At 65.1% G+C, this 403,565-nt stretch carries 372 protein-coding genes, 8 tRNA genes, 2 rRNA genes, 1 other RNA gene and 5 pseudogenes (2 of these 388 cut by a window edge); 152 read left to right on the forward strand and 236 right to left on the reverse strand.

Going from position 1 to position 403,565, the window contains the following annotated elements; translation table 11 throughout:
* Window positions 1-868, reverse strand: the 5' end (the start) of a protein-coding gene (hrpA, locus tag HPF_RS13670) for an ATP-dependent RNA helicase HrpA (RefSeq protein WP_207959405.1). Its footprint begins 3,068 nt before the window's first position; only the first 868 of its 3,936 coding nucleotides appear in the window; the start codon lies at window positions 866-868; its stop codon lies beyond the left edge, outside the window.
* A 69-nt stretch (window positions 869-937) separates the two neighbouring features.
* On the opposite strand from hrpA, the gene argA reads away from it, so the two are divergent.
* Window positions 938-2,278, forward strand: coding sequence for an amino-acid N-acetyltransferase (gene argA, locus HPF_RS13675; RefSeq protein WP_066151130.1), 1,341 nt, complete (start codon window positions 938-940; stop codon window positions 2,276-2,278).
* Between the two features lie 29 nt (window positions 2,279-2,307).
* On the opposite strand, the gene HPF_RS13680 is transcribed toward argA, so the two are convergent.
* Window positions 2,308-2,820, reverse strand: coding sequence for a disulfide bond formation protein B (locus tag HPF_RS13680; protein WP_133156877.1), 513 nt, complete (start codon window positions 2,818-2,820; stop codon window positions 2,308-2,310).
* Between the two features lie 72 nt (window positions 2,821-2,892).
* On the reverse strand, window positions 2,893-3,669 hold the full coding sequence (locus HPF_RS13685) for a ferredoxin--NADP reductase (RefSeq protein WP_066151134.1): 777 nt from the start codon (window positions 3,667-3,669) through the stop codon (window positions 2,893-2,895).
* Window positions 3,670-3,958: 289 nt separating this feature from the next.
* On the opposite strand from HPF_RS13685, the gene HPF_RS13690 reads away from it, so the two are divergent.
* On the forward strand, window positions 3,959-4,237 hold the full coding sequence (locus HPF_RS13690; protein WP_066151138.1) for an oxidative damage protection protein: 279 nt from the start codon (window positions 3,959-3,961) through the stop codon (window positions 4,235-4,237).
* Between the two features lie 24 nt (window positions 4,238-4,261).
* On the forward strand, window positions 4,262-5,431 hold the full coding sequence (locus tag HPF_RS13695; RefSeq protein WP_133156878.1) for an FAD-dependent oxidoreductase: 1,170 nt from the start codon (window positions 4,262-4,264) through the stop codon (window positions 5,429-5,431).
* 6 nt (window positions 5,432-5,437) lie between these two features.
* On the opposite strand, the gene HPF_RS13700 is transcribed toward HPF_RS13695, so the two are convergent.
* Complete coding sequence (locus HPF_RS13700; RefSeq protein WP_079365774.1) at window positions 5,438-6,229, reverse strand: hypothetical protein; 792 nt, start codon at window positions 6,227-6,229, stop codon at window positions 5,438-5,440.
* Window positions 6,230-6,366: 137 nt separating this feature from the next.
* Here HPF_RS13700 and HPF_RS13705 point away from each other — a divergent pair, with 137 nt between their 5' ends.
* The 10 genes from HPF_RS13705 (at window position 6,367) to HPF_RS13750 (ending at window position 15,004) form a co-directional block, all read left to right on the forward strand.
* Window positions 6,367-7,158 carry a sulfite exporter TauE/SafE family protein gene (locus HPF_RS13705; RefSeq protein WP_133156879.1) on the forward strand — a complete coding sequence of 264 codons (792 nt, stop codon included), beginning with the start codon at window positions 6,367-6,369 and terminating at the stop codon, window positions 7,156-7,158.
* A 20-nt stretch (window positions 7,159-7,178) separates the two neighbouring features.
* Entirely contained in the window at window positions 7,179-8,960 is a 1,782-nt protein-coding gene (locus HPF_RS13710) for a nitrite/sulfite reductase (RefSeq protein WP_133156880.1), read from the forward strand.
* 17 nt (window positions 8,961-8,977) lie between these two features.
* Window positions 8,978-9,361, forward strand: coding sequence for a DUF934 domain-containing protein (locus HPF_RS13715; RefSeq protein ID WP_133156881.1), 384 nt, complete (start codon window positions 8,978-8,980; stop codon window positions 9,359-9,361).
* A 17-nt stretch (window positions 9,362-9,378) separates the two neighbouring features.
* The gene (locus tag HPF_RS13720; RefSeq protein WP_127805938.1) at window positions 9,379-10,002 is read left to right on the forward strand and encodes a phosphoadenosine phosphosulfate reductase domain-containing protein; all 624 of its coding nucleotides are present in this window, start codon (window positions 9,379-9,381) and stop codon (window positions 10,000-10,002) included.
* Between the two features lie 35 nt (window positions 10,003-10,037).
* Window positions 10,038-10,994 carry a sulfate adenylyltransferase subunit CysD gene (cysD, locus tag HPF_RS13725; protein ID WP_079365769.1) on the forward strand — a complete coding sequence of 319 codons (957 nt, stop codon included), beginning with the start codon at window positions 10,038-10,040 and terminating at the stop codon, window positions 10,992-10,994.
* Window positions 10,995-11,038: 44 nt separating this feature from the next.
* Window positions 11,039-12,343, forward strand: a complete 1,305-nt coding sequence (locus tag HPF_RS13730; RefSeq protein WP_133156882.1) for a sulfate adenylyltransferase subunit 1 — start codon at window positions 11,039-11,041, stop codon at window positions 12,341-12,343.
* Between the two features lie 109 nt (window positions 12,344-12,452).
* Complete coding sequence (gene fdxA / locus HPF_RS13735) at window positions 12,453-12,782, forward strand: ferredoxin FdxA (protein ID WP_133156883.1); 330 nt, start codon at window positions 12,453-12,455, stop codon at window positions 12,780-12,782.
* A 9-nt stretch (window positions 12,783-12,791) separates the two neighbouring features.
* Window positions 12,792-13,856, forward strand: a complete 1,065-nt coding sequence (locus tag HPF_RS13740) for an NAD(P)/FAD-dependent oxidoreductase (RefSeq protein WP_133156884.1) — start codon at window positions 12,792-12,794, stop codon at window positions 13,854-13,856.
* Window positions 13,857-13,921: 65 nt separating this feature from the next.
* Window positions 13,922-13,997 (forward strand) — tRNA-Asn (locus HPF_RS13745).
* Between the two features lie 842 nt (window positions 13,998-14,839).
* Window positions 14,840-15,004: a helix-turn-helix transcriptional regulator gene (locus HPF_RS13750; protein WP_264186551.1), complete on the forward strand. Its 165-nt coding sequence runs from the start codon at window positions 14,840-14,842 to the stop codon at window positions 15,002-15,004.
* A 276-nt stretch (window positions 15,005-15,280) separates the two neighbouring features.
* Here the strand turns inward: HPF_RS13750 and HPF_RS13755 are convergent, their stop codons facing one another.
* Window positions 15,281-15,580, reverse strand: coding sequence for a hypothetical protein (locus HPF_RS13755; RefSeq protein ID WP_133156886.1), 300 nt, complete (start codon window positions 15,578-15,580; stop codon window positions 15,281-15,283).
* Window positions 15,581-15,826: 246 nt separating this feature from the next.
* Here HPF_RS13755 and HPF_RS13760 point away from each other — a divergent pair, with 246 nt between their 5' ends.
* Window positions 15,827-16,837: an HTH-type transcriptional regulator ArgP gene (locus HPF_RS13760; protein ID WP_133156887.1), complete on the forward strand. Its 1,011-nt coding sequence runs from the start codon at window positions 15,827-15,829 to the stop codon at window positions 16,835-16,837.
* Here HPF_RS13760 and HPF_RS13765 read toward each other — a convergent pair.
* A complete protein-coding gene (locus HPF_RS13765) occupies window positions 16,763-18,025 on the reverse strand; it encodes an SLC5/6 family protein (RefSeq protein WP_133156888.1) in 1,263 nt (420 codons plus the stop codon). The genes HPF_RS13760 and HPF_RS13765 overlap by 75 nt on opposite strands.
* On the reverse strand, window positions 18,025-18,969 hold the full coding sequence (locus HPF_RS13770; protein ID WP_133156889.1) for a fatty acid desaturase family protein: 945 nt from the start codon (window positions 18,967-18,969) through the stop codon (window positions 18,025-18,027). Before HPF_RS13770 ends, HPF_RS13765 begins: the two co-directional genes overlap by 1 nt.
* Before the next feature lie 266 nt (window positions 18,970-19,235).
* Between HPF_RS13770 and HPF_RS13775 the strand changes: the two genes are divergently transcribed.
* From HPF_RS13775 to HPF_RS13785, 3 genes are all read left to right on the forward strand, one after another.
* Entirely contained in the window at window positions 19,236-19,649 is a 414-nt protein-coding gene (locus tag HPF_RS13775; protein ID WP_133156890.1) for an ACT domain-containing protein, read from the forward strand.
* A gap of 200 nt (window positions 19,650-19,849) precedes the next feature.
* A complete protein-coding gene (locus tag HPF_RS13780) occupies window positions 19,850-20,287 on the forward strand; it encodes a hypothetical protein (protein WP_133156891.1) in 438 nt (145 codons plus the stop codon).
* Window positions 20,288-20,321: 34 nt separating this feature from the next.
* The gene (locus tag HPF_RS13785; RefSeq protein WP_165961704.1) at window positions 20,322-21,044 is read left to right on the forward strand and encodes a helix-turn-helix transcriptional regulator; all 723 of its coding nucleotides are present in this window, start codon (window positions 20,322-20,324) and stop codon (window positions 21,042-21,044) included.
* A gap of 112 nt (window positions 21,045-21,156) precedes the next feature.
* Here HPF_RS13785 and HPF_RS13790 read toward each other — a convergent pair whose 3' ends face one another.
* From HPF_RS13790 to HPF_RS13830, 9 genes are all read right to left on the reverse strand, one after another.
* On the reverse strand, window positions 21,157-22,296 hold the full coding sequence (locus tag HPF_RS13790; RefSeq protein ID WP_165961705.1) for a L,D-transpeptidase family protein: 1,140 nt from the start codon (window positions 22,294-22,296) through the stop codon (window positions 21,157-21,159).
* Window positions 22,297-22,436: 140 nt separating this feature from the next.
* Window positions 22,437-23,750, reverse strand: a complete 1,314-nt coding sequence (locus HPF_RS13795) for a M23 family metallopeptidase (protein ID WP_207959154.1) — start codon at window positions 23,748-23,750, stop codon at window positions 22,437-22,439.
* A 54-nt stretch (window positions 23,751-23,804) separates the two neighbouring features.
* Window positions 23,805-24,443, reverse strand: coding sequence for an SCO family protein (locus HPF_RS13800; protein WP_424955176.1), 639 nt, complete (start codon window positions 24,441-24,443; stop codon window positions 23,805-23,807).
* A 1-nt stretch (window position 24,444) separates the two neighbouring features.
* Window positions 24,445-25,137, reverse strand: a complete 693-nt coding sequence (locus HPF_RS13805) for a DsbA family protein (RefSeq protein ID WP_133156895.1) — start codon at window positions 25,135-25,137, stop codon at window positions 24,445-24,447.
* Window positions 25,134-25,550, reverse strand: coding sequence for a disulfide bond formation protein B (locus tag HPF_RS13810; protein WP_133156896.1), 417 nt, complete (start codon window positions 25,548-25,550; stop codon window positions 25,134-25,136). Before HPF_RS13810 ends, HPF_RS13805 begins: the two co-directional genes overlap by 4 nt.
* Complete coding sequence (lspA, locus tag HPF_RS13815) at window positions 25,547-26,053, reverse strand: signal peptidase II (RefSeq protein ID WP_133156897.1); 507 nt, start codon at window positions 26,051-26,053, stop codon at window positions 25,547-25,549. The genes HPF_RS13810 and lspA overlap by 4 nt, the downstream gene beginning before the upstream one ends.
* A gap of 105 nt (window positions 26,054-26,158) precedes the next feature.
* A complete protein-coding gene (locus HPF_RS13820; protein WP_133156898.1) occupies window positions 26,159-26,497 on the reverse strand; it encodes a hypothetical protein in 339 nt (112 codons plus the stop codon).
* A gap of 65 nt (window positions 26,498-26,562) precedes the next feature.
* Window positions 26,563-26,988: a DUF3703 domain-containing protein gene (locus HPF_RS13825; RefSeq protein ID WP_226466632.1), complete on the reverse strand. Its 426-nt coding sequence runs from the start codon at window positions 26,986-26,988 to the stop codon at window positions 26,563-26,565.
* A gap of 45 nt (window positions 26,989-27,033) precedes the next feature.
* Window positions 27,034-29,319: a heavy metal translocating P-type ATPase gene (locus HPF_RS13830; RefSeq protein WP_133156899.1), complete on the reverse strand. Its 2,286-nt coding sequence runs from the start codon at window positions 29,317-29,319 to the stop codon at window positions 27,034-27,036.
* 90 nt (window positions 29,320-29,409) lie between these two features.
* Here HPF_RS13830 and HPF_RS13835 point away from each other — a divergent pair, with 90 nt between their 5' ends.
* The 3 genes from HPF_RS13835 to HPF_RS13845 all read left to right on the forward strand — a co-directional run bounded on the left by HPF_RS13835 (window position 29,410) and on the right by HPF_RS13845 (window position 30,624).
* Entirely contained in the window at window positions 29,410-29,847 is a 438-nt protein-coding gene (locus tag HPF_RS13835; RefSeq protein WP_133156900.1) for a Cd(II)/Pb(II)-responsive transcriptional regulator, read from the forward strand.
* Window positions 29,848-29,853: 6 nt separating this feature from the next.
* On the forward strand, window positions 29,854-30,171 hold the full coding sequence (locus HPF_RS13840; RefSeq protein ID WP_133156901.1) for a YnfA family protein: 318 nt from the start codon (window positions 29,854-29,856) through the stop codon (window positions 30,169-30,171).
* Window positions 30,172-30,339: 168 nt separating this feature from the next.
* The gene (locus tag HPF_RS13845) at window positions 30,340-30,624 is read left to right on the forward strand and encodes a CopK family periplasmic copper-binding protein (protein ID WP_133156902.1); all 285 of its coding nucleotides are present in this window, start codon (window positions 30,340-30,342) and stop codon (window positions 30,622-30,624) included.
* A 47-nt stretch (window positions 30,625-30,671) separates the two neighbouring features.
* Here HPF_RS13845 and HPF_RS13850 read toward each other — a convergent pair whose 3' ends face one another.
* From HPF_RS13850 to HPF_RS13895, 10 genes are all read right to left on the reverse strand, one after another.
* The gene (locus tag HPF_RS13850) at window positions 30,672-31,196 is read right to left on the reverse strand and encodes a metal-dependent hydrolase (RefSeq protein ID WP_133156903.1); all 525 of its coding nucleotides are present in this window, start codon (window positions 31,194-31,196) and stop codon (window positions 30,672-30,674) included.
* Window positions 31,197-31,198: 2 nt separating this feature from the next.
* Window positions 31,199-33,565, reverse strand: a complete 2,367-nt coding sequence (locus HPF_RS13855; RefSeq protein WP_133156904.1) for a heavy metal translocating P-type ATPase — start codon at window positions 33,563-33,565, stop codon at window positions 31,199-31,201.
* A gap of 4 nt (window positions 33,566-33,569) precedes the next feature.
* Window positions 33,570-33,818: a DUF2933 domain-containing protein gene (locus tag HPF_RS13860; protein ID WP_133156905.1), complete on the reverse strand. Its 249-nt coding sequence runs from the start codon at window positions 33,816-33,818 to the stop codon at window positions 33,570-33,572.
* 20 nt (window positions 33,819-33,838) lie between these two features.
* Window positions 33,839-35,479 carry a multicopper oxidase family protein gene (locus HPF_RS13865; RefSeq protein ID WP_133156906.1) on the reverse strand — a complete coding sequence of 547 codons (1,641 nt, stop codon included), beginning with the start codon at window positions 35,477-35,479 and terminating at the stop codon, window positions 33,839-33,841.
* Between the two features lie 57 nt (window positions 35,480-35,536).
* Complete coding sequence (locus HPF_RS13870; protein ID WP_133156907.1) at window positions 35,537-36,037, reverse strand: hypothetical protein; 501 nt, start codon at window positions 36,035-36,037, stop codon at window positions 35,537-35,539.
* 104 nt (window positions 36,038-36,141) lie between these two features.
* Complete coding sequence (locus tag HPF_RS13875; protein ID WP_133158118.1) at window positions 36,142-36,504, reverse strand: c-type cytochrome; 363 nt, start codon at window positions 36,502-36,504, stop codon at window positions 36,142-36,144.
* A 196-nt stretch (window positions 36,505-36,700) separates the two neighbouring features.
* Entirely contained in the window at window positions 36,701-37,039 is a 339-nt protein-coding gene (locus HPF_RS13880; RefSeq protein ID WP_105730804.1) for a copper-binding protein, read from the reverse strand.
* A gap of 49 nt (window positions 37,040-37,088) precedes the next feature.
* Window positions 37,089-37,580 (reverse strand): cupredoxin domain-containing protein, encoded by a 492-nt coding sequence (locus HPF_RS13885; protein ID WP_105730805.1) that lies wholly within the window; start codon window positions 37,578-37,580, stop codon window positions 37,089-37,091.
* 70 nt (window positions 37,581-37,650) lie between these two features.
* Entirely contained in the window at window positions 37,651-39,039 is a 1,389-nt protein-coding gene (locus tag HPF_RS13890; RefSeq protein WP_133156908.1) for a multicopper oxidase family protein, read from the reverse strand.
* A 13-nt stretch (window positions 39,040-39,052) separates the two neighbouring features.
* Window positions 39,053-40,162, reverse strand: coding sequence for a TolC family protein (locus HPF_RS13895; RefSeq protein WP_133156909.1), 1,110 nt, complete (start codon window positions 40,160-40,162; stop codon window positions 39,053-39,055).
* A gap of 146 nt (window positions 40,163-40,308) precedes the next feature.
* Here HPF_RS13895 and HPF_RS13900 point away from each other — a divergent pair, with 146 nt between their 5' ends.
* From HPF_RS13900 to HPF_RS14030, 27 genes are all read left to right on the forward strand, one after another.
* On the forward strand, window positions 40,309-40,995 hold the full coding sequence (locus HPF_RS13900; RefSeq protein WP_133156910.1) for a heavy metal response regulator transcription factor: 687 nt from the start codon (window positions 40,309-40,311) through the stop codon (window positions 40,993-40,995).
* Window positions 40,995-42,392, forward strand: coding sequence for a heavy metal sensor histidine kinase (locus tag HPF_RS13905; protein ID WP_133156911.1), 1,398 nt, complete (start codon window positions 40,995-40,997; stop codon window positions 42,390-42,392). Before HPF_RS13900 ends, HPF_RS13905 begins: the two co-directional genes overlap by 1 nt.
* A gap of 108 nt (window positions 42,393-42,500) precedes the next feature.
* Entirely contained in the window at window positions 42,501-42,758 is a 258-nt protein-coding gene (locus tag HPF_RS13910) for a hypothetical protein (RefSeq protein WP_133156912.1), read from the forward strand.
* 111 nt (window positions 42,759-42,869) lie between these two features.
* Window positions 42,870-44,210, forward strand: coding sequence for a TolC family protein (locus HPF_RS13915; RefSeq protein WP_133156913.1), 1,341 nt, complete (start codon window positions 42,870-42,872; stop codon window positions 44,208-44,210).
* A complete protein-coding gene (locus tag HPF_RS13920) occupies window positions 44,207-45,826 on the forward strand; it encodes an efflux RND transporter periplasmic adaptor subunit (RefSeq protein ID WP_133156914.1) in 1,620 nt (539 codons plus the stop codon). Before HPF_RS13915 ends, HPF_RS13920 begins: the two co-directional genes overlap by 4 nt.
* Window positions 45,823-48,960 carry an efflux RND transporter permease subunit gene (locus tag HPF_RS13925; protein WP_133156915.1) on the forward strand — a complete coding sequence of 1,046 codons (3,138 nt, stop codon included), beginning with the start codon at window positions 45,823-45,825 and terminating at the stop codon, window positions 48,958-48,960. The genes HPF_RS13920 and HPF_RS13925 overlap by 4 nt, the downstream gene beginning before the upstream one ends.
* An 876-nt stretch (window positions 48,961-49,836) precedes the next feature.
* Window positions 49,837-50,121, forward strand: coding sequence for a hypothetical protein (locus tag HPF_RS23925; RefSeq protein ID WP_226466625.1), 285 nt, complete (start codon window positions 49,837-49,839; stop codon window positions 50,119-50,121).
* Between the two features lie 10 nt (window positions 50,122-50,131).
* The gene (locus tag HPF_RS13935) at window positions 50,132-50,641 is read left to right on the forward strand and encodes a lytic transglycosylase domain-containing protein (protein WP_133156916.1); all 510 of its coding nucleotides are present in this window, start codon (window positions 50,132-50,134) and stop codon (window positions 50,639-50,641) included.
* Window positions 50,638-50,922 (forward strand): TrbC/VirB2 family protein, encoded by a 285-nt coding sequence (locus HPF_RS13940; protein ID WP_226466623.1) that lies wholly within the window; start codon window positions 50,638-50,640, stop codon window positions 50,920-50,922. The genes HPF_RS13935 and HPF_RS13940 overlap by 4 nt, the downstream gene beginning before the upstream one ends.
* 18 nt (window positions 50,923-50,940) lie before the next feature.
* Window positions 50,941-51,273 (forward strand): VirB3 family type IV secretion system protein, encoded by a 333-nt coding sequence (locus HPF_RS13945; protein ID WP_133156917.1) that lies wholly within the window; start codon window positions 50,941-50,943, stop codon window positions 51,271-51,273.
* Between the two features lie 94 nt (window positions 51,274-51,367).
* Window positions 51,368-53,767 (forward strand): VirB4 family type IV secretion/conjugal transfer ATPase, encoded by a 2,400-nt coding sequence (locus HPF_RS13950; protein ID WP_424955177.1) that lies wholly within the window; start codon window positions 51,368-51,370, stop codon window positions 53,765-53,767.
* Between the two features lie 206 nt (window positions 53,768-53,973).
* On the forward strand, window positions 53,974-54,192 hold the full coding sequence (locus HPF_RS23930) for a hypothetical protein (RefSeq protein ID WP_243721585.1): 219 nt from the start codon (window positions 53,974-53,976) through the stop codon (window positions 54,190-54,192).
* Between the two features lie 12 nt (window positions 54,193-54,204).
* Window positions 54,205-55,272 (forward strand): TrbL/VirB6 family protein, encoded by a 1,068-nt coding sequence (locus HPF_RS13960; protein ID WP_133156919.1) that lies wholly within the window; start codon window positions 54,205-54,207, stop codon window positions 55,270-55,272.
* A 25-nt stretch (window positions 55,273-55,297) separates the two neighbouring features.
* Window positions 55,298-55,993, forward strand: a complete 696-nt coding sequence (gene virB5, locus HPF_RS13965) for a P-type DNA transfer protein VirB5 (protein WP_133156920.1) — start codon at window positions 55,298-55,300, stop codon at window positions 55,991-55,993.
* Window positions 55,994-56,016: 23 nt separating this feature from the next.
* Window positions 56,017-56,787, forward strand: a complete 771-nt coding sequence (locus HPF_RS13970; protein WP_133156921.1) for a VirB8 family type IV secretion system protein — start codon at window positions 56,017-56,019, stop codon at window positions 56,785-56,787.
* Window positions 56,784-57,704: a TrbG/VirB9 family P-type conjugative transfer protein gene (locus HPF_RS13975; RefSeq protein ID WP_133156922.1), complete on the forward strand. Its 921-nt coding sequence runs from the start codon at window positions 56,784-56,786 to the stop codon at window positions 57,702-57,704. The genes HPF_RS13970 and HPF_RS13975 overlap by 4 nt, the downstream gene beginning before the upstream one ends.
* Window positions 57,701-59,020: a type IV secretion system protein VirB10 gene (gene virB10 / locus HPF_RS13980; RefSeq protein ID WP_133156923.1), complete on the forward strand. Its 1,320-nt coding sequence runs from the start codon at window positions 57,701-57,703 to the stop codon at window positions 59,018-59,020. Before HPF_RS13975 ends, virB10 begins: the two co-directional genes overlap by 4 nt.
* Window positions 59,017-60,156, forward strand: coding sequence for a P-type DNA transfer ATPase VirB11 (gene virB11 / locus HPF_RS13985; protein ID WP_226466619.1), 1,140 nt, complete (start codon window positions 59,017-59,019; stop codon window positions 60,154-60,156). Before virB10 ends, virB11 (HPF_RS13985) begins: the two co-directional genes overlap by 4 nt.
* Window positions 60,153-62,213: a type IV secretory system conjugative DNA transfer family protein gene (locus HPF_RS13990; protein WP_133156924.1), complete on the forward strand. Its 2,061-nt coding sequence runs from the start codon at window positions 60,153-60,155 to the stop codon at window positions 62,211-62,213. The genes virB11 (HPF_RS13985) and HPF_RS13990 overlap by 4 nt, the downstream gene beginning before the upstream one ends.
* Window positions 62,210-62,857: an OmpA family protein gene (locus HPF_RS13995; RefSeq protein ID WP_133156925.1), complete on the forward strand. Its 648-nt coding sequence runs from the start codon at window positions 62,210-62,212 to the stop codon at window positions 62,855-62,857. The genes HPF_RS13990 and HPF_RS13995 overlap by 4 nt, the downstream gene beginning before the upstream one ends.
* A 39-nt stretch (window positions 62,858-62,896) precedes the next feature.
* Complete coding sequence (locus tag HPF_RS14000; protein WP_133156926.1) at window positions 62,897-64,066, forward strand: LPD7 domain-containing protein; 1,170 nt, start codon at window positions 62,897-62,899, stop codon at window positions 64,064-64,066.
* Between the two features lie 10 nt (window positions 64,067-64,076).
* The gene (locus HPF_RS14005) at window positions 64,077-65,333 is read left to right on the forward strand and encodes a DUF1173 domain-containing protein (RefSeq protein ID WP_243721586.1); all 1,257 of its coding nucleotides are present in this window, start codon (window positions 64,077-64,079) and stop codon (window positions 65,331-65,333) included.
* A gap of 59 nt (window positions 65,334-65,392) precedes the next feature.
* A complete protein-coding gene (locus HPF_RS14010) occupies window positions 65,393-67,810 on the forward strand; it encodes a type I restriction-modification system subunit M (protein ID WP_133156928.1) in 2,418 nt (805 codons plus the stop codon).
* On the forward strand, window positions 67,801-69,108 hold the full coding sequence (locus HPF_RS14015) for a restriction endonuclease subunit S (protein WP_133156929.1): 1,308 nt from the start codon (window positions 67,801-67,803) through the stop codon (window positions 69,106-69,108). The genes HPF_RS14010 and HPF_RS14015 overlap by 10 nt, the downstream gene beginning before the upstream one ends.
* A 76-nt stretch (window positions 69,109-69,184) precedes the next feature.
* Complete coding sequence (locus tag HPF_RS14020) at window positions 69,185-70,378, forward strand: ATP-binding protein (RefSeq protein ID WP_133156930.1); 1,194 nt, start codon at window positions 69,185-69,187, stop codon at window positions 70,376-70,378.
* Between the two features lie 57 nt (window positions 70,379-70,435).
* A complete protein-coding gene (locus HPF_RS14025; protein ID WP_133156931.1) occupies window positions 70,436-73,555 on the forward strand; it encodes a type I restriction endonuclease subunit R in 3,120 nt (1,039 codons plus the stop codon).
* Entirely contained in the window at window positions 73,555-74,271 is a 717-nt protein-coding gene (locus HPF_RS14030) for a M48 family metallopeptidase (RefSeq protein WP_133156932.1), read from the forward strand. Before HPF_RS14025 ends, HPF_RS14030 begins: the two co-directional genes overlap by 1 nt.
* A 198-nt stretch (window positions 74,272-74,469) precedes the next feature.
* Here HPF_RS14030 and HPF_RS14035 read toward each other — a convergent pair whose 3' ends face one another.
* The 18 genes from HPF_RS14035 to HPF_RS14120 all read right to left on the reverse strand — a co-directional run bounded on the left by HPF_RS14035 (window position 74,470) and on the right by HPF_RS14120 (window position 96,668).
* On the reverse strand, window positions 74,470-75,168 hold the full coding sequence (locus tag HPF_RS14035; RefSeq protein ID WP_133156933.1) for an adenylate/guanylate cyclase domain-containing protein: 699 nt from the start codon (window positions 75,166-75,168) through the stop codon (window positions 74,470-74,472).
* Window positions 75,169-75,177: 9 nt separating this feature from the next.
* Window positions 75,178-75,675 carry a Pycsar system effector family protein gene (locus HPF_RS14040; protein WP_133156934.1) on the reverse strand — a complete coding sequence of 166 codons (498 nt, stop codon included), beginning with the start codon at window positions 75,673-75,675 and terminating at the stop codon, window positions 75,178-75,180.
* Complete coding sequence (locus HPF_RS14045; protein WP_133156935.1) at window positions 75,672-75,998, reverse strand: hypothetical protein; 327 nt, start codon at window positions 75,996-75,998, stop codon at window positions 75,672-75,674. The genes HPF_RS14040 and HPF_RS14045 overlap by 4 nt, the downstream gene beginning before the upstream one ends.
* A 70-nt stretch (window positions 75,999-76,068) precedes the next feature.
* Window positions 76,069-77,001 (reverse strand): TIR domain-containing protein, encoded by a 933-nt coding sequence (locus HPF_RS14050; protein ID WP_165961706.1) that lies wholly within the window; start codon window positions 76,999-77,001, stop codon window positions 76,069-76,071.
* Window positions 76,998-77,558 (reverse strand): Mov34/MPN/PAD-1 family protein, encoded by a 561-nt coding sequence (locus tag HPF_RS14055; RefSeq protein WP_133156937.1) that lies wholly within the window; start codon window positions 77,556-77,558, stop codon window positions 76,998-77,000. Before HPF_RS14055 ends, HPF_RS14050 begins: the two co-directional genes overlap by 4 nt.
* Window positions 77,555-79,255 carry a ThiF family adenylyltransferase gene (locus HPF_RS14060; protein ID WP_165961707.1) on the reverse strand — a complete coding sequence of 567 codons (1,701 nt, stop codon included), beginning with the start codon at window positions 79,253-79,255 and terminating at the stop codon, window positions 77,555-77,557. Before HPF_RS14060 ends, HPF_RS14055 begins: the two co-directional genes overlap by 4 nt.
* Window positions 79,256-79,263: 8 nt before the next feature.
* A complete protein-coding gene (locus HPF_RS14065; RefSeq protein ID WP_133156939.1) occupies window positions 79,264-80,832 on the reverse strand; it encodes a nucleotidyl cyclase domain-containing protein in 1,569 nt (522 codons plus the stop codon).
* Between the two features lie 610 nt (window positions 80,833-81,442).
* Window positions 81,443-81,877 carry an HU family DNA-binding protein gene (locus tag HPF_RS14070; protein ID WP_133158122.1) on the reverse strand — a complete coding sequence of 145 codons (435 nt, stop codon included), beginning with the start codon at window positions 81,875-81,877 and terminating at the stop codon, window positions 81,443-81,445.
* 113 nt (window positions 81,878-81,990) lie between these two features.
* A complete protein-coding gene (locus tag HPF_RS14075) occupies window positions 81,991-82,962 on the reverse strand; it encodes a relaxase/mobilization nuclease domain-containing protein (RefSeq protein WP_133156940.1) in 972 nt (323 codons plus the stop codon).
* 16 nt (window positions 82,963-82,978) lie between these two features.
* Window positions 82,979-83,554 carry a hypothetical protein gene (locus HPF_RS14080; RefSeq protein WP_133156941.1) on the reverse strand — a complete coding sequence of 192 codons (576 nt, stop codon included), beginning with the start codon at window positions 83,552-83,554 and terminating at the stop codon, window positions 82,979-82,981.
* Window positions 83,555-83,878: 324 nt separating this feature from the next.
* On the reverse strand, window positions 83,879-84,835 hold the full coding sequence (locus HPF_RS14085) for a ParB/RepB/Spo0J family partition protein (RefSeq protein ID WP_133156942.1): 957 nt from the start codon (window positions 84,833-84,835) through the stop codon (window positions 83,879-83,881).
* A complete protein-coding gene (locus HPF_RS14090; RefSeq protein WP_133156943.1) occupies window positions 84,816-85,673 on the reverse strand; it encodes a ParA family protein in 858 nt (285 codons plus the stop codon). Before HPF_RS14090 ends, HPF_RS14085 begins: the two co-directional genes overlap by 20 nt.
* Before the next feature lie 211 nt (window positions 85,674-85,884).
* Window positions 85,885-86,745 (reverse strand): DUF932 domain-containing protein, encoded by an 861-nt coding sequence (locus HPF_RS14095; RefSeq protein ID WP_133156944.1) that lies wholly within the window; start codon window positions 86,743-86,745, stop codon window positions 85,885-85,887.
* A gap of 76 nt (window positions 86,746-86,821) precedes the next feature.
* A complete protein-coding gene (locus HPF_RS14100) occupies window positions 86,822-87,274 on the reverse strand; it encodes a single-stranded DNA-binding protein (RefSeq protein ID WP_133156945.1) in 453 nt (150 codons plus the stop codon).
* Between the two features lie 699 nt (window positions 87,275-87,973).
* A complete protein-coding gene (locus tag HPF_RS14105; RefSeq protein WP_133156946.1) occupies window positions 87,974-88,510 on the reverse strand; it encodes a JAB domain-containing protein in 537 nt (178 codons plus the stop codon).
* Between the two features lie 521 nt (window positions 88,511-89,031).
* Window positions 89,032-90,318, reverse strand: coding sequence for a S8/S53 family peptidase (locus HPF_RS14110; protein ID WP_133156947.1), 1,287 nt, complete (start codon window positions 90,316-90,318; stop codon window positions 89,032-89,034).
* A complete protein-coding gene (locus HPF_RS14115) occupies window positions 90,315-92,837 on the reverse strand; it encodes an ATP-binding protein (protein WP_133156948.1) in 2,523 nt (840 codons plus the stop codon). Before HPF_RS14115 ends, HPF_RS14110 begins: the two co-directional genes overlap by 4 nt.
* A gap of 57 nt (window positions 92,838-92,894) precedes the next feature.
* Window positions 92,895-96,668, reverse strand: coding sequence for a hypothetical protein (locus tag HPF_RS14120; RefSeq protein ID WP_133156949.1), 3,774 nt, complete (start codon window positions 96,666-96,668; stop codon window positions 92,895-92,897).
* Window positions 96,669-97,093: 425 nt separating this feature from the next.
* On the opposite strand from HPF_RS14120, the gene HPF_RS14125 reads away from it, so the two are divergent.
* The 3 genes from HPF_RS14125 (at window position 97,094) to HPF_RS14135 (ending at window position 100,009) form a co-directional block, all read left to right on the forward strand.
* Window positions 97,094-97,582, forward strand: a complete 489-nt coding sequence (locus HPF_RS14125) for a hypothetical protein (RefSeq protein WP_133156950.1) — start codon at window positions 97,094-97,096, stop codon at window positions 97,580-97,582.
* Between the two features lie 61 nt (window positions 97,583-97,643).
* Entirely contained in the window at window positions 97,644-98,714 is a 1,071-nt protein-coding gene (locus HPF_RS14130) for a hypothetical protein (protein ID WP_133156951.1), read from the forward strand.
* Between the two features lie 23 nt (window positions 98,715-98,737).
* On the forward strand, window positions 98,738-100,009 hold the full coding sequence (locus HPF_RS14135; protein ID WP_133156952.1) for a S8 family peptidase: 1,272 nt from the start codon (window positions 98,738-98,740) through the stop codon (window positions 100,007-100,009).
* A 478-nt stretch (window positions 100,010-100,487) separates the two neighbouring features.
* Here HPF_RS14135 and HPF_RS14140 read toward each other — a convergent pair whose 3' ends face one another.
* Window positions 100,488-101,804 (reverse strand): tyrosine-type recombinase/integrase, encoded by a 1,317-nt coding sequence (locus HPF_RS14140; protein ID WP_133156953.1) that lies wholly within the window; start codon window positions 101,802-101,804, stop codon window positions 100,488-100,490.
* A gap of 605 nt (window positions 101,805-102,409) precedes the next feature.
* Between HPF_RS14140 and HPF_RS14145 the strand changes: the two genes are divergently transcribed.
* The 4 genes from HPF_RS14145 to HPF_RS14160 are packed head-to-tail and all read left to right on the forward strand — an operon-like array spanning window position 102,410 to window position 105,122.
* Window positions 102,410-102,766 (forward strand): VanZ family protein, encoded by a 357-nt coding sequence (locus HPF_RS14145; protein ID WP_133156954.1) that lies wholly within the window; start codon window positions 102,410-102,412, stop codon window positions 102,764-102,766.
* A 4-nt stretch (window positions 102,767-102,770) separates the two neighbouring features.
* A complete protein-coding gene (gene aat, locus HPF_RS14150; RefSeq protein WP_066151181.1) occupies window positions 102,771-103,544 on the forward strand; it encodes a leucyl/phenylalanyl-tRNA--protein transferase in 774 nt (257 codons plus the stop codon).
* On the forward strand, window positions 103,541-104,281 hold the full coding sequence (locus HPF_RS14155) for an arginyltransferase (protein ID WP_066151189.1): 741 nt from the start codon (window positions 103,541-103,543) through the stop codon (window positions 104,279-104,281). The genes aat and HPF_RS14155 overlap by 4 nt, the downstream gene beginning before the upstream one ends.
* A gap of 37 nt (window positions 104,282-104,318) precedes the next feature.
* On the forward strand, window positions 104,319-105,122 hold the full coding sequence (locus HPF_RS14160; RefSeq protein ID WP_066151192.1) for an IclR family transcriptional regulator: 804 nt from the start codon (window positions 104,319-104,321) through the stop codon (window positions 105,120-105,122).
* Window positions 105,123-105,186: 64 nt separating this feature from the next.
* On the opposite strand, the gene HPF_RS14165 is transcribed toward HPF_RS14160, so the two are convergent.
* The 6 genes from HPF_RS14165 to HPF_RS14190 all read right to left on the reverse strand — a co-directional run bounded on the left by HPF_RS14165 (window position 105,187) and on the right by HPF_RS14190 (window position 112,823).
* Window positions 105,187-106,410: a serine hydrolase gene (locus HPF_RS14165; protein WP_084397000.1), complete on the reverse strand. Its 1,224-nt coding sequence runs from the start codon at window positions 106,408-106,410 to the stop codon at window positions 105,187-105,189.
* 175 nt (window positions 106,411-106,585) lie between these two features.
* Window positions 106,586-108,127: a 2-isopropylmalate synthase gene (locus tag HPF_RS14170; RefSeq protein ID WP_066151194.1), complete on the reverse strand. Its 1,542-nt coding sequence runs from the start codon at window positions 108,125-108,127 to the stop codon at window positions 106,586-106,588.
* 242 nt (window positions 108,128-108,369) lie between these two features.
* A complete protein-coding gene (gene pssA, locus HPF_RS14175; protein ID WP_066151197.1) occupies window positions 108,370-109,179 on the reverse strand; it encodes a CDP-diacylglycerol--serine O-phosphatidyltransferase in 810 nt (269 codons plus the stop codon).
* Between the two features lie 111 nt (window positions 109,180-109,290).
* The gene (gene ilvC, locus HPF_RS14180; RefSeq protein ID WP_066151200.1) at window positions 109,291-110,307 is read right to left on the reverse strand and encodes a ketol-acid reductoisomerase; all 1,017 of its coding nucleotides are present in this window, start codon (window positions 110,305-110,307) and stop codon (window positions 109,291-109,293) included.
* A 110-nt stretch (window positions 110,308-110,417) separates the two neighbouring features.
* Window positions 110,418-110,909 carry an acetolactate synthase small subunit gene (ilvN, locus tag HPF_RS14185; protein ID WP_066151204.1) on the reverse strand — a complete coding sequence of 164 codons (492 nt, stop codon included), beginning with the start codon at window positions 110,907-110,909 and terminating at the stop codon, window positions 110,418-110,420.
* A 132-nt stretch (window positions 110,910-111,041) separates the two neighbouring features.
* Window positions 111,042-112,823 carry an acetolactate synthase 3 catalytic subunit gene (locus HPF_RS14190; RefSeq protein ID WP_079365762.1) on the reverse strand — a complete coding sequence of 594 codons (1,782 nt, stop codon included), beginning with the start codon at window positions 112,821-112,823 and terminating at the stop codon, window positions 111,042-111,044.
* A gap of 265 nt (window positions 112,824-113,088) precedes the next feature.
* Here HPF_RS14190 and HPF_RS14195 point away from each other — a divergent pair, with 265 nt between their 5' ends.
* From HPF_RS14195 to HPF_RS14205, 3 genes are read left to right on the forward strand one after another with little or no spacing between them, the layout of a single operon-like run.
* Window positions 113,089-113,634 carry an RDD family protein gene (locus HPF_RS14195; RefSeq protein ID WP_133156955.1) on the forward strand — a complete coding sequence of 182 codons (546 nt, stop codon included), beginning with the start codon at window positions 113,089-113,091 and terminating at the stop codon, window positions 113,632-113,634.
* Window positions 113,619-114,035, forward strand: coding sequence for a diacylglycerol kinase (locus HPF_RS14200; RefSeq protein WP_277750674.1), 417 nt, complete (start codon window positions 113,619-113,621; stop codon window positions 114,033-114,035). Before HPF_RS14195 ends, HPF_RS14200 begins: the two co-directional genes overlap by 16 nt.
* Entirely contained in the window at window positions 114,032-114,619 is a 588-nt protein-coding gene (locus HPF_RS14205; RefSeq protein ID WP_066151218.1) for an LOG family protein, read from the forward strand. The genes HPF_RS14200 and HPF_RS14205 overlap by 4 nt, the downstream gene beginning before the upstream one ends.
* Here the strand turns inward: HPF_RS14205 and HPF_RS14210 are convergent.
* The gene (locus tag HPF_RS14210; RefSeq protein WP_066151221.1) at window positions 114,616-114,954 is read right to left on the reverse strand and encodes a P-II family nitrogen regulator; all 339 of its coding nucleotides are present in this window, start codon (window positions 114,952-114,954) and stop codon (window positions 114,616-114,618) included. The two genes, HPF_RS14205 and HPF_RS14210, sit on opposite strands and share 4 nt — an antisense overlap.
* Window positions 114,955-115,035: 81 nt before the next feature.
* On the reverse strand, window positions 115,036-116,727 hold the full coding sequence (locus HPF_RS14215) for an NAD+ synthase (protein WP_133156956.1): 1,692 nt from the start codon (window positions 116,725-116,727) through the stop codon (window positions 115,036-115,038).
* 64 nt (window positions 116,728-116,791) lie between these two features.
* Between HPF_RS14215 and HPF_RS14220 the strand changes: the two genes are divergently transcribed.
* From HPF_RS14220 to HPF_RS14245, 6 genes are all read left to right on the forward strand, one after another.
* A complete protein-coding gene (locus tag HPF_RS14220; protein ID WP_243721587.1) occupies window positions 116,792-117,976 on the forward strand; it encodes a GNAT family N-acetyltransferase in 1,185 nt (394 codons plus the stop codon).
* Between the two features lie 99 nt (window positions 117,977-118,075).
* Window positions 118,076-118,390: a hypothetical protein gene (locus tag HPF_RS14225; protein ID WP_127806105.1), complete on the forward strand. Its 315-nt coding sequence runs from the start codon at window positions 118,076-118,078 to the stop codon at window positions 118,388-118,390.
* Between the two features lie 2 nt (window positions 118,391-118,392).
* Window positions 118,393-118,845: a bactofilin family protein gene (locus HPF_RS14230; RefSeq protein WP_241559558.1), complete on the forward strand. Its 453-nt coding sequence runs from the start codon at window positions 118,393-118,395 to the stop codon at window positions 118,843-118,845.
* Entirely contained in the window at window positions 118,842-119,432 is a 591-nt protein-coding gene (locus HPF_RS14235) for a bactofilin family protein (RefSeq protein WP_127806106.1), read from the forward strand. Before HPF_RS14230 ends, HPF_RS14235 begins: the two co-directional genes overlap by 4 nt.
* 7 nt (window positions 119,433-119,439) lie before the next feature.
* The gene (locus HPF_RS14240) at window positions 119,440-119,919 is read left to right on the forward strand and encodes a hypothetical protein (RefSeq protein WP_079365754.1); all 480 of its coding nucleotides are present in this window, start codon (window positions 119,440-119,442) and stop codon (window positions 119,917-119,919) included.
* 4 nt (window positions 119,920-119,923) lie between these two features.
* Window positions 119,924-120,328 (forward strand): bactofilin family protein, encoded by a 405-nt coding sequence (locus HPF_RS14245; protein WP_066151238.1) that lies wholly within the window; start codon window positions 119,924-119,926, stop codon window positions 120,326-120,328.
* Window positions 120,329-120,410: 82 nt separating this feature from the next.
* On the opposite strand, the gene ppa is transcribed toward HPF_RS14245, so the two are convergent.
* Entirely contained in the window at window positions 120,411-120,947 is a 537-nt protein-coding gene (gene ppa, locus HPF_RS14250) for an inorganic diphosphatase (RefSeq protein WP_066151241.1), read from the reverse strand.
* 240 nt (window positions 120,948-121,187) lie between these two features.
* Here ppa and HPF_RS14255 point away from each other — a divergent pair, with 240 nt between their 5' ends.
* Window positions 121,188-123,248 (forward strand): sodium-translocating pyrophosphatase, encoded by a 2,061-nt coding sequence (locus HPF_RS14255; protein ID WP_079365753.1) that lies wholly within the window; start codon window positions 121,188-121,190, stop codon window positions 123,246-123,248.
* 55 nt (window positions 123,249-123,303) lie between these two features.
* Here HPF_RS14255 and HPF_RS14260 read toward each other — a convergent pair whose 3' ends face one another.
* Complete coding sequence (locus HPF_RS14260; protein ID WP_133156958.1) at window positions 123,304-123,906, reverse strand: TetR/AcrR family transcriptional regulator; 603 nt, start codon at window positions 123,904-123,906, stop codon at window positions 123,304-123,306.
* 119 nt (window positions 123,907-124,025) lie between these two features.
* On the opposite strand from HPF_RS14260, the gene HPF_RS14265 reads away from it, so the two are divergent.
* The 4 genes from HPF_RS14265 (at window position 124,026) to moeA (ending at window position 127,951) form a co-directional block, all read left to right on the forward strand.
* Complete coding sequence (locus HPF_RS14265) at window positions 124,026-124,850, forward strand: metal-dependent hydrolase (RefSeq protein ID WP_066151249.1); 825 nt, start codon at window positions 124,026-124,028, stop codon at window positions 124,848-124,850.
* A 75-nt stretch (window positions 124,851-124,925) separates the two neighbouring features.
* Window positions 124,926-126,041, forward strand: coding sequence for a GTP 3',8-cyclase MoaA (moaA, locus tag HPF_RS14270; protein ID WP_133156959.1), 1,116 nt, complete (start codon window positions 124,926-124,928; stop codon window positions 126,039-126,041).
* Window positions 126,042-126,045: 4 nt separating this feature from the next.
* The gene (mobA, locus tag HPF_RS14275; RefSeq protein WP_133156960.1) at window positions 126,046-126,666 is read left to right on the forward strand and encodes a molybdenum cofactor guanylyltransferase MobA; all 621 of its coding nucleotides are present in this window, start codon (window positions 126,046-126,048) and stop codon (window positions 126,664-126,666) included.
* Between the two features lie 7 nt (window positions 126,667-126,673).
* A complete protein-coding gene (gene moeA / locus HPF_RS14280) occupies window positions 126,674-127,951 on the forward strand; it encodes a molybdopterin molybdotransferase MoeA (protein ID WP_133156961.1) in 1,278 nt (425 codons plus the stop codon).
* A gap of 6 nt (window positions 127,952-127,957) precedes the next feature.
* Here the strand turns inward: moeA and HPF_RS14285 are convergent, their stop codons facing one another.
* The 5 genes from HPF_RS14285 to HPF_RS14305 form a co-directional block, all read right to left on the reverse strand.
* Complete coding sequence (locus HPF_RS14285; RefSeq protein ID WP_079365748.1) at window positions 127,958-128,419, reverse strand: methyltransferase family protein; 462 nt, start codon at window positions 128,417-128,419, stop codon at window positions 127,958-127,960.
* Entirely contained in the window at window positions 128,416-131,511 is a 3,096-nt protein-coding gene (locus HPF_RS14290) for an efflux RND transporter permease subunit (protein WP_133156962.1), read from the reverse strand. Before HPF_RS14290 ends, HPF_RS14285 begins: the two co-directional genes overlap by 4 nt.
* Before the next feature lie 30 nt (window positions 131,512-131,541).
* A complete protein-coding gene (locus HPF_RS14295) occupies window positions 131,542-132,789 on the reverse strand; it encodes an efflux RND transporter periplasmic adaptor subunit (protein WP_133156963.1) in 1,248 nt (415 codons plus the stop codon).
* 163 nt (window positions 132,790-132,952) lie between these two features.
* Entirely contained in the window at window positions 132,953-133,387 is a 435-nt protein-coding gene (rnhA, locus tag HPF_RS14300) for a ribonuclease HI (protein WP_079365746.1), read from the reverse strand.
* A 24-nt stretch (window positions 133,388-133,411) separates the two neighbouring features.
* Complete coding sequence (locus HPF_RS14305) at window positions 133,412-134,251, reverse strand: class I SAM-dependent methyltransferase (protein ID WP_066151269.1); 840 nt, start codon at window positions 134,249-134,251, stop codon at window positions 133,412-133,414.
* Window positions 134,252-134,335: 84 nt separating this feature from the next.
* Between HPF_RS14305 and gloB the strand changes: the two genes are divergently transcribed.
* Both gloB and HPF_RS14315 read left to right on the forward strand, forming a co-directional pair.
* The gene (gene gloB / locus HPF_RS14310; RefSeq protein ID WP_133156964.1) at window positions 134,336-135,109 is read left to right on the forward strand and encodes a hydroxyacylglutathione hydrolase; all 774 of its coding nucleotides are present in this window, start codon (window positions 134,336-134,338) and stop codon (window positions 135,107-135,109) included.
* Between the two features lie 57 nt (window positions 135,110-135,166).
* Window positions 135,167-136,753, forward strand: a complete 1,587-nt coding sequence (locus HPF_RS14315) for a transglycosylase SLT domain-containing protein (protein ID WP_066151273.1) — start codon at window positions 135,167-135,169, stop codon at window positions 136,751-136,753.
* Window positions 136,754-136,772: 19 nt separating this feature from the next.
* On the opposite strand, the gene HPF_RS14320 is transcribed toward HPF_RS14315, so the two are convergent.
* From HPF_RS14320 to dnaX, 5 genes are all read right to left on the reverse strand, one after another.
* On the reverse strand, window positions 136,773-137,837 hold the full coding sequence (locus HPF_RS14320; RefSeq protein WP_079365742.1) for an ABC transporter substrate-binding protein: 1,065 nt from the start codon (window positions 137,835-137,837) through the stop codon (window positions 136,773-136,775).
* A 135-nt stretch (window positions 137,838-137,972) separates the two neighbouring features.
* Complete coding sequence (locus HPF_RS14325; protein WP_127806116.1) at window positions 137,973-138,377, reverse strand: MAPEG family protein; 405 nt, start codon at window positions 138,375-138,377, stop codon at window positions 137,973-137,975.
* 36 nt (window positions 138,378-138,413) lie between these two features.
* Window positions 138,414-139,019, reverse strand: a complete 606-nt coding sequence (gene recR, locus HPF_RS14330; RefSeq protein ID WP_127806117.1) for a recombination mediator RecR — start codon at window positions 139,017-139,019, stop codon at window positions 138,414-138,416.
* 14 nt (window positions 139,020-139,033) lie between these two features.
* Window positions 139,034-139,366, reverse strand: coding sequence for a YbaB/EbfC family nucleoid-associated protein (locus tag HPF_RS14335; RefSeq protein ID WP_066151282.1), 333 nt, complete (start codon window positions 139,364-139,366; stop codon window positions 139,034-139,036).
* A 46-nt stretch (window positions 139,367-139,412) separates the two neighbouring features.
* Window positions 139,413-141,311 carry a DNA polymerase III subunit gamma/tau gene (gene dnaX / locus HPF_RS14340; RefSeq protein WP_133156966.1) on the reverse strand — a complete coding sequence of 633 codons (1,899 nt, stop codon included), beginning with the start codon at window positions 141,309-141,311 and terminating at the stop codon, window positions 139,413-139,415.
* A gap of 65 nt (window positions 141,312-141,376) precedes the next feature.
* Here dnaX and ffs point away from each other — a divergent pair.
* An RNA gene (ffs, locus tag HPF_RS14345) (signal recognition particle sRNA small type) lies at window positions 141,377-141,473 on the forward strand.
* On the opposite strand, the gene HPF_RS14350 is transcribed toward ffs, so the two are convergent.
* The 8 genes from HPF_RS14350 to HPF_RS14385 form a co-directional block, all read right to left on the reverse strand.
* The gene (locus HPF_RS14350) at window positions 141,459-142,595 is read right to left on the reverse strand and encodes a DegT/DnrJ/EryC1/StrS family aminotransferase (protein WP_133156967.1); all 1,137 of its coding nucleotides are present in this window, start codon (window positions 142,593-142,595) and stop codon (window positions 141,459-141,461) included. The two genes, ffs and HPF_RS14350, sit on opposite strands and share 15 nt — an antisense overlap.
* Window positions 142,592-143,434: a Gfo/Idh/MocA family protein gene (locus HPF_RS14355; RefSeq protein ID WP_133156968.1), complete on the reverse strand. Its 843-nt coding sequence runs from the start codon at window positions 143,432-143,434 to the stop codon at window positions 142,592-142,594. Before HPF_RS14355 ends, HPF_RS14350 begins: the two co-directional genes overlap by 4 nt.
* Before the next feature lie 11 nt (window positions 143,435-143,445).
* Entirely contained in the window at window positions 143,446-144,216 is a 771-nt protein-coding gene (locus tag HPF_RS14360) for a hypothetical protein (RefSeq protein ID WP_133156969.1), read from the reverse strand.
* A gap of 49 nt (window positions 144,217-144,265) precedes the next feature.
* Complete coding sequence (locus tag HPF_RS14365) at window positions 144,266-145,603, reverse strand: glycosyltransferase (protein WP_133156970.1); 1,338 nt, start codon at window positions 145,601-145,603, stop codon at window positions 144,266-144,268.
* 122 nt (window positions 145,604-145,725) lie between these two features.
* The gene (locus tag HPF_RS14370) at window positions 145,726-146,715 is read right to left on the reverse strand and encodes a tripartite tricarboxylate transporter substrate binding protein (RefSeq protein ID WP_133156971.1); all 990 of its coding nucleotides are present in this window, start codon (window positions 146,713-146,715) and stop codon (window positions 145,726-145,728) included.
* Window positions 146,716-146,794: 79 nt separating this feature from the next.
* Entirely contained in the window at window positions 146,795-148,048 is a 1,254-nt protein-coding gene (locus HPF_RS14375; RefSeq protein WP_066151293.1) for a TIGR03862 family flavoprotein, read from the reverse strand.
* On the reverse strand, window positions 148,045-151,299 hold the full coding sequence (locus HPF_RS14380) for a UvrD-helicase domain-containing protein (protein ID WP_133156972.1): 3,255 nt from the start codon (window positions 151,297-151,299) through the stop codon (window positions 148,045-148,047). The genes HPF_RS14375 and HPF_RS14380 overlap by 4 nt, the downstream gene beginning before the upstream one ends.
* Window positions 151,296-153,899 carry a PD-(D/E)XK nuclease family protein gene (locus tag HPF_RS14385; protein ID WP_133156973.1) on the reverse strand — a complete coding sequence of 868 codons (2,604 nt, stop codon included), beginning with the start codon at window positions 153,897-153,899 and terminating at the stop codon, window positions 151,296-151,298. The genes HPF_RS14380 and HPF_RS14385 overlap by 4 nt, the downstream gene beginning before the upstream one ends.
* Window positions 153,900-154,042: 143 nt before the next feature.
* On the opposite strand from HPF_RS14385, the gene trxA reads away from it, so the two are divergent.
* The 4 genes from trxA (at window position 154,043) to HPF_RS14405 (ending at window position 157,994) form a co-directional block, all read left to right on the forward strand.
* Entirely contained in the window at window positions 154,043-154,375 is a 333-nt protein-coding gene (trxA, locus tag HPF_RS14390; protein ID WP_066151299.1) for a thioredoxin TrxA, read from the forward strand.
* A gap of 193 nt (window positions 154,376-154,568) precedes the next feature.
* A complete protein-coding gene (rho, locus tag HPF_RS14395; RefSeq protein WP_066151301.1) occupies window positions 154,569-155,831 on the forward strand; it encodes a transcription termination factor Rho in 1,263 nt (420 codons plus the stop codon).
* Window positions 155,832-155,929: 98 nt separating this feature from the next.
* A complete protein-coding gene (locus HPF_RS14400) occupies window positions 155,930-156,178 on the forward strand; it encodes a type B 50S ribosomal protein L31 (protein ID WP_066151302.1) in 249 nt (82 codons plus the stop codon).
* A 109-nt stretch (window positions 156,179-156,287) separates the two neighbouring features.
* Complete coding sequence (locus HPF_RS14405; protein WP_079365732.1) at window positions 156,288-157,994, forward strand: hypothetical protein; 1,707 nt, start codon at window positions 156,288-156,290, stop codon at window positions 157,992-157,994.
* Here the strand turns inward: HPF_RS14405 and phoR are convergent.
* The 8 genes from phoR to HPF_RS14445 all read right to left on the reverse strand — a co-directional run bounded on the left by phoR (window position 157,991) and on the right by HPF_RS14445 (window position 165,201).
* Entirely contained in the window at window positions 157,991-159,283 is a 1,293-nt protein-coding gene (phoR, locus tag HPF_RS14410) for a phosphate regulon sensor histidine kinase PhoR (protein WP_133156974.1), read from the reverse strand. The two genes, HPF_RS14405 and phoR, sit on opposite strands and share 4 nt — an antisense overlap.
* Window positions 159,284-159,303: 20 nt before the next feature.
* Complete coding sequence (gene phoB / locus HPF_RS14415) at window positions 159,304-160,026, reverse strand: phosphate regulon transcriptional regulator PhoB (RefSeq protein ID WP_066151305.1); 723 nt, start codon at window positions 160,024-160,026, stop codon at window positions 159,304-159,306.
* The gene (phoU, locus tag HPF_RS14420) at window positions 160,023-160,724 is read right to left on the reverse strand and encodes a phosphate signaling complex protein PhoU (RefSeq protein WP_066151307.1); all 702 of its coding nucleotides are present in this window, start codon (window positions 160,722-160,724) and stop codon (window positions 160,023-160,025) included. Before phoU ends, phoB begins: the two co-directional genes overlap by 4 nt.
* Before the next feature lie 14 nt (window positions 160,725-160,738).
* The gene (pstB, locus tag HPF_RS14425; RefSeq protein WP_066151309.1) at window positions 160,739-161,530 is read right to left on the reverse strand and encodes a phosphate ABC transporter ATP-binding protein PstB; all 792 of its coding nucleotides are present in this window, start codon (window positions 161,528-161,530) and stop codon (window positions 160,739-160,741) included.
* Window positions 161,531-161,561: 31 nt separating this feature from the next.
* A complete protein-coding gene (pstA, locus tag HPF_RS14430) occupies window positions 161,562-162,419 on the reverse strand; it encodes a phosphate ABC transporter permease PstA (RefSeq protein ID WP_066151311.1) in 858 nt (285 codons plus the stop codon).
* Window position 162,420: 1 nt separating this feature from the next.
* On the reverse strand, window positions 162,421-163,419 hold the full coding sequence (gene pstC / locus HPF_RS14435; RefSeq protein WP_066151312.1) for a phosphate ABC transporter permease subunit PstC: 999 nt from the start codon (window positions 163,417-163,419) through the stop codon (window positions 162,421-162,423).
* Window positions 163,420-163,510: 91 nt separating this feature from the next.
* Window positions 163,511-164,542 (reverse strand): phosphate ABC transporter substrate-binding protein PstS, encoded by a 1,032-nt coding sequence (gene pstS / locus HPF_RS14440; RefSeq protein WP_066151313.1) that lies wholly within the window; start codon window positions 164,540-164,542, stop codon window positions 163,511-163,513.
* A gap of 98 nt (window positions 164,543-164,640) precedes the next feature.
* Window positions 164,641-165,201, reverse strand: a complete 561-nt coding sequence (locus HPF_RS14445) for a TlpA disulfide reductase family protein (protein WP_243721588.1) — start codon at window positions 165,199-165,201, stop codon at window positions 164,641-164,643.
* Window positions 165,202-165,331: 130 nt separating this feature from the next.
* Here HPF_RS14445 and ppx point away from each other — a divergent pair, with 130 nt between their 5' ends.
* From ppx to HPF_RS14460, 3 genes are all read left to right on the forward strand, one after another.
* The gene (gene ppx, locus HPF_RS14450; RefSeq protein WP_133156975.1) at window positions 165,332-166,813 is read left to right on the forward strand and encodes an exopolyphosphatase; all 1,482 of its coding nucleotides are present in this window, start codon (window positions 165,332-165,334) and stop codon (window positions 166,811-166,813) included.
* A gap of 102 nt (window positions 166,814-166,915) precedes the next feature.
* A complete protein-coding gene (locus tag HPF_RS14455) occupies window positions 166,916-168,031 on the forward strand; it encodes a response regulator (RefSeq protein ID WP_066151316.1) in 1,116 nt (371 codons plus the stop codon).
* Window positions 168,032-168,034: 3 nt separating this feature from the next.
* Complete coding sequence (locus tag HPF_RS14460; RefSeq protein ID WP_133156976.1) at window positions 168,035-170,974, forward strand: hybrid sensor histidine kinase/response regulator; 2,940 nt, start codon at window positions 168,035-168,037, stop codon at window positions 170,972-170,974.
* A 23-nt stretch (window positions 170,975-170,997) separates the two neighbouring features.
* Here the strand turns inward: HPF_RS14460 and HPF_RS14465 are convergent, their stop codons facing one another.
* The 5 genes from HPF_RS14465 to HPF_RS14485 all read right to left on the reverse strand — a co-directional run bounded on the left by HPF_RS14465 (window position 170,998) and on the right by HPF_RS14485 (window position 176,388).
* Complete coding sequence (locus tag HPF_RS14465) at window positions 170,998-171,480, reverse strand: SixA phosphatase family protein (protein WP_133156977.1); 483 nt, start codon at window positions 171,478-171,480, stop codon at window positions 170,998-171,000.
* 5 nt (window positions 171,481-171,485) lie between these two features.
* Window positions 171,486-173,552, reverse strand: coding sequence for a polyphosphate kinase 1 (gene ppk1, locus HPF_RS14470; protein ID WP_133156978.1), 2,067 nt, complete (start codon window positions 173,550-173,552; stop codon window positions 171,486-171,488).
* Window positions 173,553-173,561: 9 nt separating this feature from the next.
* Window positions 173,562-174,623 carry a glycosyltransferase family 4 protein gene (locus tag HPF_RS14475; RefSeq protein WP_133156979.1) on the reverse strand — a complete coding sequence of 354 codons (1,062 nt, stop codon included), beginning with the start codon at window positions 174,621-174,623 and terminating at the stop codon, window positions 173,562-173,564.
* Window positions 174,620-175,465 (reverse strand): UDP-2,3-diacylglucosamine diphosphatase, encoded by an 846-nt coding sequence (locus HPF_RS14480; protein ID WP_424955199.1) that lies wholly within the window; start codon window positions 175,463-175,465, stop codon window positions 174,620-174,622. The genes HPF_RS14475 and HPF_RS14480 overlap by 4 nt, the downstream gene beginning before the upstream one ends.
* A 65-nt stretch (window positions 175,466-175,530) precedes the next feature.
* A complete protein-coding gene (locus tag HPF_RS14485; protein WP_066260121.1) occupies window positions 175,531-176,388 on the reverse strand; it encodes a GNAT family N-acetyltransferase in 858 nt (285 codons plus the stop codon).
* 224 nt (window positions 176,389-176,612) lie between these two features.
* On the opposite strand from HPF_RS14485, the gene HPF_RS14490 reads away from it, so the two are divergent.
* From HPF_RS14490 to HPF_RS14530, 9 genes are all read left to right on the forward strand, one after another.
* Entirely contained in the window at window positions 176,613-178,772 is a 2,160-nt protein-coding gene (locus HPF_RS14490; protein WP_133156981.1) for a PhoX family protein, read from the forward strand.
* An 11-nt stretch (window positions 178,773-178,783) separates the two neighbouring features.
* A complete protein-coding gene (gene ppk2 / locus HPF_RS14495; RefSeq protein WP_133156982.1) occupies window positions 178,784-179,695 on the forward strand; it encodes a polyphosphate kinase 2 in 912 nt (303 codons plus the stop codon).
* Window positions 179,696-179,759: 64 nt separating this feature from the next.
* Window positions 179,760-180,110 carry an ArsR/SmtB family transcription factor gene (locus HPF_RS14500; RefSeq protein WP_133156983.1) on the forward strand — a complete coding sequence of 117 codons (351 nt, stop codon included), beginning with the start codon at window positions 179,760-179,762 and terminating at the stop codon, window positions 180,108-180,110.
* Window positions 180,107-181,387 (forward strand): hypothetical protein, encoded by a 1,281-nt coding sequence (locus tag HPF_RS14505; RefSeq protein WP_133156984.1) that lies wholly within the window; start codon window positions 180,107-180,109, stop codon window positions 181,385-181,387. The genes HPF_RS14500 and HPF_RS14505 overlap by 4 nt, the downstream gene beginning before the upstream one ends.
* A gap of 20 nt (window positions 181,388-181,407) precedes the next feature.
* Complete coding sequence (locus tag HPF_RS14510) at window positions 181,408-181,908, forward strand: arsenate reductase ArsC (RefSeq protein WP_133156985.1); 501 nt, start codon at window positions 181,408-181,410, stop codon at window positions 181,906-181,908.
* Between the two features lie 4 nt (window positions 181,909-181,912).
* Window positions 181,913-182,953, forward strand: coding sequence for an ACR3 family arsenite efflux transporter (arsB, locus tag HPF_RS14515; RefSeq protein ID WP_133156986.1), 1,041 nt, complete (start codon window positions 181,913-181,915; stop codon window positions 182,951-182,953).
* A gap of 87 nt (window positions 182,954-183,040) precedes the next feature.
* A complete protein-coding gene (locus tag HPF_RS14520; RefSeq protein WP_133156987.1) occupies window positions 183,041-183,481 on the forward strand; it encodes a hypothetical protein in 441 nt (146 codons plus the stop codon).
* Entirely contained in the window at window positions 183,481-184,086 is a 606-nt protein-coding gene (locus HPF_RS14525) for a DOMON-like domain-containing protein (RefSeq protein ID WP_133156988.1), read from the forward strand. The genes HPF_RS14520 and HPF_RS14525 overlap by 1 nt, the downstream gene beginning before the upstream one ends.
* The gene (locus HPF_RS14530; protein WP_133156989.1) at window positions 184,083-185,297 is read left to right on the forward strand and encodes an exo-beta-N-acetylmuramidase NamZ family protein; all 1,215 of its coding nucleotides are present in this window, start codon (window positions 184,083-184,085) and stop codon (window positions 185,295-185,297) included. The genes HPF_RS14525 and HPF_RS14530 overlap by 4 nt, the downstream gene beginning before the upstream one ends.
* 44 nt (window positions 185,298-185,341) lie before the next feature.
* On the opposite strand, the gene HPF_RS14535 is transcribed toward HPF_RS14530, so the two are convergent.
* From HPF_RS14535 to HPF_RS14655, 25 genes are all read right to left on the reverse strand, one after another.
* Window positions 185,342-185,899 carry a hypothetical protein gene (locus tag HPF_RS14535; protein ID WP_133156990.1) on the reverse strand — a complete coding sequence of 186 codons (558 nt, stop codon included), beginning with the start codon at window positions 185,897-185,899 and terminating at the stop codon, window positions 185,342-185,344.
* 70 nt (window positions 185,900-185,969) lie between these two features.
* On the reverse strand, window positions 185,970-186,467 hold the full coding sequence (locus HPF_RS14540; protein WP_133156991.1) for a GNAT family N-acetyltransferase: 498 nt from the start codon (window positions 186,465-186,467) through the stop codon (window positions 185,970-185,972).
* Window positions 186,467-187,804, reverse strand: a complete 1,338-nt coding sequence (gene glmM / locus HPF_RS14545) for a phosphoglucosamine mutase (RefSeq protein ID WP_133156992.1) — start codon at window positions 187,802-187,804, stop codon at window positions 186,467-186,469. The genes HPF_RS14540 and glmM overlap by 1 nt, the downstream gene beginning before the upstream one ends.
* A 54-nt stretch (window positions 187,805-187,858) precedes the next feature.
* The gene (locus tag HPF_RS14550) at window positions 187,859-189,757 is read right to left on the reverse strand and encodes a type IV secretory system conjugative DNA transfer family protein (protein ID WP_133156993.1); all 1,899 of its coding nucleotides are present in this window, start codon (window positions 189,755-189,757) and stop codon (window positions 187,859-187,861) included.
* On the reverse strand, window positions 189,754-190,725 hold the full coding sequence (locus HPF_RS14555; RefSeq protein WP_133156994.1) for a hypothetical protein: 972 nt from the start codon (window positions 190,723-190,725) through the stop codon (window positions 189,754-189,756). The genes HPF_RS14550 and HPF_RS14555 overlap by 4 nt, the downstream gene beginning before the upstream one ends.
* Window positions 190,726-190,752: 27 nt before the next feature.
* Window positions 190,753-191,205: a hypothetical protein gene (locus HPF_RS14560; RefSeq protein ID WP_133156995.1), complete on the reverse strand. Its 453-nt coding sequence runs from the start codon at window positions 191,203-191,205 to the stop codon at window positions 190,753-190,755.
* Window positions 191,206-191,222: 17 nt separating this feature from the next.
* Complete coding sequence (gene virB11 / locus HPF_RS14565) at window positions 191,223-192,272, reverse strand: P-type DNA transfer ATPase VirB11 (protein WP_066151792.1); 1,050 nt, start codon at window positions 192,270-192,272, stop codon at window positions 191,223-191,225.
* Between the two features lie 18 nt (window positions 192,273-192,290).
* Window positions 192,291-193,367 carry a TrbI/VirB10 family protein gene (locus HPF_RS14570; RefSeq protein WP_165961709.1) on the reverse strand — a complete coding sequence of 359 codons (1,077 nt, stop codon included), beginning with the start codon at window positions 193,365-193,367 and terminating at the stop codon, window positions 192,291-192,293.
* A gap of 2 nt (window positions 193,368-193,369) precedes the next feature.
* The gene (locus tag HPF_RS14575) at window positions 193,370-194,122 is read right to left on the reverse strand and encodes a TrbG/VirB9 family P-type conjugative transfer protein (protein ID WP_079365704.1); all 753 of its coding nucleotides are present in this window, start codon (window positions 194,120-194,122) and stop codon (window positions 193,370-193,372) included.
* Between the two features lie 80 nt (window positions 194,123-194,202).
* A complete protein-coding gene (locus HPF_RS14580) occupies window positions 194,203-195,117 on the reverse strand; it encodes a VirB8 family type IV secretion system protein (RefSeq protein ID WP_133156997.1) in 915 nt (304 codons plus the stop codon).
* Window positions 195,118-195,124: 7 nt separating this feature from the next.
* Complete coding sequence (locus tag HPF_RS14585; protein ID WP_165961710.1) at window positions 195,125-195,535, reverse strand: TcpQ domain-containing protein; 411 nt, start codon at window positions 195,533-195,535, stop codon at window positions 195,125-195,127.
* A 52-nt stretch (window positions 195,536-195,587) separates the two neighbouring features.
* On the reverse strand, window positions 195,588-197,144 hold the full coding sequence (locus HPF_RS14590; RefSeq protein ID WP_165961711.1) for a type IV secretion system protein: 1,557 nt from the start codon (window positions 197,142-197,144) through the stop codon (window positions 195,588-195,590).
* A 74-nt stretch (window positions 197,145-197,218) separates the two neighbouring features.
* Window positions 197,219-197,851, reverse strand: coding sequence for a hypothetical protein (locus tag HPF_RS14595; RefSeq protein ID WP_133157000.1), 633 nt, complete (start codon window positions 197,849-197,851; stop codon window positions 197,219-197,221).
* Window positions 197,838-198,200 (reverse strand): hypothetical protein, encoded by a 363-nt coding sequence (locus HPF_RS14600; protein WP_079365699.1) that lies wholly within the window; start codon window positions 198,198-198,200, stop codon window positions 197,838-197,840. Before HPF_RS14600 ends, HPF_RS14595 begins: the two co-directional genes overlap by 14 nt.
* 52 nt (window positions 198,201-198,252) lie before the next feature.
* Window positions 198,253-199,932 carry a Tle-like phospholipase domain-containing protein gene (locus HPF_RS14605; protein WP_133157001.1) on the reverse strand — a complete coding sequence of 560 codons (1,680 nt, stop codon included), beginning with the start codon at window positions 199,930-199,932 and terminating at the stop codon, window positions 198,253-198,255.
* 15 nt (window positions 199,933-199,947) lie between these two features.
* Entirely contained in the window at window positions 199,948-200,553 is a 606-nt protein-coding gene (locus HPF_RS14610; RefSeq protein ID WP_133157002.1) for a hypothetical protein, read from the reverse strand.
* 117 nt (window positions 200,554-200,670) lie between these two features.
* The gene (locus tag HPF_RS14615; protein WP_079365696.1) at window positions 200,671-201,231 is read right to left on the reverse strand and encodes a hypothetical protein; all 561 of its coding nucleotides are present in this window, start codon (window positions 201,229-201,231) and stop codon (window positions 200,671-200,673) included.
* Between the two features lie 40 nt (window positions 201,232-201,271).
* Window positions 201,272-201,520 (reverse strand): hypothetical protein, encoded by a 249-nt coding sequence (locus HPF_RS14620; RefSeq protein WP_133157003.1) that lies wholly within the window; start codon window positions 201,518-201,520, stop codon window positions 201,272-201,274.
* Between the two features lie 208 nt (window positions 201,521-201,728).
* Window positions 201,729-204,224: a VirB4 family type IV secretion/conjugal transfer ATPase gene (locus HPF_RS14625; RefSeq protein ID WP_207959162.1), complete on the reverse strand. Its 2,496-nt coding sequence runs from the start codon at window positions 204,222-204,224 to the stop codon at window positions 201,729-201,731.
* A 36-nt stretch (window positions 204,225-204,260) separates the two neighbouring features.
* Complete coding sequence (locus HPF_RS24205) at window positions 204,261-204,584, reverse strand: VirB3 family type IV secretion system protein (protein ID WP_079365694.1); 324 nt, start codon at window positions 204,582-204,584, stop codon at window positions 204,261-204,263.
* Window positions 204,585-204,601: 17 nt separating this feature from the next.
* Entirely contained in the window at window positions 204,602-204,973 is a 372-nt protein-coding gene (locus HPF_RS14635) for a TrbC/VirB2 family protein (RefSeq protein WP_079365693.1), read from the reverse strand.
* Between the two features lie 24 nt (window positions 204,974-204,997).
* Complete coding sequence (locus HPF_RS14640; RefSeq protein WP_341785635.1) at window positions 204,998-206,233, reverse strand: lytic transglycosylase domain-containing protein; 1,236 nt, start codon at window positions 206,231-206,233, stop codon at window positions 204,998-205,000.
* Window positions 206,197-207,039 carry a dihydropteroate synthase gene (gene folP, locus HPF_RS14645; protein WP_133157006.1) on the reverse strand — a complete coding sequence of 281 codons (843 nt, stop codon included), beginning with the start codon at window positions 207,037-207,039 and terminating at the stop codon, window positions 206,197-206,199. Before folP ends, HPF_RS14640 begins: the two co-directional genes overlap by 37 nt.
* Window positions 207,040-207,109: 70 nt before the next feature.
* Window positions 207,110-209,026: an ATP-dependent zinc metalloprotease FtsH gene (gene ftsH, locus HPF_RS14650; RefSeq protein ID WP_133157007.1), complete on the reverse strand. Its 1,917-nt coding sequence runs from the start codon at window positions 209,024-209,026 to the stop codon at window positions 207,110-207,112.
* 116 nt (window positions 209,027-209,142) lie between these two features.
* Window positions 209,143-209,814: an RlmE family RNA methyltransferase gene (locus HPF_RS14655; RefSeq protein WP_133157008.1), complete on the reverse strand. Its 672-nt coding sequence runs from the start codon at window positions 209,812-209,814 to the stop codon at window positions 209,143-209,145.
* A 54-nt stretch (window positions 209,815-209,868) separates the two neighbouring features.
* On the opposite strand from HPF_RS14655, the gene HPF_RS14660 reads away from it, so the two are divergent.
* The 3 genes from HPF_RS14660 to HPF_RS14670 all read left to right on the forward strand — a co-directional run bounded on the left by HPF_RS14660 (window position 209,869) and on the right by HPF_RS14670 (window position 213,186).
* Window positions 209,869-210,339, forward strand: coding sequence for a YhbY family RNA-binding protein (locus HPF_RS14660; protein WP_066151374.1), 471 nt, complete (start codon window positions 209,869-209,871; stop codon window positions 210,337-210,339).
* A gap of 66 nt (window positions 210,340-210,405) precedes the next feature.
* A complete protein-coding gene (locus HPF_RS14665; protein ID WP_133157009.1) occupies window positions 210,406-212,487 on the forward strand; it encodes a M3 family metallopeptidase in 2,082 nt (693 codons plus the stop codon).
* Between the two features lie 36 nt (window positions 212,488-212,523).
* The gene (locus HPF_RS14670) at window positions 212,524-213,186 is read left to right on the forward strand and encodes a glutaredoxin family protein (protein WP_207959166.1); all 663 of its coding nucleotides are present in this window, start codon (window positions 212,524-212,526) and stop codon (window positions 213,184-213,186) included.
* Between the two features lie 34 nt (window positions 213,187-213,220).
* Here HPF_RS14670 and rpiA read toward each other — a convergent pair whose 3' ends face one another.
* On the reverse strand, window positions 213,221-213,892 hold the full coding sequence (gene rpiA, locus HPF_RS14675; RefSeq protein ID WP_133157010.1) for a ribose-5-phosphate isomerase RpiA: 672 nt from the start codon (window positions 213,890-213,892) through the stop codon (window positions 213,221-213,223).
* A 40-nt stretch (window positions 213,893-213,932) separates the two neighbouring features.
* Between rpiA and HPF_RS14680 the strand changes: the two genes are divergently transcribed.
* Window positions 213,933-215,012, forward strand: a complete 1,080-nt coding sequence (locus tag HPF_RS14680) for a quinone-dependent dihydroorotate dehydrogenase (RefSeq protein WP_133157011.1) — start codon at window positions 213,933-213,935, stop codon at window positions 215,010-215,012.
* Here HPF_RS14680 and HPF_RS14685 read toward each other — a convergent pair whose 3' ends face one another.
* The 13 genes from HPF_RS14685 to uvrB all read right to left on the reverse strand — a co-directional run bounded on the left by HPF_RS14685 (window position 215,013) and on the right by uvrB (window position 227,399).
* Complete coding sequence (locus HPF_RS14685) at window positions 215,013-216,125, reverse strand: NAD(P)/FAD-dependent oxidoreductase (RefSeq protein ID WP_133157012.1); 1,113 nt, start codon at window positions 216,123-216,125, stop codon at window positions 215,013-215,015.
* A 60-nt stretch (window positions 216,126-216,185) separates the two neighbouring features.
* Window positions 216,186-216,260, reverse strand: a tRNA-Val gene (locus tag HPF_RS14690).
* Between the two features lie 91 nt (window positions 216,261-216,351).
* A complete protein-coding gene (gene dnaQ / locus HPF_RS14695; protein ID WP_174545228.1) occupies window positions 216,352-217,068 on the reverse strand; it encodes a DNA polymerase III subunit epsilon in 717 nt (238 codons plus the stop codon).
* Window positions 217,068-217,406 carry an ISC system 2Fe-2S type ferredoxin gene (gene fdx / locus HPF_RS14700; protein WP_066151390.1) on the reverse strand — a complete coding sequence of 113 codons (339 nt, stop codon included), beginning with the start codon at window positions 217,404-217,406 and terminating at the stop codon, window positions 217,068-217,070. The genes dnaQ and fdx overlap by 1 nt, the downstream gene beginning before the upstream one ends.
* Window positions 217,407-217,410: 4 nt before the next feature.
* Window positions 217,411-219,282, reverse strand: coding sequence for a Fe-S protein assembly chaperone HscA (hscA, locus tag HPF_RS14705; protein WP_133157013.1), 1,872 nt, complete (start codon window positions 219,280-219,282; stop codon window positions 217,411-217,413).
* Between the two features lie 41 nt (window positions 219,283-219,323).
* Window positions 219,324-219,842, reverse strand: coding sequence for a Fe-S protein assembly co-chaperone HscB (gene hscB, locus HPF_RS14710; RefSeq protein ID WP_066151397.1), 519 nt, complete (start codon window positions 219,840-219,842; stop codon window positions 219,324-219,326).
* Between the two features lie 8 nt (window positions 219,843-219,850).
* Window positions 219,851-220,174: an iron-sulfur cluster assembly protein IscA gene (gene iscA / locus HPF_RS14715; protein ID WP_066151399.1), complete on the reverse strand. Its 324-nt coding sequence runs from the start codon at window positions 220,172-220,174 to the stop codon at window positions 219,851-219,853.
* Between the two features lie 8 nt (window positions 220,175-220,182).
* Window positions 220,183-220,569 (reverse strand): Fe-S cluster assembly scaffold IscU, encoded by a 387-nt coding sequence (iscU, locus tag HPF_RS14720; protein WP_066151401.1) that lies wholly within the window; start codon window positions 220,567-220,569, stop codon window positions 220,183-220,185.
* 12 nt (window positions 220,570-220,581) lie between these two features.
* Window positions 220,582-221,799, reverse strand: a complete 1,218-nt coding sequence (locus HPF_RS14725; protein ID WP_133157014.1) for an IscS subfamily cysteine desulfurase — start codon at window positions 221,797-221,799, stop codon at window positions 220,582-220,584.
* 105 nt (window positions 221,800-221,904) lie between these two features.
* Entirely contained in the window at window positions 221,905-222,441 is a 537-nt protein-coding gene (iscR, locus tag HPF_RS14730) for a Fe-S cluster assembly transcriptional regulator IscR (protein WP_133157015.1), read from the reverse strand.
* A 174-nt stretch (window positions 222,442-222,615) separates the two neighbouring features.
* Complete coding sequence (locus HPF_RS14735; RefSeq protein WP_133157016.1) at window positions 222,616-224,526, reverse strand: sensor histidine kinase; 1,911 nt, start codon at window positions 224,524-224,526, stop codon at window positions 222,616-222,618.
* Complete coding sequence (locus tag HPF_RS14740) at window positions 224,523-225,218, reverse strand: LuxR C-terminal-related transcriptional regulator (RefSeq protein ID WP_165961712.1); 696 nt, start codon at window positions 225,216-225,218, stop codon at window positions 224,523-224,525. The genes HPF_RS14735 and HPF_RS14740 overlap by 4 nt, the downstream gene beginning before the upstream one ends.
* 93 nt (window positions 225,219-225,311) lie before the next feature.
* Window positions 225,312-227,399: an excinuclease ABC subunit UvrB gene (gene uvrB / locus HPF_RS14745; protein WP_133157018.1), complete on the reverse strand. Its 2,088-nt coding sequence runs from the start codon at window positions 227,397-227,399 to the stop codon at window positions 225,312-225,314.
* 105 nt (window positions 227,400-227,504) lie between these two features.
* Here uvrB and HPF_RS14750 point away from each other — a divergent pair, with 105 nt between their 5' ends.
* The 3 genes from HPF_RS14750 to rsxB all read left to right on the forward strand — a co-directional run bounded on the left by HPF_RS14750 (window position 227,505) and on the right by rsxB (window position 231,050).
* On the forward strand, window positions 227,505-228,701 hold the full coding sequence (locus tag HPF_RS14750; RefSeq protein ID WP_066151413.1) for an amino acid aminotransferase: 1,197 nt from the start codon (window positions 227,505-227,507) through the stop codon (window positions 228,699-228,701).
* A gap of 218 nt (window positions 228,702-228,919) precedes the next feature.
* Window positions 228,920-230,350 (forward strand): polyhydroxyalkanoate depolymerase, encoded by a 1,431-nt coding sequence (locus tag HPF_RS14755; protein WP_133157019.1) that lies wholly within the window; start codon window positions 228,920-228,922, stop codon window positions 230,348-230,350.
* A gap of 43 nt (window positions 230,351-230,393) precedes the next feature.
* On the forward strand, window positions 230,394-231,050 hold the full coding sequence (gene rsxB / locus HPF_RS14760; protein WP_079365680.1) for an electron transport complex subunit RsxB: 657 nt from the start codon (window positions 230,394-230,396) through the stop codon (window positions 231,048-231,050).
* A gap of 1 nt (window position 231,051) precedes the next feature.
* On the opposite strand, the gene HPF_RS24155 is transcribed toward rsxB, so the two are convergent.
* Window positions 231,052-233,325, reverse strand: coding sequence for a methyl-accepting chemotaxis protein (locus HPF_RS24155; RefSeq protein WP_306292792.1), 2,274 nt, complete (start codon window positions 233,323-233,325; stop codon window positions 231,052-231,054).
* 377 nt (window positions 233,326-233,702) lie between these two features.
* Here HPF_RS24155 and HPF_RS14770 point away from each other — a divergent pair, with 377 nt between their 5' ends.
* Entirely contained in the window at window positions 233,703-234,074 is a 372-nt protein-coding gene (locus tag HPF_RS14770; protein ID WP_133157020.1) for a cupin domain-containing protein, read from the forward strand.
* 64 nt (window positions 234,075-234,138) lie between these two features.
* On the opposite strand, the gene HPF_RS14775 is transcribed toward HPF_RS14770, so the two are convergent.
* From HPF_RS14775 to scpA, 5 genes are all read right to left on the reverse strand, one after another.
* Window positions 234,139-234,630 carry a VOC family protein gene (locus HPF_RS14775; RefSeq protein WP_133157021.1) on the reverse strand — a complete coding sequence of 164 codons (492 nt, stop codon included), beginning with the start codon at window positions 234,628-234,630 and terminating at the stop codon, window positions 234,139-234,141.
* Window positions 234,627-236,678 (reverse strand): acetyl-CoA carboxylase biotin carboxylase subunit, encoded by a 2,052-nt coding sequence (accC, locus tag HPF_RS14780; RefSeq protein ID WP_133157022.1) that lies wholly within the window; start codon window positions 236,676-236,678, stop codon window positions 234,627-234,629. The genes HPF_RS14775 and accC overlap by 4 nt, the downstream gene beginning before the upstream one ends.
* 20 nt (window positions 236,679-236,698) lie before the next feature.
* A complete protein-coding gene (locus HPF_RS14785; RefSeq protein ID WP_066151425.1) occupies window positions 236,699-238,231 on the reverse strand; it encodes an acyl-CoA carboxylase subunit beta in 1,533 nt (510 codons plus the stop codon).
* Between the two features lie 39 nt (window positions 238,232-238,270).
* A complete protein-coding gene (meaB, locus tag HPF_RS14790) occupies window positions 238,271-239,278 on the reverse strand; it encodes a methylmalonyl Co-A mutase-associated GTPase MeaB (RefSeq protein ID WP_133158125.1) in 1,008 nt (335 codons plus the stop codon).
* A 99-nt stretch (window positions 239,279-239,377) separates the two neighbouring features.
* Window positions 239,378-241,534, reverse strand: coding sequence for a methylmalonyl-CoA mutase (scpA, locus tag HPF_RS14795; RefSeq protein WP_133157023.1), 2,157 nt, complete (start codon window positions 241,532-241,534; stop codon window positions 239,378-239,380).
* A gap of 142 nt (window positions 241,535-241,676) precedes the next feature.
* On the opposite strand from scpA, the gene HPF_RS14800 reads away from it, so the two are divergent.
* The 3 genes from HPF_RS14800 (at window position 241,677) to HPF_RS14810 (ending at window position 244,620) form a co-directional block, all read left to right on the forward strand.
* Complete coding sequence (locus tag HPF_RS14800) at window positions 241,677-242,312, forward strand: GntR family transcriptional regulator (RefSeq protein WP_127806985.1); 636 nt, start codon at window positions 241,677-241,679, stop codon at window positions 242,310-242,312.
* Between the two features lie 16 nt (window positions 242,313-242,328).
* Window positions 242,329-243,219: a Dyp-type peroxidase gene (locus tag HPF_RS14805; protein ID WP_127806984.1), complete on the forward strand. Its 891-nt coding sequence runs from the start codon at window positions 242,329-242,331 to the stop codon at window positions 243,217-243,219.
* 111 nt (window positions 243,220-243,330) lie between these two features.
* The gene (locus HPF_RS14810; protein ID WP_133157024.1) at window positions 243,331-244,620 is read left to right on the forward strand and encodes an NAD(P)/FAD-dependent oxidoreductase; all 1,290 of its coding nucleotides are present in this window, start codon (window positions 243,331-243,333) and stop codon (window positions 244,618-244,620) included.
* Window positions 244,621-244,635: 15 nt separating this feature from the next.
* Here HPF_RS14810 and HPF_RS14815 read toward each other — a convergent pair whose 3' ends face one another.
* From HPF_RS14815 to HPF_RS14840, 6 genes are all read right to left on the reverse strand, one after another.
* Window positions 244,636-245,079, reverse strand: a complete 444-nt coding sequence (locus tag HPF_RS14815; RefSeq protein ID WP_133157025.1) for an FKBP-type peptidyl-prolyl cis-trans isomerase — start codon at window positions 245,077-245,079, stop codon at window positions 244,636-244,638.
* Between the two features lie 13 nt (window positions 245,080-245,092).
* Window positions 245,093-246,100 (reverse strand): tRNA dihydrouridine(20/20a) synthase DusA, encoded by a 1,008-nt coding sequence (gene dusA, locus HPF_RS14820; protein ID WP_133157026.1) that lies wholly within the window; start codon window positions 246,098-246,100, stop codon window positions 245,093-245,095.
* Window positions 246,101-246,185: 85 nt separating this feature from the next.
* Window positions 246,186-247,832: a DUF1566 domain-containing protein gene (locus HPF_RS14825; RefSeq protein ID WP_165961713.1), complete on the reverse strand. Its 1,647-nt coding sequence runs from the start codon at window positions 247,830-247,832 to the stop codon at window positions 246,186-246,188.
* A gap of 206 nt (window positions 247,833-248,038) precedes the next feature.
* Complete coding sequence (gene phbB / locus HPF_RS14830; RefSeq protein ID WP_133157028.1) at window positions 248,039-248,776, reverse strand: acetoacetyl-CoA reductase; 738 nt, start codon at window positions 248,774-248,776, stop codon at window positions 248,039-248,041.
* 47 nt (window positions 248,777-248,823) lie between these two features.
* Complete coding sequence (locus HPF_RS14835; protein WP_133157029.1) at window positions 248,824-250,005, reverse strand: acetyl-CoA C-acetyltransferase; 1,182 nt, start codon at window positions 250,003-250,005, stop codon at window positions 248,824-248,826.
* Between the two features lie 75 nt (window positions 250,006-250,080).
* Window positions 250,081-251,910 carry a PHA/PHB synthase family protein gene (locus HPF_RS14840; protein WP_133157030.1) on the reverse strand — a complete coding sequence of 610 codons (1,830 nt, stop codon included), beginning with the start codon at window positions 251,908-251,910 and terminating at the stop codon, window positions 250,081-250,083.
* Between the two features lie 126 nt (window positions 251,911-252,036).
* Between HPF_RS14840 and HPF_RS14845 the strand changes: the two genes are divergently transcribed.
* On the forward strand, window positions 252,037-252,336 hold the full coding sequence (locus tag HPF_RS14845; RefSeq protein WP_133157031.1) for a hypothetical protein: 300 nt from the start codon (window positions 252,037-252,039) through the stop codon (window positions 252,334-252,336).
* Here the strand turns inward: HPF_RS14845 and pgeF are convergent.
* Genes pgeF through HPF_RS14865 form a run of 4 tightly spaced genes read right to left on the reverse strand, consistent with a single transcriptional unit; the run spans window position 252,256 to window position 256,170 of the window.
* A complete protein-coding gene (pgeF, locus tag HPF_RS14850) occupies window positions 252,256-253,041 on the reverse strand; it encodes a peptidoglycan editing factor PgeF (RefSeq protein WP_133157032.1) in 786 nt (261 codons plus the stop codon). The genes HPF_RS14845 and pgeF overlap by 81 nt on opposite strands.
* Window positions 253,041-253,682: a maleylacetoacetate isomerase gene (gene maiA, locus HPF_RS14855; RefSeq protein WP_133157033.1), complete on the reverse strand. Its 642-nt coding sequence runs from the start codon at window positions 253,680-253,682 to the stop codon at window positions 253,041-253,043. Before maiA ends, pgeF begins: the two co-directional genes overlap by 1 nt.
* Before the next feature lie 20 nt (window positions 253,683-253,702).
* Complete coding sequence (locus HPF_RS14860; RefSeq protein WP_133157034.1) at window positions 253,703-254,599, reverse strand: ribose-phosphate diphosphokinase; 897 nt, start codon at window positions 254,597-254,599, stop codon at window positions 253,703-253,705.
* Window positions 254,599-256,170, reverse strand: a complete 1,572-nt coding sequence (locus HPF_RS14865; protein ID WP_066151450.1) for a thymidine phosphorylase family protein — start codon at window positions 256,168-256,170, stop codon at window positions 254,599-254,601. The genes HPF_RS14860 and HPF_RS14865 overlap by 1 nt, the downstream gene beginning before the upstream one ends.
* An 83-nt stretch (window positions 256,171-256,253) precedes the next feature.
* Between HPF_RS14865 and HPF_RS14870 the strand changes: the two genes are divergently transcribed.
* From HPF_RS14870 to HPF_RS14895, 6 genes are all read left to right on the forward strand, one after another.
* On the forward strand, window positions 256,254-257,639 hold the full coding sequence (locus HPF_RS14870; protein WP_079365667.1) for a Rieske 2Fe-2S domain-containing protein: 1,386 nt from the start codon (window positions 256,254-256,256) through the stop codon (window positions 257,637-257,639).
* On the forward strand, window positions 257,636-259,114 hold the full coding sequence (locus HPF_RS14875; protein ID WP_133157035.1) for a glutamine synthetase family protein: 1,479 nt from the start codon (window positions 257,636-257,638) through the stop codon (window positions 259,112-259,114). The genes HPF_RS14870 and HPF_RS14875 overlap by 4 nt, the downstream gene beginning before the upstream one ends.
* A 14-nt stretch (window positions 259,115-259,128) precedes the next feature.
* Entirely contained in the window at window positions 259,129-259,458 is a 330-nt protein-coding gene (locus HPF_RS14880; protein WP_079365665.1) for a 2Fe-2S iron-sulfur cluster-binding protein, read from the forward strand.
* Window positions 259,459-259,488: 30 nt separating this feature from the next.
* On the forward strand, window positions 259,489-260,184 hold the full coding sequence (locus HPF_RS14885) for a fumarylacetoacetate hydrolase family protein (RefSeq protein ID WP_066151459.1): 696 nt from the start codon (window positions 259,489-259,491) through the stop codon (window positions 260,182-260,184).
* A gap of 84 nt (window positions 260,185-260,268) precedes the next feature.
* Window positions 260,269-261,327 (forward strand): TRAP transporter substrate-binding protein, encoded by a 1,059-nt coding sequence (locus HPF_RS14890; protein ID WP_066151463.1) that lies wholly within the window; start codon window positions 260,269-260,271, stop codon window positions 261,325-261,327.
* A 71-nt stretch (window positions 261,328-261,398) separates the two neighbouring features.
* Window positions 261,399-261,953, forward strand: coding sequence for an NUDIX hydrolase (locus HPF_RS14895; protein WP_066151467.1), 555 nt, complete (start codon window positions 261,399-261,401; stop codon window positions 261,951-261,953).
* Window positions 261,954-262,005: 52 nt separating this feature from the next.
* Here the strand turns inward: HPF_RS14895 and HPF_RS14900 are convergent.
* The 11 genes from HPF_RS14900 to aceA all read right to left on the reverse strand — a co-directional run bounded on the left by HPF_RS14900 (window position 262,006) and on the right by aceA (window position 272,274).
* Window positions 262,006-262,082: transfer RNA gene (locus HPF_RS14900), tRNA-Pro, on the reverse strand.
* A gap of 35 nt (window positions 262,083-262,117) precedes the next feature.
* On the reverse strand, window positions 262,118-262,567 hold the full coding sequence (locus HPF_RS14905) for a MerR family transcriptional regulator (protein WP_066151469.1): 450 nt from the start codon (window positions 262,565-262,567) through the stop codon (window positions 262,118-262,120).
* Between the two features lie 199 nt (window positions 262,568-262,766).
* The gene (locus HPF_RS14910; RefSeq protein ID WP_066151798.1) at window positions 262,767-263,093 is read right to left on the reverse strand and encodes an integration host factor subunit alpha; all 327 of its coding nucleotides are present in this window, start codon (window positions 263,091-263,093) and stop codon (window positions 262,767-262,769) included.
* A 38-nt stretch (window positions 263,094-263,131) separates the two neighbouring features.
* Window positions 263,132-265,555 (reverse strand): phenylalanine--tRNA ligase subunit beta, encoded by a 2,424-nt coding sequence (pheT, locus tag HPF_RS14915; RefSeq protein ID WP_066151471.1) that lies wholly within the window; start codon window positions 265,553-265,555, stop codon window positions 263,132-263,134.
* 23 nt (window positions 265,556-265,578) lie between these two features.
* A complete protein-coding gene (gene pheS, locus HPF_RS14920; protein WP_133157036.1) occupies window positions 265,579-266,631 on the reverse strand; it encodes a phenylalanine--tRNA ligase subunit alpha in 1,053 nt (350 codons plus the stop codon).
* Window positions 266,632-266,749: 118 nt separating this feature from the next.
* Window positions 266,750-267,109 (reverse strand): 50S ribosomal protein L20, encoded by a 360-nt coding sequence (gene rplT, locus HPF_RS14925; RefSeq protein WP_066151478.1) that lies wholly within the window; start codon window positions 267,107-267,109, stop codon window positions 266,750-266,752.
* A 24-nt stretch (window positions 267,110-267,133) separates the two neighbouring features.
* Window positions 267,134-267,337, reverse strand: a complete 204-nt coding sequence (rpmI, locus tag HPF_RS14930; RefSeq protein ID WP_066151481.1) for a 50S ribosomal protein L35 — start codon at window positions 267,335-267,337, stop codon at window positions 267,134-267,136.
* 193 nt (window positions 267,338-267,530) lie between these two features.
* Complete coding sequence (infC, locus tag HPF_RS14935) at window positions 267,531-268,127, reverse strand: translation initiation factor IF-3 (protein ID WP_079365662.1); 597 nt, start codon at window positions 268,125-268,127, stop codon at window positions 267,531-267,533.
* Window positions 268,128-268,226: 99 nt separating this feature from the next.
* A complete protein-coding gene (gene thrS, locus HPF_RS14940; RefSeq protein WP_133157037.1) occupies window positions 268,227-270,134 on the reverse strand; it encodes a threonine--tRNA ligase in 1,908 nt (635 codons plus the stop codon).
* 205 nt (window positions 270,135-270,339) lie between these two features.
* Window positions 270,340-270,738: a DUF4189 domain-containing protein gene (locus tag HPF_RS14945; protein ID WP_127806128.1), complete on the reverse strand. Its 399-nt coding sequence runs from the start codon at window positions 270,736-270,738 to the stop codon at window positions 270,340-270,342.
* Between the two features lie 204 nt (window positions 270,739-270,942).
* Window positions 270,943-272,274, reverse strand: coding sequence for an isocitrate lyase (gene aceA, locus HPF_RS14950; protein ID WP_066151490.1), 1,332 nt, complete (start codon window positions 272,272-272,274; stop codon window positions 270,943-270,945).
* Window positions 272,275-272,570: 296 nt separating this feature from the next.
* On the opposite strand from aceA, the gene HPF_RS14955 reads away from it, so the two are divergent.
* A complete protein-coding gene (locus HPF_RS14955; RefSeq protein ID WP_079365659.1) occupies window positions 272,571-273,512 on the forward strand; it encodes a DMT family transporter in 942 nt (313 codons plus the stop codon).
* Between the two features lie 5 nt (window positions 273,513-273,517).
* Here HPF_RS14955 and HPF_RS14960 read toward each other — a convergent pair whose 3' ends face one another.
* Window positions 273,518-274,192 (reverse strand): sulfite exporter TauE/SafE family protein, encoded by a 675-nt coding sequence (locus tag HPF_RS14960; protein ID WP_066151494.1) that lies wholly within the window; start codon window positions 274,190-274,192, stop codon window positions 273,518-273,520.
* 50 nt (window positions 274,193-274,242) lie between these two features.
* A complete protein-coding gene (gene hemN, locus HPF_RS14965; RefSeq protein ID WP_066151499.1) occupies window positions 274,243-275,622 on the reverse strand; it encodes an oxygen-independent coproporphyrinogen III oxidase in 1,380 nt (459 codons plus the stop codon).
* 177 nt (window positions 275,623-275,799) lie between these two features.
* On the opposite strand from hemN, the gene fnr reads away from it, so the two are divergent.
* The gene (gene fnr / locus HPF_RS14970) at window positions 275,800-276,519 is read left to right on the forward strand and encodes a fumarate/nitrate reduction transcriptional regulator Fnr (protein ID WP_079365657.1); all 720 of its coding nucleotides are present in this window, start codon (window positions 275,800-275,802) and stop codon (window positions 276,517-276,519) included.
* Window positions 276,520-276,597: 78 nt separating this feature from the next.
* Here fnr and HPF_RS14975 read toward each other — a convergent pair whose 3' ends face one another.
* From HPF_RS14975 to HPF_RS15015, 9 genes are all read right to left on the reverse strand, one after another.
* Window positions 276,598-276,891, reverse strand: a complete 294-nt coding sequence (locus HPF_RS14975) for a hypothetical protein (protein ID WP_066151503.1) — start codon at window positions 276,889-276,891, stop codon at window positions 276,598-276,600.
* Window positions 276,892-276,939: 48 nt separating this feature from the next.
* Window positions 276,940-277,176: a FixH family protein gene (locus tag HPF_RS14980; protein WP_066151505.1), complete on the reverse strand. Its 237-nt coding sequence runs from the start codon at window positions 277,174-277,176 to the stop codon at window positions 276,940-276,942.
* A 93-nt stretch (window positions 277,177-277,269) separates the two neighbouring features.
* Window positions 277,270-278,643, reverse strand: a complete 1,374-nt coding sequence (gene ccoG, locus HPF_RS14985; RefSeq protein ID WP_079365888.1) for a cytochrome c oxidase accessory protein CcoG — start codon at window positions 278,641-278,643, stop codon at window positions 277,270-277,272.
* A gap of 138 nt (window positions 278,644-278,781) precedes the next feature.
* Complete coding sequence (ccoP, locus tag HPF_RS14990; protein WP_066151509.1) at window positions 278,782-279,696, reverse strand: cytochrome-c oxidase, cbb3-type subunit III; 915 nt, start codon at window positions 279,694-279,696, stop codon at window positions 278,782-278,784.
* Between the two features lie 30 nt (window positions 279,697-279,726).
* Window positions 279,727-279,864, reverse strand: a complete 138-nt coding sequence (locus HPF_RS14995) for a cbb3-type cytochrome oxidase subunit 3 (protein WP_066151511.1) — start codon at window positions 279,862-279,864, stop codon at window positions 279,727-279,729.
* An 11-nt stretch (window positions 279,865-279,875) separates the two neighbouring features.
* Window positions 279,876-280,577: a cytochrome-c oxidase, cbb3-type subunit II gene (ccoO, locus tag HPF_RS15000; protein ID WP_133157038.1), complete on the reverse strand. Its 702-nt coding sequence runs from the start codon at window positions 280,575-280,577 to the stop codon at window positions 279,876-279,878.
* 13 nt (window positions 280,578-280,590) lie between these two features.
* Window positions 280,591-282,036 (reverse strand): cytochrome-c oxidase, cbb3-type subunit I, encoded by a 1,446-nt coding sequence (gene ccoN, locus HPF_RS15005; protein WP_066151514.1) that lies wholly within the window; start codon window positions 282,034-282,036, stop codon window positions 280,591-280,593.
* 67 nt (window positions 282,037-282,103) lie between these two features.
* The gene (gene ccoS / locus HPF_RS15010) at window positions 282,104-282,241 is read right to left on the reverse strand and encodes a cbb3-type cytochrome oxidase assembly protein CcoS (RefSeq protein ID WP_066151515.1); all 138 of its coding nucleotides are present in this window, start codon (window positions 282,239-282,241) and stop codon (window positions 282,104-282,106) included.
* A gap of 45 nt (window positions 282,242-282,286) precedes the next feature.
* On the reverse strand, window positions 282,287-284,683 hold the full coding sequence (locus tag HPF_RS15015) for a heavy metal translocating P-type ATPase (protein ID WP_243721589.1): 2,397 nt from the start codon (window positions 284,681-284,683) through the stop codon (window positions 282,287-282,289).
* 84 nt (window positions 284,684-284,767) lie between these two features.
* Here HPF_RS15015 and HPF_RS15020 point away from each other — a divergent pair, with 84 nt between their 5' ends.
* On the forward strand, window positions 284,768-285,211 hold the full coding sequence (locus tag HPF_RS15020) for a universal stress protein (RefSeq protein WP_066151517.1): 444 nt from the start codon (window positions 284,768-284,770) through the stop codon (window positions 285,209-285,211).
* A gap of 59 nt (window positions 285,212-285,270) precedes the next feature.
* Here the strand turns inward: HPF_RS15020 and HPF_RS15025 are convergent, their stop codons facing one another.
* From HPF_RS15025 to HPF_RS15060, 8 genes are all read right to left on the reverse strand, one after another.
* Complete coding sequence (locus HPF_RS15025) at window positions 285,271-286,812, reverse strand: malonate--CoA ligase (protein ID WP_133157039.1); 1,542 nt, start codon at window positions 286,810-286,812, stop codon at window positions 285,271-285,273.
* A 17-nt stretch (window positions 286,813-286,829) separates the two neighbouring features.
* Window positions 286,830-287,597 (reverse strand): enoyl-CoA hydratase/isomerase family protein, encoded by a 768-nt coding sequence (locus tag HPF_RS15030; protein WP_133157040.1) that lies wholly within the window; start codon window positions 287,595-287,597, stop codon window positions 286,830-286,832.
* 21 nt (window positions 287,598-287,618) lie between these two features.
* Window positions 287,619-288,608 carry a Bug family tripartite tricarboxylate transporter substrate binding protein gene (locus HPF_RS15035; RefSeq protein ID WP_133157041.1) on the reverse strand — a complete coding sequence of 330 codons (990 nt, stop codon included), beginning with the start codon at window positions 288,606-288,608 and terminating at the stop codon, window positions 287,619-287,621.
* 40 nt (window positions 288,609-288,648) lie between these two features.
* Window positions 288,649-289,989, reverse strand: a complete 1,341-nt coding sequence (locus tag HPF_RS15040; protein ID WP_133157042.1) for a malonyl-CoA decarboxylase domain-containing protein — start codon at window positions 289,987-289,989, stop codon at window positions 288,649-288,651.
* On the reverse strand, window positions 289,986-290,654 hold the full coding sequence (locus HPF_RS15045) for a GntR family transcriptional regulator (RefSeq protein ID WP_066151527.1): 669 nt from the start codon (window positions 290,652-290,654) through the stop codon (window positions 289,986-289,988). The genes HPF_RS15040 and HPF_RS15045 overlap by 4 nt, the downstream gene beginning before the upstream one ends.
* 109 nt (window positions 290,655-290,763) lie before the next feature.
* Window positions 290,764-291,567, reverse strand: coding sequence for a prolipoprotein diacylglyceryl transferase (lgt, locus tag HPF_RS15050; protein ID WP_133157043.1), 804 nt, complete (start codon window positions 291,565-291,567; stop codon window positions 290,764-290,766).
* 38 nt (window positions 291,568-291,605) lie between these two features.
* Window positions 291,606-293,462, reverse strand: a complete 1,857-nt coding sequence (gene ilvD, locus HPF_RS15055; protein WP_066151803.1) for a dihydroxy-acid dehydratase — start codon at window positions 293,460-293,462, stop codon at window positions 291,606-291,608.
* 116 nt (window positions 293,463-293,578) lie between these two features.
* On the reverse strand, window positions 293,579-293,818 hold the full coding sequence (locus tag HPF_RS15060; RefSeq protein WP_066151530.1) for a TIGR04438 family Trp-rich protein: 240 nt from the start codon (window positions 293,816-293,818) through the stop codon (window positions 293,579-293,581).
* Between the two features lie 125 nt (window positions 293,819-293,943).
* Here HPF_RS15060 and HPF_RS15065 point away from each other — a divergent pair, with 125 nt between their 5' ends.
* Window positions 293,944-294,249 carry a c-type cytochrome gene (locus HPF_RS15065; protein ID WP_066151532.1) on the forward strand — a complete coding sequence of 102 codons (306 nt, stop codon included), beginning with the start codon at window positions 293,944-293,946 and terminating at the stop codon, window positions 294,247-294,249.
* 102 nt (window positions 294,250-294,351) lie between these two features.
* Here HPF_RS15065 and acs read toward each other — a convergent pair whose 3' ends face one another.
* Window positions 294,352-296,346 (reverse strand): acetate--CoA ligase, encoded by a 1,995-nt coding sequence (gene acs / locus HPF_RS15070; protein WP_133157044.1) that lies wholly within the window; start codon window positions 296,344-296,346, stop codon window positions 294,352-294,354.
* A 184-nt stretch (window positions 296,347-296,530) separates the two neighbouring features.
* Here acs and HPF_RS15075 point away from each other — a divergent pair, with 184 nt between their 5' ends.
* The 3 genes from HPF_RS15075 to murI are packed head-to-tail and all read left to right on the forward strand — an operon-like array spanning window position 296,531 to window position 299,521.
* On the forward strand, window positions 296,531-297,133 hold the full coding sequence (locus HPF_RS15075) for a TIGR00645 family protein (RefSeq protein ID WP_066151536.1): 603 nt from the start codon (window positions 296,531-296,533) through the stop codon (window positions 297,131-297,133).
* A gap of 37 nt (window positions 297,134-297,170) precedes the next feature.
* Window positions 297,171-298,709, forward strand: a complete 1,539-nt coding sequence (locus HPF_RS15080) for a fumarate hydratase (RefSeq protein ID WP_066151538.1) — start codon at window positions 297,171-297,173, stop codon at window positions 298,707-298,709.
* Window positions 298,706-299,521, forward strand: a complete 816-nt coding sequence (gene murI, locus HPF_RS15085; protein WP_133157045.1) for a glutamate racemase — start codon at window positions 298,706-298,708, stop codon at window positions 299,519-299,521. The genes HPF_RS15080 and murI overlap by 4 nt, the downstream gene beginning before the upstream one ends.
* A 13-nt stretch (window positions 299,522-299,534) precedes the next feature.
* Here murI and HPF_RS15090 read toward each other — a convergent pair whose 3' ends face one another.
* The 13 genes from HPF_RS15090 to HPF_RS15150 all read right to left on the reverse strand — a co-directional run bounded on the left by HPF_RS15090 (window position 299,535) and on the right by HPF_RS15150 (window position 312,696).
* Complete coding sequence (locus HPF_RS15090; protein ID WP_133157046.1) at window positions 299,535-300,827, reverse strand: MFS transporter; 1,293 nt, start codon at window positions 300,825-300,827, stop codon at window positions 299,535-299,537.
* Between the two features lie 3 nt (window positions 300,828-300,830).
* A complete protein-coding gene (locus HPF_RS15095) occupies window positions 300,831-301,454 on the reverse strand; it encodes a DUF6806 family protein (protein WP_133157047.1) in 624 nt (207 codons plus the stop codon).
* Between the two features lie 52 nt (window positions 301,455-301,506).
* Window positions 301,507-301,595: transfer RNA gene (locus tag HPF_RS15100), tRNA-Leu, on the reverse strand.
* A gap of 135 nt (window positions 301,596-301,730) precedes the next feature.
* Window positions 301,731-301,806 (reverse strand) — tRNA-Gly (locus HPF_RS15105).
* A 17-nt stretch (window positions 301,807-301,823) separates the two neighbouring features.
* A tRNA-Cys gene (locus tag HPF_RS15110) sits at window positions 301,824-301,897 on the reverse strand.
* 71 nt (window positions 301,898-301,968) lie between these two features.
* A tRNA-Gly gene (locus HPF_RS15115) sits at window positions 301,969-302,044 on the reverse strand.
* Window positions 302,045-302,130: 86 nt separating this feature from the next.
* Window positions 302,131-304,563 carry an endopeptidase La gene (lon, locus tag HPF_RS15120; protein WP_133157048.1) on the reverse strand — a complete coding sequence of 811 codons (2,433 nt, stop codon included), beginning with the start codon at window positions 304,561-304,563 and terminating at the stop codon, window positions 302,131-302,133.
* Between the two features lie 75 nt (window positions 304,564-304,638).
* Window positions 304,639-305,904, reverse strand: a complete 1,266-nt coding sequence (clpX, locus tag HPF_RS15125) for an ATP-dependent Clp protease ATP-binding subunit ClpX (RefSeq protein WP_066151550.1) — start codon at window positions 305,902-305,904, stop codon at window positions 304,639-304,641.
* Window positions 305,905-306,053: 149 nt separating this feature from the next.
* Entirely contained in the window at window positions 306,054-306,671 is a 618-nt protein-coding gene (gene clpP / locus HPF_RS15130) for an ATP-dependent Clp endopeptidase proteolytic subunit ClpP (RefSeq protein WP_066151552.1), read from the reverse strand.
* A 196-nt stretch (window positions 306,672-306,867) separates the two neighbouring features.
* Window positions 306,868-308,178, reverse strand: coding sequence for a trigger factor (gene tig / locus HPF_RS15135; protein ID WP_133157049.1), 1,311 nt, complete (start codon window positions 308,176-308,178; stop codon window positions 306,868-306,870).
* Window positions 308,179-308,246: 68 nt separating this feature from the next.
* Window positions 308,247-308,333, reverse strand: a tRNA-Leu gene (locus HPF_RS15140).
* A gap of 86 nt (window positions 308,334-308,419) precedes the next feature.
* Window positions 308,420-311,575, reverse strand: a complete 3,156-nt coding sequence (locus tag HPF_RS15145) for an efflux RND transporter permease subunit (protein ID WP_133157050.1) — start codon at window positions 311,573-311,575, stop codon at window positions 308,420-308,422.
* An 8-nt stretch (window positions 311,576-311,583) separates the two neighbouring features.
* Entirely contained in the window at window positions 311,584-312,696 is a 1,113-nt protein-coding gene (locus tag HPF_RS15150) for an efflux RND transporter periplasmic adaptor subunit (protein ID WP_066151558.1), read from the reverse strand.
* Between the two features lie 180 nt (window positions 312,697-312,876).
* Here HPF_RS15150 and hpnC point away from each other — a divergent pair, with 180 nt between their 5' ends.
* A complete protein-coding gene (hpnC, locus tag HPF_RS15155) occupies window positions 312,877-313,782 on the forward strand; it encodes a squalene synthase HpnC (protein ID WP_066151560.1) in 906 nt (301 codons plus the stop codon).
* On the opposite strand, the gene HPF_RS15160 is transcribed toward hpnC, so the two are convergent.
* On the reverse strand, window positions 313,757-314,548 hold the full coding sequence (locus HPF_RS15160) for a sensor histidine kinase (protein ID WP_079365638.1): 792 nt from the start codon (window positions 314,546-314,548) through the stop codon (window positions 313,757-313,759). The genes hpnC and HPF_RS15160 overlap by 26 nt on opposite strands.
* Before the next feature lie 303 nt (window positions 314,549-314,851).
* On the opposite strand from HPF_RS15160, the gene HPF_RS15165 reads away from it, so the two are divergent.
* Window positions 314,852-315,553: a Crp/Fnr family transcriptional regulator gene (locus HPF_RS15165; RefSeq protein ID WP_164868406.1), complete on the forward strand. Its 702-nt coding sequence runs from the start codon at window positions 314,852-314,854 to the stop codon at window positions 315,551-315,553.
* 10 nt (window positions 315,554-315,563) lie between these two features.
* Here HPF_RS15165 and HPF_RS15170 read toward each other — a convergent pair whose 3' ends face one another.
* On the reverse strand, window positions 315,564-315,878 hold the full coding sequence (locus HPF_RS15170; RefSeq protein ID WP_079365636.1) for a high-potential iron-sulfur protein: 315 nt from the start codon (window positions 315,876-315,878) through the stop codon (window positions 315,564-315,566).
* Window positions 315,879-315,993: 115 nt separating this feature from the next.
* Here HPF_RS15170 and hpnD point away from each other — a divergent pair, with 115 nt between their 5' ends.
* The 3 genes from hpnD to HPF_RS15185 all read left to right on the forward strand — a co-directional run bounded on the left by hpnD (window position 315,994) and on the right by HPF_RS15185 (window position 320,674).
* Window positions 315,994-316,860 (forward strand): presqualene diphosphate synthase HpnD, encoded by an 867-nt coding sequence (hpnD, locus tag HPF_RS15175; protein ID WP_133157051.1) that lies wholly within the window; start codon window positions 315,994-315,996, stop codon window positions 316,858-316,860.
* The gene (hpnE, locus tag HPF_RS15180) at window positions 316,857-318,179 is read left to right on the forward strand and encodes a hydroxysqualene dehydroxylase HpnE (RefSeq protein ID WP_133157052.1); all 1,323 of its coding nucleotides are present in this window, start codon (window positions 316,857-316,859) and stop codon (window positions 318,177-318,179) included. The genes hpnD and hpnE overlap by 4 nt, the downstream gene beginning before the upstream one ends.
* A gap of 65 nt (window positions 318,180-318,244) precedes the next feature.
* Complete coding sequence (locus HPF_RS15185) at window positions 318,245-320,674, forward strand: Lon protease family protein (protein WP_133157053.1); 2,430 nt, start codon at window positions 318,245-318,247, stop codon at window positions 320,672-320,674.
* Window positions 320,675-320,723: 49 nt separating this feature from the next.
* Here the strand turns inward: HPF_RS15185 and HPF_RS15190 are convergent, their stop codons facing one another.
* Together HPF_RS15190 and HPF_RS15195 are read right to left on the reverse strand one after the other, a co-directional pair.
* Window positions 320,724-321,374, reverse strand: a complete 651-nt coding sequence (locus HPF_RS15190) for a glutathione S-transferase family protein (RefSeq protein WP_133157054.1) — start codon at window positions 321,372-321,374, stop codon at window positions 320,724-320,726.
* Complete coding sequence (locus HPF_RS15195; protein ID WP_207959409.1) at window positions 321,371-322,117, reverse strand: HAD family hydrolase; 747 nt, start codon at window positions 322,115-322,117, stop codon at window positions 321,371-321,373. Before HPF_RS15195 ends, HPF_RS15190 begins: the two co-directional genes overlap by 4 nt.
* 19 nt (window positions 322,118-322,136) lie before the next feature.
* On the opposite strand from HPF_RS15195, the gene hemH reads away from it, so the two are divergent.
* From hemH to HPF_RS15210, 3 genes are all read left to right on the forward strand, one after another.
* Window positions 322,137-323,228, forward strand: a complete 1,092-nt coding sequence (gene hemH / locus HPF_RS15200; RefSeq protein WP_133157056.1) for a ferrochelatase — start codon at window positions 322,137-322,139, stop codon at window positions 323,226-323,228.
* A 174-nt stretch (window positions 323,229-323,402) separates the two neighbouring features.
* A complete protein-coding gene (locus HPF_RS15205; RefSeq protein ID WP_133157057.1) occupies window positions 323,403-324,230 on the forward strand; it encodes a hypothetical protein in 828 nt (275 codons plus the stop codon).
* A gap of 76 nt (window positions 324,231-324,306) precedes the next feature.
* A complete protein-coding gene (locus tag HPF_RS15210) occupies window positions 324,307-324,711 on the forward strand; it encodes a hypothetical protein (RefSeq protein ID WP_133157058.1) in 405 nt (134 codons plus the stop codon).
* A 114-nt stretch (window positions 324,712-324,825) separates the two neighbouring features.
* Here the strand turns inward: HPF_RS15210 and HPF_RS15215 are convergent, their stop codons facing one another.
* The 17 genes from HPF_RS15215 to HPF_RS15295 all read right to left on the reverse strand — a co-directional run bounded on the left by HPF_RS15215 (window position 324,826) and on the right by HPF_RS15295 (window position 343,329).
* Window positions 324,826-325,695 carry an alpha/beta fold hydrolase gene (locus HPF_RS15215; protein WP_133157059.1) on the reverse strand — a complete coding sequence of 290 codons (870 nt, stop codon included), beginning with the start codon at window positions 325,693-325,695 and terminating at the stop codon, window positions 324,826-324,828.
* Entirely contained in the window at window positions 325,692-326,792 is a 1,101-nt protein-coding gene (locus tag HPF_RS15220; RefSeq protein ID WP_133157060.1) for a branched-chain amino acid ABC transporter permease, read from the reverse strand. The genes HPF_RS15215 and HPF_RS15220 overlap by 4 nt, the downstream gene beginning before the upstream one ends.
* A 10-nt stretch (window positions 326,793-326,802) precedes the next feature.
* Complete coding sequence (locus HPF_RS15225) at window positions 326,803-327,789, reverse strand: branched-chain amino acid ABC transporter permease (protein ID WP_133157061.1); 987 nt, start codon at window positions 327,787-327,789, stop codon at window positions 326,803-326,805.
* Window positions 327,786-328,523: an ABC transporter ATP-binding protein gene (locus tag HPF_RS15230; protein WP_133157062.1), complete on the reverse strand. Its 738-nt coding sequence runs from the start codon at window positions 328,521-328,523 to the stop codon at window positions 327,786-327,788. The genes HPF_RS15225 and HPF_RS15230 overlap by 4 nt, the downstream gene beginning before the upstream one ends.
* The gene (locus HPF_RS15235; RefSeq protein WP_133157063.1) at window positions 328,520-329,287 is read right to left on the reverse strand and encodes an ABC transporter ATP-binding protein; all 768 of its coding nucleotides are present in this window, start codon (window positions 329,285-329,287) and stop codon (window positions 328,520-328,522) included. The genes HPF_RS15230 and HPF_RS15235 overlap by 4 nt, the downstream gene beginning before the upstream one ends.
* A 136-nt stretch (window positions 329,288-329,423) precedes the next feature.
* The gene (locus HPF_RS15240; RefSeq protein ID WP_133157064.1) at window positions 329,424-330,611 is read right to left on the reverse strand and encodes a substrate-binding domain-containing protein; all 1,188 of its coding nucleotides are present in this window, start codon (window positions 330,609-330,611) and stop codon (window positions 329,424-329,426) included.
* A 163-nt stretch (window positions 330,612-330,774) separates the two neighbouring features.
* Window positions 330,775-332,250 (reverse strand): sigma-54 interaction domain-containing protein, encoded by a 1,476-nt coding sequence (locus tag HPF_RS15245; RefSeq protein ID WP_133157065.1) that lies wholly within the window; start codon window positions 332,248-332,250, stop codon window positions 330,775-330,777.
* 22 nt (window positions 332,251-332,272) lie between these two features.
* Complete coding sequence (locus HPF_RS15250) at window positions 332,273-332,905, reverse strand: HAD family hydrolase (RefSeq protein WP_165961714.1); 633 nt, start codon at window positions 332,903-332,905, stop codon at window positions 332,273-332,275.
* Between the two features lie 32 nt (window positions 332,906-332,937).
* Window positions 332,938-333,984, reverse strand: a complete 1,047-nt coding sequence (locus tag HPF_RS15255; RefSeq protein WP_133157067.1) for an ABC transporter ATP-binding protein — start codon at window positions 333,982-333,984, stop codon at window positions 332,938-332,940.
* Between the two features lie 15 nt (window positions 333,985-333,999).
* Entirely contained in the window at window positions 334,000-336,192 is a 2,193-nt protein-coding gene (locus HPF_RS15260) for an ABC transporter permease (RefSeq protein ID WP_133157068.1), read from the reverse strand.
* Window positions 336,193-336,216: 24 nt separating this feature from the next.
* Window positions 336,217-337,239 (reverse strand): ABC transporter substrate-binding protein, encoded by a 1,023-nt coding sequence (locus HPF_RS15265; RefSeq protein ID WP_133157069.1) that lies wholly within the window; start codon window positions 337,237-337,239, stop codon window positions 336,217-336,219.
* Between the two features lie 59 nt (window positions 337,240-337,298).
* Window positions 337,299-338,360, reverse strand: a complete 1,062-nt coding sequence (locus HPF_RS15270; protein ID WP_165961715.1) for an ABC transporter ATP-binding protein — start codon at window positions 338,358-338,360, stop codon at window positions 337,299-337,301.
* Entirely contained in the window at window positions 338,353-339,384 is a 1,032-nt protein-coding gene (locus HPF_RS15275; protein WP_165961716.1) for a sensor histidine kinase, read from the reverse strand. Before HPF_RS15275 ends, HPF_RS15270 begins: the two co-directional genes overlap by 8 nt.
* A gap of 40 nt (window positions 339,385-339,424) precedes the next feature.
* A complete protein-coding gene (locus tag HPF_RS15280) occupies window positions 339,425-340,108 on the reverse strand; it encodes a response regulator transcription factor (RefSeq protein WP_079365615.1) in 684 nt (227 codons plus the stop codon).
* Window positions 340,109-340,239: 131 nt separating this feature from the next.
* On the reverse strand, window positions 340,240-341,730 hold the full coding sequence (locus tag HPF_RS15285) for a tripartite tricarboxylate transporter permease (protein ID WP_133158127.1): 1,491 nt from the start codon (window positions 341,728-341,730) through the stop codon (window positions 340,240-340,242).
* A gap of 18 nt (window positions 341,731-341,748) precedes the next feature.
* Window positions 341,749-342,285, reverse strand: coding sequence for a tripartite tricarboxylate transporter TctB family protein (locus HPF_RS15290; RefSeq protein ID WP_066151606.1), 537 nt, complete (start codon window positions 342,283-342,285; stop codon window positions 341,749-341,751).
* Between the two features lie 78 nt (window positions 342,286-342,363).
* Window positions 342,364-343,329 (reverse strand): Bug family tripartite tricarboxylate transporter substrate binding protein, encoded by a 966-nt coding sequence (locus HPF_RS15295; protein ID WP_066151607.1) that lies wholly within the window; start codon window positions 343,327-343,329, stop codon window positions 342,364-342,366.
* 178 nt (window positions 343,330-343,507) lie between these two features.
* On the opposite strand from HPF_RS15295, the gene HPF_RS15300 reads away from it, so the two are divergent.
* From HPF_RS15300 to HPF_RS15315, 4 genes are read left to right on the forward strand one after another with little or no spacing between them, the layout of a single operon-like run.
* Window positions 343,508-345,580, forward strand: a complete 2,073-nt coding sequence (locus HPF_RS15300; RefSeq protein WP_084397030.1) for a DUF1631 family protein — start codon at window positions 343,508-343,510, stop codon at window positions 345,578-345,580.
* Window positions 345,581-345,599: 19 nt separating this feature from the next.
* The gene (locus HPF_RS15305; RefSeq protein ID WP_079365613.1) at window positions 345,600-346,289 is read left to right on the forward strand and encodes a response regulator transcription factor; all 690 of its coding nucleotides are present in this window, start codon (window positions 345,600-345,602) and stop codon (window positions 346,287-346,289) included.
* A gap of 4 nt (window positions 346,290-346,293) precedes the next feature.
* A complete protein-coding gene (locus HPF_RS15310) occupies window positions 346,294-347,739 on the forward strand; it encodes a sensor histidine kinase (RefSeq protein WP_207959169.1) in 1,446 nt (481 codons plus the stop codon).
* Complete coding sequence (locus HPF_RS15315; protein WP_133157073.1) at window positions 347,729-348,184, forward strand: RNA-binding S4 domain-containing protein; 456 nt, start codon at window positions 347,729-347,731, stop codon at window positions 348,182-348,184. The genes HPF_RS15310 and HPF_RS15315 overlap by 11 nt, the downstream gene beginning before the upstream one ends.
* 9 nt (window positions 348,185-348,193) lie before the next feature.
* Here HPF_RS15315 and HPF_RS15320 read toward each other — a convergent pair whose 3' ends face one another.
* A complete protein-coding gene (locus tag HPF_RS15320) occupies window positions 348,194-349,102 on the reverse strand; it encodes a DMT family transporter (RefSeq protein ID WP_133157074.1) in 909 nt (302 codons plus the stop codon).
* Window positions 349,103-349,529: 427 nt separating this feature from the next.
* Between HPF_RS15320 and HPF_RS15325 the strand changes: the two genes are divergently transcribed.
* From HPF_RS15325 to dmpG, 7 genes and pseudogenes are all read left to right on the forward strand, one after another.
* Window positions 349,530-349,931, forward strand: a complete 402-nt coding sequence (locus HPF_RS15325) for a GreA/GreB family elongation factor (RefSeq protein ID WP_079365883.1) — start codon at window positions 349,530-349,532, stop codon at window positions 349,929-349,931.
* 73 nt (window positions 349,932-350,004) lie between these two features.
* Complete coding sequence (locus tag HPF_RS15330; protein ID WP_133157075.1) at window positions 350,005-350,997, forward strand: hypothetical protein; 993 nt, start codon at window positions 350,005-350,007, stop codon at window positions 350,995-350,997.
* Window positions 350,994-351,869, forward strand: a complete 876-nt coding sequence (locus HPF_RS15335) for a hypothetical protein (RefSeq protein WP_133157076.1) — start codon at window positions 350,994-350,996, stop codon at window positions 351,867-351,869. Before HPF_RS15330 ends, HPF_RS15335 begins: the two co-directional genes overlap by 4 nt.
* 127 nt (window positions 351,870-351,996) lie before the next feature.
* Window positions 351,997-353,271, forward strand: a complete 1,275-nt coding sequence (locus tag HPF_RS15340) for an efflux RND transporter periplasmic adaptor subunit (protein ID WP_066151622.1) — start codon at window positions 351,997-351,999, stop codon at window positions 353,269-353,271.
* A 9-nt stretch (window positions 353,272-353,280) separates the two neighbouring features.
* Window positions 353,281-354,504 carry an ABC transporter permease gene (locus HPF_RS15345; RefSeq protein ID WP_133157077.1) on the forward strand — a complete coding sequence of 408 codons (1,224 nt, stop codon included), beginning with the start codon at window positions 353,281-353,283 and terminating at the stop codon, window positions 354,502-354,504.
* Window positions 354,501-355,247, forward strand: a complete 747-nt coding sequence (locus HPF_RS15350; protein WP_133157078.1) for an ABC transporter ATP-binding protein — start codon at window positions 354,501-354,503, stop codon at window positions 355,245-355,247. The genes HPF_RS15345 and HPF_RS15350 overlap by 4 nt, the downstream gene beginning before the upstream one ends.
* Window positions 355,248-356,024, forward strand: a pseudogene (gene dmpG, locus HPF_RS15355) (4-hydroxy-2-oxovalerate aldolase); the annotation flags it as partial. It abuts the gene before it with no gap.
* A gap of 40 nt (window positions 356,025-356,064) precedes the next feature.
* On the opposite strand, the gene HPF_RS15360 reads toward dmpG, so the two are convergent.
* The 6 genes from HPF_RS15360 to HPF_RS15385 form a co-directional block, all read right to left on the reverse strand.
* A complete protein-coding gene (locus HPF_RS15360) occupies window positions 356,065-357,051 on the reverse strand; it encodes an FAD:protein FMN transferase (protein WP_133157079.1) in 987 nt (328 codons plus the stop codon).
* Window positions 357,032-359,239 carry a PepSY domain-containing protein gene (locus HPF_RS15365; RefSeq protein WP_133157080.1) on the reverse strand — a complete coding sequence of 736 codons (2,208 nt, stop codon included), beginning with the start codon at window positions 359,237-359,239 and terminating at the stop codon, window positions 357,032-357,034. Before HPF_RS15365 ends, HPF_RS15360 begins: the two co-directional genes overlap by 20 nt.
* Before the next feature lie 10 nt (window positions 359,240-359,249).
* Complete coding sequence (locus HPF_RS15370) at window positions 359,250-359,726, reverse strand: DUF2271 domain-containing protein (RefSeq protein ID WP_066151703.1); 477 nt, start codon at window positions 359,724-359,726, stop codon at window positions 359,250-359,252.
* Window positions 359,727-359,753: 27 nt separating this feature from the next.
* The gene (locus HPF_RS15375) at window positions 359,754-360,167 is read right to left on the reverse strand and encodes a PepSY domain-containing protein (protein ID WP_127806202.1); all 414 of its coding nucleotides are present in this window, start codon (window positions 360,165-360,167) and stop codon (window positions 359,754-359,756) included.
* A 150-nt stretch (window positions 360,168-360,317) separates the two neighbouring features.
* A complete protein-coding gene (locus HPF_RS15380; RefSeq protein ID WP_079365602.1) occupies window positions 360,318-361,697 on the reverse strand; it encodes a heavy metal sensor histidine kinase in 1,380 nt (459 codons plus the stop codon).
* Complete coding sequence (locus HPF_RS15385; protein WP_066151709.1) at window positions 361,697-362,383, reverse strand: heavy metal response regulator transcription factor; 687 nt, start codon at window positions 362,381-362,383, stop codon at window positions 361,697-361,699. Before HPF_RS15385 ends, HPF_RS15380 begins: the two co-directional genes overlap by 1 nt.
* A 90-nt stretch (window positions 362,384-362,473) precedes the next feature.
* On the opposite strand from HPF_RS15385, the gene HPF_RS15390 reads away from it, so the two are divergent.
* The 4 genes from HPF_RS15390 to HPF_RS15405 all read left to right on the forward strand — a co-directional run bounded on the left by HPF_RS15390 (window position 362,474) and on the right by HPF_RS15405 (window position 366,773).
* A complete protein-coding gene (locus HPF_RS15390; protein WP_424955178.1) occupies window positions 362,474-362,995 on the forward strand; it encodes a c-type cytochrome in 522 nt (173 codons plus the stop codon).
* Window positions 362,996-363,093: 98 nt separating this feature from the next.
* Window positions 363,094-363,507 (forward strand): hypothetical protein, encoded by a 414-nt coding sequence (locus tag HPF_RS15395; protein ID WP_133157081.1) that lies wholly within the window; start codon window positions 363,094-363,096, stop codon window positions 363,505-363,507.
* Between the two features lie 37 nt (window positions 363,508-363,544).
* Entirely contained in the window at window positions 363,545-364,594 is a 1,050-nt protein-coding gene (locus HPF_RS15400; protein WP_243721590.1) for a YVTN family beta-propeller repeat protein, read from the forward strand.
* Window positions 364,595-364,604: 10 nt separating this feature from the next.
* On the forward strand, window positions 364,605-366,773 hold the full coding sequence (locus tag HPF_RS15405; RefSeq protein ID WP_133157082.1) for a copper-transporting P-type ATPase: 2,169 nt from the start codon (window positions 364,605-364,607) through the stop codon (window positions 366,771-366,773).
* An 89-nt stretch (window positions 366,774-366,862) separates the two neighbouring features.
* On the opposite strand, the gene HPF_RS15410 is transcribed toward HPF_RS15405, so the two are convergent.
* Together HPF_RS15410 and HPF_RS15415 are read right to left on the reverse strand one after the other, a co-directional pair.
* The gene (locus HPF_RS15410; protein WP_133157083.1) at window positions 366,863-367,273 is read right to left on the reverse strand and encodes a hemerythrin domain-containing protein; all 411 of its coding nucleotides are present in this window, start codon (window positions 367,271-367,273) and stop codon (window positions 366,863-366,865) included.
* Window positions 367,270-367,773 (reverse strand): Rrf2 family transcriptional regulator, encoded by a 504-nt coding sequence (locus HPF_RS15415; protein WP_079365593.1) that lies wholly within the window; start codon window positions 367,771-367,773, stop codon window positions 367,270-367,272. Before HPF_RS15415 ends, HPF_RS15410 begins: the two co-directional genes overlap by 4 nt.
* Before the next feature lie 122 nt (window positions 367,774-367,895).
* Here HPF_RS15415 and HPF_RS15420 point away from each other — a divergent pair, with 122 nt between their 5' ends.
* From HPF_RS15420 to fdxA (HPF_RS15430), 3 genes are read left to right on the forward strand one after another with little or no spacing between them, the layout of a single operon-like run.
* Entirely contained in the window at window positions 367,896-369,113 is a 1,218-nt protein-coding gene (locus tag HPF_RS15420; RefSeq protein ID WP_133157084.1) for an NnrS family protein, read from the forward strand.
* 46 nt (window positions 369,114-369,159) lie between these two features.
* Window positions 369,160-369,456: a DUF2249 domain-containing protein gene (locus HPF_RS15425; protein WP_066151723.1), complete on the forward strand. Its 297-nt coding sequence runs from the start codon at window positions 369,160-369,162 to the stop codon at window positions 369,454-369,456.
* Between the two features lie 13 nt (window positions 369,457-369,469).
* Complete coding sequence (gene fdxA, locus HPF_RS15430) at window positions 369,470-369,793, forward strand: ferredoxin FdxA (RefSeq protein WP_079365591.1); 324 nt, start codon at window positions 369,470-369,472, stop codon at window positions 369,791-369,793.
* 54 nt (window positions 369,794-369,847) lie between these two features.
* On the opposite strand, the gene sufT is transcribed toward fdxA (HPF_RS15430), so the two are convergent.
* The 7 genes from sufT to HPF_RS15465 form a co-directional block, all read right to left on the reverse strand.
* Window positions 369,848-370,393, reverse strand: a complete 546-nt coding sequence (gene sufT, locus HPF_RS15435; RefSeq protein ID WP_133157085.1) for a putative Fe-S cluster assembly protein SufT — start codon at window positions 370,391-370,393, stop codon at window positions 369,848-369,850.
* Window positions 370,390-370,863, reverse strand: a complete 474-nt coding sequence (gene sufU, locus HPF_RS15440; RefSeq protein WP_133157086.1) for a Fe-S cluster assembly sulfur transfer protein SufU — start codon at window positions 370,861-370,863, stop codon at window positions 370,390-370,392. Before sufU ends, sufT begins: the two co-directional genes overlap by 4 nt.
* Window positions 370,860-372,116: an aminotransferase class V-fold PLP-dependent enzyme gene (locus HPF_RS15445; protein ID WP_133157087.1), complete on the reverse strand. Its 1,257-nt coding sequence runs from the start codon at window positions 372,114-372,116 to the stop codon at window positions 370,860-370,862. Before HPF_RS15445 ends, sufU begins: the two co-directional genes overlap by 4 nt.
* Window positions 372,109-373,413, reverse strand: a complete 1,305-nt coding sequence (locus HPF_RS15450) for a SufD family Fe-S cluster assembly protein (protein WP_133157088.1) — start codon at window positions 373,411-373,413, stop codon at window positions 372,109-372,111. The genes HPF_RS15445 and HPF_RS15450 overlap by 8 nt, the downstream gene beginning before the upstream one ends.
* A gap of 2 nt (window positions 373,414-373,415) precedes the next feature.
* Window positions 373,416-374,186, reverse strand: coding sequence for a Fe-S cluster assembly ATPase SufC (gene sufC, locus HPF_RS15455; RefSeq protein WP_133157089.1), 771 nt, complete (start codon window positions 374,184-374,186; stop codon window positions 373,416-373,418).
* 34 nt (window positions 374,187-374,220) lie between these two features.
* Window positions 374,221-375,675: a Fe-S cluster assembly protein SufB gene (sufB, locus tag HPF_RS15460; protein WP_133157090.1), complete on the reverse strand. Its 1,455-nt coding sequence runs from the start codon at window positions 375,673-375,675 to the stop codon at window positions 374,221-374,223.
* A gap of 206 nt (window positions 375,676-375,881) precedes the next feature.
* Complete coding sequence (locus HPF_RS15465; protein WP_133157091.1) at window positions 375,882-376,790, reverse strand: LysR family transcriptional regulator; 909 nt, start codon at window positions 376,788-376,790, stop codon at window positions 375,882-375,884.
* Between the two features lie 121 nt (window positions 376,791-376,911).
* On the opposite strand from HPF_RS15465, the gene HPF_RS15470 reads away from it, so the two are divergent.
* Genes HPF_RS15470 through HPF_RS15480 form a run of 3 tightly spaced genes read left to right on the forward strand, consistent with a single transcriptional unit; the run spans window position 376,912 to window position 378,824 of the window.
* Complete coding sequence (locus HPF_RS15470; RefSeq protein WP_133157092.1) at window positions 376,912-377,544, forward strand: NADPH-dependent F420 reductase; 633 nt, start codon at window positions 376,912-376,914, stop codon at window positions 377,542-377,544.
* A 39-nt stretch (window positions 377,545-377,583) separates the two neighbouring features.
* Complete coding sequence (locus tag HPF_RS15475) at window positions 377,584-378,027, forward strand: DoxX family protein (RefSeq protein ID WP_066151743.1); 444 nt, start codon at window positions 377,584-377,586, stop codon at window positions 378,025-378,027.
* On the forward strand, window positions 378,027-378,824 hold the full coding sequence (locus tag HPF_RS15480) for a dioxygenase family protein (protein ID WP_133157093.1): 798 nt from the start codon (window positions 378,027-378,029) through the stop codon (window positions 378,822-378,824). The genes HPF_RS15475 and HPF_RS15480 overlap by 1 nt, the downstream gene beginning before the upstream one ends.
* Window positions 378,825-379,087: 263 nt before the next feature.
* On the opposite strand, the gene HPF_RS15485 is transcribed toward HPF_RS15480, so the two are convergent.
* On the reverse strand, window positions 379,088-379,801 hold the full coding sequence (locus tag HPF_RS15485) for a Crp/Fnr family transcriptional regulator (protein ID WP_165961717.1): 714 nt from the start codon (window positions 379,799-379,801) through the stop codon (window positions 379,088-379,090).
* A gap of 487 nt (window positions 379,802-380,288) precedes the next feature.
* On the opposite strand from HPF_RS15485, the gene HPF_RS24085 reads away from it, so the two are divergent.
* Window positions 380,289-381,956: a methyl-accepting chemotaxis protein gene (locus HPF_RS24085; RefSeq protein ID WP_133157095.1), complete on the forward strand. Its 1,668-nt coding sequence runs from the start codon at window positions 380,289-380,291 to the stop codon at window positions 381,954-381,956.
* 9 nt (window positions 381,957-381,965) lie between these two features.
* Here HPF_RS24085 and HPF_RS15495 read toward each other — a convergent pair whose 3' ends face one another.
* Window positions 381,966-382,400 carry a hypothetical protein gene (locus tag HPF_RS15495; protein ID WP_066151752.1) on the reverse strand — a complete coding sequence of 145 codons (435 nt, stop codon included), beginning with the start codon at window positions 382,398-382,400 and terminating at the stop codon, window positions 381,966-381,968.
* A gap of 272 nt (window positions 382,401-382,672) precedes the next feature.
* Here HPF_RS15495 and HPF_RS15500 point away from each other — a divergent pair, with 272 nt between their 5' ends.
* Window positions 382,673-384,238: a sensor histidine kinase gene (locus HPF_RS15500; protein WP_066151755.1), complete on the forward strand. Its 1,566-nt coding sequence runs from the start codon at window positions 382,673-382,675 to the stop codon at window positions 384,236-384,238.
* Window positions 384,239-384,334: 96 nt separating this feature from the next.
* Here the strand turns inward: HPF_RS15500 and rfbF are convergent, their stop codons facing one another.
* The 6 genes from rfbF to HPF_RS15530 all read right to left on the reverse strand — a co-directional run bounded on the left by rfbF (window position 384,335) and on the right by HPF_RS15530 (window position 389,611).
* The gene (gene rfbF, locus HPF_RS15505) at window positions 384,335-385,108 is read right to left on the reverse strand and encodes a glucose-1-phosphate cytidylyltransferase (RefSeq protein WP_066151757.1); all 774 of its coding nucleotides are present in this window, start codon (window positions 385,106-385,108) and stop codon (window positions 384,335-384,337) included.
* A gap of 71 nt (window positions 385,109-385,179) precedes the next feature.
* Complete coding sequence (locus tag HPF_RS15510) at window positions 385,180-386,118, reverse strand: glycosyltransferase family 2 protein (protein WP_084397043.1); 939 nt, start codon at window positions 386,116-386,118, stop codon at window positions 385,180-385,182.
* 38 nt (window positions 386,119-386,156) lie between these two features.
* Window positions 386,157-387,452 (reverse strand): NAD(P)H-dependent oxidoreductase, encoded by a 1,296-nt coding sequence (locus HPF_RS15515; protein WP_133157096.1) that lies wholly within the window; start codon window positions 387,450-387,452, stop codon window positions 386,157-386,159.
* A 66-nt stretch (window positions 387,453-387,518) separates the two neighbouring features.
* Entirely contained in the window at window positions 387,519-388,049 is a 531-nt protein-coding gene (gene rfbC, locus HPF_RS15520) for a dTDP-4-dehydrorhamnose 3,5-epimerase (RefSeq protein ID WP_133157097.1), read from the reverse strand.
* Complete coding sequence (locus HPF_RS15525; RefSeq protein WP_243721591.1) at window positions 388,049-389,077, reverse strand: NAD-dependent epimerase/dehydratase family protein; 1,029 nt, start codon at window positions 389,075-389,077, stop codon at window positions 388,049-388,051. The genes rfbC and HPF_RS15525 overlap by 1 nt, the downstream gene beginning before the upstream one ends.
* A gap of 234 nt (window positions 389,078-389,311) precedes the next feature.
* Window positions 389,312-389,611: a hypothetical protein gene (locus HPF_RS15530; RefSeq protein WP_133157098.1), complete on the reverse strand. Its 300-nt coding sequence runs from the start codon at window positions 389,609-389,611 to the stop codon at window positions 389,312-389,314.
* 115 nt (window positions 389,612-389,726) lie between these two features.
* Here HPF_RS15530 and HPF_RS15535 point away from each other — a divergent pair, with 115 nt between their 5' ends.
* From HPF_RS15535 to HPF_RS15580, 9 genes and pseudogenes are all read left to right on the forward strand, one after another.
* Entirely contained in the window at window positions 389,727-391,337 is a 1,611-nt protein-coding gene (locus HPF_RS15535; protein WP_133157099.1) for a PAS domain-containing protein, read from the forward strand.
* Complete coding sequence (locus tag HPF_RS15540; protein WP_066151765.1) at window positions 391,327-391,710, forward strand: response regulator; 384 nt, start codon at window positions 391,327-391,329, stop codon at window positions 391,708-391,710. The genes HPF_RS15535 and HPF_RS15540 overlap by 11 nt, the downstream gene beginning before the upstream one ends.
* A 102-nt stretch (window positions 391,711-391,812) precedes the next feature.
* Window positions 391,813-392,444, forward strand: a pseudogene (locus HPF_RS23945) (IS3 family transposase); the annotation flags it as partial.
* 83 nt (window positions 392,445-392,527) lie between these two features.
* Window positions 392,528-392,866 (forward strand): IS66-like element accessory protein TnpA, encoded by a 339-nt coding sequence (gene tnpA, locus HPF_RS15555; RefSeq protein WP_133155655.1) that lies wholly within the window; start codon window positions 392,528-392,530, stop codon window positions 392,864-392,866.
* Window positions 392,842-393,195, forward strand: a complete 354-nt coding sequence (gene tnpB, locus HPF_RS15560; protein ID WP_133155654.1) for an IS66 family insertion sequence element accessory protein TnpB — start codon at window positions 392,842-392,844, stop codon at window positions 393,193-393,195. Before tnpA ends, tnpB begins: the two co-directional genes overlap by 25 nt.
* 84 nt (window positions 393,196-393,279) lie before the next feature.
* The gene (gene tnpC / locus HPF_RS15565; protein ID WP_424955194.1) at window positions 393,280-394,794 is read left to right on the forward strand and encodes an IS66 family transposase; all 1,515 of its coding nucleotides are present in this window, start codon (window positions 393,280-393,282) and stop codon (window positions 394,792-394,794) included.
* 24 nt (window positions 394,795-394,818) lie between these two features.
* Window positions 394,819-395,424 (forward strand): plasmid pRiA4b ORF-3 family protein, encoded by a 606-nt coding sequence (locus HPF_RS15570; RefSeq protein WP_133155652.1) that lies wholly within the window; start codon window positions 394,819-394,821, stop codon window positions 395,422-395,424.
* A gap of 37 nt (window positions 395,425-395,461) precedes the next feature.
* Window positions 395,462-395,710: pseudogene (locus tag HPF_RS15575) on the forward strand (DDE-type integrase/transposase/recombinase); the annotation flags it as partial.
* A 67-nt stretch (window positions 395,711-395,777) separates the two neighbouring features.
* Window positions 395,778-396,470: pseudogene (locus HPF_RS15580) on the forward strand (transposase); the annotation flags it as partial.
* A 140-nt stretch (window positions 396,471-396,610) separates the two neighbouring features.
* Here the strand turns inward: HPF_RS15580 and istB (HPF_RS15585) are convergent.
* The 6 genes and pseudogenes from istB (HPF_RS15585) to HPF_RS15610 form a co-directional block, all read right to left on the reverse strand.
* Entirely contained in the window at window positions 396,611-397,402 is a 792-nt protein-coding gene (istB, locus tag HPF_RS15585; protein ID WP_133157102.1) for an IS21-like element helper ATPase IstB, read from the reverse strand.
* Window positions 397,395-398,210, reverse strand: a pseudogene (locus tag HPF_RS15590) (Mu transposase domain-containing protein); the annotation flags it as partial. The gene istB (HPF_RS15585) and the pseudogene HPF_RS15590, both read right to left, overlap by 8 nt.
* Window positions 398,211-398,408: 198 nt before the next feature.
* Window positions 398,409-399,227: an IS21-like element helper ATPase IstB gene (gene istB / locus HPF_RS15595; RefSeq protein WP_015586025.1), complete on the reverse strand. Its 819-nt coding sequence runs from the start codon at window positions 399,225-399,227 to the stop codon at window positions 398,409-398,411.
* On the reverse strand, window positions 399,217-400,737 hold the full coding sequence (gene istA / locus HPF_RS15600; protein WP_133157103.1) for an IS21 family transposase: 1,521 nt from the start codon (window positions 400,735-400,737) through the stop codon (window positions 399,217-399,219). Before istA ends, istB (HPF_RS15595) begins: the two co-directional genes overlap by 11 nt.
* Window positions 400,738-400,929: 192 nt before the next feature.
* A 5S ribosomal RNA gene (gene rrf, locus HPF_RS15605) occupies window positions 400,930-401,042 on the reverse strand.
* A 160-nt stretch (window positions 401,043-401,202) separates the two neighbouring features.
* Window positions 401,203-403,565: ribosomal RNA gene (locus HPF_RS15610) — 23S ribosomal RNA — on the reverse strand; it runs 514 nt beyond the window's last position.

The raw sequence follows: 403,565 nt of genomic DNA on the forward strand, positions 1-403,565 counted from the left end.
TGCGGTCCTGCTCGGCCTGCGACAGGCGCGCGAACAGCGGCAGCACCTCGGCGTTGCGCAGCGCGGGCTGATGCGACAGGTGTTTGCGCAGATGGTCGGCGGCCTCGCGGATCTCGCGCTCGCCAGGCAGGAACACCAGGATGTCACCGCCCTGGCCTGCTCCACCGCGCCACAGTTCGTCCACGCCGTCGGCAATCGCATCGTTCAGGTCGTACTCGCGGCTCTCTTCAAACGGCCGGTAACGCACCTCCACCGGGTAGGTGCGGCCAGAGACCATCAAGACAGGCGCTTTGCCTTTGCTGGACGCGAAGTAGTCCGCAAAGCGGTCCGCGTCGATGGTGGCCGAGGTGACGATCACCTTCAGGTCCGGCCGGCGCGGCAGCAGCTGGCGCAGGTAACCCAGCAGGAAGTCGATGTTCAGCGAGCGCTCGTGCGCCTCGTCGATGATCAGCGTGTCGTAGGCGCGCAGGTCGGGGTCGGTCTGCGTCTCGGCCAGCAGGATGCCGTCGGTCATCAGCTTGACCGAGGCGTCCTTGCTCAGCCGGTCCTGGAAGCGCACCTTGTAGCCCACCACCTCGCCCAGCGGTGTCTTCAGCTCTTCGGCAATGCGCTTGGCCACGCTGCTGGCCGCGATCCGCCGCGGCTGCGTGTGGCCGATCAGCTGGCCGCGCTGGCCCGGCTTCGCGTTGAGCCGGCCACGCCCCATCGCCAGGGCAATCTTGGGCAACTGCGTGGTCTTGCCCGAACCGGTTTCGCCGCAGACGATCACGACCTGGTGGTCGCGGATGGCGTCCTCGATCTCCTGCCGGCGGGCGGAGACGGGCAAGGCTTCTGGGAACTCGATGTGCAGCGCGGAGGACAAGGGGATAACTTCAGTCAAAATCGGGCAACCCGCGATTATCCTGCGCACCCCGCCCGTCTGCCCCACCCGCCCGACATGTCCACCGTCTTCAATTTCACCTTCGTGCCCTGGTTCCGTTCGGTGGCCCCGTACATCCACAAGTTCCGGAACCAGACCTTCGTGATCGGCCTGACTGGCGAGGCCATCGCTGCGGGCAAGCTGGCCTCGATCGCGCAGGACATCGCCATGATCCAGGCCATGGGCGTGAAGATCGTGCTGGTGCACGGCTTCCGCCCGCAGGTCAACGAACAGCTGCGCCTCAAGGGCCAGGAGGCGAAGTACTCGCATGGCATGCGCATCACCGACCCGATCGCGCTGGATTGCGCACAGGAAGCGGCGGGCCAGCTGCGTTACGAAATTGAAGCCGCCTTCAGCCAGGGCCTGCCCAACACGCCCATGGCCGGCGCCCGGGTGCGCGTGATTTCGGGCAACTTCATCACCGCCCGACCGGTGGGCCTGATCGACGGTGTCGATTTCCAACATACGGGCCTGGTGCGCAAGGTGGACACCGAAGGCATCCAGCGCACGCTGGACATGGGCGCCCTGGTGCTGATCTCGCCATTCGGCTTTTCACCCACCGGCGAGGCGTTCAATCTCGGGATGGAAGACGTGGCGACCTCGGTGGCTGTGGCCTTGCAGAGCGACAAGCTCATCTTCCTGACCGAGATCCCGGGCATCCGCGTGGACGCCAACGATCCTGAAAGCGACATCGACACCGAGCTGCCCCTGGCCGATGCCAAGCGCCTGATCGCCAGCCTGCCCGTCGCCACCCTGCCCACCGATCCGGGCTTCTACCTGCAGCACTGCGTGCGCGCCTGCGAAGGTGGTGTGGAACGCAGCCACATCATTCCGTTCAAGCTGGACGGGTCGCTGCTGCTGGAGATCTATGTGCACGACGGCATCGGCACCATGGTGGTGGACGAGAAACTGGAGAGCGTGCGCGAAGCCACCATCGACGACGTCAGTGGCATCGTGGCCCTGATCGAGCCCTTCGAGAAGGACGGCACCCTGGTCAAACGCGACCGCACCGAGATCGAACGCGACGCCGGCAACTACACCATCATCGAACACGACGGCGTGATCTTCGGCTGCGCCGCGCTCTACCCCTACCCCGAAGAGCGCACCGCCGAAATGGCCGCGCTCACCGTTTCGCCACAGAGCCAGAGCCAGGGCGACGGCGAGCGCCTGCTCAAGCGCATCGAGACCCGCGCCCGGGCCCAGGGACTGCAGAGCATCTTCGTGCTCACCACCCGCACCATGCACTGGTTCATCAAGCGAGGCTTCGTGCAGGTCAACCCCGACTGGCTGCCCGAGGCGCGCAAGCGCAAGTACAACTGGGATCGCCGCAGCCAGGTGCTGGTCAAGAAGCTGGGCTGAGAGCCTGCCCAGCGAGCGGGCCGCGCCTACTACCGTCGGCGCAGCAGCAGTGCCGTCGCCAGCGCCGCAATGCCGGCAAAACAGAGGAAGGACCAGTTTGCGATGGACAGGCCCAGGAAGGTCCAGTCGATCGCCGAGCAGTCGCCGCTGCCCTTGAAGATCATGGGAATCGCGCGCTTGAGCGGGAACGATTCGATCATTCCGTAGAAGTCGCGTCCGCAGCTGAGCACCTCGGGCGGGTACCACTGCAGAAAGCTCTGGCGCGCGGCGACGAAGGCGCCGCCCAGTGCCAGCAACCCCATCAGGACGACGCCGACGCGCCGACCCTTGGCCCCAGACAGGGAGGCCGCGACGCCGGCCACGATGGCCACGAGGATCAGCGCATAACGCTGCACGATGCACATCGGGCAGGGCTCCAGTCCCACCACATGCTGCAGGTACATGCCGAAAGCCAGCAGACCGATGCAGCCGGCAGCCACCAGGGTCAGCACACGGCGCGGGTGCTGGTCAAGAACATCGAGGGCGGGGGTGAGGAAACTCAAGAAAACTCCAGAAGATGAAAAAGGCGCTGCGGGTGGACCCGGCCAGCGCCTTCAAGTTCCAGCGGCGGGCGATCAGCCGTTGTCGGCGAACGCGCGCTCGATCACGAACTGGCCCGGGCGCGTGGTATTGCCCTCAGCAAAACCGCGCTTCTCGCACAGCGCCTTGAGGTCGCGCAGCATCTCGGGGCTGCCGCAGATCATGACGCGGTCTTCGGCGGGGTTCAACTCAGGCAGGCCGGTGTCCTTGGCGATCTGGCCGCTCTCGATGATGTTGGGGATGCGGCCCTGGTGCACGAAGGGTTCGCGGGTTACGGTCGGGTAGTAGATGAACTGCTGGCTCACCATCTCGCCCAGGAACTCGTGCTGCTTGAGCTGGGTTTCCAGCATGTCGCGGTAGGCCAGTTCCTTGACCTCGCGCACCCCGTGGATCAGCACCACCTGCTCGAACTTCTCGTAAGTCTCGGGGTCGCGCACGATCGAGAGAAACGGCGCCAGCCCGGTGCCGGTGGCCAGCAGGTACAGGCGCTTGGCCGGCAGCAGGTAGTCGATCAGCAGCGTACCGGTGGGCTTCTTGCCGACGATGATGGTGTCGCCCACCTGGATGTGCTGCAGGCGGCTGGTCAGCGGACCGTCCGGCACCTTGATGCTCAGGAACTCCAGATGCTCTTCATAGTTGGCACTGGCGATCGAGTAGGCGCGCAGCAGCGGCTTGTCGTTCACCCGCAGCCCGATCATGGTGAAGTGGCCGTTGGAGAAGCGCAGCGCCGTATCGCGGGTGGTGGTGAAACTGAACAGACGATCGGTCCAGTGATGAACGCTCAGGACGCGCTCTTCCAGAAATGCACTCATGGTCTTGAAGAAGATGGATCCGGCCGGGACGCCGGACTTGGAAACAAAAACAGTTCGCGATTGTAGAAGTCGGGTTCCGGCGCGCCTTGCGATATATCAGGAACTGGCACCGGCGCCCGAAGGGGATTCGCTTGCGCTGGGTATTCATTGCTACAGTGGAGCCCCTCTTGCAGGCCCCTGCACCATGCAACCCGGTCTTGCTGGCTGCTCGCATCATGCCGACCTTGGGTTAATACTGGAACGAATAGTTTTTCATTTTACTTAGACATCAACAGAATAAGGAAACCCCATGGCACGCACCATCCACTGCATCAAGCTCGGCAAGGAGGCCGAAGGCCTGGACTTTCCACCCTACCCCGGCGAACTGGGCAAGCGCATCTATGAGAACGTGAGCAAGGAAGCCTGGGCGGACTGGCTCAAGCACCAGACCATGCTGCTCAACGAAAACCGCCTCAACCTGGCCGATGCCCGGGCCCGTCAGTACCTCGCCCGCCAGATGGAGAAGCACTTTTTTGGCGAAGGTGCCGACGCGGCGGCGGGCTATGTGCCCCCGAGCGCGGGTCAATAAGCAGCCGGATCACCTCCTTCCCTGGTGACCTCCTCATCCCGCCACGCGCTGGTGCTGGGCGCCGGTCTGGCCGGTGCTGCCTGTTGCGCGACCCTCGCCCGCCGGGGCTGGCGGGTCGAGCTGCTCGAACGCGGCCGCCAGGCCGCCATGGGCGCCTCCGGCCTTCCAGTGGGCATGCTCAGCCCGCATGTCACGCGCGCGCCGACACCGCTCTCGCGCCTTTGCTCCCTGGGCGTGGCCGATGCACGGTCCCAGCTCGAGCGTCTGGTGCCACAGGGCCACGGCTGGCAGGCCACGGAAGTCGACAACCTCGGACACGACCCCGGCCGCTGGCCTGCAGCGGTGGTCCGGCCGTCGGCACTGGTCCTGGCCTGGCTGTCTGAGGCGCAGTCCTCCGGGGGCCTGAGCATCCGCTTCGATGCCGCTGTGGCCAGCCTGGTCCGCGAGGATGGACAGTGGGTGGCCAGGGATGGTGCAGGCGTGGTGCTCGGCGCCGCGCCGACTGTGGTGGTGGCCACCGCCTACGGGGCGTTTCCATTGCTGGAAGGAATCCACGGCCACGGATCGGGCGCGGTGCCGCTGCGACCGGTCAAGGGCCAGCTGACGCTCGCGGCCCTGCAGACGCCACCGCTCGCGCCCCGCCCCATGCGCAACAACGGGGTCTTTGTGCCGGCCTACGAAGATGCCGGTCTGCCGCCTTCATGGCCTTCCCGCGTCTGGGCCATGGGTTCCACTTACGAACGCGGTCGCGACGACACCACCGTGGATTCCGCGGCTCATGAACGCAACGCGGTGAGCCTGGAAGAGATGCATCCGCAGGCGGCTGCCGAGCTGCGACGCTGCGCCAGCGACGGGCGCCTGCTTGGCTGGTCCCAGGTCCGGTGTGCGTCGCAGGACCGGCTGCCGATGGTCGGCGCCGCGCCCGACCTGAAAGCCATGCAGGAATTGTTCAACGCCGCTGGGGGGCGCCGCGGCAGGGTCCCGTTGCTGCAGACGCCCCGTCTGCCAGGACTGTTCATGCTGACGGCGCTTGGCTCCCGCGGCCTGACGCTGGCCCACTGGTGTGCCGACTGGTTGGCCGGCCGGATGAGCGGCGAGCCCTCGCCGCTGCCCGAGCAGGATCGGGACCTGGAGAAGGCCCTCGACCCGGCCCGTTTCGCCTGGAGGGCAGCCCGCCGGCAGCCGGTGGCCTGAACCGGCTCAGGCCAGGAGTTCAAGCCAGCGCCGCCACTGGGCTTCCTGCAACGGCCGACCCACCAGGGCGCTGATGCCCGTGCGTTCCGTGTCCCGCTTGAGCCGCCGACGATTGAGCCAGGGTGCCAGGGGGTCGGCGTGCTCGCTGACCCCCACGGTCAGCGCATTGGCGTTGTGCTGTGAAAACAGCCGCGCCAGCTGCCAGGTGTCGACGTGGTGCTCGTCCAGGTCGAATACCCCACAGACATAACGGCGGCGTCCGATGCATTCAAGAGCGGCTTCGGTGCTGTCCGCCTCGTCCACCTCCGACACCCCCACCCCGGACAGCCAGGCCGTGACCTGCCCGCGCTCGCCCGCGGCGCCAACGATCAGCGCCCGCTTGTTTGGCGACTCCGAGCCGGTCTCCAGTGGCCCGGGCTGGGTCACATCCAGGTCGAGAAAGCCGGAGTCCACCCGTCGCGCGGCATACACCGCATCCAGATCATTGAGCATGACGGCCCACTGAATCGGCCGCTCCAGCACTCGCCAAGCATGCGCAGGTGCATGCGACCCCACCCAGATCAGTCGCTGACCCGGCGGGGTCTCCCTGGCATGGGACAACACCGCCTCGGCCGCGTCGCCGTCCACCAGAGCCACTTCTGCCAGCCGGGTCGGGGCCTGGACCCCGGGCGCGGTCAGTGGCACCCAGGGCGCGTAACTCAGTTCGCGCTCTTCGGACAGTCGGAAAACGGTGTTGAGCGCATGTCGCTCCACGTCGCTGAAGCCCACCACCTGCACATGAATCCGCTGCTTGACCATCGGCGCATGTTACCCGCGTGACGCCGCTGCACAACCAAAAGAGACCAGACATCCGACACCACTGATAACCAGAAGAAATATATGAACAACCAAAATGTCGTTTGAGATATATGGGCATTTGCGTAGAGTCGCGCCCCATGTCAGAACTTGCTTTTGTCTTTGCCGGTTTTTCTGTGGGCCTCGTCGTGGGCCTGACCGGCGTGGGCGGCGGTTCGCTGATGACCCCCATCCTTATTTTCTTCTACGGAATCAAGCCTTACCTCGCCGTGGGCACCGACCTGCTGTTCGCGGCCGTGACCAAGGCGGGTGGCACCATCAATCTGGCACGCCAGCGCCTGGTGCCTTGGCGCGTGGTGGCCCAGCTGTGCGCCGGCAGCATCCCAGCTGCGCTGGTCACGCTCTGGGTGCTGCACCAGGTGGGCCCAGCCAGCCCTGCAGTGCAGTCGGTCATGACCCACACGCTGGGCGTGGCCCTGCTGCTGACCGCCGCCGCCATGCTCTACAAGGCGGCCCGTGGCAAGGTGCTGCCGCGAAGTCTGCCCACGACGGAAATCGACAAAGCCACCCATGCCCGCCACTGGAGCCTGCCGGTGCTGTTCGGCGCCGTCATCGGCACCCTGGTCACGCTGACCTCGGTCGGCGCTGGCGCCATCGGTGTCTCGGTGTTGCTGCTCCTGTTCCCGCTGCTGCCGCTGCCGCGCATCGTGGCCGCCGACATCGCCTACGCCGTGCCGCTGACCCTGGTCGCCGGTCTGGGCCACGCCAGCCTCGGCTCGGTCGACTGGCCTCTGCTGGGCAAGCTGCTGGCCGGTTCGCTGCCCGGCATCTGGCTCGGCACCCGCCTGATGCGCCACACGCCAGAGCGTCTGGTGCGCTCCCTGCTCTCGCTGCTGCTGGCCTACGCCGGCACCAAGCTGATCGCCTTCTGATTTATCGCCTCACGACAGCCATGTACCAGTACTCCGATTTCGACCGACAGTTCGTCCAACAGCGCGCCGCCCAGTTCCGCGACCAGCTCGAACGCTTCCAGGCCGGCACGCTGGACGACGAAGCTTTCAAGCCGCTGCGCCTGCAGAACGGCTGGTACATCCAGCGCTTTGCGCCCATGCTGCGCGTGGCCGTGCCCTATGGCGAAATCAACACCACCCAGCTGCGCGTGCTGGCCAAACTGGCCCGCGACTTCGACCACAAGGAGGCTCACGACACCTCCAAAGCCAACGCCGCCCTGGCCGACGTGCCCAGCCTGCCGGACCGCTGCGCCCACTTCACCACGCGCCAGAACGTGCAGTACAACTGGATCCCGCTGCACCGCGCCGCCGACGCCATGGACCTGCTGGCCAGCGTGAACCTGCATGGCATCCAGACCAGCGGCAACTGCATTCGCAACATCACCACCGACGCCCTGGCCGGCATCGCCGTCGATGAGGTGGCCGACCCGCGCCCCTTCGCGGAAATCATGCGCCAGTGGAGCACGCTGCACCCGGAGTTCGCCTTCCTGCCGCGGAAGTTCAAGATCGCCATCACCGGTGCCCGCGAAGACCGCGCCGCCACGCCCTGGCACGACGTGGGCCTGCGCCTGCTGCGCAACGTGGACGGCGATCTGGGCTTCCAGGTGCGCGTGGGTGGCGGCATGGGCCGCACCCCCGTCATCGGATCGGTGATCCGTGAGTTCCTGCCCTGGCACCAGATCCTCAACTACCTCGAAGCCGTGGTGCGCGCGTACAACCGCTTCGGCCGCCGCGACAACAAGTACAAGGCCCGCATCAAGATCCTGGTCAAGGCCGAAGGCCAGTCCTTCACCGACCAGGTGGAAGCCGAGTACCGCGACATCGTCGAAAAAGACGGCGCGCCACACACCATCACGCAGGCCGAGCTGGACCGCGTGAGCGCCTTCTTTGTCCAACCCACCCTTCGCTGCGATCGCAAGAGTGCCGACGCCAAGATCGCCAACATCCTCAAGGCCGCCGCCGAGGACGACGTCGAGTTCAGCCGCTGGCTGACCCGCAATGTCAAGCCGCACCAGAACCCCGACCTGCGCGCCGTCACTCTGTCCTTCAAGCGGCTGGGCTCTGCGCCCGGCGACGCCACGGCCGACCAGCTGGAACGCGCGGCCGAGCTGGTGGACCGTTTCTCCTGCGGCGAAGCCCGCGTGACCCACGAACAGAACCTGCTGCTGCCCTGGGTCAGCTGCGATCAGTTGCCCGAGCTGTGGCGCGAGGCGCGTCGCCTGGGCCTGGCCAAGCCCAACATCGGCCTGCTGTCCGACATGATCGCCTGCCCAGGCGGCGACTTCTGCGATCTGGCCAACGCCCGCTCGCTGCCCATCGCACAGGCCCTGCTGGCCCGCTACCAGGACCTGGACGAACTGCACGACCTCGGCGAGATCGACCTGCACATCAGCGGCTGCATCAACAGCTGCGGCCACCACCACAGCGGCCACATCGGCATCCTGGGCGTCGACAAGGACGGCCAGGAGTGGTACCAGGTCACCCTGGGCGGCTCCGACGGCACGCGCCTGTCGGGTGAAGCGGTGCCGGGCAAGGTGATCGGTCCGTCCTTCGCGGCCGACGAGATGGTCGACGTGATCGAGGCGCTGATCGACACCTTCCGTGCCCAGCGCCAGCCGGCCGAGACCTTCGTCAACACCGTCAAGCGGGTCGGCATCGAGCCCTTCAAGACCGCCGCCAACGCGGTGCGCGTGGCCACGGCCCGCACCCCGGTCACCGCCTGAACGCAGGAGCCCACGACATGAAACCCACGATCCAACTCTTCAAGGCCGACAGCTTCAGCGCCGACGACACCGGCACCCTGACCCTGCCCAACGACGCCGACCCGCGCGAAGCTGCCCTGGACGGCGTCCACACGGTGCAGCTGCAGTTCCCATCGTTTGCCGACGGCCGCGCCTTCAGCCAGGCCTTCCTGCTGCGCCGCCGTCTGGGCTTCACCGGCCAGATCCGCGCCATCGGCGATGTGCTGATCGACCAGCTGGCGCAGATGCAGCGCAGCGGCTTCACACAGGCCGTGCTGCGCGCCGACCAGAGCATCGAGCACGGACAGAAGCTGCTGGCCCAGTACGACGCCTACTACCAGGGCGATGCCGTGGACACCCGCCCGCACTTCGCCCACGCCTGAGCACCAGGACGAACACCATGAGCACCATTGATCTCGCAAAAATCAACGCCGACATCGGCCGCGACACCCCCGCCCTCGTCAAGTGGGCCCTGGGCCTGAATCAGCCGGCCATCGTCACCACCAACTTCCGCCCCTTCGAGGCGGTGATCCTGCACCTGGTCACCCAGGTCAACCCGGACGTGCCGGTGGTCTGGATGGACAACGGCTACAACACCGAGGCCACCTACCGCTTCGCCGACGAGGTGACCCGCCAGCTCAAGCTGAACCTGAAGATCTACCTGCCGCGGCGCTCGCGCGCGCACCGCGAGGCCGTGGAAGGCGCCACGCCCGCGCTGGACGACCCGCGCCACGCCGCGTTCACCGAAGAAGTGAAGCTGGAGCCGTTTGCCCGCGCCCTGCGCGAGACGGCGCCCAAGGTCTGGTTCACCGCCCTGCGCGCCACCGACACCGCCGTGCGCGCGCAGATGGACCCGGTGAGCATCAACCCGGACGGCCTGATCAAGGTTGCCCCGCTGCTGCACTGGACGTCCAAGGACCTGTACCACTACTGCGAGCTGCACGGCCTGCCCAACAACTTCGACTACGTGGACCCGACCAAGGGCGAAGAAAACCGCGAGTGCGGCCTGCACCTGGCTCATTGAAGCCCGGCCCACCGAACCGACTGCCGACAACGATCATGAACGCCCGTACCGACTCCGCCGTGCTGCAATCCGCCCACAACGCTGCCCAACACCACCTGAGCAACGCCCACCTGGACGCGCTTGAAGAGGAAACCATCTTCATCCTGCGCGAGGTGGCCGCCGCCTTCGAGCGCCCCGCCCTGCTCTTCTCGGGCGGCAAGGACTCGCTGGTCATGCTCAAGTGCGCGGAGAAGGCTTTCGGCATCGGCCGCATCCCCTACCCGCTGCTGATGATCGACACCGGCCACAACTTCCCGGAAGTGACCGACTTCCGCGACAGCCGCGCCAAGGAACTGCAAGCCGAACTGATCGTGCGCAGCGTCGAAGATTCGATGGCCCGCGGCACCGTGCGCCTGGCCCACCCGGGGGAGAGCCGCAACGTGCACCAGTCGGTCACGCTGCTGGAAGCCATCGAGGAATTTCGCTTCGACGCACTGATCGGCGGTGCCCGCCGCGACGAGGAAAAGGCGCGCGCCAAGGAACGCATCTTTTCGCACCGCGACAGCTTCGGCCAGTGGCAACCCAAGGCCCAGCGCCCCGAGCTCTGGACCCTGTTCAACACCCGCCTGGCCCCGGGCGAGCACTTCCGCGTGTTCCCCATCAGCAACTGGACCGAACTGGACGTGTGGCAGTACATCGAGCGCGAAGCCATCGCCCTGCCCTCGATCTACTACACCCACAAGCGCGAGGTGGTCGACCGCCGCGGCCTGCTCGTGCCTGTGACCGAACTCACCCCGCCCAAGGATGGCGAGACGGTGCAGATCCGCGATGTGCGCTTTCGCACCGTGGGCGACATCACCTGCACCTGCCCGGTGGAGAGCCTGGCCGCCACCGCCGGCGACATCGTGATCGAGACTCTGGCGGCTGACGTCAGCGAGCGCGGTGCGACGCGCATGGACGACAAGACGTCCGAAGCTTCGATGGAGAAGCGGAAAAAAGACGGTTACTTCTGAAGCCGACTTCGCACCCACGAACCGACCTTTCCCCGGACATTCCCATGAACGCTGTTGTTACCCCCTCCACTGCCGCCGACACCCGCACCGCCCTGAAGTTCATCACCTGCGGCTCGGTCGATGACGGCAAGAGCACCCTGATCGGCCGCCTGCTGGTGGACAGCAAGGCGGTGCTGCAAGACCACCTCGCCGGCGTGCAGCGCCAGGGTGAGACCGATCTCGCACTGCTGACCGATGGCCTGTCGGCCGAACGCGAGCAGGGCATCACCATCGACGTCGCCTACCGCTACTTCAACACCGAGGCCCGCAAGTTCATCATCGGCGACGCCCCCGGACACGAGCAGTACACCCGCAACATGGTCACGGCCGCCTCGGCCGCCGACGCCGCCGTGGTGCTCGTCGACGCGACCAAGCTGGACTGGAAAGACGCCGGCCTGAAGCTGCTGCCCCAGACACGCCGCCACTCGCTGTTGCTCAAGCTGCTGCGCGTGCCCTCCGTCGTGTTTGCCGTCAACAAGCTCGACGCGGTGGAGGACAGCGCGCTGGCGTTCACCAACATCGCGGGTGCTCTGAGCGCGTTTGCAGCGGACGCCGGGATCGAGGTCACCGCCACCGTCCCGGTCTCAGCCCTCAAGGGCTGGAACGTGGTCGACGCCCCCGTGCAGGCTGGCTGGTGCGGCTATCAGGGCCCGACCCTGCTCAACATCCTGGAGCACCTGCCGGTGACCCGCCCGGACACCGAGCTGCCGCTGGCCTTCCCTGTGCAGTGGGTCGAAAAGTTCTCCTCGTCTTCCGACACCAGCCAGGGCCGCCGTGTGTTCTGGGGCCGTGTCGCCACCGGCGTCGTCCAGCCAGGCCTGCAGGTCAAGGTCATGCCCAGCGGCCAGACCGCCACCGTGGCGCAAGTGCTCAACCACGTGCGCAACCCGCAGGCGGTCCCCGCCGGTCACAGCGCCGGCATCGTGCTCGACCGCGAGGTCGATGTCTCGCGCGGCGACTGGCTGCTGGCCGTGGACGAGCAAGGTCAATCCCTCGAAGCCAGCCGCGAGATCCGCGCCACGGTCGCTTGGATGGACGATGAAACCCTGGTCGCCGGCCGTGTCTACTGGGCGCTGCATGGCCACCGCTGGGTCAAGGCCAAGGTCAAGCGCATCGTGCACAAGTTGGACATCCACACCCTGGCGGAAGGGGAAGCCACCCAGCTAGAACCCAACGCCATTGGCCACGTCGAACTGGCGCTGCAGGAACCGCTGGCCACTGCACCGTTCGCACAGTCGCGTGCGCTGGGTTCGCTGGTGCTGGTGGACACCGCCAGCCACAAAACTTCCGGTGCCGTGCTGGTGAACTGACGCGCTTCGCAAGTCGGGTTTAACCAATATCAAGGCCAAGGGCTTCCCCGGGGCCTTACCCTCCTGCTCCGCCTAAAATCCTTGGTTTGATCGATTTTCCTCCCACACCATGACCCACGTCGTCACCGAAGCCTGCATCCGCTGCAAATACACCGACTGCGTCGACGTCTGCCCCGTCGACTGCTTCCGCGAAGGCCCGAACTTCCTGACCATCGATCCGGACGAGTGCATCGACTGTGCGGTCTGCATTCCCGAGTGCCCGGTCAGCGCCATCTTCGCCGAAGAGGATCTGCCCAAAGACCAGGTGCACATGACAGAGCTCAACGCCGAACTGGCCAAGCTGCCGAACTGGAAGAGCATCACCAAGCGCAAAGATCCGCTGCCCGACCACGAGGAGTGGAAAGACCGCACCGGCAAACTGTCCGAACTCGCCCGCTGATCCCAGGAGATGATGACCGGTGACGTGATCGAGACCGATGCGGTCATCATCGGTGCCGGTCCTGTGGGCCTGTTCCAGGCTTTTCAGCTGGGGCTGCTGGAGATCCGGACCCACGTCGTCGACGCGCTCCCGCACCCTGGCGGGCAGCCCGCAGAGCTCTATCCCGACAAACCGATCTATGACATTCCTGCCGTGCCCGCCTGCACCGGTCAGGAGTTGACCGATGCGCTGCTGAAACAGGTTCGCCCCTTCGAACCCACCTTTCATCTCGGGCAGACGGTATCCCGTGTCGAACGACAAGGCGATGATCGCTTTCTGGTGTCGACCTCCCAGCGAACCTCGCTGCTGACCAGGACGGTGTTCATCGCCGCAGGTGTCGGCGCCTTCGAGCCACGTCGCCTCAAGCTCGAGGGTCTGGAGACCTTTGAAGGCTCGCAGCTTTTTTTCTTTCCGCGCCTCCCGGAACAGGAAATCGGGCGTCGCGTGCTGGTGGTTGGAGACACCGACAGCGCCATGCAATGGGCGCTGTCCCTGGTGAACCAAGGCGGCGTCGATGTGACACTGATGCACCGACGCGATGTGTTTCAGTCCAGCACGGACTTGCAGACGCAGATGCGCGCGCTCTGTGCACAGGGACGCATGCGGTTGCTGATTGGCCAGGCCACCGCCTGCGAATCGGATGGCGAACGTCTGAGCGCTGTCAGTGTTTTGCGGGCCGATGGCGCCGCAGAACGCCTGGACGTCGACAGCATGTATGTGATGCAGGGACTCTCACCCCGTCTGGGCGCCATGGCCCAGTGGGGACTCGCGCTGGAACGCAAACAGCTGGTAGTCGACACCGCGACGTTTTCCACCAGCGAGCCCGGGATCTTCGCTGTTGGCGACATCAACACCTACCCGGGAAAGAGGAAGCTCATCGTCTGTGGCTTCCACGAGTGCGTGCTCGCAGCGTATGCGGCAGCCACGCGGGTGTTTCCCGGCAAAGCCATCCACCTCGAATACACAACCTCCAGTTCCCGACTGCATCGCCTGCTGGAAGTGCGGCCCGAGCCACTTGGCGGCCCAGTTCCATAATTTTTTGAAGAAACTGTGACCCGGCTTCCAAACATCATAAAAATCACACTATAATTTGAGGCTGTTCCCTGATAGCTCAGTCGGTAGAGCGACGGACTGTTAATCCGCAGGTCCCTGGTTCGAGTCCAGGTCGGGGAGCCAAGAAACATGAGAGTCAGCAGGTTAGCGCCTGCTGACTTTTTTGCTTTCTGGGCGGCTCGTGTCCGACACGTGTCCGAAATTTCCAGGGGGTTTGGTGTGTGTATCTTGAGTACAACACCATGATCAAACTCAGTGGGCTACACCTTTATGGCGCCAAGGCATGTGCAGGCATGACTTACCTGCCAGTGACTGCGCCTCTGCAAGCAATCACCTCCCACAGTGGCGACAACCAAAGCCAGGAGTCGCACTTGACCACACTACCAAAGTGCAGAGTCTTTCAGACTCCGAGTCGAGTCCTGCAGGCGCCGTCGGTACACCCAGCGGCCGACAAGTATCGCTAGCCCTGCGAACACAGCAGCTGCAAGCAACCACAAGGACGCCACATGCCATGAAATCGCTTCTTCCAGCAGTGCGAGCACGGTGAGCAATACGGCAACGACCCCACATGCCCAGGCGGCCACATGCCAACGCTGAAGCTTGGCCTTGTGTCCCTTCAGGAACAGCGTCCGCATGTGTAGTCTCGCGATATCTTGTTGAACATTTGCGATCAATTATGCAGAAGCCCTGTATGGTTTTCTCGTGCGGGTAACTCGTATCGAATGATCAAGGCGCTTGCAAAAAAGTATCTGACGCGCCTCGTGCTGCTCAGCCTGGCGCTTCTGCACCGCTCTCTGCGGTCAATGTACGAATGCAGCACGAAATTGATGTGAATCCAGCGAACCGAGAGGAACGTTCCGACGGCACAGTGGTGGTGTTGCTTCTACCAGAGGTGCGCCATGCAACAGCTTCAAACCAACCTGCAGCCTGATCATCGAGATCAGTCCTCACTTGTCTTTCTGCGCATGCGGTCGGTCATGAAGATCACGGGGCTTGGGCGGTCAACCATCTATAGGCTGATCGCAAGCAAACAGTTCCCCTGCCCGGTACGTCTGACCTCACATGCTGTCGCTTGGCGGAGTACCGACATCGAAGCGTGGAGCGAAACCCGCCCGGTAGCGGCTCACTGATTGCACCGCCGAGTGGGGTATGCCATGGGTCTGATCCACGATCCGAACACAACTCTGTGGAAGCCTGGTGACCTGGTCATCCACGATGCGGACGCCAAGCGCGTGGACATGCTCATGATCGTGCTGGGGGACGATGCCTCAGGTTTCTTTCGAACGCGATACGCATTCCCTTGGGCACAGCCCAGACCGTGGCGCAGGAAGATCTGGCGCAATACGGTTGAGTGGCTACACGATCCAGCGCGTTTTGGGATCACCGTCCCACGCCTGACGCAACCCTCAAGCGCTCATGTCCAGGACGGCTCCCAACATCACCAGACCGAGAACCATCCCACCCCATCGCCAGGTAGTGAATCGGTACCGGTGGTTCAGCCAGATGGCGCGACGAAGTCGGGCAATTGACAACACGAAAGCCGCCGCCATCAACACCGGGCCGACGACACCGAGCGACATGCGAGACAGATAAAGCAAAGAAACGCCGACCAGCGGCCATGCCACCGCGTCCAAAACAGCAAGACTTTTCCTGCCCGCCCATTGGGGAGCATCTTGCCTCGGTTCACGAGCCACCAGAAGCCACATGGAATACCTCCTTTTTTAGTCTCTTCAAGAATGCCACATCCCATCCATCGGTTCATTTCGCATGGCAACCATGTGTAATTTGTGTTTTACAGCCATCTGCCTCACCGCCTTGAATCGGCCAAAACCCGATACTGCTCGTAACTTATCGGAAGCGTTTGACACCTAAAAACCATCGACATATTTCCCGATTACCCCACTAAATGGTGAAGGTTGGCAACCGCGTCAGCCAGACATCGGGAGATACCCATGCTGGATCGTGATCAGTTGGAAACTTTTGCCGTTGTGATTGAGCAGCAGAGCTTTGAAAAAGCGGCGTCTGCATTGAGTATCACAAGGGGCGCCGTCTCTCAGCGAATCAAGGCGTTGGAAGAATCGCTGTCCACAGTCCTGGTGCTTCGAGACCGACCGGTATCACCCACGCCGGCAGGAGAAGTCCTGCTTCGATACGTGAAGGCGCTGAGAATCATGGAAGGGTCTGCCTTGCAGGAACTGGCGCCCCAGCCCAAACTCCATGCGCCCGTTCCGCTTTCCATTGCGGTGAATGCGGATTCATTGGCTACTTGGTTTCCAGAGGTCTTGAAGGAACTCCTGTTGAGCCAATTGGTTGCACTGGAAGTGATTGCAGACGATCAGGACCACACATCTCAGTTGCTGTCTCGCGGTGAAGTCATTGGGTGCATATCGACCAGTGCCAAAGCGGCCGATGGTTTCGTGGCCGAATGCCTCGGCGCCATGGAGTACCGCTGCTACGCAACGCCTGATTTCGCAGTAAGTGCATTTCCAGACGGATTGACTGTTCCATCAGTTCTGGCCACACCCGCCGTCCTTTTCAATCGAAAAGACTCCCTGCATGACGACTTCCTGAAAAGCCGTTTCGGATTTCCGATAGACCGGTACGCGAAACACTTTTTGCCGTCACCAGTTGCCCTGCTGGAAGGCGTGGCGATGGGTGCAGGCTATGGCCTGATACCGAGCACCCAGGCACAACCGGTGGTCGACAGCGGACGGCTCGTGGACTTGTGCCCAAACCACCGGGTCATGGTCGATCTGTACTGGCACCACTGGGAACTCGAACCGCCGTTGGCTCACGACGTCACTGCGCTGATCGTCAAGGTGGCTCAACGTGAACTGGTTTCGCGAGCAGTCGAAGAGCCAGTGCTGGTGGTCGCTGGGTCGGACGACTCAGCGAGAGGACCTCGTCATGCGAGTCCGGCGGTGGCCAGCAACAAAACCAAAGCCGACTGCAACACCCATTGATGCCGCAAGTCCAGCCACCAGCGAACTGGCGTCAGCCTGTGTAGACAGCAGGCCTAGCCAACTGGCCGCGTAGACACCGCCAGACGCGATGAGCCCCGCGACCATGGTTGCCCTGGCACGCTGAGGGGTCAGGTTGATGTCTGCCAGCAAGGCAGAAAAGCAGACGCCGACGCTGGCCAAGTAGACGATGTTGACCGACACCATGGTCTCCACGATGCCCTGATCGCGCGCGGCAAGCATGGCCCCAATAACGAGCGCCGAAGCTGAGGCAAGCCTTCGCCGCCCTATTCCTGGCAGAGTCGTGCTAATCGCTGAAGCCATCGCTCGCAAAATCGCCGCTCCGGAACCCAACGCAGCAAGTGACAGTGCGACCAACATGGCAGCCCCCAGACTCCCCGAAAGATGGCCGGCTGAGCGAGACAGCAACCACGGAATGACTTGCTTGCCATCTGGCATGTCCACCAGCACGCCGGTTGTCTGCATCGCCACCACAACAGCCGTTGGCAAGAATCCAATCAGGATCAGCGCCAACCCAGCCGTGGCGCATCCGACCACGGCGCATTGGGCTGTTCGACCAGACATCACGAATTGGTGGTAGTCGGCCCCAGTGACGACAAGGAGGCAAACGGCGAGGGACATGGTGCCCATTTGGGTCGGACTGAAGGTATCCAGGTCCTCCACGAACCTAGGCACTGCCTGCCAATAGAGTGCCAGTCCATCTGCAGCAACGAGGGTGTACACCAGAACCACCCCGCTCAACAGAAGGCAGCCGGCGAAAACACCCGAAGCAATGCGAAGGCTCATTTGCGCTGCGGCGTAGATCAGAACCAGCACGATGATCAGTCCATACGGATCGGGTGCTCCCAGCAAGCGAGCGACAGCCACACCGCCATGAATCTGCGCGGCGAGCACACCCGCCATCCATACAAGGGACAAAGCCGCCACCAAGCCACGCTGTTGCGAGCCGTAGGCACGCCCAAACAGGTCCCACACCGACAAACCAGACTGCCACAGAGGTTTTGCCACCACCGCGAGAGCCAGCATGCCCAACCCTGTGGCGAAGCCGTAGATGCTTCCGGCCATCCCGTGTGTCAGGGCCAGTTCTCCGGAGCCGAACAAGAAGCCGATGCCGTAGCTGGCCGACACCAATAGCGCCGCGATCTGGACGCTGCTCAGGACGCGATCCATCACGTCGCCGCCTTGCTCTGCCACTCGGTCGTCACCGCCGTTTGCGTGGTGAAGTAGGCACGACAGATGTGTGATCGATCCTCGAACAAAGGCAACTGACACAGCAGTGTGTGAGCTTCCGGAAGTCGGTAGTACGGAACTGCTGGCAACAGATGGTGGGTGAGGTGGTAGCCGTTGTTGCGCGGATGAATGATCCAGCGCCAGGGTCCGTGACAGACCATGTCACGGGTGAAGCCAAACACCCCTCCCGGTAGCAGTCCGAAGTGATCGCACATCTCGCGAAATGTGGTGATGCAATGAAACAGCGTTGCCCGCGAGATCAACCACAGCGATACAAAAGCCAAAGCAAAATCGCCGCCACCCAACAGGGCCAGCACACCGACGAGGCTCGCCCACCATCCCATGATGAAGGCTTTGCTCCTCAAGCTGACCTTCTGGTCGAACAGATGGCCGCCCAGTGACCCGAGCCAATTGGTCCACGAAAGCAGGCACTTTATGTAGCTGACCATCCACGAAGATGGCAGATGATCCTGACCCGGAATCAGGTCGGGATCGCCTTGCGTGCGGCCCAACTCCAGGTGGTGTTGGAAATGCGTCTCCCGGTATCGGGATAGGCTTGCGAACAGCAACGGCGCCACCAGCCCACGGGCTACAAAATCGTTCCGATCTTTGTCTCGAAAAATGTTTCGGTGACCCGCGTCGTGCAGGATGTTGCCCAGTGCCCGTTGCCGATTGGCGAGTACTAGCACGGACAAGGGAGCGAGCATCACATCGAGCCACACGACGGCGGCAACAGCTCCCACCATGAGCGTCCAGTCGAACGCAATATCGAGCAACACGCGTGCGGGACGCAGCTTGAACAACTCGCTGTATGGACTGCCCTGTTCCCTCAGCTGGCTGCGAAGATCGGCCATGTCCGCGAGGACTTCGGAAGTCGGTGCCATTTGGACACTCCTTCTCACTGTGCTTTGCCGTGTGGCGCCCGGCGGCAAAAGCAGTTGATGGCGGGAGTCTGTTCCGGGCTGCGCCAGACGGTAGCAGCAGATCCCGCTTGAACGTCGTGGTTTAGGAACTTTGGCCTCGTGTCAATTCAGCTAAACAGACCGCTTTCAGCGGTCCACCTGCGCACTTGTGCACGCGCCAGATGAACGCCTGCCGCCCATAATCAGCGCCGAAAGCCAACACCATTGCCCTGACAGGAGGACATCGGATGAGCGGAGAAAAAGACCAAGTTCGGCTGCAGCAGATGATGGCCCCTGACCTTAGGCCAGAGACCTACGTCTACTGCACCTTCCAGGACCATTGCCTTCCTGTTGACCTCTCCCCCATCTGTACGTTCAGAGAGTCAGAAGGACTGACGGCCATCGTGGAGCGCTCTCAAGCCGTTCAAGCCAAAGTACCCTACATCTTCGAGGCCAAACTCATCACGCTCACCGTGCACTCTTCGCTGGAGGCCATCGGCTTCCTGGCCATGATCTCCTCTGCATTGGCCAAAGCGGGCATCCCCTGCAACGCGGTCGCAGCCTTCCACCACGATCACCTGTTCATCCCGGTGAATCGGGCCGACGATGCGTTTTCGTTGCTGGAGGCTTTGAGCCAAAGCAGCGCGCCAGCAGTGATTTGAGGAACCGCGTGCATCGGGTCGTCGTCGTTTAGCGCGACTGACCTAGCTGCAGATTTGGTCGCCCTGACCGGATTTCCTTTGACATCGCACGACGCGTTTGTCTACCCTCCCCTCTATCCAATCAGTTGAGACTTGAAGAGTGGGTCACTCGGTGCCAGCACCGCGTGGCCTGTCGGTCAACCCGACCTGTAGGAGTGGGGATGAGCAACTTTCAGACTCCCGTGGTGATGCAGTCAGCACGCTCCGTGTTGACCCAATCCTCGGTCAAACGACGCATAGACCCTATCGACGCGCCTGCTCGCCCTTTGGGCTCAAAGCGTTCGGCGCTTGTCGTCAAACGCGCTGACTCGGCTGCGTTGTCTGCAGGTCACAAAACTGGACTTGCTGCGGCGGGCGACTCGTTGCTAGTCTCAGCCGATGGCGCTGTAACCTTCCTGCTGCGCGCCACCAACTTCGGTCTGCTGATGGAGCGCACCCAACGTCAAGGTGCGGGTACGCGGCTGGTACAGACGATGGTGTTTCGTGACGTGAAGAGCTTCGACTTGTGGTGCGCGGTTGAGCCACTGCGGTTTGGAGATGGCCTGCTGTTCAGCAAGCTGGTGCGCGAAGGCCATGCAGCATTTACTGCCAGGTGCTGAATCCAACAGGCACGCTGCGCACGGGTGCGACAGCATGGACGATGTGCGTGTTTTGCAGCTGCTGCCCCTGATCGCAGACGTCAGCTCTTCTGGGAAAGTGCTATCGCTCTTTCACGAGGTTGTTGCCGGTCTGGGTGCTGACGCGGGCGTCTTCCTGAGTTGCCTCCGGGATGATGCAACCCGAACCTCCTTTCGGTCGATGTGGGCGTGCGACCCGGCATGGGCGGCTGAATACGCGTCTCACCAATGGTTCGAATACGACCCCTGGTTGCGGTATGCATCGAGCAACGCGGAGCCCATCCGCGCCAGCGACTTGGCCTGCTCATCGAACGAAGAAATCGACTTCACCCGCACAGCGGCACAGCATGGTTTCACCTCTGCTCTGATTGCGCCTGCTCCCAGCCCGGTTGGCCTCTCCCGGGTGGGCGTCCTGTGCCTGGGATCAGCCGACCCCAGTAGGTTTGACGGCGAAAATTTCCCTAAGTTGCGTGTGCTGGCACGCGCGCTCGCCATGGAGTTGCATCACTGGATCGCGCAATCCATGCGCGAAGAGCTGCTTCAAGGGGTGCGCCTCACAGACGCCGACCTGCAACTCCTACGCCATGAGGCCGCCGGTCACAGCAGCAAGCTCATCGGCGCGGCCATGAATCTGGAAGCCAAAACCATCGACTGCCGGTTCCAGCGGCTCAATGCCAAGTTGGGGGCGCCTGATCGGCGCACTGCGGTGCGTATCGCGCGCCTCTATGGACTCCTGTAGTGCAGCGCATGTCCTTGGTCATCGCACTTCGCGCGTGGACCGACGTCCTTTGCAACAAAGTACGGCGCATACAGTGCCCTGAGCAGGGGTTGAATGATGCTTAAAGGGCAGCTCAGACGGCTCCATCGAAAAACAGGCGCCAGCGCCCTTGCTCCCGTGCCCAGTATTGGCGACGGTCGGCGCTGCGTGACGGCTTCGTGCTCACCACGGTGTAGTTGACGATGGTCACCTCGGCCCCTCGCTTCCAGCGAAAGACGGAAACCTGACGCCAATCGGCCTGCGGATCGAGTTCCCCGCTGGCGCCCAGGGGCTCGGCATCAAGGGACGCCTTGCGCAGCGGGTTGTCAACGCGCGCATTGAAGTCCGCCGTTTGCAGGGCCAACAAAGTGCGAGCATCGCCGCGGGCACGTGCCTCTTGCCACTTGGTGAGCAGAGTTTCGAAACTGCGCCGTTCGGCCGCCTGGTCGGCGGGTCGAACCCAGTTCACCTCGTTCGCAATGACAACAGGTGTGCGCCGGGTTTGCAGCACCTCCATGAGGTAAGCCATGTCGTCGTTGGCCAAGGCGACACAACCTTCTGTGGCGTAGGGGCTGCGGGCGTAAGAGACGCGAGGGACGCCATGCAACCAGATGCCGCTGCCCGTTCGGCCCATGCGACGGTCGTGCTCGTTCGGATAGTTCAGAGGCAGCGCGCCGATTCCGTACAGCTCTTCCACCTGCTGGTCGTCCAGCCTGCTGGTGATGTGGTAGATGCCCAACGGCGTGCGCAGATCACCTTCCACCTCTTTGTCAAAACCCGCCCGACCAATGGACGCATAGAAACTGCGAACCAGCTGCAGGCCGCTGGACTTCTGCTCGAACACGTAGACCCGTGAATGGCTGGCGTCTACGACGACCACATGCCGAACGTTGCGGGCGAGCTCCAGCACCTGCTCCGGCACGGTGCCGGGCGGTGGCATCTCTCTGAGCGAACCCAGGCGCCGGGTGGCCTCGGCGCGCAGTTTTTGCAGTTGCTCCCGAACGGCCGGAGGGCCATCCTTCACCGTGGCGAAGCTGGGCAGCGTTCCACTCTGGGCCATCAGAAGGTCCCCGTAGACGAGTTGTCCCAACTGGAAACCCGGCACGTCACGCACCAGCGCCGCGGCCAATGGCAGGGCATGCCGGTCCCCGGCCGCGATGGCGCGGTAGACCGCGATGAGGCGCGCTTCCGGCGACGAACTCAATGAGCCGGCCAGAACAGCGCCATCGTTCAAGCTGCTTCTGGTGGTCTGGCCGCTGGCCTGTCCGAATGGCAAAACCAGAGACGCACCTGCGAGCGCAGCTCGGGAGAGCAACTTTCGTCGGGTGGTGACCCGATCAGGTGGTACTGACATGGAGTCGTTCTGTCCAAAGGTCATTGCGCGTCGGCCAGGGCAACGGAAGCGGCCATGTCGAGCTGTTCCCGCATGGCCTTGGCCTCCTGCTTGAAGCCGGGCAACTGGGCAACCGCAACGGTCGAGACCGACGAATCGCTGGCGATCCGCGACGGGTTGGTCTGCACTCCCTTGACGAGGTATTCAAAGTGCAGATTCGGGCCCGTCGCCGTTCCGGTGGAGCCGACTGTGCCAATGGTCTGACCTTGCTGCACGCGTTGGCCCATCCGGACATCGATGCGGCCCAGATGCGCATAGGCGGTGGCGGCCTTATCGGGGTGTTGGATCACGACGTAATTGCCGTACCCACCCTTGCGACCCGCAAAGCTCACCACGCCGTCGGCCACGGTTCGAATCGGGGTTCCGGCCGGAGCGCCGTAGTCCGTTCCTTTGTGCGCTCTCTGACCCCCGAACACCGGGTGGATACGAGGCCCGTAGGAGCTGGTGACCCTGGAAAACGCCAGGGGTGAGGCCAGGTATGCACGACGCTGACTCGCCCCATCGAGGCTGACGAACTCGCCGGTCTGACCTGCCGCCTGGAACCACATGGCCTGGTGCGTGTCTTTGCCGTTCTGAATCTCGGCACCCAGCAACTGGCCTGTGAACAGGATTTCACCATCCAGCTCGAATACCTCATACACGAGGCTGACACGCGCACCGCGCTTCAAGTCGCGCTGGAAATCGATGTCCCCGGAAAAGGCCTCGACCGTCTGCGCGGCGACGGCATCCGGAATGCCGGCCTGGTCGGTGGCGGCATAGAACGAGGAGCGGATGGTGAGCGAACCGAACTGCTCTAGGCGCCGTGGCGTCGGCTGTTCAATCCGAGATTGGTAGCCACCTTCTTGTTGCTCCACCACCAGCCGGCTGATGCGCTGGCTGTTCGTGTCCACCCAGCGCACAGACAGGGTCTTCAGGCGCCCTGCCGACGCTCGGGTGACGGTGGCCAGCTTGCCGGACGCACCGGTCAACAGCATGCGCGATGTGGCGTCGTGCGCGAGAAAGGTCTGTGCCTCGCGGTCATCGACACCCAGCCTTTTGAGCAGGGCCTGAAGGGAGTCGTCGCGGCGGGTGAGCTGCGATTGATGGATCAGAAACTCGGGGTTCGATGTCGTCGGCTCAGACACCACCAGTGGCGCATTCATGGTCTCCATCACTTGCCGGACGGGCCACTGCGCCGCGTCGGGCAAAGCCGGGGAGACACCAAAAGCCACGACGCCTGTGCCCAGCATCAAGGTGCCCAAGACCGCCAGCACGGACCGCCGGTGGTGTTGGATCAGTACTGTCAAACGGAGCATGTTGGCTGGGTGCATGTCAGGTCACTCGATGGCTTGACCACGGCTTCAAACGCCTCAGGCCGCGGACAAAAGGATCTGGATGTCCGATGCGATCGTGGCGGCATCGGTTCCGTAGGCGGAAAACAGGCGGACCCGGGCTTCGGAGTCGAAGATGTACTTCCCTGCCGAGTGGTCCATGGTGTAGGAGGTCGGGGTCGAGCCCGAGACCTTCTTGTAGTAAATCTTGAAGCCCGCCGCGACGTCTTTGAGTTCGTCTGGCTCGGGCCGCAGCGCGATGAAGCTCGGGTCGAAGTTCGCCATGTACTCCTTGAGCAGCGCCTGCGTGTCCCGCTCGGGGTCCACCGTAATGAAAAGCACCTGCAGTCGATCACCCTGGGCACCCAGCAAGCGATTGACCTCTGCCATGGTGGTCATCGAGGTGGGGCAGACGTCCGGACACTGTGTGAATCCGAAGAAAACGACCGTGATCTTGCCCTTGAAGTCCGCCAGCGTTCTCAAGTTGCCGAGGTGATCCTTGAGCCGGAAATCCTGGGCAAAGGTGGCGCCGGTCACATCGGTGCTTTTAAACGGCGTAACCTCGGGTGAGCAGGCCATCAGCACAGGCATGCCGACTGCACTGGCCAGGGCGACCCGGACAAAGCGCCGACGGCCCATGGACGGGTGGCCAGGTGTGGATGAAAAACGCGGGTCCATATCACTTCCTGGCTTTAGCCACTTCTTCGGCCACGAGTGACAGCAGTTGCTGGTCACCGAAGGACGGCAGACCGCGACCATTGACAAAGAACGTGGGCGTCTTGGTCACTTCCAGTGCGGTCAGGTCTTCGATGTCTTGTTTCAGCACCGCTGCGATGTCCGAGCCTTGGGCGTCGGCCTGTGCTTTGGCAATGTCCAGACCGGCTTCCTGCGCCGCCCGGAACGCCAGCTCGATGTTGGGTTTACCGTGGTCCGCCCACTGCGGCTGGGTGGCCAGAATCATCTCCAGCACGGGTTGGTACTTGTTCTGGCGTTTGGCGGCTTCGAGCAGTTTGACCACCTGATCGGAGCCGGCATGGAACGGGGCATAGCGGATCACCAGGCGCACATCGTTCGGGTATTGCTTGAGGATGTCCTTGACGATGGGATAGAACGCCCGGCAGGTCTCGCACGCAGGGTCAAAGAATTCGACGATGGTGACCGGCGCATTGCTGGGACCAAAGACCGGTGAATGGAAGCGGACCAGCCGGTTGTCCGTCTGAATGGCGGGTTCGCTGCCGGACTGCTGGACCACCTGGCTGACCTTCTCGGCCTGCGAGTTCTGCACCCGCTTCTGGTAAGCGTTCATGCCGAGGAAGAAGAACACCAGGACGATGGCGACCAGGGCGGCAACAGTAATTTTTTTGGAGTTCATCGGGAGGACTTTCTGAGGTAAACGATGAGAAGGAATGCCAGCGCCATGAACGCGGCCAGCGACAGCCAGGGGATCTGGACGCCGTTGAGGATGTCGAGCTTTTGGTCCGCGCAGGACACACCGGCGCTGCAAGGCACCCAGGCCTTGGGAATCAGGCCGGCGACCAGCAGGGTGTGGTACCCGGCCATGGCCACCCCGCCCAGTGCCAGGGCGAGGCCGTAGACGGCGCCCCGACGGTCATCGGTGAAGCAGGCGATCCCGAGGATGATGGCGAGGGGGAACATAAAGATGCGCTGGTACCAGCACAGGACGCAGGGCGTCATGCCCATAACCTCGCCCAGAAACAGCGCGCCCGAGGTGGCGGCCGTGGCCACCAGCCAGGCCATCAGCAGCCAGGTCCAGGGGCGGTTCATGACGCGCCTTTCGAAGAGGCCACGGCAGGACGCAGGGACATCAGGATCCAGGCGCCCGCCGCCAGCACGATGAACACATCGGCCAGGTTGAAGGCCGGCCAATGCAGACCGCGCCAGTGCAGGTCAAGGAAGTCGGTAACCGCGCCGCTGGCGATGCGATCAATCAGGTTGCCGCTGCCGCCGGCCACCAGCAGCGCACCCGCCACGCGTTCGAGCGGCTCCACCTGGCGAGCCAGACAGACGAATGTGATGGGAACGACCACTGCGAAGCCGATGGCGATGAAAAACACCCGCTGCCAGCCGCCCGCTTCAGCCAAAAGGGAAAACGCGGCACCGGTGTTGAGCACATGGACCAGGTTGAACCAGGTCGTGACCTCGATGGCCGTGCCCAGCGCGATGGTGCTGGCGAACCAGGCTTTGCTTAGCTGATCCAGCGCCAGAAGAAGGACCACGGCCGTGAGCCAGGCCAGACGGGGACGGCCCCGCCAGGGAGATACAGACATGAAAAGACCCTGAAAGAACGGACATCACCAGCCGCAAGGGCTGGCACGCTTTACAGGGATCGGATAGGGGCGGCAATGGGCGCCGCCAAAGAAACCGAACCCTGGTCAGGCCAGGGTGGGCCACTGCGGCCGTTCGGGCCGCTCGACGAACAGGCCCTCGGTCCAGGAACGCGACTTCGCTTGCGTCCGGGTACGGGTGTCGCTCATGGAAAAGGGCACGCTGGCCAGCAGGGCCAGGGCGCCAGCGTGGCAGCTTCCGCAGTGCGGGTGCTGAGCATGGGACTCACCGGCGTGGTCGGCGGCGTCAACCTGCGACGAGACACCGGCCGCGCTGGCGTGCAGGGGCGCACAGGGTTCGTGCGCACAAGGCGCGCCCGTGGCTGCGCCGGCCCACTGCAGGGGCAGGCAGAACATCAGCAACAGGGCAAACAGGCAGGCACGCATCAAGGGTGGATTGTAGGGTGAAGACAGCAATAGAGATCGGTTGACCCGGACAGCCCGCAGGTTGTTCAGAGAGTCGGCGGTCGCTGATGTGCGCGAATGGTGGCCAGCAATTCCGGAGCGACCTGCATGGGCCGAAACGCCCCCACGTGCGAACGCCCGGTGTTGCCCAGAGGTAGCCGGCCCAGCAGGTGCCCAAGCGGCACCAGCAGCAGCCGCAACAGCTGACCATTCACCTCGGTCAGGTTTCGCGTCCGCCAGGCCAGCGCGAGCATGAGCCCATGCGTTCGTGCATGCGACACCAGCCGCGTCTGCCCGAGCACATGCAGGGCTTCGAGCAGATGCCAGGCCTGGGCTGGGTCACTGCGGTCGATCCGGCGGTACGCCCGGTGCAGCCGCTCGAAGGTGCCCGGGTCGAACGCCACCGTCGCAGTGGGTTCAGTGGGCGTGGTGTTCATATTCGTGTCTGCGGTTCCCATGGCGACGTGGGCCATGGCGGTCGCCAAACGGATTGTCGAAAATGCCCATGTTGGTTCCTTTCAGCGGCGCAGCAAGCGCAGTCCATTGCCAACAACCAGCAGACTGGCACCCACATCAGCGAAAACGGCCATCCACATGGTGCCAAGCCCCATGAGGGTGAGCACAAGAAACACGGCTTTGATGCCCAACGCCAGCGTGATGTTCTGCACCAGCACCGTATGGGTGGTTTTGGACAGTCGGATAAAGGTGGCGATCTTTCGCAGATCGTCGTCCATCAAGGCAACGTCGGCTGTCTCGATGGCCGTGTCAGAGCCCATGGCGCCCATCGCGAACCCAATGTCTGAGCGGGCCAGCGCAGGAGCGTCGTTGATGCCGTCGCCGACCATGCCGACCACCCCTTCGCGGCCAAGACTTTCGATCACGCGCAGCTTGTCTTCGGGCAACTGGTTGCCATGCGCCTGGTCTATGCCCACTTGTCGGGCGATCGCCTCGGCGGTGTGCGCGTTGTCGCCGGTCAACATCACGGTCCGTACACCCAGGCGATGCAGTTGATCAATAGCGGCCCGACTGCTTTCCTTCACGGTATCGGCCACAGCGAACAGGGCCATCACCCGCTCCCTCTGTTCGTCGACCAGCATGACCACTGTCTTGCCTTGCCGTTCCATCGTATCGAGCCGATTTTCCAGGTCCGGGGTGCACAAGCCCAGTTCGTGGACCAGTCTGTGATTGCCCAAGCGGTAAACCGTGCCACCGATCACACCCTTCACACCGCGACCGGGCAAGGCTTCAAAGTTGTCCACAGCCTCTCGTTCGACACCCTGGGCATTCGCCGAAGCCGCCACGGCTTGGGAAACCGGGTGATCCGAGCGCCCCGCAAGGCTGGCAGCCAGTTGCAGACACCGCGCCTCGTCCAAGTCGTCAAGCCGCGCAAAATCGGTCTGTACTGGTTTGCCGTGGGTAATCGTGCCGGTCTTGTCCAGGGCCAGCCACCGCAGCTTGCGCCCTTCTTCCAGATACACCCCTCCCTTGATCAGCACACCTTGCCGGGCTGCGGCAGCCAGACCACTGACGATGGTCACAGGTGTCGAGATCACGAGGGCACAGGGGCAGGCGATGACAAGCAGCACCAGTGCCTTGTAGATCCAGTCCTGCCAGGCTCCGCCCATCAACAGCGGGGGCAGCACCGCCACGGCCAAGGCGATGGCAAACACCACGGGCGTGTAGATGCGGGCAAACTGGTCGACAAACCGCTGTGTGGGCGCCCGGGCGCCCTGCGCCTCTTCGACCGCGTGAATGATGCGCGCCAGCGTGCTGTTGCCTGCTGCGGCCGTGACGCGGTACTCGAACGAGCCGGATTCATTGATGGTGCCGGCAAACACAGCGTCGCCAACGGCCTTGTCAACAGGCAGGCTTTCGCCCGTGATGGGCGCCTGGTTGACCGTAGAACGTCCGCTGATGATGCTGCCATCCAGCGCGATGCGTTCACCCGGTCGCACCCGCACCAAACTGCCCACCGCCACAGACTGGGCCTCGACAGACTGCCAGCTTCCGTCGTTCTGCTGCACCGTCGCCTGCTCCGGCGTCAGACGCATCAGTCCTTCGATGGCGTTGCGGGCCCGGTCAAGGGACTTTGCCTCGATGAGCTCAGCGATCGTGAACAGCACCATCACCATGGCCGCCTCAGGCCATTGACCCAGCGCCAACGCACCTGTGACAGCGATACTCATCAGCGCATTGATGTTGAGATTGCCATTGCGAATGGCCACCCAGCCCTTCTTGTAAGTGGTTAGACCTGACCCCAATACGGCCACAAGGGCCAACGCAGCCACAAGGGTGTCAGGAAGTCCGACCCAGTCCGCAGCTTCTGAGGCGATGGCTGCGGCGCCCGCCAGCGCCAGCGGCCACCAGGGCTTTCGGGTTTGGCGGGCAGGAGTACGTGCGGCACCTGCTTCAACCAGCTCGGGCTGAAACCCCAGCGAGCGCACCGCTTCCAGTACCGGGTCCAGCGCGCCGGGTGCGTGCACCACAGTCAGAACCCGCTGCACAAGGTTGAAGTCCATTTGCCGAACCTCGGTCATCGGGTCGAGCTTTTTGCGGATCAGCGCTTCTTCGGTCGGACAGTCCATCTGCAGGATGCGGATGGCCGTGCGCACGCCGTCGGAGGTGAGCTGGGGAGCACGGAGTGCTTCGAGGGAGATTGGAGCGGGCGCACAGCAAGCAGCAGCCCCGTCCTGTTCCTGGGCGTGTTGATGATCACGAACTTGAGATGGCTCATGGCGATGCTCCGCGTTCCCGCACTTGCGAGTCGATGGGGTGTGGTCGGGTTCAGAAGAGGGGGCCGACATGGAAACTCCTACAGGATCAGAATAGGGGTATTGAAAACCCTGGAGCGACTCCAGAGTCAAGCCCTGAGTCCCACCCACCGGAGAAACCCCATGCGCATCAAGGAACTGGCCGAAGCCACAGGTGTGGACGTGGACACCATCCGCTACTACGAAAAACAAGGCCTCCTGCCGGAACCGGCCCGGCAGGACAACGGCTACCGCGACTACGCGAGCACCCATCTGGAACGTCTGGCCTTCATCCGCCACTGCCGCGCACTGGAGATGCCGCTGGCCGACATCCGCCGGCTGCTGGGCGCGCTGGACGCACCGGGCGAGCCGCACCCGGATGTGGACCGGCTGGTGCAGGAGCAGATCGACAAGGTACGAGCGCGGCTCAAGAGCATGCGCGCACTGGAAAAGCAGCTGTTGCTGCTCAAGGCCAGCTGCGGCCGTTGTGACGACGAAGGGTCAGACTGCGGCATCCTCAAGGAACTGGTGGCTGCAGCGCACGGCGAGGCCTGTGCGTGCCATGCTCATCTTGCGCATTGACCGGTCATGAAGACCTTTTTTCTCTACATCGCCACCGCATTGGCCGAGATCGTTGGCTGCTATCTGCCCTGGCTATGGCTTCGCCATGGCGGTTCCGCATGGTTGCTGCTGCCGGCAGCGGCCAGTCTCGCACTGTTCGCTTGGTTGTTGACTTTGCATGATGCGGCCTCGGGCCGCGTGTATGCGGCCTACGGCGGGGTGTACATCGGTGCAGCCATCGCGTGGTTGTGGGCAGTCGATGGTGTCCGACCTTCAGTGTGGGATGCGACCGGTGCGGCGGTGGCCTTGTTGGGCATGGGGATCATTGCGTTCCAGCCGCGCTGACCAGTTCAGCAGCCACATCAATCGCCAGGGGCGGCAGGTTCGCAGTCAAATAGCAGTCAAAACTGTCACCGGAAGGCAAGCCTGCGGTCACCCGCGCGTCACTACATTGGACCTGTACACGGTACCTCGTTGCATCACCCGATCAACGTGAAACTTTCAGGAGAAACCATGATTCGCAAATTCAACATCGTCGTCCTTTCGCTCGCCGCAACCCTCCCGGCTTTCGCCATGGATGCAGCTCAATCCGAGGCCAAGCAGACAGTCCCACTGGTCAATGGTGAGACCCTGTACGTCTTCAAGGACGGGAACATGGCCAAAGCCAACCAATTTGGACGCACTGCATATCTCGCCAAGGGAGAGGTCGTTCAATCGGTGGATGGTCAGAAGATCAGCACGGTGGGCAACGAAGTCGCTCGCCTTGATATCTTGGCGCGCAAGGGTCACCACAACTGATCGCGACTTCTGCGCAGAAACAGCCACCCTGTCTTGGGGTGGCTTTTCTATTTGCGACGGAACATCACTGTGGCAACAGCCAACATGACCAGATAGTTGACCACCATGAACCAAGGTGTGTTCCAGGCGATTCCATCGAACCCCCAATAGGTCACCGGATAAAGAACCGGTGATGGGTAGAAATCAGCCGAGTGGGTGAAGACATCGATCAGGATGTGAGTCCACCAGCCCAGCAAAGGTAGCCAGAGGCGCCTCAGCCACACCCAGCAGGCAGCAGTGACCACACCGGCCACCAAGGCGCTGTGCATCACACAATGCAGGTGATGGGTCAGCTCCGAGAGGACGGGAGACATCGGGGGTTCGTAGCCCGGCAGGGCAATGGCATAGGCCTGCAGGACGAACCAACCATCGGAAGTGACCAGTGCCAGGTATCCCAGAGGCAGCAACTGGATCAGGTCAGGCACCACCGCCATACCGACCGCCAGGGCGGCGGTGCGACGGTCCAGGCGCCGATTTCGATGCATCCACACAGCACCAAGGCCTACCCACACCCCGTGCGCAACAATGTCCATGGTCAGACCTCTCTATAGGGTGTTCCTCGTTGGAGCCGAGCCGACCTGAGGCGAAGCGCATTGCCTATCACCGACACCGAGCTCAGGCTCATGGCCAGCGCAGCAATCAAGGGCGACAGCAGCCAACCCGTCAACGGGTACAGCACACCGGCGGCCACCGGGATGCCCAGGGCGTTGTACAAAAAGGCAAACACCAGGTTCTGCTTCATGTTGCCGACGGTCGCTTCTGACAGCGCCCGCGCGATTGCAATCCCGCGCAGATCGCCCTTGACCAGCGTCACCTGCGCGCTGTTCATCGCCACGTCGGTCCCGGTCCCCATGGCCACGCCCACATCGGCCTTGGCCAGTGCGGGCGCATCGTTGATGCCGTCACCGGCCATGGCCACCACGCGGCCTTCCTTTTGCAAGCGCTCGACCAACAGCAGCTTGTCGGCCGGTTTGACCTCGCCATGCACCTCGTCGATGCCCAGGCGGGCGGCCACAGCCTGGGCCGTGGTCAGGCCGTCACCGGTCGCCATCACGATACGCAGCCCCGATGCCTTGAGGGTCGCCAAGGCCTCCGGCGTGCTGGCCTTGACCGGATCGGACACCGCCAGCAGGCCCATCAACTGGCCATCCATCGCCAGGTACATCACACTGGCACCTTCTGCACGCAAGGCCTCTGCCTGCGGCACCAGCGCCGAGACCGAGACACCGATCTGCTCCATCAGCGCGGTGTTGCCCAGCGCCAACTGGTGCCCAGCCACCTGGCCACGCACGCCGATACCTGAACCGGATTCGAAGTTCTCGGGCTTGTCCAGCGCCATGCCACGTTCGCGCGCGGCGCGCACGATGGTTTCGGCCAGCGGGTGTTCGCTGCCCTGGTCCAGGCTGGCGGCCAGGCGCAGCACCTCGTCGGCATCAAAACCGGGCGCGGGAATGGCGCGCTCGAAACTCGGACGGCCCTCGGTCAATGTGCCGGTTTTGTCGATGATGAGGGTGTCGATCTTGCGCATGTTCTCGATCGCCGCGGCGTCCCGGAATAACACGCCGTGCGTGGCGCCCCGACCGGTCGCGACCATGATGGACATGGGTGTGGCCAGACCCAGGGCGCAGGGACAGGCAATGATCAGCACCGACACCGCGTTGATCAGGCCGAACACCCAGCGCGGCTCGGGGCCGAACAGGCCCCAACCGAAGAAAGTCAGCAAAGCAATGCCCACCACCGTGACGACGAAGTAGCCCGCCACCACATCGGCCATGCGCTGCATCGGCGCCCGGGAACGCTGTGCCTGAGCCACCATCTGCACGATCTGCGACAACATGGTGGCCGCGCCCACACGCTCACTGCGCATCACAAGCGCGCCGCTGGTATTGAGCGTGGCACCAACCACCTTGTCGCCCACCTGTTTTGCCACTGGCATCGGCTCGCCCGTGAGCATGGATTCATCGACCGAACTGCCGCCTTCCGTCACCTCGCCGTCCACCGGGACCTTTTCGCCGGGCCGCACGCGCAGCACGTCACCTACGTGCACATGGGTCAGCGGCACGTCCTCTTCGGTGCCGTCGGCGCGGATGCGGCGGGCCGTCTTGGGCGCCAACCCCAACAGCGACTTGATGGCCGCCGAGGTCTGCGACCGGGCCTTGAGTTCGAGCACCTGGCCCAACAGCGTGAGCGAAATGATCACGGCGGCAGCCTCGAAGTACACGGCGACGCGGCCCATGGAGATGAACGAGTCCGGGAACACCTGTGGCGTGACCGTCGCGACCACGCTGTAGGCAAATGCGGCTCCCGTGCCCAGCCCGATCAAGGTCCACATGTTGGGACTGTGGTTCATCACCGATTGCCAGCCACGCGAGAAGAACGGCCAGCCGGCCCACAGCACAATGGGAATGGACAAGACCAGCTCGACCCAGCTCTGCACGGACATGTCCATCCACTGGAGGCGGTGGCCAAACATGGCGAGCACAAAGACCCCGGCGGTCAGCGGCAGCGTCCACCAGAAGCGGCGCTGGAAATCGCGCAATTCGGGGTTGTTGTCGTTATCAAGTTCCGGCAGCAAGGGCTCCAGCGTCATGCCGCACTTGGGGCAATTGCCCGGATGGTCCTGGCGAATCTCCGGGTGCATCGGGCAGGTGTAGACCGTGTCGGCGGCCGCTGGCGCTGAAACTGCAGTCGCCGTGGACACAAGGTACTGCAGCGGGTTGGCTGCGAACTTGCCCTGGCACTTGGCACTGCAGAAGTAGTAGGGCCGCCCCTCGCGCTTCAGCGTGTGCGCCGACTGCGCCGTGACCTTCATGCCGCACACCGGGTCCTTGAGATCGGTGGGCGAGTCGGGCACGGTCGGCGGGGTGCCGCTTCTGTGGTGTTGGTGTGTGGTGATATTCATGGGCCTATTGCTTGTCGTCCTGGGTGCGACCGGGTGGATGCGGGTGCCGACCATGTCCTCCATGACCGTGTCCATGCATCAGGTGCATCAGCGGACAGGCCAGCAACAGCAGGTAGGGCCAGTAGCCCAGGACATGGCCCCAGTGCTCGCGCAGCATGTAAAACCCTGCGATCAATGCAGCCGTCGCCAGCGCCATGCCGGCTGGGCGCCGCCAGAAGGAATGCACATGGGGTTCGTTGTCATCGTGGTTCATGGTGTCTGGTGCTCCGTTGGCTAGGCTTTGACCGCGTACCGCATCATCATTCCCGCCTCGGCGTGTTCAAGCGTGTGACAGTGAAAGACGTAGTCCTGATCGCCTTGGTGCGGATGCGAAAAGTCGATGGCGATCCGCACGGATTCACCCGGCCACACCTGCAGGGTGTCGACCACGCCCTGGTCCTGAGGCAGCAGGCCGCGTGCACCGGCCAGGGAGCGAACCGGCGCTGGACTGCCCAGACGTTCGAGCACCCGGAACGAGAAACCGTGCAGGTGCATGGGGTGCGGCATGCTGCGTTCGGCGTTCTCGATCCGCCAGGTTTCACGCGCGCCCCGCTGGACAGTCAATGGGACAGCGGTATGGTCGTACACCCCACCGTTGATCGTCCAGTGGCCCTTGCCATCGTGGCCCAGTTGAATGCGCCGCGCCGCGCCCGCCGGTTCAACCGGAGCGGAGAGGCTAGACAGGCGCGCAGGCAGACGGCGGTCGTATGGTGTGCTGGACGGCGCCAGGTCGATACGCATCAGCGCCCGTGCATCGCCTTCCATGGCCATCGCTGCGAGCGCGGCTGCGCCCTGTGTCGCACCATGCTGGCTGTGGTCCATCGTGGCCATGTCGTGTCCCCCCTCCTGGTGCATCGGGTCGAAGGGCAAGGACGCCAGGGTCACCGGGCGGGTGGGGTTGGCTTCTCGAAAATCCACCAGCACATCAAGCCGCTGGCCCGGGGAAAGGAAGGTCTGATCGATGCGCAAGGGCTGCGCAAGCAGGCCGCCATCCGTGCCCGCCAGGTAGAAGCCGAGCGCTTTGCCGTCCTGCAGGAACGCGAGCCGGTAGCTGCGCGCGTTGCTGCCGTTGAGGATGCGAAAACGAACGATGCGACGCCCGGCCTTCAGGCGTGGGCGTTCGGTCAGGTTGACCATCAGCCGGTTGCCCACCCAGCCACCGAAGGACTGGGCGGCGCTGGGCGCGTACTGGAGGCGCCCTTGTGCGTCGAACTCCTTGTCCTGCAGCACCAGCGGGATTTCGGATTCACCCAACGCCAGCGCCAGCTCCTTGCGCAGGGCGGCTTCGTCGTCGTCCTCGACGAACAGCAGGCTGGCCAGGCCGTGATAGGCCTGCTGAGGGATGTATCCGTGGGCGTGGGGGTGGTACCAGTACATCGACGACCGGTCCTGCAAGGCGAACGCGTAGTCCATGCTCTGACCCGGCGCCACGACGTTGAGGCCATTGCCGTCGTTGCGAGAATCGACACTCAGGCCATGCCAGTGAATGACCGTCGGTTGATCAATGTGATTGATCAGCTTCACCCGCATCTCGTCGCCACGGCGGGCCAGAAGCGCCGGGTTGAGGAACTTCTTGCCACGCGATTCCACGGCGTAGGCTAGGATAGGTGTGCGCTGACCCGGCAGCACCTCGATCTCGCTGCGGACCACATGGACTTCCTTGAAGTCTGTTGCGGGTAGAACACCAAAAAGACCGCTGCTTCCCGGAAGTCGCAAGGGGTTGGAGAAGCCCGCCGCCTGTGTTTCAAGGCGAAGGATCTCGTCGGAAGACAGGCCTGACTGGGCAACTGTGGCCGCCCAGATGCCTGGGCAGGCTGTCGCGGCACCCAGAGCACCCGCGCCGCTCAGAAACTGCCGCCGGGAATACATCGACATCACACAATCTCCTGAACTGGATATGAAAACTGGTACAGCGTCAGAACGTCGCCGTGGTCACTGGGCACCGGTACTGGACGGCGACTGCGGCATGCGCTGCATCATCATTTCCATCATGTTCTGCATCATGTCCATGCGCATCTCCATCATTTGATGCCGCTGGGTCATGTCCGGTGTAACGGCGCCGGGAGCCCCCATTCCCTGCATTCCAGACATGCCACCCATGGACTTCACGCCTTTCATCATGTCCATGCCTTCTTGCATCGCCTGCATGTGTTCTGCCATCAGAGACTGGCGTTCGGCCGGCGTTTTGGCCGCCGCCATCTTGGCGCGCAGCGCCTGCATGGTGGTCATGTGCTGCTGCATGTGTTCCTGCATCTGCGGCATCGACGACATGCCCATGGGCATACCGGCCTGAGGTGTAGCCTGCCGGGTCGTGCCGTTGGCTGCCGGGGTGGATGGGTGGTGCTGGGTGTGGTCTGCTGCTTGCTGTGCTGCGGTGGAGAACGCCGCACCAGCGACAGCCACGGCCAGAAGGGTTCGGATCAAGGTGGACATATCGATTTCCTTTCGTGACGGAGCGCATGGCGAGATGCCATGGAGTCACTGTAGGAATCGACCCAGGTCGCCAAGATGACCCGGACATGACAAAAAAGTCAGGTTCAGCGTGGCGACTGCTGCTGGGCCTGTAGATTGATGTCGTTGTGGTGGCGCCGGGTCTCTGGTGACCACTGCGACTTGATCCAGGACAGAACCGCCACGATGTCGGCTTCGCTGAGCGAATCGCCAAAGGCGGGCATGTTGGTGGCGTAGTCGGGCATTCCAACGGCCTTCGCTACCCCTTCCTTGGTGATGCGAATCAACACATCGTCCGAGTGGTGCCAGGTGTGGCCGCTCCCGTCGTGGGGAGGCGCCGGCAAGCGACCATCGGCACCCCGTTCTCGCCAGTTGGCCTGCCCCTCCAGCGTCACGCCATGGCAACTGGCGCACCGGGCCTGGTAGATCAGCGCACCCTGCTTGAGCATCACGGCGTCATCCGGGCGAAGCAGCCCGATGGGATCTGACCGGAAGAAGTCCGCAGATGGCCCCCAGAAAAAAGCTGCGGCAATCCCTGGGGATCTGACCGGAAGAAGTCCGCAGATGGCCCCCAGAAAAAAGCTGCGGCAATCCCTGCCAGAGCAAGAACAGCCGCAGCCAAACGGAGACGCTGAAAACGCAGGATCACTTCACTGGCTGGATGTCCGTCACCGTCATCTGCCCGTTCTCGTTCGTGACCATGAACTGGATCTTGGCACCGACGCTGGTCTTGTCCAGCAAGGCCTTGTCCTTGGCCACGAAGACCATGGTCATGCCAGGCATTTCCATGTGCTTGATTTCACCGTGCTTGATGGTGATCTTGCCGGCGTCCTTGTCGATCTTGCGGACTTCACCATCGGTCATGCTGGGCATGCCCGCCATGCCCATTTTGCTGTGGTCCATGTTCATTTGAGCGAACACGGGGTTGGCTGCAATGGCCGTGAAGGCCAGTGCGGTTGCGCTCAGAACCAGTCGCAGTTTCATCGTGAATCCTTGTGTCGTTGGGTGGAGGTTGTGATGATCGGATAGCCGCTTACTTGGCTGCCACCTTGACCTGGCCCTTCATGCCGGCCTCGTAGTGGCCCACATGCAAGCAGGCGAAGTTCACCACACCGGGCTTGGTGAAGCGCCAGATCACTTCACCCTGTTTGCCAGGCTTGAGCGAGATCTTGTTGGCTTCTTCGTGCTCCATGGTCGGGAACTTCTTCATGACCTCGTAGTGCTCCTTGAGCTCCTTTTCCGTGCCGAGGCTGAACTCGTGCGGCACCTTGCCGGAATTCTTGATGACAAAACGGATGGTCTCGCCCTTCTTCACCGACACGTTCGACGGCGTGAACCGCATGCTGTCGGCCGCGTCCACCTCGATCGTGCGCGTGACGTTGGCTGCGACACCCGGTTCGCCGATGGGCGATTCATCGTGCCCACCGCCATGGGTGCCACCAGCGAAAGCAGCCGATGCGGCCAATGCTGCAGCAGCGAAAACAAAGCCAGCGCGGGAAGCGAAGTTGAACTTGACGGATTTCATGGTTGTCCTTGGGGTTTTGGTTGGGGAAACGGTTGAGGAAAAACAGTGGTGAGACGGGCAATGGGCCATTTCAGTGGGACATGCCTTTGACGGTGGGTTTGATCGCCGTGGCGGCGGCCGGTGTCGTGTCAGCGCTGGCCGCAGGGCGTGGTGTCGGGGGAAGTGCGCCGTTCCATTCGTAGGCCACGGTTCCCTCGGGGAACTGGTACGGCCCCGGGTCCTTGTAATCGCCCGGTTTCTGGTCCTTGCGCACCTTGAAGACCGTGAACATGCCGCCCATTTCCAGCGGCCCGAACTGGCCGGTGCCGGTCATCATGGGAGCCGTGTTGTCAGGAATGGACATCTGCATCTCACCCATGTCGGCCATGCCGCGCTCGCCCATCAGCATGTAATCGGGTGCGACCTTCTGGATCTTCTTGACCAGACCGCGGTGGTCCACGCCGATCATGGTGGGCACAGCGTGCCCCATGGCGTTCATGGTGTGGTGGCTCTTGTGGCAGTGCATGGCCCAGTCGCCCTCCTCGTCGGCAATCAGCTCGATCTGGCGCATCTGGCCCACGGCCACATCGGTGGTGACCTCGTACCAGCGCGTGCTGGGTGGGGTCGGTCCACCGTCCGTACCCGTGACCAGAAACTCGTGCCCATGCAGGTGGATCGGGTGGTTGGTCATGGTGAGGTTGCCCACCCGGATGCGCACCCGGTCGTTCAGGCGCACGTTCAGGGTGTCGATGGCCGGAAACACCCGGCTGTTCCAGCACCAGATGTTGAAGTCCGTCATGGTGTTGACCTTGGGTGTCTTGCTGCCAGGCTCAATGTCAAACGCATTGAGCAGGAAGCAGAAGTCCCGGTCCACCTCACTGATGTGAGGATGCTTGGTTTTGGGGTGGGTCACCCACATGCCCATCATGCCCATGGCCATCTGCACCATCTCGTCCGCATGCGGGTGGTACATGAAGGTGCCGGGTCGCCGCGCCTCAAATTCATACACAAAGGTCTTGCCCACGGGAATCGCGCGTTGGTTCAGACCCCCGACGCCGTCCATGCCACTGGGCAGACGCTGACCGTGCCAGTGGATGGTGGTGTGCTCGGGCAGCTTGTTGGTCACAAAGATGCGGACGCGGTCGCCTTCGACCACTTCGATGGTGGGTCCCGGGCTCTGGCCGTTGTAACCCCACATGTTGACCTTGAAGCCTGGCGAAACCTCACGCACCACCGGCTCAGCCACCAGGTGGAATTCCTTGACGCCATCGTTCATGCGCCATGGCAGCGTCCAGCCGTTGAGGGTCACCACTGGGTTGTAGGGCCGACCGGTGGTCGGAATCAAGGGCGGCGCGGTTTCTACCGACGTCTGGATGACGGGCTCCGGCAAACCTGCCAGGGCGGAGCGGGCAACGGCCAGGCCTGCCACGGAAGCGGCTGCGCCTGCGAAAAACTGGCGTCTGGAATTGGTGTTGGTCATGTGTTGTGTCCTTTCAATGCGCTGCTGCAGCCGGGGCATCGCCACCGGCGCCCCCCAGGCTCACAAAACTGTCGGGCTCTCCGCCTTGCAATACCCACTGCAGATCGGCTTCAGCGATCCAGAAGTCGCGCTGAGCGCCGATGGCGTCCACGGTGGCCTGGGACTGGTTGCGCACCTCGTCCAGCAGGTCCCATACGCTCTTGAGCATGCCGTTGTAGTGCAGCACCGTCTCTTCGGTGATGAACTCACGGGTTTTCAGAATGTCTCCCTGGCTGTCCTGCGCCAACGCATGGGCGGCCCAGTAAACGTTCATGGCCGACTTCGACAGAGCACGGTTGCGCAGGCTTTCTGCATCTGGCAAATGACTGCGAACCGCTTCAGCCCGTTTCTGCAGTTCGGCCGCTGTCATGGGTTGCACCGGGATAGCAGGCAGCTGGTCCGGCAGCGCAAAGCCATCCTGAAGGCCTGTTTGCCCCATCGTCTTGACCAGATTGGCCTGGGCCTGGGCGGCGGCTTGCTGTGCTCGCCGCAGATTCATGCGTGCGTTGGACGCAGCCAGTTGTACGGGAGACAGTTGCAGCTTGCTCCAGTTGCCCACCGTCACCATGCGCTGCCCCAGTTCATAGGCAGCCTGAGCCGCCTCCAGCATGTCACGCTGGTGCTTCAGGACCTGCTGGGCGGCCACAGCGTCAATCCAGGCTTTGCGCCCCGCCGCAGCCACCTCCAGCACCTCGCCGGCATCCTCGACGCGGCGCTGCAGGCTGGGGTCGAGTTCCGTCCAGCGACCTTCTGCGATCAGTTGCTCGTTCTTCGGACCCAAACGAGCCAACGCACGGGCCAGATCGCGGTGCAACGTCCAGGCCATGCGAACCGCAGCCTCTGCGGTGGGGATGGCAACACTCATGGTGCTGCCTGGCGTCGCGGTGACTGCACTGACGTTGGCCTGCTCCCACTTGAGCACGTCGGCATGGCCGCGCTTGAGCGCTCCCACCGCGTCGTTGGCCCGGCGCCAGTCGGCCTCCTGCGTCGGGCTGGCCGTCTGGGCAGCCAGCGCGACTGGCAGGGCCAACAGGCCCGCTGCCAGCAGCTGGCTCGTGGTTCCATAACTGAACAAAGGTTTCACTGCAATCGCTCCTTTTGATGTGGATCAAGTGGTGCGGATTCTGGCGAGGCGAGTTCGTCACTTCCCTGTCGGCCGGATTACAAAAATGTCAGCTTTCGTCACGCCCGCTCCGGTACGGGCAAACTTGCGGTCAGGAGAATGTGAACGTGAAAATTTTGATCGTTGAAGATGAGCCCAAAGCGGGTGACTACCTCAGACAAGGCCTGCGCGAGGCCGGCTTTGCCGTGGACCTCGTCACCAACGGTGTGGACGGTCTGCACCATGGCCTGGAGGGGGACCACGATCTGGTGATCCTGGATGTCATGCTGCCAGGCATGGACGGATGGCAGGTGCTCAAGAACCTGCGCAGTCAGGGGCGCCAGATGCCGGTGCTGTTCCTTACGGCACGCGATCAGGTTGAAGACCGCGTCAAGGGCCTGGAACTGGGGGCCGACGATTACCTGGTCAAGCCATTTTCGTTCGCCGAGCTGCTGGCCAGGGTCCGGACGATCCTTCGGCGTGGCCGCACGGGTATGGAACCCACTTCGATGAAAGTAGCCGATCTGGAGCTCGACCTGCTGCGCCGGCGGGTGACCCGGTCCGGCAAACGCATCGATCTGACGGCCAAGGAATTCGGCCTGCTGGAGCTGCTGATGCGACGACATGGCGAGGTGCTCCCGCGCTCCCTGATCGCCTCGCAGGTGTGGGACGTGAACTTCGACAGCGACACCAATGTGATCGAAGTGGCCATGCGGCGCTTGCGGGCCAAGGTGGACGATGCATTTGAACCGCGCCTGATCCAGACCGTGCGCGGCATGGGCTACGTTCTCGAAGCACCCGAGGACGCCCACTGATGCTCGGCCGGCTGTCGCTGACGGCGCGCTTGACCGCGCTGTACACCCTGGTATCGGCCTGCGTTCTGGTCGGGCTGGGTCTTCTGGTCTCGATAGCCGTAGGTCGGCACTTTGTCGAACTCGATAGGGATTTCCTGAAGGACAAGATCGACCTGGTGCAAACCATCGTCGGTGAGGCATCGTCATCGGAGATGCTGGTCCCTCGACTGGATGAGCTTTTGACCAGTCACCACGGGTTGTTCATTGAGCTGCGCCAGAGCGCGGGGCGGGTGTATGGCGCAAAGGGGTCGGTGTTTTCCGTTTTGCCGTCATCCATCGGTACAGATGGGCGCACATTCGACTGGACGGCCGGTGACCAAACGCTGCGCGGTCTGAGGGCGGCCATTCGACCTCCCTCCAGATGGACGGGCCAAGCCAGTGACGGCGCATCACTTGAACTTTTGATCGCGCTGGACACAGCGCACCACACCCATTTCATGCAGTCGCTCAGGCAGACCCTGGCGCTCTACCTGGTAGGCGCGATCCTGATCAGCGGTCTGCTGGGCTGGTTGGCCGCCCGCCGTGGCCTGGAGCCCTTGCGTGTCATGAGAGCGCGCGCCATGACGGTCACGGCCCATAAGCTGGACCAGCGCATGCCAGTGGACGCAGTCCCGGCGGAGTTCGCCGACCTGGCGCAGAGCTTGAACACCATGCTGGAACGCCTGCAATCGGACTTTGCGCGCCTGCAGGAATTCTCCAGCGACCTGGCGCACGAGTTGCGAACCCCCATCAACAACCTGCTGACCCAGACCCAGGTGTCGCTGGCGCAGAAGCGGGACGTGAGCGTGTACCAGGACATCCTGGCGTCCAACGCCGAGGAGTTGCAGCGGCTGGCCCGCATGGTCTCCGACATGCTGTTCCTCGCCAAGACCGAACACGGGATCGAACTGCCGCACCGCGAGACCGTGTCGCTGATCGACGAAGTGCTGGACCTGTTCGACTTCTACGAAGCGCTGGCAGAAGAAAAGCACATTGCCCTCGAAGCGGATGGCAATGCGCACATCGTGTGCGACCGGCTGATGATCCGCCGCGCAATCAGCAACCTCCTGTCCAACGCGATCCGGTACTCGCCGCCGAACGCGCCCGTGCGGGTGTTGGTGACTCAGGGCGACGGTCAGATCCAGCTTTGCGTGCACAACGCCGGTCCCGCAATCCCCGCAGCCGACCTGCCGCGACTGTTCGACCGCTTCTACCGAGCCGAGAAGTCGCGCAGCAACCCCGACTCAGAAGGCACGGGTCTGGGCCTGTCCATTACCAGAGCCATCATGCAAGCCCACGGCGGATCGGCATCGGTGGCGTCCACCGAACAGACGACCACCTTCTGCCTGAGCTTTCCCACGCAGGACGCATCGTCCTAGAATCCGCCCATGCGCCTGCTCCTGGCTCTCCTGTTGTGCTTGGCCCTGCCTCTGCAGGGTTGGGGTGGTGGTTTGCGCCTGCAGCCGCCATGCCCAATGGAAGCAGCCATGACCATGCAAGGCGACTCGTTCCACGCCGGCCAGGAGATGGCGATGGACGATTGCTGCAACGACGCTGAGACCTTTCAACTCACCGGCAAGATGTGCAAGACCGGGCAGGAGTGCCAGGCCCCCACGGGCTTTGTGGCGCCGCCGGTCATGGCTTTGGCGCAATCGCTTCACGTAAGCGAGCTGCACGCACCCGCGCCCCCCGAGCCACTGCGTGGCTCTCCCGCCAGCATCTGGCGTCCGCCCTCCCTGCTCTGACGTTTCCACCCTGACACCACTCGGCCTCTGAAGCCGGGTCGGTGGTCAGCCAGCGGCAGCCGCGCGTTCCTGCGCGTGCTCAGCCCGTGTGCATTCTTTCGGAGCAGAAACATGGAACCCCTTTCACCGGCCTTCGGTGGGCTGGGCCGCCGTCGCGGCCACTTCATCGCCCGCTGCCGCACCGCGATCACACCTGTACACATGGCAGTCCTGATCGGCCTTGCGACGCCCCCCATCACGCAGGCCGCAGAGCCGCTATCGCTGCCGCAAGCCGTCCAGGCGGCGCTGGCTCGTTCACCCGCGCTGGTCGCCCAGGACGCTGCAGCCCGTGCGGCAAGAGAAACGGCCGTGGCCGCTGGCCAGCGCCCGGACCCTGTCTTGCGTCTGTCGCTTGACAACGTCCCGCTGTCCGGGCCCGACCGGTACAGCACCTCCCGCGACTTCATGACCGCCAAATCGGTTTCGCTGATGCAAACCTTGCCCAGCACGGCCAAGCGCCAGGCACGCACAGCGCGCTTTGAACGCGAAGCGCAAACCGTTGAAGCTGGGCGCCTGGAGCAATCCGCCACCATTGGCCGAGATACCGCCATCGCGTGGTTGGAGCGCCAGGCCTTGGAACAGCGTCTGGGGTTGTTGAATGAGCAACTGGGCGAAGCCCGCCTGCTGGTGCAGGCCAGCGAATCGGCCGCACGCAGCGGCAGCGGGTCCCCCGCCGACTGGATTGCTGCTCGGGAGTCTGTCGCTCAGTTGCAGCAAACCCTGCTGGGCGTCGAGGCAGAGCGCCGCAACGCGCGCCTCACCCTGGCCCGCTGGACCGGCAGCGACCCCGAACAGCCGTTGGCCACCCCGCCCGATGTGACCCCTTCACCCACGGGGGTGGGCAATGGGGCCGAGCGCCTGGCGCACCACCCCGAACTCGTGCGGCTCTCGGCGCAGGAAGCGGCCATGGCCGCCGAAGCGGAAGTCGCGCGACAGGAGCGCGACCCCGACTGGAGCACAGAGCTCATGCTCAGCCTGCGCGGCCCGGGTTACCCGAACATGGTCTCGCTGGCGGTTTCGGTGCCACTGACCTGGGATCGCCCCCAGCGGCAGGACCGCGAACTCGCGGCCCGACTCGCCCAAGTGGACGCCTTGCGGGCCGAACGCGAGGAGCGTGCTCGGGAACACCTGGCCGAAATCCGTCGCTGGGAGGAAGGCTGGCGAGCCGGTCTGGCCCAACTCGCCCTGATCGATGCCGAGCGGCTGCCGCTGGCCGAGCAGCGCATCCAGACGACGCTGGCCGCCTACCGGGGCGGCAGAGCGCCCTTGAGCGAGGTGCTGGCCGCACGGCGCATGGCGCTGGACCTGCGAATGGAGCGGATCGACCTGCACCTCTCGACCGCCCGCCTGTGGGCCCAACTCGCCTACCTCATCCCCGCCGAACCGGCCGCTGCACAAGGATTGACACCATGAACGTTCGAACCAGCATCGGCTTGGGTGTCGTGGCCTTGGTGGCCCTGGGTGCGGTGGGCTACGGTGCGTGGACCGCCGGCATGCACTCGGGCATGGAGATGGGCTCGCCGCCGTCATCACCCAGCACCGCAAGCGCCCCGCAAAACCCGGACGCCTGGACGGTGGTTCAGGGCGGTGAAGCCACCGCCCGCCACCTGCGCGACGGCCTCAAGGCGGGCGACATGGACCCGGTGACCGGCCGGATGATCCTGAACTACCACGACCCCATGGTGCCCGGCAAAAACTTCGAGGCCCCAGGCAAATCGCCCTTCATGGACATGATGCTGGTGCCGCGCTACTCGGGCGGCGCGAGCGCCAGCGCAGGTGCCGACACCGGCGCCGTGGCGGTGAGTCCGCGCATCCAGCAAAGCCTGGGCCTTCGCACGGTGGAGGTGGTTCAAGGATCGCTGAATGGCGGCTTCTCGGTGGCGGGCAACGTGGCCTGGAACGAGCGCAACCAGGTCGTGGTCAGCGCGAGGTCCATGGGCTTCGTGGAGAAGCTCCACGTCCGGGCTGCACTGGACCGCGTGGCGGCCAGTGCGCCGCTGGCCGAGATCTACGTCCCGGACTGGGTGGCTGCCCAGGAAGAGTACCTGGCGGTCGCGCGCATGCCGGGCGCCGACCTCGGGCCACTGCGCGACGCCGCGACCCAGCGCATGCGACAGGCCGGCATGGACGCGGCACAGATCGAGCAGGTGGTGCGGACCGGTGCGGTGCAATCCCGTTTCACGCTGCGCGCGCCGATCGGTGGCACTCTGACCGAGCTGATGGTGCGCGAGGGCGCGACCGTAATGCCGGGCATGCCGCTGATGCGCCTGCAAGGCACGGCCACGGTCTGGGCCGAGGGCCAGGTGCCCGAGAGCCAGGTGGCACTGCTTCAACCCGGCGCGAAGGTCAGCGCCAGCAGCCCGGCGGTGCCGGGGCAAACCTTCGAGGGACGGGTGCAGGCGATCCTGCCCGAGGTGGACCCTGCCACGCGCACGCTCAAGGCGCGGCTGGAGCTGAACAACCCCGGCGGACGGCTGGTGCCGGGCATGTTCGTGCAGATGCGGTTCGCCGAACCGGCAGGCCAGCCAACCTTGCTGGTGCCTAGCGACGTGGTGATCCACACCGGTCGCCGCAGCGTGGTGATGCTGGCCGAAGACGGTGAGCATTTCCGGCCGGTGGAGGTACGTGCGGGGCGCGAAGCCGGTGGCCTGACCGAAATCGTGCAAGGTCTGCAGGCCGGCCAACGGGTGGTGTTGTCGGGACAGTTCCTGATCGACTCCGAAGCCAGCCTGCGTGGGCTGGAGGCGCGACTGAACCAGGCCTCTTCGGCGGCAGCGGATCTGCACCGCACCGATGCCGTGATCGACGCGGTGGACGGGAACAGCGTGACCCTCACCCATCCCGCCATCCCGGCGCTCAAGTGGCCCGGGATGACGATGGCGTTCCGCCTGCCACCGGTCGAACAGCGGCCACGTGGCCTGTCCCAAGGAGACCCGGTACGCATTGAGTTCCGCACGCAGGACGGGGCCGAACCGCAGATCACCCGGATCGAGCGGTTGGCGCCGATTGCGCAAGGAGCGAAGCCATGATCACGCGGCTCATCCACTGGAGCATCGGAAACCGCTTCCTGGTGCTGCTGGCCACCGTGATGCTCACTGCCTGGGGCGTTGTGTCGATGCTGCGCACGCCCCTGGACGCGCTGCCCGACCTCTCGGACACCCAGGTCATCATCCGCACCAGCTGGCCCGGCCAGGCGCCGCAGATCGTCGAGAACCAGGTCACCTACCCGCTGACCACGACCATGCTGTCGGTGCCCGGTGCCAAGGCGGTGCGCGGCTACTCCATGTTCGGGGACAGCTTCGTCTACGTGCTGTTCGACGACGGCGTGGACCTGTACTGGGCGCGCTCCCGCGTGCTGGAGTACCTCAACCAGGTGCAGTCGCGGCTGCCGCCGTCGGCCAAGTCCTCCCTGGGGCCCGACGCCACCGGCGTGGGCTGGATCTACCAGTACGCGCTGGTGGACCGCAGTGGCAGCCAGAGCCTGGACCAGCTGCGTTCACTTCAGGACTGGTTCCTGCGCTTTGAGCTCAAGACCGTGCCGGACGTGGCCGAGGTGGCCAGCCTGGGCGGCATGGTGCGCCAGTACCAGATCGTGCTCGACCCCGACAAGCTGGCCGCCTACCGCATCACGCAGACGATGGTGAGCGAGGCGATCGGCCGCGCCAACCAGGAGGCCGGGGGATCGGTGCTCGAACTGGGTGAGGCCGAATACGCGGTGCGGGCAAGCGGTTACCTCAAGACCCTGGACGATTTCCGGGCCATCCCACTGAAGACGACCGACCTGGGTGTTTCAGTGCGCTTGGGCGACGTTGCCCGGGTGCAGCTTGGGCCGGAGATGCGGCGTGGCATCGGCGAACTCGACGGCGAGGGTGAAGCGGCCGGTGGACTGATCGTGATGCGTTCGGGCAAGAACGCGCTACAGACCATCCGGGCGGTCAAGTCCAAACTGGCCGAGCTGCAAAGCGGCCTGCCCAAGGGCGTGGAGATCGTGCCGGTGTACGACCGCTCCGGGCTGATCGAGCGTGCGGTGGACAACCTGGGGTTCAAGCTGCTGGAAGAGTTTCTGGTGGTGGCCGTGGTCTGCGCGCTGTTCCTGTTCCACCTGCGCAGCGCCCTGGTGGCCATCGTCTCGCTGCCGCTGGGCATCCTAATGGCATTTATCGTCATGCAGCAGCAGGGCGTCAACGCCAACATCATGTCGCTGGGCGGCATCGCGATCGCCATCGGTGCGATGGTGGACGCTGCGGTGGTGATGATCGAGAACGCGCACAAACACCTGGAGCGATGGGGCCATGAGCATCCGGGGCAGGTCCTCTCGGGCGAACCGCGCTGGCGCGTGATTGGTGAGGCGGCCGCCGAGGTTGGACCTGCACTGTTCTTTTCTCTGTTGATCATCACGTTGAGCTTCATTCCTGTGTTTACGCTGCAGGCGCAGGAGGGACGGTTGTTCGCGCCTCTGGCCTACACCAAGACCTATGCCATGGCGGCGGCGGCAGGGCTGGCCGTGACGCTGATCCCGGTGCTGATGGGCTACCTGATCCGAGGACGCATCCCCGATGAACACGCCAACCCATTGAACCGCATGCTGATCGCGCTCTACCGCCCCTGCCTGGACGCGGTGTTGCGGGCCCCGAAGCTGACGCTGGTGGTGGCCACCGTGTTGCTAATGGCCAGCCTGTGGCCGCTCAAGCACATCGGCGCCGAGTTCATGCCCAGGCTGGACGAAGGTGACCTGCTGTACATGCCGACCGCGCTGCCCGGCCTGTCGGCCGGCAAGGCCGCCGAGTTGTTGCAGCAGACCGACCGCCTGATCAAGACCGTGCCCGAGGTGCAGAGCGTCTACGGCAAGGCCGGCCGCTCGGACAGCGCAACCGACCCGGCTCCGCTGGAGATGTTCGAGACCACCATCCAGTTCAAGCCGCGCAGCCAGTGGCGCGCCGGCATGACGCCGGACCGGCTGGTCGAGGAGCTGGACCGCACGGTGCGCGTGCCCGGCCTGTCCAACATCTGGGTGCCCCCGATCCGCAACCGCATCGACATGCTCGCTACCGGCATCAAAAGCCCGGTGGGTGTGAAGGTGGCCGGCGCCGACCTGGCCACCATCGACCGGCTCACGGGCCAGATCGAGACGGCCATCAAACAGGTGCCTGGGGTCAGCAGCGCGCTGGCCGAGCGCCTGACCGGCGGGCGCTACATCGATGTGGACATTCGGCGGGATGACGCGGCGCGCTACGGCCTGAACATCGCCGACGTACAGGACGTGGTTGCGGGTGCGGTGGGCGGCATGGAGGTCGGACAGACCGTCGAAGGCCTGCAGCGCTATGCCATCAATCTGCGCTATCCGCGCGAACTGCGTGATTCGCTAGAGGCACTGCGTACTTTGCCCATCGTGAGCCCACGGGGTCAGCGCCTGGTGTTGTCGGATGTCGCCCGTATCGCCATCTCGGACGGCCCGCCCATGTTGCGCAGCGAGAACGCCCGCCTCGCCGGTTTCGTGTACGTGGACATCCGTGGGCGCGACCTGCGTGGCGCAGTGAAGGAGATGCAGCGCGTGGTGGCCGAGCAGGTGGATCTGCCACCCGGCTATTCGGTGTCGTGGTCCGGGCAGTTCGAATTCCTGGAGCGGGCCACCGCCCAACTCAAGCTGGTGGTGCCGTTCACGCTGCTGGTGATCTTCCTCTTGCTGTACCTGACCTTTCGCCGCCTCGACGAGGCCCTGCTCATCATGGCCACGCTGCCCTTCGCCCTCATCGGCGGCATCTGGCTGCTCTGGGCGCTGGGGCACAACCTGTCGGTGGCCAGCGTGGTCGGCTTCATTGCGCTCGCGGGTGTTGCGGCCGAGTTCGGCGTGATCATGCTGCTGTACCTGAAGCAAGCCTGGGCCGCACGGCTGGCCCAGGGGCTGGACAGCGATGACCACCTGCTCAACGCGATCCGCGAAGGCGCGGTCCTGCGCGTTCGCCCCAAGGCGATGACGGTGGCGGTGATCGTGGCCGGTCTGTTGCCCCTGTTCTGGGGCGCGGGCACGGGCAGCGAAGTGATGCAACGCATCGCTGCGCCGATGGTGGGCGGTATGCTGAGCGCGCCGATTCTGTCCATGCTGGTGGTGCCGGTCATCTATCGGTTGATGAGGAGGCAAAGCGTCGATCAAATCCGGTCCTGACGTTGCAAGACAAACGGGGCGGTCGCGAACACGCTCGACCGCTGCCTGCGACCTGGCGATGAGTGCGGCGTTAGTGACGTCGCACTTGCCGGGTCAAGGATTCCCGTTGTCCGCTGTGCCTCGGACGTCCGTCATTCAGTTCAGCAACTCACTCTGTGGCCAACAGCCGCTGTGTGCCAGTTCGCGTGAAAACGCAGGGCAGTACGCACTGACAGCCATCGCTGCACAGCGGCCTTCGTCGACAAGGTTTGAGTCGTTATGCACCACACATCTCGTTCAGGTTCGTGTCACCGACGCACTGCGCAGAGCTTCTGATGGACTTTTGGAGCTGTGTGACTCGATATTGAATGTGGGCCGGCCTGAACAGTCGGCTCTCCTCCCTGAAAGTCGAGTGACAGCGACTTTGATTCCCGGCCCTCGCGCCGGGCTTTCTTTTTTGGGGGTGTCTGACAGAGCCTCTGTTCTGCAAAGCACGGATTCGCTGGAAAACAGCCCAAATCCAGCAGCGGAACAGGCACCTAACAGTCCTACATTGACCTCACAGCACCCAGCGAGATGAAGTGACCTTCACCTCCAGCGGATGCGGAAACTGTGAGGTATCTGGTGGACTTCATCCTTTCAAGAACTCGGCACTTAGCCTCGCTCTCCGGAGCAACGCGCGCAGCAGCCGCTGGCAGGAAGTTACGCTCGGCTGTGGTGCCTGCTGCGGTGCTTTCGCTGAGCCTTCTGGCTCCTAAGGCCGCGCACGCAGTGGACGGTTGCCTAGTGTTGCTGTGCTTCGCGGCGCCCAGCTGGAAGTCGATCCCCCAGTGCGTACCGCCGATTCGGCAGGTGCTTCGGGATCTGGCCCGGGGCAAGGCGTTCCCCACTTGCGGGATGTCCGGCGCTGGCAATTCGGCCAGGCATGCGTGGGCCCGTGCACCGGGCAACTGCCCGCCCCAGTACACCCGGGTGCACGAGGCCGAAAGCGGTCCGATTTACACCTGTGACTACACCGGAGCGATCACGGTCACCATCGACGGAAAGCAGTTCACGCGCACATGGTGGGACATGGGTGGCGATACGGTGACGGATTTCAGCCCGGTCGCAAAGTCCCAGCTCGGCACCTGGGATACCCAGTACGACGACGACCGGGCCGCCTGGCTTCGCTCTCGTCCTTGAGGCCAGCGCCATGGAAGCCTCCACCTTCGCAGCACTGGCTCTGGCCTGTGCACCACAAGTCCATCTTTCCACGGCTCAGGCGCTCGTCTCCGTCGAAAGCTCCTTCAACCCCTGGGCCATCGGCGTCGTAGGTGGTACTTTGCGCCGCCAGCCCAACAACCGGGATGAAGCAGTGGCCACTGCCAACCAGTTGCACACCGACGGGCGCAACTTCAGCGTCGGCCTGGGGCAGATCAACGTGGGCAACTTCCGGCGTCTGGGGTTGAACACCAGCAGCGCCTTCGACCCCTGCCAGAACCTGTCGGCCATGCAGTCCGTGTTGACGGAATGCTTCGACCGAGCAGGCCTGACACAAAGTAGGGCGGACCCCCTTCAGTCCGCCCTGCGCAAAGCCCTCTCTTGCTACTACAGCGGCAACTTCTCAACCGGCTTTCGCCATGGCTATGTGCAGAAGGTTGTCGCCGCCACCCGTTCACTGCCCCGCCCTCGTTCCAACCCGTCATCCAAGGAGCCGTCATGAATCGCCAGAAACTGTCTCAAGGCCTGGTCCGTGCCCTCAGCCTGTTGATGTTGCTGCCACCCCAGGTCTGGGCGCAAGGCTTCGACAAGGTGAACACCACGGTCACCAACGTCAACGCGATCCTGGTGACGATCTCCGTGGCCGTGGTGACGATCGCGATCATCTGGGCCGGCTTCAAGATGATCTTCCAGGGCGCCCGGCTGGCCGATGTGGCCAACATCCTGATCGGTGGCACCCTGGTCGGCGGTGCAGCGGCGTTCGCCAGCTACATCGTCAGCTGACCTCAGCAGGCAACCGCCATGCAAGCCGAGACCATCTACAAGGGCGCGACCCGCCCCGCCATGAAGCTGGGTATTCCGCTGGTGCCACTGGTGGTGCTTTTCGGCGGCGGGATGCTGCTGATGATGTGGGGCGGCATCCTCGTGAGCTGGTGGATCGCGCTGGGCGTGCTGATGTCCTTTGTGCCCACCCTCTTCTGGATGCGTTGGGTGACATCCCGGGACGAACAGCGGTTTCGGCAAATTTTCATCGCGCTCAAGCTGCTTATGCACGACCGCAACCGGCGGTTCTGGCGCGCGCGCAGCTACTCACCCACCCTCTTTCGGGGAGCGTCCGATGTCTGGCATCTTTGACCGACTGGGCAAGGGCTCACGCCGCGCAACGCGGCGCCCTGTGGCGGGTGGCCCGCAGCCTCGCCACTGGTCGCAGGCTCTGGCGGAGAACCCATTGACCAGGTTCGTGCCGTTCTCGTCGCTGATGAGCGATCACGATGTGATCACCCGTGGTGGCGATTTCCTGCGGGTGTGGCGGCTCGACGGTGTGGCTTTCGAGTGCGCCGACGACTACCTGGTCACGGAACGGCACGAAGCGCTCTGCAGCCTGCTGCGCAACCTCTCAGGTGGTCAGTGGGCCGTCTGGACGCACCGGCTGCACCGCAAGATCCAGGACATGCTGACCGACCCGGCGGAGGACGGCTTTGCCAAAGACCTATCACAGGCCTATCAGGCGCACCTGAACCAGCGGGCGATGATGAGTAACGAGCTGTACCTGACCCTGGTCTACCGGCCCACCACGTCCCGTGTCAGCCGGGCGCTGCAGTCGCCGCAGCGGTCAAAGGCTTCCATAGCGGAGGCCCATGTCGAAGCGCTGCGGGTGATGGAAGAGCGCACGGCGTTCGTGCACCGTGTACTGCGCGGGTTTGGCCCGCAGTTGCTGGGCGTGCGCGAACAACGGGGCCGCCTCTACTCGGAAGTCGCGGAGTTTCTGGGCTACCTGGTCAACGGGTACTGGAAGCCCGTGCCATTCACGGCTGGTCCACTGCACCGCACCCTGCCCTCGACACGTCTTTCATTTGGCGGCGACAAGCTGGAATTGCGAAACGGTGACCAGCGCCGCTGCGCGGCCCTGGTGGACATCAAGGAATACGCCGACGCCGTCGAACCGGGCATCCTCAACGCCTTGCTGTACGAAGACAGCGAGTTCATCGAGACACAGAGTTTCTCGATTCTGCCGCGCCGCGAGGCCACCCGCGCCCTGGAGCTGCAACGCGATCAGCTGATCGCCAGCGACGATGTGGTCTCCAGCCAGATCGCGGACATGGACGAAGCGCTGAACGAACTGGGCGATGGCCAGTTCTGCATGGGCGAGTACCACTACAGCCTGGTGGTCTTTGGCAACCCGGGTGAAGACAGCCTGGCAGACGCTGGCCGGCGCGCGGCACAGGCCATCGGCGCCGTGGGTGAGTCGTCAAGCCTGCAGATGTCGCCGGTGGACCTGGTGGCCGACGCCGCCTGGTTCGCCCAGATGCCGGGCAACTGGCAGTGGCGCCCGCGCGATGCCAAGTTGTCTTCCCGCGCTTTTGCTGCCCTGGCCAGTGGGCACAACTTCGCCCGTGGCAAGCGCGACGGAAATCCGTGGGGTGAGGCGCTGGCCCTTCTGAGGACGCCCTCTGGTCAACCGTTCTATCTGAACTTCCACAGCAGCCCCGACGGCGAAGACTCGGCCGACAAGAAGCTGCCCGGCAACACCATCATCATCGGGTCCACCGGGGTCGGCAAAACCACGCTGGAGATGTTCCTGCTGACGCTGACCCGCAAGTGGGACCCAGCGCCCCGGCTGGTGTTGTTCGATCTGGACCGAGGGTGCGAAATCGCCATCCGGGCCATGGACGGCCGGTACTTCACGCTCGAAGCGGGCAAGCCCACGCACCTCAACCCTCTGCAGCGCGACCCCACACCGGCCCGCATCCAGTTCTGGGAACAGCTGGTGCGCACCTGCATCGCCACCCCCGCCCTGCCCCTGCTACCGGCCGACGAGCGCGCCATCGCTGATGCCGTCAAGACGGTAGCGATGATGCCGACCGCGTTGCGCCGCTTCTCGACCATCCGCCAGAACCTGCCCAAGTCCGGCGAGAACAGCCTGTACGAACGGCTGGGCCGCTGGTGCGAGGGCGGAGCCTTGGGCTGGGTGTTCGACCAAGCCAACGACCAGCTGATAGACCTGCAGTCCGCCTCGGTCATCGCTTTCGACACCACCGAGTTCCTGGACCTGCCAGAGGTCCGCACGCCGGTCATGCTGTACCTGCTCCAGGTGATGGAGGAGCTGGTCAACGGCGAGCGGCTGATCTACGTGATCTCGGAGTTCTGGAAAGCACTGGACCACGACATCTTCAGCGACTTCGCCAAACAGAAACAGAAGACGATCCGCAAGCAGAACGGCCTGGGCATCTTCGACACCCAGAGCCCATCCGACGTGCTGCGCCACCCCATCGGCCGCACGATGGTGGAACAGAGCGTCACCAAGATCTTCCTGGCCAACCCAGAGGCGGTGCGCGAGGAATATGTCGATGGCTTCGGACTCAGCGAAGCCGAGTTCGGCATCGTGCGCAGCCTGGGCGCGCAAGGCGGCAGGCGCTTCCTGGTCAAACAAGGGCACAGCAGCGCGATCTGCGAGCTGGACCTCAGCGGCCTGCAAGACTTCGTGACCGTGTTGTCGGCCACCACCGACAACGTCGCCCTGCTAGACACCGTTCGTGAACAACACGGTAACGATCCGTTTCTCTGGCTTCCCGTGCTGCTGCGCGAGGTTCAGGATCGCAAATCCCGCAACTCCAGGAGAGCGACATGAACCGGTTTCACACCCTTCCCATTGTGTTGACGCTTGTCGCTTTCAGCACGAGCGCCAGCGCCCAATTCGTGAAAGGCAACGAGGCGGTTCGCACCTCAAACACCGGTGAACGGTTGGTCGAGTTGGCGCCACTGCCCAGCTCCGGTCCCATCCGAAAAACCAAGCCCTGCCTGGCTCAAGCAGGATGCCACGCAGGCCCCTGGCACATGGTGGAGACACGAGAAGGTCTGGTGGAGTGCACCGAGGTCTATGCACGTGAAGGCACCTGCAGACCCTCCAGCTACGGCACCACCAAACTCTCGCGCATCTGGGTGCTCAAGACTGGCGGCCAGTGGCTGCAGTGCCAGCTTCCCGATCTGGGCAGCAAGTGCGTCAAGGTCTTCGCGCCGCCGCCGACCAACCTGCCCTACTCGGCCGTGCAATAAAGGAGCGCTGTCATGTTCGCCTGGGTCGGTTCCAACTTCGACGCGATTCTGAGCACCTACGTGCTCGGCGTGGTGTCCTCCCTCATGTCGGCGATCACGCCGATTGCGCTGTCTGCGATGACGGTGTGGGTCGCGCTCTACGGCTGGGCCGTGCTGCGTAACGAGGTGTCTGAAACCGTGCCCACCTTCGTCTGGAAGGTGTTCAAGATCGGGCTGGTGCTGGCCTTCGCCTTGCAGTCGGGCTTCTACATCAGCAACGTTTCGGACACCGCCAATGCGCTGGCCATGGGCGTGGCCAGCACCTTTCTGCCTTCTGGCGTGGACCCCGCCACGATCAGCTCGCCCTACGCCCTGCTCGACAAGTTCAACGACGACGCCAGTGCCCAGGTAGCCGACATCATGAAAGAGGCCAGCGTGCTCCGGCTGGACCTGCTGCTGGCCGGGGGCATCTTCTCGATCGGCACCGTTTTCTTTCTCTGCATCGCCCTCTTCGTCGTCACGCTGGCCAAGCTGTTCCTGACCTTCGTGATCGCCATCGGGCCGCTGTTCATCCTGTGCCTGGCCTGGCGCCCCACCGCGCGGTTCTTCGACAGCTGGTTGTCCATGTTGCTGAACGCCGTGGTGCTCACCTGGTTCGCCTTCTTCGCGCTGGGTCTGAGCGCCTACATGGGCGCCGCCATGTTCAAGGCCATCAACGACGGTGGGGGTTTCCTTGGCAGCACCTTCAATGTGCTGGGCGAAGCCACCCGCTACTGCGTGCTCATGATCCTCATGGCCATCCTTTGCTTCCAGGCGCCCAGCCTCGCCTCGGCCCTGACCGGTGGTGCCGCCATCCAACAAGGCATACAGATGATCCAGAACGCGATGATGGTCTCGGGCCTGCGCTCAGCCTCCTCTGCCCGATCAGCTGCTGGCGGTACAGGCGCCGGGGGTGTGATCCGTTCAGGCGCTGGCGCGGCGGCCACGGCGGGGACCGCCGCAGCAGCCACAGGTCGTTACGCCGGAAACATGGCCCGCAGGGGCTACGGAGCCGCACGGTCTGCGGCATACCGACTCGCCGCCCTGCGCGGCCGGTCTTGATCTCCCACTTGCCAAGGAGCACACCATGAACTACCGCCTCAAGGTCGCCGCCGCCGTGTTGATTTCGCTGGGCGCCAGCCACGCGCGCGCCACCGGCATCCCCGTGATCGATGTCGCCAACCTGTTCCAGGCGGTGCAGCAGGTGATCAACGACATCACCCAGATCAACAACCAGATCCAGCAGATCCGACAGCTTCAGACCCAGATCGAGAGCATCAACGGCATGCGAAACCTGGGCGATGTGTTCAACAACCCGCTGCTCAAGAACTACATCCCGGCCGAGGCCTACACCTACCTGAACGCAATCAACACCTCGGGGTACAGCGGCCTCAACGCCACGGCCAAGGTGCTGCGCGATGTCGGGATGCTCTACAACTGCATGGACCGCAGCGGTGACGCACGCACCGAATGCCAGGCTACTCTGGCGCAGCCCTACCAGCAGAAAGGTTTGCTGCAGGACGCCATGAAGTCCGCAGCCCAGCGGCTGGAGCAGATCCAGTCGCTGATGTCCCAGATCAACGCCACCACCGACCAGAAATCTGTGCAGGAGATCCAGGCCCGCATCGGCGCCGAGAATGCCCTGCTGGCTCACGAGTCCTCGCAAATCCAGATGCTGCAGGGCATGGCCGACAGCGAGGAACGCATCGCCCAATCCCGTGAGCGCGAGCGTCAGTACCAGATGCTGAGCCGCACCGGCAAAGTCTCCGACTTCCTGCCGTAAACACCACCCCACCGGAGCCCCCCATGAGTGCCATCCTGTTGTCAGGTGAGGCCGCCGCATGGCCGAAACAGCCGAAGACACCGTCTCCTGCGGCTGAAGTCCCGTCGCTGCAAGCCAACCGGGACTGGGAGATCGACCGCGCCCTGATGCTGGAGCGCTCCGAGCGCCGGGCCTGGGCAGCCGCTGCGGCCGGTCTGGCGATTGGTCTGATCGGCATCGCCGCCGTCTTCGTGCAAGGACCGCTGCGCAAGGTGGTGGAGATCCCCATCGTGGTGGACCGGGTCACCGGTGAGACGACCATCCAGCAGCGGCTGAGCGAAGAAACCATTCCCGCCATGGAGGCGCTGGACAAACACAATCTGGCTGCCTTCGTGCGTTCCCGCGAGGCCTACAGCTGGATGTTCCTGCAGCGGGACTTTGACCAGGTGGCCCGCATGGCGGTGCCCGCCGTCTTCTCGGAATACAACCGGCAGTTCGAGGGCGATGGCGCACTGCAAAAGAAGGTGGGATCCACCGAAGAGTGGCGCATCAACATCGTTGGCGTCCGGCTGCGCGCATCGGGCCGCAGTGGCAACCAGAGCGACGCGACCGTCACCTACGACAAAGTCGTGCGCATGACCGACCGCAACCTGCCGGATGTGACCACCCGGCACGTGGCCAGCGTGGTCTACCAGTACCAGCCCAAGGTGCTGGCCAAAGAGTCGGATCGGTTGGAGAACCCCTTCGGCTTCGTGGTCACGGCCTACCGGTCTGACCCCGAGATCAATACACCGACTACAGGAGCAAAGCCATGAACCGCCCTGCACTCTCCTTGGCGCTGCTTTCGTTGGCCTTGGCCCACCAGTCCGACTCGGCGGCTCAGCCCACAGACAAGAACGATCCGCGCCTACGCGAAGTGTTCTACGACGCCAATACAGTGGTCACCGTTCCGGTCAAGCGCGGCATGGTGACGCTCGTGGAGTTCGACAAAGGCGAGGTCATCACCGAAGTGGCCGTCGGCCAGGGCGGTGATTGCAGCAAGCCCGATGCCGCCTGGTGCGTGGCCGCCCAACCGGGCGGGCGCCACCTGTACGTCAAGGCCAAGAGCGCCGCCGATGCACCCAACAACCTGGCGGTCATCACCGACCGACGCTCACACACGCTGCGCTTCGTGGTCCTTTCGGACGGTGACCGCCAGACGCCGGTCTATCGCCTGGCCATCCGGTCCCCCAAACCCGGAGCAGCCCCGCACAGTCTGGCGCAGAAGGAACTGGCCGCGCTGGCGAGCCTGCCGCCGATCCCACCCCCACCGACGTCCCAACAGATCGTGGCGGAGCGTCTGGCGGCCAAACCCACCGTGCTCAACACCCAGTACGCATTGGCCGAAGGCACTGGTTCGGCATACATCGTCCCCACGCTGGTCTACGACGACGGCCGGTTCACCTACCTGAGGTTCCCGGGCAACCGCGAAGTGCCCGCAGTCTTCCACGTGCTGGGAGACGGCAGCGAAACCTTGGTCAACGCCCGCATGGAGGACGACACCCTGGTGGTGGACCGGGTCAGCCGCCGCCTGATGCTGCGTGCCGGATCGGCCGTGGTGGGCATCTGGAACGAAGCCTTTGATCTGGAGGGATCGCCGGCCAAAGGCTCCACCACGGTGCCGGGGGTGCAGCGGGTTCTGAAGCCCGAAGCATCCATTTTCTCCTCATCAACGGCAGGAGCACAGCCATGACCGATCAAGCCCAGGCTTCACCAGCGCCAAACGACGAGCCATCGCCGCAGGACGGCGGCAACACCATCAGCCCCCTGCCGGGTGAGGCAGGGATTCCCAATGTGGCCCGACGGCAGACTGTCAACCTGTCCTGGAAGAACATCGGAATCATTGGCCTGGTGTTGTTCATGGTCGGAGGCATCACTGCCTCTTACCTGTACCGATACTTCGCAGAAAGCGGCGATTCAGAGAAGGACAAGTCCATGCTGCGGGACCGTCCATCGGCGGCTGGTGCGGGTACCCGGCAGCTGGACATGACCCCGCCCGCCACACCTCGCGTCCCGGCCTTGATTCCCTCCCCTGCGGAAGCCGTCGACCCCATCGGACTGCGGAACACAGGCACGGCCACGCCATCCGGACCCAAAACCTTGTCCCCGGATGACGCCCCGGTAGTGGTGGTGTCGTCCCGCCCGGGCGGCATCGCTGGCGCCAACGGCGACCCAACGCAGTCGTCCAACGATCCGGCGGCGTCCACTTCCAGGCAACTGCAGGACTACCAACGCCGATTGCAAGGGCTTCTGGACAACCTGACCCAGGGCAATGCCCTGCCAGCAGGTCTGGGTGGTTCAACCACCGAGTCCACGCCATCACCGGACATCGGGTCGAGCCTTCGCTCCGCGGCGGCCGGCCTGTTCGGCGGCGAGTTGCAGGGCTCCGCCACACCCAGTGTGAAGGCCACCACGCTGGGCGACCGCAGCCTCACCCTGCCCAAGGGCACAGCCTTCACCTGCGCACTCAAAACCCGGGTCATTAGCGCCACCTCGGGCCTGGTCGGCTGCCAGGTGCAGCGCGACGTGTACAGCGACAACGGCCGGGTACTGCTGATCGAGCGTGGCTCGCACCTGGACGGCGAATACCGCATCGCATCGGTACGGCCCGGCACCGTCCGCATTCCCGTGCTGTGGACCCGCATCCGAACGCCGAATGGCGTCACGGTGGACGTTGAGTCGCCCGGCACCGGGCAGCTGGGCGAGTCGGGCATTGATGGCCACGTGGACAACCGGTGGGGCGACCGCATCGGCGCCGCCATGCTGCTCTCACTGATCGACGACTCGGTCAAGCTGGTCATCCAGAACCAGATGCAGGACCGGGATGCAGACACCATCGTCCTGCCATCCACCACCGAGAACACCAGCAAACTGGCCGAAAAGGTGCTGGACAGCACCATCAACATCCCGCCCCTGATCTACCAGAACCAGGGCGGCATCGTCGGCATCTACGTCGCGCGCGACGTGGACTTCTCATCGGTCTACGCACTTCAGCCGGTGGCGCGATGAACCCCGCGATTGACCTCATGTCCTTCTTCGAAGACCCACAGCCTGACGGCTGGTGTGGCGACGCCACCTCGGTGGTCGAGTTCCTGCGCCCGCTGCGCGAACAGCTGGATGCACCGGGCGTGTTGGAGGTTTGTGTGAATCGCCCCGGCGAACTGCAGGTGGAGACCTTTCACGGTTGGCAGCAGGTGGAAGCGCCAGCCATGACGTTGGAACGCTGTCTCTCGCTGGCCACGGCCGTGGCCACTTACTGCGACCAGCAGATCAACCAGGAGCGCCCCCTGCTGTCGGCCACACTGCCCAGCGGCGAGCGCATCCAGTTCGTCATTCCCCCGGCTGTGACGCGCGGCACCGTATCCATCACGGTGCGCAAGCCATCGGAACTGATCAGGCGCCTGCTCAGCTTCGAATGCGAGGGTCTGTTCGACCGAATCGACGAGTGCGCGGCACTGGGCGCCGAAGACGACGGTCTGCAGCCCTTCCAGAGAGAACTGCTCGCACTGAAGGCCGCGGGCCGGTACGCCGAGTTCCTGCGCCTCGCGGTACAGAAGCACCAGACCATCGTGGTCAGTGGGAGGACCGGATCGGGCAAGACCACCTTCATGAAAGCACTGATCGAGGAAGTCCCGCTCCATGAGCGCCTGATCACCATCCAGGACACGGCCGAACTCACCATCCCTCATCACCCGAACGTGGTGCATTTGTTCTACAGCAAGGATGCACAGGGCACGGCTCGCGTGACGGCCAAGTCGTTGCTGGAAGCCTGTCTGCGCATGAAGCCCGACCGCATCTTTCTGGCCGAGCTGCGTGGCGAAGAATGTTTCTCCTTCATTCGCTTGGCCGCTTCCGGCCACCCCGGCAGCATCACCAGCGTGCACGCGGGCAGCTGTGCCCTGGCGCTGGAACAGATGTCGCTCATGATCCGCGAGAGCAGCGCCGGGGGCGGCCTGCGACTGGACGAAATCAAGGGCCTTCTGGGCATCGTGATCGATGTCATCGTGCAGTTCAACCGGGATGAACGGGGCCGCTTCATTTCCGAGATTGCCTACGAGCCGCGCCGAAAGCAACACACCGACGACGCCACACGGGATGCCATGGCCGATGCCCAGGCCACCCTTTTTGGCGGATTTCGGACATGAACGCCAAATTGCTCCGGCCCACCGTGTCCAGGCTGGATGTGCGCCGGGCGGCGCTGGGGATCATCGCCGTCTTCGGCGTGGCCTTGTTGGTGATCGCGGCCCTTTACCTGTCGGGCGTGCTGTTTCTGGTCTTCAGCAAGACACACCCCAGGCTGGCGACCTGGAACAGCATCGTGGACTACTGGCTGATCTATGCCGATGAGCCCGCGTTGCGCAAGCGGCTGCTGGTTTCCATCGCCACGGCCCACCTTGTCACGCTGGTGCTCTTGCCTGTGGCCCTGATATCGGCCAGCCGTCCGCGTCGTCCGCTCCATGGTGACGCCCGTTTCGCCTCCAACTCTGAGGTGAAAAAGGCAGGCCTGTTGCTGAACGACAAACAAGCCGCCACACCGAGCATCCTGATCGGCCGCTTTCGTGGCCAGTTTCTGGCCTTGCCCGGACAACTCTCCGTCATGCTGTCAGCACCCACCCGCAGCGGCAAGGGTGTCGGTGTGGTGGTGCCCAACCTGCTGAACTGGCCGGATTCGGTGGTCGTGCTCGACATCAAGGGCGAAAACCACGCCATCACGGCGGGCTACCGGTCCAAGCACCAACAGACTGTCTACGCTTTCTCCCCCTTTGACGAAGAGGCCCGCAGTCACCGCTGGAATCCGCTCACCGCGGTCCGCACCAGTCAACTGCACCGCGTCGGTGACTTGCTGGGCATCGGCCAGGTTTTCTACCCCAACGATGGCAGCGGCACCTCGTCAGAAGCCTTCTTCAACGACCAGGCACGCAACCTCTTTCTCGGCCTGGGCCTGCTGTTGCTGGAAACGCCCGATCTGCCCCGCACGGTGGGTGAAATGCTGCGCCAGTCTTCCGGGCAAGGGCGCCCGTTGAAAGAACACCTCAGTGGGCTGATCGAGCAACGCAAGGAAGCCGGCAAACCGTTCTCCGAAGAATGTCTGGATGCTCTGCAGCGCCTGCTGTGCAACTCGGAGAACACGCTCGCCAGCGTGGTGGCCACCTTTCACGCGCCGCTGACGATCTTTGCGGATGCGGTGGTCGATGCCGCCACCAGCGCCGACGACTTCGACCTGAGCCAGTTGCGCCGCCAACGCATGTCGGTCTACGTGCGCATCCCGCCCCACCGGCTGGCCAATGCCCGGCCGTTGCTCACCCTGTTCTTCTCCCAGCTCGTCAGCCTCAACACGCAGCAGTTGCCGGAGCATGACCAGTCACTCAAATACCAGTGCCTGCTGGTCAACGACGAGTTCACCGCCATGGGGCGTGTTGGGATCATCACCCACTCTGCCGCCTTCCTCGCCGGCTACAACCTGCGCCTGCTCACCGTGGTGCAGGCCATGTCGCAGCTGGACGCGGTCTATGGCGACAAGGACGCCCGCACCTTCGCCACCAACCACGGCCTGCAGATCCTCTTCGCCCCGCGCGAACAGCGCGACGCCGACGAGTACAGCGCCATGCTGGGTCACTTCACCCAACGGGTCACCACCCGGGGCCGCAGCCGCTCATTCAGCGGACACGGGCACAGCACTTACAGCCGCAACGAAAGCGAGCAGCGCCGGTCCCTGCTCTTGCCGCAAGAGTTCAAGGAACTGGGTTCCGAACGGCTGGTGGTGATCTTCGAGAACTGCAAGCCCATCCTCGGCGAAAAGATCCGCTACTTCCAGGACTCGGCGTTCACCGACCGTCTGCTGCCCGCCCCCAAGGTGCCGCAGATGAACATGGATCAGCACCTCGCCAAAGTCCAGCAGCGTTGGCGCTTCGCCGAGGACGAGCTTCCCCCCGGGCAGACCAGCATGGACATCGGCGTTCTGAATCACGACGTCAAGCTGACCAAAGACCAGATGGAAGGTCCACCCGACAAGCTGGCGGAAACCTGCATCGGCTTCTTCGACTACAGGCTGGAAGCCGTTGGTGAAGGCGGGTCCATCGAGCCGGTCGATGAAGTCGATGAGGTCGATGAGGTCGAGTCCACCCCAAACACTCCTTCCGCACCGTCCGCTACCAGCAACACAGAACCCATCCGGCTCGAAACCCTGGAGGAACAGCCATGACCATCCACCCGACCCCGCGCATCGCGCTGACCCTGGCGAGCCTTACGCTGCTGGGCGCCTGCAGCTCACCGCCCAAGCCCCCCACCGTGGACGAAACTCAGAAGCGGCCCGCCAATGCACAGATGGCCATCGACCTGCAGGTGTGCAAGAACGATCTTCAAAACACCCGCATCCAGGCCAACGAATCCAACCGCCTCGCCGAGACCACCACCGCCACGCTGGCCCACATGGCCGTGCGACAGCAGGTGATGGCGTCGATCCAGGAGAAGGCGCAAGCCAACAGCGTGCGCATCGTCCACTTCGGTTTCAACAGCACCCGGGTGTCGATACCCGCCGAGGAGGCATCGACACTGGTGGAAGAAGCCAAGACCGCGCCACTCGTGGTGTTGAGGGGGCGCACCGACGGCACCACCGATTCATCGGCTGAAAGCCGTATTGCACAGGCCCGGGCCAACGCTGTGCGTGACTACCTGATCGCTGCCGGCGTGGACGCTACTCGCATCCGCACCACCCACCAGCCCAGCGGTGACCACCTGGCCGACAACGGCAGCCAACGGGGCAGAAACCTCAACCGCCGCGTCGAGATCGAGGTGTACCGGGTGACACCCGCGTCCGCTCAAGCCACTGCCCCTCCCCAACTCTGACAAACCGCCTGCCGGAATCAACCACCGAAGGAGACCACCATGGACGAACGAGCTGCACCGGCCCGCCGCGTGGACACAACCACGGCGAACACCAACGCCACCTTGGGCGGCACGGTGGAACCCGTGGATCGCGCCGCCATCGCCATCCGGACCTTCCAGACACCCCAGCCAGAGCCGGGTGAGCGGTACGAGCTGCGCGACCCGTTCGCCGAACTCACCTACCGCACCGACCGCTACCAGGACATGGTGTCCAAGGCCGACCAGCTCGGCGCCAACCGGTTCGTCGTCGTGGATGTGCGCGGGCGAAAGTCCTTCGTCCACAAGATCGACAGCCAATGGCAACGGGACGAATCCCGTGATGCCCGGCCACCCGCGACCGCCCCGCAAGCGAAACCGGCCAAGACCGATCCAGCACGCCAGACGGCGGAGTCGAATGTCATCCCCTTGCCGGCCAAAGACAAAGGGTTGGAAACACCCGACGCACCCAGCCCGCCAGCCAGCGCCCGCATGGACGCGCAGGCCGAACGCGAAGCCCTCGTCGCTCGACTGGAAGCCGCTTTGGTGGACCGCTACATCATCAAGCGCGCCCCGGTCACGCTGGGCGATGTCAGCCTCGGCCTGACCGAATACCGCTTCCGGGGCGACACCTCACGCGTCGCCTTCACCGAATCCACCTTCCGGCTGGCCACCGACACCAACAGCCCCTCGGTGGCCCGCTCCATGGTTGATGTGGCCGAAGCCCGCAACTGGCGGTCCCTGCGGGTCACAGGCAGCGAAGACTTCAGGCGCCTCGTCTGGCTGGAAGCCGCAGCGCGTGGTGTGAAGACCCTGGGCTACGAGCCCAACCCGGCCGACCTGGATCGCCTCAAGGTGGAACGCGAGCTGCGCCAGATCAACCGGATCGAACCCAACCGGGACGCCAGCGCACCCACGGCCGCCACCAACACCGACAAACCATCAGGCCGTGGCAGCGGTGGCCGCAAGACCGTGCTGGCCGCCATTGAAGCCATCCTCGTCGCCAACCGCGTGCCCGAGAAGCGGCGCGAAGCCGTCATGGTGGCAGCTGCCGAAAAGCTCGCCCAGCGCATCCGCGATGGCCAGATGCCCAAGGTCCGCATTTACGACAAGAACGCCCCTTCGCAGCGTCCAGCGGTCGTTCCACAGCAAGATCAGCAACGCACACGCGAACGGGCGACACCCGCGCGCTGAGGTCTGCGCTGTGAACAGCCCAATCGAACCGACCATCCTTTACGAGATCGGTGGCCGACGCTGGGCAAGGGGAACTCCTGGCTTAGCCGAGGCCATAGCCGAAGCCCACGCACGCCACTTGCGCCCCCGCTGCCTGTGCCTGCCAGACAACGAGGGGGCCGAAATGTATGTGGCCCGGCTGATGGAGGGCTACACCGTCAAACGCATGCCCAACACCGGCAGCCAACACGCCACCAGCTGCCCGTCCTACGAACCACCCGCCGAGTTTTCGGGCCTCGGGCAGTTGGTGGGCACAGCCATCGTCGAAAACCCGGCCACGGGCGAAACGGCCTTGAAACTCGACTTCCCCATGACCAAGCTGCCCGGGCGGTCCACGCTCCCGGCGGCTGCCAGCGCCAGCAGCAGTGTGGCCTCCCAGGGACCCAAGCTCGGCCTGCGCGCCCTGCTGCACTACCTGTGGGATCAAGCCGAACTGACCCACTGGAAACCGGGCTTTGCCGGCCGGCGCACCTGGGGCACCGTGCGCAAGCACCTGCTGCAAGCTGCAGAAAACAAGTTCACCCACGGCCATGCCCTGCTGGCCAGTCTCTACATCCCCGAGGTGTTCTCGGTCGAACAGCGCGAGGCCATCACCACCCGGCGCCTGCGGCAATGGGCGCGCGCCCAGCCCAAACCTGGGCAACCACAGCCCTTGATGCTGCTGGTGGCCGAGGTGAAAGAAATCGTGCCCTCCCGGTATGGGCACAAAGCCATCCTCAAACACATCCCCGATCAGGCCTTTGCGCTGGACGAGCCTCTGTACCGCCGGCTGGGCCGGTGTTTCGAGCAAGAACTCTCGGCCTGGGGCACAGACGGTGATCTGCACCTGCTCATGATCGCCACCTTCCGGGTGGACGACGCAGCCGTTCCGGGCCTCGTCGAGTTGTCGCTGATGCTGGCCACCGCCCAGTGGCTGCCGGTCGAGGACGGTTGGGAGAAACAACTCGTTGGCGCGCTGGTAAGGAGCGGTCGCAGCTTCATCAAAGGGCTCCGCTACAACGAGGCGCCCGACCAGCCCCTGGTTGCCGCCAGCCTGCTGGACTGTGGCGATGCCCCACGACCCCTGCTCATCACCCGCGACCGTGGCCAAAGTGAACACATGCCGCCCGATTTCATGGCGCAAACCATCCGTGGTGACACACCCCTCTGGCAGTGGAACCCGGCCGATGGCGACATGCCCGGCCTGCCGCCACAACAGCACAGGCAACTGACCACCCCACTGCCGTAACATTCCCCGGTTCAACCCCGTTTTTTCAGGTGCCCGAAGGCACCTTTTTTGCGTTCCCCATGGCCATCAAGAAATCCGAGCTGTATTCCTCCCTCTGGGCCTCGTGCGACGAGCTGCGCGGCGGCATGGACGCCAGCCAGTACAAGGACTACGTGCTGGTCCTGCTGTTCATCAAGTACATCAGCGACAAATTCGCCGGCCAGCCCTTCGCACCAATCCAGATTCCCGCTGGCGCCAGCTTTGCCGACATGGTGGCCCTCAAGGGCAAGTCCGACATTGGCGACCAGATCAACAAGCACATCCTGCAGCCGCTGGAGAAAGCCAACAAGATCCGTCTCAAGGCCGACTTCAACGACACCGCCCTGCTCGGCCAGGGCAAGGAAATGGTCGACAAGCTGGGCAACCTGATCGCCATCTTCGAAAACCCGGCGCTCGATTTCTCCAAGAACCGGGCCGACGGTGACGACATCCTGGGCGACGCGTACGAATACCTCATGCGCCACTTCGCCACCGAGAGCGGCAAGAGCAAAGGCCAGTTCTACACGCCCGCCGAAGTCAGCCGCATCCTCGCGCAGGTCATTGGCATCCACCAGGCCAAGACCACGCCCGACACCACCGTGTACGACCCGACCTGCGGGTCCGGATCGCTGCTTTTGAAAGTGGCCGACGCCGCGCCCACCCCGGTCACGCTGTACGGGCAAGAGATGGACGAGGCCACCAGCGGCCTGGCGCAGATGAACATGGTGCTGCACAACAACGCCAGCGCCCTCATCACCCAGGGAAACACCCTGGCCAACCCCAAGCACCTCGACGGCGCCGCGCTCAAAACCTTCGACTACGTGGTCGCGAACCCACCGTTTTCAGACAAGCGCTGGAGCACCGGCCTCACGCCCGACAACGACAAGTTCGAGCGCTTCAAGGGCTTTGGCATCCCGCCCACCAAACAGGGCGACTACGCCTACCTGCTGCACATCATCCGCTCGCTCAAGCCCCAGGGCAAAGCCGCCTGCATCCTGCCGCACGGCGTGCTGTTCCGGGGCAATGCCGAGGCCGAGATCCGCAAGAACCTCGTTCGCCGCGGGCTCATCAAAGGCATCATCGGCCTGCCGGCCAACCTGTTCTTTGGCACCGGCATCCCGGCCTGCATCGTCGTCATCGACAAGCAGGACGCGCAGGCCCGGCGCGGCATCTTCATGGTGGACGCCAGCGCCGCCTTCATGAAAGACGGCTCCAAGAACCGCCTGCGCGAGCAAGACATCCACCGCATCGTGGACGCCTACAGCAAGCAGGACGGCAGCGACCCGAGCTACGCGCGCCTCGTGCCCCTGGCCGAGATCGAAAAGAACGACTTCAACCTCAACCTGCCGCGCTACCTGCAAAGCCGCCAGACCGAGGACCGGCAAGACATTGAAGGCCACCTGCGCGGCGGCATTCCCCAGGCCGATGTGGACGCCCTGCAAGGCTACTGGGCCACCTGCCCGCAGCTGCGCGCCGCCCTCTTCGCACCGCTGCGCCCCGGCTACCTGGCCCTGGCGGTGGACAAAGCCGCCATCCAGACCAGCATCCACCAGCACCCCGAGTTCGTGGCCTACACCCAGCGCATGGCCGCGCACTTTGACGCCTGGCGCAGCCGCACCAGCCAGCGCCTGAAGAAGCTCAAGCCCGGCTTCAAGCCCAAGGCCTTGATCGTGGAACTGGCCGAAGACCTGCTGGCGCACTACCAGGGCCAACCGCTGCTCAATGCCTACGACGTGTACCAGCGCCTCATGGACCTGTGGGCTAGCACCTGGCAGGACGACGCCTACCTGCTGGCAACCGACGGATGGAAAGCCGAGACCTACCGCGTGATCGTGACCAAGAAGGGCAAGGACGGTAAACCCGGCAAACAGATCGACAAGGGCTGGGCCTGCGACCTGGTGCCCAAGCACACGCTCGTGGCGCGGTACTACGACAAGCAGAAGGCACTCTTTCTGACCATGACAGCCGGCATCGAGACCCGCGCGGCCATGCTCGCCGAACTCGAAGAAGACCATGCGGGTCTGGACGGCGCCTTCAGCGAGCTGGACAAGATCAACAAGACCGAAGTGGCGGCCCTGCTCAAGAAGATCAAACACGACAAGGAATCCGCAGACGATGCCGAGGTGCTACAGCAGTGGCTCGATCTCAAGGAAGAAGAGACCCAACTCAAGAAGAAGCTCGAAGAGCTCGAAGCCTTGGTGGACCGGCAAGCCTACGAACACTACCCCCGCCTGAAAGAAGCCGAGATCAAGACGCTGGTGGTGGACGACAAATGGCTCAGCGCGCTGGATGCCGCTGTGCGCGGCGAGCTGGACCGCATCACCCAACGCCTGACGCATCGGGTGAAAGAGCTGGCGGATCGATATGAGGCGCCCTTGCCCGCCGTGGCGAAACGCGTTGAAGACCTGCAGTCGTTGGTGGACGGACACCTTGCGCGGATGGGTTTCGCATGGAACTGAACGAGCCCAGTGCGAAGTACCTCGTGCAAGGGGGACTTCAACAAACAGAGATCGGACCCATACCGTTGGACTGGCAGGTTGAGCCGCTGGCCAAAGTCGCGGAAATTCGTTCGGGCATCGCCAAGAACGTCAATGCAGTGATTGCGGATGCTATCGAGGTGCCTTACCTCAGGGTGGCGAACGTGCAGGACGGCTACCTGGACCTTCAAGAGATCAGCACCATTCGGATCAACCGCGAATACCTTCGCCGGTATTCCGTGTTGCCTTTCGACGTCTTGATGAACGAAGGCGGTGACATCGACAAACTCGGCCGCGGGGCACTCTGGCGGGGTCAGATTCAACCCTGTGTTCACCAGAACCATGTGTTCGTGGTCCGATGCAAGCCTGCCCTGGCACCACAGTTTCTGAGTGCCTGGTCTGCGTCGCCGCCTGCCCGCCGGTATTTCCTTTTTGCCGGGAAACAGACTACCAACCTCGCCTCCATCAACAAGACGTCCTTGGGGCAGTTGCCCGTTGCGATGCCTCGGCTGCGAGAAGAACAGGAGCGCATTGCTCAGGCCCTGGCCGACGCGGACGCTCTGATTGCATCGCTGGAGCAACTGCTGTCCAAGAAGCGCCAGATCAAGCAAGGCGCGATGCAGGAGCTGCTCACCGGCCAGCGACGTTTGCCAGGGTTCATTGACGATTGGGTGCCAGGCGTTTTAGGCGATGCACTGGGTGAATTGGTGGCTGGAGTGAGCGTGAACTCCGAAGCAAATGGCACGACCGAAGGTGCTCCATCGGTCCTCAAGACATCTGCCATCTGCGATGGTCAATTTGATCCCACGGAGTGCAAGGCCATTGCCAAGGCGGATGTCGGTCGCGCGCAAACGACCCCACGTAAGGACAGCCTGCTGGTCAGCAGAATGAACACGCCTGACCTTGTTGGTGAAGTCGGCTATGTGGATGCGGACTACCCGCTTCTGTTTCTGCCTGACCGGGTCTGGATGGCTCAGGCCAAACATGGCAGCCATGTCAACATGCGCTGGCTCGTCAGTTTGCTCAGCAGTGCTCCCTACAAACAACGCATCAGAGACACCGCGACCGGCACCAGCGGGAGCATGAAGAACATTTCGAAAGCTGCGCTTCGTTCACTGCCTGTTCATTTTCCTTGTGGCGAGGAGCAAACCGCCATCGCCTCCGTCCTGTCCGACATGGATGCTGAGATCACCGCCCTCGAAGCCCGCCTGACCAAAGCGCGCCAGCTCAAACAAGGCATGGCCCAGGCGCTGCTGACCGGGCGCATCCGGCTGGTGTGAGGCCGCCGGACACTCTTTTATTGACTTTTATTTTGATTTCGATAAATTATCAAAGTCAACATAAAACGGGATAAACATGATCGCCTACCCCCGCACCGCCCTGGCCGACGAGCTGGTGCACCAGCTCCAGGGCAAGACCGCCTTTGGCGACGCCCAGAACGGCCTGTTTCTGGCCGCGCCCCGGCGCACCGGCAAAACCACCTTCCTGCGTGGTGACCTGTGCCCGGCGCTGGAGAAGGCGGGCGTGGTGGTGGTGTACGTGGACCTGTGGGCCGACGCCACGCGCGACCCCGGCGTGTTGATTGCCGACGCCATTGGCCGCGCCTTGCAGCCGCACCTGGGCGTGATCGCCCGCGCGGCCAAGAAAACCGGGCTGAACAAGGTGAGCCTGGCCGGCTGGCTGGACGTGGACACCAGCCGGATCGGCAAGCTGGACGGGCTGACGCTGGTGGACGCCTTGCGTGCCCTGCACGAAACCGCAGGCAAACCGGTGGCGCTGGTGATTGACGAAGCCCAGCACGCGCTGACCAGCGAAGCGGGCGAGGCCGCCATGACGGCGCTGAAGTCGGCCCGCGACCAGCTGAACCGGCCCGGCTTGGTGAACCTGATGCTGGTGATGTCGGGCTCGGACCGCGACAAGCTGCTGCGCCTGGTGAACACCAACGGTTCGCCCTTCTATGGCTCGCAGATCAAGACCATGCCCGCGCTGGGGCAGGACTTCATGGCGCACATCGTGCAGCTGATCGAGGCGCAGCGCCCGGAGCTGGCCCCGGTGGACCAGGCCACGCTGCAGGCCGCGTTTGAAGGCTTTGGCAGCCGGCCGCAGTTCTTCATGGAAGCGCTGGGCCAGGTGCTCAGCCCGCTGGCGGCGCTGACGGGCCGCTTTGAGCCCGCCATGCTGCAGGCCGCCGCGCAGCGCCAGCAGGACGACGAAGGTCAGATGGAGTCGGACTACCTGGGCCTGAAGCCGCTGGAACAGGCGGTGCTGTGGCGCATGCTGGAGCAAGGCCCCCGCTTCCGGCCCTACGACGCCGAGGCGCTGCGCTTCTACCGCGAGAAGACCGGGCGCGACAAGGCGGTGACGCCGCAGCAGGCGCAAAACGCGCTGGAGTCGCTGCGCCAGCGCATGCCGGCGCTGGTGTGGAAATCGGCCCGGGGTGAATACGCGGTGGAAGACGCGGCCATGCACCGCTGGTACGAAACCCGGGCAGCGGCCGGCACCTGGCCCCCTCTGAGCCGGCAAGGCAACCTGCTGCCAGACACCGAGTAGCCCGCCACGCCAACGCATTGACCCCCAACCGACGACACAAAAATCAGGGAGCCCGTCGTGAACGATGTCAGCAAACCGGAGCGCGCCACCCAACACCGGGTGGTGCAGCTGCTGTGCAAAGAACTGGGTTACCGCAACCTGGGCGACTGGACGGATCGCCCAAATAACGCTCCGATTGAAGAAACCCTGCTCACCGCCTTCTGGCAGACCAAGGGTTACACACCCGAGCAGATGAGCCGGGCACTGAACACGCTGCGCAGCGAGGCCGCCAACCCCACCCGCACGCTGTACGGCAACAACCAGGCGGTGTACAGCCTGCTGCGCTACGGCGTGCCAGTGAAAACCAGCGCGGGCGAACAGGCCGAGACGGTGCACCTGGTGGACTGGGAGCACCCCGAAGCCAATGACTTTGCGGTGGCCGAAGAAGTGACGCTGAACGGCGGCCTGGAGCGCCGACCCGACGTCGTGCTGTACCTGAACGGGCTGGCCGTGGGCGTGCTGGAGCTGAAGAACAGCCGGGTGAGCATTGGCCACGGCATCCGCCAGAACCTGTCCAACCAACTACCCGAGTTCAACGAGGGCTTCTTTGCCACGGTGCAGCTGGTGATGGCGGGCAACGACAGCGAGGGCCTGCAGTACGGCACCATTGCCACACAAGAAAAGTACTTCCTGAAGTGGAAAGAAGACGAGGCCGACAACGCAGGTTACAAGCTCGACAAGTACCTGCGCAAGCTGTGCAGCAAGCCGCGGCTGCTGGAGATCGTGCACGACTTCGTGCTGTTCGACGCCGGCATCAAGAAGCTGCCACGGGTGCACCAGTACTTTGGCATCAAGGCGGCGCAGGCGCATGTGTTGAGGCGCCAGGGCGGCATCATCTGGCACACGCAGGGCGCGGGCAAAAGCATCTTGATGGTGCTGCTGGCGCGCTGGATTCTGGAGAACCTGCCGCAGGCGCGCGTGCTGATCGTGACCGACCGGGACGAGCTGGACGAGCAGATCGAGCGCGTGCTGGGCGACGCGGGCGAAACGGTGTACCGCACCGACAGCGGCAAGGACCTGATGCGCCAGCTGGCCCTGCCCTCGCCCCGGCTGATGTGTTCGCTGGTGCACAAGTTTGGCGGCCAGGCGCGCGGCAAGAGTGAGGCGGAGTTCGAGCAGTTCATCAAGGACGTGCAGGCTGCACCCAGCGCCACCTACGGCGAGCTGTTTGTGTTTGTGGACGAGTGCCACCGCACGCAGAGCGGCCGGCTGAACCGGGTGATGAAGGCGCTGATGCCCAACGCGGTGTTCATTGGCTTCACCGGCACCCCACTGCTCAAGGAAGACAAGGCCACCAGCCAGGAGGTGTTTGGCGGCTACATCCACACCTACAAGTTCGCCGAAGCGGTGGAAGACAAGGTGGTGCTGGACCTGGTGTACGAGGCGCGCGACATTGACCAGCGGCTGGGCTCGACCGACCAGATCGACCAGTGGTTTGCCGCCAAGACCAAGGGCCTGAACGACTGGCAGCGCGACGAACTGAAGAAGCAATGGGGCACCATGCAGAAGGTGCTGAGTTCCCGCTCGCGCATGGACCGGGTGGTGGCCGACATCGTGTTCGACTTCGCGACCAAGCGCCGCCTGTCCAACGGGCGCGGCAACGCCATGCTGGTGGCGGCCAGCATCTACGAGGCCTGCAAGTATTTCGAACTGCTGCAGAAGACGCCGTTCAAGGGGCGCTGCGCCATCGTCACGTCGTACAACCCGCTGACCAGCCACATCACGCTGGAAGAAACAGGCGCCCACACCGAGAGCGACAAGCAGGTCATCTACAACACCTACACCGAGCTGCTCAAGGACGTGGTGGCCGATCCCCACAAAACCAAGACAGAAACCTACGAGCAGCAGGCCAAAGAACGCTTCATCAAGGAGCCGGCCAATATGCAACTGCTGGTGGTGGTGGACAAGTTGCTGACCGGCTTTGACGCCCCACCCTGCACCTACCTCTACATCGACAAGTCGATGCAGGACCATGGCCTGTTCCAGGCCATCTGCCGCACCAACCGGCTGGACGGTGACGACAAGGACTTTGGCTACATCGTGGACTACAAAGACCTGTTCAAACGGGTGGAGAAAGCGATCGCGGTTTACACCTCGGAGCTGGACACCAGCGCGGGCGGCAGCGACCCGCAGGTGATGCTCAAGGACCGGCTGGACCTGGCCCGTGAGCGGCTGGATGCGGCGTTCGAGGCCCTGCACCTGCTCTGCCAACCGGTGTTACCACCGCAGGGCGACCTGGACCACATCCACTACTTCTGCGGCAACACCGAGATCCCTTCGGACCTGCAGGAGCGGGAACCACAACGTGTGGCGATGTACAAGGCCGTGGTATCCCTGATCCGCGCCTGGGCCAACGCGGCCGACGAACTGGAGGGCGCTGGCTACTCGCCCCAGGATGTGGACCGCATGAAGGCGCAGCTGAAGCACTACCTGGACCTGCGCGACCTGGTGCGACAAGCAGCGGGCGAAACGCTGGACCTCAAGGCCTACGAGGCCGACATGCGCCACCTGATCGACACCTACATCGAAGCCTCGGCACCGCGCAAGATTTCGCCGTTTGACGACATCGGCCTGCTGGACCTGATCGTCAAGACCGGCATTGCAGAGGCCATCGCCAACAAGCTGGCGAACGTCAAGGACAACCACGAGGCCGTGGCCGAGAGCATCGAGAACAACGTCCGCAGCAAGCTCATCAAGGAGCAGTTGACCGATCCGGCGTTCTTTGAGCGCATGTCGGCCCTGCTGGACGAGATCATCCGGCTGCGCAAGCAGAAAGCCATCGAGTACGAGGAATATCTGCAGCGCATCGCCACCCTGACCCGACAGGTCATGAGCGGCAAGACGGACGACACCCCGAAACAGCTGAACACCCCGGGCCGCCTGGCGCTGTACAACAACCTCAAGGCCTGGGTGACCACCAACACGGCCGGTCAGCCACACGCACCCTATGGCGGCAACGACGCTACGGTGGCCATGGTGATGGCGCTGGACGCGTCTATCAAGGAACACCGACCTGACGGCTGGCGCGGCGTGACGGCCCGGGAGCAACTCGTCAAACAGGCGATCTACAACGTGATCAAAGACATCGACGCGGTGAACCGCATCTACCCCATCGTGTTCGCCCACAAGGAATACTGATGGCGGTGCACATCGAGCTGGGTGACATACAGGCCGAGGTGATCCGCAAGGACATCAAGCACCTGCACCTGAGCGTGTTGCCGCCCATGGGACGTGTGCGCATTTCAGCGCCGCAACACATGAAGCTGGACACCATCCGCGTGTTCGCGATTTCGCGGTTGGCCTGGATCAAGACCGAGCAGCACAAGATGCAGGCGCAGCCACGCGAGGCGCCACGCCAGTTTTTGACGCGCGAGAGCCACTACGTCTGGGGCCAGCGCTGCCTGCTGACCAGACACGAGCATGAGGGTGCGCCCAAGGTGGAACTGAACCGCAACCGCCTGGGCATGTGGGTTCGGCCCGGAACGGACGAAGCACGGTGCCAGGAACTGCTGGACGGCTGGTACCGCGATCAGATTCGGGCGACGGTGCCCGCCTTGATCGCCAACTGGTCAGCGGTGCTGGGCGTGAAGGTCGACAAAGTGTTTGTCCAACGCATGAAGACCCGCTGGGGCAGCTGCAACCCGACGGCTGCCGCGATACGCCTGAACACCGAGCTGGCCAAGAAGCCCGCAGAGTGCCTTGAGTACATCGTGGTGCACGAGCTAACCCACCTGCTCGAACCCACCCACGGCCCACGATTTGTGCAACTGATGGACCACTTTTTGCCGCACTGGCAGCAGCGGCGGGAACTGCTGAATGCGTTGCCGGTTCGGCATCATGAGTGGGGGTATTGATACCCCGGACTGTGTGTTGTTTGACTGGGGTATTGCCCGCCACTGAAGTTGAAAATCTCAGATTGATGTTCAGCTTTGCAGGGCGGGACCTGTCATTGGGCAAAGCAGTGCCAACGTCCGCATCAAGCCTTAGCCGCCGTTGGCCGTAGGCAGGCACATCGCCCTCGAGAAGTCACTTGGCTTCTACCCCACTCAGCATCACGGGATACGCCACCAGAACGTCGAGCAGTAGATCTCCATGTCGCTCATCGACGTCCACAAGCGACGCTCCCACATGTTGGTTCCGCTTGAAAACTTCACTTCATCATTCATGCTGTCGTAGACCGCCTTTGTGATCCAAGTAGCCTTTTCGGACAGGCTCGTAAGCTTTGCCGCATAGTTGGCGGCACGGCCAATCCAAACAAGGTCACTGTCACCTCGCACCCCGATGCGAGCAGTCCGAAGCTGCGTGGAATCGACTCCGACGACGTGCTTCAGCGTGAACTCCTTCAACGGATATTGCGCCTTCATCGCAGGCCGGATGATCTCGCATACCGCGTAGTTGATCTTCAGTGCTGCACGAACGGCCGAGGTGTTCTTTGTGCCGCCAGTAAACACGGCCATGACGCGGTCGCCGTCATACGCAGTGATTCCGCCGCCTTCGCTTCGAATCACCTGCGCGGCGCAGCGCAGGTAGGTCTTGTAGATCTCGGCACTGAAAGTCCAATCGTACGAATCAACCATGTTGGTTGAGCCGTCAAGGTCGGCGTACAGGACCGTCGCCCTCTCAAGGTCCTTCGCATGGTTAGCGTTCAGACGCAGATCTTCCGGCGCCGGAACACTGTCTGTCTTCTGAACCTCCCATTGCGTTGCGAAGGTCTTCTTTACCTCGGCGGCGAGATCGTCCTTTAGTCCCATAGCCACTATTCACTTGTTGTTTAGAAGAGTAGTGATCGCTGGGAACCAAGGGAGCACTGAGAGGAACGACCACCACATACTCTTCCTGACCCAGGCGAACTTGTCGCATGCAATTTGGGCGTTTCGATGAATCTGAGCTGCCCAGTCTTCGAGAAGGTCCGCGTCGGTTGCCTTCTTGAAGTTTTCGATGTACTCGGCATCTGCGCAGGGTCCGACGCGACCGAAGAACAGCAGCGACCGTGCAGGACCCGTGACACGCGGAAGCACTGCCATGGCTGCGCAAAACAATCCGACTCCAAGGCAGACCGTGGCAACAACTGTGAAGAGCCAATCCCAGTGTGTCCGTACAGCGCCACCTGCCGCACTGAAGGCTGCCCCGAGACCACCAAGCATCGCTGTGTCAATTGCCACGATCACACCCACCTTGACCTCCGCTGCGGCGATCCAGGCGAGGTTCCGTTCAAGCACCCATTGCGCAGTTTGCAGCCGCTCCGTTTCCGCACTCATGTGTTCACCTCCATAGGGGCATTCTCGTCCAAGTATGCAGACCGCCTATTCATGCCGAGTTGGTCAATCTCCGCGGGTGAGAGCGGTTTTCCATCTGTTAACCAGACGATGATCGCAGTCAAGCGTGAGCGGTCACGGGTAGGCTCTTCGTCTTCAGTGGGCTCCAGCACCAGTTCGTGCTGCACCACACTCGCCGGCTGCAACTCCAGCAGCATGACCCAGGCCTTGATGAAGTCGTAGCCCGGCTGGCACTTCCGCCGCATGCCGACCGCTGCGGCGTTCGTCAGCGCCGGCGTGTCGTCGGTGGGCCGCCGCAGCGGCACCACAACGCTGCGCGAGCACTGCGGTCCATCGCAACGCCTTGCTGCGGGGTTGGCGCGATCACCGGCGCGTTCATTTCTCGCCCAGGATGGTTTTGCGGACCCCCAGCTCGCGAAGGCGGCGCTTGATTTGATAGATCACCGGGCCAAGCGCGGTCGAGGGCTCCTCGCCCGGCTTTGGCTGGGCATAGGCAAGTGGCGTCAGGCCCTTGAAGTCCGAGGGCAGCTTCAAGTCTTCGCCACGAGGCACCAGAAGCAACGTCCGAGCTCTCCCCAGACGGGACATGAAGAAGCCCAGCTCGAAGATCACGTTGTCGCGAGGCGTGGATTGGGTGCGCTCCCTGCAACGAACTAAGTCGTCGGGTTGTGCGATCGCGATGCCCAGATCGGACTCGTTGACGCCACGCTCGAGCGCCTCAATCGGGTAGCCGCCAGGCGGGAAGATGTGGTCGTCACTCCAAATTTCGACAACAGCATCCTCGTGCTGCAATCCTGCGCGGATGCACTCGGCGATGTCGAGAGCTTCAGCCGAGCAAATGAAGAACACTCGCGGCCTGGCATTGGGCTTGTTGATGAACCTATTGCGTTGCTCGAGTCGCCCGGACAGATCGATCGCTAGCAATCGCCAAATTCGGGGCTGCTTCTCGGCGATCGCGTCGAGATCCAGATGCGAGATCTTCAAGGCGACTGTCGGCTCGTCGGCCTGGATGGTGGCCGCGCGCGTGATCTCCGGGTTGATCGCCGACATCTCGCCGACTGAGACGTTTTTTTCGCGCGGATAGAGCCGGACGCCCTTGACGATAACCTGAGCCTTGCCCGCCAGGAGGAAGAACATATCGCGATCGGTGTCGCCCTCCTCGATCAAGTTCTGTCCCGGCGCGAATTCCAGCAGCTCGCCGACATCGGCAATGGCCTCCGCCACCGCAGTGTCGCCCTGCACGATCTTCTGCGCCCGCAGCGCCTCCACAAGCGCAGCCCTGTTCCCGAATCTCTGCTTCAAGCTCATGCGATCTTCCTTGTTTTTCCGCGCGCCTCGCGCTTCCAAGCCGATGCTCCCAGGGCTCTCCCCCATTCGCTCGACGGTGGCCGCAACTCGCGCGGCCCCTCCGTCGACAGACCCACGCGAAGAGGCGCCAAGCCTCGACGAAACGCATGCGCGCTGCCTTCTAGCGAGCCGGAGCGACCCAGCTTCATCACGAGCAACGCCAAGAACATGGCCCGTTGGCTCGGCTCTTCGACCAGGCGCTGCATCTGCCGGAGATCGGGCAAACTGGGCATGGCGGGGAAGCTTGGATGGGAATGCCATTCGCCCAAATAGTTGTAACGCTCGTAGTCGCGGCCAGATCGCTCCTGGAATCGGCGAACAAAAAGGCCATGCCGCGGCGAACTGCGGGTGAAGCTCGCGAACGAGCCGTCGCGCTGGACGGAGAGGTCGAGCACCAGAAAGTGCCCATCGCCAAGATTCTCAGCTGCGAGCACGCCTCCGATCTCATCCGAGCCGGCGCGCGCCAGTTCGCGGCGTAGTTTGGCGACGCACTGATCGCTGACGATGATCTCGATCATGCGTAGGCCCGCAGCACGGTCAGCGCAAACGTTGTCGCCGGGTCGAAATTGCCGACCGCGACCGGCGCCACCTCAGCCTCCGTGAGCCGAACCAACGGGATCCCGAAGGTGGAGAACGGCTCGCCAAAAATCCACTCGGCCCGCAGACCAATCATGTAGGCAGAGCTCGGGTAATCGGAATGCTGCGGCTTGGTCAACAAGTCGATCGCGAGGCGCGCGAGGTGGCCCGAGATGATGGACACGTCGGCGTCGTCAGCGATCATTGGCGGGCCGTCGCCCTGCTCGGCGCCGTAGTCAACGGCTGCGGCTGGTGGGGCCGGCGGGAAGTCCGGATTCGAGCACCAGACGTCGATCTGCTCGCGCACCGAGTGCGGGTCGGGATCGATGCCAGGTCGGCTTCGCGCGATGTAGCCCCCGTAGCCGCCCGCGAGCACTCGACCCCAAACTATCGGGATGCGCGCGCTCTCTGCGACTGCGGCGGCATAGTTGAAGCACATATCGCTGCCGCTGGTGTCCACGATCAAGTCGAAGCCCGACATATCGTCAAGCGCCTGCTGCAATGTCTTGGCGGCCATTTGCCCGCCGAGCCGTTGCAAACGCGTTCTGGCCTTGACCGACGGATGCACCAAGGCGAGCCGCTCGGCGAGCGCCTCGGCCTTGTGGGCGCCGACGGCGCGCCAGTCCAAGTCGTTGCGGACCAAGTTGCCGTCGCGCACGATGTCATCGTCAACGATCAGAAACTCCCGCGCTCCCGATCGCGCCAGACTCATGGCCACTTTGGACCCCATGGATCCGGCGCCCAGCACAACGATCCTCGCGCCGGCGAGGACCCCGTGGCGTTCGGGCAGTCTGGCGCTCTGGTCAGTGGTAGGCATGCCGCACTTGAATATCTTTTCGGTATCCGCTGTGAGGTGCAGCGCCTGGACGGAGTCGGGGAAGACCGCCAGCAGGATCTTCCGGCCGGCCAGGGGCTCGGGGCTGAATGCCCGCCACAACGCGGCCGCCCCCTCCGAACCCGCTGAACGCACGAGGTCCGCGCGAGGGTCGCCGGTGGGCAACGACACCGCAAACCCCTCGTAATAGCCTTCCTCCCTCAGCGGCGCCGGGATGCTCGGGTCAAGCCAAGCTTCCGCCCCCGCGGGCGTCAGCTTCACCGCTGTCCAGACCATGCAGTTTTCGAAAGTTGAGCAGCGGAACCGCGCGGGGCAACCGTCTCCCCTCTCCCTCACTTTGGCGATTAGCGTCGGGGTGACGACCACCCGGAAGAAGTGCCGCCTCATGGTCTGGCCTTCGGTAAATGCGTGGGCGGAGGGAACCCTCCCCCGGCGGCTGTCCGCGTCGACCGTGCCCTCAGTGGACAACAGCTCCTGGGCGCTGCGGAGCATGTCGGCGGCGGTGTAGCGAGGCCGCCAGTTATCCGCCCTGATTTGCAGGCAGAGCTCGCCGCCTGCGCCCCACTGGTGTCCGGACCACAGCTGTTCGGGATCGCGAGGGAGGAGCATCGGCGGCGCATGAGGGAACACATGCGGATAGACGAGCCAGCCCATGCGCAGCGCGCCACCCGCCTGGAAGTCGATTTCCAGCCGGAGCGAGCCATCGCCCGGGACGATCTGCCACTGCGCTCGCTTGATCCAGCCCTCCTCGCACAGTGCTTCCACGGCCGCCATCTCGACGTCGAGCCGGTCGAGGCGCCGCAAGAACCACATCAGGAGAAGCCGGGCGGGATTTTCGAAGGGCTCGCTGCGGCGGCTGGGAAGCCAAACCCAGCGGCCACTGCGGCGGCGCCAGCCGCGCTGGGCGAACGCAGGGGAGAGGCGGCAGGACGCGACGCCGACTTCGCCGCGTTGTCGGCCTGCGCCAAGGCCTGGGCGGCTGCGTCGTAGTCGAAGTCCGAGCGGCGGCGGCCGACGCCAAAGAGATCTTTGAAACCCTGGGGGGCGAACTGGTTCAACGTCGGACCGACTGCGGTTTGGCGCCCGTTGCAACGAAGCTGCTCCCCCTCGGCGCGGAGCACCGAACGGCTGATGCAGCACCGGACCATCTCGCCCTTAATGCCGAGGCGGGTCACCGCCACGGGGCCGTGCTCAGCCCCGATCGCCAGACCGAGATCGCTGGCGTCCACGCCTTCGTCGGCCAACAAATCCAGCGCCAAGGCGAAGCTGCTGCGCATGGCCGCCGCGCAGAGCATGGCGTTCTTCGCCGTCTCCCCGTCGTCGGTAGTCTGGGCGGTGCCCTCGATCAGGATGCCGTGGATGCAGTCGCCGATGAACCGAATTTTGCAGCCCGCGAAGTCGTCGCGCAGCACGCACTCGAGTTCGGCCCGCAACACGTGCAAAACGCGTACCACGTCCTTTGCCGTCTCGTCGTCGTCGATCCGGTCGGAGACGTAGCGGGTGAAGTTGTCGATGTCGGCGTAGACCGAGGAGCACTCCTGCCGGCGCGAGTTTTTCGGAGAGAGCACCTCTAGATCCAGCGTCTGGAATGGCGGGGTGTGCCGGTAGAACTCGATGGCCCCGATCGGCTGCTTGGCCAGGTCGTCCTGCCAATCCTTGTAGATCTCGTCGGCGTTCACCGGGAGCATGGCCTTGTCTTTTGCCGTCTGGACCTGCTCGCTGGTCAGCGCCGTGGCGTTCTCGTCGACGACAGCCTGCCAGTTGGCTACTGCCCGCGCCGTGTTTGTCATGTAAATGCCGGTCTTGGTCCCGCCGCCGGCGCGCTTCGCAGCCAGATTCGCAGGCCTGCCCAGAAACAACGGCTCGCGAGAGCCGCGCCGCCCGTTGTTGACCGCGAGCGCCTTGCCGGAGTCGACACCTACTCGGACCTTGGCCGGCGGCAGAGGATCGTCGCCATCCTCGCCAGTGCGCGCCAGGACATCGCAGATCAGCTGTGCGGTCGCGACCGCCTTATGCACGCGAGCGGCCTCGTCGCCATAGGGCTTGGCGAACACCGCGTGCAGCCGCTGGTTGTGGAAGTCGACCTCGATGGCTTCGACCTCCAACAAGATGTTCCTCACCGCGCGGTAATGCAGGTTCAGGAAACGGAGGGTGCGCCGGTGGGCAACTACGCCTTCGTAGTCGGTCACCCCCAACATCTCGTCCATGTTCAGGATGTCCACATACACGTGGACGCCGTCGACGCGGTAGGCGGTCCCGACCGGGAGCCCGGTCAGGTCCGTCTCCTTGACGTATTCCTTGATCTTGATGGTCTCCACTTCAGCGAGACGCTTCTTGATCCGGCCTTCGGCAGTCGCCTTGTTCCAAGTACGCTTGGCCATGAGGCCTCCTTCCTGCTGACATCCGCGGCGCGCGTCGCGAACGCTTTTCACACACCTAACACTATATCTAGTGTCTCGACGAAGACATTACCACCATATGTAGTGTGCTGTGATTATACACAGTGTCGTGGCGCCGTCGCGCGTGCACGCAGCGGCCCACCCCATCCATGTGCGGCAGCCCAAATGCAAATCTAGGGGTTGAGGTTCGGTCGCGTCGTCTGTCCGGTGTTTCACCGTACTAGTTCCGGGATCGGCGAAATGCTGCACCCCACACGCCTTGAATGACTGAATTGGGTTGGCAGTGCCAGTTCGCGTGGAGCGAAACCGGTCCTTCCTTGCAGGCGTCCTGACCCTCACCAGCGGGTGCCGGGCCTTCGAGTCGAAGCAGCCGTAGGAACCGTTGATCGTCGAATGACCGCAAGTGTCCAGCGCTGCCATTCGACCTGCGGGGGCGAGTGGCTGAGATCAGCCTGCAGCGGGTCTTCAATGAGTGCATGAACGAGCTTCATGGATCTCGCCCGATTGGCTTAGCGGGGCTCTTTATGGCTGTGATCCAGGTACAGCGCCGCCGATTCGGGCGCTCAACTTCCGGTCGAGCGCCCGAGAGACCTTAAAGGGAGGCGTCCTTGATCTTCTTCAGGGGGCGAACCTTCACACGCACGCTGGCGGGTTTGGCTGCGAATTCGCGCTCTACCTTGGTGAAGGGGTCGATGCCACGGCGCTTCTTCTTCGCGGGGATCGCCTGCGCGGTGATCTTGAGCAAGCCTGGCAGCGTGAATTCGCCCAGGCCCTTTTTGCTCATGGATGCCACGATGGTCGCTTCCAACGCTGCCAACACCGCCTTAGCGGCCTTCGGCTCAACACCGGCGATCTCAGCCAGGTGAACCTGGAGCGTGGTCTTGTTGAAGACCGTCTTGATCGGTTTCAGGGGCGCCACGCTTGCAACTGGCTTTCTGGTGGTCACAGCGGCCTTGGGTGCTGCGACTGCCTTTTTCGCAACGGGTGCTGCCTTCTTCGCAGCGATGGTTTTCTTTGCAGTTGCCATTGGTGTATCCACTTTCGATTGATGAAAATGCGCATAGCGCGCAGCACAATTGTAGAAACCCTGAGCGAGCACGCGACCAGGATGAAGCAATCTGGGGCGGCCGCTCGCCGACGCTAGCGGCGAACCTGCAAACTCAACACGGGTATGGGATGCTGCGTATCCTTGCCAACTTCATGCATGCCTTTCTGCGGATTCCAAGACGAAGTCGCCTCCTGAATGAACATGGCAATCGATCCAGCCAGCCTCACGTCCCTGGCATCGAGTGATCCCGCGAGGGCTTGCCCAATGTGTAGCCAGCCCTTCAAGGCTTCTGCCCTGCTGGTGCGAGCCCTGTCCCCAGAACGGGTAGTGGATCGAGGTTTATTCAATCGCCCATCCTCAATGGCCTTCAACCGCCAGAGATCCGGGTGGCTCACGTTCCGGCCACGGGTGGCCTGCCGGGTGGCTTCGGCTTCAACCCCGTATTCGCGCAGCTTCTCGGCAAAGGTCTCGCGCCATCGTTGCAGGTCGGCCTTGCGCGGGTTAAGGCGCCTGCCGCTCATTGACTCAGCCCGCACGCTGATGTGCACATGCGGGTTGGCCTGGTGGTCGTGCAGCACCATCACGTACTTGTGGTCAGCCAGCTCGTTCTGAGCGAATTCCCGCGCTGCCCGCTGGACGATCAGCGGGTCGGTGCCCCGGGGCATGGACAGCATGATGTTGAAGGCCTCGCGCCGGTAGCCTTCATCGCCGATCAGACTGCCTCCATAGCGCCAGTCTTCTCCCAGCTCGTGCACAGCCGATTTGCCGCGCACCGTGTCGCCTTGTTCGGTCTCGATGTCGAGCCGGCCGTTTTTGCTGATGTAGCGGAAGTGGGCGGCAATGGCCAACATGCCTCGCCCTCCTCCGGTGACCTTGACCATGACTTGGGGTGCCCGCTTCACCACGGTGGCTTCAATGCGCTTGCGGATGACGTCTGCGCGCAGATGCATGCTTCCATCACCCAGCCTGGGCTGCGGCTTGACCTTGACCACCCGGTTGCCCGGGTAGAACAGGCGATCACCCCACTGAATGAGCACCCCATCGATGTTCGGCGCTTGGCTCATGGCGTTCTCCTGAAAGTCACCGGTTGGCCCGGTGGGTGGTTTCGGCGGATAACCCACGCGGGCGTAGATCGGCCATCAGGGCCGCCGCCTGGGTGAGATGGCGATGGATGTCGCCGTCCAGCGTGTCGAGCATGTCGCGGTAGACCAGCGCCTTTTGCACGTTGTTCTGGGTCAGCAGGCGCGTGAGGGCGTGGATGCTGCGGCTGAGGCTGGAGAGCTGCGCATTGGACGTGGTGAGCGCAGAGAGCATCTCGGTGCGGTTTGCGCCCGTGGTCAACGCGGGGATGCCAGCGACGAGCCCTGCGAGGTAGGCGCCGCGCGACAGACCTGCTGCGCGCGAACCGGCTGCCAGTTTCTCCGCCTCAGAGGTTGTCAATCTGATTGACAACTTGATCTGGGACTGGCGCGACGCGCCGATGCTCTCGGAACCTGTGATCGGCGGTGGAAGCGATTGAGCCTGCCCAAGTTCGCGGGCCACAGCCCGACGAACCAGCACCGACACGCTCTCACGCCGAGCCTGTGCATGGGCCACCAGCGCGGCCTTCAGACCGCGCATATCGACCGTGACAAAGTCAGAGTTGTGGGTGTTCATGGGCCAACCGAAAGGTGCAAACGTGAGCGAAGCGAGTCGTTTGTGAAACCGGCGGCGTGCCGCCTATCCTGCACTCAACCATGCACCTATGCTCTCCGAGGATCGACCGATCCGAGGCGCTGGATTCACCCCAAAATCCAGCACAACCCGGGCAAGCTCCCGCCCACCAGGTTGTCAAACCGTTTGACAACCGGTGAGGCAAGGGACCGCGATCAGAGGGAGATTTGCAGCAGGTCGATGGCGTCAAAGCCAGGGCTCCTGCTGCTGGGAGAACGTCGAACTTCTGGTGTTGTGACCGAGTGAGTTGTCAAACCGTTTGACAACTCACTTCGCCGACCAGCCCACGAGGGTCAGCTGACTGGCCAGTACCGCTTGCACCGAGCCTCCACTTTCGGGAGTCACGTAGACCTGTCCATCTTGGGGTGGCGCTTGCAGTGTGTTCACCACGACAACCCCACCGTCCAGACTGGCCATGAGCCTCAGTGGTGCTGGCCGAGGCGCACGGGGCACAGGTTCTGGGGCAACAGGAGGTGATGGGTGCCCCTTCACAGACTGGCCCTGGTCTGCGCCCTGCCCCAGACTGGCTTCCATGGATTCGATCAGTGCCGACGTTCCACGCCGAATGCTGCCCGAGCCTTCCGTGAGGTCGGTTCGCAGCGCAGCGACGCTCTCACGGGTGATGGCGTCCCGATCCGATGCCCAGGCCTCGACGTACTGGGGATGCTGACCCGCCAGTTTGCGCAGGTCGTACAACTCGGCCAGGCCCCTACATCTCCCGTCACGGTAGGCGGCCAGCAACCAGTCCGGCGGATCGATCAACGCCGTCGCCAGCGTCACGTACTGCCGGCTCTTGCCAATGGCCCTTGCGATGTCGGCCTGCGTCTGTCCCTGGTTCAGCGCCCGCTGCACGAACAGCGCAATCTCCAGCGGGCTCAGGCCCTTGCGCTGTTCGTTCTCGATGAACTGGTCCACGCTGTTGGCGGTCTGGTCCACAAAGGCGGGTATCTCGGACAGTCCGACCCGCTTGCAGGCCCGAAAGCGACGGGCGCCGAAGTTGAGCATCCAGCGCCCGGGCTGGGTGGGGTGTGCGCGCACCGAGACCGGCTGGCGCACGCCTCGCTCCCGGATGGTTTCGGCCAGTTCGTCCAGACTTTGCTCGTCGAACTCCTGGCGAGGTTGATCCGGGTCTTCGTCGATGGTGTCCAGCGGAATCCGCAAGGGAGTTCCGCCCTCGCCTCCGGTCGGCGGCAGCAGGTCGAGACTATCCAGCGACAGGGCCATGGTCCGCTCCATTAATGGGGGTGATGGGGGTTGTCTGTGTCGGCACTCCATCCAGCACAGCCTTGGCGATCACGACCATGGCCACCTCGATCTCGCGCCAGGCGTCTCGCGCGGCGGTCTTCTTCATCTCCCACAGCACCAGACCTTCCGCCTGCGCTTCGGCCACGGCCGAGCGGCGCGGCATGGACGCGTACTGCCCCGGTTTGGGACCGTAGGGGATCAGGATGGGGTGGAACTTCTGCACCAGTTGCAGGAAGTTCTCCCGCTGAAACGGGTTGGCCTCCACCATCACCGGGAGCAAGCCGATCAGGTGCAGCTTCGGGTTGAGCATCGACGTGATCTTTCGCACCCCCACCCGAGGGTGGTTGAGCAGTGCATGCACGCCGTCCAGGGCTTCCTGGTTGAGCTGGATCGGCGAGAGTACGAAATCGGCCGAGACCAGCGCCGCGATCATGCGGATGTCCGGGTTGGGGTTGGTGTCGATGAGGCAGACATCGAACCTAGCGTCCATGGCCTTCAGGAAGCCTCGCAGGTGGTTCGCGAAATCGTTGTGCAAGCTGGGCTGGCGCTCCAGGCCAGACAGGTCCCGGTCGGCGGGCACAAGGACAAAGTCCGCCGCCGGTATGACCGGGTTCGCCTGCGTTAGCAAGGCGCTGGCCGGGACTTCGGCCACGGCCACGCGCTGGGACTTGCGCAACGGGTCGGAGAAATTGCCCTGGTGGTCCAGGTCGATGGCCAGCACGCGGCAGCCGAGTTTGCGGAAGTAGTGGGCCAGCAAGGTGGCGACGGCGGATTTGCCGACGCCACCCTTCTGGTTGGCGAGCACAAGGGTCTTCATGGGGGTTCCTCCGGCGCGACCGACAAGGGAAGTCGAGGCGGAGGACGTTTCCCGGGCGCCGCGCTCGATGCGCCAGCGGCCGGGATCGCGCGAGCCGGCGCCGGCCGGCGAGCGCGTTTTGGAATTTCACGCGCACGCACCGTCCGATGATGGGTGCGACGCGGTCCTGTCTCAGCGCTGGATTCAGGGTTGAATCCAGCGCCGGACCTCATCAAACTTTGAGCTTGCGCATCTCTTCAGCCAGCACCCACAGCGCGCGGTTCAGGCTCACGCTGCGGTCGATGCTGCCCACCGGGCGGGTGTGCAGGCGCCGACCCTTGGCACCGCGCCCGGGCTGACCACCACGCAAGGCGTTCTCCTGCACCCGCTGAAACGTGGTCCACAGGCTGTTGCCGAAGTCTTCCGGTCGGCGGGCTTCGATCAGCTGTTCGGCGGTCACCGGGGCCGGTGGTTCACCCTCCCCTCGTTCACCGTAGCGCAGCGCCAGGGCGGCGGTGGCAAAGGCCTGCTGCTCCTCACGCTGCAGCGGCAGGGCCTTCATGCTGTCGGTGGAGGCGTCCACCGCCTCGAAGTCCTCCAGCACCCGGAACGCGCCTTCGATCACCTCGTCCTGGATGTTGCCCTTGTGGGGGATGCGGATGTCGTTGGTGACGTCGCCCACCACCAGACCATTGCAGCAAACGAATCTGAAAACGCCCGCGAGCATCTGGTAACTGCTGGCGCCGTCGTGGCTGTTGATCAGGATGATTTCGTTGGCCTCGGGCCGGGTGTTCACCTGCCCGGCGTGGCGCATGCGGATCATGTGCTTGGTGAACTCGGTCTTGCCTTCGATGCGGCTCTTGCTCTGGGCCACCATGAAGGGCTCGAAGCCCTCGCTGCGCAGGCCGCGCAGCACGTCGATGGTGGGGATGTAGGTGTAGCGTTCGGAACGGCTGCCGTGTTTGCCCTCGGCAAAGATGGACGGCGCGGCCCGGCGCATCTGGTCTTCAGCCAGCGGGGTTTCGCTGCGGATCACAAACGTGTTCTGACCAAAGCGGGCGGCCAGACGAGGGGAATGGGCGGTAGAGATCATGGTGATGCTCCTGGTTCGGTGAATGGGAGAAGAAACGGGATGAACACCGGGCGGCCGAACCGCCCGGCTTGCGGGGTCAGGCGTGCGCCGGTTGGCGCTCGTTGCGGGCCTTGCGGCTGCTGTTGGTTGCGCTGGGGGCGGCTGGGGGTGGTTCACCTGCGCCATCGCGTGCGCGGCGGGCTTCGCCTTCGGCCTTGCTGTCGAGGTAGTCGATTTCGTCCACGGTGAACGCCAGCCCGTAGACCTCCACCCCGTCGTTGTCCTGGTAGTTGTTGTTGCGCACGCGCCCGACGATGTTCACGTGCGAACCCTTGCCCAGGTATTCGGCCGCGTGTTCGGCTTGCTTGGCCCACAGCGTCCACTGGATCGCGGTGGCTTCTTCGGACCGCTCTTCGCCGCTGCCCCGGCGGCTGTTGCTGATGGCGGTCAGCACCGCCTTGGCGACCTTGCCTTCGCGCCCGTTGACGAATTCGAGCTTGACGGCGGATGCCAGGTGCGCGTGGCGCTGGATGACTTGAACGTTGGCCATGATGGAACTCCTTGCAAGAGCGATCAGCCGGACCCCGATCCGGGTTCCTCAAAGCTGATCCTCTCGCTCGGACTCCCTCGCTCCCGCCCACGGGCGGGCGGGGGGTGGGCAAGGCCCCTTCCCTCGGGAAGGGGTGGGGGATGGGGAAACCTTGCAGCACGAAACAGTGAGCCAGTCACCTGGCCCACCGCTGAAAGATCCCCCCACAAGTCCCCCTCACCTGTGGATGGGGGCGCCGTGGGGGGATGACGGTGGGCCCATTGGCGCACGCGCTGCCCCGGCCTCTTCGGGCGACCAGCACAGCGCAGGCGACCGGGTGAACTGAGCAGTGGCGTCTCTGCGGACGGCGTGACACCAAGCGCAGCGACTGGCGCGGCGTTCGAGCCGCTGCGATCACTTCAGGGGTTCAGGACTCCGGTATTTCCAGCGGCCCGGCTTCGGGTTTGGCGGGTGACCGGGGGGACGATCTGGCGGGCGGGATGGGAACACAGCGCAGCGGCGGGAGCGGACCGAACGTCAGTTCGTCCAGCGGGCGCGTTCCCGCACAGCGGGAAGGAAACCAGACCGCGATCCCTGGGCACGGGACAGGGCCGCTGCTCCCTGTGCTGCCGGTGAACACCGGCCATGCTCCGCCCTCCCCTGTGCCCGCGCACAGCGCGCTGTTCAACAACAAAAAATTGGGGCCGATGGCCCCTGGGGTTACACGAGACCCAACTCGGCCATCGAATTCACCGAGTCGCCCGCCACGATGAAGTGGTCGAGCACCCGCACATCGACCAGTGCTGCCGCCTGCTTGAGCGTCTGCGTCAGATATTCGTCGGCACGCGAAGGACGCGCCGCGCCGCTGGGATGGTTGTGCACCAGGACCAGGGCGCAGCTGTTCCGAAGCAGCGCATCGCGCACCACCTCGCGCGGGTAAACCGAGGTCTGACTCACCGTGCCCCGAAACATCTCGACGTAATCCAGCACGCGGTTCTGCGAGTCCAGGTGCACCACGGCAAACACCTCATGCGGCAGGCTGCCCAGCCGGGCGCGCAGGAAGTCCTTGACCACAGCGGGTGAGTCCATCAAGTCGCTGCCGCGCACCTGGGCGGCCAGCAACTGCTGCGCCGCCAGCAGCACCTCGTCGGCCTCGGCCGGACGGTACTGCCCGGTCACATCGCGGATGAGCAAGCCGCCCGAACCAGCGGGCACCGACAGGAAGGAATCGAGGGAAGAGAACAGATCGTGCTGCATGACCAACTCCGGTGATCGGGCGGGATTGCCCGAGACCGGAACCGGCACACCGCAGCGCAGCGGTCACAGGTTCGAAGACGGCCGAACGGCCGCCAGCGCCCACAGGGCGCGCAGACCTTGACGGCGAGAACGGTGTGTAAGGATGAAGGGATCAGCAAGCCAGCCCAACCACAAATGCAGGCGTGAGGAAGGCAAGCGCAGCGCGCAGGCCGGGACGGCCGAAGGCGTCAGGGATCGGAGCCGCATGGCCGCGACCCGGCACGGGGCGCGGGGCGCAGCCCGCAGAGCCCGACGGCGGTACGCCGGGACGCTCAGTCCTTCAAAGGCATCTCAGCACACCAATCGGGCGCGGATGATACGTGACTCCGTCAGCGACATGCTTCAGTGTTGGCCAGGACTTCCAGTACGCTAAGCGCCTCGATAGCGACAAGAACGCGACACGACGAAATACCCAGGTTCGCGTAGGCGCCAAAGGAGCATATCAATCAGCTCCCGAGCGAACGGTTCACTAGACCTGTAGGTCACCGTCGCTCCAGTTCACGGGGATCGGGAAGGTACTGTGGGTCCATCAGAGCTGCGACGTTCAAGATTCCGGAGCCCAGACCAGCATCGACATCCCATCCGCTGGGACGCCATGCTGTCCGGCAAGCCATAAGGCGAAAGGCCTCGATGCGCTGCCACGGCTCACCATAGCGGTTTGCAATAGTCTGGTCGTGTCGCAACAGCCAAAGTGCAGCGGCACCAGACGTCATGGCTGCCGCAAAGGTGGTACCACCGCCAGTCCGAGCGAAGTCGTAGTCGCAGCCTCGCCTCGATATAGCACGCCATACTTGCTTCGCAGGAGCACTGAAGTCAACCCAATCTCCGCTCGAACTCAGCGCCCAACGACGCGCCTTCTGAGTGACGCCTGCGACGGCGATAGATCGCGCCAGCCGTGCCGGGTAGGCAGGCCATTGAGGAACCGGCACGTTTCCCGCCGCGCAACACACGATCACGCCACGGTCGTAGGCGTGGTCCAGTGCGCGAACCAGCGGCGCTGGAGGCAGAAGCCGAGCAAAAGTACCCATGCTCACGTTGATGACACCGACCTGCACTTCGTCCACCAGATAGCGCACAGCGGATTCGAATTCGTCAGCACGGTCGTCGATGATCACGCAGTCGCTGATTCGGGTCGGCACCAAGGGCACCCTCGGCGCCACACCGAGGCAAGGTGTGATCATGTCGTAGGCATTGATGAGGCTGCCGCTGGCAGTACCATGCCCGCCGGAGCCGCCAGTGAGCGGGTCGCGTCCGTCGCCCGGTGGTGGTGATTCCATGAAGTCGCGAGCTAACTCCACCCGCACCGAGGGCTGATCGGGGAAACCAAAGGCCGGGTGCGATGTGTAGCCGGTGTCCACCTGGCCCAAACAAAGAGTTCCCCATTCAAAGTCGTAGGGTCCTCCGGCCACGGCCCATGCCTCACGCACTCGACACATGTCTAGGTGCCACGTGCGAGCGTCGGCACTCTCGGCACCCAGCCGCGCTTGTTCGGTCCGGTGTGCCAACTCGGCGGGAACCTGTAGCAGCTTTCGAAGCACTTGATCCAGATCCTCCTCTCGCATGTTGCTTAGCCCTGCCTCGGTAAGGGCGGCACGAGAGCCTTTTGCGCCAAGTCGCTCAACGAGCGCTGCTTCCAGATGCGGCGGCAAGAGTACCGTGTCTCCGACGTATGGAAACAACTCGACATCCAGATCGGGCAGATGGCTCGACAGCGCGTTCTCGGCCCCATGGCGAGAAATGCAGTTGGCCTCCAGGCAATACGGTCTCATGTCAATGTGTCCTCGAAGTCATCGCCCTGCGGCGGGGTAACGAAGGCGCGCTCGAGCAGTTGGCGCACGTGGTTTTCATCGGAAATCGCGCCCTGTGCCTGCCAGTAGTTGGTGTCATCGGCTGGTAGCAGCTTCTCCAGCAATGCCATGGTGCGCGCGCGGGCCAGTTGAGAAATGGGATCACGTTCGGTCTCACTACCGGCGGTGAACGCATCGCCGGCGCCAATCAACTGCGCCGCTGCGATGCCGTTCCCTTTTGCCGCCAGCAGCCAAGCGAACACCTCGCAGCGCGAACAAAGCAGGTTAGCCTGCTGCAACGCGTGTACAGTGCGGCCGGCCACGCGGGCCGCGTCGTCCACCTGGCCCGCTGCTACCAGCGCCGCGGTCAGCCCGGACAAGGCCCTGGCTCGCGCCAGTCCCTGTCGAATGCTGTGATCCAAGTGAAGCAGGAGGTTGCGGAATGCGCCTACGGCGCTCGCTGCTTGCCCCATCTGCAGGTGCGTCCAACCAATGTCCGCCATCAATAGCAACCGGTAGCGGTCGACCGAGCCTCCCTCAGCCAATTCGAGGGCCGAATGCGCAAGACGCAGGGCTTCGGTGTGGCGCCCGCGTGCACTGGCCAGAAGTGCCTGCACACGCTGGCGCCGCATGCGGTCGGCCGGTGACATGTCGGCTTTCTCCAGATCACACGCCGAGGCCAAGTGCTGCTCGGCACGATCCGGATGCCCACTGCGCAGTTCGGCCTCGGCCAGATGGCGCTGACAAGCGTGTCGGTGGCGCGGTTCATTGAGAGCCGCAAACAGGGCATCGGCACGCTGCAAAGCCTCAATGCAGGTTGAACTTGGCAGGCGGCCTTCTACGCCCAGTCGGCCCAACCAGTGCCAGTAGCGCGCAACCAGCGCGGGTGGGCAACTCTCGTCCAGCCGCGAACTAACCAATCGCAACATGTTTAGCGCCTCGCTCAATGCGCCACCTGCGCCCAAAACCACGGAGGCATAAGTCGCCAGCGTCACGGCCGTGGCGCCAGGACCTGTCGCGGCTGTGGCCCAGGAGAACGCCGCCCGCAGGTTGGGCATTTCCTGCCACATCCAGGCGGTATCCCGTCTACGGGCTGCCGTCACGCAGAGTTCGGCCATAACTTGTGCCAGCCGCGCCTGCCAATCAATGCCGCCGCCAGCCGCAGCCAGACAATCAAGCGCAAAAGCGCGTGTCGTCTCCAGTATCCGGTACCGCGCCCTTGGCCCAGCATCGCGGACAACCAACGAACGATCAACCAGGATATCCAACTGCTCAAGGAGTTCAGCCTCTTCGCCTGTGTCGGCAATCAGCTGCGCGCCTTCGATGCTGAATCCCGATGGGAAGACCGCCAAGCGGTGCAGCACCCCCTGGGTGCGTGGACTGAGGAGCTGGTGACTCCACTCAAGCGCTGCCTGCAAGCTGCGGTGCCGCTTGGGCGCTCCACGGGCACCGCCAACTAGTAACCGCAGTCGGTCGTTCAGGCGGCTGCGCACGCCAGATACGCCCAGTAGCGGCACACGCGAAGCAGCGAACTCCAGAGCAAGGGGTATGCCATCCAACTGCCGGCAGATCTCGACCATGTCAGCCAGTTCGCCAGACATCGGCGCGAAGCTGCCGCCCATGGCGGCGCGCACTCGGGCTACCAGCATGCGCATGGCTCCGCAGTCTGCTGCGTCGTCCACCGGTCCGGTGTGAGGCACGACCAGCGGGTCCAAACGCACCACTGTCTCGCCTGACACTCGCAGCGGCTCCTGACTGGTGGTGATCAACATGACGCGGGCGGTGGTGGCGAGCAGGGCCTGCACCAACTGCGCAGCGGCCTCGATAACGTGTTCGCAGTTGTCCAGCACCAGCAGCAACTGCCGATGCCTCAGCTGGGCAACGAGTTCCTTCAATGCATCGGTCTGCGCGTCGAGTTCAACGCCTACAACCTCAGCAACCGCCGGCACCAGCCAGGCGGGGTCGCGCACCTCGGTCAAGTCCACCCGCCAAGCACCGTCTGCAAACGGTCGCAGATCAGCCAGGCGCTGCGCCACCAGGGTGGCCAGCGCCGTCTTGCCTACGCCAGCCATTCCACACAAGGTTATGCAGGCGGCGCGCTCGCATTGGGTCAGTAGGTGGGCCAGCTCAGCCTCACGCCCAAATAAGTCGGCCCTGCGCGCCGGCAGGTTCCCCCGCGGCTCATCAGTTTCGGCAGTGGCGGATGTGATCCGAACCTGCGCAGTAAACCGGTAGCCGCGGCCGGTGACAGTGCCTATCGTCTCGGTCCCTAGCAAGCGCCTGAGCGCGTATATCTGGACGCTTAGGTTGTTTTCTTCCACCACCAACCCGGGCCAAACCTGGCTGAAGATTTCATCCTTTCCAACTACCCGGTCGCGGTGCCGCACCAACAGCAGGAGCAGGTCAAGGGCTCGGGACCCAAGCGGCACGGGCACTCCGTCGGCCCTCACCTGCCGCTGCTCAGGACGAATTTCGAAACGACCGAACTGCAGAACGTCCATTGGTGCGCGTTCGTCGATGCTTTAGTTTCGGCGCTAGTGCTGGCGTGATGCGCTGGCTTAGCAGCGATGCACTGGCAAAGACTGCAAGGCGCGGAAGTACACGTTGTCCAGCCACGCTGGCGTGGCCGCAGAGTCCACCAACTGCAAGCTGGGCATAGCCTTCAGCAGTGCAGTCAGTGCCGAGGGGACAATGAGCTGCTGGAGCGTTTGGCCAACACAAAGATGAATGCCGTGTCCAAGCGACAGGTGGCCTGCGCCTGCGGGCCGGTCCCAATGGAACTGGTCGGGTTCGTCGAACGCGACCGCTGCGTCTCGGTTGGCCGAACCCACCACCACGAAAACCGGACTGTCTTTGGCCACCTGCACACCGTGGAGCTTCGCACCATTGGGCCCGACAAAGCGCTGCACGATTGTGACCGGCGGGTCGAATCGGCGGGCTTCTTCCAGCGCGAGGGCCAGTGCAGCCGGGAAGTCGGGTGGCTTGCCCTTGAGCAGCGCGCCCAGCGCCGCCCAGGGCTGTTCGCCACCGCGGTTGGCGCGCGGGTCGGGTGACAGCAGGTTGCGCAGTGCCGTTCCCATCAGGAATTGCATGGACATAAAGCCGGCCAGCACCAACTGCAGCAATGTGAGCAGCGCCTCCTCGAAGCCGATGACGCGCTTGACACTCGGCATATATGGCAGTTCGACACGGTCAGCCAGCTCGCCGATCAGCGTGCCTTTGAAGCGGTTCCTGCCGGTCAGGTATTCCAGAAGGCCCGCCAGAAGGGCCTCGGCCAGCAACAGTGCCAGCCGAGTGACCAGGCGCACTGAGGCGTCTGCCGACACAAGCTGGTCGCCCACGCCACGGTGTTCTGGCTGGCCAAAGTGCAGCATCACCGTGCGCGCCAGCGCGGCGCATTCGATGCGGTTCTCCTCGGGCAGGCCGAAAACGTTCCAGTACACCTGCGCCGGCACGGCGTTGGTGAACAGCGGCACGGCGTCGAATTGCTGCAGGTTACCGATTGACTCCAGAGCTGCCCGGACTGCGTCGTCGACCAGTCCATCTACACGGTTCTTTGCCGCCGCCACCATGAGCGCTTCTTCCACGGCCTTGCGCACGGCGGTGTGGCGTGGCGGGTCCAGTGTGATGATGCCGCGCAGCTTGGCACCGGACGGTTGCTGCACGAAATCAATGGGCTCGGACAGCACCAGCTGACCTAGGTTGTAGTCAAGCACCCAGTAGGCACGGTGCGCCTTGCTCCAGACGACAGGCATTCCGGCGTCACGCAGCTGCTTCCAGTAGCCGAACGGATCGATGATGAACTTGGCGTCAGCCGGGTCGAGTTCGGTAATTGGCAGGCCGAGAGCGGGCTGCCCGCTGGCCGGGTTGTCGGGCGGCGGCGGGGCGAATGCCTCGATCAGGCGTTTGAACCACTCTGACCGTACACCCTCCAGCACCAGTTCGGCTAGCATCTTTCTAATCGCGTCAGGCAGGTCCACCAGCGGGGCGTCGCCGCTGAAGGAGGCTTCCACGGTCACTGATAGGATCGGGCCGGTCTGGCGCAGCGTTTCGATTGGCCGGCGCGCCATTTCCTCCAGGGTAGCCAGGCTACTCAACGCTGCAACAGGGGCGCGACCTTTGACCTTCAATGGCACAGAGCCTGGCACCTGGGTCGGTGAGTTGGCCTGAACCTGTGTGACTCCGAACTGGTTCTCGGTGACATCCTTTGCAATTTGAACAGCTGCTGCGCGTTGTTTCTCCAACGCGTCAGCGGCAAGTGAGACCGTCTGCAGGTCAACTTGCACCGAGCTGGCGGGCGCCGATGTGGCAATCGAGGTATGTGCCGGGGGGCGCCATTTACCGTCGTTGACTTGTTCCAGATGCCGCAGCGTGCCCATGCCGGGTATGAACAGATAAAGGCTGCCACGCGTGGTGACCAATGGCGGCACTTTTACCAAGCGTGCCTGCCCTTCTTGGCCACCCGCAAAAAAATGGAAGTCCGTTGGCTTGTCGCGTAGGCCGGCAATGGGGTCCTGCATGCCCGCGATGCCGCTAGCAGCCAAGTCACCCTGGATCCACTCGCGCTGGATAAACTCGAACTGCCGCTCCAAGCTGCCGCAGATGAACAAGCCCAGCAGGCCTCTTCGCGTGGTGCCACTCTCTTCCCATTGCGTGGGCATGCCGCGGCGGATGAGCCGCCGTGAATGGCGCTGACCGGCCACCCGGGCACTGCGCGGGTTGGTTCGGCGTATGTGGGCGCCAACCGGGCACAAATGACCAGCATGGTCCTGCTCTAAGTCAGGCTGTTCCCAGGAGGGTGCGTAGTCGAAATCGTTGCGCGAGGAGGTGGTTCCCAATGGAGGCGGCGTTTGCGACAGGGTTAAAGGGTCGCCGTTGGCCCAGCGGCCCATCAAACGTGCTTGCAGTTCGGCTGCTGGCACACCAGCCGACGCCGATTCGCTGGCGAGCATCCCATCGAAGCCCTCCACATCCTGCTCCAGCAAGCGCAAAGCAGCATAGGTGCCGTTGCGCGCGAGTTCAGGTGGCAGGTTGCCTAACGATGGGCCGCGGAAGATGTCGGAGTAGGCTTCGCTGAGGAGGAACTCGCCGGGACTGGCTGCAGGCTGGAAGTCGGACTTAAGGCCGCCATGAGCAGGGCATTGACCTGCAATGCGCGGCTGCGCGATGCCATCGTGGTAGCCGAAGTAGATCTCTCCAGTGGGTTGGCGGTCTTGGCCCAAAAAGGCTTGCGCCTCGTGTGTGGCCTCCACCGCGAAGCCATGGGCTACCGCATTCGCCTTGAGCGCGTCGAACGCAGCGGTGAACAGCTGCCAATCTGCATCGCCAATGCTCTCGCTGGCAAAGGTATGCAGCGTCAGCACCACATGCAGAACCTGACCGGGCTTGCCGATCAGCCAATGGTCGGGCTTGCTGGCACTGATGTCGCCGTTGGCTTTCGCCCGCTCTAGTGCACCCTGGCGAAAGGCTTGGGGGAATAGTCTTAGGTCCTCCAGCCGCTTTGGCAACAGCGCCTGCATTCCGGCGAAAGTGAACGCCACGTTGAGCATCTGTGCGGGCTTTTTCACACGTTCATCAGCACCTCGAGGCCAGGGACTGGCGTCCGTGACAGGAGGCCAGGCATCTGTTCGGTCGGCAGCGGCCGGCGCCGCCTGCTGCGCCAGCCATAGGCGCGCCCGCGCAGCATCGGTGACGCGCAAGAACAGGTAGCGCGCCGTGGCGGCAGCATAAGGGCGAAGTATGTTGCCTTGCACGTCCCGGGCGTCGACGTCGGCAGCAGGGTTGTCCAGCGCCGGGGGTAGCCGTTTCTCGTGCGGCCCGGCGATGTCGATGGCACTGAGTTTGGGGTAAGCGCTGTACAACGGGTAGTCAAACTCGGAGGGGAAGAACGGCGAGTTTGGGTCCTTGGGGTCGGGGCGCTCGCCGTCCCAGGGAAAGAAAGGCACCCGGTTCCATTCTTGGACAAACGTCCAGAACTCGTCTGGGTGCTCGCGCACCGGCAACGGCGGGGCGCCTTCGGTGTAGCTCAGAAGTCGGTCGAACACATCGCCGATGGCGATGGCGAAGTCCATCACATAGGGTTCGAGCGGGCCATCAAACTCGGTGATGACCATCAAGGCCTTGCCATCCCACGACGGAACGAAGCGTGCGAAGTGAATGAAAGACAAACCGTCCAGCGCGCGCTGTATCAAGGGCCGAGCGACCACGATGTCCCACAACACCAGCGGCATGAGCTCCGGGTGCTTGAGCTTAAGCACTAGGTTCAATCCGTGGCTTACCTTCTGCGGATGGTGTTTGAGGATCTCTACTGCCCAATCTGGCAAACCAGCCATAACTCCTCCCAAGACAGAATCTGGCATTAAGCAAGCCGCTAGTGCTCAAGCGATAAGTCGAGCGTCAAGTCGCAAAACACCGAATTTGAAGCCACATCATTCGATCTGGACAGGCTATCGGCCAAGAACAACTCTCTCGCATCGCTACGATAGCCGCAAGGATATGGCAACACCGCAGACCTGGAGTGATCGGCGTCTTAAAAGTTCTTAAATGCAAAGCGAAACGCTCCGGCTTCGTGGAGCGATGCGTGGTACAGAAAGATCCGTCTTTTTGCGTCCGATCTCCTATCGACGTCCAGCAGATCTGGCAAGCATGGTCTTAACTTCCTTTTAGAAGTATTAGCCAGATCTACTGGAAATAACACCTCCATCCGACCAAAGTCTCTACATGACCGCAGGCCCTGCGGCATAGCCAGGAGAAAGCCATGAGCCTTTGGACACTCGGAACAACCTTCGCTCTGCGCAGCGCTGCACATCCACGCGCTGCACTGGACGCCACCGCACCTGCTCAACCGGCAAGCGCGGCAGAAAAGAATCTGGACTCACTTGCAAAGTACATCCCGGCCGAGACAACGACGGCATTCTTGGCAGCGTTGGGCCTGCTCGGAGGCGTCAGTCTCGATGGCAAGCTGCCCTACCTCGAGTGGCTGTTGTACGCGATCTGTGCGCTGCTGACGCCAGCGTTGGTCTACCTCTCTGCTCGGGTGACCTGGAAATCGAACACGACGGACGGTGCACCGTTCGTCCTTCCGGCTTGGCGCATGGTGGCTGCCACTATCGCCTTCCTGATCTGGGCGCTCGCCGTGCCGGGGCTGATACCGGACAAGGCATTTGCTGCCTTGGCGGCAATCGGAGCAATCCTGGTCTCGCCGATCTTCTTCTACGTCGAGAAGGCTTTCGGCCTCGACACCTGACCGGTTCAGAGGGAGCCGGCCCCTTTCCTGTTGCCGGCGATTACTTCAAATGGAGCGTTACATGGACGAGCAACTTGACTCTGAACTGAAGGCGGTCGTCGCGGAGATGGAGGCTGAAGTTCAGTCCCGCGTCGAAGCGCGTAAGGCGATTCTGGACCAGCGCGTCCGCGACATCAACGAAAACAAGCCCGATGGGCCCGAGGTCGGTATCGGCATCGACGTCGACGTCACCATGAAGGACGTGGAACTGATTTTCGATCTGCCTTCGATCACGATGCGTGATCACCGCATCGTCTTCGGCCTCCCGGAAGTGACGATGCGTGACCAGGACATCATCTTCCACACGCCGTCCATCCGCATGGTGACGAGAAAGGTCGGGCAGTACCCTGAGTTCCACGGCTTCGCGGTGCGCTGGCGGGACATCCTCATCGACGTGCCGGAGCCGTTCATGCAGGAGCAGCGGATCGTGATGGGGATACCTGAGTTCGCCATGAGGGACCACGAGGTCATCCTCGGGCTGCCCGAGTTCACGATGGTCCGCAACCGCATCGTGCTCAGCCTGCCGCAGATCACCATCCGCAATGTCGACGTAGTGGTCGCCGACATGCGACGCGACGCACAGGCGGCCAAAGCAGAGACCGAGACCGGCATCCGATCAGACCTGAAGGAGGTCGGCACTGCGTCTCAGGCGAAGATCGTCGCGTCGGTCTCCAAGATCTTTGAGGGCGCGCGCACCAAGCTGAACGAGCAACGTGAACAGGCCTTCATCGTGTTCGACGGCCTCATCCGTTCGCTGCAGGGGACGATCGGTGATCTACGGGCGCGCAATGCGACGGCGGACACGATCGCCACCATCGAGGGGAGTCTCCAGAAGGCGACTGCGGATCGCCAAGCGGCAACCGACCGCTTCGAGGAGCAACTGGCCGGCCTCAACGCTCAGGAGCAGGACGTCGTTCACAAGATGCTGGAGCGTCTGTCCTTTAGCTTGCCCGAACCGGGTGCGGCTGCTGCAGTTCAGCGATTGCCGATCGCACTAGCCAAGCGTCCGCTCGGGACGTTGATGGCATTCCCACGGCGCGGTGTCGTGCGCGAGATGCGTCCGCGCCCCATCGCGGGCGAAAAGGCCGCCTGAAAGTCCAGGCCCAGGAGATCGACATGAGCATTGCGGCAAGCTTGAAAGCAACCGGCATCGCGGAGGTGATTGTCTTCGTGAGGCCAGACTCTGGAGGCGCGGCTGCCGCCCTCGGCGATGGCCCATCCTCAGCAGTGCTAAAGCACTTCAGTGCCATGCCCTTCTCCCGGGACGCGGCGCTGCTGGAGGCGCTGCGGGCGGACGGTCCAACTGCTCCGGCGTCCCTCGCCGCACGCAATGCTGCCGTCGCCCGAATGGATGCTGGAGGTGATGAACCGACAGCAAGGTACTTCCCGAACCTTGGGCTGGCGCTCGGCACGGTCAATCGACACTCGCTGGCGAGCTTACGGGCTGAGCCGGCTGTTGTCGACATCGTTCCAGCGCCGCAACTGCGCTTGATTCGTCCGGTGCTGGAGGCTGCAGCGACGGCGGCGCCGGGCTATCCGTGGGGACTTCGATCGCTGGAGATCGACCAGCTTCATGGACAAGGGCTGTCCGGCAAGGGCGTGCTGATCGGACACCTCGATACCGGCGTCGACGCGACGCATCCCGCATTGGACGGGGCTATAAAGACCTACGCTGAGTTCGACTCACTGGGAGTTCAAGTTCCTGGCGCCGTCGCAAGAGACTCCGCGGAGCACGGCACGCACACTGCGGGAACGTTGGCCGGAAGGGAAATCAAAAGCGTGCGATTTGGCGTGGCGCCCGGTGCCCAGCTTGCCAGCGCAATGGTCATTGAGGGAGGGAACGTTCTTGCAAGAATTCTTGGAGGCATGGACTGGATGGTGGGATTGAATGTGCGGGTACTGAGCATGTCGTTGGGACTCATCGGCGTTCAGGACACCTTTTTGCGTATCACCCAAACACTGCGAGCAAAAGGGGTTCTGCCTGTTTTCGCTGTCGGCAACGATGAGGCAGGGACGAGCCGATATCCTGGGAACTATGCCGAAGCGCTTTCGGTGGGTGCCGCCGACAGTGTAGGAAGGGTTGCTGACTTCAGCAGCAGTCAGCGCTTCAAGAGACAGATTGACTCGATGGTGCCAGACCTTGTCGGCCCCGGCGTCGACATCATTTCGTGCGTGCCTGGCGGGAAGTACAAGCGGATGTCCGGGACTTCCATGGCGACCCCCCACATCGCTGGCCTTGCCGCGTTACTGATGGAGGCCAAACCAAACAAGTCTATCGACGACATCGAGAAGGCCATCTTCGACTCGTGCCAGCTATTACCCGATATGCCAGTAAGCAGAGCGAATCGTGGATATCCTAATGCCTTACGAGCACTAGGATTGCTATGATTTTCCTTTGACTCCGGTAGGCTGCTTTTCTTTATGAGAAGCCCTTTGCACAGCACATTCTATTGGAGCAGGCATGTCTGAGAAGCAGGACTCCGAGAATCAATCATCATCAAATCACAAAGTGCTGATCGAAGCCGTTGTCTTCTTGCGATTGCCCATTGGGGATTCTGCTCCAAGCTCCGAAATGACAGACCTACTAGCTAGCAAAGTGCTACACCGCATAGAGCTTACTACTGGGCTGCGGCCTGACGCGTCCAACGTGTTTTCGAACATGCACGCGTTAGCGGTGAGAGCACCCCAGTCGTTCCTTGATGCGCTGTCGGCTGACGCGGACGTTGACAGGGTTCAGGCAAATACGGTGCGGGAATAGGCTGGAAGCAGGACTCCTTGAACACAAAGAATGATGTGTCCACGGAAACGGGTCAACTCCAAACCTCCGTAAGCCCCCTTCTTGCCAAACTACCCATGGATTTTTCGGTTACGGTTTTGAGGCCGCAGTGGCTCTAATGCAAACCAAGTTGACCAAACGATTAAGGGCATGAAGCTTTTCGGGAACGTAGTCGTGTCCATCGTAGTGCCTAGCCTGAACCCCTGTCAGGCCATGTGACTGCAGATGCCCGCGTACCTCGCGGCTGATCCCCTCGCGAGCCAGCAGGGTCTCAACACCTGACCGGATCCTCTTAACCTGAAACCCTTCAATCTCCGTGTCGACAATCCCGTGCGCCCACCCCGTGAACGTGCGCGCACTGATGGGCTTTTTGCCGTGTGTGGTGGAGAACACGAACTCCCCTTCCCTACCCAAACGCTTCATTTCGCTCACTGCGAGCGGCACTAGGGGAATATGATGCGGTCGCGGCCCATGGCTGGGCCGACCCTTGCCGTCGAAAAGCGTCACCGCGTCGCCTCCAACATCCGACCACCGCAGCCGGATGAACTGCTCAATGCGCTGGCCACCAGTCAACAGGTGTAGCCTCAGCGCGACGGCCTCTGGACCCGGGCGGTCAGCGATCAGTTTCCAGTACGCCTTCATGTCTTCTAGCGTGAGCGGCCGTTTGTCAGCGCGGTCGAACTGAGGGGACCGTCGTGTCTGCGCTGCGGGGTTGAACACCACGCCGAAGGTCTTGAAGGCCACCGGAATGGCGGCAAGGGTTCGCACATCCAGAGCGCATTGGTAAGCAGCCCGGAGGTAAGAACGCAGCTTGTTTGCCGTGCGTCCCTTGCCACTCTCGATAAGCCGTCTCAGCATGTCGAGCACCTGGTCGGGTGTGAGGTCCACCGCTGGCGCCTTGGCCACCGCAGGCCATGCTTCCGTCAAATGCTTTTGAAAAATCCCCTGCGCATCCACGTGGCTGCGACGACCCTGGGCCTTCAGGTACTCCACATAGGTATCGAGCAGCTTTTCCAGCGTGCGCGTGGACTTCTCGGTCTGCTCCGCCTTCTTGGCCAGAAAGGCCCTTCGTGTTTCGGCTTTGGCCTCCTGCAGTCCACCCGTGTCAGCACGTCCTATATGCACCTCGGCCAAGGCCCTGCACTTCTCCAGCGCGGCAGCAATGCCATAGCCGCGCACGGTCGGCTGCAGCTTTTTGGGCGGTGCAGTCGGGTCGTAGACGCCGATGGGTTCGCGGCTGGTCTTGCCAGCATACGAGTACCGCCAGTACAGCTGGACCGCGCCATTGGCCAGCTTGCGCGCCTGCAGCGCCCCGCCTCGATCCAGGCGGCTATGAAGGGTCACGAAGGCGCTACCATCAAGCGATTGGATGGCCGCCGCCGCTGCCGAAAGTTGATCTTTTGCCATAGTCCGCGGTTGTTCTGGTGCCAGTCTGGTGCCAGTTTTGGCTGGGATGGCCTAGGACGGCCTGAAACCACTTTGGACGCAAGTTGTTGATTTGTAAAGGCTTTAGGGATGGCAGTTTGTATCAGAAAGTCCCGTAAAATCCCATTCCGAAGGACTGTTAATCCGCAGGTCCCTGGTTCGAGTCCAGGTCGGGGAGCCAAAAACACAAAAGCCAGCAAGCATTCGCCTGCTGGCTTTTTTATTTTCTGGTTGACGGGCGCTGTTTTGGCCGCCAGCAGTGTTCTGAGGCCGGCCTTCGGACGCACACGCTCCCGGCTTCGATGATCGACGGCCCCGTCTGGATGACGGCCCCGCGCGAACACGCGATCTGCCTCTCGGGGAATCGGGACCTCTTCGCTTTGCGCTCGCGGTATCCCTAAGCGCATTCACCTCCCGCCGTGGACATAGCGCCCCTCATAATTCCGGTGGACCTCAAATAGATGCTCTGAACGCCCACGGCTGATCTGCGGTGCCTGGGTCGAGTCCAGGGCGGGGAGCACCCAAGGGACACTCAGATTGCTTTTTGTTGTCTGGAACGACCTTCAACAACGGCTGTGCCGCCTCACATGAACCGCCTCCTGTTAAAAGCCGCTTTCTGGGCAGCCGTGGTCCTCGTGGGCACCCTCTCGCTCGTGCCCGCGACCGAACTGCCTGCGCAGGTGTTCAACATATGGGACAAGGCCCAGCACGCCGGAGGCTTCCTGCTGCTGGCCCTGCTGGGTGGACTCGCCTACCAGAAGCCGCGGGGAAGAGTGTTGTTCGGCCTCTTGGTCTACGGAGCCTTGATTGAGGTAGCCCAGTCCGCAACAGGCTGGAGAAACGGCGATCTGTTCGACCTGGTGGCCGATGCCGTGGGTGTGTGGCTGGGCGCCCTGTTGCTCGCAATGCCCCTGCCTTGGTCGCAGCGATCCCGCCCACAATAGGCGCATGTCGTCCACCCCCACGTTCACTCCGGAACTCCCATGGCTGGAGCCGGGCGATCCATTCCCAGCGGTGGAACGCGCCTGGGGCGCGACCGACCCCGCGCCAGGCTTGCTGGCAGCAGGAGGGGCTCTGGACGTTGACACCCTTCTGCGCGCGTACAGCGAAGGCATTTTCCCCTGGTACAGCGCGGGGCAGCCGATCCTCTGGTGGTCGACCGACCCTCGGATGGTGCTCCGCACGCACCAGTTCAGGTTGCACCGCTCGCTTCGCAAGACGCTGATCAAGCTTCTGCTGGACCAGCGACTGGTCATCCGGTTCGACCACGACTTCGAGCGGGTGATCCGGGCCTGTGCGCACACGCCCCGCAAAGATCAGGCGGGCACCTGGATTCTGCAGCCCATGATCCAGGCCTATCTGCAGCTGCATTCCGCAGGTCATGCGCACAGCGTGGAAGCCTGGATCGATGGAGAGCTTTCTGGCGGGCTCTACTGCGTCAATCTCGGTGCCATGGTTTTCGGAGAGTCCATGTTCAGCCGCCGCAGCAATGCCTCCAAACTGGCGATGTGCGGACTGGTCGCATTCTGCCTGGCCACTGAAATTCCCCTCATCGACTGTCAGCAGGAGACCTCTCATCTGGCATCACTCGGTGCAACCCTGATGCCAAGGACCGACTTCAGCCAGCACCTGCGAAAGACCACGTCCCACCGTGCACCAGTGTGGCGATTCGAGCCCGTATACTGGAACCACCTCATCACAGGCCCTGACGCAACAGCGTGACGCACCTGAAAGAACTTCCGCTGCAGGCGTTGCAGTTCTACGCCACGGCACCCTACCCCTGCAGCTACCTGGCCGGCCGACAGGCCCGTTCGCAGGTGGCAACGCCAAGTCACCTGATCCACAACGACGCCTATTCGAACCTCGTGACCCTGGGCTTCAGGCGCAGCGGGGTGTTCACCTACCGCCCGCACTGTGACGGTTGCCATGCCTGTGTTCCGCTGCGCATTCCGGTGAACGTGTTTCGCGCCAGCCGCAGCCAGAGGCGCTCCATGGCCCGGCATGCCAATCTGGAGACCCGGGTTCTCGGACTGTGTTTCGAACCCGAGCACTACCAGCTGTACCTGCGCTACCAGAACAGTCGCCATGCCGGTGGCGGCATGGATCAGGACAGCATTGACCAGTACAGCCAATTCCTGCTGCAAAGCCGTGTCAATTCACGGTTGGTGGAGTTCCGTGAGCCCGCCCGCTCAGACCGTCCAAGCCGTCTGGTAATGGTGTCCATCGTCGACGTCCTCAACGACGGACTATCGGCCGTGTACACGTTTTACGAGCCATCCGACGCGGGCGCCAGTTACGGCACCTACAGCATCCTCTGGCAGATAGAACAGGCCCGTGAGCTGGGCCTGTCGCACATGTATCTGGGCTACTGGATCGAGCAGAGTTCGAAGATGAACTACAAGGCGGCCTTCAGACCGCATGAACTGCTCAGAGATGGGCAGTGGGTGATGGCGCCTTGATTTCATCTCGTAAAATATCCGCAACTCTATTGCGGCCATGACAAAACGAAACGACTCCCTGCCCAGCACCCCGACGGTCCAGGTCATAGAACGGATGTTCAATCTTCTGGAGGTTCTCGCCTCCCGCGAAGAGCCGGTGTCACTCAAGGAAATCAGCGAGAAGACCGGCCTGCACCCTTCAACCGCACACCGGATTCTCAACGACCTGACCATCGGCCGCTTCGTGGACCGCCCTGAGGCTGGAAGCTACAGGCTCGGTATGCGCCTCCTTGAACTTGGCAACCTGGTGAAAGCGCGTCTCAGCGTCAGGGATGCCGCGCTCGCTCCGATGCGGGAACTTCACAAGCTGATCCAGCAACCGGTCAACCTGAGCGTCCGGCAGGGCGATGAAATCGTCTATGTAGAACGGGCCTACAGCGAACGGTCCGGAATGCAGGTCGTACGCGCCATTGGCGGGCGTGCCCCGCTGCATCTGACTTCGGTGGGCAAACTGTTTCTGGCGGCAGACGAACCTCAACGGGTGCGCGCGTATGCAACCCGAACCGGTCTTGCCGGCAACACCCGTAACAGTCTGACCCAGCTGCCCAATCTTGAACGCGAGTTGCAGCAGTGCCGCATGGCAGGCCTGGCCCGCGACAACGAGGAGCTGGAACTGGGTGTGCGTTGCATGGCCGCCGGCATCTATGACGACCAGTGCCGTCTGGTCGCTGGCCTGTCGATTTCAGCGCCCGCCGACCGCATCGACGAAAACTGGGTTCCCAAACTCCGCTCAACAGCCGCAGAGATTTCGACTGCTTTGGGGTGTCCCAAAGGATTCGCCACACAGCCAGTCGCCCGCTGATCCACAAACAAAAAGCGGCCCAAAGCGGGCCGCTTTTTTATCCGTTGGGGGCGGCAGAAGAGACTCACCCTTGCGGACGCACCGCCGCCTGGTGCATTGGTTGGGCCTCGACCCAGCGTCGCACACGCTCGGCATCCTGAGCCCTTCCCAGCTGGCCCGTGGCATCAAGGAAGACCATGATCAACTGGCGTCCTGCGACACGGGCCTGCATCACAAGGCATCGCCCCGCTTCCGAGATGTACCCGGTTTTCTGAAGACCGATATCCCAGTCGGGATCACGAATCAATCGGTTCGAGTTGCGATACTCCAGTGTCCGATGGCCCAGTTCGAGCTGGTGACTCGGCGAGGTCGATAGGCTGCGGAGCAGCGGCCGTTGATACGCCACCGACACCAAAGTCGCCAGATCACGCGCGCTGGACTGATTCAGACTGGACAAGCCAGTGGGCTCGACATAACGGGTGTCGCGCATGCCCAGTTCGCGTGCCTTCGCATTCATGAGACGCACAAACTGGTCCAGTCCTCCAGGGAAGGTGCGCCCCAAAGCATGAGCGGCTCGGTTCTCACTGGACATGAGCGCCAGGTGCATCAACTCCAGACGCGTCAGGGTGGTCCCCACCGCCAATCGCGAGCGACTGCCTTTGACCGTATCCACGTCGTCGGACGTGATGGTCACCATCTCATCAAGGGGCAGGTTTGCATCGGTGACCACAAGCCCGGTCATCAACTTCGTCAGCGAGGCGATTGGCAGGACAGCAGAATCGTTCTTGCTGAACAGCACCTCATTGGTTTGCTGGTCCACCACCAGTGCAACGCTTGAATTGAGAGCCAGAGGGTCTCCAGCAGCCCGAAGCCCCATCCGTTCACCAATCGAAGAACGGGGTTCCATCGCCACCGGACGCACCGTACTGCTGCGCGGGTGCGCAGCCAGTCGCACCGGCTGACGACCAGCACGCACATACCTCGCTTCACTGAACTTGCGGGACTTCGCCAAGCGGGTGCTGTTTTCGGGCTTGCGCTTGCTCGCCCGGGAATCAGACCGGGCCACACGAGTGGCCTTTGCCCCCAGCTTTCTCTTGGCGGAGAGTTCCTTCTTGCCCGATCGCGCACTCAGTTTGGTGACGCTGGCGCGCTTGCTGCGTTCGGCAGGCTGGGCATCCGCTTTGCGAGCGGTTTTTTCGGCTTTGTTGGAGGCCGCCTCCGCGGTCACCGGCAACGCCAGGGACACCGACATCACGGCAACCGCAACCAAGTGCAGCAGCGTGACAAATCGTACGCGGGACAATTTCATGGACTCCACTCCAGCGACCTCAAAGATGAGCCCAAGTATAGGAGCACGAAAAAAAACTAGCAATATCAAACGCTTGTAACGCACTCCTCAGTGAACGCCAAAACAACCGTGAAGATGCACGGCTATTCGGAGCCTCATCCGAGGATTTCGTTACAAGTGGTTGATTTGTAATGCTTTATCCTTGCGCTGCAACCCGCTCTGCCTGGCTTTCCAGTTTGTTCAGAGCACTCAGATAGGCTTTGGCAGAGGCCACGACGATGTCGGGGTCGGCTCCAACCCCATTCACCACCCGGCCACCGAGCTGCAGACGAACCGTCACCTCTCCCTGGCTTTCGGTTGAACCACTGGTGATGGCATTGACCGAGTACAACACCAGTTCCGCACCGCTCTTGACATGGCTCTCGATGGCCTTGAGCGAGGCATCGACGGGGCCATTGCCATCGGACGAGCCACGGATCTCTTTGCCTTCGACAGTGAACACCACCTCTGCATGAGGGCGTTCACCGGTTTCACTGCGCTGGGACAGCGACACCAGGCCATATCGTTCCTTTTCGGCGGTCACGCTCTCGTCGCTGCACAGTGCCAGGATGTCTTCGTCGAAAATCTCGCTCTTGCGATCAGCCAGCTCTTTGAACGCGGCAAACGCCGTGTTGATCTCGCTTTCCGACGCCATCTCGATGCCCAGATCCTGCAGGCGCTGCTTGAACGCGTTGCGACCACTGAGTTTGCCCAGCACGATCTTGTTGGCGCTCCAGCCCACATCCTCTGCGCGCATGATTTCGTAGGTGTCGCGCGCTTTGAGCACCCCATCCTGGTGGATGCCCGAAGCGTGCGCAAACGCGTTGGCCCCGACAACAGCCTTGTTGGGTTGAACCACAAAACCGGTGGTCTGGCTGACCATACGGCTGGCTGGCACGATTTGGGTGGTGTCGATTCCAATGTCCAGATTGAAATAGTCGCGACGGGTCTTCACCGCCATCACGATCTCTTCGAGCGAGCAGTTGCCTGCACGCTCGCCCAGTCCATTGATGGTGCACTCGACCTGGCGAGCGCCGCCGATTTTCACACCGGCCAGCGAGTTGGCGACCGCCATGCCCAGATCGTTGTGGCAATGCACAGACCAGATGGCCTTGTCGGAGTTGGGAACTCTCTCCCGCAGCGTGTGGATGAAGTTGCCGTAAAGCTCGGGCACCGCATACCCCACCGTGTCAGGAATATTCAGCGTTGTGGCCCCTTCGTTGATCACGGCTTCAAGCACCCGACAGAGGAAGTCGATGTCGCTGCGATAGCCGTCCTCCGGGCTGAACTCGATGTCATCGACAAGGTTCCGCGCAAAGCGCACCGACTGCTTGGCCTGCTCGAACACCTGGTCCGGCGTCATGCGCAGCTTCTTCTCCATGTGGAGAGGGCTGGTCGCGATGAAGGTGTGAATCCGCGCCCGGCTGGCCCCTTTGAGGGCTTCGGCGGCGCGCGAGATGTCGCGATCATTGGCACGGGCCAGCGAGCAGACCGTCGAGTCCTTGATGGTGTTGGCAATCGCCTGGACGCAGTCGAAGTCCCCATTGGAACTGGCGGCAAAACCCGCCTCGATCACATCGACTTTCAGCCGCTCGAGCTGACGTGCAATACGCAGCTTTTCGTCCTTGGTCATGGAAGCACCAGGCGACTGCTCGCCATCGCGCAGGGTGGTGTCGAAAATGATCAGTTTGTCGCTCATCTCAGTTCTCCGGTGTGTGGCCTCGTGGACCACTCTTGAAAAAACCCGCAGTTCCAAAAACAAAACGGCCCGCTGCGGGTGCAAACGGGCCGTTGTTGGAAATCACTCGCGCGTTACCAGACCTGCCCGTGCCGGACACCCAGTAGTAGCGAGAAGGAAACGGATTTCATACAGAGCAATGTAGCACAACGGCCCGGACATCCCTATAAAAGCCGTCCATGACCGCGATTGACATCGCCGCGTCACTCGTGCAGGCCACGCTCGTCCGGTTCGTCGGTCGACGTGCTGATCACGCTGGTTGGCCGCCCCTTGGCCTTGCGCCAGAAATACATGGCATAGCCAGAAAGACCATACAGAACGAACAACCCGAACAACACCGTGGGCGGATGGATGTTGATCACCGCAATACCCAGCGCCACCAGCACGATGGCAGCAAACGGAACACTCTTCTTCAGACTCAAATCCTTGAAACTGTAAAACGGCACATTGGTCACCATGGTCAGGCCCGAGTACAGCGTGATCGCGAACATCGCCCACACGAGATCGGCCTTGACCAGTTCCAGCTCGTTGGCCAACCAGATGAACCCGGACACCAGCGCCGCAGCAGCGGGCGATGGCAGCCCCTGGAAGTAACGCTTGTCGACCACTCCCGTGTTGACGTTGAAACGCGCCAGCCGCAGCGCCGCGCATGCGCAGTACACGAAGGCAGCAATCCAGCCCCAGCGGCCGATGTCCCTGAGGACCCAGACATAGGCCACCAGCGCGGGTGCTGCACCGAACGACACCATGTCGGACAAGGAGTCCATCTGCTCACCAAAGGCACTTTGCGTGTTGGTCATGCGGGCCACACGTCCGTCCAGGCTGTCCAGAACCATGGCAGCGAAGATGCCCACGGTCGCAAGATCAAAGCGGCCATTCATGGCCATCACGATCGCGTAGAACCCGCCGAACAGAGCCGCGAGGGTGATCATGTTGGGCAGCATGTAGATGCCCTTGGGGCGCCGCGGGCTCTCCGTCATGGGCTCGTGAAGGGGGTCGGATCCGTCGTGCATGAGGAATGGGCTTCAAGCCGAAAAGCGTCAAAAAAGCAGTGTAAGCCAGTGGCAAGCCTGCACAAACGACAAAGGCCACCGAAGTGGCCTTTGCATCGGACGCCGAGGCGATCAGTTGCGGGTCTGGTCAACCAGCTTGTTCTTGGCGATCCAGGGCATCATGGCGCGCAGCTGGGCACCCACCACTTCGATCTGGTGATCGGCGGTGTTGCGGCGGCGGGCGGTCATGCTCGGGTAGTTCAGACGACCTTCCTGAATGAACATTTTGGCGTAGTCGCCGTTCTGGATGCGCTTCAGGGCGTTGCGCATGGCCTTGCGCGACTCTTCGTTGATCACTTCCGGACCGGTCACGTACTCGCCGAACTCCGCGTTGTTGGAGATCGAATAGTTCATGTTGGCGATACCGCCTTCGTAGATCAGGTCGACGATCAGCTTGAGTTCGTGCAGGCACTCGAAGTACGCCATCTCGGGGGCATAGCCCGCTTCGACCAGGGTTTCGTAACCCATCTTGATCAACTCGACGGCACCACCGCACAGGACGGCCTGTTCGCCGAACAGGTCGGTCTCGGTCTCTTCCTTGAAGTTGGTCTCGATGATGCCGGCCTTGCCGCCACCGTTGGCCATGGCGTAGGACAGGGCCAGGTCACGAGCCTTGCCGGACTTGTCCTGGTGCACCGCGATCAGGTGGGGCACGCCGCCGCCTTGGGTGTAGGTGTTGCGCACGGTGTGGCCGGGGGCCTTGGGCGCAACCATCCACACATCCAGATCGGCGCGCGGCACGACCTGGTTGTAGTGCACGTTGAAGCCGTGGGCGAACACCAGCGAAGCGCCTTGCTTGATGTTGGGGGCCACGTTGTTGCTGTAAACCTCGGCGATTTGCTCGTCGGGCAGCAGGATCATGACCACGTCAGCGGCCTTCACGGCATCGTTGACTTCCATCACGGTCAGGCCAGCCTTGCCGACCTTGTCCCAGGAGGCGCCGCCCTTGCGCAGGCCGACCACGACCTTGACGCCGCTGTCGTTCAGGTTCTGGGCATGGGCATGGCCCTGCGAGCCATAGCCGATGATCGCGACGGTCTTGCCCTTGATCAGGCTCAGGTCACAGTCTTTGTCGTAGAAAACTTTCATGGTCATTCCTCTTTGGAGTGTTGGTTTGCCGTTCGTACACGAGCCCGTCGAAGGCCCTCGACAGGCCCAGCCCGAACGGCGGTTCGGCTGAGCCCGAAAAACCTGAGATCTTAAACGCGCAGAATGCGCTCGCCACGCCCGATGCCGCACGATCCCGTACGCACCGTTTCAAGAATGGCAGAGCGGTCGATGGCTTCCAGAAACGCGTCGTTCTTGCCCTGGTCGCCCGTCAGCTCGATGGTGTAGCTCTTCTCCGTCACGTCGATGATGCGACCGCGGAAGATGTCCGCCATGCGCTTCATCTCTTCGCGCTCCTTGCCCACCGCACGCACCTTCACGAGCATGAGCTCACGCTCGGTGTAGGCGCCTTCGGTCAGGTCCACCACCTTCACCACTTCGATCAGGCGGTTCAGGTGCTTGGTGATCTGCTCAATGACGTCGTCCGACCCGGTGGTCTGGATGGTCATGCGCGAGAGCGATGGATCTTCCGTCGGCGCCACGGTGAGCGACTCGATGTTGTAGCCACGGGCCGAGAACAGCCCCACGACGCGGGACAGCGCACCCGCTTCGTTCTCAAGCAGGACAGCAATGATGTGTTTCATGATGAAGATTCCTCTTTTCTGAGCCCTCCCCTGCGCACGGTAATGCACAGGCTCGGCTGCAAATAGATTCGTCGAAGGGAAGCACCTTGGCGTTGCACACTGATGCGCGCAGCGCCGGGTGCGGAGGGAAAGTCAGAGCTCTTCTGAGCCCAGCAGCATTTCGGTGATGCCCTTGCCGGCCTCCACCATGGGCCAGACGTTCTCCGTCGGGTCGGTGCGCACGTCGATGAAGACGCAGCGGTCCTTGATGGAACGCGCTTCACGCAATGCGGCTTCCACATCTTGTGGGCGCTCGACCAGTATGCCAACGTGACCATAGGCTTCGGCCAGCTTGACGAAGTTCGGCAGTGCATCCATGTAGCTGTGGCTGTAACGGCCCTGGTAAATCAGTTCCTGCCACTGGCGCACCATGCCCAGATAGCGGTTGTTCAGGGACAGCACCTTCACCGCCGTACCATATTGCTGGCAGGTGGACAGCTCCTGGATGTTCATCTGGATAGAGCCTTCGCCGGTGATGCACCAGCAGTCGGCATCGGGCTTGGCCAGCTTGATGCCCATGGCGTATGGCAGACCCACACCCATGGTGCCCAGGCCGCCAGAGTTGATCCAGCGCCGAGGCTCGTTGAACTTGTAGAACTGCGCCGCGAACATCTGGTGTTGGCCCACGTCGGACGTGATGTAGCAGTCATCGTCCTTGGTCAGATTCCAGAGCGTTTCCACCACCATCTGCGGCTTGATGACCTGCGTATTGGTGCGGTCATAGCGCAGGCAGTCGCGCGAACGCCACCCCTCAATGGTGTCCCACCAGGAGGCCAGCGCCTTCTCGTCCGGCCTTGCCTGAGCTTCCTTGATCATGTTGATCAGCTCGGTCAGCACATCCTTGACGTCGCCCACGATGGGCACATCGACCTTCACGCGTTTGGCGATGCTCGAAGGGTCGATGTCGATGTGGATGATCTTGCGTTCCACCGAAGCAAAGTGCTTGGGGTTGCCGATCACGCGGTCGTCAAAGCGTGCACCCACCGCCAGCAGCACGTCGCAGTTCTGCATGGCGTGGTTGGCTTCGATGGTGCCGTGCATGCCGAGCATGCCCAGGAACTTGCGGTCGGTCGCCGGATAGGCGCCCAAACCCATCAGGGTGTGGGTGACCGGGTAGCCCAGCAGGTCAACCAGGGTACGCAGCTCGGGAACCGCGTTGCCAAGCAGAACGCCACCACCGGTATAGATGTAGGGTCGTTTGGCGTTCAGCAGCAGCTGCAGCGCCTTGCGGATCTGGCCACCATGCCCCTTGCGCACCGGGTTGTAGGAGCGCATTTCCACCGACTCGGGGTAACCGGTCCAGGTGGCCTTGTTGAAGGACACGTCCTTCGGAATGTCCACCACCACAGGACCCGGACGACCGGTGCGGGCGATGTGGAAGGCTTTCTTCATCACGTCGGCCAGATCGCGCACATCCTTGACCAGGAAGTTGTGCTTGACAATGGGTCGCGTGATACCGACGGTGTCGCATTCCTGGAATGCGTCCGAGCCGATGGCCGCTGTGGGCACCTGGCCCGCGATGATGACCATGGGAATACTGTCGGTGTACGCCGTGGCAATACCGGTAACGGCATTGGTCACGCCCGGCCCCGAGGTGACCAGCGCCACGCCCACATCACCGGTGGCACGGGCGTAGCCGTCTGCGGCGTGCACGGCGGCCTGCTCGTGGCGCACCAGCACGTGTTGCATGGTGTCCTGCTTGTACAGGGCGTCGTAGATGTAGAGCACCGCACCACCGGGGTAGCCCCAGATGTACTTCACACCTTCGGCCTGCAGGGCGCGCACCATGATTTCGGCGCCCATGAGCTGTTCGGATGCGGGGGACTGGCCGGCAGCAGCAGCGGCCGAGGCCAGTTCGGCCTTGGAAATTTCCATGATCAACCTTTCGAGAATTTCTCTGACGAAATACCTTGGGTGCTCCTTCACCTGCTCTCGTGAAGCGGTGTCGGAACTTGAGGCCAGTGGACATGAGCGGACACATACCCCGCCGGACCATGACCCGTTTGCTTTTTTGAATTGCAGTTGGACATTATCGCACTGCAACACGAACCTTCGCGCATGACCCGCCAAGATGTTCAGAAACGTTGCGCAAAGCACCCGTCGCGGGGTGCGACAATCGCGCGCTGTCCCGCGCTCCACAATGCAAGCCTCTCCTGTCCCTGCCACTCCGCCCTCTCTCATCGCACCTCCGCTGATGCGCCGCATGGCCTGCTGGCTGTACGAGGGCACACTGCTCTTTGGCGTGGTGTTCATCGCGGGCTACCTTTTTTCCACACTCACCCAGACCCGCAACGCCCTGGACAACCGCCACTGGCAGCAAGCGTTTCTGTTCATCGTGTTCGGCATCTATTTCGTCTGGTTCTGGGCCAAGGGGCAGACGCTGGCCATGAAGACCTGGCACATCCGTGTCGTCGACGCCAACGGACATGCCCTGACCCAGACAAGGGCGCTGGTTCGCTATCTGCTGAGCTGGCTGTGGTTCCTGCCGCCGCTGGCCGCTGGAGGGGTCTTCAGGCTGCCCGCGGGGGAACTGTCGGTCATCGTGATCGGATGGGTGCTGGTCTGGGCCCTGCTCTCCCGATTCCACGCGCAGGGCCAGTTTGTCCATGACGCGCTGGCTGGCACACGCCTGGTGCATTTCAAGCCCGACCTGCTTCCTCGTCCGCGCAAATTCTGGCATCTGTGAAAACCGCGTCCGATACCCCTCTCGAGCCCACCGACGCCCAGAAGCGCCGGCACGGACTCAGCCGGATGTGGCACGCCTTCGGCTACTCCATGGCGGGGCTGCGCGCAGGCTGGCAGGAAACGGCGCTGAGGCAGGAGATGCTCGCTGCCGCATTGCTGCTGCCGTCGTCCCTCTGGCTGGGTCGCAGTTGGGTGGAGGTCGTTCTGCTGGCGGGCTCGGTACTGCTGGTGCTGATCGTCGAGTTGCTCAACACCGGCGTGGAGTCGGCCATCGACCGCATCGGACCTGAATGGCACGAACTGTCCAAGCGCGCCAAAGACATGGGCAGTGCCGCGGTACTGCTCAGCCTGTTGCTGTGTGCCGGCACCTGGGTTGCAGCCATCATCCATCGAATCTCATGAAATCACCTGCGTTCTCTCTCTGCGTCTACTGTGGCTCTCGACCGGGCGCCAATCCTGCCTACGCGCAGGTTGCGAGGTCTGTGGGCGAGTGGATCGGACGCCACGGCGGCCAGCTGGTCTATGGCGGCGGACACAACGGATTGATGGGGCTGCTGGCCGACGCGACACTGGCGGCCGGCGGCCGGGTGGTCGGCATCATTCCCAAGGCACTGGTCGAGCGGGAATGGGCCCACAAGGGCTGCAGCGAACTGCATGTGGTCGACACCATGCACGAGCGCAAGCGCATGATGGCCGAGCGGGCCGATGCTTTCCTCGCCCTCCCTGGCGGCATCGGTACGTTCGAGGAGTTCTTCGAGGTCTGGACCTGGCGCCAGCTGGGCTACCACGACAAGCCGGTCGGCCTGCTCAATGTCGATGGCTACTACGATGGTCTTCTGGGCTTCATGCAAACCGGTGTCGACCAGCAGTTCATGGGGCCCTGGCAGATGGAGTTGATCCGCGTGGGATCCGACTGGCAACAGCTGCTGCCGGAACTGGTACAGGCCGGGGGCATCACGCCCGCCGACCACTTGGACCGGGTTTAGACCGCGGTTTCGTCCTCTTCACCGGTGCGGATGCGCACCACGCGTTCAACCTGCGTCACAAAGATCTTGCCGTCACCGATCTTGCCGGTGCGTGCGGCGCGCACGATGGCATCGACACAACGGTCCACGTCGTCCGACTTCACCACCACCTCCAGCTTGACCTTGGGCAGGAAATCCACCACGTATTCGGCGCCGCGGTAGAGCTCGGTGTGACCCTTCTGGCGACCGAAACCCTTGACCTCCGTCACGGTCAGACCGGTCACGCCTTGTTCGGCGAGCGCCTCCCGAACCTCCTCCAGCTTGAACGGTTTGATGACGGCGGTGATCTGCTTCATGTCGGGGTCTCCAGTCAGGCGGGCAAAGTTGCCGGGTAATTATGCCCAAGGGTGTCTGCCCCCATGGGGCACTCGGGCGTGTCAGGCGCGGTACCGGCTGGTGATCGGATAGCGCCAGTCTTTGCCGAAACTGCGGTGCGTGACGCGAATGCCGATGGGTGCCTGGCGCCGCTTGTACTCGTTGATGCGGATCAGCCGAACCACCTTGTCGACATCGGCCTGCGGATACCCTTCCGCCACGATCTGGTCCGGGCTGCGGTCGTTCTCCATGTAGCGCTCGATGATGGCATCCAGGACCTCGTACTCCGGCAGGCTGTCCTGGTCCTTCTGGTCCGGCCGCAATTCGGCGCTGGGCGGCCGCGTGATGATGCGCTCGGGAATCGGGTTCGTTCCGGTGCCATAGGGATCGTGCGCGTTGCGCCAGCGCGCCAGGCGGAACACCATGGTCTTGGCAACGTCTTTGATCACCGCAAAACCCCCGGCCATGTCGCCGTAGAGCGTGCAATACCCGGTGGCCATCTCACTCTTGTTTCCGGTGGTCAGCACGATGGAGCCGAACTTGTTGGACAGCGCCATCAGCAACGTGCCGCGGATGCGCGCCTGCAGGTTCTCCTCCGTGGTGTCCTCGGGACGCCCCTCGAACAGGGGGTTGAGCGACGCCCGGAATGATTCGAACTCTGGCGCGATGGCGATCTCGTCGTAGCGCACCCCCAGGCGCGCCGCCATGTCGCGCGCGTCGATCCAGGAAATGTCTGCGGTGTAGTGGGACGGCATCATCACCGCCCGCACCCGGTCCTTGCCCAGCGCATCGACCGCAATCGCCAGCACCAGGGCTGAGTCGATACCGCCCGACAACCCCAGCAGCGCCCCGGGGAAGCCGTTCTTGCCCAGGTAGTCGCGCACCCCCAGCACCAGTGCGTGCCAGAGATCGGCCTCCAGGCTGTGCGGCCGGTCCATGCCGGCCTCGATCTGCCAGCCACCGCCGGCCCGGGTCATAGCAATGTCAAACAGCGTCTCTTCAAAGCTGACGGCACGGCCCACCAGCGTCCCGTCGGAGCCCAGGACAAAACTGCGCCCCTCGAACACGATTTCGTCCTGCCCGCCGACCAGGTGGGCATACACCAGAGGAAGACCAACCACCCGGGCTCGATCGCGCATGGTGGCCTCCCGTTCGCCTCCCTTGCCGGCATGAAACGGCGAGGCGTTGATAACCACCAGCACCTCGGCACCGGCGGCTCGGGCATCGGTTGCCGGCTCGTCGAACCAGGCGTCCTCACAGATCAGCAGGCCCACTTTCGCAGACTGCCCTGTGCTGTCCAGAACATCGAATACGCAGGTGTCACTCCCTGGAACAAAGTAACGACGCTCGTCAAAAACCTGGTAGTTGGGCAGCTCGCGCTTGGCGTAGGTGTGGGTGATGCGCCCCTCGCAGACCACGCTCGCAGCGTTGTACAGGCTGGCCACCGACACGCTTCGGTTGCGCATCCCTGCTTCGTCGCCTTTGCGGGCCGGATGTCCCACCACTATGTGCAGGCCTTTGAGGTCGGCCGTGCCGCTGGCGATCACTTTGAGCGCATCATCGCAGGCGTCGATGAAGGCTGGCCGGAGGAACAGGTCTTCCGCCGCGTAACCACAGAGCGCCAGTTCAGGTGTCACGAGCAGCTGTGCACCGCCTGCATGGGCGCTGCGCGCCGCCTCCACAATGCGCCTGGCATTGCCAGTCATGTCCCCCACCACGAAGTTGAGCTGGGCCACACAAATCTTGAGCGTCATGGAATCGGAACCAAGGGGAACAACACAGGGAACGACCGCCGGAGCGCCTGGCCCCGGCGGGGGGGTGGAAGATTATGTCACCCGGGTTTTCACCGTGCCGGCGGAAATCCCGCTCGCCGATTGGAATGCCCTGCTGGAACTCGAGGCCGACCCGAGCCCCTTCATGCGGCTGGAGTATCTGGCGGCGCTGGATGCCAGCGGCAGTGCCACCCACCGCACCGGGTGGCGGCCAGCCTTCATGACCTTGTGGGACAGTGGACACATGGTGGCGGCCTGCCCGCTGTACCTGAAGCAGCATTCCTACGGCGAATACGTGTTCGACTGGGCATGGGCCAACGCCTACGAGCAGCATGGCCTCTCCTACTACCCCAAGGCTTTGGTGGCGGTGCCTTTCACCCCTGTGCCTGGCGCCCGGCTGCTGGCGCGCGACGATGCATCGCGCGCCGCATTGCTGCAGGCGCTGCTCCGTTACTGTCAGGAACAGCAACTCTCGTCGCTGCACCTGTTGTTTGCCCAGCCACGCGATCAGCAGGCCTGCGTCGACGCCGGGCTGATGCTGCGCCACACGGTCCAGTTTCACTGGCACAACCAGAAGTATCTGGATTTCGATCAGTTTCTGGCCAGCCTGCAGCAGGACAAGCGCAAGAAGATCCGCCAGGAGCGGCGCAAGGTCGCCGACGCCGGCGTGCAGTTTCGCCATGCACAGGGGCGGGACATCAGCCCCGCGGACTGGCGGTTCTTCTACAGCTGCTACGAGCGCACCTACCTGGAGCACGGCAATGCGCCCTACCTGCAGCCTAATTTTTTTGCCCGCATGGCCCGGGACATGCCCGAGAACTGGCTGATGTTCGTCGCAGAACGCGATGGACGTCCGATTGCGAGCAGCCTGGTGGGCATCGACGCATCACAGCGGGTGGCGTACGGCCGCTACTGGGGCGCGCTGGAACGGGTGGACTGCCTGCATTTCGAGGCCTGCTACTACCAGCCCCTGAACTGGTGCATTGACCATGGGTTCGAGCGATTCGAAGGCGGGGCCCAGGGCGAACACAAGATGGCCCGGGCGCTCCTGCCGACGCGCACCAGCAGCGCCCACTGGCTGGCCCACCCGGCATTTTCCGATGCGGTGGCGCGTTTCCTGGAGCGCGAGGAGAGCGGCGTGGACAGCTATCTCTCGCATCTGGCAGAGCGCAATCCGGTTCGTGCATCCGCGGGGGCGCCACCAGCGACCACTCCCGACAATCTGGCGTAGTCACGCCGTACCCGGGCGTGTTTCACCGAATGCTTCGTGGCACTCGACCTGCGCAAACGCTCTCAGCGACTTGTTACGCTCTCCCTACAATTGAGAACCATGGACCCGACTGACGCCTTCTTCACCCAGACCGTTGTGGGCGCGCCGTTCACTGTCCTGCTCGGCCGGCGCCGCCAGCCGGGTGGCACACAAGCGGAAGGCCTGCGCATTGATCTGGCCACCGGCGAAAGCCGTCTGAGCCAGCTCTGGCAGGAATGGGCGCTGCTCAGCCATGCCACACCACCCGGGACCGCGAGGACCCGGCCGGGTCGTGTCCGCCGCCTGATGGAGCGTCATGCGCTGTGGGTGGCGGTTCTGGGTTTGCTGTCGCTGACCGGGTCGGCCGTGTCCTGGGGGCTGCTGCTGTGGAAATAAAGTTGCCACAGGACACGCTGACGATCGACCCGATCGCCATGAACGTGGTCAACCGGGTGGCTGCCGGGAGCCGGCTGGAGGGAGACTTGCTGTTCGAAGGCGGTCTGCTGGTCCAGGGAGAAATCTCCGGGCAGATTCGGGTCAACGGTCGGCTCATCATCTGGAAGGGTGGCGTGGTGCGGGGCACGGTGCGCGTGCAGGGCGACCTGTACCTGTTTGGCCAGCTCGGCGTGACCGAAGGTTCGGCGCAGGACACGCAGCTCGAATGCCACGGCATGGCCTATGTAGCCCAGACCGGTGTGTCCACGGGCACGCTGATGGCCAAACGATTGCAGCTGTACGAGGGCGCGGATCTTCGCGGGCCGTTCAAGACGCTAAAGTTGGGAAGCACCCTGCCCGTGTTGCATGATGTCCAGTCCCAGCAGCCCTTGAGAGCACCCGGAGGCCGATCATGAAAGCACGCCGCTATATCCCTCCCGAACGCCATCTCGAACAGCACCCAGGATCCCAGACCATGATGAACGACCAGAACAGCTTCCCAGCCGTGCCCAGTCCGGAGCAGCAACCTGCATCCGACCTGCCGCAGGCGCTGGAGGTGGACGTGGGCCGCGCCATGCCGCCGGCCATGGCAGAACCGATTCCCATGCTGCAGGCTCAGGACAGCACCATGCCTGAGATCGACGCGACCGATGTGGCCTCGGCCCGCAGCATGCTGGCCGACGGCATGCACTTTGTGGGCAACGCCCTGCTCAAGGGGCCGTTCAGCGTGGCGGGCCAGATTGATGGCAACCTCACGCAGGCCGAAGGCATCCAGGTGTCGGTGGTGGTCACCGAAACCGGGCGCGTCAAGGGGGACATCACCGCCCACAAGATCTCCGTCATGGGGCACACCGATGGTGTGCTCGACTCGGGCCAGGGCGAAGTGTCCCTGCACGACTCCGCCAGCGTTCACGGACTGGTGCGCTACGGGCGCATCCAGGTCAACGGCGCCGATCTGAACGCCACGCTCGAACGCGTGGCACCCGCCCGGAAAGTGACCTGACGGCCTCATGCAGTGGCAGCGGAGCGAACACCAGCAACCGCCAGCTCCCCGCCAGTCGTCGGTCCCCGACTCCGAGGCGGTGCGTCTGGCCGCGCTCCAGGCCAGCTGGCGCCGGGACCGGCGTGTGGCACGGCGCAGGATCGTCTGGCGCTGGATCGTCTGGTTCGCCCTGCGGTACCTGCCCTGGCTGGTGGCCGCACTGGCACTGCTGTTCGCCGCGGGCTACCTGGCAGGCTGGCTCCCGGCAACGCCCGCAGCAGCCGAGCCACGAATGATCGAAGCAGAGGCTGCGATGTACGCGCCCTTGCCGGCTGCTGTGGACCCTCCGGAGTCCATTGCCGAAACTGACTGGACGCCGCTGAATCTGCACGCCAACGCGCAGCTTGAATTCGCCGCCAACGCAACGACAACAGCCGTTGAAGCGCTGACATCTCCCGATACACTCACCCTCACCCCTGAAAACTGGTTGCACAGCAAGGAGCCCTGATCTCATGAGCCACAACCCTGCGTCCACGCGCCTCGTTCCGGCCGAGCGCCTTTCCGCCATCACCAGCTTGATCGCCGAAGGCGCCGTGTTCGACGGCAACTTTCACACCACGCGCGACCAGGGCATCAAGGTCGACGGCCAGCTCAAAGGCAACATCACCTTCGAAACCGGCGGCACCCTGCATGTGGGCGCCACTGGCGTGATCGAGAACACCCGGCTCGAGGCCGACTATGTGTTCATCGAAGGCAAGGTGATCGGCGCCGTGATCGCCCGCAAGGCGCTGGAAATCACCGGCTCGGCCACGCTGATCGGCGACGCCAGCTACGACGAGCTGATCGACATTCATCCGCGCGCCCGGGTGCGCGGCAAGATCGAGTACCGGGGCGACATCGACGCAGCGCAGAACTGACCCCCTCTGCTGCGCCCACAAAAAAAGCCTGCCACTTGGCAGGCTTTTTTTCGCCCGACACCTCGAAGGTGGCGGCGAAAGATCAGCCCTGCGCCTTGTTGTATGCAGCGATGCCGTCCATGATTTCCTTGTGCGCAGACTCGGGACCTTCCCAGCCCGCGACCTTGACCCACTTGCCCTGCTCCAGATCCTTGTAGTGCTCGAAGAAGTGTTCGATGGCTTTCAGGCGCATCGGATTCAGATCCTCGGGCTTGGTCCAGCGGCTGTAGAGCGACAGGATCTTGTTCGTCGGCACGGCCAGCACCTTGCCATCCTCCCCGGCTTCGTCGGTCATCTTCAGGATGCCGATGGCGCGGCAGGGCACCACGACACCAGGCATCAGCGGCACGGGGGTGACCACCAGCACATCGACCGGGTCGCCGTCGCCGGCGATGGTCTTGGGCACATAACCGTAGTTGGTCGGGTAGTGCATGGCGGTGTTCATGAAACGGTCCACGAAGATCGCGCCCGATTCCTTGTCCACTTCGTACTTGATCGGATCGCCGTTCATGGGGATCTCGATAATGACGTTGAACGCTTCGGGGATCTTGTCGCCAGGGGTGACGTTGTCGAGAGACATGGGTTCTTTGGAAAGTTGAAGAAAACGCTAGTGATTAACCCTGATTTTACTGATTCCAACCTGACTTCCTGATCCATATCAGTTCGTGTCTGAAGCAATTCCCGCTACATTCACTTCGTTGGCCAATCGCCCTGCCCCACCCGCCCCGGGTGCGTGACGGACGCGAGGAAGCAACGCAGCGGGGGTAGTCCTCTCAGCGTTGCCCCCTCCAAGTCAAACGTTACGGAGCAGGAGAAATCTATGGTTGGACAAACTGCGCTGATCTTTGCGCTGGTGTGCGGGCTGGTGGCCGTGGTCTATGGTTTCTGGTCCCGCAGTTGGATTCTTTCGCAGGACCCGGGCAACGCCCGCATGCAGGAAATCGCCGGTGCCATCCAGGCCGGCGCTGCCGCCTACCTCGCCAAGCAATACACCACCATCGGCATCGTCGGTGTCGTGCTGGCCGTGCTGATCGGCGTGTTTCTTGACGGCCCCACGGCCATCGGTTTCGTGCTGGGCGCTGTGCTCTCGGGCGCCTGCGGCTTCATCGGCATGAACATCTCGGTGCGGGCCAATGTGCGCACCGCACAGGCCGCCACCAAGGGCATCGGCCCGGCGCTGGACGTGGCCTTCCGCGGCGGGGCCATCACCGGCATGCTGGTGGTGGGTCTGGGCCTGCTGGGGGTGGCGGGCTTCTTCTGGTTCCTGGTGGGCAACGGCAACCTCACGCCCGACAAGAACCTGGCCAAGCTGCTCAACCCGCTGATCGGTTTTGCCTTCGGCTCGTCGCTGATCTCGATCTTCGCGCGACTGGGCGGCGGCATCTTCACCAAGGGTGCCGACGTCGGCGCCGACCTGGTGGGCAAGGTGGAGGCCGGCATTCCCGAGGACGACCCCCGCAACCCGGCCGTGATCGCCGACAACGTGGGCGACAACGTCGGCGACTGCGCCGGCATGGCGGCCGACCTGTTCGAGACCTATGCGGTGACGCTGATCGCCACCATGGTGCTGGGCGCCCTGATGGTCGTGGCCGCACCGATGCAGGCCGTGCTGTACCCGCTGGTGCTGGGCGGCGTGTCCATCATCGCGTCAATCATCGGCTGCTTCTTCGTCAAGGCCAGCCCAGGCATGAAGAACGTCATGCCCGCGCTCTACAAAGGCCTGGCCATCGCTGGCGTGCTCTCGCTGATCGCCTTTTATTTCGTGACCACTGCCATCATTCCGGACAACGCCATTGCCGCCGCCGGCAGCCAGATGCGCCTGTTCGGGGCCACGGTGGTGGGCCTGGTGCTGACCGCTGCGCTGGTGTGGATCACCGAGTTCTACACCGGCACCCAGTACTCGCCGGTGCGCCACATCGCCCAGGCGTCCACCACCGGGCACGGCACCAACATCATCGCGGGCTTGGGTGTGTCGATGCGCTCCACCGCCTGGCCGGTGCTGTTCGTCTGCGTGGCCATCATGGCAGCCTACTCGCTGGCCGGCCTGTACGGCATTGCGGTGGCCGCCACCTCCATGCTCAGCATGGCCGGTATCGTGGTTGCGCTGGACGCCTACGGCCCCATCACCGACAACGCGGGCGGCATTGCCGAGATGGCCGAGCTGCCCAGCAGCGTGCGCGACATCACCGATCCGCTGGATGCCGTGGGCAACACCACCAAGGCCGTGACCAAGGGCTACGCCATCGGCTCGGCAGGCCTGGCCTCGCTGGTGCTGTTTGCCGACTACACCCACAAGCTCGAAACCTATGGCCAGAGCGTGAGCTTCGACCTGAGCGATCCACTGGTGATCATCGGCCTGTTCATCGGTGGCCTGATCCCTTACCTGTTTGGAGCCATGGCAATGGAGGCCGTGGGCCGCGCGGCCGGTGCCGTGGTGGTCGAGGTGCGCCGCCAGTTCAAGGAGATCCCGGGCATCATGGAAGGCACGGCCAAGCCCGAATACGGCAAGGCCGTGGGCATGCTGACGGGCGCGGCCATCAAGGAAATGATCGTGCCCAGCCTGCTGCCGGTGGTGGTGCCGATCCTGGTGGGGGTGTTCCTGGGTCCGAAGGCACTCGGCGGTCTGCTCATGGGCACCATCGTGACCGGTCTCTTCGTCGCCATCTCCATGTGCACCGGCGGTGGTGCCTGGGACAACGCGAAGAAGTACATCGAGGACGGCCACCACGGCGGCAAGGGCAGCGAAGCCCACAAGGCGGCCGTGACCGGTGACACCGTAGGCGACCCCTACAAGGACACCGCCGGCCCGGCCGTGAACCCGCTGATCAAGATCATCAACATCGTGGCACTGCTCATCGTGCCGCTGCTGCCGATGGTCTGATCGCTTCGACGCCTGCTCCGGCGGTCACAGCGCATGGCCCCGGAGCAGAGCCGGTTCATAGCACGGGCGAACACGCCAGGCGGCGCACCACCTCACTGGCCACAGGAGTCATGGCGGGCAGTTCCGCCACCCGCCCCTGTTCGATGGCCTGCAGGATCAGTTCGTTGATGCCGCCCACCGCAGCCAGTGCCAGCCCCTCGTCGATGACGCTCTCCGCTGGCCCGCGGCGAAGGGTCTCCACCATGAGAGCGGCCAAGGCGTCCATGACGTCCCGCCGAGCCCGTTCACCCGCTACCCCCAGGTGGTGGATCTCGATGAACAAAGTGCGCAGCAGTTCGGGGCTGGCGGCCATGTGCGTGAGATAGGCCTGCAGCGCCTGCTCCAGTTGCTGCTGCCAGGGTCTGTCTGCCGTCACCGAATCTCTGAGAGTCTTGAGGGCATTCATGCTCACGGCCCGGTACAAGGTGAGGAAGCAGTCGTCCTTGCTCTCGAAGTGCTCGTAGAACGTACGCTTGGAGACGCCAGCCTCCCCCACCACGTCGGCAATGGTCACCGCGGCCAGCCCCTTGGTAGCGGCCATGCTGGCCATGGCCTGCAAAAGGCGTCGCCGGTGCTCGCTGCCGTTGAAGGTCTCTGGTGCGGTCTGGTTCAAGGCCATGACCGACATCTTAGGCCGCGGGACCACAGGGTTTGCCGGCTTGACACCCATGCCTGAAAGCAAGACCATGTCGAATCTGGTACCAATCGGTACCAACTACCGCTTGAAGGCTTGAAGTCATGACCGAACTTGTCGTACGCCGCCTGTTGATCGATCTGGACCAGCCCGTGGAGCGCCACTGGTGCGGCGGTGACGCATTCCTGACCGCCTGGTTCAACGCCCTGTCCATGAGCTTCCCGATCGGCGAGCAGTTCTTCATCGACTCGGTGCGCGCCGGCTTCAAGGCCCTGCCACCGGAACAACAGGCGCCGCTGCGCGACGAGGTCCAGGGCTTTGTGGGCCAGGAGGCCACGCACCGACGCATCCACGCCTTGTTCAACGCCCAGATCGAGAAACATGGTCTGACCAACCACTGGGAGCCCAGAGCGCGTCGGCGGCTGGCACGGATGGACGGAGCCGATGTGCGCCACGGTGTGGCCATCACGGCAGCCAACGAACATTTCACAGCCCTCTTCGCCGAGTGGATGCTCGCGCACCCCGAGTTGCTGGATGGCTGCGAACCCCGGCTGAAAACTCTGTGGTTGTGGCACAGCGCTGAGGAAGCCGAGCACAAGTCCACAGCCTTCGACATCTACCAGGCCCTGGGTGGCAGTCAAGCCTGGCGGCTGCGCTGGATGCGCCGCGTGACCGTGTTCTTCCTCGGCGACGCGCTTCGGCAGACCGTCTCCAACCTGCGCGCCGACGGCACGCTGTGGCGCTGGTCCACCTGGCGCAGCGCCGCCCGGCACCTGCTCGGACGAGACGGGCTGCTGCGCACCAGCTACACGCCATGGAAGCGCTATTTCCGCCGAGACTTCCACCCGACCCAGCAACACAGCGAGCTGTCCGAGCGCTGGCTGGCTGCCAACGCCCAGGTGTTCGTGCGGGTAGGCAGCAGCGCCTGAGTGCCCGCGGGCATTGTCCCTGCCCAGAGCCCGTGTGTCCAGGCTGGGCTATGCAGGGTCGACCATAATCTCGCCATGTCCGAACGCGTGATTCCCCTGGTCGACCAACGCATGACGACCCGCGCCGCGGTCGTTCCCACCACACCGATTGCTGCCACCGGTCTGCTCGGCGATGCGCTCGGGCGGCCGCTGCGCGACCTGCGTATCAGCGTCACCGACCGCTGCAACTTCCGCTGCAGCTACTGCATGCCCAAGTCGATTTTCGACAAGGACTATCCCTACCTGCCGCACAGCGCCCTGCTCAGCTTCGAGGAAATCACCCGCATTGCGCGCCAGTTCGTGGCCCATGGCGTGCAGAAGGTCCGCCTCACCGGTGGCGAGCCGCTGCTGCGCAAGAACATCGAGATCCTGATCGAGCAGCTGGCCGCGCTGCGCACCACCGAAGGCCGGCCGCTGGACATCACGCTCACCACCAACGGCTCGCTGCTGCAACGCAAGGCGCGCGACCTCAAAGCTGCTGGCCTGCGGCGCGTCACCGTGAGCCTGGACGGGCTGGACGACGCTGTGTTCCGCGCCATGAACGATGTCGACTTCCCGGTGGCCGATGTGCTGCGCGGCATCGAGGCGGCGCGCGAGGCCGGACTGGGCCCGGTGAAGATCAACATGGTGGTCAAACGCGGCACCAACGAGCACGAGATCCTGCCGATGGCGCGCCACTTCAAGGGCACCGGTGCGGTGCTGCGCTTCATCGAATACATGGACGTGGGCGCCACCAACGGCTGGCGCATGGACGAGGTGATGCCCAGCGCCGAGGTGGTGCAGCTGATCCACCGCGAACTGCCGCTGGTGCAGCTGGACCCGTCGGCGCCCGGTGAAACGGCCGAACGCTGGGGCTACGCCGACGGCAGCGGCGAGATTGGCGTGATCAGCAGCGTGACGCAGGCCTTCTGCCGCGACTGCAACCGCGCCCGACTCTCCACCGAAGGCAAGCTCTATCTCTGCCTGTTCGCCACCCAGGGACATGATCTCAAGCCGCTGGTGCGCGGTGGTGCCAGCGACGCCGAACTGGCCAGCGCCATCGCCGGCATCTGGCAGGGCCGTGACGACCGCTACTCGGAACTGCGCGCCTCCATGCCGCCAGACCAGAGCGCGGGCGGGCGCCGCATCGAAATGAGCTACATCGGAGGCTGAACCCATGCAAGCGGGAGACATCACCGGGCTGGTCCTGGCCGGCGGGCGCGGCTCGCGCATGGGCGGCGTCGACAAGGGGCTGCAGAACTTCCACGGCACGCCGCTGGCGCTGAACGCGCTGATGCGGCTGCAGATGCAGGAAGGAGGTCTGGTCGGCGACCTGATGGTCAACGCCAACCGCAACCTCTCGGCCTACGAGGCCTTCGGCACCCCGGTGTGGCCCGACACACTCGACAATTTCGCCGGACCGCTGGCGGGCTTTCTCACCGGTCTGGAGCGCTGCGAAACCCCCTGGTTGCTGACCGTGCCCTGCGACTCGCCGCGCTTTCCGCTCGACCTGGCACGGCGTCTGGCACAAGCCTTTGAATCGCCCGACACAGAGATCGCCATGGCGGCCGCCCGCGAGGACGACGGGCAATGGCGGGCCCAGCCGGTGTTCTGCCTGATGAAGGTCGGCCTGCTCGAAAGCCTAGCCGAGTTCACCCGCAGCGGTGGCCGCAAGATCGACCGCTGGACCGGGCAGCACCGCACCGTGGTGGTGCCGTTTGACCGCCCGGGCGACGACCCGCTGGCGTTCGCCAATGCCAACACCCTGGACGAACTGCACGCCCTCGAAAAACCGTGATGGACCGATGAAGACGATTGAACAGATTGCCGCCGAATTGCAGGGTTACGACCCCAAGGCCCTCAGGGCCGTGGATGTCAACGCGTTCCTGGCGCGGCTGGTGACACCGGTCAGCGAGACAGAAGCCTGCGGCGTGTTCGGTGCCCTGGGGCGGGTTCTGGCCGATGACGTGGTTTCGCCGATCAGCGTGCCGCCGCACGACAACTCGGCCATGGACGGCTTCGCGTTCGATGGCGGCCAGTTGCAGCCGGGGCAGCCGCTGGTGCTGCGCTGCCTGGGCACCGCCTACGCAGGCCAGGCCTGGAGCGGCCAGGCGGGTGCGGGCGACTGCGTGAAGATCATGACCGGCGCCATCATGCCCGCCGGCACCGACACCGTGGTGCCCATCGAGTTCGTGAAGGTCGATGGCGAAACGGTCACCGTGCCGGCCGATGTGGTCCGCCAGGGCGACAACCGCCGCCTGCTGGGCGAAGACCTGATGGCCGGCCGCCCCGCCCTGGCGCGCGGCCAGACCCTGGGACCGGCGGCGCTGGGGCTGATCGCCAGTCTGGGCCTGCCCACCGTCCCCGTGTTCCGGCGCCTGAAGGTGGCGTACTTCTCCACCGGCGACGAGATCCTGAGTCTGGGCGAGGCGCCGCGCGAGGGCGCGGTCTACGACAGCAACCGCTACACCGTCTTTGGCCTGCTCACCCGCATGGGCATCGAGGTGCTCGACATGGGCGTGGTCAAGGACGAGCCGGCCGCGCTCGAAGCCGCATTCCGTCGCGCGGCGTCCGAGGCCGACGCCATCATCACCAGCGGCGGCGTGAGCATGGGCGAGGCCGACCACACCAAGGCCATGATGAAGCAGCTGGGCGACGTGGCGTTCTGGCGCATCGCGATGCGGCCCGGACGGCCCATGGCCGTGGGCCGGATCGTCCAGGAAGGCAAGTCGTCGGTGCTTTTCGGATTGCCCGGCAACCCCGTGGCCGTGATGGTCACCTTCCTGGCCTTCGTGCGCCCGGCCCTGCAGCGCATGATGGGCTGCGCCGCCTGCGAGCCGGTCCTGCTGCAGGCCCACAGCGCCGAGGCGCTGCGCAAGAAGCCGGGCCGCACCGAGTACCAGCGCGGCATCGTCACGCGCGAGGCGGACGGCACGCTGCGCGTGCGCACCACCGGCAACCAGGGCTCGGGCGTGCTGCGTTCGATGGTCGAAGGCAACGGCCTGATCGTGCTGCACCACGACCAGGGCAACGTGGCGGTGGGCGATCCTGTCGACGTGATGATGTTCGATGGCGCGATCTGAGCCAACTCAGAGCCAGCGTCTCACACGCGCCATGTAGGTGCGGTACTCCTCGCCAAACAGGCCCAGCAGCACCCGTTCTTCGGGCGCGATCTGGAAACGGGTGAGGTACAGGACATAGGCCATCGGCCCCAACAGCAACGCCGGCCAGTGCGCGAGGTAGACGCCCCAGGCCAGCAACAGGAACACCATGCCGACGTACATGGGGTTGCGGGTGATGCGGTAGACGCCGCGCGTGACCAAGGATGAGGCACGCTCGGGGCGCAGCGGATTGACCGTGGTGCGCGACGCGCGGAAGGCCAGCAGCCCCGCGAGATCAAACGACAGTCCGACCAGCACCAGCAGCGCCAACGACAGTCCGTTCGACCCGGTGGGCACATGCCACTCGGGGCCGCCGGCCGCCCAGACCATCAGCAGCGCGGTGACCAGGCCCACCAGGGGCGGCGGCACCCGGTGTTCGAGCCAGCTCATTTGGCCACCAGCACGTCACCGGGATGCGACGGCACCTGGGCGGTCTCCTGCGGCAGCACGCGCGAGCCGTGCCGGGTGCGCGCCAGCAGCATGTACATGGTCGGCACCACGAAGATGGTCAGCAGCGTGCCCACCGACATTCCGCCCACGATGACCCAGCCAATCTGTTGGCGGCTCTCGGCGCCCGCGCCGGAGGCCAGCGCCAGCGGCAGGGCTCCGAGCACCATGGCACCAGTGGTCATCATGATGGGGCGCAGGCGCAGCGCGGCGGCTGCGGTCACGGCCTCCAGCTTGGACTGGCCCTGCTCGCGCAGCTGGTTGGCGAACTCCACGATCAGGATGCCGTGCTTGGAGATCAGCCCCACCAGGGTGATCAGACCAATCTGGCTGAACACGTTGAGTGTGCCTCCCGTAAGCCGCAACGCCAGCAGCGCGCCGAGCATGGACAAGGGCACCGACAGCAGGATGATGAACGGGTCGACGAAGCTCTCGAACTGGGCCGCCAGCACCAGAAAGATGAACAGCAGCGACAGCGCGAACACGATGGCCAGCGAACCCGACGAGCTGCGGAACTCCCTGCTCTGGCCGTTGAGGTCGGTGGTGTAGCCCGGCGGCAGCACCTCGGCCGCGATGGTGTTCATGATCTGCAGCGCATCGCCCAGCGCCAGCTCGGGACCGAGGTTGGCGGTGATGGAGGCGCTGCGCCGTTGACCGAAGTGGTTGAGCTCGCGCGGCACCACCACCTCGCTGACCTTGACCAGCGAAGCCAGCGGAATCATGGCGTCCCCCCGTCCGCGCACGAACAGGCGGTCGATGTCGTCGGGCGCGCTGCGCTGCGTGCGGTCGGTCTGCACCACCACGTCGTACTGCTCGCCGCCCTGCTTGTAGCGGGTCACGGTGCGCCCACCCAGCAGCGTCTCCACCGTGCGGGCGATGGCGTCCACGCTCACCCCCATGTCGGCGGCGCGCTCGCGGTCCACGTCCATGCGGATCTCCGGCTTGTTCAGCCGCAGGTCGGTGTCGACCTGCTGGAACCCGGGGTACTTCGCCATCTCGTCCTGGAAGCGGCGCACGGTGCGCGAGAGGTTTTCGTAACTGTCGCTGGTGACGATGACGTAGTTGATCGGCCGCTCGCGGAAGCCCTGGCCCAGCGAGGGCGGCGTGATCGGGAACGCGCTGATGCCCGGCAGCGCGCCGATCTTGGGCTGCAGCTCGCGCGCGATTTCCAGGGTGCTGCGCTCCCGCTCTTCCCAGGGTGTGGCACGCAGGAACACCGAGCCCTGGGCCACGGTCGGGTTGCCGATGTTGGCAAAGATGCGGTCGAACTCCGGGTAGTCCTGTCCGATCCGTTCGACCGCTTCGGCGTAACGGCGCGTGTAGTTCAGCGTGGCGCCGTCCGGGCCGTTGATGTTGACCAGGATCACGCCCCGGTCCTCCAGCGGCGCCAGCTCCTGCTTGGTGGTCTTGAGCAGCCACCAGCTGCCCACCGCGCTGGCGAGCATGATGCCCACCACCAGCCAGCGCACCCGCAGCGCACCGGCCAGCATGCGGCTGTAGCCGTTGGTGATGGCCACCAGCACGCGCTCCATGCCTCTGTCGAACCAGCCGGGGTTGGGGTTGTGGCGCAGCAGCTTGCTGCTCATCATGGGCGAGAGCGTCAGCGCCACGAAGCCCGAAACCACCACCGCGCCGGCCAGGGCAAGCGCAAACTCGGCGAACAGGCGTCCGGTGCGCCCGGGCGTGAAGGCCAGCGGCGCGTACACCGCCGCCAGCGTCAGCGTCATGGCCACCACCGCGAAGCCGATCTCGCGCGCCCCTCTGATGGCAGCGTCGAAAGGTTTCATTCCCTCCTCGATATGCCGGTAGATGTTCTCCAGCACCACGATGGCATCGTCCACCACCAGACCGATGGCCAGTACCAGCGCCAGCAGCGTCAGGGTGTTGATGGAAAAACCGAACAGCGCCATCAGCGCGAAGGAGCCGACCAGGCTGACAGGGATCGTCACCAGCGGAATGATGGAGGCGCGCAGCGTGCGCAGGAACACGAAGATCACCAGTGCCACCAGCACCACCGCTTCGGCGATGGTGGTGTAGACCGCCTTGATCGAGCGGTCAATGAAGACCGAGTTGTCGTTGGCGATGTCGACGTTGATGCCGGGCGGCAGGTCGGCCTTGACCTTCTCCAGCAACTGGCGCACTCCCGCCGAGAGTTCCAGCGGGTTGGCCGTGGCCTGGCGGATCACGCCCAGCGACACCGAGTCGCGGCCGTTCAGGCGCACCGAGCTGCGTTCGTCCTGAGGGCCCTGCACCACCCGCGCCACGTCGCCCAGCCGGATCGGCAGGCCGTTGACGTTGCGGATGGTGACGTTGCGGAACTGCTGCGGCGTCTGCAGGTCGGTGGCGGCGGTCACGTTGAACTCGCGCTGGCTGCTCTCGATGCGACCGGCCGGCACTTCGAGGTTGGAACGCCGCAGCGCATCCTCGATGTCCTGCACCGTGAGCCCATAGGCCGCGAGGCGGTCGGGGTCGGCCCAGATGCGCATGGAGTACTTGCGCTCGCCGTACACCCGCACCTCGGCAGCACCCGGCGCGGTCTGCAGCACCGGCTTGGCGATGCGGTTGGCCAGATCGGACAGCTGCAGCGCGCTGTGGGTGTCCGAGGTCAGGGCCAGCCAGATCACCGGAAAGGCATCGGCCTCGACCTTGGCAATCACCGGCTCGTCGATGCCCTGCGGCAGGCGCTGCCTCACCCGGCTGACCTTGTCGCGCACATCGGCAGCAGCCGAGTCGGGGTCGCGTTCGAGCTTGAAGCGCACTGTGATCTGGCTGCGCTCCTGGCGGCTGATGGAGGTGATCACGTCCACCCCTTCGATGCCGGCAATCGAATCTTCCAGCGGCTTGCTGACCTGCGACTCGACCACCTCGCTCGAAGCGCCGGTGAAGGTGGTGCTGACGGTGACCGTCGGTTCGTCGATCTTGGGGTACTCGCGCACCGTGAGCCCCTGGAAGGCCACCAGGCCCACCAGCAGGATCAACAGGGACAGCACGCTCGCGAAGACCGGGCGGCGGATGGCAATCTCGGGCAGTTGCATGGTCTGGTTCCTGTGCGGTGCGGAACGGCCTCAGCCCGCGGCGGGCGGTTTGCCGCCCGCAGGCGCATCACCCGGCTTGGCGGCGGGAGCGCCGGCCGGTGGCCCGCCCTTGCCAGCGCCTGGCTGGCCGGCTTCGGGCCGGCTCATGTCCACCACACGGACGGCGGTCCCGTCCTGCTGCAGCCGCTGCTGCCCGGCGACCACCACGGTGTCGCCCACCGCCACACCGTCGGTGATTTCCACCTGGCCGGCGCGGCGCACGCCGATGCGGACCTCGGTGCGCTGGGTGACCAGCTTGGCGCCATCGCCCTCGCCTTCCTTGCGCAGCTTGATGACGAACTGCTTGCCCGCCTGCGGCACGATGGCCTCCTCGGGCACGACCAGGGCCGCTTCGTTGACCGAAAACACGGTGTTGACCCGCGCGAACATGCCCGGGCGCAGGTCCTTGCCAGCGGTCGAGGGCAGCACCGCCCGCACGGCCACCGAGCGCCCGTTGGCGTCCAGCAGCGGGTCGACCGCCTGGATGCGGGCCTGAAAGTTCTGGCCTGGCAGAGCATCCAGCTGAACCTGCACCGACTGGCCCGCCGCCACCAGGCTCTGGTAGCGCTCGGGCAGGCGGAAGTCCACCGTCAGCTGCGAGGTGTCTTCAAGGTTGATCAGGTCGGCACCGTCCTTGACGTACTCGCCGAGGTTGATGTTGATCAGGCCCACCGTGCCGTCGAAGGGCGCCACGACGCGCATACGCGCCAAGCGAGCCTGCGCCAGCGACACCTGGGCCTCGGCCACCTGGAGGGCGGCGCGGCTTTCATCGAGCACCCGCTGGGCCACGAAGGCCTGGGCCACCAGCTCCTCGTTGCGCTTGAGGTTGGCGCGCGCAATCGACAACTGCGCCTGGGCCTGGCTCAGTTCCGCCTTCTGCAACGTGTCGTCCATCTGCACGAGCAACTGGCCCCTGCGCACCCGGGCACCATCCGACACCGCGATCTGCACGATGCGACCGGCCACCTCGGGCCGCAGGGTCACGCTCTGGCGCGAACGCAGGGTGCCGACGGACTGGGCATCGTCCTGCAGGCGCTGGGTCTGGACCTTGGTGACCTCGACCCCCGGCATGCCACCACCGCCTTGGCCGGGCCGTCCACCGGCAGCACCGGGGGAAGCGGGAGTGCCCGGTGCGGCCTGCTGTGCACCTGCAGCGGGACGGTTCTGAAACCACCAGGCGCCGGCCGACGCCAGCGCAATGCCGCCTACCGCGACCCAGACGTAGAGTTTTTGTGCCATGTAGTCTTCGTGTCCACGAAGGCCTCATGCAGCGTCCGTGCTGCGAATGAGACGGAGAAAGAAACGCAATGTATCAGCGCAGACGCTGCTGCGCTGCACAAGTTCCCGAAGCCCCGCGAGAACGGTCACCCGTTCATCGGAGATTCATCGGATCACGCGGCTCTCAGGCAGGCACACCCCGGTTCGCCAGGGCATCGGCCCGCTCGTTGCCCGGGTCACCGGCGTGTCCTTTGACCCAGTGCCACTCAATCTTGTGCGTGCCCTGGTGCACCAGCGCATCCAGGCGCTGCCACAGGTCGGCGTTCTTCACCGGCTGCCGGCTGGCCGTCTTCCAGCCCTTGGCCTTCCAGCCGTGAATCCACTCGGTGATGCCCTTGCGCACGTATTCGCTGTCAAGGTAGAGCGCCACCGTGCAGGGGCGCTTGAGCGCCGCCAGACCTTCAATGACCGCGGTCAGCTCCATGCGGTTGTTGGTGGTCTCGCGCTCGCCGCCCCACAACTCCTTTTCGTGCCCGCCCGATTTCAGGTAGACCCCCCAGCCGCCCGGACCGGGGTTGCCCTTGCAGGCACCATCGGTGTACATCACCACGTGATTCAAATTCAATGCTCCAGAAAGGCGCGTTCAGCGCCGGTTTGCAATGGTCACGGGCGCGGTGCCCGAAGCGCGCCGCGGTCGCCAGGCAGGCCCGAGCAGACGCACCCCACGCACCCGCTTGACCGCGACAAAAAAATAGACCGATCCGAAGATCGGCCACCAGCGGGGGCCGGCGCGGTCCATCCAGGCGTACCGCTGCAGCCACTTGTCGCTGTGGACCGCGGGCCGGTAACAGCCAAAGTGCTGCGACTCGACTTCGAGGCCCAGCAGGCTGAACCAGTCCCGCAGCCGTCCAGGCCCGATGAACTCGCCGGCCTCGGGGAGGTACAGCTCCGACAGACCCAGCGCCGAGATGCCGAAGCGGCCCATCAGGCGCGCGCGGCTCTGGCGCAGCCCCCAGAAGCTGTTGGGGTTGAAACCCGCCACCACCACACGTCCTTCGGGCACCAGCACACGCTCCACCTCGCGCAGCACATGGTGCGGGTCGGCGCTCAGCTCCAGCGTGTGGGGCAGCACCACCAGATCCAGACTCGCTTCGGGAAACGGAAGCGCCGCTGCGTTGGTCACCAGCGCCACGCGCGGGATCGCTGAGGAGGATGCCCCTGCGACTCCGGCTGCGGGCACCGTGTCGCGGTCCGGTCCAGTCGGAATTTCCTCGGCGCTGAGCATTTCTTCGGGCAGGGCCAGCCACCGGTGAGGCATCCGGTTGGCCGCCAGCGCATGCAGTTCCGGCAGCCCCAGCTGCAGCGCGTTGTAGCCGAACAAGTTCACCACCGAACGGTCGAACTGACCCTGTTCCCACTGGAGCAAGTAGCGCCCCGGAGGGGTCTGGAACCAGTCGGTCAAACTTATAATTCGGTCATTCATTCTGGGTGTTCAAGCGACGGTCTCTTCGGGCCGCAACCCGGTCCCGCCCGGTACTCTACACGCCCTGCCCAAGGTGCGAGCCCCATGACCCTGATCCCGCTTCCCGCCTTCAATGACAACTACATCTGGGTGCTTCATGATGGCCGGCGTGCGCTCGTGGTGGACCCGGGGGAATCGGAGGGTGTGCTGAGATGGCTGGGTTCGCAGGGCATCACGCTCGACGCCATCCTGGTCACCCATCATCACGGCGATCACACGGGGGGTGTGGACGCACTGAGGCAGGCCACCGGCGCACGGGTGATCGGCCCCGCACGCGAGGTCGTTCCCGAGCCCCTTGAGCGTGTGAGCGAAGGCGACACCATCGACCTGCTGGGCCTGCGCTTCGAGGTGATGGACGTGCCGGGCCACACGGCAGGCCACATCGCCTACCACTGCGCCGATGTGGACGGCGCGCCCCTGCTGTTCTGCGGTGACACGCTGTTTTCTGCCGGCTGTGGCCGCCTGTTCGAAGGCACACCTCAGCAGATGCTGGCCTCGCTCGACCGCCTGGCGGTCCTGCCGGACGACACCCGGGTGTGCTGCACCCACGAGTACACGCTGTCCAATCTGCGGTTTGCGCGGGCGGTGGATCCGGACAATGCCGATCTGCAGGCGCACGAACAACACTGTCAGTCGCTGCGCGAGCGGAACCTTCCCACGCTGCCCAGCTCCATCGGACTGGAAAAGCAGATCAACCCCTTCCTTCGCGTGCGTGCGCCGGCCCTCTCAGAAGCTGCCCGCCGCCATGCCCCAGAGACCCCTTCCGACGCGCTGGGTGTGTTCACCACGCTGCGTGCCTGGAAAAACGTGTTTCAGTAGTCCATGACCTTTCTCTCTTCGTTGCCCGTCCGCGCGCGCTGTTGTTCGGCACGTTCCTTGAAAGTGCTGAGCAGCCTCGGATTCGCGGCGCTGCTGGCCGCCTGTGCAAACACCCCGCTGCCACCGCACGAGCCGCCGCAGACGCCGTCTCCCGGCGCCACCGCCCCGTCCCAGGCCGCCGCTCCCCAGCTTCCGCGGGTTCAGACGCCCCATGCCCCGCTGAGCGAGATTTCCATCGCGTCCGCCACGCCACCGCCCGTCACCATGCTGGCGGCGCCTGCGGACATCTGGGAACGCATCCGCCGCGGTCTCGCGATGCAGGACCTCGACGGCGAGCTGGTGCGCGACCGCGAACAGTGGTACGCCTCGCGGCCCGACTACATCCAGCGCATGACCGAGCGCTCGAGCCGCTACCTGTTCCACATCGTCGAGGAGATCGAGCGGCGCAACCTGCCCATGGAGCTGGCGCTGCTGCCGTTCATCGAGAGCGCGTTCAACCCCCAGGCGGTGTCCAGCGCCCGGGCCGCGGGCATGTGGCAGTTCATGCCCGCCACCGGCCAGTCCTTCGACCTCAAGCAGAACGTGTTCCGCGACGACCGCCGCGATGTGCTGGCCTCGACCCGTGCGGCGCTCGACTACCTTGAACAGCTGCACGCCCGGTTCGGCGACTGGCACCTGGCGCTGGCCGCCTACAACTGGGGCCAGGGCAACGTCAACCGGGCCATCACCCGCAACCAGCGGGAGGGCCGCCCCACCGGCTACACCGACCTGAACATGCCGCTGGAAACGCGCATGTACGTGCCCAAGCTGCAGGCGGTCGAGAACATCGTCGCGCGCCCCGAAGTGTTCGGCACCGTGCTGCCATCCATCGGCAACCACCCCTTCTTCGACACGCTCACGATCGAGCGCGACATGGACGTCTCGCTCATCGCGAGTCTCGCGGGCATCAGCGAGCGCGACTTCCGCACGCTCAACCCGTCCATCAAGCAACCGCTGGTGATGGCCGCGGGCACTCCGAACATCCTGCTGCCCTGGGACAACGCCAAGGTGTTCGAGGAAAAGCTCAAGACCTACAACGGTCCGCTGGCCAGCTGGACCGCCTGGGTGGCGCCGTCCACCATGAGCGTGTCTGATGTGGCCAAGCGCGTGGGCATGAGCGAGTCCGAGTTGCGCAGCGTGAACAACATCCCGCCGCGCATGAAGGTCCGGGCCGGTTCCAGCCTGCTGGTCCACCGCAACGGCGCGCGGGATCGGGACGTGAGCGAGTTCGTGGCCGACAACGCCCAGCTCAGCCTGGCGCCCGAGGTGGTGCTCCGGCGCACGGTTGTTCGCGCCCGCAAGGGCGACACGCTGGCCCGTGTGGCCCAGCGCTACCGGGTGAGCACCGTCAGCGTGGCGGGCTGGAACGGCCTGTCCGTGAACGCGAAGCTCAAGTCGGGCCAGCGCCTCACGCTGATGCTGCCCAAATCCGTCCGCGTGGCCGAGCGTGCCCCTGCCCGCTCGGCGAAGGCCGGCAAGGCCACCCGCAGCAAGCAGGCCAGCGCGAAAAAGCCTGCTCGTTCCGCCAAGGTGACCAAGGGCAAACAGAAGAGCGTCCGGGTCGCGTCGGAGGAGCGCTCCAGCCGCAAGACCACCAAACGCTGAACATCCCCGGCGCGGCGCCTCAGGCCTTGAACCGAGCCTTGGCCTTGAGCGCCATGTCGTTCGTGAAAGTCTGCGAAAGGTCCACCTGGCGCAACGGTGACGCGGTGTCGAACCGGGACATCACCCGCGCCATGGTCGCGGGCCCGGCATCGGGCATCAGCCCGTCGGGCGACCATGCTTCGCGAGCACGGCTGAACGCCGCCAGATACAGCGCCCGGTCACCCTGGAAGTACGACTCCGGCACCACCTTGTTGATGTCGGACAGGCCCGCCGTCTGCAGCCACTTGAGCGCATGGACCAGGCCATGGACCAGCGCCTGGCACTCGTCGCGGTGCGTGCCCAGGTAGTCGGCTGCCACGCTCAGACAACCTGCGGGCATCGGTCCACCGAACACATCGGCGTTGCCGCGCACAGTGCGTGTGTCCGCCACCAGGCGCAGCGCACTGTCCTGCTCCAGCTGGGTGATGACCGGGTCGGTGTAACAGATCGCATCGACCAGGCCGTTCCGGAAATTCGCCAGCGCCGCCGTCGGGCTGGCGACGGGCACGAAATCCACGGTTTCCGCGCCCAGACGGCCGGCCGCCATCAACATGAGCACCATGCGGTGCGCTCCACTGCCCAGAGACGGCACCAGCACCTTGCGCCCACGCAGGTCTTCGATGTTTCGGAAGCCCGCGAGTGTCTTGTGCGACACACCGAGCACCAGTTGGGGCGCACGCCCCTGCAGCACGATCGAAGGATAGGACTTGCCGCGCGCACGCAAGGCGACGCTGGTGCTGTAGGGACCGGAGAGCACCTGCGCCGACCCGGACAGCAGGGCCTGCAAGGCTGTTCCAGGCTCCATGAGGTCGCGCACCTGGACATCCAGCCCCTCGGCCGCGAAGTACCCCATGCGGTCGGCAATCGTCAGCGGCAGGTAGCAGAAGGCCGCGCGGTTCTCGACCGCCAGCACCACACGCCCGAACGGCGCGCGCGAAGGCTGCGACTGCAACTTCGCGCTGCCCTGCGCCATCGCCGCAGGCAGCCCGGCCACCATCGGCAAAGCCGAGGCCCAAGACCGCAACCACTCACGGCGATTCCACATGCACGCGTCCTTCGGTTCCCTGATTCGATGGAACCGAGCGTAGGTCACGGACGCCCGCTGCGCATCGGGACGAGTCCCGAGCGGGTTTCCACCGACGCCAAATGCAAGCCGATGTAACGGCCGCCGGCGTCGCAATCAGATGAAGAGCAGCGCGATGTTGGCTGCGAACGCCAGCGCCCAAACGGCGCTGCGCAGCGTGGCCATGTCGGCCACGTAGAACAGGATGTACATCAGCCGAAGCACCACGTACACAAAGCACAGCAGATCCAGCCGCGTCTGGAAGACCGAGTGCTGGTGCGCAATGATCACCGCGCCGATATAGAACGGCATGGCCTCGAAACAGTTGGCCTGCGCCGCATTGGCCCGCGCGCGCCAGCCCGACTGCCGCGCCAGCCATTCGCGCGGCAGGTGGTTGTCGTAGCCGCCTTCCCGGCGGGGTTTGGACACCGCCCCCGACTTGGCCAGCCAGGCGCAGCCGAGCGGCAGCAGGGCCACGACCAGCACGGTCCAGTAGGCCACGGTCAGTCCGGCATAGGTCATGAAAACACCTTGAAACAAAAACAGTGGCCGGGCGCTTCAGCGCCGGTCCACCAGGGCGTGGGCGATGGTGCCCAGATCGACGTATTCGAGCTCGCTGCCCACCGGCACCCCGCGCGCCAGACGCGTGACGTTGACGCCGCGGGTCTTCAGCCCTTGCGCAATGACATGGGCCGTGGTCTCACCTTCGGCGGTGAAGTTGGTCGCCAGAATCACCTCGCGCACCACCCGCTCGCCCTGTTCGGTCGCGTCGATGCGTTCGAACAGCTTCTGCAGGCCGATCTCGCGCGGACCCACGCCGTCCAGCGGGCTGAGCTTGCCCATCAGAACAAAGTACAGGCCCTTGTAGGCACCGGTGCGCTCCATCGCCGCCTGGTCGGCCGGCGTCTCTACCACACAGAGCAGGCCGCGGTCGCGCCGCGGGTCCTCGCAGGTCGGGCAGATGTCGTTCTCGGTGAAGGTGTGGCACATCGTGCAGTGCTTCACCGAGCTGCAGGCGTGCTGCAGGGCCTGCGACAGACGCAGCGCGCCTTCGCGGTCGTGCTGCAGCAGATGGAAGGCCATGCGCTGGGCGGATTTCACCCCCACGCCGGGCAGGCAGCGCAGCGCCTGCACCAGCAGTTCCAGCGAGTGGGTATCGGCCACGCGAGGGTGCGTGGTCAGAACGGGAACTTCATGCCGCCGGGCAGCCCCGGCATGCCGGCGGTGAGCTTGCCCATCTTCTCCTGCGAGGTCTCTTCGGCCTTGCGCACTGCGGCGTTGAAGGCGGCGGCCACCAGGTCTTCGAGCATGTCCTTGTCGTCGGCCAGCAGCGAAGGGTCGATGGTCACGCGGCGCACGTCGTGCTTGCAGGTCATGAGCACCTTGACCAGACCGGCACCGGACTCACCCGTGACCTCGATGTTGCCCAGTTCGTCCTGGGCCTTCTTGAGGTTTTCCTGCATGGCCTGGGCCTGCTTCATCAGGCCGGCGAGTTGTCCTTTGTTGAACATGGTGTTCCTTGGGTTGGGGTTCTTGGAATGAATAAAAGCTGTGCGTTCAGGCCTCGGTGGCCCGCAACGATCCGGGCACGATTCTGCCGCCAAAGTCGCGCATCATGGCCTGCACCAGAGGGTCGTCGTGAATGATGCGCTCGGCCTCGCGCTGGCGCCGGTTGGCCTCGGCCGCCAGGCGCAGGGACGCCGAGTCGCTCACCGGGCCGATCTCCACCGCCAGCCGCACCGCATGACCCTGCGACTGCAGGGCCGTCGACAGACGTTCGCGCGTGCTGGGCTGGTTGAGCGACTCGCGCTCCACGCGCAGCAGCCATTGGTCGGCGTCGCGCGCCACCAGCTGCGACTGCAGCGCCAGCTCACGCACCAGTGCCGAGACCACCTCGGCCTTGACCATCTGCTGCACCAGGGCGAACCAGAAGTCGCCCTCGGGCGTGATCACCGGCTCCGGCAGTCGCACCGGCTCCGAGGGGTCGCGCATCTGCTCCACCCGCGGGGACAGGCTGGCCTCGCGCACCGGAATTTCCACCACGCGCCGGCTGGTCTGCACGCCCTCTTCCGGCGGCTCGGGCATCGACTCTTCACCGGGTTCGTCGACCCAGGGCGGTCCGTCGACGTCCGTGGGTTCTTCGGGAGCCGCGCGCGCCATGGGCGCTGCCGCGGGCTGGGGCGCTGGCATTGCAACAGCCGGTGCGGAGGCCGGTGGAGGCCGCACCTGAGGCGCCGGACCTGGCGCAGGGGCCACCGCCGCCTGCGGCTTGTGCATCGGTGCGGGTGCAGCGACAGGCTCAGGCCCGGATTTCAGTGTTTTTTTTTCCGGCGAGGCGCTGGGGGCGCCGGCCGGCTTGAAGGCCAGCAGCCGCAGCAGCACCATGGTCAGCGCGGCGTACTCGTCGGGCGCCAGTCCCAGCTCGGCACGACCGTGCAGGCACAGGCTGTAGAGCAGCTGCGTCTCGTCGGCCGGCAGGGCCTGCGCCAGCCGCACGATCTCGGGCTGGTCGGGGTCGTCCGAGGCCTCCAGCGCCGCCCGCTCGGGCACGGCCTGCAGCACGGCCATGCGCTGCAGCAGGCTGGTCATTTCTTCCAGCGTGGAAGCGGCGTTCAGCCCGTTGACGCGCAGCGCATCGACGGTGTCCACCACCGCCGCGCCATCACCGCGCGCCAGGCCATCGATCAGCCGCAGCACGTGCGAACGGTCCACCGCGCCCAGCATCTGGCGCACCGTGGCCTCCTGCAACTGGCCGCCACCGAAGGCGATGGCCTGGTCGGTGAGCGACAGCGCATCGCGCATCGAACCGCGCGCCGCGCGCGAGAGCAGGCGCAAGGCCTGCGGCTCGGCCGGTACGTTCTCGGCCGCCAGCACCTGGCCCAGGTGTTCCAGCACCGTCTCCGGCGCCATCGGCCGCAGGTTGAACTGCAGGCAGCGCGAGAGCACCGTGACCGGCACCTTCTGCGGGTCGGTCGTGGCCAGCACGAACTTGAGGTATTCGGGCGGCTCTTCCAGTGTCTTGAGCATCGCGTTGAACGCGTGCCCGGTGAGCATGTGCACCTCGTCGATCATGAAGACCTTGAAGCGCCCCTGCACCGGCTTGTAGACCGCCTGCTCCAGCAGCGACTGCACCTCGTCCACGCCGCGGTTGGAGGCCGCGTCCAGCTCGGTGTAGTCGACGAAACGCCCGGCGTCGATGTCGGTGCAGGCCTGGCACACGCCGCAGGGCTCGGCGGTGATACCGCCCTGCCCGTCAGCACCCAGGCAGTTGAGCGACTTGGCCAGAATGCGCGAGACCGTGGTCTTGCCCACGCCACGCGTGCCGGTGAACAGGTAGGCGTGGTGCAGGCGCTGGGTCGTCAGGGCATTCGAGAGGGCTTGGACCACATGCTGCTGCCCCACCATTTCGGTGAAGCGGCGCGGACGGTATTTGCGGGCCAGGACGACATAGGACATAGGCGGCTGATTCTAAAGGTCACCCCACGCCGCAAAGGACACAGGCATCGCCTACAATTGCAGTTGACGGGCCTTCCCGCATGGTAAAGCGGCCAACCGGGTCAGGTGGGGAACCAAGCAGCCCTAACTGTGGAGCCAGTGCCGGGGTCAAGGCTCGTCACCTTCTTCTTTCTGCTGTACGGCAACAGCCCGCCGCACAGCGGCCACCACCCTTGCGACCTCCTCATCCTGCATGCCCGGAAAAATGGGCAACGCCAGGGCCCGGCTGGCAAGCGCGCTGGCATGAGGCAGCGTCCGCTCCCCATACCGGGCCAGCCAGGCCGGCTGTGCGTGAATGGGGCGTTCGTAGTAGATCTTGGTTTCGACGCCCGCCGCGGCGAGGCTCTCCCGCAGACCGTCACGGCGCTCACACCGCAGGACAAAGTAGTTCCAGGCGTGGCCCTCGCGGTCGTGTGGCAGGGTGATGCCCGGCAGCCCGGACAAGCCGCTCAGGTAGCGCCGCGCAATCTCCTGGCGTCTGGTCAGCCAACGATCCAGCTGATCCAGCCCCATCAGGAGCAGTTCCGCCTGCAACGCGTCCATGCGGCTGTTGTAGCCCACATCGATATGAACTGCGCTGTTCAAGCCATGATTGCGCAGCGCCTGTGCGCGCTCCACCAGCCGCGCATGCGGACTGCTCAGGGCGCCAGCGTCACCGCTTGCCCCCAAGGTCTTGGTGGGATAGAAGCTCAGGGTGCTCAGGTCTCCCCAGGCTGCGGCAGCGACCCAGCCACGGTCCGGAGTCCAGGCGCGTGCGCCCAGCGCCTGTGCAGCGTCTTCGACCAGCGGCAGCCCCCGGTCCCGGCACAGCTGCGAAACCCCGGGCAGTGCGCTGGCATCGCCGAACAGCGGCACAGCGAGAACGGCCCGTGTGCGCGGCGTCAGCCGCTCGGCCACTTCCTCGGCACCGGCAAGGAAATCGTCGGGAGCGCAGTCGCACAAGACCGGAACGGCGCCAGCCCGCACCACAGCCTCGAAACAGGCGAAAAAGGTGTAGCTGGGCAACACGACCTCGTCGCCAGGGTCGAGGTCGAGCAAGCGCAGCGCAAGCACCAGGGCATCGGTGCCGGAGTTCAGCCCCACCACCTGCCGAGCGCCCAGTCGCAGGGCCAGCGCTCCTTCAAAGCGCGACACAGCAGGCCCCTGGATGTAGCAGCCGCTGCGCAGCACCTGGGACCAGACCGCCATCGCGCGATCTGCGGCTTCTGGCTCCTGCCAGGGGCTGCGAAAAAAAGGCACCTTCATAGCTTCGCCACGATGGCGAGAGCCCGACGGGCAGCGATGGCGCCGTCCTGTGCATCTGCCAGCAGCGAAGGCAGGCCGCGCAACTCGTGATGAAAGGCGGTGTACTGTCTGGTCAGGGCATCGGACTGCCCCAGATCGGACCGGCTGGACAGAAGCAGCTCATTCCAGGCTCCTTGGTCGCCCCAACACACGCTGGCAAGAGAGATGTCCGCGCCGTGGCGGACATGAAAGTCCACACGCGTGTCGCCCATCCGCGCCACGACCTGCATGCTGTCCTCCAGAGACTGCACATCGAGAATGTGAAGGAATTCATCGGGTCCGCAGCGCAGGAGGTGGGGCGCCAGATCGAGGTCGTGCACCATCAGGTCCAGCACCACCGAACGGGCGGTGCCGGGCAGGCGGGACTGGCGCCGGAACACCAGGTGACCAGGAACCTGACCCCACGGCAGGTCGATCAGCGCCGGGTTGAAGCGCTCGATGTGGCCGATGAAGAGCTTGCGCCCCGTCACGCGGACAGCGTCCAGCATGGCGTCAATGGCCTGCTCGCTTTCGGCCATCGGCTTCTCGACCAGCACGTCGATGCCCCGGTGCATCAGCGCCACCGCCAGATCCGCGTGGGTTTCCGCGGGTGTGACCACCGCAGCGGCCTGCACCGCCTTCGGCAAGGCATCAAGGGACGCAATGGCATCGAAGCCCTGCGCCTGCGCAGCGGTCCGCGCCTGCGGGTCGGGGTCGACCACACACACCACTTCGTAGGCCGGGTGGGCCTGCAAGCGCAGGGCGTGCACCCGGCCAAAGCGACCAAACCCCAGAACGGCGATGCGGGTGCGAGTTCCCATCGTCGTCTTGATTAGCCCGGGAGGCCCGCAGCAGTCACCATGCGCAGCAGATGCCGTGCGCGGATCACATCCTTGTAGATGCCCGCAGCCTGCCGCTCTTCGCCCACCCGCTCGAAGTGGGGCATCTCACCTGGCAACAACCCTTCTTCATATGGCGTGCGCGCCGCGGGGTAGAGGCACTCGCGGGCGAAGGCCTGCGTGCCGAAAGTGTCGAACATGGTCTGCACCTCGGCCAGCAGCACCGGGCTGCAGCGCCGGGCGTAGTCCAGCACCTGCTCCAACTTCTGACGGAGCTCGGCCTCCGTCAGTCGCACCTCGATCTCGATCTGGTCTTCACGCGCAGGGTCACAGGGATGCCCCACCAAAGGGATCTCCAGGTTGCGCACCTCGCGGCCCGCCGCGCGCAAGCGCGACACCAGGCGGTTGGCCAGCACCCGGCAAAGGTCGTGCGACGGGTTGTAGCCCTCTGCTTCGTCCGCCACCACCGTGTCGATGCCGGCCTCCAGTGCCGCCCGTGTGAGCCCGTCGAGCCATTCCCCGAATGGAGAAACCCTCGTCCCCAGCAGCGCCTGGTACACCACCGAATCGGACACAGGCGCCAGCCACTCGCTGCGCACGTCCAGCCCCCAGTGGTTCAGCATGCGCCGGCTGTCCTCCAGCCGGGGCTGACCAATGGAGCCGTCCCCGCTGGTCAGCACCACGACCTGAGGGCGGGCCTGCTGGACCCATTGGAAAACACGCAGCTCATGTCCAGGGTGGGCAACGAGGAGAAGGGGCTTCATGGCGGTCATTGCATCGGGTGGTCGTGTGGAGAGTGCGGCGTGCCCAAGATCAGTGCTTGAAGCGCGAAACCAGCCAGCGCATGGGCGCGGTCAGGCGCCACGAATGGCTGCTCCTCAAGGCCTGCACCTCGCGTTCGAATGCATCGGCCTGCGTCCTGGCGTCCTGCAACTCCTGCACCTGCCGTTCCAGCCAGGCTGCGCGATCGCTCAACCCGCTCAGGGCCTGTGCCTGTTGTTCGAGCTCCATTGCCCTGGCCCCGGACGCCAGAAGGTCTTCCTGGGTGTTCGCCAGGCTGGTTGCGGTGCCGATCAGACGCGACTCAAGGTCCTGGATGCGCGCGAGCAACAGGCCGACCTGCACCGCAACCTGCGGCGTGCCGAAGGGCACCAGGTTATCGGCCACATGCCGGGCGAACTCGCGCAGTTCATCCCGCGGGTCGATCACCGCGCGCCCGGGCTCGGCCTCAATCACCTGGCGCGCCAGCGCTTCCAGGGCGTCGGCGCTGGCCTCCAGCGACACATGGGTTCGCACGTAGTCACTAACAAGCGCCGCGTCGGCTGCGTCGTAGCGGAGCACTTCGCGCCGGATCGCATCGCTGTCAATGGGCGCCTGCATCAGGCGGCGACCGAAATTCCAGCGATGCCATTCCTGCACCTTGTCGGCCGTGACCAGTCCCGCCAAACCCATGCCTTCGTTCAGCAGGACGACTGCGCAACCGACCGCCATGGCCTCCATGGCACAGCGCGCTTTGGCAAACACCAGATCGAACGCTCCCAGCAAGTCCTCAGGCGCCGTCGCCTGGCGGCCGACGCCCTGCCCGATCACCTCCAGCGTCAGTCCCAGCGACTCGCACGCCGAACGGATGGCGCGCGTGTCCGGACTCTCGGTGGCGTAGTTGCTGAAGATGGCCGCCCTGCGGGGCCGCCCGGGCAAGGCAGGCCGCGGTCGAAACCGCTGCAGATCCACCCCGTTGGACACGATGGCAATCCCCGCGGCCGGAATGCCGCTCTCCAGCGACAGGCGCTCGGCGCAATTGGCGTCCACCGCCACATGCTGCCGCACCCGGGAGAACAACGGCGGCCGGCCGTGGGAAGCCGTGCGGTCGTGGCAGATGGAGATGGCCGGCACGTCCAGGAAGTGGGCCAGGCAGGCCACCGTGTCGTCGCGCGTGTTGCCGATGATGATGTCGGGCGCCTCGGCCACCTTGCTCAGCTCAACCACGCAGGCAATGCAGCGCTGGCGCAGCCCGTCCACCATGTCGCCCATGACGGGTGCATAGACCACCACCGAGTGACCACGCCGGTGCAAAACGGTGGCCACGTCGTGTACAAAGAGCTCGGCGCCAGAGCGGTGGGCCATGCTGCAGACGGCCAGCAGAATCTTCACAGAGGTCCTCTTCGGGTCTTGGGGCCTGTCATCCGGCTGGATGATAGGGCATGCTCCTGACCGGAGGCCTTCAAGACAAAGGGCCGCATTGGCGGCCCTTGCTCATGTCCGGCGGCGGCTGATCAGAACGCGTCGATCTTCAGCCCCTGCTTCTTCACCACGGCCTTCCAGCCGTCCAGATCGCGCTGCAGGAACTGGCCCAGCTGGGCGGGGCTGCCCACCGCGGGTTCCAGTGCGTCCTTGGCGAGACGCTCCTTCACATCCGGCATTTGCACCACCTGGGCCAGCGCGGCGTTGATCTGCTGCACCACCGCATCCGGCGTGCCCCGCGGCGCGACCAGTGCGAAGTAGTTCAGCACGTTGAAGTCGGCCATGCCGGCTTCCTTCATACCCGGTACGTTCGGCAGCGCGGGGCTGCGCTCCGGGCTAGTGACCGCCAGTGCCTTGAGCTTGCCGTCGCGGATGTGGGGCGCGAGCGCGGGGATGGTGCCCGTCAGCAGCTGCAGCTGGCCGGAAATCGTGTCCAGCGTGGCCGGCGCGATGCCACGGTAAGGGATGTGGGTGATGTAGATGCCGGCGCGCGCTTCCAGCGATTCGAGCACCAGGTGGTTGATGCCGCCCACGCCAGCCGAGCCGTAGTTGAGCGCGCCCGGTTGCTTTTTCGCGAGAGCGATCAGTTCGGGCAGCGTGCTCGCGGGCAGGTCCTTGTTGGCCACCCAGACCAGCGGGCCGTGCGCGATCATGCCGACTGGCACGAAACCGCCCACCGGGTCGTAGCCCGCCGTGGGCAGCGCGGCGGCCACCGTGGTGAACGGCGCGGCGGCCAGCAGCAGCGTGTGACCATCGGGCGCGGACTTGGCCACCTCCTGCGCGCCGATGGCCCCGGAGGCGCCGGTGCGGTTCTCGACCACCACGTTCACCTTGAACAGCTCGCTCAGCTTCGCAGCCACCAGACGGCCCATGGCGTCGGTGCCGGCGCCCGGCGCGAACGGCACGACGATGCGCATCGGGCGTTCGGGAAACGTGGCGGCGGATGACAGTGCGGGTGCCAGTGCCAGGCCAGCAGCGATCTGCTGGCAGAAGCGGCGGCGGTTCGGGTGGGGTGTGCTCATGGTCGTTGGGAACTCAGGTTCTGAATGACAAGCCGGACACTTTAGGTCGGCGTCTTGACGCCGTGATGACAGAAGGGTTTCAGTTGGCCCGTTGCAGCCAATCGAGCACGCCCTGCCCGGCCCGGTGGCCGCTGGCCAGGCAGGCGGTCAGCAGGTAGCCGCCGGTGGGTGCCTCCCAGTCCAGCATTTCGCCGGCGCAGAACACCCCAGGCAGCTGCTCGCACATCAGGCCGCTGTCCAGCGCCTCGAACAGCACGCCACCGGCGCTGCTGATGGCCTCGTCGATGGGCCGCGCCGCGACCAGCGGCAGCGGCAAGGCCTTGATCGCCCGGGACAGCTGCGCCGGGTCGTTCATCGCGTCCTTGCCCAGCCGTTCGTACAGCACCGCGGTCTTGATACCGTCCAGGCCCAGCCGGCTCTTGAGGTGGCTGGAGAGGGAGCGCGAACCGCGCGGATGGGCCACCTCGCGCTGCACCCGCTCCGCGGTCCAGGCCGGCAGCAGATCCAGCTCCAGGGTGGCCTCGCCCGCCCGGACGATCTGGTTGCGCAGCAGCGCGGACGCCGCGTAGACCAGGCTGCCCTCGACGCCGGTCTGTGTGGCGACGAATTCGCCCTGGCGCTCGAACACCGGCACCGCCTCGCTTTCGAAGCGGATCGCGACGTTCTTGAACGGTTGCCCGGCAAAGCGGCTGCGGAAGTGTTCGGTCCAACCCCCAGCGACGTCAAAGCCGCAGTTGGCGGGCAACAGAGGTGCCACCGCCACACCGCGCGCCGCCAGCAGCGGCACCCAGGCGCCGTTGGAACCCAGGCGTGCCCAGCTGCCGCCGCCCAGCGCCAGCACCACGGCGCGGGCCTGCACCTGCTGTTCGCCCGACGGGGTTTCGAACCTGAGCGTCCGGCCATCGACGGCCCAGCCCAGCCAGCGGTGGCGCATGTGAAAGCGCACGCCGGGGCCGCCACCGGCTGGGTGGCGCAGGCGCTGCAGCCAGGCCCGCAGCAATGGCGCAGCCTTCATGTCGGTCGGGAAGACGCGGCCCGAGCTGCCGACGAAGGTGTCGATGCCCAGGCCCAACGCCCAGGCGCGCACATCGCCAGCGCCGAAGTCGGCCAGCAGGGCCTCGATCTGCTGGCGCCGCTCGCCGTAGCGGCCCGCGAACCGGTCGGCCGGTTCGGAGTGGGTCAGGTTCATGCCCCCCTTGCCGGCCAGCAGGAACTTGCGGCCGACCGAGGGCATGGCGTCGTACAGGCTCACCGGCACGCCGGCCGCCGACAGCACCTCGGCGGCCATCAGACCGGCCGGTCCGCCGCCAATGATCGCGACGTCAGAATTCATGGGGTTTCCAGTTCAATCAGTTGTCCGGTGGCGCTGACGAAGGCCAGCCGCACCGGTTCGCCAGGACGGGCCGCCTGCAGCGCCCGGCGGTAGCGCGCCATCTGCTCGCGCAGCGCGGCCTGCAGTTCCGGCCGCTCGGCGCTCTTGAAGTCAAGCACCCACCATTCGCCGCTGTCGCGCCGCCGCACCAGCCGGTCCAGCCGCAGCAGTTCGCCCTCGTGCCAGAGCTCGACCTCATTGCCCCAGTGCAGCAGGTCTTGCGCCGACCAGGCCCAGGCGGCCTCGCCCGCCACCACACGCTGCGCCATCGCCAATGCCTCATCGCCGGCCTGGGGGCTCAGCTGGAATTCGCGCACCACCGCCCGCAGGTGCTCGTCGGTCCAGGTGAAGTCCCCCAACGGCGTCGGCCGCCACTGCAGCAGGCGGTGCATGGCCTGGCCCAGGCGGGAACGTTCGTCGTCTTCTGCCACGTCCGTGTCGGGCATGTCCATGCGGAGCCACTTGGGGTCCAGCGCCGGCAGCGCCGGCAGTTCAATGGGCGTATGCACCGCGACCGCCTGGGTGGCCACCACCGGCGCCGGCAGCGGCTGCGCCAGCGGCTGCAGCCGCCGCCACCAGCTCTGGTCGGGCGGCTGGTGCGGCACGAAGCTAGAGATCACCAGGTTCGTCTCGGCCCGTGTGAGCGCGACGTACAGCGCATTGAGTTCCTCCAGCGCACGCGCCTGCTGTTCGGTGGCGAGCAGGTCCACCGCGCAGCTGGGCGGCTTCTTCTCGCTCGCCAGGAACACGAAGCGACGCGGTGCATCCTCGCCAGCCGGCCAATCCACCAGCACGCCCATGCTCTCGGGCTTCTGCGGCGGGTTGTCGGTGTCCAGCAGGACCACGGTGTCGGCCTCCAGGCCCTTGGCGCCGTGGATGGTGAGCAGCCGCACGGCGCCCGGCTGGTGGGCGCCGCCCGCGGCGATGCCGCCCGCCTTGAGCGCCCGCACGAAGCGGTAGGGCGTGAGAAAGCGTCCGCCGTCCTGGGCCAGCGACTGAGCCAGCAGATCCCGCAGCGCGGCCAGGGTGGCGCCGCGTTCGCTCGCGGGCACCGCGCAGGCAAAGCGCGCCAGCACGTCGCCGTGGTCGACGATGGCCGAGAGCGCATCGTGCGGCGGCAGGCGGCGCAGCCAGTCCTGGTAGAGCGCGAGCGTGCCGGCGGTGGCGGGGTCGACGCTGGGCAGCACCTCCCACCACCCGGGTTTGTCTTCAAGCCCCTCGCCTGCGGCGCGCACCGCGGTGGCCAGCGCCACCAGCCGGTCGTCGTCCCAGCCGAACAGAGGCGACTTGAGCGCCCGCGCCAGGCTCAGGTGGTGGCGCGGCGACACCAGCGCGTCCAGCAGCGCGACCATGTCCTGCACCGCGGGCGATTCGATCAGTTCGGCCTCGCCGGGCGCCTCACTCGCGATGCCGCGTTCGCGCAGCGCCTCATGCACGAGATGCAGCCGGTTGCGCTTGCGCGCGAGCACCATGAAACCGTCGGGCGCGTGGCCTGAGGCCACCTGCTGCGCGATCCAGTCGGCCACCTGGGCGGCCTCGCGCTCGGCACTGCCCTCTTCGTCGGGCAGCACGCGCGGCTGGTTCAGGCTGTCGCGCCAGACCGGCTCCTCGTCGCTGCTCGCGTCTTCTTTCGCGGGGCGTTCGATGGCCGGCAGCGCGCCCACCGAACCGGCCTCCTGGCTGTGCGTGGTGTGGGGCCGGAAGCCGGCGTATTCGCCCGCCGCCGTCGCCGCGGCCATGGCCGTGTTGAGCGTCTGCACCACCGCCTGCGAACAGCGGCGCGTGTGGTCGCAGCTGAGCAGCGCGCCACCCAGCCCCTGCACCACGAAGGCCTGGGCGGCCTTGAACACCTGGGGCTCGGCGCGGCGGAAGCGGTAGATCGACTGCTTGGGGTCGCCCACCAGGAACACCCTGGGCGCCTCGCCCGAACCGGCCCCGGCGTAGGCGCTGAGCCAGCCGTACAGCGACTTCCACTGCAGCGGGTTGGTGTCCTGGAACTCGTCGATGAGCAGGTGGCGCACGCGGGCGTCCAGCCGCTGCTGCATCCAGCCCGAGAGTTCGGCGTCGCCCAGCAGGCGGCAGGCGGCGGACTCGAGGTCGTTCATGTCCACCCAGCCGCGCTCGCGCTTGAGATCGGCGTAACAGGCCAGCAGCACCCGCGCCAGGCGGGTCATGCGCTGCTGGTGCAGCCAGGCCTCGTGCTGGGCCTGGGCCTTGAGCAGCTCCTGCAGTTCGGCTTCGGCGGCCTGGGCCGCGGGGAACTTGGCCAGGTTGGTGTTGAGGCGGTCTTCGGTCGCCACGAAGAAGGCCTTGCGCAGCGCCGCCAGCCGCCCACCCACGCGACCCGGCTCATCACCGGCGGCGAACGCGTCCACCACCGCATCGGCCGCCTTCTGCGGCGTCTTGTTCTTCTCCGCGCCCAGTTCCCGGGCCCAGCCCAGCCAGCGCGCGCGCGCGGCGTCACCCGTCAGGGCCTGCTCCGGCCGTTCGAAGCCCGCAAGCCACGGCAACACCTCGCTGAAATGCGCCACCGAGCGTTCCACCAGGCCGGCGGCGTCCGCCAGTCCGAACTCCACACGCTTGGCCAGCGCCGCCTCCAGCGCCTTGATCGTCTGGTGGCGGCCGTGGCGCGCCACGCTGTCGAAGAACGCTTGCCGGTCTTCGCTGCTGGCTGCCAGCGCCGCGTAGAAGCGCGGCCACAGCAGGGGCATGGCCTTCTTGTCGTTTTCCAGCAGCTCGTAGGACAGCGGCAGCCCCAGTTCCTGCAGCACCGTCAGCGGCGCGCCCCGCAGCAGCGCCGAGAACCAGCTGTGGAAGGTGCGCAGCTGCACCTGCCGGCCCGAGGCGGTGACCCGCTGGTGCAAGGTCTTGAGCTCGGGCGCGCGGCGCCGGGCCTCGGCATCGCCACAACCCCAGCTGCGCAGGGTCTGGACCAGCCCGGCCTCATCGAGGCCCGCGCAGCGGCGCAGCTCGCTGCCCAGCCGCGCGCGCATCTCGCCGGCGGCCTTCTTGGTGAAGGTGATGGCCAGGATGTCCTGCGCGGGCGTGCCGTCGAGCAGTGACCGCACGATGCGCGCCACCAGCATCCAGGTCTTGCCCGCACCCGCGCAGGCCTCGACCGCGATCGAGCGCGCCGGGTCGCAGGCCGCGGCATAGAAGGCCTCGGCCGACACCGGCTGGCCATTGATCTGGTAGGCGGCCTGCGTGCTCATGCACCACTCCAGAAGTCCTTGCGGCACAGGCCCCGGGCGTCGCAGTGCTCGCAGACGCGCCCTTCGCCGAGCGCGGGCATCGGGTGCCCGGCCGCCACGCGCGAGAGGTCGGCCACCAGGCCCTCGCGCAGGCGTTCGCGCGCCTGCAGCACCAGCGGCTGCTCGATCAGGTGGGTGGCGCCTTTTTTCCCGCTGGCCGATCGGCCGTCGGTGATGCTCAGGTAGGCCGCACGCAGGTTCTCGTCGGGCAGCAGTGCGGCATAGAACGCTAGTTGTGTGTCCTCGAACGGATGCCTGACCCGGTCTTCGGTCTTCTGCCGGCTTTCGGTCTTGTAGTCGATGACCAGCGGCAACCGGCCCTCCGGGCTGTCCTGGCGGTCGATCCGGTCGAGCTTGCCCCAGAGGCGCCAGGGCGGCAGTTCTGCCGCCAGCTCGGCCTCGGCGCGTTCGAACACGGGGCCGGGACGGCCGGGCTGGGCCTCGTGGCCGGCCAGCCAGCCGAGATAGCCCTCGCGCAGCGCCGGCCAGACCGCCTGGTACGGAAGAAAACCCGCCTCGGTGGCGTCGCCCTGCAGGCCCATGGCGGCCGCCACTTCGTCCCCGATCTGGTCCAGCCGCTGCGCATCGGCCTCGCGGCCCGGGCGCTGGTCGCCGCGCTCCTCGTGAAAAACCTTGAGCACCGCGTGCAGCCAGTTGCCCAAGTCGCGCTGGTCGGGCTCGGCCTCCAGCTCGGGCGCATCGCTCACCCGCAGCTGCCGCAGCGCGAAGAAGCGGTAGGGACAGTCGCGCAGGTCCTGGTAAGCGCTGGCCGACAGCCGGGCCGGCACCAGCGCCGACGCCGACGGCTGGGGTGGCGGCACCGGCGCGGGGTCCAGGCGGCGGCGCAGGTCGTGGCTGCCTGCGGAGGCAGCGACCGATTCACCATCCGGCAGCGCCAGCACCCAGGGGCTGGGCGACAGCGGCTCGCCGTCTTTCTGGCAACGCCAAAGAACGTCGACCGAGGGCGCACAGAGCGCAGCGGTCCAGGCGCCTTGTGCCGCGGCCGACAGCTGCTCCCGCGTCGGCAGCCCCAGCGCCACCCGCTGTGCGGCCGTCCAGGGGCCGGGCAGCTCGGGGCTGGGATCGAGCGTGACCTCGTCACAGCCCGGCATCACCACCGCCGCGAAGCCGCGCCCCAGCAACTGGGCCATCGGCAGGATTGTCACAGGCGCTTCGGCGTCGCTGCGCGGCAGGAAGCTGACGCTCTCCAGCACGCTCCGGACCCAGGCAGAGAACGCCGCAAGACCCATGCGCGGCGCCGTCCGGGCGCCATCGGCCAGCGCCTGCCCGACCTGCCGCAGCTCGGACGAGGCCCCTTCGTTCAAACGCAGCACCTGCAGCACCTGCTGCCCGGCCGGATCGTTGCAGAGCATGGACCACAGCCCGCATGCCTCCAGTGCGGAGCGCAGATCGTCGAGCCAGCGCTCCAGCGGGCGCGCCGCCTGCAGAGACTCGAGCATCGCCGTGAGCCCCTCGGGCACCAGGGGCGCCAGGGGCGCCAGCGCCGCGTGCCGAAGCACCGCCCGCCAGGATGAGAGACCATGCTCGCGCGCCAGTTGTTCCAGCGCTTCCACGCCGCCGGCCGGCCAGATGCCGCCCTGCTTGAGAAGGTCGAGCACGTCGTCGGTGCGGGCCCGGGGATCCGCGGCTCGCAGCAGGCTCATGAGCCTTGCGGCCGCCTGGGTGGTGGAGAGCTTCCAGCCGGTGTCGTCGCGCAGCGGCACACCGACCGCGTGCAGCATGGCGCTGATGCGGCGGACCAGCAGGCGGTCGTTGGCCACCAGGGCCAGCGGCACCCGCCCCTCGTTGACGCGGGCGATCACCGTTGCAGCGGCGCGGCGCGCCTCGTCTTCCGGGTCGGTGCAGGCCTGAAGGCACAGCGCACCGTCGTGGGTGCTTTCAGACACGCCCAGCAGCTTTGCCAGCGAGAACACCTCGGAACGCCCGACCCAGTGCGCGGCCAGCGCCTGTCCCAGCGGGTCGTCCTGAAAACCCTGCAGCAGCCAGAGCCGGTCGGCCGCGTGGCCGGGCGCCGCGCGGTCCGACCAGAGCACGTCGGTGGCAAACCCTGCACTGCCCACCCAGGCCAGGGCCAGGGAGGCCACCAGCGCCTCCCACTGCGGGCCGGGCGTCAGGGCGGTGCGTTGCCGTTCGGCCCAGGCCGCCCGCTGCCCCGGCGGCACCGCTGCTGCGAGCGGCACCAGCTGGCGGGCCGCATCGACCAGACGCGACACCAGCTCGGCGCGCAGCGCCGGGTCCTGCTGGCCCCTGGCCATGCGGTCGACCAGGGCCTCGGCCACCAGACTGTCTCGCGCCATGTCGCCGCTGAGATCGGTGGGCGCGGGCCACCAGGGCGTCAGCCCGGCCGCCCAGTTGCGAGTGGTCTCGAAACGGGGCGCAAAGCCGGTGGGATGAGACGCAGCCCAGGCCCGACGGGCCGGATCGATCAGCTGGGCATACGGCAGCAGCACCAGCCACCGATCCGGCGAGCCGCCGCCTGAAGCCAGCGCGGCCTCAATGCGGCGCACCACCGCCTGCCATCCGTCAGGGGCGACCGGCATGGGCCCAGGCGCTGTGGGGTGGTCTGGCGCAGGCGTCATCGGTGGGGGGTTTCTGTCACAATGTCTCGGTTCACAGGCTCCGCTCTTGCAGATGCCCTGTTTCCGACTTTAACTTCCCCGATCCACGTTCTTCAGGATGAACCATGGCCAGTGAGCTGATCACCCACGTTTCCGATGCAACCTTTCAGGCCGATGTGCTCGACGCCAAAGCCCCTGTGCTGGTCGACTTCTGGGCCGAATGGTGCGGCCCCTGCAAGATGATCGCGCCGATCCTGGACGAAGTGGCCGGCTCCTACAACGGCAAGCTCAAGATCGCCAAAGTCAATGTCGACGAAAACCGCGACATCCCCGCCAAGTTCGGCATCCGTGGCATCCCCACGCTGATGCTGTTCAAGGACGGCCAGCTGGCTGCCACCAAGGTGGGCGCCATGAGCAAGGCCCAGCTGACGGCATTCATCGACCAGCAACTGGCCTGACCGGCCCGGCGCCGGCCACCGCTGCTCCGGGTGCAAGGCCTGGGGTCGGCTCCGGTGGCCGGTTTTTTCCTGTCATAATTCTCGCGTCAGCTGGCCTACCAACGCCCAGCCCCTCCTGACAGCGCCAGTCCGCCATCCGGACATCAGCGCCCCCTCCCCGGTTCTGACAAGACTCCCTTCCGGAGCGATTTCCATGCACCTTAACGAACTCAAGGCACTGCACGTGTCTGAAGTCCTCAAGCAGGCCGAAGCGCTTGAGATCGAAAACACCGGCCGCATGCGCAAGCAGGAGCTGATGTTCGCCATCATCAAGAAGCGCGCCAAGGCCGGCGAACAGGTGAACGCGGACGGCGTGCTGGAAGTGCTGCCCGACGGCTTCGGCTTCCTGCGCAACATGGACACCAGCTTCACGGCGTCCACCGACGACATCTACATCTCCCCCAGCCAGATCCGCCGCTTCAACCTACACACAGGTGACATGATCGAGGGCGAGGTCCGCATTCCCAAGGACGGCGAGCGCTACTTCGCGCTGAACAAGCTGGATGCCATCAACGGCCTGCCGCCCGAGGCGAACAAGCACAAGGTGATGTTCGAGAACCTGACGCCGCTGTTCCCCAAGCAGCAGATGCGCCTGGAGCGTGACATCAAGACCGACGAGAACATCACCGGCCGCGTCATCGACATCATCTCGCCCATCGGCAAGGGTCAGCGCGCCCTGATCGTCGCACCGCCCAAGAGCGGCAAGACGGTGATGATGCAGCACATCTGCCACGCCATCACTGCCAACCACCCCGAGGTGGAACTGATGGTGCTGCTGGTGGACGAGCGCCCGGAAGAAGTGACCGAAATGCAGCGCACGGTGCGCGGCGACGTGATCGCTTCCACCTTCGACGAGCCGGCCGCCCGCCACGTGCATGTGGCCGAGATGGTCATTGAGCGCGCCAAGCGCTTGGTCGAACTCAAGAAGGACGTGGTGATCCTGCTGGACTCCATCACCCGCCTGGCCCGCGCCTACAACAACGTGCTGCCCAGCTCTGGCAAGGTGCTGACCGGCGGCGTGGACGCCAACGCCCTGCAGCGTCCCAAGCGCTTCTTCGGTGCCGCGCGCAACGTGGAAGAAGGCGGTTCGCTGACCATCATCGCCACCGCCCTGGTCGATACCGGCAGCCGCATGGACGAGGTGATCTTTGAAGAATTCAAGGGCACCGGCAACAGCGAAATCCACCTCGACCGCCGCCTGTACGAAAAGCGCGTCTTCCCCTCGATCCAGCTCAACCGCAGCGGCACCCGCCGCGAAGAACTGCTGCTGGCACCCGAGATCCTGCAGAAGACTCGCATCCTGCGCCAGTTCATGTACAACATGGACGAGATTGAGGCCATGGAGATGGTGCTCAAGAGCATGAAGGCGACGAAGAACAACTCCGAGTTCTTCGACATGATGCGCCGCGGCGGTTGATACCGCAAAAACATCATATAATTCAAGGCTTTGCAACTTGCGACAAGTACGGGAGAACGGTTCTCCCGCGGCTGCCGCACCTGACCCAAGGAATCGCCATGAAAGAAGGCATTCACCCCAACTACCGCGAAGTCTGCTTCGTGGACCTGTCGAACAACTTCAAGTTCGTGACGCGTTCCTGCGCGAACACCAAGGAAACCATCAAGATGGAAGACGGCCGCGAGCTGCCGCTCTACAAACTTGATACCTCCAGCGAGTCGCACCCCTTCTACACCGGTACCCAGAAGTCGGTGGACAACATGGGTGGCCGCGTCGAGAAGTTCCGCAATCGCTTCGGCAAGAAGTAATCGGACCGATCGACCCTGCGGGCCTGCGCCCGGGAAAGAAAGCAGCCGATCTCCCGGCTGCTTTTTTTTTCGCCCTGCGTGCCCCGCGTACCCCTGTATATTCCCCGCCGTGAGTCTTGCCACCCCCGCCATCGTGACCCAGTCGGCTGTGCGCCGTCTGCCAAGGCTCGCCCTGCTGCTGCTGGGTCTGGCCTATGTGCTGCCCGGATTTCTGGGGCGGGAGCCCTGGAAAAACCTGGACGTGGCCGCCTTCGGCGCCATGATGGAAATGGCCCGGGGCAGCAGCGGCTGGTGGCAACCCCAGGTGCTGGGACAGCCCGCCGAGATGGTGGGCCCTCTTCCTTACTGGCTGGGAGCACTGGCCATCCGGTTTTTGCCGTTTCTGCCGCCCGACCTCGCCGTCCGGGTGCCGTTCGGCATGATGCTCGCGCTCACCCTGGTCTGCACCTGGTACGCGACCTACCACCTCGCGCGCCAGGCCAGCGCACAACCCGTGGCCTTTGCCTTCGGTGGCGAGGCGGACCCGATCGACTATGCGCGCGCGATGGCGGATGCGGCGCTGCTGGCGCTGGTGGCCTGCCTGGGCCTGGCCCAGATGTCGCATGAAACCACGCCGGACCTGGCGCGGCTGGCCATGGTCAGTGCGGTGCTCATGGCGGCCACGCGCATGGCGCTGCCGCTCACCCGCCACCCATGGAAAGCCGTGGCCCTGTGGGGTGCGGCCACGCTGGGCCTGGTGCTTAGCGGCGCGCCCTGGATTGCGCTGGCCCTGGGCACCGGTCTGCTGTTGCTGGTGTGGACCAGCCGGTCGGCTCAGGGTGCGGCAGCGCCGCAGGAGCTGAGCTGGGTGATGGGACTGCTGGCACTGGCCGCATTGCTTGCTTCGATCACTGAGCAGATCCACTGGCCCCAGGCGCTGTCGCTGCCCGCTTCCATGGCAGACTGGAAGCGCTGGGGCAAGCTGCTGGTGTGGTTCACCTGGCCCGCCTGGCCTCTGGCGCTCTGGACGCTCTGGCGCTGGCGCCACCAGCTGCGCAGCCCACATGTGGCGCTTCCGTTGTGGGCCGCACTGGTGAGTGTTGTCAACAGCGCGATCAACCCGGATTTCGACCGTTCGCTGCTGCTGGCCCTGCCGGCCATGGCTGTCCTGGCCGCTTTCGCGCTGCCCACGCTCCGGCGCAGCGTGTCCGCCCTGATCGACTGGTTCACGCTGGTGTTTTTCAGCGGATGCGCTCTGGTGATCTGGGTCATCTGGTTCGCCATGCAGACCGGCGTCCCAGCCAAACCCGCCGCCAACGTGGCCAAGCTGGCCCCCGGGTTCAACCCCGAGTTCTCGTGGCTGCTTCTGCTGCCCGCGCTGCTGGCCACCATCGCCTGGGGCTGGCTGGTGGCCTGGCGCGTGGGACGGCATCGGCAGGCCATCTGGAAGAGCCTGGTGCTGCCGGCCGCTGGTGCCACCCTGTGCTGGCTGCTGCTCATGACGCTGTGGCTGCCGCTGCTGGACTATGGCCGCAGCTATGGGCCGGTGGCGCGCCGCATCGCCACGCTGGTGCCGCCAGGCTCCCCTTGCGTGCTGGTGGACGGGCTTGGTCAGACGCAGATCGCGTCGCTGCAGTTTCAGGGTGGCCTCAGCTTGCGCCGCACCGGTGACGAGACCGCAGGCGAGTGCCGCATCATGGTGGTGAACCCGGACACCCAGCCGACGCTGGACGAACGGGTGGCACTGACGGAATGGGCCTACAAGGCCACGGTGCGGCGCCTCAATGACCGCGAACGGGTGCTGATCTACCAGCGGGTGGGCGGTCCGGTTCGCTAGCTGCCGGTGGCGCGCACGCGCGTGACCGGCAGCGCGATGATGAAAGTGGAGCCGCGCCCGACCGTGCTGTGCACCACCACCTGCCCACCGTGGCGCTGCGCCACATGTTTGACGATGGCCAGCCCCAGACCCGTGCCCCCCGTCTCGCGCGAGCGGCTGCGGTCCACGCGGTAGAAGCGTTCGGTGAGGCGCGGCAGGTGCTCCGCCTCGATCCCCGGTCCCGTGTCTTCCACGAAGAACTCCCCCGCCCCGTCATCGACAAGGCGCCAGCCGGCCCGGATGCGCCCTCCCGGCGGCGTGTAGCGGACCGCATTGCTCAGGAGATTGGACATGGCGCTGAGCAGTTCGCTGCGGTTGCCTGCCACCTCCAGCGCCGGCCCGGGCACCACCTCGATCCGATGCACCGGATCGGCGATCACGGCGGACAAGCCCTGCGCCTCCAGCACCGCCTGGCGCAGCAACTCGGAGACATCGACCCACTCCCCGGTGCCCGGCACGGGACTGCCTTCCAGGCGGGACAGTGTCAGCAGATCGTTGACCAGCGTCTGCATGCGCTGGGCCTGCTGGCTCATGAGACCGAGGAAGCGCTGGCGGTCGGCCTCCTCCAGCGGCAGGCTCTGCATGGTCTCCACAAAGCCGCTGAGCACCGTCAGGGGCGTGCGGATTTCATGCGAGACGTTGGCCACAAAATCCCGGCGCATCGAATCGGCCAGCTGCACCGCCGTGACATCGCGCGTGAGCATCAACTGTCGCTGGTCACCATAGGCGTGGATCTGCAGCGAGATTTTTCTGGGTTGTGTCGGACGCTGGCCGGGACCGTCGACCTCGATCTCGGCACCGAAGTCACCTGCGTCCATGTAGGCGTTGAAGCTCGGATGCCGCACGAGGTTGCGCACGTACTGCCCGAGGTCTCGCTGCGGATCGATGCCCAGGTGCTGCGCCGCCGTCAGGTTGCACCACTCGATGCGCGCCATGCTGTCGAGCAGCACAACGCCGTTGGGTGAAGCCTGGATCGCGGCCAGAAAATCCTCCAGCCGCTCGTCGCTGCCATGGGCCTTCTGTTCGAGGGTGCGGAACCGCTTGCGCGTGCGCTCCAGCAGTTCACCCCAGAGCCCGGAGAGTCTGGGGATGTGAATGTCGTCGGCCCGGCTCAGCCAGCGCAGCAGCTGCGCAGCGCGCACGCTGTCCCAGGCTAGCCAGAGCATGGCCCCCAGGCCCGCCCCCGCCAGCGTCCAGGTCACCGAGCCTCTGGTCCAGCCCCACGCGCCAGCCGCTGCCACCAGCAGCATCAGCCCAAACGCCCGCCCGATCATGCTGCGCTGTCGCCGCTTCCCTGCCCGACAGCCACGCGGGACGTGAGGCGGTAGCCCGCGCCGCGCACCGTTTCCACCATGCCGGCAGCGTCGCCCAGGGATTCCCTCAACCGCTTGACGTGTACGTCCACGGTGCGCTCCTCGATGAAGACATGGTCACCCCATATCTTGTCGAGCAGGGTACCACGCGTGTGCACGCGCTCCGGGTGCTTCATCAGGTAGTGCAGCAGCTTGAATTCGGTCGGTCCGAGCTTGAGCTCGACCTCGCGGAAGCTCACGCGGTAGGTGGCCGCGTCCAGCGACAGCTCGCCCACCTGCACCGAGTCGTTGACGATCTCGGGGGCACGGCGGCGCAGCACGGCGCGGATGCGTGCCAGCAGTTCCTGGGTGGAAAACGGCTTGGTGATGTAGTCGTCGGCGCCTGCGTCCAGCCCTTGCACCTTGTCCGACTCGTCGCTGCGGGCGGTCAGCATCAGGATGGGCACGGTCTTGGTGCGCTCCTGGCGGCGCCAGGTGCGGGCCAGGGCAGCGCCGCTCTCGCCGGGAAGCATCCAGTCCAGCAGGATTACGTCCGGCAGAACCGCGTCGATCTCGCGGCGCGCCGACTCACCGTCGAACACCACCGTGGGTGCAAAACCGTTGTGGCGCAGGTTGACCGCGATCAGCTCGGCAATCGCCGGCTCATCCTCGACCACCAGCACGCGGGGAAGTTTTTTCATCCGACCACCGACTGCACTTTGTCCATCGAGCTGTGGCGCACGTCCTCACCCTTGACAACGAAGATGATCTGCTCGGCGATGTTCTTGGCGTGGTCGCCCACGCGTTCCAGTGACTTGGCCAGGAACAGCAGGTCCAGGCTCGGCGAGATGGTGCGCGGGTCTTCCATCATGTACGTGATGAGCTTGCGCAGGAAGCCGTTGTACTCGCCGTCGATGGCGTCGTCCTCCTTGATGATGGCCAGCGCCATGTTGGTGTCCAGCCGCGCGAACGAGTCCAGCGTCTTGCGAAGCATGCCGGCGGCCAGGTCGGCGGCCAGCCGCAGCTCGGAAATCGGCAGCGAGCGCGGCGAGCCGCTTTCGATGATCGACTTCACCATGCGGGCCACACGGGCGATCTCGTCGCCGGCGCGCTCCAGGTTCTGGGTGGTGCGCGAGATGGCCATCAGGAAGCGCAGGTCGCGCGCGGTGGGCTGGCGGCGGCCGATGGTGGAGATGATCTCGTGGTCGATGTTCATCTCCATCTGGTTGATCCGGTTCTCGGTCTCGATCACCTGCTCGGCCGTCTCCTGGCTCAGATGGACCAAGGCGTAGACTGCCTGGTGCAGCTGCGATTCGACCAGCCCGCCCATCTCCAGCACGTGGGTGGAAATGGAATTGAGCTCGGCGTCGAACTGGCTGGAAATGTGTTTGTCACCCATGGTGGTCTCCCTGATCAGCCGAAGCGGCCGGTGATGTAGTCCTCGGTCTCGGTGCGCGTGGGCTTGAAGAAGATCTGCTCGGTGGAGCCGAACTCGATCAGTTCGCCCAGGTACATGTAGGCCGTGAAGTCGCTGCAGCGGGCGGCCTGCTGCATGTTGTGCGTGACGATGGCAATCGTGTAGTCCTTCTTGAGCTCGTGCACCAGCTCTTCCACCTTGCCGGTGGAGATCGGGTCCAGCGCCGAGGTCGGCTCGTCCAGCAGCAGCACCGAGGGCTTGACCGCCACGCTGCGGGCGATGCACAGGCGCTGCTGCTGACCGCCGGAGAGCGACAGGCCGCTCTGGTGGAGCTTGTCCTTCACCTCGTTCCACAGCGCTGCCTTGCTCAGGGCCCACTCCACGCGGTCGTCCATCTCGCTGTTCGAGAGGCTTTCGTAGAGGCGCACACCGAAGGCGATGTTGTCGTAGATCGACATCGGGAACGGCGTCGGCTTCTGGAACACCATGCCGATGCGCGCGCGCAGCAGGTTCAGATCCTGCTTCGGGTCGAGGATGTTGTCGCCGTAGAAGTTGATCTGGCCTTCGGCGCGCTGGCCGGGGTAGAGGCTGTACATGCGGTTGAGCGTGCGCAGCAGCGTGGACTTGCCGCAGCCCGACGGGCCGATGAAGGCGGTGACCTTCTTCTCGGCGATGTTCATGGTCACGTTCTTCAGACCCTGGAACTTGCCGTAGAAAAAGTTGAGATTGCGCACCTCGAGCGCGTTGCGCTGTTCGACGGCGGCGGGAGCGATGGCGGTGGCGGTCATGTGGGTGGTTTCCGTGTGGGTGGCGCCTGGCTCAGGCAGGAGTCTTGTTCCGGAAGAAGACGCGGGCAACGATGTTCAGGATGAGGACGGCCAGGGTGATCAGCAGCGCGCCGCCCCAGGCCAGACGGATCCAGTTGTCGTAAGGGCTCATGGCGAACTGGAAGATCACGACCGGCAGGTTGGCCATGGGCTTGCTCATGTCGGCGTTGAAGAACTGGTTGTTCAGCGCAGTGAACAGCAGCGGTGCGGTCTCGCCGCTGATGCGGGCCACGGCCAGCAGCAGGCCGGTCATCACACCGCTCTTGGCGGCGCGCAGCGTGACCATGGAGGCCACCTTCCAGCGCGGCGCGCCCAGGGCGAACGCCGCCTCGCGCAGGCTGCCCGGCACCAGTCGCAGCATGTTCTCGGTGGTGCGCACGATCACCGGCACCGCGATCAGCGACAGCGCCAGCGTGCCGGCCCAGCCGGAGAAACCGCCGACCGTGGCCACCGCGATGGCGTAGACGAACAGGCCCAGCACGATCGAGGGGGCCGACAGCATGATGTCGGTGACGAAGCGGGTCAGCTCGGCCGTCTTGCTGGTGTCGCCGTACTCGGCCAGGTAGACGCCGGCAAAGATGCCGATGGGCGTGGCGAACAGCACGGTGGCGCCCACCATCAGCAGGCTGCCGACGATGGCGTTGCGCAGGCCGCCGCCTTCCGAACCCGGCGCCGGCGTGTCCTGGGTGAACATGTTCAGGTCCAGCGCAGCCAGGCCGTTGGACAGCAGCACGTACAGGATCCACAGCAGCACCGCCAGGCCCAGCACCATGGAGCCCATGGACAGGGTCAACCCGACGGCGTTGGAGAGCTTGCGGCGCTGGTAGAGGGTTTTGTTGAAATCGGTCATGTCAGAGTCCCTTGGCCTTTTCGCCGCGCACGATCATCCACTTGGCCAAGGCCAGCACGATGAAGGTGATGACAAACAGCAGGAAGCCCAGCGCGAACAGGGCCGAGATGTGGAAGTCGGCGGCTTCGCCGAATTCGTTGGCCAGGGTCGAGGCGATCGAGGTGCCCGGCGAGAACAGCGAGCTCGGCATGCGGTTGGCGTTGCCGATCACGAAGGTGACGGCCATGGTCTCGCCCAGCGCGCGGCCCAGGCCCAGCATCACGCCACCGATCACGCCCTTCTGCGTGTAGGGCAGCACCACGCGCCGCACCACTTCCCAGGTCGTGCAACCCAGGCCGTAGGCCGACTCGCGCAGGATGGGCGGCACGATCTCGAACACGTCGCGCATCACCGCGGCGACGAAGGGCAGCACCATGAAGGCCAGCACGATGCCGGCGGCCAGGATGCCCATACCGTTGGTGGAACCACCGAACAGGAAGCCGATCAGGGGCATGCCGCTCATGAGCTTCTGCACCGGCACCTGGAAGTAGTCGGCGAACAGCGGTGCGAACACGAACAGGCCGAACATGCCGTAGATGATGGACGGCACGGCGGCCAGCAGCTCGATGGACGTGCCCAGCGGGCGGCGCAGCCAGGGCGGGCAGGTTTCGGTCAGGAACAGCGCGATGCCGAAGGCCAGCGGCACCGCGATCAGCAGCGCGATGCCGGCGCTGGCCAGGGTGCCGACGATGGCGATCGCGGCACCGAATTCTTCGTTGATGATGTCCCACTCGACGTACCAGATGAACCGGGCGCCGAACTTCTGCAGGACGGGCAGCGCATTGATGAACAGCGAGACGATGATGCCCAGAAGGGCGAACAGCACCAGCAGCGAGAACAGCTGGGTGATGCGGTGAAAAAGGGCATCCTGCAACCGCTGCTTGCGCGCGATCGACAGCATGCGGGAGTTGGCTGGCGCTGCAGCCTCGGATGGCGACGTCATGGTGATGCCCACGCTCATGATGGGGTCCCCTTCAGGTGCTTTCATACCGTTGAAAGGCCCGGGAACCGGTGCAAAGTGTGCACCAGAGCCCGGGCCACGGGTGCCGGTCTTACTTGGCGACCTGGTTCCAGACCTTGCTGCGGATCTGGGCGGTCAGGGCATCGGGCAGCGGCACATAGTCCAGTTCGGTGGCCAGGGTCTTGCCCTTGCTGAAGGCCCAGTCGAAGAACTTCAGGGCTTCGGCCGACGCGACCTTGTCGGCCGGGTTCTTGTACATCAGGATGAACGAGGCGGTGGACACGGGCCAGGCGTTGTCGCCCTTGGCGTTGACCATGGAGATGCCCATGCCCGGCACGCTGAACCAGTCGGCGCTGGCGGCGGCGGCTGCGAAGGTCGCGTCGTCGGGGCTGACGTACTTGCCGTTGGCGTTCTGCAGCTGCATGAAGTTCATCTTGTTCTTCTTCACGTAGGCGTATTCCACGTAGCCGACCGCACCCTTGATGCGGTTGACGTTGGCGGCCACGCCTTCGTTGCCCTTGCCACCGACAGACGAAGCGGCCGGCCACTTGACGGCGGCACCCTTGCCCACGGAATCGGCCCACTCCTTGCTGACGGCGCTGAGGTAGTCGGTCCAGTTGAAGGTGGTGCCCGAACCGTCGGCGCGGTGCACCACGGTGATGTTCTCTTCCGGCAGCTTCTTGCCGGGGTTCAGGGCGACCAGCTTGGGGTCGTTCCACTTGGCGATCTTGCCCATGAACATTTCGGCCAGCACGGGGCCGGTCACGCGCAGTTCGCCAGGCTGGAAGCCTTCCAGGTTGATCACGGGCACGGTGCCGCCAATGATGGCCGGGAACTGGATCATGCCGTCCTTGTCCAGCTCTTCACCCTTGACCGGGGCGTCGGTGGCACCAAAGGTCACAGTCTTGGCGCGGATCTGCTTGATGCCGCCGGAGGAACCGATGGACTGGTAGTTCAGGCCGGTGCCGGTTTCCTTCTTGTAGGCCTCGGCCCACTTGGCATAGACCGGGAACGGGAAGGTGGCGCCCGCGCCGGTGATGTCGGCGGCAAAGGCCGGGGCAATCGCCATGGTGGCCAGGGCGGCGGCGGCGACGGTCTTCAGAAGGGAGCGTTTGGTGATCATTCGGGTCCTCACGGGTTGGTGAAAAGGTTCACAGTCCCGGACTCTAGGCACCCAACGTGACAGCTCTGTGACAAAACGGCGATGTCACATGACAGCCTTCAGAAAAGGCGGGCCATGTCCTGCACGTCTTCCGCGAACATCTGGCCTTTTTCGGCCAGCAGCAGGCGGCCGTCCGCCCCCGCCAGCAGCGTCACCGGCAGGCCCTTGGGCTTGGGGAATGCCTGGCGCCAGGCCGGGGAGGCCCAGGCGGCCGGAAATTCGTAGCCTTTTTTCTTAAGGTACTCCGCCGCATCGGCCGGCTTTCTGTCGATCGACAGGGCCAGCATCTGCAGGCCGCGCCCCTGCTGCGCCTTCCAGAAGGCGTCCATCTCCGGGCTCTGCAGGGCGCAGAACGGACAGATGCTGGACCACCAGTACACCAGCAGCGGCTTGCCGCGCGCCTGCGCGGGGTCGAAACGCCCGCCACCAATGAGGTCGACCGGCGGCACCGCGAGGGTGCTGCCCAATGCTGGCAGCGGCGGCGCCTTGGCTTCTTCGGCGGCAGCCGACACCGGCTGCCCCAGGACGGGTCTCACCAGCCCTCCAGCGACCAGGGTCATCGCCGCGCCCAGCCACTGGCGACGGCCGGAAGAGGTTTTGAAGCGGGTGCGCTGGTTCATGTGGGCGGGTCCGGAAAGGAAATGGGACGGGAGTGCGAAGAGCGCAGCATACGCAGCCCGGGCCACGGCTTCAAGCCGGACGGCGCGGTCCATGCGTCACAATCGGCCCACTTTCGTCAGCGCCTGCCCCATGCAAAACGGTACCCTGCTCGCCGCCATCGACCTTGGCTCCAACAGCTTCCGCCTCGAAATCGGGCGCCTCCAGGCGGGCCACATCGAGCGCATCGAGTACCTCAAGGAAACCGTGCGCCAGGGCAACGGGCTGGACGACAACAAGATGCTCAGCCCGGCGGCCATGCAGCGCGGCTGGGACTGCCTGGCCCGCTTCGCCGAGCGCCTGCACGGCTTTCGCAAGCAGCAGGTGCGTGCGGTGGCCACCCAGACCCTGCGCGAGGCGCGCAACCGGGACGACTTCCTGCAAAAGGCGCAGGCCATCCTCGGTTTCGGCATCGAGGTGATCTCGGGCCAGGAGGAGGCGCGGCTGATCTACCAGGGCGTCTCCCACCTGCTGCCGCAGTCGGACGAGCGGCGGCTGGTGGTGGACATCGGTGGCCGCTCCACCGAACTGATCATCGGCCAGGGCTACACCGCCCGCCAGATGGAGTCGTACCGGCTGGGCAGCGTGGCCTGGTCCACGCGCTACTTCCCCAAGGGACAGTTCACTGCCGACGCCTTCCGCACGGCCGAGATCGCGGCCAAGGCGGTGCTCGACCAGGCGCTGGACAGCTTTCCGCCGTCGCTGTGGTCGGTCGCCTATGGCTCCTCGGGCACGGTGGGCGCGGTGGCCGACGTGCTGGCCGCCAACGGCCGGCCGGCCGGCGTGGTCACGCGCGACGGCCTGGACTGGCTGGTCGAGCGCCTGATCAAGGCCGGGAGCGCCGACCAGCTGCGCATGGAAGGCATGAAGGACGACCGCCGGCCGGTGATCGGCGGCGGCGTGAGTGTGCTGCGCGCCGTGTTCGACCTGTTCGGTATCCAGGAGATGATTCCCGCCCAGGGTGCGCTGCGCCACGGCGCCCTCTACGACCTGATCGACCGCGACACCGGGGGCGGCGACGTGCGCGAGCGCACGGTGCGCTGGCTCAGCGAGCGCTTTTCGGTGGACGCCGCGCAGGCGCAGCGGGTGAGCGAGGTGGCCACCGCCCTCTTCGCCCAGGTCGCCGCCGGCGAGGCCAACGAGCGCTTCTCGCAGAAGCTGGCCTGGGCGGCGCGGCTGCACGAGATCGGCACCCACATCTCGCACGACCGCTCCTATCACCACGGCGCCTACATCCTGGACAACGTGGACGCCTCGGGCTTCTCGTTCCCCGAACTGCACCGCATGAGCCAGCTGGTGCTGGGTCAGCGGGGCAAGCTGCGCAAGCTGGAGGAACCCCTGCAGGACGAACTGTTCGCCAAACAGCTGCTGTGCCTGCGGCTGGCGGTCATCCTGTGCCACGCGCGCCGGATGCCCGAACACGAGCCCCTGAAGCTGGGCTACAAGCCCGGTGCGTTCCGGCTGGTGACACCCGAGGGATGGGCCCGGCGTTTCCCGCAGTCGGCCTGGCTGCTCGGCGAGGAGTTGCTGGCCTGGCAGAAAACAAACTGGAAATTTTCCGCCGACATCCGTTGAAAGCGGCACGGCGACGTGCGCTGCGCGCCACATCGCTGCCCGATCAACCGATACCATCGCCCCCCAAAGGGCCTTCGGCGGCCTGAAAAACGAAGAAAAACAATGGCTCTGATCGTGGTGGCGGAAGACGACGCAGGAACAATGCGTCTCATCGAGGCGGCCCTGCACCTGCAGGGGCATGAGGTGCTGACAGCCAACAACGGGCAGTCGGCGTGGATGACGATCCGGCAGTACCGGCCGGATCTGGTCGTCAGCGACATCAACATGCCGGGTGTCAACGGCTTCGACCTGCTCAAGGCGGTCCGCGAACACGCGGCCCTGCAGCAGACCCCGTTCATCCTGCTGACCTCGCTGCAGGAGCGGCGCAACATGCGCCAGGGCATGACGCTGGGCGCCGACGACTACCTGACCAAACCCGTGCACCCGCGCGAACTGGTCGACGCGGTGGCCGCCCAGCTCAACCGCAAGGCCATGCGCACCGCGGCGCTGGAGCTGCAGGTGAAGGAGGCCGTGAACGAGGCCCTGGACGAACAGGCCTGGACCCTGCAGGAGCAGTACGAACTGCGGCTGGCCCACGAGCTGAGCGAACAGTGGCCCGGCGAGGCCCAGGGCGACCGCGAGGACTTCCACCCACAGGCCACCGTGCTGTTCGCCGACATCCGCAACGACCGCGAGTGGGCCCGCGCCCTGGACCCGCAGCAACTGGCCATGATGCTCAAGCGCTACTACGAGGGTGGCGGCGACACGGTCCACCTGTTCGGCGCCACCTCGGCCCACTTTGTCGGCGACGGGTTGCTGGCGGTGTTCACCGACCGCACGTCCAAAACCTCCGCCCACCAGGGCCTGCGCGCGGTCAAGGCGGCCTTTGGTCTGCGCAAGTCGGCCGCGGCGATGCAGGGCTGGGTGCAGCAGCAGTTCCCCGACCTGGCGCTGCCGCGCTTCGAGGCGGGCATCGCCATCCACAGCGGTCCGGTGGCGATGATGCGGCTGGACGGCCTGCTGGGCGGCGCGGCCCAGGTGCTGCCGGTGGGTGAAACTGTGGTCAACGCTCTGGCGATGCAGCGCGCCGCCGTCGGCCCGCACCCGGTGACGCTGTCGATCCCGGTGCTGCGCGCGGTGACCGGGGCGGTGCAGCCCGTCTCGCGCCACTTCGTCACCCTGCCCCAGTGTCCCGAGCCGCTGGAGGTGTGCGCCGTCGACCCCCTGCCCGCGACCTGACCCATGGCCGAGCGCGACACCCCCACGCCGGCCGGCCGCCGCCGCCTCTCGATCGGCCCGGCGCTGATTGCCGCACTGGTGCTGTCGGCGCTGATCCCTGCGGTGCTGGTGTCCTGGCTGCTCTCGTCCAACAGCTCGCAGTCCATCGACACGCTGGCCGAGAATGCGATCAGCCAGGCCGCGCACCGGGTGGACGTGGGTGCGCTGGCCCATCTGGGGGAGTCGCACACCGTGGTCAACGCACTGGTGCCGCCGGTGCCCACCAGCGGCGCGGAGGCCGAGCGCACGCGCAACTGGCTGCGCGACCCGGCCGCTTTCGAGCTGATGGCCTACGCGCTGACCCAGCAGTCGCCCAACGTGCCCTATCTGTACTACGGCACCACCGACGGCAGCTTCTTCGGGCTCGAACGCGAGGAAGGCCGTTTCGTGGTGCGCGAAATCCTGCCCGGCGAGAGCGGGCGGCGCCACTACGAGATCGACGCACCGGGCGACCGCAGCCGCCTGGTCAGGACCGAGGACACCATCTACGACCCGCGCAAGCGCCCCTGGTACCAGCTGGCCGCGAGCACCGGCAAGCGCGTGTTCACCGACGTCTACCGCTCGGCGGTCAAGAAGCAGTTCGACCTGACGCTGGCCCAGCCGATCTTCGACACCGACAACCGCACCCTGCTGGGCGTGATGGCGGTGGACATGAGCCTGGCGCGCCTGACCGAGCTGATCCGCAGCACGCGCATCAGCGAACACGCGGTGACCTATCTGGTGGACGGCCAGGGCCGCATGGTCGCGTCGTCGGTGGACGAGGAACTCAGCGAACTGGTCAACGGCCGCCACCAGCGCATCACGCCGCTGCAGAGCCGCGAGCCGCTGGTGCGCGAGTCCTACACCCAGCTGTTTGCTCCCGACCGGCAGGGCTCGCGGCGCGCGCCGGGCCTGGTGCGGCTGGAGACCGAGCGCGACTGGCTGCAGCGACTGGGCCTGACCAGCAACCGCCTGATCGCGCTGCAGCGCCCCTTCGGCGCCAAGTACGAGCTGGGCTGGCAGCTGGTGGTGGTGGCACCGGAACAAGACTTCACGGCGCAGGTGCTCCAGGCCCGGCAGTGGGCGCTGCTGGCCATGGCGGCGCTCATCGGCGTCGGTGTGCTGGGCGCCTTTCTGGTCGCCCGGCGCCTGTCGGCCCAGTTCCACCAGCTCAACAAGTCCGCCACCCAGCTGGGCTCCGGCCAGGTGCCGCCGGTGCAGGAGAAGGCGCCGTTCCGGGAGGTCTACAACCTCTCGCGCGTGATGCACGACAGCGCGCTCAAGCTGCACGCCTACAACCGGGCCATCAAGCGCAAGAACAAGGCTCTGCGCGACGCCACCCTGCTGCTGGAAGAACGGGTGCGCCTGCGCACCACCGAACTGGCCACCTCGCGCGAAGAGGCGCTGGCCGCGGTGCGGGCCAAGGCCGGCTTCCTGGCGGTGATGAGCCACGAGATCCGCACCCCGCTCAACGGCGTGGTCGGCATGAGCCAGCTGCTCACCGACACCGGCCTGACACCTTCGCAGAAAGAGCTGCTGGGCGTGCTCAAAGTGTCCAGCGAACAGCTGCTGGCCGTGGTCGACGACATCCTGGACTTCTCCAAGATCGAATCGGGCAAGCTGGCACTGGAACACCTGCCGATGGACCTGCATGCGGCCATCCAGGGCGTGTGCGACATCTCCCGGCTGCGCTGCCAGGAAAAGGGGCTGGCGCTGCGCGTCGACCTGCGCCCGGACCTGCCGCGCGCCATCGTCAGCGACATCACGCGCCTGCGCCAGGTGCTGCTGAACCTGCTGTCCAACGCGGTGAAGTTCACCCACCACGGCGAGGTCTGCCTGCGGGCCTGGGTCGAGCAGGCGGGCGAACCGCTGACCCTGGGCTTCAGCGTCAGCGACACCGGGGTCGGCATCTCGCAGCAGCGGCTGGGCGAGCTCTTCCAGCCCTTCTCGCAGGGCGACACCTCGACCGCACGCGTCTACGGCGGCACCGGCCTGGGGCTGATGATCTGCCGCCATTTGGTCGAGCGCATGGGCGGACGCATCCAGGTGAACAGCCAGACCGGCGTGGGCTCGACCTTCTCGTTCACCATCCGCGCCCAGCCGGCCCGTCCCGAGGACATCGTGGCGCCCCTGGTGCCCACGCTGCAGCTGGCCCGCAGCCCCCACCGCGTGCTGGTGGTGGACGACAACCTGACCAACCTCAAGGTGGCCTCCGCCATGCTCCACCGGCTGGGCTATCCGCACGACCTGCGCGACAACGGCCTGCGCGCGGTCGAGGCGGTGGAGCAGGCCCAGCGCGAACACCAGCCCTACGCCTTGGTGCTGATGGACAGCCACATGCCCGAGATGGACGGCGCCGCGACCACGCGCCAGATCCGCGAGCGTCTGGGGCCTGCCGCCCCCATCGTGCTGGGGGTGTCCGCGTCGAGCCTGCCGAACGACCGCACCCGCTGCCTGGAAGCGGGCATGTCGGACTACCTGGCCAAGCCGCTGGAACTGCACACGCTCGGCCAGGCGCTGCAGCGCTGGATCGAGCGCGCGCCCGCGGCCGCCAGCAGTGCCACAGGCCCGGCCCCGACCCGGCCCGCTGCGCCCTGGATCAACACCGAACGCTGGACCATGCTGGGCGAGTTCGACAACGGTGCGGGCAAGGTGCGCGGCGCCATCGTCCAGGACTTCCTGGCCGAACTGGACACGCGCATGGACGACATCCGCCAGGCCATGGCCACGCGCGACCACGAGGCGCTGGGCAATGCCGCGCACCAGCTCAAGGGCGCTGCGCTCAACACCTGCGCGGCGCGGCTGGCGCAGCTGTGCGAGGCGCTGGAGACGCGTTCTCTGGCGGAAGACCCCGAGGTCTTTGCGTACGACGGGCTGCTCGACCAGGTGGCGCAGGGCACGCGCGAGGCACTGGTGACCACCTGACGGCGTTCAGCAGGCCGGTGCGCTCAGACCAGTTCCGGCGTCTGCACCGTCACAATCACGGTCTGCATGCGGCCGTTGCGCTCGCGCTGGCGCAGCCACCAGACCGAGCCCTTGCGCATGGTGCACTCGCCCTCGGGCAGGTTCAGCAGCTGGGCGATCACCTGGCCCAGCGTCGGCTGGTGCCCGATCACCAGCACCGGGCCGCGGCCCTCGGGCCAGCCCACCAGCGCCAGCACCGCGGCCGGGTCCGCCCCGGGCAGCAACTCGTCGCGCACGCGCAGCTTGCGGCCGAGCGCGTGGGCGGTCTGACGGGCCCGCTCGGCGGGGCTCACGTACACCCGGGCGCCGTCCGGCAGCTGCCGGTCCAGCCAGGCGGCCATGCGCGCGGCCTGCTTCTCGCCGCGCGGGGTCAGGCGCCGTTCCAGGTCCAGCGGGTCGCCCTGCGCGCCCTGCTCGCCATAGGGGTGGTCCTGGGCTTCGGCGTGTCGCCAGAGGATGAGGTCCATGGGGGTCACTCCTGGGAACGGTGTCCGTAGCGGGCCATCAGCGCCGCCTGGGCCGACAGGCCCGGGCCCTCGATGGCGTCGCTGGCGCGGCGGTAGTCGCCGTCCGGCTGCAGCAGCCAGGCGTCGCGCGTGTCGTGCAGATAGGCCGACAGGCACTCGTCCTTTACACGCTGGCGCAGCGCCGGGTCGGTCACCGGCCAGGCCAGTTCGACCCGCCGCAGCATGTTGCGGTTCATCCAGTCGGCGCTGGAGAGCCAGAGCTCCTCCTCGTCTCCGCACCGGAAATAGAACACCCGCGAATGCTCCAGCAGACGGCCGATCACCGAGCGCACGCGCACCCGGTCGGTCACGCCGGGCACCTGCGCCGGCAGGATGCAGGCGCCGCGCACGATGAGGTCGATCGACGCCCCACGCTGCGAAGCGATCGCCAGCGCGCGCGCCATGGGCTCGTCGGTCAGGGCGTTCATCTTGAGGATGATGCGCGCGTCCTGGCCGGACTGGGCCGCCAGCCCTGCCCGTTCGACCCGCTCCAGCATGGCCTTGTGCAGGTGGAAGGGCGCGATCAGGGCGCTCTTCAGGCGCGGCAGCCGGCTCTGGCTGGCCAGGTGCAGGAACACCTGCTCCATGTCCGCGGTGAGCGACTTGTCCGCGGTCAGGTAGCTCAGGTCGGTGTACAGGCGCGCCGTGCCGGGGTTGTAGTTGCCGGTGGAGAGGTGGCCGTAGCGGCGCAGCACCCCGCCCTCGCGGCGCGTGACCAGCAGCATCTTGGCGTGGGTCTTGAGGCCCACCACGCCATACACCACCTGGGCGCCCACCGATTCCAGCCGCTCGGCGTAGTTGATGTTGGCCTCTTCGTCGAAGCGCGCCTTGAGCTCGACCACCGCGGTCACTTCCTTGCCGCGCCGCACCGCCTCGCGCAGCAGCTCGATCATCTCGGCCTTGCTGCCGGTGCGGTAGATGGTCTGCTTGATGGCCAGCACGTCGGGGTCGTTGACCGCCTCGCGCAGGAAGGCCAGCACCGCGTCGAAGCTCTCGTAGGGCTGGTGGATCAGCACATCGCCCTGCTGCATGCGCTCGAAGAAGGACTGACCCGGCACCAGCTGGACCGGCCAGCCCGGCGTGTGCTGCTCAAAGCGCAGCGCGGGCTGGTCGACCTGGTCGATCAGCTGGTTCAGGCGCACCAGGTTCACCGGCCCGGGCACGCGGAACAGCGCCTGCGGCGGCAGGGCGAACTGCTCCAGCAGGAAGCTGGAGAGGAACTCGGAACAGCCCGCCGACACCTCCAGCCGCAGCGCCTCGCCGTAGTGGCGGTGCTGCAGACCCACACGCAGGGCGGTGCGCAGGTTCTTCACCTCTTCCTCGTCCACAGCCAGATCCGAGTGCCGCGTCACGCGGAACTGTGAAAACTCCGTCACCTGCCGGCCGGGGAACAGGTCGGCCAGGTGCGAGCGGATCAGGCTGGAAATGGAGACAAAGACCGTCTTTTTCGAACCCTTGGGCCCGGGCACGCGCACATAGCGCGGCAACACGCGCGGCACCTTGACGATGGCGACCTCGTTCTCCCGGCCGAAGGCGTCGCGCCCCTTGAGGCGCACGATGAAGTTGAGCGACTTGTTGGCCACCTGCGGGAACGGGTGCGCCGGGTCGAGGCCCACCGGCATCAGCAGTGGCTGCACCTCGCGCTCGAAAAAGGCCTTGACCCAGCGGCGCTGGGCGGCGTCGCGCTCGCCGTGCGAGACCAGCTCGACGCCCTGCTTCTGCAGCAGCGGCAGCAGCTCGTCGTTGTAGATCGCGTACTGCTGCGCCACCAGTTCGTGCAGCTGGGCGCTCAGGCGCACATAGTCGTCCGCCGTCTGCGGGCCGCGCGGCTCGTTGGCATTGAAGGCGGCCAGATGCGGCGCCATGCGCACCTCGAAGAACTCGTCGAGGTTGCTGGAGACGATGCACAGGTAGCGCAGGCGCTCCAGCAGCGGCACCTGTTCGCGCCGCGCCCAGTCCAGCACGCGTTCGTTGAAGGCCAGGATGCTGTGGTCCCGGTCGAGAAAGGTCAGGCTGGGGGTGGGCGGGTTCATCAATGACGATTATTCGACCAGCCGATGACGTTTGTGTGACAGAACGGCGCGGCGCTGCCCGGGCAGCCGCACCAGGTGGGAGAGGAACAGATCGGCCACCCGCCCCCAGCCAAAGTCCAGCGCGCGCTGGCGGGCCTGGTGGCGGCGCACGCGCAGCGCCTGCGACCAGGCCTCGCGCAGGTCGGTGTGCATCGCGCCGGCGGGGGAGTCGCCGATCACCTCCAGCGGGCCGTCCACCGGGTAGGCGGCCACGGGCAGGCCGGTGGCCATGGCTTCGAGCATCACCAGGCCGAAGGTCTCGTGCAGGCTGGGGAACACGAACACGTCGGCCGCGGCGTAGACCTCGGCCAGCTCGCGCCGCGCCAGCAGCCCCACCCAGTGCACGCCGGGGTAGCGGTCGCGCAGGGCCTGCTCCAGTGGCCCCACGCCACACACCACCTTGCTGCCCGGGACGTCCAGGTCCAGGAAGGCCTGGATGTTCTTTTCGTGCGAGAGGCGACCGACGAACAGGCTCACCGGCCGCGCCAGGTGGCCCAGCCCGGGGCATTCGCGCGGCTCGGGGTGGAAGGCGAACAGCTGGGTGTCCACGCCATGGGTCCAGTCGCGCAGGTTGGCAAAGCCCCGCTGCTCCAGCAGGCGGCGCACCCCGCCGGTGGGCACCATCACCCCGCGGCTGGGCCGGTGGAAGCGCCGCAGCAGCGCATAGCCCCAGGACACCGGTACGCCCAGCGCGAGCTGCAGCATCTCGGGAAAACGGGTGTGGAAGGCGGTGGTGAACGGCCAGCCGCGGCGCAGGCAGTGGCGCCGCGCGGCCCAGCCCAGCGGGCCTTCGGTGGCGATGTGGATGGCGTCGGGCTGGGCTTCGTCCATCAGCCGCCGCAGGCGCGCGCCCGGGAACAGGGCGAGGTCGATGCCGGCGTAGCCGGGGCACGGCCGCGTGCGGAACTGCCCGGGGTGGATCACCGTCAGCTCGTGCCCGGCGCCCTGCAGGTGCCGGACCAGCTCCACCAGCGTGGTGACCACGCCGTTGACCTGGGGCTGCCAGGCGTCGGTCACCAGCAGGATCTTCATGCGGGTGCCAGAACCCCCGGGATCGCCTGGGGCTCCTTCAGCGGCAGGGTCAGGCCGCCGTGCCCCATCGGGTGCCAGTGCACCAGCTCCAGCCGGCCGTCCTGGTGCTCGACCAGGGCCGAGAGGCTCTCGACCCAGTCGCCGTCGTTGGCGTAGAGCGTGCCGTCGATGGTGCGCATCTCGGGGCGGTGGATGTGGCCGCAGACCACACCGTGGTAGCCGCGCTCGCGCGCCTCCGCGGCCACGGCGCGCTCGAAGTCGTTGACGTGGCTGACCGCGCGCTTGACCTTGTGCTTGAGGTACTGCGAGAGCGACCAGTAGGGCATGCCCAGCTTGTGGCGAATGCGGTTGAAGTGGCGGTTGAGTTCGAGCGTCACGCCGTAGGCCCAGTCGCCCACATGGGCCAGCCACTTGGCGCACTGGATCACGCCGTCGAAGTGGTCGCCGTGGATCACCCACAGGTGGCGGCCGTCGGCGGTGGTGTGCACCGCCTCGTTGGCCACCTCAATGCCGCCGAAGTGCATGCCGTCGAACTGACGCGCAAACTCGTCGTGGTTGCCCGGCACGAACACCACGCGACAGCCCTTGCGCGCGCGGCGCAGCAGCTTCTGCACCACGTCGTTGTGCGACTGCGGCCAGAACCAGCGCCGCCGCATCTGCCAGCCATCGACGATGTCACCCACCAGGTACAGCGTGTCGCTGGGGTGGTGCTTGAGAAAGTCGAGCAAGGCATCGGCCTGGCACCCGGGCGTGCCCAGATGAATGTCCGAAATGAACACCGCACGGAGCCGATGTGCCGCCGAAGCAGGCACCTCATCCAGTGGAGCCGTGGAACCGGCTATGCCGGGCCACAGGCTCCGCCCCCCTGGGGGGGTGACGCCGAAGGCGGCGCGGGGGGGCACCACGTTCAAACTCCGAAGTGGCGCCGGTACCGCGCCGGCATCTCGGCGATGCGCATGATCATCGGCAGGTCGGCGGCGTTGAAATCAGGGTCCCAGGCCGGCGGGCCCATGACCTTGGCACCCAGGCGCAGATAGCCCTTGATCAGCGCCGGAGGGTCGACCTCCAGGGAGCTGTCCAGCCGCTCCACCGGCAGCGGCAGCCGGGGTCGCACGTGGCAGTCGATCGGGGCCATGTGCTTGTCCTTGACCTGGCGCCAGATGCTCGCCGCCGCGTGGCCGCCGCCGATCATGCCGTGCGGGCCTTCGTACTGCATGGGGATGCTGGCGCAGCCGATCATGGTGTCCAGCCGGTTGCGCTGCATGAAGGCCGCGAGCGCGCCCCACAGGGCCATGATCACGCCGCCCTGGCGGTGGTCGCGGTGCACGCAGCTGCGGCCCAGTTCCACCATGCTCTCGCGCAGCGGGCGCAGGCGCACCAGGTCGAACTCGGTGTCGCTGTAGGTGCTGCCGGCGCGCTTGGCCTGCTGGGGGGTCAGCACGCGGTAGGTGCCGATGACCTTGCGCGTGGCGCCGTCGCGCACCAGCAGGTGCTCGCAGTAGTCGTCGAACAGGTCGACGTCGTGGCCGGGCACGGCGTTGGAGAGAATGGCCCCCATCTCGCCGGCGAACACCTCGTACCTCAGGCGCTGCGCCTCACGAACCTCGTCCAGGTGCCGCGCCCAGCCGACGTCGATGCCGGCCGGCGCCTGGACCACCGCACCGGGGACCACCACCGCAGCGGGAGCGTCCGTGCGTGGGTGAAGTGACCTCCGGAAGTCGGGCAGCGGCGACAGGTCCAGCGTCGGGGTGGGCAGTTCTCGCATGGTGGGCTCCTGGGTGGGGATGGCGTCCACAACGGACGCTGGGTGGATGGATCGCTTGCTCATGGCCACGATGCTCCGGCCCCGCCATGTCCCTCCCGTGGCATCCCGATGAAACTTTTTTGACGTTGCAGGCCCGCCCCACAAACTGCCGCACAAGCGTCATCAAACTTTCACAGCCGCCGCACAGACTCCACGCGTTTTCCATCAACCCACGCGGAACCGACATGAGCCACAAAACCGAATCGCACTTCAACAACGAAGCGTCGAACACCTCCAGCAACCCGGCCTTCGAACAGGTCCTGGAAACCCGCCTGAGCCGCCGCAGCCTGTTCCGCGGCGCGGGGCTGGCGGGTGCCGCCGTGGGCGCCGCGTCTGTCACCGGCTGCGCCACCACCATGGGCAGCGACAGCGCCACCCAGCTGGACCGCCTGGGCTTCAAGGCCGTGCCCAAGAGCCTCGCCGACAAGGTGATCGTGCCTGAGGGCTACACCGCCCAGGTGATCTACGCCCTGGGCGACCCGCTGGCAGCGGGCGTGGCCCCGTTCAAGAACGACGGCACCGACACCCAGTTCGAACAGCGCGCCGGTGACCACCACGACGGCATGGAATGGTTCGGCCTGGACGCGCAGGGCAAGCCCTCGGCCAGCTACAACAGCCGCGGCATCCTGGGCGTGAACCACGAAGCCACCACCGATGAGAAGCTGGCCTCCTTCTTCATCCACGCCAACGGCGGCACCGCCACCCTGCCCCGCCCGGCCGCCGAGATCGACAAGGAACTGGCCATCCACGGCCTGTCCTTCGTCGAGGTGCAGACCGATGGCAAGCGCTGGGCCTACAAGACCAGCTCGCCGTTCAACCGCCGCATCACCACCATGACGCCGGCCGTCATCCACGGTCCGGCCCGTGGCAGCGAGCACCTGGTCACCAAGTACAGCCCCGACGCCACCGCCTGCCGCGGCACCCTCAACAACTGCGGCACCGGCAAGACCCCCTGGGGCACCTTCGTCAGCGGTGAAGAGAACTGGTTCGGCTACTTCTTCCGCGACGCCAAGGACGACGACGCACGCAAGAAGGACAAGCAGGTGCAGGCGCTCAAGCGCTATGGTCGCAAGGCGGGCGACGCCAGCCGCCACGGCTGGGAGAGCGGTGGCAGCGACGACCGCTTCGTGCGCTGGAACAACAGCGCCATCGGCGCCTCGGCCAAGGACGACTACCGCAACGAGATGAACACCTTCGGCTATGTGGTCGAGGTGGACGCATACGACACCACCGCCCCGATGCGCAAGCGCACCGGCCTGGGCCGTTTCGCCCACGAGAGCGTGGCCTTTGCCAAGCCGGTGGCCGGCCAGCCCATCGTGGCCTACATGGGCGACGACGCCCGCGGCGAGTACATCTACAAGTTCGTCTCCGACGCCAAATGGGACCCGAAGGACGCACGGCCGGCCAACCGCCTGGCCGCAGGTGACAAGTACCTGGACAAGGGCACGCTGTTCGCCGCCCGCTTCAAGGGCGACGGCACCGGCCAGTGGCTGGAACTGTCGATGAACAACCCGCAGATCGCCAACAGCTCCTACTTCGAGTTCAAGAGCAACGCCGACGTGGCCATCTTCACCCGCCTGGCCGCCGACGCCGTGGGCGCCACCAAGATGGACCGCCCGGAATGGAACGGCGTGCACCCGCGCACCGGCGAGGTCTATTTCACGCTGACCAACAACAGCGCCCGCACCGCCGCCACCGCCGACGCCCCCAACCCGCGCGTCTACACCGACATGAAGGGCAGCAAGGAGCAGAAGGGCAACGTGCACGGCCACATCGCGCGCCTGGCCGACGCCTCGCCCGCCGGTCTGACGTTCAAGTGGGACATCTATGTGTTCGGTGCCGAGGCCGACGCCGACAAGGCCACCGTCAACCTGTCCAGCCTGACCGACGAGAACGACATGTCCGCGCCCGACGGCCTGGTGTTCAGCCCGGCCACCGGCATCTGCTGGATCCAGACCGACGACGGCGCCTACACCGACAAGACCAACTGCATGATGCTGGCCGCCATCCCCGGCAAGCAGGGCGACGGCACGGCCCGCACCATCAAGCACGGCGACCGGGAAGTCACCACCTACGTGGGCAAGACCCCGACGCCGTCGACGCTGGCACGCTTCCTGGTCGGCCCCAAGGACTGCGAGATCACCGGCTGGTGCGAAACGCCCGATGGCCGCGCGGTGTTCATCAACATCCAGCACCCGGGTGAAGGCACCAAGATGGCCGACGTGACCAACCCGTCGAAGTACACCAGCCAGTGGCCTGCCAACGCCGGCTACGGAGCCGGCCAGCGCCCGCGCTCGGCCACCATCGTCATCACCAAGAACGACGGCGGCGTCATCGGCAGCTGATGGGCGGCAGCATGAACGGCGACATCCCGGCCCGGACGGACCAGCAGATCGCGCAGCTGCGCGAGGACCTGCTCGACTCGATGGACGAGGAGTTCGAGCTGGAGATGGAGGACCGGCTGGGCGAGGACGCAGGGCGCCCCGGCGCCAGCGCCTCCAGCCGCATCCACTACTTCCGCGAGCTGTTCCGGCTGCAGGGTGAGCTGGTCAAGCTGCAGGACTGGGTGGTCGCGACCGGGCACCGGGTCGTGATCATCTTCGAGGGCCGCGACGCCGCGGGCAAGGGCGGCGTGATCAAGCGCATCACCCAGCGGCTGAACCCGCGGGTCTGCCGCGTGGTCGCGCTGCCGGCGCCCAACGACCGGGAGCGCACGCAGTGGTACTTCCAGCGCTACGTGACGCACCTGCCGGCCGGCGGCGAGATCGTGCTGCTGGACCGCAGCTGGTACAACCGCGCGGGCGTCGAGAAGGTCATGGGCTTCTGCAGCGACGAGCAGTACGAGGCCTTCTTCCGCGACGTGCCCGAGTTCGAGAAGATGCTGGTGCGCAACGGCATCCAGCTCATCAAGTACTGGTTCTCGATCTCCGACGAGGAGCAGCACCTGCGCTTCATGGGCCGCATCCACGACCCGCTCAAGCAGTGGAAGCTCAGCCCGATGGACCTCGAGTCGCGCCGCCGCTGGGAGCTCTACACCAAGGCCAAGGAGGTGATGCTGGAACGCACCCACATCCCCGAATCGCCCTGGTGGGTGGTGCAGGCGGACGACAAGAAGAAGGCGCGGCTGAACTGCATCCACCACCTGCTGGGCCAGATGCCCTACCACGAGATCGAGCGCCCGGCCATCGTGCTGCCGCAGCGCGAACGGCACGAGGACTACAAACGCCAGGCGGTGCCGGTGGACATGATGGTTCCTGCCATCTACTGAATGGAGACACCACGCCGCGACCAGCGGCGTGTTTTCACCCAAATATTTCAACTATCATTGAAATATGGAAACAATAACACCCGCCGAGCAGCAGGCCCTGAGCGCCCTCACCGCCCTCTCCCAGGTGGTGCGCCTGCGCGCCTTCCGCGAACTGGTGGTGGCCGGCCCGGCCGGCATGACGCCGGGCGCCATCGCCGAGCGCCTGTACGTCGCGCCCAGCTCGCTGTCCTTCCACCTCAAGGAACTGGTGCATGCCAACCTGGTGAGCGCCGAGCCGCAGGGTCGACATCTGATCTACCGCGCCCACTTCGACCGCATGAACGCGCTGCTCGGTTACCTCACCGAGCACTGCTGCGGCGGGCAAGCATGCGAGGTCGCGCCCCCGGCCTGCACCGACTGCGGAGACCCGGCATGAACCTGGCCGACGCGCTCAACCTCGGCTGCGCCTGCCAGACGCTGGAAACGCCGCGCCTGCGCGAGCAGCTGGAGACCGAACCCGCGCTGGCCGGCCTCACCGCCCAGCTGGCCGAAAGCCACCCGCACCTGTTCTCGCGCTCGGCGGTGTTCCTGGATGCCGGGGTGATGGACCAGATCACCGACGCGGTGGCCACGCTGGAGCGCGTGATCGCCCTGCCCGGCTGGCAGCAGCAGGCGCTGGACCGCGCACCATCCATCGCCCGCCTGGACCACGGCCCCGCCGGTGTCTTCATGGGCTACGACTTCCACTTGGCCGACGGCGGGCCGCGCCTGATCGAGATCAACAGCAACGCTGGCGGCGCCTTGCTCAACGCCGCCCTGGCGCGGGCGCACCGGGCCTGTTGCGAATCGTTCCAGCAGGTGTTCGACCCGCGGGACCGGCTGCGCCACCTTGACGAGGCCTTCGTCGCCATGTTCCGCGCCGAGTGGCAGACGCAGCGCGGCGATGCGCCGCTGCGCAACATCCTGATCGTGGACGACGCGCCCGAGGCCCAGTACCTGGCGCCCGAATTCCAGATGGCGCGCGCGCTGTTCGCTGCGCACGGCCTGACCGCTGTGGTGGCCGACCCGCGCGAACTGCAGTGGCGCGATGGCGCGCTCTGGCACCCTGCCCTGCCCGCCGGCACGCCGGTGGACCTGGTCTACAACCGGCTGACCGACTTCTACCTGCAGGACGGTGGCCACGAGGCGTTGCAACAGGCCTATCTGGCCGGCGCCGCCGTGGTCACGCCCCACCCGCGCACCCACGCGCTGTACGCCGACAAGCGCAACCTGGTCACCCTGTCCGACGCCGCGCTGCTCGAACGCTGGGGCGTGAACGAAGCGGACCGTGCCCTGCTGCGCCGCGTGGTGCCCGCCACGCAGCGCGTCACCACCGACCACGCCGAGGCGCTCTGGGCGCAGCGGCGCGGGCTGTTCTTCAAACCCGCGGCCGGCTTCGGCGCCCGCGCCGCCTACCGCGGCGACAAGCTCACCCGGCGCGTGTGGAGCGAGATCCTGGCCGGCGACTACGTAGCCCAGGCCACCGTGCCGCCCAGCGAACGCCTGGTGTCGGTGGACGGCCAGACCACCCGGCTCAAGCTGGACCTGCGCGCCTACACCTACCGCGGCCAGGTGCAGCTGCTGGCCGCCCGCACCTGGGCCGGCCAGACCACCAACTTCCGCACCGAAGGCGGCGGCTTCTCACCCGTGGTGGTGCTGCCGCGCACCCTCTGACTTTTCTTGCACCCTCCACCATGAACGTCCTCTTCCTCTGCACCCACAACTCCGCCCGCTCCATCCTGGCCGAAGCGGCGCTCAACCACATGGGCCGCGTCGGCGGCGAACAGCGCTTCCGGGGCTTCTCCGCCGGCAGCAGCCCGCGCGAGAACCAGCAGCCCAACCCGCTGGCCCTGCGCGCGCTGCAGGACGCTGGCATCGCCACCGAAGGCCTCTCCAGCAAGAGCTGGGACGTCTTCGCCCTGCCCGACGCGCCGCACATGGACCTCGTCATCACCGTCTGCGACAACGCGGCGGGTGAGGTCTGTCCCTTCTGGCCCGGCCAACCGGCCACCGCGCACTGGGGCTACCCCGATCCGTCCAACGTGACCGGCTCCGAGGAAGAACGCCTGGACACCTTCAAGCAGACCCTGCTCGCGATCCGCCTCCGGCTGGAGCTGCTGATCAACCTGCCGGCCAGCGGCGTGGACCGCCTGCGCCTGCAGCAGGCCGCGCGCGACCTGGCACAGAAGGGCTGACGCGATGGGACTCTTTGAACGCTACCTCACCGTCTGGGTCGGCCTGGGCATCCTGGCCGGCGTGGGCCTGGGCCTGCTCACACCTGCCACCTTCGCCGCCATCGCCGCGGTCGAGTTCGCGCACGTCAACCTGATCGTCGCCGTGCTCATCTGGGTGATGATCTATCCGATGATGATCCAGATCGACTTCGCGGCCGTGCGCGACGTCGGCAAACGGCCGCAGGGCCTGCTGCTCACCGTGGTCATCAACTGGCTGGTCAAGCCCTTCACCATGGCGGCTCTGGGCGTGCTGTTCTTCCGCGTCGTGTTCGCAGACTGGGTCGACCCGCAATCGGCCAGCGAGTACATCGCCGGCATGATCCTGCTGGGCGTGGCGCCCTGCACCGCCATGGTGTTCGTGTGGAGCCAGCTCACCAAGGGCGACCCCAACTACACCCTGGTGCAGGTGTCGGTGAACGACCTGATCATGGTCTTTGCGTTTGCACCCATCGCCGCCTTCCTGCTCGGCGTGACCGACCTCACTGTGCCGTGGCAGACGCTGCTGCTGTCCACCGTGCTGTATGTGGTGCTGCCGCTGGTGGCGGGCGTGCTGACGCGGCGCTGGTGGCTGGCGCGCGGCGGCGAGGCGGCCGTGAACGCTTTCGTGAAGCGGCTCAAGCCCTGGTCGGTGGTTGGCCTGATCGCCACCGTGGTGCTGCTGTTCGGCTTCCAGGCCCAGACCATCGTCGCCCAACCCGCGGTGATCGGCCTGATCGCCATCCCGCTGCTGATACAGACCTACGGCATCTTTGCCATCGGTTACCTGGGTGCGCGCTGGCTGAAATTGCCGCACGACATCGCCGCGCCGGCCTGCCTGATCGGCACCTCCAACTTCTTCGAACTGGCGGTCGCGGTGGCCATTTCCCTCTTCGGCCTGCACTCGGGCGCGGCCCTGGCCACGGTGGTCGGTGTGCTGGTGGAGGTGCCGGTGATGCTCTCGCTGGTGGCCTTCCTCAACCGCAGCCAGCACAGTGCTGGAACGGCGCGGGCCAGGCCCTCGCACTGACCCCGCTCACTACAATCGACCGCAGCGACGCGGTCGTCCCCTCAGGGGCTCCGCCATGCTGCACCGACCACGCACCAAGGAGCCCCCATGCCCTCTTCACGACTGGCCCTGACCCTGGGCACCGCGACCCTCGTGCTGATGGGCTGCTCCAGCATCTCGCTGGACCAGCCTGCCCCCAAGGCGGATGCCGCTGGCAGCGGCAGCGACGTGCGGGTCGTGCGGTCCTACGACAACAGTTTCGACGGCGAAATCAGCGGCACGCCCGCGCCCGACAGCCGCTTCGCCAAGGTGAAGATCGGCATGGAGCTGGAGCAGGTCTACAAGCTCATCGGCGAGCCCGATCAGCTCTACAACCACACCACCGGCAAGAACTGGATTCCCTTCTACTTCGGCGCCGACGGCCAGCGCATCGTCACCCACTACCGCGGCGAAGGCTGCCTGACCTACAGCGCGGGCGGCGTGTTCAACGGCAAGAAGCAACTGCTGCGCATGGACGTCGACGCCGCCGGCCAGTGCTACAAGCCCTGATGTCCAGCGCACCATCCGGCGGTCTGCAAGCAGCTCCACTGCGTTTGCAGGTCCACCCCGGCGAACAAGGGCCCGCGGGTCTGGGCGTCTCGGCCTCCCTGGACCTGGTGGCGTCCGACGACGGGCCGGGCTGGCTGCTGCGCTACCGGCTGGAAGGCGACATCGACGCGCTGGCCCTTCCTCCGCCCGCCGTGGGCGCCACCGACGGCCTCTGGCGCCACACCTGCCTGGAAGCCTTTGTGCAGGACGGCGACGGTCCAAGCTACCACGAGTTCAACCTCTCACCCTCGGGGCAGTGGGCGGTCTACCGCTTCAGCGCCGAGCGCCAGCGCGTGCCCGGCGACGCGCCACCGCCCAGCGGGCCGACGATCACCACCGAACGCTCCGCCGATTCGCTGGTGCTGCAGGCCTGGCTGCCCGGCGCGCTGCTGCCCGCACGACCAACCGCCATCGGCCTGACCGCGGTCATCGAGACCCTCGATGGCCAGATCAGCCACTGGGCGTTGCACCACCCGCGCGCCGACCGGCCCGACTTCCACCACAGCGCCGGTTGGACCTTCCGCCCCGCCCTGCCCCCGTTTCCACCCGCCCCTCCGTCCGCATGAAATTCGGCCTCGAACGTTTCCTCGAAGACCCCGCCCTGCGCGCTCCGCTGGCCGGCCGCCGTGTCGCGCTGCTCGCCCACCCGGCCTCGGTCACGCGCGACCTCACCCATTCGCTCGACGCGCTGGCCGCCCTGCCCGATGTGAAGCTCAGCGCCGCCTTCGGCCCACAGCACGGCCTGCGCGGCGACAAGCAGGACAACATGGTCGAGTCGCCCGACTTCACCGACCCGCGGCTGGGCATCCCGGTGTTCAGCCTGTACGGCGAGGTGCGGCGCCCGACCGACGAGATGATGGAGACCTTCGACGTGCTGCTGGTAGACCTGCAGGACCTGGGCTGCCGCATCTACACCTTCATCACCACGCTGCGCTACGTACTGGAAGCGGCGGCCCAACACGGCAAGGCGGTGTGGGTGCTGGACCGCCCCAACCCCGCCGGCCGCCCGGTGGAAGGCACGCTGCTGCGCGAAGGCTGGGAGAGCTTCGTCGGCGCCGGCCCCATTCCCATGCGCCACGGCATGACCATGGGCGAGCTGGGCCACTGGTTCATCGACCTGCTCAATCTCGACGTCGAATACCGCGTCATCACCATGGACGGCTGGCGGCCCGACGAAGGCCCGGGCTACGGCTGGCCCATGAGCGCCGATGACCAGCGGACCTGGGTCAACCCCAGCCCCAACGCCGCCAACCTCTGGATGGCCCGAGCCTACGCCGGCACCGTGATGCTCGAAGGCACCACGCTCAGCGAAGGCCGCGGCACCACGCGCCCGCTCGAACTCTTCGGCGCGCCCGACATCGACACCACCCGCCTGCTGGCCGACATGCGCCGCATCGCGCCGCAGTGGCTGGCCGGCTGCCGGCTGCGCGCCTGCTGGTTCGAGCCGACCTTCCACAAGCACGTGGGCAAGCTCTGCGCGGGCGTACAGATCCACGTTGAAGACCCGCAGCACTACGACCACGCAGCCTTCAAGCCCTGGCGCCTGCAGGCCCTGGCCTTCAGAGCCGTGCGCGAGCAGGCCTTCGACTACCCGCTCTGGCGCGATTTCCCGTACGAGTACGAGCGCGACCGCCTGGCGATCGACCTCATCAACGGAGGACCGGCGCTGCGCGAGTGGGTGGACGACATGAACGCCACGGCCGACGATCTGGAAGCTGTCGCCGCGCCCGATGAAGCGGCGTGGACGGAAGCCCGTCGACCGTTCCTGCTCTACTGAGCGAAAAGCTGCCTGCGCCGCGGCGTGCAGCAGCCGGAGCCTGCCTAGCGCGGCGCCAACACCGCCTTGGTCACGGCCCCCATGTCGTACTGAATGACCTGCCGGACCCACGACGCCCGGGTCGTCCGCAGCTTCTCGGCCACCTGGGGCTGGCCCGAATGGAAGCGCTGCGCCACCTGCAGCGACACCAGACCCCGACCATCCGGACTCTTCACGTAGCGAAAGACGTTGAACTCCATGATGTCCTGCCCGTCGGTCCAGGTGAGAAAGTCGATGGTGGCATCGGTCTTCGCCTCGTTGCTCATCACGCTCGTGCGGGCCTGGGGATTGGCCTTCATGACCACCTGTTCAAGCCGCAAGGCAGCTGCCACCGGGTCGTTGTCCAGAAACGGCATCTGCTGGTATCGAAGGCCAACCAGCCGGGTCCAGTTGTTCAGGTTTTCCGTCGGGCGCACAAATTCCACCAGCCGGTCACCATTGGACGGGGCACCGACAAACTGCTGCGTGTAGTCCTCACCGTCAAACCGAAACCCCGAGGGCTGCGCCCACAGCGCCGCACAGGGCAGCACACACAACAAGCCAACAACCAACCTTCTTTTCATCCTCGCCCCCCTCAAAAAGCCGCCCAACCATGCGCGAAGCCTGCGGCGCGCCGCACACGTCCTTTTGTGTTCAGTCGGCGCCCAGCCACTTCTGCATGAACTGCGCCGTGCCCATCGCCGGGTCCAGCTGGTAGCCCTCGTAACCGATGCGCCGGTAGAGCTTGACCGCAGGCGCGTTGCCCGAGAGCACCTCCAATGTCATCTTCACCGCGCCGCGTTCCACTGCGATGCGCTCGGCCTCGGCCAGCATGGCCTCGGCAATGCCGCGCCCCCGGTGGCTGGCGAGCACGGCCACATCGTGCACGTTCACCAGCGGCTTGCACTTGAACGACGAAAATCCTTCGATGCAGTTGACCAGCCCCACCGGCTGCTCACCGTCGAATGCGAGCACGCTGTAGGCCTGCGGGCGCGCAGCCAGCTCACGCGCCAGGTTGTCCTTGACGAAATCGGACAGCGGCTCGCCACCACCCGCGGGGTCGCTGGCGTAGGCATCGAGCAAGGCCACCACGGCGGCCGCGTCGGACGGGTGGCCGTAGTCGGCCTGCCGGACAGAGAACGCCGCCGCCATCAGAGCGCCTTCACCGCAGCGACCAGGCGCTCGGCGCAGGCCTTGGCCTGTGCCGCATCGCGGGCCTCGACCATCACCCGCAGCAGCGGTTCGGTGCCGCTGGCGCGTATCAGCACGCGCCCCGTCTCGCCCAGTTCGGCCTCGACCGCTTTCGTCTCGGCGGCCAGCGCCGGATTGTTTTTCCAGCCTTCCTGGCCGGGCTGCAGCCGCACATTGATCAGCGTCTGCGGGAACAGGGTCACATCGGCCAGCAGCTGCGCCATGGACTGCCCGCTGCCGGCGCAGGCCTGCATCACCTGCAGCGCCGAGACCAGGCCATCGCCCGTGGTGTGTTTGTCCAGCACCAGCAGGTGGCCCGAACCCTCACCGCCCAGGATCCAACCGTGGCGCTCCAGTTCTTCGAGCACGTAACGGTCGCCCACCCGGGCGCGCACGAACTTGACGCCTTTCTTGCGGAACGCGACCTCGACAGCCATGTTGGTCATCAGCGTGCCCACCACGCCGGGCACGTCGATGTCGCGCGCGATGCGGTCCGAGGCGATCAGGTACAGCAGCTCGTCGCCGTTGAACAGACGGCCACTGGCGTCCACCAGCTGCAGTCGGTCGGCGTCGCCGTCCAGCGCCACGCCGTAGTCGGCGCCGGTCGCCTGCACCGCGGCCACCAGCGCCTGTGGGTGGGTCGCGCCCACCTCGTGGTTGATGTTTAGGCCATCGGGTGCGCAGCCGATGCGCACCACCTCCGCGCCCAGCTCGTGGAACACGGCGGGCGCGATCTGGTAGGCCGCGCCGTGGGCGGCGTCCACCACGATCTTCAGCCCCTTGAGCGTCAGGTCGTTGGGAAAGGTGCTCTTGCAGAACTCGATGTAGCGGCCGGCAGCATCGTCCATGCGGCGCGCCTTGCCCAGATTGCGCGAATCGGCCCAGACCGGGTCCTTGTCGAGCTCGGCTTCGACGGCCAGCTCCCAGTCGTCCGAGAGCTTGTTGCCCTGGGCGCTGAAGAACTTGATGCCGTTGTCACCAAACGGGTTGTGGCTGGCGGAAATCACCACGCCAAGGCTCGCACGCTGCGCCCGGGTCAGGTAGGCCACCGCGGGCGTGGGCACCGGGCCCAGCAGCACCACATCGACACCCGCCGAGTTGAAACCGGACTCCAGCGCCGACTCCAGCATGTAGCCCGAGATCCGGGTGTCCTTGCCGATCAGCACCGTCGGGTGCTCTTCGCTGCGCTTGAGCACACGCCCCACGGCGTGGGCCAGCTTGAGAACGAAGTCGGGGGTGATCGGGGCCTGACCGACGGTGCCACGGATGCCGTCGGTGCCAAAGTATTTGCGCGTCATGCGATGGATTTTAGGCGGCAGGCAAGGCTGCACCGCGGCCCGTTTTCGTGCACATCAACGCTCCAGATGCGCGAGCATCGCATCAATCTCCCCACCGATCCCGGCCAGACCGGTGTACTCGGTGGGCGGGCTGGCCACCTTGCTGCGGTCGGCGTCCATCTGCCGGGCCAGCGATTCCTGGACGCTGGGCACGGTGTCCGGCAGCTCGACCGGCACCACCGCAGGCGGCGCAGCGGATCGCACGGATGACACCGTCACCGGCGGGTCGGTCGCCAGGGCCAGCATTGGCACGGCAACCTTGGGCAGCAGCCGCTCCTTGAAAGCCGTCTCCTTGAAGTAACGGATCTTGTCCGACATCACCGGATGCGCCATGCCCTCCACCAGCAGGATCTGCTTGTCCTCGCCCATGGCCTTGAGCTCCTGCGGCAGCATCAGCGCCCGGCGCTCCTCGCTTTCGCTGCGGGTGTAGCTGCTCTCGCGCGAGCGGCTGCGGCTCACGCTGTCCTTGCGCATGCCGGTGTAGCCCAGCATCTCGCTGTATTCGCTGGCGTCCTGCTGCTCGCGCGGCGCGAAGATGATGCGCAGCGCGTGATTGGTCATGATGGTGCGCGCGTTCTCCTTGCCATAGGTCGACTCCAGCTGCGCCATGCTCTGGATGATGGGCATCAGGCGCAGGTTGTAGCCCGCCATGAAGCTCACCGCGCTGGCGATGATGTCGACGCGGCCGATGCTGGTGAACTCGTCCATCAGCAGCAGGCACTGGTGCTTGAGCTCGGGATTGGCCTGCGGCAGCTCTCGCGTGTTCTGGTTGATCAGCTGGCTGAAGAAGAGATTGAGAATCAGCCGGCTCTCGGCCAGCTTGTTGGGCTGGATCGCCACATAGATGCTCATTTTCTTCTTGCGCACGTCGCGCAGGTCGAAGTCGTTGCCACTGGTGGCCGCGTCCACCACCGGGTTGAGCCAGGGGTTCAGCGGCTCCTTGAAGGTGCCCATGATGCTGGCGAAGGTCTCGTTGGCTTGGCCCAGCAGCGTGGCGAACGCGGTGCGTGCGCTGGCGCTCAGGTGCGGCCAGGCCGCCAGCTCCGCCAGATAGGCCTTGAACTCCTGGCCGGGGCGCCCCGACGCCAGGCGGTAGAGCCCGCCCATGGTCGGTTCCTGGAAAGGCACCCCGTACTGCTCGGCCAGGTAGGCCACCTGTTCGTAGGCATACAGCGCGAACGCGACGAAGGCGTTCTGCGCCTGGTTGGCCCAGAACGGGTCCTTGTGCAGGTCCGACACCGGGTACAGCATGGCCGCGATGCTCTGCACGTCGCTGATGCGGAACGCCGGATCGCGCGAGACGTAGGACAGCGGGTTCCAGCGGTGCGTGCGCCGGTCCTCGGCGAACGGGTTGAACAGGTAGACGGACTGCCCGTAGCGAGCCCGAAAGCCGCTGGTGAGCTCGAAGTTCTCCTGCTTGATGTCCAGCACCACCACCGAGCCCTGGTAACTCAGCAGGTTGGGAATGACGATGCCCACCCCCTTGCCCGAGCGCGTGGGCGCGGCCAGCAAGGCGAACTGCTGCCCATTGAAGTAGACGAACTGCCCGTCTTTCTTGCCCACCACCAGCGCCGTGTCCTCAGCCCGCAGCATCTTGCGCGACCGCAGGTCGGCCATGGTGGCGAAGCGGGCCTCGCCGTAGAGGCTCGGCTTCCGGCGCAACAACACGGCGAGCGCCAGCGCTGCCAGCGCCAGCAAGGGCACACCAAATCCCACCAGGCCACTGCTCTTGATGACCGGGCCATGCTTGGGCGCATCGGCGTAGGCTGCCAGGTAGCGCCAGTAGTCGAACGCGCCGATGCGCTCCAGCGGCAGGCCCAGGCGCCAGGCCATCAGCCACCCGCTGAAATAGGTTCCCGCCACCAGTGCCAACACCAGCAGCACCAGCACGCCCCAGCCTAGGAAACGCCTCATTGCCGGACCTTGGCACCTTTGACTTCGCCCAGGCGCGCCATCTGGTCCTTGTAGCGCCTCAGCTGGTCGCGGGCCCACTCGTACCGGCACAGCTCGACCGACGCGGGCAGCGCCTTGACGGGCACGGCCTGCTCGCGGGACTGCGTCGCGCAACGCGCATCGCGGTACTCGCGCCACCGGCTGTGGTCCAGGTCCTGGTGGCGCGCATAGGACTGCGCATAGCTCTTGCCGTGCTCGGCCTGCAGCGACTGCATACGGCCCGCCCGGTAGTCGCGCACGAGGGTCAGCAGGGCCTTGTCCTGCTCGATGCGCGCGCGGCGGCAGGCCACCAGCTCGGGCGCCCCGCTGTCGCACACCGCGTCCACCCGGTCGGGTGCTGCCCCGCGCCGCGCCGCCGCCGGTGTGCCGCGCACCCAGCGCCCGCTGGCAGCCACATAGCAGTGGCTCTCCACCTTCGGGCTCCCCGAGGCGCCGGCCACCTTCAACGACACGCAGTTCGGTGCCGAAGGCTGGATCTCTCCCGCGTTGGACACCAGATCAATCTGCGCATAACGCCCGGTTTTCGGATCGAACTGGTAGAGGCTGTCCACCGGCAGCTTGCCGTCCATGGCGTACAGGCGCGTGACCTTGAAGTCCAGCAGCCCGTCGCCATTGAAGTCCTTGAACTGCAGCCATCCGCTGGCGTCCAGCCGCTCGCGCGGCATCTCGAAGGCGTGCGGAAGCGCCTGCAGTTCCTTGCCATCCTGCGTCACCACGATGTAGCCCGACCCCACCTCGCCCTCGGCGGCATCGGCCTTGTCGTCGAACTCGAAGCTGAACGCAAGCTCCGGCGCCTCGTGCCCGACCTTCTGGGTCATGGTGTCGAGACCCTGGGCCTGTGGGCGCAGGAAGTCCAGGGACAACGGGGCACAGGCCGCCAGGGACAGCAGCAGCGCAAGGCTGCTGGCGCTTCTCAAAACCTTCTTCATGTCCTCACTCCCTTGTTTTCACAGACCTCAGTAGCCGCAGCGCGCAAACACCGTTGTGTCCACGGGTTCGTCCAGCGCGTCGGTGCCCCGGCGGCGGGACCAGAGCAGCTCGTCCTGTCGCAGCTCGAAGACATAGGTCTCCAGCGCTTTGGGCTTGTCGTAGGGCGGCACATCGGCCAGGGTCTGCATGCGCCAGGTGTTGACGCGGCGAGGCTGCACATCGGTCACGAAGTACATGGTGGTCTGGGTGTTCTCCGCCCACTGCTGCAGTTGGCGTTCGTCGATCACCAGCGCCCCCGGATCGGGCTCCACCGGTTTGCGCCCGAGGTAGGCGGCGCACTTAGCGGCCCCCTCCTCGTTCTTCAGGAACCACAGCCCCCGCATGTCGACCGGGGTGATGCCCGGCGTCGGCGTGGCGGCCTGCGCCGCCATGGCACAAAGCGCGACAAAGGCCGCCGCCACAACCTGACGATGTTTCATGTTGTCCTCCTTGAATGTCATGACTCCAGCGCGAGCTTGCGCTGGGGATCGAAGTCGATGCCAGTGATGTAGCGCTGGCCGGCATGGGCCTTGATGTGCACCACGATGTCGATGGTGAGCATCAGCAACCGCTTGATCTCGTCGAAGTCCAGGCCTGAGCCCTCAGGCGAGGCCTTGACCATCAGCGCCATCTGGTCCCAGGTCTGGCTCGTGCTGCCGGCATGGCAGCTGGTGATCGAACCCGGGTGGCCGGAGGCGCAGTTGCGGATGTAGTAGAACGATTCGTCGCCCCGGATTTCGGCCAGGATGATGCGGTCGGGCTTCATCCGCAGGCAGGCCTCCATGCAGCCCTTGGCCGTGACATTGGCCGTGCCCTGCCCGCCCCGCGAATAGATCAGGTGCACGCGGTTGGGCTGCTCGATGAACAGCTCCCGCGCGTCCTCGATCGTGATGAGCCGCTCGTCCTCCGGTATGTGCGTCACCAGCGACTTCATGAAGGTCGTCTTGCCGCTGCCGGTGGCACCCGACACGACGATGTTCTTCTTGTAGAACACGGCCTTGCTGAAGAAGTCGTGGTAGTTGCGGGACCGCTTGAGCGCCAGCAGTTCTTCGTCCATCTCGCTGACGCTGTCGGTGCCCTCCAGAATCCGGGCAAAAAAGCCGTCCTCCTGGTACTGGTTGAGCGTCTTGGTGTAACGCGAGGGCAGGCGGATGGTGATCGAGACGTGATCCGCCGGCACCGCGGGCGGCAGCACGAACTGCGCGCGCTGCCCGGTGGGAAAGGTCAGCGACACCACCGGGTCCACCGCGGTGATGCGCTGGCCGGTCTTGCTCTCGTTGACCACCGTGGTGCAGAACTGGCGCGCACGGTCGAAGGTCAGCCCGGGCACATCGATGCGCTCCCAGCCCCTGACCGTCTCCAGAAACACCTCTCCTGGGCGGTTGATGCAGATCTCGGTGACGCGCGGATCGCCCAGGAACGGGGTGATGCCCAGCACGTGGTACTGGTACTCCAGAAACTCGGTGGAGATGTTCGCGATCTGTTCCGCGCCGCCACTCTCTGACATGTCAGACACCACCACCGTTCAGCGCATCACGCTCGAGAAATCCACGTCCCGGGCGGTGAAGATGTTGATCACCGTGCCGTTGAGCACCGTCACCGTCGCCTTGCGGTTGGCCGAACGGGCCAGCATGTCGGTGGCGGCCTTCTTGGCCGTGGCCGCGGTGGCCGACTCCCACGGATCGATGGAGACCACGCCCACACCGCCAGCCCCCGTCACCGTGGTGCTGCCACGGATGTTGTTCTCGTTGGCGAACTTCTGCGCGCCAGCGTCGATGCCATCGGCCAGCAGGCTGACCAGCAGCGCCGCACCGATGCGCTCGCCCCAGTGGCCGTCGTAGTGACCAGGCACCCCGGCCCCTCCGAGAGCATCGGTGCCGTTGCTGTCGATCCGCACATCCAGACCCGTGGTGGTGAGCACCCGGGTCCAGACGATGCCGATCCGGTCGTAGTTCTCGTCGGCGTACTTGTACTCGCCAGTGACCTTGGACCCCTTGTCGATCAGCAGCCGGCGTCCGTTGACCGAGTAGATGGGCTCGGTGACGATGCACGAGGTCATGCCGGGCAGGGTCGACACGATCTTGGTTTCCAGCGAGCAGCGGATGTACGTTCCACGGGTCAGCGTGAAGTCGGCATTGGCCAGGGCCTCCACCGCGCCGCGCTTGACCGACGCGTACTCGTCCTCGAACAGCTGGTTCTTCTTGCCCTTGTCCTGGGTGGCGACCAGATTGTTCTCGCTTGCCATGCGCCGCTGCATCAGGTCGTCCTTGGGCGCCTGGGCCTCGGCCAGCTGGGGCATCTCCGTAGGCAGTGACGGCACATCCGCCTTGGCCACCACTTCGGCAGGCGGCGGAGGTGGCAGCACGGCGAGCTTCGGCTTGTTCGGCACGGTGACCTCTTCATAGGTCACCTGCTTCTTCTTGTCGTCGTCGGCCGAGAACGCATTGCTCGCAACCCACAGGGTCATGCCGATGGTGGCCAGCGACACCAGCACGATGTACGCCACCGCCGTCTTGTTCACACCGCGCGTCAGACCCGCCGACAGCTTGGGCATGTTGTCGGACAGCACCGGGCCTTGTCCGCTGCCTTGGGGAAATTGCATGCTCATTGGTTCCTCCTGAGTCCCACCACGTCATTGCCCAGCCGCATCACCAGAAACGGATAGACGCCCAGCACCACCATCACGTTCTTCTCGCTCTTGGTGTTCACCAGAAACTCCTCGCCGTTGCGCTCGTTGCGCCCGAACACGGCCGGGAAATTCGCCATCGGCGGCAGGTGGATGTAGGTGAACTGACCGTTGTCGTAGACCCGGGTGGGCACGATGGTCGACACATCGCTGACCGTCGAATAGTCGTAGTTCAGGTGGTAGTTGCTCTGCGAGTTCAGAGCAGCCGCCGATGGCGACAGCACCGCATTGGCGGCGGCCAGCGGGCTGGCCTTGTCCGGCTCTTCATTGCCATAGACAAAGCGGATCTTGTAGAACACGCCCGCGTTCTTGGCCTCTTCCAGCGTCTTCCACTTGGTGGCCGACACGCGCAGGTCCAGCAGGTACGAACGCATGTTGGTGCGGATGTACATGTTGGTGTCCACATCCACGTTCTTCGGTCGGATGTAGAAGATGTTGTCGCGCCGCACCAGCTCCCAGCCGTCGCTGAAACCGGTGCCGAAATCCTTCACCTGCTCCTGGGCGCTGATCTCGATCTGGGTGGCGATGCCAAGCCCAGTGTTCACGCGCACCACCTGGTCGCGCTGATACGGCACTTCGCGCACCTCCTGTGCGCCGGCGCTGCCCGCCCAGAGGCTGGCCGTGAGCGCCAGAACCGCCATGGCGCTGAAGTTTCGCAATCGATGGGTCATGCTTGTCTACTCCCTGTCATTTCAAACTCGATGAGGGCGCAACCACCGGGTGGCGCCCATGTGTGCGCTGGCTCAGGCCACTACTGGCCTGGGGCCGGTGTCGCAGGTGCACCAGGCAGTGCGGGCAGCGAAGGCTGGGCAGGCTGGGCGCTTGCCGGCACCACCGCAGACGGCGCATCCTGCGCGTCGGCGCCGCGGTGCATCACACCCTCGTCCTCTGTCAGCAGCGGGATGCCCTTGTCCGGCTGACCCGCCTTGAACATCGGCGCGTTGAACTCGTCATCCACCCGGAACGAGGTCACCTGGAACCCCAGCGGATTGCGCAACCGCAGGTGGTCGCTCATCTTGAGGTTGGTCTTGTATTCATAGCTCATCGTGGCCACGTGGCTGCTGAGGTACTCGCTGCGCCCGTTGGTCTTGTCGAACTTCCACTTCTCAAAGCGCACCGTGGCCCCGGTCGGCCGGGCACCCCGTTCCTCGTCCAGCCCGTTGAACACGATGCTGTTGACCTTCACCCGGATCGCTGCGTTGCGGCCCCACTTCTTCTCGGGGCTGTTGGCCGTGCCGTCGAACTGCTGCACGAAAAGGCCCTTGACCTGGTCGTTGGACATCGACGCGACGTACTCCCAGTCGTGCTCGTTGATGGTGTCGTAGTCGTAGCCCTCGCGTGCCTGCACGAAGCGGGCGACATGGCTGCGGTTGAGCGCCTCGCTGGCATAGATACCCGTGGCGGCGATGTTGTCGCGCAGCGGTGACACGGTGCTGGTGCTGCGCTTGAGGTCGACCGTCACCAGGTACGGCACCTTTTCCTTGAGCGGCAGCATGTAGGCAATCGCCCCACCCAGCATCAAGGTCAGCACCATGGACGCACCCGCGACGATCCAGGCCCTGCGCTCGCTGCGCTTGACCATCGAGATCACGTTGGACTCGAAGTCCATCGACTTCTTGAGGATTTCCTGCGAGGCCTCGGACACCTCGCGCTTGAACAAAGCCATACCGTCCTCAGGGCATCTTGGTGACCAGCATCGACCGGCTGGCCGACACCTGGATGCGCAGCTTCTGCGCCGCGTAGTTGCGCCTCACCGCGTTGAGGGCGCGCTGCAGGTTGTTGTCCTTGACCGACTCCAGGCCCGACACCAGGGTCAGGTCGCTGGGGTACTGCCAGTCCAGCGCACCCCCGTTCTCCTTGGCCCAGCGCTCCAGCATGTGGCGCAGCGTGGCATCGGTCGGCAGCATCTGGAACCGCGGCAGCTCGTTTTCTTCCTTGAGCGGAATCTCCTGCGGCTTGGCGGCCAGCGTGTTCACCGGCTTCCAGCTGTCGGAAATGTCGATGGGCTTGGGCGCTGCGCAGGCTTGCAGCAAGCCTGCCAGCAACAAGGCCCCCAGTACACGTGTCATCCGTCCCTTGTTCATGTTTGTATTGGTCATCTAGTAGTCACTCATTGGTCATTTCGAATCGGCATCGTCAGCTCTGCTTTAGGGGCTTGTCTGCAGGCGCTCCGAATGGCACACGCGGCCTTGCCGGAGCTCCATTGCTTGTAGCAACAGGGCCTTGGTTGCCACGATGAACAGAGGTATCGCCTTCGCCCTGAGAAACCTTCAGCCGCCCCCCCTTGCCAGCGTCGCCGGCCAAGGCAGCCTCGGTGCCAGCGCCGACGTACACCCCCCGTGTCGCGTCGTAGGTCAGGTCGGCCACCGGGGGCTGCACCGATGTGCTCTCAGCGCTTTCAACCTCAACCGGCCTGGAAGAGGAAGCGTTGCCTGGATCGCGGAACTCGTCGCTGCTCTGCTTCTGCCGAAGAAACGCCAACCCCTGAGATTCGGGTACCCGGCTGGCCACGCCCAAACTGCCAGGCGCGGGAGATGTGCCATAGGACAGGCGTTCGCCTGCGCCTGCCGACCCGAAAACGCCGGTGCGTTGAAGAGCCATCTGGGTATTGCGGGTGGCGGGGCTTTCAGTTGCGACACCAGCCCCTTCCCGAGAGGTCTCAAGGCGTGCGCCCGAGCCGCCGGACGAAGCACCAACACCAGCCGGCTGCTGCTGCCCGCCCATCGCGTTGGCCAGGCCCACCACGCCGCCGGCGGCCGCCCCACCGCCCATGGCCCCCATCATGGCGCCCGCTGCAAAAGAGGCCCCGGAGTTGAAGAACTGCATGATCAGCGGCGGGATCATCACCAGCAACGCAGTCGACAGCGCCCCGAGCATGGCCATTCGCATCGCGCTCCCACCAACGTCCACCGACACCACACTGCCAAGGGCCGACGCATTGAGGAAGAAGCCGGCGAGCACAGTGGCGCCGTACATCATCATCATCTTCAGCAAGATGCCCGAGACCAGTGCCAACACCGCCAGCGAAAACATCGTTCCGAGCAGGAACTTCACCCAGCTCCAGAACATGGCCGCGGTCTGCTGGAACAGCAGGAAAAACAGGAACAAAGGCGCCAGCATGATGGCCAGCGTGATGGAGATCTCCGCCATGATCGCCATCACCGACACCAGCATGGCCGGACCACTCTGGCCGACCAGACCGGCCATCTGGGTCAGAGACTTGCCCTCTGCGTTCGCCTGAGCGCCCCCTACAAAACCGTCAATCAGGGCATTGAACACCTGGGCCAGCGCCAGGTTGATGTCAATCGTGCGGTAGACGTCGGTCCCCTCGTCCACCACGACCGCCGTGACCAGTTCCTGAAAATCCAGCACGGTGTCGGCAATCACCGGTGAGTTCCGAGCCACCAGTGCGACCAGCGACAGGATCAACACCATCTTCCCTGTCTTGTAGGCGAGCCCCAGAATGGGTTGCCGATTGGCCCCGGAAATGATCATGAACCCCTGGTAAGCCACCCAGATGGTCACGAGCGTCGTGGACATATAGGCCAGCGCGGTAGCCAACTTGGCTGCCACCAACTCACGGTAGGTACCGATCAACATGTCGTCGATCAAATACTCACGAACGCTGCAGACGAACACGGCATCGTTGACCATGGCAACGTAGCGGTTGTCCAAGCCAGTGAGGGCGGTCACCAGAAATGCTGGAAGCGCAGCGGAACTACAGGGCATATGACAACTCTGGAAATAGGTTCAATCCAAGCACCCTGTTATCTCGGCGGCGGTACGAAAGGCACCGGGCCGAGATTGACGAGCGAGTTGGGCCGGGTATCTGAAACCCGACGCGCTTCAGCCATTTGCATTTCGTAGGCTTTTTCTCGCTGCTTGTAGCCGAAGTGCAGCGCCTGAAGCTTCATCGCGTCGTTTTGCATGCGGGTCTGCAGCCCGATCAGCTCGAACTGGAGGCGCTGAAGCTCACCAGAGTTTGCAGTTCGACTGCCATGGTTGATGATCGACTTTATCTGCCGGTCTCGCGCCACAATTACGTTCACCACATCTACCGTCTCTTTAAGCGTGGTGAGGCGTAGGTTGCGCAATCCCATGCAGGCGTTGTAGTGGTTCTGGTTGAGCAAGCGGTCACCGCAATCCGCTGCCGTGCCGACAAATCGCTCAGGGTTCTGTACCGCGACGGTGGAAAAGTCCATGTCGAGATTGGTGCTGGGAGACAGATCATCCAATTGGCCTGTAGAGCCACGCACATTGTTAATGCGGTCAACGAGCTTTCTCACCTCTTCGTCAAGAACCGCCCATTGCGCCTGCGCGCCTTGTGACAACAAAATTAAGGTCAAGAACACTGTCTTCTTCATGGCAGATGCCTTCGGGTTTTCGTTATCGATAGTCACGATCGATACTGTCGCCTCTACCAGACAGACGAGCCGTCTCAATTCGCTCAACATCTCCGTTGTACGGAACTCCGAAGATCACCTGCAACTGAAGACCGTCATGGGACCACACATTGCGTGTTTCATTGGGCTCCCAACCCACCGCAGCCACAACCTCGTCATAGGTCATTCCCGCTTCCAACCGGTCCAGCGCCGCCCGCAGGTCCTTGGAATCGTCCGAGCTGTCGTCGCCCCCGCCTCCACCACCGCACGCCGACAAACCAACTGCCAGCACACCAGCCAGGGTGAGCCTCATCACGGCCCGGCGGGCAACCGAATGCGCTGCTGCCTTAACTTCATTGCTTTTCATACCATCCACTCCTTGAATAAACGTTGGCGCTGCCGGAACGAGCGTGCGCCGCTCAGGCCACTGCTTGGTGTCCCGGCACATGCTGGGAATATCCCGGCACGCTCATCCCATGGCCGCCGTGGTCGTCACGTGTTTCTGCTGAACTGTCCCGATTCATGGTCACCGCCTCCGCCCAGTGCTCCGCCGGACTTCGCGCCAATGCATCTGCCACACTGAATTCCCTCAGCGGGGGATGCACCTGCTGCAGTGCGATGGTGCTGGCGTCGCGGCTCAGCAAAAACCGGCCGGCCTCGCCCTGGCCATGGAACCGCGTGCACTCCTTGACGACTGCCGCCGCCAGGGTGTCGATCTGCCGTTCGTTCATCCCAAGCTGCTTGAGCCGTGCTCCCAGCTGTTCTTCGAAACGCTGGGCTTGGGTTTGTTGCTCTGCACTGGGCCACTGGCGTTCGGACTTGCCGGAATCAACAGCCAGCCGGACACCACTCTTCACATCTGGCCCGCTCATCGACACCTTTTCACTGCGCACCGGCCGCCCCTCGGCATCCAGCTCGGTGAACACAGCCTCCTTCCCAAGCCGGGGATTGAGCTCGATGCGGCGGCGTTGGTCATCCGCACCGTGGTGCTCGATCTCGACGGCGCCCGTTTGCTGGTTGCTGCTGAGCCACTGACGGCTGCCGTCTTTGCGCTCGATCTGGTAGCGGTTCCAGGGCGAGCTCTCGTCGGCGCTCGCCATCTGGCCGACCTTGGTCACGGGTGAAGCGCTGAGCAATGCGAAGCGCGCCCTGGCCTGCGCGGGAATCTCGGAGAAGTCGATCTGGCCTTCGGGGATGCGGTAGCGTCCGTCGGGGCCGACGCTCAGGCCTTGCTGACCGTCGACCAGTGCTCCCATCGTGTGGTCCTTGCCCATGATGGCTACCGCCGGAAGGGTGCCGAACTTGCTGAGCAGCAGAGCGGTCTTGAGCAGGTCGGGCGCGGGAGTGCCGGGCAGCAGGGTGTGGGGTTGGCCCGTGCGTTCGCCCAGGTAGTGGTTGCCCATCACGCTGTGGTAGGTGTGGGTGGCGATGTCGTTGGGGGTGCGCACGTCGTGAACCACGCGGCCGCTGGCCCGGTAACGCGCAAGGGCGACCTCGTAGCCGCCCACATCCTTGAAGTAGTCGCCGTTGCGGGTGTCGCGTGCGATGGGAAGGCTGTTGTAGACAGCCACGTCGATGTTGTTTTTCAGCGCAAAGCTCTGCGCCATGCCGCCGCCCAGGCTGTGGCCGGTGGCTGAAAAGTGGTAGTGCTTGTAGTCGGGGTGCTGGCTCAAGTAGTCATACGCTGCCTGGGCCTTGGCCTGGATCTTGGCGAACTCGCTGGCGCCGGCATTGCCCAAGTCGCTTCCCCAGTTGCTCCAGGCGTCCGAACCTTTGAAGTCGAAGGAGATCTGGTTCGTCTTCCGGTTGATAGAGACCATGAACTGGTTCTCCAGCGTGCCGTCGGCGTTGTGCTGGGTGTTCCAGCCGTCTTGCAACAGGCGGCCGTTGGTGTCTTTGACGGGAGCTGGCCAGTCAGCGGGCAAGAGTTTTCCCGGCACGGCATGCTCCCAAGGGGGGGGGTAATTGGCAACTTCCTCCGCTTTCTTGACGTCCTTGTGCGGATAGGCCCAGAAGGCCAGGTGCAGCCCCACCTTGGCGCCCCACCGGTTCCAGGGATTCTCAGGCGGCCCGGGCGGGAGTATTTTTTGTTCGCTCATGCGCTTACTCCCGACTTATTTGTTGTACAGGCGGGCCAGCCACATATCGGCAGGTACTTTGCAGTTCTCCTCCAGGGCCTCCCAAAGCCTGTGCCGCTCAGGGTTCTTCTCGACTTTCTTAATCCATTCCCCTTGAGCGCCCTGAACATGATGCCCATCTCGAAACGTCGGCCAGATCTTGTATGCCACCGCATACGTCGTGACATGAGGCCTCAGATCGGTACCCAGGTCGCGACTGCCCACGACCAGCCGCCGCACATAGCACTGCTGCTGCAACAGCGGCTGCAATTCGGCCAGCCCGGCCTCCCAAAGCCTCAGGTCCTTGTTCGGCACCATGCCTTCATTGAGCTTGCCCGGCACCGGTCCCCCAGTCGCCTTCTGCAGCGCCAGCAGAATCTTCGCGTCCATCGACCCTTTGGCCGCCGCCTGGCGGAACAGCTCGGTGATGGCCTCGTCGCCTTGAACGTCCTTGATCCAGCCGTCCGAATTGCCCAGCGCGTAGAAGTAGTCACCGAGCGGATCGCCCGCCGCCTGCAATGTCTTGACGTGGTGCAGCAGCACGGCGCGACCCTTGTCGATATCGCTGCTGTAGCCCGACTTCTCAAGATTGGTGGCGACCATGGCAGGCACCATGCAGCCCCCCAGCAGACACGCGGTGGAGACGGTGAGCAACAGCGAACGGAGAACGCGCTTTGAGGTGTGCATGGCGCAGCAGCAAGCAGGTGTTGGACGGATGGATCAGAAGAGGCGCGACTTGTTGCCCAGGCCGTACCACTTGCCGCCCGAGGCCTCGCAGTTCTTCTTGCTCTTTCGCCACTCGAACAAGGTCTGCGGCGTGTAGTGATAGTGGTTGGAGGTGGACTTCTCGCTGTTGGCAGCGCCGCCACTCTTGGCTCCGATGCAGGTGCCCAGCGCCTTGGGGGGGCACTTCGGCACGAGGGTCGAGTCGATCTTCATCGGCGTCATCTGCACCGTGCAGGCCTTGTTCAGGGCCTCCACGTCATCGCTGCCGTTGGTCGCACTCTCCCAGCAGCTAAGGAGAGGCAGGCTCGGCCGGGAGATGTCCATGTTGCCTTTTTGCAGGCAGGACACCACCACGCCGGACTGTCCGGGTTCGGGCATTTCTGTGCCCTCGGGCAGCTTGTCGAGGATCTGGGTGTCGGGAATTTCAGGCAGATCCCCAGGCTTCGGTGGGCTGGGCGGCTTGGGCAAATTGACGGCGTGAGCGGCGGTGGCCAGCATCAGGGCGACCCCCAGCATGCCGAGGCCCCGCAAAGCCCGGGTGATGGATGTGTTCATTGGTTTTCCTCCTGTCTGTTGTTCTTGGTGCAAGCCGCCGTCACTCTTCCATCAAGTGCTGGCACTCCTCCAGGCCGTCGGGTGCACCGGGCTTGCCCTTGTAATCGAAGGGCATCTTGCCCGGGCTCTTCCAGGTGCCGGGGCGGCGGCCATGCGGGCAGACCTGCTCGTACTTGCTGGTCCACTTGGGGTTGAAGCAGTACTGGTTGACGATCTTCCAGGTGCCTGCGATGGGGTTCACCCCCACCCAGCAGTGCGGCGGGTAGCCGAAGGCACAGAAAGAGAACACGTCCTGCCCGGCAGGAAGGTCGTTGTCAAAGAAGGCTCCCCCAGTGGAGGTGCCTTCGGGGGCCAGGCCTCCGCACTTGGACTGTCCCGCAGTCGCCGAAGCGGCCAGCGGGGCGCCCGCCAAAACAAGCGTTGCGAGCAAGCGCAAGGCGGTTGCTCTGGATGTTCTGATTGGTTTCATTGTTGTTTCTGCTCCCTTGGGTGTTCGGCTACCTGACCAGCGATGCTTCGCTACCCTCCTCCAGATCGGCCGTTGGCGCATGCCTGAGAAACTCGTTGCTGTTGGCCATGAGCGCCTTGCGCTGGGTGCGCAACCCCTTGCGACGAAAGTGGAACTCGGGCAGCCAGGTGTCCGGCAAATGTGGCGTCGGGTGTTCGGCGAGCAGGGCCGTCAGGATCTCGACGTTATCCGACGAGCCCGACAACACGGCGAGTTCGTCGTCCATGCCATTGAGGTTCAGCTGGCATAGCACAGCGTTGTGGCCCTGCTTGACGAGGAAACAGCGGCTGCGCTCGTCCAGCCCGACCACCAGTTCAAACTCGGCCCGCGTCAGCTTGAGACCTTCGAGGTAGTCCTTGGGGTCGGCATTGGGGTTGGGCAGCAAAATCAGCGTCGCGGTCTGCTCGATGAGCGCGGCCGAGATGTCGCTGTTGAGCGCGTCCTGCGGGCTCTGGGTGGCAAAGATACCCAAGCCGTTCTGTTTCCGGATGGTCTTCTGCTTGTTCTTGGCGAAGTCCTTGAGACCGCCCTTGCCCTCCAGCACCTTCCAGAACTCGTCCATCACGTAGATGAACGGGCGCCCGTCGATGAGGCTTTCCATCCGGTGCAGCAGGTACTGGATGATGGGCTCGCGGGTCTTGGAGTCCTCAATGACTTCGGTGTAGTCGAAGCCAATGATGTTGGAGCCTGAGAAGTCGATGTTGTCCTTGGGGTTGTCGAACACCCAGGCAAACGGTCCGCCCTTGCACCAGACCGAGATGCACTCGAAGAGGCTGTTCTCGCCCATATTGGGCAGGCTCTTCTGCAGGTTGGTCATGGTGCGCAGGTGCACCGGCGTGTCCAGGATGGCACGCACTGCACGGATCAGATCCTCCTGCTCGGTGGCGGCGTACTTCTCCTTGCCGCATAGCGTCTGCAGCAACTCCACAAGAAACTGCTCGTTCTCCGGCGTGTTGTCGCACTGGAGGGGGTTGAAGCCGGTCGGACGCCCCTTTTCCAGGGTGAAGTAGCGACCGCCGCAGGCGCGGATGAAGATCTCGGCGCCGCGGTCTTTGTCAAAAAAGAAGATCGTCGGCTCAGGATCGATCTTCTGCACCTGCGCCAGCAGGAAGTTGATCAGCGCCGTCTTGCCGGTACCCGACTTCCCGATCACCATCGTGTTGGCAATGGCCTTCTCGCCCAGCGAGTATTCATGCGGCTTGGTGGCGTGGAAATTGAAGTGGTAGGCCTGATTGTTCAGCGTCTGAAGGATGCTGACCGACGGCCCCCAGGGATTGAAGTTGGGCTTGCCGGTGGCGAAGTTGTGCAGCGGACTCAGACCCAGGAAGTTCAGCGAGCTGAGGTTGGCAATGCGCGGGCGGAAGCGCCAGTTACAGGGCAACTGCGCATAGAAAGCCGCGGGCACGGCCACATCCTCCTTCACGGTCACGAAGCTGGCGCCCGACAGCTGTGCCCGGGCCTGGGCGACGTGGCTGTACAGCTCGTCCTGACTGGCCGCAAAGATGGCCATGTTGAAGTGGTATTGGCCGAGCACGAAGTTGCCCGAGGCGAGCTGGTCCATTGCGAAGTCCAGCTCCACGATCTGGCTGACCGCCTTGTCTTCGGACGAGAGCATGGCGCCCTTCGTGCGCTCCAAAGCCTTCATCGAGTCGTAGCGACTCATGGGCGTGAAGGAATGAGTGACGATGTACTCGAACTCCAGATACTTCAGGCCGTTCAGAATGCCCGGCCAAGAGCTGTCGGCGTACTCCTTGATGTTGAGGATGGCACCGAAATAGTTATCGCCGTTGGCGGTACGAATAGCGAAATCACCGCTCCCTGTCGAGAACAGATGCTTGCTCGTCGGCAAATAGTTGTAGATGGGCGCCGGCAACACCGGCGCAGGCTCATCCACGTGATTGATCAGATAACCGAAGAACTCTAGGTTCTCGGAGAACACCTGCTTGTGCGCGCTCTCGTAGAGCCCAAGGCGGTACGGGGAGTAGTCCTGCAACAAGGCCTCGACGTTGCCCACCAGCTCGTAGATTTTCTCGAGGTAAGCCTTCTCTTCCTTGCGCAATATCTCAATGTCTCGCGAGATTGCAGCAAACTTTTTTCCGCTGACCACTGGGCGGTACACCATGGTCAGGTAGAGCTCGTTCTGCATCAGACGCTTGCTCGAGAGCCTCTCGATGTACTTGTCGTGCAGTTCTTGGCTGAACCGGTGCGGAAAGCGAGCCTCGGCCTTGATGGGCCGGCGACGCCGGATGTCGTGGGCCCAGAATGCGACGTTCTCGAAATCCGGCGCACGCAGGCTTTGCAGCAGGTTGTTGAAGGCTTTGTGCCGGTGCTCAAGCTCCCAGTCTTCCCGTCCTACGAACGGGAATCCACTGAGCAACCAGGTGATCAAGTAGTCACCTTCCCGTGATTTCACCGCGTGGGTATCCACATGAGTGCTGAAGGGAATAAAGTTGCTGAAGTCAGCATCGGGCGAGAACAAAGACATAAGCAGGATCTACCGATGAAGTATTTAGCCGCTCGTTCAAGCGTACGGCTCCATCTTCTTACCGCGATTACCTTTGCTCTGCCGCTGCGGCGAAAATACCCAAGCGCCTCCAGCCGCATTTAGATTTCTGGGCAAAAATCGAAACACCAGATTCAACCCAATCAATCGAAAAATCATCTCATCCCTTTTAGCCATTAATCGCATTATTAGGACTGAAAACGGTATCAGAAGCAGAAACCACCACGAAATATACATAGCCAAGACCAGTGGAGTACCAGCGCCTACTACAAAAGGTAAGTAGGGTACTCCAATGATCATTGCAGGCCGGGTACAGCCGCGGAAAACAGTATCTCTATTCATCGCTTAAAAGACCCTGCTCAGCAAGTTGCTTGAGCACCCACAACCGAGCCAGCCCCGAGATCGGTTGCAAACCAACTGGCAAGGGCGGTTGCACCGCCAATCAGAAGACCTCCAACCAACACCGGAGCAACATCAGATAAACGCTTGTGAGCAAATGCAATCTGGTAGCCAGCAAAAACAATTGCGATAGTTACGATCGCCACTGACGCTGCACGGAGAATTGTCACTACACGGCCAAAGAATGTCTGGACATTCTGACAGGCAGCCGTGAATCCTCCCTGTTGTTGCGCGAGAACTTCTGGGACGAAAAAAATACAAATCAAGCAGATCAATACCGCTATGGCAAAGCGATACTCCAACCGATGCGTGAATTTTTGAGTGGTCAACATAGAAGTATTGAGGAAGTTGAAATATCAAAAGACGAAGGAATGATCCGTCGGCGATATGCCTTTCGGACCGCGAACATTTCCGACGAACGGTGACGACCGATCAGCCGGGTTTTCAGACAAAGCTGAAGACTCAGTGGAAAGCAACAAGCCACCTCTGCGCTCGGCGACATGGGCAGCCGAACGAGTAGAGCGGGAAGGTTGATTGAAGTCTGGCCCAGGCCGAACTTTGTCGGGAAAGCCGGTTTGGAGTGGAAGCATGCGGGTTTGATAGGGATCACCGTCCACACCTACCATCTGCACTGGAATCTGGGTGCGTGAACTCTCGGGCAATGTGGTCTGAGTTGCAGCCACAACACCTATTCCCAGCACAGAGAGGCCGGAACTCGATTCGTTGGCATTTGCTTGCTGCCCCCCATACTCGGCAAGCAGCTGTGTTTTTCCCGCAACAGGTAGCTTCGAGGAAGAGATATGCCGACGTACCGGATAGGACTCTGGGTACGCAGAAGCCGTTCGCAGCTGCAATCCATCAAGACGCAGAACTTTTCCGATAGTTCTTAGAGGCAGTTGCTCGTCGCTGACACGCCGACGCTGGACGCCTTCGCGTGGAATAACGCGTATAGCCACGGGCAGGCTTGAGTCCTTGGCTTGCACTCCCTTGGACATGGAAGCGAACACCTTCTGCACATATCCGTGCTGAAAGCCCGTAGTGAAGTCACCCGAGTAGTAGCAACTGAAGGCCTTGCCCCAGTCTTGGGCACGGTCGTAGCACTCGCGAAGAATGCGGGAGCCCGCTTGCAGATTGGGGCAGACCTCGAACGCTTGTTCGTAGGTCTTGAGGCCGTATTTCGCCAGGTTGTAGCGATTGACCTGCGAGATTCCGACGGAAAAGTTGTAGCCCCCTTCCTTGAGCTGGCGCACGGTGGCCAGCGCTTCTTCAAGGTTCCTAGGCTGACGTGCGAGGTAACCGCCCACCACCCCGATGGCAAACGGATTTCGGGATGACTCCACGTGCACGACGTGTTGCATCACCTCCCTGGGTACCGCGAGATCCGGACAATCCAGCATGACGGCTGTGCGGGCCGGCGAGCCCAGCCACGCCGTGTCGCGCTTAGGCCGGACCTGCTGCCACTTCCTCCTGAATATATTTTTGGCAGGTCGGCATTGTAACTTGCGTACTAGTTGGTTTCGCCCCCAAAGCGGGGGATACACACTTTGTTGCGACTTTAGGCTGTGTTCGCTGGTGCACCTATGGCCAGCCATACGGCCAGTCCATCCACCGTGTCCCGAACATCGTGTACACGAACCACTGAAGCACCACGCTCCACCGCGAGTACAGCCGCCACCACGCTGGAGGAAACACGCTCGACTGGAGTCGGTCGTCCAGTGGCGGCACCGAGCGATGACTTACGCGACCAACCAACAAGCCACGGATATGGCAGTTGATTCAATGCGGACTGATTTGCCAGAAGTTCAAAATTCTGCTGCACCGACTTGCCAAAACCAATGCCTGGGTCCAATACGATCCGCTCTCGGCTCACCCCCCTCCCCTCCAGCACTGCAGCCCGGTCCTCTAGAAATTGCCGCACAGGAGTCAGCACACTGCCATCCATGGGCGCCACCTGCATGGTCTGCGGATCGCGATGCATGTGCATCAGGCACACACCACAGCGCGGATGGCCGGACACAACGCTTTCGGCACCCTCGCGGCGCAGGGCCCATATGTCGTTCACGATGTCGGCACCGAGGTCCAGCACAGATTGCATGACTTCCGGCTTGTAGGTGTCCACGGACACCGGTACCCCCAGCTTCACCGCTTCCCGCACGACAGGAATGACCCGTTCGAGCTCGGCCTCCAGAGGAACTGCTGGGCTGCCCGGCCGGGTCGACTCCCCTCCGATGTCGAGGATGTGAGCTCCCTCCTTGAGCACCTGCTCGCAATGCCTCAGTGCCGAAGAGGTGCTGTCGTGCTGTCCCCCATCGGAAAATGAGTCAGGGGTCACGTTAATGATGGCCATGACCTTGGGCACATCCAGGTCGATGACGAAGCGGGAGGTGATCCACTGCATTGAAGGCTCGCTGAACGAAAACGGGGCCCAAGGGGCCCCGCAGAAAGAACAAATTGGCAGGTGACGTGGTTCAGGCGGCTGTCGGCGCCGTATCCGTCGCCACGGCAGGCGTCCCGCCGCTGCCACCACCGCCTGCCGAAGGTGTGCGAGGCGTCCAGTCCTTGGGCGGACGTGGCGGTTTGCCGGCCATGATGTCATCGATCTGGTCGGCATCGATGGTTTCCCACTCCAGCAAGGCCGTTGCCATAGCGTGCATCTTGTCGCTGTGCTCCTCGATGAGATCACGCGCCAGCTTGTACTGGGCATCGATGATGCGGCGTACCTCAGCATCCACCTTCTGCATGGTCTGCTCACTCATGTTGGTGGTCTTGGTGACCGAACGGCCCAGGAACACCTCGCCCTCGTTTTCAGCGTAGACCATCGGGCCCAACGCGTCGGTCATGCCGTAGCGCATCACCATGTCGCGGGCGATTGAGGTGGCACGCTCGAAGTCGTTGGAAGCGCCCGTGGTCATCTGGTTCATGAACACCTCCTCCGCGATGCGGCCACCGAACAGCATGCTGATCTGGTTCAGCATGTAGTCCTTGTCGTAGCTGTAGCGGTCCTGCGCCGGCAGGCTCATGGTCACACCCAGTGCCCGGCCGCGCGGAATGATCGTGACCTTGTGCACCGGATCGCACTTGGGCAGCAGCTTGCCAATCAGGGCATGCCCAGCTTCGTGATAAGCCGTGTTCTTGCGCTCCTCCTCGGGCATCACCATGCTCTTGCGCTCGGGACCCATGAATATCTTGTCCTTGGCCTTCTCGAAGTCCTGCATCTCGACCACGCGCGCGTTGCGGCGGGCGGCCATCAGGGCGGCCTCGTTGCACAGGTTGGCCAAGTCGGCACCACTCATGCCGGGCGTCCCGCGGGCGATCACGCTGGCGTTCACGTCGGTGCCCAACGGCACCTTGCGCATGTGCACGTTCAGGATCTGCTCGCGACCACGGATGTCGGGCAGCGTCACGTAGACCTGCCGGTCGAAACGACCCGGGCGCAGCAGGGCGGCGTCCAGGATGTCCGGACGGTTGGTGGCTGCGACCACGATAACGCCCAAATTGGTCTCGAAGCCATCCATCTCGACCAGCATCTGGTTCAGGGTCTGCTCGCGCTCGTCGTTGCCACCACCCAGGCCAGCACCACGCTGGCGACCGACCGCGTCGATTTCGTCGATGAAGATGATGCAGGGGGCATTCTTCTTGGCGTTCTCGAACATGTCGCGCACGCGGGCAGCACCCACGCCGACAAACATTTCAACGAAGTCAGAGCCCGAGATGCTGAAGAATGGGACCTTGGCTTCTCCGGCAATCCCCTTGGCCAGCAGAGTTTTGCCAGTGCCCGGAGGCCCCACCAGCAACAGCCCGCGTGGAATACGACCGCCAAGCTTCTGGAATTTCTGAGGGTCCTTGAGGAAGTCCACAACCTCCTTGACCTCTTCCTTGGCTTCGTCGCACCCTGCAACGTCGGCAAAGGTCACGGTGTTGTTGTTTTCGTCGAGCATGCGGGCCTTGCTCTTGCCAAAGCTGAAGGCACCACCTTTGCCACCGCCCTGCATCTGGCGCATGAAGTAGATCCACACGCCGATCAGCAGCAGCATCGGCCCCCAGCTGACCAGCAGGGTCATCAGCAACGAGCCTTCTTCGCGCGGACGCACGTCGAACTTGACGTTGTTGTTGATCAGGTCACCGACCAGACCGCGGTCGAGATAAGTGGCGGTGGTGCGGATGCGCCGATCATCGTGCGTGACCGCCACGATTTCGGTACCGCCCTGGCCCTCCTGGATGGTGGCCTGCTTGATCTGCTGTGCCTTCACCTGATCCAGGAACTCGGAGTAGCCGACGTAACCGGCTCCGGCCGTCGCGCGGCCATCGAATTGCTTGAAGACGGTGAAAAGCACCATGGCGATCACCATCCACACGGCAATCTTCGAGAACCACTGGTTGTTCAAGGTCGGCTCCTGACTAGAACGGATACTGGCATGTTGAGGACATTTTAGGTGTTTCAAGCCACCAGGGACTTGACATTTAGGGAGGCAACGCCAATGAAATGGTTAGTATTTATTGATCAGTTCGGGCTTTTGAGACCCATGCCCACCAAAAAGGTTTCAGAGGATTTGTCCCTCGACGCCTTGGGCTTGAAAGGTTTGACAACCTTGAAGGTCTTTCGGAACAGGGCCACCAGAGGGTCGTAGGCCCCACCGTGAAACAGCTTGGCCACCAAGGCACCATCGGGCTTGAGGTGCTGACTGGCGAAGTCCACCGCAAGGCCCACCAGATCCTCGATGCGCGCGGCGTCTGCCGACCCGATGCCCGAGAGATTCGGCGCCATGTCGGACACCACGACATCGACTGCCTTCACCCCACGGTCGGCCAGTGCCTGCTCCAGCGCGGCCAGTACTTCGCTCTCGCGAAAGTCGCCCTGGATGAAGTGCACGCCTTCGACGGGCTCCATGGGCAGCAGGTCCAGCGCGATGATCTGTCCGTGCAACTCGCCGACAGCGGCGCCACCCGGGCTCAGGCGCCGGCGCACATACTGGCTCCAGGCGCCGGGCGCCGAACCCAGATCGACCACCACGTCACCCGGGCGTATAAGCCCCAGGGTTTCGTCGATCTCCTTGAGCTTGTAGGCCGCCCGTGCCCGGTAACCCTCTTTCTGGGCCAGACGCACATACGGATCGTTGACGTGCTCGTTCAGCCACGCCTTGTTGACCTTCTTGCTCTGAGTCTTGACTTTCATGCCCATGGCGAAACCGGGGCTGTGAGCCGCCGCTGTGTAAACGATAATTGTCCCATGCCCCAGATCCAACTCACGCCCGCACAGCGCAAGGTGCACCGCGCCGAGGCGCACCATCTCGATCCCGTCGTTCTCGTTGGCGGAGACGGACTGACCGCCGCCGTCAAAAAGGAGGTGGACGCAGCGCTCAAGGCCCACGGCCTGATCAAGATCCGAGTGTTCAGCGACGACCGCCCATCCCGCGAGGCCATGCTCCAGACGCTGGCCGACGAGCTGGAGGCAGCCCCCATCCAGCATATCGGTAAGCTGCTGGTACTGTGGCGCCCGGTTCCGGAGAAGCAGAAAGTGGCCGATGAAGACCGCATGCCCGGGCCACGCGATGTGAAGGTGCTCAAGTTCAGCAAGCGCGGAGGCCAGAAGCCCGAAGTCAAGGTGGTTCGGGTGCTGGGCAACCAGCGACTGACTCCCGGCGGCCAGGTCAAGCGCGCCAAGGTGCTCAAGAAGAGCATCAAGAAAAGCGCCCGCTGAGCCGGTGTTCCGGGTTCCAGCCGCCCAGGCCATTGAACTTTCTGTCCCGAGCCCCTACTGAGTTGCATGAACACCGTCGCTGACAACCCCCTGCTCGATTTCTCCGCACTGCCCCGGTTCGATGCCATCGCCCCTTCCCACGTGGCGCCCGCCATCGATGCCCTGTTGAAGGAAGCCGATGCCGCCCTGGAGAACGTCACGGCGCCGGAGTTTCCTGCGGACTGGAGCGCCCTGTCTGCCCGGCTCGACGTGTCCACCGAGCGACTGTCGCGCGCCTGGGGTGCAGTCGGACACCTCAACAGCGTGGCCGACACGCCCGAGTTGCGGACTGCCTACAACGAAGCGCTGCCCCGCGTGACGGAATTCTGGACGCGGCTGGGTGCCGACGAGCGTCTGTATGCCAAGTACAAGGCCATGGACGTCTCCCGGTTGAACCCTGAGCAGGCACAGGCCCACCGCAACGCCATGCGTGGATTCGTTCTGGGCGGTGCCGAGTTGCAAGGAGAGGCCAAGCAGCGGTTCGCCTGGCTGCAGGAACGACAGGCCGAACTCGCCCAGAAGTTCAGCGAAAACGCACTGGACGCCACCGACTCGTTTAGTCTGTACGTGTCACCAGAAGACCTTGACGGGGTGCCGGCGGATGTGCAACAGGCCACGCGCGCGGCAGCCCTGGCAGTCGGTCAGGCCGGTCACAAGCTCACCCTCAAGATGCCCTGCTACCTGCCCGTGATGCAGTTTGCCCGCAGCAGCGCGTTACGGGAAAAGCTCTATCGGGCGTATGTGACGCGCGCCAGCGATCAGGCCGAGGGCGAAGCCACCCGCTTTGACAACACGGCCATCATGGCCGAGCTGCTGGCACTGCGCCATGAGGAGGCCCAGTTGCTGGGGCATCGCCACTTCGCCGATGTCTCCCTCGTGCCGAAGATGGCGGAATCGCCCGAACAGGTGATCGGTTTCCTGCGCGATCTGGCGCACAAGGCCCGACCGTACGCCGAGCAGGATGTGAAGGATTTGCGGGAGTTCGCCGCCCAGGAACTGGGGATCAGCAATCCGCAGCCCTGGGACTGGCCCTACATCGGCGAAAAGCTCAAGGAAGCCCGTTACGCCTTCAGCGACCAGGAGATCAAGCCCTACTTCACCGCGCCCAAGGTGCTGGCGGGCCTTTTCCAGATCGTCGAAACCTTGTTCGAGGTGAGCATCCGCCGGGACATCGCCCCGGTCTGGCACCCGCTGGTGGAGTTCTACCGCATCGAACGCCGGACTGCGACCGGACCCGAACTTGTCGGCCAGTTCTACCTCGACCCCGCGGCCCGCAACGGCAAACGCGGTGGCGCCTGGATGGACGATGTGCGGGCCCGCTGGCTGCGACCGGACGACGGCAGCGTGCAGACGCCCGTGGCGCACCTAGTCTGCAACTTCGCCGAGGGCGTCGAGGTCAATGGAGTCCGGCAGCCCCCCCTGCTCACGCACGACGACGTGATCACCTTGTTCCACGAGTTCGGTCACGGCCTTCACCACATGCTCACGCGTGTCAACGAACGCGACGTGTCTGGCATCAGCGGTGTCGAATGGGACGCGGTCGAACTGCCCAGCCAGTTCATGGAGAATTTCTGCTGGGAATGGGACGTTCTCAAGCACATGACGTCGCACGTGGACACCGGTGCACCCCTTCCGCGCGACCTGTTCGACAAGATGCTGGCGGCCAAAAACTTCCAGAGCGGGCTGCAGACGCTGCGCCAAGTCGAGTTCTCCCTGTTCGACATGCTGCTGCACAGCCAGCCTGCCCCCGTGTCAAGCGGCGAGGACATCCTGGCGCTGCTGTCGCAGGTCCGCGATGAGGTCGCGGTGCTGCAGCCACCGCCCTACAGCCGCACGCCGCACACCTTCAGCCACATCTTTGCAGGCGGCTATTCCGCTGGGTACTACAGCTACAAGTGGGCGGAGGTGCTCTCGGCCGACGCCTACTCGGCCTTCGAGGAAGCTGCGCGCGCCAGTGGTCACAGCACGCTGGACGTGGCCACGGGCCGCCGCTACCGTGAAGCCATTCTCGAGGCGGGAGGAAGCCGCCCGGCCATAGAGTCGTTCAAGGCCTTCCGCGGCCGCGAACCCGGCCTGGATGCGCTGCTGCGCCACCAGGGCATGGCCTGACCCGCCTTCATCCGATCTCTTCCGAGGACAAACGACATGCGCTCCTTCTGCCGCCACTCGATCTTCTCTGTATCGAAGCTCGCTCCCGCAGTCGCACTCGCAGGCATGCTGGTCGCTCCGCTTGCTTCTGCCCAAGGCGTCTACCGGATCGTGGGGCCTGATGGCAAAGTCACCTATTCCGACCAGCCACCACCGGCTGCGACCAACGCCCGCCCAGTCGACGGGGCCAGCTCAGCGGGATCGGCCGCACCCACGCTGCCGGCTGAGGTTCGTCAGGCAGCGAGCCGCTATCCCGTGACCCTCTACACCGGCGCCGACTGCTCGCCCTGCGACAGTGGCCGCAACTTCCTGAGCACGCGGGGCATTCCCTTTGCTGAAAAAACCGTCAACAGCAGCGACGACGTGGCCGCCTTCAAGCGACTGAGCGGCGCCACCAGCCTGCCGCTGCTGACCGTCGGAGGACAACAGCTCAAGGGCTATTCGGCCACCGAGTGGGGCCAGTACCTGGATGCGGCCGGCTACCCGAAAAAGTCGGTGCTGCCCCCCAGCTATCGTCGCGAAGCAGCCACCCCGCTGGTCGAGGCCAAACAGGCTGCGGCGCCCGCCACCAGAACGCCCGCCGGTCAACCCGCTGCCGATACACCCGCGGAAGTCCCGGTGACGCCGCCGGCCAGCAATCCCAGCGGCATCCGCTTCTGAGAAACCGGGGACAGTCGCCCTCCGGCCCCTCTGGTCAGAACGTCAGCGTGCGCACCCCGCCCGGGGTACCGAGCAGGCACACGCTGGCTTTCTGGTGGGCAAACACCCCCACGGTCACGACGCCAGGCCACTGGTTGACCTCGCTCTCGAAAGCCAGCGGATCGCTGATCTTCAAACCGGTGACATCCAGGATGTGCTGACCGTTGTCGGTCACCAGGGGCTGGCCATCCTTGATGCGCAGCCTGGCGGAACCGCCCAGCCCGTCAAACTGGCGAGCCAGACGGACAGCCGCCATCGGAATCACCTCGACCGGCAGCGGGAAAGCCCCCAGCACCGGCACCATCTTGGACTCGTCGGCGATGCAGACGAAACGCCTGGACATGGCGGCCACGATCTTCTCGCGCGTGAGTGCGGCGCCGCCGCCCTTGACCATGTAGCCTCTTGCATCGATCTCGTCGGCACCATCGATGTAGACCGAAAGCCCCTCGACTGCGGACGCATCCAGCACGGGAATGCCCAGCGCCTTGAGGCGTGCGGTCGAAGCTTCCGAACTGGACACTGCCCCGGGAATGTTGTCTTTGATGGCGGCCAGGGCATCAATGAACTTGTTGACGGTGGAGCCGGTGCCGACACCCACCACTTCGCCCGGGGTCACGTACTGAAGGGCTGCCTGGCCGACCAGGGCTTTGAGTTCGTCTTGGGTCATTTGAGAGAATCAGGGTTTACGCGAATTTGTTGATTATCCGATGTCACTTCTGCCCTACGCGCTCACCCGCCCGCTTCTCTTCGGTCTGGACCCTGAAACTGCGCACGAGTTGACGCTCGACAACATCGCGCGCTTCCAGCACTCGCCCCTGAGCTGCCTCTGGAGCGAGTCGCGCATTGACGATCCGGTGATGGTGGCCGGCCTGAGGTTCCCGAACCGTGTGGGTCTGGCCGCCGGGCTGGACAAGAACGCACGCTGCATCGACGGGCTGTCGGCCATGGGCTTCGGCTTTGTGGAGGTCGGCACCGTCACCCCCAAGGGCCAGCCGGGCAACCCCAGGCCGCGCATGTTCCGCATCCCCGAACGCAACGCGCTGATCAACCGGCTGGGCTTCAACAACGAAGGACTGATTGCCTTTGTGACCAATGTGCAGAAAGCGCGGTTTCGCAGCAAGGGCGGCCCATCGCCCATGCTGCTGGGCCTGAACATTGGCAAGAACGCTGCCACCCCCATCGAGCAGGCCACCAGCGACTACCTGACCTGCCTCGATGGCGTGTACCCGCACGCCGATTACGTGACGGTCAACATCTCCAGCCCCAACACCAAGAACCTGCGCAGCCTGCAAAGCGACGAAGCCCTGGATGCCTTGCTGGGCGCGGTCATGGAACGGCGCGAGCTGCTCGCACAGCGCTATGGCAAGCAGGCACCGGTGTTCCTGAAGATCGCGCCAGATCTGGACGAGATGCAGATCGGGGTGATCGCAGCCACCCTGCTGCGCTATGGCAGCGACACCGCAGGCCAGCCCAACCAGCGGCTGGGCGTGATTGCAACCAACACCACGCTCAGCCGCGATGCGGTGGCAGGTCTGGCCCATGCCGAAGAGGCTGGCGGGCTCTCGGGAGCGCCAGTGCTGGCGGCCAGCAACAGGGTCATCCGCTTGCTGCGCGGTGCGCTGGGCGAGGGGTTTCCCATCATCGGTGTGGGTGGCGTGCTCAGCGGCGACGATGCCGTCAGCAAGGTGCGGGCGGGCGCAGACCTGGTGCAGATCTACACCGGACTGATCTACAAGGGGTCGGCCCTGGTGCGCGAGGCCGCGCAGGCCCTCAAGGAAGCCCGCTGATCAGCGCAACAGGCTGACCACCCGCTCGGCAATCGCCAGGCAGCTGGTCAGGCCCGGCGACTCGATACCGAACAGGTTGACCAGGCCGGGCAGGCCATGCACGGCCGGCCCGTCGATGCGGAAATCCGCCGCGGGCTCGTCGGGTCCGCTGATCTTGGGCCGCATGCCCGCATAGCCCGGCTGTAGGGCACCGTCCGGCAGTTCGGGCCAGTAATTGCGCACCTCGGCATAAAAGGCATCGCCTCGCGCCGGGTCCACCACCAGATCCTCAGGATCGTCGGTCCACTGAACGTCGGGACCGAACTTCGCCTGCCCGCCCAGGTCGATGGTGAGGTGGACGCCCAGCCCGGCCAGGTGTTGCGCCGGCTCGGGCGCCGGGTAGATCAATCGCTCGAACGGTGAACGCCCGGCCGCGAGCGTGAAGTAGTTGCCTTTGGCGTACCTCGCGCGAGGCACATGCACGCGGTCCAGCCCGGTCGTCCGCGACGCCACGGCACAGGCGTCGAGACCGGCGGCATTCACCACCGTTGTCGCCTGAAGTTCTGTGCCATCGGCGGTCCGGACCACGAACTGCCCACCGGTCGCAGCGACTTCGTCAACGACGCTGTGACAGACCACCATACCACCCGCATTTTCCAGATCGCCTTGCAGCGCGAGCATCAACCCGTGGCTGTCGACAATGCCCGTAGAGGGCGACAGCAAGGCCGCCGCACAGTGCAGGCGACTCTCCAGCGCGCGGGCTTCGTCGGCGCCGAGCAACACAAGATCGTCCACACCGTTGGCGCGCGCCCTGGCCATGATGTCCGGCAAACCGGCGACCTGAGAAGGCGTATGGGCAACGATCAGCTTGCCGCAACGGCGATGGGCAATGCCTCGCTCCAAGCAGTATGCGTACAGCTGCGCACGTCCCCGCACGCACAGTTGCGCCTTGAGCGAGCCTGTCGGGTAGTAGATCCCGGCATGGATGACTTCGCTGTTGCGAGAGCTTGTGCCCATGCCGATACCCGCTTCACGCTCGAGCACCAGCACCTCGCGCCCGGACAGCGCCAGCGCCCGGGCCACCGCCAGCCCAACCACGCCAGCGCCGATCACCAACACATCCACCTGGTCCATGGCCCGTCTCCATCGGCTGCCAAAAAGAAAAAGCCCCGAGCGTTCGCTCGGGGCTTTGACTGGTGGGCGGTGCAGGGTTCGAACCTGCGACCCCTGCCGTGTGAAGGCAGTGCTCTACCACTGAGCTAACCGCCCGAAAATCTTGCCTGACTTGTCATCAGATCCGATTGTTCGGAAGCCTCGCATTATAGCCTGATATTTTCCCTTTTCCGACGACCGCCCAAAATCAGACAGCGGGAGCGAGTTGGCGCCACAGGGTTTTGCCTTTGCAGGCCTTGTCGATATCCGCGAGCACGGCGTCATGGGCAGCCGCTTCCTGCTCGTTGGCGGTCAGCACCGGCAGCTCCAAGCGGCTCAGGTCGACCTGCACCAGCTCTTCCCCAAGGCTCACCTCGGTCGGAATGCCCTCTTCAACAATCAGGGCATCCTGGCCCCGAGTCATGTTGATGTAGACATCGGCCAGCAGTTCGGCATCAAGCAAGGCCCCGTGCAGCGTGCGGCTGGAGTTGTCCACGCCCAGGCGGTCGCACAACGCATCCAGGCCATTGCGCTTGCCCGGAAACATCTCCTTGGCCATCACCAGGGTGTCGATCACCCCGTCGATGTAGGCCTTGATCGGCTTGCGGCCCAGCCGCTCCAGCTCCTTGTTGAGGAAGGAGATGTCGAACGGCGCGTTGTGGATGATCAGCTCGGCGCCAGAGAGGTAGTCCAGGATCTCGTCGGCCAGTTGCGCGAACTTGGGCTTGTCACGCAAAAACTCGTTGCTGATGCCGTGCACCTTGAGCGCGTCCTCGTGGCTGTCGCGCTCGGGGTTGATGTAGTGGTGCAGGTTGTTGCCGGTGAGCTTGCGATTGAGCAGCTCGACACAGCCGATCTCGATGATGCGATCACCGTTCTCCGCCGACAGGCCGGTGGTTTCGGTGTCGAGAACGATCTGTCTCATCAGTGGTTCTCTTTGGCGTGGTTGATCGAGTACTTCGGAATCTCGATCGTCACATCCTGCTGCGCCAGGATGGCCTGGCAGGACAGGCGGGAGTTGGGCTCCAGACCCCAGGCGCGGTCGAGCAGATCTTCTTCGGCTTCATCGAGCTCGCCCAGGCTGTTGAAGCCTTCGCGCACCACCACGTGGCAGGTGGTGCAAGCGCAGCTCATGTCGCAGGCGTGCTCGATCTTGATGTCGTTGTCCAGCAGCGCTTCGCAGATCGACGTGCCGGGGGGCGCGCTGACGCTGGCGCCCTGCGGGCAGTACTCGGGGTGCGGGAGGATCTTGATCGTGGGCATGGGTTCAGACTTCTTCGACTTTGCGGCCGGCCAGCGCAAGCTGGATGCCTCGGTTCATGCGCTGGGCCGCAAAGGCTTCGGTGCCCTTGGCCAGCGCCTGCGTGGCGGCTTCGATGTCGGCGGCGCTGCCGTCGGCCGAAACTGCCGCCAGCGTATTGATCAGGGTGTCGATGGCATCGCGTTCAGCCACGTCCAGCAGGTCGCCATCGGCGGCGAGCGCGCTGCGGGTGGCGGCGATCATGCGGTCGGCATCCACGCGCGCCTCAACCAGCGCCCGCGCAGCCATGTCCTGTTGGGCGGTGTTGAAGCTGTCCTGCAGCATGGCAGCGATCTGTTCGTCCGACAGGCCGTAGGCCGGCTTGACGTCGATCTTCGCCTCGACACCACTGCCCTGCTCTTTCGCACTGACCGACAGCAGGCCATCGGCATCGACGGTGAAGGTCACGCGGATGCGCGCCGCACCGGCCGCCATGGGCGGGATGCCGCGCAGCGTGAAGCGCGCCAGGCTTCGGCAGTCGGCCACCAGATCGCGCTCGCCCTGCACCACGTGCAGCGCCAGCGCGGTCTGACCATCCTGGTAGGTGGTGAAGTCCTGGGCACGGGCGGTGGGAATGGTGCTGTTGCGCGGCACGATGCGTTCGACCAGCCCACCCATGGTCTCGATGCCCAGCGACAGCGGGATCACATCCAGCAGCAGCAGGTCACCGTCCTGGCTGTTGCCGGCCAGCGCGTTGGCCTGGATGGCGGCACCCAGCGCCACCACCTCGTCCGGGTTGAGGTTGGTCAGCGGCTCGCGGCCAAAGAACTCGCCCACAGCGCGGCGGACCACCGGCATGCGGGTCGAGCCCCCCACCATCACCACGCCCTGCACCTCGTCCCGGGTCACGCCTGCGTCGCGAAGCACCTTGCGCACAGCGGTCATGGTGCGGGCCGTCAGCTCTGCGGTGCAGGCTTCGAAATCTTCTTGCCGCACGGCCTGTTCGACAGCGATCCCTTCAATCTCGGCGCGGAAGATCACTTCGGCATGCGCCGAGAGCTGCTCCTTCACGCGCCGAGCCTCGCGATGCAATGCGGCGCGTTCGGCCGCATCCGCCGCGGGGCCGAGGCCGGCCTGCTGCAGCACCCAGGAGGCCAGCGCCTGGTCATAGTCGTCACCACCGAGAGCCGAATCACCACCGGTGGCCATGACCTCGAACACGCCGCGTGTCAGTCGCAAGATGGAGATGTCGAAGGTGCCGCCACCCAGGTCGTAGATGGCGTAGACGCCCTCGCTGCCGTTGTCCAGTCCGTAAGCAATGGCGGCAGCGGTCGGTTCGTTGATCAGCCGCAGCACATTGATGCCGGCGAGCTGGGCCGCGTCCTTGGTGGCCTGGCGTTGGGCGTCGTCGAAGTACGCCGGCACGGTGATCACCGCGCCGAACAGTTCGTCGTCGAAGCTGTCCTCGGCGCGGAACCGCAGCGTGGCGAGGATCTCCGCGCTCACCTCCATCGGGGTCTTGCGCCCGGCCACGGTCTCGACCACTGCCATGCCGTTGTCGTCGACCACGGCGTAGGACAGCTTGTCCACGTCGACCACCTGATCGCGGCGACGGCCCAGCAGTCGCTTGACCGAACTGACCGTGTTGGCCGGATCACCAATTTGCGCGGCCAGCGCATCAAACCCGATCTGACGCCCTGCACCTCCGAGTTGAGGGTCGAGGTAGCGCACCACGCTGGGCAGGATGACTCGGCCATCCAGCGCGGGCAGGCATTCGGCCACGCCATGCCGGACCGCTGCGACCAGCGAGTGTGTGGTGCCAAGGTCAATGCCCACCGCCACACGTCGCTGGTGCGGGTCGAGGGACTGACCGGGCTCGGAGATCTGCAGGAGTGCCATGGACGGAAGAGAAAAAACGGGAATGAAACCAGCGCAACCCGCTATTGTCCCAGCTGTTCGAGACGGCTCTCGACGTCGCGCGCAAAACGCTCAATGAACATGAGGGCTCTGACCTGCCCGGCCAGTGCGGGCCAGTCGTGCTGCACGTCGGCGGTCTGCTGCAGTTGCGCCAGCATGCGCTTTCGTGCAGAGGCCACCTCATCGGCGAGATCCTCGACCACAGCGGCAGAAGCCGCCTCTTCCAGTGCTTCACGCCATTCCATCTGCTGCATGAGAAAGGCAGGAGGCATGGCGGTGTTGTTCTCCGCCTGGACGGGAGCCCCGTGCAACTCGCACAGGTAGGCCGCGCGCTGCAGCGGGTCCTTCAGGCGCTGGTAAGCCTCGTTGATGCGCACAGACCACTGCATCGCCTGCCGCTGGGTCTGGGCGTCGGCCGCAGCGTGCCGGTCGGGGTGCACCTCGCGCTGCAAGGCCTTCCAGCGTTCGTCCAGAACGGCGCGGTCCAGTGAGTAGGCCGGTGGAAGCTCAAAGAGTTCGAAGTCGTTGGATTGCAGGTTCATTTCCGGGATTAGACCCGGAAACTTTCACCGCAGCCGCAGCGGTCGCGCTCGTTCGGGTTGTGGAACTTGAAGCCTTCGTTCAGGCCCTCGCGCACGAAGTCCAGCTGCGTGCCATCAATGTAAGGCATGCTCTTGGGGTCCACCAGCACCTTGACGCCGTTTTCCTCGAACACCACGTCCTCTGGAGCGATCTCGTCGGCGTACTCCAGCTTGTAGGCCAGGCCAGAACAACCGGTGGTCTTGACGCCCAGGCGCACGCCCACGCCCTTGCCCCGTTTGGCGAGGTAACGGGTGACGTGACGGGCCGCGGCTTCAGAAATCGTGACGGACATGGCGGGACTCAGTTCGCGTGCTTCTTGCGGTAGTCGTCCACCGCGGCCTTGATGGCGTCTTCGGCCAGGATGGAGCAGTGGATCTTGACCGGCGGCAGGGCCAGTTCTTCGGCGATTTCGCTGTTCTTCAGCGCAGCCGCCTCGTCCAGCGTCTTGCCCTTGACCCACTCCGTCACCAGAGAACTCGACGCGATGGCCGAACCGCAGCCGTAGGTCTTGAAGCGTGCGTCTTCGATCACGCCCGTCTGCGGGTTCACCTTGATCTGCAGCTTCATCACGTCGCCGCAGGCAGGTGCGCCCACCATGCCGGTACCGACGGATTCATCACCCTTGTCGAAAGAGCCGACGTTGCGGGGGTTTTCGTAGTGGTCAACGACTTTTTCAGAATAGGCCATGGTTGTTCTCCTTCAGTGCGCTGCCCACTGGATGGTGGACAGATCGACGCCATCCTTGAACATTTCCCAAAGGGGGGAGAGTTCACGGAGCTTGGCGACGTTTTCCTTGATGGTGGCGATCGCGTAGTCGATCTCTTCTTCGGTGGTCCAGCGGCCAATGGTCATGCGCAGGCTGCTGTGGGCCAGCTCGTCGCTGCGGCCCAGGGCCCGCAGCACGTAGCTGGGCTCCAGGCTGGCCGAGGTGCAGGCCGAACCCGACGACACCGCCAGACCCTTGATACCCATGATCAGCGATTCGCCCTCGACGTAGTTGAAGCTCATGTTCAGGTTGTGGGGCACGCGCTGCGTCTCGTGGCCATTGATGAACACCTCCTCGATGTCCTTCAGGCCGGCGACCATGCGGTCGTGCAGCGCGCGGATGCGCACGTTCTCGGCGTGCATCTCTTCTTTGGCAATGCGGTAGGCCTCGCCCATGCCCACGCACTGGTGGGTGGGCAAGGTGCCCGAGCGCATGCCGCGCTCGTGGCCACCACCGTGCATCTGCGCCTCGATGCGGATGCGCGGCTTGCGCCGCACGTACAGCGCGCCAATGCCCTTGGGACCGTAGGTCTTGTGGCTGGTCAGGCTCATCAGGTCCACCGGCAGAGTCTGCAGGTCAATGTCCACTCGACCGGTGGCCTGCGCCGCGTCCACGTGAAAGATCACGCCCTTCTCGCGGCAGATGGCGCCGATGGCGGCGATGTCCTGGATCACTCCGATTTCGTTGTTCACGAACATGACCGAAGCCAGGATGGTGTCCGGGCGGATTGCGGCCTTGAAGGCCTCCAGGTCCAGCAGGCCATCGGCCTGCACATCCATGTAGGTCACCTCGAAGCCCTGGCGCTCCAGCTCGCGGCAGGTGTCCAGCACGGCCTTGTGCTCGGTCTTGACCGTGATCAGGTGCTTGCCCTTGGTCTTGTAGAAGTGCGCGGCGCCTTTGAGGGCGAGGTTGTTGGACTCGGTGGCGCCCGAAGTCCAGACGATCTCGCGCGGATCGGCGTTGATCAGCGCCGCCACTTGCTCGCGGGCGGTTTCGACGGCCTTTTCAGCTTCCCAGCCCCAGGCGTGGCTGCGCGAAGCCGGGTTGCCGAAGTGCTCGCGCAACCAGGGAATCATCGCGTCCACCACCCGAGGGTCGCAGGGGTTGGTGGCGCTGTAGTCCATGTAGATCGGGAAATGCGGCGTGCTCATGGCGGCAGATTTTCAGTAATTTGGAATCGTGGGACCAGAAGGATGCCCGCCCCGAATGGGTGGGCATGCCAAAGGCGAGGCCGGTGCAAGCACCAGCCGTGCTCGTCATTTGGAGAGTGCGGCGCCTCCGAGCGCGAACACCGAGTTCGGCGCGTTGACGCGAATCGGCTTGACCACCGGGGCGCTGGAAATCGCGCGCTTGATCATGGGGGCATTCTCGACCACCACGCCCTTGGCGATCTGTTCGTCCACCAGCGACTGCAGCGAGACCGAATCGAGGAAGTCGACCATTCTGGCGTTCAGCTGAGCCCACAGCTCGTGCGTCATGCAGCGGTTGCCCTCACCCAGGCAGTTTTCCTTGCCACCGCACTGGGTGGCGCCGATGGGTTCGTCCACCGACACGATGATGTCGGCGACTGTGATCTCTGCTGCCTTCCGGCCCAGCGTGTAGCCGCCGCCAGGGCCGCGGGTGGACTCCACCAGCTCGTGGCGGCGCAGTTTGCCAAACAACTGCTCGAGGTAGGACAGCGAAATCTGCTGGCGCTGGCTGATGGCGGCCAGCGTGACGGGGCCATTGTTCTGGCGCAGGGCCAGGTCGATCATGGCGGTGACCGCGAAGCGGCCTTTGGTCGTGAGGCGCATGGGGTGCTCCTGAATCGTGAGGTTTGGCTGCCGTTGTAGAACCGGGCGGACGTCTTGAGACACCCACTCGACCGCTTCTCCACCCACCCCAGCCACCCGGGGTGGCTGCAACGTCAACTTGGTATCCGACTGTTTTTATCGAGTATACACCAATAGCCAAGTGTTTCTCTCGGGTTACCCGCTGCCCGCCGGGTCGTGCCGCTGCAGAGGGAAGAGGAAGCGCACGCACGTCCCGGGCGCGGCCTCCTCAAACGACACCAGCACACCGAGTTCGGCCGCTCGCAGCCGGATGTTGCCCATCCCGCGCCCGCCCCCGCCAGACAAACCGCCGTCAAGCCTGCCCAGTCCAACGCCATCGTCGGACACACACAGCTCGACCTGCCCGCCCAGGTCCCGTGTGCTCACCGTGACCCGCCCGGCCTGCGCGTGCTTGAGCACGTTCGCAAAAACCTCCTGCAGACAACGGAACACATGCAACACGCCCCGGGCCTCCAGCCCTGGAATCGGTGGCACCTCCTGCACCTGCCAGACCAACTCCACCCCGGCCGCCAGCATCGCCGGCGCAATGCGCTGGCGCAAGGTGCCCAAGATGGTGGGTAGGTCGCCGTCCATGGGTTCGAGGGAATCCAGGGTCATGCGCAGATCTTCCAGCGCATGGTGGAGCATGGCCGCCATCGCCGCGGTGTCGACCTGGGGTCCGCTGCCACGGACCACGTTGAGCGCCTGCACCAGTTGGCTGCCCAGGCCATCGTGCATGTCGCGCGTGAGGCGGCGGCGCTCGGCCTCCAGCACGCGCTGGCTCTCCACGTGGCGCAAACGCTCGAACAGCCGCTGCAACTCGATCTCTCTCTCCCCCACCTTGCGCGAGAGTTCGGTGTTGAGCAGCCGAACCTGCTCCATGGCCGCCGACACCCTGCGCACCATCACCCAGCCCAGGGCGTACATCAGCATCAGCGACCCCACCGTCATCCAGCGGATGTCGGCATCGCCAGGAAAACCCATGTTCACAACGGCAAAGTCGCGCACGCCAGTGGCCATGGTGGCAGCACCAAACACGATGGTGAGCCGCTGGTTGGCATCGAGCCCCCAGCGCGCCCGGTGGAACAGCTTCACGAGTGCCACCGCCGAGGTCAGTGTGATCACAGCCATCCAGATCCAGTACATGGCGTAGCTGTCGACGTACACCGTGACCGCCAGCCAGAACGGGCCGAGCCACAACAGTCCATTGACAAAGCTGCGGATCAGCCCCTGCCGGTAGTCGAACAGGTCCCACATGAAGAGATACAAAAACCCGCAGTAGGCCGTGAACGAGAGCTTCTGCAGGTAGTACCAGACCTCGAAGGACATCGGCGGCGTTTCCAGCGGCGACAGCCCCAGCCGCACCGCCCATGCGAAGGTGGCCGCCGCCAGCAGGCCAAACAGCCGTTCGCGGGTGTTCAGCCACAGGAGCAGCGCCATCAGGCCGAGCATCAGCGACACGGCGGCCACCATCCAGGTCACGTACACCTGCCACCACATCAGGTCAGCATGGCGCTGGACCAGCGCATCGGCCCGGCCGATCTGCACCTGCGACAGCCCGCTCTTGCGCAGCGGCTGGCCTCGCACCTCGATTTCGATGTGGTTGTCGACGGGTTCGGCCGCCAGCCAGGCCCGCGGGAGATGCACGATCTGGGGCACGAGGGACGTGTCCACAAAACCCTCGTACGACCAGAAACGGTCGGCCACCTCCTGCCCGTTGAGCCAGACCCGGTACCGGGCCCCGACCCGCGGCAGCAGCATGGCCAACGGAGCCTGGTCGCCTCCGCTGTAGGACAAGCCGGCAGGCCACGGCAACCGGTACCGCGCTTCGCCTTCCCAGCGGGGCGACTGCTCATCCCAGACATGGGGCAGCTCCACCTCCGACACCTGCAACACGCCGGCCTGCCGGTGCTCCACCAGGGCCTGCCGGACCACCAGGGCGCCCTCCACCGGGGTGGTGCGCGACACCCAGGCCAGACCGGCAATGCCCACCGCCAGCAGCATGCCCGCCCACCAGTAGGCCGGCGTCGCCAGCAGCCGCCGGGTCAGCGCCCCGGCCCAGCTCACAGCAGACCTCGTTCCTGCGCGGCCCGGACCACCTGGACCCGGCTGTGAACCGCCAGCTTGCGGTAGAGGTTCTTGATGTGCGAGCCCACCGTGGCGGGCGATATGAACAGTCGCTGGGCGATTTCCTTGTTGACGTAGCCCTGTGCGACCAGCCGGAGCACCTCGGTCTCCCGGTCCGAGAGCAGGACTTCCTGCAACTCCTGGGCCGCGGTCGGCATCTCTTGCACCCAGCGGAACTGACGCAGCAGCATGCGCGCCAGCAAGGGCGAGATCGGCGCACCGCCGGCCCGGATCTGTTCGATGGCGGTGACCAGTTCCTCTGGTGTGCAGCCTTTGAGCACATAGCCGGTCGCCCCGGCCTGCAGCGCGGCCACGAGGCGGGACTCATCGCCAAACACGGTGAATACCAGCAGTTCGGCGTCAGGATGTTCGACGGCGAGCCAGTGCAGCAGATCCTCACCCCGCCCATCGGGCAGGCCAAGATCGACCAGAAACACATTGGCGTTGGCATGCAGCGCGTGTTCCAGCGCGTGGCGGCGGCTCACCGACACGCCAACCAGTTGCCACTGTGGCCGGGACAACAAGGCCTGCCGGACGAAGTGCTGGATGGCGGGATCGTCTTCGATCAGGTAGATGCGCGTTTCATCGTCCATCTGTGCGGACTGCTGCAACGCTCGTGGTGCGGTGCTCATGGGTGAACGGAGGAACATGTTGCGGGCACCACGACCCGGCATCTGCATGCCGCCCCCTTCGCCGCGCCTAGGCCAGTATTGTGCGGCAGCCGCTCAGGCCACCTTGTCCTGGCCGCCAGCGCCAAACAGACGCTCCTTGAGCCGGGTCAACTGGTCTCGCACAGACGCCGCCTTCTCGAACTCCAGGTTGCGCGCGTGCTCCAGCATCTGCTTTTCCAGCCGCTTGATTTCCCGCGCAGCGTCCTTTTCGTCCAGCGCCTCCAGGTCGGCCTTCTGCGCGCTGGCCGCCGCCAGGCGGTCCGCCTCCCGTCCCGCCTTCTCGCTGTAAACGCCGTCGATCAGGTCCTTGATGCGTTTGACCACACCCTTGGGCGTGATGCCGTTCGCCTCGTTGAACGCGATCTGCTTGGCCCGGCGCCGCTCGGTCTCGTCCATCGCCCGCTTCATCGAATCGGTGATGCGGTCGGCATACAGAATGGCCTTGCCATTGAGGTTGCGCGCCGCGCGGCCGATGGTCTGGATCAGCGAGCGCTCGGCGCGCAGGAAGCCTTCCTTGTCGGCGTCCAGAATGGCCACCAGCGACACCTCGGGAATGTCCAGCCCCTCGCGCAGCAGGTTGATGCCGACCAGCACATCGAAGGCGCCCAGGCGCAGGTCGCGGATGATCTCGACCCGCTCCACCGTGTCCACGTCGCTGTGCAGGTAGCGCACCTTGACCCCGTTCTCGGTCAGGTAGTCGGTCAGCTGCTCGGCCATGCGCTTGGTCAGCGTGGTGATGAGCACCCGCTCACCCTGCTCCACCCGGATGCGGATCTCCTGCAGCACATCGTCCACCTGGTGGGTGGCCGGCCGCACCTCGACCACGGGGTCGACCAGGCCTGTGGGACGCACCACCTGCTCCACCACCTTGCCGGCGTGCGTCTTCTCGTAGTCGGCCGGCGTGGCCGAGACGAAGATGCACTGGCGCATGCGCTGCTCGAACTCCTCGAACTTCAGCGGCCGGTTGTCCAACGCGCTGGGCAGCCGGAACCCGTATTCCACCAGCGTGGTCTTGCGCTGGCGGTCGCCGTTGTACATGGCGTTGAGCTGGCCGATCATCTGGTGGCTCTCGTCCAGGAACATGATGGCGTCGCGCGGCAGGTAGTCGGTCAGCGTGGCTGGCGGGTCGCCCGGCGCACTGCCGGCCAGGTGGCGCGAATAGTTCTCGATGCCCTTGCAGTGGCCGACCTCGCTGAGCATCTCGATGTCGAAGCGCGTGCGCTGCTCCAGCCGCTGGGCTTCGACCAGTTTGCCCATGCCCACCAGCTGCGCCAGCCGCTCGCGCAGCTCTTCCTTGATGGTCTCGACGGCGCTGAGCACCTGCTCGCGCGGCGTCACGTAGTGGCTGCTGGGGTAGACGGTGAAGCGCGGGATCTTCTGCCGCACCTTGCCCGTGAGCGGGTCGAACAGCTGGAGACTCTCGACCTCGTCGTCGAACAGCTCGATGCGGATCGCCATCTCGCTGTGTTCGGCCGGGAACACGTCGATGGTGTCGCCACGCACCCGGAACTTGCCGCGGGAAAAGTCCTGCTCGTTGCGGCTGTACTGCATGCGCACCAACTGTGCGATCAGGTCGCGCTGGCCGGCCTTGTCGCCCACGCGCAGCGTCATCACCATCTGGTGGTAGCTCTCGGGCTTGCCAATGCCATAGATGGCCGAGACGGTGGCCACGATCACCACGTCGCGCCGCTCCAGGATGCTCTTGGTGCAACTCAGCCGCATCTGCTCGATGTGCTCGTTGATCGCGCTGTCCTTCTCGATGAACAGATCGCGCTGCGGCACATAGGCCTCGGGCTGGTAGTAGTCGTAATAGCTGACGAAGTACTCGACCGCGTTCTTGGGGAAGAACTCGCGGAATTCGGAGTACAGCTGCGCAGCCAGCGTCTTGTTGGGCGCGAACACGATGGCCGGGCGCCCGATGCGGGCGATCACGTTGGCCATGGTGAAGGTCTTGCCCGAGCCGGTCACGCCCAGCAGGGTCTGGAACACCTCGCCGTCCTCGATGCCTTCGACCAGTCCGGCGATCGCTGTGGGCTGGTCGCCGGCCGGCGGGTAAGGCTGGAACAGCTCGAACGGGGAATCGGGGAAGCGGACGAAGGTGCCGTCCTGCTTTTCCGTGATGACTTCAGAGAGATCCGGCATGGGCGCAGTCAACGAGTGGTGGGGAGCGGCCGTTAAAATTGGCCGAACCCGGCACACTACACCACGCCCGGACTCTTCGCTACTGACAACCTTTCAAGGATTTTCATGTCCCTGTTTTCCGCCGTCGAAATGGCCCCCCGCGACCCCATCCTGGGTCTGAACGAACAATTCGCTGCCGACACCAACCCCAGCAAGGTCAACCTGGGCGTTGGCGTGTACTTCGACGACAACGGCAAGCTGCCGCTGCTGCAGTGCGTGCAGGCCGCGGAGAAGGCGATGATGGACAAACCCGCCGCCCGCGGCTACCTGCCCATCGACGGCATCGTTGCCTACGACAACGCCGTCAAGGCCCTGGTGTTCGGCGCCGAATCCGACGTCGTGAAGTCCGGCCGAGTTTCCACCGTGCAGGCCATCGGCGGCACCGGAGGCCTGAAGATCGGCGCCGACTTCCTGAAAAAGGTCAGCCCGGACGCCAAGGTGCTGATTTCCGACCCGAGCTGGGAAAACCACCGCGCCATCTTCCAGAACGCCGGTTTCGAGGTGGGCAGCTACCGCTACTACGACGCCGCCACCCGCTCGGTGAACTTCGAGGGCATGCTGGCCGACCTGAACGCCGCCGCCCCCGGCACCATCGTCGTGCTGCATGCCTGCTGCCACAACCCCACCGGCTACGACATCACCGCAGCCCAATGGGACCAGGTGATCGCCGCCGTCAAGGCCCGTAATCTGACCGCCTTCCTGGACATGGCCTACCAGGGCTTCGGCCACGGCATCGCCGAAGACGGCGCCGTGATCGGCAAGTTCGTGGCCGCCGGCCTGAACATCTTCGTCTCCACCAGCTTCTCCAAGAGCTTCAGCCTGTACGGCGAGCGCGTCGGGGCCCTGTCGGTGGTGGCATCGGACAAGGACGAGGCCGCGCGCGTGCTGAGCCAGCTCAAGATCGTCATCCGCACCAACTACTCCAACCCGCCGACCCACGGTGGCGCGGTGGTAGCCGCGGTGCTGAACAACCCCGAGCTGCGCGCCCTGTGGGAAAAGGAACTGGGTGAAATGCGCGTGCGCATCAAGGAAATGCGCCAGAAACTGGTGGATGGACTGAAGGCCGCGGGCGTGAAGCAGGACATGAGCTTCATCACCACCCAGATCGGCATGTTCAGCTACTCCGGCCTGTCCAAGGACCAGATGGTGCGCCTGCGCAACGAGTTCGGGGTGTATGGCACGGACACCGGCCGCATGTGCGTGGCCGCCCTGAACAGCAAGAACATCGACTACGTCTGTCAGGCCATTGCCAAGGTCGTTTGATTTTTCTCATGCCCGTCTGCCAAAAGCCGCTCACCGAGCGGCTTTTTTTGTGTCCATTCGCGCTGTTTGCCCGATCTGGCCGGTCAAAACCACGTTTTCCCGACGGCTGATTCCTTTCGCCAAGGTGACACTACGGGGCTGCGAATTAGGTGTTTTTCCCCTCTGGACAGGGGTGCCCTGCTGTTATATTGCACTGCAACATAACCTTTTCAACAGCCATGCTCTACCAGATCTACGAAACCCAGCGCTCGATCATGGAACCCTTCGCCGACCTGGCCGAAGTCACCGCGAAGCTGTTCAGCAACCCGATGCCCCCCCTCGGCCAGTTGCCGATGGCACAACGGATCTCTGCGGGCTACGACCTGCTGCACCGGCTTGGAAAGGATTACGAAAAACCCACTTTCGGCATTCCCACGGTGAACGTGGACGGTGTCGAGGTGGCCATCTACGAGCGCGTGGAAATCGACAAGCCGTTTTGTGAGCTGCGCCGCTTCAAGCGTTTCTCCGACGACACCGCCACCCTGGCCAAGCTCAAGTCCCAACCGGTCGTGCTGATCGTGGCGCCGCTCTCGGGCCACTACGCCACGCTGCTGCGCGACACGGTCAAGACCATGCTCAAGGACCACAAGGTCTACATCACCGACTGGAAGAACGCCCGCCTGGTGCCGCTGTCGGAAGGTGAGTTCCACCTGGACGACTACATCAACTACGTGCAGGAATTCATCCGCTACCTGCAGAAGAACTACGGCAACTGCCACGTGATGAGCGTGTGCCAGCCGACCGTGCCGGTGCTGGCCGCCGTGTCGCTGATGGCCTCGCGCGGCGAGACCACGCCGCTGTCAATGACCATGATGGGCGGACCGATCGACGCCACCAAGTCGCCCACCGCGGTGAACAACCTGGCCACTCAGCGCAGCCACAGCTGGTTCGAGAACAACGTCATCTACCGGGTGCCCGACAAGTTTCCGGGCGCCGGTCGTCGCGTGTATCCGGGTTTCCTGCAGCACACCGGTTTTGTGGCCATGAACCCCGACCGCCACGCCAGCAGCCACTACGACTACTTCCGCGACCTGATCAAGGGCGACAACGAAAGTGCCGAAGCACACCGCAAGTTCTACGACGAGTACAACGCCGTGCTCGACATGGACGCAGACTACTACCTGGAAACCATCAACACGGTGTTCCAGGAGTTCAAGCTGGTCAACGGCACCTGGGATGTGAAGGGCGCGAATGGCAAGACCGAACGCGTGAAACCTCAGGACATCAAGACCTCCGGCCTGCTGACTGTCGAGGGCGAGCTCGACGACATCTCCGGCTCGGGCCAGACCGCCGCCGCCCACGAACTGTGCACCGGCATCCCCAAGACCCACCAGATGCACTACGAAGCCAAGGGCGCGGGCCACTACGGCATCTTCAGCGGCCGCCGCTGGCGCGAAATGGTCTACCCGGTGGTCAAGAGCTTCATCCTGGCCCACCAGCCGGCCAAGGCCACCGATGCGGCCACCACCAGCCTGGCACCGGTCGCCAGCCCCGCAAAGCCGGCCCCTGCCAAAACCGCGCGGGCGAAAAAGGCCGTTCCCGCCCCGGTTGGCGCGGCGCCCGCCGCCAAGCGTCCTGTGGCCAAGAAGGCCGCGCGCAAGACCTCCTGACAGCGCCCCGGGGCCCCGGGTGCCCCGGGTACACTCGCGCCCCATGAACGAACTGGCCCGGCGCATCGATGCCGCACTGCCCCAGACGCAGTGCACCCGCTGCGGCTACCCCGACTGCGCGAGCTACGCGCAGGCCGTCGCTGCGGGCGAGGCCGGCATCAACCAGTGCCCCCCGGGTGGGCGCGAGGGCATCGGGCGGCTGGCGGCGATCACCGGACAGACGGCCAGCGACCTCAACCCCGCCAACGGCATCGAAGGACCGCTGACTCTGGCGGTGATCGACGAAGATTGGTGCATCGGCTGCACCCTGTGCATCAAGGCCTGCCCGACCGACGCCATCGTCGGCAGCAACAAGCGCATGCACACCGTCATCGAGCCCTACTGCACGGGCTGTGAACTCTGCATCCCGGTCTGTCCGGTCGACTGCATCTCGCTGGAGGTGGTCAGTGGTGAGCGCACCGGATGGGGCGCCTGGACTCCCGCCCAGGCAGAGCAGGCCCGCGAGCGCTACACCCGGCGCTCGATCCGGCTGGTGCGGGAGAAGCAGGAGCACGAGGCGCGCCTGGAGGCCAAGGCCCGCATGAAGCTGGCCGACCTGTCGGCGCACTCGCAGCACACCGATCCGGTCGTGCTCGACAAGAAGCGGGCCGTGATCGAGGCCGCGCTGGCCCGCGCCCGCGAGCGCCGCGGGCAGGGCTGACTCAGGCCGACACCGTCAGCGACTTGTAGACACCACAACCGACGTACAGATCGTCGACCTTGGTGACGTAGGACATCTTGGTCTGCACCACGCCGGTCTGCGGGTTGGTGATGTCGTACTCCACCCAGCCCGGTTCCAGTTCGGCCTGGGCCACGATGGCTTCGAACAGCGAAGCGCCGTCCACACCGGGAATGTCCTGCACGCGGCCGCCAACCTTCTCAGGGTGACCGCCAAACGCGCGATAGGCCCCGCTGCTGTCGAGCGCGAAGACGTACATGTCGCGGTCGTGGAAGTTCTGCGCCGGATCGGTGATCTGGTTCAGGAAGCCATCGCGACTGCTGCGGGCACGCAGTTCAAGTGCCCGCTGGACCAGCGCCATCGCCTCCTCGGCCGCACCCTGCTGGAGCTGGAAGGACGACACCGCCTGGGCCAGCGTGGCAGCCCGACCTTCCAGCTGGGTGGCCTGCTGGACCGCGCGCTCGACCATGCGGGCGTTGCGCTGCGTGATTTCATCGAGCTGCCCCACCGCGGACGAGATCTCGCTGAGGCCACCGCTCTGCTCGGCGCTGGCGGCCGAGATCAGCGACATGTTGGCGGCCACGCCGCGCACGCCGTTGACGATCTCGGTCATGCCCGTGCCGGCGGCCCGGATCTGGGCCACGCTGGTGGAGACCTGCTGCCCGGAAGCCTGGATCAGTTCCCGGATCTCCCGCGACGACGCCGCCGAGCGCTGAGCCAGGCTCCGCACCTCGGCCGCCACCACGGCGAAACCACGGCCCTGTTCGCCGGCGCGCGCCGCTTCGACGGCGGCATTGAGCGCCAGGATGTTGGTCTGGAACGCCAGGCTGTCGATCACGCCGATGATCTCGTTCATCTGCTGGGCACTTTTCTGGATGCCCTCGACCGATTCGACCGCACGCACCATGGCCTGTGCGCCGCTCTCGGCGATGTCGCGGACCCGGGAGGCCTGCGCATCCGAGTCGCCCGCAGTCTGGGCATTGCGCTGCACCGTGCTGGAGAGCTCCTGCACGCTGGCGGCGGTCTGTTCGAGGTTGGCCGCCTGCTGCTCGGTGCGGTCGGCCAGTTCGCGGTTGCCGGTGGCCAGGCTCTTGCCGGCATAGGCGACCAGCGCGGAGTTGCTGCGCACCTCGGCCACCATGGCCGACAGGTTGCCGATCATGTCCTGCAGCTGGGACGCCAGATCGGCCAGTTCGTCGGTGCCACGCACCGTCACGCGGGTGCGCAGGTTGCCCTTGGCGGTCTCGGCCATCACATGGCTGACATGCCGGAAGTCGATCACAAAACTGAAATAGAACGACGTGAGCAGGTAGCCCATGGCCGCCATGCCCAGAACGGCGGCGCCTATCGCCACCCACCGCTGGAGTTCCGCGGCCGCTTTGCGCTCTTCCAGCAGTTGCGTCAGTCGCGCAAGCACGGCGCCCTGGTAGGCCTGCGCCGCGTTGATGGCCGTGGTGCCTGCGGCGAAAAACTCCGTGGGCGCCACGCTGCCGGTGCCATTGGCGGCACCCAGCGCAAGCGCCACGAACGATTCCGAGGCCTTGATGGCCTCTTCGGCTGGCAGGCCGGTCTGTCCGTAGCGCTGGGCGAACGCGGTGGCGAAGCGGAAGTCGTCAGTTTCACCTGCCAACAGCTGCAGCTGGGAGCGAAGGCCCGCAGCGGCGTCGCCCATGCCTTCAGGCCGGCTGAGCAACCCGGCGCCCTCTCCCCTGAGACGGGCCATGCGCTCGGTCCATGGCACGGTGCGGGAGACCACGATGTCCATGAGGAAGTAGCTCGCAGGATCGGGATCGAACAGCAGGTGCGAGCGTTCGCCGGTGGTGTACATGAGCCGCTTGATGTCGGCGATCAGGGCGGTGTGGGTGTCGAACGCCTGCTCGCGCGAGAGCTTTTCGGTGTCTGCCAGCCGCTGCACGCGGGCTTCCAGGTCGCGCCAGACCTGTGTGAGGCCCATTTCTTCGCGCGCCGCAGTCAGCGCCGCGCCAGCGGTGGTCAGTGTGGTGGGCAGGGACTCTCGGGTCTTGTCGAGGGAGGAACGCGCGGCCGCTTCGCCTGCCAGCAGCATGTTCGTCTGCCCCCGGTGGGTCTGCAGGACTGTCACCAGACGGCCCAGGGCAGAGATGCCCTGAACGCCCTGCGCCTCACCTTCCAGGAGGTGGATTTCGTCCGAGATGCGCTGCACCAGCGATACGCAGACCACCAGCATCGGAACAACGATCGCCATCGCGAGAATCCCCAGCTTGACGGGGAGTCTCATTTTGCGCATCAGCCATACGCCGGGCATGAACGGTTGGACTCGTGACATGGCTCATCAGCTCCTTCTCTCTGATCAGACTTCTATCGGCAGTTCGCTGGTCTTGTTGAATTGGGATAGACCCGCAAGCGACGTCTGTCAGTGAAACTGGGGCAGTCCGAGGGCCTTGGTGCCCCGCAGTCGTCGCCTTGCGACATCTGGGGAACCCCGTGAGGGATGGCATGGTTCTGGTTGGGGTGTTCGTGGGTGCCCATGGCGGACTCCTCGGAATGCGGAAGGTGAGCCCCAGCGTAGGACAAGTGCCTGCCGCGCAATGCGCTGAAGAGCGCCTGTCTTCCATGCCTGTTCCAACCGCAGCCAGGCGACGGCACAATCCGCGCATGACCGCGACCGCCCATCTCCTCAAACTGACCGCACGCCCCGAGGGCACCCCGTCCGTCGACCACCCGCGCCGGGAGCGGCTGTTGCGCGGAAACCCCATGCGGGAAACCTGGAACCTGGTCGACGAGGGTCTGCCGGCCGGGCAGGTGTATTGCGGCGTCTGGCGCTGCGAGCCGGGGCACTGGCGCATCGCCATGGGGCCGACCGAGCGCGAACTGTTCACCGTACTCGACGGCCGCTGCCGGGTGCACGATGCGACGGGCGGCTTCGAGGAGGCCGGACCGGGAGAAGGCATCTACATTCCGCCCGGCTTCGAAGGTGCTTTCGAGGTGCTGGAGCCGCTGACCAAGACCTACATGATCTGCGAGTGAACGCTGAATAAAAAAACCCCGCCAGGCGTGCACCCGGCGGGGCTGTCTCCTCGGCTTCTCGGTTTCAACCGGGTCGTGCGGCCAGGGCGGCAAAGGCGTTGACCACCTCGGCCGGGGCCTGCACCAGTTCAATCAGCACACCTTCCCCCGCAATCGGGAATTCTTCGTTCGCCTTGGGGTGCAGGAAGGTGATGTCAAAACCCGCCGCGCCCTTGCGGATGCCGCCCGGCGCAAAGCGCACGCCCTGGGCCGTGAGCCACTCCACCGCCACCGGCAGGTTGTCGATCCACAGGCCGATGTGGTTGAGCGGCGTCGTGTGGACCGCCGGCTTCTTCTCGGGGTCCATGGGCTGCATCAGGTCCACCTCGACCTTGAACGGGCCGCTGCCGATGGCGCAGATGTCCTCGTCCACGTTCTCGCGCTCGCTCTGGAAGGTGCCGGTCTTCTCCAGCCCGAGCATGTCCACCCACAGCGTCTGCAGCCGCAGCTTGTCCGGACCGCCGATGGCGATCTGCTGGACACCCAGCACCTTGAAAGGCCTTGGAGTCCCCTTCATTTCTCGAACTCCACGATGGGCTGGTCGACCACCAGGGATTCGCCCTTGGACGCGAGCACCTTGCCCACCACGCCATCGGCCGCGGCGAACAGCACGTTCTCCATCTTCATGGCCTCGATCACGGCCACGCGCTCGCCGGCCTGCACTTTCTGGCCGACCTGCACCGCCACATCCACCAGCAGGCCCGGCATGGGCGACAGCACGTATTTGCTCATGTCCGGCGGTGCCTTGAACGGCATGAGCTGGTGCAGATCGGCCATGCGCGGCGACACCACCATGGTCTCCAGCTTGGTGCCGTTGTGCTGCACCACCAGCGCCAGCGGGTTCTTGGCCGAACCGCGTTCCATCTGCGCGGTGAAAGGCTGACCGTTGCACTCGCCCGTGATGACGATGTCGTTCAGGCGCGAGGGCGAGCTGATCTTGAAGCGCTTCTCGCCCACGGTGACGGAGGCGTAGCCGGTTTCGCCAACGAACTCGTCCACGTGCACCGGGGTGTAGCGGTGCTGACCATCTGCGCCGAGGCTGATGACGGTGTAGTCCTTGCCCACCTTGACGCCATAACCCGGCAGCTGGCCGGAGATGCCGGTGGCACGCTCACGGCTCTTGCGGCGCACAAAAGCGGCCAGCGCCACCAGGAAGTCCGGGTCGTCGTGCGGCACGTCCTCGGCGCGGAAGCCGCTGGCGTAGTGCTGGGCGATGAAGCCGGTGTTGAAGTTGCCCGAGACGAAATCCGGGTGGGCCAGCAGTGCCGCCTGGAACGGGATGTTGCTGTTGATGCCGCGAATGACAAAACCGTTGAGCGCCTCGCGCATCTTGGCGATGGCGTCGTTGCGGTCCTTGCCGTGCACGATGAGCTTGGCGATCATCGAGTCGTAGTGCATCGGAATCTCGCCACCTTCGAACACGCCGGTGTCCACCCGCACGCCGTGCTTGTGCGCGATGTCGGCCTGCCACATGCTTTCCGTCGGCGGCGTGAAACGCACCAGTCGGCCGGTGGACGGCAGGAAGTTGCGGAACGGGTCCTCGGCGTTGATTCGGCACTCCATGGCCCAGCCATCGCGCTTCACATCGGCCTGGGTGAAGGCCAGCTTCTCGCCCGCGGCCACGCGGATCATCTGCTCCACCAGGTCCAGGCCGGTGATGCATTCGGTGACCGGGTGCTCCACCTGCAGCCGGGTGTTCATCTCCAGGAAGTAGAAGTCCTGGTCCTTGCCCACCACGAACTCGACCGTGCCCGCGCTCTGGTACTTCACCGCCTTGGCCAGCGCCACGGCCTGCTCGCCCATCGCCTTGCGCGTCGCCTCGCTGATGAAGGGCGACGGCGCTTCCTCGATCACCTTCTGGTGGCGGCGCTGGATGGAGCACTCGCGCTCGTTCAGGTACAGCACATTGCCATGGCTGTCGCCCAGGATCTGGATCTCGATGTGGCGCGGCTGCTCGACGAACTTCTCGATGAAGATGCGGTCGTCGCCGAAGCTGTTGCGGGCCTCGTTCTGGCAGGCGGTAAAGCCTTCCAGCGCCTCCTTGTCGTTGAAGGCCACGCGCAGGCCCTTGCCGCCGCCGCCGGCCGAGGCCTTGATCATCACCGGGTAGCCGATGCCCTTGGCGATCTCCACCGCGCGCTCGGCCGACGGAATGGGGTCGTTGTAGCCGGGGATGGTGTTGACCTTGGCCTCGTTGGCCAGCTTCTTGGACGCGATCTTGTCGCCCATGGCCGCAATCGAATGGGCCTTGGGCCCGATGAAGGCGATGTCTTCCTTCTCGCAGCGTTCGGCAAAGGCCTCGTTCTCCGACAGGAAGCCGTAGCCAGGGTGGATGGCCTCGGCGCCGGTCTGCTTGGCGGCGGCAATGATCTTGTCGGCCACCAGGTAGGACTCACGCGAGGGCGCCGGGCCCAGCAGCACGGCCTCGTCGGCCAGGCGCACGTGGCGCGCCTCCTTGTCGGCCTCGGAGTACACGGCCACGGTGGCGATGCCCATCTTGCGGGCGGTGGCGATGACGCGGCAGGCAATCTCGCCGCGGTTGGCAATCAGGATCTTCTTGAACATGTTGTTTTCTCCTCGGGCAATCAGAGGGGGATGTTCCCGTGCTTGCGCCACGGGTTTTCGATCTTCTTGTCCTTCAACATGACAAGGCTGCGGCAGATGCGCTTGCGGGTTTCGGAAGGCAGGATCACGTCGTCGATGAAGCCGCGCGCGCCGGCAACGAAGGGGTTGGCAAAGCGCGCCTTGTATTCGGCCTCGCGCTCGGCCAGCTTGGCCGGGTCCTTCTTCTCTTCGCGGAAGATGATCTCCACCGCACCCTTGGCGCCCATCACCGCGATCTCGGCGTTGGGCCAGGCGAAATTCACGTCGCCGCGCAGGTGCTTGGAGGCCATCACGTCGTAGGCGCCACCGTAGGCCTTGCGGGTGATCACGGTGATCTTGGGCACCGTGCACTCGGCGTAGGCGTAGAGCAGCTTGGCGCCGTGCTTGATGATGCCGCCGTACTCCTGCGAGGTGCCGGGCATGAAGCCCGGCACGTCGACGAAGGTGACCACCGGGATGTTGAACGCGTCGCAGAAGCGCACGAAGCGCGCGGCCTTGATCGAACTCTTGATGTCCAGGCAACCAGCCAGCACCAGCGGCTGGTTGGCCACGATGCCCACCGTCTGGCCGTCCATGCGGGCGAAGCCGACGATGATGTTCTTGGCGTAGTCGGGCTGGATCTCGAAGAAGTCGCCGTCGTCGACCGTCTTGAGGATCAGCTCCTTCATGTCGTAGGGCTTGTTCGGGTTGTCCGGCACCAGCGTGTCCAGGCTCTTGTCCATGCGGTCGATCGGATCACCGCTGGGGCGCACCGGCGCCTTTTCCCGGTTGTTGAGCGGCAGGTAGTTGTAGAGGCGGCGCAGCATCAACAGCGCTTCCACATCGTTCTCGAACGCGCCGTCGGCCACGCCGCTCTTGGTGTTGTGCGTCACCGCGCCGCCCAGTTCCTCGGCGGTCACTTCCTCGTGCGTCACCGTCTTCACCACCTCGGGGCCGGTCACGAACATGTAGGAGCTGTCCTTGACCATGAAGATGAAGTCGGTCATGGCGGGCGAGTACACGGCGCCACCGGCCGAGGGGCCCATGATCATGCTGATCTGCGGGATCACGCCGCTGGCCATCACGTTGCGCTGGAACACCTCGGCGTAACCGCCAAGCGAGGCCACACCTTCCTGGATACGAGCGCCGCCCGAATCGTTCAGGCCGATCACCGGGGCACCGACCTTCATGGCCTGGTCCATGATCTTGCAGATCTTCTCGGCGTGCGCTTCGGACAGCGCGCCGCCGAACACCGTGAAGTCCTGGCTGAAGACGAACACCAGGCGGCCGTTGATCATGCCGTAGCCGGTCACGACGCCGTCGCCGGGGATCTTCTGGTCCTGCATGCCGAAGTCCACGCAGCGGTGCTCCACGAACATGTCCCACTCTTCGAAGGTGCCTTCGTCGAGCAGCACTTCCAGGCGCTCACGCGCCGTCAGCTTGCCCTTGCTGTGCTGGGCGGCGATGCGCTTCTCGCCGCCGCCCAGGCGCGCCGCGGCGCGCTTCTTTTCCAGTTGGTCCAGGATGTCTTGCATGGTGGTCTCTCCGGTGAAATCGTTGTGATCGGGTGGACGTCAGTCGAACCGTTCGAGCAATTGGCGTGCGGCCGTGGAGGCGGCGAGTTCGCCAGCCTGCACCTGCCGCGTGAAAAGGTCCAGCGCCTCGCGCACCCGCGGGTGCTCACGAAAGCGCTGCTTGAGGCCGGCGTCGATGCGTTCCCACATCCAGGCCGAGGCCTGGTGCTGGCGGCGCGCCGCCAGGCGTCCGTTGGCGGTCTGCAGCCGCTTGAACTCGCTCACGGCCGACCAGAACGTGTCCACGCCCTGCCCGTGCAGCGCGCTGATCTGGATCACCTGCGGGTGCCAGACCTTCTGGTCGTGGTGGACGTGGTCAGGGTTGCCGTGCAGGCCGAGCAGGCGCAGCGACGAGGTGATCTGCGCACGCGCGCGCGTCGCGGCGTCGGGGTCGATGTCGGCCTTGTTGATGACCACGAGGTCGGCCAGCTCCATCACGCCCTTCTTGATGGCCTGCAGGTCGTCGCCCGCATTGGGCAGCTGCAGCAGGCAGAACATGTCGGTCATGCCGTGCACCGCAGTTTCGCTCTGGCCCACGCCCACAGTCTCCACGATCACCACGTCGTAGCCCGCCGCTTCGCAGACCAGCATGGCCTCCCGCGTCTTCTCGGCCACGCCACCGAGCGTGCCGCTGGAAGGGCTGGGCCGGATGTAGGCCTTCTCGTGCACGGACAGGTGCTCCATGCGGGTCTTGTCGCCCAGGATGGAGCCGCCCGAGACCGACGACGACGGGTCGACCGCCAGCACCGCCACCCGATGGCCCTGCCCGATCAGGTACAGGCCCAGGGCCTCGATGAAGGTGCTCTTGCCCACGCCCGGCACGCCGCTGATGCCCAGTCGGAAAGCGCCGCCGGTGTGCGGCAGAAGCCTGGTCAGCAGCGCATCGGCCTGCTGGCGGTGGTCGGGGCGGGTGGACTCCAGCAGCGTGATGGCCTTGGCCATCGCGCGGCGCTGGACGACAGGGGTCCCGCGGACGATTCCGTCCAGAAAACCAGTCGACTCGGTCATGGCCAGCATGTCAGCAGCCCAGGACACCGCGGAACTGGCTTTGCCAGGCCGCAGGTGTCGCCCCCTTGAGGGGGTGGCGCGAAGCGCCGCGGGGGTGGGTCACGGGTTCACTTTCTTGATCTGCTCCAGCACGTCCTTGGCGCTGGCAGGGATCGGCGTGCCGGGGCCGTAGACCCCCTTGACGCCGGCTTCGTACAGATAGTCGTAGTCCTGGCGCGGGATCACGCCGCCCACGAACACCACGATGTCGTCGGCGCCCTGATCCTTCAGGGCCTTGATGATGGCCGGCACCAGAGTCTTGTGCCCGGCGGCCAGCGTGCTCACGCCCACGGCGTGCACGTCGTTCTCGATCGCCTGGCGTGCGCACTCTTCGGGTGTCTGGAACAGCGGGCCCATATCCACGTCGAAACCCAGGTCGGCAAACGCGGTGGCGACGACCTTCGCGCCGCGGTCGTGGCCGTCCTGGCCGAGCTTGGCGATCATCACGCGCGGGCGGCGGCCCTGCGCGTCGGCGAAATCGCTGATTTCCTTCTTGAGCTGTTCCCAGCCTTCGGCAGAGTCGTAAGCTGCAGCGTACACCCCGGTCACCTTCTGTGTGTCGGCGCGGTGGCGCCCGTAGATTTTTTCCAGCGCGTCGGACACCTCGCCGACGGTGGCGCGCAGGCGGATCGCCTTGATGGCCAGGTCCAGCAGGTTGCCCTGGCCCGACTCGGCGGCGGCGGTCAGCGCGGCCAGCGCGGCTTGAACCGCGGCATTGTCGCGGCTGGCCTTGATGGACTGCAGACGGGCGATCTGGCTCTCGCGCACCTTGACGTTGTCCACCTCCAGGATGTCGATGGCGTCTTCCTGCTTGAGCTTGTACTTGTTGACGCCGACGATCACATCCTTGCCGGAGTCGATGCGCGCCTGCTTCTCGGCCGCGGCGGCCTCGATCTTCAGCTTGGCCCAGCCGCTGTCCACCGCCTTGGTCATGCCGCCCATGGCGTCGACCTCTTCGATGATTTTCCATGCCTCGTCGGCCATCTGCTGGGTCAGCGACTCCATCATGTAGCTGCCGGCCCAGGGGTCGACCACGTTGGTGATGTGTGTCTCTTCCTGGATGATGAGCTGCGTGTTGCGCGCGATGCGGGCGCTGAACTCGGTCGGCAGCGCGATGGCCTCGTCGAACGAGTTGGTGTGCAACGACTGCGTGCCACCGAACACCGCCGCCATGGCCTCGATGGTGGTGCGCACCACGTTGTTGTACGGGTCCTGCTCGGTCAGCGACCAGCCCGAGGTCTGGCTGTGCGTGCGCAGCATCAGGCTCTTGGGGTTCTTGGCGTTGAAGCCCTTCATGATGCGGCACCACAGCAGGCGGGCCGCGCGCATCTTGGCGATCTCCAGGTAGAAGTTCATGCCCACCGCCCAGAAGAAGGACAGGCGCCCGGCGAACTCGTCCACGTCCATGCCCTTGGCGATGGCGGTCTTCACATATTCCTTGCCGTCGGCCAGGGTGAAGGCCATCTCCAGCGCCTGGTTGGCGCCGGCTTCCTGCATGTGGTAGCCCGAAATCGAGATCGAGTTGAACTTCGGCATGTTCTTGGCCGTGTACTCGATGATGTCGCCGATGATCTTCATCGACGGCTCGGGCGGGTAGATGTACGTGTTGCGGACCATGAACTCCTTGAGGATGTCGTTCTGGATGGTTCCGCTCAGCTTGTCCTGGCTCACGCCCTGCTCTTCCGCCGCCACCACGTAGCCGGCCAGGATGGGCAGCACCGCGCCGTTCATGGTCATCGAGACGCTGACCTTGTCCAGCGGGATCTCGTTGAACAGGATCTTCATGTCCTCGACCGAGTCGATCGCCACACCGGCCTTGCCGACGTCGCCGGTCACGCGCGGGTGGTCCGAGTCGTAGCCGCGGTGTGTGGCCAGGTCGAAGGCGACCGACACGCCCTGTCCGCCGGCCGCCAGCGCCTTGCGGTAGAAGGCATTGGATTCTTCGGCGGTCGAGAAACCGGCGTACTGGCGGATGGTCCAGGGCCGCACCGCGTACATCGTGGCCTGGGGGCCGCGGATGTAGGGCTCGAAGCCGGGCAGCGTGTTGGTGTACGGCAGGTCCTTGGTGTCTTCGGCAGTGTACAGAGGCTTCACGCTGATGCCGTCGGGCGTGACCCAGTTGAGCGCGTTCACGTCGCCACCGGGTGCGGATTTCTGGGCGGCCTTGGCCCAGGCTTCGAGGTTGGCGGGGGCGAATTCGTTGGGTTTCTGGCTCATGGCAAGGGCTCGCTCTGGCGGACGGACAGCGGTGTGGGATCTGCAACAGATCCGGCTGCGGAGTTTACATCATTCATAATTATTGATGCAAAATATTCCAGCGGGCTTACAATGCAGCCGCTGTCACCCGACCCATCCCTGCATGTCCGCCCTCTCCCTCGCCCCCCGCGCCCTGTACGAAGAAGTCGCCGAGCTGTTGCGCCAGCGCATCTTCAAGCGCGAACTTGAGCCCGGCAGCTGGATCGACGAACTCAAGCTGGCCGAGGAATACGGCATCAGCCGCACCCCGCTGCGCGAGGCGCTGAAGGTGTTGGCGGCCGAGGGCCTGGTGACCATGAAGGTGCGCCGCGGCGCCTACGTGACGGAAGTGTCAGAGAAAGACCTGGCCGACGTCTACCACCTGCTGTCGCTGCTCGAATCCGATGCCGCCGGCGTGGTGGCCGAACGCGCCACCGACGCCCAGCGCACCGAACTGCAGACCCTGCACGCCGAGCTGGAGGCCGCCATCACCAACCGCGACCGCTTCTTCGCCGTCAACGAGCAGTTCCACATGCGTCTGCTGGAGATGGCCGACAACCGCTGGCGCCAGCAAATGGTGGCCGATCTGCGCAAGGTCATGAAGCTCAACCGCCACAGCTCGCTGTTCAAGTCCGGCCGCATCGAGGAATCGCTGGCCGAGCACCGAGCGGTCATGGCCGCCCTGCTCGCGCGCGACGCCGACCTCACCCGACAGCGCATGCAAGAGCACTTCCGAAACGGGCTCGAAGCGGCGACCTGAGCCGATAATCCCGGGCATGCGCATTGCCCACCTCGCCCAACCCGGCATCCTCGAACCCATTCCCGCCCACGGGCGCTACCTCACCTGCCAGCTGCGGGTCGGCGTCGACCCGCGCGTGGTGCTCAAACGGCTGGCCAGCCGGGCCGATGGCCTGGCCACCGTGGTGGGCATCGGCGCCTCGCTGGTGCGCGAACTGGGCACCGAGGTGCCCGGCCTGAAAACCTTCTGCGGCATCGACGGTGCCCGCATCAAGCTGCCCGCCACTCCCACCGATCTGCTGGTCTGGCTGCGCGGCACCGACCGCGGCGACCTGCTGATCCGCAGCCGCCACCTGGAAACCCTGCTGGCCCCCGCCTTCGACGTGACCGGCATCACCGACGCCTTCAACCACAACCACGGCCGGGACCTCACGGGCTACGAGGACGGCACCGAGAACCCGCAGGGCGACGAGGCACTGGCCGTGGCCCTGTTGCCCGAAGAAGCTGGCGATCTGGCCGGCAGCAGTTTTGTGGCGGTGCAGCGCTGGCACCACCACATGAGCCGCTTCGAAGCCATGCCCAAGCACCAGCAGGACCACACCATCGGCCGCGAGCGGGAGAGCAACGAAGAGCTGGAAGACGCGCCCGAGTCGGCCCACGTCAAGCGCACCGCACAGGAGAGCTTCGACCCCGAGGCCTTCGTGCTGCGCCGCTCCATGCCCTGGGCGGAAGGCAACAACGGCGGCCTGGTGTTCGCCGCCTTCGGCCACTCCTTCGACGCTTTCGAAGCCCAGCTGCGGCGCATGTCGGGTGCCGAGGACGGCATCACCGATGCGCTGTTCAGCTTCTCGGAACCCCAGACCGGCGCCTATTTCTGGTGCCCGCCCGTCCGCGACGGGCTGATCGACCTGCGCGCGCTGGGCCTCTGACCGGCCATCGCCGGCCGGGTTTTCCCTCGGTCCGGGCTTGACTTTTCTCAAGTCATATACCCCCAGGGGCATACATGATCAGGTCTTCAAGATCCACCTCTGGAGACCCCCATGGCACGCATCGTCATTCTGGGCGCCGGCATCGGCGGCATGCCCATGGCCTACGAGATGAAGGCCCTCGCCCGCCCGGGCGACACCGTGACCGTCATCAGCGAAGCCCCCAAGTTCCACTTCGTGCCGTCCAACCCCTGGGTGGCGGTCGACTGGCGCCAGCGCAAGGACATCGAGGTCGACATCGCACCGGCACTCAAGCGCAAGGGCATCGAATCCATCATCCAGCGCGCCAAGCGGGTCCACCCCGAAACCAACCAGGTCGAACTGGACGACGGCAGCCGGGTGGACTACGACTACCTGGTCATCGCCACCGGGCCCAAGCTGGCGTTCGACGAAATCGAAGGTCTGGGCCCCCACGGAGGCCACACCCAATCAATCTGCCATGTGAGCCACGCCGAATCCAGCAAGCTCGCCTGGGAGGATTTCGTGAAGACCCCTGGCCCCATCGTCGTGGGTGCGGTTCAGGGCGCATCCTGCTTCGGCCCCGCCTACGAGTTCGCGATGATCATGGACACCGACCTGCGCCGCCGCAAGATCCGCGACAAGGTGCCCATGACCTTCGTGACCTCCGAGCCCTACATCGGCCACCTCGGTCTGGGCGGTGTGGGCGACTCCAAGGGCATGCTCGAATCGGCCTTCCGCCAGCGCCACATCAAGTGGATCTGCAACGCCAAGACCACCAAGGTGGAAGCGGGCCAGATGTTCGTGACCGAACACAACGACCAGGGCCAGCCCATCAAGGAGCATGTGCTGCCCTTCCAGCACAGCATGATGCTGCCCGCCTTCAAGGGCGTGGACGCGGTGTTCGGCATCGAGGGGCTGACCAACCCGCGCGGCTTCATCACCATCGACGAGCACCAGCGCAACCCGAAATTCCGGAACATCTTCAGCGTCGGTGTCTGCGTGGCCATCCCGCCGGTGGAAGCCACGCCCATCCCCTGCGGCACGCCCAAGACCGGCTACATGATCGAGTCCATGGTCACGGCCACGGCACACAACATCCGCGAACTGCTGGACGGCCAGGAGCCCACCCACAAGGCCACCTGGAACACGGTCTGCCTGGCCGACTTCGGTGACACCGGCGCCGCCTTCGTGGCCCTGCCACAGATCCCGCCGCGCAACGTGAGCTGGTTCAGCGAGGGCAAGTGGGTTCACCTGGCCAAGGTGGCCTTCGAGAAGTACTTCATGCGCAAGATGGAGAAAGGCACGTCCGAGCCGATCTACGAGAAGATCATCATGGACTTCATCGGCATCACCAAACTCAAGGCCAAGCTCACCGGCAAGTGAGCTCGGCAACCGGCCTCACTTGCCAGCGATGCCGAGCAGCTCCACCTCGAACAGCAGCGTAGCGTTGGGCGGAATCACGCCGCCCGCACCGCGCTCGCCGTAGGCGATCTGGCTCGGGCAGGTGAGCTTGGCCTTGCCGCCCACCTTCATGCGCTGCACGCCTTCGGTCCAGCAGGGAATCACGCGGCCCAGCGGGAACTCGATCGGCGTGCCGCGCGCGTAGGAGCTGTCGAACTCCTTGCCGTCGGGGAAGGTGCCCTTGTAGTGCACCTTGACCGTGTCGGCCGCCGTGGGGCTGGTGCCGCTGCCGTCCTTGAGCGAACGGTAGACCAGGCCGGTCTTGGTGACCACGGCGCCGGCTTCCTTGGCAGCGGCTTCGGTGACAGCGTTCTGGGCAGAGGCGTTCAGGGACAGCAGGCCGGCAGACAGTGCGGCGGCGCAGATCAGCAAACGGGACATGGTGGGTGTTCTTTCAGTGGGTGGAGACAGAGGGTTCGAACGGAGTTTCGTCGCGCGGCGCGCCGACATGGGCCTGGGCCATTGCCCAGACCTCGCGCGGCGGCAGGGGTTTGAGGCGGTGGTCGCTCCAGACCTGGCGCCACTTGCGCGCGCCGTGCAGGCCGTGGCGCAGACCGAGCATGTGGCTGGCGATCGAATACCAGTTCACGCCGTCTTCGGCATGGGCGCGTTCCATGTAATCGATCATGGCCAGCTCGACCGCTTCGCGGGTCGGCACCGGACGTGAGGCATCGCCATAGAAGCGCTCGTCCCAGCCCGCCATCAGCCAGGGGTTGTGGTAGGCCTCGCGGCCGATCATGGCGCCATCCACGTGCTCAAGGTGCGTGGCGATCTGGTCGTCGGTCGTGATGCCGCCGTTGACCGAAATGGTCAGCCCGGGAAAGTCCTGCTTCAGCCGGTAGGCCAGCTCGTAGCGCAGCGGCGGAATCTCGCGGTTCTCCTTGGGCGAGAGGCCCTTGAGCCAGGCGTTGCGGGCATGGACCAGAAAGACCTGGCAACCGCCCTCGGCCACCGTGCCGACGAAGTCGCGCACAAAGTCGTAACTCTCGACCTTGTCGATGCCGATGCGGTGCTTGACCGTCACCGGCACGTCCACCACATCGACCATCGCCTTCACGCAGTCGCGCACCAGCGCGGCCTCGCCCATCAGGCAGGCGCCGAAGGCGCCGCGCAGCACGCGCTCGCTCGGGCAGCCACAGTTGAGGTTGATCTCGTCGTAGCCACGGTCCTGCCCCAGCTTGGCGCACACCGCCAGATCGGCTGGCTCGCTGCCACCGAGCTGCAACGCCACCGGATGTTCCTCGTCGTTGAAGAACAGGTGCTGGGCGGCGTTGCCGTGGATCAGCGCCCCCGTGGTCACCATCTCGGTGTACAGCAGGGTGTGGCGGGTGAGCAGGCGGTGGAAGTAGCGGCAGTGACGGTCGGTCCAGCCCATCATGGGGGCGACGGACAGACGCCACATACCGAGCGACTCAGGGGAGTGGCCAACGGAGAAATTCGACATCGGGGGATTATTCCTGCGATTGTTTCAAATCGCCGACATCACTTCATTGAAGGTGTTTTACCAGTCGAACACCGCCTCCGAAATCCGGCGGTGCATCGCGCGACCACGACGCCAGGTCGATGTAAGGCGGAGCGCCGAAGGCCACCTGAAGGCTCCGGTTCGGAGACGCCGTATTGGGGGTCGACGTCCAATAGCCCCACGGCTCGGCGCCCGGAAACGCCTGCGGATCCATCGCGTAAGCAGCGTTTTCCGGAATCAAACTGTGCAACTCCTTGACGTTGGGCAGGCGCCAGCCCGACATCGTCTGTGCCCAGAGCAGTGCGTCCTGGTGCGCGAACACGTACATCACTCCCAGACAACGGGTACCGGTCCAGCGACGCCCCTCCTCGCACCGACGCCACTGCAAGCCTGTCTTGAGATCGTTGACCACGTTGTTGGCCGCATCGCCCGGGTACGCAGCCGTGCCTACGGCAAACCGGGCACCCGTGAACGGCGCTCCGCGGACCAGACGCACAGCCAGCTGGCTGTTGTGCGAGTTCCCGTTGATGTGGAGCGTTGCGATCGAACCGCCATCAAAGTGCACTGCTTTGTTGTACCAAGGTTCGACGGGAGAAGCGCTCCAGTAGGTACTGACGGTGACGCCGAACCAAGTGGGATTGAGCCTGATGCCCGTCCGGCCGAAGTCCATCAGGCCGAGCAGTTCTCCCGCGGTAGGCAAACGCCAATCGGTGAAGCCGCACAAAGCCAGCTGGTTGATCCGGGCCACGTACGCGGACGCATCGCCGACGCGCCCATCGCCGTAGTTGCTGTAGGTGTTGGCAACCGAACGCTCTCCTGAGTTGGTCTTGCCTTCCCAGACCAGCCCCGTTACCTCGTCCATCACGCAACTGCTGATCGGATAGGCGCCCACCTGGCCGTAGCTCATGGGCCGGATCTGGCTCCGGTGCCCGTCCTGCTGAGGGCTGAGGTTGATCGCGAAGCGCGAGGCGCAATCGACCATGTCATCACTGCCGACCTGGTAGCACTGGGCACCGGTCACGCCGGAATGCGGGAGTTTGTCGGACCTGGGAACCTCGGACAACACGTAATAGCCAATGCCTTCGTACCGATAGGTCTGTCCGAGGTTGGCCTCGACATGGTTCTTTTCTTCCTCACTGGCCGTGTAGAAGTGGTATCCCTTGGCCGGCAGATAGAAGCGGTGCACCGGAATGAAACCAGACCCGGAAACCTCGCTGGCGAAATACGCCGGACCGTCCAGTTGGAACTGAGGCAGTCTGGCCAGGATATCGTCCTTTTCCGTTTCACTGATCGTGTAGAAGTGGACGCCGGTTTGGCGATTGAAGAAACGGTAGACCGGACTGAGCCCTGCATCGGGCAAACCTGCGGCGGTGAACACCGCACCGTCGTAGCTGAAGAAAGGCATGTTCAACAACACGGTATTCTTCTCTGCCTCGCTGGAGGTGTAGAAGTGCGCACGGGTCGCCGAGTTGTAGAACCGATAGACCGTGACAGAAGACGTCGCAGCTTTGCGGCTAGCTGCGGGTTTGACGGTGGTCTCAACGCTTTTCAAGCGTGCCTCCGACGTCGTCCCAGCCGCGAACGCGCTGCCATCAGCAGTTTTCGGGCCTGCTTGGGCCGACACCACACCGCGCGCCGAGACCGCTTTGGAAGGCCCCTCTTCGGAGGACATATCACCCCCACCGCACGCGGACATCGCTGCGGCCACGCCCATCGCGAATATTCCAGTGCCCCAGCGCTTGCCCTCAGTAGTCCAAATGTTCGTCATATTTCCTCCCCAAAAAGGCTTAGCACAGACCATGAGGATGGCCTGCGCGCTTGTCGTCACGACCATGAAAAAAGCCCGCCGAGGCAGGCTTTCAGGAAAGCACCGGAACCTCAACCCATGTGCAATCCACCATTGACCGAGAAGTCCGCGCCGGTGGCGTAACCGCCCTCGTCGCTGGCCAGCCAGGCAATGATGGAAGCGATTTCCGAAGGTTCGCCCAGGCGCTTGACCGGCACCGTGGCGACGATCTTCTCCAGCACGTCGGGACGGATGGCCTTGACCATGTCGGTGCCGATGTAGCCCGGGCTCACGGTGTTGACCGTCACACCCTTGGTCGCCAGTTCCTGCGCCAGCGCCATCGAGAAGCCGTGCATGCCGGCCTTGGCGGCCGAGTAGTTGGTCTGACCAGCCTGGCCCTTCTCACCGTTGACCGACGAGATGTTGATGATGCGGCCCCAGCCCTTTTCCACCATGTCCGGCACGACCTGCTTGGTCACGTTGAACATGGAGTCGAGGTTGGTGTTCATCACCGCGTCCCAGTCCTCCTTGGACATCTTCAGGAACATGCGGTCCTTGGTGATGCCGGCGTTGTTGACCAGCACGTCGATGCTGCCGTGTTCGGCCTTGGCCTTGGTGAAGGCCTCGACGGTGGAATCCCAGTCACCCACGTTGCCGACCGAGGCGTAGAAGGTGTAGCCCAGCGCCTTCTGCTCGTCCAGCCACTTGTTGTAGTCGCGGGTGGGGCCGCAGCCGGCGATGACCTTGAAGCCGTCCTTGTGCAGGCGCTGGCAGATTGCGGTACCGATGCCCCCCATGCCGCCGGTGACGTATGCGACTTTCTGACTCATGTGTGTGCTCCTCTAGGTGGTGCCGTGTGGCGAAAAAGTGGTGGGTATCAGGCGCGTTCAACAGCAAGGGAAACGCCCATGCCGCCGCCGATGCACAGCGCGGCCAGGCCCTTTTTGGCGCCGCTGCGCTGCATCTCGTGCAGCAGCGTCACCAGGATGCGGCAGCCGGACGCACCGATGGGGTGGCCGATCGCGATGGCACCACCGTTGACGTTGACCTTGGCCGGATCGATGTCCAGCGCCTTGTTGACCGCGCAGGCCTGGGCGGCAAAGGCCTCGTTGAGTTCGAACAGATCGACATCCGACGCCTTCCAGCCGGCGCGGGCCAGGGCCTTTTGCGACGCCGGCACCGGTCCCATGCCCATGGTGGCCGGGTCCAGGCCGCTGGTGCCGAAGGCGGCGATGCGCGCCAGCGGCGTCAGGCCCAGGGCGGCTGCCTTCTTGGCCGTCATCACCATCACGGCGGCGGCACCGTCGTTGATGCCGGAGGCGTTGCCCGCGGTCACGGAACCTGCCTTGTCGAAAGCGGGGCGCAGACCAGCGAGAGCTTCGGCGCTGGTCTTCTTGTTGATGAACTCATCGCTGTTGAACACCAGCGGATCGCCCTTGCGCTGCGGGATCAGCACGTCAACGATCTCATCCTTGAACTTGCCGGCGTCCTGCGCAGCGGAGGCTTTCTGCTGGCTGCCCAGCGCCAGGGCGTCCTGCATCTCGCGGGTGATGCCGTGGGCCTTGGCCACGTTTTCGGCGGTGATGCCCATGTGGTACTGGTTGTAGACGTCCCACAGGCCGTCGACGATCATGGTGTCGGTCATCTTCCAGTCGCCCATGCGCTGGCCGTCGCGGCTGCCATTGAGCACGTGCGGGCTGGCGCTCATGTTTTCCTGACCACCGGCGATCACGATCTCGCTGTCGCCCCAGGCCACGGCCTGAGCGGCCAGCATCACGGCCTTCAGGCCCGAGCCGCAGACGGCGTTGATGGTCAGCGCCGGCGTTTCCCTGGCCAGACCGGCCTTCATCATGGCTTGGCGGGCTGGGTTCTGGCCACAGCCAGCGGCCAGCACCTGGCCCATGATGACTTCGCCGATTGCATCGGTGGGCAGACCAGTGCGTGCCAGCAGCCCCTTGATGACGATGCTGCCGAGTTCGGTGGCCGGCGTCTTGGCCAGCGATCCGCCGAACTTGCCGACGGCGGTGCGGGCGGCGGAAACGATGACGATGTCTTCCATGTGGTTCTCCTTGAAGGGTGGGTGCAGCAAAGTTTGGGGTTTGCGTTCAGCCATGAACGCAAACGGTCAGGACGTTCAGGCCTTGGCCTTCACATAGCGGCCAGGCGCCGGCTCGATGGCCGCATACGCCTTGCCTCTGCCATAGGTCTTGGGCGCAGCAATTTGCTTGCCAGCCAGGGGTTTGAGCCAGGCGGCCCAGTCGGTCCACCAGCTGCCCTTGTGTTCGGTGGCGCCGTCGATCCACTCGTTCACATCGGCCGGGAACTGGCCAGCCGGTCCGGTCCAGTGGCTGCGTTTGCCGGCGGCGGGCGGGTTGATCACACCGGCGATGTGACCCGAAGCACCCATGACGAAGCGCTTCTTGCCGGGGAACACCTGGGTGCTGGCATAGGCGCCACCGATCGGAACGATGTGGTCCTCGCGAGAGCCGTAGATGTAGACCGGCAGCTTGACCTTGCGGAAGTCCACCTTCTGCCCGCAGACCGTGGTCTTGCCGGGCTTGACGAGGTTGTTCTCCAGGTACATGTTGCGCAGGTACCAGGCGTAGTACGGGCCGGGCAGGTTGGTCGCGTCGGAGTTCCAGTACAGCAAATCGAACGGCGGCGGCGACTCGCCCTTGAGGTAGTTGCCGACCACGTAGTTCCAGACCAGGTCGTTCGGTCGCAGGAAGCTGAACGTGGTGGCCAGGTCGCGGCCCGGCATCAGCCCACCCTGGGCAAACTGCATCTCGCGCATCTTGACGAACGGCTCGTCGATGAACACGTCCAGGATGCCCGTGTCGGTGAAGTCCACCAGTGTGGTCAGGAAGGTGGCGCTGTGCACCCGCTCCTCGCCGCGCGCAGCCAGAACGGCCAGCGCATTGCTCAGCATGGTGCCGCCCACACAGAAGCCCAGGGCATTGATCTGCTCGGCGCCGGTGATGTCCTGCGTGGTGGTGATCGCCTTGATGACGGCGTCTTCGATGTAGTCGTCCCAGGTCTTGTCCGCCAGCGAGGCGTCCGGATTGCGCCAGCTCACCACGAAGGTGCGGTTGCCCTGCTCGACGCAGTAGCGGATGAATGAGTTGGTCGGCTGCAGGTCGAGGATGTAGAACTTGTTGATGCAGGGTGGCACCAGCAGGAACGGACGCTCGTAGACCTTGGCCGTCAGCGGCTTGTATTCGATGAGTTGGAACAGCTCGTTCTCGAACACCACGGCGCCTTCGGTGGTGGCGACGTTCTTGCCCACCTCGAACACGCTCTCGTCGGTCATCGACACGTGGCCCTGCTTGATGTCGTGCAGCAGGTTGGCCACGCCCTTGGCAATGCTCTCGCCCTGGGTCTCGATGGCCTTCTTCTGCGCCTCGGCGTTGAAGGCCAGGAAGTTGCTCGGCGCGCTGGCGTCGATCCACTGCTGGACCGCAAAGCGCACCCGCGTGCGGGTCTTGGCATCGCCTTCGACCGCATCGGCCAGTGCCATCAGCGTGCGGGCGTTGAGCAGGTACACAGCCGCCGTGTAGGAGGCCACGGGGTTGTTGCCCCAGGACTCGTCCGCGAAGCGCCGGTCCCCTTTGGGCTGGACCGTCGGCCCCTGGTTCCACAGGCCGGCCACATCCTTGAGGTACTGGTTCTGGATCTCGATCAGCTTGGCCGGATCAAAACGGACCTGGTGTCCCGTGGTCTGGGCCAGCAGGTCACCCATCCCGGGCAACTGCCCCATCTGCGGCATCGGCATGCCAAACGGATGGGCCACACCGGCCTGCGGCATGAAGGCCTTGAACGCTGCGAAGGGATCAGGGGAAGTGGGGGAGCCCTGCGCCGCCCCGGGAAAGGCCTGTGCGGCCTGTGTCCACTGCTGGATGAGCTGGTTCTGGAACTGCTCGGCCGCCTGCAGCCAGTCGGGCTGCGGTGTCTTACCAGATGTCATGCAAGTCTCCGATGTTTGTCCTGCGGCTTATTATCAAGTCCTCATGGGCTTGAGGCCGGGTTTTCCCTAGTGTCGGTCTGCTCACTTCCAACAAACTGACAACAAACTTCCCGGTCGCAGGTCGCTATGTATCTGGTTGTGATCGCTTGGCTCTATGTGGTGCTGATGATGTCGGTGGCCGAAGCCACTGGCACCAACGGCTCTTTTCTTGGAGCCATTGTGACCTTTTTTCTTTACGGTTTAGTGCCGCTTTCATTGGTGGTTTACCTGATGCTCACGCCGCAACGGCGCAAGGGCATCCGGGAGCGCGAGGCGGCCGAGGAAGCACGGCGCCAGCAGGCGGTTTCAGACCTTCCAGATGCTGGCGGCCATGCGGCCGGTGCTGCCGAGCCGGGCGGCGTCCCGGCGGTGGGAAAAGAACCGTGACGACTGGGTAACGGTGCACCAGGCATCGCCGCCGTCGTTGCCGAATACCTGGGTCACCCCCATCGCGCCCAGACGCAGGCGCGCCAGGGCCGGCAGGTCGGCCAGATACTTGCCTTCCGCGGGCAATGCCTCAAAACACCGCACGGCGTCGTGGTCGACCGTCAAGAACGCCTCGCGCACCTCTGCACCGACTTCGAAAGCCTTGGGACCAATACAAGGCCCCAGCCACACCAGCGGTGACGCCGTCGTTGCAGACAAGGCCCGCAAGGCCCGAAAAGTGGCCTCCAGAATGCCGTGGCCGTCCTGGCCCGCGAGTCCGCGCCAGCCGGCATGAGACGCGGCCACCGCCGATCCGTCGGGCAGGCACCAGAGCACCGGCAGGCAGTCGGCCACCATCACGGTACAGGCCACGCCAGCGTGTTCGGTCAGGCAGGCATCGGCCTCGGTGCCATCGGGGGTGGTGCCATGGAGCGCGGAGACCTCCACGCCATGGATCTGGGACAGGAAGACGGGGCGCGCTCCCATGGCTTCCCGCAGGCGATGGCGGTTGGTGGCCACCGCCGCCGGGTCGTCCCGCACGTGGTCACCGAGGTTGAAACTGTCGAAGGGCGGCTCCGAGACCCCACCGGCCCGCGTCGTGAACAGCGCGCGGATGCCTGCGGGCGCCGGCCAGTCGGGCACCAGCCATTCGGAAGGCCATTCCATCAGGGTTCGTTGTCCGGGCAGGCCGAAGGCTGGGCCTGCTGGAACGCGGGCAGCGCCATGCAGGCCTCGAACGCCGCCATGGTGCGCGGCAGACCGTCCATGGGCGTGTTGAAACGCTGTCCGTTGAAGATCTGCGGCACCAGGCAGCAGTCGGCCAGGGTCGGCGTGTCGCCACAGCAGTAGCGGCCTGCGGGCAGTTGGTTCAGCTGGCGCTCGAAGGCCTCCAGACCGGTGCGCACCCAGTGGCGGTACCAGGTGTTCTTGGCTTCTTCATCGACCTTGAGCGTGCCCGCGAGGTACTTGAGCACACGCAGGTTGTTGATCGGGTGGATCTCGCAGGCGATCGACTGCGCCAGCGCGCGCACCCGGGCGCGACCGATGGCATCGCCGGGCACCAGTGCCGGCTCGGGATGGGTCTCGTCGAGGTACTCGATGATGGCCATGGACTGCGACAGGCGCGTGCCGTCGTCCAGCTCCAGCAGAGGCACCAGACCGTCGGCGGCGATGTCGGCGTACGCAGACTTTTTGTGTTCACCCTTGGCCAGGTGCACCGGCACATAGTCATAGGCAATGCCTTTGAGCGCCAGCGCGATGCGCACGCGGAAGGACGCAGAGGAGCGGAAGTAGTTGTAGAGCTTCATGGTGCAAGCATAAGGGGATGTCAGAGGCCGCGCAGCCGTGCGGCCACGGCCGGAACGATGCTCACGGCGTTGCTGGGATGAGGGATGCAGTCGGTGCTCCAGAGGCGGTCCACGCCTGCTTCCCGGATCAGCGCCACAGCGCCTTCGGCAAACAGCGCGTGCGTCACCGCCACGTCGACCGACGCCGCACCGGCCTCGCGCAGCAGCGCGGCCGCGCGCGCCAGCGTGTGGCCCGAACTGGCCACATCGTCCATCAGCACCACCGCCCTGCCCCGAACCGCCAGCGTGGGCAGCTCGATGTCGACCTCGCGGTCGCCGTGGCGGGTCTTGCGGCACACGCCGTGCTCCCAGCCGTGGCGCCGGGCCGCCTGCGCCACCCATTGCAGCGACTCTTCGTCGGGCCCGATCAACAGCACATCGGCGGTGCACTGGGTGGCGATGTGGTCCGACAGCAGCGGCGCACCGTCGAGCACCATGGCGTCCCGCACGGGAATCGCCTCCTGCAGCGTGGCCACACGGTGCAGGTGCGGATCGACCGTGATCACCGCATCGAACAGGTCCGCCAGAAACGCCCCGACGATGCGCTGGCTCACCGCCTCGCCCGGGTTGAATGCGATGTCCTGCCGCATGTACGCCAGATAGGGTGCCACCAGGGTCAGGTGTTGCGCGCCGAGCGTTCGTGCCGCGTGGGCCACCAGCATCAGCTCCACCAGCTTTTCGTTGGGCTGGTGCAGGCCGCGCCAGACCACCACGCGCGGCGGCAGCGCCGCGGGCAGACGCACCTTCACCTCGCCATCGGGGAAGCGGTGCCGCTCCACGACCGCGAGCGCCAGGCCCGTATGGTTGGCGCAGGCCTGCGCCACCGTGCGCTCGTCGTCGAAACACAGCAGCACGCCCGACAAAGGAACAGAAGACATCAGGACTCCACAAAAACCTGGGGAATCTGGGCGGCCGTGCCCAGGGAGATACCACAGTGCCGGTCGACCGCGTGGCGTGCGAAGTGCAGGTCGGAAGGGTAGTCGGCGTGGATGCGGTAGAGCACTTGGCCGGCGCGCACCGTGTCGCCCAGCCTACACAACAGGTCCACGCCCGCGCCCTTGACCTTGGGCGCGCCGGCCAGTCGCGCGATCTGGGCGATCTGCAGGTTGTCGATGCCGATCACGACGCCGTCGGTGGCCGCGGGCACCTCCAGGGTCAGCGCCCCGAGCGCGGGATGGTGGTGGTCGAAACCGTGCGAGCCCTGCGCCGCGATGATGGCCTGCATGCGGCTGAGCGCCCGGCCCGACTCCAGGATGTCGCGCGCGATCGCATAGCCCTGCCCTCCGCGCACGTCCGGGCTGCATTCGATGAGGCGACCCGCCAGTCGCAGCGACTTCTGTCGCAGGTCGGCGGGCGCCTCGGGGTCGTTTTCGAGCACGCGCATCACGTCCCGCGCCTCCAGCGCCGGCCCGATGCCGCGGCCCACCGGCTGGCGGCCATCGGTGATGACCACGTCCAGCGACAGGTGCAGGCGCTGCGCCACGTACTCGAACAGGCGGCGCAGCTTCTGCGCCTCGGGCATGGAGCGCACCTTGGCGGTGGGGCCGATGGGAATGTCCAGCACCAGGTGCGTCGCACCCGCCGCCATCTTCTTGGACAGGATGGAGGCCACCATCTGCCCGGGCGAATCGAGCGCCAGCGGCCGCTCGACCGAGATCAGCACATCGTCGGCGGGCGACAGGTCGGCCGTGCCGCCCCAAGCCAGACAGCCCCGGTGGTCGCGCACGATGTCGGTCAGCCGGTCGAACGGCAGCTCGACATTGGCCAGCACCTCCATGGTGTCGGCCGTGCCGGCCGGCGAGGTGATGGCGCGCGAGGAGGTCTTGGGAAAAACCAGGCCATAGGCGGCCACGATCGGCACCACCAGCATCGAGGTGCGGTTGCCCGGGATGCCGCCGATGCAGTGCTTGTCCACCACCAGCGACTCGCGCCAGTCCAGCCGCCGTCCGCTGGCCACCATCGCCTCGGTCAGGAACGAGACTTCCTCGCGGTCGAGTTCGCTGCGGTTGCAGGCCACGACGAAGGCCGTCAGCTCGATCTTGGAATAGCGGTGGCGGGCGATGTCGCCGACGATGGCGTGGAAGTCGTCGCGGCTGAGCCGCTCGCCATTGATCTTGCGGAACAGCGCCGGAATCGAGGCCGGCGGCTCCGCCTGCGTCACCGACGCCGGATGGCCCTCGGGCACCTCCAGCTGCGCAAATGCGTCCTCGGACACGCCGATCTGCTGGCAGCCCACCAGCGCCGGGTCATCGACCACGTTGAGCGTGGCCAGGATGCTGCGCCCGTTGGCGCGCACCTCGACCTTGGACAAGGCCTGGAAGCCCTCGGCCCGCACCACCGCGCAGTCCCGGTGCAGATAGGCCACGTTTTCGCGCCAGGTGTCGATCGCCACGCGGCGCAGGGTCAGCCCGGCGCCTGCGCCGGGAGTGGTTGTCTCTGGTGTCTCCATGGCTCCACGATACACCGCCCCGGGCCGCTTCCAGGCAACAGAAATCGGTTAATGTTTTGCCACCCCATGCAGGAGACACGCCCATGAAAGCAGAACAGAACCAGCGCCTGACCCAGGTCGGCCCCGGCACCCCCGGTGGCGAGTTGTTGCGTCGCTACTGGCAACCCGTGGCCATGCTGGACGAGTTCGATCCGGCGCTGGATCCATCCATGGCCATCCGCCCGGTCAAGGCGGTGCGGCTGCTGGGTCAGGACTTCGTGCTGTTCAAAGACGCCCAGGGGCGTTTCGGCATGCTGGACCGCGACTGCCCGCACCGCGGTGCCGACCTGGCCTATGGCCGCAACGAGGGCGACGGCCTGCGCTGCCCCTTCCATGGCTGGAAGTTCGACGTGAGCGGCCAGTGCACCGAAACCCCGGCGGAACCGGCGGGCAGCACGCTCTGCCAGCGCATCCGCCAGCGCAGCTACCCGCTGGTCGAAAAGGCAGGCGCATTGTTTGCATGGCTCGGCCCGGAGGGTCAGACGCCACCACCCTTCCCTGCGCTGGACTGCTTCGTCGCCCCTGCTTCGCACAGCTTCGTATTCAAGGGCCTGTGGCACTGCAACTGGTTGCAGGCGTTCGAGGTCGGCATCGACCCGGCCCACGCCTCCTACCTGCACCGCTTCTTCAACGATGCCCCGCTGGAAGGCAGCTACGGCAAGCAGTTCCGCGGTGCCAGCGCCGGCGACATCGGTGGCGAGCGCTGGCCGATGACGCGCGTGATGCGCGAGTTCGACCAGCCCGAGATTTCCTTCACCCAGCAGCCCTGGGGGCTGCAGCTGACCGCACTGCGCCCGTTGAACGAGGCGCTGACCCATGTGCGGGTGACCAACGACGTGTTCCCGCAGACCTTCGTGATCCCGCTGTCGGAGACCATGACGATCACGCAGATGCATGTGCCGGTGGACGACACCCGCAACTACTGGTACGCCTTCTTCACCAGCTTCGAGGCGCCGGTCGACAAGGCCACCATGCGCCAGCAGCGGCTGAAAGCCGTGACGCTGCCCGACTACATCCCCAAGGCCGGGCGCTGGAACCAATGGGGCTTCAACCCCGAGGAGCAGATGACCCGCACGTTCCTGGGCATGGGCGAGGACGACATCAACGTGCATGACCAGTGGGCCTGCGAGAGCATGGGCCCGATCCAGGACCGCACGCGCGAACACCTGGGCACCACCGACAAGGTCATCATGGCCCACCGCCGCCTGCTGCTGCAGGCCATGGACACCGTGGCGCAGGGCGGTACGGCGCCAGGCATCGGCGATGCGGCACAGGCTGCTGGCATCACCGGACCCGACACGGTCGACGGCATCGCACCGGCCCAGGGCTGGCAGGACTGGTGGCAACGCGCGGTGCGCGACAAGCGCGAGGGTGCGCCGTGGTCAAGCGCCACCGAACCGGCACAGACGCTGCTGGCGGCTGCCAAATGACGTCGTTCGCCGAACGCTGCGGCCTGCACGACACCCACCGGGAGGCGGCCTGCCTGCGCGCCGCCGAGCTGATCGAGTCCAGCGGCGTCCAGCGCGTGCGCATGGGCTGGTGCGATGTGCACGGACAGTTGCGCGGCAAGACCCTGATGGCACACGCCGCGGTCAAGGCCTTGCGCGACGGCGTCGGCATGGTCGGCACCATGATGCTCAAGGACACCTCGGACCACACCGCCTGGAAGGTGTTCGAGGCCGGGGGCACCGAAGGCCTGACCGGGTTCGCCGGCGCCTCCAACCTGATGCTGCTGCCCGACCCCGAGAGCTTCACCCTGCTGCCCTGGAGCGCGGGCACGGGCTGGTTGCGCTGCCAGCCCTGGCACAGCAACGGAACGCCGGTGGCGCTGGACAGCCGGCACGTGCTGGAGCAGGCGCTGTCCAGGCTCGCGATGGCGGGCTTCGGCTTCAAGACCGGCCTGGAGGTCGAATTTCACATCTACCGCATCACCGACGAAGCACCTCAGCTCGACCCCGAACTCGCAGGCTGGCCGGGATTGCCGCCAGCGGTGCAGATGATCCATCCCGGCTACAACCTGCAGGCCGAGGCCATGATGGACATGGCAGACGAGCCGCTGAGCATCGTGATGCAGACCGCCCAGGCGCTGGGCCTGCCACTGCAGTCGCTGGAGATTGAGCTGGGCCCGAGCCAGGTGGAGGCGGTGTTCGACGCCACCGATGCGCTGACCGCCGCCGACCAGATGGTGCTGTTCCGCAACGGCGTGCGGCAGGCGCTGCGCCGCGCCGGCTACCTGGCCACCTTCATGTGCCGCCCGCCCTTCCCCAACATCATGTCCAGCGGCTGGCACCTGCACCAGTCACTGGTTGAACGCGATGGCGGCCGCAACGGCTGTGCGCGCGCCGCTCCCGCCGAGGACAGCACGGTGCGCGACGCCCGCCACACCCTCTCGGACGCCGGTGCCCACTGGCTGGCCGGCCTGCTGGCGCATGCGCCGGGCATGACCGCGCTGTGTACCCCCACCATCAACGGCTTCGGCCGCTTCCGGCCCAACGCCCTGGCGCCGCAGCACATCCTCTGGGGCCAGGACAACCGAGGCGCGATGTTGCGCGTGGTGGGCGCCGCGGGCGACCCCGCCACCCGGATTGAAAACCGCATCGGCGAGCCCGCGGCCAACCCCTACCTCTACATGGCGTCCCAAATCCATGCCGGGCTGGACGGCCTGCTGCGCGGCCTGGAACCTCCGCCCGCCACCGACAATCCCTATGCCACCGGCCACGCTCGCCTGCCGGACAACCTGGGCGATGCCCTGGCCGCCCTGCGGGGCGACGAGGCACTGATGAACGGACTGGGCGCTTCGGTGGTCGAACACTTTTGCCGCATCAAGCAGTCTGAAATCAACCGCCACGCCGACGCCCAGGACAAGGCAGACTTTGAACGGCGCGAATACTTCAGCCGCTACTGATTCACTTCTTTCACATGAGCACCATCCACATCCGTTTCGTCCACGCCGACCAGACCGAAGAAACCATCACCGCCGCCACCGGCCAGAGCCTGATGAAGGCCGCTGTCGACGCTGATATCCATGGCATCGAGGCCGATTGCGGCGGCGTTCTCACCTGCGCCACCTGCCACGTCATGATCGACAGCCCCTGGGCCGAGAAGCTGCCCAAGCCGGTGGCCGACGAAACCGACATGCTCGATTTCGCGGCCAGTCCGGTCGAGGCCGGCAGCCGGCTGAGCTGCCAGGTTCGGCTGACACCCGAGCTCGATGGGCTGGTGGTCCGCCTGCCCGCCTCGCAACACTGACCCACCTCCCCGAGTCCTGAAAGGTCACCGATGAGCTACACCTTCGCCCCGCCCGCCGTCGTCTCCGTGCCCGTGGTGGGGCGCGCCGAACGCTTTCCCGTCCACCGCATCTACTGCGTGGGCCGCAACTACGAAGAACACGCCAAGGAAATGGGCTTCACCGGCCGCGAGCCGCCTTTCTTCTTCCTCAAACCTGCCGACGCCATCGTGGTGGCCGAGGCCGGACAGACCGCCACCATCCCCTACCCGTCGCTCACCGGCAACCTGCACCACGAGATCGAGCTGGTCGTCGCCATCGGCCGGGGTGGACGGAACATCAAGGCAGCCGATGCCGCCAGCCACATCTACGGCTACGCCGTGGGGCTGGACATGACCCGCAGAGATCTTCAAAACGACATGAAAAAACAGGGCCGCCCCTGGTGCATCGGCAAGGCCTTCGACCAGTCGGCGCCCATCGGCCCCATCACACCCGCCGCTGAAGCCGGCGACATCGCCAACGCCGCGATCTGGGTCCAGGTGAACGGCACCGACCGTCAGCGCAGCAATGTCTCGAAGCTCATCTGGAACATCGCCGAAACCATCGAGCACCTGTCGGCGGCCTGGGAACTGCAACCCGGCGACCTCATCTACACCGGCACACCCGAAGGTGTGGCCGCGGTGGTCAGCGGCGACACCATGAGCGGTGGTGTCGACGGACTCACCAGCATTGCTGTGCACGTGGGGTGACCCGGCAAGGGTAAACCCCCAGAGGCCGCTCCCTAGAATGGAACGCCTCTGATCCGCTGTTCCCCTAACTACAGGAGCCATCACATGATCCAGCGCAGAACCCTGCTCCAGTCCGGTGCCGCCGTTGCCTTCGGTGCCCCCGCCCTCGTCGGCCTTGCCCAGCAAAGCGTGACCCTCAAGTTCCACACTTTCATGGCGCCGCAATCCAACGTGTGGCTGAACATGCACAAGGCCTGGATGGACAAAGTCACCAAGGACTCCGAAGGTCGCATCAAGTTCGAGGCCTATCCCGCCATGCAATTGGGCGGCTCGCCCGTGCAGCTGTACGACCAGGCCAAGGACGGTGTGGTCGACATCGTGTGGACCCTGCCGGGCAACACCCCGGGCCGTTTCCCACGCATCGAGGTGTTCGAACTGCCGTTCATGATGAACAACGCCGAAGCGACCTCTCGCGCCTACTGGGAATACGTGCAGACCGCGGCCACGGACGAGTTCAAGGAAGTTCACCCGATCGCGCTGCAGGTGCACGGCCCCGGCATGTTCCACATGCGCGACAAACTGGTGAAGACCGCGGCCGACCTGCAAGGCTCCAAGGTGCGCGGCCCCACCCGCCAGATCACCAAGATGCTGGGCTACCTGGGTGCCACGCCGGTCGGCATGCCGCTGCCGCAGATCCCTGACGCACTGTCCAAGGGCGTGATCAACGGCTGCGTGATTCCCTGGGAAGTGGTTCCCTCGGTCAAGGTGCACGAGCTCACCAAGTTCCACAGCGAATTTGACCCTGCTGGCGGCGCGTTGTACACCACCACCTTCATCATGGCGATGAACAAGGCCAAGTACGCCTCGCTGCCGCCCGACCTCAAGGCCATCATCGACAAGAACTCGGGCATCGAAACCTCGGGCTGGCTGGGCAAGGTGCAGCAAGGCGGCGATGTTCCCGGTCGCGAGGCGGCGGTCAAGCAGGGCAACACCATCCACACCATCCCTGCGGCCGAGGCACAGGAGTTCAAGCGCAAGGCGCGACTGGTCGAGGTCGAGTGGATGCAGGACATGGACAAGCGCGGTTTCAACGGCAAGCAACTGCTGGACACCGCCAAGGCGCTGATCGAGAAGCACGGTAAGGCCACCACGAAGAAGGCCTGACAGCCGTCGGCTTCACAAGGGCTCCCAAGGGAGCCCTTTTTGCTTTTTGTTCAGCCCCTACACTCAACGCCATGTTTCGCAGCCCGATCCAGCACTGCCGCCAATGCGGCGCACCCGTGGTCTACCGCCTGCCCGACGACGGGGACACCAAGCCTCGCGCAGTCTGCACCGCGTGTGCCACCGTGCACTACGAAAACCCGCTCAACGTGGTCGGCACCGTGCCGGTCTGGGGCGAGGACGGGGCCCAGGTGCTGCTGTGCCTGCGCAACATCGAACCGCGGCGAGGCAAGTGGACGTTGCCGGCCGGCTTCATGGAACTGGGGGAAACCACCGCCGAAGGTGCACAGCGCGAAACCATCGAGGAAGCCGGCGCCAGCATCGAGCTCGGGCCGCTGTTCACTCTGATGAACGTCGCGCGCGTGGGTCAGGTCCACATGTACTACCGTGCACGGCTGCTGAACGATCGCTTCGACCCAGGCGTTGAAACCATCGAGGCCCGTCTGTTCACGGAAGAGCAGATCCCCTGGGACGAGATCGCCTTCCGCACCGTCCGTGAAACCCTGGAGTGCTACTTCGCCGACCGCCGAAAAGGGCACTTCGGTTTTCACACCATCGACATTGCCTGACCGACAGAAACGAAAAAGCCCGCAATCGAACGATTGCGGGCTTTTCAATAAATGGTCGGCGTGGCGGGATTCGAACTCGCGACCCCTTGCACCCCATGCAAGTGCGCTACCAGGCTGCGCTACACGCCGACAAGCCTTGCATTATAGCGTGCAAATAGAGCGATTCACACGGGAGCAGTAAGAAGTTCGCGAATTTCAAGCAACTCCCGTCGGACACCCAGCAACGCAGCTGATGGTTGCTCAGAAACCGCGGGGATGGCCTCTGCCACCAGATCTTCTTCTGCGTCCCCCAGGACGTCGTATCCGACAGAATCAGCGAAATCGTCATCCTGCGCGCGGCGCCTGTCCCGCTCGGCCTGCACCAGCTCCTGAAGCTTGTTACGGGCGCCGCTGATGGTGAAGCCTTGGTCGTACAGCAACTCCCGGATCCGCCGAATCATGAGCACTTCGTGGTGCTGGTAGTAGCGTCGGTTGCCACGCCGCTTCATCGGGCGCAACTGGGTGAACTCCTGCTCCCAGTAGCGCAGCACGTGCGGCTTGACACCACACAACTCGCCCACTTCCCCAATGGTGAAGTAGCGTTTTGCGGGGATAGGGGGAAGCGATTTTTCCATCAAAATCAATGCGGTATAAACCGAACCTTGAAATTTACTCTAAGCGCTGGTGCCGCGCGCTGCGCATCGGAAAAAACCGTACAAACTGTTGCAAATCCATCTCCTCAGCACTTTTTAGTGGCAGCGGAAGATAAAAAACCCGGCGACCACAGGTCCCGGGCTTCATTGATTGCCTGCAATGCAAGGCTGTGCGAAATGCTCAGCCGGTGACAACGGCCGCCTGCACCTGCTCCTTGAGTTTGGGGCTCGCATGGAACGTGACCACCCGACGAGCCTCGATGGCCACGGGTTCTCCTGTTCTGGGGTTGCGACCCGGTCGCGGGGCCTTGGTTCGGATCTGAAAGTTGCCGAAGCCGGAGATCTTGACGTCGGTGCCCTCGACCAGACAGTCTGTGATCAGGTCAAAAAACGCATCAATCATGTCCTTGGACTCGCGCTTGTTCAGACCGATCTGATCAAACAACAGCTCAGCAAGCTGCGCCTTTGTGAGTGCAGGAGTCTCCAGGCTCTCGACTGCCAGTTCCATTGGGGTGTGCTCCAGGTTCTTGTCCATACGCAAGGCGCTCAACGCAGGCGCGCACCCACGCGCTGTTCCAGCGAAACCAGCGCGCCCTTGACCGCCGCCTCAATCTCCTGCTCGGTCAGTGTAGCGTCCTCCCGACTGAGCGTCAGGCGCACTGCCAAGCTCTTCTCGTCCGACGCCAGGCCGCCGCCCTGCCCTTCGGACGTCTTCTTGGGCCGGTACACATCGAACAACACGGCGTCGCGAAGAAGCTCACCTCCTGCGTCACGGATGGCTTCCATTACCGCGGCGTGCGTCACCGCCTCCTTGACCACGATGGCGATATCGCGCTCGACCGGCTGGTGGCGGCTCACGCTCTGGAACACCGGAACCTCGCGCTGCAGCACCGCATCCAGTGCGAGTTCAAACATCACCGGCGCCTGCGTCAGGTCGTAGCCCTGGCGCCACTTCGGATGCAGTTCGCCCACGTGACCGATGCAGCGCTCACCCAGCCAGACGCTGGCGCAGCGACCCGGGTGCATCGCGGAGTGCTCGGCTGGCTTAAAGGAGGCTTGCAATGGCGCCAGCAGCGCCTGCACATCACCCTTGATGTCGAAGAAATCGACGTTGCGCTCGGCGCAACCCCATTGCAGGCTGTCGACCCCGCCATACGCCAGACCTGCCACCCGCATAGGTTGGTCGAACCCGGCGACGGAGGTGTCGCTGTCCTGAACCGACGGGTCCTTGCGGAACACGCGCCCCAGTTCAAACAGGCGCACACGCTGTGCCTTGCGGTCCAAGTTGAACTTGAGCACCGCGATCAGGCTGCCCAGCAGCGACGAGCGCATCACGTTCATCTGGCTGGCGATCGGATTCAGCAGTTTGATCGGATCGGCATTGCCAGCCAGTTCGCGCTCCCACCGCTCTTCGACAAAGCTGAAATTGATGGTTTCCTGATAGCCCAGTTGCGCCAGTTGACGGCGCACAGCAAATGGGCCGCGCCGGCTCTCGACCCGCAGCTTGGCGGTGATGGGCGCCAGCGGCGGATTCGTCGGCAGTTGTTCGTAGCCGATCACACGCGCGACCTCTTCGATCAGGTCTTCTTCGATCTGCAGGTCAAAACGAAAGGCCGGTGGTGCAACGGTGACCGTGCCCTCGCCTTCGGTCACAGCCAAGCCAAGGCGGCGCAGCGCGCCAACGCACTGCTCCTGAGTCACCGGCATGCCGATGACCTTTGCCGTGCGAGCCACGCGCAGCGTGACCGGCCTGCCTTCCGGCAACGCAAGCACTTGATCATCCAGCGGGCCTGCCTGACCTCCACAGATCTCCAGCACCAGCTGCGTGATGCGCTCGACGTGTTCGACCGTGGTCGACGGGTCGACGCCACGCTCAAAGCGGTGGCCCGCATCGGTGCTGAAGTTGTAGCGGCGCGAACGGCCGGCGATCGCCTTGGGCCACCAGAACGCGGCTTCGATGAAGATGCTCTTCGTGTCGTCCGACACAGCGGTCGCGTCGCCACCCATGATGCCCGCCAGCGACTCGACCTGCAGATCGTCGGCGATCACACCCACGCTGCTGTCGAGCGTGACGGTATTGCCGTTGAGCAGCTTGAGCTGTTCGCCCTCGCGGCCCCAGCGCACCTGCAATCCGCCATGGATCTTGTCGAGGTCGAAGATGTGCGAGGGACGGCCCAACTCGAACATCACGTAGTTGGAAATATCCACCAGTGGCGAAACGCTGCGCTGGCCGCAACGCGCCAGGCGCTCGACCATCCAGGCCGGCGTCTGCGCCTGGGTGTTGACGCCACGCACCACGCGGCCGCTGAAACGGCCGCAGAGATCAGGCGCCTGCACACTCACCGGCAGGCGGTCTTGCACCTGCACGGCGGCTTTCGGAAACTCGGGCTGTACAAGCGGTGTACCGGTCAGGGCCGAGACCTCGCGTGCAATGCCATACACGCTCAGACAGTGCGCCAGGTTGGGCGTGAGCTTGAGCGTGAACAACATGTCGTCCAGTCCCAACTGCTCGCGGATGTTGCGGCCAGCCACAGCGTCGTCAGCCAGTTCCAGCAGGCCGTTGCTCTCCTCAGAAATCTGCAATTCCTTGGCCGAGCACAGCATGCCCTGGCTCTCGACGCCGCGCAGTTTGCCCAGCTTGATGGCGAAGGGTTTGCCGTCTTCGCCTGGCGGCAGCAACGCGCCAACAGTGGCGCACGGGACCTTGATGCCGGCACGCGCGTTGGGAGCGCCACAAACGATGTTCAACGGAGCGCCCTGCCCCACGTCCACCTGGCAAACGCGCAGGCGGTCGGCGTTGGGGTGTTGCTCGGCGCTCAGGATCTGTCCAACCACCACACCGGTGAAGGCGGGCGCAAACGGGCGCAGCTCCTCAACCTCCAAACCAGCCATGGTCAGGGTGTCGGCCAGTTGCTGACTGGTCAGGGGCGGGTTGCAGAAGGCACGCAGCCAGGATTCGGGGAATTGCATGATTTCTTCAGCTCAACAAGACTTCAACGGAACTGCGACAGGAAGCGAATGTCGCCGTCGAAGAACAGGCGCAGGTCGTTCACGCCATACCGCAGCATGGTCAGGCGGTCCGGCCCCATGCCGAAGGCAAAACCGATGTAGCGCTCAGGGTCCAGCCCCATGTTGCGCACCACGTTCGGATGCACCTGACCAGATCCGGCCACCTCCAGCCAGCGCCCGGCCAACGGGCCGCTCTGGAACTGGATGTCGATCTCGGCGCTGGGCTCGGTGAACGGGAAGAAGCTGGGACGGAACCGCAACACCAGATCGTCGCTCTCGAAAAAGGCGCGGCAGAAATCTGTGAAGACGACCTTGAGGTCCTTGAAGCTCACGTTCTCGCCGATCCACAAGCCTTCGCACTGGTGGAACATGGGCGAGTGCGTGGCGTCGCTGTCAACACGGTAGGTGCGTCCCGGCGCGATCACGCGTATTTCGGGCATCGGCTGGCCCGCATCCAGCGCGCCACGGTGGCGCTTGACGTGCTGCACCGCATGGCGGATCTGCATCGGGCTGGTGTGAGTACGAAGGAGGTTCGGTGCCTTGGCGCTGCCGCCTTCCACATAAAACGTGTCATGCATGGAACGCGCCGGATGGTCCTCGGGTGTGTTCAGTGCGGTGAAGTTGAACCAGTCGGACTCGATCTCGGGGCCCTCGGCCACCTCAAAGCCCTGCGAACCGAAGATGGCTTCGATGCGCTCCAGCGTCAGGCTCACCGGATGCAGGCCACCCTGGCCACGCTGCCGACCGGGCAGCGTCACGTCCAGCGCCTCGGCCTTGAGCTGCGTCTGCAACTCGGCATCGGCCAGCGCCTGACGACGCTCGGTCAGCGCGGCTTCGATCGACTGCTTGGCCACGTTGATGGCCGCACCACGGGTCTTCTTTTCCTCGACCGGCAGGGAAGCCATACCCTTCATCAGCTCGGTGATGCGGCCCGACTTGCCCAGGTACTGCGCCTTGGCATTTTCCAGATCGGCGGGGGTGGCTGCCTGCGCGAACGCGGCGCGTGCGCTGTCAACCAGTGCGTCCAACTCGTTCATGTGTATCTCGTCCGGGAAAACAAAAAAGGGGTTGAGAGCAGCGAGGGAATCCCTCAAGCCTCAACCCCTTTGAGCGACATCGTCACCACCGGCCGGAGCAGGCAGGGACAGTCGTGAATCAAGCGGCCAGCTTGGCTTTGACTTGCTCCACGATGCTGTTGAAAGCAGCAACGTCGTTGACGGCCAGATCGGCCAGAACCTTGCGGTCGATCTCGATCTGTGCCTTCTTCAGGCCATTGGCGAACTGGCTGTACGTCAGGCCGCAAGCGCGTGCACCGGCGTTGATACGCGCGATCCACAGCTGACGGAAGACGCGCTTCTTGGTGCGGCGGTCACGGTAGGCGTATTGACCGGCCTTCATCACCGCCTGTTTGGCGATGCGGAAAACGTTACCGCGGCGACCGCGGAAACCCTTGGCAAGGGCGAGAACTTTTTTGTGACGGGCGCGTGCCGTTACACCACGTTTGACGCGAGGCATGTGTTGCTCCTTGTTCGTCGTTGATCAAATGCCCATGCCGGGCAGCATCTGCGCCATGTGACCCATATTGGTCTCATGAACAGTCACCGCACCACGCAGATGGCGCTTGTTCTTGGTGGTCTTCTTGGTCAGGATGTGACGTTTGAAGGCTTGACCGCGCTTGACGGTGCCACCGGGACGAACGCGAAAACGCTTCTTCGCGCTGCTCTTGGTCTTCATTTTGGGCATGTGAATGCTCCTTTTCATTTGTGCTCGTGAGGCGCCGCGAACCTTCCGCGGACTTGCTGGCCCCGAGCCACTTTTGATGGACCACCCATTTGGGTCGTCCAGTTCGGAGAGAGGCTTTCACCCCTCACCTCGAAAGGACCGGCAGACTAGACCGGCCTTTTCAATCCTGACGGCAAAGACTTGCCACTGATTGTCAGGCGGCTGGCTGGACAACAGCCTCCGCCTTGGGTGCACCACCGCCTGCTTTCTTTTTCCCGGGCGCAATCATCATGATCATCTGGCGCCCTTCGAGCTTCGGGAACTGCTCAACCACGATCGCATCGCCCAGTTCATCCCTGATGCGATTCAGCAGAGCGAGACCCAACTCCTGGTGGGTGATCTCACGACCCCGAAACCGCAGCGTGATCTTGCACTTGTCTCCGTCGTCCAGAAAACGGCGAATGTTGCGCATCTTGATGTTGTAGTCGCCGTCGTCGGTCCCGGGACGGAACTTCACTTCCTTAATCTCGATGACAGTCTGCTTGGCCTTTGCCTCGGCAGCTTTTTTCTGCTCCTGGTATTTGAACTTGCCATAGTCCATCAACCGGCACACCGGCGGGTTCGCTGTCGCCGCGATCTCGACCAGATCTACGTCCAGCTCACCGGCCATGCGCAACGCTTCCTGGAGGCTGACAATGCCCAAAGGCTCGTTGTCTGGCCCGTTGAGGCGGACCTCGGGGGCCATGATTTCCCGGTTCAGGCGGTGTGCACGCTCTTCACGCTGGCGGCGGTCGCGAAAGTTGGTAGCTATGGCTAGTTCCTTGTCGTGGGCAGTTGGTCAGAAAAAAACAAACCCCTCGGGGCCACGCGCAGTGCACAGCAGCCGAGGGGTCTTCCGGAGCGGATGAAATCACACCTTGGAGGAAACGTCTGTCGCCACTAATTGGGAGAAACTCTCCAGCGACATGACACCGAGGTCTTTGTTGCCTCGTGCCCGCACAGCCACAGCGCCAGCGCCTTTTTCCTTGTCGCCCACGACGAGGATGTAAGGCAGCTTTTGCAACGCATGTTCGCGTATTTTATACGTAATTTTCTCGTTGCGCAGGTCTGTTTCAACCCTAAGCCCTTGTTTTTGCAGCGATTTCGCCACTTCCTGAGCGTAATCCGCCTGCGCATCGGTGATGTTGAGAACAGCCACCTGCACCGGCGCCAGCCAAACAGGGAGCGCACCTGCATGCTGCTCGATCAAGATTCCGATGAAGCGTTCGAGACTGCCCACGATGGCGCGATGCAGCATGATGGGGCGATGGCGCGAGCCATCTTCCCCAACGAACTCTGCGCCAAGTCGTTCGGGAAGATTAGGGTCGACCTGGATGGTGCCGCACTGCCATTCGCGGCCCAAAGCATCCTTGAGCGTGTATTCGATCTTGGGCCCGTAGAACGCCCCTTCACCCGGCAGGTACTCGAACGCACACCCCGAAGCTCTCAGCCCTTCGGCCAACGCCGCCTCCGCCTTGTCCCAGCTCTCTTCGGTGCCGATGCGCTTTTCGGGACGAGTCGAAAGCTTGTAGAGGATGTTGGTGAAGCCGAAGTCCTTGTAGACCTGCTGCAGCAAAGTGGTGAACGCCTTGACCTCGGACTGGATCTGGTCCTCGGTACAAAAAATATGGCCGTCATCCTGCGTGAACGCACGCACACGCATGATGCCGTGCAGCCCTCCCGAGGGCTCGTTGCGGTGACACTGGCCAAACTCGCCGTAGCGCAGTGGCAGGTCCCGGTAGCTTTTGATTCCCTGCTTGAAGATGATGATGTGGCCCGGGCAGTTCATCGGCTTGAGCGCGTAGTCGCGCTTTTCCGACTCGGTCACGAACATGTTCTCTCGGTACTTGTCCCAGTGCCCGGTCTTCTCCCAAAGCGCCTTGTCCAGGATCTGAGGCCCCTTAACCTCCTGGTAGCCGTTGTCGCGGTAGACGGCCCGCATGTACTGCTCCACGGCCTGCCAAACGGTCCATCCTTTGGGATGCCAGAACACGGTGCCAGGCGAGTGCTCGTCCAGGTGGAACAGATCCAGCTCGCGACCGAGCTTGCGATGATCCCGCTTCTCAGCCTCTTCCAACATGATCAAGTACTGCTGAAGCTCATCCTTCGAGGCCCAGGCAGTGCCATAGATGCGCTGCAGCATTTCGTTGCGATGGTCACCTCGCCAATACGCCCCAGCGACTTTCATGAGCTTGAAGTGCTTGAGCTTGCCGGTGCTGGGCACATGCGGGCCACGACAGAGGTCTTCGAAGGCGCCCTCGCGGTACAGCGACACATCCTCGCTGCTCGGAATGCTGGCGATGATCTCGGACTTGTAGTGCTCACCCAGTCCCTTGAAATACGCCACCGCCTCGTCGCGCGGGAGCACACGGCGCACCACTGTTTCGTCCTTGTTGGCCAGTTCGATCATCTTCTTTTCGATGGCCGCAAGGTCTTCGGGCGTGAAGGGCCTCTTGTAGGAAAAGTCGTAGTAGAAACCGTGCTCGATCACGGGACCGATGGTGACCTGTGCGTCGGGAAACAGTTCCTTGACGGCGTAGGCCAGCAGATGGGCGGTGGAGTGTCGGATCATCTCCAGGCCATCGGCGTCCTTGGCAGTGACAATGGCCAGCGAAGCGTCTTCTGCGATCAGGAAACTGGTGTCCACCAACCTGCCGTTGACCTTGCCACCCAGCGCCGCCTTGGCCAGACCGGTGCCGATGGAGGCGGCCACCTCGGCCACGGTCACTGGCCCAGGGAATTGTCGCGAGGAACCGTCAGGAAGTGTGATGTTGGGCATGGCGTGATCAGAGAAAAAAAAAGCGCGGACTTGGCCGCGCTTTAAAAGAGAAGACTGCAAAAAAACTGCAGGCGCGAACTGCTGGCCTCAACTGGCCTGGGCAAAGAGCTCCGGTTTAGTTCGCGGTGTCATAACCAAGCAGTACGAAGTCTAGAGAACAACAAACTTCGATTCTCACACAGTTCTTCGCTGCACTCCTGGCAGATCAGTTGCACTGCGTCTCAAGCCACCCAGGGATCACACAGCTCGTCCCACCCTTGGCAACACAATCCGACATGGCCCGCGAGTCGGCAACCTCCTTGGATGAGCCACTGGCAACACCCCAGACGTTGTTGTTGCCTCTCGCGGCTGATCCACAGGTACCGTTACCGGAGAACTCAAGAATGACCTCGCATCCCATGCCGGTTCCAACCAGGCGTGCGCACTGAACCAACGCATCGCTGTTGGCTTCAGGCTGAGAAGCATAGTTGGTCACAATAGTGCCAACACCGTTGATGGTGTTCACCGCAATCGCACCACGTGCTGTGGCTTCGCCGCCCCCACCACATCCTGCCAAAGTCAAGGACATTGCCAGAACAGACACCCATTTCCATTTGCTCAACACTTGGACTCTCCTGTTTTGTAGTGGCCTGAGCGACCTGCTTTACCCGGCAAATTCTCCCACGGGTAGGGAGGAATATCCCCAAGCAACACACCAATGTAGGAATTTGACGACAGACCACGTACTGGAAATAAGAGAAAACCCCGGGATCGCGGTGCCGCGAGCCGGGGTTGACGTCTCGTACTTGCGAACTGGTCGTCAGAGCGATCAGTGGAACTGCTCTTCTTCAGTCGAGCCGGTCAGGGCCTTCACGGAAGAGGACCCACCCTGGATCACGGTGGTCACGTCGTCGAAATAGCCGGCGCCGACTTCCTGCTGGTGCGACACGAAGGTGTAGCCCTTCTCGCGCGCCTTGAATTCCGGCTCCTGCACCATCTCGGTGTAGTGCTTCATGCCTTCGCCGCGGGCATAGGCGTGGGCGAACTGGAAGGTATTGAACCAGTTGATGTGGATGCCGGCCAGCGTGATGAACTGGTACTTGTAGCCCAGAGCGGACAGGTCGTCCTGGAACTTGGCGATCTGCTTGTCGTCCAGGTTCTTCTTCCAGTTGAACGAGGGCGAGCAGTTGTAGGAAAGCAGTTTGCCGGGGCAGGCAGCGTGCACGGCCTGGGCGAACTCACGGGCGAAGCCGATGTCGGGCACGCCAGTTTCGCACCACACCAAGTCGGCGTAGGGTGCGTAGGCCACGCCACGGCTGATGGCTTGCTCCAGACCGTTCTTGACTCGGTAGAACCCCTCTTGAGTGCGCTCACCGGTCAGGAAAGGCTTGTCGTTGGCGTCGTGGTCGCTGGTGATCAGGTTGGCGGCTTCGGCATCGGTGCGGGCCAGCACGATGGTGGGCACGCCCATCACGTCGGCAGCAAAGCGGGCGGCGATCAGCTTTTCGATGGCTTCCTGCGTGGGCACCAGCACCTTGCCACCCATGTGGCCGCACTTCTTCACGGCGGCCAGCTGGTCCTCGAAGTGAACGCCGGCAGCACCGGCGGCGATCATGTTTTTCATCAGTTCGAAGGCGTTGAGCACGCCACCGAAACCGGCTTCCGCATCAGCGACGATGGGCAGGAAGTAGTCGATGAACTCCGGCGAACCCGGCTCGATGCCACGGCTCCACTGGATCTCGTCCGCACGCTTGAAGGTGTTGTTGATGCGGCGGACCATGGTGGGCACCGAGTCGTAGGCGTACAGCGACTGGTCGGGGTACATGGTTTCACTGGTGTTGCCGTCGGCAGCAACCTGCCAGCCCGACAGGTACACGGCTTCCAGACCAGCCTTGGCCTGCTGCATGGCCTGGCCGGCGGTGATGGCGCCGAAGGCGTTGACGTAGCCCTTCTTGGCGCCACCGTTGACCTTTTCCCACAGCTTCTCGGCGCCACGCTGGGCCAGCGTGTACTCGGGCTGCATTGATCCGCGCAGACGCACCACGTCAGCGGCGGAGTAACCGCGCTTGACCAGCTTCCAGCGGGGATTGGTTGCCCAGTCTTTTTCCAGGGCTTCGATCTGCTGTTGGCGGCTCAGTTGTTCTTTGAGGGACTGGGGCATTTGGGACTCTCCATGAGGTTGATGAACGGGACGGCTTGTCGCTGCTGCAGACCGGAGCCGATGGGAGAACTTTAAGTCTTATAGAAGACTTTTGGAAGCTCTTATGTCTTATATAAGACAAAAAATAAAACCATTTAAAATCAACAATCTCCAAAACATATTCCGCCATACAAAATCATTTCTCTTGTATTGAGAAATTTTTTTGCAGCGCAGCAGGAGATTTTTCTCATTGCGAAATAACACAACTCCATCTGGAAGACACTGATCACCGTTGACTGGGGCATGATGCTCGCCCTATGTCATCACAGCCAAAGTTACCAACCACACCCGCAAAATTTGGTGCGTATGTCTGCCTCGCGGCCAGCATGGCGCTGGTGGGGAGCTATGTCGCACTCTCCAAACCATTGGTTACAGCCTTTCCGGTTTTCCTGCTTGCGTGGCTCCGCTTCGGTCTCGGGGGTGCGGCCATGTGGAGATGGCTGCGCAAGCCTGCCGAAGAGCCCCAGCTGTCCGCTCGCACACGAAAGCTGCTGTTTCTTGAGTCCTTTCTGGGCAACTTCCTGTTCTCAATCTGCATGCTGTTTGGCGTGTCGATGACCACGGCGGTGTCCGCTGGTGTGGTGATGTCATCCATTCCCGCGGTGGTAGCCGTCCTCAGCTGGGTGTTTCTCAAAGAGCGCATCGGCAAGCGCACCGCTCTTGGCATTGCGTGTGCTGCGGTCGGCATCGGGCTCTTTTCAATGCAGAAGGCCGGCGGGACCGCGCACGCACAAGCTGTCGGATGGTTCGGTCTCGGTCAGCAGTTCTGGGGCAACTTGCTGGTCTTCGCTGCGGTGCTTTGCGAAGCCTCCTATGTGGTCATTGGCAAGCGGCTCACGGAAGGCCTGGGGCCCAAGCGGATATCCGCCATCATCAACCTCTGGGGTTTTGTGCTGGTCACGCCCTTTGGGCTGTGGGCGGCCAGAGCCTTTGACTTCGCCTCCATCACAGCACCCATGTGGGGCCTGCTGGTCTTTTACGCACTCGCCGCCAGTGTCTGGACGGTCTGGCTCTGGATGACCGGCCTGAAGTCCGTTCCCGCCGCTCGCGCCGGGGTGTTCACAGTGATGCTCCCGATCAGCGCAGCCACCATCGGTGTGCTGTTCATGGGTGAAACCCTCAGCACCGTCCAGATGCTTGCTTTTGGTATCGCCTTGCTGGGCCTGGTTCTGGCAACCCTGCCAGGACGTTCAAGCTGAGAGGCTCACGCGCACCACAGACCGGTGGGATCGGTGATTCCCATCCAGAGCGCCCAACCGGAGGTGGCGGCCAGTGCAATACCTGCCAGCCGGATGCCCCAGCCACCCGAGCCGTCGCCTCGTAAACGCAGCAATAGCCAGGGACCGATGGTCAATGACAGTGATGTCCCAGCAGAGAACAGCGCCATGATCGTCGCGCCCTCCATCGCGTCGGCCGACAAAGAGGCGACCATCAGCGCGGAATACAGCAACCCGCATGGCATCAGGGCCCACGCGACGCCGAGCACCGCGGGAGCCTTGGCCCCCAGGCGTCCGAACACTGGTCGCGTCCTGCGCCAGACGCCTTGGGCCAGCCCGTCGAGCCATGCTGGCTGGCGAGCCTGCCAGATCAGCACCAAACCAAGCAGCATGGCTGCCACGTGAAACATGGTCCAGACCGGCCGGATCACCGAGGTGTTGGTTCCCAGCCAGGCCAGGCCTTGCACCGAGCCTGCTGCAATCGCCCCGAAGAGGGAGTAGCCAAGCAGTCGTCCGGCCTGGAAGGTCAGCAGAGCCGAAGTGCTCTGGCGCCCGGTCCCGCCACGACTGATGCCCGCACACGCGGCACCACACATGGCGACACAATGGGGACCACCAGCGATCCCCATGAACAGTGCGGTGAGTGCCATGGATGTTTGCATGGCAGAACTCTAGCAGTCGCAGCCCTCGCGCCGGTTCGAAACCACGCGAGTCAGATGATCTTGGAGAAACGCGCCCGGTCCTGGTCGACCTGCAGGTTTTTGTCGAAAACCATGGCAATGGCGCGAACCAGATACCAGCCCGATGGCGTCACCTCCACACCTGAGTCGTCGATGCGAACCAGTCCGTGTTCGGCATAGCCAGCCAGTACCTCCAACTCGCGCGCAAAGTAGCTCTTGCAGTCGATCAAGTGCCCCAGGTTGATCGATTCGAACTGAAGCTGACCCTGACACATCAGCGACATGATCACGGAGCGGCGCAGCAGGTCGTCCCTGGTCAGTGCCAGCCCGCGCACGATCGGCAGCCGGCCCTGGTCCAGCGCATCGTAGTACTCCTCGATCGTCTTGGCGTTCTGGCTGTAGGTCGCGCCGATGCGGCCGATGGCCGAGACACCCAAAGCGATCAGGTCGCAATCCGGCTGCGTGCTGTAGCCCTGGAAATTCCGGTGCAGGCGCCCTTGACGCTTGGCCACCGCCAGCGCATCCGTGGGCAGCGCAAAGTGATCCATGCCGACATAGACATACCCCGCATCACTCATGGCATCCAGCGAAGCCGACAGCATCGACAGCTTGTCTCCCGCGCTGGGCAGTTCGGCAGCGACGATTCGCCGTTGCGGCTTGAAACGCGCCGGAAGATGCGCGTAGGCATACAGCGCGATGCGGTCGGGGCGCAACTGGTTGACTTGGGCAAGCGTACGGGCAAACGACTCAGGGGTCTGCAGCGGCAGCCCATAAATGAGGTCCACGTTGACCGACTCAAACCCGATCTTGCGGGCTGTCTCGACCAGTGCGAACACCTGTTCGGCCGGCTGCACCCGGTGCACCGCTTTCTGAACAGCAGGATCGAAATCCTGGACACCGAAACTCAGGCGGTTGAACCCCAGCCTGGCCAGGGTCTGCAAACGCTGGTCCGTCACGGTGCGGGGGTCGACCTCAATGGAGTACTCGCCTCCGGGCACGAGAGTGAAGTTGCGCCGGATCATCGTCAGCAGATCTTCCAGCTCGGCGTCGGACAGGAAGGTCGGCGTCCCTCCTCCCAGATGCAGCTGGGACACGGCATGCCCCTTGCCGAAATGCTGCACCTGCAACTCCACCTCACGCGACAGATACCGCAGGTACTCCGCAGCCCTCTCGTGGTGCTTGGTAATGACCTTGTTGCAGGCACAGTAGTAGCAAACGGACTCGCAGAAAGGAATATGGACGTACAGCGACAACGGCAGCGCGAGCGAGCCTGCCCGACGCTGTTCCAGCGCCTGGATGTAGTCGCTCTCCGTGAACGCTTCTACAAAGCGGTCCGCGGTGGGGTACGAGGTGTAGCGGGGCCCCGGGATGTCGAATCGCTTGAGCAATTCGTCTGAAATGGCGTGACTCACAAACAATTCTCCAGTTCTCAGCGCGAATGTGCACCAAGGCAGAAATCGCACCCTTGATCAAGATCAAGGGCCGTCCAAGCCCCGGGTTTTCCCCCATGCGTGCAACGAGGATGAGCGCGCCCGCCTTGCTGGCACTTGTGGCCATGCGTTAAGCTTCGGGAGAAATCTGGAAGATTTATGGACATTCACAGCATCAAAGTCGCCTGTTCCAGCTGCAACCTTCGGGAGTTGTGTTTGCCAATGGGCCTCAATCCCGAGGAAATGGGCAAGCTGGACACCGTGATCTCCACGCGCAGGAGGATCAAGCGGGGAACCGCGCTGTTCAACACCGGCGACAAGTTCACTTCGCTCTACGCAGTGCGCTCGGGCTTCTTCAAAACCTGCGTGACCACGGCCGATGGGCGAGACCAGGTCACCGGCTTCCAGATGACCGGAGAAATCATCGGCATGGACGGCATCGTCAGCGACCGCCATTCCTGCGACGCGATTGCGCTTGAGGACGCCGAGGTCTGTGTGATGCCGTTTGACCAGGTCGAGGAACTCTCGCGGGAGTTCACCACACTGCAACACCATGTCCACAAGATCATGAGCCGGGAAATCGTCCGCGATCACAGTGTCATGCTGCTGCTGGGCAGCATGCGTGCCGAGGAACGTCTCGCAGCGTTCCTTCTCAATCTCGTCCAGCGTCTGCATGCACGAGGTTTCTCGCAGTCAGAGCTCATCCTTCGGATGACCCGGGAGGAGATTGGAAGTTACCTGGGCATGAAGCTCGAGACCGTGAGCAGGACTTTCTCGAAGTTCGTTGAGGAAGGCACCATCGAAGTCAAACAACGCTACGTACACATCAAGAACACCGATGCACTCAAGCAGATCGTGAACCCTCAGAGCTGCCGTTGAGTCTGGGCGTTTGAACGAAAGAAACCCCGCTTGGGCCCAAGGCCTGAGCGGGGTTTCTCTTTGTGTGCAATCCGAGGGTTAGCCGCACCCGCCGTTGCGGGCGCAGTCCCGGGGGCGCTCCGCTTCGGGAACCGGGCAGCGGTTGACTTCGAACGGAGACATGGACAACAGGGTGGTCAGCGCGCTCGATGCCATGGTGACGCCCCAGAACACAAAGAACGCCAAGGTGTAGATGGCTTGGCGAGACAACTCCAGGGGGCTGCCGAACCAATGGAGATCACCAGGGTCGACCATGGCGAAAACAACCATCTCAAGCACAGCAGCCACCAGAAAGGCAGGCCAGGCTATCCACATCCACCGCTGAGCATTCATGATGCGTCTCCTTCACTCCTGTGTTGTCACATCCGGCGGTGTGGCGTCCTACTTGGAGGGTGCCGCCGGGACGACGGGAGAGGCGGCGTGATTGCGGGCCTGATGGGCCGGCTGCAACTTGGCCATCGCATCGACCTTGGCCTGCCCTTCCAGCCGCTGAGCCGCCGCAAGATCCCTTTCGTAGTCGGACTTGTTGAGCACAGGGTCCGGATTCTTCACCGCGATGACCACGGTGACCAAGCCGGCAACGATCACCAGCAAAGGACCTCCCACCACCATCCACATGTGCGGGACTTTCCACCAGGGCGTGCTTGGCGCGCGGTCGACTGGACGAGGTATTGCTGACATGACTTGTTCCATAAGGCGTGTAATTTCAGTTTAGCGCGGAACGATGAAGACCGCCTTCTCCACCACCTCGGACGCATCAGCGGCGGTGGACCGGACGGTGAACCGTATCGGGTGCGACCCGGCGGGCGCGGCGTTGGGCGGGAGCTGCACCCGCACGGCGGCGGAACGCACTTCCGTGGAAAGCACTTCCACCTCGGTTTCCGACGCGATCATCACGCCCTCAAGACCGTCGACGCTGATCTGGTAGCGCTGCGGCGACTCGGTCGCATTCATGATCTGCAGGCGGAACACGTTTTCGATGCGCCCCTGCTCCACCATGCGCGCCAGCGCGCCACGGTCGCGAATCACATCAACTTTCAGCGGCGTGCGCAGGAAGAGGCTGACAAACACAGCCAGGGTGATGACCGCCAGAACGCTGGAGTAGACGAGCACCCTGGGACGGAAAGCGTGACGGACCATCTGCTCACGGGTCCAGCCCTTGGCCATGCCGTTCTGCGTCGAGTACTTGACCAGTCCCCGCGGATAGCCCACCTTGTCCATCACCTCATCACAGACATCAATGCAGGCACCACAGCCAATGCATTCGTACTGCAGTCCATTGCGGATATCGATGCCCGTTGGACAGACCTGCACGCAAAGCGTGCAGTCGACGCAAGCCCCAAGGCCCAGGGCCTTGGGGTCGGCTTTCTTCGAACGTGCTCCGCGCGGCTCCCCACGCGCCTTGTCGTAGGTCACGATCATCGTGTCCTTGTCGAACATGGCGCTCTGGAAGCGGGCGTAGGGACACATGTACTTGCAGACCTGCTCGCGCATGAAGCCCGCGTTGCCGTAGGTCGCGAAGCCGTAGAAGAAGATCCAGAAGGTCTGCCAGGGCCCCAGTGAAGCGGCCAGGCTCAGACTCGCCAGTTCCCGGATGGGTGTGAAGTAGCCAACGAACGTGAAGCCGGTCCAGAGGGCGAACAGGACCCACAGGGCGTGTTTGAGCGAACGCTTGCCGAACTTGCGGGCGTCCAGGCTCGATTCGTCCAGCCGGATCCGCGCCGACCGGTCCCCCTCCACCTTCTTCTCGATCCACAGAAAGATCTCGGTGTAGACGGTCTGGGGGCAGGCATAGCCGCACCAGAGGCGACCGGCGACCGCAGTGAACAGGAACAGCGCCAGCGCGGAGATGACCAGCAGTCCTGTCAGGTAGATGAAGTCCTGCGGGTAAAGGACCAGACCAAAAATATAGAAGCGGCGCGCTTCGAGATCGAAGAGCACCGCTTGGCGGGCGTTCCACTCCAGCCAGGGCAATCCGTAAAAGATGATCTGGGTGAACCAGACCAGCGCCCAGCGCCACTTTGAGAACAACCCGGACACCGAACGGGGATGGATCTTCTTTCGCGAGGCGTAGAGGGAAACCATCACCTCATCGTCCTCCGGGACACCTTTCGGCGTCTCGGGAACGATGGGAATCACGGGAGGCTTAACGGTACTTGTGGCGTCTGGCGCTGGAGAACTCACGGATGACCCGGCGGGAGAGAAGTAACTGGCTTCAGTCCATCACTGCTTGGAGGCAGGCTTGTTGGACAAACCCCAGACATAGGAAGCCAGCACGTTGATCTGAGCTTCGTTCAGCAGCGCGGCCTGCGGCGGCATGTGGTTGTTGAAACCATTGTTGACGGCACGAATGATCGCCTCTTCGCCCCAGCCATGCAGCCAGACGCCGTCGGTCAGGTTGGGCGCACCCACCGCTGCCATGCCTTTGCCCTCGGGGCCGTGGCACGCCGCGCAAGCTGCGAACTTGGCCTTGCCCTGCGAAGCACGAACCGAATCGCTCGGACTGCCGGAGAGGCTGAGCACGTAGTGGGCCACGTCCTTGACGTCTTCAGGACCACCCACAGCCGCAGCCATCGGGGGCATGACGCCGGTACGACCCTGTGCAATCGTGGTCTTGATGTAGGCGTGATCGGAACCACCCAGCCAGTCGCCATCGGCAAGGTTGGGGAAGGACTTGGCGCCGCGGGCGTCGGAACCATGGCACTGGGCGCAGTAGTTCATGAACAGGCGCTCGCCAATAGCCATCGCCTGGGCGTCGGCCGCGATCTCCTCCGGCTTCATGCCGTTGTACTTCGCATAGATCGGGGCAATGGCGTCCTCGACCTTTTTCACCTCTGCGGCGTGCTGCCCCTGGGACGACCAGCCCAGGGCACCCTGGAACTTGCCAAACATCGGGTAAAGGGCGCCGTACACGAGGGCAAAGACCACGGTGATGATGAACAGGTACACCCACCATTTGGGAAGGGGGTTGTTCATCTCACGCAGGTCACCGTCCCATACGTGTCCCGTGGTGTTGTCGGCGTGGGTGGCAGCCTTGGTCGTGCCGCTGATGTACAGCAGCACCGCGCAGGCGATGATGCTGACGAGCGTGATACCGGCCACGTAGAGGTGCCAGAAGTCGCTGATGAAGTCGCTCATGATGTTTTCTCGTGTTCGTTCCGCAATCGCTCAGTCGTCCTGGAAAGGCAGCTGGGCCGCCTCCTCGAAATCGCGCTGATTGCGTTTGGACCAGGCCCAGACCAGGATGCCGACAAAGGTCAGCAGGCTGATCGTCGTGACGATGCTGCGAAGATCGTTGATGTCCATGGTCTCGCCCCTTATTGGGTCTTGCCGTCGGCCGCCGGTGCTGCAGCCTCAGCCTCAGCCGCAGGAGCAGCGGCTGCAGGCGCGAGCTTGGCGGCACTGCGTGCGGTACCCAGCACCTGCAGGTAGGCGATCACGGCATCCTGCTCGGTCTTGCCCTTGACCTCTTCCACGGACTTGGCGATTTCTTCGTCGCTGTACGGCGCACCCAGGGTGCGCAGGGCCTTCATGCGGGCAGGAATGCCATCGGCGTCGACCGTCTTTTCGGCCAGCCAGGGGTATGCAGGCATGTTGGACTCGGGGACCACGTCGCGTGGGTTGTTCAGGTGGGCACGGTGCCACTCGTCGCTGTAGCGGCCACCGACGCGGTGCAGGTCCGGACCGGTGCGCTTCGAACCCCACTGGAAGGGGTGGTCGTACACGTATTCGCCGGCCACCGAGTAGGGGCCGTAACGCAGCGTCTCGGCTTGGAAGGGACGGATCATCTGCGAATGGCAGTTGTAGCAACCTTCCTTGACGTAGACATCGCGACCGGCCACCTGCAGCGCGGTGTAAGGCTTGAGACCTTCGATCGGCTGGGTGGTGGACTTCTGGAAGAACAGCGGCACGATTTCCACCAGACCGCCGACAGCCACCACGAGGGTGATCAGGACGATCATCAGGAAGTTGCTGGTCTCGATCCGAGCGTGTCCGCTCAGGTGTTCATTGCTGGCCATGTTGTTCTTCTCCTCAGGCGTGGGCAGGGTTGACGGCCATGACCGGGGCGTTGTGGGCCTTGCCCTGCAGCGCAGTCATGATCACGTTCCAGAGCATCACGATCATGCCGGTCAGGTACAGCACACCACCGACCAGGCGGATCACATAGAACGGGAAGGTGGCTTTCACCGACTCGACGAAGGTGTAGGTCAGGCTGCCGTCGGGGTTGACCGAGCGCCACATCAGGCCTTGCATCACACCGGCAATCCACATCGCAGCGATGTACAGCACGATGCCGATGGTGGCGATCCAGAAGTGCAGTTCGATGGCGGGCACCGAGTACATCTTCTTCTGGCCGAACAGGCGCGGGATCAGGTAGTACAGCGAACCCATGGACACCAGACCCACCCAGCCCAGGGCGCCGGAGTGCACGTGGCCCACGGTCCAGTCGGTGTAGTGCGACAGGGCGTTGACGGTCTTGATGGACATCATCGGGCCTTCGAAGGTGGACATGCCGTAGAACGACAGGGACACGATCAGGAAGCGCAGGATGGGGTCGTCACGCAGTTTGTGCCAAGCACCCGAGAGGGTCATGATGCCGTTGATCATGCCGCCCCAGCTGGGGGCCAGCAGGATGAGGGAGAACACCATTCCGACCGACTGGGCCCAGTCGGGCAGCGCGGTGTAGTGCAGGTGGTGGGGGCCCGCCCACATGTAGGTGAAGATCAGGGCCCAGAAGTGCACGATCGACAGGCGGTACGAGTAAACCGGACGCTCGGCCTGCTTGGGGATGAAGTAATACATCATGCCCAGGAAGGCTGCGGTCAGGAAGAAGCCCACGGCATTGTGGCCGTACCACCATTGCACCATCGCGTCCTGCACGCCGGCGTAGGCCGAGTAGGACTTGAACAGACTCACCGGCAGGGCCGCGCTGTTGACAATGTGCAGCAGGGCCACGGCGATGATGAAAGCGCCGAAGAACCAGTTGGCCACGTAGATGTGCTTGACCTTGCGGATGCCGACCGTGCCGAAGAACACGATGGCATAGGCCACCCAGGTCACGGCAATCAGCAGGTCAATCGGCCACTCCAGTTCGGCGTATTCCTTGCCGCTGGTGTAGCCCATCGGCAGGGTGATCACCGCCGAGACGATGACGATGTTCCAGCCGATGAAGGTGAACCACGCCAGCTTGTTGAGAAACAACGGTGTGTGGCACGTCCGCTGGACAACGTAGTAGCTCGTGGCGAACAGCACGCAACCGCCAAAGGCGAAGATCACGGCGTTCGTGTGCAGCGGCCGCAGGCGGCCGTAGGTGATCCATTCGATCCCCATGTTGAGCTCGGGCCAGGTCAGCTGGGCCGCGATGATGACGCCCACCAGCATGCCCACCACGCCGTAAATCACGGCTGCAATGGAGAACCAACGGACGACGCTGTCGTTGTAGACCGCCGGTTGGCCGGTCTTTGTTGTTACGGACATACAGAACTCCTCATTAATGCCACCGGCGAAGTGTCCACATGTAACCCAGTGAACGCCTTGACTTACGTCAATCGCCTCTAAGAATGCGCTCGCCCTCGCGCTCGACGTTGTCGAACTGACCGGCGTGCAGTGCCCACCAGAACACGCCGATGATCGCGAAGACCAGCACGATAGAGACGGGTATCAACAGATACAGGATGTCCATGTCGGCTCCTTGAAATAATCTCAATCTGAAACGCCAAGAGCCGGTTCAGGCGCCGGTCTGCTCACGCGGCGACGCGGCCAGCCGCAGCGCGTTGAGGATCACCAGCAACGAACTGCCCGCCATCCCCAGACCGGCCAGCCACGGCGGCATCCAGCCGACCAGTGCCAGAGGGACGCACACCAGGTTGTACAGCGCGGCCCATACGAGGTTCTGACGAACGATGCGCATCGTGAACCGGGCCTGCCGCAAGGTCAACACCACGTCCTGGACCTTGCCGCCCTGAAGGATGAAGTCGGATTGCGCCTGCGCCAAGGGCGCCGCATGACCGAGTGCGAACGAGGTGTCGGCCCTGGCGAGCACCGGACCATCGTTGAGACCATCACCCACCATCGCCACCCGCAGCCCCTGCGACTGCATGGACTCGATCTGCGCCAGCTTCTGCTCGGGTGAGGCACCTGCCACTACGTTCTGCACCCCCACCGTCTGCCCCACCGCCCGGGCGGCCGCTTCCCGGTCGCCCGACAGCAGCCAGGTGCGCAGCCCGGACTGGTGCAGGGCCGCCACGGCCGGGGCCGCGTCCTCGCGCACCCCTTCGCTCAGGTCAAAACTCGCCAGCCACCCCTGCGCGTCCGACAGGTGCACACGGCCTGCAGGCGCTTCCATGCCGTCACCGGCTAGGCCACAGAAGGCCGCCGACCCCATACGGAGCAGGTCGCCGTGCGCGCTCCGGGCAGACAACCCCTGCCCTGCCACCTCGGTCACCTCGTTCAAATCTGCCCGCTCGGTGGACACGCCTGCATCTCGCGCAGATGCGGCGATGGCGCGGGACACCGGGTGCAGCGAGCCTTCCGCCATGGCGGCAGCCAGCGCCAGCACCTGCCGGTGGTCAACCCCCTCACGGACCCGCTGACCCGTCAGCGCCAGACGGTCGTGGGTGAGCGTTCCGGTCTTGTCGAACACCACCGCCCCCACCTCCGCCAGCGTCTCGAACGCCTGCAGACGGCGCACCAGAATGCCGCGCCGGGCCAGAGCCCCGGCGGAACTCAGCATGGCCGCCGGCGTGGCCAGCGACAAGGCGCAGGGACAGGTCACGATCAGCACAGCCACGGCGACGGCCAGCGCCTTCGAGTGGTCGATCTGCCACCAGTATGCAAACGCGAGCGCGGCCGCCGCCAGCACGAGCACGAGGAATGGCGCCGCAATGCGGTCGGCCAAAACGGCCAGGCGCGGCTTCTCGGTGGAGGCCTTTTCCATCAGCGCCACGATCTGGGCAAACCGGGTGTCGCGCCCCAGGCGCAGCACCTCGACCAGCACCGGCCCGGCCAGGTTGTAGCTGCCGGCCACCACCCCATCGCCCTGTCGGCGGGTCACAGGATCGGACTCGCCGGTGAGCAGCGCCTCGTCCACGGTCGCGGTGCCGCTGAGCAGCCGCCCGTCTCCCGGGAAAGCCTGGCCCGCCTGCACCCGCACCACATCGCCCACCGACAGACGGCGCACCGACAGCGATTCGAAACGCCCGTCGGCGGTCTGCCGCTCGCACACCTCGGGCAGGCGGTTCATCAGCGCATCCAGCGCGCCGGCGGTGCGGTCCCGCGCCTTGAGTTCGAGGTAGCGCCCCCCCAGCAGGAAGAACACGAACATGGTCAAAGAGTCGAACCAGACCTCATGGCCCCAGGGCCCTGTCGGATCGAAGGTGGCCGCCGAGCTGGCCAGGAAGGCCACGAGGATGCCGATGGACACCGGTGTGTCCATGCCGACACGACCGAGCTTGAGGTCGCGCCACGCACCCCTGAAGAACGGTCCGCTGGCAAAAGTGACCACAGGCACGCTGAGCACCCAGCTGGCCCAGCGCAGCAGCTGGTCGATGTCGGCAGGCATCTCGCCGGGCTCGGCCACGTAGGCCGGCCACGCGTACATCATCACCTGCATGGCACAGAAGCCGGCCACGAACAGGCGCCAGAGCGCGAGCCGGGTTTCCTTCAGGCGTTCGGAAATCGACAGCGCCTGCTGCAGCGGCAGCAGGCGGTACCCGGCCTGGCCCACGGCGTCGGCCAGCGACGACATGCGGGTGGCACCGGGTTCCCACTGCAGCATCAGGCGGCGCGTCGCGGCATGAACCCGCGCGCTGCGCACGCCGGGCAGGTCCTGCAAGGCGCATTCCACCGTGTCGGCGCAGGCAGCGCAGTACATGCCCTGCACCATCAGCACGGATTCGGCCACCGTTTGGCCGTCAATTTCCTTGAATTCAGTGAAGTCGTTCAGCTCGACCGGGTCGTCGAGCACCGAAAAGTCATCGGTGACGGTCAGCGGCCCGCGATGTGGTCCGAAAGGGTCTTCCCCGCGCTGCGACTGGGCAGACGGTTCGTTGCCCAGCAAAAGCCCCACCGGGGGCGCGGTGGCGGCCTCGTTCATGCCGCGAGGGTAGTTCAAGTCGCTTTTCATGCAGTTGATTTAAGTCAACCGCTACCGGGCGGTCAATGCGTAGCCTATATTGTCCTTTCAACCACAACACAACCGGAGATCAGCATGTACAAGCGCATCCTCGTGGCCACCGATGGCTCCAAACTGTCCAACATGGCCGTCGAACACGCCATTGGCCTGGCCGACATCACCGGTGCCGAGGTCGTGGCATTGAAGGTGGTGCCGCGCTACCCGCAGACCTATTTCGAAGGCGGTGTGGCCCTGGCGGCAGCGGAAGTGGCCCGCATCGAGAAGCAGTGGAACGATGAAGCCATGGAGGCGGTCAACGCGGTCAAGGCCGCGGGACAGAAACGGGAGGTCAAGGTCAAGCCGATCACCGTCAAGTCCGACCTGATCGCCGAAGCCATCATCGCTGCCGCCAAGCGCAACAAGGTGGACCTGATCGTGATGGCCTCGCACGGCCGAAAGGGCATCAAGCGGCTGTTGCTGGGCAGCGAGACGCAGCAGGTGCTGACGCATTCTCACATCCCCGTGCTCGTCCTGCGCTGAGCGAGCCCCTCAAGCAAAAGGCCCGCGACTGCGGGCCTTTTTGTTTTGCAGCGCCAGGTTCAGGCGAACGCGCCCTTGTACTGATCGCGCAACAGGTTCTTCTGCACCTTGCCCATGGTATTGCGCGGCAGTTCGTCGACCATCACGCAACGCTTGGGAATCTTGAAGTTGGCGAGTTTTGCCTTGAGTTCGGCGATCACCCGGTCTGGGTCCACCGTGGCGCCGGGCTTGGCGATGATCACCGCCACGCCCACCTCACCGAAATCCGGGTGTGGCACGCCGATCACCGCGCTCTCGGCCACGCCCGGCATGTCGTTGATGTAGCCCTCGATCTCGGCCGGGTAGACGTTGTAGCCGCCGGAGATGATCAGGTCCTTGCTGCGGCCGACGATGGTCACGTAGCCCCTCTCGTCTACCTTGCCGACGTCGCCGGTCCGGAAGAAGCCATCGGCGGTGAACTCCTCCGCGGTCTTTTCGGGCATGCGCCAGTAGCCCTTGAACACGTTCGGGCCCTTCACCTGGATGCCGCCGATCTCGCCCGGCGCCACCAGCTTGCCGTCGTCCTCCATCACCCGCAGCGTCACACCCGGCAGGGGGAAGCCCACGGTGCCGCCGCGGCGCTCGGTGGCGCCGCCGTAGCGCGCGTCCGGGCCGCAGGGGTTGGAGGTCAGCATCACCGTCTCGCTCATGCCGTAGCGTTCCAGGATGGTGTGACCCGTGCATCGCTGCCATTCGGTGAAGGTCTCGATCAGCAGCGGCGCCGAGCCGGAGATGAACAGACGCATGTGCGCGGCCTGCGCCTTCGTCAGCGACGGCTCGGCCAGCATGCGCACGTACAGCGTGGGCACGCCCATGAAGACGGTGGCTTCCGGGAACTTGCTGATGGCCAGCTTCGGATCGAACTTTGACAGCCAGATCATCTTGCTGCCGTTGATGAGGGCGCCGTGGATGGCCACGAACAGGCCGTGCACGTGGAAGATGGGCAGCGCGTGGATCAGCACGTCGTCCGGTTGCCACTGCCAGTAGTCGCGCAGCATCAGCGCGTTGCTGCGCATGTTGCCGTGCGTGAGCATGGCACCCTTGCTGCGGCCGGTGGTGCCACTGGTGTAGAGGATGGCGGCCAGGTCGTCGTCGCTCCGGACTGCGGGCACGTGGCCGTCACTGCAATGGGCCGCGCGCTCCAGCAGACTGCCAGTGCGGTCGTCGCCCAGCGTGAAGACGTATTGCGTGCCCGCGGTGAAGGCAATCTTGCTCACCCAGCCATGGTTCTTGGGGCTGCAGACCACCACCGCCGGCTCGGCGTTGCCGATGAAGTACTCGATCTCGGCGCTCTGGTAGGCCGTGTTCAGCGGCAGGAAGACATGGCCGGCCCGCAGCGTGGCCAGGTACAGCACCATGGCCTCGACCGACTTTTCCACCTGCACGGCGATGCGCGAAGCCGGAGGAAGGTCCAGCGAGTCCAGCAGGTTGGCCATCATGGCCGTGGCGCGGTCCAGATCGCGCCAGGAATAGGACAGACCGTTGTCGGTCTCCACCGCCGCGCGGTCGAGGTCGGCGGGGAAGGCGTCGCGCAGTGCGACGAACAGGTTCTGGTTGCTCATGGTGTGGCGTGGGAGGTTCAGAAGTTCGGCGGCCGCTTGGCCAGAAAGGCGGCAATGCCTTCGCGGTGTTCGGCGCTGTCGGCGTAGTCGTAGGCGGTGGGTACCAGGGCTTCGGCGCCCTGCCCGCCCGCCAGCGCGCGCAAGGTCTGCTTGTTCAGGCGCGCGGCCTGCGGCGCCAGGCGGGCGATGCGCAGGGCGCGTTGCTGGGCCTCGGCGGGCACATCCGCGTCGTGCAGCACGGTGTGCAGGAAGCCGCGCGCGTGCAGGGTCGGCGCGTCCAGCACCGCGGCCTCCAGCAGCATCTGCCGCGCAGTGGCCAGACCCACTTCGCGCGCCACCAGCGCGGCCTCGCGCGGCGCCATCGGGAAGCCCAGCTTGGCAATCGGGGCACCGAAGCGGGCACCATGCCCTGCCACGCGGATGTCGCAGCAGCTGGCGATCTCCACGCCAGCCCCCATGCAGTTCCCCTCGATCTGTGCGATCACGGGCAGGTCACAGTCCACCATGGCCGAGAGGCCGCCCCAGACGTCGTTCTCGTGGAAATCGCGCAAGCCGTCGGGGTGAAAGCGGAAGTCGGTGTACTCGGCGATGTCACCGCCCGCACAGAAGTGCCCGCCCTCACCCGCCACCACCACCGCACGCAGCTCGCTGCGCTGCTGCAGCCCGGTGAACACCTGCCGCAGCTCGCGCCACATCGCGCGCGACATGGCGTTGAACTTGGACGGGTTGCTCAGGGTGACGCGGGCGATGGCGTCTTCAAGGTGCAGGCGGATGTGACCGGACATGGGCGGGACTGTGGCGACAGATCAGTCGAGTTTCGCGCCCGAGGCCTTGACCACCTGCGCCCACTTCTTCAGTTCGGCTTTGACGAAGCCATCGAACTGGGCACCGCTGAGGTTCGGGAACTCGGCGCCCTGGGCCGTCCAGACCGTCTTGGCCTCGTCCGCCTGGACCGCCTTGCGGATCTCTTCGATGGCCCGCGCCTGCGCGTCGGCCGGCGTGCCCTTGGGTGCCCAGATGCCGTACCAGGTGGTCACGGTGTACTCGGGCAGGCCCAGCTCGGCGGCGCAGGGCACGTCGGGGAACGCGGCGTTGCGTTTGGTGCCCGACACCATCAGCGCCTTGATGCGGCCACCCTTGATGTGACCGGCCGATGAGCCCAGGCCGTCGAACATCATGTCGACGTTGCCGGCAATCAGGTCGTTGAGCGCAGGGCCCGCGCCGCGATACGGGATGTGGGTGATGAAGGTCTTGCTCTGCTGCTTGAACAGCTCGCCGGCCAGGTGGTGCGAGGTGCCGCTGCCGGCCGAGCCGTAGTTGAGCTTGCCGGGGTTGGCCTTGATCTCGGCCAGGAAGGCCTTGAAGTCCATGCCGCCATGCTTCTTGGCATTGACCACCAGTACCTGCGGCACGCTGGCCACCAGGATCAGCGGCACCAAGTCTTTTTCAAGGTCGTAGTCCAGCTTCGGGTACATGAACGGAGCAATGGTGTGGTGCACCGCCCCCATGAACAGGGTGTAGCCGTCGGGCGCCGCCTTGGCCGCGATGCCGGCGCCCAGCGTGCCGCCAGCGCCGCCGCGGTTGTCGATCACCAGGGACTTGCCCGAGAGCTTGGTGAACTGGGCCGCCATCGGGCGCGCGAAGGCGTCGGTGCCGCCGCCGGCCGGGAACGGCACGATCATCGTGACCGGCTTGGTCGGCCAGCTGCCCTGGGCGTGGCCCATGGTGCCGTACACCGCGGCGCCTGCCGCGACCGCGCGCAGCACATCGCGCCGCTTGAATCCTGTTGCTTGCATCGGTTTGTCTCCGTTGTGGTTGTGGTGAAAGTGTTTCGCGTCAGGCCAGCAGGTCCTTGATCGCCGGGGCGACCGGGATCTTGCCTTGTGCCAGGGCGGACCGGTTCCGGTCGAGCTTCTTGAGATCGTAGAGGTAGTTGACCATCAGGCCATAGGACTGCTTGAGCCCTTTGGGCGACGGGTCGGCGGCCCAGTTCAGGCGCTCGACGCGGGCGCCGTTGCCCAGGTGGAAGCGCGCCACCGCATCCAGCGGCTTGCCATCCTGCAGCTCCTGGGCGAGGTAACGCGCCGCCCACTGCTTGAGGGCCACGAGCGGGGGCGACTTCTCGGCCAGATCCGGCGCCGCCTCCCAGGCCTGCAGCAACTCGGCCGGCGCGTGCTTGCCCAGCCAGGCCCGCAGCCCGGGAATCGGCGAGAGCGTGGCAAAGGTCTTGAGGCGCGGAAACTCCTCGTGCAGGCACTCGACCACGCGCTTGATCAGCGAATCGCCAAAGCTCACGCCGCGCAGTCCGGCCTGGGTGTTGCTGATGGAATAGAAGATTGCCGTGGTCGCGCGGTCCAGGTCGGCCGGCGCGGCGGCTTCGTCCAGCAGCGGCGTGATGCTGGGAGCGATCTCGTTGATCAGCGCCACCTCCACGAAGATCAGCGGCTCGCCCGGCAGGCGCGGGTGGAAGAAACCGTAGCAGCGGCGGTCGCTGTCCAGTCGGTTCTTCACGTCGCCCCAGCTGCGGATGTCGTGCACCGCCTCGTACTTGATGAGCTTCTCCACCAGCGACGCGGGCGAGTCCCAGCTGATGCGGCGCAGTTCCAGAAAGCCCACATCGAACCAGGTGGAGAACATGTACTCCATCTCCACGTCCAGCGCGAGCAGGCGCTTGTCGGTCTTGAGTTGCGGCTGCATCTCGGCGCGCAGGTTGACCAGAAAAGGAATGCCGTCCGGGTGGGCGCTGAAGCGCTGCAGCAGGCGCCGGCGCGGCGACACGGTGGCGCGGCGGTACAGCACCTCGGCCGCGGCTTCGTCGGGCGTGCCCACCGCGGCGGCGTATTTCTGCTGCGCGGCCTTGACCTGCTCGGGGTCGGCCACGAAGCGCTCGCTCATGAGCAGCCACAGATCGCGCCGGTGGGCCGGCGAGGCGCTGGCGTACCAGGCGATCAGTTCCCCGGCGCGGCGGCCGCCTTCCACTTCGCTGACCAGCGGATCGACGATGCCCTTGAGCTCGTCCAGCTTCTGACGCAGCGCCCGGGGCGACAGCGCTTCTTCGCCCTGGCGCAGGCGGGCCTTGAGCCGCTCGTGCGTGGAGCGTACGGGCGCCGGCTGGGGTACCGCGGCCTGCGCACGCAGGCGGGAAACCCTTTCGCTCAGCCATTCCCTGGTGTTCATGCGGAAATCCTCGAGGTGTGGAGACGGGCCAGGTCGCGCAGCGCCACGCGCTGGCGGATCAGGTGGGTCCGCATCGCCGCCTCCGCCCCCTCGGCGTCCCTGGCCTTGAGTGCGGCGTACACCGCCATGTGCTCCGACAGGCTCTGTTCCAGCCGGCCGGGCGCATGCAGCTGCTGCAGGCGCGCGAGCTTGACGATCTTGCGCAGGTCGCCGATCACCTGCGCCAGCCAGCGGTTGTTGGCCAGCACGATGATGGCTTCGTGAATCGCGTAATTGGTTTCGTAGTACTCGGTGATGCGCTTGGCCTTGGCACTGCGCTGCAGACGGTCATGCAACTGCTCCAGCGCTGCCAGATCGGCGTCGGTCGCGTTGGTGGCGGCTTCGAACGCGCACCGCCCTTCCAGCAGAGCAATGACCGGAAAGATCTCGTCCAGATCGCGCTCGGTGATTTCACTGACAAAGCAGCCGCGCCGCGGCTCGTGCCTCACCAGCCCTTCGGCCGTCAGCACCTTGAGCGCCTCGCGCAAGGGCGTGCGGGAGATCGCCAGCTCGGCGCAGAGTGCCGGTTCGTCGATGAATCGCCCTGGCGCCAGGTCCCCCGCAAAGATGCGGTCGCGCAACTTTGCGGCCACTTCGTCGTGCAGGGAGTTGAGCACCAGTCGCATGAGGCGTTCGGATAAAACCGCTCCGTTATTACCTGTAATTACAGATAATTGTAGAGAGAGGCCCACCGGGCGCAAGCCCGTACAAACCCTCAGAACACGTCGGACGCCTTCAGCTGCGTCGACCCGCCCAGACCCACAACGCAGCACCGCCGAGGATCATGGGCACACACAGCCACTGCCCCATGCTCATGCCCAAGGACAACAGGCCCAGGTGGGCATCCGGCTCCCGGAAAAACTCCGCGGTGAAGCGGAACAGGCCGTAGCCGAACAGGAAGGCGCCGCCCACCTGCCCCGTCGCATGCGGTTTGCGCGCGTACCACCACAACAGGACAAACAGAAGCAGACCTTCCAGCAGGAACTGGTAGACCTGCGAGGGATGCCGCGGGAGGTCACCCGCGCCGCGGAACACCATGGCCCAGGGCAGCGACGGATCGGCCACCCGCCCCCAGAGTTCGCCGTTGATGAAGTTGCCCACCCGACCGGCCGCGAGACCGGTGGGCACACAGGGCGCCACGAAGTCCATCACCTGTAGCCACGGCCGCTGGCGGCTGCGTGCGTACCAGACCATCGCCACCAGCACGCCCAGCATGCCGCCGTGGAAGCTCATGCCACCCTCCCAGACCGCAAAGATCTCCAGCGGGTGGCTCAGGTAGTACGCAGGCTTGTAGAACAGGCAATAGCCGATGCGCCCGCCCAGCACCACACCCATCACCCCCAGGAACAGGATGTCCTCGACATCCTTGCCCTCCCAGGGCCTGGGCGCTCGAACCGACGCAAAGGGCTCGTGCTTCAGCCGAGCACGCCCGAGCAAAATAAAAAGCCCGAAGGCCGCAAGGTAGGTCAGCCCGTACCAGTGGATGGCCAGCGGGCCAAGCTGCAGGGCGATGGGATCAATCTGGGGATGAATCAACATGGCCTGCGATTGTGCACGCAGGCCATGACCCTCTCCGGTCAGTCGAGCATCGACAGGTTGCGCACGGCACCTTTGTCGGCCGAGGTGGCCAGCAAGGCGTAGGCCTTGAGCGCGGCGGTCACCTTGCGCGGGCGCGGCTGGGCCGGCTTCCAGCCCAGAGCGTCCTGCTCGGCGCGGCGCTTGGCCAACTCCTCATCGCTCACCAGCACATTGATGCTGCGGTTGGGAATGTCGATGCGGATGCGGTCGCCCTGGCGCACCAGGCCGATGGCGCCGCCGGCCGCTGCCTCGGGCGAGCAGTGGCCGATAGACAGGCCGGACGTGCCACCGGAGAAGCGGCCGTCGGTGAGCAGCGCACAGGCCTTGCCCAAGCCCTTGGACTTGATGTAGCTCGTGGGGTAGAGCATCTCCTGCATGCCAGGGCCGCCCTTGGGACCCTCGTAGCGCACGATCACTACGTCGCCGGCCTTGACCTTGTCGGCCAGGATCTCGGCCACCGCTTCGTCCTGGGACTCGGTAACATAGGCCGAACCCTCGAACACCAGGATGGACTCGTCCACACCCGCCGTCTTCACCACGCAACCGTCGAGCGCAATGTTGCCGCGCAGCACGGCCAGACCGCCCTCTTTCGAGAATGCATGGTCAAAGGAGCGGATGCAGCCTTCGGCACGGTCCAGGTCGAGGCTGGGCCAGCGCGTGGACTGACTGAATGCCACCTGCGTCGGAATGCCCGCCGGGCCGGCCATGTAGAAGGTCTTGACCTCGTCTGACGGGTTGCGCGCGATGTCCCACTGTTCCAGCGCGTCCTTCATGGTCTTGGCGTGGATGGTGGGCACGTCGGTGTGCAACCTGCCCGCACGGTCCAGTTCACCCAGGATGGCCATGATGCCGCCCGCACGATGCACGTCTTCGATGTGGTACTTGTTGGTGTTGGGCGCGACTTTGCACAGCTGCGGCACGACACGCGAGAGGCGGTCGATGTCGGCCATGGTGAAGTCGATCCCGGCCTCCTGTGCGATGGCCAGCAGGTGCAGGATGGTGTTGGTGGACCCGCCCATGGCGATGTCCAGCGTGATGGCGTTCTCGAAGGCCTTGAAGCCCACCGAGCGCGGCAACACCGACTCATCGCCCTGTTCGTAATAGCGCTCGCACAGCGCCACAGCCGTGCGACCGGCGCGCTTGAACAACTGCTCGCGGTCGGCGTGCGTGGCCACCACGGTACCGTTGCCCGGCAGCGCCAAGCCCAGCGCTTCCGCCAGGCAGTTCATGGAATTGGCGGTGAACATGCCTGAGCAGGATCCGCAGGTCGGGCAGGCCGAACGCTCGACCTCGGCCAGATCGGCTTCGCTCACCTTGCTGTCCACGGCCATAACCATCGCGTCCACCAGGTCGAGCTTCTTGATCTCGATGGTCTGGGTCTGCGGATTGGCCAGCCGCACCTTGCCCGCCTCCATGGGGCCACCGGAGACAAACACCACAGGAATGTTCAGGCGCATGGCGGCCATCAGCATGCCGGGTGTGATCTTGTCGCAGTTGGAAATGCACACCAGCGCGTCGGCGCAGTGGGCATTGACCATGTACTCCACCGAGTCGGCGATCAGCTCACGGCTGGGCAGCGAATACAGCATGCCGTCGTGCCCCATGGCAATGCCGTCGTCCACCGCAATGGTGTTGAATTCCTTGGCGACGCCACCAGCGGCCTCAATCTCGCGCGCCACCAGCTGGCCCAGATCCTTGAGGTGCACATGACCAGGCACGAACTGCGTGAAGCTGTTGGCAATGGCGACGATGGGCTTGGCGAAGTCGCCATCCTTCATGCCAGTGGCGCGCCAGAGAGCGCGGGCACCAGCCATGTTGCGGCCGGCGGTGGAAGTCTTGGAGCGGTAAGCAGGCATGGGGCGGATGATGTTGATGAACGGAATGCGGGCTGTCAACCTCAAATTATCCCGCAGGGCCATGCGCCTTGCATCTGAAAGCCCAGCCGGGGCAAGGGGGACGGCTACCGCGCGATTCAGCGCTTGCGTGTCCGGATGCCGAGCGCTGCGCGCTGCTTGTCGATGCGCTCTTTCTTCTTCCTGTCCATCTTCTCGACTTCTTTGCGCTTGGTGTAGCCGGTGGTGTCAGCCCAAGTCCACCAGGCAACCGTCAAACCGAAAGGCACCGCGACCCACCACCACGACACCCCGGCCATGAAACCGATCTCCAGGTATCTCATCAGCAACAAGGCAATTCCGACAGCCAACAAATACATCACACCCTCCGGTAAAGGTCCGATAAAGACGGGCAAACTTCTGTAAAGAAGCATGGGGCGTCCCCGACCGACTCGCTAGAATCGCGGCTCGTGAGCTTCTCACTTATTCCCACGAGGACAACACCATGAAACGCGCTCTGATGATTATGGCTGCGATGGCCGCTATCTCCACCTCCGCCATGGCTGATCAGGCTCTGGCCACTGCCAAGAACTGCATGGCCTGCCATGCGGTCGACAAGAAGCTGGTCGGCCCCTCCTACAAGGATGTGGCCAAGAAGTACGCGGGCGATGCCAAGGCCGTCGACATGCTGGCCGGCAAGATCGTCAAGGGTGGTTCCGGCGTCTGGGGTGCGATTCCCATGCCGGCCAACACGCAAGTCAGCGATGCCGAAGCCAAGAAGCTGGCTGCCTGGGTGTTGAGCCAGAAGTAAGCCACTTCGCACAGTACACGCCAACAAAAAGCCCGCTGGAACCCAGCGGGCTTTTTTGTCGCCCGGTGCCGTTGTGCAGGCACCAGGGCAGCTCCAAGAAGATCAGTTGTTTTCCGACAGTTGGTCCAGGATCGCCGGGTTTTCCAGCGTGGAGGTGTCCTGGGTGATGGCCTCGCCCTTGGCGATCGAGCGCAGCAGGCGGCGCATGATCTTGCCCGAACGGGTCTTGGGCAGGTTGTCGCCAAAGCGGATGTCCTTGGGCTTGGCGATCGGGCCAATCTCCTTACCCACCCAGTCGCGCAGTTCCTTGGCGATGGCCTTGGCCTCGTCGCCGGTGGGGCGCGAGCGCTTGAGCACCACGAAGGCCACGATGGCTTCACCCGTCAGGTCGTCCGGACGGCCCACCACGGCGGCTTCGGCCACCAGGTCGGTCTTGCCCACCAGGGCCGACTCAATTTCCATCGTGCCCATGCGGTGGCCCGACACGTTCAGCACGTCGTCGATACGGCCTGTGATGCGGAAATAACCCCGGTCGGCGCTGCGCACGGCACCATCGCCAGCCAGGTAGTAGCCCTTGAGTTCTTCGGGAAAGTAGCTCTTCTTGAAACGTTCGGGGTCGCCCCAGATGGTGCGGATCATTGAGGGCCAGGGCTTCTTCACCACCAGAATGCCACCCGCGCCGTTGGGCACGTCGTTGCCCGTCTCGTCGACGATGGCGGTGGTGATGCCCGGCAGCGGCAGCGTGCAGGAACCCGGCACCAGCGGCGTGGCGCCCGGCAGCGGGGTGATCATGTGGCCACCGGTCTCGGTCTGCCAGAACGTGTCCACAATGGGGCAACGCTCGCCACCCACGTGCTTGTAGTACCACATCCAGGCTTCGGGGTTGATGGGCTCGCCCACCGAGCCCATCAGACGCAGGCTGGTCAGGTCCCAGTTCTTGGGGTGCACCTTCTCATCTCCTTCCGCGGCCTTGATCAGCGAGCGGATGGCCGTCGGGGCGGTGTAGAAGATCGTGCACTTGTGCTTTTCGATCATCTGCCAGAAGCGGCCGGCGTTCGGGTAGGTGGGCACACCTTCGAACACGATCTGGGTGGCTCCAGCGGCCAGCGGGCCGTAAGCGACGTAGCTGTGACCGGTGATCCAGCCGATGTCGGCCGTGCACCAGAACACGTCGTTGTCCTTCAGGTCGAAGGTCCAGTTCATGGTCAGGTTGGCCCACAGCAGGTAGCCGCCGGTGCTGTGCTGCACACCCTTGGGCTTGCCGGTGGAGCCGGAGGTGTAAAGCACGAACAGGGGATGCTCGGCGCTGACCATCTCGGCAGGGCAGTCGGTGGACTGGCCCTCCATCACGTCGTGCATGAAGCTGTCGCGGCCGGCCACCATGTTGCAGGCGGTGGGCGTGCGCTGGAACACGATCACATCCTTGATCGTGTCGCAGCCGCCCATGGCGATGCCTTCGTCCACGATCGACTTGAGCGGCAGCTCCTTGCCGCCCCGCAGCTGGTAGTTGGCGGTGATCACAGCCACGGCGCCAGCGTCCTGGATGCGCTCCTGCAAGGCCTTGGCGGAGAAGCCGCCGAACACCACGCTGTGGGTGGCGCCGATGCGGGCACAGGCCTGCATGGCCACCACGCCCTCGATGGTCATGGGCATGTAGATGACCACGCGGTCACCCTTCTTCACGCCACGCGCCTTCAGCGCATTCGCAAATTGCGACACCTTGGCCAGCAGTTCCTTGTAGGTGACCTTGGTGACCTCGCCGCCGTCGGCTTCAAAAATGATCGCGGTCTTGTTCTCCACCGGCGTGCCCATGTGGCGGTCCAGGCAGTTGAACGAGGCGTTCAGTTCGCCGTCCTCGAACCACTTGTAGAACGGCTTGTTGGACTCGTCGAGTACCTTGGTGAAAGGTTTGCTCCAGGTCAGGGTCTCGCGGGCGCGCTGGGCCCAGAAGCCTTCGAAGTCTTTTTCGGCCTCGGCACACAGGGCGTTGTAGGCCTCCATCCCCGAAATCCGGGCGGCCTTGCGGATGGCCTCGGACGGTTCGAAGACACGGTTTTCGACCAGGGTGGATTCAATCGACGACGAAGGCGTGGACATGTACAGGTCTCCTCTGGGATGGGGAACAAAGAACCCGGCGAATGTGCGCAAGGGCTCTTACGAGCCACTTACATGGACTGGCGCATCCTGAGACCATTTTCAGGGACCCAGGTGGCGGGGGCTTCTACAATTCCGCACAGTGCGCCAGCCTTGAGCCAGCGCCAGTCTAATCCCTACCCTGCCCATGAGCGACCCCGTCAAAACCCCCGGTTCCACGCGCGCCCTGCCCAACCTGATTTTCGCCAGCCGCTGGCTGCAGCTGCCGCTGTACATCGGCCTGATCGCGGCACAGGCCATCTATGTATTCCACTTCTGGGTGGAGCTGGTTCACCTCATCGAAGCAGCCTTCGGCAATCAGAACGCGCTCGCCGCCCTGGTCAAGAGCATCGGCTACAAGGACGGCTTCGAGGTCACCGCCCTGAACGAGACCATCATCATGCTGGTGGTGCTGGCGCTGATCGACGTGGTGATGATCAGCAACCTGCTGATCATGGTCATCGTCGGCGGCTACGAGACCTTCGTCAGCCGCATGCACCTGGAAAACCACCCCGACCAGCCGGAGTGGCTGAGCCACGTCAACGCATCGGTCCTCAAGGTCAAGCTGGCCACCGCCATCATCGGCATCAGTTCGATCCACCTGCTCAAAACCTTCATCAACGCCGCCAACTACGACCAGAAGGTGCTGATGTGGCAGACCATCATCCATGTGGTCTTCCTGCTCAGCGCCATGGCGATTGCCGCCACCGACCGGATCATGCACCCGGTGGCCGAAACGCCTGATCACTGATCCGATTGCCCCCAAGAACCATCCCCGGAAACGCCCCATGACCACCATCCGCCAGAACGACCTCATCGAGTCGATTGCCGCCGCCCTCCAGTACATCAGCTACTACCACCCGGCCGACTACATCGCTCACCTGGCCCGCGCCTACGAGCGCGAGCAGAGCGCTGCTGCCAAGGACGCCATCGCGCAGATCCTGACCAACAGCCGCATGTGTGCCGAAGGCAAACGCCCGATCTGCCAGGACACCGGCATCGTCAATGTGTTCCTCAAGATCGGCATGGACGTGAAATGGGAAGGCTTCACCGGCAGCATCCAGGACGCCATCGACGAAGGCGTGCGCCGCGGCTACAACAACCCCGACAACAAGCTGCGAGCCTCCGTGCTGTCGGACCCGATCTTCGAACGCAAGAACACCAAGGACAACACGCCGGCCGTGGTGTTCATGGAGGTCGTGCCCGGTGACAAGGTCGATGTCATCGTCGCAGCCAAGGGTGGTGGCTCCGAGAACAAGTCCAAGGTCTACATGCTCAACCCCAGCGACAACATCGTCGACTGGGTGCTCAAGACCGTACCCACCATGGGCGCCGGCTGGTGCCCGCCGGGAATGCTGGGCATCGGCGTTGGCGGCACCGCCGAGAAGGCGGCGCTGCTGGCCAAGGAAGCTCTGATGGACGACATCGACATGTACGAGCTGCTGCAGCGCGGGCCGCAGAACAAGCTCGAAGAGCTGCGCATCGAGCTGTACGAGAAAGTCAATGCGCTGGGCATCGGCGCCCAGGGCCTGGGCGGCCTGACCACGGTGCTCGACGTCAAGATCAAGACCTACCCGACGCACGCGGCCAGCAAGCCCATCGCCATGATTCCGAACTGTGCGGCCACGCGCCACGCCCACTTCGTGATGGACGGCTCCGGCCCGGTCTACATGGACCCGCCCAGCCTGGACCTCTGGCCCAACGTGCACTGGGCGCCCGACTACAACAAGTCCAAGCGGGTGGACCTGAACACGCTGACCAAGGAAGAAGTGGCCAGCTGGAAGCCGGGACAAACCCTGCTGCTCAACGGCAAGATGCTGACCGGCCGCGATGCTGCACACAAACGCATCCAGGACATGCTGGCCAAGGGCGAGCCGTTGCCGGTGGACTTCACCAACCGCGTCATCTACTACGTTGGCCCGGTCGATCCCGTGCGAGAGGAAGTGGTTGGCCCGGCTGGCCCGACCACCGCCACCCGCATGGACAAGTTCACCCGCATGATGCTGGAGAAGACGGGTCTCATCGCCATGGTCGGCAAGGCCGAGCGCGGCCCGACCGCCATCGAGGCGATCAAGGATGCCAAGAGTGCCTACCTCATGGCAGTGGGTGGCAGCGCCTACCTGGTGTCCAAGGCCATCAAGGCCGCCAAGGTGGTGGGCTTCGCCGACCTGGGCATGGAAGCCATCTACGAGTTCGACGTGGTCGACATGCCCGTGACGGTGGCCGTGGATGCCGGCGGCACCAGCGCCCACATCACGGGCCCCGCCGAGTGGGAAAAGCGCATCGCCACCGGCGAGTTCAAAGGCATCACCGTCGCCGCCGCTTGAAGACGATCGGCGTTTTCGACAGTGGTGTCGGGGGCCTGAGCGTGCTGCGCGCGCTGCTGGCGGAGATCCCGCAGGCGCACTTCGTGTACCTCGCGGACGGCGCCCATGCGCCCTATGGCGAACGAAGCCCGCAACAGATCGCCGAACGCGCCCACCGGATCACGGAGGGCCTGCGCCACCACTTCGGCATCGACGCCTTGGTGGTGGCCTGCAACACGGCCACGGCGCTGGCCATCGAAGGCCTGCGCGCAGAGCATGCAGACTGGCCCATCGTGGGGGTGGAGCCGGCGCTCAAACCGGCCGCAGCCCTCACACGAACCGGTCACGTAGGCGTGATGGCCACACGAGGAACGGTCGAAAGCGAACGGTACTCCCGGCTGCGGCAGCGCCTGGAAAGCGGCTCGGACTCACCGCTCCACTTCAGCAGCCAGGCCTGTGACGGTCTGGCCGATGCCATTGAGCGCGACGACAAAGCCGCCATACAAAGCCTCTGCAAGCGCTACTGGGAGATGCTCAAAACCGACCGGGAGGATCTACCGGCCATCGACACCCTGGTGCTGGGCTGCACCCACTACCTCTTCGCCGCCGACGTAATTCGTGCGCTGACAGGCCCGGAGGTCGCGCTGGTCGAGACCGGTGTTCCGGTGGCCAAACGCACACAGGCGGTGCTGAAAGATTTGCCAGACCGCCCACACGCCTCTGGCTCGCACCCTGGCGTCACGCTGCTCTCCACCGGCGACCCGGAACCTCTGGCCCGCGCGGCCCTCCGGTGGCTGGGACTGAATGTCCCAGGTCAGCAGTTCATCTGCTGAGCCGAGCCTGGGCTCAGGCTTCCGCCGCCAACGCAGCCCGTCGACCGCGCTCGACATCCACCCGCTGCAACAACAGCCATCCGGTCACGAACAGGACTGCCGTGGAGGCGATCGCCAGCCGCTGATTGCCACCTGTACCCCAGGCGATGAGGCCATAGGTCAACGGCCCGATGATGCTGGCAAGTCGTGTGGCAAAGGTCCACAGACCGTAGAACTCCGCCAGCTGAGCCGCGGGCGCAAACAACCCCGCCAGCGCCCGCCCTGCCGACTGGCTGGACCCCATACACAGACCGGCGATGGCCGCTGCGTACCAGAATCCCCCTTTGGTCGTCGTGAGGGCAGCGATCACGCAGGTTGTCACCCAGCCCAGCAACGTCACGCTCAGCGCGCGCTTGTGGCCGATCCGGTCCTGCCAATGACCAAAGACAAACGCCCCCACCGCGGCGGCAATGTTCAGCACGAAGATCAGCACCATGGTTTCCTGCTGAACGAAACCGATGACCTGCTCCGCATAGATGGCGGCCAGCGCGATCGTGACGGCCACACCGCCCTGGTAGGCCACCGCACAGCCCAGCAGCCACATGAAGTCGCGGTACCGGCGGGATCTTCGGTAAGTGGTCAGCAACTGCGACCAGGCCTGCCCCAGTCCACCGCCGGAACGACGGGGCGCGCGCTCTCGCAACCAGGCAAACGTGCACAAGGATGAAATCGAAAACACGCCCGCGGTGATCCACATGGTCATGGGAACGAACTGCGTCGCCGGCTCACCTGCCGCCTGCGACTGGATCACCACCACCAGGCTCAATCCCAGCGCCAGCATGCCGCCGAGGTAACCAAAACTCCAGCCCCAACCACTGACCCGCCCCAAGGCCTCCGGACGCGCCAGTTCGGGGAGGAAGGCCGCGCTCAACGACTCTCCCCACGAGAAGAACACATTGGACAGCACGATGAGGACAACACCCAAGGCAACATCCCCCGGCCCCACTTGTGACAACCCCATCGTCGACACGACGCACCCCACGGTGCTGACAGCCAGCAAACGCTTCTTGGCACCATGACGGTCGGCCCAAGCCCCCACCAGGGGCATGGTGAGCATCACGATGGCGTAGGAGAGGCTCAGGCTCGCCGTCCAGGCGAATGTAGCCCAAGGAGCACTGCCGGCCACGGCCCCCACGAAATAGGCAGAAAAAACGGCCGTGAGAACGACCGTTGTGTATCCAGAGTTGGCGAAGTCGTACATGGCCCATGCAAACACCTCGCGCTTTCGCACGCAAGGGTTCAGGGCTCCGGCGGCCGCCTGCGACATGCGTCAGTGAAGATGGCGCGGCTTGCGCCCTCCCCCATGCCCCGATGATCCACCGTGGCCACGGGGAGGACGCCCCAGCTGCATCGAGTTCACCAGGGCATCAAAACGCTGGTTGAACAGGCGGTCAATCGAGGCCACCACATCGTTGAGCTCCGATGCATCGAAATGCCGCTCCATGATATGGACCACGTCCTGCACCAGCAGATCGCGCTGAACCTGCATGATCGCTGCCGGGGTTGGCCCTACAAAGCACATCATGAAGTCGTCACGCGCCTCTTCGTCTTCGGGCGCCTCTTCTTCGTCGAACTCGGTGTCGTAGAAAGACACCTCGATCGGGGCTCCGGCGGAGGCGATTTCATTCAGGCCCATGCATGCCTCTTCAATCACCTGCCGGAAGTCCTCGTCACCGGGGACCGTCCAGCACATCTGCAGCACATGCTCTTGAGCATCAAAGCGGATACCCGGCTCGTCCTCATAGGCACTTTCGGCAGCAGCAGCCAGGGAACGGGCACCCGCATACTGCCAAAGGGGCTTGAGCGCGTCCTGAATCTGGGCGTAGGCCACATCCTCGCGCAGAGGAACGTCCCCATGCACATGGATTTCAAAAGGCGCGTTGTATCGGGTCATGGAAACTCACTGTAGCGGCGAAAGCGCCCCACGCATAGTCGGGCGGTGGGCGTGGTGCCTCGAACCGGAATCGAACCGGTACGACCGGTTAGGGTCGGCGGATTTTAAGTCCGCTGTGTCTACCAATTTCACCATCGAGGCGGACTGCGAGGCATTGTCGCAGGTTCATCCCAGGGACCACTGCAGCGAGCCGAGAGGCAGCGCCTACGCACGTCTGGCGGACAGCATCGAACCAAAGAAAAAAACGGGAAGCGTTGCTTCCCGTTTTTTGATGAATGGAGCGGGAAACGAGGTTCGAACTCGCGACCTCAACCTTGGCAAGGTTGCGCTCTACCAACTGAGCTATTCCCGCAAAAATTCCAGTGTGACTGGAGGCGCGATCCGGAGTCGAACCGGACTAGACGGATTTGCAATCCGTTGCATAACCGCTTTGCTATCGCGCCCGATTCACCGACGCGAAGATCGCGTTGATGCAACCGACAAAAAAGGGAAGCCGGGCTTCCCTTTTTCAAACTGGAGCGGGAAACGAGGTTCGAACTCGCGACCTCAACCTTGGCAAGGTTGCGCTCTACCAACTGAGCTATTCCCGCATGTTTCTGACGTTTGGTGAAGTTCGTCAGAAGCTGGAATTCTAGCGCAAAAAACCGGTCTTTTTCAAGACCCACACATTTTTTGCTCAGTGCTTGACGGCTCCAGGAGCCGGCGCAGGGGCACTGCTCGCGGCAGCGGCCACTTGAGCAGCCACCTCTTCATCGGTCAAGGGCACCGGCTGGCGCTCCAGGGCGATGGACAGCACCTTGTCGATCCATTTGACCGGAACGATCTCAAGCCCTTGCTTGACGTTGTCGGGTATCTCGGCAAGGTCCTTGACGTTCTCTTCGGGAATGATGACCGTCTTGATGCCACCTCGGAGCGCGGCCAGCATCTTCTCCTTCAGGCCACCAATGGCCGTGACCTCACCCCGGAGGGTGATCTCCCCCGTCATCGCGACATCGGCTCGGACCGGTATGCCTGTGAGCGCAGACACCAGGGCGGTAGTCATGGCCGCCCCCGCGCTGGGACCGTCCTTCGGCGTGGCGCCATCCGGGACATGGATGTGAATGTCGCGCTTGTCGAACTGCTCATCCTTGATGCCCAGTTGCCGGGCACGGCTTCGAACCACGGTGCGCGCAGCCTCTACAGACTCCTTCATCACATCACCCAGAGAGCCGGTGCGGATGGTGCCGCCCTTGCCAGGCATGATGGCGACCTCGATGGTCAGCAGGTCACCGCCCACTTCGGTCCACGCAAGGCCCACCACCTGCCCGACCTGGTTCTGTTGCTCGACCCGGCCATACGTGTACTTGCGCACACCCAGGAAGTCGCTCAGGTTGCCGGCGTCGACCACCACCGTGGGGGTGTATTTCTTGAGCAGCAAACCCTTGACCACCTTGCGGCAGATCTTGGAGAGCTCCCGCTCCAGCGAACGCACACCAGCCTCGCGGGTGTAGTAGCGCACGATGTCCCGCACCGCCTCTTCCTTGACCTCCAGCTCGCCATCGCGAATGCCGTTGTTCTTCACCTGCTTGGGCAGCAGATAGCGCATGGCAATATTGGTTTTTTCGTCTTCCGTGTAGCCAGAAAGACGGATCACTTCCATGCGGTCCAGCAGGGCCGGCGGGATGTTCATCGAATTGGACGTCGCCACGAACATCACGTCCGACAGATCGAAGTCGACCTCCACGTAGTGGTCGCCAAAGGTGTGGTTCTGCTCGGGGTCGAGCACCTCCAGCAGCGCCGACGACGGGTCGCCACGGAAGTCTGTCCCCAGCTTGTCGATTTCGTCCAGCAGGAACAGCGGATTGCGGGTTCCCACCTTGGACAGGCTCTGCAGCACCTTGCCAGGCATCGCACCGATGTAGGTGCGTCGGTGCCCGCGGATCTCCGCCTCGTCGCGCATGCCGCCCAAAGCCATGCGCACATACTTGCGCCCAGTGGCCTTGGCCACCGACTGGCCGAGCGAGGTCTTGCCCACGCCCGGAGGACCGACCAGGCACAGAATCGGCGCCTTGACCTTGTCCACGCGCTGCTGCACCGCGAGGTACTCAAGAATCCGGTCCTTGACCTTCTCCAGACCATAGTGGTCCTCGTTCAAGACGCCCTCAGCAAACGCCAGATCGTGCTTGATCTTGGTCTTCTTGCTCCAGGGCAATGCCACCAAGGCGTCGATGTAGTTGCGCACCACCGTGGCCTCTGCCGACATGGGAGACATCAGCTTGAGCTTCTTGAACTCGGCCTCGGCCTTCTTGCGAGCCTCGGCGGGCATCTTGGCGGCTTTGATCTTCTTCTCGATTTCCTCGATGTCCGCGCCCTCTTCGCCTTCGCCAAGCTCCTTCTGGATCGCCTTGACCTGCTCGTTGAGGTAGAAGTCTCGCTGGTTCTTCTCCATCTGGCGCTTGACGCGACCACGGATTTTCTTGTCGACGTTCAGGATGTCGACCTCGCGCTCGAGCTGCTCGAACAGGTTCTCCAGCCGCTTGTTGATCGGATCGAGATCCAGCACCACCTGCTTGGATTCCAGCTTCAGCGGCAGGTGGGCAGCGATCGTGTCTGCCAGGCGACCCGGATCGTCGATGCTGGAGATCGAGGTCAGGATCTCGGACGGAATCTTCTTGTTCAGTTTGACGTACTGGTCAAACTGCTGCATCACGGCACGGCGCAGCGCTTCGAGTTCATTGGTCTGTGTCACCGAGCGCTCCTGCGCCGGATCGATGGGCGTGACGTGGGCTACGAAGTGACTCTCACCGTCCACGATCGACAGCACCTTGGCGCGCTGAACACCCTCCACCAGCACCTTGACGGTGCCGTCGGGCAGCTTGAGCATCTGCAGAATGGTGGCGACGCAGCCCATCTCGAACATGTCGTCCGTGGATGGCTCGTCCTTGGCGGCGGCTTTCTGTGCCACCAGCATGATTCGGCGCTCGGCCTCCATCGCCGCCTCCAGCGCTTTGATGCTCTTGGGGCGACCGACGAACAGCGGAATCACCATGTGGGGAAAGACCACCACATCGCGCAAAGGCAACAGTGGCAGGTCTACGGGCGTGCTGGGCAGGGGGATTTGTCCGGACATTTCAGACCTCTAGATGTTTGACGGGCGAAAGCGGGTGTCGCACTCCGCTTGCTCTCGCCCTCTCGACGCACGCAATCAGGCCTGCTTGGCCGCCTCGCGGTACACCAGCAGGGGGGGCTTGTTTTCTTCGATGGTGGACTCGTCGACCACCACCTTTTCCACATTGCTCATCCCCGGCAACTCGAACATGGTGTCGATCAGCGCGTTTTCCAGAATGGAACGCAAGCCTCGGGCACCCGTCTTCCGTGCCAGCGCCTTGCGGGCGATGGCCTTGAGCGCCGCGGGTCGCACTTCGAGATCGGCCCCTTCCATGGCTAACAGCCGGGAAAACTGCTTGACCACCGCGTTCTTCGGTTCGGTGAGGATTTCGACCAGCGCGTCCTCGCTGAGCTCGGCCAGACTGGCAATCACCGGCAGCCGGCCCACCAGCTCCGGAATCAATCCGAACTTGATCAGGTCTTCCGGTTCGATGTCCTTGAAGGCCTCTGTCAGGCTGCGCTGCTGCTTGCTCCTGACGACCGCGCCAAAGCCCATGCCAGACGCCTCGGTGCGGTTCTCGATGATCTTCTCGAGACCTGCGAACGCGCCGCCACAGATGAACAGGATGTTGGTGGTGTCGACCTGCAGGAAATCCTGATTGGGGTGTTTGCGGCCACCCTGTGGCGGCACGCTGGCCATGGTGCCCTCGACCAGCTTGAGCAGTGCCTGCTGAACCCCCTCACCCGACACGTCGCGGGTGATCGACGGGTTGTCCGATTTGCGCGTGATCTTGTCGATCTCGTCGATGTAGACGATGCCTTGCTGCGCACGCTCAACGTCGTAGTTGCAGCTCTGCAGCAGTTTGGCAACGATGTTCTCGACGTCCTCGCCGACATAGCCGGCCTCGGTCAACGTGGTGGCGTCGGCCATCACGAACGGCACATTGAGCATGCGCGCCATGGTCTGGGCCAGCAGAGTCTTCCCAGAGCCAGTGGGCCCTATCAGCAGGATGTTGCTCTTGGCCAGCTCGACGTCGTCCTTGCGTGCGGACTGCTTGTGCCGCAGGCGCTTGTAGTGGTTGTAAACCGCAACCGCCAGGGCACGTTTGGCCGCCTCCTGACCGATCACGTAGCTGTCGAGGTTGTTTTTCAGGTCCGCCGGCGTGGGCAGGTCGTCGGACGCGGCCTTGACCGATTCCAGGCCGGGAAGTTCATCACGAATGATGTCGTTGCAAAGGTCGATACATTCGTCGCAGATGAACACCGACGGTCCCGCAATGAGCTTCTTCACCTCATGCTGGCTTTTGCCGCAGAACGAGCAATAGAGTGCCTTTTCGCCGGAAGCGGCTTTTTTGTCGGCCATGGTCTGGAGGTGGGACTACCTAGTGGGAAAGTTGGAAACAATGATAGATCAAGCCCGCCGGGCCCGAAACCAAGGAAAAGGACCCCATTCAGGGCGAAATCCGCCGTCAGAAGGCCTCTTTTCCATGATGGTCTTGACTGTGAAACCAATCAACCCGCCACAGGGCGCTTGTCGATCACCTTGTCGATCAGTCCGTACTCGGCCGACTCGGCGGCCGACAGGTAGTAGTCGCGCTCGGTGTCGCGCTCGATCTTGTCCAGCGGCTGACCGGTGCGCTCGGCCAGGATCTTGTTGAGCTGCTCGCGGGTCTTGAGGATCTCGCGGGCGTGGATCTCGATCTCGGTGGCCTGGCCCTGGGTACCGCCCAGCGGCTGGTGAATCATGATCTTGGAGTTGGGCAACGCGAAACGCTTGCCCTTGGCGCCGGCGGCCAGCAGGAAGGCGCCCATGCTGGCGGCCATGCCGGTACACAACGTCGACACATCGGGCTTGATGAAATTCATCGTATCGAAGATCGCCATGCCGGCGCTGACCGAGCCGCCCGGGGAGTTGATGTAGAAGGAAATGTCCTTGTCCGGGTTCTCGCTCTCCAGGAACAGCAGCTGCGCCACCACCAGGTTGGCGGACTGGTCATTGACCGGCCCCACCAGGAAGATCACGCGCTCCTTGAGCAGGCGCGAATAGATGTCGTAAGCGCGCTCGCCGCGGCCCGACTGCTCGATCACCATGGGCACCATGCCCAGACCCTGAATGTCCATTGCGCTCATGCGTTTCTCCAATGTGTGAGTGCGTGAATGTCACTACTGTAACCAACCCGGCAAAGCCGCGATCCGGGCGTCGGTTTTGCCCAAGGCTTGCATATGGCGTGCCCGCGTCAAAACACAAGGTGTGGCCCAAAACAAGAAGGGCGGATCACTCCGCCCTTCCGATGCGCTGTCACGGCGACGAGCGCCGCGCAGACCCTCAGGCCTGGCCCATCAGCTCGTCAAAGCCCACGGTCTTGTCGGTGACCTTGGCCTTGGACAGCACGAACTCGGTGACGTTGCTCTCGATCACCACCGCCTCGACCTCGGCCATGCGGCGGTTGTCGCTGGTGTACCAGCGCACCACATCGGCCGGCTTTTCGTAGGAAGAAGCCAGTTCTTCGATATGGGCCTTGATCTGCTCAGGCTTGGCATGCAGCTCGTGCGCACGCACCAGCTCGGCCACCACCAGACCCAGGCGCACGCGGCGCTCGGCCTGCTCCTGGAACAGCTCGGCGGGGATCGGGGCCTTCTCGGCGTCCTTGATGCCACGCTGCTTGAGGTCGGCGCGGGCGCCTTCCACCAGCCGATCGACTTCCGACTGCACCACCGACTTGGGCAGGTCCAGCTCGGCCTTGGCCACCAGGGCGTCCATCACAGCCTGCTTGTTGCGGGCCTGGACGCGGAACTTGACTTCGCGCTCCAGGTTCTTCTTGATGTCGGAGCGCAGGGCTTCGACCGTGCCGTCGGCGATGCCCAGCGACTTGGCCAGTGCCTCGTCCACCTCGGGCAGGTGAGCGGCTTCGATCTTGTTGACTGTCACGAGGAAGTCCGCCGTCTTGCCGGCCACGTCCTTGCCGTGGTAGTCGGCCGGGAACGGCAGCGGGAAGGTCTTGGACTCGCCCGACTTCATGCCGCGCACGGCGTCTTCGAATTCCTTGAGCATCTGGCCGTCGCCAACGATGAACTGGAAGCCTTCGGCCTTGCCACCTTCGAAGGGTTCGCCATCGATCTTGCCGGCGAAGTCGATGGTCACGCGGTCGCCGTCGGCGGCCGCCTGGTCGGCTGCGCGCTGGGCGAAGGTGCGGCGCTGCTTGCGCAGGATGTCCAGGGTGCGGTCGATGGCCGCGTCGCTCACTTCCGTGCTGACCTTTTCAATCTCGGCGGTCGACAGGTCGCCGATCTTCACGTCGGGATACACCTCAAACACCGCGTCGAAGGTCAGCTGGCCTTCGGGCGCGCCTTCCTTCTCGGTGATCTGGGGCTGGCCGGCCACGCGCAGCTTGGCCTCGCCAGCGGCATTGGCGAAGGCCTCGCCGACCTTGTCGTTCATGACCTCGTAGTGCACCGAATAGCCGTAGCGCTGGGCCACGACGTTCATGGGCACCTTGCCCGGACGGAAACCGTCCATCTTCACATCGCGGGCCAGGCGCTTGAGGCGCTTGGCCACTTCGTTCTGGATCACGTCGGCCGGCAGCGTCAGGGTGATCTTGCGCTCCAGCTTCTCCAGGGTTTCAACGGTCACGGTCATGGTTATCTCCAATCAGGAAGGCGGTCGACCAGCGGGGCCGGCCGGTGAGGATCTGTCTGTCGGTGCTGTGGTGCGCGGGGGGGGACTCGAACCCCCACACCATTGCTGGCGTCAGGACCTAAACCTGGTGCGTCTACCAATTTCGCCACCCGCGCGCCTGACACGCGGCGCCCACAGGCGTCGCAGGCGACCACCTGGATGCACGGGCGCCGCCGACGGCAACCTTCTATTGTATCCGTGCTCAGGTGTCCTTCCGCACCCGGAACCAGGCGGCGTACATCGCCGGCAGGGCCAGCAGCGTGAGCACGGTCGCGACGATCAGTCCGCCCATGATCGCCACCGCCATCGGCCCCCAGAACACGCTGCGCGAGAGCGGGATCATGGCAAGAACGGCCGCCGCGGCGGTGAGCACGATGGGCCGCATGCGGCGCACCGCGGCTTCGACGATGGCGTCCCAGGCCGGCACGCCGCGGGCGCGGTCCTGTTCGATCTGATCGATCAGGATCACCGAGTTGCGCTGGATCATGCCCATGAGGGCGATCACGCCCAGCAGCGCGACGAAGCCGAACGGGCGGTTGAGCAGCAGCAGCGCGCCCGCCACCCCGGCCAAGCCCAGCGGCCCGGTCAGGAACACCAGCAGCGAGCGACTGAAGCTCTGCAGCTGCAGCATCAACAATGTGAAGGTGATGAACAGCATGATGGGCAGGCCGGCGGCGATCGACGAGGAGCCCTTGCTGCTCTCCTCCACCGCACCGGCCACCTGCACGTGGTAGCCAGTCAGCCCTTTAGCCAGCCAGCCGGCCTCGGCCTGGCGCAGCGCCGGCAGCAGCTCGGTGGTCACGGTGGCGCCCTGCAGACCCTCGACCACGTCGCCCTGCACCGTGATCGCGTAGTCGCGGTTCTCGCGCCACATCACGCCCGGCTCCCAGCCGAACACCGGCTTCGCGATCTGTGACAGCGGGATGCTCCTGCCGCTGGCGGTCGGGATGTAGGCATTCTCCAGGCTGGTGATCGCATCGCGCTCGGACAGCGGCTGGCGCAGCACGATGTCGATCAGCTTGTCGCCGTCGCGGTACTGGCCGACGGTGCTGCCGCTCAGGATGGTGCGTGTGGCATTGGCGATCGACTGACTGGACACGCCCAGCGCGCGCGCCTTGGTCTGGTCCACCTCCAGACGCAGCGCCTTCACCGACTCGTTCCAGTTGTCGTTGACGCCACGCATGCTGGGGCTGGCCCGCATCAGGCCCTTGATCTCGTCAGCCAGCCCGCGCAGCACCACCGGGTCGGTACCCACCACGCGGAATTGAACCGGGTACGGTACCGGCGGGCCGTTGGGCAGCAGCTTCACCCGCCCGCGCACCTCGGGAAACTCGGTGGCCAGCAGCTCGGGCAGCGCCTTGCGGATGCGCTCACGGGCCGCGAGGTCCTCCGGCAGCAGGATCATCTGGGAGACGTTGGTCTGCGGGAAGATCTGGTCCAGCGGCAGGTAGAAGCGCGGTACGCCAGAACCCACCCAGGTGCTGACGCTCAGCACGCCGGGCTCGCGGGCCAGCCGGGTCTCGACACGCCGCGCCACCTCGTCCATCGCGGTCATGCTGGCACCCTCGGGCAGCCAGATGTCGACCAGCACCTCGGGCCGGGCCGAGTCGGGGAAGAACTGCTGCTGCACCTTGCCCATGCCGGCCATGCCCAGCACGAAGGTGGCGATGGTCAGGCCAATGGTGATCCAGCGGTGCTCGACGCACCAGTTCACCAGTGCCCGGAATTTCACGTAGAACGGGCCGTCGAACACCTCGTGCGCCGGCCCGGTGTGGACCTTGACCTTGAGCAGCCGCACGCCCAGGTACGGCACGAACATCACGGCAACCACCCACGAAATGACCAGCGCGATCACGGTGACCGCGAAGATCGCGAAGGTGTATTCGCCAACGGTCGAGTTGGCCAGCCCGATCGGCAGGAAGCCTGCCGCCGTGATCAGCGTGCCGGTGAGCATGGGCATCGCGGTCGCGTCCCAGGTGAAGGTGGCCGCCTTCATCATGGAATAACCCTCTTCCAGCTTGCGCACCATCATCTCGACCGCGATGATCGCGTCGTCCACCAGCAGCCCCAGCGCGATGATCAGCGAACCCAGCGAGATCTTGTGCAGGCCGATGTTCCAGTAGCGCATGGCCAGGAAGGTGATCGCCAGCACCAGCGGGATGGTGATCAGCACCACCAGACCGGGACGCACGTCCAGCACGTAGCGGCGCAGGCCGGTGCCACCTTCGCGGCGGTGCAGGCCCAGGCTCACGAAGCTGACCGCCAGCACGATCAGCACCGCTTCGATCAGCACCTTGACGAACTCGTTGACCGAGCGACTGACGGCACTGGGCTGGTCTTGCACCTGCACCAGTTCCATGCCCGCCGGCAGATGCCCGCGGATGTCGGCCAGCGCAGTCTCCAGCGCCTTCCCCAGCGCGATGATGTCGCCGCCCTTGGTCATGGAAATGCCCAAGGCGATGCTGTCCAGACCGTTGTGGCGCACCATGACCTGCGGCGGATCGGCATAACCCAGGCGGATCTGCGCGATGTCGCCAAGTCGCAGCTGCGTGCCGTTGGCGGCGCGGATCGGCATGGCCCGCAGCTGGTCGACCGAGCCAAAGGCCCCGGCCACGCGCACCTGCAGAACATCGTGCGGCGCCTGCACGGTGCCGGCGGGCTCGACCGCGTTCTGCTGGCCCAGCGCCGCCAGCACCTGCTGCATGTCCAGCCCCAGGGTGGCCAGCCGCTGGTGCGAGATCTCGATGAAGAGCTTCTCGTCCTGCACGCCGAAAAGCTCGACCTTGTTCACGTCCTTCACGCGCAGCAGCTTCTGGCGCACCTCGTCGGCCACGCTCTTGCGTTCGGCCGGAGAAAAGCCCTCGCCCTGCAGCGCGTAGATGACGCCGAACACGTCGCCGAACTCGTCGTTGAAGAAGGGCCCGACCACGCCCTGCGGCAAGGTCGGCCGCATGTCGCCGACCTTCTTGCGCACCGTGTACCAGATCTGCTGAATCTCGGCCGCCGGTGAGTTGTCGCGCACCTGGAACAGGATCAGGGTCTCACCCGGCTTGGAGTAGCTGCGTATCTTGTCGGCATAGGGCACCTCCTGCAGCGTCTTCTCGATGCGGTCGGCCACCTGTTCGGACACTTCCTGCGCGGTGGCGCCCGGCCAGTAGGCGCGCACCACCATGGCACGGAAGGTGAACGGCGGGTCTTCATCCTGCCCGAGCTGGAAGTAGGCCGCGATGCCCAGCAGCATCAGCACGATCATGAGGTAGCGGGTGAAGGCCTGGTGGTCCAGCGCCCACTGGGACAGGTTCAGGCGCGAGATCCAGGAGTCCTGCGCGTCGGAGGGGTTGGGATGGCTCAGGCTCATCGTCCACCTCAGGGTTTCTGGGCCGCGGCAAAGCGGGTGACCTGCTGGCCGGGCGAGAGCACGTGCACACCGGCCGCGACGATTTCTTCGCCCTCCTTGAGGCCCGACACCACCAGCATCTCGTTGCCCTCGGCGCCCGACACCACCACAGGGCGCATGTTCACCCGGCTGCTGGCGGGGTCGAATACCCAGACCGCTGTGTCCTTGCCCCCTCCGTTCGCCTGGATCAGGGCGCTGGTGGGCAGGCGCACCGGTGCGGACACGGCCGGTGCGGCGGTGGCGTCGTCGGCGAACACCACCGACACGGTGCTGCCCAGCGCCACGCTCGCATCGGCGGTCAGGCCGAGCTTGACCTGGAAGGTCCGCGTCAGCGGGTCGGCGCTGGCGGCGATCTCGCGCACCTGGGCGGCCAGCGGCTCTGGCGACACCTGGCCCGAGGTCCACGGCCGCACCTGGGCCGCCTGGCCGACCTTCAGCCGCGCCACCCGGTCTTCCGGCACTGCGATCACGGCGTCGCGCGCGCCATCGCGCGCCAGCCGGACCACCGGCGCTCCGGCGGCCACCACCTGTCCCACCTCGGCCTCCACCGACAGCACCACACCTGGGCCATCGGCGAGCAGCCGGGCGTAGCCGGCCTGGTTGCCCTGCACCGCGCCCTGGGCGCGGGCCTGGCGCAGCGCCGCCTCCGCCGCGTCGAGGGCGGCCTGGCGGCGTTCGATTTCGGCACCGCTCACGAAACCCTGTGCCTTCAGGTCGGAGAACCGTTTGAAGTCGGCGGCGGCCAGGTCGCGCTGGGTCTGCGCCGCGACGATCTGGGCCTGTGCGGCCTGGGCCACGAGCGCCAGGTCCCGCGCGTCCAGCTGGGCCAGCAACTGCCCCGGCACCACACGCTGCCCCACTTCCACCGGCCGCTGCACGAGCTTGCCGCCGACGCGGAAGCCCAGGCGCGATTCGGTGCGTGCCCGGATCTCGCCCGCGTAGCCGCTCTGGGACTGCACCGCCGCGCGGGACACCGTCATCAGCTTCACCGCCCGCACCGGTTCCTGGGGCACTTCGGGACGGGAACAGGCGCCCAGCAACAGGGCAACCACCAGGACAGGGACATGCAACAGTGTCTTCATGGCAAAAGCGGAGAGCGTTGGGAGAAGCAGTGAATCGGCAGTCATATTAATGACTGACCGGTTAGTAATCAATTCTAGCGCGATCGGCGTTCTGGTGTAGACGCACAATCCGACGACTGTGCCCGCCACAACACCCTGTCTCCGCCCCGTCCCCGTCAACCCCTGCAGCGCCCGCCGCCCATGCCACCGTCCGCCAGCCCAATGACCACCGAGGTCGGTCACTATGAAAATTTTCCGGTGGCGTCCTGGCTCTGCCCGGCAGCGATCCGTCCGGCGGTGGTGGCGATCTACCACTTTGCGCGCACCGCGGACGACATTGCTGACGAGGGGGCCGCCACCGCGCCCGAGCGACTGGACCAGCTATCGGCCTACCGCACCGCGCTGGCGCGCTGTCTGGCATCGGCTGCCGAGCCGGCGGATGCGGCGCAATGGCCCCAGGTGTTCGGTCCGCTGGCCCGGGCGGCCGAGCGCCACCGGTTGCCAGGCGATCTGTTGCACGACCTGCTGAGCGCGTTCGAACAGGACATCCGCCACACCGCCAGCGGCCATGTGTATGCCGACACCGCCGAACTGCTGGCCTACTGCCGCCTCTCGGCCAATCCGGTCGGACGGCTGCTCCTGCATCTCTATGGCATCCACGACGATGAATCACTGCTCCAGAGCGACGCGGTGTGCAGCGCGCTGCAACTGATCAACTTCTGGCAGGACATCTCGGTGGACCACGCCCGGGGGCGGCACTACCTGCCCGCCGATGCGCTGCAGGGCCAGGGTCTGCGGCTGGAGGAGTTCTCGGCCGGCGCGCCGCCCGAGGTGCAGGAGCGCTGCCGACAGGTGGTGCGCCGTTTGTGCGAAGAGGCCCGGGCGCTGATGCTCGAAGGGGCGCCGCTGGCGCGCCGCATTCCCGGACGGGCCGGCTGGGAGCTGCGCCTGGTGGTCCAGGGCGGCCTGCGCATCCTGGACAAGATCGCCGCCATCGACCACCGAAGCTGGCTGCAGCGACCGACCGTCGGCAAGGCCGACCTGCCGCTGATGCTCTGGCGGGCGGTGTCCGGAGCGAACCTCAACCCCCGCCAACCGGCAGGCTGAAACCGAAGCGGGCGCCTTCGCCGGGACGGGCCGTGGCCCAGACCCGGCCCCCGTGGCATTCGACGATGCGCCGCACCAGGGCCAGCCCCACCCCCAGGCTGGGGGCCGGTGCGCCCTGCGCGCGCTGGAACAGCCCGAACAGCTCGGCCGCTTTCTCGGGCTCGAACCCCAGACCGTTGTCGTGCACGAAATAGGCATGGCCTCCCGGCACCGCCTCGCAGCTCACCTCGATGCGGGGCCGATCATGGCTGAGAGCGTGGCGCAGTGCGTTGTCCAGCAGCTCTTCCCAGACCCGGCGCAGCAGCGCCGCGTCGGCAAATGCGGGCGGCAGCCCCGGCGCCAGCACACACGACACGGGATGGCTGCGCTGGCCCAGCTGAAGGTCCCTGAGGACCACCTGCACCATCTGGTCCACGTCCACACGGATCGGGCGGAGGTCCGCCGCCTGCAGCCGCGCCAGCGCAGAGACCGATTCCATCAGGTGCTGCAGCCGGCGGGTGGAGTCCATCACCTTGTGTGACAGCCGGGTCACCTGGCCCGGCTGCCCTGCGTATGACGGGTCGCCCAGCAGCTGGGCGTAGCTCGCCACGTGCCGCAGCGAGGTCCGCAGGTCGTGGGCCAGCGCATGGGAAATGTCCCGCAGGGTCTGCTCGGCCGATGCCAGCCGTGCGGCGATGGCCGGATCACCCACGGTGCCGGTTCCCGACGGCGACGCCGGGTCCGAACGCAGCGCGAGCGGGTGGTGGGAATCTCTGGGCGAAGTCATGACAGGAAGGCGGCGTCCGGAAGAAGGCGAAAACCCTGCATGTGGCAAGCGCCCGACACTAACCGCTGTCGGCGTGCAAACATTTGCGTCCTTGCAGCCAGGACCCAACTCGGATGCATTTATTCATTACGAATGTGACGGCACGCGCAGTTTGTGATGCCGCCATCCGGGCCTCTGTGGCAAACCCGGGGTTCTCCCGGGCGAGAAGTGCAGCAGACCTCAAGCCCGGGAGGGACGCGCCGATGGATCAGGAACGGTCCGTCAAAACCAAGCTCCCCGCCGGCCGCGGCGAACCGCACGATCATGTCGCCCTCAGAACCTCCTTTCACCGATCCGCCGCTGCCCTGCCTGGACTGCGCGGCGCGCATCAGCTGCCTGATCGGCCAGATGCCGCGCCCGCAGCAGGACCGTCTGGGCCCGCTGATCCGGGAACAGCGGTTCCGCAAAGGCGAGGTCTTGCAGGCCGAAGGCGCGGAGGTTGAAATGGTGCGCACCATCAAGCTGGGCACGGTGATGCTCACCCGCTCGGGGCCAGACCATGTTCCGCGTCCGGTGGCGCTGGTCGGGCGCGGGCATCTCATGGGGCTGATGGGCCTGCTCGGCCAGACCACACAGGTCGGGGCGCAGGCGCTGTCGCCCGGACGGATCTGCGACGTGCCGGTCGCGGCCATGCTCGGCGCCTTGGTCAAGGACCCGGTGCTTCAGGACACCCTGCACGAGCAGATCTGCCGGACCGTCGCCCGCCTGGCCGACTGGGGACAGACGATGCGGCTGCGGGGCCTGCACCGCCAGCTGGTGGCTTCGCTGATGCTGCTGGCGCACGAACAGGGCACCCGCATGGTCCGCATCCCCAGCCACGTGGCCTTGTCCGAACTGCTGCGGACCACACGCGAGTCGGTGGCGCGTACGCTGCGGCAGCTGGAAGACCAGGGCCACCTGCAGCGCAACGACCGCTGGCACGTGACCCTGGCGCCGGGTCACGAGCGCGTGTTTGCCGAGGGGTAGCGGGCGCCGCTCAGGCCTTCTTGGCGTAGGCGCTGCACCAGCCGCCCGCGGCCACCGCCTTGCCCGGAAAGATGCCGCAGGGGCCCGAGGGCGCATCGGGCTTGCCGGTGTAGAGCGTGCAGTTGCCGCACTTCTGGGTGGCGGCGTGCTTGGGAAACTTCTTGCCGTCGGCCTTGTTGGTGTCGGCAACGTAGCCCAGGGCCATGGGCTGGGCGTCCTTCTCGTTGACCATGGGCAAGGTCTGTGCCTGTGCCGCGACAGCAGACAGCAGGGCTGAACCGGCGGCCACCTGGAACATGAACACGCGACGACTGGAATTCTTCATGGGTACCTCGTGGGGTTGTGTGCGAAATCGCGTTCGCAGCCTAAACACGAGGACTGAAGAAGCACTTAAGCAGGGCCGCATCGGCTGCGTACACTTGGCGTCCACCACCATGCCCATGAACCCGCAAGACTACGCCCAGCAGAAGGCCGCAGCCTCCGGCAGCAGCTTCTATTACGCCTTCCTGTTCCTGCCGCCCGAGCGCCGCGCCGCCATCACGGCCTTCTACGCCTTCTGCCGCGAGGTCGACGACGTCGTCGACGAGGTCAGCGACCTCGGTGTGGCTCAGGCCAAGCTGGGCTGGTGGCGCCAGCAGGTCGCCCAGGCCTTCGGGGGCCGGGCGGACCACCCGGCGCTACAGGCGCTGATGCCGCACACAGCCACCTTCGGCATCGAGGCGCGGCACCTGCTGGCCGTGATCGACGGCTGCCAGATGGACCTGGACCAGAGCCGCTACCTCGACTTCGCCAACCTGCAGCAGTACTGCCACCTGGTGGCTGGCATCGTGGGCGAGGTGGCGGCGCGCATCTTCGGCCAGACCGACCCGCGCACCACCGACTACGCCCACCGGCTGGGTCTGGCCTTCCAGCTGACCAACATCATCCGTGACGTGGGCGAAGACGCGGCGCGGGGCCGCATCTACCTGCCGGTCAACGAGCTGCAGCGCTTCGACGTCAAGGCGCACGAGCTGATCAAGCGCGGCGCCGCCCCCGGAATGGACACCGCCGACTTCCACCGGCGCTTTTGCGAGCTGATGCGCTTCCAGTGCGAGCGCGCGCTCTCGACTTACGACGAGGCGCTGGCGCTGCTGCCCGAAACCGACCGCCGCGCCCAGAAGCCGGGCCTGATGATGGCCAGCATCTACCGCACCCTGCTGCAGGAGATCGCCGCCGACCCCGTGCTGGTGCTGACGCAGCGCGTGAGCCTGACGCCACTGCGCAAGTTCTGGCTGGCGTGGAAGGTGCAAGCCTTGGGACGGTTGTGAAGCTGGCGGTTGTTGGTGCCGGCTGGGCAGGCCTGGCCGCCGCCGTGGAGGCGATGGACCTCGGCGCCGACGTCACCCTGTTCGAAGCCACCCGCACGCCCGGCGGCCGCGCCCGCGCCTTGCCCGCCACGCGGCCCGACGGCGTACCACTGCGGCTGGACAACGGCCAGCACATCCTGATCGGCGCCTACCGCGATACGCTGGGCCTGATGCAGCGCCTGGGCATCGAGCCGGGACAGGTCCTGCTCGGCACTCCGTTGTCTCTGCCCTACCCCGACGGCGGCGGCCTGCAGACGCCCACCTGGGCCGCGCGCTGGCCGGCGCCGCTGGACGCTGTGGCCGCGATCCTGACCGCGAGCGGCTGGTCATGGGGCGAGCGGCTTGCGCTGGTGCGCGCCTCGTTGGCGTGGCAGCGCTCGGGTTTTGTCTGCCCGCCTTCGCTCACGGTGGGCGAGCTGTGCCGCGCCCTGCCCGCCCGTGCGATGGACGAGCTGATCGAGCCGCTGTGCGTCTCGGCGCTGAACCTGCCCGCGGCCCAGGCCAGCGCGCAGGTGTTCCTGGCGGTCATGCGCGACGCGCTGTTCGGCCAGGGCTTCGGGCGCTGGTCCGCCTCGGCCCTGCTGCTGCCGCGCGACGACCTCGGCGCGCTGCTGCCCGACGCCGCCTGCCGCCATCTCGGCGCGCGGGTGCGGCTGGGCACGCGGGTCACGGACTTGCAGGACACTGAATCAGGCTGGACGCTGGCAGGCGACGGCTGGTCGGAAGACTTCGACCGGGTGATCTGGGCCACCGCGGCCAGCCACGCCGCGTCGACCATCGGCGCCGCCACCGGCGAGAGCGCCAGCAGCACCGCGCGGCGCGACTGGGCGGCTCAAACCCGCCAGCTGGACTTCACCGCCATCACCACGGTCTATGCCTGGGCGCCTGATGCGCGCCTGCCGGCGCCCATGCTCGCGCTGCGCAACAGCCCCGACGCGCCAGCGCAATTCGCGTTCGACCGCGGCCAACTGCGCCCGGACGACCCGTCCGCCCAGGGGGTGCTGGCCTTTGTGGTCAGCGCCAGCGAGGGCGAACGCGACGAACTGCAGCAAAGGGTGCTGGCACAGGCTGGCCAACAGCTGGGACTGCCGAATCTGCAAGCCATCCAGACGGTGGTGGAAAAACGCGCCACCTTCTCCTGCACGCCCGCGCTGAAGCGCCCGGCCACCGCCATCGCGCCTGGGCTCTGGGCGGCGGGCGACTACATCGACGGCCCCTACCCGGCCACGATCGAAGGGGCGGTGCGCAGCGGTCTGGCGGCGGTGGCGCGGATCAGTTGACGCCGGTTTGGCGCGCCCCCCGCAATCCGCGCATCATGGCCACACCGAACCCGAGAGACCTGCCCATGACCACCACCCGCCTCGCCCCCGAGCAACTGAGCCTTCGCATCGACCCCGCCTCGCTGGGCTTCGTCGACACGTCCACGCTGCCCACCGGCGCCCTGCCCTGGATCGGCCAGGAGCGCGCCGAAACGGCCGCGCGCTTTGGCCTGGCGATGGACCAGCCCGACTACAACCTGTTCGTGCTGGGCGAGGTGGGCAGCGGGCGCGCCACGCTGCTGCGGCAGCTGACGCGTGCGGTGGCCGCCGAACGCCCGGTGCCGCCCGACCTGTGCTACCTGCACAACTTCGACGCCCCCGAGCGCCCGCGCGCCCTGCGCATGCCCGCCGGCCAGGGGCGCGAGCTGCGCCAGCTCATGGGCAAACTCTCACGTTTCCTGCAGAGCGAGATCCCGCTGCGCCTGAGCAGCGAAGACTTCAAGGCCGAGAGCGAGCGCATCCAGAACGCCTACCAGGCCGAGGAGGCCAAGGCCTATGTCGAGCTCAACGCTTTCGCCGAGGCGCGCAGCTTCAATCTGTTTCGCGAATCGGGCCATCTGGTGTTCACCCTCATCGGTGAAAAGGGCGCCGCGCTGACCGAGGCCGAGGCACGCGCGCTCTCCAAAGACCGACGCGCCGAGATCGACAAGGCCGAGCAGGAGCTGCGCGACGAAATCGCACGCTTCCTGGAAAAGACCCGCCCCATGCTGCGGGTGATGAACGAAGGCCTGGCCGCGCTGCGCCGCCAGACCGTCAAGCCCCTGCTCGACCACGAGTTGCAGACCATCCGCGTGAGCCTGAAGAAGCAGATCAAGGACTCCGTCAAGCTCGGGAGCTACCTCGACCAGGTGCAGCACGACGTGCTCGAACACATCGAGCTCTTCATCGCGCAGGACAGCGACGACGAGGCGCGCCAGGAAGCGCTGGCCCAGCTGCTGCTGGGTTACCGCGTCAACCTGGTGGTGGACAACGCCGACCTGTCGGGCGCGCCGGTGATCGCGGAAGACAACCCGATGTTCCACACGCTCTTTGGCCGCATTGAGTACCAGGCCGAGGAGGACGTGATGATGACCGACTTCTTCCGCGTGCGCGCGGGCAGCCTGGTCCGCGCCCACGGCGGCTTCCTGCTGCTGCACCTGCGCGACCTGCTGGCCGACGAACTCGTGTGGGAAAAGCTGCGCCGCTTCATGCGCTCGGGCCGGGTGCAGATCGAAGAGCCCGGCAGCTCGCTGATGCCCATGGCGGCCGTCTCGCTGCAACCCGAGGCGGTGGACGTGGAGGCCAAGATCGTGCTGATCGGCTCGGTGGACGAGTACTACGCGGTGCAGGAGGCCGACCCCGAGTTCGCGCGCCACTTCATGGTCAAGGTGGATTTCGCCGAGAGCTTTCCGGCCTGCGACGAGACCCGCGCGGCCAGCGCACTGTTCGTGGCCCACACCTGCCGCAAACTGGGCCTGCCCCACCTGTCGGCGCCGGCCGTGGCCCGCCTGATCGAGGACGCCCACCGCCAGGTGGACGACCAGACGCGCCAGAGCGCCATCTTCGCGCGCACCGAGGCCCTGGTGGCCGAGAGCGCCGGCATGTGCCGCGCGCGCGGCGCCAGCCGGGTCGAACGGGAAGACGTGGACGCGGCGCTGGACGCGCGGCGCCAGCGCCACAACTACCCCGAGCAGCGCCTGCGCGAATCCATCGCCGAGGGCGAGCGCCTGATCACGCTGCACGGCGAGCAGGTGGGCCAGATCAACGGTCTGACCCAGATCGACCTGGGCGACTGGCGCTTTGGCCTGCCGGTGCGTGTGAGCGCGCGCACCCACGCGGGCACGCAGGGCCTGCTCAACATCGAACGCGAGGTCGAGATGTCGGGCCCCATCCACGACAAGGGCGTGCTGATCCTGCACAGCTACCTCACGGCCCTGTTCGCGCACCTGGCGCCGCTGGCGCTCAACGCCTCCATCGTGTTCGAACAGGAGTACCACGGCGTGGAGGGCGACTCGGCCTCGTGCGCCGAACTCTTCGCCGTGCTCTCGGCGCTCTCGTGTGTGCCGCTCAACCAGGGCATCGCGGTCACGGGCGCGCTCAACCAGCACGGCGAGGTGCTGCCCGTGGGCGGCATCAACGAGAAGATCGAGGGCTGGTTCCGCGTCTGCGAGGCCTCGGGCCTGGACGGCCGCCAGGGCGTGCTGATGCCCGCGCGCAACCTGCGCCACCTGATGCTGGAGCGCCCCGTGGTCGAGGCCGTGGAGCAGGGTCGATTCCACATCCACACCGCCGCCCACCTGAGCGAAGGGCTGGAGCTGCTGACCGGCCAGCCCTCGGGCCTGCCGGTGGCGCCCGCGGTGGAGGTGGACTACCCGGCCGACAGCGTGCTCGGGCGCGCGCAGCAGACCCTGCAGGCCTACCGCCGCGCCTGCCAGCGCGCCGGATCGGCGGGGCGGACGAGGCGGCTCCGGCCCTGAAGGGAAGCCTCACCTTTGGGTCGCGCGCAGCGCGGCGGGGGGTTTCGTTTCAGCCCAGCGCCTTCGCGGCCAGGTGCGCCGGGCGTTCGATGCAGCGCCGGATCCAGTCGTGCGTGAGCGGGTGCGCAGCCATGAGCTCGCGCGCCGGTCTGGCCCAGTTCAGCACGCTGGCCACGCACAGGTCGGCCACCGTGAAACGGTCCGCCGCCAGATGGCGCTCGCCGCGCGCGTGCTGCTGCTGCAGGTGCTGCTCGATCACGCGCAGCGGCACCGCCAGCCGGCGCTCGGCGGCGTCGGCCAGTTCTGGCTTGCGCCGGGCGGGGGGCATGACTACCCGGTGCATCAACCAGCTCAGCGCATCGGCCTCGCACTCGCTCATCACCCAGAAACTCCAGCGCAGCGCCTCGGCGTCCTCGCGCGGCGTGGCCGGCGCGATCGAAACGCCGTCGGCGGCGCCATGGTGGCGCGCGATGTAGAGCGCGCAGGCCATGCTCTCCCACACCACCACCTCGCCCTCCGGCCGCGCGTCCACCACCACCGGGATGTGGCCGTTGGGGTTGAGTGCCAGAAACTCCGGCGTGCGGGTCGCGCCGCCCTGGTAGGGCGTGGGCACGTGCTTGAAGTTCAGGCCCAGCTCGGTGGCGGCCCACAGCGGACGCAGCGCGCGCGAGGCCGCAATGCCGTGGATGCTCAGCGTCATGCGCCAGCACCCAGCGCACGGCACAGCGCGTGCAGGTCGCTCACCGTGAGGTGCGGCACCAGCGGCGCGTGTTCCCAGGCGTGGCCGGCGCGGTTCAGCCAGGCCAGCTGCATGCCGGCGTTCAGCGCACCCACGCCGTCCAGGTGCGCGTCGTCGCCGATGTGCAGCACCTCGTGCGGTGCCACGCCCGCCGCATCGGCGGCGGCGTGGAAGATGCGCGGGTCGGGCTTGCCGACACCGAACTCCTTCGCACTCACCGACGCACGGAAGTGCGCGCCGATGCCCACGCGGTGCACGTCGGCGTTGCCGTTGGACAGCGCCACCACCGGAAAGCGTTCGCTGAGGAAGGCCAGCATCGGCAGCGCATCATCGAACAGGTCCACGCGCTGACGCTCGGCAAAAAACACCTCGAAGGCCGGCTCGGCCAGCGCCTGGTCGTCGCCACCGCGCCGCAGCACGCGGCGGATCGCCTCCAGCCGCAGCGCCGTCATGTCGTGCGCCAGGTCGGGCCGCTCGGCGTTCAGCCGTTCGCGCACCTCGCGCAGCACCGCGCGGTCGCGGCACAGGGCGCCCGTGGCCGGCGCGTTTGTTTCCAGCCAGTCCTGCAGCACCCGCTCGGCGCGCTCGATGGTCGGCCAGATCGGCCAGAGCGTGTCGTCCAGATCGAGCGTGATGGCGCGGATGCGGCCGAGGTCCAGACCCCGGTCAGATGTGTGATGTTGCGGGTGCTCGGGGGTCTTCATGGCTGCGGGAGAATAGCGCATGCCCTTCCAGACCGAACCCGCTTTCAAGCATGGCCAGGCGCCCCGCACGGCCATCGTGCTGTGCAACCTCGGCACCCCCGACGAACCCACGGCACCGGCCCTGCGCCGCTACCTCGCCGAGTTCCTGGGCGATCCCCGCGTGGTCGAGATTCCGCGCGCGCTGTGGCTGCTGATCCTGCACGGCATCATCCTGCGTGTGCGGCCTAAGAAGTCGGCCGCCAAGTACGCCAGCATCTGGACGCCCGAAGGTTCGCCGCTGAAGGTCTGGACCGACAAGCAGGCCACGCTGCTGCGCGGCTACCTCGGCGAACGCGGCCACCAGGTCACGGTGCGCTACGCCATGCGCTATGGCAACCCGTCCATCCCGTCCGTGCTCGACGAACTCAAGGCCCAGGGCGTGACCCGCATCCTCGTGCTCTCGGCCTACCCGCAATACAGCGGCACCACCACCGCCAGCGTGATCGACGCCGTCTCCACCTGGAGCCAGAAGATCCGCCACATCCCCGAGCTGCGCTTCGTCAACCGCTACCACGACGACCTGGGCTACATCGACGCGCTGCACCGCAAGGTCCGCGCGCACTGGATGCACCACGGCCAGGGCGACCACCTGGTGATGAGCTTCCACGGCGTGCCCGAACGCACCCTGCACCTGGGCGACCCCTACCACTGCGAATGCCTGAAGACCGCGCGCATGCTGGCCGAAAAGCTGGGCCTCGGCAAGGACGACTACACCGTCACCTTCCAGTCGCGCTTCGGCAAGGCCAAGTGGCTGGAGCCCTACACCGAGCCGACCCTGGTCGCGCTGGCGCAGAAGGGCCTCAAGAGCGTCGACGTGGTCTGCCCCGGCTTCACCAGCGACTGCCTGGAAACGCTGGAAGAAATCCGCATGGAAGCGCAGGAAGCCTTCAAACACGCGGGCGGTCAGCGCTTCGAATACATCGACTGCCTCAACGACAGCCCAGACTGGATTCGCGCGCTGGCCGATTTGTCAGAGAAGCATCTGCAGGGTTGGCCGACGAAACAGGCGGACGATCCGATGCAGTTGGCGGCGAGCCGGGAGCGGGCGTTGGCGAGGGGGGCGAGGGATTGAGGTGCTCGCAATTCTCTTGCCAGATTTGTCAATTCTGTTATACCTTTTCCCGGCTACGACAGGGCTGCCTAGTCGCTCGATTTCAATGAGTTTGCCTGGATTCGAAGGGACTTTGTTTAACGGAAGCGTTTGTGGGCATCCGGCGTTTTACCGTTTAAATCAAAGTTAGCCGTCATGAGCACTCCCACCCGCCAAGTCAATATTGCAGTTGAACTGAGGTCCGGTCGTCACTACGGCGTATTCATTGACGACACAGGTTCGCCGGGCTTGAAGACTCCTGGGTTGAATGAGCAGCGTAAGTCTTGGGTAGCGGTAATCGTTCCACCGCATCAGGTGTCCGAAGTAATGAATCAACTGCCCAGTGCTTTGTCCTTTCTTAAAGAACTCGGGATCAAGGACCCTGAGTTTCACTTTACGGACATTTGGGCAGGGAAAGGCGAGTTCAAACAGCTCAACCTTCAGCAGCGTTTGGGCATCTTTCGCTTCATGTCACATATCTTTACGACATACCAATTCCCAGTGCTTGTGCAAACCTTTGACCCGGAGAACGCGGCCGACGTGCAACGCCGCACCGATTGGCCTGAGAAGCTCGGCCCGTTGAAGTTTTCCGACCACGAAGACCTCGCATTGATCTTTGCACTCTTGCGAGTCCGCATGCACCTCAAAGCGATAGAAGGTGGCAAAGCCACTGCCTGTGTAGTGGTTGACGAAGGGCGCCTCGCTAGTGGGAAAGCTATTGTCCTTTCGGGACTGGCACCCACCTTCGTTGCTGGCGCAGTCCTATTCGCCAGTTCGCGTTTGGTTCATCCAATTCAACTTGCTGACTTTGCGGCATTCGTAATGAATCGTTGGCAGCTATTGCGCGTTAAAGAAAGCCTTAGTAGCCTCGACAAGACGCTTCTCGAAATTATTTCGCCTGTCGCAGAGTTCTTCATCAACATCGACCCTGTGTCCATTCAGGGATTTCCGAACATTGCAAATCTTCGACAAGGAATGAGCTAAATGAAGGCTAACACTGCATTGCAGGAGACGCTCCGCCTATCGGCGGTGCCCCCCTGAACTTGGACGTTTGCCAGCCATGCCTTACGTCATTGGATTTTCAAAGCCAGTACAGATCGCTGACGCCGATCTGTATATCAACGATTGCTGCATCGGTGGCGACATAGTGCTGGAGCGTCTGCTGCCAGCTCTACGCGATCACTATGGAAACAGTCTTCAGGCTGACCAGGAAGATTGGGGCTGGTTTATATGGTTTGAAGAACTTGGCACCAAGCTCGCGGTCGACATTCATACCGAGGATGCCGAGCGCGGTGAATTCAAGATCCACCTGACTGCCAGCCGCTCCCGCTTCTTTTTTGGTCCGAAGATTCAAGACACACCGGAACTTGAGCAACTTCGGGATTTGATCTTGTTGCAGCTTCAGTCGTGGCAGGTAGATGGACTTAACACAGAACTCGTAGATAAGAAGTACATGCCCATTTGAGTTGCCGGCCAACCGATTGGAGGAACCCAGAACTTGTGCGGAACGGGTGGCTTGGGTCAGATCGCCGCCAGTGGCTTTGCCCTCTTCCGTTGGCAGACTCCCAACCTTCCGCCCTCACTGCCCCGCCAAAAACCGACTGACCAGCAGCAACTGCTCCGGCACATTCAACGCCGGCGCGTGTCCACACCCCGCAATCGTCACCACCAGCGCCCGCGGCCCGCGGTCGCGCATCTGCTCCGCGGTATCGGCCAGCAGCAGGTCGGACTCGGCGCCGCGCAGGCACAGCACCGGGATGTCGATGCGGTCGTATTCGGTCCAGCGGTCGTAGTCGCCCGGGTGTTCGGTGAACTGCATCACCATGGCCGGGTCGTAGTGCGGCGTGACGCGGCCGTCGGGCAGGCGGCGCACCGAGCTTTCGGTCAGCAGCGTCCACTGCGCGTCGCTGAGCCAGCCGTAGGGTTTGTAGACGGTGCGGAAGTACTGCTCCAGCTCGCTCACCGTGGCAAAGCTGGCCGGGTTGCCGGCGTAGCTGCGGATGCGTTCGAGGGCGGCGTCGGCGAGCTTGGGGCCGTTGTCGTTGAGCACCAGGCGCAGGATGCGGCCGCGCAGCAGGCCGTCGGCGGCGACCATGCCGATGGCGCCGCCCATGGAGGTGCCGACCCAGTGGAACTGGTCCAACGCCAGCTGATCGACCAGCGAGCGCGCGAGCTTGGCGTAGAAGGCCAGGCAGTACTCGGCCTTGGGCTCGGGGCTCCATTGCGAGAGGCCGCGGCCAATCGTATCGGGGCAGATCACGCGGTAGCCCAGCGCGCTCAGGTGCGCGGCCAGCGGGTCCATGTCGCGGCCGGTGCGCGCCAGGCCGTGCCAGGCGATGACGGTGCCGTGGTCGGTGGTGCCGGGCGCGCGCGCCCAGTCCATGAAGTGGATTTCGCGGCCCTCGCAGGTGAGGTAGCGCGACTGGGGCATCACAGCGTGGTCGTTCATTTCATGCCTTTCAGCCGTGCGAGCACGGCGCGTTCGCGCAGCCTGCCGACGATGCCGGTGGGGAAGTAGTAGACCGAGAGCACGAACAGCAGGCCCAGCCAGAGCAGCCAGCGGTCGGGCGTGAGCAGCGCGGGCAGCAGCGGCACGCCGGCCGTGGCCTCGCCGGCCACCCGCAGCAGGTCCTGCAGGTAGCTCTGCGCCAGCACGAAGAGCACGCTGCCGATGAGCGCGCCGTAGAGCGTGCCCATGCCGCCGATGACGACGATGAGCAGGATGTCCAGCATGATCTCGAAGGACAGCGAGGTGTCCGGCCCGTTGTAGCGCAGCCAGAGCGCGAGCAGGCAGCCGGCCAGCGTGGCGAACAGGGCCGAGAGCACGTTGGAGAGCGTGCGGTAGACGACGGTGCGGTAGCCCAGCGCCTCGGCGCGGAAGTCGTTCTCCCGGATGGCCTGCAGCACGCGCCCGAAGGGCGAGTTCACGATGCGCAACAGGGTGAGGAAGATGGCGCAGACGCTGGCGAAGATGAGGTAGTAGGTGAGCAGCTTGCCGTTGAGGTTGACCTCGCCCCAGGGCAGCGCCAGCGGTTCTTCGCTCAGCTCGAAGCCGGGCGAGAGCAGCTCGGGCACGCTGAAGGTCAGGCCGTCTTCGCCGCCGGTGAAGTCCGACAGCTGCGAGGCCAGCGTGAGGAAGGCCGAGGCCACGGCCAGCGTGATCATGGCGAAGAAGATCGCCCTCACCCGCAGCGAGAACAGGCCGATCAGCAACGACAGCAGCGTGGACACCAACAGCGCGCACACCACGCCGAGCAGGATGGTGCCGAACGAGGCCTCTTCCACCGAGCTGAGCGCAATCGCCACGCCGTAGGCGCCGATGCCGAAGAACATGGTGTGCGCAAAGCTGACGATGCCGGTGTAGCCCAGCAGCAGGTCGAAGCTGGCCACCAGCGCGACGAAGATCAGGATCTTGGCCGCCACGTTGAGCGCCTTCACGCCCGGGAACAGGAAGGGTGCGAAGGCCAGGCCCAGGAACAGCAGCACCAGCAGCGCCGCCAGCCAGGGGCTGCGCGGCAGGTCTTTGGAGAGAAGTCGTTGCAGCATGGTCAGGCTTTCAACGGCTGGTCACCGGGTAGACGCCCTGCGGACGCCACAAGAGGATGGTGACCATCAGCGCGATGTTGGAGAACAGCGCCACCTTGGGCACCAGGAAGCCGGTGTAGTTGGCCATCAGGCCCACCAGCAGCGCGCCGATCAGCGCGCCCAGCGTGGAGCCGAGGCCGCCGATGATGATGACGATGAAGATCAGCACGTTGACCTGCGCGCCCATCTGCGGCACCACGTTCTGCTGGTACAGGCCCCACATCACGCCGCCCAGCCCGGCCAGCGCGCTGCCGGCCACGAACACGCCGACGAACAGGCGCCGGATGCGGTAGCCCAGCGACTCGACCATCTCGCGGTCCTGCACACCGGCGCGGATCAGCAGGCCGACCTTGGTGCGGTTGAGCGTCCAGACCATGGCGGCGAACACCGCAGCGCCCACCAGCACCGCGACGATGCGGTACTTCTCCACGGCGGCGTCGCCGATCAGCAGCGAGCCGCGCAGGCCCTCGGGCAGCGGCAGCGGAATCTGCTCCGGCCCCCAGATGACCTTGATCATTTCCTCGCCGATGATCATGCCGCCCATGGTGATCAGGATCTGCTTGAGGTGCATGCCGTAGACGGGCCGGATGATGAAGCGCTCGAACACCAGACCCAGCGCACCGGCCACCGCCATCGCCACCAGCATGGCCGGCAGCAGCGCGAGCAGGTTGGTCCAGAGGCTGTCGGCGGTGGTGAAGGCGTTCATGCTGCCCAGCACCGTGGTGGCCACGAAGGCGCCAAGCGCGATGAACACGCCGTGGCCGAAGTTCAGCACGTCCATCAGGCCAAACACCAGCGTGAGGCCCGAGGCGATGATGAAGACGATCATGCCCATGGCCAGGCCGGCCACGGTCAGCGTGAGCCAGGTCGAGGGGCTGCCCACCGCCGGCAGCGCCGCCAGCGCCAGCAGCGGCACCAGGGCCATGGGCTTCCAGTCCATGTCTTTGAACAGGCTCATTGGTGCGCTCCCAGGCTCAGGCCGAGCAGTTTCGATTGCAGGGATTCGTCGGCGGCCAGTTCGGCCATGCTGCCGCTGTGCACCACGCGGCCGTCGTCCATCACGGCCACGGTGTCGCCCAGCTGCTTCGCGAAGTTGAAGTTCTGCTCGACCAGCAGGATGGTGGTCTGCGCGGCCTTGAGTTCGCGGAAGGCCGCGATCATGTTCTGGATGATGGCGGGCGCCAGGCCCTTGCTGGGCTCGTCGATCAGCAGCAGCTGGCGCGGCTCGACGATGGCGCGCGAGACCGCCAGCATCTGCTTCTGCCCGCCGCTGAGCTTGCCGGCCGGGTGGTTCCAGAACTTCTTCATGGCAGGGAACAGGCCGAAGATCCATTCGAGGCGGGTGGTGTCGATGTCGTCGAGCGTGCGCGCGCCGCGCGCGGCCAGCAGCATGTTCTCGCGCACCGACAGGTCCGAAAAGATGCCCATGCTCTCGGGCACATAGGCCACGCCGCTGGTGGCGATCTCGTGCGTCTGGCGCGCGGTGATGTCCTGCCCCGCGAGCGTGATACGGCCCTGGCTGGCGTGCCACAGGCCCATGATGGTCCGCAGCGTGGTGGTCTTGCCGGCGCCGTTGCGGCCCAGCAGCATGGTCAGTTCGCCCTTGGGCACGACCAGGTCCACGCCGTGGAGGATGTGGTACGCGCCGATGTGGGTGTGCACGCCTTCGAGTTTCAGCAGCGCCTCGCTCATGCGGCCACCTCTTCTTTTTCTTCCGGGTTGATGCCGAGGTAGGCCTGCTGCACCACGGGCGAGGCGATCACGGTCGCCGGGTCGCCGTCGGCCACCAGCTCGCCGTTGTGCAGCACGATGATGCGGTCCGAGAGTTCGCGCACCACGTCCATCTTGTGTTCGACCAGCAGGATGGTCTTGGTCTTGTCGGCCTTGAGCTGGCGGATCAGGTTCAGGATGACGGGCACCTCGTCCACGCTCATGCCGGCGGTGGGTTCGTCGAACATGAACACCTGCGGTTCCAGCGCCATCAGGATGCCCACTTCGAGCTTGCGCTGGTCGCCGTGCGGCAGGCTGGCCGCGAGCTGGTCGCCCTTGTCGGCCAGGGCCACGGTCTCCAGCACCTCGTCGGCCCGCACCACCAGGTCCTTGCGGTCGCTCCAGATCTTCCAGAGGTTGAGCCCGGCCCCTGCCCTCGCCTGCACCGCCAGCCGCACGTTCTCGCGCACCGTGAGGTTGGGGAACAGGTTGGTGAGCTGGAAGGCCCGCCCCAGCCCGGCCTGCGCCCGCGCCGGCGCGCCCTGCTGCGAGATGTCCACCCCGTTGAGCTTCACGCGCCCGGCGGTGGCCTTGATCTGGCCCGAGATCAGGTTGAAGTAGGTGGTCTTGCCCGCACCGTTGGGGCCGACGATGGCGGTGAGCGTGCCCGGCGCGAACGCGCAGGACACAGCATTCACCGCCACGTGCCCGCCGAAGCGGACCGTGAGGTCAGTGGTTTCAAGCATCAAGTTCCTCCACGCGCAGCGCGAGTGCGCGAGCAGTTGCGGCGAGTGCCGCAACCTTCCAGAAACGCCGCGGAACCGGCTTTGCCGGGCCGCAGGCGTTGTCCCCTGGGGGAAGCCGCGAAGCGGCGCAGGGGGGTTACTTCTTATTGCGGATGGGAACGTTCATTTCCGAGGGCTTGATCTCGCGCACGAGTTCAGGCACGCCCCAGGCAAAGGCCGGGTCCACCTTGATCTTGAAGTGGTACATGCTCTGCATGGCCTGGTGGTCTTCCTTGCGGAAGGTCATCGTGCCCTTGGGCGTCTCGAAGCTCATGCCTTCCATGGTCTTGATCAGCGTGGCGGCCTTGGCATCGCCGTTGGTCTTCTTGAGCGCGGTGACCACGGCCATGGCCGAGCTGAAACCACCGGCGGTGAAGAAGTCCGGCGGGCTCTTGAACTGGGTGTAGTGCTGGGCCACCATGGCCTCGTTCACCGGGTTCTTGGGGATGCCGAAGTAGTAGTAGGTGGCGCCTTCCATGCCCGGGAAGTTCTTGTAGGCCGCCATGGCCGGCAGGATGTTGCCGCCGGTGGCGATCTCGATGCCGTAGCGCTTGAGGTCGAGGTCGGCAATCTTGAACGGGTTGCCCGCGCCGGCCCAGATGATGAAGATCACCTTGCGGCCCGGCTGGTCCTTGAGCTTGTCGATCAGGCGCTGCGCACCGGCGGTGAAGTCGGTGGTGCTGGTGGGCAGGTATTCCTCGTGGACGATCTTGGCGGTCTTCACCGCGTCCTTGAAGGCCTTCACGCCGTCGCGGCCGAAGGCGTAGTCCTGCGCCAGGGTGGCGATGGTGGTGCCGGCCTTGTCCAGCGCCACGGCGTTGGAGATCGCGTCCTGCGACGAATTGCGGCCGGTGCGGAAGATGTACTTGTTCCACTTGTCACCGGTGATGGAGTCGGCCACCGCGGGCTCGACCAGCAGGATCTTCTGGTATTCCTCGGCCACCGGCAGCATGGCCAGCGCCACGCCCGAGCTGGTCGGGCCGATGGCCAGGTCGGCCTTGTCGTCGGCGTAGGCCGCGGCCAGCAGGCTCTTGCCCAGGTCGGGCTTGCCCTGGTCGTCCTTCTCGATCACGACGATCTTCTTGCCGCCGACCATCATGGTGCCGCCCGTGGCGTAGTTCAGACCCATCATCAGACCCACCTGGGTCTGCTTGCCGTAGGCCTCCAGCGGACCGGTCTTGCTGTAGACGTGGGCGATACGGATTTCGCCGCCCGACTGGGCGAAGGCAGCGGCGGCGCCGCAGGCAAGGGCCATCACCGCAACGCGGCGCGTGGTCTGGAACATGTCTTGTCTCCTGGTTGTGGGATCACCGGGCCGGTGAACGCCAACCCACTTTGCACGGTCCGTGCCAGGAAGAAAAGTCCTTTTGAATCAATGAGCTGCTGCTGTCTTGCCGTATGAATGCCTGAAATTCAGACACACCATCCAAACCCAAAATGTCTAAATATCAGACAGTTGTCTGGTTTTCAGACACAGACAGCCGGTCGTACAGGCTGGCGCGCGAGATGCCCAGCAGCTTCGCCGCCGCCACCCGGTTGCCCCCGGTGCGCGCCAGAGCGGCGGCAATGGCGCGGCGCTCCAGCTCGGCGATCTGCACCGGCAGCGGCCGCAGGTCGTCGTCCGCGGCCATCGCCGGCACAGGGGCGGCAGGCCGCGACAGCGCGGGCTCGATGCGGTCCAGCCCCGAGTCGCGCAGCACTTGTTCCACCTGCGCGGCGCCGATCTGCGGCGAGTCGCTGCGCAGCGCCAGCTGTTCCAGCACGTTGCGCAGCTCGCGCGTGTTGCCGCGCCAGGGCTGCGCGGCCAGCAAATCGAGCGCGGGTGGCAGCAGCTCCAGGTGCACATTGGCGCCGCGCGCCGCGATGTCCTCGCACAGCGTCTCGACCAGCAGCGGGATGTCACTCTGCCGCTCGCGCAGCGGCGGCACGCGGATGGGCAACACATTGAGGCGGTAGAACAGGTCTTCGCGGAACAGGCCCTCGCGCACCAGTTGCGCGAGGTCGCGCGAGGTCGCGGCCACCACGCGCACGTCGCAGCGGATCAGCTTGTTGGAGCCCAGCGGCTCGATCTCGCCGTCCTGCAGCGCGCGCAGCAGCTTGACCTGCACGGCCATCGGCATGTCGCCCAGCTCGTCGAGGAACAGCGTGCCGCCATCGGCCAGCTTGAACTTGCCGTCGCGCCCCTTCTTGTCGGCGCCGGTGTAGGCCCCGGGCGCGACGCCGAAGAACTCCGCCTCCATCAGCGCCTCGGGCACGGCCGCCATGTTCACACCCACGAAGGGCCGGCCGGCGCGCGGCGAGGCGGCGTGGATGGCGTGCGCCAGCAGCTCCTTGCCGGTGCCGGTCTCGCCCAGCAGCAGCACCGGGCTGGCCGACTGCGCCGCACGGCGCGCCTGGCGCTTGACCTCCTGCGCGGCGGCGCTGCTGCCGACGAAGCTGGCAAAGGTGTACTTGGCGCGGCGCTGGCTGGCGAGTTCGCGCCGCGCCTCGTTCAGGTCCTGCTCCAGCCGCGCGAACTTGGCGATCAGCGGCTGCAGCGTGGTCTCGGGGTGGTCGAACAGCACGATGCCCAGCACCCCGATCACCTCGCCCGCCTCGTCCCGCAGCGGGATGCGGCTGACCACGAAGGTGCCGGCCTTGTTGGTCAGCAGGTCGATCAGGATCGGCTTGCCGGTTTCCAGCACCTGGTGCATCTGCGTGTTCTGCACGACGTTCGACACCGGGTGGCCGACGAAGTCTTCCTCGCGTTCGTAGCCCAGCGCGGGCAGGAAGCGGCGGTACTGGTCGTTGATCCACACCACCCGCCCCATGCGGTCCACCAGCAGCATGCCCTCGCTGGCGTTGGCGAACAGGTCGAACATCGAGCGCGCGGCCAGCTCCAGGATGCTCTGGGCGTCGCGCGGGAGGCGGGTGTCGGGGCTCATCCCCGCATGGTACGGCCTGATTTCAGCCCAAAAGATTCAGCGCCATGAGTTCGGCGCGAACCTGGTTCGCCGTTTCAAAGCGAACCGGTCGCCAGCCCAGCGCGCGGGCCGCGTCGATGTTGCGCTGCGCGTCGTCGATGAACACCGGCGAGGGGTCGCTCACCGCCAGCTGCTCGGTCACCGTGTGGAAGATCGCGGGGTCGGGCTTCATCAGCGCCACGCGTGCCGAGAAGATGCCGTCCTCGAACCAGTCGGCGAACGGGTGATCGTCCTCGATCCAGCGCGCCAGCCCGTGCGGCATGTTCGAGAGGTAGACCAGCCGGTGACCTGCGGCCTTGAGCTCGTGGATCAGCGCGACGGTGTCGTCCTTCACGCGCATGTGCGGCGCCAGTCCGTCGATCACCGCCATCACCTCCTCCACCGCCAGCCCGGTGCGCCGGGCGATGCGCTGCGCCAGCCCCTCGGGCTCCACGTTGCCGAGGTCGAACTGCGCCCAGTCGCCGTCGGGGTCGAAGGTCTGGAAGATCTCACGCACCCAGTGCGCCGCCTCGGCCTCGTCGCGCGCCCGCCCGGGCAGCACCTGGCGCAGCAGCACGGTCGGCTGCCAGTTGAACACCACCCCGCCGAGGTCGAACACCACCGTCTCTGTCGTCATGCCTTGTTTCCGTTTCTCTGTCGTGTGAAAGCTCATGCAGCGACCACCGTCACGCCGTGGTCCTTGAGGGTCAGCCCGAGTTCTTCGCCCAGCCGCCATTTGCGGTCCACCTGCGGGCTGACCACGAAGATCGGGCCCAGCTCGGTCTGCACCGTCAGTTCCTGGAACGAGCCCAGATAGGCCTGCTTGAGCAGTTCGCCGCCCAGACCGCCCGCTTCGCGCGGGCCGATGGACCAGGCCTCGGGCCGGATCGCGGCCTTCACCGGGCCGGGCGGCAGGCGGTGGCGCGGCTGCAACCGGATCGGGCCGAAGCGCACCGAACCGTCGGCCTCGCTCACGCCGTCGAACAGCATGGCCTCGCCCATGAAGCCAGCCACGAAGGCACTGGCCGGGCGCTCGTACAGGTCCTGCGGCGCGCCGGCCTGGGCGATCTGGCCCGCATCCATCACGATGATCTGGTCGCTCACCGCCAGCGCCTCGCTCTGGTCGTGCGTCACATAGGCCACCGTCAGGCCCAGGCGCTGCTGCAGGCTGCGGATCTCCTCGCGCATGCTGCGGCGCAGCCGCGCGTCCAGGTTGGACAGCGGCTCGTCGAACAGCAGCACCGCGGGCTCGATCACCAGCGCGCGCGCCAGCGCCACGCGCTGCTGCTGCCCGCCCGAGAGTTCGCTGGGCAGGCGCGCGTCCATGCCGACCAGGCCGACGGTCGCCATCGCCGCCCTCGCCCGCTCGGCGATCTCCGCCTTGGGCAGGCCGCTGACGCTCAGGCCGTAGCCCACGTTGTCGAGCACGCTCATGTGCGGGAACAGCGCGTAGCTCTGGAACACCATGCTGACGTTGCGCTCGCTGGGGCCGAGCGACGTGACGTCGCGGCCATCGATCAGGATCTGGCCGCCCGAGGGCGTCTCCAGCCCCGCGATCATGCGCAGCGTGGTGGTCTTGCCGCAGCCTGAGGGGCCGAGGATGGTGGTCAGCGTGCCCTTGGGCACGGTGAAGTCGATGCCCTTGACGATCAGGGGCGCGTTCGCGCCGCCGTAGCGCTTGGTCACCTGGCGGAATTCAATGCCGTGTGTGGTCATGGTGGTTTCCAGAGATCAGTGGCCGCCCGCGCGACGGCCGAGTTGCCGTTCACCGACCAGGCGCTGCACCAGCGCGGTGATGACGGACATGAAGACGATGAGCACGGTGCAGTAGGCGAGCGCGAGCCCGTACTCGCCGTTGCCGACGCGGCCGATGATGTAGGTGGTGGACAGCTCGTACTTGGCCGAGACCAGGAAGATCACGGCCGACACCGTGGTCATGGAGCGAACGAAGCTGTAGATCAGCGCCGCCGTCAGCGCCGGCTTGAGCAGCGGCAGCACCACGCGCCGCAGCGTGGTCAGCGTGCCGGCGCGCAGCATGAACGAGGCCTCGTCCAGCGAACGGTCGAGCTGCTTGAACGCCGCCGTGCCGGCGCGCACGCCCACCGGCAGATTCCGGAACACGTAGCACAGCACGATGATCAGCCCGGTGCCGGTCAGCTCCACCGGCGGCACGTTGAAGGCCAGGATGTAGCTCACGCCCAGCACCGTGCCCGGAATCGCGAAGGTCAGCAGCGCCGCGAACTCGAAACCCGCCTTGCCGCGGAACTCGGTGCGCGCCAGCAGCCAGGCGATCAGCAGGCCCAGGAAGGCGCAGACCGGCGCCGCCATCGCCGCCAGCGAGGCGGTGGTGAACAGCGAGTTCCAGGCCGTGCCCGCCCACACCAGGCCATGTTCGCCCAACTGCAGGTCGAAGGCGCCGCGGAAGTGGTCCAGCGTGAGCGTGTAGTCGCGGCCCCAGGTCTTCACGAAGCCGCCCGCGAACGCGAACAGGTAGACCACCACGGTGAACAGCAGCCAGGGCCCGGCCACGCCGAAGCACAGGCGCCGCACCGTGTCGGGCAGCGGCATCGGCAGGCCCGCGTCGCCCTTGCCGGTCACAGTGGTGAAGCTGGTGCGCCCGAGCAGCCCGCGCTGGATGAAGAACACCACCAGCGCGAACAGCGTGAGCACCAGGGCCAGCGCCGCCGCCATGCCCGGGTCCAGCGAGGCGCCGACGATGGCGAAGAAAATCTCGGTCGACAGCACGGCGTAGGAGCCCCCCAGGATGATGGGGTTGCCGAAGTCGGCCATGCTCTCGATGAAGCCCACCAGGAAAGCATTCGCCAGTCCCGGCTTGAGCAGCGGCAGCGTCACCGTCAGGAAGGTGCGCAGCCGGTCGGCGCGCAGCGTCTGCGCCGCCTCTTCCAGCGACGGGCTCACCCCCTGCACCACGCCGCGCATGATCATGAAGGCGATGGGCGTGAAGGCGAACATCTGCGCCAGCCAGACGCCGAACACGCCGTAGAACCAGCGCGAGGGCGGCACGCCGAAGGCCCATTCCATGAACTGGTTGTAAAGGCCGGCGCGGCCGAACAGCAGGATCAGGCCCAGGCCGACCACGAAGGGCGGCGTGATGATGGGCAGCATGGCCAGCACGTTCAGCGGCTTCTGCAGCCGCGTGCCGCCGCGCTCGGCCCACAGCGCCATCAGCGTGCCCATCACCGTCGTGCCCGCCGCCGTCAGCAGCGCGAGGAACAGCGTGTTCCAAGCCACGCCGCAGCGCGTGTCGGCGATGACGCAGCCCAGGCCCCAGATGCGCTCGGTGGCCAGCCGGTCCACCAGCGCACCCGGCGCCCACAGGCCCATGTCGTCGTACAGGCCCGAGGCCAGCGAGCGCAGCACTGGGTAGACCACGAACAGCGCGAGCAGGCTCACGCAGCCGACCACCGCGCCCGCAACGAACACATCGCCGCGGAAGAAGCCCAGCCGCGCGATGCCCGCGCCCAGCAGCATCACCAGGCAGGCGATGGCAACAAAGCCGCCCCAGCCCATGCCGAACTGGCCGTGCTCCAGCGGACCGAACCAGGCCTCCAGCGCCGGGAAGCTCCAGCCCGGCGCACCGATGGCGAAGCCGCTCGCCAGCAGGCCGGTCAGGCCCAGCAGCGCGCCGGCCACCAGCACCCCGCCCTGCGCCCGCCCCACGGGCAACAGCAGGCCGGCGCCGGCGACCAGCAGGCCGGCCACGCCGGTCCAGAGCCAGGGCCGCCCGTGCAGCGCCGCCTGCACCACGCCGCTGGCGGTGGCGTCACCGCCCCAGACGCCGGGCAGCGCCGCCCAGAGCGACTGTTGTTGGAGGAAGTACCAGGGCAGCAGCGCGTAGGCGGCCAGCCCCAGCAGCGTCCAGGCGGCCAACGCCCGCCCGGACCGCGAGGTCAAGGTGTTCATGCGGAATTCCGGAGCGGGTGGAGGTCAGCGCGGCAGGCTGTTGACGTCTTTTTCCCAGCGCTGGATCAGGCGGCGGCGCTCGGCGGTCTGGCCGTACTTCGCGTAGTCGTAGTTGATCAGCTTGATCTTGCGGAAGTCGGGCACGCGCGGGTCGACCTTGGTCTCCTTGTTCGACGGCAGCTGGAACTGCAGCGTGGCCGCGCCCAGGGCCTGGGCCGAGGGCGTGAGCGCCCATTCGTAGAACTTCTTGGCCGCGTCCAGGTTGCGCGCACCCTTGATGATCGACATCGAGCCGATCTCGGCGCCCGTGCCGTCCGAGGGCGTGATGGTCTCCAGCGGGAAGCCCTGCGCCTTCTCGCCCGGGCCGTCGTGCACGAAGCTGATGGAGATGGTGGCCTCGCCGCGCGCCACCGCCTTGATCGGGCCGGTGCCCGAGCGGGTGTAGGCACCGATGTTGCCGTGCAGCTTCTTGAGGTATTCGAACGCCTGGTCTTCGCCCATGAGTTGCACCAGCGTCGCGATCATGGTGTAGGCGGTGCCGCTGGAGGCCGGGTTGGCCGACTGGATCTCGCCCTTGTATTCGGGCTTGAGCAGGTCGGCCCAGGTCTTGGGCACGGCCAGCTTCTTCTTGGCCAGCAGCTCGGTGTTGTAGCCAAAGCCCAGCGGGCCGGAGTAGATGCCCACCGTCTTGTAGCCCGACTGCTGCGCCTGCTTCTGCGCCCAGTCGTGCAATTTGGGAAGCGTGGGCGACTTGTATTCCATCGACAGCCCCTGCTCGGCGGCCTGCAGGTGCGGGTCGCCGGTGCCGCCGAACCAGAGGTCGGTCTTGGGGTTCGCGCGCTCGGCCATGATCTGCGCGATCGCCTCGCCCGAGCCCTTGAGCGTCATGTTGACCTTCACGCCCTGGCTCTTCTCGAAGGTGACGGCGAGCATGTTGCACCACGCGGCCTGGGCCGAGCAGATCAGGTTGAACTCGCTGCTCTGGGCCTGCGCGGACAGCGCGGGCAACAGCAGGAAAGGGGCGGCAAGCCAGAGGGTCTTTTTCATGGGTTTTCTCCTGGGATGGACGGGGATCTCGGGTGTGGGAAACGGGTGGGGCGAGCGGTTCAGGGCCCTTCGGGCATGGCGGTGGCACCGGTCATCAGCACGCTGACGCCGGGGCCGTCGAGGAAGACGCTGACCGGCGCGCCCACCTGCAGCGTCTGGCGCTCGTGCTGGCGGTGCACCTGCAGCAGGCCGAGCGCGGTGCGCACGCGGTAGTGCGACTGCCGGCCTTCGTAGGCGTGCGATTCGATGCGGCCGGCCAGACCCTGCCCGCTGGCCGGCGCCAGCCGCCAGGCCTCGGGCCGCACCACCACGCGGGTGGCGCCATGGCGCCGGGCGTGGCCGGTGTTCACCGTCAGCGGACCGACCCGCAAGCCGCCCTGGCCGTCGGCCTCGGCGTCGAACACCGCGGCATCGCCCATGAAGCCGGCCACGAACTCGGAGCGCGGGCGCTCGTAGATGTCGCGCGGGCTGCCGACCTGCTGCACCTGGCCGTCGCGCAGCACCACGATGTGGTCGCTGACGGCCATGGCCTCGTTCTGGTCGTGCGTCACGTAGACCACCGTCAGGCCCAGCGACTGCTGCAGGCCGCGGATCTCCTCGCGGATCTGTCGCCGCAGCCCGGCGTCGAGGTTGGACAGCGGCTCGTCGAGCAGCAGCACCTCGGGCGCCAGGGCCAGCGCGCGCGCCAGGGCCACCCGCTGCTGCTGACCGCCCGAGAGCGAGGCCGTGCTGCGGGCGGCCAGCGAGCCCAGGCCGACCTGCTCCAGCGCGGTGTGCACCCGCGGGTCGCGCGCGGCCGCGGCGCTGTCCAGCCCCAGGCCGTAGCCCACATTGCCCTGCACGTCCAGGTGCGGGAACAGCGCGTAGTTCTGAAACACCATGCTGATCGGGCGCTGGTCGGGGCCGGTGCCGGTCATATCGCGCTCGCCGATGAACACCCGGCCCGCGCTGGGCTGTTCCAGCCCGGCCACCAGGCGCAGCAGCGTCGACTTGCCGCAGCCCGAGGGCCCGAGCAGCGTGGTGAGCTGGCGCCGCGCGAACCGCAGCTGCACGCCGCGCAGCGCGCGCGTGCCGTCGGCAAAGGTTTTTTCCAACGCCTCCAGGCGCACTGCGTCAGGCATGCAAGCCCCCTGCCCCGGCCGGCGCCAGGTTCCAGCGCACCACGGCATCGACACCGACCACGCGGTCGTCCTGCACCCGGTTGAACAGCTGCACCTGCGCCTGCATCGACTCGGCGATCTGGCGGCAGATCGACAGCCCCAGGCCGATGCCCGTGCCGCCCGCGGCCGACTGGAAGGGCTCGAACAGCCGGTCCATCACCGCCGCATCGATGCCGCCGCCGTTGTCCCAGATCAGCAGCTCGGCCTGGTCCGGCAGCACCCGCACCACCATGCCCAGGGCCGAGCCGCGCGGCGCGTGGTGGATGGCGTTGGACAGCAGGTTGCGCAGCAGCTCGCCCAGCATCCAGGGATCGGTGGTCAGGCGCACCGGCACCGATTCGAAGGAAAAATCCAGCCGCTTGCGCGCCAGCAGCGGCCCGAACTCCAGGCACACCGCCTGTGCCACGGTGTCCAGGTCCACCTCCTGCCAGTGCGCCTGCGCCACCAGCTGCTCGACCTTGGCCAGCGAGAGCAGCTGCCGCACCAGCTCGCTGGAACGGTCGACGGTCGCGAGCATCTTGGGCAGGGTGTCCTTCACCTCCAGCTGGCCCGACATCGCGCCCTGCAGCTGGGTGCGCAGCACCGCGAACGGCGTGCGCAGCTGGTGCGAGGCATCGGCGAGGAAGCGGCGCTGCTGCTCGGTGGCAGCGCGCTGGTGCGCCAGCACACCGTGCACCGCGTCGGACAGCGGCTGCAGTTCGGCCGGCACCGGGCGCGGGGCGCTGCCGGCCTCGCCCGCATGGAGCTCGTCCTCCAGGAGGCGCAGCGGCGCCAGCGCGCGCCCGGCGCACCAGGCGAACAGCGGCAGCACCGCCACCAGGCGCAACACGCCACCCCACAGCGGCGCGGCCGCCAGCTCGGGAATGAAGGCCTGCAGGAGCAGCTCGACCAGCAGCAGGCACAGCGCCAGGCCCAGCAGCAGCCGCACCGTGATCGACCAGGGCCGCGCGGCGGGTGCGGACGGTGTCGACGCGGGGCCTGTCATGGTCGGTGGGGTGGATGGAACAGACGACGCCATGTGCCGTTCAGACCGCGACCGGCCCTTCCGTCATCGCCTCGTCGATCAGCAGGTAGCCCACACCGCGCAGCGTCACCAGCTGAGCGCCCGAGCCCTGGATGCGCTTGCGCAGCCGGTGCACCAACACCTCGATGGCGTCGGCGCCCACCGGCTCGTCGCCGAACACGGCGTGGTGCAGGTCTTCCTTGCCGACCGCCTGACCCGGCCGGGCCAGCAGCGCCTTGAGCAGGGCCAGCTCGCGGGTCGACACGTCCAGCGGCGTCGCGCCGCGGAACACGGCGCCGGTGGGCTCGTCGACGCGCAGCAGTGCGCAGCGCAGTTCCGGCGCGCCATGGCTGCGGCGCACCAGCGCCTTGAGGCGGGCCGCGAGTTCCTCGATGTCGAAGGGTTTGGTCAGGTAGTCGTCGGCGCCCTCGTTGAGGCCGAGCACGCGGTCCTGCACCGCGCTGCGGGCGGTCACCACCAGCACCGGCACCTGCGAGCCGCCGTCGCGCATCAGGCGCAGCACCTCCATGCCGTCCATGCCCGGCAGGCTCAGGTCGAGCAGCACCACGTCGGGCCGGCGGCGCCGGAACATGGCCAGCGCCTCCACTCCGTCGGCACAGCGCGTGACCTCGAAGCCCCGGCCCTGCAGCACGCGCCCCAGCGCATCGCCCAGGGCCAGATCGTCTTCCACCATCAGCACTTTCATGCCGACGATGATGCCCGGCGGCCCCGCCGGACCGCATAGAGGAAACCTTAGAGAAACACGAAAGCCGGACGAAATCTTCGTCCGGCTTTCAGGCGCCGCTCAAGGCGGCGGAGCGAGGAGCGCTCCTTTCTTCAGCTGCGACGATGCCAGGCCAGCAACCTGGGGGTGACCAGCACCAGCAGCACGATCACCAGCAGCGTGGCCGACATCGGCCGCTCGAAGAACACGGTGAAGCTGCCCTCGCCGATGGACATGGCGTTGCGGAACTGGGCTTCGGCCAGCGGCCCGAGGATCAGGCCCACGATCACCGGCGCGGTCGGGAAGTCGAAGCGGCGCATCGCCACCCCCACCAGTGCCAGGCCGAACATCAGGAACAGGTCGAACGAACTCTGGCGCATACCGTACACGCCCACCGTCGCGAAGATCAGGATGCCGGCGTACAGCGGCGCCTTCGGAATCTTCAGCAGCTTGACCCACAGGCCCACCATCGGCAGGTTCAGCACCAGCAGCATCACGTTGCCGATGTAGAGCGAGGCGATCAGCGCCCAGACCAGGTCGGACGAGGTCTGGAAGAGTTGCGGGCCGGCGTTGATGCCGTAGTTCTGCAGCGCAGACAGCAGGATGGCGGCGGTCACCGAGGTCGGGATGCCGAGCGTGAGCAGCGGCACCAGGGTGGCGGTCACGGCCGAGTTGTTGGCGGCCTCGGGGCCGGCCACACCTTCGATGGCGCCGACCGTGCCGAACTCCTTCTTGTGCTCCGGGTCGGCCAGCTTGCGCTCGGTCGCGTAGCTCAGGAAGGTCGGAATCTCGGAACCGCCCGCGGGGATGGTGCCGAAGGGGAAGCCGATCGCCGTGCCGCGCAGCCAGGCGGGCCAGGAACGGCGCCACTCGGTCCTGGTCATGTGGGCCTTGTTCATCTTGTTCATGCTGGCTTCGCTCTTGCCCTCGTACAGGGCGTTGTAGAGCGCTTCGGTCACCGCGAACAGGCCCACCGCCACCAGCACCACCTCCAGGCCGTCCATCAGCTCGATGACGCCCGCGGTGTAGCGCACCTGGCCGGTGATCTGGTCCATACCGACCAGGCCCATGGCCAGGCCGACGAACAGCGAGGTCAGGCCGCGCAGCGTGCTCTGGCCGAGCACGGCAGAGACCGTGGTGAAGGCCAGCAGCATCAGGCAGAAGTACTCGGGCGGCCCCAGCTTGACGGCGAACTCGGCCAGGATGGGCGCGAACAGCGTGACCAGCACGGTGGCGATGGTGCCCGCGACGAAGGAGCCGATGGCCGAGGTGGCCAGTGCGGCACCGGCGCGGCCGTTCTTGGCCATCTTGAAGCCTTCGAGCGCCGTCACCATGGTGCCGGTCTCACCCGGGGTGTTGAGCAGGATCGAGGTGGTCGAGCCGCCGTACATGGCACCGTAGTAGATGCCGGCGAAGAAGATCATCGAGGCGGTCGGCTCGACCTGACCGGTGATCGGCAGCAGCATGGCCACGGTCACCGCCGGGCCAAGGCCGGGCAGCACGCCGATGGCGGTGCCCAGCGCACAGCCGGCCAGCGCCCACAGCAGGTTGAGGGGGGTGGCTGCGGTGGCAAAGCCGCCCAGCAGCTGGTTCCAGGTATCCATCATGCTTGTGCTCCCGGATCAGATCCAGCCGGTGCCGGTCAGGCCCGGCAGGTTGACGGCGAGGAATTTGGTGAACAGCCAGTAGGTCGGTGCGGCGATCACGATGCCGGTGACCGCGTCGCGCAGCACCTGCATGGCGTTGCCGCCGGACTTGCCTTCGCTGATGCGCAGGCCCCGCACCGCGAGGGCGTAGCACAGCGCACAGCTGAGCACAAAACCGATGGTGGTGATCAGCGCCGCGTTGCCCAGGATGCCGGCCGACACCCAGGCCAGCGCGTGCCAGTCGCCGCGCGGGGCGCCCGAAGGCTCCTCCATGTTGCGGTAGCCGCCGGAGCGCACCTCCAGAATCAGCATCACGCCGCACAGGCCCAGCGCGGCCGCCACCAGCCAGGGCAGGAAGTCGGGGCCCACGCCCGCATAGCCGGCGTCGGACGGGATGTTGGCTGCACCGTAGGCCAGAACGGCAGCCACCACCACGGCGGCGATGCCCATGGCCAGCTGGCCCGGGCGGTGATCGGGACGCGCCTCCTGCGCGGGGGTGGTGTCGGCATTCATGACGTGCTCCACTCGTAAAAAAATGCGGCCGCGGCGCGAACGCCGTGGCCGCTGGATCGGACAGACCGGGCCGTGTGCTTACACCATGCCGGCGCGGACCATGGTGGCGCGCAGGGTGGAGAAGTCCTTGTCGACGAAGGCGTCGAATTCCTTGCCGGTCAGCAGGGCCGGGGTCCAGTTGTTCTTGACCAGGGCTTCCTGCCAGGCCTTGCTCTTGGTGGCCTTGACGATCATCTCGGTCAGCGCGGCGCGCTGCTCGGGGGTGATGCCGGCGGCGCCGTAGACACCGCGCCAGTTGCCGATCTCGACATCGATGCCCTGCTCCTTGAGCGTGGGGATCTTTTCCAGGCCCTTGACGCGCTGGCCGGAGGTGATGGCGATCGCCTTCATCTTGCCGCTCTCGATGTACTGCTGGAACTCGCTGTAGCCGGAGCCACCGACGGTCACGTTGCCACCCAGGATGGCGGCGACGGCCTCACCGCCCCCACGGAAGGGCACGTAGTTGATCTTGGCGGCGGGCACGCCCACGGCCTGGGCGATCTGCGACGCGGCGATGTGCTCGGTGGAGCCACGCGAACCGCCGCCCCACTTGACACTGCCGGGGTCCTTCTTGAGCGCCTCGACCACGTCCTTCATGGTGTTGAGGGGCGAGCTGGCGGGCAGCACGAACACGTTGTATTCGGTGGTCAGGCGGGCGATCGGCGTGACCTGGGTGATCGAGACCGGCGGCTTGCCGGTGATGATGCCGCCCAGCATCACGGCGCCCATCACCATCATGGCGTTCGGGTCGCCCTTGGCGGAGTTGTAGAACTGGGCCAGACCGATGGCGCCGGCGGCACCGCCCTTGTTCTCGTAGGTCACGGAAGACGCCACGCCCGCATCGCGCAGGGCCTCGCCCAGGGCACGGCCGGTGCCATCCCAGCCACCACCCGGGTTGGCAGGGATCATCATCTTGACGTTGGCACCCTGGGCCCAGGCGGCATTGGGCAGGGCACCGGCGGCGGCCAGAGCGGCCAGGGACTTGAGGAAGGTATCGCGACGCATGTTTGTCTCCGTGGGAGGTTGATCGACGGTCGTTATGTTCCTGTCGGCCGCTGTCAATCGGCTGTCGTTGCTGTCAGGAAAAACCCTATGAGGGTGCGGGATCTCCCATCACGGGGAGGACCATAATTGCACCAGCCCTCTTCACCACGCAGGGCCTTTGGCCAGGCGCCCTTCGCTCATGAATGCACATGCCCATCCCGTGTTTGACGCTTGCCTGAAAGAGGCATTGGCCTTGTCGGCCGAGTGGGTGCCCCGCTGGCTGGCGGCGCTCGGCAACGCACTGCTGGAGAAGGAGGCCTCCGCCGTCGGCGCCTCCGAACAGCGCAGCGCCGGCCAGGCGCGCGCCACCCTGGCCGCCTACCAGCAGCGGGTGACCGAGCACTTTCTGTCGGCGCTGTCACAGTCGATAGGCAGCGTCGCCGACGGCGAGGGTGACCTGACCCCCGTCAGCGGCAGGACCCCGCCCCCCCGCCTGGACACGCTCAGCCTGGACGACCTGGAGCTGATGGACCACCAGCAGGTGCAGCACACCGTCGAGCTGGCGCGCATCCAGCAGGTGGTGAAGATGGCGGTGGAAGAAGAGCTGGTGAAGCTCGACGCGCGCCTGAGCACCGCCCGGGGACTCACTGTGGTGAGCAGCAAGGCCAACCCGCTGCACCCCGAGGCCATCATCGGTGCGCTGATCCGCGCGCTGTCCAAGCTGCACATCGACGAGGAGGTGCGGGTGCAGTGGCTGCACATCGGCGCCCTGCCCCTCGGCCAGGAACTGCGGCGTTTCTACCGCCAGCTGGTCGACCTTCTGGACCGCTGGGGCGTGCAGCCCGCGGGCTACAAGGTCGTGCAGACCCCGGTGGGCAAGCCCGCCGACCGAGGCGCCTCCCGCCCCCGCGGGGACAGCCTGCCCGTGGAGGCGCTGAGCGACGGGAACGAGTTGCTCACCCTTGATCACCTGCACCAGCTGCTGGTGGGCAATGTCGCGCGCGGCGCGGCCGATGCCTCCGATCCGGCACAGGCGCAGGAGGCCGACAGCATGGTGCGGTCCCTGGCGGTGGAGGTGGTCGCGCTGATGCTGCGCCGCATCGTCGACGACCCCCGCCTGCTGGCGCCGGTGCGGGACATGATGCTGCGGCTCAAGCCCATGCTGCTGGAGCTGGCGCGCAACGACCCGCGCTTTTTTACCGATCGCAGCAACCCGGCGCGGCGCCTGCTGGATGTGCTCACCGAGCGCGCACTGGCGTTCAAGAGCGAGCGGGACTCGGGGTTCCAGGCCTACATGCAGCAGCTGCGCAAGGTGGTCCAGGACCTGCAGGTGCCGGCCAGCCAGCTGTCGCAGCGCATCAGCGAACTGCTCGCACGTCTGGTGCGCACCGACCCGGTGACACAGGCACCCGCACGGGGCCTGGCCATGCAGACCTTGATGAAGGTGGAGCAGCGCAACCTGCTGGCCGAACGGGTGGCCACGGAAATCCAGGCCAGAAACGACTTTGCCCGGGCACCCGGTGTGGTGCGCCGCTTCCTCACCGGCCCCTGGGCCCAGGTGGTGGCGCAGGCGCGCATCCAGGCGAAGGCCGCGGACAGCCTGAGCCCGGGCGATGCACCGGCGCTGCGCTACATGGACGCCCTGCCCGACCTGCTGTGGTCGAGCCAGCACGAACTGGCCAGCCTCAACCGGCCCCGGCTGATCAAGGTCATTCCTGGCCTGCTGCGCACGCTGCGCGAAGGGCTGGAGTCCATCGACTACCCGCGTGCCCAGGCCGACTCCTTCTTCCAGGCGCTCATGGAGCTGCAGGAACCAGCCTACGCCGCCAGGCGCGACGACGAGGCGGACATGCGCGGACTGGACATGTCCGATACCTGGGTGCATCCGGCGGAAGCACGCGACTCGGGATTCATGGACGACCTGCAGATCGAGAGCCAGCCCGGCTTCCAGGACACCGAGCCGATGGACCCCGAGTGGCTGCGCCAACGACAGACGGAGACCACCGCAAAGCCCCGCCCGCTGACGGTGGGCACCTGGGTGGACCTTCGAGACGGAGGAGAAGACCTGCGTTGCCAGCTCACCTGGGCCAGCCCGCACGGCACCATGTTCCTCTTCAACGCCGCCAACGGGCGCAGCATCTCGCTGACCCTGCGCGGGCTGGAACGACTGCGCGAACTGGGACGCCTGACGGTGGTGGCCGACCACGGTCTGGTCGACGATGCCCTCGACGAGGTGACGCGCCAGGCTTTCCTCAATTCCGGTCGCCGCTGAGCCCGGGCCTTCTGACCGCATGAAACTGCTTCTGGTCGAAGACAACCCCACCATGCAGGCCACCCTGCAGCGCACGCTGGAGCGGCGCGGCATGCAGGTGATCACCTGCGGCGACGGCGACAAGGCCCTGTCGCTGTGGCGCTCCAGCCTGCCCGACGTGGTGCTGCTGGACCTGAGCCTGCCCGGGCGCGACGGCCTGCAGGTGCTGGGCGATGCGCGCGCCGAGGGCCTGAAAACGCCGGTGATCATCCTCACCGCGCGCGGCACCGTGGGCGATCGCATCATCGGCCTGAACACCGGCGCCGACGACTACCTGCCCAAACCCTTCGACCTCGACGAGCTGGAGGCCCGCGTGCGTGCCCTGGTGCGCCGCTCGGCCGACGCCACCGACAGCCCGGGCAACCTGCCCGCGCGCAGCGCCGGCTGGTGCGGCATGCAGATCGACCGCGACAGCGGCGCGGTCTACCACGACGGCGAGCCGCTGGAGCTCGCCCCGCGCGAGCTGGCCCTGCTGCGCGCCGTGCTCTCCCAGCCCGGGCAGGCCATCACCAAGGAACGCCTGTTCGAGCTGGTGTTCCCCGGCGAGGCCCATGTGCAGCCCGAGGCCATCGAGGTGGTGGCCTACCGGCTGCGCAAGAAGATCGGCCACACCGGCGCCCAGCTGGTGACGCTGCGAGGGCTGGGCTATCTGCTGAAGGCGGCTGCCTGAGGACATGGCCTTGAGCGCACCGCTGTCGCTGCGCCGCACGCTGCTGCTGGGCATCCTGCTGCCGCTGTTCGGCTTTGTGGTCATCAACACCGTGGTGCTCTACCGGCAGGCGCTGGCGGGCGCCGACACCGCCTACGACCGCACCTTGCTGGCCACCGCCAAGTCGCTGGGCGAACAGCTGGAGGTGGTCCGCAACGGCGACCAGGCCAGCGTGCGCTCGTCGCTGCTCTATTCGGCGCTGGAGGCCTTCGAGGCCGACAACCGCAGCCGGCTCTTCTACCGCGTCAGCGGGTTTCACGGCGAAATGGTCTCGGGCTTTGAAAACCTGCCGCCGCCCAGAGCCCGCCTGCCCGACCAGAAGATCTACGCCGCCCTGGTGCACTTCTACGACGACGAGTACCAGGGCGCGCCGGTCCGCATGGCGGTGCTGCTGCAGCCGGTGGCGGGCGAGGCCGGCCAGGGCATGGCCACCATCCAGGTGGCCGAGACGCTGGAGCTGCGCCAGACGCTGGCGCGGCAGATCCTGATCGACACCCTGTGGCGCCAGGCGGCGCTGGTGGTCGTGATCGTGCTGGTGGTGGTGATCGTGGTGCAGCGCGCCACGCGCCCGGTGCGCTCCATCAGCCACGCACTGGCCCACCGCAGCGACAACGACCTCTCGCCGCTGCCCACCAACAGTGCCCCGCGCGAGCTGCTGCCGCTGCTGGAGGCGACCAACCAGCACATGCAGCGGCTGTCACAGCTGCTGGACCACCAGAAGCGCTTCGTGCGCGACACCTCGCACCAGCTGCGAACCCCGCTGGCCGTGCTCAAGACCCAGGTGCAGTCGGCCCGGCGCGGCGACGTGCCGCCGCTGCAGGCGCTGGACGAGATCGGGCACACCGTCGACCGCGCCACCGAACTGGCCAACCAGATGCTGGCCCTGGCCAAAGTCGAGCAGCTGCGCCAGGACCGGGACGCCCCCGTGGTCGACTGGGGCGAGGTGGTGCGCGCCGTGGCGCTGGACCTGGCCCCGCTGATCGCCGACCGCGGCCTCGACTTTTCGCTGGACGTGGTCAGTGCCCCGGTGCGTTCGCACGAATGGGCGCTGCGCGAGCTGGGGCGCAACCTGCTGCACAACGCCATCAAGCACTGCCCGCCGGAATCGCGCCTGGCGGTGGGCATGGTCTGCGACGACCGCACCGCCGCACTGTCCATCCGCGACAGCGGGCCGGGCATTTCCGACCACTTGCGCGAGCGGCTGTTCCAGCCCTTCGCCACCGACCACGGCGCGCGCCCCTCGGGCGCCGGATCGGGCCTGGGACTGGCCATCTGCCACGGCATCGTGCAGTCGCTCGGCGGCAGCATCGAAATGGACAACCGCATGGTGCGCGGGCGCATCGATGGGCTGGACGCCACCGTGCGGCTGCCCCTGGTGCACCACGAAACGGAGGCCGCTCATGGCCAATAGCACACCCGAAGGCGGCCGGGTCCGGCTGGACAAATGGCTCTGGGCCGCGCGCTTCTACAAGACCCGCTCGCTCAGCGCCGAAGAGATCGACAAGGGTCGCGTGCGGGTCAACGGTGCGCCCGTGAAGCCGGCGCGCGAGGTGCGCATCGGCGACGTGGTCGAGCTGCGCAGCGGCAGCGTGCAGCGCACCCTGGTGGTCAGGGCGCTCAGCGGTGTGCGCGGCCCGGCCACGGCGGCGGCCCTGTTGTACGAAGAAACCGCCGAGTCGGTGGCGCAGCGCCTGGCCGCGGCCGAGCGGCGGCGCCTGGCACCCGAACCGGCCGAGAGCATCACCCAGGGCCGACCCAGCAAACGCGACCGCCGCGAACTCGACGCCTGGCAGAAGCCACCAGCCGAATGGAACGACCGCTGGAGCGCGTCTCTAGAAAGTGACGACGAGGACTGAATTTCCGCGCTAGCGGCGCCGCAGTCCCAGCCACATCACGGTGGCCACCACCAGCACACCACCCAGCACCTGCACCGGCGCCACCTGCTGCCCGAGCACCGCCCAGGCCAGCAGCAGCGCAAAGATCGGCTCCACATTCATGATCGGCGAGCCGCCCACCACGCCCAGCCTGGGAAGCACGGTGAACATGATGGTGAAGGCGGTGCCGTAGAGCACGGTCAGGCCCAGCAGGCCCCACCAGCCCGCCGGGGCCTGCGGCAGCGACCAGCCACCCTGCCCCGCGACGCCGACCAGCGCCGCCAGCGCCACGATGGCCATGGTGGCCGCCGTGCGCACGCGGCCGTCCAGCCCCACCGTCTCGTGCTGCGTGAACACCAGCGCCAGACCGAACGAGGCCGCGGCCGCCAGCGCGAACGCCACACCGGCCCCGATGCGCCCCCAGTGCGCCGAAGCCCCCAGGCCCGACGCGGCACCCGCCACATCCAGGGCCAGCGCCAGCCCCAGCAGCAGCACCGGCATGGCGCGCAGCAGCGCCGGCTCCACCCGCTCGGCCTTGAGCGTGCGCGCCCACAGCGCCGTCCACAGCGGGTAGGTGTTGAAGGCCAGCAGCGCCAGCGCCACCGGCAGGCGCGCCACCGCCGAATACAGACACAGGCTCTGCACGCTGATCAGCGCGCCGATCTTCAGCAGCGCCCGCTTCTGCCCTGCGGGCAGGTTCAACGGCACCCCCGCCATGCGCACGATCAGCCAGACCACCAGGGCCGTGGCACCACTGCGGAACAGCACCGCGGTGGACACGGAAACCCCGTGATCAAAGGCCAGCCGCGCCGCGACGTGGTTGGCGCCCATCATGAACGCGATGAGCAGCAGGGTGGCAAAAGCGGAACCGGAGAGGGATTTGTGAGATGGAGAAGACATCGGGCGATTGTGCGCGGCCTGCCCAAAAAGCGGGCAACGCTGCCGCAGGCCTTGTGCGGCGCGGACTTGGCGCAGGTGTCCGGGACATATCCACAGGCTTACCCCCTGCGGCTGGGTGCAACTCCAGCGACCCCGCCCAATCCACCTGGTTTGCGCCGAGAACCCTCCCCGGCCTACAATCGACCCCCATGATCATCCATCTGAGCCTCACCATGACCCTCTGCGCTGACGCGCTGGTGGTGGTGTGCGCTCGTCGCGTGCAGGGCCAGGCCACGGCCCCGTGCGGCCACCGCCTTATGGCCGCACATTCCCCCGCCCGGCGATAACCCTCTCACCCTAGAACGCACACTCTTCATCGCCGGGCCCCAATCAGTGCGGGCATTGCCATCCCCTTGAGGGCGCTGGCAATTCGATGGAGTCGTTCTTCATGTATTCCCCCGACTGTGGTGAGCGTGTTCTCACCGAGATGGATCACGCACGTCTGACCGTGCTGCAGGGTGTCTCCGACCACCCCGACCTGTCCTCCCTGTTGTCGCTGGCCGATCTGGTACCGCCGGCGCAAGTCCCCGCCGACGTGATCACCATGCACTCGCGTGCGCTGATCCGCGACCTGGCGGCAGGCGAGCTGCAAGAGCTGACCTTGTGCTACCCCGGCGACGCGGTCGCCGGGAAGGGCTCCACATCCGTCCTCTCGCCAATCGGCGCAGCCTTGCTGGGCCGCCGTGTGGGTGACAGCGTGCACGTTCAACTGCCGGCCGGCAAAGCCCGCGACCTGCGCATCGAGACCGTGCTGTTCCAGCCCGAAGCCGACGCTGCCTGCGCAGCGTAGCCGCGGCCGCCTGATCTTCCGCCTTTCCTGGTGGTGGCTGACCCCACCAGGCCAAACCCTGGACATCTCTTCCATGACTGCTTCCTTGTCTGCGACCTGGGCGCACGTGATCGCGCCACGCGGTGCTTCCGCGGCCACCCCTGCCGTGCCACAGTCGGCGTTCAACGCGTCCCATGCACACGACCCACCCATCCGGCGACGGGTGGTGGTTCTCACCTCGCTGTCCGTCGGTTCGAGCGGCCACCTGCTGCGGGCCGCGCAAGGCGCCGCCGCCATGGGCGCCGAACTGCAGCTGGCCTACCTGCAGCTGGAAGGGGTCGACCCGTGGAGCGATCCGATGGCCCGCCTGTCCCAGCGGGCGCGCTTTCTGCGAAGGCATGTCGCGCTGCCGGTCGAAGTGGTTTCCCAGCCCGTGCACACCAGCGCGGCCCTGTTGCTGGTGTGCCGGGACGCGAGCCTGGTCTGCCTGGTCGATGGCGAGCCCTCGCCATCGAGCATTCAGCGCCTGTCGCCGGTATTGCGGGCGCTGCTCAGCCGCGGCAACCGCCCGGTCTGGTGGGTCCACCGGTCCGACCTGGAGGCATCCACACCTGCGCTGTGCTGCCTCTCCAGCGTCAACGCACCAGAGACCGAATGGACGGCCTGGTCGCCCCTGCTGTGGCACCTGCCCTCGCTGCAGCTGCTGCACGTGCTGCCGGACCTGACCGAGCAAGCCGTCACGGACGACATGGCGGAGTTGCTGTTGCTGGAGCACCAGCTGCGCAAGGCGCGCGTGGGTGCGCTGCAAGCGCTGGAGACCATCACCAGCACCTGGCGTGCTTCGGGGCGCCGGATGTCGCTCCAGGTGCTCCTCGGCGGATTTGAGGAGCAGCTGGTGAATCACATGGCGGCCCACAAGCCCTGGCTGGTCGTCATCGGCAGCCGCTGGCACACGCTGTCTTTCAGGACCACACTGCGGCGGCTGGCACTCATCAGGGACCAGGGGGCGGATGCGGTGATCGTTCCGCGGGAGCGGCGCTCCTGGCGCTCGTGGCTGTACGGCTGGATCCGGGGGGCTGTGGCATGAAGACCGTCGAACTGTCCAAACGCCTGGTCAAGGCCAAGAACCCCTGTGCGAACGGCTTCCGCTGGATGCTGCGGCACCACCCGGACGGCCACGACTACCAGCCGCTGCTCGACGCCCTGGTCGCCGACGGCCGGGTCAACGACGCCTGCTGGCTGCTCGACCAGTTCGGAGCGACGAGCGATGTGCTGCGCCTCGAGACGCTCTCCGCCGAGGTCGTCGTGTTTGCGGGCTCCATCGAGGTGGCGGGCGATATCGATGTCGCGGGCATGGTGCGCGCCGGAGGCGGGGTGCGCGCGGGCGGCTCCATCCGGACGGGGGCGCATCTTGTCGCGGGAACCTCCATCGTCGCCGAGGGCACGATCGATGCGGAGTCGGTGTCGGCCGGTGCCGACGTGCATGCCAACTCGATCGTGGTCACAGCCGGGGTGCGTGCCGGCGGTGGCCTGCGCTGTTCCCAGAGCCTGTTCTGCCACACGGATCTGGACGTGGCGGAGCAGGCCATGGTCGGCGGGATGCTGGTCGCCGGTGGACGGGTGCGCGTGGGCAGGAGCCTGCGTGTGCGGGGCGAACTCCGTTCGGGCCTGGAAGTGCGCGCCGGTGACGGCATCCAGGTCGATGGGGCGATCGAATGTGGCTCGCATCTGGAAGCCGGCTGGGGCATCCGGTCGGGCGGCGACATCGTCGCGGCCGGTGCGATCCGCGTCGGCGAGAGCCTGCTGGCCCAGGGGGACCTGCGGGCGGGCGCAGACTACGGCATCTACGCCGGCCTGGAGGTGCAGCGCGCCAACTGGGACACCAGTGCGCGGGTCAGCGCCGCGGTGGAACCCGAGAACCTGCTGAGCGGACACTGGGTGGGCCGCGGAGGCCTGTGATGAGCCTGGCGGGCACCACTGTGGACGCCACCACCCAGGAGGACTTTCATACGCGGATGGTGCTGCTGGGTGCGGGATTTTTGGGTGCCGGCCAGCGCATGGCGCCCGATCTCGGAAAGAATAGGTCATGTCGCGGCGAGCCCTCTACCTGTCTTCGTCTGTCCTGCTGGCCTTGCTCTTGATCGCCTCGCTGGCGTGGTGGAGTTGGCGCCCGCCCGAGGCATCTTCCATCGTCGCCAGCAAGTCCCCGCTGGTGCGCACCTTGCAGTTTTCCGCCCGTGTGGCCACGTTGTCGCGGGTCGACGTGGGCAGCACCTTGACCGCCCGGGTGCGCGAGGTTCTGGTAAACGAAGGCGCACCGGTGGAGGTCGGCGATGTCCTCGTCCGGCTGGAGAGTGAGGAGCTGAAAGCCGCCCTGGCCCAGGCCGAGGCCAACGAACGGCAGGCGCAGGCTCGGCTGAGCGGGCTGCGCAGCACCGGTCGACTGGCGGTGCAGGCCAGCGTGACGCAGGCGGAATCCGTGCTGGTGGCCGCCCGCGCCGAACTGCAGCGCACGCAGGACCTGGTGAGCCGGGGCTTCCTGAGCCAATCCCGCCTGGACGAAGCCCGCCGCGCGGTGGACGTGGCGCAGGCACAGGTGTCCGCCGCCCGCGCACAACGCGATGCCAACGCCGACAGCGGCACCGATGTGGCGCAGGCACAGGCGCAACTGGCGCTCGCGTCCGCGGCCCGGCGGTCGGCGCAGGTGCGCCTGAAAGAGACCGACATCGCCGCACCCGCGAAGGGCAAAGTCCTCTCGCGCTCGGTCGAACCGGGGCAGATCGTCCAGCCGGGCCGCGCCCTGTTGACGCTGGCGTTGTCCGGTCCCCTGCAACTGGTGGCGCAAGTGGACGAGCGGTACCTGGAACAGCTCGCCCCCGGCCAGCCGGCCCAGGTGCTGGCCGACGCCTATCCCGCACAGGCCTTTCAGGCCCGGGTGCTGTCGATCGCCCCGGTGGTCGACTCGCAACGCGGGGCCATCGAGGTCAAATTTTCCCTGCCGGCAGCGGCCCCCGACTTTCTGCGCGAGGACATGACCGTGTCCATCGAGGTCGAAACCGCGCGTCGCGAACAGGCGCTGGTGGTGCCCGTGAGCGCCCTGCGGAGCGAGGCGAACGCCGAACCGACCGTGTGGGTGGAACGCGATGGACGCGTGGAGGAACGCCGGGTGCGGCTGGGCTTGCGCACCCTGGCATGGGCCGAGGTGCTCGAGGGCCTGAACGAAGGTGACGCGGTGCTGTTCGGACCGGCCCCCGGCCCGGGTGCCCGGGTGCGTGCCGTGGCCGGTGCGCCGGTGGCTTCCGCGCAGGCGCCGGCCCGGGAGGACGCGGGCGCGGTGATGACCAATGCCGTGGGGCGCTGAGGCCACTGCATGCTGCTCGGATTTGAAAGCCTGGTCGCCATCCGCTTCCTGCGCGAAGGAAGAATGCAGTCCCTGCTCATCATCGTGGGCGTGGCCGCGGGTGTGGCGGTGGTGGCCTACATCTCGGCCCTGATCACCGGCCTGCAGCGCAACACGATCGAGAAGACGCTGGGCGCACAGGCCCATGTCACGGTGAGCCCGCTGGATGAGCGGGTGCTGGTGGCAGCCACGCCGCCCGGTGCAGGCGCCAGCAAGCTGGAGCAGACCCAGGCCCGCGCGCAACGCCCGCGTTCCATCGACAACTGGCGACTCCTGCTGGCCGAACTGGAGGCCATGCCGCAGGTCGCCGCGGTGTCGCCCATGGTGTCGGCGGCGGGCCTTGCCGTGCGCGGAGAGGCCTCCCGGGCGATCGCGCTGATGGGTGTCGAACTCGAGCGGTACGACCGCATCGTGAAGCTGCGGTCCAAGGTCGTGGCCGGGACCGCGCGGCTCGAGCCGGGAGAAGGCCTCATCGGGCTCGAACTGGCCCAGGACCTGGGCGTGCAGGTGGGCGACCGGATCGGCATCGTGGCCAACGGCGTCGAGGATGCCCTGCGGATCACCGCGCTGGTGGACCTCGGGGTGAAAGACCTCAACCGGCGCACCGTGATCGTGCCCTTGCGCACGGCGCAGAGCCTGGTGGGCCTGCCCGGCAGCGCCACCGGCCTGGATCTTGCGCTGCACGACATCTGGGCGGCCCAGGACCTGGCGGGCGGGTTGTCCGCGCGCTGGCCCTACAAGGCCGAGAGCTGGCAGCAGGCGAACGCGCAACTGGTGTCGGCGCTGAACGCGCAGTCGGTCAGCACGTCGGTCATTCGCGGCGTCGTGATGATCGTGGTGGTGCTGGGCATCGCCAGCGTGCTGGTCGTGTCGGTCGTGCAGAAGCAGCGGGAGATCGGCATCCTGCGCGCCATGGGCGCCACCAGGGGGCAGGTGCTGCGCGTCTTCCTGCTGCAAGGCCTCGTCGTGGGCGCCCTGGGATCGGCGCTGGGCGTGTTGCTGGCGGTGGCCCTGATCTGGCTCTTCACCCATTTCGTTCGCGGATCGGACGGTCTGCCGCTGTTCAACATCACGCTGGATGCCGGACTGGCGCTGCGCATCGCGGCCCTGGCCACCGTGTGTGGCCTGCTCGCCTCTGTCGCCCCCGCGCGCCGCGCCTCCCGGCTGGACCCGGCACAGGCCATCCGGCTATGAGCGCACCGCCCGCCGCCCACCGTTCGCCTGCACTGCTGGAACTCACAGCGGTCTGCAAGCGCTACAACGTGGGCCAGCCCAACGAGGCCGAGGTGCTGCACGGGGTGTCGTTCAACATCGCCCCAGGTGAGCTGGTCGCCCTCATCGGCCCCTCCGGATCGGGCAAGAGCACCCTGCTGAACATCCTGGGCCTGCTTGAGCGCATGACCTCGGGCAGCTACCGGATCGAAGGCCAGGAGATGGTGGACATCGACGACGAGGCACTGACGCTGCAACGCCGCACCAAGCTGGGCTTCGTGTTCCAGTTCCACCACCTGCTGCCGGCGTTCACCGCGCTGGAGAACGTGACCTTGCCGGCCCTGATGCGGGAGGGACGGGTCACGTCCCGGCAGCTGGAGCGCGCACGCGCCATGCTGGATGCCGTCGGCCTGGGCCACGCCATGGACAAACGCCCTGGCGAGCTGTCCGGCGGCATGCAGCAACGCGTGGCCATCGCACGCGCCATGGTTCTGGAGCCCCCGATGGTGCTGGCCGACGAGCCCACGGGCAACCTGGACACTGCCTCATCCGACGAAGTGTTCGCCCTGATGCGCCGCATGCACGCGGAACGGAACACCTCGTTCCTGGTGGTCACCCACGACCCACGCCTGGCCGCGCGCTGCGATCGGGTACTGGAACTGGTGGACGGCCGGCTGGTGAGGGACCAGGTGTCTGGCGCTGCAGGCGGGTCGTCGGCTGGCTAGCACGCCAGGAGCGCCACCCTGCTGCTGCCGGGCATCGACACCGTGCACGACCTCAAGGCCGCGTACCAGGCCGGCGCGCGCATCGTGCGCGTGGCCACGCACTGCACCGAGGCCGACATCAGCAAGCAGCACATCGAGTACGCGCGCGGGCTGGGCATGGAGGCCGTGGGCTTCCTGATGATGAGCCACATGACCACGCCGCAGCACCTGGCCCAGCAGGCCAGGCTGATGGAGAGCTACGGTGCGACCTGCTGCTACGTGGTGGACTCCGGCGGCGCGCTGAACATGAACGACGTGCGAGACCGCTTCCGCGCCTTCAAGGACGTGCTCAAACCGGAAACCCAGACCGGCATGCACGCGCACCACAACCTCGGCCTGGGGGTGGCCAACTCCATCGTGGCGGTGGAAGAAGGTTGCGACCGTGTGGATGCGAGCCTGGCGGGCATGGGCGCCGGGGCGGGCAACGCGCCGCTGGAGGTGTTCATCGCGGCGGCCGAGCGCATGGGCTGGCAGCACGGTACGGACCTGTACAAGCTGATGGACGCGGCCGACGACATCGTGCGACCGCTGCAGGACCGGCCGGTGCGGGTGGACCGCGAGACGCTGGCGCTGGGCTACGCCGGGGTGTACAGCAGCTTCCTGCGCCACTCGGAGGCGGCGGCCAAGAAGTACGGACTGAAGACGGTGGACATCCTGGTCGAGCTGGGCAAACGGCGCATGGTCGGTGGCCAGGAGGACATGATCGTCGACGTCGCGCTGGATCTTCTGGACCGGTGAGCCGGCCGGCCTCTTGCGAGGCCAGGTCAGGCGCCCCGCCTCAACCGGGGAGGCGTGGACGCGCCGTGCCGAATCGGCCGAGCCCCACCTCTGTCAGACCTTCCCCACGGCGCAACAGGAACAGCACATCCAGCCCCATGCGCTGAGCCATGACCGGGCCTTCATCGGGTCCAGCCACCAGCAAGGCCGTGGCCCAGGCGTCTGCGAGCATGCAGGTGCGCGCCAGCACGGTGACCGAGGCCACGGTGTTGTTCACGGGCGCACAGCGGCGCGCGTCCATGGTGTGCGCAATGCGCGCATTTCCCACGTCCACGTAGTGCCGGTAGTCGCCCGAGGTGGCCACGGCCAGGTCCTCCAGTTCGAGAACCCCGTGCACCGCGCGGCGCCCGGCCTCGGGGCGTTCGATCGCCACGGCCCAGGGCGCGCCGCTCGCCTGGCCGCCGATGGCCCGCAACTCGCCATCCAGCGCGGCCAGCGCATGCCGAACGCCGTGCTGTTGCAGCACATGGGCCATGCGGTCCACCGCATAGCCCTTCGCAATGCCGCACAGGTCGATCTGCAAGGGCACCTGTTTGCGTGCGCGGCCACCGGGCCTGTCCAGCTCCAGATTGGCGTTCATGGCCTGCGGCATGGACTGGCGTGCGGCGCGAATCGCTTGCGCGTCGGGCGCATCGCGCGCGGCGCCAAATCCCCAGGCATCGACCAGCGCGCCCACGCACGGATCGAAGGCCCCCGCACTCAGGCGCCGGACTTCGAATGCGCAGTCGAGCACTTCCAGTATTTCAGGGGACAGGTCCACCCAGTCGCCCACGGGCGCATGGTTCAGGCGCATGAGGTCGCTGTCCGGTTTCCAGGGCGACATCTGCCCGTCGACCTGCTCTGCCGCAGCGGCGAGATCCTGGCGCAAGGCCGGCACGTCCACCGAGCGGTCGGCATCGACGCTGGCCGACCAGCGGGTGCCCATGGTCGGGCCGTGCAGGGTGGTGCGCGTGAAGGACGCGGCGGACTCAGAAGATGTCTTCGGCATACCGCTCCCTGGCCCTCAGCGACGACACACTCAGCTGCAGCGGCGCCAGCACGTCGTCCAGCGCCTCGGTCACGCCTTGTGCCATGGCGCGGCTGCCGCACACACGCACGATGGCGCCTTGCGCCACCAGGCCGCGCACGCGCTCGGCATCTCGGCGCAGGGCGTCTTGGACATAGCCGCCGCCGCCAGGTACGCGCGAGAAAACCGTCTGCAGGCTCGCCAGGCGCCCCTCCGCGAGCCAGCGCTGAAGTTCGGAGCCAAAGTAGAAATCGCGGGCCGGATCGCGTCCACCGAAGTAGAGGTGCATCGGGCGCTGCGAGTCGTTGCGGCGGATGAATCCGGCCAGGGGCGCCACGCCGGTGCCCGCCCCGATCAGCAGCACGGGCCGCCGCGCCCGCGGCAGCGCAAAGCCAGGGTTGGGCCGGATGAACGCACGGATGCGCTCCCCCTGCTGCAGCCCCAGCAGGTGCGTGGAACACAGGCCGCCGGGCATCTGGCGCACGCAGATCTCCAGAAACCCGTCTTCCTGGCCCGACGCCAGCGAGTAGTAGCGCGGCACGCTCGAACCCGGCGGCACGATGCCCACGAGATCGCCTGCGGCAAACCGGCCCAGCCCGTGTCCCCGCAGGCGCGCGCCCAGGCCCTGCTCGGGCCACGAAAAACGCAGGATCGCCGTGCCGGCCTCGGAAGCGTTGGGATAGTCCTGCCGCGACAGGAGCGTGAGTTCGATGGTGGGTGGCAGGCGGGGCACGTGCTCCAGCACCAGCGGCTGGCCCAGCGCCTGTGCCAGATCCACGCCCCAGCGCGCAAACTGCTGGCCCGATTGCTGGTGGATGCACTCCAGCGGCAGCAACGCCGGCCACCCCTGCGCGCGCAGGGTCTGGTCCAGCGCCTTGGCAAAGGCACAGAAGGCGGGGAACTGACGGTCGCCAAAGCCCAGCACCGTCACCGGCACGGCACCGGCCTTGAGCCTGGCGATCTGCGCCAGCGCCTGACTGGCGTGGGCGGGCGCCTGGCCTTCGCCATAGGTTGCGGCCAGCACAAACACCTGCCGCGTCGCCGGCGTGGTTCGAAAGTTCTCCAGCGCGCTGGTGTGAACCCGGTGGCCGGCCTGGACAAGAGCGTCCTGGAGCGTCTGGGCAAACCCCCAGGTGCTGCCACCTTCGCTGGCCACGAAGATGAGCACGTCTGCCTGTGCCACCGGGGTGTTGCCCGTGATGCGTGGTGCCTGCTCACGCGCCTGCCACCAGATGACCACCCCCGACACCCAGAACACCAGCACGCTGGCGCCGACAAGCCCGAGCACCACGGCCCAGAGCCAGGCGGCCTCCCCCGTGTGCAGCACCACGGCCAGGTCGTACACGCGCTGCGCAAGGGTGGCGTCCTGCCAGGCCAGCATCTGGCCCGAGTACCGGTCGATCCAGCCCTGGCCCTGGGCGGTGGCGACCTTCCAGGTGTCCTCAGGGTCGGTGGCGCCGGGAAAGGTCAGCGTGCGCAGGTCGTTCACCGCCAGGCTTTGCAGCGCGGCCAGCTGTGCGCCGGGCAGGTCGGGCTTGCCGGTGGCCACCGAAAGCACCTCGGGCTCGGCCCGGGTGTCCAGTTCCACGAGGCCCAGGGTCGATGCGCTCATGGTCAGCGCAGTGAGCGATGTCAGGCACAGGACAACGAGCACCACACGGCCCGCGACCACGTGAATGCGCTGCGCCAGCGTGCCACGCACCCGCGCGCCCAGGCGCCGCCAGCCGCCCATGCGCCGCAGCAGCAGCACCAGGGCAGAGACACACAGCACACCCATGGCCAGCGCAGTGGCCGCTGCGCCCCAGCGCCCGGCGTCGCCCAGCAACAGCGAGCGGTGCAGGTTCTTCACCCAGCGCGGCAGCGCCGACCGTTGCCACGCCCCCAGCACCTGGCCATCGGCGGGGTCGACATAGGACGCCTGCGGCTGATCGCCGTCGAAGCTGAACACCACGATGGCCCCCGAAGGCAGGCGGCGGATTTCTTCCGCGCTGGGCACGCTGCTCGCCACGCGCTCCACCAGCGTGGCCACTGGCAGCGCACCCGGGGCGGCGGGCGCCTGCCAGGCCTGCTGCACCGGGTCGATCGCCAGGATGGCGCCGGTGATGCCCAGCACCACGGCCAGGGTGCCAAGGGTCAGACCCAGCCAGCGGTGGATGGCTTTCCAGCTCATGCGGGCCCGATCACTTGAGCTGGAAGGTCACGGACTGGATGTACTGCTTGCCGGCCTGCGGCTTGCCCGCGTTGGCAGTGGACAGCGGGATCCGGACTTCCGACGGGCTGTCCCGCATGTCTTCCACCGCGGCGTCGATGCGGATTTCGTAGCCGGCGTCGATCAGTGCATCCGCCAGATCGGCGGTCACATTGAGCGTGCGCCCGGCCCCCACGCTGGCGCCGGTCACGCCATTCAGGCGCTTGGCATCCCCGGCCGAGAGACGGCTCCAGTCCGACAGGTGCTTGTGGTACTTGGCCTTGCCACCGGCCACCCACAGCGTGCGCACATAGGTGCCCTTGGCATCGGTGAGATAGGCCGCCAGGTAGGCACCGTCGCCGCCGTAGTTCTTGAGCTGGGCCGCCAGCGTGAGCTGACGGCTGTGCGCCAGGGAAGGAAGGGCCAGCGCGCAGGCGGTGGCCAGAATGGACATGAGAGGTTTGGACATGGTGAGGCTCCTGTAGAGATGGCTGGCTTACTGGGTCTGACCGCTCGGCGCGGTGCCGTTGGCTGGCGAAAGCGATGGGTCCGCGGCACGCTCCGGTGGCGGCGGACGGTCCACGCGTCCTTCGTCACCGCGGCCTCGCGCCCCGTCCCGGTCACGCCGGTGGGTGTCCTGCTTCATCTTCAGCACCTTCAAGGTTTCCGGGTCGATCTTGGCCTTGAAGCTGCGCCCCTGGGCATCGGTGCCACGAATCTCGTAACAACCGTCGTCGATCTTCAGCCTCTGGATCTGCCAACCCTGTGCCGCGGCCATCTGCCGCACGGCCTCACGCGTTTGCCAGCGGTTCAGCGGCGCGTCGCAATCGTCACCGGCCCAGCTGGTCAGGGTGGCCAGCCCCAGGGACACGGCCAGCACGCCATGGCGCAAAGCGAGGTGGTACTTCATGGGACGCTCCTGAAAAGGGATCGGTCAGCCTGCGTTCACCGCATCTGCTGTGGATGCATGGCATTGTTGTACCACCCCCCTGAAGCGGCGCTGAATGGCCCGTTCAGGATGCGTTCAGCGACCACCACAAGGGGGCGGGCCCGGGTGGCGTCAGACGGGAGCCCGGTCCGGATGCGAACCAGCGAACACGAGGCAGAAGGTCGTGCGGCCATGGCTGGAACGGGCCGTCACGGCACCGCCATGAGCCGCCATGATGGCCTGGGTGATCGACAGGCCCAGGCCGGCGCCGTCGGACTCCGGGTGGCTGCGCGATTTGTCCACCCGGAAGAAGCGGTCGAACAGCCGCGGCAGCACTTCGGGAGAGATGGTGACCCCCGTGTTGGTGAGGCACAGCGTGGTGTTCGCACCCTGCTGCTCGATCGCCACCGCCACCTCGGCATCGGCCGGTGAATGCCGCAGCGCATTGGACAGCAGGTTGCCGATCGCACGCCGCACCATCAGCCGGTCACCCATCACCACCGCATGGCCGGTGAGCGACAGCCGGATGCACTTTTCATCGGCCACCGCGTCATAGAACTCGAACAGCGCCTGCGTTTCCTGGTCCAGCGATATCGCCTCCCGGTTGGGCAGCTCGATGCCGTGTTCCGTCTTGGCCAGAAACAGCATGTCGGAGACCATGCGGGCCAGCCGCTGGAACTCTTCGGCGTTGGAGGCGAGGATGTCCTGGTAGGCGCTCGCGTCCCTTTTCTGGGCCAGCGACACCTGGGTCTGGGTCAGCAGGTTGTTGATGGGGGTGCGCAGTTCGTGCGCCAGGTCGCTGGAGAACTCCTGCAGCCGCGCGAAGTCGGCCTGCAGGCGCTCCAGCATGGTGTTCAGGCTCTGGGCCAGGTCGGCGAACTCCGCCGGCACCGCGTCCACCGGCATGCGCTGGTCCAGCTTCTGGGCCGTGACCGTCATGGCGCGTTCCTTCATGACCCGCAGGGGCGCCAGGCCCCGGCGGGCCGCCCACCAGCCCAGCAGGCCACTGACCAGGATGGCGCCCAGCAGGTACACCGCCAGTGTCTGGCGCAAGCCCTGCAGAAAGTGCGCGTGGTGGGCCGTGTCCAGGGCGATGCGCAGCTGCAGCGCCGTGTGCGGGGCGTCGACCTCGGACGACAATCCTCTCAGCGTTCGAGCGCCCTCGGACCAGTCGACGGGATCGGCGCCGGAGCTTGCGGTGGGCAGGCTGGCAGGAAAGCCGGGGGCCGTCTGGCCGTACACCAGCCGGTCGCCTTGCCGAAGCTCGATGAAGAGGCCGTGGTGGCTGCCCAGCAGTTCGTCCAGCCGGGTGGACAAAACCACCTGGGAAGGGGACTCCCGGACGATCTTCTGGACCAGACCGATCTTGTCCTTCAGGTAGTCGTGGTCCAGTTCAACGAAGTGCCGCTCGGTGGCCAGCGACACCAGCACGCCCATGCCCAACAGCACCGCGGCCGACACCAGCGTGTAGAACGCGGTCAGCCGCGCGGTGAGCGAGAGCCGTCCCGGCATCAGCGCGCGCCCTCGGGCGCTTCCAGCACGTACCCCATGCCCCGGACGGTCTGGATCAGCCGTGGCTCGAAGGGGTCGTCCACCTTGGCCCGCAGGCGGCGCATGGCGACCTCGATCACATTGGTGTCGCTGTCGAAGTTCATGTCCCACACCTGGGACGCAATCAGGGAGCGCGGCAGCACCTCACCCTGCCGGCGCATCAGCAGCTCCAGCAGGCCGAATTCCTTGGCCGTCAGGTCGATGCGCTTGCCGGACCGGCTCACGCGCCGGCGCAGCAGGTCCAGTTCCAGGTCGGCCACCTGCAGGGTGGTGGCCTCCATGCCGGAGCGGCCCCGCCGCAGGATGGTGCGCACCCGCGCCAGCAGCTCGGCGAACGAAAACGGTTTGACCAGGTAGTCGTCGGCCCCCAGTTCCAGTCCCTTGACGCGGTCCTCGACCTGGTCCCGGGCCGTGAGGAAGAGCACCGGCATCTGGCGCCCCTGGGCGCGCAGGCTGCGCAGCACCTGCCACCCGTCCATGCCGGGCAGCATGACGTCCAGGATCAACAGGTCGTGGTCGCCTTGCAGACCGTGGTGCAGGCCGTCCACGCCGTTGGTGACGAGGTCCACCGCATAGCCCGCCTCGCGCAGGCCTTGCCGGAGGTAGTCACCGGCTTTGGGCTCGTCTTCAACGATCAGAATTTTCACGTGTGTTCTCCTGGCCGCCAGTGTGCCTGCGCCACGTGCGCCCTGGCCTAAGATGACCGTTTTGTAATCCACCCGACAGGAAAGTGTCGGGTGGCCCGCGAAGTGACACTGCAATCCGAGAGCACGCGCCGGGCACTGGTCGGCCTGGCACTGGCCGGGGTGGCCGCTGCCCTGGTGTGGTGGCGCCTGTCCGACCCATCCGAGGCCCGCCCTGCGGGCCTGCTGCGCCCGGACGATCCAGCCTTGCTCTCGCGGGGTGGGCAGCTCTACCGCGTGCATTGCGCCAGTTGCCACGGAGCCAACCTGCAAGGACAGGCCAACTGGCGCGAGCGCGGCGCCGATGGTCGACTGCCGGCCCCGCCCCACGATGAAACCGGCCACACCTGGCACCACCCCGACGAGGTGCTGTTCGAGATCACCAGAAACGGTGTGGCCCGGGCGGCGGGCCTGCCGGACTATGAGACCAACATGCCCGCCTACGGCGGCACGCTCAGCGACGACGACATCGTGGCCGTGCTGTCCTGGATCAAGTCCCGCTGGACACCCGAGACCCGGCGCCTCCACGACGAGGTCAACCGCCAGGCACCGCAGCGTGCGCCGGGCGGCAGCTGACATTTTTGTCATCTTCGGGTCATGTTGGCGACCCGGGCCGATTCCTACAGTGACCACATGGCATCCCGCCATGCGTCCCGTCATGAAAGGAAATCGACATGCCCCCCCTGACCCGAACTCTTCTGATCGTGGCCGTCGCCGGCGCGGCGTTCTCCGCCACAGCGCAGCAGGCTGCCGACCACAACCAGCACCACCCGGCCACACCCGCTGCAGCGGCCACGCCCGCGCCCGCTGCGCCCGCGGCGGCACCCGCCGTGACCCCACCGCAGACAGCGGCCCCCCAGGCCGGCATGTCCATGGGCATGTCGTCCATGCCGCAGATGCGGCAGCGCATGCAGCAGCACATGACGGCCATGCAGTCGCTGCGCACCCGGATGGCGGCGGCCACCACGCCGGCCGAACGGGAGGCCCTGATGGCCGAACACATGAAGGCCATGCAGGAAGGCATGGACATGATGGAAATGATGATGCAGCGCATGCCGCAGGCGCCCGCTGGCGCAGGCGCCCAGTGACCGGTCTGGCGACCAGGTCAGGGCTTGAGGAACCCACATGAACATCCGAAACCATCCCATGCGATTCACCCTGTTGTCCGCCTGCCTCGCCCTGGGCGGGATCTCCGCCGCCCTGGCCGCGCCCAAGGTGTACGTCGCAAATGAAACCGACGGCACGGTCAGCGTGATCGCGACCGACACCCGCCAGACCGTGCGCACCGTCACCGTCGGCGCAGGCGCGCACAACGTCCAGGCCACCGCCGACGGGCAGCGGGTCTGGGTGACCAACAACGGAACGCCGCCCGCCGACGCCGGCCATGCGGCCCACCAGGGCATGTCGGGCGCCGCGCACGCCGCCATGGCCACCTCCGGCGAGGTCTGGGCCATCGACACCGCCACCGACACGGTGGTGGGCAAGGTGCCGGTCGGCAACCATCCCGCCCACGTGGTGGTGTCCCCGGACGGCCGCTGGGTCTATGTGACCAACGGCGGCGACAACACCGTCAGCGTGGTGGACGCCGGGGCGATGAAGGTGGTGGCCACCATCGCCACCGGCGCGTTCCCGCACGGCATCCGGCTGAGCCCGGACGGGCAGCTGGCCTATGTGGCCAACCTCAAGGGCGGCACCGTGTCCGTGATCGACACGGCCAGCCGCAAGGAGGTCGAGAGCATTCCCGTGGGCAAGGGGCCGGCCCAGGTGGGGTTCACCGGCGACGGTCGCCTGGCCTTCGTGTCGCTGTCGCAGGAGAACCAGGTGGCCGTCATCGACCCGCGGACGCGCAAAGTGCTGCGCAAGGTTCCTGTCGGCAACGGCCCCATCCAGCTGTTTGCGACCCCGGACAGCCAGCGCCTGCTGGTGGCGAACCAGGGCAACCGCAAGACCCCCGGACGCACGGTGAGCGTGATCGACTTGACCTCGTTCAAGGTCACGGCCAGCATCCGCACCGGACGGGGTGCGCACGGGGTCGTGGTCGATGCGGACGGTCGGCTGGCCTATGTGAGCAACCTGTACGACAACACGGTCACCGTGATCGACCTGGCCGCGCACAAGCCGGTCGCCACCGTGCCGGTGGGGGCCGGCCCCAACGGCATCAGCGTGACCCCATAGGAGCAGGCCCATGCATGCGCCGCACCACCACCATCACCCAGCCGCCCATTCGCAGGCGGCGGCGCCTGCGGCGCCCCTGCCGGCGGGCACGGTCTACACCTGCCCCATGCACCCCGAGATCCGCCAGCCGAACCCGGGAAACTGTCCCAAGTGCGGCATGACGCTGGAGCCGGTGATGCCGGAGGCCGAGGAACAGGACAACCCGGAACTCGCGGACTTCCAGCGCCGGTTCTGGGCCACCTTGCCGCTCACGGTGGTGGTTGCGGTGCTGGCGATGGCGGGGCACCGCCTGGGCTGGTTCGACATGGCGGTGCAGAGCTGGATCGAACTGGTGTTGTCGGTGCCCATCGTCCTGTGGGCGGGCTGGCCCTTCTTCGTGCGGGCCTGGCAGTCGGTGGTGCACCGAAGCCCCAACATGTGGACCCTGATCGGCCTGGGCACCGGGGCCGCGTTCGTCTACAGCGTCGCAGCCACAGTCGCACCGCAGGCCTTCCCTGCCTCGTTCCAGTCCATGGGGCGGGTGGCGGTGTACTTCGAAGCGGCGGCGGTGATCATCTCGCTCACGCTGCTGGGGCAGGTGCTGGAGCTCAAGGCCCGCTCCCAGACCTCGGCCGCCATCCGTTCCCTGCTGGGGCTGGCACCCAAGACCGCGCGCCGCATCGGCGTTGACGGGAGCGAAGAGGACGTGCCGCTGGCGCATGTGCACGTCGGCGACCTGCTGCGGGTGCGCCCGGGCGAAAAGGTGCCGGTGGACGGCGTGGTGGTGGAGGGCCGCAGCGCCGTCGACGAATCCATGCTCACCGGCGAACCGCTGCCGGTCAGCAAACAGACGGGCGACCCGCTGATCGGCGCCACGCTCAACACCAGCGGGGCGCTGGTGATGCGGTCGGAGCGCGTGGGGTCGGCCACCGTGCTGTCCCAGATCGTGCAGATGGTGGCCATGGCCCAGCGCTCCCGGGCGCCCATGCAGCGCATGGCCGACCAGGTGGCGGGCACCTTCGTGGTGGCGGTGGTCGGCATCTCGGTGCTCACCTTCCTGGGCTGGGGCTGGCTGGGGCCGGAGCCGAGCTGGGTCTACGCGCTGATCAATGCGGTGGCGGTGCTCATCATCGCCTGCCCCTGTGCGCTGGGGCTGGCCACGCCGATGTCGATCATGGTGGCCACCGGCCGCGGCGCCGGCCACGGCGTGCTGTTCCGCGACGCCGCGGCCATCGAGAACCTGCGCAAGGTCGACACCCTGATCGTGGACAAGACCGGCACGCTGACGGAAGGCAAGCCCAGGTTCGAACGCGCCTTGGGCGTGGCGGGCCACTCCGACACCGAGGTGTTGCGGCTGGCGGCCAGCCTGGACCAGGGCAGCGAACACCCCCTGGCAGCGGCCATCGTGGCAGCGGCCCGGCAGCAGGGGCTGGTGCTGGAGAAGCCCGCGCAGTTCGACTCGGCGTCGGGCATCGGCGTGCAAGGCGTGGTGGGCGGGCGGGTGCTGGCGCTGGGCAACACAGTCCTGATGGACCAGCAGGGCGTGGACACCGCGGCGCTGGCTAAAGAGGCCGAAGCGCTGCGCAGCCAGGGGGCGAGCGTGATGTACCTGGCCGTGGACCGGCGGCTGGCGGGCCTGCTGGCGGTGTCGGACCCGGTCAAGCCGACCACCGCCGAGGCCCTGGCGTCGCTGCGCCGCGCGCACATCCGCGTGGTGATGGCCACCGGCGATGGCCTGACCACGGCGCACGCGGTGGGCCAGCGCCTGGGCATCGACGAGGTGCACGGCGAGGTGCAGCCGGCCGACAAGCTCCGGCTCGTGGAACGGCTGCAGGCCGAAGGCCGCGTGGTGGCCATGGCCGGCGATGGCATCAACGACGCCCCGGCGCTGGCCCGCGCCGATGTCGGCATCGCCATGGGCACCGGCACCGACGTGGCGATGAACAGCGCCCAGCTCACCCTGGTGAAGGGGGACCTGCGCGGCATTGCCACCGCGCGCGAACTCTCGGTGGCCACCGTGGCCAACATGAAGCAGAACCTGGGCTTCGCCTTCGTCTACAACGCGCTGGGCATTCCGTTGGCCGCCGGGCTGCTGTATCCGTTCACCGGCTGGCTGCTCTCGCCGATGATCGCCGCGCTGGCCATGAGCCTGAGTTCGGTGTCCGTGATCGGCAATGCGCTGCGCCTGCGGAGCCGATAGACACCACGCGGCCCGGGCATCTCACGGTCGGGCCAGGCCCGGGGTGATCCAGGCCGGCGTGTGATGGGAGCTGCGGGCCCTTCCGCCGATCACGCAGCCTCGATGCGCGGATAGAAGTCGCGGTTCTCGCGCTGCATGCGCTCGTGCACCATGCGCAGCACACGGTTGGCGTCGTCGCGGAAGCCCTGCTCGTCGCTGCGAACGCTCTCGGGCCGGTTCCAGCGCCGGGCGAAGGCGTCGTAGGCCTGGGCAATGGGGCCCATGTCCTCCTGGTACTGCTGGCCCATGCGCGCCAGCTCGGGGTTGCCACCACGCCGCAGGGCCGGGTACAGCGCCTGGTCTTCGACGGCCAGGTGCAGCTTGATGGTGGAGCTCATGTTGACGACGAGCCTTGCGATGTCGGCGGCGTTCTGCGCCACCCCCGCCTGCGCGAGCGTCCGAAGGGCCGATATGGCGCCGATGATGTCCTGGTGCTGGTGTTTGAGTTTGTCGATGTTCATGGAAGGCTCCTTGGAAGAACAGGTGTTGCTTTGCCCGTGGGCTTTCGAAGGCTTCGGGGCGCCGCCACCGGCACAGCCGTCGCGGTGCCCCGCGGCGATGCGGGCGCCACAAGGTCGGCCAGGGTCGTGCCATCAAGTTCCCTGAGGTAGGCCCCCAGCGCGGCGTTGAACAAGCCCTTCAGGCGGCAGGTCGGTGACAGCGTGCACTGGTTGGAACCCGGGTCGAAACACTCGACCAGGCGGAAGTCGGTCTCCGAGGCGCGCACCACATCCCCGATGCGCACCGTGGCCGGATCTTTCAGCAGGCGCAGTCCGCCACCGCGACCGCGCGTGGTTTCCAGCACGCCCTGTCGACCGAGGTCGGTGACGATCTTCATCAGGTGGTTTCTGGAGACCCTGTGGTGTTCGGCCAGCTCGCTGATGGTCACCATCTGGTGCGGGCGGGCCGCGCAATACATCAGCACGCGCAAGGTGTAGTCGGTGTACTCGGCAAGTCGCATGGAAGCCCCTAAAGAGGTACCAAGTATATTTCTTTAAAGGCCGTTTGGGTTTAATATTCATTTCACATGCTTCTTATGAGGTCTTTGCAGCGGCCCGACAGCTTCTGCAACGTCCCCCCACCATGACCACCCTGCCCTTGCACGCATCCCCGTCCGAACCTTCTGCCGCGCCACAGCCTCGGGGCTGGCCGCTGCTGAGGCTCGGATTCCGGCCCTTCTACCTGGGCGCTGCGGTGTTCGCGCTGCTCGCGATCCCGCTGTGGGTGGCGCTGTTCCTGGGCCAGTGGAACCTCACGATGGCGCTGCCCCCGCTGCTGTGGCACGCGCACGACATGCTGTTCGGCTTTGCGATCGCGGTCATCCTGGGCTTCCTGCTGACCGCGGTCAAAGCCTGGACCGGGCTGGCCACGCCGCGCGGCGCCTTCCTGGGTGCCCTGGCCCTGTTGTGGCTGGCGGCCCGGGTGGCCGCCGTGACCGGGCCCTACACGCTGTATGCCGTGCTGGACCTGGCGCTGCTGCCCCTGGTGGCCGCGGTGCTCACCCGCCTGCTGCTGCGCGCGCGCAACCGGCGCAACCTGCCGCTGGCGGGCATGCTGATGCTGCTCGCGCTGGCCAACGGCGTCTTTCACCTGGGCGTGACCGGTGTCCTGGAGATTTCTCCGCTGGTCCCTCTGCACGCCGCCCTGGCGCTGATCGTGATGATCGAGTGCGTGATCGCGGGCCGGGTGATTCCGGCCTTCACCATGAGCGCGACGCCGGGTCTGAAACTCCAGGTGCGCGCACCGGTGGAGCGCGCCGCGATGGCGCTCACCGCGCTGGGCTTGCTGCTGTGGGTTTTCGCACCCGCCGCCGCGGGCTGGAACCTGGTCGGTGGCCTGGCCCTTCTGCTCGCCGCGCTGGCCCAGGTGGTGCGGCTGCTGCAGTGGCGGCCTGCGATCACACGGCACCGCCCGATCCTCTGGATCCTGCACCTGTCGCACGCCTGGATTCCCTTCGGGCTGGCCTTGCTGGCAGCGGCCCGGTTCGGCTGGATCGGCGTGTCGGCCGGCGTGCATGCGCTGGCCATCGGAGCCACCGCCGGTCTCATCATCGGCATGATCACCCGCACCGCCCGCGGCCACACCGGGCGTGTGCTGCAGGTGTCGCGCGCGGAGACCACGGCCTATGTGCTCGTCATGCTGGCGGCCGCCGTCCGCGTGCTGCTGCCGCTGGCCCTGCCGACGTGGCTGCCCATGGCCCTGGTGCTGTCTGCCGCCGGCTGGTCGGTGGCGTTTGCGATCTACCTCTTCATCTACACGCCCTGGCTGCTCAAGACGCGCTTCGACGGCAAGGACGGCTGACGCGCTTTCTCAACCCTTCCCTCTTCAACCACTCAAGGAACTGCTCATGAACACCATCACCGCTCCCACCCCCACCGTCGACCTGCGCAGCATTGCGCCGCGCGAACGCCACTCGCTGGTGTTCTCCACCTTCAAGGCCCTGCCACCCGGCGCGGCCATGGAGCTCATCAACGACCACAACCCGCAGCCGCTGCGCGGGCAGTTCGAGAGCGGCCTCTATGGCGCCTTCAGCTGGACCATGCTGGAAAGCGGCCCTGAACAGTGGCGCGTGCAGATCGCCAAACCGGCCGACAGCCAGCCTGTGCACGGGGTGGATTCCTGCTGCGGCTCGTGCGGCGGCTGACCGGGAGCCAACCATGACCTTTGTGGTGACCGAATCGTGCATCCGGTGCAAGTACACCGACTGCGTCGATGTCTGTCCGGTGGACGCATTCCGGGAAGGACCGAACTTCCTGGTGATCGATCCCGACGACTGCATCGACTGCGCGGTCTGTGTCCCGGAGTGCCCTGTCTCGGCGATCTACGCCGAAGAAGACGTTCCCAACGACCAGCGGGACTTCACACCGCTCAACGCCGAGCTGGCGCGCGTGTGGAAGCCGATCACACGGACCAAGCCGGCGCTGCCCGACGCCGACACCTGGAGCACGGTCCAGGACAAACGCGACCAGCTCGAACGCTGAATCCGCCCGGCCCGGATGGGCGGGCTCTGTGCCCGCGATCCGGGCCGGGCTGTGTCACAAGCCCAGTGACAGCATCGCGGCTTCGGACATGCGGGAGCGGTCCCAGGGCGGATCGAACACGAACTCCAGGTCGACATCGGCCACCTGGGGCAAGGCCAGCAGCTTTTCGTGGATCTCGTCCACCAGCATGTCGCCCATGCCGCAGCCGGGCGCCGTCAAGGTCATCCTGATCGACACCTTGAACCCGTCGCCGTCCGTTGGCAGCACGTCGCACCCATAGACCAGACCGAGCTCTACGATGTCGACCGGAATCTCCGGGTCGTAGCAGGTCTTGAGCGTCTGCCAGACCTGTGCCCGCACACCCTCAGGCCCCTCCACGTCCGCCAGCACCGGCGCCACAGGCACCGGCTTGCCGATGGCGTCGGCATCGGCACCCGCCAGGCGCATCAGCTGGCCGTCCACCAGCAGGGTGAACGCCGCGCCCAGCGCCTGGGTGATCTGCACCAGTGTGCCGGCCGTCAGTTCCGCGGGGGTTCCGTCGGGCACGCAGGTCACCGCCACCGTGCGCGTGACCACCGCCCGTTCGCGGGGCGCGCTCATGGCGTGACCTCCGGCGCGTTGCTGGCGCTGCCGGCCTCGGCGCCCAGCGCGTGCATCAGGGCGTGCCAGCCCAGCAGCGCGCACTTGATGCGGCCGGGGTAGTGGCGCACGCCCGCCAGGCTGACCAGCTTGCCCAGGTGCGCCTCTTCGGGCGCCATCTGGCCCGTGAGCACGGCCCGAAAGCGCGCTTGCAGGGCCTGGGCCTGCGCCACCTCCTGCCCCAGAACCGCCTCGGTCATCATGGAAGCGGACGCGATGCAGATCGCGCAGCCCTGGCCCTGGAAGCGGATGTCGCCCACCCGCCCGTTGTCGACCACCAGGGCCACCTGCAGGTCGTCACCACATTGCGGGTTCTGGCCGCGCGCCTGGTGGGTCGGCGCGGCCAGCGCACCGAAGTGGCGCGGCGCGCGCTTGTGGTCCATCACCACCTCCTGGTAGAGGTCGAGTTCGGCGGCGGTTTCTGAAGTCATTGCAACACCTTCATGGCGTGCGCGACGCCGGCGAGCAGGCGCTCCACCTCGGCGTGCGTGTTGTAGAGCGCGAACGAGGCGCGCGTGGTGGGCCCCAGGCCCAGGTGTTCGAGCAGCGGCTGGGCACAGTGGTGGCCGGTGCGCACGGCGATGCCGCGCTGGTCCAGCAGGGTGCCGATGTCGTGAGGGTGCACGCCGTCGGCGACAAACGAGACGATGGCCGATGCGCGGCTGTGGGCCGACAGCACCGTGATGCCGGGCAGCTCGGTCAGACCCGCCACCGCGTGTTCGCGCAGCGCGTTCAGGTGGGCGTCGATGCGATCGCGCCCGACCTCGTCGATGAAGGCCGCCGCAGCGGCCATGCCGATCGCGCCCGCGACGTTGGGCGTGCCGCCTTCCAGCCGCGCGGGCAGTTCGGCAAAGCTGGCGTCGGTGGCGCTGACCCAGGCCACCATGTCACCGCCGTAGCGCAGGGGCTCCAGGCGTTCCAGCGCGGCACGCCGCCCCACCAGTGCGCCGGTGCCCATGGGCCCGTACATCTTGTGGCCCGAGAAGGCCATGAAGTCGCAGGCCAGCGACGACAGCGCGGGCCCACCGTGGGCCACGGCCTGGGCCGCGTCGAGCACGGTCAGCGCGCCCGCGCCGGCGGCGAGCTGGAGCAAGTCCTCGTAGGGCGGCCGCTCACCGGTGGCGTTGGCGCAGGCGGTGAGCGCCAGCACGCGGGTGCGGGGGTTGAGCAGGCGGCGCAGGTCGGCGGCGTGCAGCCGTCCCTGGGCATCGGGCCGCAGCACGCGCAGCACGGCCCCGGTGCGCCGCGCCGCCTGCTGCCAGGGCACGAGGTTGGCGTGGTGTTCCAGGCCGCTGACCACGATCTCGTCGCCCGCCTGCAGCCAGGCCGGCCGCACGCCGCGGGTGGAGAGCCCATGGGCCACCATGTTCAGCGCATCGGTGGTGCCCGAGGTGAACACCAGCTCGTGGTCTGCGCCCGCGCCGACGAAGCGTTTGAGCGTGCTGCGCGCGTGCTCGAACGCATCGGTGGCGCGCTGGCTCAGCACGTGCACGCCGCGGTGGATGTTGGCCCGGTCGTGCTGCTCGAAGGCGCGCATCGCGTCCTGCACCGGCAGGGCCATCTGGGTGGTGGCCGCGTTGTCGAGGTAGGCCAGCTCCGCGCCGTGGATGCGCTGCGCGAGCACCGGGAACTGCGTGCGCACGGTATCGGGCGCGAGAGGATCGATCAAGAAGGCGTCACCCATGTGCGGCCTCCGGCTGGGCCATGGGGGCGGCGGGGTCGCCGCTCAGGTGCTGGGCCACCACCTCGCGCAGCAGGCCCGCGAGGCCCAGCGACTCGATGACCTGGGGATCGCCCAACGCCCGCGAGAGCAAGGCCGTGGCCATGCCTTCGATGATCAGCCCGCGCGCGCTGCGTTCGTCCAGGCCCCGCTGGCGCGCATAGAACAGCGCGTCCTCTGGCAGGGCGCCCCAGGTGGCCCCGTGGGCCGCCTGCACCTGGTCGTGGTGGATCTCCAGGTGCGGGCGCAGCACCAGCCGGGGCTGGCCGCCGGTGGGCACGCCCGTGAGCCGCTGCCGCACCTCGGCGTCGGCGGCATGGGGTGCGATGCGGGTGTGGGCGTTGACCACTGCGCGCGCCGCGCCACTGGCCAGCGCCAGCGTCTCGATGGTGCTGTGGGTGCGCTCGCCGGTGTGCAGCATGCGCACCTGTTGTTCGACGTTGGCGGCGGCCGCCAGCAGCAGGCCCGCACTGTGGGCCTGGGCACGCTCGCCCGCCAGCCCAACTTCCTGGCGTTGCAGGTGGTAGCGGCCACCGGTGGCGATCAGGCCCTGTTCGTAGCGCGCGCCCTGCCCCAGCTGCAGCTGCAGATGGTGGGCAACCTGGTCGGCGGCGCCGGGGCGCACGCTGCGCAGGTGCTGCAGCGTGGCGCCCGCGCCCAGGCGGATGTGGGCGTGCAGGTTCTGCACCACCGGCTGTTCGCAGGCCACCGGTTCACGGTGATGGGTTTCCACCAGCACGCAGTGCACGCCCTCCTGCACATCGATCACCAGCATCGGCGCTTCGACCGCGCTGCGTGGCTGGTGCCTCAGCTGTATCCACACCGTCTCGGCCGCACCGCGGCTGTTGGCGTGTTCACCGCCAATGCGCAGCCGCAAGCCGCGACGGCACAGCGCGCGATGCACCCAGGTGAACGGCGCGGCGTCGTGCTGGGCGATGGTGTCGGGGGCCATCGCGCCATCGGGGTGGGTCGGCAGCGGCAGACCGGCGAACAGCTCCTGGCGCTGCGCCGGGTCGGCGGCGTCGAGCCAGCGGGCATCCACACGGCCTTGCGGCGTGTCGCCCAGCGGGTGCAATGTCCACCCAGCGCCGCTCAGCGGGTGGGCGTCGCAGGGGGTCGATGTGGCTTCGGGCGCCTCGCCCAGCCAGACGGCGGCCGGGGGTGGCGGCAGATGGCGAAACGCATCGGCGTTGCGGGGAACCCAGCCGGCGTCTTCCAGTCGGTGGCGGGCGGCCAGGATGTCGGCGCGTGCGGTGTCCATGCTCAGACCTCCAGCGCGTCGGCCGTGCGTGCGAACCCGGTCCGCTCGATCTGGCGGGCCAGTTCCAGGTCGCCGGTCTCGGCGATGCAGCCCTGGTCCAGCCGCAGCACCGCGTCGGGCTGCAGCGATTCGATCAGGTGCAGGTAGTGCGACACCACCACGAAGGCCGTGCCCTGCGCCCGCAGCGACTGCACCAGCTCCACCACCGCGCGGGAGCCATCCACGTCCATGCCGGAATCGATCTCGTCCAGCAATGCCAGGCGCGGCCGCAGCAGGGCCAGCTGCAGCAGTTCGTTGCGCTTGCGCTCGCCGCCCGAAAAACCGTCGTTGACGGGGCGCGCCAGCATCGCCTCGGGCAGGCCCAGACGGGTGGCCGTGGCCCGCGCATCGCCCAGGAAATCGAAGGCATCCAGCGGCGCTTCGCCGCGCGCCTCGCGCACGGCGTTCAGGGCCGTGCGGATGAACAGGTTGTTCTTCACACCCGGGATCTCGGGGGGCGCCTGGAACGACACAAACAGCCCGGCGCGGGCACGCGCCTCGGGGCTCATGGCCAGCAGGTCCTGGCCCGCAAAGCGGGCTTCGCCGCCGACCACGCTGTAGCGCGGATGGCCGGCCAGCGTCAGGCCCAGCGTGCTCTTGCCGCTGCCGTTGGCGCCCATGAGCACCACCAGCGCACCGGCGGGGACATCGAGCGAGATCGACTTCAACACGTGGCGGCCGCCAACGTCAACGCGCAGATCGCGCACCTGCAACAGGGGTTCGGCATGGGTCATGGTGGTTCTCTCCTGGGAAATCGGGGGGTGGGGCTCAGCCGACGGCGCCTTCGAGCGAGACGGCCAGCAGCGCCTTGGCTTCGAGCGCGAACTCCATCGGCAGCTCGTCCAGCACCGCCTGGCAGAAGCCGCCGACGATGAGGGCGGTGGCGTCCTGCGGGTGGATGCCGCGCTGCTGGCAATAGAACAGGCGCTCTTCGGAAATGCGGGTGGTGGTCGCTTCGTGTTCCACCATGGCGTCGTCGCGCGCGGCCTCGATGTACGGGAAGGTGTGGGCTCCGCAGTCCGGGCCGATGAGCAGCGAGTCGCACTGCGTGTGGTTGTGGGCACCGCTCGCGGTGGGCGCCACGCGCACCAGGCCGCGGTAGCTGTTCTGGGCGTGCCCCGCGCTGATGCCTTTGGAGACGATGCGGCTCTTGGTGTTGCGGCCCAGATGGATCATCTTGGTGCCGGTGTCGGCCTGCTGGAAATGGTTGCTCACGGCGATCGAATGGAACTCGCCGCGCGAATCGTCGCCGCGCAGCACCACGCTCGGGTACTTCCAGGTGATGGCCGAACCGGTCTCGATCTGTGTCCAGGCGATGTGCGAGCGCTGGCCCGCACACAGACCGCGCTTGGTGACGAAGTTGTAGATGCCGCCGCGGCCCTGTTCGTCGCCGGGGTACCAGTTCTGCACCGTCGAGTACTTGATGTGGGCATCGTCGTGCGCCACCAGCTCGACCACCGCCGCGTGCAGCTGGTGCTGGTCGCGCTGCGGTGCGGTGCAGCCTTCGAGGTAGCTCACATGGCTGCCCTCTTCGGCAATGATCAGCGTGCGCTCGAACTGGCCGGTGTTGGCGGCGTTGATGCGGAAGTACGACGACAGCTCCATCGGGCAGCGCACGCCCTTGGGGATGTAGACGAAGGAGCCGTCGGAAAACACCGCCGAATTCAGTGCGGCATAGAAGTTGTCGCCCGGTGGCACCACGGTGCCGAGGTAGCGTTCGATCAGTTCGGGGTGGTGTTGCACCGCGTGCGAGAACGAACAGAAGATCACGCCGACTTCGGCCAGCTGTTCGCGGAAGGTGGTGCCCACGGACACCGAGTCGAACACCGCGTCCACCGCCACACCGGCCAGCCGCGCCCGCTCGTGCAGCGGCACGCCAAGTTTTTCGTAGGTCTCCAGCAGCTTGGGGTCGACCTCGGCCAGGCTCTTGGGGCCGTCCTTCTGGGACTTTGGCGCCGAGTAGTAGCTCAGCGCTTGAAAGTCCACGGGCTCGATGCGCAGCTGGCCCCAGTGCGGATGCTCCATGGTCTGCCAGCGCTCCAGTGCCGCCAGGCGCCATTGCAGCAGGAACTCGGGTTCGCGCTTGCGGCGCGAGATGGCGCGCACGGTGTCGGCGTCCAGCCCCGGTGGCAGCGAGTCGCTCTCCACGTCGGTGACGAAGCCGTGCTGGTAGGGCTGATGCAACGCCTGGGTCAGCGGCGGTGCCTGTTCAACAGTGGTCATGGTGGGGCTCCTGCGGCGATGGGGTGCAGATTCGATGCGCCACCAAAGTGGTTTTGGTGTTGATCTGCACCCTCTTTTAAAGATTCATATGATATGCATCTTTAATGCCGATGACCACAAAAAGCGGCGTTGACCGCTTGTCTGCCAGGGTCATTGCCGGTGCAGCCGTCACCCTGTCGCGCGCTGCACGCTCCCCTGCCGATGTCTCAGGCCGGCCAGGCCCGCATGCGGAACGCGTCCACCAGGAAGTCGATGAGCGCACGGACCTTGGGGGTCAGTTGCCGGCGGCTCGGGTAGACCGCGTACACACCGAGTTCGGTGGAGCGGAAGCCGGGCATGACCTCCACCAGCGCGCCCGAGTCCAGGTGCGGCCCGACGAGAAACGAGGGTTGCAGCACCAGGCCCATGTGCTGCAGGGCGGCGGCGGTGCAGGTGTCGCCGCTGTTGGTGCGCATGCGGGGCGACACCTTCACCTGGATCGGTTCCCTGGACCCCTGCGACGAAAAGAATTCCCACTGGTCCCCCGCGGCCAGCAACGAATAGGCGATCACCGAGTGCCCGGCCAGCTCGGCCGGATGCCGGGGCGCGCCGTGCCGGCGAAGGTACTCCGGCGAGGCGCACAGGATCAGCCGCGTCGTGGTCAGCTGCCGGCTGATGAGCGAGGACACCTGGAGGCGCGCAATGCGGACCGCCACATCGAAGCCCTCGTCGACCAGATCGACCAGGCGGTCGGACAGCGTCACGTCCAGCGTCACTTTCGGGTGCTGCGCCATGAAGGCCGGCCACAGCGGCGCCAGGTGCAGCAGGCCGAAGGTGACCGGCACGTTGACGCGCAACTGTCCGATGGCCTCGCCCGCGTGGGTGGACAACTCGGCCTCGGCCTCGGCCACACCGTCGACCAGCTGGCGGCAGCGTTCGTGAAAGAGCTCACCCTCGGGCGTGAGCGACAGCTTGCGTGTCGTGCGGTGCAGCAGCCTCACGCCCAGCCGGGTCTCGAGGTCGCCGACCAGCCGCGACACGGCGGTCTTCGAGATGTCCAGCGCTTCGGCCGCGCGCACAAAGCTGCCCGCATCGACCACGGCGACAAAAGCGCGCATTTCCTGAAACCGATCCATGCGCCTATTGTGCCGTCATTCGGGACAGTCAATTCACTCCTGAAGTCTTTATCTATTGATGACGGGATTTTAAAGTTCAGTCCATCGCAGCAAGCCGCTGCTTCAACCCAAAGGACACATCATGAAAGTCACCATCATCGGCGCCGGCAACATGGGCTCGGCCTTCGTCAAGCAACTCGTTCTCGCCGGCCACCAGGTCAGCGTCACCGCCCGCGACAGCGCCAAGGCGGCACAGGTCGCAGCGGCCCACCCCGGCGCCCAAGCCGTCGCGGTGGCCGGCGCGGCCAACGGGGCCGACGCCGTCGTGCTGGCCACCGGCTACGGCGACGCCACCGCTGCGCTGCAGGCCGTGGGCGATCTGCAGGGCAAGGTCGTCATCGACATCACCAATCCGCTGACCGCCGACTACATGGGGCTGACCCTGGGCCACAGCAGTTCGGCCGCGGAAGAAATCGCCAGGGCCGTCCCCGGCGCCGAGGTGGTCAAGGGCTTCAACACCGTCTTTGCCCAGGTGCTCAGCGACGGCGCCGACTTCGGCGATGGCCGCAAGGTCACCGTCTTCGTGGCCAGCGACAGTGCCCGCGCCAAACAGACCGCCACCGCGCTGGCCCAGAGCATGGGCTTCGAGGTGGTCGACGCCGGCGGTCTGAAGAACGCACGCTACCTGGAACCACTGGCTGGCCTGAACATCTACCTGGGCTATGGCGCGGGTCTGGGCACCGCCATCGCGCCGACCTGGGTCCACAAGGCCTGAACACCACCCCCACCCGCCACACCTTCAACGGAGATCATCATGAGCAACTCGTTCCTGCACCGCATCCTGGCCACCGACAACGGCTCGGCCGCCCTCGCCTTGCGCATTCCCGTGGGCATCATCTTCGCCGCACACGGCGCGCAAAAGCTGTTCGGCTGGTTCGGCGGCTACGGCCTGGAAGGCACCGGCCAGTTCTTCGGCTCCGTGGGCCTGAACCCGGGCTACCTGATGGCCCTGCTGGCCGGCGCGGCCGAGTTCTTCGGTGGCCTGGCGCTGATCCTGGGTCTGCTGGTTCGCCCGGCGGCCGCGGCCCTGGCCTTCGCGATGCTGATCGCCATCTTCGCGGTGCACATCGGCAACGGCTTCTTCATGGACAAGGGCGGCTACGAATACGCACTGGCCCTGTTCGCGGCCTCGCTGTCCCTGCTGTTCAGCGGTGGCGGCCGACTCTCGGTCGACCGGACCCTCACCGGAGAACGCTGATGCCACGCCTGCCCAGCCTGTTTGTCTCGCACGGTGCACCCACGTTTGCCATCGACCCCGGCGTGGCCGGCCCCCGGCTGACGGCGCTGGGCCGCTACCTGCCCCGTCCGCAGGCTGTGCTGGTGGTGTCACCGCACTGGATGACGCCCACGCCACGTGTGGGCACCGCTGCACAGCCCGGCACCATCCACGACTTCGGCGGATTCGATCCGGCGCTGTACCAGCTGAGCTACCCGGCCTCAGGCCACGCCGCACTGGCCCGGCGCGCCATCGAGCGACTCTCGAAGGCGGGATGGTCGGCGCAGGCCGACGAGCGGCGCGGCCTGGACCATGGCGCCTGGGTGCCGCTGCTGCACCTGTTCCCGGAGGCTGAGGTGCCGGTGTTCCAGGTCTCACTGCCCTCGCGGCTGGATGCGCCGCGCGCCTGGGCCTTCGGGCAGGCATTGGCCCCGCTGGCCGAGGACGGTGTGCTGATCGTCGGTTCGGGCAGCCTCACGCACAACCTGTACGAGTTCCGCTCAAGCCATGGTGCCGATGAAGCCTATGTGTCTGCATTCGCCGGCTGGGTGCGCGAAGCGGTGGAACAAGGCGACAACGCCCGCCTGCTGCGCACGCTGGACGACGCTCCGGGTGCCCGGCGTGCGCATCCGACGGCGGAGCACTTCTGGCCACTGCTGGTGGCGGCCGGTGCGGCCGATGCCGGCGCCGGCGCCCCGCCGGCCACCGTGATCGAAGGCGGCATTGCGCATGGCGTGCTGGCCATGGATTCCTACGCGTTCGGCCTGGCCGCCGCCTGAAGTCTTCCAGAACTAGGCGACAGACACCCTGGCCAGACCCAACATCCTGATGTTTGGAGATGGCGAGTGGATCGAAGGACCGACCCGGTCGCAGTGGCGTCAGCAGCAGCGATGGCTGGGCGAGGTCACGCGCCCGGTGGTGATCGAAATCGGAGCGGGCACCGCCATCCCGTCCGTGCGGTACTTCAGCCAGGAAATGATCCACCGACACGGGGGGCGGCTCATCTGGACTGCTCACGGGTGTCCAGGAAACCCGGAGCGATTCAACGCTCCCAGACCAGACTGCAATCGGGAGTGATCAGTACCCCATGCCATCGGTCCACCTTTCTGAGCAATCCCCGCTCGATCAGGATGGCGATGTGCCTGGCGACCGTTTCGCGACGGGTGCCCAGCACACTGGCCAGTTCGGTGTGGCTGGGAATGCGGAAGGCGTGGTGGCCCTCTTCCGCTGCAATCAGGTGCAGGGCCGCGCAGACCTTGGCCAGGTAGCTGTCCTCGCGCAGCAGGCGCGACCAGTCGGCCATGCAGCCCAGGAAGTCGGCAGTGATTCTGTACAGCGCCTGCTGAAACTGCGACTGGGGCATGGCGATGTCGTTGACCGCTTGCACCGGCAGTTCGCAAATGCGCGTCGGCGTGATGGCCAGCAGGCTCAGCAGCGCGGGCTGCCCGAACGGCTGCGTGAAGCCGACCAGACGCCCCTTGCCCGCCAGCATGATGGTCTTGCCGTCGCCTCCGGGCCCTCGCCTCAGGCCCTTGAGCAGCCCGACCTTGACCACGCCAAGAACCTGGCCGTGAGCGCCCTGTGTTTCCACCGCCTCGCCTACCGCCACCGAGCGTTCTCGCACCAGTGACCGGAAGTGTTCGTGTTGGGGTGATGGCAGCACCGCCAGCAGGCAACGCCCCCGGGTGGAGCAATGGTCGCATCGGGGCGTGGTGCCCGGTCCTCCAGTTCGCAGGGAGTTCTTGCTGATGTTCACGGGAAATTCTCGGAAATCCTTCATGGGTCACACCGCATGTGCAACCTCTGATCGACAACGCCCAACCGCTTGCGCCTGCTCCTTCGGCGCGTACCGCATGGTACCGGCGCAGCTTCTCGCTGCATCAGTTTGTAACAGGGCGCGTGTGCGTCTGATCACTAAGCACGCTTTTTTCTGATAGCAAACCGACGCTGTTCTGTCACTGATCAATGTCAAAGCCCTGCATGTGGAGGCCACGCATGGCCGGGCGACATGAAAAAAGTCTGGCCCATGACCTGCCCAAACACGGTCCATGCGGCGCCCTGACGACACACGGCCTCGCCAGATGGACCTCCATGCGCGCGTTTGATCACTGAGCGGCCAGATAGACCAAAAGACCACCCATTTCTGCGCTTCAGGGCGACTTTCCGTCGTCGATGCTGAAGGTTCCAGCCATCCTTGCGCCTGCCCGTGTCGGTCGCAGTCAAGGCCATGGACGGATATCCGGATGACCAAAGGCTTCTGCCGGTGTGCCGAAAGCCTCCTGCGTTCAACTACACGAGGATTAGACGTGCGCATCCTTTCAAACATCAAGATTGGCAAACGACTTGGCCTGGCCTTCGGTGCCTTGCTGCTGCTCATCGTGGGCATGGCCACCACGGGCTTCGTGGGTGCAGCCAAGCTGTCGGCAGAAAGCCGGACCATCTACGAAGACCGTACGGTGCCCCTGGGCAACCTGGCCACCATCAACCAGCTGATGCTGGCCAACCGGGTGCTGGTCATGGACACACTGATCAACCCGCAATCCCTGGACAAGAACCAGTCCATGGTCCAGGCCAATGCCACACGCATCGGCCAGCTGTGGGACAGCTACATGGCGGGTGATCTGGCCCCAGAGGAGGCAAGACTGGCGCAAGCCTACACACCGGCACGCGCTGCTTTCGTCAACGACGGCCTGATGGCGGTGCTGACCGCGGTGCGCAATGGCGATCTCGAGGCTGCCCGGCGGATCCACAACGACAAGCTCGAACCCCTGGCCCAGACCGCCATCGGTCTGTCGGACCAGCTCACCCGTCACCAGATCGACGTGGCGGCACAGGAATTCAAGCTGTCTCAGCAGCTGGAGGTGATGGTGGAAGTGGCGATGATCTGCGCCTCCGGCCTTGCCCTCCTGATGGGTGTGGGGCTGGCCATTGCGATCACACGCTCCATTACACGCCCCATCAACGAAGCGGTGAAGGTGGCCACCACAGTGGCCGCCGGTGATCTGACTTCGAACATTGAGCCCCAAGGAGAGGACGAGGCCGCTGACCTACTGCGCGCGCTCAAGGCCATGAACGACAGCCTTGTCAAGGTGGTGGGTGAGGTGCGCGGGAACGCTGAAAACGTGGCCACCGCCAGTGCGCAGATCGCACAAGGCAACGCGGACCTGAGCCAACGCACCGAGGAGCAGGCATCGGCGCTGGAAGAAACCTCTGCATCCATGGAGCAGATGGGGTCGAGCGCCAGCCAGAACGCCGACAATGCCCGCCAGGCCCACCAGTTGGCATTCAGCGCAAGCACGGTGGCCCGGCAGGGGGGCTCCGTCGTGGGTCAGGTGGTGCAGACCATGCGCGACATCAACGACAGCAGCCGCAAGATCAGCGACATCATCGGCGTGATCGACGGTATCGCGTTCCAGACCAACATCCTGGCCCTGAACGCCGCGGTGGAAGCGGCTCGGGCTGGCGAACAGGGCCGTGGCTTTGCGGTGGTGGCCGGAGAAGTGCGCAACCTGGCGCAGCGCAGCGCAGAGGCCGCCAAGGAGATCAAGGCGTTGATCGGGGCCAGCGTTGAACGTGTCGAGCAAGGAAGCACACTGGTCGATCAGGCGGGTGTCACCATGCAGGAAATCGTTTCTTCGATCCAGCGCGTCAGCGACATCGTCGGCGAGATCAGCAGCGCCAGTGTCCAACAAAGCGCCGGTGTCGGCCAGGTCAGTGAGGCCATCAGCCAGATGGACCAGACCACCCAGCAAAACGCGGCCCTCGTCGAGGAGTCCGCCGCAGCAGCAGCCAGCCTCAAGAACCAAGCCAACCTGCTTGTGCAGGCGGTTGAGCGGTTCAGATTGGACAGCAGCGCCAACCGGGACTCAACAGGCTGTCTGCCGGCAAGCCCGTCGGATCAGTCGACTTGATGGCACCACTCAACCCGAGGCGGCACGGGCCTGTTGCAGCCGAAGTCTCAGGTCCATGCTGGTTCGCGCCAGACCAGAGAAATCAGGCAACGCGAACTCGCGGGCGAAGGGTGACTGTCCCAGGTGTTCACAGCTCAGAGAAACGGCGGTCACGGCATGCAGCATTTCCTGGGATGCCAGTGCAAGATCTTCGTTGGTGACGGGCGTTGGCAGCCGGCCATCCCCGCCGGCAAGGTCGCGCCCAATCAGCTCCACGATGCAGGTGCCAGCCCCATGGATGCCGGCTACCAGATCCAGCAGCAGATCGCACTCCGGATCGAAGATGCCGGCGACCCCGGCAAGCCTGTCCGCCCTTCCGTCCTCCAAGTGGTCCTGCAGACACTCGGACAACGCGACCAGTCTCCGCGCCTCGATACAGGCTTGCTCGAATGCTGAAAGTTCCATGCTTGCAGTCACCGATTGAACGTTGACAAAGCGCCAGCAACTGCAGGACCGGTGCAGGCGCGAGCCACATCCTAGCGAGCGACTGCGGCGATCGGCTCACATGCAAAAAGCCTGTGTGCGTCTGATCACTAAGCACGTTGATTTTCATGGCAAATCGCAGTTTTCCTGTCGATGATCAAGGCCATGCGAGGCGTCTGCACGCCCGATCCATGCCGCCAAGCGCCTTCCCGAGCGACCTGGCAACAAACGTTCCTTAAAGAGGAGGCAACGCTTTGCTGGACAGCACCGATGAACTCTATGACCTGACCTCCTGGTTGCTGATCCTGGAGAAAGTCGTCGAGCAAAGCGCCAACATGGTGGTGATCACCGACGCAGAGCAGCGCATCAGATGGGTGAACCAGACCTATACCCGGGTGACCGGATGGTCGCTGGACGAAGTGCAGGGCAGACGCGCGGGTGAGGTGCTGCGCGGACCGCTGACCGACAGACGGGTCAGCCAACGCCTGGGCAACCAGCTGCGACTGGGACGATCGGTCTCCGGCGCCGAGATGATCAACTACCGCAAAAACGGCGAGCCCTACACCGTCACGCTGAACATAGAACCCATCCGCGATGGACGGGGTCAGGTGCTGGCCTATTTTTCCATCCAGAGCGATGTCAGTGAACGGCGGGCGCTCGAGAGTGCCAACGTCCAACTGCAGCACCACCTGCAGGTGGCACAGCGCCTGGCGCGGCTTGGCCGCGTAGAGTTCAACGCCGACACGAAGTCGATGCAGTGGTCCAGCGAGGTGTATTCGATTCTGGAACTGCCCGAGGAAGGAACACCCAAGACCTTCCGGGATCTTCTCAAATACGTCTGCCCCGAGGCACAACAGGACCTGCAACTTCGCCTGCAGCGCGTCATGCAAACCGGAGACGAGTTCGACCATGAACTGCCGATCACGACCCACCGTGGCCGCCGACGCTGGGTTCGCTGCCGCGGGGTCCCTGAAAGACACGGCACCGGCATCCGTTCTCCAGGTACCTGGACCATCCAGGATGTCACGGTCTACAGGGAACTGCTCGAACAGAAACGCCTGACCAACGAGAAGCTGCAGGCCATGGTCGAAGAGCGAACGCGCCACCTCGAAGAGGCCAACCAGTCACTTGAAGCGTTTTCACACGCCCTTTCGCACGACCTGAAAAAGCCGATCCGGCACATGGTCAGCTACGCCCAGATCGTGCAGGAGACCCTGGCCTCGGACGACATTGCAACTGCCAGGGCCTATTGCCACAAGATCGTGGATGCGGGCATGCGCATGCAGTCCCTGATTGACGGCATGCTGGAGTTCTCGCGCATGGGACGCAGAGGTATCAGCCCGGTCTGGGTGGCGATGTCACAGCTGGGCAAGGACTGCCTGGGTGATGTCGCAGCGTCCTTTCAGGATCGGCCATTTTGCGTGACCGGACTGGAGTCCCTGCCAGAGGTCTGGGCAGACCCGGTGTTGCTGCGGGAAGTCTGGGCCAACCTGATCGACAACGCGTTCAAGTACAGCGCCGAACAGGCGTTGACCAGGCTGGACTTCGCCTGTGATGTCACCCATGGGGACTGGACCCTTTCGTTGCGGGACAACGGCTGCGGCTTCAACGACTCGATGCACTCGCACATCTTCCAGATGTTCGGGCGCGCGAATCCCGATGCTGCCATCGCAGGCGACGGGATTGGCTTGGCCTTGTGCCAGCGCATCGTGCAGGCACACGGAGGACGTATCTGGGCAGAGTCTGTGCCTGGTGAGGGTTCGACCTTCTACGTCCGTCTGCCACGAAGAATGACAGGATCCAACTTCGGAGATCTCTGACAAGGACAGGACCCAACGGTCTGTCAGCGCGCTCCACAGACGCATCGCCCGGCTACGCCCCAACAGATGGGGTCAATCGTGCTCGCAATGCACCCATCACCAGATCTTCCAGGGTGCCTTGGTGCTGGCCCAGAGGCTTTCAAGATAGTTCTTGTCGCGCAGCGTATCCATGTTCTGCCAGAAGCCCTCGTGGCGATGTGCCGCCAGCTTGCCTTCGTGCGCCAGTTGCGTGAGAGGCTCCTGTTCCAGAACGCATTCGTCGCCCGGGAAATAGTCGAACACCCCGGGCTCCATGACGAAGAAGCCACCATTGATCCACGCCCCGTCCCCTTTGGTCTTTTCGCTGAAGTTGTGGATCTTGCTATCGTCCTCTTTGAGGGCAAAAGCCCCGAAGCGCCCAGGCGGCTGCACGGCGGTCAAGGTCGCCACCGCTTTCTGCTCATGGTGAAAAGCCAGCAGCTTGTTCATGTCCATGTCGCAGACGCCGTCCCCATACGTCAGGCAGAACGCCTCACCCTCCACATAGTCCTTGATTCGCTTGATGCGCCCGCCGGTCATGGTCGTTTCGCCGGTGTCGACCAATGTCACCCGCCACGGCTCGGCCTGGGTGTGGTGCACGTCCATCTTGTTGTTCTTGATGTCGAAAGTGAAATCGGCCGTGTGGAGGAAATAGTTGGCGAAGTACTCTTTGATCACATAGCCCTTGTAGCCGCAGCAGATGATGAAGTCGTTGATTCCCGCCTTGGAATAGATCTTCATGATGTGCCAGAGCATGGGCTTTCCACCAATTTCGATCATGGGTTTGGGCTTGGTGGCACTTTCCTCGCTGATCCGGGTTCCGTAGCCTCCCGCCAAAATGACTGCTTTCATTTCCTTGCGCCCTTGCCTGGGTTGTTCAATCTGTCCGAATGAGAAATATTGAGGGGCTGGCTCAGCCGCTTTCAGCGAACGCCCATTTTCCAGAAATCATGAGGGGACAAATCCTTCATCTTCCTGCCGGAAAAAATCACTTTCAGCACCACCCACACCGGCACCACAATGTCGTGAATCATCCTGGCCAACAGGATCGGCACGCACGCCAGCATGAGCAAATACGAATCCGCTCCACGCCGGATATAGGCCAGCGACCGGAAGAACAGGTGGATTTTGCGAATCACATGGCCCAGATAGGTCAGAGCCGGGTGGCGTGCGTGCTGCGGCACGTCATGCGCCGGTTTGCTGGTCATGGTCTTGCGCCACAAGGGCTTGTCCAGTGATGCCAGAACGAAATTGCCCTTGGCCGCCAGGAAATACAGGGATGGGAAAGCAACGTTGTAAACCGTGGTGATTTTCGGAAACAGCCACAGCTTGTATGCAATGTCCTCGGCGCGCTGGCGCCGGATGAGCGCGTGGTTGCTGCGGTCCAGCAACTGTTTGGTCAGCTTGTAGATTCTCACCAGCGCATACCGGTGCCCGTAGTCTTCAATGACCGGTTCGCCTTCGTATTCCTGCGCCTCTCTGTTGAAGAGGCGGTAGGGGCAGAATGCCAATATCGCGTCGGGTTCCGCGAGCAGTTTGTTGAGCAGAACCTCTACAAACTCCGGCTCCCAGTGGTCATCGGCCGCCGCCCACATGAAAAACTCGCCTGTGGCCTGCTCGGCAACAAACGTCCAGTTGCCGGGCAGCCCGAGGTTCTTCTCCTGCCGCACGTATCTGATCCGAGGGTCCTGAGCGCAGTATTTCTGGCAAATCTGCGCTGTGGCGTCGGTGGATGCGTTGTCGGACAAGATCAGTTCGATATTTCGATAGGTTTGCCCCAGGAGGCAATCCAGCGTGCGCGCCAAGGATTTTTCACCGTTGTACACCGGGACACCAATACTGACCAACGGAGCATTGTTCATTTTTTGCCCAGACGCAGATATTCAGACCCACACCGGTTTCAATTGCTGAAATAGGCGTTTTGCTCGGCACGGAGTTGGTCGCTCAAGCGGCCTTCCGGCACCGTGACATCGTCCATGCACAGCACCTGGTCCTTGGGAACGTCGCGCTTGAGGCGGCATCCCTCGGCCAAACCCATCGGCAGCAGACGGCCCTGATTCACCACCTGCGAGTTTTCGGCCAATCCGTAGGTCATGTAGCCGCCAATGCCATCAATCAATTGACCAGCTTTCAGGTCGATTTTTGCGGTGGCCACCACATCCACGCACGGGCCGGCGATGGGCGCAATGGCCGCATCGGAGAACAACACCGCGCGCGCCACCGTATTGGGTACCTCAAAGTGGCACAGGTGGTAAGGCGTATAGAAGCAATACAGCGGCCCTTCGCCCAGCTTGTACAGATTGAGGTAGTGCTTTTGCTGGGGATGGTCATGGGTGCCCAGCACAAAAACGCCCGGGTTGGGAGCGGCCCCCACCACGTAATCCACAATGCCCGGGCCTTGCAGCAGTTCTTCCAGCGGATACCAATTCACCGCCTCGGTAATGGGAGCGCCGGCTTCCACCGTGGGCCCGAACATGCCGCGTTGGGCCACCCGCATGCCGGTGGCGTTGGCCACAATGGCCTGCTCGTACGAAATCTTGGTGCCATCGGCAAATGAGGTCACCATGGCGGGGTTCTGCCCCCACTTTTTGGCAAATCCTTCCTGCGTGGTCGGATTGCGATAGGGATCGTGCAAGCCCTTGATGTTGCCGCACAGGACGGGCTTCACCCCTATTCCCTTGACGAATCGGTACAGATTCATGATGACGCCGGGTTGGTCGCCATCGACATTGGTCAGCACCACACCCGCTTTATCGGCGTAGACCTTGAGAATCGGGCCCACCGTGCCGTCCAGTTCGGCATTCATCATGATCACGTGTTTGCGGTGCTCAATGGCCTTGAAAACCACCTGGGCGCTGAATTCCACGGCGCCGGTCACCTCGATGATGGCGTCAATGCCCTCCGCCTGACAGAGCAGAAACGCGTCGTCGGTCACCGCATAACGGTCTTGCGCGATCGCATCTTCGAGCTGCGCCACTGTTTCAACCACCACCAAGTCCTGGACATTGGCTTCGTTGTACGCGCGCCGGGCTTGTTCGATGTTCCGGTTGGACACCGCCACCAGCTTCATGCCCGGGGTCGATTGAATGATCTGCAGCGCAACACCGCGCCCCATGAAACCTGCGCCCACCATGGCCACCCGCACCGGGTTGTTCTCGGCCTGGCGCTTCTTCAATGCGCTGTCAATGATGATCATGATTTTTAATATTCAATTCTTAATGCGACACCTGGGCTGGGCGAGCCGATATGGCGGCTATTGCGCTCAGCTGTTCATGTCGGGCCAGCTGGCATCTTTTTCTGAAATCACCTGGACCGCCTGCGGCCAGATGATTCCCAGCGCCGGGTCGTTGTATCGGAGACCGCGCTCCGAACCCGGGTGGTACACCTGCGAAACCTGGTAGGTGACTTCGCAATCGTCCACCAGGGTAATGAATCCATGCGCGAAATGCTGGGGCACGAACAGCATGCGGTGATTGCTGCTGGACAATTCCACACCGATCCATTGCCGGTAGGTCGGAGATTCCGGGCGGATGTCCACGATGACATCGTAGATGGCGCCCTGCGTGCATCTCACCAGCTTGGTTTCGGCATAAGGCGATTCCTGGTAGTGCATGCCGCGCAATGTGCCCTGGTGTTTGCTCAGGGACACATTGGTCTGCACCACCTTGCTAATGAGCCCATGCCGCTCGAATTCGTCCTGGCAGAAAGACCGGGCGAAGAAGCCGCGGGAATCACCGCGTTTTTCCAGATCAATGATGTAGGCGCCCGCCAGTTTGGTTTCGGTGAAGATCATCAAACGCTCCAGAAGAACTTGTCGTCAATCTGACGCGTGCGGATGAGGTATTCAATCTGCTTGAGGCGGGTGAAGGCCCGGAAGTTGAAAATTTCGGGCGCCATGTCGATGCGTTTGAACACTTCGTAGAGTTGTTCGGCACCAATCCTGGCATTTCGTTTGCATTTGAAGCCCAGCTGGTTGCTGATCTTGTCAAACGACACCCGGTAGCTGCGGTTGTCCGCATCGTGCTGGCCAAAACTGAGCGCGCAACCGGTGAAGGTCTCGGCAACGATTTCGGCGATTTCCTTGACCCGGTAATTGTCGGAGGTGGCGCCCACATTGAAGATCTGGTTGTGCACCTTCTCGCGCGGCGCTTCCAGCACGCAGCCGATGGCATCACAAATGTCCAGCACGTGCACCAGCGGGCGCCACGGCTGTCCGTCGCTGGTCATCTTGATTTCCTTGGTGGTCCACGCCAATCCGGACAGGTTGTTCAGCACAATGTCAAAGCGCATGCGCGGCGACGGCCCATAGGCCGTGGCATTGCGCAGGAAGGTCGGGCTGAAATGGCCGGAAGCCAGCGGCGAGACATCTCGCTCGACTTTCACCTTGCACTTTGCGTATGCGGTTTGTGGATCGGTATCGGATTCTTCGGTTCTGAAATCGTCCCCACCGATGCCATACACGCTGCAAGAAGACGTGTAAACGAAACGGCTCACGCCGACGTTCTTGCACTTCTTGGCCAATTCCACCGAGCCCACATGATTGATTTCATAGGTGATGTCGTGGTTGAGCTTGCCCAACGGGTCGTTGGATAATTCGGCCAGATGCAGCACCGCTTCGAATCCCTCAAGGTCTTTTTCGGTGATGTTGCGAATGTCCTTGCTGATCCATTGCGGCGATCTTTTGACGGCATTGAACAGCCAGCCGTCCCGGTAGAAACCGGTATCGATGCCGACCACCTCATGCCCCCGCTCCAGCAGGACCGAACCCAGCAAACTCCCAATATAGCCATCGATCCCGGTAACCAGTACTTTCACAGCCATTCCGCCTTTGTAAATAACTTCAGGTGTTTCGAAAGGTGATTCTGGTGCCTGACCCGATGCACATGATTTCGCCAAACAACCTCAGGCCCCGGAGGGGTATTGTGTTTAGGGCGCACCCAGCACGGCGAAATATTCACCTCGTTTTCGAGGATAGCCCGCCAAGTGTGAACGACTCAATGCCGGATCGCACGAAGCTTGACCTAGCTCAATTTTGAATTGCAATGCAGGCTCGGTTCAGCGCCGATGTGTGGCGCAATCCACTGCATTTAAGTGCAATTTAAGTCGCACATAACCCGCGCTTAAGCCTCGCACATGTACAGCGGCGATGAAGTCCCCTTGAAAACCTGAACCAGCCGGGAAGCATTGAATTCCCATCAACGCAGTCTCTGCATGAAGCAGTCCAGATTCGGCGAAGCGCAGATGGTCGGCCTCCTCAATGAGGTCGAGATGGGTGACCGAAAGCTCTGGCCCGTTGCACGCGACGACTCCGGGGTCATCACCTTCTTCCAGACGCACATGAGGTCCGGAGTTCATCGCTCACGCACTGTCCCCAAACTCTGCTTCTGCCCGGCTCAGGAGTTCGAGGGGACCTCAAAGGAACCTTTGGTCCCCCTGGCTGATCACAGACCTCTTGCGTTTTGGGAACCACATGAGCTATCCAGTACCTGGCAATGAAGCAAAGCGATTGAAGGCTCTGCATGCCTTCCAGATCCTAGACTCGCTGCCACAAAAGATGTTCGATGACATCACGGCACTCGCAGCGGGAATCTGTGGCACCCCAATGGCACTGATCACTCTTGTCGATGCCGAGAGGCAGTGGTTCAAGTCACGCCGAGGTGTTGAACTAAGCGAGACACCTCGCGACGAGTCGTTCTGTGCATACACCATCATGGATTCAGACCATGTGCTCGCAGTCCGTGACGCCGCGCAAGATCCACGGTTCTCCGAACTGTCGCTGGTTGTAGACGGCAACCTCAGGTTCTATGCAGGGGCGCCGATCGTGACAGGAGACGGCCTGGCTTTGGGCGCGGTCTGCGTGCTCGACACAGAGCCTCGCACCATTTCTCCGGAGCTGCAGCGCCAGCTTCAGCGTCTGGCAGATCTGACCATGGGATTGATAGAACACGAGGCTCGGCGGCGGCGCGAGTCTCAGGCGATGTTGGGACTTGTGCGAAGGAACGAACGCGTCATACGGAGTGTCATTGACGAGGGCAGAGAGCTCTGCTCATTTATTGATCCTCAGCACCGCTTTCTGTATGTCAACCCTGCCTATGAGACGCACTGGGTGCAGCCTCGCGAACAGTTGATCGGCATGCACGTTGAGGAGCTACTGGGCCCAGAGCTCTACCGCGACTCCGTCAAAGCGGGGATCAACCAAGCTCTTGCTGGTCACGATGCCCCATTGGAACTTGTGATCGATTTTCCCGGCGTTGGGAAAAGGCATCTGGAGCTCAGATATTTGCCCGCCCACGATGAGGATGGCCGCATTTTCGGCGTGGTGGAGCGCTGTCGTGATGTGACCGACTTGGTTCTTCAAGCCAAGCAACTTCGACAGCACGTGGCGGAGCTGCAGAGGAGAAGAGTTCTGCAGGACAAGTATCTGCACGCCATCTCCCACGACTTGAAAGAGCCGGTGAATGCCATCACCAACGCGACCCCGCTGCTGGTAGAGAAGATGGGTGGAAACTTGTCACCCATAGCAGCACGGTGTCTGAAGTACATCGAGCAGGCCGGGCGGCGGTTAGACAGCCTGCTTGAGGACATGCGCACATTCGGCGAGGTGGAGACCGGTGGGGAACTGTCGAAGTCCGTGCGGCCGGCATTCATTCTGGTGCACACCAGCCTCGCACACATGAAGGATCTTGTTGAACGCTACGAGGTAAGTTTCACCGTGCAGGTTGACGGCGATCTTGTGGTGAATGAGGCGGCGTTCGATCTTGGATTGCGCAGTGCAATCGCGCATCTCCTGAGAACTTCATCATCAACCACGGCACTCATTGATATCAAGCTGGACATCGCTGACGGAATGTCAAGGTTGGCCGTCGTCGACCAGGGCGGCAGTACTCCATTGCCGCGCATCGAATCTGATGACATGAAGGATGAGGCGCAAATGGACAAGGTCACTGAATCCTCCCTTCTCTTGTGGACTGCCCGGCAGATAGCCATGGCCCATGGAGGGTGGCTTCAAGAGGAGTCACCCCTCGAAGGTGGTCGATCCTTGATCTTCATGTTGCCCAGGAGGCTTGTGCATGATGTTTGACCGAGTTGTATTGATCGACGACAACGAAACGGACAACTTCTTTCACCGCATTGCTCTTCAGAAAGCCGGGTTCGAGGGAGAAGTGCTCGAGTTTGATCGGCCAACACATGGGCTCGCATTCCTGTTGAAGGACCAGATTTCTGTACCAACCTGCGTGTTTCTGGACATCAACATGCCATTGCTCAGTGGCTTCGAAGTGGCTCAGTCCTTGACCAGGGAACTGAAGCCTCGTGCGCTCTTCAAGCTCACCATGCTCACATCGTCCAATTGGTCGGAGGACCGGCGTCGCGCACAGGCCTTGCCTCTGATCACAGGCTATCTGGTCAAGCCGCTTACCTCATCTCAGGCGCGAGAGGTGCTCGAACGAGGGTAACGTCAGAACGTGCTGCGAGCCAAGCCTGCTATCTGGAGCAGTGGGCTGCTGCCGGTTTCAAAGACACCTTGTTAAGGCGGAAGATGAAACTGGAGGTGGCAGATGGTCACGAGAAGGAAATTCAGCCGCGAGTTCAAGCTTGAAGCGGTCAAGCTGGTCACCGAGCGTGGGATGACTGTGGCCCAGGCGGCCAAGGACTTGGACGTTCACGAGAACGTGCTGCGCAAGTGGGTTCGTGAGCTGCGAGACGAGCCCCAGGAGGCGTTTCCCGGCAACGGTAAGCAAAGGACCCAGGACGCCGAGATAGCGCGGCTGCGCAAGGAAGTGGCCAAGCTCAAGATGGAGCGCGACATCCTGAAAAGAGCCGCGGCCTACTTCGCGAAGGAGTCGATGTGAAGTTCGGCTTCGTGGCGAAACACCGAGGGGCCTGGCCGGTCAATCTGCTGTGCGAGGCGCTCGGTGTCTCGCGAGGCGGCTTCTACGCCTGGCTCACATGGCCCAGGAGCCGGCGTAGTCTCAGCGACGAGGTGTTGGGTGCGCATGTGCACCAGAGCTTCGTGCGCAGTGACCGCACCTACGGGGCACGGCGTGTGTGGCACGACGTGCTGGAACAAGGTCAGGCTTGTGGTCTGCACCGCATCGAACGGCTCATGCGAGAGCAGGCATTGCGTGCCAGGCCACGGCGACGCGGATTGCCCAAGGACCGTGGCGCGCGCAGTGCCGTGGCCGACAACGGTAAGCGCGCGGTCATCCCACCCTTGAAGGGATTGGTCTAAGCGGCAACGATGGTGTCCACCAAGCGATTTAGGTGGACACCATGAATGAAGCCAAGAAGAAGACCCGCCGGCGGCACAGCGCCGAGCTCAAGCAGCAGATCCTCAGTCAGTGCGCCGAGCCCGGCGCATCGGTGGCCAGCATCGCCTTGTCGCACGGCATCAACGCCAATGTCGTTCACAAATGGCGCCGCGGAGCGGGTGGCTCGCTGCCTGCACTGCAGGCCCCTGCATTCGTGCCGGTAGCTTTGCCGCCCGCGGCGTACGCGCCTGCACCAGACATCCGCATCGATCTGCGCCGTGGCGCCACCACCGTCTCGGTGACCTGGCCCCTGGCGGCGGCCGATCAGTGCGCCGTATGGATGCGAGAGCTGCTCAAGTGATCCGGGTGGATGCCCTGTGGCTGGCCACCGAGCCGCTGGACATGCGAGCGGGCACCGAGACGGCGCTGGCCCGTGTGGTGTTGGTCTTCGGCGCAGCGCGCCCGCACCACGCCTACCTGTTCGCCAATCGCCGCGCCAACCGCATGAAGGTGCTGGTGCACGACGGCATCGGTGTGTGGCTGGCAGCGCGGCGCCTGAACAGCGGCAAATTCGTCTGGCCGCGTGATACGGCAAGCACCGCCTCGCTCACCCGCGCCCAGTTCGATGCGCTGGTGCTGGGCCTACCCTGGCAGCGCCTAGCCGACGGTGGTGTCATCACCGTGGTCTGACTCTGAGGGGCAGACCAGGGCTTGCCAATTGGGGCATGCGCCAATGGTGCGGGTGTGCCAGTGCTGGCACAGTGAATGCCCATGGTGGTCGAGCCTCAATCCCTGCAGAGCCTGAGCGCAGAAGAGCTGCGTGAGCTGACCTCGCGCCTCATGACGCAGCTGCGCCACCAGAGCGCGCTGCTGGACAAACTCACGCACGAGAACGCGCTCTTGAAGCGCATGAAGTTCGCGGCCCAGTCCGAACGCTTCAACCCCGAACAGAAGAGCCTGCTCGAAGACGAGATCGAGGCCGACCTGGCGGCCGTGGCCACGGAGATTGACGCGCTACAGGAAGCGCAAGCGCCGGCCAAGCTGGAAGAGAAGAAGGTGCCCAAACGCGCCCCTCTTCCCGCCAACCTGCCGCGGCGCGAGATCCGCCACGAGCCCGACTCGACCACTTGCGCCTGCGGCTGTCAGATGAAGCGCGTGGGAGAGGACGTAGCCGAGAAGCTGGACTACGTGCCTGGCGTGTTCACGGTGGAGCGCCACATCCGGGGCAAGTGGGCCTGCGCGAAGTGCGAGACCATTCACCAGGTACCCGTCGATCCGCACATCATCGACAAAGGCATCCCCACCACCGGGCTGCTGGCGCAGGTGCTGGTGACCAAGTACGCCGATCACCTGCCGCTGTACCGTCAGGAAGCGATCTTCGGCCGCGCCGGTTTGGCGATTCCGCGCTCCACACTCGCTCAATGGGTGGGCTCATGCGGCGTGCAATTGCAGCCACTGGTCGATGCCATGAGACACGAGCTGCTGCAACACCGCGTGCTGCATGCCGACGAGACGCCGGTGTCCATGCTCAAACCGGGCAACGGAAAGACACATCGGGCCTACCTCTGGGCCTATGCCACGGGTGCCTTCGAGAACACCAAGGTGGTCGTCTACGACTTCTGCGAATCGCGCTCGGGCGAACATGCCCGGCGCTTCCTGGGTGACTGGAGAGGCAGCCTCACCTGTGACGACTTCAGCGGCTACAAGGCCTTGATCGCCAGTGGCGTGACCGAGGTTGGCTGCCTGGCGCACGCACGGCGCAAGTTCTTTGATCTGCACGCGGCGAACCAGAGCCAGATCGCAGAGTTCGCGCTCCAGCAGTTCGGCCGTGTCTACGAGATCGAGCGCGAGGTCAAGGAGCTCAGCGCCAATCAACGCCAAGTCATCCGGCAACAACAAGCGAAGCCGCTGCTCGATGCCCTGCACCAGTGGATGCTGCTGCAGCGCCAGAAGGTGCCCGAGGGTTCAGCGAGTGCCAAGGCGCTGGACTACAGCCTGCGGCGCTGGGAGGCTCTGACACGGTTCGTCCACGATGGGCAACTGCCCGTGGACAACAACTGGATCGAGAACCAGATCCGCCCGATTGCCATTGGTCGAAACAACTGGCTCTTCGCTGGCAGCCTGCGTGCGGGCCAGCGGGCGGCTGCCGTCATGAGCTTGATTCAGTCAGCGCGCATGAACGGGCATGACCCCTACGCCTACCTGCGCGATGTGATGGCAAGCCTGCCCATGCAGCGCGCCAGCCAGATCGGTGAGCTGCTGCCGCACCGTTGGCAGCCCATGAGCTGAGTCGCAGACTGGTAGCCTTGGGGCATGAGCAAGCCCAAGATTGCCAAGCGCTCCACCGTCGTGCAGCGCGTCTACCAACTGCACATCCAGCTCGAATACCTGGAGCCAGCGATTTGGCGCCGGCTCTGGGTGCCCGATACGGTGACGCTGGACAAACTTGATCGCGTCATTCAGACCGCCATGGGCTGGATGAACACGCACATGCATGCCTTCGACGTGAGCGCAGTGCGCTACGCGATACCCGACCCCGATTGGCCGTCCAGAGTCGAGACGAGGGATGAACGGGTGTTCGATCTCAGGGCGGTGCTTGCCGACGGCACCACCGAATTCATCTATACCTACGACTTTGGCGACGACTGGCGCCACCGGATCCATGTCGAGGCGGCCTTGGAGCCCGGCGCGAAGAACACTCGCCCGCTTTGCGTAGCCGGAGCCAACGCCTGTCCGCCTGAAGATGTGGGCGGGCCACCGGGCTACAGCGACTTCTTGCAGGCCATCGTCGATCCCGTGCATCCGGAGCACTTGCATCCGGAGCACTTGGCGATGTGGGAGTGGAACGGCGGGCCGTTCGACCCTGCAGGCTTCGACCTCAATGCCGTGAACGCCGGGATGCGCAAGCTGCGCCTATAGAGCCCCGTCAAGATGGGGCGGCCAGACGCTTACCGACAACGTGCTGAACCGCCAGTTCCAGGCCGATGGCCCGAACCAGAAATGGGTAGCCGACTTCACATACATCTGGACGGCAGAAGGCTGGCTGTACGTGGCGGCGGTGCTGGACCTGTACTCGCGGCGCATCGTGGGTTGGTCGATGCAGGAGAGCATGACCTCGCCGCTCGTGGTGGATGCGCTGATGATGGCCGTGTGGCGCCGGGGCAAGCCGGTGGCCTTGCTGCATCACTCGGACCAGGGCAGTCAGGGTGGATTCAACTGGTCGTTGCAACACCTTCAACCAGGAGGTGTTTATGGGACGACCCGCAGGATGGATGACGCAGTTGACGGGGAGGGACGCAATGCGCTCTCCTGGTGCGCCGTCGCTTCGGCGTGAGACTGAGCGGCAGTTCTGGAAGCAGATCGCGACCGGAATCACGAGCGAGAAGGCGGCAGAAGCCGTGGGCGTGTCGCAGCCGGTGGGCACTCGCTGGTTCCGTCATCGTGGCGGCATGCCATTGTTTCTGTCCAAGCCCGTGTCTACGAGGTATCTGTCATTCTCGGAGCGAGAGGAGATCGCACTCTTGCGAGCTCAAGACGTTGGCGTGAGGGAGATCGCTCGTCGTCTGGGACGTAGTCCATCGACCGTCTCACGGGAGCTGACGCGCAACGCTGCCACGCGAGGCGGGAAGCTCGATTACCGGGCATCAGTCGCGCAGTGGAAGTCCGAGTTAGCGGCCAGACGGAACAAGCCGGCCAAGCTCGTGAAGAACCCGCGTCTGCGCCAATACGTCCAAGAACGGCTGGAAGGCAAGATCCACGATGCCAAGGGAAGAGAGATTGAAGGGCCTCGGCAGGCTGCGTTCATCGGGCGCAACAAGCCCCATCGCGGGGACCGCAAGTGGGTCAATGGCTGGTCGCCAGAGCAGATTTCAAACCGGCTGCTGCTCGACTTCCCGGATGATCTGTCTATGCGCATCTCGCACGAAGCCATCTACCAGGCCCTGTACATCCAGGGTGTCGGCGCCGACTGAATCTTGACCCACCCTGCCGATTGAACTTTGACCCAGGGCTGGTGGCCGGAACCGCGTGATCCCGGCTGTGTACAACTGTAGCTCCTTGCTCCTTTCAGGTGGTTTGGTGGATGTGGGTGGCGCGGCGCTCGCTGTCAGCCGGGATCGACCGGCTTGTCTCTTCGCTCCTGTTCTCGTGCCTTTATGCGCCGCTTCGTGCTGGCCGTGGCCTGGGTGACGCGGTAGCTCTCGTTGCCGGTCTCGACGATGTGGCAATGGTGGGTGAGCCGGTCCAGCAGTGCGGTGGTCATCTTGGCGTCGCCGAACACGTTGGACCACTCGGCGAAGTCCAGGTTGGTGGTAATCACCACGCTGGTGTGCTCGTAGAGCTTGCTCAGCAGGTGGAACAGCAGCGCGCCGCCGGCCTGGCTGAACGGCAGGTAACCCAGTTCATCCAGGATGAGCAGGTCCATACGCAGCAAGCTGGCGGCGATGCGCCCCGCCTTGCCCTGGGCCTTCTCCTGCTCCAGCGCGTTGACCAGGTCGACCGTGGAATAGAACCGCACCCGCTTGCCGTACTCGGTGATGCCGGCCACGCCGATGGCCGTGGCCAGGTGGCTCTTGCCTGTGCCTGGTCCACCCACCAGCACAGCGTTATGCGCGCCGGCCGTGAACTCGCAAGTGGCGAGCTGTGTCACCAGCTTGCGGTCTACCTGCGAGACCTCAAAGTCGAAGCCCGCCAGATCACGGTGCACCGGGAACTTGGCGGTGCTCATCTGGTGGCTGACCGAGCGCTTGGCACGGTCGTTGGTTTCAGCCTTGAGCATCTGCTCGACCAGCCAGCGTGACCGGTCGAGTTCGCCGTTGTTCTGCTCCCCCAGTTCAGCCCAGGTGGCCGCCATGCCATGCAGCCGCAGGGCCTTGAGCTCGGTGATGACGTCACGCATCGGGCACCTCCTCCTGTCCCACCTCCACCGCGATGCGGCGCAGCTGGTCATAGCGTGCCGTATCGGCCTTGGGCGGCGTCAGGGTGACCAGGGCCGTGGCCACGTTGGGCGGGCGCGGCGGCGCCGTCAGCCTGGCCAGTACGTTGGCCACGTGCTCGGGGCTGACCCGGCCGCTGAGCCCGGTGTGCTCTAGCGCCAGCTCGGCCGCCACCAGCACCGCATCCAGGCCGGCCACGCTGACCATCGCCAGCACCTGCGCCATCAGCCGGTCACCACCGGCGTGCCGCAGCAGCGCCTGGCGCAGCTTGGCCAGCGGCGCGGGCAGGTCCATGAACGGTGCGCCGTTGCGCAGCGCCCCGGGCTTGCGCTGCACCAGCGGCACGTAGTGCTGCCAGTCGTAGACCGTCTTGCCTTTGCCGCTCTGGCGCGCATGCTCGGCAATGACCCGGTCCTCGCTCACGATCACCACCCGCGTGGGGTAGAGCCGGGCGCTCACGATGTGCCGCGCCAGTTCGCACGGCACCGAGTAGCGGTTGCGTGCCACCGTTACCAGGCAGGTGCTGCTGACGCGGCTGAACTCCTGCACGTAGCCGTCGAAGGCCACGGGCATGGGCATGAGGTGCTCGCGCTCGAGATCGAGCATCTCGGCCACGCTGAAGGCCTTGTGTTCGGGGTGACGCAGCTCGGACCACAGGGCCTTGCAGCGTTCGCCCAGCCAGGCGTTGAGTTCGTCCAGGGTGGCAAAGCGCTGCTCACGTGCGTCCAGCCAGATCCGCCGTCGGCTGTCCTGCACGTTCTTCTCGACGACTGTTGGCGCCGATTCAAATCTGACCAGGCGTGCCGATTGAATTTTGACCAGGGGCCTGCACCGGGTTTTTTGATGCCCGGTTGTGGATAACTATACGGTCATCGCTGCTTCTTGCATCTCCTTCTTGCTGCGTTGTGCATGGCCGCAAGCCAGCTGCGAAGGGCGTAGCCCGCAGCAGCCTGCTGGCGGCCAGGTAATTCAGAATGGCTCGGGCGTAGTGGCCTGGAGAGCCGACTTGCCTTTGTCTCGTGCCTGCTCACGTGCTTTGCCCTTGGCCTTGACCTGCGCTGAGCTGTGGCGGAACCGGTAGGACTCGTTGCCCGTCTCCACGATGTGGCAATGGTGCGTCAGCCTGTCCAGCAGTGCCGTGGTCATCTTCGCGTCGCCGAACACGCTGGACCACTCGGCAAACGCCAGGTTGGTCGTGATCATCACGCTGGTGTGCTCGTACAGCCGGCTGAGCAGGTGGAACAGCAGCGCCCCGCCGGCCTGGCTGAACGGCAGATAGCCCAGCTCATCGAGGATGAGCAGGTCCACATGCAGCAGGCTGGCAGCGATGCGCCCCGCACGCCCCTGGGCTTTCTCCTGCTCCAGCGCATTGACCAGATCGACCGTGGAGTAGAAGCGCACCCGTTTGCCGTGCTGGGTGATGGCCGCAATGCCCAGCGCGCTGGCCAGGTGCGTCTTGCCCGTGCCAGGGCCACCGATCAGCACCACGTTGTGGGCTTGGTCGGTGAACGCGAGGCTGGCCAACTGACTGACCAGCACCCGTTCCACCGCTGAGGCCTCGAAGTCGAAGCCGGCCAGATCCCGGTGCATGGGGAATCGTGCCGCCTTCATCTGGTAGGACACCGAACGCATCGCCCGGTCCACCCCTTCGGCCTGCAGCAGGTGCTCCAGCAGCCAGCGTGCACTCTGCAGCGCCGCCGTCTCCCCTTGCCCCAGCAGATCATCCCAGGCGCTGGCCATGCCGTACAGCCGCAGGCTCTTGAGTTCGCTGGCAATCTCAGTTCGCATGGCCAGCCTCCTGGGCGTCGGCAGCGCGCAGCCGGTCGTAGCGGTGGGTGTCGGCGCGTGGCGCCTCGCGCAGCGCCAGGGCCGTGTCCGCCGGTGGCGGACGCTGCGGATCACTCAGGCGCGCCAGCACGTTGCGCACGTGCTCCACGCTGATGTGTCCGCTGGGCGTGGCGTGTTCCAGCACCAGTTCCACCGCCACCAGCAGCGTGTCCAACCCTGCCGTAGGCACCAGGGCCAGCACCTCCGAGAGCACCCGGTCACCACCGGTGTGGCGCATCAGGGCATGACGCAGTTGCGCCAGCGGCCGGGGCATATCGGCAAACGGTGCGCCGTTCCTCAGTGCCCCGGGCTTGCGCTGCACCAGCTCGATGTAGTGCTGCCAGTCGAACACCGTCTGCCCCCGGTTGAGCACCCGCTCGTGGCTGGCCACCAGCGCGTCCCCAGCGACCACGTCCACGCGGCCGGGATACAGCCGCGTGCTCACCATGTGCCCGGCCCACTCGCAGGGCACCGAGTAGCGGTTGCGCGCCACCGTCACCAGGCAGGTGCTGCTGACCCGCGCGGGGCGCTCCACGTAGCCGTCAAACGGCGCTGGCATGCCCATGAGGTGCTCGCACTCGAGCTGCAGCACCTCGGCAATGCTCAGCTCCCGGTGCTGCGGGTGCGGCGTGTCCGCCCACACCGCCTTGCAGCGCTCGGCCAGCCACGCGTTGAGTTCGGCAAAGCTGGTGAACTTGCGCTCTCGCGCTTGCAGCCACACCCGTCGCCGGCTGTCCTGCACGTTCTTCTCCACCACCCCCTTCTCCCAGCCCGAGGCCACGTTGCAGAAGTCCGCATCAAACAGGTAGTGGCTGCACATGGCCGCAAACCGGGCGTTGACCACCCGGCCCTTGCCCTTCTTGACCTTGTCCACCGCCGTCTTCATGTTGTCGTAGATGCCCCGGCGGGCCACGCCGCCGAGCGCCGCAAACGACCTCGTGTGCGCGTCAAACAGCATCTCGTGCCCCTGGCTGGGGTACGCCACCAGCCAGAACGCGCGCGAGGCGCACAGCTTCAGGTGCGCCACCTGCGCCTGGTGGTACACCCCGCCCACCACGATGCCTTCCTCGCTCCAGTCAAACTGGAACGCCTCGCCCAGCTCGAAGCTCAGCGGCACAAACGCCTTCGTGGTGTCCTTGCCCGAGTCCTGTCGCCACGCCCGGATGAAGTCCGTCACCGCGCTGTAGCCGCCCCGGTAGCCTTGAGCCTGGATCTGCACAAACAGCGCCCGCGCCGTGCGCCGCTGATCCCGAGCTCGGTGGGCATCCGTCTTGAGCGCCGCCACCAGCGTCGCCTCGAACGCCGAGAGCTTGCCCATCTTCTGCGCCCGCTCATACCGCGGCTCCATCGCCGCCGGCGCCTTCAGCCACTTCTTGACGGTGTTCCTGGCCAAACCCGTCTTCCTCGAGATCTCGCTGATCGAAATCCCATCGCGCATCTTCATGCGCCTGACCTTGCCAATCATGTCCATGGTGATCACCTCTTTTGCTCCTGCCAAAAAATTCAGCAGTCGCGTGATACACCCTGGTCAATTTTGAAGCGGCACTCCCGCCTTCAGATGGTCAGTTTTCGGTCGGCGTCAACATGCTCTGACCTTTGCACCGGTAAAAGCGCTAAAGCAAAAGGCCCCAAGTATCTCTACTTGGGGCCTTTCTCAATAATAGCCTGACGATGACCTACTTTCACACGGGAACCCGCACTATCATCGGCGCAAAGTCGTTTCACTGTCCTGTTCGGGATGGGAAGGAGTGGTACCAACTCGCTATGGTCGTCAGGCATAACTTGTTGCCTGGCTGAACGGGCTGTTCAGCCAGACGAATTCATAGAGTTTCGAATCAGCTGTTTTTGATTGCTGCCAACGTCATGATATTAGTCATGAGGGCATAAGACATTTGCACGAACCGTCTTTTCAGACACGTGGTTTCGTCAAAGTTATAGGGTCAAGCCTCACGGGCAATTAGTATCGGTTAGCTTAACGCATTGCTGCGCTTCCACACCCGACCTATCAACGTCGTGGTCTTCAACGACCCTTTAGGGGGCTCAAGGCCCCGGCAGATCTAATCTTGGAACGAGTTTCCCGCTTAGATGCTTTCAGCGGTTATCTCTTCCGCACTTAGCTACCCGGCAATGCCACTGGCGTGACAACCGGTACACCAGAGGTGCGTCCACTCCGGTCCTCTCGTACTAGGAGCAGGCTTCCTCAAATCTGCAGCGCCCACGGAAGATAGGGACCAAACTGTCTCACGACGTTTTAAACCCAGCTCACGTACCTCTTTAAATGGCGAACAGCCATACCCTTGGGACCGGCTACAGCCCCAGGATGAGATGAGCCGACATCGAGGTGCCAAACACCGCCGTCGATATGAACTCTTGGGCGGTATCAGCCTGTTATCCCCAGAGTACCTTTTATCCGTTGAGCGATGGCCCTTCCATACAGAACCACCGGATCACTATGTCCTGCTTTCGCATCTGCTCGACTTGTCAGTCTCGCAGTTAAGCACGCTTATGCCATTGCACTATTAGCACGATGTCCGACCGTACCTAGCGTACCTTCGAACTCCTCCGTTACACTTTGGGAGGAGACCGCCCCAGTCAAACTGCCTACCATGCACTGTCCCCGATCCAGATAATGGACCTAGGTTAGAACCTCAAACACACCAGGGTGGTATTTCAACGTTGGCTCCACAAGATCTAGCGACCCTGCTTCAAAGCCTCCCACCTATCCTACACAGATCTGTTCAAAATTCAATACAAAGCTACAGTAAAGGTTCATGGGGTCTTTCCGTCTTTCCGCGGGGAGATTGCATCATCACAAACATTTCAACTTCGCTGAGTCTCAGGAGGAGACAGTGTGGCCATCGTTACGCCATTCGTGCAGGTCGGAACTTACCCGACAAGGAATTTCGCTACCTTAGGACCGTTATAGTTACGGCCGCCGTTTACTGGGACTTCGATCAAGAGCTTGCACCCCATCAATTAATCTTCCAGCACCGGGCAGGCGTCACACCCTATACGTCCACTTTCGTGTTTGCAGAGTGCTGTGTTTTTAATAAACAGTCGCAGCCACCTATTTTTTGCAACCCATTCGTGCTCAGATGTTCTCATCACACTACTAGGGCACACCTTCTTCCGAAGTTACGGTGTCAATTTGCCGAGTTCCTTCTCCTGAGTTCTCTCAAGCGCCTTAGAATACTCATCTCGCGCACCAGTGTCGGTTTGCGGTACGGTCAATTACAAGCTGAAGCTTAGTGGCTTTTCCTGGGACCTCGTTCAGTTACTTCGCGAGCAAGCTCGCTCGATCGGCAGCCTCGGTATATGACGGGCGGATTTGCCTACCCATCGCCTACATCTGCCTAAACCGGGACATCCAACACCCGGATAACCTATTAAGATCCGTCCCCACATCGCACTTGTAATCGGTACAGGAATATTGACCTGTTTCCCATCAGCTACGCATCTCTGCCTCGCCTTAGGGGCCGACTCACCCTACGCCGATGAACGTTGCGTAGGAAACCTTGCGCTTACGGCGAGGGGGCTTTTCACCCCCTTTAACGCTACTCATGTCAGCATTCGCACTTCTGATACCTCCAGCAGCCTTTACAAGCCACCTTCACAGGCTTACAGAACGCTCTCCTACCACTTGCAATAAATTGCAAATCCGCAGCTTCGGTAACTGGCTTAGCCCCGTTACATCTTCCGCGCAGGACGACTCGATCAGTGAGCTATTACGCTTTCTTTAAATGATGGCTGCTTCTAAGCCAACATCCTGACTGTTTTAGCCTTCCCACTTCGTTTCCCACTTAGCCAATTTTAGGGACCTTAGCTGGCGGTCTGGGTTGTTTCCCTCTTGAGTCCGGACGTTAGCACCCGGTGCTCTGTCTCCCAAGCTGTACTCTGCGGTATTCGGAGTTTGCCTTGGTTTGGTAAGTCGCCATGACCCCCTAGCCAAAACAGTGCTCTACCCCCGCAGGTAATACTTGAGGCACTACCTAAATAGTTTTCGGAGAGAACCAGCTATTTCCAAGTTTGTTTAGCCTTTCACCCCTATCCACAGCTCATCCGCTGGTTTTGCAACACCAGTCGGTTCGGACCTCCAGTACCTGTTACGGCACCTTCATCCTGGCCATGGATAGATCACTTGGTTTCGGGTCTACACCCAGCGACTGAATCGCCCTATTCGGACTCGGTTTCCCTACGCCTTCCCTACTCGGTTAAGCTTGCCACTGAATGTAAGTCGCTGACCCATTATACAAAAGGTACGCAGTCACCCTTTCGGGCTCCTACTTTTTGTAAGCATGC

It is taken from the genome of Hydrogenophaga pseudoflava (assembly GCF_004353865.1).
In the GTDB taxonomy this organism is placed as follows: Bacteria; Pseudomonadota; Gammaproteobacteria; order Burkholderiales; family Burkholderiaceae_C; genus Hydrogenophaga; species Hydrogenophaga pseudoflava.

Bases quoted from the DNA above. Each gene is read 5' to 3' on its own strand.
- trxA (WP_066151299.1), top strand. From the start codon at position 154,043: ATGGCCAGTGAGCTGATCACCCACGTTTCCGATGCAACCTTTCAGGCC.
- HPF_RS15330 (WP_133157075.1), top strand. From the start codon at position 350,005: ATGACTGCTTCCTTGTCTGCGACCTGGGCGCACGTGATCGCGCCACGC.
- HPF_RS14810 (WP_133157024.1), top strand. From the start codon at position 243,331: ATGGCACGCATCGTCATTCTGGGCGCCGGCATCGGCGGCATGCCCATG.
- HPF_RS15265 (WP_133157069.1), bottom strand. From the start codon at position 337,239: ATGAAAAAGACCCTCTGGCTTGCCGCCCCTTTCCTGCTGTTGCCCGCG.
- HPF_RS15040 (WP_133157042.1), bottom strand. From the start codon at position 289,989: ATGAACACCAGGGAATGGCTGAGCGAAAGGGTTTCCCGCCTGCGTGCG.
- HPF_RS14995 (WP_066151511.1), bottom strand. From the start codon at position 279,864: ATGGACATCAACGATCTTCGCAGCATCGTCACGACGATCAGCCTGCTG.
- HPF_RS15035 (WP_133157041.1), bottom strand. From the start codon at position 288,608: ATGCAAGCAACAGGATTCAAGCGGCGCGATGTGCTGCGCGCGGTCGCG.
- dusA (WP_133157026.1), bottom strand. From the start codon at position 246,100: ATGTGGCGTCTGTCCGTCGCCCCCATGATGGGCTGGACCGACCGTCAC.
- ppk1 (WP_133156978.1), bottom strand. From the start codon at position 173,552: ATGAACCCGCCCACCCCCAGCCTGACCTTTCTCGACCGGGACCACAGC.
- HPF_RS14475 (WP_133156979.1), bottom strand. From the start codon at position 174,623: ATGAAGATCCTGCTGGTGACCGACGCCTGGCAGCCCCAGGTCAACGGC.
- HPF_RS15245 (WP_133157065.1), bottom strand. From the start codon at position 332,250: ATGAGCCCCGACACCCGCCTCCCGCGCGACGCCCAGAGCATCCTGGAG.
- HPF_RS14210 (WP_066151221.1), bottom strand. From the start codon at position 114,954: ATGAAGCAGATCACCGCCGTCATCAAACCGTTCAAGCTGGAGGAGGTT.
- moeA (WP_133156961.1), top strand. From the start codon at position 126,674: ATGAAGACGATTGAACAGATTGCCGCCGAATTGCAGGGTTACGACCCC.
- HPF_RS14885 (WP_066151459.1), top strand. From the start codon at position 259,489: ATGAGCTACACCTTCGCCCCGCCCGCCGTCGTCTCCGTGCCCGTGGTG.
- HPF_RS14115 (WP_133156948.1), bottom strand. From the start codon at position 92,837: ATGGACGTTCTGCAGTTCGGTCGTTTCGAAATTCGTCCTGAGCAGCGG.
- HPF_RS14260 (WP_133156958.1), bottom strand. From the start codon at position 123,906: ATGGCCTTGAACCAGACCGCACCAGAGACCTTCAACGGCAGCGAGCAC.
- fnr (WP_079365657.1), top strand. From the start codon at position 275,800: ATGGACATTCACAGCATCAAAGTCGCCTGTTCCAGCTGCAACCTTCGG.
- HPF_RS14880 (WP_079365665.1), top strand. From the start codon at position 259,129: ATGAGCACCATCCACATCCGTTTCGTCCACGCCGACCAGACCGAAGAA.
- HPF_RS15335 (WP_133157076.1), top strand. From the start codon at position 350,994: ATGAAGACCGTCGAACTGTCCAAACGCCTGGTCAAGGCCAAGAACCCC.
- HPF_RS14770 (WP_133157020.1), top strand. From the start codon at position 233,703: ATGACCGCGACCGCCCATCTCCTCAAACTGACCGCACGCCCCGAGGGC.
- HPF_RS14375 (WP_066151293.1), bottom strand. From the start codon at position 148,048: ATGAATTCTGACGTCGCGATCATTGGCGGCGGACCGGCCGGTCTGATG.
- HPF_RS15235 (WP_133157063.1), bottom strand. From the start codon at position 329,287: ATGCTTGAAACCACTGACCTCACGGTCCGCTTCGGCGGGCACGTGGCG.
- HPF_RS14120 (WP_133156949.1), bottom strand. From the start codon at position 96,668: ATGGCTGGTTTGCCAGATTGGGCAGTAGAGATCCTCAAACACCATCCG.
- HPF_RS14640 (WP_341785635.1), bottom strand. From the start codon at position 206,233: ATGGCTGGCCATAGGTGCACCAGCGAACACAGCCTAAAGTCGCAACAA.
- HPF_RS14520 (WP_133156987.1), top strand. From the start codon at position 183,041: ATGCCCTCTTCACGACTGGCCCTGACCCTGGGCACCGCGACCCTCGTG.
- pstA (WP_066151311.1), bottom strand. From the start codon at position 162,419: ATGACCGATTTCAACAAAACCCTCTACCAGCGCCGCAAGCTCTCCAAC.
- HPF_RS13795 (WP_207959154.1), bottom strand. From the start codon at position 23,750: ATGCTCCGTTTGACAGTACTGATCCAACACCACCGGCGGTCCGTGCTG.
- HPF_RS14980 (WP_066151505.1), bottom strand. From the start codon at position 277,176: ATGTGGATGGTGGTGGGAGGTCCTTTGCTGGTGATCGTTGCCGGCTTG.
- HPF_RS14170 (WP_066151194.1), bottom strand. From the start codon at position 108,127: ATGAGCGACAAACTGATCATTTTCGACACCACCCTGCGCGATGGCGAG.
- accC (WP_133157022.1), bottom strand. From the start codon at position 236,678: ATGTTCAAGAAGATCCTGATTGCCAACCGCGGCGAGATTGCCTGCCGC.
- HPF_RS24155 (WP_306292792.1), bottom strand. From the start codon at position 233,325: ATGAGACTCCCCGTCAAGCTGGGGATTCTCGCGATGGCGATCGTTGTT.
- istB (WP_015586025.1), bottom strand. From the start codon at position 399,227: ATGCGAACTGAGATTGCCAGCGAACTCAAGAGCCTGCGGCTGTACGGC.
- HPF_RS13830 (WP_133156899.1), bottom strand. From the start codon at position 29,319: ATGTCGGCCCCCTCTTCTGAACCCGACCACACCCCATCGACTCGCAAG.
- HPF_RS14290 (WP_133156962.1), bottom strand. From the start codon at position 131,511: ATGCAACTGCCCGAGATTGCCATCCGCCGCCCGGTCTTCGCGAGCGTG.
- HPF_RS15375 (WP_127806202.1), bottom strand. From the start codon at position 360,167: ATGAAGTACCACCTCGCTTTGCGCCATGGCGTGCTGGCCGTGTCCCTG.
- HPF_RS14255 (WP_079365753.1), top strand. From the start codon at position 121,188: ATGGTTGGACAAACTGCGCTGATCTTTGCGCTGGTGTGCGGGCTGGTG.
- cysD (WP_079365769.1), top strand. From the start codon at position 10,038: ATGAACGCCCGTACCGACTCCGCCGTGCTGCAATCCGCCCACAACGCT.
- rho (WP_066151301.1), top strand. From the start codon at position 154,569: ATGCACCTTAACGAACTCAAGGCACTGCACGTGTCTGAAGTCCTCAAG.
- hemH (WP_133157056.1), top strand. From the start codon at position 322,137: ATGCCCTTCCAGACCGAACCCGCTTTCAAGCATGGCCAGGCGCCCCGC.
- HPF_RS14805 (WP_127806984.1), top strand. From the start codon at position 242,329: ATGCGCATTGCCCACCTCGCCCAACCCGGCATCCTCGAACCCATTCCC.
- HPF_RS14110 (WP_133156947.1), bottom strand. From the start codon at position 90,318: ATGAGACCGTATTGCCTGGAGGCCAACTGCATTTCTCGCCATGGGGCC.
- HPF_RS14625 (WP_207959162.1), bottom strand. From the start codon at position 204,224: ATGTCTTTGTTCTCGCCCGATGCTGACTTCAGCAACTTTATTCCCTTC.
- HPF_RS15315 (WP_133157073.1), top strand. From the start codon at position 347,729: ATGGCCAATAGCACACCCGAAGGCGGCCGGGTCCGGCTGGACAAATGG.
- HPF_RS15170 (WP_079365636.1), bottom strand. From the start codon at position 315,878: ATGAAGAATTCCAGTCGTCGCGTGTTCATGTTCCAGGTGGCCGCCGGT.
- rfbC (WP_133157097.1), bottom strand. From the start codon at position 388,049: ATGATCTTCACCGAAACCAAACTGGCGGGCGCCTACATCATTGATCTG.
- virB10 (WP_133156923.1), top strand. From the start codon at position 57,701: ATGACCGATCAAGCCCAGGCTTCACCAGCGCCAAACGACGAGCCATCG.
- HPF_RS13995 (WP_133156925.1), top strand. From the start codon at position 62,210: ATGACCATCCACCCGACCCCGCGCATCGCGCTGACCCTGGCGAGCCTT.
- HPF_RS13720 (WP_127805938.1), top strand. From the start codon at position 9,379: ATGAGCACCATTGATCTCGCAAAAATCAACGCCGACATCGGCCGCGAC.
- HPF_RS15510 (WP_084397043.1), bottom strand. From the start codon at position 386,118: ATGAACAATGCTCCGTTGGTCAGTATTGGTGTCCCGGTGTACAACGGT.
- HPF_RS13750 (WP_264186551.1), top strand. From the start codon at position 14,840: ATGCGGTCGGTCATGAAGATCACGGGGCTTGGGCGGTCAACCATCTAT.
- HPF_RS14660 (WP_066151374.1), top strand. From the start codon at position 209,869: ATGCCCCAGATCCAACTCACGCCCGCACAGCGCAAGGTGCACCGCGCC.
- HPF_RS13935 (WP_133156916.1), top strand. From the start codon at position 50,132: ATGGAAGCCTCCACCTTCGCAGCACTGGCTCTGGCCTGTGCACCACAA.
- HPF_RS15340 (WP_066151622.1), top strand. From the start codon at position 351,997: ATGTCGCGGCGAGCCCTCTACCTGTCTTCGTCTGTCCTGCTGGCCTTG.
- HPF_RS14740 (WP_165961712.1), bottom strand. From the start codon at position 225,218: ATGAGCACCGCACCACGAGCGTTGCAGCAGTCCGCACAGATGGACGAT.
- HPF_RS14775 (WP_133157021.1), bottom strand. From the start codon at position 234,630: ATGAAGGGGACTCCAAGGCCTTTCAAGGTGCTGGGTGTCCAGCAGATC.
- HPF_RS14525 (WP_133156988.1), top strand. From the start codon at position 183,481: ATGTCCAGCGCACCATCCGGCGGTCTGCAAGCAGCTCCACTGCGTTTG.
- HPF_RS14490 (WP_133156981.1), top strand. From the start codon at position 176,613: ATGAGCCACAAAACCGAATCGCACTTCAACAACGAAGCGTCGAACACC.
- HPF_RS14870 (WP_079365667.1), top strand. From the start codon at position 256,254: ATGAAAGCAGAACAGAACCAGCGCCTGACCCAGGTCGGCCCCGGCACC.
- pstS (WP_066151313.1), bottom strand. From the start codon at position 164,542: ATGATCACCAAACGCTCCCTTCTGAAGACCGTCGCCGCCGCCGCCCTG.
- HPF_RS15165 (WP_164868406.1), top strand. From the start codon at position 314,852: ATGTCGCCCTCAGAACCTCCTTTCACCGATCCGCCGCTGCCCTGCCTG.
- iscR (WP_133157015.1), bottom strand. From the start codon at position 222,441: ATGCGCCTCACGACCAAAGGCCGCTTCGCGGTCACCGCCATGATCGAC.
- HPF_RS14665 (WP_133157009.1), top strand. From the start codon at position 210,406: ATGAACACCGTCGCTGACAACCCCCTGCTCGATTTCTCCGCACTGCCC.
- HPF_RS13875 (WP_133158118.1), bottom strand. From the start codon at position 36,504: ATGCTCAAGCAGGGTGCGCTGATCTACCAGGCCCGGTGCGCCAGTTGC.
- HPF_RS15260 (WP_133157068.1), bottom strand. From the start codon at position 336,192: ATGAACACCTTGACCTCGCGGTCCGGGCGGGCGTTGGCCGCCTGGACG.
- HPF_RS14725 (WP_133157014.1), bottom strand. From the start codon at position 221,799: ATGAGCACGCCGCATTTCCCGATCTACATGGACTACAGCGCCACCAAC.
- aat (WP_066151181.1), top strand. From the start codon at position 102,771: ATGTCGTCCACCCCCACGTTCACTCCGGAACTCCCATGGCTGGAGCCG.
- HPF_RS23925 (WP_226466625.1), top strand. From the start codon at position 49,837: ATGTCCGGCGCTGGCAATTCGGCCAGGCATGCGTGGGCCCGTGCACCG.
- HPF_RS15075 (WP_066151536.1), top strand. From the start codon at position 296,531: ATGAGCGACCCCGTCAAAACCCCCGGTTCCACGCGCGCCCTGCCCAAC.
- HPF_RS14265 (WP_066151249.1), top strand. From the start codon at position 124,026: ATGACCGAACTTGTCGTACGCCGCCTGTTGATCGATCTGGACCAGCCC.
- HPF_RS15150 (WP_066151558.1), bottom strand. From the start codon at position 312,696: ATGAAGACACTGTTGCATGTCCCTGTCCTGGTGGTTGCCCTGTTGCTG.
- HPF_RS15425 (WP_066151723.1), top strand. From the start codon at position 369,160: ATGAACACCATCACCGCTCCCACCCCCACCGTCGACCTGCGCAGCATT.
- HPF_RS13730 (WP_133156882.1), top strand. From the start codon at position 11,039: ATGAACGCTGTTGTTACCCCCTCCACTGCCGCCGACACCCGCACCGCC.
- clpX (WP_066151550.1), bottom strand. From the start codon at position 305,904: ATGGCCGACAAAAAAGCCGCTTCCGGCGAAAAGGCACTCTATTGCTCG.
- HPF_RS15015 (WP_243721589.1), bottom strand. From the start codon at position 284,683: ATGAAAAGCGACTTGAACTACCCTCGCGGCATGAACGAGGCCGCCACC.
- pssA (WP_066151197.1), bottom strand. From the start codon at position 109,179: ATGCACGACGGATCCGACCCCCTTCACGAGCCCATGACGGAGAGCCCG.
- HPF_RS14325 (WP_127806116.1), bottom strand. From the start codon at position 138,377: ATGACCTATGCCGGACTGACCGTGGCCTACTGGACCGTGCTGGTCGTG.
- iscA (WP_066151399.1), bottom strand. From the start codon at position 220,174: ATGTCCGTCACGATTTCTGAAGCCGCGGCCCGTCACGTCACCCGTTAC.
- HPF_RS13820 (WP_133156898.1), bottom strand. From the start codon at position 26,497: ATGCGTGCCTGCCTGTTTGCCCTGTTGCTGATGTTCTGCCTGCCCCTG.
- HPF_RS15270 (WP_165961715.1), bottom strand. From the start codon at position 338,360: ATGCCTGACGCAGTGCGCCTGGAGGCGTTGGAAAAAACCTTTGCCGAC.
- HPF_RS14505 (WP_133156984.1), top strand. From the start codon at position 180,107: ATGAACCTGGCCGACGCGCTCAACCTCGGCTGCGCCTGCCAGACGCTG.
- HPF_RS14000 (WP_133156926.1), top strand. From the start codon at position 62,897: ATGGACGAACGAGCTGCACCGGCCCGCCGCGTGGACACAACCACGGCG.
- HPF_RS14835 (WP_133157029.1), bottom strand. From the start codon at position 250,005: ATGGAAGACATCGTCATCGTTTCCGCCGCCCGCACCGCCGTCGGCAAG.
- HPF_RS15495 (WP_066151752.1), bottom strand. From the start codon at position 382,400: ATGGAACTTTCAGCATTCGAGCAAGCCTGTATCGAGGCGCGGAGACTG.
- HPF_RS14190 (WP_079365762.1), bottom strand. From the start codon at position 112,823: ATGGAAATTTCCAAGGCCGAACTGGCCTCGGCCGCTGCTGCTGCCGGC.
- HPF_RS14385 (WP_133156973.1), bottom strand. From the start codon at position 153,899: ATGCCGGTCGCCCCTGACGGATGGCAGGCGGTGGTGCGCCGCATTGAG.
- HPF_RS15145 (WP_133157050.1), bottom strand. From the start codon at position 311,575: ATGAGCCTGAGCCATCCCAACCCCTCCGACGCGCAGGACTCCTGGATC.
- HPF_RS13690 (WP_066151138.1), top strand. From the start codon at position 3,959: ATGGCACGCACCATCCACTGCATCAAGCTCGGCAAGGAGGCCGAAGGC.
- hpnD (WP_133157051.1), top strand. From the start codon at position 315,994: ATGAACCCGCAAGACTACGCCCAGCAGAAGGCCGCAGCCTCCGGCAGC.
- HPF_RS13705 (WP_133156879.1), top strand. From the start codon at position 6,367: ATGTCAGAACTTGCTTTTGTCTTTGCCGGTTTTTCTGTGGGCCTCGTC.
- sufT (WP_133157085.1), bottom strand. From the start codon at position 370,393: ATGAGCGCGCCCCGCGAACGGGCGGTGGTCACGCGCACGGTGGCGGTG.
- HPF_RS14540 (WP_133156991.1), bottom strand. From the start codon at position 186,467: ATGGCGGCGGCGTTCTCTGTCCGGCAGGCCGACTACGGCCACCCGTCC.
- HPF_RS15525 (WP_243721591.1), bottom strand. From the start codon at position 389,077: ATGGCTGTGAAAGTACTGGTTACCGGGATCGATGGCTATATTGGGAGT.
- HPF_RS14350 (WP_133156967.1), bottom strand. From the start codon at position 142,595: ATGAAGGTGCCTTTTTTTCGCAGCCCCTGGCAGGAGCCAGAAGCCGCA.
- HPF_RS14580 (WP_133156997.1), bottom strand. From the start codon at position 195,117: ATGGCTTTGTTCAAGCGCGAGGTGTCCGAGGCCTCGCAGGAAATCCTC.
- hscB (WP_066151397.1), bottom strand. From the start codon at position 219,842: ATGAACCTGCAATCCAACGACTTCGAACTCTTTGAGCTTCCACCGGCC.
- HPF_RS15025 (WP_133157039.1), bottom strand. From the start codon at position 286,812: ATGAGCAACCAGAACCTGTTCGTCGCACTGCGCGACGCCTTCCCCGCC.
- HPF_RS15470 (WP_133157092.1), top strand. From the start codon at position 376,912: ATGAAAGTCACCATCATCGGCGCCGGCAACATGGGCTCGGCCTTCGTC.
- HPF_RS13805 (WP_133156895.1), bottom strand. From the start codon at position 25,137: ATGAACTCCAAAAAAATTACTGTTGCCGCCCTGGTCGCCATCGTCCTG.
- HPF_RS14215 (WP_133156956.1), bottom strand. From the start codon at position 116,727: ATGACGCTCAAGATTTGTGTGGCCCAGCTCAACTTCGTGGTGGGGGAC.
- sufB (WP_133157090.1), bottom strand. From the start codon at position 375,675: ATGACCACTGTTGAACAGGCACCGCCGCTGACCCAGGCGTTGCATCAG.
- HPF_RS14825 (WP_165961713.1), bottom strand. From the start codon at position 247,832: ATGTCCTCCGAAGAGGGGCCTTCCAAAGCGGTCTCGGCGCGCGGTGTG.
- HPF_RS14615 (WP_079365696.1), bottom strand. From the start codon at position 201,231: ATGAACACATCCATCACCCGGGCTTTGCGGGGCCTCGGCATGCTGGGG.
- HPF_RS15515 (WP_133157096.1), bottom strand. From the start codon at position 387,452: ATGATCATCATTGACAGCGCATTGAAGAAGCGCCAGGCCGAGAACAAC.
- HPF_RS15480 (WP_133157093.1), top strand. From the start codon at position 378,027: ATGCCACGCCTGCCCAGCCTGTTTGTCTCGCACGGTGCACCCACGTTT.
- HPF_RS14445 (WP_243721588.1), bottom strand. From the start codon at position 165,201: ATGAACCAGCGCACCCGCTTCAAAACCTCTTCCGGCCGTCGCCAGTGG.
- HPF_RS13850 (WP_133156903.1), bottom strand. From the start codon at position 31,196: ATGGACATTGTTGCGCACGGGGTGTGGGTAGGCCTTGGTGCTGTGTGG.
- HPF_RS14550 (WP_133156993.1), bottom strand. From the start codon at position 189,757: ATGAGGCGTTTCCTAGGCTGGGGCGTGCTGGTGCTGCTGGTGTTGGCA.
- HPF_RS13710 (WP_133156880.1), top strand. From the start codon at position 7,179: ATGTACCAGTACTCCGATTTCGACCGACAGTTCGTCCAACAGCGCGCC.
- HPF_RS14065 (WP_133156939.1), bottom strand. From the start codon at position 80,832: ATGGCCAAGCGTACTTGGAACAAGGCGACTGCCGAAGGCCGGATCAAG.
- HPF_RS15230 (WP_133157062.1), bottom strand. From the start codon at position 328,523: ATGAGCGAGGCGCTGCTGAAACTCGAAGGCGTGCACACCCACATCGGC.
- tig (WP_133157049.1), bottom strand. From the start codon at position 308,178: ATGACCGTGACCGTTGAAACCCTGGAGAAGCTGGAGCGCAAGATCACC.
- ccoN (WP_066151514.1), bottom strand. From the start codon at position 282,036: ATGTCCGTAACAACAAAGACCGGCCAACCGGCGGTCTACAACGACAGC.
- HPF_RS23930 (WP_243721585.1), top strand. From the start codon at position 53,974: ATGGTGGAGACACGAGAAGGTCTGGTGGAGTGCACCGAGGTCTATGCA.
- tnpB (WP_133155654.1), top strand. From the start codon at position 392,842: ATGGATGCGAGAGCTGCTCAAGTGATCCGGGTGGATGCCCTGTGGCTG.
- HPF_RS14035 (WP_133156933.1), bottom strand. From the start codon at position 75,168: ATGGGACTAAAGGACGATCTCGCCGCCGAGGTAAAGAAGACCTTCGCA.
- arsB (WP_133156986.1), top strand. From the start codon at position 181,913: ATGGGACTCTTTGAACGCTACCTCACCGTCTGGGTCGGCCTGGGCATC.
- pgeF (WP_133157032.1), bottom strand. From the start codon at position 253,041: ATGGAATGGCCTTCCGAATGGCTGGTGCCCGACTGGCCGGCGCCCGCA.
- ilvC (WP_066151200.1), bottom strand. From the start codon at position 110,307: ATGAAAGTTTTCTACGACAAAGACTGTGACCTGAGCCTGATCAAGGGC.
- HPF_RS13740 (WP_133156884.1), top strand. From the start codon at position 12,792: ATGATGACCGGTGACGTGATCGAGACCGATGCGGTCATCATCGGTGCC.
- fdxA (WP_079365591.1), top strand. From the start codon at position 369,470: ATGACCTTTGTGGTGACCGAATCGTGCATCCGGTGCAAGTACACCGAC.
- HPF_RS14090 (WP_133156943.1), bottom strand. From the start codon at position 85,673: ATGAAGACCCTTGTGCTCGCCAACCAGAAGGGTGGCGTCGGCAAATCC.
- HPF_RS14125 (WP_133156950.1), top strand. From the start codon at position 97,094: ATGAGCCTTTGGACACTCGGAACAACCTTCGCTCTGCGCAGCGCTGCA.
- hscA (WP_133157013.1), bottom strand. From the start codon at position 219,282: ATGGCACTCCTGCAGATCTCCGAGCCCGGTCAGTCCCTCGACCCGCAC.
- pstB (WP_066151309.1), bottom strand. From the start codon at position 161,530: ATGACCGCCACCGCCATCGCTCCCGCCGCCGTCGAACAGCGCAACGCG.
- HPF_RS13905 (WP_133156911.1), top strand. From the start codon at position 40,995: ATGCTCGGCCGGCTGTCGCTGACGGCGCGCTTGACCGCGCTGTACACC.
- lspA (WP_133156897.1), bottom strand. From the start codon at position 26,053: ATGTCTGTATCTCCCTGGCGGGGCCGTCCCCGTCTGGCCTGGCTCACG.
- HPF_RS13990 (WP_133156924.1), top strand. From the start codon at position 60,153: ATGAACGCCAAATTGCTCCGGCCCACCGTGTCCAGGCTGGATGTGCGC.
- pstC (WP_066151312.1), bottom strand. From the start codon at position 163,419: ATGAGCGTGGGCATCACCATGACGTCGCCATCCGAGGCTGCAGCGCCA.
- HPF_RS15045 (WP_066151527.1), bottom strand. From the start codon at position 290,654: ATGCGACTGGTGCTCAACTCCCTGCACGACGAAGTGGCCGCAAAGTTG.
- HPF_RS14130 (WP_133156951.1), top strand. From the start codon at position 97,644: ATGGACGAGCAACTTGACTCTGAACTGAAGGCGGTCGTCGCGGAGATG.
- HPF_RS14030 (WP_133156932.1), top strand. From the start codon at position 73,555: ATGGCGGTGCACATCGAGCTGGGTGACATACAGGCCGAGGTGATCCGC.
- HPF_RS13845 (WP_133156902.1), top strand. From the start codon at position 30,340: ATGATTCGCAAATTCAACATCGTCGTCCTTTCGCTCGCCGCAACCCTC.
- HPF_RS14010 (WP_133156928.1), top strand. From the start codon at position 65,393: ATGGCCATCAAGAAATCCGAGCTGTATTCCTCCCTCTGGGCCTCGTGC.
- HPF_RS14845 (WP_133157031.1), top strand. From the start codon at position 252,037: ATGTATCTGGTTGTGATCGCTTGGCTCTATGTGGTGCTGATGATGTCG.
- HPF_RS14360 (WP_133156969.1), bottom strand. From the start codon at position 144,216: ATGAAGCCCCTTCTCCTCGTTGCCCACCCTGGACATGAGCTGCGTGTT.
- HPF_RS14635 (WP_079365693.1), bottom strand. From the start codon at position 204,973: ATGTTGACCACTCAAAAATTCACGCATCGGTTGGAGTATCGCTTTGCC.
- ppk2 (WP_133156982.1), top strand. From the start codon at position 178,784: ATGAACGGCGACATCCCGGCCCGGACGGACCAGCAGATCGCGCAGCTG.
- HPF_RS15060 (WP_066151530.1), bottom strand. From the start codon at position 293,818: ATGTATTTGTTGGCTGTCGGAATTGCCTTGTTGCTGATGAGATACCTG.
- HPF_RS13870 (WP_133156907.1), bottom strand. From the start codon at position 36,037: ATGTCCACCTTGATCCGAACCCTTCTGGCCGTGGCTGTCGCTGGTGCG.
- HPF_RS14205 (WP_066151218.1), top strand. From the start codon at position 114,032: ATGAAATCACCTGCGTTCTCTCTCTGCGTCTACTGTGGCTCTCGACCG.
- HPF_RS13715 (WP_133156881.1), top strand. From the start codon at position 8,978: ATGAAACCCACGATCCAACTCTTCAAGGCCGACAGCTTCAGCGCCGAC.
- HPF_RS14055 (WP_133156937.1), bottom strand. From the start codon at position 77,558: ATGATCGAGATCATCGTCAGCGATCAGTGCGTCGCCAAACTACGCCGC.
- HPF_RS15305 (WP_079365613.1), top strand. From the start codon at position 345,600: ATGAAACTGCTTCTGGTCGAAGACAACCCCACCATGCAGGCCACCCTG.
- phbB (WP_133157028.1), bottom strand. From the start codon at position 248,776: ATGAGTCAGAAAGTCGCATACGTCACCGGCGGCATGGGGGGCATCGGT.
- HPF_RS14465 (WP_133156977.1), bottom strand. From the start codon at position 171,480: ATGGACCTCATCCTCTGGCGACACGCCGAAGCCCAGGACCACCCCTAT.
- meaB (WP_133158125.1), bottom strand. From the start codon at position 239,278: ATGACCGAGTCGACTGGTTTTCTGGACGGAATCGTCCGCGGGACCCCT.
- gloB (WP_133156964.1), top strand. From the start codon at position 134,336: ATGACCCTGATCCCGCTTCCCGCCTTCAATGACAACTACATCTGGGTG.
- argA (WP_066151130.1), top strand. From the start codon at position 938: ATGTCCACCGTCTTCAATTTCACCTTCGTGCCCTGGTTCCGTTCGGTG.
- HPF_RS15420 (WP_133157084.1), top strand. From the start codon at position 367,896: ATGACCACCCTGCCCTTGCACGCATCCCCGTCCGAACCTTCTGCCGCG.
- HPF_RS14085 (WP_133156942.1), bottom strand. From the start codon at position 84,835: ATGGCCCTGTCGCTGGATAGTCTCGACCTGCTGCCGCCGACCGGAGGC.
- folP (WP_133157006.1), bottom strand. From the start codon at position 207,039: ATGCAGTGGATCACCTCCCGCTTCGTCATCGACCTGGATGTGCCCAAG.
- HPF_RS14160 (WP_066151192.1), top strand. From the start codon at position 104,319: ATGACAAAACGAAACGACTCCCTGCCCAGCACCCCGACGGTCCAGGTC.
- HPF_RS14860 (WP_133157034.1), bottom strand. From the start codon at position 254,599: ATGTCTTCTGTTCCTTTGTCGGGCGTGCTGCTGTGTTTCGACGACGAG.
- HPF_RS15570 (WP_133155652.1), top strand. From the start codon at position 394,819: ATGAGCAAGCCCAAGATTGCCAAGCGCTCCACCGTCGTGCAGCGCGTC.
- HPF_RS15405 (WP_133157082.1), top strand. From the start codon at position 364,605: ATGCATGCGCCGCACCACCACCATCACCCAGCCGCCCATTCGCAGGCG.
- HPF_RS14605 (WP_133157001.1), bottom strand. From the start codon at position 199,932: ATGAGCGAACAAAAAATACTCCCGCCCGGGCCGCCTGAGAATCCCTGG.
- ccoO (WP_133157038.1), bottom strand. From the start codon at position 280,577: ATGGCCAGCAATGAACACCTGAGCGGACACGCTCGGATCGAGACCAGC.
- aceA (WP_066151490.1), bottom strand. From the start codon at position 272,274: ATGCCCCAGTCCCTCAAAGAACAACTGAGCCGCCAACAGCAGATCGAA.
- HPF_RS14530 (WP_133156989.1), top strand. From the start codon at position 184,083: ATGAAATTCGGCCTCGAACGTTTCCTCGAAGACCCCGCCCTGCGCGCT.
- lon (WP_133157048.1), bottom strand. From the start codon at position 304,563: ATGTCCGGACAAATCCCCCTGCCCAGCACGCCCGTAGACCTGCCACTG.
- HPF_RS15540 (WP_066151765.1), top strand. From the start codon at position 391,327: ATGATGTTTGACCGAGTTGTATTGATCGACGACAACGAAACGGACAAC.
- HPF_RS13800 (WP_424955176.1), bottom strand. From the start codon at position 24,443: ATGGACCCGCGTTTTTCATCCACACCTGGCCACCCGTCCATGGGCCGT.
- HPF_RS15325 (WP_079365883.1), top strand. From the start codon at position 349,530: ATGTATTCCCCCGACTGTGGTGAGCGTGTTCTCACCGAGATGGATCAC.
- HPF_RS15345 (WP_133157077.1), top strand. From the start codon at position 353,281: ATGCTGCTCGGATTTGAAAGCCTGGTCGCCATCCGCTTCCTGCGCGAA.
- HPF_RS15295 (WP_066151607.1), bottom strand. From the start codon at position 343,329: ATGCGTCGCGATACCTTCCTCAAGTCCCTGGCCGCTCTGGCCGCCGCC.
- HPF_RS14140 (WP_133156953.1), bottom strand. From the start codon at position 101,804: ATGGCAAAAGATCAACTTTCGGCAGCGGCGGCGGCCATCCAATCGCTT.
- pheT (WP_066151471.1), bottom strand. From the start codon at position 265,555: ATGCAATTCCCCGAATCCTGGCTGCGTGCCTTCTGCAACCCGCCCCTG.
- HPF_RS14895 (WP_066151467.1), top strand. From the start codon at position 261,399: ATGTTTCGCAGCCCGATCCAGCACTGCCGCCAATGCGGCGCACCCGTG.
- HPF_RS14165 (WP_084397000.1), bottom strand. From the start codon at position 106,410: ATGAAATTGTCCCGCGTACGATTTGTCACGCTGCTGCACTTGGTTGCG.
- scpA (WP_133157023.1), bottom strand. From the start codon at position 241,534: ATGAGCCAGAAACCCAACGAATTCGCCCCCGCCAACCTCGAAGCCTGG.
- HPF_RS14335 (WP_066151282.1), bottom strand. From the start codon at position 139,366: ATGTTCAACAAAGGACAACTCGCCGGCCTGATGAAGCAGGCCCAGGCC.
- tnpA (WP_133155655.1), top strand. From the start codon at position 392,528: ATGAATGAAGCCAAGAAGAAGACCCGCCGGCGGCACAGCGCCGAGCTC.
- ccoP (WP_066151509.1), bottom strand. From the start codon at position 279,696: ATGAGCGACTTCATCAGCGACTTCTGGCACCTCTACGTGGCCGGTATC.
- ilvD (WP_066151803.1), bottom strand. From the start codon at position 293,462: ATGCCTGCTTACCGCTCCAAGACTTCCACCGCCGGCCGCAACATGGCT.
- HPF_RS13855 (WP_133156904.1), bottom strand. From the start codon at position 33,565: ATGAATATCACCACACACCAACACCACAGAAGCGGCACCCCGCCGACC.
- HPF_RS15285 (WP_133158127.1), bottom strand. From the start codon at position 341,730: ATGGATACCTGGAACCAGCTGCTGGGCGGCTTTGCCACCGCAGCCACC.
- HPF_RS14955 (WP_079365659.1), top strand. From the start codon at position 272,571: ATGTCATCACAGCCAAAGTTACCAACCACACCCGCAAAATTTGGTGCG.
- HPF_RS15225 (WP_133157061.1), bottom strand. From the start codon at position 327,789: ATGAGCCTGTTCAAAGACATGGACTGGAAGCCCATGGCCCTGGTGCCG.
- HPF_RS13890 (WP_133156908.1), bottom strand. From the start codon at position 39,039: ATGACCAACACCAATTCCAGACGCCAGTTTTTCGCAGGCGCAGCCGCT.
- HPF_RS14570 (WP_165961709.1), bottom strand. From the start codon at position 193,367: ATGCAATTTCCCCAAGGCAGCGGACAAGGCCCGGTGCTGTCCGACAAC.
- HPF_RS13865 (WP_133156906.1), bottom strand. From the start codon at position 35,479: ATGTCGATGTATTCCCGGCGGCAGTTTCTGAGCGGCGCGGGTGCTCTG.
- HPF_RS13700 (WP_079365774.1), bottom strand. From the start codon at position 6,229: ATGGTCAAGCAGCGGATTCATGTGCAGGTGGTGGGCTTCAGCGACGTG.
- HPF_RS15310 (WP_207959169.1), top strand. From the start codon at position 346,294: ATGGCCTTGAGCGCACCGCTGTCGCTGCGCCGCACGCTGCTGCTGGGC.
- HPF_RS15275 (WP_165961716.1), bottom strand. From the start codon at position 339,384: ATGACAGGCCCCGCGTCGACACCGTCCGCACCCGCCGCGCGGCCCTGG.
- ilvN (WP_066151204.1), bottom strand. From the start codon at position 110,909: ATGAAACACATCATTGCTGTCCTGCTTGAGAACGAAGCGGGTGCGCTG.
- HPF_RS14585 (WP_165961710.1), bottom strand. From the start codon at position 195,535: ATGAACAAGGGACGGATGACACGTGTACTGGGGGCCTTGTTGCTGGCA.
- HPF_RS15255 (WP_133157067.1), bottom strand. From the start codon at position 333,984: ATGACCACACACGGCATTGAATTCCGCCAGGTGACCAAGCGCTACGGC.
- dnaX (WP_133156966.1), bottom strand. From the start codon at position 141,311: ATGTCCTATGTCGTCCTGGCCCGCAAATACCGTCCGCGCCGCTTCACC.
- HPF_RS15220 (WP_133157060.1), bottom strand. From the start codon at position 326,792: ATGCTGCAACGACTTCTCTCCAAAGACCTGCCGCGCAGCCCCTGGCTG.
- HPF_RS15185 (WP_133157053.1), top strand. From the start codon at position 318,245: ATGACCACCACCCGCCTCGCCCCCGAGCAACTGAGCCTTCGCATCGAC.
- HPF_RS14380 (WP_133156972.1), bottom strand. From the start codon at position 151,299: ATGAGCACGCAGGCCGCCTACCAGATCAATGGCCAGCCGGTGTCGGCC.
- HPF_RS14245 (WP_066151238.1), top strand. From the start codon at position 119,924: ATGAGCCACAACCCTGCGTCCACGCGCCTCGTTCCGGCCGAGCGCCTT.
- HPF_RS14015 (WP_133156929.1), top strand. From the start codon at position 67,801: ATGGAACTGAACGAGCCCAGTGCGAAGTACCTCGTGCAAGGGGGACTT.
- HPF_RS13960 (WP_133156919.1), top strand. From the start codon at position 54,205: ATGTTCGCCTGGGTCGGTTCCAACTTCGACGCGATTCTGAGCACCTAC.
- HPF_RS14320 (WP_079365742.1), bottom strand. From the start codon at position 137,837: ATGTGGAATCGCCGTGAGTGGTTGCGGTCTTGGGCCTCGGCTTTGCCG.
- HPF_RS24205 (WP_079365694.1), bottom strand. From the start codon at position 204,584: ATGAATAGAGATACTGTTTTCCGCGGCTGTACCCGGCCTGCAATGATC.
- HPF_RS14455 (WP_066151316.1), top strand. From the start codon at position 166,916: ATGGCTCTGATCGTGGTGGCGGAAGACGACGCAGGAACAATGCGTCTC.
- HPF_RS14905 (WP_066151469.1), bottom strand. From the start codon at position 262,567: ATGGAAAAATCGCTTCCCCCTATCCCCGCAAAACGCTACTTCACCATT.
- HPF_RS15465 (WP_133157091.1), bottom strand. From the start codon at position 376,790: ATGGATCGGTTTCAGGAAATGCGCGCTTTTGTCGCCGTGGTCGATGCG.
- HPF_RS15280 (WP_079365615.1), bottom strand. From the start codon at position 340,108: ATGAAAGTGCTGATGGTGGAAGACGATCTGGCCCTGGGCGATGCGCTG.
- HPF_RS15020 (WP_066151517.1), top strand. From the start codon at position 284,768: ATGTACAAGCGCATCCTCGTGGCCACCGATGGCTCCAAACTGTCCAAC.
- HPF_RS14095 (WP_133156944.1), bottom strand. From the start codon at position 86,745: ATGATCTCTACCGCCCATTCCCCTCGTCTGGCCGCCCGCTTTGGTCAG.
- HPF_RS15190 (WP_133157054.1), bottom strand. From the start codon at position 321,374: ATGACGCTGAGCATCCACGGCATTGCGGCCTCGCGCGCGCTGCGTCCG.
- HPF_RS14370 (WP_133156971.1), bottom strand. From the start codon at position 146,715: ATGAGCACACCCCACCCGAACCGCCGCCGCTTCTGCCAGCAGATCGCT.
- HPF_RS15320 (WP_133157074.1), bottom strand. From the start codon at position 349,102: ATGTCTTCTCCATCTCACAAATCCCTCTCCGGTTCCGCTTTTGCCACC.
- HPF_RS13880 (WP_105730804.1), bottom strand. From the start codon at position 37,039: ATGAAACTGCGACTGGTTCTGAGCGCAACCGCACTGGCCTTCACGGCC.
- HPF_RS14075 (WP_133156940.1), bottom strand. From the start codon at position 82,962: ATGAGCCAAGCGCCGAACATCGATGGGGTGCTCATTCAGTGGGGTGAT.
- HPF_RS14975 (WP_066151503.1), bottom strand. From the start codon at position 276,891: ATGAATGCTCAGCGGTGGATGTGGATAGCCTGGCCTGCCTTTCTGGTG.
- HPF_RS14555 (WP_133156994.1), bottom strand. From the start codon at position 190,725: ATGAAGAAGGTTTTGAGAAGCGCCAGCAGCCTTGCGCTGCTGCTGTCC.
- HPF_RS15030 (WP_133157040.1), bottom strand. From the start codon at position 287,597: ATGTCCGGTCACATCCGCCTGCACCTTGAAGACGCCATCGCCCGCGTC.
- ppx (WP_133156975.1), top strand. From the start codon at position 165,332: ATGCAAAACGGTACCCTGCTCGCCGCCATCGACCTTGGCTCCAACAGC.
- HPF_RS15530 (WP_133157098.1), bottom strand. From the start codon at position 389,611: ATGAACTCCGGACCTCATGTGCGTCTGGAAGAAGGTGATGACCCCGGA.
- HPF_RS14750 (WP_066151413.1), top strand. From the start codon at position 227,505: ATGTCCCTGTTTTCCGCCGTCGAAATGGCCCCCCGCGACCCCATCCTG.
- HPF_RS14400 (WP_066151302.1), top strand. From the start codon at position 155,930: ATGAAAGAAGGCATTCACCCCAACTACCGCGAAGTCTGCTTCGTGGAC.
- HPF_RS13765 (WP_133156888.1), bottom strand. From the start codon at position 18,025: ATGGATCGCGTCCTGAGCAGCGTCCAGATCGCGGCGCTATTGGTGTCG.
- HPF_RS14865 (WP_066151450.1), bottom strand. From the start codon at position 256,170: ATGGAGACACCAGAGACAACCACTCCCGGCGCAGGCGCCGGGCTGACC.
- ppa (WP_066151241.1), bottom strand. From the start codon at position 120,947: ATGTCTCTCGACAACGTCACCCCTGGCGACAAGATCCCCGAAGCGTTC.
- fdxA (WP_133156883.1), top strand. From the start codon at position 12,453: ATGACCCACGTCGTCACCGAAGCCTGCATCCGCTGCAAATACACCGAC.
- HPF_RS14680 (WP_133157011.1), top strand. From the start codon at position 213,933: ATGTCACTTCTGCCCTACGCGCTCACCCGCCCGCTTCTCTTCGGTCTG.
- HPF_RS13945 (WP_133156917.1), top strand. From the start codon at position 50,941: ATGCAAGCCGAGACCATCTACAAGGGCGCGACCCGCCCCGCCATGAAG.
- pheS (WP_133157036.1), bottom strand. From the start codon at position 266,631: ATGAACGAGTTGGACGCACTGGTTGACAGCGCACGCGCCGCGTTCGCG.
- HPF_RS13825 (WP_226466632.1), bottom strand. From the start codon at position 26,988: ATGGCCCACGTCGCCATGGGAACCGCAGACACGAATATGAACACCACG.
- rsxB (WP_079365680.1), top strand. From the start codon at position 230,394: ATGAACGAACTGGCCCGGCGCATCGATGCCGCACTGCCCCAGACGCAG.
- HPF_RS14500 (WP_133156983.1), top strand. From the start codon at position 179,760: ATGGAAACAATAACACCCGCCGAGCAGCAGGCCCTGAGCGCCCTCACC.
- HPF_RS14875 (WP_133157035.1), top strand. From the start codon at position 257,636: ATGACGTCGTTCGCCGAACGCTGCGGCCTGCACGACACCCACCGGGAG.
- HPF_RS14080 (WP_133156941.1), bottom strand. From the start codon at position 83,554: ATGAACACCCACAACTCTGACTTTGTCACGGTCGATATGCGCGGTCTG.
- HPF_RS13940 (WP_226466623.1), top strand. From the start codon at position 50,638: ATGAATCGCCAGAAACTGTCTCAAGGCCTGGTCCGTGCCCTCAGCCTG.
- HPF_RS13920 (WP_133156914.1), top strand. From the start codon at position 44,207: ATGAACGTTCGAACCAGCATCGGCTTGGGTGTCGTGGCCTTGGTGGCC.
- HPF_RS14195 (WP_133156955.1), top strand. From the start codon at position 113,089: ATGCAAGCCTCTCCTGTCCCTGCCACTCCGCCCTCTCTCATCGCACCT.
- HPF_RS14610 (WP_133157002.1), bottom strand. From the start codon at position 200,553: ATGGTCGCCACCAATCTTGAGAAGTCGGGCTACAGCAGCGATATCGAC.
- HPF_RS14560 (WP_133156995.1), bottom strand. From the start codon at position 191,205: ATGAAACATCGTCAGGTTGTGGCGGCGGCCTTTGTCGCGCTTTGTGCC.
- iscU (WP_066151401.1), bottom strand. From the start codon at position 220,569: ATGGCCTATTCTGAAAAAGTCGTTGACCACTACGAAAACCCCCGCAAC.
- HPF_RS14840 (WP_133157030.1), bottom strand. From the start codon at position 251,910: ATGACATCTGGTAAGACACCGCAGCCCGACTGGCTGCAGGCGGCCGAG.
- HPF_RS14235 (WP_127806106.1), top strand. From the start codon at position 118,842: ATGAAAGCACGCCGCTATATCCCTCCCGAACGCCATCTCGAACAGCAC.
- HPF_RS14685 (WP_133157012.1), bottom strand. From the start codon at position 216,125: ATGGACCAGGTGGATGTGTTGGTGATCGGCGCTGGCGTGGTTGGGCTG.
- HPF_RS14040 (WP_133156934.1), bottom strand. From the start codon at position 75,675: ATGAGTGCGGAAACGGAGCGGCTGCAAACTGCGCAATGGGTGCTTGAA.
- phoU (WP_066151307.1), bottom strand. From the start codon at position 160,724: ATGGGTGACAAACACATTTCCAGCCAGTTCGACGCCGAGCTCAATTCC.
- HPF_RS15080 (WP_066151538.1), top strand. From the start codon at position 297,171: ATGACCACCATCCGCCAGAACGACCTCATCGAGTCGATTGCCGCCGCC.
- lgt (WP_133157043.1), bottom strand. From the start codon at position 291,567: ATGTTGATTCATCCCCAGATTGATCCCATCGCCCTGCAGCTTGGCCCG.
- HPF_RS13785 (WP_165961704.1), top strand. From the start codon at position 20,322: ATGGACGATGTGCGTGTTTTGCAGCTGCTGCCCCTGATCGCAGACGTC.
- HPF_RS14815 (WP_133157025.1), bottom strand. From the start codon at position 245,079: ATGTCCCGTTTGCTGATCTGCGCCGCCGCACTGTCTGCCGGCCTGCTG.
- HPF_RS14670 (WP_207959166.1), top strand. From the start codon at position 212,524: ATGCGCTCCTTCTGCCGCCACTCGATCTTCTCTGTATCGAAGCTCGCT.
- hpnC (WP_066151560.1), top strand. From the start codon at position 312,877: ATGCCACCGTCCGCCAGCCCAATGACCACCGAGGTCGGTCACTATGAA.
- HPF_RS15090 (WP_133157046.1), bottom strand. From the start codon at position 300,827: ATGTCGCAGGCGGCCGCCGGAGCCCTGAACCCTTGCGTGCGAAAGCGC.
- HPF_RS14135 (WP_133156952.1), top strand. From the start codon at position 98,738: ATGAGCATTGCGGCAAGCTTGAAAGCAACCGGCATCGCGGAGGTGATT.
- rplT (WP_066151478.1), bottom strand. From the start codon at position 267,109: ATGCCTCGCGTCAAACGTGGTGTAACGGCACGCGCCCGTCACAAAAAA.
- istB (WP_133157102.1), bottom strand. From the start codon at position 397,402: ATGCGTGACGTCATCACCGAGCTCAAGGCCCTGCGGCTGCATGGCATG.
- HPF_RS14575 (WP_079365704.1), bottom strand. From the start codon at position 194,122: ATGACCCATCGATTGCGAAACTTCAGCGCCATGGCGGTTCTGGCGCTC.
- HPF_RS13810 (WP_133156896.1), bottom strand. From the start codon at position 25,550: ATGAACCGCCCCTGGACCTGGCTGCTGATGGCCTGGCTGGTGGCCACG.
- HPF_RS15450 (WP_133157088.1), bottom strand. From the start codon at position 373,413: ATGGACACCGCACGCGCCGACATCCTGGCCGCCCGCCACCGACTGGAA.
- HPF_RS15160 (WP_079365638.1), bottom strand. From the start codon at position 314,548: ATGACTTCGCCCAGAGATTCCCACCACCCGCTCGCGCTGCGTTCGGAC.
- HPF_RS15240 (WP_133157064.1), bottom strand. From the start codon at position 330,611: ATGTTCCAGACCACGCGCCGCGTTGCGGTGATGGCCCTTGCCTGCGGC.
- HPF_RS15205 (WP_133157057.1), top strand. From the start codon at position 323,403: ATGAGCACTCCCACCCGCCAAGTCAATATTGCAGTTGAACTGAGGTCC.
- HPF_RS14020 (WP_133156930.1), top strand. From the start codon at position 69,185: ATGATCGCCTACCCCCGCACCGCCCTGGCCGACGAGCTGGTGCACCAG.
- HPF_RS14050 (WP_165961706.1), bottom strand. From the start codon at position 77,001: ATGAGCTTGAAGCAGAGATTCGGGAACAGGGCTGCGCTTGTGGAGGCG.
- virB11 (WP_226466619.1), top strand. From the start codon at position 59,017: ATGAACCCCGCGATTGACCTCATGTCCTTCTTCGAAGACCCACAGCCT.
- HPF_RS15415 (WP_079365593.1), bottom strand. From the start codon at position 367,773: ATGCGACTTGCCGAGTACACCGACTACACCTTGCGCGTGCTGATGTAT.
- HPF_RS14225 (WP_127806105.1), top strand. From the start codon at position 118,076: ATGGACCCGACTGACGCCTTCTTCACCCAGACCGTTGTGGGCGCGCCG.
- HPF_RS14285 (WP_079365748.1), bottom strand. From the start codon at position 128,419: ATGAGCTGGCTCGAACACCGGGTGCCGCCGCCCCTGGTGGGCCTGGTC.
- HPF_RS13775 (WP_133156890.1), top strand. From the start codon at position 19,236: ATGAGCGGAGAAAAAGACCAAGTTCGGCTGCAGCAGATGATGGCCCCT.
- glmM (WP_133156992.1), bottom strand. From the start codon at position 187,804: ATGACGCGCAAATACTTTGGCACCGACGGCATCCGTGGCACCGTCGGT.
- HPF_RS15290 (WP_066151606.1), bottom strand. From the start codon at position 342,285: ATGAATGCCGACACCACCCCCGCGCAGGAGGCGCGTCCCGATCACCGC.
- HPF_RS14600 (WP_079365699.1), bottom strand. From the start codon at position 198,200: ATGAAAAGCAATGAAGTTAAGGCAGCAGCGCATTCGGTTGCCCGCCGG.
- phoB (WP_066151305.1), bottom strand. From the start codon at position 160,026: ATGAAAAAACTTCCCCGCGTGCTGGTGGTCGAGGATGAGCCGGCGATT.
- HPF_RS13915 (WP_133156913.1), top strand. From the start codon at position 42,870: ATGGAACCCCTTTCACCGGCCTTCGGTGGGCTGGGCCGCCGTCGCGGC.
- HPF_RS15350 (WP_133157078.1), top strand. From the start codon at position 354,501: ATGAGCGCACCGCCCGCCGCCCACCGTTCGCCTGCACTGCTGGAACTC.
- acs (WP_133157044.1), bottom strand. From the start codon at position 296,346: ATGTCCACGCCTTCGTCGTCGATTGAATCCACCCTGGTCGAAAACCGT.
- HPF_RS13770 (WP_133156889.1), bottom strand. From the start codon at position 18,969: ATGGCACCGACTTCCGAAGTCCTCGCGGACATGGCCGATCTTCGCAGC.
- HPF_RS15250 (WP_165961714.1), bottom strand. From the start codon at position 332,905: ATGACGACAGAGACGGTGGTGTTCGACCTCGGCGGGGTGGTGTTCAAC.
- HPF_RS13860 (WP_133156905.1), bottom strand. From the start codon at position 33,818: ATGAACCACGATGACAACGAACCCCATGTGCATTCCTTCTGGCGGCGC.
- HPF_RS13780 (WP_133156891.1), top strand. From the start codon at position 19,850: ATGAGCAACTTTCAGACTCCCGTGGTGATGCAGTCAGCACGCTCCGTG.
- HPF_RS14535 (WP_133156990.1), bottom strand. From the start codon at position 185,899: ATGAAAAGAAGGTTGGTTGTTGGCTTGTTGTGTGTGCTGCCCTGTGCG.
- HPF_RS14105 (WP_133156946.1), bottom strand. From the start codon at position 88,510: ATGCAGCACGATCTGTTCTCTTCCCTCGATTCCTTCCTGTCGGTGCCC.
- HPF_RS13910 (WP_133156912.1), top strand. From the start codon at position 42,501: ATGACCATGCAAGGCGACTCGTTCCACGCCGGCCAGGAGATGGCGATG.
- HPF_RS15395 (WP_133157081.1), top strand. From the start codon at position 363,094: ATGCCCCCCCTGACCCGAACTCTTCTGATCGTGGCCGTCGCCGGCGCG.
- HPF_RS13760 (WP_133156887.1), top strand. From the start codon at position 15,827: ATGCTGGATCGTGATCAGTTGGAAACTTTTGCCGTTGTGATTGAGCAG.
- HPF_RS13925 (WP_133156915.1), top strand. From the start codon at position 45,823: ATGATCACGCGGCTCATCCACTGGAGCATCGGAAACCGCTTCCTGGTG.
- HPF_RS15400 (WP_243721590.1), top strand. From the start codon at position 363,545: ATGAACATCCGAAACCATCCCATGCGATTCACCCTGTTGTCCGCCTGC.
- HPF_RS15370 (WP_066151703.1), bottom strand. From the start codon at position 359,726: ATGTCCAAACCTCTCATGTCCATTCTGGCCACCGCCTGCGCGCTGGCC.
- moaA (WP_133156959.1), top strand. From the start codon at position 124,926: ATGTCCGAACGCGTGATTCCCCTGGTCGACCAACGCATGACGACCCGC.
- HPF_RS14960 (WP_066151494.1), bottom strand. From the start codon at position 274,192: ATGCAAACATCCATGGCACTCACCGCACTGTTCATGGGGATCGCTGGT.
- HPF_RS14785 (WP_066151425.1), bottom strand. From the start codon at position 238,231: ATGCAAGACATCCTGGACCAACTGGAAAAGAAGCGCGCCGCGGCGCGC.
- HPF_RS14910 (WP_066151798.1), bottom strand. From the start codon at position 263,093: ATGGAACTGGCAGTCGAGAGCCTGGAGACTCCTGCACTCACAAAGGCG.
- HPF_RS15215 (WP_133157059.1), bottom strand. From the start codon at position 325,695: ATGAACGACCACGCTGTGATGCCCCAGTCGCGCTACCTCACCTGCGAG.
- HPF_RS14145 (WP_133156954.1), top strand. From the start codon at position 102,410: ATGAACCGCCTCCTGTTAAAAGCCGCTTTCTGGGCAGCCGTGGTCCTC.
- HPF_RS14100 (WP_133156945.1), bottom strand. From the start codon at position 87,274: ATGGCCAACGTTCAAGTCATCCAGCGCCACGCGCACCTGGCATCCGCC.
- HPF_RS14295 (WP_133156963.1), bottom strand. From the start codon at position 132,789: ATGGCACAAAAACTCTACGTCTGGGTCGCGGTAGGCGGCATTGCGCTG.
- HPF_RS14510 (WP_133156985.1), top strand. From the start codon at position 181,408: ATGAACGTCCTCTTCCTCTGCACCCACAACTCCGCCCGCTCCATCCTG.
- HPF_RS14655 (WP_133157008.1), bottom strand. From the start codon at position 209,814: ATGAAAGTCAAGACTCAGAGCAAGAAGGTCAACAAGGCGTGGCTGAAC.
- thrS (WP_133157037.1), bottom strand. From the start codon at position 270,134: ATGCCCAACATCACACTTCCTGACGGTTCCTCGCGACAATTCCCTGGG.
- HPF_RS15445 (WP_133157087.1), bottom strand. From the start codon at position 372,116: ATGGGTGACGCCTTCTTGATCGATCCTCTCGCGCCCGATACCGTGCGC.
- HPF_RS15210 (WP_133157058.1), top strand. From the start codon at position 324,307: ATGCCTTACGTCATTGGATTTTCAAAGCCAGTACAGATCGCTGACGCC.
- HPF_RS14800 (WP_127806985.1), top strand. From the start codon at position 241,677: ATGTCCGCCCTCTCCCTCGCCCCCCGCGCCCTGTACGAAGAAGTCGCC.
- HPF_RS13835 (WP_133156900.1), top strand. From the start codon at position 29,410: ATGCGCATCAAGGAACTGGCCGAAGCCACAGGTGTGGACGTGGACACC.
- HPF_RS13970 (WP_133156921.1), top strand. From the start codon at position 56,017: ATGAGTGCCATCCTGTTGTCAGGTGAGGCCGCCGCATGGCCGAAACAG.
- HPF_RS13885 (WP_105730805.1), bottom strand. From the start codon at position 37,580: ATGAAATCCGTCAAGTTCAACTTCGCTTCCCGCGCTGGCTTTGTTTTC.
- HPF_RS14890 (WP_066151463.1), top strand. From the start codon at position 260,269: ATGATCCAGCGCAGAACCCTGCTCCAGTCCGGTGCCGCCGTTGCCTTC.
- HPF_RS15410 (WP_133157083.1), bottom strand. From the start codon at position 367,273: ATGAACATCGACAAACTCAAACACCAGCACCAGGACATCATCGGCGCC.
- virB5 (WP_133156920.1), top strand. From the start codon at position 55,298: ATGAACTACCGCCTCAAGGTCGCCGCCGCCGTGTTGATTTCGCTGGGC.
- rpmI (WP_066151481.1), bottom strand. From the start codon at position 267,337: ATGCCCAAAATGAAGACCAAGAGCAGCGCGAAGAAGCGTTTTCGCGTT.
- sufC (WP_133157089.1), bottom strand. From the start codon at position 374,186: ATGACCCATGCCGAACCCCTGTTGCAGGTGCGCGATCTGCGCGTTGAC.
- HPF_RS14755 (WP_133157019.1), top strand. From the start codon at position 228,920: ATGCTCTACCAGATCTACGAAACCCAGCGCTCGATCATGGAACCCTTC.
- istA (WP_133157103.1), bottom strand. From the start codon at position 400,737: ATGGACATGATTGGCAAGGTCAGGCGCATGAAGATGCGCGATGGGATT.
- HPF_RS13685 (WP_066151134.1), bottom strand. From the start codon at position 3,669: ATGAGTGCATTTCTGGAAGAGCGCGTCCTGAGCGTTCATCACTGGACC.
- HPF_RS14485 (WP_066260121.1), bottom strand. From the start codon at position 176,388: ATGCGAGAACTGCCCACCCCGACGCTGGACCTGTCGCCGCTGCCCGAC.
- HPF_RS15535 (WP_133157099.1), top strand. From the start codon at position 389,727: ATGAGCTATCCAGTACCTGGCAATGAAGCAAAGCGATTGAAGGCTCTG.
- HPF_RS15475 (WP_066151743.1), top strand. From the start codon at position 377,584: ATGAGCAACTCGTTCCTGCACCGCATCCTGGCCACCGACAACGGCTCG.
- HPF_RS13755 (WP_133156886.1), bottom strand. From the start codon at position 15,580: ATGTGGCTTCTGGTGGCTCGTGAACCGAGGCAAGATGCTCCCCAATGG.
- clpP (WP_066151552.1), bottom strand. From the start codon at position 306,671: ATGAGCGCAATGGACATTCAGGGTCTGGGCATGGTGCCCATGGTGATC.
- HPF_RS14240 (WP_079365754.1), top strand. From the start codon at position 119,440: ATGCAGTGGCAGCGGAGCGAACACCAGCAACCGCCAGCTCCCCGCCAG.
- HPF_RS14070 (WP_133158122.1), bottom strand. From the start codon at position 81,877: ATGGCAACTGCAAAGAAAACCATCGCTGCGAAGAAGGCAGCACCCGTT.
- maiA (WP_133157033.1), bottom strand. From the start codon at position 253,682: ATGAAGCTCTACAACTACTTCCGCTCCTCTGCGTCCTTCCGCGTGCGC.
- HPF_RS15365 (WP_133157080.1), bottom strand. From the start codon at position 359,239: ATGAGCTGGAAAGCCATCCACCGCTGGCTGGGTCTGACCCTTGGCACC.
- fdx (WP_066151390.1), bottom strand. From the start codon at position 217,406: ATGCCCACGATCAAGATCCTCCCGCACCCCGAGTACTGCCCGCAGGGC.
- ccoG (WP_079365888.1), bottom strand. From the start codon at position 278,643: ATGGTTTCCCTCTACGCCTCGCGAAAGAAGATCCATCCCCGTTCGGTG.
- sufU (WP_133157086.1), bottom strand. From the start codon at position 370,863: ATGACTTCAGAAACCGCCGCCGAACTCGACCTCTACCAGGAGGTGGTG.
- rpiA (WP_133157010.1), bottom strand. From the start codon at position 213,892: ATGACCCAAGACGAACTCAAAGCCCTGGTCGGCCAGGCAGCCCTTCAG.
- HPF_RS15380 (WP_079365602.1), bottom strand. From the start codon at position 361,697: ATGCCGGGACGGCTCTCGCTCACCGCGCGGCTGACCGCGTTCTACACG.
- HPF_RS15360 (WP_133157079.1), bottom strand. From the start codon at position 357,051: ATGCCGAAGACATCTTCTGAGTCCGCCGCGTCCTTCACGCGCACCACC.
- virB11 (WP_066151792.1), bottom strand. From the start codon at position 192,272: ATGTCAGAGAGTGGCGGCGCGGAACAGATCGCGAACATCTCCACCGAG.
- phoR (WP_133156974.1), bottom strand. From the start codon at position 159,283: ATGCTGCTGGTGGCAGCGGCTGGCGCGTGGGGCTGGACCAGAGGCTCG.
- HPF_RS15065 (WP_066151532.1), top strand. From the start codon at position 293,944: ATGAAACGCGCTCTGATGATTATGGCTGCGATGGCCGCTATCTCCACC.
- HPF_RS24085 (WP_133157095.1), top strand. From the start codon at position 380,289: ATGACCAAAGGCTTCTGCCGGTGTGCCGAAAGCCTCCTGCGTTCAACT.
- HPF_RS15095 (WP_133157047.1), bottom strand. From the start codon at position 301,454: ATGACCCGATACAACGCGCCTTTTGAAATCCATGTGCATGGGGACGTT.
- ccoS (WP_066151515.1), bottom strand. From the start codon at position 282,241: ATGGACATCCTGTATCTGTTGATACCCGTCTCTATCGTGCTGGTCTTC.
- uvrB (WP_133157018.1), bottom strand. From the start codon at position 227,399: ATGCCGGATCTCTCTGAAGTCATCACGGAAAAGCAGGACGGCACCTTC.
- HPF_RS14355 (WP_133156968.1), bottom strand. From the start codon at position 143,434: ATGGGAACTCGCACCCGCATCGCCGTTCTGGGGTTTGGTCGCTTTGGC.
- HPF_RS14305 (WP_066151269.1), bottom strand. From the start codon at position 134,251: ATGAATGACCGAATTATAAGTTTGACCGACTGGTTCCAGACCCCTCCG.
- HPF_RS15300 (WP_084397030.1), top strand. From the start codon at position 343,508: ATGAATGCACATGCCCATCCCGTGTTTGACGCTTGCCTGAAAGAGGCA.
- rfbF (WP_066151757.1), bottom strand. From the start codon at position 385,108: ATGAAAGCAGTCATTTTGGCGGGAGGCTACGGAACCCGGATCAGCGAG.
- HPF_RS13840 (WP_133156901.1), top strand. From the start codon at position 29,854: ATGAAGACCTTTTTTCTCTACATCGCCACCGCATTGGCCGAGATCGTT.
- HPF_RS13975 (WP_133156922.1), top strand. From the start codon at position 56,784: ATGAACCGCCCTGCACTCTCCTTGGCGCTGCTTTCGTTGGCCTTGGCC.
- mobA (WP_133156960.1), top strand. From the start codon at position 126,046: ATGCAAGCGGGAGACATCACCGGGCTGGTCCTGGCCGGCGGGCGCGGC.
- HPF_RS14460 (WP_133156976.1), top strand. From the start codon at position 168,035: ATGGCCGAGCGCGACACCCCCACGCCGGCCGGCCGCCGCCGCCTCTCG.
- HPF_RS15195 (WP_207959409.1), bottom strand. From the start codon at position 322,117: ATGAAGACCCCCGAGCACCCGCAACATCACACATCTGACCGGGGTCTG.
- dnaQ (WP_174545228.1), bottom strand. From the start codon at position 217,068: ATGAGACAGATCGTTCTCGACACCGAAACCACCGGCCTGTCGGCGGAG.